This window comes from Herbaspirillum sp. WKF16 (genome assembly GCF_028993615.1).
In the GTDB taxonomy this organism is placed as follows: domain Bacteria; phylum Pseudomonadota; class Gammaproteobacteria; order Burkholderiales; family Burkholderiaceae_D; genus Herbaspirillum.
Genome location: NZ_CP118632.1, coordinates 1,305,264 through 1,758,726, shown reverse-complemented (window position 1 = coordinate 1,758,726; position 453,463 = coordinate 1,305,264). Strand labels below are relative to the sequence as shown.

Below are 453,463 nucleotides of genomic sequence, written 5' to 3'. Positions count from 1 at the left end.
GGCCCTGGTGGTGACGGCCTCGGTCAGGCCGCATTGACGGCGCCGGAGAAGCCGCGGCCTCAGCGCTGCAGCTTCTCCACCAGGAAATCCACCAGCGCGCGCACGCGCGAGGACATGTGGCGCGCATGCGGATAGAGCATCACGAACGGCCGCGTGACGCCGCCATGTTCCTGCAGCACCTCCACCAGGCGCCCGGCGCGCAGGTCCTCCGCCACCACGAAACGATAGGTCTGCATCAGGCCGGCGCCGGCGCGCGCCAGCGTCACGCTGGCCAGCACGTCCTCGGCGCTGCCGTAGTTGCCGGCGGTGAGCACGTCCACCTCCTCGCCCTCCACCTTGAGCGTCCACGCCCGGCGGCGGCCGCTGCTGGGCATGTCGAACTGGATGCAATCGTGGCGCTGCAGGTCCTCCACCCCGCGCGGCGTGCCGGCGCGCTTCAGGTAGCCGGGCGTGGCGACGATCACCATCTCGGCGTCTTCCAGCTTGCGCGCGATCAGGTTCGAGTCGTCCGGCGCGCGGCCGCGCACCGAGAGGTCGTAGACGTCATCGGAAAAGTCGACGTTGCGGTTGCTCACGTGCACCTGCAGGCTCACCTCGGGATAGCGCGCGCGGAACTCCGGCAGCAGGGGCAGTACGCGGTAGTGGGCATACGGCGTGGGCGGGCTGATGCGCAGCAGCCCGGCCGGCTTGCCGTGCAGGCCGCTGACCTGGCGCTCGGCATCGACCAGCGTGGCCAGCGCGCCGCGGCATTGCTCGAAGTAGAGCTGTCCTTCGTCGGTCAATCGGATCTGGCGCGTGGTGCGCACGAACAGGCGCACGCCCAGGCGCGCCTCCAGCCGCGAGACCGATCGGCTGACCGCGGCCGGCGTCACGCTGGCCGCCACCGCGGCGGCGCTGAAGCTGGAGAGCTCGGCCGCCAGGCAGAACAGCTCGATGCTGCCGACCTGCAAGTCGTCGAAGGCGCGCTTCATGGCCGGCCCGCTCCCGTACGCAAGATTGTCGTTGTGCCCACCTTGATTCCCCCAATTGATTTGCCGCCGGCCCTGCGGCGATGCCCGCGATATTAGAGCAATCGGCGCCGCCGCGTATTAACGCCGAAACTGGGCGCCTGGCAATATTTCCCTCAGGTATTTTGTCCCGCACCTTGATGCATCTCAAGCCGGCCGACGCGGCTCGGCCCGCCCCGGAGTTATAAATATGGCAATTCCCATCGCATGCGCCGAGACGCGCATGCAGACCGGCGCCGCAGATGGGACGGCGTAACCGCAGGGGGGCACATGATCCTAATCCAGGACGGCTGACCAGGCCCGACGCCGGCCGCACCGGCCCAGCGCGCCCCTAGCGGGGCATTCCATTCCGACACCCGCCCGTCCACCCGCATCGCTTGCCGATGCCCGGGTGCGGACCCGCATTGCCATCATCGACCGCCATGAAGATCAACGACCTGCCCCGCAACCTCGCCCCGCTGCCGCGCGAAAACGATTACCCTACCCCGACCGTCATGCGCCACCTGCCGCCGGACGTCCCCGATGCCGCCGACAGCGAGGAGCAAGGCTACGCCTATCCCGAACACGCCACGCTGATGTCCACCACGGACACCGGAAGCCTGGTCACCTACGCCAACTCCACCTTCCTCGCAGTGAGCGGATTTTCATCCGCGCAGTTGCTGGGCCAGCCGCACAACATCGTGCGCCATGCCGACATGCCCAAGGAAGCCTTCGCCGACATGTGGGCCACGCTCCGGCGCGGCGACGCCTGGACCGCCCTGGTCAAGAACCGCCGCGCCGACGGCCGCCACTACTGGGTGCGCGCCAACGTGACGCCGATCCGCCGCGAAGGCGAGGTGCAAGGCTACCTTTCGGTGCGCACGCGCCCGGCGCCGCAAGAGATTGCAGCCGCGGCCGCGTTGTACCAGAGTTTTCGCGAAGGCCGCGCGCGCGGGCTGCGTTTCTACAAGGGCCTGGTGGTGCGCACCGGCCTGATGTCCTGGACCCGCCTGGGCCAGGTCATGCCGGTGCGCTGGCGCCTGCGCGCGGCGCTGGGCGGCGCGGCGGCGGCCTCGCTGGCGGCGCAATGGCTGGCTTCGGGCTCGCCCTTCTCCGCCGCCGGCGCCGTCATGCTGGCGTCGCTGGGCCTGGCCGGCGCCTGGCTGGAATACCGCATTGCCCGGCCGCTGGCCGGCGTGCTGGAGCAAGCCAAGGCGGTCGCCGCCGGCCAGCCGGCCGAGGCGCCGGGACTGAACCGGGCCGACGAAATCGGCCTGCTGCTGCGGGCGGTGAACCAGTCGGGACTGAACCTGCGCGCGCTGCTGGACGATGTCTCGGTGCAGATCGACGGCCTGGCCGAAGCCAATCGGCAGATCGCCGGCGACAACGACGACCTGCGCCACCGCACCGCCGAAACCAATGCCCACCTGCAGCAGACCGCCGCCGCCGCCGAGCAGATGGCGGCGGCCGTACAGCACAGCGCCCAGACCGCGCAGGCGGCCCACGCATTGGCCCGCGAAACCAGCGACACCGCCGCCCGCGGCAGCGAGGTGGTGATGCAGGTGGTGCGCACCATGCGCGAGATCGCGCAGTCGTCGGAGAAGATCGGCGAGATCAATACCCTGATCGACAGCATCGCCTTCCAGACCAACATCCTCGCGCTCAACGCCGCGGTGGAGGCGGCCCGCGCCGGCGAGGCCGGGCGCGGCTTCGCGGTGGTGGCCGGCGAAGTGCGCAACCTGGCCCAGCGCAGCGCGGGCGCGGCGCGCGGCATCAAGCAACTGATCGCCGAGAGCGTCTCCAAGAGCGAGGCCGGCGCGCGCCGGGCCGAGACGGCCGGGCGCGAGATGGGCGTCATCGTCGATGAGGTGCATCGCCTGAGCGCCCTGATCGGCGAGATGTCCACCAGCGCCGGCGAACAGAGCCTGGGCGTGGCCCAGGTCAGCGAATCGGCCCTGATGCTGGACGGCATGACGCAGAAGAACGCCGACATGGTCGAGCACTCGGCCGGGGCGGTCGCCGACATGCAGGCGCGCATGGAGACCCTGGCCAGCGCCGTGGCGGTGTTCGGCCGCCGCTGACCGCACGCCCCCCAGCCCGCCTGCCCGCCTGCCCTTGCATCACCGGGCGTTGCCGCCATGGCAACGCCCGCGCTGTTGTCCCTCCCGTCCGTCCGGACAAGCGCTAGAATCGGCGCTTTCCCCCGCCGCCGATTTTTTTTTCGGCCACACAATATCCCTGCAGATGATCCGTCTTCAGGGCATGCAGGCGATTCCCGACAACCAGGCAATGAGCGACAAGGACAGCGAGATCACCGCCACCGTGCTGCGCGAGCGCACGCGGCTGGGCGGCTTCATCCGCCGCCGCGTGGCCGACGCCGGCGAGGCCGAGGACATCCTCCAGGATGTGTTCCACGAGTTCGTCCAGGCCTACCGCTTGCCCGAGCCGATCGAGCAGGTCAGCGCCTGGCTGTTCCGGGTGGCGCGCAACCGCATCATCGACCGCTTCCGCAAGAAGAAGGAAGCGCCGCTGGCCGAGCCCGACGACATCGACGACTTCGAGTCCGCCGACGGCGCCTGGCGCCTGGAGCTGGCGCTGCCGGCCGCCGATGACGGCCCCGAGGCTGCCTACGCCCGCTCGGTGCTGCTGGAAACCCTGCAAGAGGCGCTCGAAGAGCTGCCTGAGAACCAACGCGAGGTATTCGTCGCGCATGAACTCGACGGCACCAGTTTCAAGGACATGGCGGCCGCCACCGGCACCAGCCTCAACACATTGCTGGCGCGCAAGCGCTATGCGGTCCTGCATCTGCGCAAGCGGCTGCAGGCGGTTTATGACGAATTGGAGATGTGATGGATCAAGACCAGAATCGTGACCAGGACAGTCAACGCAATCAGCTTCGCCCCACGCCACGCGGCCGTGAACGCTTCGGCCCCCACCGGCGCTTTCGCATGGGCTTCCTGGTGAAGGCGGTTTGCGCGCTGCTGTGCGTGGGCGTGCTGGGCGGCGCGGTGATGCTGCTGTGGAACGCGGTGGTGCCACCGATCTTCCCGGGCGCGGCCGAGATCGGCTTCTGGCGCGCGCTGGGACTGCTGGTGCTGTGCCGTATCCTGTTCGGCGGCTTCCGCGGACGCCATGGCGGCTGGCATGAAAAGAAGCGCCGCATGCGCGAACGCTGGGAGGCCATGACGCCGGAAGAGCGCGAGCGCTTCCAGTCGCGCTGGCGCATGTTCGGCTGCCGCGGCCGCGATCGCGACGAGGGCTGAACATGGGCGCCGCATTCCCGATGCAGGCCGCCAACTGCAAGCAACCGCCCGGCATCATCGTGCCGGTGGTGAACCTCAAGCGCTGCGAGGGCAAGGCCGACTGCGTGCCGGTATGTCCGGAAGACGTGTTCGAAGTACGCCGCATCGACGACGCCGACTTCGCCGCGCTGGGCCTGCTCAACCGCTTCAAGCTGCGCGTGCACGGCATGCAGGTCGCCTACACGCCGCGCGCCGATGCCTGCCGCGCCTGCGGCCTGTGCGTGGCCGCCTGCCCGGAACACGCCATCACGCTGACCCGGCGCTGACGCTCTCCAGGCGGCCGGCGACCCCGGCCGTTTTTTCTCCCCCACAAAGTCCGGAGGAAACATGATCCAGCTCCACCCCATCCAGCCGACGCCCCCGGTCAAGCGGCCGCGCGTCGTAGTGGCCGGCGCCAACAGCCCGACCGGGCGCCTGCTGCTCCTGCTGCTGCGCGACTCCGGCGCCCACGCCACGGCGCTGGTGCGCCAGCCGGCGCCGCTGGTGGCCGATGAAGTGATCGAGAACTGGACCGGCAACCCGCGCAGCGCCGACGCCATTGCCGGCGCCGACGCCGTGGTGCTGCTGACCGGCGTTTCCGGCGCCGACCACTGGGCCGCCTACGAGCACGGCATGGTCGGCACCGCGCGGCGCGTGGCGCAGGCGGTCGGCGCGCGCGGCACGCGGGTGGTGTATTTCTCCTCGCTGATGGCCGACGCCGCTTCCGACAACTGGTACTTGCGCGCCAAGGGCATGGTCGAACAAGTGCTGGTGCCCTTGTCGGGCAGCGTGATCTTCCGGCTCGGCCCGGTGGTGCGCGGCAGCCCGCGACCCTTGCCGTTCGAGCAGTCGCTGCAGCAAGCGGCGCCGGACGCGCCGGTGGTGCTGTACGGAGAACGGATGGCCGAACGCACCAGCCGTCCGATCCACCTGGGCGACGTGGCGACCGCCGCCGAAGCGGCGGCGCTGGGAATGGGAAAGTCCGGCATCTACGAATTGGCCGGGCCGGAAGAACATAGCCTGGCGCAATTGGCGCAGTTGGCCAATGGCTGCGAGGTGGCGGTGCGCACGGCGCCGCTGCAAAGCCTGGCCTGCCCGGCCCTGCTGCACTCGGTGCGCGACCAGCTCGCGCGCATCGCCGCCCCGCGCGACGCCGGCGCGCCGGCCGCCACCGCGGCGCAATTCGGCCTGCGCCTCACGCCCCTGTCGCTGGCCTGGCCGCTGGACGCGCTGGAGGCCTAGCACCTCCTCAGTGCTTCACCGTCCAGGACGGGGCGGTCTTCTCCAGGAAGGCGCGCAAGCCCTCGCGGCCTTCGTCGGAGGCGCGCAGGTCGGCGATCACGCCGGCCGTGTACTCGGCCAGTTCCGGCGTCACCTTCAGCGCATTGGCGGCCTGCGCCAGCTGCTTGGCCGCGCGCATGGCTTGCGGCCCGTTGGCCAGCAGCGCCGCCAGCGTGTGCTCGATCTTTTCATCCAGCTCGGTGGCCAGCACCACCTCATGCACCAGCCCCACCGCCGCCGCGCGGATGGCCGAGAAGCGCTCGCCCGACACGAAATAGCGGCGCGCCTGCGACACGCCCATCTTGGCGACCACATACGGGCTGATGGCCGCCGGCGCCAGTCCAAGCTTGACCTCGGAGAGCGCGAAGAAGGCCGCCTCCGAAGCGATGGCGATATCGCAGCACGACACCAGTCCCACGCCCCCGCCCATCACCGCGCCCTGCACCTTGGCCACCACCGGCGCCGGGAAGCTGTTCAGGGTTTCCATCAGCAGCGCCAGGTTGCGCGCGTCGCGCAGGTTGTCCTCGCGCGAGGCATCGGCCATGCGCCGCATCCAGCCCAGGTCGGCGCCGGCCGAGAAGGACTTGCCGATGGACGCCAACAGCAACACGCGGGTGCGCGCGTCGTTCCGGGCCTGGCCGATCAGGGCGATCAGGTGGGCGATCAGCTTGTCGTCGAAGGCGTTGTGAACGTCGGGACGATTCAGCGTGATGGTGGCGACGCCGCGGCTGTCGATGTCGAGATGGGCTGCCTCTGTCATTTTTTCTCCTGGGTGATTTTGGTTTGTCGTCGAGGATAGCCTAAAAAGTTTGGAGAGATTGTTGGTTGGGGGACAGTGGCGATGGATTGAGTGCCGGGGACGTGAAACGGTGTGGCCGGGGCCGGCTTTTCTTGCGGGGCTTTTCAGCTCAACGACGCGCCTCACCGGCCGCTGAACGACGCTGGGTTCCTGCTTTCGCAGGAACGACACTGGGGCGATAGCGGCAATCGCCGTTCGTTCAAGCCATCTCCCTTACTGTCGTCCCGGCGAAAGCCGGGATCCGGCGTCGTTCGTCGCGCATCACCGGACGCTGCACGACGCTGGGTTCCTGCTTTCGCAGGAACGACACTTGGGCGATAGCCGCAATCGACATTCGTTCAAGCCCTCTCCCTTACTGTCGTCCCGGCGAAAGCCGGGATCCAGCGTCGTTCGTCGCGCATCACCGGACGCTGCACGACGCTGGGTTCCTGCTTTCGCATGAACGACACTTGGGCGATAGCCGCAATCGACATTCGTTCAAGCCATCTCCCTTACTGTCGTCCCGGCGAAAGCCGGGATCCAGCGTCGTTCGTCGCGCATCACCGGACGCTGCACGACGCTGGGTTCCTGCTTTCGCAGGAACGACACTGGGGCGATAGCGGCAATCGCCGTTCGTTCAAGCCATCTCCCTTACTGTCGTCCCGGCGAAGGCCGGGATCCAGCGTCGTTCGTCGCGCATCACCGGACGCTGCACGACGCTGGGTTCCTGCTTTCGCAGGAACGACACTTGGGCGATAGCCGCAATCGACATTCGTTCAAGCCATCTCCCTTACTGTCGTCCCGGCGAAGGCCGGGATCCAGCGTCGTTCGTCGCGCATCACCGGACGCTGCACGACGCTGGGTTCCTGCTTTCGCAGGAACGACATTGGGGCGATAGCGCCAATCGCCGTTCGTTCGAGCCATCTCCCTCGCTGTCGTCCCGGCGAAGGCCGGGATCCAGCGTCGTTCGTCGCGCATCACCGGACGCTGCACGACGCTGGGCTCCTGCTTTCGCAGGAACGACACTGGGGCGATAGCGCCAATCGCCGTTCGTTCGAGCCATATCCCTTACTGTCGTCCCGGCGAAGGCCGGGATCCAGCGTCGTTCGTCATGCCTCGCAGAAAATAAAAAAGCCCGCGATGCGGGCTGTTCCTGGCACAGATTACGATTGGCGGATCCGGTACGGCCGGCTAACGCTCGCTGCGCAAGCGGGGGATTCGCCCACCGTCGGCGGGCCGCGGTTTCGCTTGCAAGCGAAACCCTTCGAATCCCTGCCGCGATGTGCTCAGCACATCGCGTGGGGACGCCATAAAAAAAGCCCGCATAGCGGGCTGTTTTTTGGCGTCCCCACGGGGATTCGAACCCCGGTACTCACCGTGAAAGGGTGATGTCCTAGGCCTCTAGACGATGGGGACATTCAGGTACTGCAAATTTTTTACATCCAAGTCTCGCCTGGATACCACCACATCAAAACCGTGGTGTCGCTGGTGGAGGTAAGCGGGATCGAACCGCTGACCTCTTGCATGCCATGCAAGCGCTCTCCCAGCTGAGCTATACCCCCTGCGAAGTAAAAAGCCCGCTTCTGCGGGCCTTTAAACAATCCGAATAACCGGACCATTTAATCTGGCGTCCCCACGGGGATTCGAACCCCGGTACTCACCGTGAAAGGGTGATGTCCTAGGCCTCTAGACGATGGGGACATGTACTGCTTCCATCTGCGCCGCATCAAACCACGACGCCGATATGAATTCTGGCGTCCCCACGGGGATTCGAACCCCGGTACTCACCGTGAAAGGGTGATGTCCTAGGCCTCTAGACGATGGGGACATTCAGGTGCTGCTAATTTCTACATCCAAGTTTCGCTTGGAATATCACCGGATGAAACCCCGGTGTCGCTGGTGGAGGTAAGCGGGATCGAACCGCTGACCTCTTGCATGCCATGCAAGCGCTCTCCCAGCTGAGCTATACCCCCTTGCGAAGAAGCGAGATTATGCAATACCTATTTTCAAAAGACAATATCTTTTTAAACAAAATCTCGCTTAATTTTTCAGGCGTAGGCCTTCAGGCGCGCCAGCACGCTGTCGCGGCCGAACAGCTGCAACACAGCGTCGATGGCCGGGGTCTGCAACTGGCCGGCGACGATCAGGCGCAGCGGCATGGCCAGCTGGGGCATCTTCAGCGTGTGGGCGGCCAGCACTTCCTTGATCATCGGCGCGATCGCTTCCTTGGTCCATTCGACCGTGGCGCAGCGCTGCGCGAAATCGGCCAGCGCCGGCTTGATGGCGTCGGTGATGTGCTGCGCGACCAGCGCCGCTTCCGGCGCCGGCTGGCGGTAGAACATCAGCGCCGCCGCCGCGATCTCGTTGAGCGTGTGGGCGCGGTCTTTCAGCAGCGCGATCACCTGGTCCAGCGCGGGCGCGCCATCGAAGGCCGCGCCCTCTTTTTCCAGCAGCGGGCGCACCAGCGACGCCAGGCGCGCGTTGTCGGCCAGCTTGATGTAGTGGTTGTTGAGCCAGTTCAGCTTTTCCGGATTGAACTGCGCCGGCGCCTTGGTCAGGTGGTCGAGGTCGAACCATTCGCAGAACTGCTGCATCGAGAAGATCTCGTCGTCGCCGTGGCTCCAGCCCAGGCGCGCCAGGTAGTTCAGCATGGCTTCGGGCAGGTAGCCCTGGGCCGGGTAGTCCATCACCGACACCGCGCCGTGGCGCTTGGAGAGCTTCTCGCCGTCGGCGCCCAGGATCATCGGCACGTGGCCGTACTCGGGCAGGGTGCCGCCCAGGGCCTTGAGGATGTTGATCTGGCGCGGGGTGTTGTTGACATGGTCGTCGCCGCGGATGACGTGGGTGATCTTCATGTCCCAGTCGTCCACCACGACGCAGAAGTTATAGGTCGGCGTGCCGTCCGGGCGCGCGATGACCAGGTCGTCCAGCTCGCGGTTGGAGATGGTGATCTGGCCCTTGACCACGTCGTTCCAGGTGACCTCGCCGTCCAGCGGGTTCTTGAAGCGCACCACCGGCTTGCGTCCTTCGGGAACGGCCGGCAGGGTCTTGCCCGGCTCCGGGCGCCAGGTGCCGTCGTAGCGCGGCTTGTCGCCGGCGGCGCGCTGGCGCTCGCGCATGGCCTCGACCTCTTCCGGCGAGCAATAGCAGTAATAGGCGCTGCCCTGCTCCAGCATCTGCGCCACCACCTCGCGGTAGCGGTCCATGCGCTTCATCTGGTAGAACGGGCCCTCGTCGTGCTGCAGGCCCAGCCATTGCATGCCTTCGATGATGGCCTGCACCGCTTCCGGGGTGGAGCGCTCCAGGTCGGAGTCTTCGATGCGCAGGATGAAGGTACCGCCGAAACGGCGGGCATAGGCCCAGGAGAACAGCGCGGTGCGGGCGCCGCCCAGGTGCAGGTAGCCGGTGGGGCTGGGAGCGAAGCGGGTACGTACGGTGGTTGCGGTCATGAGCGGAGCGGGTGAAAACCAAAACGGCCTTGGCATGCCAAAGCCGTCCAGCGGTCAGGTCGTGAATCGGAAAGCCGCTATTTTAACGTGGCGGCGGCGGCCACGCCATGCCGGCCGCCGCGGCGGCGCCTACTTGACGGTGAGGTCGATGGTGTCGGACATCTTCTTGCCGTAGGACTGGTGCGCGCCGTTGGCGAACTGCGCGGTCAGCTTGTACTTGCCGGGCGGCAGCGTCACCTCCGCCTCGGTCTGGCCCTTGCCGTAGTGCAAGTGGGTGTCGTCCATGGGAATGCTCTCGCCTTCCTTGATCGGCCCATGGTTGATCAGCAGGTGATGGTGGCCGGTGCCCGGGATCACTTCGGTGGCCGGATGCACGGTCATGCCATGCGCCGCGAACCTGACCTTGAACGGGCTCTGCACGGTGGCGCCGCTCTTGGGCTCCAGGATCGATACGCCCTTTTCCTCGGCCTGGGCGAACGAGGCGGCCAGGCTCATCAGCAGCAGCGAAGCGGCACATGCCGCGCGGGACAAACGGGGACTGGGGTGGGCAATCATCAAGCATCTCCTGTAGTTGTGGATGGGGACTGCGGAGCAGGCCTGCGCTCGGCCTGGCGGCTGCACGATTGCACGAGCGCGCCGAAACGAAAAACGGCGATGGAGATTTCCATCGCCGTTCTGGCATTCCAACGATGCGCCCCGCCTCAGTCGTTCTGCACCACGATGCTGGGGAACTTGCTGGTCATGTCGCGGGCCTTCTCCGCCACTTTGACCGCGACCCGGCGCGCAATGTTCTTGTAAATCTCGGCGACCTTGCCGTCCGGGTCGGCCACCACGGTGGGCTTGCCGGAATCGGTCTGCTGGCGGATCTCCATGGTCAGCGGCAACGCCCCCAGGAAGTCCACGCCGAAGTCGGCGCACATGCGCTCGCCGCCGCCCACGCCGAAGATCGGCTCGGCATGGCCGCAGTTGGAACACACGTGCATGCTCATGTTCTCGACGATGCCAAGGATGGGAATGCCGACCTTCTCGAACATGCGCAAACCCTTGCGCGCATCCAGCAGGGCGATGTCCTGCGGCGTGGTCACGATCACCGCGCCGGTCACCGGCACCTTCTGCGACAGCGTCAGCTGCACGTCGCCGGTGCCGGGCGGCATGTCGACGATCAGGTAGTCGAGCTCGCGCCAGTTGGTCTGGTCCAGCAGCTGCTGCAGCGCCTGGGTGACGATCGGGCCGCGCCACACCATCGGCTCGTCGGGATCGATCATGAAGCCGATCGAGGAGACTTGCAGGCCATGGTTCTCCAGCGGCTCCATGGTCTTGCCATCCTTGGTTTCCGGCTGGCCGGAGATGCCCATCATCATCGGCTGCGAGGGGCCGTAGATGTCGGCGTCCAGGATGCCCACCTGCGCACCCTCGGCGGCCAGCGCCAGCGCCAGGTTGACCGCGGTGGTCGACTTGCCCACGCCGCCCTTGCCGGAGGCCACGGCGATGATGTTCTTGACGTTGCTCTTCAACTTGATGCCGCGCTGCACCGCATGCGCGACGATCTTGAAATACACGTTGGCCTCGACGCCTGCCACGCCGGGCAGCTTGCCCAGGGCCTCGGCCACCAGGCCGCGGATCGGCTCGACCTGGCTTTTGGCGGGATAGCCCAGCTCCACGTCCAGCAGCACGCGGCCGCCCTCGACGCGGATGTTCCTGGCTTCCTTGCCGCTGATGAGATCGCGGCCGGTGTTGGGATCGATCACCTGCAACAGGGCCGCCTTGATTTCTTCCACGGTGATGCTCATTGTTTCTCCTTGCTCAGAACCCGCAAGTCTATCCCAATCGGCCCGGCGCCGCCTTGCCTTGCGAGCGCCGGGCAAGCTCGCCCGGCGCCGCGTTTTGCTTGGCAAAACATCAACTGCTGCGCCGAGAGGGCCACGGCTGCTAGAATGGCTCTCTTTTTCCACCACCCACGCCTCGTCAGTATTGCCAATGAGCACCCCAGCACCCCGCCAACTCTTCGTCACGACCGCACTCCCCTACGCCAACGGCGCGTTCCACATCGGCCACATCATGGAGTACATCCAGGCCGACATCTGGGTCCGGTTCCAGCGAATGCAGGGCAATGAGGTGCACTTCGTCGGCGCCGACGACGCGCACGGCGCGCCGATCATGATCGCCGCCGAGAAGGCCGGCATCACGCCGCAGCAGTTCGTGGCCAACATCGCCGCCGGCCGCAAGCAGTACCTGGACGGCTTCCATATCGCCTTCGACAACTGGAGCTCCACCGACAGCCCCGAGAACCACGAACTGTCGCAGGAGATCTATCGCGCCCTGCGCGACGAGGCCAAGCTGATCTCGACCAAGACCATCGACCAGTTCTTCGACCCGGTCAAGAGCATGTTCCTGCCGGACCGCTACATCAAGGGCGAGTGCCCCAAGTGCGGCACCAAGGACCAGTACGGCGACTCCTGCGAGAACTGCAGCGCCGTGTATTCGCCGACCGACCTGAAGAACCCGTACTCGACCCTGTCGGGCGCGACGCCGGTGATGAAGTCCTCGGAGCATTTCTTCTTCAAGCTGTCGGACCCGAAGTGCGTGGAATTCCTGCGCGAATGGGCGCTGGACAACAACCGCCTGCAACCGGAAGTGGCCAACAAGTGCCGCGAATGGCTGGACGGCGAAGGCGGCCTGGGCGACTGGGACATCAGCCGCGACGCCCCCTACTTCGGCATCGAGATCCCGGACGCGCCGGGCAAGTACTTCTACGTCTGGCTGGACGCGCCGATCGGCTACCTGGCCTCGCTAAAGAACTACTTCGGCAAGACCGGCCGCGACTTCGACGCCTTCATGGCCGACGACAAGACCGAGCAGTACCACTTCATCGGCAAGGACATCACCTACTTCCACACGTTGTTCTGGCCCGCCATGCTGAAGTTCGCCGGCCGCAAGACGCCCAACAATGTGTTCGCCCACGGCTTCATCACCGTCTCGGGCGAGAAGATGTCCAAGTCGCGCGGCACCGGCATCTCGCCGCTGCGCTACCTCGACATCGGCATGAACCCGGAATGGCTGCGCTACTACATCGCCGCCAAGCTCAACGCCAAGGTGGAAGACGTCGACTTCAACCCGGACGACTTCGTGGCCCGCGTCAACGCCGACCTGATCGGCAAGTACGTCAACATCGCCAGCCGCGCGGCCGGCTTCATCGCCAAGCGCTTCGAGGGCAAGCTCAGCACCGCCTGGGCCACCGACGACGACGCCTTCCTGGCCAAGCTGCGCGGCGTGGCGGGCGACATCCGCACGCTCTATGAACAGCGCGAGTACGGCAAGGCCCTGCGCCTGGTGATGGAACAGGCCGACGCCATCAACGCCTACGTGGACGCCAACAAGCCCTGGGAACTGGCCAAGGACACCGCCCGCGACGCCCAGCTGCATGAAGTCTGCAGCCGCCTGCTGGAAGCCTTCCGCATCCTGACCGTGTACCTGAAGCCGGTGCTGCCGCAACTGGCCGCGCAGGTGGAAGCCTTCCTCAACGTGCAGCCCTTCCAGTGGAACGACGTCGCCGCGCCGCTGGCCGACGGCCACGTCATCAACGCCTACGCGCACCTGATGCAGCGTGTCGATCCGAAGATGCTGGACGCCCTGTTCGAGGCGCCGGAAGCCCCCGCGGCCGCGCCGGCCGCCGTCGCCGACAGCGCCATCGAGGAGCTGGCCCCGGAAATCTCCATCGACGACTTCGCCAAGATCGACCTGCGCATCGCCAAGATCGTCAACTGCGAAGCGGTGGAAGGCTCGACCAAGCTGCTGCGCCTGACGCTGGACGCCGGCGAAGGCCGCACGCGCAACGTGTTCTCGGGCATCGCCTCGGCCTACAAGCCGGAAGAACTGGTGGGCAAGCTGACCGTGATGGTGGCCAACCTGGCGCCGCGCAAGATGAAGTTCGGCATCTCCGAAGGCATGGTGCTGGCCGCCTCCGCCAAGGATGAGAAAGCCAAGCCGGGCATCTACGTGCTCAACCCGTGGCCGGGCGCCGAGCCGGGCATGCGGGTGCGCTGAGCCGCGCGCGGCCGCACCCGGTAAGCGAAGGAGACCCTGCATGGAAATGCTGATACGCGAAGCCACCTCGGAAGACGCCCCGCTGATCGCGGAGCTGACCCGCAACAGCTGGGCCAACAAGGTGGCGCCCAACTCCTCCGGTCACCGCGAAGCGGCCGACCACGTCACCGAAGACCTGCAGCACGGCGGCGCCTTCATCCTGCTGCGCGGCGAAGTGCCGGCCGGCTCGGTGCGCTGGCTGCCGCTGGACTCGGACTTCGACGTCTGGGAAATCCGCCGCATGGGCATCTGCCCGGACTTTCGCGGCGAGCGCCTGTCGCAGCACCTGATGGAGGCGCTGATCCACCGCGCCCAGGCCGCCGACGTGCGCGAGCTGCGGCTGGCGGTGCGCACCGACCAGGCCCAACTGGTGGACCTGTACGCCGCCTTCGGCTTCGAGATCGCGCCCGAGCTCGAATACACCCGCGCCAACCCGAACGAAGCGCCGCCCATCGTGATGCGGCGGGTGATGCGGCACTGAGCCGGTCTCCCCCGGACTTTCAGCGGCACATTCCATATCTCATCGTCGTCCTGACGGAAGTCAGGACCCAGTGTCGCTTGTCGCGCCCATCAATCGACTGCCAGGCGCGACAAACGACACTGGATCCCGGCCTGCGCCGCGATGACGGAGCAATTGGCTTACCTCATCGCTTGTGATCGAAACGCCGGGCAATCCCCTCCCCCACCAGCTGGATCACAGACACCAGCGCGATCAGGATCACGATCACCTCGAACATCACCCGCGTCTCGTAGCGCTCGTAGCCGTAGCGGATCGCCAGGTCGCCCAGGCCGCCGGCGCCGACCGCGCCCGCCATGGCCGAGGCGTTGATCATGGCGATCACGCTTACCGTCATGCCGCCGACGATGCCGGGCAAGGCCTCCGGCAGCAGCACGTGGCGCACGATGTGCCAGCGCCGGCAGCCCATGGCGCGCGCCGCCTCCACCAGGCCGCCGTCGACGTCGTTGAGCGACACCTGCGCGATGCGCGCGTAGAAGGGAATCAGGTTCACCGTCAACGGCACCACCGCGGCCCAGGTGCCCAGCGTGGTGCCGACCAGCAGGCGCGTCACCGGCAACAGCGCCACCAGCATGATGATGAAGGGCACGGCGCGAAACACGTTGACCGTCACCGACAGCGCCCGATGCAGGCGCGGACGCGGATAGAGGTTGTGGCGGGCGGTGACCGTCAGCACCACCGCCAGCGCCAGGCCCAGCGAAATGGCCAGCAGCGCCGAGGCGCCCACCATCAGCAGGGTCTCGAAGAAGGCCTGGAAGTATTTATCAAGCGCGGGCAGGGACATAGCCGATCACCTTGATGAGATTGTCCTTGAACAGGCCGCGCACCCGTTCGACCTCGGCCGCCGGCAAGGCCAGCAGCAGCTCGCCCTGGGCGTGGCCGCGGATGCGATCGAGGCCGCCGTGCAGCAGCGCGGCATCCGGCCCGAGCCGGGCCAGGTCCTGCAGGCTCACGCCCTGCGGCCCTTCGGCGCCGGTGAAGCGCAGGCTGAGCACGGCCCTGCCGGGCGCGCCTTGCAAATCGTCCACCAGCTGTTCGGCCAGGTCGGCCGGCACGCCGTGCTGCAGCGGGCGCAGCAGCGCGCGCGTGGCGTCGGCCTGCGGATTGCCGAACACGCGCCAGACTTCGCCCAGTTCCACCGCCTGCCCCTGGTCCAGCACCAGCACGCGGTCGCAGATCTCGCGGATCACCGCCATGTCGTGCGTGATCAGCACCACGGTCAGCCCCATCGAGGCGCTGACGTCGCGCAGCAGCGCCAGGATGGATTGCGTGGTTTCCGGATCGAGCGCCGAGGTGGCCTCGTCGCACAGCAGGATGTCGGGCTCGTGCACCAGCGCGCGGGCAATGCCGACGCGCTGCTTCTGTCCACCGGATAGCCTGGCCGGATACGCATCGGCCTTGTCGGCCAGGCCGACCAGCGCCAGCAACGCATCCACCTTCTCGCGGATGCGTTGCGGCGGCACGCCGGCCACGCGCAGCGGCAGGCCGACGTTCTCGCGCACGGTCTTGGCCGAGAGCAGGTTGAAATGCTGGAAGATCATGCCCACGCGGCGACGCAGGGCCACCAGGCCATCCTCGTCCAGCGCGCCGACGTCGGCGCCGTTGACCTTTACCATGCCCGCGCCCGGGAGTTCCAGCGCGTTGATGGTGCGCAGCAGGGTCGATTTGCCGGCGCCGCTGCGGCCGATGACGCCGAAGATCTCGCCGCGCCTGACCTCGAAGGACACCTCGCGCAGCGCATGCACCTGCCCCGCCGGCCCAGGATACTGCTTGCTGACCTGCTGGAAGGCGATGTGCGCAGCCGACGGCAACGCGCTCTCGGCGGGCGCGCGCGCCGCGTCTTCACGCGCGCGCGCCGTCAGGCCGGTGCCGGCGCGGATCAGTGCGGAGAGGCTCAAAATACCGGCACCACCGAGCCGCCGAACTGCTTCAGGATGAACTGGCGCACTTCCTCGGACTGATAGGCCTTCACCAGCGGCGCGACCCAGGCCGCGTTCTTGTCCTGCTCGCGCACCACGATGATGTTGACGTAAGGATTGTGCTCGCGCTTCTCGACGGCGATGCCGTCGCGCGTGGCGATCAGGCCGGCCTGGTAGGCGAAGGTGTTGACGATGGCGGCGGTGTCGACGTCTTCCAGCGAGCGCGCCAGCACCACAGAGGCGCTCTCGATCAGGTTGATCTTCTTCTTGTAGCCGCTGATGTCGGACAGCGAGGCGGTGCCGGTGTACGGGTCGAAGCCGTCGCGCAAGGTGATCAGGCCGGCGTCGCGCAGCACCACCAGCGCGCGGGTCTGGTTGCTGGGGTCATTGGGGATGGCGACCTTGGCGCCTTCCGGCAGGTCCTTGATGGCCTTGTACTTCTTCGAATAGAAGGCGATCGGCGAGATATAGGTGTCGCCCACCGCGGCCAGCTTGTAGCCGCGCTGCTTGATCTGGTCGCGCAGGAAAGGAATGTGCTGGAAGGAGTTGGCGTCCAGGTCGCCGTTGTTGAGCGCCTCGTTGGGGCTGGCGGCGCCGGAGATCACCACCGGCTGCACGTTCAGGCCGTTCTTTTTGGCCACCTGCGTGACCACTTCCCAGATCTGCTCGTCGGTGCCGCCGCGCACGCCCACGCGCAGGGTCTTGGGGTCGGCGCTGTGGGCCAGGCCGGCCAGCAAGAACAGGGTGACGGCGATCAGCGCGCGCAGGCGCAGGCGTTGGGTCATGCGATTTCTCCGTGAAATGTTGTGGTGCGCCGCACCGGCGCTTGGGATGGCCAAGTGTAGAGAGCCGGCCGCCGGCCACCAACGAAGGAATTCATATGTCCTTATGCGCGCCGGCCCAGGCCCGGCGCGGCATGGCGAGCTGGCGCGGCCGACCCGGCCCGGCTGCCGCGAGGCCGTCGCCACCCGCGCATGTCCCCGCCCGCAAAGAACATCCGTTCATCAAGCTGTAACAAAAGCTCAATATCATCCCTACCATGCTGCAGGGCCGTATCGATACGTCTTTACTTGCCTCGGCGAATTGACTATTTTTACAAACGTTCAACAACAATGATCATACGTTCAGGCTATCAACATGGCTAATGGGGACCGGCAGGAAACCGCTTACATGGCAGTGCGCGTGGCGCGCCTGTACTACTTCCAGAACATGACCACGGCGGCGATCGCCGAGGAAATCGGCACCTCGCGCGCGACCGTCTCGCGCTTGCTGTCGTTTGCGCTGGACCGCGGCCTGGTGGAGATCCGGGTGCACGACCCGCAGGAGGTCTCGGGCAACCTGGAGAGCGCCATCGCCGAGCGCTACCAGTTGCGCTCGATCCAGGTGGTGCCGGTGTCGGCCGCCGCCAGCGAGAAGGAAACCCTGCAGCGCGTGGCCGGCCACGCCGCCGCCTACGTCAGCTCGCTGGTGGCGCCGTCCACCGTGATCGGCCTGGCCTGGGGCACCACGGTGGCCGAGATCGCCGACAAGCTGCTGCCCAAGCAGGTGCACGACGTCGACGTGGTGCAGTTGAACGGCTCGGGCACCGGACTGAACTTCGTCAACACCTTCGGCGAGTCCATCGTCTCGCGCTTCGCCCAGAACTACGGGGCGCGCGCCCATCACTTCCCGGTGCCGGCCTTCTTCGACTATGCCGACACCCGCACCGCGCTGTGGCGCGAGAAGAGCATCAAGTCCATCCGCGCGCTGCAGGACAGCGCCTCCATCCTGCTGTTCTCGATCGGCGCCGAAGCCACCGGCAGCCACGTGCATACCGGCGGCTACCTGTCCGACGAGGAGCGCGCCATGATCCGCGCCGAGGGCCTGGTGGGCGACATCGCCACCATGTTCTTCCGCGAGGACGGCAGCTGGCGCGACATCGCCCTGAACGCGCGCAGCAGCGGCCCGGACATGGATTGCTTCCAGCGCGCCGCGCATTCGATCTGCGTGGTCTCGGGCAAGGGCAAGATCCCCGGCCTGCGCGCCGCGCTGCAGGGCGGCTTCATCAACGAGCTGGTGATCGACGAGCCGAGCGCGCGCCTGCTGGTCGAGCAGATCCGCGCCGCCGACGGCCGGGAGCCAAACCCATGAAACGCGACGGTCTCTACGACATCCTGGTCATCGGCGGCGGCATCAACGGCGCCGGCGTGGCGCGCGACGCCGCCGGCCGCGGCCTGTCGGTGGCCCTGTGCGAGCAGAACGATTTCGCCGGCGCCACCTCCTCGGCCAGCACCAAACTGATCCACGGCGGCCTGCGCTATCTCGAATACTACGAATTCCGGCTGGTGGCCGAGGCCCTGTCGGAGCGCGAACACCTGCTCGACATCGCCCCGCACATCGCCTGGCCGCTGCGCTTCGTCATGCCGCACGTGGCCGGCCTGCGCCCGCGCTGGATGATCCGGCTGGGCCTCTGGCTGTACGACCACATCGGCGGGCGCATCACGCTGCCCAAGTCGCAGGCGCTGCGGCTGGATCGCATGGCGAGCCCCAGCGGCCTCAAGGGCGACATCACGCGCGGCTTCGCCTATTCCGACGCCTGGGTGGACGACGCCCGCCTGGTGATCTTCAACCTGCTCTCGGCCCAGGAGCACGGCGCCGACATCCTGCCCCGCACGCGCCTGGCCGAAGCCCTGCGCGTCGAGAACCAGGACGGCGGGGACAACCACTGGCTGTGCACGCTGGAAGACATGCATACCGGCCAGCGGCGCCGCGTGAAGGCGCGCGCCCTGGTCAACAGCGCCGGCCCCTGGGTGGCGCAGATGGATCGCGCGCTCAACGCCGGCGATGGCGGCGGCGATGACGGGGAAAAGCGGCACGCGGCGGTCAAGCTGGTGCGCGGCAGCCATATCGTGGTGCCGCGCCTGTTCGAGGGCGAGCACGCCTACATCCTGCAAAACGACGACAAGCGCATCGTCTTCATGATTCCCTATGAGGACCGCTACACCCTGATCGGCACCACCGACGTGCCGCAGGAGAACATGGACCAGGGCGCGCGCATCAGCGCCGCCGAAGAAGCCTACCTGCTGCGCGCGGTGAACCGCTACCTGGAACGCCCGGTCGCCGCCGGCGACATCGTCTGGCGCTACGCCGGCGTGCGGCCGCTGTTCGACGACGAGTCCGACAATCCCTCGGCCGTCACCCGCGACTACACGCTGGTGCTGCAGGAGCAGCGCGGCCTGCCCTGCGTCTCGGTGTATGGCGGCAAGATCACCACCTACCGCCGCCTGGCCGAGTCGGTCATGGACAAGCTGGCGCCCTGGCTGCAGGGCCGCTCCCGGCGCGGCGGCTGGACCGCCGGTGAAGCCTTGCCCGGCGCCCGCTTCAAGCGCGCCGAGCGCCAGCGCGAGGTCGCCCTGCTGCAACAGAAATACGCCGGCCTCGATGCCCACTACCTGGCGCGCCTGTTCGCGCGCCATGGCCTGAACAGCTATGCCGTGCTGCGCGAGGCGCAAACGATGGCAGAGCTGGGACGCGACTTCGGCGGCGGTCTGACGCAGCGCGAAGTGGAATACCTGGCCGTGCACGAATGGGCCTGCGAGGCCGACGACGTGCTGTGGCGCCGGACCAAGTGCGGACTGCACATGGACCAGGTCCAGCGGGAAGCGTTCGGGGAGTGGTTCGCGCAATTGCGCGCCAGCCATTTCTGCGCCAGCCGGATGCCGGCGGAAATCCGCTAAGCCGGGCGTGAAAACGATTACGGCCATTCATCGCCGGTGAGTGGCGCCGCACAGGCCGGGCCGATCGCTTGATGCGGGCCGGTTGACGATTGATAAAAAAGGGATACGGGATGGCAGCAATTTCCTTGCAGGGGATCACCAAGAACTGGGGCGAGGCCCAGGCCGTCAAGGGCATCGATTTCGAGGTGAAGTCGGGCGACTTCACCGTGCTGCTGGGGCCCTCCGGCTGCGGCAAGTCGACCACGCTGCGCCTGATCGCGGGGCTGGACACGCCCAGCGCCGGCAGCATCCGCATCGGCGAACGCGACGTCACCCGGCTGCCGCCGGCGCAGCGCAAGATCGCCATGGTGTTCCAGTCGTATGCCCTGTTCCCGCACCTGAACGTGCGCGACAACATCCTGTTCGGCGTGCGCGTGCGCAAGGAGCCGCGGCAGGACTTCGAGCCGCGCTTGAAGCGCGTGGCCGACATCCTCGGCCTGTCGCACCTGCTGGATCGCCGTCCCGGCCAGCTCTCGGGCGGCCAGCAGCAGCGCGTGGCGCTGGGCCGCGCGATCATCGCCGACGCCCCGGTGTGCCTGATGGACGAGCCGCTCTCCAACCTCGACGCCCAGTTGCGCCAGGAAATGCGCCGCGAGATCCGCGCGCTGCAGCAGCAGCTTGAAATGACCATGATCTACGTCACGCACGACCAGACCGAAGCCATGAGCATGGCCGACCAGGTGATCCTGCTACGCGACGGCAAGATCGAGCAGAACGCGCCGCCGGCCGAGCTGTACGCCCAACCCGCCACCGAATTCGCCGCGCGCTTCATCGGCACGCCGCCCATGAACATCCTGCCGCTGGCGCCGGTCGCGGGCGGCCTCGCCATCGAGGGCAGCGACGGCCCGTCGGTGACGGCCGCCGTCGGCGACCAGCAATGGCAACTGGGCCTGCGCCCGGAGCATGTGCGCCTGGCCGATGACGGCGTGGCGGCGGTAGTGCAGACGGTCGAGTATTTCGGCGCCGACACCATCGTCGGCGCGCAGGTCGGCGCCGGCCGCGGCGGCCCTACCCTGCTGGTGCGCGCGCCGGGCCAGCTGGCGCTGCGCGCCGGCGACCCCGTGCGGCTCGGCTGGAACCCGGGCGATCAATATTTCTTCGACAGGCAGACCGGGATGCGGCGTCATCCCCAGTAATTCAGAAACGTCAGAGTGAGACTCCAACAATAGCAACCGCCAAGTTGCAACCAACCTTCAACCTCATGGGAGAGACGCATCATGCGTAGAGCAATTCTGAAATCCGTGGCCGCCCTGGCCGTCAGCGCCGCTTTCGGCGCCAGCGCCTTTGCCGCAAACCCGGTCGAAATCAGCTTCTACTATCCGGTCGCCGTCGGCGGCGCCGTCACCAAGACCATCGACGGCATGGTGGCCGACTTCGAGAAGGCCAACCCGGACATCAAGGTCAAGGCGGTCTATGCCGGCACCTACCAGGAAAGCATCGTCAAGGCGCTGACCGCCTTCAAGAGCGGCACCCCGCCGACGCTGGCGGTGCTGCTGTCGACCGACCTGTTCACCCTGATCGACGAGAACGCCATCGTCTCCATCGACACCCTGGCCAAGTCGGCCGAGGACAAGAAGTGGATCGACGGCTTCTACAAGGGTTTCATGGAGAACAGCCAGACCGACGGCAAGACCTGGGGCATCCCGTTCCAGCGCTCGACCATCGTCATGTACTACAACAAGAACCTGTTCAAGGAAGCCGGCCTGAACCCGGAGAAGGCCCCCGCCAGCTGGACCGAGATGGTCGATGCTGCCAAGAAGCTGACCAAGCGCGACGCCTCGGGCAACGTCACCCAGTGGGGCGTGAAGATCCCCTCGACCGGCTTCGGCTACTGGATGTTCCAGGCCATGACCGCGTCCAACGACACCATCCTGATGAACAGCGCCGGCACCAAGACCTACTTCGACAAGCCGGGTTCGGTGCAGGCCCTGCAGCACTGGGTCGACTTGACCACCAAGGACAAGGTCATGCCGGGCGGCTCGATCGAATGGGGCACCACCCCCAAGGACTTCCTGGAGCAGAAGGCCGCCATGGTCTGGACCACCACCGGCAACCTGACCAACATCCGCACCAACGCCTCGTTCCCGTTCGGCGTGGCGATGCTGCCGGGCATCAAGCATCCGGGCAGCCCGACCGGCGGCGGCAACTTCTACGTCTTCAACAAGACCTCGCCTGAGCAGCAGGCCGCGGCGATGAAGTTCATCCGCTTCGCCGCCGAGCCGGCGCGCGCGGCCCAATGGTCGATCGCCACCGGCTATGTGGCGCCGCGCCAGGATGCCTGGGACACCGCCGAGATGAAGAAGTACCTGCAGGAAGTGCCGGCGGCCGACGTGGCGCGCGAGCAGATGAAGTACGGCGTGGCCGAGCTGTCCACGCACGACAACCAGCGCGTGACCAAGGCCCTGAATGACAACCTGCAAGCGGCGCTGTCCGGCACCAAGACGCCGGAAGCGGCGTTGAAGGACGCGCAGCGCGAGTCGGACCGCATCCTGCGTTCCTACGGCCGCTAAGCAACTCGCTCCAGGCAGTCTCGCAGCAACCGGCCCGCCCAGGCGGCGGGCCGGGTTCCGATTCCGTAACGCGTTTTCGCCGGCCGGCGCAAAGGTCAAATGAACCGAACCCACTCCTCCATCACGCCCTGGCTGCTGCTGTTGCCGGCCATGACGCTGCTGGTCGCCTTCACCCACTACCCGGCCGTGGCCACCTTCTGGCACAGCTTCTTCTCCACGCCCAAGGGCGCCAACCCGGCGGTCTTCGTCGGCCTGGAGAACTACGCGCTGATGGCCGACGACCCGGTGTTCTGGCGCGCCTTCACCAACAACCTGTGGTTCGCGCTGGGCACCATCCCGGTCTCGATCGCGCTGGCCATCCTGATGGCGCTGTGGGTCAACGACCGCCTGATGGGCCGCGGCCTGCTGCGCCTGGCCTACTTCACGCCGACCGTGCTGCCGATGATCGCGGTGGCCAACATCTGGCTGTTCTTCTACACCCCGCAGTACGGCCTGCTGGAACAGCTCACCGGTGCCCTCGGCCTGCCCTCGCACAACTGGCTGGGCAATCCGAACACCGTGCTGGGCGCCATGATGGTGGTGGCGATCTGGAAGGAAGCCGGCTTCTTCATGATCTTCTACCTGGCCGCGCTGCAGCAGATCTCGCCGGTGCTGGCCGAGGCCGCCGGCCTGGAAGGCGCGAGCCGCTGGCAGTATTTCCGCATGGTGCAGTTCCCGCTGCTGATGCCGACCACGCTGTTCGTGCTGATCAACGCGCTGATCAACTCCTTCCGCCTGGTCGACCATATCGTGGTGATGACCAAGGGCGGGCCCGACAATGCCAGCTCGCTCTTGCTGTACTACATCTATGAAGTCGGCTTCGCCTTCTGGGACTCGTCCTACGCCGCCGCGCTGACCGTGGTGCTGCTGGCCATGCTGGGCGTCATCGCCTTCGTCAAGTTCCGTATCCTCGACCGCAGGACCCACTACCAATGATCCCGCAGACCTCCAATCCTTTCGGCGAACGCAACCGGACGCTGGAAACCCTGTCGGCCTGGGTGCTGGGCCTGCTGTGGCTGCTGCCGCTGCTGTACGCGATCTGGACCGCGTTCCACCCGGCTGAATTCGCCACGCGCTTCTCGCTGACCGCGCCGCTGACGCTGAAGAACTTCGCCAACGCCTGGGATGCCGCGCCCTTCCCCCGCTACTTCCTCAACACCTTCCTGCTGGTGACCATGATCCTGGCGGCGCAGATGGTGCTGGCCACGCTGGCGGCCTACGCCTTCGCCCGTTTCGAGTTCCGCGGCAGCAACCTGATGTTCATGCTGGTGCTGCTGCAGCTGATGGTGATGCCCGACATCCTGATCGTGGAGAACTACAACACCATGAACCTGCTGGGCCTGCGCGACACCATCCTCTCGATCGGCCTGCCCTACTTCGCCTCGGCCTTCGGTATCTTCCTGCTGCGCCAGACTTTCAAGACGGTGCCGCGCGAGCTGGACGAGGCCGCCACCGTGGAGGGCGCTTCCGCCCTGCAGATCCTGATGCAGGTCTACGTGCCGCTGGCCAAGCCGATCTACATCGCCTTCGGCCTGGTCTCGATCAGCACCCACTGGAACAACTTCCTGTGGCCGCTGATCGTCACCAACTCGGTGGAATCGCGCCCGCTCACCGTCGGACTGCAGGTGTTCTCGTCCACCGACCAGGGCGTGGACTGGTCCATCATCACCGCCGCCACGCTGATGACCTCGGCGCCGCTGCTGCTGGCCTTCCTGCTGTTCCAGCGCCAGTTCGTGCAGTCGTTCATGCGCGCCGGCATCCGCTGAACAAACGATATAAACAATATGCATGACGGACCCGCAGAGGTCCGCGGCGGCGCACCACCGGGCCGCGCCACAAGAAGCAGTCCACCATCGAACGGAGCAAGGAAGACCTATGAACCTCATCAGCTGGAACATCCAGTGGGCCCGCGGCATGGATGGCCGCGTCGACCCTGAACGCATCGTGCGCGACGCCCGCGCCATGGCCGATTTCGACGTGCTGTGCCTGCAGGAGGTCGGCGCCAATTATCCGGCGCCCGGCCTGGCCGGCAGCGCCGGCGACAACCAGTTCGAGCAGTTCGCGCGGCTGTTGCCCGGCTTCACCGCCGCGCCCATCGCCGGCGTCGACGTCATCGGCCCCGACGGCAGCCGCCGCTGCTTCGGCAATATGGTGTTGTCGCGCTATCCGGTGTTGCGCGTGCTGCGCCACCAGTTGCCCTGGCCGGTCGATCCCAACGTGATCAGCATGCCGCGCACGCTGCTGGAGGTGACGCTGGATACGCCGCTGGGCCCGGTGCGGGTGATGAATACCCATCTCGAATACTATTCCGCGCTGCAGCGCCGCGCGCAGGTGGAGGCGATCCGCCGCTGCCACGAGGAAACCTGCGGCCGCGCCGCCAGCGAGATGGCCGCCGACCGCCGCGGCTCGCCCTATCACGCCTTCCCGCACGCCACCAAAACCATCCTCACCGGCGACTTCAACTTCCGTCCCGAGGACCCGCTGCACGCGCGCTTGCAGGAACCGTTCGCCGGACGCGACGGCCAGGCCGCGCCGCATGTGCCGCGCCTGGTCGACGCCTGGCGCCATCTTTACGGGAACCAGCCGCACCCGATCAATGTCGGTCTCTATGACCGCGAGCAGTGGCCCGAAGCCTTCACCTGCGATTTCATCTTCGCCAGCGAAGACCTGCTGCCCTGGGTAAGCGGTTTCACCGTGGACGGCCACACGCAATCCTCAGACCACCAGCCGCAACTGCTGGCGCTGCGGGAGCCATGATGAAGCCGCTGGCGCAGATGCCGCACGCGCGCATCGCCACCGTGTTCACCGACATCGACGATACGCTGACCACCGAAGGCAAGCTCAGCGCGCTGGCCTACGACGCGCTGGAAACGCTGCAGCGCGCCGGCATGCGGGTGATCCCGGTGACCGGGCGGCCGGCCGGATGGTGCGACCAGATTGCGCGCTTGTGGCCGGTCGAGGGTATCATCGGTGAAAACGGGGCTCTTTATATGTGGCGCGACCATGCCGCCAACAAGCTGCGCACCCGCCACCTGCTCGACGAGGAAAGCCGCTGCGGCAATGCCGCCCGCCTGGAGCAGGTGTGCCGGCGCATCCTGCGCGAGGTGCCGGGCTGCGCGGTGGCGTCCGACCAGTTCTGCCGCCAGTACGACCTGGCGATCGACTTCTGCGAGGACGTGCCGCCGCTGGGACGCGGCGCGGTCGAGCGTATCGTGCAGATCATGGAGGAAGAAGGAATGACCGCAAAAATCAGTTCCATCCACGTCAACGGCTGGTTCGGCGACTACGACAAGCTGTCGATGGCGCGCCTGATGATGCGCGAACTCTACGGCGTGGACATCGCCGAGGCCGCCGAGCGCGAACGCTGCGTGTTCGCCGGCGACTCGCCCAACGACGCGCCGATGTTCGCCTACTTCCCGCTCTCGGTGGGCGTGGCCAACGTCCAGGACTTCGCCGGCCTGCTGGCGCACGAGCCGCGCTACATCACGGCCCAGCCCTACGGGGCCGGCTTCGCCGAGCTGGCCCGCCACCTGCTGGCCGCCCACTGATGATCACCCTGCTGCACCTGATGTCGGCGCTGGCCCTGCTGGTGTGGGGCACGCATATCGTGCGCACCGACGTGCTGCGGGTCTACGGCGCGCAGCTGCGCCGCATCCTCTCCACCAGCATCCGCAAGCGCTGGCTGGCGTTCTCGGCCGGCGTGGGCGTGACCAGCCTGGTCCAGAGCAGCAACGCCACCGCCGTCATCGTCTGCTCCTTCGTGGCGCAGGGGCTGGTGGGCCTGACGCCGGCGCTGGCCATCATGCTGGGCGCCGACGTCGGCACGGCGCTGATGACCGGGGTGCTCAGTTTCGACCTGTCGTGGCTGTCGCCGCTGCTGATCTTCGGCGGCGTGGTGGTCTACCTGTCGCGCCGCCATACCGCAGCCGGACGGCTGGGGCGCGCGGTGATCGGCCTGGGCCTGATCCTGCTGGCGCTGGAACTGATCTCCGCCGCCACCCAGCCGATGATGCACGCGGCCGGCATCAAGGTGCTGTTCTCCTCGCTGACCGGCGACGTGCTGCTCGACACCCTGATCGGCGCGCTGTTCGCCATGCTGACCTATTCCAGCCTGGCTGCGGTGCTGCTGGCGGCGACCCTGGCCACGTCCGGCATCATTTCGCTCAAGGTGGCGCTGTGCCTGGTGATCGGCGCCAACCTGGGCAGCGGCGTCACCGCCCTGCTCTCGGCGGCCAGCCAGAACGTGGCCGGACGCCGGGTGGCGCTGGGCAGCATGCTGTTCCGCCTGTCGGGCGCGATCGTGGTGCTGCCCTTCATCAACCACCTGGAGCTGGTAATCGCGCAGTTCAGCCGCGACCTGCGCTTCGGCGTGGTGGCCTTCCATGTGATCTACAACGCCGTGCGCTGCGGGCTGCTGCTGCCGCTGGTGGAACCGATGGCGCGCCTGTGCGAGCGCTTGCTGCCGGAAAACCCGCTGGACGACGACGGCATCCATTCGCGCCACCTCGATCCGGCCGCCATCGACACCCCCACGCTGGCGCTGGCCAACGCCTCGCGCGAGGTGCTGCGCATCGGCGACCTGATCGAAAAGATGCTGCTGAGCCTTTTGCCGGTCATTCGTGTAAACGATACCATCCGCGCCGGCCAGATCCGGCGGCTCGACGACGACGTCGACAAGCTCTATACCGAAGTGAAGATGTACCTGGCGCGGGTCTCGCGTGAGGAGCTCAATGCCAAGGAAGTGCGACGCTGGACCGATGTCATCACGCTGACCATCAACCTGGAACAGGCCGGCGACATCATCGTGCGCATCGTCAAGGGGTTGGAGAGCAAGAAGATCGCGCCGCAGCGCACCTTCTCGGACGCCGGCATGCAGGAGGTCTGCGAGATGCACGCGCGCCTGCTGGCCAGCCTGCAGCTGGGCCTGTCGGTGTTCCTGGAAGGCGACCTGCGCAGCGCCCAGAAGCTCTTGGCCGAGAAGGAAGCCTTCCGCGACCTCGAACGCGCCTACGCCAAGACCCACCTGGTGCGCCTGGCCGGCGAGACGCGCCAGAGCATCGAGACCAGCTCGCTGCACCTGGACCTGATCAGCGACATGAAGCGCATGCATTCGCTGTTCTGCTCGACCGCCTACGCGGTGCTGGACGAAGCCGGCCTGCTGCGCCGCAGCCGCATGGACACCAGTCGCGACGAGGAAGAGGAACGCGCACTGGCGGCGCGCAGCGGGGACTATTCGCCTCCGTGACGACCGCCATGATGGCAGCTCGCGTCGGCGACAAATCCCCTTAACGGGGATTTGAGTACTCCAAAAGGGGCTTTCGATCTCGCCCCTCCTCTCAGCGCCCGGAAATCTCCGAGATCGAGGTGCGCACCACCTGCCTGGTGGCGAGGTCGAAATGCACGTTGAACAGCCGGTCTTCATGCACGTAGCGGTATTTCCAGTCCCACACTTCCTCGTTCTTGCGGGTGAATTGCGCCACGCTGCGCGGCCGGCCGAACTGGCGGCGGACCTGGTCGGCGCTCATGCCGGGGCGGATGCCGTCGAAATGCTCCTGGGTCAGGACCTGGCGGTAATCGATCAGGGTGCCGGAGGCGCCGATGGCGAACATCCAGGTGCGGATACCCTCCGGGCCCTTGGGGTATTCGAGCGTGCGGGCGCCGTTGCCGTCGTCCCAGACGGTGTCGGGCTGGCCCATCACGCCGCGCACGTCGGCCTCGGTGGACACGCCCTTTTGCAGCTTGTCCAGGCCGAATTCTTCGATGGGATTGCCGTTGCGGTCGCAGCCGAACATGGCCACGGCGGCGACCAGCGCGCCCGCGGTGGCGGCGCAACGGCGCAGGAGACGGATGATTGCGGTGCTCATGGATTTCATTATCCCCGATAAAGACAGGGTAAAATACCGCCTCTGTGTTTAAATCGGCCTGAAAGCTATCATGATCTTCGGAAAAAAGACCACCTACGTATCTGAAATCACCCAGTTCATCGACGAACTGAAGCACAAGAATCCGAAGCTGGAAGAGTCGCAACGCGCCGGCCGCGCCCTGCTGTGGGACAAGGAACCCATCGACCTGGACAAGACCTCGCGCGACAAGGCTTCGCGCGTTGCCCAGCAGCCCTACGTCTACCAAAACCACTAATACCGCATGTCGCAGAACGCAGGCGATCCGGTCGGCCAGGCCGTTCCGGAGCGCAATGTCGACGCCCTCGAGATCACGCCGGCCGGCCAGCAGGACACCACGCCCGACGTGGTCGACGGCGTGGCCCTGGCCAAGCTGTACGGCGAACCGCTGTTCCAGCTCCCCAACGATCTCTACATCCCGCCGGATGCGCTGGAAGTCTTCCTTGAAGCCTTCCAGGGTCCGCTCGACCTGCTGCTGTACCTGATCCGCAAGCAGAACTTCAACATCCTGGACATCCCGCTGGCGCAGGTCACCGCGCAGTACCTGGAATACGTCGAGCAGATCCGCAAGCAAAACCTTGAGCTGGCGGCAGAGTACCTGCTGATGGCGGCCATGCTCATCGAGATCAAGTCGCGCATGCTGCTGCCGGCCAAGAAGGCCGACACCGGCGAGGAAGCGGAAGACCCGCGCGCCGAGCTGGTGCGCCGCCTGCTGGAGTACGAGCAGATCAAGCTGGCCGCGCAGGAGCTGGACCAATTGCCGCAGGTCGGCCGCGACTACGTGCGCACCCAGGTCCACATCGAGCAGACCGTGGTCACCCGCTGGCCCGACGTCGACATGGACGACCTCCGGGCGGTGTGGGCCGACATCATCAAGCGCGCCAAGCTGACCGCGCACCACCACATCAGCCGCGAGGAACTGTCGGTGCGCGAGCACATGACTGGCATCCTGCGCCGCCTGCAATCGGCCCGCTTCGTCGAGTTCGCCGACCTGTTCGACCCGTCGCGCGGCGTGCCGGTGATGGTGGTGAATTTCATCGCCCTGCTGGAGCTGGCCAAGGAAACGCTGATCGAAATCACCCAGGCCGAAGCCTTCGCGCCCATCTATGTCAGACTGTCGTACTCGCCGAGCTGAGACGGCCGGGCGCGCAACCGGCTGACGCCGGGCGGCCGCCGGCATGGCGCCGCCCTCCAACCAGAGACCCCCGCATGAAAATCATTTCCTCGATCGAAGAACTCCGCGACCACCTGCGCGGCCAGCTGCGCACCGCGTTCGTGGCCACCATGGGCAACCTGCACGAGGGCCATCTGTCGCTGATGCGCCTGGCCCGCACCCATGGCGATCCGGTGGTGGCGTCGATCTTCGTCAACCGCCTGCAGTTCGGCCCCAACGAGGATTTCGACAAATACCCCCGCACCTTCCAGGCCGACGTCGAGAAGCTGGAAAAGGAAGGCGTCTACGTGCTCTTCGCGCCGACCGAGAAGGACATGTACCCGGAGCCGCAGCAATACCGCGTGCAGCCGCCCGACGACCTGGGCAACATCCTGGAGGGTGAATTCCGTCCCGGCTTCTTCACCGGGGTATCGACCGTGGTGATGAAGCTGTTCTCCTGCGTGCAGCCGCGCGTGGCCGTGTTCGGCAAGAAGGATTACCAGCAACTGATGATCGTGCGCAACATGGCGCGCCAGTTCGCGCTGCCCACCGAAATCGTCGGCGCCGAGACCTTCCGCGCCGAGGACGGCCTGGCGCTGTCCTCGCGCAACGGCTACCTGTCGGCCGAGGAGCGCGCCGAGGCGCCGCTGCTGTACAAGGTGTTGAACGAGGTCGCCGGCGAAGTGCGCAGCGGCCGGCCGGACACGGCGGAGATCGAGAAGCAGGCCATGGCCACCCTGGCCGGCCGCGGCTGGCAACCCGACTACGTGTCCGTGCGCAAGCGCATCGACCTGCAAGCGCCGTCGGCCGCCGACCTGGCGCAGGGCGCGCCGCTGGTGGTGCTGTCGGCCGCCAAGCTGGGCGCCACCCGCCTGATCGACAACCTGGAGATCTGAGCATGCGCGCGGCGCTGGGCGCCCTGCTGTCTTGCGCCTTGTTGTCCTGTGCTTCGATTTCCTGCGCCGCCATCACCGTCAGCGACGACCTGGGCAACGAAGTCACGCTGGCGCGCCCAGCCCAACGCATCGTCAGCCTGGCGCCGCACGTCACCGAGCTGCTGTATGCGGCCGGCGCCGGCGACAAGCTGGTCGGCGCCAGCAACTTCAGCGACTACCCCGCCGCTGCCGCCAGGCTCCCTTCCGTGGGCAGTTTCGCCGCGCTCGACCTGGAGCGCGTGCTGAGCCTCAAGCCCGATCTCATCGTCGGCTGGCACAGCGGCAACAAACCCTCCCAGCTGGCGCGCCTGCGCGAGTTCGGCATCCCCGTCTATGAAAGCCAGCCGGCCGACTTCGGCATGATCGCCGACGCGCTGGAAAAACTCTCTCACCTGGCCGGCAGCGACGCCGCCGGCCAGGCCGCCGCCGCCGACTTCCGCGCGCGCTGGCAGGCGCTGCGCGCGCAATACCAGGGGCGGCCGGAGGTCAGCGTGTTCTACCAGATCTGGAGCCAGCCGCTGATGACGCTCAACGGCCGTCACATGGCGTCGTCGGTGCTGCGCCTGTGCGGCGGCCGCAACGTCTTCGAGGGCCTGCCCCAGCTGGCGCCGACCGTCAGCGTAGAGGCGGTGCTGGCGGCCGACCCGCAAGTGATCCTCACGCCCAGCGATGCGCGCGACCAGCCGCTGCAGCGCTGGCGCCAGTTCCCGCGCCTGCGCGCGGTGCGCGAGGATCGTCTGTACACGGTCAACGCCGACTGGCTCAACCGCGCCGGACCGCGCGTGCTGGATGCGGCCGTCGAAGTGTGCAAGCGGCTGGATCAGGCGCGCGGCGGCTGAGTGCCCCTTGCTTCGGCATGCGTAAAAAAAATCCCTCCGCAAGGGAGGGATCATTCATTTCCAGGAAAAATCAGAAACGGTATTTGACGCCAACGCCCAACTGGTTGAGATTCACACCCGGCACATTGGCCACGCGTTGATAACGAGTGTAGTTGGCATTGGCGCTCCAAGCAGGAGTGAAGTCGTATTCGTAGCCCAGACCGAACAGATAGCCGGTTCCTGTCCCTGAACCGTGGTATTTGAAACCCCCGGCACGACTCTCGACGATATCTTCTGTCACCTTGGCGTAGGTCAGCCCGGCTTTCACATAAATACCCGGCAACATTTCGGTGAGCTTGTAGAGCACGGCAAGATCAGCCCCGGATGCCTTGTACTTTTCATCGTAGCTGTGAGCGCCATTGGTGTCGCTTCGCTTGACATCGCCGGTGCCAAAGTAGCCCAGCTCCAAGGCCCAGTTGGGAGTGAACTGATAGCCCAACATGCCGCGCACGAAACCGGCATTCTTGGACTCCGACGTAATACGGTATCCCTCGTGCTTTGGCACGGTGGCCTGGACATAGCCGCCTTCAACGCCGACGTAAGGGCCGGGATTGAACTTGCTGCCCTGCGCCGAAGCGAAAGCGGAGAAGGCCATTGCCAGCGCGGCGCCGGCAATCATCAGTGCTTGTTTTTTCATGGATAGTGAAGGGAAATCTGGAGGTTTCGATAAGGCAAACGCGACCAAATAATGAAGCGTTTGCCCAGAACTCAGCGCAGCCAAATGCGCTGCCACGAGATCCGACGCAGAGCATAGGGACAGATGCCCCATTCCATTCTGCAATCCACGTAACTCAGTGAAATTCTCGATACCCTAGAGATGACACACAAAAAAAGACCGATGTAACCATCGAAATTCTTCAGGCACCGATCCCGCTCGCCTCACCCCGGATCAGGCACGAACAACTCGCCACCACCCGCCTCCACCGTGCGGAAACTGCAGCCGAAGGCTGCCCCCAACGCATCGGCGCGCATGACGGCGGAAGCGGCGCCCTGCATGGCCTGCCCGGGGACACCCAACAGCAGCACATGGCTGGCGAAGCGGCGCGCGAGGTTGATGTCGTGGCAGCTGGCGACCACCGCGTTGCCGTCGGCGGCCAGCGAGCGCAACAGGCCCATCATTTCCAGCTGGGCGGCGATGTCCTGGTGCGAGGTCGGCTCGTCCAGCAGGTAGAGTTGCGGCGCTTGCACCAGCAAGGTAGCCAGGCCCACGCGCTGGCGTTCGCCGCCGGAGAGCTTGAGCAGGTCGGCCTGCGCCAGGTGCGCCAGCCCGACGCGCGCCAGCGCCTGCAGCGCGGCCCGGCGCTGGCCGGCCTCGTCGGCCCAGCCGCTGCCGACGGCGAAACCGCCGGCCATCACGGCGTGCGCCACCGGCATGGAAAACGCATCGTGCTGCTGTTGCAGCAGCAGGCCGCGACGTTGCGCCATCTGCATGGCCGACAGCGACGACAGCGGCTCGCCGCCGAGCAGGAACTCGCCGGCCGCCGGCCTCAGCAAACCCGCCGCGGCGTGCAGCAGCGTGCTCTTGCCGATACCGTTGCGGCCCAGCACGCACCAGAACTCGCCGGCGCGCACCGTCCACTCCAGGCGTTCCAGCAGCATCCGCCCCGGCACCTGCAAGGCCAGCCCGCGCGCCTGCAAGACGCCGGCGGCGTTCATGCCCGGCCTCGCGCCAGCAGCCACAGGAATACCGGCACCCCCACCAGCGCGGTGATCACGCCCACCGGCAGCTGCGTGGGCGCGACCACGGTGCGTGCGACGAGGTCGGCCAGCGCCAGGCCGGCGCCGCCCGCCAGCGCCGAGGCCGGCAGCAGCAGCCGCTGGTCGTTGCCGATCAGCAGGCGCAAGGCATGCGGCACCACCAGGCCGACGAAGCCGATGGTGCCGGCCATCGCCACCGCCGCGGCGGTGGCGGCCGAGGCCGCGCACAGGGTCATGATGCGCAGCCGCGGCACCGGCACGCCCAGCAGCTGGGCAAAGCTTTCGCCGCGCGCCAGCAGGTTCAGCGACGCGGCGCTGCGCATTGCCCACAGCAGCGCCAGCAGCAGCACGATGGCGGCCGCCGGCAACAGGCGCGCATCGTCGAGGTCGCCGATCAGCCAGAACACCATGCCGCGCAGTTGGGAGTCCGGCGCCACCGAGAGCGCCAGCGAAATGACCGCGCCGAAGCCGGCGGCCAGCATCACGCCGGTCAGCAGCAGGCGCTGGCTGGAAAGCAAGGGAGAGATGGACAGCTCGCGCAGCGGCCGGCGCGCCAGGCCGAACAGCAGCAGCACCGCCAGGCCGGCGCCCAGCAAGGCGCCCGGCGCGGTGACGGCGCGCGCCGGCAGCCCGAAGTGCAAGGCCGCCAGCATCGAGAGCAAGGCGCCGGCGGCGGAACCGCCGGACAGGCCGAGCACATAGGGGTCGGCCAGCGGATTGCGCAGCAGCACCTGCATCAGCGCCCCGGCCAGGGACAGCAAGGCGCCCACGGCGAAGGCGGTAAGCGCGCGCGGCACGCGCAGCGACAGCATGAGCGCCACCGTGTCGGCCGGCGCCGAGGGCCGCAGGCAACCGGTGCTGCCGCACAGCGAAGCCGCCGCCAGCGCGAACGCCGACAGCAGCAGCAAGGCGGACAACAACAGGATCAGGCGTCGCATCGGCGGGAAGGTCTCGTCAGAAGTCGTAGCGGGCGGTGAATTTTACCTCTCGCCCGTTTTCCGGATAGATGTCGCTGACCTGGCCGCTGGCGCAGGAATAGGCCTGCGAATAATATTTACGGTCGGCCAGGTTGCTGCCGGTCAGCGCGAATTCCCAGGCCTGCACGCGCATCGCATAGCGCGCGTCGATGGCGGCGAAGGACGGCATCCGCGCGCAGGTGTTGCCGAAGTCGCCGCCGGAGCGCTGGCGATCGACCCAGCGTACGCCGGCGTCGGCGCTGTGCCTGCCGGCGCTCCAGTTGATCCGGGTCGACAGCGTGTTCTTCGGCACCAGCGCTACCTCGCGGCCGGCATTGGCGCCAGCCGAGAAGCGCGCCTCGATGTGCTGGTAGGTGGCGCTCAGCAGCAGGCTCTCGCTCAGGCGCAGGCGCCCCTCGAGCTCCACGCCCTGGCGCCGGGTCGGATCGAGGTTGGTGTTGGCGCCCAGGCCGAACGCGCCGGGGATGGTCGGGTCGTAATAGATCTCGTCGCGCACCCGATGACGGAACCACTTGGCCGTGAGCTGCCGTTCGGCCGCGCCCCAGGTCGCGCCCAGCTCCAGGTCGTGCGACACCTGCGGCTTCAGGAGCTGGCCGCCGGGCAGGCCGGTGCCGCCGTTCTCGTCGGGCGTGGCCAGGCGGTAGCTCTGGCCGGTCTTGGCGAAGGCGCGCAGTTGCGGCAGGACCGCGTAGCTGGCCTGCAGGTCCCAGGCGTTGACCGCGGTGCTCTTGCCATAGCCGGCGCTCGCGCTGGCCTGGTTCACCAGCTCGCGGCGCACGCCGGCGGCAATGCGCGCGTTGCGCTCGAACTCCACCTCGTCGCGCAGGTACAGCGCCTTGGAGCGCTGGCCGGCATCGCTGGTGTAGGTGCTGTAGTTGTTGCTCCATTGCGCCAGGTCCAGTCCGGCGACCCATTCGTTCTTGACCCCGCCGGCTTGCGCCACATGGCGCAGGCGCGGCGAGAACTGCGTGCCGCGCACATTGTTGAGGCTGTTGGAACCGCCGTAGACCGAGCGCGAGATCTTCTCGCGGTGCGCCAGTTCTGCCGCCACATCGATGCTGCCGAAGCGGCGCTCGAGGAAGGCGGTGATGCTGTCGTTGTCGTAGGAACCGTAGTTGGCAGGCGTGCTGGCCTGGCGCGCATTGGCGCTGTACTGCGCCGCGGAGAGCTGGCCGGGCAAGCCGAAATCGGCGCGCGCGAGATTGGCCCGCAAGCCGAAGCGCCAGTCGCTGGCGAACCACTGGAGGGTGGCGCTGGCGTTCTGCTGGTTGTATTTGCTGTTGTCGCGCCAGTTGTCGCTGTGGGCCTTGGAGTAGCTGGCGTCGATCGACATGTTGTCCCAGCCGCGCGCGACGAAGGCGCGGCCGGCGCGCTGGCCGTCGGTACCGGCTTCGGCCACCACCGAGCCGTGGCCTGCATCGGGCTGGGCCCGCCGGGTGATGATCTGGATGGTGCCGCCGGTGGCGCCGCTGCCGTACAGCACGCTGCTGCCGCCGCGCACGATCTCGATACGCTCGATGGTGTCGATCGGGATCGACGACAGCAGCGGCGTGGTGAGCTCATTCTCGGAAATGCGCACGCCGTCCACCAGCACCACCATGTTCTGGTCGCCGTTGGCGCCGAAACCGCGCAGGTCGAGCGGGAAGTCATTGGGGCCGGCGCTGCTCTGCCGGCCGTAGACCCCGCCCAGCTTGCGGATGGCCTCATTGGCGTTGTCGATACCGGCCGCGCGGATCTGCCCGGCCGTGATGACAGTGGCCGCCACCGGCGGGAACGCCGGGTCGTTGGGGAAGCGCGAGGCCGACACCACCACCGGCGCGAGCTGGCCGGCGGTGTCGCCCTGGCTTTGGATCTGGCTTTGCGCATGGCCGGCGGCCGTCAGCGCGGACAGGGTCAAGGCGACGGCGGCGCGCATCGCCGCAGGCTGGCCGGCGTTGCCGCGGGCCTGGAACTGGGTTGGCTTCATGAAATGCTGGCGATAAGATTGTTCCGCATCCGGGCAAGCCGGATAGCACGACAGGCGTGAAGGCGGAGCTTGGGAGGGCGCAATTGTATGTGTGGCAAGCTTTTGTCACAAGTTCGCACTCAATGCCTGATGAAAATCAAGACAAGGCTGGCTCAAGGATTGCTTTTAAGCAAAAGCTCGTTAAAATTCCACCCACATCTAAAAAATGTCATCAGAAAACAGTTGGCGTCAACCGTGGGGAAACGAGGACGCCAGGCCGGACAAATGGGAACAACCGGGGGATTTCACTCGCTGTTTGGCCGATGAAATGGCCATCGCGCCCCATATACTTGCTCCAACGGCATCGTCGGATCTCTGCGCAATGCGCAGGCAGCCGCGTTGTCCGTCAGTCGATGTCGTGGCCCATGGGCTTCAGACTCGGGGAAGACGCGCCGATATTGCCTGCACAGGCCGTATCGCTGCGCAACAACGACTCATTTGAATCGCCGCCACGGGCAACCCGGCGTAGAGAACTGCACCAAATTTGTAGGGAGAATCGGTAATCATGAGCGACGACGTTGATTTGGAAGCATTGTTTGACGAGATTTCCGCGCAGGCTTTGCCGGCCGCCTCCGGCAGCGCCGGCGCGCCGGCCGGCGAGGCCCAGCCCGAGGCCGTGGAAGACCAGTCGGACAAGCCGATGTACGAACGCCTGGGCGGGATCGTGCGCCTGCTGCACGACTCGATGCGCGAACTCGGCTACGACCGCTCGCTGACCGATGTCGCCACCCAGATCGGCGACGCCCAGAGCCGCCTCGAACACGTCGCCACCCTCACCGAGCAGGCAGCCAACAAGGTCCTCAACGCGCTGGATTCAGGCATGCCCGCACAGGACCGCCTGCAGGAACAAGCCAAGAACATCAATGACCGCTGGGCCAGGCTCTATGCCGGCCAGATGAGCATCGACGAATTCAAGCAGCTGGCCGGCGACTCGCAGAAGTTCTCCGGCGCCGTGGTCGAGTCGACCGAGGCGGAAAAGGCCCGCATGCTGGAAATCATGATGGCCCAGGACTTCCAGGACATCACCGGCCAACTGATCAAGAAGATCGTCGGCATCACCGCCACCGCCGAGCGCGAGCTGGCGCAACTGCTGCGCGACAACGCGCCGGCCGAGGTGCGCGCCCAGATCGAGGCGGAAAAACCGGTTTCCCTGCTGAACGGCCCTGCTTCGCCGGGCACCGCCATGGGTCAGAATGACGTGGACGACTTACTCGATAGCCTGGGGTTCTAATGGATGACGAAATGCTCAAGGATTTTGTCGTTGAAGCATTGGAGCTGGCCTCCAATGTGGAAGAGCATCTGCTGACGCTCGAACGACATCCTGACGATCTGGAAATCCTGAATGCGGTTTTCCGCGCATTCCACACCATCAAGGGCGGCGCCGGTTTCGTCAACCTGCCGGCCATGGTGTCGGCCTGCCACCTCACTGAAAACCTGTTCGACGCGTTGCGCACCGGCAAGGCGCCGGTGACGCCGCTGGCCATCGAAGCCGCGCTGCAAGCCAGCGGCTTCGTCGCCGACCAGTTGAATGAACTCTCCAACGGCGCCGCTCCCGACAGCCTGGCCTCGATGCCCCCGGAACTGGAAGGCATCCTGACCCAGGCCATCGAAGGCAAGACCGAAGCCGCGCCGGCAGCCGCCGCGCCCGCCGCAGCGGCCGCCGCCCCTGTCGCTGTCGCCGCTCCGGCAGGCGACGCCGCGCCCAACGGCGCCAGCGTCATGAAGGACGGCGCGCTGGACTGGGAATCGATGTATAACGCCGTCACCGGCGCATCCGATAGCGCGCCGGCAGCAGTTGCCGCCGCTGCTCCGGCAGCGGCCGCGACGCCGGAAGCCGCCGCCCCGGCTGCGCCCGCAGCGGCGCCCGCCGCAGACGGCGGCGCGGCCAAGCCTGCCGCCGGCGGCGCTGCCGCACAACACAATCGCCGCTCCTCCGACGCCGCCAAGGAAGAAAGCATCCGTATCGATGCCGGCAAGCTGGACGCCCTGCTGGAAGTGGCCGGCGAATCGGTGCAGGCCGCCAACCAGGCCGCCGTGCTGCTGGAAAAGCTGCAGCAGTTCAAGTTCGAAGGCACCGCCGCCGCGCTGATGTCGACCCTGGCCGAAACCCTGGGCCGCGCCTCGCGCTACTCCAGCGAGCTGCAACGCGCCACGCTGTCGACCCGCATGCAGCCGGTGGGCCGCCTGTTCCAGAAATTCCCGCGCCTGGTGCGCGAACTGGCCAAGGACCTCGGCAAGGACGTCGACCTGGTCATCACCGGCGCCGAGACCGAAGTCGACCGCGTGGTGGTGGACAGCCTCTACGATCCGCTGGTGCACATGCTGCGCAACTCGCTGGACCACGGCATCGAAGTGGACCGCGTCGCCGCCGGCAAATCGACCAAGTCGACCATCTCGCTGCACGCCTGGCAGGCCGGCAGCAGCGTGATGATCGAAGTCTTCGACGACGGCAAGGGCATGGATCCCGACATGCTGCGCAACAAGGCGCTGGCCAAGGGCCTGATCAACGAGCACCAGGCGCTGACCACCGACGAGGCGCTGCAGCTGGTGTTCCTGCCCGGCTTCTCGACCAAGGAAGTGGCTTCCAGCGTGTCCGGCCGCGGCGTCGGCATGGACGTGGTGAAGACCGCCGTGGAAAAGCACCGCGGCACCATCCGCATCGATTCCACCATCGGCAAGGGCACCAAGTTCTCGATCCGCCTGCCGATCGAACTGTCGATCATCCCGACCATGCTGGTGCGCTGCGCCGGCGCCCCGCTGGCCCTGCCGATGGCGGTGGTCGAGCGCGTGGTCGAGCTGCCGGAAACCTTCGACGAAGTCGGCGGCGCCCCGGTGCTGCGCGACCAGGGCCGTCCGCTACCGGTCAATTCGCTGGCCGGCGTGCTGGGCTACGAACCGGGCAACGAGCGCGTGGGCATCGTCATGGCCGTCCCCCACCCTTACATCCTGAGCGTGGAGTCGGTCGAAGGCACCGCCGACCTGGTGATCAAGCCGCTGACTGCGATCCACACCAACGGCATTACCGGCACTGCGCGCTCCGCCGAGGGCGAGCTGGTGCTGGTGGTGGGCCTGTCCTTCCTGCTGGACGGCTGCCGCGACACCGAGCGTTCGGCGGTGGCGCAGGTCTGACGCCGGCTTTCGCCAGCGACAAGAAAAACGGCCGGGTCTTCGCAGACCCGGCCGTTTTTCATTGGCCATCGGGATTGAAATTCGCCTATTTGTCGCCGAAGAGATCGGCCTGGCGATAGACCCGCTTCACCTTCTTCACGCGCTCGGGCTTGGGCTTGGCAACCGCCGGCGGCGCTTCCGCCGGCGTGGATTCGACCGCAGCAGCCCCCCCTGCCTGCGCCGCGGCCACGCGCTTGCGCCGCTGACGCGGCTTGAGTGCAGGCAGGGGCTCGGTCATCGCTGCCGGCGCCGTGACCGGCTCGACCGGCTCGACCGGCTCGATGGCCTCGACCGTCGCCGGCAGGGGTTCCGCCGGCGCAGGTTCCGGTGTTGGCTCGGCGGTGACAACATCCCGCAGTCCGGTTTTTTCCACCGGCGCTTCGTCCGGGGCGGCAGGCTCCTGGATGGGTGCGGCCTCGCTCCGGGCTGCCGGCGCTGCGGGTTCGACGGCAGGCGCTGCCGTCGCCGGCGGCGCGCCGCCATGCGCATAGCGCTCGGAGAGCGCCTCGTAAAGCGGCGGCACGAAGAAGCGCGACACCCGGCTTGCCATCAGGGCGGTGGCCATCAGCGGGATCACCAGCGCGTGGCCGTTGATCATTTCCATCACGATCACGAAGGAGGTGATCGGCGATTGCGTGACCGCTGCCAGATAGCCGACCATGGCCAGCGCGATCAGCACCGGCAGCGAGATCTCGCCGAACAGCATGTGCAGCAGGTTGCCGAAGCCGGCGCCGATGGACAGCGAGGGCGCGAAGATGCCGCCCGGGATGCCCGGCAGGTAGGACCCCACCATCGCGGCCATCTTGGCCAGCGGATACATGCCCGACAAGTCCTGCTGGCCGCTCAGCAGCCCCTTGGCCTCGGCATAGCCGCTGCCATAAGTGGCGCCGCCCGCAGCCACGCCGACGACTGCCACCGCCAGGCCGCACAGGGCGCCGAACAGGATCGGGCGGCTGACGCGCAGGCTGAGCACGGGCGCCGGGATCCACTTGGATGGATTAAGCAGCAGCCAGCAGAAACTGCCCCCAGCCCCGCCCATGAGCAGGCCGCACAGGATCACCGCGACGATCACCTCCCGCACCCCGCCGGCCTCGGCGGCAATGGTGCCGAAATAGGTGTAGTTGCCGGTCAGTCCCAACGCCACCACGCCGGCGAAGACGATGGCCGTGATCACCACGCCGCTGGCGCGCTGCTCGAAGCTGCGCGAGAGCTCTTCGATGGCGAACACGATGCCGGCCAGCGGCGTGTTGAACGCCGCAGCCAGGCCGGCGGCGGCGCCGGCCAGGATCAGGCGCTTTTCGAGGATGGCGCTGGGGCGCGGATAAAAGCGCCGCATGTTGTACATCAGCGCCGCGCCCACCTGCACGGTCGGACCTTCGCGGCCGATCGTGAAGCCCGAGAGGATGGCCAGGAAGGACAGGCCGATCTTGCCCGCCACGATGCGTACCGTCAGCAGCGCCGCGGCCAGCCGCGAGGTATGCTCGCCCTGCTCGCCCAGCGCGGCGATCACCTGCGGGATGCCGCTGCCTTCCGAACCCGGGAAATACCTGCGCGTGGCCCACACGCAAAACGCCCCCATGGCCGGCGTCAGCACCAGCGGGAACAGCCGATAGTCGCCCTGCATGTCGCGGAACAGCTCGAAGCCGAAGTCGATCAGGCGCGCATACAGCACCGCCACCAGGCCGGTGATCACGGCGCCGCTCCACAAGATGCCGTATTGCAGCCACAGCCGCCGGGCGTGGCGACGGGTATGGCCCGGCAGGGCCGCCAGCACGTTTCTCATCGGCGTTCTCCGCGCCGCGCCGCATGCCGATGCCGCTTACAGCTCATACATGTCCTTCTCTCCCTCCATCACCTGGGAGATCAGTTTGCGGTTCAGCGTCGGCGTCAGCAGCTCGATGAAGGTATAGACGTAGCCGCGCAGGTAAGCGCCCTGCTTGAGCGCCACGCGCGAGACGTTGGTGCCGAACAGGTGGCCGGCCGGGATCGAGCGCAGGCCGCGGTCGCGCTCGGCGTCGAAGGCGATGCCGGCGATGATGCCCACGCCCATGCCCAGCTCGACATAGGTCTTGATGACGTCGGCGTCGATCGCCTCCAGCACCACGTCGGGCTTCAGGTGGCGCAGCTGGAAGGCATGATCGATCTTGCTGCGGCCGCTGAAGGCGGAGTCGTAGGTGATCAGCGGATAGGCCGCGATCTCTTCCAGCGTCAGGTTCTTGGATTGCAGCAGCGGATGCTCGGGCGGCACCACCACCACGTGCTCCCACTGATAGCACGGCAGCGAGACCAGCCCCTCGCCGGAGGCCAGCGCCTCGGTGGCGATGGCGATGTCGGCCTGGTCGTTGCGCACCATCTCGGTGATCTGCTTCGGATTTCCCTGCAGCAACGACAGGTGCACCTTGGGAAACTTTTGCGTGAATGCCTGCACTACCTTGGGAAGGGCGTAGCGCGCCTGCGTGTGGGTGGTGGCGATGGTGAAGCTGCCGCTGTCATGCGCGGCGAACTCCTTGCCGATGCGCTTCAGGCCATCGACCTCCTGCATGATCAGCTCGACCGAGCGCAGCACCGCGCGCCCCGGTTCGGTCAACCCGCGGATGCGCTTGCCGTGGCGGGTGAAGATGTCGACGCCGAGCTCCTCCTCGAGCTCGATGATGGCCTTGGATACGCCCGGCTGCGAGGTATACAGCGCCTTGGCGGCTTCGGTCAGATTAAAATTCTGGCGCACCGCCTCGCGCACAAAACGGAATTGATGAAGATTCATGGAGATCCCTCGGTTCTACGGGAGTATCTGGAGGTGTTGCGCCGAACGGCGACCTCATTTGCATATGCCAAAGGCGTATATAAGCAAATAAATACTATGTAGTTTGGTTTGATACATAAGTTTATTACGATTCGCTGACTAATGGGCGAGGTGTTATGACTGTTTCTTATGTAGTGAGCGGATTTGCTGTGGGACTGCTGGTCGGCCTGACCGGCGTCGGCGGCGGCTCGCTCATGACGCCCCTGCTCACCCTGCTGTTCGGCATCCACCCCAGCGTGGCGGTGGGCACCGACCTGGCCTTCGCCTCGGCCACCAAGACCGTCGGCACCTTCGCCCACCGCTTCAAGGGCACTGTGCGCTGGGACGTGGTCGGCCGCCTTTCCTGCGGCGCCCTGCCGGCCGCGTTGGCGACCACCCTGCTGCTGAAGCATTTCGGCGCCGTCAGCGAGGGCATCAGCCTGGTCATCCGCTATTCCATCGCCGTCTCGGTGCTGCTGACCGTGGTCGCCCTGCTGTTTCGCAAGCGCATGCAGGACTGGCTCAATGCGCACCCCGAGCGCCAGCTGCAAGGCGCCGCGCTGCGCAATGCCACCATCGCCGCAGGCGCGGTGCTGGGCGCGCTGGTGACGATTTCCTCGATCGGCGCCGGCGCCGTGGGCGCCACGCTGTTGGTGTTACTCTATCCGCGCCTGACTCCCGCCGAGATCGCCGGCACCGACATCGCCTACGCGGTGCCGCTGACGGCCATCGCGGCCTTCGGCCACTGGTGGCTGGGTTCGATCAACTGGGAGTTGCTGGCGACCCTGCTGCTGGGTTCGCTGCCGGGCATCACCATCGGCTCGCTCGCCGCACGGGCGGTGCCGGAGAAATTCTTGCGCGGCCTGCTGGCCATTACGCTGACGAGCGTTGCCGTAAAGCTGATTTGGTAGGCTGATTTTTTAAAACAGGGCGCAGCCTGCGGGCCCGCCCATTAAGACGTTAACAGGGACCAGAAGATGTACCGCTATGACCAATACGATCACCTGATCGTCAAAGAGCGAGTCGCACAATACCGAGACCAGGTGCGTCGGCGCCTGTCGGACGAGCTGCTGGAAGACGAGTTCCGCATCCTCCGCCTGCAGAACGGCCTCTACCTGCAACGCCATGCGTACATGCTGCGCATCGCCATCCCCTACGGCATGCTGGCCTCCAACCAGCTGCGCAAGTTCGCCGAGATCGCCGTCAAGAACGACCGCGGCTACGGCCACTTCACCACCCGCCAGAACATCCAGTTCAACTGGATCAAGCTGGAAGAATCCCCCGACATCCTGGCCGAGCTGGCCAGCGTCGAGATGCACGCCATCCAGACCTCCGGCAACTGCATCCGCAACACCACCTCCGACGAGCTGGCCGGCGTGGCCGCCGACGAGATCGTCGATCCGCGCCCGTACGCCGAGCTGATCCGCGAGTGGAGCACCTTCCACCCCGAGTTCGCCTACCTGCCGCGCAAGTTCAAGATCGCCATCAGCGGCGCCGCCGAAGACCGCGCCGCCACCGCCGTGCACGACATCGGCCTGCACGTGCTCAAGAACGAAGCCGGCGAAGTCGGCTTCCGCGTGCTGGTCGGCGGCGGCATGGGCCGCACCCCGATCCTGGGCAGCGTGATCCGCGAGTTCCTGCCCTGGAAGGACGCCATGTCCTACCTGGAAGCGATCCTGCGCGTGTACAACCAGTACGGCCGCCGCGACAACATCTACAAGGCCCGCATCAAGATCCTGGTCAAGGCCATCGGCGCCGAGGAGTTCGCGCGCCAGGTCGAAGCCGAATGGCAGGAGATCAAGGACGGCCCCTCGACCCTGACCGAGGAAGAACTGCAGCGCGTGGCGCAATACTTCGTGCCGCCCGCCTATGAGACCCTGCCGGCCGTGGATGCCGAGTTCGAGCGCCTGAAGGCCGAGGACCGCGGCTTCGCCAACTGGTTGAAGCGCAACGTCAAGGCGCACAAGGTCCCGGGCTACGCCGCCGTGATCCTGTCTCTGAAGAAGCCGGGCGTGCCGCCCGGCGACATCACCGCCGACCAGATGAACTTCGTGGCCGACCTGGCCGACCAGTACAGCTTCGGCGAACTGCGCGTGACGCACGAGCAGAACCTGGTGCTGGCCGACGTCAAGCAATCCGAGCTGTACACGCTGTGGAAGCTGGCCAAGTCGCACGCCCTGGCCACCCCCAACATCGGCCTGCTGACCGACATCATCTGCTGCCCCGGCGGCGACTTCTGCTCGCTGGCCAACGCCAAGTCGATCCCGATCGCCCAGGCCATCGCCGAGAAGTTCGAGGACATCGACTACCAGCACGACATCGGCGACATCGAACTCAACATCTCGGGCTGCATCAACGCCTGCGGCCACCACCACGTCGGCAACATCGGCGTGCTGGGCGTGGACAAGGACGGTTCCGAGTGGTACCAGGTGTCGCTGGGCGGCGCCCAGGGCAACGAATCGTCGATCGGCAAGATCATCGGCCCGTCGTTCTCCGCGCAGCAGATGCCCACCGTCATCGACCGCCTGCTGCAGGTCTACGTCAAGCAGCGCACCGACGAAGAACTCTTCATCGACACCGTGCGCCGCATCGGCGTGGCCCCGTTCAAGGAATTCGTTTATGCAACGCCGATCGCAACGTCGGCCGACTATGTCGCAGGAGAAGACGCCAATGCCTGAAATCATCAAGAACAAAGCCGTCGTCGCCGACGACTGGAATGTGCTGCGCCTGGCTGAAGGCGAAACCGCCGAGACCGTCGCGGTTCCCGAGGGCAAGACCATCGTCCCGCTGAAGGTATGGAAGGCGCAGGGCGCGGCATTGCAGTCGCGCGCCGAGCTCGGCGTCTGGTTCGCCAGCGACGAACGTCCGGAAGAACTCAAGGGTGAGCTGGAACGCTTCAAGGTCATCGCCGTGGACTTCCCCAAGTTCGCCGACGGCCGCGGTTACTCGATCGCCTACAACCTGCGCGCGCGCCTGGGCTACACCGGCGAGCTGCGCGCGGTCGGCGACGTGCTGCGCGACCAGCTGTTTTACATGCAGCGCGTGGGCTTCGACGCCTTCGCGGTGCGTCCCGACAAGAACATCCACGACGCGGTGAAGGGGCTGACCGACTTCTCCGAGAAGTACCAGACTTCGTGGGATGAAAAGAATCCGCTGTTCCGCCGCGTCAAGCGCGAAGCGGTGCAGACGGCGGACTGAGTCCGGTAACTGAAGATCCGCCGGCGCAGAACACGCGCCGGCGAACAGGGAAGGAAGCAACATCATGTCGAATCAGGCTTTGCAGGATCTCATCGCAAAAACCCAGGCGACGCTGGAACGCATCGCCGCCGAATATGCCCCGGCAGCATTGGCATCGAGCCTGGCGGCCGAAGACATGGTGCTGACCGACCTCATCCTGCGCGGCAAGCTGCAGGACAAGATCGCCATCTTCACGCTGGAAACCGGCCGCCTGCACAAGGAAACCGTGGGCATGCTCGGCCGCATCAGCGCAACCTACGGCTACGACGTCGAACCCTATCGCCCGCAGCCCGAGGCGATCGAGGCCTACGTCAAGGATCACGGCCTGAACGCCTTCTACGACAGCGTCGAGATGCGCAAGGAATGCTGCCGCATCCGCAAGATGGAGCCACTGAACCGCGCCCTGGCGGGCAAGGCCTCGTGGGTCACCGGCCAGCGCCGCGCGCAATCGGTCACCCGCGCCGAGCTGCACGTGCAGGAGCGCGACGAGGCGCACGGCATGGAGAAGTTCAATCCGCTGGCCGACTGGTCGGAACAGGATGTGTGGGACTACATTCGCGCCAACGACGTGCCCTACAACCCGCTGCACGACCAGGGCTACCCCTCGATCGGCTGCGAGCCCTGCACCCGCGCCATCCAGCCCGGCGAGGATATCCGCGCCGGTCGCTGGTGGTGGGAGAACCCGGACTCCAAGGAATGCGGCCTGCACGTGGTGGACGGCAAGCTGGTGCGTATCAAATCGCACGCGCCGGCCTGATACGGCATTGAACGCAACAACAAGCAACGAAAAAACGGAAAGCCCGGCATGAACACAGCGGTAGACAAACTCTTTTTGGACAACGCCAGCAACCGCCACCTGGACTGGCTGGAATCGGAAGCCATCCACATCATGCGCGAGGTCGCGGCCGAGTGCGGCAACCCCGCCCTGCTGTTCTCCGGCGGCAAGGACTCGGTGGTGCTGCTGCGCATCGCCGAGAAGGCGTTCCGTCCCGGCAAGTTCCCGTTCCCGCTGGTGCACATCGACACCGGCCACAACTTCCCGGAAGTGATCGAATTCCGCGACCGCCGCGCCGCCGAACTGGGCGAACGCCTGGTGGTGCGTTCGGTGGAGGACTCGATCGCGCGCGGCACCGTGCGCCTGCGCAACCCGCTGACCGACTCGCGCAACGCCGCCCAGGCGGTGACGCTGCTGGAAACCATCGAGGAATTCAAGTTCGACGCCTGTATCGGCGGCGCGCGGCGCGATGAGGAAAAGGCGCGCGCCAAGGAACGCATCTTCTCCTTCCGCGACGAGTTCGGCCAATGGAATCCCAAGGCCCAGCGCCCCGAGCTGTGGGATCTCTATAACACCCGCGTGCATCCGGGCGAGAACATGCGCGTGTTCCCGATCTCGAACTGGACCGAGCTGGACGTATGGCAGTACATCGCCCGCGAACAGCTGGCCCTGCCCTCGATCTACTTCGCCCACGAGCGCGAGGTGATCCCGCGCAACGGCCTGCTGGTGCCGCTGACCGACCTGACCCCGGCGCGCGAAGGCGAGACCGTGGAGAAGCAGGTCGTGCGCTTCCGCACCGTCGGCGACATCTCCTGCACCTGCCCCGTTGCCTCCGACGCGGCGTCGGTGGACGCCATCATCGCCGAAACCGCGGTGACCCAGATTACCGAGCGCGGCGCCACCCGCATGGACGACCAGACGTCCGAAGCCTCGATGGAAAAACGCAAGAAGGAAGGATATTTCTGATGAACGCCGCAGCGACACAAGAACAATTGGCCAACGCCTCTTCCGCGCAGCCGCATGAGCGCGGCCTGCTGCGCTTCATCACCGCCGGTTCCGTGGATGATGGCAAGAGCACCCTGATCGGCCGCCTGCTGTTCGACAGCAAGGGCATCTTCGCCGACCAGCTGGACGCCATCTCGCGCGCCAAGCACAAGCGCACCGTGGGCGACACGGTCGACCTGTCCCTGCTCACCGACGGCCTGGAAGCCGAGCGCGAGCAAGGCATCACCATCGACGTGGCCTACCGCTACTTCGCCACGCCCAAGCGCAAGTTCATCATCGCCGACACCCCGGGCCATGAGCAGTACACCCGCAACATGGTGACCGGCGCCTCGACCGCCGACGCCGTGATCATCCTGGTGGACGTGTCGAAGGTGAAGCTGGGCGACGACGGCAGCGTGGAGTTGCTGACCCAGACCAAGCGCCACTCGACCATCGCCCACCTGCTGCAGATCGAGCACGTGATCGTGGCCGTCAACAAGATGGACCTGGTGGACTACGACGAGCAGGTCTACACCCGCATCGTCGCCGCCTACCAGCAGTTCGCGCAGCAGCTGGGCCTGAAGGACGTGCGCGCGATCCCGCTGTCGGCGCTGGCCGGCGACAACGTCGTGACCGCCAGCCCGAAGCTGGCGTGGTACCAGGGCCCGACCCTGATCGAATTGCTGGAATCGCTGTCGGTCTACGAAGACGCGCACGAGGAGCCGTTCCGCTTCCCGGTGCAGCTGGTGGCCCGCCACAACGGCCACGAAGCCAACGACTTCCGCGGCTACATGGGCCGCATCGAGGCCGGCCGCGTGAACCGGGGCGACAAGCTGGTGGTGCTGCCCGGCGGCCAGAGCGCCACCGTGAAGGACATCCAGACCCTGGACGGCTCGCTGGAATCGGCCTCGGCCGGCCAGTCGGTCACCCTGCTGCTGGACGAATACCTGGACATCTCGCGCGGCGACCTGCTGGCCGCCGCCGGGCAGGCGCCGACGGTGCTGAAGTCGGTCACCGCCGACGTCTGCTGGCTGTCCGAGGACGCGCTGGACCCGCGCCGCAAGTATTGGCTCAAGCACACCACCAAGCAGGTGGCGGCGCGCGTGGCCAAGGTCGACACCTTGCTCGACATCAATACCCAGGAACGCCGCCCGGCCGACACCCTCAAGCTCAATGACATCGCCCGCGTCACCGTGAACGTGCAGCAGCCCATCGCCGCCGACGCCTACCAGGACATCCGCGCCACCGGCGCCTTCATCCTGATCGACGAAGTGACGCACCAGACGGTGGCCGCTGGTATGATTCGGATCGACTGATTTCCCTTCGATCCGACTCGATACCGCAGGCCATGGCCACCGATCCGGCAGCACCCTCTTCCCTCCCCGACTCCCCCGCACCCAGCCCGCAACACCCGGGCCGGGTGTGGCTGATCGGCGCCGGTCCCGGCGCCGCCGACCTGCTCACCGTGCGCGGCGCGCGCCTCCTGGCGCAGGCCGACGCAGTGCTGCACGACGCGCTGGTCACCGACGAAATCCTGGCCTTGTGCCCGCAGGCGGTGAAGATCCCGGTGGGCAAGCGCAGCGGCCAGCGCTCCACCGCGCAGCCGGTGATCAACGAGAAGCTGGTGCAGGCGGCGCAGCAATACCGCCGCGTGGTGCGCCTGAAAGGCGGCGACCCCATGCTGTTCGGCCGCGCCGACGAGGAAATGCGCGCGCTGGAAGACCACCATATTCCCTACGAAGTCGTGCCCGGCATCACCGCGGCCCTGGCCGCCGCCGCCTCGGCCAAGCGGCCGCTCACCCGGCGCGGCATCGCGCGCAGCGTCTCGCTGTTCACCTCCAGCACCGCGCCCGACCAGCCCAATGAAGTGATCATGCCCAACGGCGACACGCTGGTGCAGTACATGGGCGGCCGCGAAGCGACCGCTACCGCGCGCCGCCTGCTGGAACTGGGTTATGCGGCCGATACGCCGGTGGTGGTGGTGGAGAACTGCAGCCGTCCCGACGAGCGGGTCTACCACCTGCAGCTGGCCGGCCTGGAGCCGGGACTGGAAGCCTGCAGCGGGCCGGTGCTGGTGATGATCGGGCCGGCGCTGGCCGATCGGGATTGATGCAGCCGTCCGCTATTTGCTGACAACACACTGGGTTCCTGCTTTCGCAGGAACGACAGCTTACCGATATTTGAATCTCCGTCGCTCCTGCGAAAGCAGGAGCCCAGCGTCGTTCGCAGTGCCCCCAAGGCAGCAAGCCAGGGCGCGCGGCCCATCAATGATTGCTATCATCGCGGCTTCACTTTCTTGAGGCCCCGCCATGCACCTGCTGCACGACACCAATGCCCCCGCCGCCGACACCATCGACTTCGACGCCTTCCTCAAGGTCGACATCCGCATCGGCACCATCATTGCCGCCGATGCCTTCCCCGAGGCGCGCAAGCCGGCCTTCAAGCTGAAGATCGATTTCGGCGCCGGTATCGGCATCCGCCAGAGCAGCGCGCAGATCACCGCCCACTACCGGCCCGAACAACTGGTGGGCCGCCAGATCGCCGCGGTGGTCAATTTCCCACCGCGCCAGATCGGCAAGTTCATGTCGGAAGTGCTGACGCTGGGCTTCCCGGACGCGGCCGGCGAAGTGGTGCTGTTCCAGCCCGACCAGGCCGTCCCCAACGGCGCCCGGCTGTTCTGACGCCACCCGCGCCCGCGCATCAATGCCAGTGCAGGATGCGCGCCAGGTAGTCGAAGAACAGGCAATACAGCGCGATCGGCAGCGGCAGGCCGATCAGCGTGCCCAGCAGGTAGTCGCGAAAGCGCACGCCCGACAGCGCCAGCACGTAGTTCACCGTGGGCATGGTCTGGCACAGCACCCGCAGCAGGGAGATGCTGGCCACCGGATGGGTATCGAGCCGGTGCAGGATCTTCACCACCCAGCGGTTGTGGACGATGCGCAAGGCATCGCCGCCGATGGCGCGGATGAAGAAATAGGTCAGGCAGCACGACAGCACCGCGGCGGCGTAGGTCGCCACCCCTCCCCATAACCTCCCCAGCGAAAACACCGCTCCGGCCAGGAAGATCCAGCCCGGGATATGCAGCAGGTTGCCCAGGCAGAACAGCGCGATGTAGAGCAGCAAGCCGCGGTAGAGGTTGGCTTCCAGCGCGTGGCGAAGGTAGTCGGCGCTCAGGTTGCGGCGCAGCCCGCTGACCTCGAAGAGGGCCAGCAGGAAGGCCAGGAACAGCAGCAGATAGAGGATGCGCCGGTAGCGCCACATTTGTCATTCCCGCAAGCCGCGGGCGGCACCATGCCGCCGGGATGAAGGTGTGACAGGAGAAAGGTCCTTGCGGTTCAGCCGCGCATGGCCGCCACGCAATAGGCGGCGATGGCTTGCAGCACGGCGTCGTCTTCGCCGGCGGCCGGCACGGTGTCGATGCGCGCCTGGGGATGCGCCTGGCGCAGCTGCTCCAGCAGTTGCGGCAAGTCGCGCCGCACATGCCCGCCCTGGCCGAGGAAAACCGGCACCACCGTGATGCGCTCGGCGCCGCGGGCGATCTCCAGCGCGGCCGCGGTGGGCAGGTCGGGCTGCATCAGTTCGAGGAAGGCCAGTTGCACGCCGGCCTGCGGCATGGCGGCTTGCGCCAGCGCGCGCAGGCGCTCGAAGGGCGCGGCCCAGGCCGGATCGCGGGCGCCGTGGGCGAACAGGATCAGGCTATGTGCGGATGGGGAAGACATGGCGCGGCCCGGCTCAGTTACGCTCGACCCACCACAGCGCGCCCGCCGCCAGCGCCATGAACAGCAGGCTGGGCAGCGCCGCCGTGACGAAGGCCGGCCAGGTGTTGAGCAGGCCCAGGTGCGAGAACAGGCTGTTGATGAGCTGGAAGCACACGCCGATCATGATGCCGGTGAAGATCTTCAGGCTCACGCCGCCGGCGCGGAAGTGCAGGTAGGCGAACGGCAGCGCCAGCGCCATCATCACGAAGATCGACAGCGGATAGACGATCTTCTTCCAGAACGCGATCTCGTAGCGGTCGGTGCGCTGGTTATTGGCTTCCAGGTGCTTGGTGTAGGCGCGCAGGTCGTAGGCCGACATGCGGTCCGGATCGGCGAACAGCACCGACAGGATTTCCGGCGTGACCTCCGACACCAGCTTCATGCTGGGTGTGGTCACGGTCTTGACCGGCTCGGTGATCTTGCGTTCCTTGTTGCCGTCGGCGAAATCGGACTGCGTCACATCGGTCAGGGTCCAGACGTGATTGCCGTCGTAGGCGCCGGACTTGGCGGTGACCATGCGCGCCATGTGGAACTCGGTGTCCAGCTCGTAGAGCTTGACGCCTTCGATGCGGCCGTCCGGCTGCACCGCATGGATGTTGATGAAGCGGCTGCCGGTGACATTGCCTTCCAGGCCGTTGTCCTTGATCACGTCCTTGGCCCACATGCCGGAGCGGAACTGCGAGGACAGCGACGCGCCCTGCGCCTGCAGCTTGAGCTTCTCGGCCCATTCGGTGGCCTTGGGCGCGATCAGCTCGCCGAACAGGATGGTCAGCACGGCGAAGCCCAGCCCGATGCGCAGCAGCACCTTGGCCGCCATGCCGGTGGACATGCTGGACACGCGCATGATGGTGAACTCGGAACGCGCGGCCAGCTGCGAGAGCGTGTAGATGGTGCCGATCAGCACCGCCGTGGGCATCAGCTCATAGACGTTGCCGGGCAAACCCATCACCACGTAGAGCACCGCCTGCTGCAGCTTGTAGCCGTTGCGCCCGACCTGGTCCAGCTGCCCCATCATCTCGAAGAAGGCGAACAGCGCCAGGAAGGCCGCCAGCGCGAACAATACCGAGCGCGTGATCTCGGAAGTGAAATAGCGTTGTATGACTCTCATCTCAGGCCTCGCGCTTGAACGTCAGGGAGCGGCGCACGGCCGACCACAGGCGGGACGGATGATAGCGGCTGTTGATATTGAGGCGCAGCGCGAACATGCCCACCACCAGCAGCGCCACGACCAGGTGCACCGGCCACCACGCCATCATGAAGCTGGAACGTCCCTGCGCCACCGAGGCCTGGAACACGGATACCGTGTTGCTGTAGACCACGAACAGCAGCAGCGCCACCAGGAGGCCCAGCGAGCGGCCGGCGCGCGGGTTGACGAAGGACAGCGGGATGGCCAGCAGCATCAGCGCCAGGCTCATCAGCGGCAGCGCCAGGCGCCACAGCAGCTCGCCGCGCGCGAAGCCGTCGTTCTTGGCGATCAGCTCGGGCATCTGCAGCGCGCGCGCCGAGCGGTCGCCGGCGGCGGTCTGCGACTGGCTGCCGATCAGCAGGCCGTAGCGCTCGAAATCGACCATCTGGAAATCCGGAAGGCTGGGCGCGCCGTCATAGCGGCGGCCCTTGCTCATCACCACGAACTTCTCGCCGTCGGCATCGACCACGGTCTCGCCTTCCTTGGCCACCACCACGCTGTTCTTGCCGTCGGCGTTGATGGTCGACACGAAGACATTGCGGACCTTGGAGGCGTCGCCGGAAATGCCCTCGACGAAGAAGATGCGGTTGGCGCTGGCCGACTCCTGGAACTTGCCGGGCGAAACGCGCGCGATGTCCTCGCGCTTCTCGAAGCGTTCGCGGTACTGGGCGCTCTGCAGGTTGGCCCAGGGCGTGACCGCGAAGGACAAGGCCGCCACCAGCGTCACCAGCGGCCAGCCGAACATCAGCACCGGCCGGATCCAGCGCGTGAGCGACAGGCCCGAGGCGAACCAGACCACGATCTCGGACTCCTGGTAGCTGCGCGTCATCACCAGCAGCACCGAGATGAAGCCGGTGAGGATCAGGATCACCGGCATGTAGTTGAGCGACTGGAAGCCGATCAGCGCGATCACGTCCTGCGACGCGACCTGGCCGCCGGCGGCCTGGCCGAGGATCTTGATCAGCATCACGGTCAGCGTGATGGTGAAGAGCGTGGTGAAGACGGCGCCGGCGGTGCTCGTCAATTCGCGTCGGAGTGCGCGCTGGAAAATCATGCGGAGGCTGGAATTAGTCTAGAGATGGGGCATCGGTAGCCAACATGCCCTGCCCTTGCCTGCCACCCTGTGGAACTCATGCGCGCGTGGCGTCGAAATGAGTTCTATAATCGCCGGGTAAACCAAACAAAGGACGAACGATGGACTTTAGCACAAAAACATTGGACGCAAAAACCGCCGTAACCGCCGTCAAGACTGGTGCGCTGGTCGTCGGCATCCATGAAAACCGCAAGCTCTCCAAGGCCGCCGGCGCGCTCGACAAGCTGGGCGCCATCAGCGCCGCGCTCAAATCGGGCGACATTTCCGGCAAGCCGGGCTCGACCCTGCTGCTGCGCGGCGTCACCGGCATCGCCGCCGAACGCATCGTGCTGCTCGGCCTGGGCGCCGAAGGCGAGATCAGCGACAAGAGCTTCGCCGCCGCCGCGCAGGCGCTGGTGCGCACCCTGGGTTCGCTGGGCTGCGACGATGCCGCGCTGGCGCTGCCCTTCGACGGCGTGAAGGGCCGCAACCTGGCCTGGGCCATCCGCAACGTGGTGCTGGCCGGCCGCGACTCCATCTACCGCACCGACGTGCTCAAGAGCAAGAAGGATCCCGTCCCCACGGGCGTGAAGAAGATTTCCTTCCTGACATCGGCGGCCGACGCGCCGGCCGCCAAGGCGGCCCTGGCCGAAGCCGTGGCGCTGGCCAACGGCATGGCCCTGACCAAGGACCTGGGCAACCTGCCCGGCAACGTCTGCACCCCGACCTACCTGGCCAACACCGCCAAGAAGCTGGCCAAGGACTTCAAGCTGGGCGTGGAAGTGCTGGACCGCAAGCAGCTGCAGGCGCTGAAGATGGGCAGCTTCCTGTCGGTCACCAACGGCAGCGACGAGCCGCCCAAGTTCATCGTCCTGAAGCACATGGGCGGCAAGTCCAAGGACGCGCCGGTGGTGCTGGTCGGCAAGGGCATCACCTTCGACACCGGCGGCATTTCGCTCAAGCCGGGCCTGAACATGGACGAGATGAAGTACGACATGTGCGGCGCCGCCTCGGTGCTGGGCACCTTCCGCGCCATCGCCGAACTCGATCTGAAGCTCAACGTGATCGGCGTCATCCCGACCTGCGAGAACATGCCCTCGGGCCGCGCCACCAAGCCGGGCGACATCGTCACCTCGATGTCGGGCCAGACCATCGAGGTGCTCAACACCGACGCCGAAGGCCGCCTGATCCTGTGCGACGCGCTGACCTACGTCGAGCGCTTCAAGCCGGCCGCCGTGGTCGACATCGCCACGCTGACGGGCGCCTGCATCGTCGCGCTGGGCCACCACAATTCGGGCCTGTTCACCCGCGAAGACGATGCCCACGACCAGTTGGCCGACTCGCTGCTGGCGGCCGGCCGCGAAACCGGCGACACCGCATGGCGCATGCCGGTGCAGGACGTCTACCAGGAGCAGCTCAAGTCCAACTTCGCCGATATCGCCAACATCGGCGGCCAGCCGGCCGGCAGCGTCACCGCCGCCTGCTTCCTGGAGCGCTTCACCCGCAAGTACACCTGGGCCCACCTGGACATCGCCGGCACCGCCTGGAAGAGCGGCGCCGCCAAGGGCGCCAGCGGGCGTCCGGTGCCGCTGCTGACGGCGTGGCTGCTGAACCAGGCGCGCGGCAAGTCGGCGCGCGCCTAAAGATCGGCGGAGCCGTCGCCGTGCCGGGAAATTTCACCTCCGGAATTTTCCGCTCCTGGCACAGGGCGACGCGCTCCATCTGCCATGCAACGCCTGCTGCATCGAAACCATCGCGCAAGCGGTGGTTTTTTTTCGCCTGGATATTGGCGATGCAAGCGGCCGCGCAAGCCGCCGATGCGCCGCCGCAGACCGTGCACTTCCCCTCCGCCGACGGCCACACCCAACTGACCGGCTATCTCTTCGCGCCGTCCGGTGCGGGCCCGCATCCGGCTATCGTGATGCTGCATGGACGCGGCGGCCCCTATTCCATCGGCGTCAACGCCGGCTGCACCCAGGTCGGCCCCGGCTTCGTCTCGCCCTGCGACGCCGCAGCGCTCACCCTTCGCCACCGCGCCTGGGCGCGCTATTGGGCCGAACGCGGCTACCTGGCGCTGCACGTCGACAGCTACGGCCCGCGCGGCGCGGCGCACGGCTTCGGCCGCCATACGCACGGTGCGCCGGAGCGCGCGGCCGTCAACGAACTGGACGTGCGCCCGCTGGACGCCGAGGGCGCGCTGGCGTGGCTGGCCGCGCGCCCCGACGTCGAGCCGGCGCGCATCTCGCTGCAGGGCTGGTCCAACGGCGCCAGCACCGCACTCAACGTGATGATCCGGCAGGCGCGACGCGCCTCCGCCCAGGCGCCCGCCTTCGCCGCCGCGTTGGTCTTCTATCCCGGCTGCGGCCCGCGGGCCCTGCTCTCGCCCTCGCCGCGCATCGACCGCCCGCTGCAGGTGCTGCTGGGCAGCGCCGACGAGGAAGTCTCGGCGACCGCCTGCGAACGGCTGATGCAGCGGGTCGAGCTTGTGGCCGGCGCGCCGGCGCCGGTGGTGACGACCTATGCGGGCGCCACTCACGATTTCGACGATCCCGGCAGCAAGCGCCAGGCGATCGACGCCAACCGCAGCGCGCGCGGCGACGCCATGATGCGCCTGGGCCCGTGGCTGGAACAGGCGGCGCCGGCCGCGCCCTGATTGCCTTCCGCCCCGAAAACGGCCGGCCTCCTGCAGCAAAAATAATTCTCTACTAAACTGGTCGGGTTTTACGGAATGCCGTTCGCCGCAAGGCGGCCGGCTGCCCGCACCGCATAACGACGGGCCGGCGCGGCGCCACGGGATTGCCTGCGCAGACCAGCCTGCATTCATCTCCCAGTCAACGCGAAAGAAAGGATTTACATGACCATCGCCAGCCATACCAGCGATCTGTTCAAGCCTGTGCAACTGGGCGCCATCCAGCTGCAAAACCGTGTCGCCATGGCGCCGCTCACGCGCAGCCGCGCACAAGCCGGCGACGTGCCCAGCGAGCTCGCCGCCGAGTACTACGCCCAGCGCGCCGGCGCCGGCCTCATCATCGCCGAAGCCACCCAGATCTCGCCGCAAGGCAAGGGTTACGCCTGGACGCCCGGCATCTACAACGAAGCCCAGGTCGCCGGTTGGAAGAAGGTGACCGACGCCGTGCATGCCAAGGGCGGTCACATCTTCCTGCAGCTGTGGCACGTGGGCCGCATCTCGCATCCCGACCTGCAACCGGGCAATGCGCTGCCGGTGGCGCCGTCGGCGCTGACGCCTGAAGGCAACGCCTTCACCGAAACCGGCTTCAAGCCCTTCGTCGCGCCGCGCGCGCTGGAGCTGTCGGAATTGCCCGGCCTGATCGAGCAATACAAGACCGCGGCCAAGCTGGCCATCCAGGCCGGCTTCGACGGCGTCGAGATCCACGCCGCCAACGGCTACCTGCTGGACCAGTTCCTGCGCGACAAGACCAACACCCGCACCGACGCCTACGGCGGCAGCATCGAGAACCGCGCGCGCCTGCTGCTGGAAGTGGTGGAAGCGGTGACCTCGGTCATCCCGAGCGAGCGCGTGGGCGTGCGCCTGTCGCCGCTGAGCCCGTTCAACGACATCGCCGACAGCAACCCCAAGGCGCTGTTCAGTTATGTGGCTGAGCAGCTGAACCGCTACAAACCGGTCTACCTGCACGTGGTGGAAGGCGCCACCGGCGGCCCGCGCGAGGTGGCCGGCGGCTTCGCCCTGCAGGTGCTGCGCGACCTGTTCAAGGGCATCTACATCGCCAACAACGGCTATGACCTGCCGATGGCCGCCAAGGCGCGCGAAGGCAACCGGGCCGACATCGTGGCCTTCGGCCGCCCATGGATCGCCAACCCCGACCTGATCGATCGCCTGCAGAACGGCGCCGAACTGGCCGCCTTCAATCCGGATACCCTGTATGGCGGCGGCGCGGCCGGCTATACCGACTACCCGGCGCTGAACGCGGCCTGAGCCTAACGAACCAGCGTCAAAGACGAACGGCCTGCCTCGCGGCAGGCCGTTTTTCTTTTGCCCCGCGCCGGCGGGGCTTCCCTTTACAAGCGTAGCCGCCCCCTTTACAAGTATGTCGGCAACCGGCCCCGCTACGGCTACAATGCACGCTGCAGCCTCATCCGCAGCCCCGCTCAACCGCCAACACAAGCAAAATGAAAACATCCATCGCCTTCACCCTGGCCCTGCTGTGCGCCGCCCCCGCCATGGCCCAGCAAACCGCGCCCGACGCCGCCGGCGATTTGCCCGACCGCATCGTGGGCGACCTCGGCGCCGGCGTGTTCCACCTCGAACGCAACGGCCTGGCCAAGCACAGCCACAACACGGCGCTGCCCTACGCCTACTTCGACTACGGCCGCTTCTTCGCGCGCCTGGACACCTTCGGCGTCAAGACCGCGAAACTGGGCTACGGTTACCTGGAGCTGGCGGGCCGCATCAACTTCGAAGGCTTCGACGCCGACCGCGGCCTGCACCGCCGCTCCAACCCGATCCCGCTGGGTCTGGGCACCTACCAGGAGACGCCCTACGGCGCCTTCTTCCTGAACGCCTTCTACGATTTCAACAAGTCGCATGGCATCCTGGCCGAAGCGATCTACGCCGCGCAGGTGGACGTAGGGCGCGTCAGCATCTACCCGCAGATCGGCGTGGAACATCGTAGCGCCAACTACAACAACTACTTCTTCGGCGTCGACTCCACCGAGTCCGCCGCCAGCGGCCTGCGCCAATACAGCCCGGGTTCGTCGACCAGCCCGCTGCTGGGATTGTCGGCCGACATGCCGGCCTTCGGCGACTGGCGCGTGAACCTGACTTGGCGCCGCAAGTGGCTCGGCAGCGCGCTGTCGGACAGCCCCATCATTCGCCGCAAGGTCGAGGACATGGCGCTGGTGGCGCTGAGCTATCACTTCAAGTAATCCGCCTGCATCATCACCGCCCGACAGCGCCGAGCTGATGCTCGTCGCTATCGGCGCGCATGTCAGCCGCGCTTGATGGCGCGCCTTCACCGACACCGACAGCGCAACGAAAATGCGCCAGCTCATGTAGTGTTTTCATTGAGCTTTGCGCGCGCAGCCGCTAGCATTTTCCGTGTCGCATCCCAAAACAAAGTCGGAACAGGACAAACAAAAACCGGCCAGCGCCACGATCCGGTACAACAAATCAATCGCCGGCTTTCCTCCCTCCCTTGAGATTCACGTCATTCAAAGAAAGAGGCAAGTCATGCAAAAGCTCCTAAGCAACCTGCTGCTCGCAGCATCATTCGCGGCAGCGGGGAGCGCGGCGCAGGCCGCGCAAATCAACAGCACCACACCGCTGGAATTCGACGGCAAGACCTCCACCTTCGGTGCCGCCTTCGATACCTCGCAATCCGGCCAGACCTTCCAGCAGGACTACACCTTCAGCAACAGCGGCGCGGCCACCGCGACCTCGGCGGTGATCTCCATTGCGCTGGGCAGCGCCTCCTCACTGGACATCACCGGCTTCTCCCTCAACGGCAACGGCAAGACCTGGACCGGCGCCAAGTCGGTGGTGGGCGGCACGCAGTACTTCACGCTGCGGGCCTCCAACATTGCCGCGGGCGACTACACGCTGAGGGTCACGGGTTCGGTCACCGGCGCATCAGGCGGCAGCTTCGGCGGCAATATCAGCGTGGCGGCAGTGCCTGAAATTTCCACGGCTGCGATGATGCTGGGCGGCCTGGCGCTGGTCGGCCTGGCCGCGATGCGCAGCAGGCGCCGCGATCCCGGCGCCGGCGCCGGCGGTTTCCAGCCGGCCTGAGGCCGTCCCGCCCTCCCCCTGCTCAAGCGTCTCCTCCGGAAGACTGAAACCTCGCGCTTCACATGGAACGGCCGGCCACCGCGGTTGGCTGTTCCCTCCGTGCACCGCGACGCACTCGCTGCGAGCGTCGGTGCGGATAAAAACGATGACGTCCGTCATCATTTCCGAGATCAAATATTCCAGAACATTGCGATGCAGAAAAAATCAAGGACACCCCTCGGAAGTCCTTTACCCATAAGGCTTCCAAGAGTCCTACAGCGCAACAAAAAGTAAAGCAAATGCGTAAAAATCAGTTGAGATTTTTAAAATCAACGACTACTCTCAAATCCGTCTCATCGAACAAAAAATCCAACCTGAGACATATCGTTCCAGCCACAACAACTCAATCAGCCGGAACGTTTCCCCCCTGTTGTGCATTCTCAATTAATCGAATCAAGAAAGAGGTGTGTAATGAAAAAACTGATCAGCACTTTGCTGCTGGCGTCCGCACTCGTTGCAGTTGGCTCCACGGCCAGCGCGGCGGATCTTGAACGGACACGTTCGTTGGTGTGGACCGACTCGACGTCGACCTTCAACGCCCGCTACGGCGACGGCACCACCGGCCTGAGCTTCCTGGAGAACTTCACCTTCAACGTCGACAGCCTCGGTTCATCGGTGTCGTCCGCAGTGGTGTCGATCGCCCTGGATGGCTTGTCGCGCCTGGGTATCAACAGCTTCACGCTGACCGGCAACGGCCAGACCTACACCGGCGTGTCGCTGCTGGATGGCGATACCCAGACCTTCAGCCTGCGCACCAACGGCTTGAGCACCGGTCTGTACACGCTGAGCGTGGGTGGCACCATCCTGGGTTCGGGCGGCGGCAGCTTCGCCGGCAACATCAGCATCGCACCGGTGCCGGAAGCCTCGACCACCGCGATGATGCTGGGCGGCCTGGGCCTGATCGGCTTCGCGGCTTATCGCCGTCGCCGCAACGGCGGCAAGTCGGAGTCCGGCTCGCAGCAAAACCAACTGATGCCGGCCTGATCCGCCGATGTCGGGGGAATGCCTGCTTGCAGGCATTTCCCGGAAGACGCCGAAGCGTAAATACTCAACACATCAGGCCTGCAAGACGGCCGAAGATTCATCTCCGCGTGGTGGCCGCGAATGCGGTAAGATGGCGCCCGTCGCCCGCAAGGGGCGGCTCATCGATCGATTCATCACTATCCCGCGCCCATGAAAATCGCCACCTGGAACGTCAACTCCCTCAAGGTTCGCCTGCCGCAAGTGCTGAAATGGCTGGAAGAAAATCCGGTCGACGTGCTGTGCCTGCAGGAAACCAAGCTGACCGACGACAAGTTCCCGGCGGCGGAGATCGCGGCGGCCGGCTATCTGGTGGAGTTCAGCGGGCAAAAGACCTACAACGGCGTGGCCATCCTGTCGCGCCATCCGATGAACGATGTGGTGAAGAACAATCCGCTGTTCCCCGACGAGCAGCAGCGCATCATTGCCGCCACCATCGAGGGCGTGCGCTATGTGTGCGCTTATATTCCCAACGGCCAGGCGCTGGATTCGGAAAAGTATCCCTACAAGCTGTCCTGGCTGGCCGGGCTGCATGAGTGGCTGCTGCAGGAGAAAGCGAAGCATCCGCGCATCGCGCTGCTGGGCGACTACAACATCGCGCCGGAAGACCGCGACGTGCACGATCCGGCGGCGTGGGAGGGACAGGTGCTGGTGTCGGAGCCGGAGCGCGAGGCCTTCCGCAAGCTGCAGGCGATGGGCTTCACCGATTCGTTCCGGCTGTTCGAGCAGCCCGAGAAGATCTACAGCTGGTGGGACTATCGCCAGATGGGCTTTCGCCTCAATCGCGGCCTGCGCATCGACCACATCCTGCTCTCGGAAGAGCTCACGCCGCGTTGCACGGCGTGCGTGGTGGACAAGGTTCCGCGCAAGTGGGAGCAGCCTTCCGACCATGCGCCGGTGGTGGCGACGCTGGCCGACTGATCCCGCCTGCGGGCGAAATCAGCCCTCTCCACCGTCCGCGGCGTCCTTTTTGTTGCGCATGTTTTTTTCGAACTGCACGTCGAGCTTGGAGACGCGCTTGGCCTTCTGCGGCCCATAGGCGTTGACGAAGGCGACGAACTCGTCCAGCTCCAGCGCCTCGCACAGTCTTTCCATGGGCGTGCCGGCCAGGCGCTGGGTCAGGATGAAGCGTTCGTCGGAGGTGCGCAGCATCGAATACTGCTTGGTCTCGGCGCGGTTGTTCAGGCGCTCGACGGCGCTGGCGGCGCGGGTCGATCTCATGGCTGGGCCTCTTTCAGATTGAGCTGCCAATATCCCACATCCACCCAACGGCCGAACTTGCGGCCGACCTCGCTGAACTCCCCCACCTTTTTGAACCCCATGCGCTCATGCAGCGCCACGCTGGCCGCATTGGGCAGGGCCACGCCGCCGATCACCAGGTGCACGCCCAGTTCCTTGAGCTGCATGAACAGGCGTGCATACAGTTGCTTGCCGATGCCGCGCCCGCTGGCGTCGCCGTGCAGGTAGACCGAGCTTTCGACCGAGTGACGATAGGCCGCGCGCGGCTTCCACTTGCTGGCGTAGGCATAGCCCAGCACCACGCCCTCCTCCTCGTAGACCAGCCAGGGAAACTGCGACTGCACCTCGGCGATGCGCGCCTGCATGGCTTCCACGCCGACCGCCTCGGTCTCGAAGCTGATGGCGGTGTTTTCCACATAATGGTTGTAGATGCCGCAAATGGCGGCGGCGTCGGCGACGGTGGCCGCGCGGATGGGGTCAGGCATGTGTGCTGGTCCGGTTCACTGGAGGGAGGCCTCCAGTGTAACCAAATTCGCCCGCCCGCGGCGGCCGGCGTCAGGCCTTCAGCGCCGCCTTGATCTGCTCCAGCGCGGCCGGATCCTCGATGGTCGGCAGGTCGCCCGCATCGCGCCCTTCGCAGATCGCCTGGATCGCCCGCCGCAGCAGCTTGCCGGAACGCGTCTTGGGCAGCAGGCCGACGAAGAACACGCGCGAGGGCCGGCCGACGGCGCCGATCTGCTTGTCGACCACGCCCATGATCTCGCCCTCCAGCGCCTGCCGTTGCTCCGGCGTGACGACCGCATCGGCGTTCTTCAGGATGGCGAAGGCATAGGCCACCTGGCCCTTGAGCTTGTCTTCCACGCCCACCACCGCCACCTCCGAGACGTTGGGATGGCTGGAGATGCTCTCCTCGATCTCGCGCGTGCCCAGCCGATGGCCGGCGACGTTGATGACGTCGTCGGTGCGACCGAGGATGAAGTAGTAGCCGTCGCGGTCCCTGATGCCCCAGTCGAAGGTGGAGTACACCTCGCGCGGCAGGCTGCGCCAGTAGGTGTTGACGAAGCGCTCGTCGTCGCCGTACACGGTCTGCATGCAGCCCGGCGGCAGCGGGCCTTCGATGGCCACCACGCCCTTCTCGCCGGGGCCGCACTCCTCGCCGGTGGCCTCGTTCAGGATCGCCATGCGGTAGCCGGCCATGGGCACGCCGGGGCTGCCCAGGCGCGTGGGCTTGTCGTCCACGCCCTTGGCAATGGAGATGATGGGCCAGCCCGATTCGGTCTGCCAGTAGTTGTCGATCACCGGCACCTTGAGCGCCTCCGAGATCCAGCTGGAAGTGGTCTCGTCGAGCGGCTCGCCGGCCAGGTACAGGGCCTTGAGCGAGGAGGTGTCGTACTTCCGCATGAACTCGGGCGGCTGCTTCTTGAGCACGCGGATGGCCGTGGGCGCGGAGAACATGCGGGTCACCTTGTACTTCTCGACGATGCTCCACCACACGCCGGCGTCGGGCCGGATCGGCAGGCCTTCGTACAGCACCGTGGCCATGCCGTGGATCAGCGGGCCGTAGACGATGTAGGAGTGGCCCACCACCCAGCCGATGTCGGAGGTGCAGAAATAGGTCTCGCCCGGCTGGCCGCAGAAGATGTGCTGCATCGACGAGGCCAGCGCCACCGCGTAGCCGCCGACGTCGCGCTGCACGCCCTTGGGACGGCCGGTGGTGCCGGAGGTGTAGAGGATGTAGCTGCTCTCGTTGGACTCCAGCCAGGCCACCGGCGCCTGCGCGTCGAGATGCTGCTCGCGCAGCGGCGCGTAGTCGGCGTCGCGCTCCAGGGTGCGCGGCATCTCGGCCAGGCCGCGGTCGACCAGCAGCACGCGCGCCGGCTTGTGCTGCGCCAGGCGGATCGCCTCGTCGAGCAGGCCCTTGTAGGGAATCACCTTGCCGCCGCGCGAACCGGCGTCGGCCGAGACGATCAGGCGCGGCTGCGCGTCGTCGATGCGCGAGGCCAGGCTGTTGGAGGCGAAGCCGCCGAACACCACCGAATGCACGGCGCCGATGCGCGCGCAGGCCAGCATCGCGAACACCGCCTCGGCCACCATCGGCATGTAGATCAGCACGCGGTCGCCGCGCGCCACGCCCAGCGATTGCATGACGGCGGCCATCGCCACCACCTCCCGGTGCAGCTCGGCATAGGTGTAGGTGCGCTCGCTGCCGGTCTCTGTGGAGATGGCGATCAGCGCGGCCTGCTGCGCGCGTTGCGGCAGGTGGCGGTCGACCGCGTTGTAGCAGAGATTGGTGCGCCCGCCGATGAACCAGCGCGCGAACGGCGCGCGCGAGTAGTCCAAGGTGCGCGAGAACGGCTGCTCCCAGTGGATGCGCTCTGCCTCCCTGGCCCAGAAGCGCTCAGGCTCCTCGATGGACTGCCGATGAAATTCCTCGTATTGCATGATGTCTCCTCATGTCTTTCGAATTGGAATCCGCCGCGGTTGCTTGCCCGCGTTCTTGTTCGATCATCCGGGCCTGCGCGTCTGCGCGCGCAATGCCGCGGCGATGCCTTAATGTGGCATTCCAAGCTTACTTGCCGCTGAATGCGCGGCGCTGCGATGCGAACCGTAGGCGCCGGTGGCGCCAAGGAGAACGGGCGACGAGCACCGCCCGGGAGGAAGCGATGCCGCGATGGGCATCGCGGGCACGGTCCGGCTTACCTGACCTTGCAGTCGTTGGCGAGTTGCTGGCCGATCTTGGAATTGAGCAGCATCGACTTCGACGGGATCTGGATCCAGACCAGCCCTTCGCCCTTGTTCTCCAGGCGCACCGCGCCGGTCGAGGTGCTGACCGGGTTCATCGTGTACGAACGTCCCTTCCACTCCAGCGTCACGCCGTCGGTGACGCGTCCATCCATGCGCAGCTCCACCTTGTTGCCCAGCTCGCAGCTGAAGTTGCCGGTCACCAGCTGGGTGGCCCAGGTCGGCTGGGTCGCGGCCGGCGACTTGAAGATCTGCGGCAGCACCGGCTTGGTGTCGGTCACCGGCACCGGTTCCTGTTGCGACGCGCAGGAGGCCAGCAGCGCGGCGGCGCCGGCGACCAGGCAGAGTTTGGAGAGGGAATCGAGGCGAGAAGCGTTCAATGCGGTCAATGCGGTCATCGGGGTATCCAGGTAGTAATCGGACCGGATCCGGCGACTGCGCTGCGGCGGCCGGATCCCGGAGGAGCTGAAACTGATCCGACCGCATCTTAGCAATTTATTGCAATTGTCTCGACTCCCCGGCGATCTTGTTACAAATCTCGCCTCCCCCTGCCCCACCGCAACTTACTTGCGCTTGGCGATCGGCACGAACTTCAGGTCTTCCGGGCCGACGTAATTGGCCGACGGGCGGATGATCTTGTTGTCGATGCGCTGCTCGATGATGTGCGCAGCCCAACCCGAGGTGCGGGCGATGACGAACAGCGGCGTAAACATCGCGGTCGGCACGCCCATCATGTGGTACGACACGGCCGAGAACCAGTCCAGGTTGGGGAACATCTTCTTGATGTCCCACATGACCGTTTCCAGGCGTTCGGCAATGTCGAACATCTTGGTCGAGCCGGCTTCCTTGGAGAGCTTGCGCGCCACTTCCTTGATCACCTTGTTGCGCGGGTCCGAGATGGTGTACACCGGGTGGCCGAAGCCGATCACCACTTCCTTGTTCTCGACGCGGCGGCGGATGTCGGCTTCGGCCTCATCCGGATTGTCGTAGCGCTTCTGGATCTCGAACGCCACCTCGTTGGCGCCGCCGTGCTTGGGGCCGCGCAGCGCGCCGATGGCGCCGGTGATGGCCGAGTGCATGTCGGAACCGGTGCCGGCGATCACGCGGCCGGTGAAGGTGGAGGCGTTGAACTCATGCTCGGCGTACAGGATCAGCGAGGTATGCATCGCCTTCTCCCACGACTCGGACGGCTTCTCGCCGTGCAGCAGGTGCAGGAAGTGGCCGCCGATCGAGTCGTCGTCGGTCTCGACTTCGATGCGGTTGCCGTTGTGGCTGTAGTGGTACCAGTACAGCAGCATGGAGCCCAGCGAGGCCATCAGGCGATCGGCGATGTCGCGCGCGCCTGGCGTGTTGTGGTCGTCCTTCTCAGGCAGAACGCAGCCCAGCGCCGAGACGCCGGTGCGCATCACGTCCATCGGATGCGAGGCCGCCGGCAGCCACTCCAGCGCCGCCTTGACGTTGGCCGGCAGGCCGCGCAGCGCCTTGAGCTTGGCCTTGTAGGCCTTCAGTTCGGCGGCGGTGGGCAGCTTGCCGTGCACCAGCAGGTGGGCGATTTCCTCGAATTCGCAGCTGTCGGCCACGTCCAGGATGTCGTAGCCGCGATAGTGCAGGTCGTTGCCGGTCTTGCCGACGGTGCACAGCGCGGTGTTGCCGGCGGTCACGCCGGACAGCGCAACGGATTTCTTGGGCTTGAAGCCGGGGGCTGCCTGTTGCTCGCTCATCGTGTTCTCCTCAGTGATATCGGTGGTCTTGATCTTGGTATCGGCACTGCCGCAGGATTGTCTGGCCGGCCTGCGCTTACTTGTTCTTCTGCTGGGCGAACAGCGCGTCGAGCTTCTGTTCGTAGCTGTGGTAGTCGATGCGGTCGTAGAGCTCCATGCGGGTCTGCATGGTGTCGACCACGTCCTTCTGCGTGCCGTCGCGTCGGATCGCGGTGTAGACGTTCTCGGCCGCCTTGTTCATGGCGCGGAAGGCCGACAGCGGATACAGCACGATGCCCACGTCCGCGGTCTTGAGCTCGTCGACGGTGAACAGCGGGGTCGAGCCGAACTCGGTGATGTTGGCCAGGATCGGCACCTTCACCGCGTTGGCGAATTTCTTGTACATCGCCAGGTCGGTGATGGCTTCGGGGAAGATCATGTCGGCGCCGGCCTCGACGCAGGCGACGGCGCGCTCGATGGCGGCCTCCAGGCCCTCGACGGCCAGCGCGTCGGTGCGCGCCATGATCACGAAGTTCTCATCGGTGCGGGCATCCACGGCGGCCTTGATGCGGTCCACCATTTCCTGCTTGGTGACGATCTCCTTGCCCGGACGATGGCCGCAGCGCTTGGCGCCGACCTGGTCCTCGATGTGCACGGCGGCGGCGCCGAACTTGATCATCGACTTCACGGTGCGCGCCACGTTGAAGGCCGAGGCGCCGAAGCCGGTATCCACGTCCACCAGCAGCGGCAGGTCGCACACGTCGGTGATGCGGCGCACGTCGGTGAGCACGTCGTCCAGGTTGGAGATACCCAGGTCGGGCAAGCCCAGCGAGCCGGCCGCAACGCCGCCGCCGGACAGGTAGATCGCGCGGAAGCCCGCGCGCTTGGCCAGCAGCGCGTGGTTGGCGTTGATCGCGCCGATGACTTGCAATGGGGATTCTTCCTGGACGGCCTTGCGGAACGCTGCGCCTGCGGAGTGGAGAGCCATGATGACACCTTCTGTGTGGGTTGCTGGTTGCGGCGGAACCTGGCGGCGCGGTCGCCGCCGGATCCTTGTCTTTCTGCCATGAACGCGGAGGTCCACGGCGCGAACTGCCAGCGTGTATTGCAACGGCCGTGCCATGGCGGCGGGGGCAACGCGAACGGCGTCGGGCGCCATCCCTCCCGGCGCCGGTGCAAACGGCGAAAAATCAAGGGCTTAGCAACACCCATGGCAGGCGGCCAACGCGACGCCTACAGCGCGCAAGGCCCTCTTCGAAGAGCATTGATGCGATTCAAAAGTGTTACATTAACGTTTCAACGAACGTTACTTGAAACATTACCTCCTCATGAAACGCCCCGCCTACCGCGACGCCGCCGATCGCCCCGCCGACAAACCCGTCATCTGGACGGTATCGGTCTCGCGCCTGTCGGAGCTGTTCCGCGACATCACGCTGGAGTTCGACGAGCTGGCCGAGATCGAGCCGATCCAGCTCGGCTTCGACGACGCGGTGCGCCACATCCGCGAACGGCTGGCCAGCGAGCGCTGCGACGCGGTGATCTCGGCCGGCTCCAACGGCGCCTATCTCAAGAGCCGCCTGCCGGTGCCGGTAATCGTGGCGCGCGCCAGCGGCTTCGACGTGATGCAGGCGCTTGCGCGCGCGCGCAAGCTAACCGCCCGCATCGGCCTGGTCACCTATCAGGAGCCGATGCCGGCGCTGGCCGAGTTCCAGCAGATGTTCGGACTGGAGATCGTGCAGCGCACCTACGCCACCGAGGAGGACGCGCGCGCCGTCGTCAACGACCTCAAGGCGTCCGGCATCGAGGCGGTGGTGGGCGCCGGGCTGATCACCGACCTGGCCGAGGAGGCAGGCCTCTTCGGCGTGTTCATCTATTCCTCTGCGTCGGTGCGCCAGGCCTTCGACGACGCGCTGGAGCTGGCGCGCCTGACCCAATTGGAATCGAGCCGCGGCCGCAACCCGGTTGCCGCCGACACGCTGCGCGCGCGCCACCACATCAAGGACCTGCGCGGCGACTCGCCGGCGATGGAAGCGGTGCGCCAGTCGATCACGCTGTTTGCGCGCTCGCCCGCCACCGTGCTGATCCAGGGCGAGACCGGCAGCGGCAAGGAGCTGGCGGCGCAGGCCATCCACCGCGCCCACCCGCTGATGCAGGGCAAGGCGCAAGCGACGCACCCGTTCGTGGCGGTGAATTGCGGCGCGCTGGCCGAGTCGCTGCTGGAGTCGGAGTTGTTCGGGCACGAGGAAGGCGCCTTCACCGGTTCACGCCGCGGCGGACGCGCCGGGCTGTTCGAGGCGGCCAATCGCGGCACCCTGTTCCTGGATGAGATCGGCGAGATGCCGCTGCCGCTGCAGACGCGCCTGCTGCGCGTGCTGGAAGAGCGCGAGGTGGTGCGCGTGGGCGGCACCCGGCCCATCGCCGTGAACGTGCGCATCATCAGCGCCACCCATTGCGACCTTGATGCGCGCGTGCGCGAGGGGCGCTTCCGCGCCGACCTCTATTACCGCCTGGGCGTGCTGCGCCTGCGGCTGCCTGCCCTGCGCGAACGCCGCGAGGACATTGCGCCGCTGGCCGAGTGGCATCTCAAGCACGCGCTGGCCGCGCTGGATGCGCGACCGCACGCCAACCTGCGGGCCGAGATCGCGCGCTGCGCCGCCGTGCTGGAGGATTACGCCTGGCCGGGCAATGTGCGTGAGCTGCGCAATGTGATGGAGCGCCTGGCGCTGCTGCTGGCGGCCGAGCCGCTGCAAGCGCTCACGCCGGCGCTGATCCGCCACCTGGCGCCGGAACTGGACCGGCAAGCGGTCGCGCCTGCGCTGCCGCTCACGCGAGATGCCGCCGCTGAAAATCCTGCGGCTGAGGTCGAGGATATCCATGTCGCGCTGCAGCGTTTCCGCGGCAACCGGGCCGCCGCCGCGCGCCACCTCGGCATCAGCCGAACCACGCTGTGGCGCAAGCTGAAAGAGGATGGCGGCGGCAAAGAAAGCTGACGCAGCCCGAACGCAGGCGCAGCAAAAATTCCTTTCGCGCGGGGCCGTCGGCGCGCACTGCATGGGCGGCATGCGGCGGCAAATTATTTAGTCCGAATAAAATCATGCCGATCTTTCCCGTTGCCTGATAATCGGACGGCGCCCCGTCTTGACAGCCGCGCGGCGCGCCGCCTATGCTCGGCCGCTGTATCGGCGCATGCCGTACTTCGGAGCGGGAACCGCGAAGCGACAATCGACAATAATCGACAATGAACGCGGGTGGATCGATCCATCCCTTCCGGCGAGGCCAGCGAGCCCGCTCCACATCCACAGGCATCATTCAAACAGGGAGAATCCATGTCCAGCACCACCGTTTCGCCGGCGGCAGAACACACGCATCCACAGGCCCGGCGCGCCATCATTTCCTCGTCCATCGGCAATGCGCTCGAATGGTTCGACATCCTCATCTACGGCGCTTTCGCGGTCGTGATCGCCAAGCAGTTCTTCCCGACCAACAACGAAACCGTTTCGCTGCTGCTGACCTTCGCCACCTTCGGCGTCTCCTTCTTCATGCGTCCGCTGGGCGCCATCGTGCTGGGCGCCTACGCCGACCGCGTGGGCCGCAAGTCGGCGCTGATGATGTCCATCGTGCTGATGACCATCGGCACCGCGATGATCGCCTTCATGCCCAACTATGAAACCATCGGCCTGCTGGCGCCGGCCGGCGTTGCGCTGGGCAAGATGATCCAGGGCTTCTCGGCCGGCGGCGAGTTCGGCAGCTCGACCGCCTTCCTGGTGGAACACGCGCCGCACCGTCGCGGCTTCTTCTCCAGCTGGCAGGTCGCAAGCCAGGGCATCAGCCTGCTGCTGGCGGCCATCTTCGGCGCTGTGCTCAACAACATGCTCACGCCTGAACAGCTGGCCTCCTGGGGTTGGCGCGTGCCGTTCGTGTTCGGCCTGCTGATCGCACCGGCCGGCATCTACATCCGCCGCCACCTGGACGAAGCGCCCGAGTTCAAGGACTCCAAGGAGCGCACCGATGCCCCGCTGCGCGACACCTTCGCCAGCCAGAAGCTGCGCCTGCTGATCGGCTCGGGCAGCGTGATCATGGCCACCGTCTCGGTCTACCTGTCGCTGTACATCCCGACCTACGCGGTCAAGCAGCTGGGCCTGCCGGCCTGGTCCTCGTTCGCCGCCACCTCGGTGGCCGGCCTGATCATGTTCATCGGCTCGCCGCTGGTGGGCGCCTGGTCCGACAAGATCGGCCGCACGCCCTTCATGATCGCCAGCAGCGCGCTGTACATCGTGCTGACCTATCCGATGTTCGTGTTCCTGACCAACTCGCCAGGCTTCGTGAACCTGCTGCTGCTGCAGATCGTGATCGGCGTGCTGATGACCATGTACTTCGCGGCGATGCCGGCGCTGCTGGCCGACATCTTCCCGGTGGCCACGCGCGGCACCGGCATGTCGCTGGCGTATAACATCGCGGTGACCATCTTCGGCGGCTTCGCCGGCCTGATCATCACCTGGCTGATCGACTTCACGGGCAACAAGCTGTCGGTGAGCTACTTCGTGATCTTCGGCGCCGTGCTGAGCCTGATCGCAACCATCGCCGCGCGCACCGTGCTGCGCCTGCGCTGATCGCACGCATGCGCCGCCGCACGCGGCGCATGCAAATAAAAATGGCCCGGGTCGCAATGCGATCCGGGCCATTTCTTTTTCAAGCCGCTGCCTTCCCCCTCATCGGCCATCCGCGCAGCGGCGCACGGACGGCCCTCCCTGCCTTGCTCAGTCGTCCTCGGCGCCGCCGATCCCCAGTTCCTGGATCTTGCGGGTGATGGTGTTGCGGCCGATGCCCAGGCGCACCGCGGCGTCGTTCTTGCGGCCGTGGGTGTGCTTGAGCGCGATCTTGATCAGGGCGGCCTCGAACTGGCGGCCAAGGATGTCCATCACCTCCGGCTGTTCCTGCGCCAGCATCTGGGCAGCCTCGCTCTCCAGCAGCGAGATCCAGCTGGCGCCGGCAAGCTCGGCGTGGGCGCTCTCGACGGGAACCGCGACAGCCGACGCCGGCGCGGCCGATGCCGGAGCCGACACGGTCTGCGCCGGCTGCGGCGCGTGTGCGCGTTCCTCGATCAGGTCTTGCGGCAGGTCCTTGATTTCCACCGTCTGGCCAGGCGCCATCACGGTGATCCAGTTGCACAGGTTTTCCAGTTGGCGCACGTTGCCGGGGAACTCCAGCTGCGACAGGAACTGCATCGCCTGCGGCGACAGCCGCTTGGCTTCCACGCCCAGCTGGCGCGCGCTCTGCGCCAGGAAGTAGCGGGCCAGGATGGGAATGTCTTCGTTGCGCTCGCGCAGGCTGGGCAGGCGCAGGCGGATCACGTTCAGGCGGTGGTACAAGTCCTCGCGGAACAGGCCCTCGCGCACGCGCTGCTCAAGGTTCTGGTGGGTCGCGGCGATCACGCGCACGTTGGCCTTGAGCGACTGATGGCCGCCGACGCGATAGAAGTGGCCGTCCGACAGCACGCGCAGGAGGCGCGTTTGCAGATCCAGCGGCATGTCGCCGATTTCGTCGAGGAACAGCGTGCCGCCCTCGGCCTGTTCGAAGCGGCCGCGCCGCATCGCCTGGGCGCCGGTGAAGGCGCCGCGCTCGTGGCCGAACAGTTCGGATTCCAGCAGGTCCTTCGGAATGGCAGCGGTGTTGAGCGCCACGAAGGGCTGCGACGCACGCGGGCTGTGCTTGTGCAGCGCGCGCGCCACCAGCTCCTTGCCGGAACCGGATTCGCCGGTGATCAGCACGGTCACGTTGGATTGCGACAGCCGGCCGATGGCGCGGAATACATCCTGCATGGCGGGCGCCTGGCCCAGGATCTCGGGCGTCTGCGCAGCGGACTGCTCGATGTCGGTTTCGCGCAGGCTCTCGTCGAGCGCGCGGCGGATCAGTTCGACTGCCTTGTCGACGTCGAAGGGCTTGGCCAGGTATTCGAAGGCGCCGCCCTGGAAGGCCGAGACCGCCGAGTCGAGGTCGGAGAAAGCGGTGATGATGATGACCGGGATGCCGGGATGCTTGGCCTTGATGGTCTGCAGCAGCTCCAGGCCCGAGGCGCCCGGCATGCGGATGTCGGAGACCAGGACTTGCGGCGTGCCCGACTGCAGGGCGGCCATGGCATCGCGTGCGCTGGAAAAACTCTGCGTGGCGAGATTTTCTCGGGCCAGGGCTTTTTCGAGTACCCAGCGTATCGATTCGTCGTCGTCAACAATCCAGATTGGCTTCATAAATAACTTTTTCCTGCGTTGGTCATGCTGTTGATGCTTCCGCGGCGGCGGCGCTTTCGGCGCCGTGCCGCGCCCCCGATGACGGGCTGTTCCCCATCACGCCGGTTTTTGGCGCGCTGCCTGCGGCCATCGGCTCACGGCAGCGGTATAAGTATTCTGAAATCGGTGCAGCCCGGCCGGCTGTCGCACTCGATCACACCCATGTGCTGGTGGACGAAGGTTTGCGCCAGCGTCAGCCCCAGCCCGCTGCCTCCCTCGCGTCCGGATACCAGCGGATAGAAGATCCGTTCCTGGATATCCGGAGGGATGCCCGGACCGTTATCGATGATATGCAAGTCTAGTGCCAGCCTGTATCGGACCTTGGACAGCGTCACCTGGCGCGACACGCGCGTACGCAGGATCAGCTCGCCGTCGCCGGCGCGGATGCGCTCGGCCAGGGCTTGCGCGGCGTTGTGCACGATGTTGAGCACGGCCTGGATCAGCTGTTCCTTGTCGCCGCGGAATTCCGGAATGGAGAGGTCGTAGTCGCGCTTGATCGCCAGGCCCTGCGGGAACTCGGCCATGACCAGGCTGCGCACGCGCTCGCACACCTCGTGGATGTTGACGTCGCCCACGATGTGCGGATGGCGGTGCGGCGCCAGCAGGCGGTCGACCAGGGTCTGCAGGCGATCGGCCTCCTTGATGATGACCTGGGTGTATTCGCGCAGCTCCTTCAGGTGACGCTCGGGCAGCTCCAGCTCCAGCAGTTGCGCGGCGCCGCGGATGCCGCCCAGCGGGTTCTTGATCTCGTGCGCCAGGTTGCGGATGAGCTCCTTGTTGGCCTGGCTCTGGTCGAACATGCGCTCTTCGCGGTCCAGCTTGAGTTGCTGGACGTTCTCGCGCAGCTCCAGCAGCACCGGCATGTCGGGACTGTCCAGCGGCGTGACGATAGTGTGCACCTGCAGCGGCTCGCGGTTGGCGCGCTCCAGCACCAGGTCCAGCCGCTTGTCGGCGAACTGGTGCTCGATGGCCTGGTAGAACAGCGCAGAGAGCTCCTTGCCGTTGAGGAACAGCTCCGACAGCTTCTGCTGCGACAGCACCTTGAACGAGCTCTCCAGCAGGTTCTCGGCGGCCGCATTGGCGTAGACGATGCCGCCCTGGGCATCGAGAATGATCACCGCCGAGGCCAGCAGGTCGAGGCCGTCGAGCGAGGGGAAATTTATCTTCATCCGAATATCGCAGGTCCTGAAAATCGTTGTCGCGGCCGGCGTCGCCGGCCGCATGTCGTCATGCCCTTCTCTAGCAAGTTTCGGGCAAGGCCTGACGCCTTGACAGCTCAGCGCTCCAGCTGCCGTTCCAGCGCCTCCACCTGCGCCCGGCCGGCGGCGATCGCGGTCTCCAGGGCGGCGCTGCGCTCCTGGTATCGGGCGTAGTTGCGTTCGTCGCCGCGCCGCTCGGGCCGGCCGCCGTTGTATTCGCGCTTCAGCGCGTCCAGCCTTCGGCGTTCGCTCGCCAAACGAACGCGCAACGCGGCCTTCCCGTCATCGCGCGCGCCCTTCTCCGGCGATGTCGCCGCCGCTGCAGCCGCCTTGCCGGCGCCGATCATGCCGATGGGCGCCGGCGCGATCTTGCGGCAATCCGCTGCCGAAGCATGGTCGCGGTATTCGGGCGCGGCGCCGCCCGCGCACACATACAGGTCGGCCGCATGCGCCGCCAACGCGCCGGCCAGCAGGGTCGCCGCCATTGTTCCGTTCAGCCATCTCATCGCAACCTCCACAAACTCTTCTCCGGTATGACCGAAGGGCTTGCGTTGCGGCTGCGCATAAACAAAAAGGGGAAGCAAGCTTCCCCTTTTTTTCAGACACTCATTCGATTACAGCGAGTAGTACATATCGAATTCGATCGGATGCGTGGTCATGCGGAAGCGTTGGACTTCCTGCATCTTCAGGTCGATGTAAGCGTCGATCATGCTGTCGGTGAAGACGCCGCCGCGGGTCAGGAACTCGCGATCCTTGTTCAGGTTGTCCAGCGCTTCATCCAGCGAGGAGCACACGGTCGGGATCAGCTTGTCTTCTTCCGGCGGCAGGTGGTACAGGTCCTTGGTGGCGGCTTCGCCCGGGTGGATCTTGTTCTGCACGCCGTCCAGGCCTGCCATCAGCAGCGCTGCGAAGCACAGGTACGGGTTGGCCAGGGGATCCGGGAAACGGGTTTCGATACGGCGGCCCTTCGGGTTCGCCACGTGCGGGATACGGATCGAAGCCGAGCGGTTGCGTGCCGAGTAGGCCAGCTTGACCGGTGCTTCAAAGCCGGGAACCAGACGCTTGTACGAGTTGGTGCCGGGGTTGGTGATCGCGTTGAGCGCCTTGGCGTGCTTGATGATGCCGCCGATGTAGTACAGCGCGAATTCCGACAGGCCGGCGTAGCCGTCGCCTGCGAACAGGTTCTTGCCATCCTTCCACACGGATTGGTGCACGTGCATGCCCGAACCGTTGTCGCCGACCAAAGGCTTCGGCATGAAGGTTGCGGTCTTGCCGTAGGTGTGGGCGACGTTCCAGATCACGTACTTCATGGTCTGGGTCCAGTCGGCGCGCTCGACCAGGGTCGAGAACTTGGTGCCCAGCTCGTTCTGGCCGGCGCCGGCCACTTCGTGGTGGTGCACTTCGACGGGGATGCCCAGGGATTCGATGATCAGGGACATTTCCGAACGCATGTCCTGGAAGCTGTCGACCGGGGGAACCGGGAAGTAGCCGCCCTTGACGGTCGGACGATGGCCGGAGTTGCCGCCTTCGATCTTCTCGCCGGTGCTCCAGGAAGCTTCTTCGGAATCGATCTTGACGAAGGAGCCGGACATGTCCGCGCCCCAGCGCACGCCGTCGAAGATGAAGAATTCAGGTTCCGGGCCGAAGTAGGCGGTGTCGCCCAGGCCGGTCGACTTCAGGTAGGCTTCAGCGCGCTTGGCGATGGAACGCGGGTCGCGGTCGTAGCCCTTGCCGTCGGACGGCTCGATCACGTCACACTGCATGAACAGCGTGGTTTCTTCCATGAACGGGTCGATGTTGGCGGTATTCGGGTCCGGGATCAGCAGCATGTCGGAGGCTTCGATGCCCTTCCAGCCGGCAATCGACGAGCCGTCGAAGGCGTGACCGGATTCGAACTTGTCGATGTCGAAATGCGAAACAGGCACGGTCACGTGCTGTTCCTTGCCACGGGTGTCAGCGAAACGGAAGTCGACAAACTTGACTTCGTTGTCCTTCACCATCTTCAAAACCTCTGCGGCCGTCCTTGCCATGCGAATCTCCTAAAACGAGGAAGTAGTATAAATTTGGATGTTGAGCCGTTTTCTGCGACTGGATCTTTGCATTTGATACAACGGTCTTGCGCCGAACTCAGTCGCGGATGATAGCAGATTCCATGCCACCGGCCTTTGACGGGCGCAGGCGATGGAATATTTTAGGGAGTGCAAGGCGGACGGCCGTTCCCTTGAGTGCATACCGACGTCACATATGCATTATTTTAGTGCATAACATCAAAAATGCACCATTTAAATGCACCAATTATGTGCGAACCAAGTTGCGCACCATTGATGTGCACTTCGCCCTCGAAATGAGCGTATGCATGCGCCAAAAAGGAATTTGTTGATTTTCTGAAATTGGTTTCAAATTTATATCTTTTAGCCCTTATCGTTTTCCTGCATCCTGTTTTTACCCGGCCAAGGGCCATCGACCAGACAACGAGCACGCCATGACTACCGAACAAATCCTCTCCACCGCCGGCCAACGCGCCCAGGATGGGCAACTCCCCTACCGCGGCGCGGTCACCCCGCGCGAAGCCTTCGCCTTGATCCAGGGCAACCCGGCGATCAAGCTGGTGGACGTGCGTACCAAGGCCGAACGCGACTGGGTCGGCATGGTGCAGATCCCCGCCGATCAGCACCTCTTCGTGCAATGGAACCTCTACCCGGAGGGCAAACCCAATCCGCTGTTCCTGGAACAGCTGAAGCAAGCCGCCGGCCCCGATGAGGTGCTGCTGTTCCTGTGCCGCTCGGGCGTGCGCTCCAAGCACGCGGCCAAGCTCGCCACCGAAAACGGCTACCGCAATTGCTTCGACATCGTGGAAGGCTTCGAGGGCAACAAGGACGCCGAGGGGCATCGCAAGACGATCGAGGGCTGGTGCAAGACCGGCTTGCCGTGGGTAGGCGCGTGATTCACCCGCAGAACATCCGCCGGTAAGAAGAAAGCCCGGTGGCAGCCGGGCTTTTTCATTCATGCGCATCCGCTTGGGCTTACGCCTGCAGCGCAGCCTCCAGCGCTGCGATCAGGGCATCGATGGCCATGAGATCGGTCGCGCCCTCGCGCGCTGCCGCTTCGATGCGCTCCAGTTGCAAGACCGTTTGCGCACGTCCCAGGATCAGGGCCGCGCCCTTCATGCGGTGCGCCAGGCGCCTCAGCGCAGCCAGGTCGGCGGCTTCACGCGCGCTGCGCATGTCGGCAAGATCCTGCAGCGATGTGGCGTGGAACAGCGCGTCCAGATCCGTCGCCTCCTCGGATTGCCGGTCGTTGCCGCCGGCAAGCGGCGCGCCGGCTTCGTGGTCGCACCACAGCAAGAGCAACTTCCTGAGTTCCTCCGGCGGCAGGGGCTTGCCAAGGATGCCGTCCATGCCGCTGTCCAGGCACAGGCGCACATGGGCGGCATCCGCTTCGGCGGAGATGCCGATCAGAGGCGTATAGCCGTCGGCGCCGTCGCCCTCCCGCGCGCGCACCTGGCGCGCCACCTCATAGCCGTTCACGTCGGGCAGGTAGCAATCCAGCAGCACCATCTGGTATTGCCGCGCCTCAAGCGCCGCCAGCGCGGAACGGCCGTCCTCGGCGTACTCTGCCCGGCAGCCGAGCCGGCCCAGCTGCCGCCCTATCATGACCCGGCTGGTGGCCGAATCGTCGACCACCAGGATCCATGGACCTTGCGTCTTCATGGCCGCCCTTCCTTTTCATGACTGATGGCCCCGTCCGCGAGGCCGCGCTGCAGGTTCGCCAGCGGGCCCCGCATCTTGAACAGCTCGCTGTCGTTGCGCACGCCCAGCTTGCGCAACGCGGCCTGCTTCTGGCCGCTGATGGTCTTCACGCTACGGGAGAATTTAGCGGCGATCTGCGTGACGCTCATACCGTCCAGGCAGCAGCGCAAGACTTCCTGCTCGCGTGGCGACAACGCCGCGCCATGCGCCGGCGAGCCGTCCGGTGCAAGGACGGCCCCGGCCTGCGGAGGGCCGCTTGCCACCTGCCGGATGACCTGGACCAATTCGCCCAGTTCGCGCGACTTGCCGACGAAACCGGCGGCGCCGGCCTTCAACGCCAGCGCCGTCGTGGCCGGATTGTCATGGGACGACGACACCAGTATCCGGCTGTCCGGAAACCGCACCCTGAGCGCGCGGATCAGGTTCAGGCCGTCGATGTCGTTGCAACCCAGCGCGTAATCGATGAGCAGCACGTCGGCCGGCGTGCTGCGCAGCGCCGCCATCATTTCCCTGCTGGCGGAGAACATGCCCACGACCTGGAAGTCGGGCTCTTCCGCCAGGCGCGCGGCGAGCCCGTAGCGCACTACCGCGTGATCGTCCAGCAGCGCGATACGCACCCTGGTGACCGATGTCCATGTGCTCATGGATTTCCTTTATTGATTGATGCCCCGGGAGGCCTTGACGTTCCGGCATCACTGAGGGATGCCGCCCTGCACGGCGGCCTTTGCGGCCGCCGCCTTCCTGTGTTCGCATTCGGCGCGAGCTGACATGCCGCTGACACGCAGGCCAACCGATCTTTCTTGTGGCGCATTGCCAACCGCCGCGCGTCCACCGACGTTATACCTGCGGCACCCTGCCGTTGGTGCATTACATTTCCTTACAGCCCAAACGAGTCGCTATATTCATACTGGCTCGATAAATTTCGATCGCGAGGCGTCGATGCGACTTGCCCGTATTCCCTTCGCCGCACGTCTTGCCGCGCTGGCGCTGCTCACCTGCGCCGCCGCCGCGAATGCCGCGGAAACGCCGGCCGGAGCCCCCTTGAGCGAGCGGGAGCGTGCGCTGCATGTGCTCGACCGCCTGGCCTACGGGCCTCGTCCCGGCGACCTGGAACAGGTCGAGAAGATGGGCGCCAGGCGCTACGTCGAGCAGCAGCTGCATCCCGAGCGCATCACCCTGCCGCCGGATCTGCAGGCGCGCCTGGCGGCCCTGCCAGCCTTGCAGATGACGCCCTCGCAGCTATTCGTCGAGTACGGCCCGCCCTCGATCGACCGCAGCGCCTCGAAGGAGGAAAAGCAGGCCGCGCGCCAGCGCGCCGGCCGCGAGCTGACGCCGCAATTCCACCAGGCCCGCCTGCTGCAGGCCACCGAGAGCCCGCGCCAGCTGGAAGAAGTGATGACCGAATTCTGGGCCAACCACTTCAACGTCTTCGAAGGCAAGGAGTGGGTGCGCTACTGGGTCGGCGACTATGAGAAGAACGCCATCCGCCCCCATGCGCTGGGCAGCTTCCGCGAACTGCTGGGCGCGGTCGCGCATCATCCCGCCATGCTCTACTACCTCGACAACTGGCTCTCCAGCGGCGCCGGCACGCCGGGCGCGCGCGGCCGCTTCAAGGGCCTCAACGAGAACTATGCGCGCGAGCTGATGGAGCTGCACACCCTGGGCGTGGACGGCGGCTACCAACAGGCCGACGTGGTCGCGCTGGCGCGCATCCTGTCGGGCTGGACCATCGATGTCGACGCCATGAAGGCCGGCGCCGCGCCCTTCGCCTTCAACGCCAGGCGGCACGATGACGCGCCCAAGGTCTTCCTCGGCCAAGCGCTGGCCGCGCGCGGCGACCAGGAGGGCGAGGCGGCGCTGGACATCCTGGCCAGCCAGCCCGCGACGGCGCGCTTCATCTCGACCCAACTGGCGCAATACTTCGTCGCCGACCAGCCCGACCCGGCGCTGGTGCGACAACTGTCGCAGAAGTTCCTGGCCACCCGCGGCGACATCCGCGCGGTGCTGCAGACGCTGTTCGACAGCCGGCAGTTCTGGGCGCGCGCCAACTACCAGAGCCAGTTCAAGACGCCCTACCAGTTCGTGGTGTCGTCCCTGCGCGCCACCGCCACGCCGGTGCTGAACCCGCGGCCGGTCAACGGCGCGCTGGCGCAGTTCGGCATGCCGCTGTATGGCTGGCTCACGCCCGAGGGCTACAAGTATTCGCAAGAGGCCTGGCTGAACCCCGACGCCCTGCTGCGCCGGATCAACTTCGCGGGCGGCCTGGCCAGCGGCAAGTCGCCCATCGCCCGCGCCGAGGGCGAGGCGCCGCCGTCCAATGCCGATGCGAGAGCGACCGACCCGAGGCAACTGCTCGGCACGCTGGGACCGGCCATCGGCGCGAACGCCGCCGCCACGATACAGGCGGCGCCGGCCAATCTCCAGGCTGGCTTGATCCTGGGCAGCCCCGACTTCATGAAACGCTGACCACAGGGACCGACATGAACCGCCGCGACTTCATCCGCTATCTCGGCGCCGCAGGCAGCGGCGCCATCCTGGTGCCGATCGGCCTGTCCGGCTGCGCCGTGGCGCCTACCGGCGATAAGAGCATCAGCCGCGCCACCGCCGCGCCCGGCCCCGCCAGGCTGGCCTACGGCTCGCCCAGGGCGCGCCCGCACGCCGACGGCGACGGCGCCCCGCGCATGGTGGTGGTGTTCCTGCGCGGCGCCGTGGACGGTTTGAACGTGGTGGTGCCGCACGGCGACCCCGAGTACTATCGCGCGCGGCCCACCATCGCGGTGGCGCGTCCCGGGCAACCCGACGGCGCCATCGACCTGACCGGCTATTTCGGATTGCATCCGGCGCTGCATCCCCTGATGCCCTACTGGGAGGGCGGCCAGCTTGCCTTCGTGCATGCGTCCGGCTCCCCCGACGCCTCGCGCTCGCACTTCGAGGCGCAGGACTACATGGAGACCGGCACGCCCGGCCGGCACAACACGCGCGACGGCTGGATGAACCGCCTGATGGGATATCTGCCGCCGTCGGAGTCGCCCCTGCAGGCGCTCTCCCTGGGCGACGCCACGCCGCGCATCCTGAGCGGCGGCAACGTGGTGGCCAACCTGCAGACCGGTCGCGCCGCCGCCCGCCCCGGGCTGATCGACCAGCCGCGCGTGATGCAGGCCTTCGCGCCGCTGTACGGCGGCGACGACCCGATCGCCAGGGCTTATCGCGACGGCATCGCCGCCCGCAAGGAACTGATGGCCGAGATCAACAGCCAGGAACAGCAGGCGGCCAACAACGGCGCGCCGCTGCCCAACGGCCTGGCGCTGGACACCGCGCGCCTGGGCCGGCTGATGCGCAGCGATCCGCGCATCCGCCTGTCCTTCCTCGCGGTGGGCGGCTGGGACACGCACATCAACCAGGGCAACGGCGCCGGCCAGCTGTCGAACCGTCTCGCGCCGCTGGCCAACGGCTTGGCGACGCTGGCGCGCGAGCTCGGCCCGGCCTTCAACGACACGGTGATCGTGGTGGTCTCGGAATTCGGTCGCACCTTCCGCGAGAACGGCAACGGCGGCACCGATCACGGGCATGGCAACGCCATGTGGCTGCTGGGCGGCAACCTGCGCGGCGGCAAGATCTACGGACAATGGCCGGGCCTGGACCAGGCCAACCTGAACGAAGGCCGCGACCTTGCCGTCACCACCGACTTCCGCGCGGTGCTGTCGTCGCTGGCCGAGCGGCACATGCGCATCCGGGATCGGGAGCTGGAAAAGATTTTCCCGCAGTTCGCACCAGGGACGCGGGCGATGCTGGATCTGTTGATCTGAACAAGAAGGTTTGCCGCGTTCGGCCCACGCCAATTGGGCGTGAAAACCGCCGCCGGCTCCCGGCTTGCGCCGGGGTGACGGAAGATGACCTACTCGGCCTCGACGATCCAGGCCGCCTGGATCGCTTCCAGGATCCGCTCGCCCGAGCGGTTGGGATCGTCGTCGAAACCGTCCAGCTCCATCACCCAGCGATGCAGGTCGGTGAAGCGGATGGTCTTGGGATCGATGTTGGGAAATTTATCGTACAGCTCCTCGGCGATCTGCTGGGTATCGGTCCATTTCATGGTCGGCTCCTCTCGGTCCTGGCAGCGATCCTTGCGGCGAAGGGATCAGTGGTTTTCGGAAGCGTGGTTGATCGTGTACTTGGGAATCTCGACGGTGAGGTCATCCTCGCCCAGCACCACCTGGCACGACAGGCGCGACGTCGCTTCCAGGCCCCAGGCCATGTCCAGCAGATCCTCTTCCTTGTCGGTGGGATCGCCGAGCGTATTGAAGCCTTCGCGGATCACCACGTGGCAGGTAGTACAGGCGCAGGATTTCTCGCAGGCGTGCTCGATGTCGACGTCGCTGTCGAGCATGGCGTCGCACAGGGTCTTGCCGGCCGGCGCGTCGATCACGGCGCCGTCGGGGCACAGTACCGGATGGGGAAGGATGACGATCTGAGGCATAGGTTGCTTTCGGTGATTCTGATATTCGGTTGGTGGCGCCGCGGCGCCGATTACGCGACTTCGTCCAGCTTCTTGCCGGCCAGCGCGGCGTGCACGCTGCGGTCCATGCGGCGCGCCGCGAACTCTTCGGTGCCGTGCGCCAGCGCGTCGACCGCGGCCTTGATGGCAAGGTGGTCGCTACCCTTGGCGGATTCCTCCACCGCCGCCACCAGCAGCTCGATGGCGCGGCGTTCCTCTTCGCCCAACAGCGCGGCGTCGGCCTGCAGCGCCGAGCGGGTGGCCAGCACGATGCGCTCGGCCTCGACCTGCTCCTCGCGCAGCGCGCGGCGCTGCATGTCTTCGTCGGCGGAGCTGAAGGACTCCTGCAGCATGCGCGCGATCTCGTCGTCGCCCAGGCCGTAGGACGGCTTGACGCTGATCGAGGCTTCCACGCCCGAGTTGATTTCACGGGCCGACACCGCCAGCAAGCCGTCGGCGTCGACCTGGTAGGTCACGCGGATGCGCGCCGCGCCGGCGGCCATCGGCGGGATGCCGCGCAGCTCGAAGCGCGCCAGCGAGCGGCAGTCGGCCACCAGCTCGCGCTCGCCTTGCACCACGTGGATCGCCATCGCGGTCTGGCCGTCCTTGAAGGTGGTGAATTCCTGGGCGCGCGCGCAGGGGATGGTGGAGTTGCGCGGGATGACCTTCTCGGCCAGGCCGCCCATGGTCTCGATGCCCAGCGACAGCGGGATCACGTCCAGCAGCAGCCAGTCGTCGCCCGGCGCGCGGTTGCCCGCCAGCAGATTGGCCTGCACGGCCGCGCCCAGCGCCACCACCTTGTCGGGGTCGATGTTGGACAGCGGGTTGGTCTTGAAGAACTCGCCCACCGCGCGGCGGATGTGCGGCATGCGGGTGGCGCCGCCGACCAGCACCACGCCGTCGACGTCTTCCACGGTCAGGGCGGCGTCGCGCAGGGCCTTGCGCATGGGCGTGATGGTCTTGGCCACCAGGTGCTGCGTGATCTCGTTGAACTGGGCCGCCGTGATCGTCAGGCGCACTTCCTCGCCGGACTTCAGCGAGGCGTCGATGTGAACCTCGTCCTTGGTCGACAGCAGTTCCTTGACCTCGCGCGCCTTCACCATCAACAGGCGCGTGTCTTCGTCCGACAGCGGCTGAAGCTGGGCCTCATGGCTGATCCAGCAGAACAGGCGATGGTCGAAGTCGTCGCCGCCCAGGGCCGAATCGCCGCCGGTGGCCAGTACCTCGAACACGCCGCGGGTGAGCTTGAGGATGGAGATGTCGAAGGTGCCGCCGCCCAGGTCGTAGACGGCGAAGATGCCCTCGGATTCATTGTCCAGGCCGTAGGCGATGGCCGCCGCGGTGGGTTCGTTCAGCAGGCGCAGCACGTTCAGGCCGGCCAGCTGCGCGGCGTCCTTGGTGGCCTGGCGCTGGGCGTCGTCGAAATAGGCCGGCACGGTGATCACGGCGCCCACCAGGTCGTCGCCCAGGGCGTCTTCGGCGGTCTGGCGCAGCGTGGCCAGGATCTGCGCCGAGACTTCCACCGGGCTTTTCACGCCGGCCACGGTCTTGATCTGCACCATGCCGGGCTGGTCCTGGAAATCGTAGGGCATGTTCTCGGCGTGGGCGATGTCCTTCAGGCCGCGGCCCATGAAGCGCTTGACCGACACGATGGTGTTGCGCGGATCGATGGTCTGCGCGGCCTGGGCCTTGTAGCCGATGTTGGCGTGGCCGTTGGGCAGGTAGCGCACTACCGAGGGCAGCAGCACGCGGCCGTCGTCGTCGGCCAGCACCTCGGGGATGCTGTTGCGCACGGTGGCCACCAGCGAGTTGGTGGTGCCCAGGTCGATGCCCACGGCCAGGCGACGCTGGTGCGGCGCGGTGGACATGCCCGGTTCTGAAATCTGGAGTAAAGCCATAGGTGATGAACTCGTCGTGATTCGCGATGTTATTCGTGGTTATTCAGGCAAGGCCATCCGGATGCCGAGGCCGATGAAAGCGCAGCCTGCCAGGCGGTTCAGATGGACGGAGGCGGAGGCGCGACGGCGGAAGTACGCGCCGACGGCGCCGGAAAACAATGCGATGGCGCTGAAGATGGCGAAGGCCTGGAGGATGAACACCAGCGCCAGGACCAGCATCTGCAGCGGCACGTGGCCGGTTTCGGGGTGCACGAACTGCGGCAGGAAGGCGATGAAGAACAGCGTCACCTTCGGATTGAGCATGTTGGCCAGCACGCTTTGCCAGTAGATGCGCGCCAGCGGCACGCCGGGCGCCCCGCCCTCCGCGGCCAGCGCAATGCCGGCCGAGGCCGAACGCAGCGTGCGGTAGCCAAGGTAGGCCAGGTAGGCGGCGCCGGCATATTGCAGCGCGTGATAGGCCGGCGGATAGGCCTTGATCACGGCGGCGAAGCCGAGCACCGCCAGGAGCGTATGGAAGATCAGCCCCGAGGAGAACCCGGCGGCGGCCACCAACCCCGCCTTGCGGCCCTGCGAAATGCCGCGCGTGAGCACGTAGATGTTGTCCGGCCCCGGCGCGAGCGTGAGGGTCATGGCGGCCAGCAGGAACAGGAAGATATCGGGCATGGGGGGTTCTCAGTAGGGGCTAAGCGCGGATCAGCCTTCGATCAGCGCGAAGGCGTCGCCGATCTCGGCGCCGAACTTGTCGAGGAACATCAGCTGGCGCACCAGCTGGCCGGCCTGCGCGTAGTCGCCGCCGTCCAGCAGCGCCTCGATGCGCCCGATCTCGGCCTTCTTCCCGGCCAGCAGCTCGGCGTTGAGTCGCTCCAGCGCGTCCAGGTCCTTGGCGGCGCGGGCTTCGTCGAGCATCTCGCGCCACTCCATCTGCTGCATCAGGAAGCCCGGCGCCATGGCCGTGTTCGACTCCGTCTGCAGGTCAACGCCGTTGAGCTCGCACAGGTAGCGCGCACGGCGCAGCGGGCTCTTCAGGGTCTGGTAGGCCTCGTTGGCGCGCGTGGCCCATTGCATCGCCACGCGCTTCTCGGCGTCGCTGGCATGGGCGAACTTGTCCGGGTGGGCCTGGCCCTGCACGCGGTGATAAGCCTGCTCCAGCGCGCGGGTGTCGACGGCGAAGCGCTGCGGCAACTGGAACAGGTCGAAATGGTTTTGCATGGCTGAAAAATAAAAAGCCTGTCGGACTTCAACAGGCTTGGCACATCAACGACTGCGAGCAAGACGGCGCTCTTCGCATCATCCGCCATCCTTCCCGGGCGGTGCATCGAACGACGATCGCAGGGCTGTCACGGGATTCGGCTAAGCACTGGCCGCGAGGCGACGCGCGCCGCGCGGCAAAAACCAACATCAGATGCGGAAGCTTTCGCCGCAGCCGCACTCGTCCTTGACGTTCGGGTTCTGAAACTTGAACCCCTCGTTCAAGCCTTCGCGCGCGAAGTCCAGCTCGGTGCCGTCGATGTAGGGCAGGCTCTTGGGATCGACGAAGACGCGCACGCCGTGCGATTCGAACACGGTGTCCTCGGACACCTGCTCATCCACATACTCGAGCTTGTACGCCAGGCCCGAGCAGCCGGTGGTGCGCACGCCCAGGCGCAGGCCGATGCCCTTGCCGCGGCGCTCCATGTACCGGCTGATGTGTTTTGCTGCCTTCTCTGTCAATGTGATTGCCATGATGCCTGCCTTGCTGCTGTCAAAAACGATGTGCGCAGATGCCGATGCCCGATGTGAATCAGGCAGCTTCCTTCTGTTCGACGCCGCGCTTGGCCTTGTAGTCCTGCACGGCGGCCTTGATGGCGTCTTCGGCCAGGATCGAGCAGTGGATCTTCACCGGCGGCAGCGCCAGTTCTTCGGCGATCTGGGTGTTCTTGATCGACAGCGCCTCGTCCAGGGTCTTGCCCTTGACCCATTCGGTCACCAGCGAAGAGGAAGCGATCGCCGAGCCGCAGCCGTAGGTCTTGAACTTGGCGTCCTGGATCACGCCGTCGGCGCCGACCTTGATCTGCAGCTTCATCACGTCGCCGCAGGCCGGCGCGCCAACCATGCCGGTGCCGACGGTCTCGTCGCCCTTTTCAAAGGCGCCGACGTTGCGCGGGTTCTCGTAGTGGTCGAGTACTTTTTCCGAATAAGACATGTTCTTGCTCCTTGAAGATGTTTCACCGCCACCAGCATCTGTTGTTCAAGCTTGCTAGCGGCGGCTGGCAGAATCCTGGTTTAGTGGGCCGCCCACTGGATCGTGGAAATGTCGACGCCGTCCTTGTACATGTCCCACAGCGGGGACAGTTCACGCAGCTTGGCGACCTTGCCCTTGATCAGGTCGACGGTGAAATCGATATCTTCCTCGGTCGTGAAGCGGCCGATGGTGAAACGGATCGAGCTGTGCGCCAGTTCGTCGCTGCGGCCCAGCGCGCGCAGCACGTAGGACGGCTCCAGGCTGGCCGAGGTGCAGGCCGAGCCGGAGGACACGGCGATGTCCTTGATCGCCATGATCAGCGACTCGCCCTCGACGTAGTTGAAGCTCACGTTCAGGTTGTGCGGCACGCGGTGTTCCATGTCGCCGTTGATGTAGGTTTCCTCGATCTCCTGCAGGCCCTTGGCCAGGCGGTCGCGCATCGCGCGGATGTGGGCCAGCTCGCTGTCCATTTCCTCGCGGGCGATGCGGAAGGCTTCGCCCATGCCGACGATCTGGTGCGTGGCCAGGGTGCCAGAGCGCAGGCCGCGCTCATGGCCGCCGCCGTGCATCTGCGCCTCGATGCGCACGCGCGGCTTGCGGCGCACGTACAGCGCGCCGATGCCCTTGGGGCCGTAGGTCTTGTGGGCCGAGAAGCTCATCAGGTCGACCTTCCAGTTCTCCAGGTCGATCTTGACCTTGCCTGTGGCCTGGGCGGCGTCGCAGTGGAACACGATGCCCTTGGAGCGGCAGAACTCGCCGATCTCCGGCACCGGCTGGATCACGCCGATTTCATTGTTGACCAGCATCACGGAGACCAGGATGGTGTCCGGACGCACGGCGGCGGCGATCTGCTCGACCGTCACCAGGCCGTTGTCCTGCGGCTGCAGGTAGGTGGCTTCGAAGCCCACGCGCTCCAGCTCACGGAAAGTGTCCAGCACGGCCTTGTGCTCGGTCTTGACCGTGATGATGTGCTTACCCTTGGTTTTATAGAACTGCGCCGCGCCCTTGATGGCGAGGTTGTTGCTCTCGGTGGCGCCGGAGGTCCAGATGATCTCACGCGAATCGGCGTTGACCAGCTTGGCGACTTCCTCGCGCGCCTCTTCCACGGCCTTCTCGGCCGTCCAGCCGTACATGTGGCTGCGCGACGCCGGATTGCCGAACTGCTCGCGCAGGTACGGGATCATCTTGTCGGCCACGCGCGGATCGACCGGGGTCGTGGCCGAGTAGTCCATGTAGATCGGGAAGTGCGGAGCCTTGATGGTCTCCAGCAGGCTTTTTTCGAGAGGTGCGTTCATATGTGTTCTTGCTCCAAAATCAGGCTGCGGCTTGCGGGCGGTGCATCACCACCACGCTCTGCTTGTCGGCCGGACGGGCGTCCGCCGACTTGTGTTCTTTCTGCTGGTCGACCAGGTCCTGCAGCGAAACGGAATCCAGGTACTCGACCATCTTCTCGTTCAGGGTCGACCACAGGTCGTGCGTCATGCAGCGCGTGCCGCCGGGATGGGCCGCGCTGTGGCAATTTTCCTTGCCGCCGCACTGGGTCGCATCGAGGGGCTCATCGACGGCAATGATGATGTCGGCCACCGACACATCGGCCGCCTTGCGCGCCAGGTTGTAGCCGCCGCCGGGGCCGCGTACGGACTCGACGATCTGGTGGCGACGCAGCTTGCCGAACAGCTGCTCCAGATATGATAAAGAAATTTCCTGGCGCTCGCTGATCGCGGACAGCGTGACGGGACCGTTGCCCTGGCGCAAAGCCAGGTCGATCATCGCAGTCACGGCAAAACGGCCTTTGGTGGTGAGACGCATGAATTCCTTGCTCCAGAAACAAGTGGATCTTGATTCCCTGAATTCCCGAATATTTGAGTCAAGTATATCAAACCCGAGTAAATCTGTCAGGTACCAAATTGGGCCGAAACAGGAAAATCAAGCCGGCAGTTGGCGCCATATGTCGAAATCGCGCCAATTTCACGCTTCCCTCCGGCATTTCCGTTCGATTGCCGTTTATCGATCTGGTAAGATGTCCAAACACTTTTTCATCTGGCGGCCCGCGGAGCGGCTGAAAAACCACAAGATCGAAGCGATCCCGCGCCGCACTTCAATTACAACGACATGGATGTAAGCGATACCCCCAACCCGCTGCTGCGCCCGCGCCGCAAGACCCAAAGCCTGTCGCAGGAAGTGGTGGCCGCGCTGACCGAAATGATCGCCAAGGGCAGCCTGCAGCCCGGAGACAAGCTGCCGACCGAGTCCGAGATCATGCAGAGCCAGGGCGTCTCCCGCACCGTGGTGCGCGAGGCCATCTCACGCCTGCAGGCGGCCGGCCTGGTCGAGACCCGGCACGGCATCGGCACCTTCGTGCTGGAGGTCAAGAAGGGTTCCAACATCAACATCGACCCGGCCACCATCACCACCATGCGCGACCTGCTGGCGCTGCTGGAGCTGCGCATCAGCCTGGAGACCGAGACTGCGGGCCTGGCTGCGGCGCGGCGCACCGAGGAGCAACTGCGCGAGATCCGCGAGGCGCTGGATGCCTTCCGCGAGAACCAGTTGGCCGGCGGCGACACCGTGGGTCCGGACTTCCGCTTCCACTTCTCGATCGCCAACGCCACCGGCAACCGCTATTTCATCGAGATCATCAGCCACCTCGGCATGGGCGTGATCCCGCGCAAGCGCCTCAACACGGCGGAGCTGGCGCACGACCAGCAGGCCAGCTACCTGGACCGCGTGCAGCGCGAGCACGAGGACATCTACGAAGCCATCGCCCGCGGCGACACCGAAGCCGCGCGCGCCGCCATGCGCAACCACCTCACCAACAGCCGCGAGCGCCTGCGCCGCGCGCAGCAGGAAGCCGAATCGGGCGCCGTGGCGCCGACCTCCTGAGCACCCCCTCGCCCTCTTCTCCTGCCGGGGGCGGCCGCAAGCCGGCCGCCCCCCGGCGATAAACACCCCGCCTCGCTTCGCCGCAACAACCACGCCACAAAAAGTGCTGGATTTCTGCAATCTCATGTTGTACGATGACTGATATCCTATTAGGATAGAAGCATAAAAACAAAAAACACAGATTCATCCATCCAATTCTTACGGCGTTGAGCGAAACCATGTCCATGTACACCCCCCAAGACCTCAAACAGATCCTTTCTTCCGGCCTGCTGTCGTTCCCGCTGACCGACTTCGACGAGCAAGGCGACTTCCGCCCGAAGACCTACATCGAGCGCCTGGAATGGCTGGCCCCATACGGCGCCAGCGCCCTGTTCGCCGCCGGCGGCACGGGTGAATTCTTCTCGCTGGTCCCGGGCGAGTACTCGGACATCATCCGCACCGCCGTCGAGACCTGCCGCGGCAAGGTGCCCATCATCGCCGGCGCCGGCGGCTCCACCCGCGCCGCCATCGCCTATGCGCAGGAAGCCGAACGCCTGGGCGCGCACGGCATCCTGCTGATGCCGCACTACCTCACCGAAGCCAGCCAGGACGGCATCGCTGCCCACGTCGAGGCAGTCTGCAAATCGGTCAAGTTCGGCGTCATCATCTACAACCGCGCGGTATGCAAGCTCAATGCCGAAACCCTGCAAAAGCTGGCCGACCGCTGCCCCAACCTGATCGGCTTCAAGGACGGCGTCGGCGAGATCGAGCCGATGGTTCACATCCGCCGCAAGCTGGGCGACCGCTTCACCTACCTGGGCGGCCTGCCGACCGCTGAAGTCTATGCCGCCGCCTACAAGGCGCTGGGCGTGCCGGTGTACTCCTCGGCCGTGTTCAACTTCATCCCCAAGACCGCCGTGCAGTTCTACGAAGCGATCGCCAAGGACGACCACGCCACCGTGGGCCGCCTGATCGACGACTTCTTCCTGCCCTACCTGGAGATCCGCAACCGCAAGGCCGGTTATGCCGTCTCCATCGTCAAGGCCGGCGCCAAGATCGTGGGCCACGACGCAGGCCCGGTGCGTACCCCGCTGACCGACTGCACGCCGCAAGAACACGAAGAGCTGGCGGCGCTGATCAAGAAGCTCGGCCCGCAATAAGCCGCCGCATCCCTCAAGGGGCCACAGGAAACTGCGGCCCTTTTTTGCATTTGCGCGCCCTCGCGCGCACCTCATTACAACGCAAGGAGAACCGAATGACCCAGTTTGCGAACCTGATCAACGGCGAATGGCTGCAAGGCGCCAGCGTCAACAAGAACATCAATCCCTCCGACCTGTCGGACGTGATCGGCGAATACGCCCAGGCCGATGCGGCCCAGACCGACACCGCGATTGCCGCCGCCCACGCGGCCTTCCCGGCCTGGAGCATCGGCAGCATCCAGGCTCGCGCCGATGCGCTGGACAAGATCGGCGCCGAGATCCTGGCGCGCCGCGAAGAGCTGGGCGCCCTGCTCTCGCGCGAAGAAGGCAAGACCCTGCCGGAAGGCATCGGCGAAGCCACCCGCGCCGGCAACATCTTCAAGTTCTTCGCCGCCGAGGCGCTGCGCATCCGCGGCGACAAGCTGGCTTCGGTGCGCCCCGGCATGGATGTGGAAATCACCCGTGAGCCGCTGGGCGTGATCGGCATCATCGCGCCGTGGAACTTCCCGCTGGCCATCCCCGCCTGGAAGATCGCGCCGGCACTGGCCTACGGCAACACCGTGGTGTTCAAGCCGGCAGAACTGGTGCCGGGCTCGGGCTGGGCCATCGCCGACATCATCAGCCGCTCGGGCATCCCGGCGGGCGTCTTCAACCTGGTCATGGGCCGCGGCTCGGTGGTCGGCCAACGCTTCATCGACGACCGCCGCGTGGCGGGCATCTCCTTCACCGGCTCGGTCGCCACCGGCAACCGCGTGGCGCAGGGCGCGATTGCGCGCATGGCCAAGTTCCAGCTGGAGATGGGCGGCAAGAACCCGATGGTGGTGCTGAACGACGCCGACCTCGACGTCGCCGTCACGGCCGCCGTGCAAGGCGCCTTCTTCTCCACCGGCCAGCGCTGCACGGCGTCGAGCCGCCTGATCGTCGAGAAGGGCATCTACCCGCGCTTCATCGAAGCCGCGCGCGAGCAGCTGGCCAAGGTCAGGGTCGGCCACGCGTTGCAAAAGGAGACCCACATCGGCCCCGTGGTCGACCAGTCGCAGCTGGATCAGGACATGTCCTACGTCGCCATCGGCCGCGATGAAGGCGCCAAGCTGGTCTCCGGCGGCGAACGCATCGCGCGCGAGACCGAGGGCTTCTACATGGCGCCGGCCCTGTTCGCCGACGCCCACAACGACATGCGCATCTCGCGCGAGGAAATCTTCGGCCCGGTGGCCGCCGTGATCCCGGCCGACAACTACGAGCACGCCCTGCAGCTGGCCAACGACACCGAGTTCGGCCTGTCCTCGGGCATCTGCACCACCTCGCTGAAGTACGCCACCCACTTCAAGCGCCACGCCCAGGCCGGCATGGTGATGGTCAACACCGCTACCGCCGGCGTCGACTATCACGTGCCCTTCGGCGGTCGCAAGGGTTCCAGCTACGGCGCGCGCGAGCAAGGCACCTACGCCGCCGAGTTCTACACCACGGTGAAGACCTCGTACACGCAAGCCTGATCGCGGTAACGACGCACCGGCAGGACGAAAAAAAACCTCCGTCGCAAGACGGAGGTTTTTTCGTTTGCACCCGGTTGCCGGCGCGTCAGAACTCTTCCCAATCCTGGCTATCGTCCTTGGCGCGGCTGCTGCCCGCGGCGGGCTTGGCGGCTGGCGTCGGCAGCTTGGGCGCGGCTGCGGCTGCGGGCTTGGGCGCGGCGGCAACGGGCGCAGGAGCGGCAACCGGCGCGGCGGCGCGCCTGGCCGCCGGCGCCGGGCGCGCTGTCACGGTGGCGGCATGCGCATCGATCTTGAAGATGCTGACCGCGCCCACCAGCTTGGTGGCCTGCGCCTGCAGCGACTGCGCGGCGGCGGCAGCCTGCTCCACCAGCGCGGCGTTCTGCTGGGTCACCTCGTCCATCTGCGTGATGGCCTGGTTCACCTGCTCGATGCCGGTGCTCTGTTCGCGGCTGGCCTCGGCGATCTCGCCGACGATGTCGGTGACGCGCTGCACGCTGTCGACCACCTCGCTCATCGTCATGCCGGCCTGCTCGACCAGCTGGCTGCCGGCCTCGACCTTGGCGACCGAGTTGTCGATCAGGCCCTTGATTTCCTTGGCGGCCGCCGCCGAGCGTTGCGCCAGCGAACGCACTTCTGACGCCACCACCGCGAAGCCGCGGCCCTGCTCGCCGGCGCGCGCGGCTTCCACCGCCGCATTCAGCGCCAGGATGTTGGTCTGGAAGGCGATGCCGTCGATCACGCTGATGATGTCGACGATCTTGCGCGAGGACTCGTTGATCGCCTGCATGGTGTCGACCACCTGCGACACCACCTCGCCGCCCTTGCTGGCGGTGGTCGAAGCGGAGTGCGCCAGCTGGTTGGCCTGCATCGCGTTCTCGGCGTTCTGGCGCACGGTGCCGGTCAGTTGCTCCATCGACGCCGCGGTCTCTTCCAGCGAGCTGGCCTGCTGCTCGGTGCGCGAGGACAGGTCGAGGTTGCCGGCAGCGATTTCCTTGGCGCTGGTGTCGATGCTCTCGGAGCTGCCGCGCACGCCGGCGACGGTGCCCAGCAGGCTCTGCTGCATGCTGCGGATGGCCGAGAACAGGCGGCCGATCTCATTGGTGCTGTGCACCTCGATCTTCGCGGTGAGGTCGCCGTTGGCGACCTGGTCCAGCAAATGCACCGCGCGGTTCAGCGGCGTGATGACGATGTTGCGCAGCATGAAGTGCACCACCAGCACCAGGATCATCGCGCCGACCAGGCCGATCGCCACCAGCCAGACCACCATGTTGTACTCGCGGCTGCGCTCGTCGGCGACCTTGTCGCTCAGCTCCATGGCGCGCTTCTGGTACTTCTCCAGCGCTACGGAAAAACGCGTGCCGCTGGGGCTGATCTGCTTGGTGTTGAGCACCGAATAGGCAGCGACATCGCCGGCCTTGAGCAGGGTATCGGCTTGCTTGAGGTTATCGTTGAGGATCTTGGCCGACTCGAGCAATTCGGTCCTGATTGCCGGATCCTGCCCCTCCAGGTCGGGCAGCTTGGCAAACTCATCGACGAATTTCAGGCCGCGCTCGTAGCTCGCCTGGGCGCTCTTGTAGGCCGCCTCGGCCACCGCCTGGTCGCCCTTCTCCATCGCCGTCGCATAGACGCGGGTCTGGGCCGCGCGAGTGCGGGTGGTGTCCTTGTAGGCGTCGTTGATCACCAATGTGCGCTGGGCCAGCTGGTGGACGTACTCGGTGGCCCCGTTGGCCCGTCCCAGGGCAAAGATGCCCACGCCGGCGCCGACCACGATCATGCATGAAAACAGCGCCAGCGCGCTCATCAGGCTGAAGCGAACCGTCAGATTTCGCATTCCCTCTCTCCGCTTAATTTTTGTACAACACAAATGACAATGGAAAAAACATTGCTGCAGAAGATACAGCAAGACGCCATTTGCCCAAGAGTCCAGCAAATTGGCGAAAACGGCCCTATTTCCCCGTTAGGCCCGTGGGGATGCACTATCCCCGTGTCGATTTTGCAATGAATGGCGAACGCCGTGTCTGTTCTGGATCAAGGCGCGTGCGAATGCCGCGCGGCAAAAACATTGCCGCGCAGACATTGCAGGCGCACCGCCCGGCCGCTCAGGGCAGGTCGATGATCTCGACCCAGTTGGGGTTGCGCCCCAGCGTGTAGCTGAACAGGGGATGGAGCGCGCCGCTGTCGCGGTCGATGGCGTAGCTGGTGAGGCCGCCCTTCTGCCCCACGGCCAGCAGGAAGCGTCCCTGCGGATCGATGTTGAAGCCGCGCGGCTGGGTTTCGGTGGGGATGTTGAACACGCGCGCCAGCTTGCCGCTGGCGCCGTCGACGCGGTAGCCGGTCAGCGTATTGGAGGTGCGCTCGCTGGCGTAGAGGAAGCGTCCGTCCGGCGTCAGGTGCAGGTCGGCGGTGGCCAGTTGCTCGTTGCTCTTGAAGCCTTCGGGCAGCGCCGAGTCGCTGGCTTGCAGGGTCAGCGCGCCGGCCTGGGCATCGTAGCCGTAGGTGTTGACCGTGCCGTCCAGTTCGTTGGTGGAGTAGACGAAGCGGCGGTCGTTGGAGAACAGGAAGTGGCGCGGGCCGGCGCCGGCCTTGGTCGCCACGGAGGGCGGCGTGTTCGGCGCCACCGTCCCGCCGGCGGCGTCGAAGCGGTATTGGAGGATCACGTCGCTGCCGAGGTTGGAGGCGAACAGGAAGCGGTTGTCCGGCGAAACCTGGGCCGAGTGCGCGTTCTTGCCGGTCGGGATCACCGCCAGCGGCGGCGCCTGCACCGTGCCGTCGGCGCCGATGGCGTTGACCGATATCCTGTGGCCGGTATAAGACGCGCCAAACAGGTAGCGGCCGCTCCTGTCGGTGGCGATGTTGGCCATGTTATCGGCCAGCGGCGCCTTGGACAGGGCCTTGAGCTTGCCGCTGGACGGGTCGATCGCGTAGCTCACGACCGAATACGGCTGGCCGCGCAGCGAGGCATACAGGAACTTGTGGTCGGGACTCAGGGCCAGCGGCATCACGGTGCTGCCGGTGTCGACCTTGTCGACCAGGTTGACGCTGCCGTCGGCGTTGAGCTGCAGCACGTAGATGTCCCGGCTGTCGGCGTTGGAGACATAGGCGATGGTGGCCGCGCCGGCCGTGCCGGCGGCCAGCGTCAGCGCCGATGCTGCGGCCAGGGTGGCAATGCGGGCAATCGGGGCGGTGTTCTTTTGGGTCATTGGCGTCTCCTGTTTTTTTAATGGATGATGCTTGCCGCCTTGCGGGCGTAAAAAAGGGATCCGCAAACGGATCCCTCGAAGGCTGTCGCTCAGGTCACCGGCGCCGGGTTGAACAGGGTCAGCGCGTTGTGCAGCTTCCATTGCTCGGCCCAGGTGCGCTTCTTGCCGCTGGCCACGTCCAGCATCAGCTGGAACAGCTCCCAGCCGACGTCCTCGATGGTGGCCTCGCCGCTGGCGATGCGGCCGGCATTGACGTCCATCAGGTCATGCCAGCGCCGCGCCAGGTCGTTGCGGGTGGCGACCTTGATCACCGGCACCGCGGCCAGGCCGTAAGGCGTGCCGCGGCCGGTGGTAAAGATGTGCAGGTTCATGCCGGCGGCCAGCTGCAGCGTGCCGCAAATGAAATCCGAGGCCGGCGTGGCGGCATAGATCAGGCCCTTCTGCTGCAGCTTGTCGCCCGGCGCCAGCACGCCGGAGATCGGGCTGCTGCCCGACTTGACGATCGAGCCCATGGCCTTCTCGACGATGTTGGCCAAGCCGCCCTTCTTGTTACCGGGCGTGGTGTTGGCGCTGCGGTCGACGCCGCCCTGCTTCAGGTAATTGTCGTACCAGTCCATCTCGCGGATCATGGCCTGCGCCACTTCCGCGTTGACCGCGCGCGAGGTCAGCTGGTCGATGCCGTCGCGCACCTCGGTCACTTCCGAGAACATCACCGAGGCGCCAGCGCGCACCAGCAGGTCGGTGGCGAAGCCCACGGCAGGATTGGCGGTCACGCCGGAGAAAGCGTCGCTGCCGCCGCACTGCACGCCGACCACCAGGTCGGCGGCCGGGCAGGTTTCGCGGCGGCGCTTGTCAAGCTCGGCCAGGCGCGCCTCGGCCATGTTCATGATCGAGTCGATCATGGAGTTGAAGCCCACGTGCTCCGCATCCTGCAGGCACACCACGTAAGGCTCGCCGGCCTTGTGGATGGGGATCACGCTTTCCGGCAGCAAGCGGTTGGGCTGCAATTTCTCGCAGCCCAGGCTGACCACCATGGCCTGGCCGCCGAAGTTCGGGTTCAGGCTGATGTTGCGCAGCGTGCGGATGGGGATGCCGGCATTGGGCGCGTCGATCGCCACGCCGCAGCCGTAGGTGTGCTCCAGCGCCACCACGTCTTCCACGTTCGGGTACTTGGGCAGCAGCTCGGCGCGGATGCGCCTGACCGCATGCTCGACCACACCGGCCACGCACTGCACGGTGGTGGTGATGGCCAGCAGGTTGCGCGTGCCCACCGAGCCGTCGGCGTTGCGGTAGCCCTCGAAGGTATAGCCTTCCAGCGGCGGCAGCGGCGCAGGTTTCCTGGTGGCGATGGGCAGGTTGTCCAGCTCGCGCGCCGGCGGCATCCGCACCAGCGACTCTTCGATCCAGCTGCCCCTGGGAATGTCGCGCACGGCGTAGCCGATGGCCACGTCGTAGCGCACGATGGCCTCGCCTTCCTTCAGATCGCGCAGCGCGATCTTGTGGCCTTGCGGCACGCGGTCGACCAAGGTCAGGCCGTCGGCGAACACGGTGCCGGCCGGCAGGCCGCCGTCGTTGACGACGATGGCGACGTTGTCCGTGTCGTTCATCATGATGTAGCGCGGGGTGGATGCCTGGCTGGCGGCTGCGCTGGCGCTGGTGTCGGTGCTCATGCTGGTTCCCATTGCGGCTGGATGCTTCAAAAAAACGGAAATGGCGGCCCGCATGGCGCTGGCCGCCGATACTGCGGATCAGGCGTCCTTCAGTTCGACGCGCTTGATTTCCTTGACGATCACAAGATAGCTGATGACGGTGACCAGCGCATTGATGCCGACGAACACCAGGGCGCCGGCGAAGGAACCGGTTTCCTTGACGATGTAGCCGATCACGATCGGGGTGGTGATGCCGGCCACGTTGCCGAACATGTTGAACAGCCCGCCCGAGAGGCCGACGATCTGCTTGGGCGCGGTGTCGGCCACCACGGCCCAGCCCAGCGCGCCCACGCCCTTGCCGAAGAAGGCCAGCGCCATGATCGCCACCACCATCCACTGCGCTTCGACGTAGTTGCACAGGATCATGGTCATCGACAGCAGCATGCCGCCGACGATGGGGATCTTGCGCGCCCAGGTGACCGACAGGCCGCGCTTGATCAGGCGGTCCGAGATGATGCCGCCGACCACGCCGCCGATGAAGCCGCACACCGCCGGGATCGAGGCCACGAAGCCGGCCTTGAGGATCGACATGCCGCGCTCCTGCACCAGGTACACCGGGAACCAGGTCAGGAAGAAATAGGTGATCACGTTGATGCAGTACTGGCCGATGTACACGCCCAGCAGCATGCGGTTGGAGAGCAGCTGCTTGATGTAGCCCCGGCCCTTGGTCGACGTGTTGGCGGCAGGCGCCTTGCGGTTGTCCATGTCGACCAGGCCGCCGCCCTCTTCGATGTGGGTCAGCTCGGCCTTGTTGATCATCGGGTGATCCTTGGGACTGTAGATGATCTTGCCCCAGATGATGGCCAGCACGATGCCGAACATGCCCATCACGGTGAACACGTGATGCCAGCTGAAGGAATGCACGATCCACGCCATCAGCGGGGTGAACAGCACGGCGGCGAAATACTGCGCCGAGTTGAAGATGGCCGAGGCGGTGCCGCGTTCCTTGGTCGGGAACCAGGCCGCGACGATGCGGCCGTTGGCCGGGAAGGACGGCGCCTCGGCCAGGCCCACGATGAAGCGCAGCACGAACAGCGAGACCACCGCGGCGGCGGTGCTCATCCAGGTCACGCCGGCCTGCAGGATGGTGAAGAAGGACCAGAGGCCGATGCTCCACATGTAGATCTTCTTGGAGCCGAAGCGGTCGAGCAGCCAGCCGCCCGGCAATTGCGCCAGCACGTAGGCCCAGCTGAAGGCCGAGAAGATGTAGCCCATGGTGACCGGATCCAGGCTCAGTTCGGTCTTCATCGCCGAGCCGGCGATGGACAGCGTGGCGCGGTCGGCGTAGTTCACCGTGGTCACGATGAACAGCATGAACAGGATCAGGTAGCGGACGTGGCTGGCCTTGACTGCGCCTGCGGCTGTCGCCGTGAGATTGCTATTTGCCAATTGTTTTCTCCAGATCTCGACTCGCCGTCGGGAAACCTTCGCGCCAGATCGCCGTACCTGCGCCCTCCCCGCCTGGCGGCGCCGGATGGACGATGCGTAGGAACAGATTGAAACTGGGGCTGGCGTCTCTCTTGGCGTATTGTTTTAGTGATTGAATAGTAATTGTTATAAGACGTCGTACAACACTAGGGGAAGTATAACAGGTGTCCGCGCTTTGGCAAGAGGCGCATCCGACGCCCCGCGAGGAATGCTGCACCATCCCGCACAAAGCCAATTCCACAAAGGATTACAGGCAGAATAGCCGGGTTCCCGACGAACCTCCCGCGCCTGCGGAAGCTGTCCGCCAGCGCGCATCCTTCCCGATCAAATCCAATCATGTTGTACGACATGACCTGTGATGACCAGTCATCCGTCGCCACCCCGTCCACCAGGCGGACAAAAAAAAGGGGAAGGAGCGCGAGCCCCTTCCCCAACCAAGCGTTGCGGCCATGAAGGCCGCAACCGATGTTGCTGCGCGGCTCAGCCGTGCGCGTATTGCTTCTTCAGCGCCCCATCGGCCGCATGCTCGATGTCGCGGTCCGGGCGCATGGCCAGCGTCGACAGCGCGCCGATCAGCAGGAACACGCCCGAACCCACGAACGGCAGGTTCCAGTTGCCCGAGAGATCGACGATGGCGCCGAACACCAGCGGCGAGATGATGGTGGCCAATGCCGCGCCGGTGTTCAACATGCCGCTGGCGGTGCCGGCGAACTTGGGCGCGACGTCCATGGGCACCGCCCAGATCGGGCCGATGGTCAGCTCCAGCATGAAGAACGCGCCGGACAGGCACCACACCACGACGTTCACGTCCCGGCTGATCATCACCGGGATCAGGAAGCAGAAGGTGCCGACCAGGCTGGCGGCGATCACGCCCTGGCGCGCCAGGCGCAGGTTGCCGGTGCGCTTCAGGACGCGGTCGCTGATCAGGCCGCCGGTGACGTCCCCCACCACGCCGGCGAAGAACACGCCGGAGGCGAAGATGGCGGACTTCTTCAGGTCCAGGTGATAGGCGTTCATGAAGAAGATCGGCACCCAGCTGAAGAACAGCGTGTTGGTCCACACCTGGCAGAAGTAGACGAAGATGGTCGGCGACATGCGGCGCAGGATCTTCTTCCAGGGGGTGGGGTCGCCGCTGCCGGCGGATGCCGCCGCGTGCTCTGGCAGGCGCGCCAGCTCAAGCTCGCCGATGCTGCCGTGCTCGCGCGGATTGTCCTTGTAATAGAAGGCCCACACCACGATCCACGCCGCCGTCAGCACGCCGACGATGACGAAGGCCGCGCGCCACGAATGCAGCGCCACCAGCACCGCCACGATAGGCGGCGCCACGGCGTTGCCCAGGCGCGAGAACGAGTGCGTGATGCCTTGCACGAAGCCGCGGTCCTTGCGGGTAAACCAGTTGGCGATGGCGCGCGCCTGCGCCGGCAGCGCCGCGCCCTCGCCGATGCCCAGCAGCAGCCGCGCCAGCACCAGCGAGGCCAGGCCGCTGACGAAACCGGTGGCGACGGTCGCCACCACCCAGATCGATCCGCAGACGATCAGCGTCTTCTTGGCGCCCAGCTTGTCGGCGAACCAGCCGCCGATGATCTGGAATACCGCATAGGTGTAGCCGAAGGCTGAAAACGCCACGCCCAGCGTGGTGTTGGAGAGGCCCAGCTCATCCTTGATCGGCCCGGCGGCAGCGGCCAGGTTGACGCGGTCGAGATAGAGAATGAAGGACATGGCGCAGAAAATCGCCAGCATGTATTTCTGGACGTGGGTCTGCTGCCCGTGATTGATATTGACTTGCATGGTCTCCTCGCCTCTGTGGACGGTTATAGGAATGACGCCGGCCATGCCATGGCACGGTCCGGCGGCGGATGAATCAGGATGCGGCGGCGGCGCGCGTGGCGCCCATGCGGCAGGCCAGCTCGAAGGCATTGGCCATGGCCGTGGGCTTGGCGATGCCCTGATCGACGATGTCGTAGGCGGTGCCGTGCGCCGGCGTGGTGATGGGGATGGGCAGGCCGCCCTCCACCGTCACGCCGACGTCGAAGCCCAGCAGCTTGGTCGCGATCTGGCCCTGGTCGTGGTACATGGTGACGATGCCGTCCAGCTTGCCGGCCTTGGCGCGCAGGAAGATGGTGTCGGCCGGGAACGGACCTTCGGACGGGCAACCGGCCTCGGCCGCCAGCTTGATGCCGGGTTCGATGACGTCGATCTCCTCGCGGCCGTAGTTGCCGTTATCGCCGTTGTGCGGGTTGAAGCCGCACACGCCGATGCGCGGATTGGCGTTGCCGGCCGCGCGGAAGGATTCGGTCAGCATGCGGATGGCCGCGGCCACGCCCTGCGGCGTGAGGTGCGAGGACACATCCTTCAAGGGCATGTGCGAGGTCACGCGGCCGGTCCAGAGGTCGTCCAGGATGTTGAGTTCGCCGCACAGGCCGTTGTAGTCGAGCAGCTTGGCGAACCAGCGCATCTCGTCTTCCTCGTGCATGCCGCCACAGCGCATGGCGCCCTTGTTGAGCGGCGCGAAGCATAGCGCGTCGGCCTGGCCGTCGGCCACCATGCGCGCGCCCAGCGTGAGCGATTCGAGGATGAACTTGCCGTTGGCCTCAGCGGCGACGGCGGCTTCGTACTGCGTGTCCTGCTGGGCCCAGTCGGCGATGCGCAGCCAGCCCGAGGCCTGCGGCAGCGGCAGCCCGGTGGCCCGGGCGGCGCGCGCCAGCGCCGGCGTGTTGCCGATCAGCGTGATGTCGGCGCGCGCGCCGGTGGCCGGATCGGCCAGCAGGCGCAGGACCAGTTCGGGGCCGATGCCGGCCGGGTCGCCGATGGTCAGCGCGATGCGCGGCTTGGATGGTTGGCGGGAAGGTGTTGCTGCGGCGGACATGGCGGCTCCTGTATCTCGTGTTCTGTCGGGCAGTCCGCTGCGCGCACAGTGCTGGCGACGGCGGACTGATGGCCGAACTATACGAGCGGCAGGCGCGCCGACTCCATCGCTATTTCGCTGAGGCTGGTTTCGCATTTTGCGAAACCGGACGCGAAGCCTTGCGCGGCCTGCCTTCCCGAGGGCCGGGCGCGGCCAGCATGGCGGCCACCGCCAGCCCCGAGCCGGACATCGCATGGGTCGGCTGGTGACACAGCACGAAACGCCGCGTCGCCCATTCGCCCTCCACCGCGACGGTGGCGAACCGGTTCTCGCCCACCAGCAGGTCGGCCACCTTGGCGGGCATCAGGCCGATGCCGATGCCCTGGGCGATCATCGCCGCCATGCTGTGGAAGCTGCGCACCATCACGCGCATGTGCAGCACCTGTCCGCTCTGCGCCGCCAGGCGCCCCAGCGCCAGCGACAGCGCCGCCCCTTCCGACAGGCCGATCACCTCGTGCGGCAGGATGTCCTCCAGCGCCACGCGTTTCTTGCGCGCCAGCGCATGGCCGTGCGGCACCGCCAGCACCAGCCGGTCTTCGCGGTAGGGCTGGGTCGGCAGCTCGGTGCCGCCCAGCGTGCTCTCATAGATGCCGATGTCGGCCACGCCGCGCGTGACCGCTTCCACCACGCCCTGGCTGTTGGCCTCCAGCAGGTCGATCTTGATGCCGGGATATTCGTCCTGGCAGCGCCGGATATCCTGCGCCAGGAACTGCAGTACGGCCGAAGTGCAGGCCGCCAGGCGCACCACACCCATGTTCCCCTGGCGGAAGGCGGTGGCGTCGTCCTGCATGCGCGCCACCGAATGCATCATGCTGCGCACGTGCGCCAGCAGCGCGCGGCCGGCGTCGGTCAGCGCCATGCCGTGCGGCAGGCGCTCGAACAAGGGAATGCCGAATTGCGCCTCGAACTCCTGGATGCGCCGCGACGCCGCCGCCGGCGCCAGGAAAATGCGCTCGGCCGCCTTGGTCACCGCGCCCAGCTCGGCGGTGGCTTCGAACAGGCGCAGCGTGGTCAGGTCGAAATGGATGCGGTCGAGCGTGGCGGCGACGGCGGAAGGTTCGGGGCGGGAAGACATGGCTGCGAACGGAGAGTGGCTGATGAGATGCGCTCCATTCTACGCGCCGCATGCGCGCGCAAGGCGACGCGCGCAGCCCGGCGCGGGAGGCCGAGACGAAAAAAAGCCCCGCAAGACATCATCTTGCGGGGCTTTCGATTCTTTGGCTCCCCGACCTGGACTCGAACCAGGGACCTGCGGATTAACAGTCCGTCGCTCTACCGACTGAGCTATCAGGGAACAGCTGAGGGCGCGATTATGAATGAATTTCTCTTTCGCCGCCAGAGTGGCGCAAGAAAATTTTTTACATCATTCATCGTCGCTGCTGCGCTTCCCACCTCATGCGCAAACAAGCTTGGATTCAACCCTGCCGATTGCCGCCGCGTCTGCACCGAAATGCACTGCCGGCGACTACCAACCGGGTTCAATTGAAAAGGCCCCGCAATCTTCTGCAGGGCCTTCTCGAATTTTTTGGCTCCCCGACCTGGACTCGAACCAGGGACCTGCGGATTAACAGTCCGTCGCTCTACCGACTGAGCTATCAGGGAACAGCTGAGAAAAAGATTATGACGTGAATTTTGCGTTCTGTCAAAACTTTTTCAGCCGAACCGTTTCCCCGGGGACAAGGAAACGGCCCGTGCGAGCGTTACAGAACCTTGGCGATCGCGTCGACCACGACGTCGATGTTCTTGGTGTTGAGCGCGGCCACGCAGATGCGGCCGGTGTCCACCGCGTAGATCGAGAACTCGTTGCGCAGGCGATCCACCTGGGCCTTGGTCAGGCCGGAGTAGGAGAACATGCCGCGTTGCTTGATCACGAAGTCGAAGTCGTGGGCCGGAGCCTTTTCCTTCAGCTTGGCGACCAGCAGCTGGCGCATTTCGCGGATGCGCACGCGCATCTCCGCCAGCTCGTCTTCCCACAGCTTGCGCAGTTCCGGCGAGGCCAGCGTGGTGGCCACGACCTGGCCGCCGTGGATCGGCGGGTTGGAGTAGTTGGTGCGGACCACGCGCTTCAATTGCGACAGCACGCGGGCGGCTTCCTCGGCGCTGGCCGCGGCGATCGACAGTGCGCCGACGCGCTCGCCGTACAGCGAGAAGGACTTGGAGAAGGAGTTCGACACGAACAGCGGACCGCCGGCGTCGGCGAAGCGGCGCACCACCTGGCCGTCTTCCTCGATGCCGTCGCCGAAGCCCTGGTAGGCCATGTCCAGGAACGGCACCAGGCCGCGCGAGGTGACCACGTCGATGACCTGGGTCCATTGCTCGTCGGTGAGGTCGGCGCCGGTCGGGTTGTGGCAGCACGCGTGCAGCAGCACCACGGAACCGGACTTCATGGTCTTCAGGGCGTCCAGCATGCCGGCGAAGTTCACGCCGCGGGTCGAGGCGTCGTAGTAGGGATAGGCGTTGACCTTGAAGCCGGCCATTTCGAACAGCGCGCGGTGGTTCTCCCAGCTCGGGTCGCTGATCCAGACTTCGGTGCCGGCGGCGGAGAAGTGCTTCAGGAAGTCCGCGCCCAGCTTCAGGGCGCCGGTGCCGCCCACGGCCTGCACGGTGATGGCGCGCTTTTCGTTCACGACGGCGCTGCCTGCGCCGAACACCAGCTCCTGCACCGCGCGGTCATAGGTAGCCAGGCCGTCGATGGGCAGGTAGGTGCGCGGAGCCAGCTTGGCGATCAGCTCAGCCTCAGCCTGGCGCACGCATTGCAGCAGCGGCACCTTGCCATTGTCGTCGTAATACACGCCCACGCCCAGGTTGGTTTTGGCCGGATTCTTGTCGGCGTTGTAGGCTTCGGTCACGCCCAGGATAGGGTCGCGGGGCGCCATTTCGATGGCGGAGAACAGGGAGGCGGAGACAGGTGCGTTCATCGTGATAACATGAAAAGTTAGCTGCAACAAAGCGCTGCAGAGAGAATGGGTGCACGGCGGGGATTGCCGTCCATGCACCGTTTTGCAACACCGCATTCTAGCAAATGTCGATGCCCAATCACAGATACAGGCTGCTGTAAAAGCAGGCCGAATCTGCATGGAGCCATGCGGAATCGACATATGAGGCGGCCCTGTCGCGCTTGAAGTTGGGCATTTCGGCAGCATTTGCGCCCTATTCGCACCCACGGCATTTCCGGCCCGCAACGTCCCCTTCCGACTTGGCGGCGGCGCCGGCAGCGGGCAAATCTCCACCGTACAGGTTACCGACCATCATGGCTGAACTGACAACCATCACCCCCGAGCTCGACGAAAGCAAGTTCGTCACCTTCCCCGATTCGCCCTACAAGCTCTACCAGGTGTTCCCGCCTGCCGGCGACCAGCCGGCGGCGATCGAGAAGCTGGTGGAAGGCGTCAACGACGGCCTGTTCTTCCAGACCCTGCTGGGCGTGACCGGCTCGGGCAAGACCTACACCATGGCCAACACCATCGCCCGCCTGGGCCGGCCGGCCATCGTGTTCGCCCCCAACAAGACGCTGGCGGCGCAGCTCTACAGCGAGTTCCGCGAGTTCTTCCCGCACAACGCGGTGGAATACTTCGTCAGCTACTACGACTACTACCAGCCCGAGGCCTACGTGCCGCAGCGCGACCTGTTCATCGAGAAGGACTCCTCGATCAACGAGCACATCGAGCAGATGCGCCTGTCCTGCACCAAGTCGCTCATGGAGCGGCGCGACGTGGTGATCGTGGCGACCGTCTCTGCCATCTACGGTATCGGCAATCCCAACGAATACCACCAGATGATCCTGACGCTGCGCGCCAAGGACAAGGTCAGCCAGCGCGACCTGATCGCGCGCCTGATCCAGATGCAGTACTCGCGCAACGAGACCGACTTCGGCCGCGGCACCTTCCGCGTGCGCGGCGACACCATCGACGTATTCCCGGCCGAGCACGCCGAGCTGGCGGTGCGCATCGAGATGTTCGACGACGAGATCGACAGCCTGCAGCTGTTCGACCCGCTGACCGGCCGCGTGCGCCAGAAGATCCCGCGCTTCACCATCTACCCCGGCTCGCACTATGTGACGCCGCGCTCGACCGTGCTGCGCGCCATCGAGACCATCAAGGACGAGCTGCGCGAGCGGCTGGAATTCTTCCGCAAGGAGAACAAGCTGATCGAAGAGCAGCGCCTGGAGCAGCGCACCCGCTTCGACCTGGAGATGATGACCGAGATCGGCTTCACCAAGGGCATCGAGAACTACTCGCGCCACCTCTCCGGCGGCAAGCCGGGCGATCCGCCGCCGACCCTGGTGGACTACCTGCCGCCGGACGCGGTGATGTTCCTGGACGAGTCGCACGTGCTGATCGGCCAGTTGAACGGCATGTACAACGGCGACCGCGCGCGCAAGGTGAACCTGGTGGACTACGGCTTCCGCCTGCCGTCGGCGCTGGACAACCGGCCGCTGAAGTTCGACGAGTTCGAGAAGAAGATGCGCCAGACCGTGTTCGTCTCGGCCACCCCGGCCGACTATGAGAACACCCACGCCGACCAAGTGGTGGAACAGGTGGTGCGCCCGACCGGCCTGGTGGACCCGATCATCACCGTGCGCCCCGCCACCACCCAGGTGGACGACCTGATACAGGAGATCACCGACCGCATCGCCAAGGACGAGCGCGTGCTGGTGACCACGCTGACCAAGCGCATGGCCGAGCAATTGACCGAGTTCCTGTCCGACAACGGCATCAAGGTGCGCTACCTGCACAGCGACATCGACACCGTGGAACGCGTGGAGATCATCCGCGACCTGCGCCTGGGCACCTTCGACGTGCTGGTCGGCATCAACCTGCTGCGCGAAGGCCTGGACATCCCCGAGGTGTCGCTGGTCGCTATCCTGGACGCCGACAAGGAAGGCTTCCTGCGTTCCGAGCGCTCGCTGATCCAGACCATCGGCCGCGCCGCGCGCAACCTCAACGGCATGGCCATCCTGTATGGCGACGTGGTGACCGATTCCATGCATAAGGCGATCGGCGAGACCGAACGCCGCCGCGAGAAGCAGGTGGCGTTCAACAAGGCCAACGGCATCGTCCCGACCGGCATCAAGAAGGAGATCCGCGAACTGATCGACGGCGTGTTCAACCCGTCCGAGGCGCGCGCCGAGCTGATGGTGGCGCAGGAGCAGAAGAACTACGAGTCGATGAGCGAGAAGCAGATCAGCAAGGAGATCAAGCGCCTCGAGAAGCAGATGCAGGAGCACGCCAAGAACCTGGAGTTCGAGAAGGCGGCGGCGGCGCGCGACCAGCTTCACCTGTTGAAGCAGCAGTTGTTCGGGGCGCCGGGGAGCGATACGGCGGCGGCATAGCGGTACGCAGGAAACGACGCTGGGCCCCTGCTTTCGCAGGGGCGACGGTGATTGAAATTTCAGTTACCTGTCGTTCCTGCGAAAGCAGGAACCCGGTGTCGCTCATCCAGACGCCGAGGAGGCCGCACCCATCCGCCGTTATACAATCCCGCCTTTCCGATGACGTCCTCCGGCAATCTTCTCCATGACCACGCCCTCCACTTCCCTGCCCGCAGACCTGCCGGGCCTGATCCAGACCGCCGATCCCTCCTGGCACGCGGCCCTGCGCGCCGGCCTGGAAGCGATCACCAAGGCCGATCCGGTTTATCTCGATGCGCTGGCGCAGGACAACTATCTGCCCACCGAAGGTCGCCTGTTTGCGGCCTTCAGGCAGCCTATCGGCGCGGTGCGCTACGTGCTGGTGGGGGAAGGCCCCTACCCGCGCGCGGCCAGCGCCACCGGCGTGTGCTTCATGGATGGCGCGGTGGGTTCGCTATGGTCGGACAAGGGCTTGTCGAAGCAGGTCAACCGCGCCACCTCGCTGCGCAACTTCATGAAGATGCTGCTGGTGGCGGACGGCGCGCTGCAGGCCGGCAACACCAGCGGCGACGCGCTGGCCGGCATCTCGGCGCAAGCGCAGGCGGATGCCGGCGGCACCGTGCAGACCCTGGCCGAGCTGCAGGCCAACCTGGAGGGCCACGGCTTCCTGCTGCTCAACGCCAGCCTGGTGTTTCGCGCACACGTGGCGCCGGTCAAGGATGCCCGCGCCTGGAAGCCCTTCTTCGACACTGTCCTGCGCGCGCTGGCCGAGCATGCCCAGGCAAGCGGGGCGCCCTTGCCCACGCTGGTCCTGTGGGGCAAGATCGCCGAACAGTTGCGCGACCTGCCACTGGTGGAGCGTTTCCCGCGCGCGGTGGCCGAGCATCCCTACAACCTGAGCTTCATCGAACACAGCGGGATGCAAAAACTCTTCGGCGACATGCGGCTGCTGAAGAAGCCCGCATAAGAAAGTCCGCATGAGACGAGCCCGGCCGATGCCGGGCTTTTTCATGGCCGGCGCTCGCAAGGCCGGCCCGTAAACGACAAATCCCCGCATGAGCGGGGATGGGGCGGGATCAAACCCCGGGCGCCGGATCGTATCTCCATCGACGGCGCCGGGTTACCCGGTGATGCTGTTCTCAGCTGCCTTTTCCGGCGTTGCGCCGCTTCGGCCTTCAGCTCCCGTATTCGTCTTGCGTCAGGAGCCGGTCTCTTCGATTATTGCTTCAGGCGCATCAGGCCTGGTATTGCTGGCTGCGGCCGGCGGTTCAGATCTGCGATTGCAGTTTCCACACGGCGTGCAGGTGGCCGTTTTCCAGCTGGCGCAGGCGGTTTTCCAGTTCAGCATGGTCGGCGACGCCTTCGAAATAGGCGGCATCGTGGGTGTCGGCGGCGTCGTTGCGCACCGGCTTGAGGGCATGCGCCGAGAGGACTTGCTGGACGGCAAACTTGGCCAGCTCGACCAGGGCGCGCATATTGTTAGAAAAACCGGCATCTTTTGCAAATATACTGATGGTAGACATGATCTTCTTTCACTGTTAAACGTTTCGGTGATTGAAGAATAAGGTTGCCCCCGGCTTTTGCAAAGCAACATTTTCCGACACATATATAAGTTTTTCTTACATCATGTCTTCTTCCCTCCCCCCGCTCAAGGCCCTCAAGGTGTTCGAAGCGGCAGTCCGGACGCGGAGTCTGACGCTGGCGGCCAGTGAGCTCTTCATCACCCACAGCGCGGTCAGCCAGCAGATCAAATCGCTGGAGGAGCATTTCGAGCAGCCGTTGTTTTTACGCCAGTCGCGTGGCGTGGAGCCAACAGAGGCGGCGCTGGCCTTCTATGGCGAGGTGAAAGCCAGCCTGGACCGCATCGCGCTGGCGGCCGAACAGCTGACGCTGGCCGGCAAGGGGCGCGTGGTGCGCCTGATCGCCGCGCCCTCGGTGGCGATGCGCTGGCTGATCCCGCGCCTGTCGCAGTTCCAGATCGACAACCCGCGCATCGAGGTGCGCGTGACCACCACCATGTCCGAATACTTCGAGGACGTGAAGGATCCCTTCGATGTCATCCTGTGGCGCAGCCCGCTGGAGCGCAGCGGCTACGAGTGCGTGCGCTTCCTGGACGACGTCTCGGTGCCGCTGGCCTCGCCGCACTTCCTGGAGCTGCATCCGGTGAAGGTGCCGCGCGACCTGGTGGAGGTGCCGCTGATCCACCTCTCAAGCCGCTCGGCGGCCTGGTCGCAGTGGCTGAGCAAGGCCGGCGTGGCGGTGCGCCGCAAGATGCCGGGCACGGTCTACGAACATTTCTTCCTGAGCCTGCAGGCGGCCGCCACCGACCTGGGCGTGGCCATGGGCACGCTGGCGCTGGTGGACGACGATCTCTCGCACGGGCGGCTGATCCAGCTGTTCCCGGAGGTGGTGCTGCATGGGGAGGGATTCCACATGATGTACCGCAGCGCGGCCGATTCGAACCCGGCGCTGAAGACCTTCATCACGTGGCTGATGCAGATGGGGCAGGCTTCCGCCTTCGATCAGGGACATACGCATCCGGCGGACTTCCCTGGGGAGCATTGAGGCAAGATCCCGATCGGGCCTGCCTTTACGACACTGGGTTCCTGCTTTCGCAGGAACGACAGACTGGCGGCAAACCTGGCCTCCGTCGCCCCTGCGAAAGCAGGGGCCCCGCGGCCTTAGCCGCCGTTCAGTCCGCCGACTTCAGCACATGCACCTTGCGATCGGCGATCAGGTCCTTGGACTTCTCGCGATAGTCGGCCATGTGCGGCAGCGTGAAGTGCAGCTTCAGCGCGTCTTCGCTGCCCCACTTCTCGACGAAGGCGAAGGTGTCCGGGCCCATCGGCGCCTGGTTGGGGCCGAAGCCGTCGACATCGATGACCAGGCTGTACTCGATGCAGCCCTCTTCGGCGCGCACGGCGGCCAGGTTGGCGCGGGCGATGTTGAGCAGTTCCTCGCGCTTGCCGGACTTGGCGGTGATGATGGCCACGACGGTGATGGTGCTCATGCTTGTCTTCTCCTTGTTGGGTTCGTTGGAACATGCCGGGCGCACCGCCCGGCATGCGGCCCACAAGGATACGCGATTTGGCTTTGGCGCGCGCCGGCCCGGCCTCAGTTGAGGCGGATCTTTTCCAGCAGCTGGGTGGTGTTGTAGCGCATCAGCGAGAGGTAGTCCGGCGCCGGGCCGCCCGCCTTGGACAGGGCGTCGGCATACAGCTTGCCGCCGGCGGTGACACCCGCCTCGCGGCCGATCTGCTGCAGCAGCTTGGGATTGGCCATGTTCTCGAAGAACAATGCCTTGATCTTCTCGGCGCGGATCTGGCGGATCAGCGCCGCCATTTCCCGGGCGCTCGGCTCGCTGTCGGTGGACACGCCCTGCGCCGCCAGGAAGCGTACTTTGTAGCGCGCGCCGTAGTACTCGAAGGCGTCATGCGAGGTGATCACGCGGCGCTTGGCCGCAGGGATCTGCGCGAACTGCGCGGCGGCCCAGCGGTCCAGCTCCTGCAGCCGGGCGACGTAGGCTTCGCCGTTCTTCCTGTAGAGATCGGCCCCCGCCGGATCCAGTTTGCCCAGCGCGGCGGCGATGTTGCGCGCGTAGACGATCACGTTCTGCGGATCCTGCCAGGCGTGCGGGTCGTCGCGACCGTGATGGTGATCGTGCCCTTCATGGCCGTGCTCGTCATGCTCTTCCTCGGCGCGCTCGCGGGCCTGGATGCCGGCCGACGCCGTCACGATGGCGCCGCGGTAGTTGGCCGATTGCGCCAGGCGCTCCATCCAGCCCTCGAAGCCCAGGCCGTTGACCACCACCAGCCTGGCGCGCGAGACCGCCTTGATGTCGTCCGGCGCGGGCTGGAACACGTGCGCGTCCTCGTCGGGACCCACCAGCGTGGACACGGCGATGCGGTCGCCGCCGACGTTGGCGACGATGTCGCCGAGGATGCTGAAGCTGGCCACCACCGGAATGCGCTCGGCAGCCGCCGCGGACAGGCAGGCCGCCAGCGACAGGCCGGCCAGCAGGAGGGAAAGGGGACGTAGCAAGCTCATGCGGACTCCGGAGTCGATAACGAAAGAATTCAGCCCTGCAGGTGCGGCCGGCGCAGCAGGCGCGGCAGCCAGCCGCGCGGCGCCAGCAGCAGCGAGGCGGCGTACAGCGCGCCGGCGCAGACGATGATCACCGGGCCCGACGGCACCGAGGCGTAATAGGAAATCAGCAGCCCGGCATAACCGGCGACGGCCGCCTGCAGCACGCTGTTGCACAGCTGGGCCGGCAGCGTGTCGTGCCACAGCCGCGCCGAGACCGCCGGCAGCATCATCAGGCCGACCGCCATCAGGGTGCCCAGCGTCTGGAACGAGGCCACCAGGTTCATCACCACCAGCATCAGGAACACTTGCTGGTAGATCGCGCCGCCGCTGCGTCCCCCGCCCACTGCCATGTAGGCCGGGTCGAAGCTCTCCAGCAGCAGGCCGCGATACAGGGCGGCGATCGCCAGCACGCTGGCGCTGGCCACGCCGGCGATCAGCAGCAAGCCTTCGCTGTCCACGCCCAGCACGTTGCCGAACAGGATGTGCAACAGGTCGAGCTGGGTGCCGTGGCGCGAGATCAGGATCACGCCCAGCGCCAGCGCCACCACATAGATGGCGGCCATGCTGGCGTCTTCCTTGAGCTCGGTGTGGCGGCTGATCCAGCCGGCCACCGCCACCACCAGCACGCCGGCGGCGAACCCGCCGATCGACAAGGCCGGCAGCGACAAGCCGAAGAAGATAAAGCCCACCGCCACGCCCGGCAGCACCGCGTGACTCAGGGCCTCGCCGAACAGGCTCATGCGCCGCAGCGTCAGCAGCACGCCCAGCGGCGCGCTGCCCAGCGCCAGCGCAAAGGCCGCCACCAGGGCGCGGCGCATGAAGGAAAACTCCTGGAACGGTTCGACGGCGAACTGGTGCAAGGCGGACCACAGCGTCATTGGGCACCGCCTTCGGATGCGCCGCCGCGATGATGGCGATGGCCATGGCCGTGCTCATGCGCGTGCGACAGCGCCAGCACATCGGCTTCGCTCACCTCGCAGATGCCCGCGTGCTCGTCCACGGCTTCGGCCATGGCGCGCGCGCGCAGCAGGTTTTCCTCGCACATGACCTCGGCGGTATCGCCCCAGGCCACCACGTTGCGCGCCAGCAGCAGCGTCTGCGGAAAGGCGCGGCGCACCTGGTCGTGGTCGTGCAGCACCGCGATCACGGTGCGGCGCTGCGCATGCCACGCCGAGATGATGCGCAACAGGTCGCCGGTGGTGCGGGAGTCGATGGCGTTGAAGGGTTCGTCGAGCAGGATCACCTCCGCGTCCTGCAGCAGGATACGGGCGAACAGCACGCGCTGGAATTGCCCCACCGAGAGGCTCGACACCGGCCGTGCGGCGAAGCCTTCCAACCCCACCGCGGTCATCGCGCGGCGCGCGCGCTCGACCAGTTGGGCGTCGATCCCACCCCAGTTGCCCTTGGCTTGCCAGTAGCCCAGCAGCACGCAGTCCAGCACCGAAATCGGGAAGCTGCGGTCGATCTCGGCCTGCTGCGGCAGGTAGGCGATGCGCCGGGCATCGACGTGGGTGACCACGCGGCCATCATTGCAGCGCACCAGCCCCAGCATGCTTTTGAGCAGCGTGCTCTTGCCGGCGCCGTTGGGGCCGACCACGGCGGTCAGCGACCCGCGCGCGAAGGCGCCGTTGACGTGGTGCAGGGCCGGATGCCGGCGGTAGCTGACGGTCAGGTTCTCCAGGGAGATGGCGGCGGTCATGGTGGTCATGTCAGCCCTCGCCCAGCGCCCACATGACGCCCAGCCACAGCAGCAGGCACACGGGCAGGACGGCGAGCACGCGCAGCCACCAGGGGCTGGCGAGCACGCCTTGCTTCATCGAAAAACGAGAAAAAACCGACACGGCAGAGAACCTGGGCAAGAGAAAATGGGAGAAAGACGCACACAATGGCCGCAGTCCGGGGATACGCCCGGGATCTTGCGCAACCCTGTTGCAACAATCGGGAAAGACCGAATTATAATGCAACCCTGTTGCAGAATGTAACAAGACTGAATTTTTCCGGCGGCCAGGTTCACAATGCCGAGCTTGAACCAGCTCCTGTCCCGCCCTGTCCGCCCTTACAAACCGGAAAGCCGCTCATGTCCCGACTGACCAAAGCCCTGCCCCTCATCCTGTTCCCGCTCGCCTGCCTGCCCGCGCTGGCCGCCGACGGTCACGACCACCATGGCAACCATCCCGCGCACGTGCACGGCGTGGGCAAGCTGGACGTGGCGCTGGAAGGCAACACCCTGACGCTGCACCTCGATACGCCGTTGATCAACCTGGTCGGCTTCGAGCACGCGGCCACCTCCACCAAGGACAAGGACACCGTGGAGGCGGCCGCCAGGATGCTGCGCGACATCCCGGGCATCTTCGCCACCGATGCCGCGGCCCAGTGCAAGCCGGCCGAGGTGCAGCTGGAATCGGCCGCGCTGCCGCCGGCGCTGCTGGGCGAAAAGGCCGTCAGCACACCGCAGGCCGCGCCCAACGACGGCCACGCCGACCTCGACGGCGACTTCACCCTGGTCTGCGCCAGCCCCGGCGCCCTCAACAGCGTGGATGCGGCAGGCCTGCTGCGCGCCTTCCCCGGCTTCCAGCGCATCGACGTACAACTGGCCACGCCCAAGAAGCAGGCTGCCTTCCAGCTGGCGCCGGGCAACAGCGTCATTCCCCTCAACTGACGGCCATGCGCCGCTGCGGCCTGGCCGGGGAGTCAGGCCGCTGACAGCATGCCGGCGTATCATCCCGCTTGCCCTTTCGCTTTCGGCGCACTCGTCTTGCGCAGCCAGTCTCCGACATGAATCAGCCTCAGACCGCCGCCGCGATCCACCTGCGCGGCCTCAGCTTTACCTGGCCCGGCCAATCGCAGCCGGCGCTGGCGCTGGATGAACTGCGGGTGGCGCCGCGCGAGCACGTCTTCGTCAGCGGTCCCAGCGGCAGCGGCAAGAGCACGCTGCTGGCCGCCATCGGCGGCATCGTCGCGCCGCAAGCGGGCAGCGTCGAGGTGCTCGGCCAGGCGCTGCAAGCGCTGCCGGCGGCGCGCCGCGACCGTTTCCGGGTCGACCACATCGGTTTCATCTTCCAGCAGTTCAACCTGTTGCCCTATCTCTCCATCGTCGACAACGTGCTGCTGCCCTGCCAGTTCTCGGCCTACCGCAAGGCGCGCGCCCTGGGCCAAGGCGGCAATCTGCGCGATGCCGCGCAGGCGCTGCTGCGCGCGCTGGACCTGGCGCCGGCGCTGTGGACGCGCCCGGCCACCCAGCTCTCCATCGGCCAGCAGCAGCGCGTGGCGGCGGCGCGCGCGCTGATCGGGCGGCCTGAGATCATCGTCGCCGACGAACCGACCTCGGCGCTCGACAGCGACCGCCAGCAGGCCTTCCTCGACCTGCTGCGGCGCGAATGCGACCAGGGCGATTCGGCCCTGGTCTTCGTCAGCCACGACCTGCGCCTGGCCGAACGTTTCCATCGCCGCATCGCGCTGGAGCAGCTCAATCGCGCGGCCGCGCCTGGGGAGGCCGCATGAAGCTGTTGCTGCGCCTGGCCGCGAAAAGCGCCTGGAACCGCCGGTTCACGCTGGGGCTGATGCTGCTGGCGATCGCCCTGTCCACCACCATGCTGCTGGGCATCGAGCGCGTGCGCCATGAGGTGCGCGCGGGCTTCTCGCAATCGGTGTCCGGCACCGACCTGGTGGTCGGCGCGCGCACCAGCCCGATCCAGTTGATGCTGTACGCCATCTTCCGCATCGGCGGCGCCACCAACAACATGGGCTGGGACAGCGCGCAGGCGCTGGCGCGTAACCCGGCCGTGGCGTGGACCATCCCGATCTCGCTGGGCGACTCGCACCGCGGCTTCCCGGTGCTGGCCACCAACGACGACTACTTCCGCCACTTCCATTACGGCGACGGCCGCCCGCTGCAACTGACGCAAGGCAAGCCCTTCGCCGACGTGTTCGACGCCGTGCTCGGCGCCGAGGTGGCCGCCAGGCTGCACTACAAGGTGGGCGACCATATCGTGCTGGCGCATGGCATGGGCGGCATGGGATTGACGCAGCACGCCGACAAGCCCTTCGTCGTCACCGGCATCCTGGCGCGCACCGGCACCCCGGTGGACCGCACCGTGCACATCGGCCTGGGCGGCATGGAAGCCATCCACCTCGACTGGGAGGGCGGCGCACCGCTGCCCGGCCTGCATATCGACGCCGGCCTGGTGAAGAAATTCGACCTCACCCCCAAGAGCATCACGGCGGTGCTGGTCGGCCTGAAGAGCCGCGCCCGCGTGTTCGCCCTGCAACGCGACATCGCCGACGGCGACGGCTTTAAGGAACCGCTGATGGCGGTGCTGCCCGGCGTGGCGCTGGACCAGCTGTGGGACGTGGTCGGCATCGGCGAGAACGCCTTGCTGGTGGTCTCGGGCATGGTGGTGGTGGTCGGCCTGGCCGGGTTGGTGGCGGCGATCCTCGCCAGCCTGGGCGAGCGCCGCCGCGAGCTGGCGATCCTGCGCTCGGTGGGCGCGCGGCCGTGGGACGTGTTCCTGCTGTTGTCCATCGAAGGCCTGGGCGTGATGCTGGCCGGCGTGGCGCTGGGCGTGATGCTGCTGAGCGTATTGCTGCTGGCGCTGGGGCCGGCGCTGGCCGCGCGCTTCGGCCTTGCGCTGCAGCCTGCATGGCCCGCCGCCGGCGAATTACAATTGCTGCTGTGGACCGTCGCCGCCGGGTTCGCCGCCAGCCTGCTGCCGGGCCTGCGCGCCTACCGGCTGAGCCTGTCCGACGGCCTTACTCCCCGACTCTAGATGCTCTTATGAAAACCCTCTATTGGATAGGCGGCATCGCCGCCGCCGGCCTGCTGGTCGGCACCGGCGTGCGCATGGCGGCGCATTCCGGCGATGCGCCGCCGGCCGCGTCCGCTCCCGCGGCCGCCCCGCAGGCAGCCGGCGCGCCGCTGGCCGGCAGCGTCCCGGCCGTCACTGCGCGCGCCGACAGCGGCAGCACGGTGACCGGCGTAGCCGACGCGTCGTCGGCGCAGTACAAGGTGGGCGACCACCTCAAGCAAAGCGTCACCGATGCCGACCAGCCCTACAAAGCGTCCGGCAAGACCGTCAACGGCTACCAGGAAATTGCCTGGGAGGGCCTGATCCCCAAGGACTGGGACGCCATGGCGCCGTTCAAGGGCCTGAAGCTGGACCAGATGGACGACAACGACCCGCGCGCCGACGCGGCGCTGTGGAAGGCCAAGAAATACTGGAAGCAGGCGCCGGTCGATGCCGCCATGGAAGGACGCGCCGTGCGCCTGCCGGGCTTCGTGGTGTCGCTGGACCGCGAGGGCGAGGCGCTCAAGGAATTCCTGCTGGTGCCCTACTTCGGCGCCTGCATCCACGTGCCGCCGCCGCCGGCCAACCAGATCATCCACGTCAAGAGCGCGCGCGCCGTCAAGGACGTGCGCACCATGGACGCGGTCTGGATCAGCGGCGTGATCAAGGTCGAGCGTTCCGACTCCTCCATGGGCGCCTCGGGCTACAGCATGACAGCGGTCAAGGTCGAGCCCTACACCGCGCCGGACAACAACGGCTGACGGCCGCGCCCCGGCGGTTATCCACACTTTCCGGGGGCAAGCCTGTGGAAAACACTTTGGCAAGTGACTCAAGCCCTTGATTTGAAAAACCTTTCCATTTCCGTAGCAAAGCACGGCAACCGCCCCCGCAAGCGTCTGGACATATCCACACATTTTGGTGGCAAGCCTGTGGAAAACCGCTGGAGAAGTGAGCTAAGCGATTGATCGGCAAGGACTTTCCGTTTTCGTAGCAAAGCGCGGCAAAAACGCGGCAAGGCTCGACAGCGATAGCGCTCGGCGCCGGCGTGTGGAGATATCCACACATTTTGGTGGCAAGCCTGTGGAAAACGCGTTGAAAAGCGAATCAAGTCCTTGAAAGAAAAGGAGATTCCGGTTTCTGCGCGGCATTGGGCAGAAGGAAGCGGCAGAGAAGAGAGAAAAGACGGGAGGAGATCAGGTGTCACCCGCCTGCGGCTCACGACAAACCGCAGGCGGGTGTGGACGCACCCCGCGTCGCGTGACCGGGTCGGCTTTCGCCTGCCGGGAAGGGAGGATCGCGACTTCCAATACGTGTGCGCACTGCCGGGTTATGACGCCACTGTCCGGCGTTGGCGTGATGCCTTGCAAAAACGGCTGAATTCGTTGCGGCGGATGTCCGCTGGAGAAAAATGCCTGCGACGCGCTCGCATCGCAGGCGAAACATCTGCAACAGGTACAGAGGAGACAGAGCGGATAGTAATGGCGCCGTGTTACACGGGCATGACATCGGCTCCTCGACGGATGCCGGCCAGCCCGGGCGAAAGAAATTGCGGAGGAAGGCCGGCGTGTCACGACGGCGTCACATAGGATGGTTAAAGTCTTGTCTCTAGTGCGGTACATGCAACCGATATGCATGATCGCATGGTGTGTTGGACACTCGTCCAGCACACCCTCCCTACGGAGGCGTCCGCCTCGACTTCCCGGTTACGATCCCATGCAAGCGCCCGTCCGCCAGGCGGCGAACGCCGTGCACGATTGCGCGCTTACCAGACGCCGTCGATGGCGGTCGGGATCAAGCGGATGCGCGAGACCTCGCCCTCTTCTCCTTGCAGCGCCAGGTCGTCCGGCATCGCACGGGGCGGCTTGCGGTACCACTCGATGCAAACCTGGGACAGGTTGGTCAGCGCCTTCTTGGCCATGAACTGCTGCAGCAGCTCGCGCGTGAGTTCAAGATTGGGCGCCAGGAAGAAATCGCCGGGCGCGGCCAGGGCCGTCGCCGAGCCGCTCATGCGGCCGAGGTCCTTCTGGAACATATTGCGGGACACCGGCAGCGCATGGCCTGCCGCGGCGAGCAATTCCTGAAATACCGGCGCCATGAAGTCGATTGCGTAACCATCGCATTGAACCCAGGTATGGAATGCGTCATGGTTGCTGGCGATGGATTGGGCGTCTTCGCCCAGCTCGCCGAAGGACAGCGCGCCGCCGCTCTCCTGGTTGATCAGGTAGAACGCCGCGCCTGCAACGGGAAACGCATTGCGTTTATAGAACTTCTTCAGGATCTGTGCCGCAGTGACGCTGAAGAAAAAGCTTGCGGCCGGGATATCCGCTTCGACGCTCTGGAGTACCGAGTGCACGACACGGAAGATGCGCTGATAGTCGGCCAATGGAATCAGCGGACGCAGCTTCTGGGAGGATGGCGATGAATTTTGCATCTCGTCATTTTCTCATGGAAAAGAACGGGCAAGCCGCCTGGCCGCTCCCGGAAGTGCAGCTGCACACTCCCGTTGCGTGACGCGCCTTGGAATTTCCCTGCGGCCTCACGGCTTGCCGTTCCACCCTCAAGAAGACTGCCTTGCTGCTACTGCTGTACTGCCACTGCCTTGCTGCTCACTGCAACTGCGGGCTCGCAGTTGCCGATACTGACTGCGGATACTGCTTGCACTTCTACTGCGGATATATCAACTGCGGTATTGCCGCTACTGCTACTTCAATTGCATTGGTACTGCGTACTGCATGGACTGCATGGACTGCCACTTCAGATACTGCCGATACTGCTTCTGCTGCATTTGCTGCCACGGTCTTCCAGCTTGAGCACCACTACTCGCACGGATTTCCTTCTGCTGCCTGCTGCATGTTTCCAACTACAAACTACGAACTACGAACTACGAACTACGAACTACAACCCCTTGCTGCAAAAACTTTCCCCCTACCGGTACTGCAACTGCTCCCCGTCCGGAAACCGCCGTGGTGAACTGCGCTGGCGGCGCCCTTTTCCTCCCCCACCTTGCGCCCGGCCGTCCTTTCCCCAGGAAGGCCCGGCGCCGTATCCCATTCATTTACAGCTGAGCTGCGCCGTCCCTGCGCTGCATGAAGCAGGTGCAGTCCACCTCGTGGTGCTGCGTGCAATGGCGCAGCGACTGGCGCGATGCCTCGTCGGCGAACATCGGCTCGGCGCCGATCTCGGCGCTTGAGAACAGCAGGGCCGACGCGCTGCTTGCCTGCTGGTCGCGCGGGCCCTCGTCCAGCGATACTTCCATGAGGCCCCACTCGCGGTCGGTCTTGACGAACAGGTACATCAGCACCGAGCAGAACAGCAGGTAACTGATGAACATCAGGGTGATCTCACCCGGTACGGATTCGGTGACGAAATGCATGACGACCTCCTATCGAACTCCATCAACAAGGGTCTATAGTTCATTTCGGCAATTCGTCGCACTGCTTCGAATCCGGAGACACAGACCGCGTTTCATTGATGCTCATGGTAGGCATTCGGACGCGCGCCAACCATCGGGGAATTCCTGAATTTGAAGACGGCCATGGCATATACGCCACATAGGGGAAAACCTGAGAAAACGGCGGCGGGAAAATGCGCGGCGCGGCCACCCGAAAAACGCGGCCGGGGGCTGCCTGAAACGGCGGCAAAAAAAGAAAACCCGCCGGGCTTGCGCCGGGCGGGTTCAAACTCAATAGTCCAAGTCCAGGAGTGTTGAGGAGACGGCCTGACTATATCCAAGGATGGCCAGGCCGTGAACGAAGCAATCGTCATGCGCTTATTCTGCGCGCGCATAAGCAAGTCCCGCACGGCTTTGTGGCAGGCCGCCGCGCCGCGCGCCTGCTCAGCCCGGCTTGACCGGCAGCCAGCGTTCCACCAGCCGGCTCCAGTAGGCGGCGCCGACCGGGATGTTCTCGTCGTTGAAGTCGTAGCCGGCGTTGTGCAGCATCGGCTGCCCCTGGCCATTGCCCACGCGCAGGAAGCAGCCCGGCCGCTGCTGCAGGAAGTAGGCGAAGTCCTCGCTGCCGGCGATCGGCCCGAAGGACGGGATCACCTTGTCCTCTCCCACCAGTTCCACCGCCACGCTGCGCGCGAACTCGGTTTCGGCGTCGCTGTTGACCAGCACCGGATAGCCGTGCAGGTAGTCGATGTCGGCGCGCGCGCCGTAGCTGGCGGCATGGGTCTCCACCAGCGCGCGGATGCGCTGCTCCAGCAGCTCGCGCACCTCCTGCTTGAAGGAGCGCACGCTCAGCTCCATGGTCGCGTACTCGGGAATCACGTTGGCCGCATTGCCGGCGTGCAGCGTGCCTACCGTGATCACCGCCGTTTCCATCGGGTCGACGTTGCGCGAGACCACCGTCTGCAAGGCCATCACCAGGCTGGCGGCCACGACGATGGGATCGACCGACTGGTGCGGCCGCGCCGCATGGCTCCCGCGGCCGGTGAGCCTGATCTTGACGGTGTCGCAGGCGGCCATGAACGGCCCGCTGCGGAACATGAAGGTGCCGGCGGCCACGCCAGGATGGTTGTGGATGCCGAACACGGCGTCGCAGGGGAAGCGCTCGAACAGCCGGTCTTCCAGCATCTTTTGCGCGCCGCTGTCGAAACCGGCTTCCTCGGCCGGCTGGAAGATCAGGTTCAGGGTGCCGTCGAAGTTGCGGGTGCGCGCCAGGTGCCTGGCCGCGCCCAGCAGCATGGCGGTGTGGCCGTCGTGGCCGCAGGCGTGCATGGTGCCGTGCTTGCGGCTGGCCCACTCCAGACCGGTCTCCTCGGCGATGGGCAAGGCGTCCATGTCGGCGCGCAGGCCGATGCTGCGCGTCGCCGATCCGGCTCGCAGCGTGCCCACCAGGCCGTTGCCGCCGATGTTGCGGGTCACAGCGTAGCCCCACTCTTCCAGCCGCGCCGCCACCAGCGCGGCGGTGTCGGCCTCCTGGAAGGACAGCTCGGGATGCTGGTGGATATGGCGGCGGATGCCGACGATCTCGTCCTTGATATCTTCCAGGTCGGCGACCCGGGACAGCGTGTTGGCGTGGCTCATTGTTGTTCTCCGTGCGGTTGCGGTTCAGGCGGCCGCGCGGCGCGCCATGACCTGCGCGCCCTGCTCGGCCAGGTCCCAGAACAGCCCGGCCATGACTTGCAGCGATTCGCGCGAAACGCTGGCCAGTATATGCTCGTTGGGCGCGTGCTGCGAGCAGGCCGGATAGGAGTGCGGCACCCACAGCGTGGGCAGGCCCAGCGTCTCGTAGAACACGTCGTTGGGCAGCGAGCCGCCGAGGTTGGGCAGGAGCGTGGGCTTCTTGCCGCTGGTCTCCTGCATCGAGGCCAGGCCCCAGCGCACCCACTCGTCGTCCGGATCGAGCCGCGTGGCGGAAAACTGCACGCCGGACAAGGCCACCTCGACGTCGTTGTAGCCGTGCGCATCGAGATGGGCGCGGATATTGGCGAGGAAGTTGCCGTCGTCGCTACCCACCACGAAACGGATCTGGCAATGCGCGCTGGCGTGGCCGGGAATGGCGTTGACCGGCGCCTCCGGGTTGCCGGTCTTGAAGGCCAGCACCTCCAGCGTGTTCCAGCCGAACACGCGCTCGGCCGGCGTCATGCCCGGTTCGCCCCATTCGGTATCGACCTCGGGATCGCTGGGGCCACCGCCGACCCTGACGTCGGCCAGCGCCTCGCGCACGCTCTGCGGCAGCGATTGCGGCAACAGGCTGGGCACGCGGATGCGGCCGCGACCGTCGACCAGGCAAGCGATCGCATTGGCCAGGCGCACCCCGGGGTTGCGCAGCAGGCCGCCCCAGTTGCCGGAGTGGTGGCCGCCGTCGCGCAGGTTGACCTTGAGGTCGAAGTTGCAGCCGCCGCGCGAGCCGAGGAACATGGTCGGCGTAGGCGCGTTCACGCGCGGGCCGTCGGAGGCGATGAAGATATCCGACTTCAGGCGCTGCGCATATTGCGCGCACACCGCGTTCAGGCCGGGCGAGCCGGTCTCCTCGCCCATCTCCAGGATCACCTTGACGTTGTAGCCCAGCTTGCCGCCGCGCGCCTTCATCACCTCTTCCAGCGCGGCGAAGTTGATGGTGTGCTGGGCCTTGTTGTCGGCGGTGCCGCGGCCGTACCAGCGGTCGCCGTCGACCACGATCTCCCACGGCGAGAGGCCGGCGCGCCACTGCTTGTCGTAGCCGCGCACCACGTCGCCGTGGCCGTAGGTCAGGAGCGTGAAGGCGGCGCCCTCCTCCAGGCGCTCGCCGATCAGGAACGGGCTGCCGTTGGGCAGCGGGTTCTCCACCACCTCGCAGGCGAAACCCAGGCCCTGCAGATAGGGCACGATCTCCTGATGCAGGTAGTCGTACAGGATGGGACGGCTGGCCGGCTCCTGGCTCTCGGTACGGATGGCGACGCGGCGCTTCATCGTTTCCATGAAACGGCCGTCGTCGAAATACGCTTCCACCCCGGCAATGGCTTGTGCTCTGCTCATGCTGTTTCTCCTCTGGTCAAATGTCTTCGGGCAAACGGGATGCAACCGCCCCTGCCGGCTTCGGCGTCCAAGCTGCGGCCATGGGGCGGTTGCGCTTTATCTCATGCGGCGGCGGCCAGTTGCGGCAAGCCCCGGCCGGGCTCCGGCGTCAGCGCCGAGGCCAGCAGCATGCGCGTGTAGGGATGCTGGGCTTCGCTGAAGATCTTCTCGCGCGTCTGCAGCTCGACGATGCGACCCTGGTTCATCACCGCCACCCGATCCACCAGGTGCTCCACCACGCCCAGGTCGTGGCTGATGAACAGGTAGGTCAGTCCGAACTCGGCCTTCAGGTCCAGTAGCAGGTTCAGTATCTGCGCCTGCACCGAGACGTCCAGCGCCGAGGTTGGTTCGTCGCAGATCAGGATGTCGGGGCGCAGGATCAGCGCGCGCGCGATCGCCACGCGCTGGCGCTGGCCGCCGGAGAGCTGGTTCGGGTACTGGCCGCTGGTGCGCTCGGGCATGCCCACCAGGTCGAGGATCTGGCGCACCTTGCGGGCGCGCTCGGCGGCGCTGCCGATGCGGTGGATCTTCAGCGGCAGGCCGACGATGTCGGCCACCGTCTTGCGCAGGTTGAGCGAGGAGTACGGGTCCTGGAAGATCGGCTGGATATGGCGCGCATGCTCCTTGCGGTGGCCGGGATCGACCTCGCGGCCGTTGATCAGCACGTTGCCCGAACTCGGTTCCAGCAAGCCCAGCAGCATCTTGGCCAGCGTGCTCTTGCCGCAGCCGGATTCGCCCACCAGGCCCAGCGTCTCGCCGCGATACAGGCGCAACGACACGTCGTCGACCGCCCTGATCTCGCCCGGCTCCCTGAACATGCCGCGCTTGAGCCGGTACACCTTGGACAGCGCGCACAGCTCCAGCGCGATGTCGTCGCCTTGCGCCTGCGTTTGTTGCGCCTGTTGCGTGTCATGCGTGCTCATGCCAGCGCCTCCGTCGGTTCGGCCTGCGTCGACGCGTCCGGCTTGTGGCAACGCACGTGGTGCGGCGCCGTCGCGCGGCCCTTGTCGGGCATCGGCGGATCGGTCTCGCAGCCGCCGTCGGCCCTGGCGCAGCGATTGCGGAAGGCGCAGCCCGAGACCTCCCCGACCAGGCTGGGCACCACGCCCGGGATGGCCTGCAGGCGGCTGCCCGGCAGCGTCTTACCGCGCACCGGGATGCAGTTCAGCAGGCCGCGGGTATAGGGATGGCGCGGCTGGGCGAACAGCTGGGCGACGTCGGTGGTCTCCACCACCTGTCCGGCGTACATCACCGCCACGCGGTCGGCGATGCGCGAGACCACGCCGAGGTCGTGGGTGATGAAGATCACCGCGGTGCCGAACTCCCGCTGCAGCTCGCGGATCATGCGCAGGATCTGCGCCTGGATGGTGACGTCCAGCGCCGTGGTCGGCTCGTCGGCGATGATCAGGTCGGGGCTGCACATGAGCGACATGGCGATCATCACGCGCTGGCGCAGGCCGCCGGAGAGCTGGTGCGGATACTGCCGCAGCCGGTCCTCGGCGTTGGCGATGCCGGTGCGGTGCAGCAGGTAGATCGCCCGCTCGCGCGCCTCGGCGCGGGACACGCGCGGCTGCTGCAGCATCGCCTCGCACAGCTGGTTGCCCAGCGTGTAGGCCGGATTGAGCGAGGTCATCGGCTCCTGGAAGATCATGGCCATGCGCTTGCCGCGCAGCTGCATCAGCTGTTTTTCGCTCATCCCGTTGAGATCGGCGCCGTCGAACAGGATATGGTCTGCGCTGCAGCGCGCCTTGCGCGGCAGCAGTCCCATCAGCGCCAGCGAGGTCATAGACTTGCCGCAGCCGGACTCGCCCACCAGGCACAGCATCTCGCCGCGCCTGACCTGGAAGTCGATGCCGCGCACGGCGTGCAGCATGCCGTTCTCGGTGGGCAGGTCCACCTTCAGGTTTTTCACATCGAGCAATACGCTCATGGCTTTCTCCTTGGGCTCAGTTGCGGCCATCGGGCGCGTTGACATCGCGGATGCCGTCGCCCACCAGGTTGATGGCCAGCACCAGCAGCGCCAGCGCCAGGCCCGGGATGACGATCACCCACGGCTTGAAGAACATGTAGGACTTGCCCTCGGCCACCATCAGCCCCCAGGAGGGCATGGGCGGCTGCACGCCCAGGCCGAGGAAGGACAGCGTGGCTTCCAGCAGGATCGCGTGCGCCATCTCCAGCGTCGCCACCACGATCAGCGCGCCCATGATGTTGGGCAGGATCTCGCGCGCCAGGATGTAGGGCGTGGAGGCGCCGATGGACTTGGCGGCGGCGATGAACTCGGCGTCGCGCAGCTGCTGCGTGGCCGAGCGCGTGACCACCGCGAAGCGGTCCCACAGCAGCAGCCCCAGCAGCACGATCACCACCTTCAGCGAGCCGCCCACCAGCGAGGCCATGGCCAGCGCCACCAGCACCACCGGCATGGCCAGCCGGGTGGTGATCAGGTAGCTGATCACGGCGTCGGTGCGCCCGCCGAAGTAGCCGGCCAGCACGCCCAGCGTGGTGCCGATCAGGCCCGAGATCAGCGCGGCGGCAATGCCGATGGTCAGCGAGACGCGGGTGCCGTAGATCAGCCGCGAGAGATAGTCGCGCCCCAGCTTGTCGGTACCGAGGATATGTTCCCAGCTACCCTGGGCATGCCACACCGGCGGGATCAGGCGCGCCGAGACGTTCTGGTCGAAGGGATCGTGCGGCGCCAGCAGCGGCGCGAAGATCGCCGCCAGCGCCACCAGCGCCAGCACCGCAGCGCCCAGCATCAGGCCGCGATGGCCCAGCAGGCGGTTCAGCTTGCGGCGCCACGGCGGGACCGGCTTGACGGCGACCTGCAGCAGCGCGCCCGCTTGCAGGGTGGGGGAAGTGGCGGTCATGTGGGCTCCTTGGTCCTGGTTCCTGGCGATCAGCGGGTACGGATGCGCGGGTCGAGCAGCGCGTTGATGACGTCGGCCAGGAAGGTCAGGCCGATGTAGAACATGGCGATGATCAGCACCACCGCCTGCACCACGGGATAGTCGTTGCGCGAGATGGCGTCCCAGGCCAGTTGGCCCAGGCCCTGCATGGAATACACCGATTCGATCACCACCGAACCGCCCAGCATGAAGCCCAGCTCCACCGCCGCCAGCGCCACCACCGGGATCACCGCGTTGCGCAAGGCGTGCTTGAACACCACCCTGGATTTGGAGAGGCCCTTGGCGCGCGCGGTGCGGATGTAGTCCGAGCCCAGCACCTCCAGCATGCCGGCGCGCGTCAGGCGCATCATGGCCGGCATGGCGTAGTAGCCCAGCGCCACGGCCGGCAGGATGAAGTTTTGCCACCCCTCGTTGCCGGCCACCGGCAGCCAGTGCAGCGTGACGGCGAAGATGAGGATCAGCGTCAGGCCGAACCAGAAGCTCGGCATCGCCTGCCCCACCACCGCCACCAGCAAGGCCGCGCGGTCGAGCCAGGTGTCGCGGTACAGCGCCGCCAGCACGCCCAGCGGAATGGCTGTAAAGATGGCCAGCAGCAAGGCGCTGCCGCCCAGCTTGAAGGTGATCGGCAGGCGCTCGGCGATCATCTCCATGACCGGCCCCTGGAAGTAGAAGGAATTGCCGAAGTCCAGCTGCACGGCCCGGCCCAGCCACTCCAGGTATTGCGTGGCCATCGGCCGGTCCAGCCCGAACTGGGTGCGCACCGCCTCGACCTGGGCCGCGGTGGCTTCGGGGCCGGCGATCGATACCGCCAGGTCGCCCGACAGGTGCAACAGCGAGAAGCTGACCACGGAAACCGTCAGCGCCACGCACAGGGCGATGGCCATACGGCGCAGGATGTAGATCAACATGGCGGCCTTTCCTCGGGCGGTTGGCGGGAATGCGGGTGAGTCAGGGCGCCGGGCAAACCCCGGCGCCCGGCCTGCTACTTCCAGGCAGCCTCGTAGAAACGGGGCAGCTCATCCGGATAGCCCTGGAACTTCAGCTGCGCGCTGTAGGCGTAGAAAGTCGAATACGAGAACAGCGGCGCCACGTAGGCCTGCTTGGAGATCAGCTCCTGCGCCTTGGTGTAGTTGGCCTTGCGCACCGCCGGATCGATCGAGGAGTCGGCCGTCTGCAGGTACTGCTGCAACTGCGGATCCTTGGTGATGTCGTCGGCGCTGCCCTTGAAGTAGACGCCGGCGAAGGCCGAGGTGTCGTTCATCGAGAACGAGCCCCAGGAATAGAAACTCATGGGCGTCTTGCCGGCGCGGTACTCGTTCTGCAGGGCCGCGAACTTCATGTAGTGCAGCCGCGCGCGGATGCCCACCTTGTGCAGGTCGCCGATGATGGCCTCGGCCACCTCGCGCTCGCGGTAGGCATAGATATCGGTGTCGAAGCCGTTGGCATAGCCGGCCGCCGCCAGCAGCTCCTTGGCCTTGGCCGGGTTGTAGTCGAACTTGATGGCGGCGTTGCTATCGCACCCGAACTGGGTACGGAAGCAAGCCGTATAGACCGGCTGGCTGCCGCCGCGCATCAGGTTCTCGGCGATGCCCTTGCGGTTGATCGCATGGTTCACCGCCTGGCGCACGCGCACATCCTTGAACGGCGAGTTGGCCGAGGAGGAGCCGGTGGCGTCCAGCGTGACGAAGCCCACGCGCATGGTCTCGCCGCTTTGCACCGCCAGCTTGGGGTTGGTCTTGAGCGAATCGGCCTGGTCCGGCGGCACGCGCCAGATCCAGTCGATGGCGCCGGTCATGAGCTGGGCCGCGCGCGTTTCCGGATCGGGGATGACCACGAACTTGATGTTGCCGATGGAGGGCTGGCCCTGCGGGCTGTCCTTGAAGTAACCGGCGTTCTTGACCAGCGTCACGCCCTGCCCCGGCGTGACCGAGGTGACCTTGTACGGGCCGGTGCCGATCGGCGCCTTGGAGAAGCCCTCCAGCCCGACCTTCTTGAAGTAGGCCGCCGGGTAGATCGGCAGCGGGCCGGCCAGGTATTCCAGCGCGGCCGGGAACGGCGCCTTCAGGTTCAGGCGCACCTTGTAGTCGCCCAGCTTCTCGGCGCTCTTGATCCAGTCGGTATTCTGGCGCGTCACCGCCTTCGACTCCGGCGAAACGGCGTAGTTGAAGGTGAACACCACATCATCGGCGCCGAACTTGTCGCCGTTCTGGAACGTCACGCCCTGGCGCAGGTCCAGCACCAGCGCGGTGGGCGACTCCCACTTCCAGGCGGTCGCCAGCTGCGGCTTGTATTCGTTGGTCTTGGGGTCGCGGTACACCAGGGTGTCCCAGATCAGGTGGGCCAGGATCACGCCTTCGCGCAGGTTGTTGTGATATTGGCTGATGTTTTCGACCTCGCTGTCGGAGGCATAGATGAGGGTGTCGTTGGCCTTGGTGGCCATCGCTGAAAACGATGCGCCGGCGCCGGCCGCCAGCAGCGCACATCGCGTCCATGCCAGTGCGGATTTCTTTAGTGCGTTCATTCCAACCCCTTCTTTCGATTAAGAGAAATTTGAAAAAACAGCGACGTCGAGGGCATACTAGGCCACGTTTTATCGATGCCGCAATAAGCAAATTTCTAAGCCTGCGTTGCCGAAAACAGATGACTGGATTTGTGCACCACAATGTGATGCCGGCCGCAAAACCCGCATTACAGCTGGGCCGCGGCGCCGCAAGCAGATGCAGCATTTTTGCCGGCGGTTGCGCGGCGGCAGGCGCACCAAAGACGTGAAGCCCGCACCAAATAAATCGTTTGAAATATTTTCCGGGCCGCCGCCAACCGCCGGCCCACAGCACCGAAACGAGGCCCGCAATGAAATCGCAGCACCTGCAAGACACCGCCCTGCGCTACTTCCTGGAAGTGGTCCGCTGCGGTTCCATCAGCGAAGCCTCGCAACGGCTCAACGTGGCCAGCTCCGCCATCAGCCGCCAGATCAGCAGCCTGGAGGCAACCCTGGACACCGTGCTGTTCGAGCGGCGCCCGCGCGGCATGGTGCTCTCGGCCGGCGGCGAGATGCTGGCCGCGCATGCGCGCAAGATGGCGCTGGAGGCGGATCGGGTGGTGGCCGACCTGCAGGCGCTCAAGGGCTTGCGCAGCGGGCGCGTGCGGCTGTCGGCCTCGGAGGGTTTCTCGATCGATTTCCTGCCGCGACTGATCAACGCCTTCCAGAAGAAATACCCCGGCTTCGTGTTCCAGCTCTTCGTCGGCGCGCCGGCGGCGGTATCGCGCCAGGTGCGCGAGGGCAATGCCGACATCGGCCTGACCTTCTCGCGCCTGCCGGAGCCGGAGATCAAGGTGGTGCACCGCCAGCCCGGCCCGATCGCGCTGGTGATGCGCAACGAGCATCCGCTGGCGCGCTTCCGCCAGATCTCGCTGTCGCAGATCCGCCCTTACCCACTGGCGCTGCCGGATCCCACCACCACGCTGCGCCAGCTGTTCGACATCGCCTGCAGCCGCCAGCAGGTCGTAATCGAACCTGTCATGACCAGCAACTACATCCAGGCGCTGCACAATTACGTGCTGGACAACGATGCGCTCTCGATCACCGGCGAGGTCACGGTGCGCTACCGCATCGCCAGCGGCGAGCTGACCATGCGGCCGATCCGCGATTGTCCCGACGACGGCCGTTTCGTCGAAGTGCAGACGCTGGCCGGACGCACGCTGCCGCGCAGCGTGGAGATCTTCCTCGAATACCTGGTGGCGGACCTGAGCAAGGACCTGTAGTCCGGCGCCGCAATGAAAAATGCCGTGGCGGGAAACCGGCCACGGCATTCTTGCAGGGTGCAACGCTGCGCGTTCAGGACTGATCCGACCAGCCCAGGCCCAGCGCCTTCTGGATGCCCACGAAGCTGCGCGTCAGGTTGGCCTCGGCCTGCAACAGGTTCTGCTGCGCGACGAGCTGCTGGCGCGTGGTGTCCAGCACCTCGATGAGCGTGCCGGTGCCGGCCTGGTAGCGCTGGCTGGCCAACGCCAGCGCACGGTCGGCAGAAGCCTTGCTGCGCGCCACGGTGGCCACCGTCACGCGGCCGTAGCGGAAGCGCGAGAGCGAGTCCTCGGCATCGCGCAGCGCCTCCAGCACCGCCTGGCGATACTTCATCTCGGCCTCGTCGCGCACGCGCTCGGCCTGCGTGACGCGCGCCTTGGCGCGACCGAAGTCGAGGAAATTCCAGCTCAGCATGGGCGCGCCGATGGCGGCGAAGTCGTCCAGCCTGGTGAGGTCGGACGGATGCGTGCCGCCCAGGCCGAGCACGCCAAACAGCTTCAGGCTGGGATAGCGCGCCGCCTCAGCCTGGCCGATCTTGGCGGTGTCGGAGGCCAGCGTGCGTTCGGCCGCGCGCACGTCGGGGCGGCGACGCAACAGCGCCGCCGGGTCGCCCACCGCGACCTGCTGCGGCGGCAGCGGCACCGGCGCGATAGCGGCCAGCTCGTTGTCCAGCGCGCCCGGCTCCTGCCCCAGCAGCGTGGCCAGCTGGTTCAGGTAAGCGTCGCGCTCGGCCTGCAGCGGCACCAGGTCGGCGCGGGTGCCGTCGAGCTGGTTCTGGATGCGGATCTGGTCCAGCGACGATGCAGTGCCGCGCTCGACGCGCTGACCGGTCAGCGCCAGCATGTTTTCCTGCGCCTTGACCGATTGCTCGCCCAGCGCCAGGCGCTGCTGGCGGTCGCGCAGGTTGATGTAGGCATTGGCCACTTCGGCCGCCAGGCTGACCTGGACGTCGGCCAGCGAGGCCTCGGCCGCCTGGGCGCCGGCGCCGGCGGCCTGCACCGCGCGCCGGTGGGCGCCGAACAGGTCGACCTCCCAGCTGGCGTCGAAGCCCAGGCTGTAGAGGTTGACGCTGGTCGGCGACGACGAGGAGGACGAAGAGGAATTCGAGGAGCCCGACAGTCCTTGCAGGTTCACCGGCGGCAACCGCGCATGCGCCGCCAGCGCCGAGGCGCCGACGCTGGGCGCGGCGTTGGCCTCCTCCAGCCCCAGCGCGGCGCGCGACTGCAGCAGCCGGGCGCGCGCCACGCCGAGATTGGGATTGGCCTCCAGCGCGCGCTGCACCAGGCTGTTGAGCAGGGGATCGCCCAGCCCTTCCCACCAGCGGTTGGCGGGGATGGCGGCATCGGCGTCGGCGCCGGCGCGCACGAAGCGGCCGCCGGCGCCGGCGTGGGGCGCGGCCTCCGGCGGACCGGCATAGTCGGGACCGAGCGCGCAGCCGGCCAGCAGCGCGGCGGCGGCCAGCGCGACCAGGCGCGCGGCGGGAAATGGATGAATGGTCTTGTGCATAGTCATGATCAGTGTGAGGCCACCGGCGCGGCGTGGGTCGGCAAGGGACGCAGGAACAGCACCAGCGGTGTGACGCAAAGAATGGCCACGCCCAGCATCCAGAACAGGTCGGCGTAGGTCATGGTCAGCGCCTGCGCCTGGATGGTGCTGCCCAGGAGGCGGATGGCGGTATCCTGGCCGCCCAGCAGGTGGCCCTGGGCGGCGATGGTGGACTGCACCAGCTCGGAGTTGGCCGACAGGCTTTCTTCCAGCCGGCGGCTGTGCAGCCACAGGCGCTGGTCCTGGATCACGGCGATGCTGGCCAGCGCCAGCGAGCCGCCCAGGTTGCGCGCCGCGCTGTAGAGGCCCGAGGCGTCGCCCGCCTGCGAGGCCGGCACCGAGCGGATCGCCGCCTGGTTCAGGAACAGCATCGCCAGCACCGTGCCGACGCCGCGCATCAGCTGCGAGGCGACGAAGGAGCCGCCGTACGAGAGCGGGCTGAGGTCGGTCTCGATGAAGGCCGACATGGCCAGCAGCAGGAAGCCGGTGCCCACCGCGATGCGGATGTCGACCAGGCGCATGAGCATCGGCGTGAACGGCATCATGAGGATCATCGGCACGCCCGAGAGCAGCACCACCCAGCCCGACTGCAGCGAGTTGTAGCCGGCGATGCCGGAGAGGAACTGCGGGATCACGTAGGCGGTGCCGTACAGCGCCACGCCGACGATCATCGCCATCATCACCACCGAACCGAACTGGCGGTCGCGCAACAGGCGCAGCTGGATCACCGGATGCCGGGCGCGGACCTGGCCGATCGCCAGCAGGATGAAGCCCAGCACCGACGCGGCGGCCAGCCAGCGGATGTCGGGCGAGGAGAACCACTGCTCGCGCTCGCCCTCCTCCAGCACCACGGTCAGCCCACCGAGGCCCAGCGCCAGGCCGGCAATGCCGAACCAGTCGGCCTCGGCCAGTTGCTCGAACTTGGGACGTTCATATGGGATCGCCACCAGCAGCAGTGTGATCAGGGCCGCGCCCACCGGCAGGTTGATGAAGAAGGCGTAGTGCCAGCTGACGTTCTCGGTGAGCCAGCCGCCCAGCACCGGCCCCAGCACCGGCCCGAGGATGGCGGTGGCGCCGAACATGGCGTTGCCCACCGGCTGCTGCGCGCGCGGCAGCCGGGTGGCGATGATGGTCATGGCCGTGGGGATCAGCGCGCCGCCGGTAAAACCCTGGCCGACGCGGCCGACGATCATCATGGTCAACGTGGTCGACAGTCCGCACAGCACCGAGAACATGGTGAACAGGCTGGCTGCGCCCAGCAGCAGCACGCGCAGTCCGAGCAGGCGCTCCAGCCAGGCCGACATCGGAATGATCACGATCTCGGCCACCAGGTAGGCAGTGGCGATCCAGGTGCCTTCGGTGCCGGAGGCGCCGATCTCGCCCTGGATGGTGGGCAGCGACGAGTTGACGATGGAGATGTCCAGCGTCGCCATCAGCGCGCCCAGCGTGCCGGCCGCCACCGCCAGCCAGGCCGCGGCGTCGGCCTTCTCGCCGTTGGCGCCGAGAGGCTTGGCGGCGGCGTTCAACGCGGCTCCTTGGCCGGCTTCGCATCCACCGTGGCATTGGCTTCGCTGTTGCGCTCGCGCTGCGCGCGCGCTTCATCGCGGGCGGCAATGGTGTTGACCTCCACCGTCACCGACAGCCCGGCCACGAACACCTTGCGGTCCTGCGGCGAAGCGTCCACGGCGATGCGCACCGGCACGCGCTGGACGATCTTGGTGAAGTTGCCGGTGGCGTTCTGCGGCGGCAGCAATGAAAACTGGGCGCCGGTGCCGGGCGAGATGCTTTCCACATGGCCCTGGAATTCCAGGCCCGGCAAGGCGTCCACCTTGATCACGGCGGGCTGGCCGATGCGCATCATGCCGATCTGGGTTTCCTTGTAGTTGGCGGTGACGTAGAAATTGCTCGGCACCACGGTCATCATGCGCGTGCCGGCCGAGACGAACTGGCCGACGCGCACCTGCTTGTCGCCGATGCGGCCGTCGACGCTGGCGCGCACTTCCGTGGAGCCGAGATTGACGGCGGCGGCGTCGTATTGCGCCTTGGCGGTCTCGCCCTGGGCCTGGGCCTGGCGCACCTGGGCCTGGATCGAATGCACGCGCAGCTGCGCCGCATCCAGCGCCGCGCGGCGCGCAGCCACGGTGGACCTGGCCTGGGCCGACTGGTTGCGCAGCGTGGTCAGGCGCTCGCGCGTCTCAGCGCCGGAAGCCGCCAGCGGCGTGTAGCGCTCGACCTCGGCGGCGGCGAAGCGGGCGTCTTCCTCGGCCGACGCCAGCTGCGCGCGGGCCTGGTCGATCGCGGCCTTCTGCTCGGCCAGCTGCGCACGGGCGGCTTCCTCGCTGGCGCCGGCGGCGTCGATCTGCGCCTTGGACTGCGCGGCCTGCGCCGAGTAGTCGCGCGGGTCGATGCGCACCAGCGGCTGGCCGGCCTTCACGTCCTGGTTGTCGGCCACGAACACTTGCTCGACGTAGCCGGACACCTTGGGCGAGACGGTCACGCTGTCGGCATAGACGAAGGCGTCGTTGGTGCTCTCCAGGTACTTGCCGCGGAACTGGTAATAGAGGATCCACGCCGCCACTATCACCAACGCGATCACCATCAGCGCGCGCAGGATGAACCTGGCGCGCGGGCTCATGCGTTTCTTCTGCTTGCCGTTGTTGTCCTGCCCGGGGTTCCCTTGCCCCCCGGTATTGCTTGTTGTGGCGTCTGTCATCTTTTTTATCCTAATATCGGTGTTGCCCGGATTGCCGGGCGTGTGAACCTTGCAAATCAGCTATCACAGGAATTAGTGAGGTACCATATGATATGGTATCCGAGAAAATCATGTCCACCAGCTTTACAAACGACTACACCGAAGCCGCCGACGCCCTGCGCGATTTCTACCTGCGTTCGCACCGGGCGCTGGACAAGCTCATGGGCACCCAGGGCACCACGCTGGCGCGCGCCAAGATGCTGGTCCACATCGGCCGCAACGGCCCGCTGCGCTCGACCGACCTGGCCGAAGCCTTCGGTTTCGCCCCGCGCACGATTACCGAGGCGGTCGACGGCATGGAGCGCGACGGTCTGGTGGAACGAATAGCCGATACCGGCGATCGCCGGGTGAAGCAAATCTCTTTGACAGAATTGGGCCGGGAAGTGCTATGCACATCGGAACCGTTGAAGCAGCGCTTCGGCCAGCGCCTGTTCGAGGCGCTGGACCAGAAAGAGACGCGCCAGCTGGCGTTGCTGTTGAACAAGCTCAACAGCCGGCTGGCGGAATTGGAAGGAGAGATGTCAGAGGCCGCGGCGGAGGCGCACGGCAAGCGCGGCCGTAAATAGCGGGAGGCAGGTCAATTCACTGGTCGCAAATTTCGGTGCGCGCATGCCCCGTTGTTCAGCGCGAATGGAATTGGCGTTGATTGGTTTGCGACGAACGACACTGGGTCCCGGCCTTCGCCGGGACGACGAGGTGTGAGCAAACTCGAACCTCCACAGGTTCAAGTCATCTCTTGCTTGTCATCCCGGCGAAGGCCGGGATCCAGCGGCTTTGGTCATGCATTAACGGCCGCTGAGGCGCAACACAAAAAACATCAACGATCCGCAAACCGGTCAGTCGCGCCGATCAATTTATCCAGGATGCCCGCCTCGTTATAAGCATGCCCTGCGCCATCGACCAGATGCAGCTCCGAACCCGCCCAGGCCTTGTGCAAATCCCACGCCGACTTCGGCGGCGTGGCAAGGTCGTAGCGCCCTTGCACGATCACGCCGGGGATGTCCTTCAGGCGAGACGCATTGGACAGCAGTTGGCCCTCCTCCATGAATCCATTGTTGAAGAAGTAGTGATTCTCGATGCGCGCAAAGGCCAGCGCGAACAAGGCGTCGTTGAAGGAATCGATCAGGCGCTGGTCCGACACCAGCGTGATGGTGCCGGCCTCCCAGCGGCTCCAGGCGCGCGCGGCCTGCAGCTTGGCGGCCTCGTCGTTGCCGGTCAGGCGCTTGCGGTAGGCGGTGATGAGGTCGCCGCGCTCGTCTTCCGGGATGGGGGCGAGGAATTCTTCCCAGCGATCCGGCGCCATCCACGAGGCGCCTTCCTGGTAGTACCAGAGCAGCTCGGCCCGGCGCATCAGGAAGATCCCGCGCAGCACCAGCTCGGTCACGCGCTCCGGATGCGTCTCGGCGTAGGCCAGCGCCAGCGTGCTGCCCCAGGAGCCGCCGAAGACCTGCCATCGCTCGATCTTGAGCATCTCGCGCAGGCGTTCGATGTCGGCCACCAGGTCCCAGGTGGTGTTGGCGTCCAGGTTGGCATGCGGCAGCGAACGCCCGCAGCCGCGCTGGTCGAACAGCACGATACGGTATTTCTCGGGATTGAACAGGCGGCGATGCGAAGGCCCGCTGCCGCCGCCGGGGCCGCCATGCAGGAACACCACCGGCTTGCCCTGCGGATTGCCGCACACTTCCCAGTACACGCGATGGCCGCCGACGTCCAGCAAGCCCTTGTCGTAAGGCTCGATAGGCGGATAGAAGGTGCGCGGCGTGGAAATGGAATCGGAATCGGCAAGCTGGGGCGCGGCTGAAGTCATCGGCGGATCCTAATGCGGGTTGAACGGGAACGAACAGTATAGGTCTTGTGGAAAGATCGTTCACTCGACCACAAGTTCTGGATTGTTCTTCACCTCGTTGAGCACGAAGAACGAACGCAGCTGGCGCACGCCCGGCAGGCGCAAGAGCGTGCTGGCGTGCAGGCGGTTGAAGGCCTGCAGGTCCTTCACGCGCAGCTTGATCCAGTAGTCGAACTCGCCGGCCAGCAACAGGCACTCCTGCACCGCGGCGATCTCGCGCACCGCCTTCTCGAACTCGGCGAAGCTCTCCGGCGTCGAGCGGTCCAGCACCACGCCCACCGTCACCAGCACCGGCAGCCCCAGTTTCTCGGGGTCGAGGATGGCGCGCACTTCCTTCACGTAGCCCTCGTCCATCAGCCGCCGGGTGTGGTTCCAGCAAGCCGTGGCGCTCATGCCCAGCTTCTTGGCCAGCTCGGCGTTGCCGATTCGGCCATCCTTCTGCAGCGCCTTGAGGATGCGCTTGTCCATGCGATCGAGCGACATGACGATTATTCCTTCTTTAATCAGTTTTAAGGAATCTTATAAATACAAAATAAAACTCATCCATTTAATCAACCAAATAATGACATAAATTCGGAAGCACGATTTAAATCGCGAAGCGTAAAGTTGATCCCGGCGATTCGATGCGGATCGGACCATTTCCTGAACTGAACCTGAACCGGAGCAACCCATGCTGGCACTCGACAAACTCTTCCCGCGCAAGACGCTGGGCTTCTTCCCCTCTCCCCTTCACAAGCTGGAGCGCCTGTCGGCGATGCTGGATACGGAAATCTGGGCCAAGCGCGACGACGTCTCTTCCGGCCTGGCCTTCGGCGGCAACAAGATCCGCAAGCTGGAGTGGCTGGTGGCCGATGCGCTGGCCAAGGGCTGCGACACGCTGGTCTCGATCGGCAACATCCAGTCCAACCACACGCGCCAGGTGTGCGCGGCGGCGGCGGCGGTGGGCATGAAGTCGTACACCGTGCAAGAGACCTGGCTGGAATGGGACGACCCGGTCTACGACAAGGTCGGCAACATCCTCTTGACCCGCATCATGGGCGGCAACCCGATCATGGCCGGCTACGGCTACTCCACCACCGAGAAAGACACTTGGGCCAAGGCGCTGGAAGAAGTGCGCAAGAAAGGCGGCAAGCCATACCCGATCCCGGCCGGCGCCTCCGACCATCCGCTGGGCGGCCTGGGCTACGCCAACTTCGCCGATGAAGTGGCGATGCAGGAACAGCAATTGGGCATCTTCTTCGACAACATCGTGGTGGCGACCTGTACCGGCTCCACCCAGGCCGGCATGGTGGTCGGCTTCGCGGCGCAGGACAAGCGCCGCCGCGTGATCGGCATCGACACCGCCGACGACGAGGCGATGACCCGCCGCGCCGTCACCAAGATCGCCAACGACACCGCCGAACTGATCGCCTCCAAGGGCGGCAAGAAGGTCGTGCTGAAGGACGCCGACATCGAGATCATCCCCGACTACAGCGGCCCGGCCTACGGCCTGCCCAGCGAGCAGACCATCGCCGCCATCCGCACCGCGGCCGAAATGGAAGCCATGCTGACCGACCCGGTGTATGAGGGGAAATCCATCGACGGCCTGATCGACATGGCCAGGAAGGGCCACTTCAAGGGCCAGCGCGTGCTGTACGCGCACCTGGGCGGCGCGCCCGCGCTGAACGCCTACTACAAGGCCTTCGAAGATCCGGAGAACCTGACCAAGCTGGCGCGCGAGGCGCGTTTCAAGGAGTAGGCGCTGTCAGGACAGCACCGCAATACCGTGTTTGCGCACGGCATTCAGCAAGGTGCGCGCCATGCCACTGGGCTGCTTGGCACCGGACTCCCATTGCTTGACGGTGGATTCGCTGGTTCCCAGGTAACGGGCGAACACGGACTGGCTCACGCCGCTGCTGCGCCGGATGCTGCGCACGTCCTGCGCATTGAGAGCCTGGTCCGACAGACAGGCCTGATCGAAATTGCGCATGGTCACCAGGTCGATACCGTCGGCGTCGTGCAGATCCTGCACGGCGCTATGGATCGACGCAAAGGCGGCGCTGCGCGCCTTGCCCGCAGTACGCGCGCCATAAGAGGCGCGCTCCTGCTTCAACGCATGGCCGGGCATCGCGCCCGCCGTCATTTTCCTGCGCTTGGCCCCGGCCTTCACGCTTGCCGCAGGCTGAGCGGATTTCCGTTCATTTTTCATGTTCAATCTCCAACAAGGCGCCCACTGCGCACAATCGCACCAGCTCATCCACGCCATAGGCCGCATAGATACCGGCCAGTTTGCGAAATTGCTGCAATTCATCGTCCTGGATGTTTTGCATCGCATTCTTGGCAAAGACAAACACGAAGAAATAATGCCGCCTTCCCTTGGCTAGCACGATCGCCCGATTGGCATTGCGGCTCATCCGCTTCTTCCACACGCCCCCGCCCAGATCATCGCCCTGGCCGAGCATCAGCTGCCGCACCACCTTGCTCAACTCGCTGTCCGGGATGCCCATCCTGCGGGCTTCCCTGTCAAACCATCTTGTCTTGAACGCCCTTGGGGACATGGCTGCGGCCACGGCGGGAACAGATAATCGCATCAAAATAAGTGGAACACCAAGTGTACCACTTCAAGAAAAATTAAAATGGAAACCCTGCGGGAAAATAGCCGATCTCTGCGGCAAAGGGCCATCATCCTTCCTCAATGCGCAGCGATCCCCCATTTCTTCGAATTCACCCCGCTTGATCGGCATCAAAGCCCCTGCTCGCCTTCCCGCGTACCTTTCGTTCGTCATCAATCGACAAACAAACGACAGGTAGAAAAGCCATGAAAAAAATCGTGACCATCGCTGCCGCGGCAGCCGCCCTCTCTTCCGCTTTCGCCATTCCCGCCTTCGCGCAGGAAGCCCAAAGCCCGTGGCTGGTGCGCGTGCGCGCCGTCAACATCAGCCCGGACAACAAGTCCGATCCGGTCGCCGGCGTGACCACGGCATCGGACCAGCTCACCGTCAGCTCCAAGACCATTCCCGAAATCGACATCAGCTATTTCTTCACCCCGAACATCGCCGCCGAATTGATCCTGACCTACCCGCAGGAACATGACGTGCGCCTGTCGGGCCAGAAGATCGGCAGCTTCAAGCACCTGCCGCCGACCCTGCTGGTGCAGTACCACTTCACGCCTGAGTCGCGCTTCTCGCCCTATGTCGGCGCCGGCATCAACTACACCCGCATCTCCGACGTGAACGTGCTCAACGGCGCGGCCAAGCTCGACAGCAACAGCGTCGGCGGCGCGCTGCAGGCCGGCCTGGACGTCAAGATCGACAAGCACTGGCTGATCAACTTCGACATCAAGAAGGTGCAGATTTCCAGCGACGTGAAGGTCGGCGGCGTCAAGGTCAGCTCGGTGAAGATCGATCCGTGGCTGTTCGGCGTTGGCGTCGGCTATCGTTTCTAAGGTATTCTTGGCGGAACCCAAACGGCGCGATCCGTCATCTTCCGATGACCGGTCGCGCCATTTTTTTGGGTTGCACACGACCCGCAGAGGCAGCAGCCACGGCAGCAGGCGCATCTCCCGGCCCCAGCCAGCTTCTCCGCCCCACCGTTCACCGCAAGAAGAGGTAAATACGATGTCGACGACTTCGCACACCACGCCGGTCGCCCCTGGCGCACCGATGCCCCACCGCAAGATCATCCGCTCCTGGGTGATCCCGATCAGCCAGCGCAGCACGGCCATCGCCCTGCTGCTCTCGGCCATCGATTTCAGCCTGTTCGGCCTGGCCCTGGCGGCCATCATCATGGTGCCGTGGATGCTGGCCAAGATCGCGCTTGGCGTGGTCGCCGGCTTCATCATCGGCCGCCTGTTCATCCTCGGCCACGATGCCTGCCACCAGAGCTTCACGCCCAACCGCAAGCTCAACACCTGGCTCGGCCGCCTGCTGTTCATGCCCTCGCTCACGCCCTACAGCCTGTGGGCCATCGGGCACAACGTGGTGCACCACGGCTACACCAATCTCAAGAGCTTCGACTTCGTCTGGCAACCGCGCACGCTGGAAGAATTCCGCGCCCTGCCGCGCTGGCGCCGCCAGCTGGAACGCGTCTATCGCAGCGGCCTGGGCCCCGGCCTGTACTACATGATCGACATGTGGTGGAAGCGCATGTACTTCCCCTCGAAGAAGCAGATGCCGACGCGTCGCGCCGAATTCATGTGGGACGGCGTGCTGGTCACCGCCGTGGCGGCGGTGTGGATCGCAGGCCTGGCCTGGGCCGCGAGCGCGACGGAGCAATCGTTCTGGGGCCTGTTCATCACCGGCTTCCTGATCCCGATCATGTTCTGGAAGGCCATGATGGGCTTCGTGGTGTACGTGCACCACACCCACACCTCGGTCGCCTGGTACGAGGACAAGACCACCTGGGCCGCCGCGCAGCCCTTCGTCTCGACCACCGTGCACCTGACCTTCGGCCGCGGCTGGGGCGCGCTGCTGCATCACATCATGGAGCACACCGCCCACCACGTCGACATGAGCGTGCCGCTGTATCGCCTGAAGAAGGCGCAGAAGAAGCTGGAGACCATGCTGCCCGGCCGCATCGTGATCCAGAAGTTCTCCTGGGGCTGGTACTTCGACACCGCGCGCCGCTGCAAGCTGTACGACTTCAAGCGCCTGTGCTGGACCGACTTCCGCGGCCGCCCGACCAGCACGCCGCTGCCGATGCCGGAAATGAACGCCGCCGGCGAAGCCTGAACGACGACTTGCTTTAGGTTTTCAACAACAAGACGACCGCATGGAAGGGCAGTCGCGGGTCCCCGGTAAACCCCGCGATACCGCCCATTTCCCCCATCAAGGTCGCCCCCCCTCCCGCTTCCCCTCCCTCTTTTTCGGCGCTTCCTCGCGCAAGCTCACGCGTTTCTTCCCGTGCAACAACGCGCTGTTGCGTCGCCTGCGCAGTTACTTCGTGGATGTTTGATCTGGGACAAGAAATGCCGTCTGATTCAGGAATAGCCCCGGACTTCGCCTGTCCCGCAGACTTAAAATGAGGCCATCGTAGATCGCAACATGTCCGCCGGGAACATCGTATGAATCAGTCTTGCCACTCCACCTCGCACGCAGCTTCCGCAATTTCTCCCCTGACGCAGGCGTCGCCGCTGACCGCGGCGCGCGAAGCGGCGAGCAGCTCCGCGCTGCGCAGCTGCACCGCCTGCGGCATGCACCAGTTGTGCCTGCCCATGGGCCTGGATGAATCCGACATGAAGCGCCTGGACAAGATCATCGGCCGCCGCAAGGTCGCCCGCGACGATTTCCTGTACCGCATCGGCGATCGCTTCACCGCGCTGTACGCGGTGCGCGTGGGCCACTTCAAGACCTACCAGGAGAACCTCGACGGCGACCGCCAGATCACCGGCTTCCAGATGCCCGGCGAACTGCTGGGAATGGACGCCATCAGCACCGAAAGCCACCAGTGCGACGCCGTCGCGCTGCAGGACAGCGAGGTCTGCGAGATCCCGTTCGCGCGGCTGGAGCAGCTGTTCGGCCAGATCCCGCACCTGCTGCGCCATTTCCACCGCATCATGAGCCACGAGATCACCACCGAGCAGAACGTGATCATGCTGCTGGGGAACATGCGCGCCGAGCAGCGCTTCGCCGCCTTCCTGGTCAACCTGTCCTCGCGCTACGCCGCGCGCGGCTACTCGCCCACCCGCTTCCAGCTGCGCATGACGCGCCAGGACGTGGGCAACTACCTGGGCCTGACCATCGAGAGCATCAGCCGCCTGATCTCCAAGTTCCGCAAGCAGGGCTTGCTGGCGGTGGAGCAGCGCGACGTCGAGGTGGTCGACCTGGCCGCCCTGAAGCGCCTGGCGGCCGGCGCCGATCCCTGCGCGCCGGCGCCCGCGCGCGCAGCCAGCTAAACCCTCCCCGCGCCTATCAGGCGTAGCGGCGCGGCCGTTCCTCGCGGACGGCCTGCGTCAGCCGCAGGGCCAGCAGGCCCGCCGCGGCGAAACATCCCCAGAAGCAGAAGAAGCCGATGCTGTAGGCGTCCAGCGCGCCCCATTCGCGGCCCGCGGCCAGCGCGAGCCCGATCGGATCGAATACGGAAAAAAACAGGCCTTCGGCCGCGATGGCCATCAGGAATGCCATCCAGCCGACGATGGCGTAGTTGCGTGCCGTCTTGCGCATGTGCCGTCTCCTTGTCGTTTCCCCGGCGGGGCGCCGGGGCTTGCGCCGGTCTTCGGGCCGGCTTCGCAAGCTTCAGCTTAGCGCGCTATTGGGCCGGCGCATAGGCCTCGGCGCTCATTTCCACCTCGCGCTGCTGCGGCCATTGCCAGGAGGCGTGCAGCCGCCAGGCGTGGCTGCCGTCTTCGGCCACCAGGCGCCAGCGCGCCTGCTCCAGCTCCTCCAGCGGCGCCGTGAAGCTGCCGTCGGCCGCGCGCTTGACGATCAGCGTGCGGTCCTTGCCCGGCTGGGTCGGATGCACCAGGCTCAGGAACAGGGTGGCGCCTTCCTCGCCCGCCGCCGGCGCCTGCTGCATCTGCAGCTTGCCGCGCAGCGCGCGGGCGGCCGGATCGTAGCCCAGGCGGATCAGCGCGCCAAGGCGCCAGGCCTCGCGGTCGCGGCTCAGGTCCTTGTTGATGGCCTTGCCCTGCTTGTAATAGTCGTCGGCCACCAGCGCATCGCTGCGCGAGATGGCCAGCCAGGCGGTGAATACGCCGGCCACCACCACTACGGCCGGGCCCGACATCAGCAGCCAGGGCCAGCGCTGGCGGTACCAGGGGACGGCGCGCGAAGCGCCGGGAGACAAGCCGGGAGATGCGATTGCCATGATTTCCTCACTAGGTCAGGGGCGCGGCACGATGAAGACCGCCTTTTCGCTCACACGCAGCGTGGGGTCCTCTTCGTCCCGCAGTTCGAAACGGATTTTGTTGGAGCCGCTCTCGCCGGCTCCGTGCGGCGCGCGCACGCGCACCGGCACCGACAGGGTCTGGGTCGCGGCGATGTCGATGGCGTCAGCCGGCGCCACCGCCAGCCCGGCGATGCCGGTGGCCGTGATGCGATAACGATGGCCGCGTTCGTCGGTGTTGATGATCTGCAGGCGGTAGACGTTCTCGATGATGCCGTCTTCCACCTCGCGCCCCATCGAGCCGCGGTCGCGGATCACGTCCAGCTTGACCGGCGTGCGCACCCACAGCGAGCCGGCGAACAAGGCCGCCACCGCGCCCAGGATCGCGGTATAGATCAGGATGCGCGGGCGCAGCAGGCGGCGCCGGATCGCCGATGCCGGCAAGCCCTGCTCCACCGCGTTCTCGGTGGAGTAGCGGATCAGGCCGCGCGGGCGCTTGATCTTGTCCATCACGCTGTCGCAGGCATCCACGCAGGCGGCGCAACCGATGCACATGTATTGCAGGCCTTCGCGGATGTCGATGCCGGTCGGGCAGACCTGCACGCACAGCGTGCAGTCGATGCAATCGCCGGCGGGCGCGCCGGCGCCGAGCCTGGCGGCCTTGGCCTGCGGCATGCGCGGCTCGCCGCGGGCGCCGTCATAGGTGATGATCAGCGAGTCGCGGTCGAACATGGCGCTCTGGAAGCGCGCATAGGGGCACATGTACTTGCACACCTGCTCGCGCATCCAGCCGGCGTTGCCGTAGGTGGCCAGCGCATAGAACAGGATCCAGAACAGCTCCCACGGGCCGAAGGCGAAGGCGGCCAGCTCGGGCAGCAGCTCGCGCATCGGCGAGAAGTAACCGACGAAGCTCAGCCCGGTCCACAGCGCCAGCGCGCCCCAGGCCAGGTGCTTGGCCGACTTGCGCCACAGCTTCTCGAACGACCAGGGCTGGCGGTCCAGGCGCATGCGCGCGCTGCGGGCGCCCTCGATGCGGCGCTCGATCCACATGAAGATTTCGGTGTAGACCGTCTGCGGGCAGGCATAGCCGCACCAGACGCGCCCGGCCACGGCGGTAAAGAGGAACAGGCCGAAGGCGCAGATGATCAGCAGCGCCGCCAGCCAGATGAAATCCTGCGGCCACAGCACCAGGCCGAACAGGTAGAACTTGCGCGCGGCCAGGTCGAACAGCACCGCCTGGCGACCGTTCCAGTTGATCCACGGCATGCCGTAGAACACCAGCTGCGTCAAAAACACGCAAAGCCAGCGCAGGCTGGCGTAGCGTCCCTTGATCTCGCGCGGATAGATCTGCTCGCGCGCCTCGTACATGCGGATGACCGCGTATTCGTCCTTGCCCTGCCTGGGGCCGGAGCCGCCGGCCGGCTCCGCATCCTTGTCTTGCTTGCCTTGCTTGTCTTGCCTGGGTGTCATCACGGCTTCTTCCATTGTCTTGCCTGATCTGCCTGCATTGGCTGCTCAAAACGCGAACGCCCCGAGATCGTCGGGGCGTTCGGCACTACTTACTTCGCTGTCGCATTGCTCGGCCTGTTGGAGAGGCTCCACACATAGGCCGCCAGCACGTGCACCTTGGGTTCGCCGAGGAACTCGCCGAAGGCCGGCATGGTGTTGTCCCGGCCCTTGTTGATGGTTTCCTTGATGGTGTCGATGCTGCCGCCGTAGAGCCAGATCTTGTCCGACAGGTTGGGCGCGCCGATGGCCTGGTTGCCCTTGCCGCCGGCGCCGTGGCAGGCCATGCAGGCGCCGAACTTGGCCTTGCCCAACTCGGCCTTGATCGGGTCATGCGTCGACTCCGACAGGCTCAGCACGTAGTTGGCGACGTTGTCGACATCCTTGTCGGTGCCCACCGCGGCGGCCATCGAAGGCATCACGCCGTGGCGTCCCTTCATGATGGTTTCCTTGATGGTCTCGGGCGCGCCGCCGTGCAGCCAGTCGTCGTCGGTCAGGTTGGGGAAGCCCTTGTTGCCGCGGGCATCCGAACCGTGGCACTGCGCGCAGTAGGTCAGGAACAGGCGCTCGCCGATGGCGTGGGCCTGCGGATCGGCGGCCACCGCCTTCAGGTCCTGCTTCATGAAGCCGTCGAACAGCGGGCCGTACTTGGCGTTTGCCTCCTTCACGTCCTGGTCGTGCTCGCCGGTCGACTGCCAGCCGAAGGTGCCGGCGAAATTGCCCAGGCCGGGATACACCACCAGGTAGCCCACCGAGAAGAAGATGGTCAGGTAGAACAACCACATCCACCAGCGCGGCAGCGGGTTGTTCAGCTCGGTCAGGTCTTCGTCCCAGACGTGCCCGGTGGTGGAGCCGGCGACCGGCTGCTCGCCCTTCTTCACCTTCCAGGTCGACTGCTGCCACAGCAGCAGGCCGCAGCCGACGATGCCCAGCACCGTCAGGACGATGATCCAGATGTTCCAGAAACCGCTGGTGAAATCAGCCATGGCGCACCTCCGCTTCGGAAGCCGCCGCGGCCGGCTGGCCGACGTCGCCGTCGGCGAAGGGCAGCATCTCCGCCTGCGTGAAATCGGCTGGCTTGTGGCTGACGTAGGTCCACCAGATGATGCCGACGAAGGTGATGAAGCTGACCAGCGTGATCATGCTGCGCGCATCAGTGAAAAATTCAGTCATGGTCTTATCTCTCCGCCTTGATCAGCACGCCCAATCCTTGCAGGTAGGCGATCAGCGCATCCTGCTCGGTCTTGCCGAGCAGCTCGGCCGGCGCGTTCTTGATCTCTTCCTCGGTGTAGGGATCGCCGATGCGCTTCAGTGCGCGCATGCGGGCGACGATGTCGTAGTTGTCCAGCCTGGTCCGCTCCAGCCACGGATAGGCCGGCATGTTCGACTCCGGCACCACGTCGCGCGGGTTGTGCAGGTGGGCGCGATGCCACTCGTCGCTGTAGCGGGTGCCCACGCGCGCCAGGTCGGGCCCGGTGCGCTTGGAACCCCACTGGAACGGGTGGTCGTACACCGACTCGCCGGCCACCGAATAGTGGCCATAGCGTTCGGTCTCGGCGCGCAGCGGACGGATCATCTGCGAGTGGCAGTTGTAGCAGCCCTCGCGGATGTACACGTCGCGGCCGGCCAGGCGCAGCGCCGAATAAGGCTTCAGGCCGGCGATCGGCTCGGTGGTCGACTTCTGGAAGAACAGCGGCACGATCTCGGCCAGGCCGCCCACGCTCACCACCAGCACTACCAGGGCGATCAGCAGCCAGGGGTTCTTCTCGATCCATTCATGCGAAAACTTCATTCTTTCCCCCAATCAGTGCGCAGCGTTGGCGACAGCCGGAATCGGCGCAACGGCCAGCGTGGTGCCGCGCATCGTGCGCCAGGTGTTGTAAGCCATGACCAGCATGCCGGACAGGTACATCAGGCCGCCCATCAGGCGGATGACGTAGTACGGATAGGTCGCCTTGACGCTTTCCACGAAGGTGTAGGTCAGCGTGCCGTCGCTGTTGACCGCGCGCCACATCAGGCCCTGCATCACGCCGGCGATCCACATCGCGGCGATGTACAGCACGATGCCGATGGTGGCCACCCAGAAATGGATTTCGATGAGGTCCTTGCTCCACATCTGGGTCTTGCCCGACAGGCGCGGGATCAGGTAGTACATCGAACCCATGGTGATGAAGCCCACCCAGCCCAGCGCGCCGGAGTGCACGTGGCCGATGGTCCAGTCGGTGTAGTGCGACAGCGCGTTGACGGTCTTGATGGCCATCATCGGGCCCTCGAAGGTGGCCATGCCGTAGAACGACAGCGACACCACCAGGAACTTCAGGATGGGATCGGTGCGCAGCTGGTGCCAGGCGCCCGAGAGGGTCATCATGCCGTTGATCATGCCGCCCCAGGACGGCGCCAGCAGGATCAGCGAGAACACCATGCCCAGCGACTGGGTCCAGTCGGGCAGCGCGGTGTAGTGCAGATGGTGCGGGCCGGCCCACATGTAGGTGAAGATCAGCGCCCAGAAGTGCACGATCGACAGGCGGTAGGAATACACCGGGCGGTTGACCTGCTTGGGAATGAAGTAATACATCATGCCCAGGAAGCCCGCGGTCAGGAAGAAGCCCACCGCGTTGTGGCCGTACCACCACTGGATCATCGCATCCTGCGCGCCGCTGTAGACCGAGTAGGACTTGGTCAGCGTGGCCGGCATGGTGGCGCCGTTGACGATGTGCAGCAGCGCCACGGCCAGGATGAAGGCGCCGTAGAACCAGTTGGCCACGTAGATGTGCTGCACGCGGCGTTTGAGGAGAGTCCCGAAGAACACCACCGCGTAGGCCACCCACACCACCGCGATCAGGATGGTCAGGGGCCATTCCAGCTCGGCGTATTCCTTGCCGCGCGTCATTCCCAGCGGCAGCGTGACGGCCGCGCCGACGATCACCACCTGCCATCCCCAGAAGGTGAAGGCGGCCAGGAAGTCGGAGAACAGCCGCACCTGGCAGGTGCGCTGGACGACGTAATAGGACGTCGCCATCAGCGCGCTGCCGCCGAACGCGAAGATCACCGCATTGGTATGCAGGGGCCGCAGCCGGCCGAAGCTCAGCCAGGGAATCCCCATGTTCAGTTCAGGCCATGCCAGCTGGGCGGCGATGATGACGCCGACCAGCATACCGACTACGCCCCACAGGATGGTCGCCACGGAAAACTGGCGAACTACCTTGTAGTTGTAGCTATTTTCTTTGCTCACGAAACTCTCCCCACTGTGTTGAGTACTATCCAATGCGAGCTTACGGGGAGGGGCTGGCGGGGGTATTGACGTGTATCAAAACGGGGAGAAGCGGGAGGGAACGGCGGGCAAATCGAGGGGGCGCGATGCTGGACTGTCGCTTGCCCCCGGCCATTATCGGCGTTGCGCGGCGAGCGACGCTGGATCCCCACTTTCGGGGGGACGGCCCGGAGGTGGTGGTCAGCACTGCCTCATGTTCAAGAGAAGACAGCGCCATCCGACTCAGCGAAGAACGGTGTCATCCGGCGCAACCGCGACGACGCCGTCATCGTCATGCAAGATCCGCAAGGCCGGCCCCTCGAGATCGTCGAACTGCCCGCTGTCGCTGGCCCGGAAAAACACCCAGATCGCCAGGAACACCAGCACCGTACTCATGGGTATCAACAAATAAAGCGCTTCCATCAAGCCTCTCCCGCCAACACCGGCACACCGTTCGCCACCCGCTCCGGCAAAGCCGCAGCCGGCTCCGCCCGGCTCAGGCGCAAGGCATTGCCGACCACCAGCAGAGAACTCAAGGACATCCCCACCGCCGACATCCATGGATTCAGCCAGCCGAAGGCGGCCGCCGGAATCGCCAGGAAGTTGTAGGCCGCCGCCCAACCCAGGTTCTGCCGCACCACGCGCATCGCGCGCGCAGCCATGCGCGCGCAATCGGCCACCGAGGACAGGCGGTCGCCCATCACCACCGCATCGGCGCTGACCTGCGCCAGCGCCGCGCCGCGTCCCATGGCGAAGGACACATCGCCGGCGCGCAGCATGGCGGCGTCGTTGATGCCGTCGCCGACGATGGCCACCACCGCGCCCTGGCGCTGCAGGTCGCGCACATAGTCCAGTTTCCGCTGGGGCGAGCAGCCGGCAGCCACCTCGGCGATGCCCGTGGCGCGCGCGACCTCGGCGCAGACGTCGGCCTGGTCGCCGCTCAAGAGCACCGTGCGCAAACCCAGCGCGCGGAAGGCGGCCACGGTGGCCACCGCATCCGGGCGCAAGGCGTCGGCCAGGTCGAAGCGCGCCAGCCAGCCCTCCTCATTACCCAGGTAGACCGAACCGGCTCCGGCCGTCGCGCGCGCATCCAATGCCGGCGGCAGCCGGCCACCGGCCAGCCCGGCGACGAAGGCCTGCGAGCCGATGCGATGAAGGCGGCCGCCGATGCGGCACTGCATGCCGGCGGCGGTGAAGGATTCCACCTGCTCCGCTTCCGCCGGCGCGATGCCGCGGCGCGCCGCTTCTTCCACCAGCGACCTGGCCAGCGGATGCAGGCTGCCGCGCTCCATCGCCGCGGCGATCGCCAGCGACTGCGCCTCGCCGCCGGCGGCGAGATGCAACGCGGCCAGGCGTGGCCGGCCCTGTGTCAGGGTGCCGGTCTTGTCGAAGACGATGGTGTCGGCGCGCCGCAGTGTCTCCAGCACGTTGCCGCGCACCACCAGCGTGCCTTCGCGCAGCAGGCGATCGGTGGCGGCGGCCAGCGCCGAGGGCGTGGCCAGCGACAACGCGCACGGGCAGGACACCACCAGCACCGCGATGGCGGTCGGCCAGGCCTGCGCCGGATCGATGAAATGCCAGGCCAGGAAAGTGGCCGCGGCCAGCGCCAGCAGCGCCACCACGAAGCGCGAGGCGACGATGTCGGCCCACTGCGCCAGCGCCGGCTTGCCGGCCCCGGCCTGCTCGGCCAGGCGCGTCAACGCGGCCAGTGTGCTTTCGCGGGTGGCGCGCTCCACCCGCAGCAGCACCGGCTGGCTGAGGTTGACGGCGCCGCCGGGCGCCTCTTGTCCGGCCTGGAACTGCTGCGCCCGGCTTTCGCCGGAGAGCAGCGAAAGATCCAGCTCGGCGCCGCCTTCGATCAACCGCGCGTCGGCGGCGATGGTGTCGCCGGGGCGCGCCAGGATGACGTCGCCCGACTGCAGCGCGGCGGCGGCCACCAGCGTGGTCTCGCGCCCCTGCGGATAATCCCGCAGCAGCAGCGCCGCCGCGGGGAAGGCTTGCTGCATGCGCTCCAGCGCCGCCGCCGACTTGCGTCGCGCGGCCGCTTCCAGGTAGCGGCTGGCCAGCAGCAGGAAGATGAACATGCTGACGCTGTCGAACCAGATCTCGCCCTCGCCGCGCCAGGTGGCGACCGCGCTGGCGATGAAGGCGGCGCCGATACCGATGGCCACCGGCAGGTCCATGCCGGGCGCGCGGGCGCGCAGGCCGGCCCAGGCGCCGGAGAAGAACGGCAAGGCCGAATAGCACACCGCAGGCAAGGTCAGGAACAGGCTGGCCCAGCGCATCAGCGCCATCATGTCGGGCTCGATGCCGTCCGGGCTCATGTACACCGGCACGGCGTACATCATCACCTGCATCATCGACAGGCCGGCGATGAACAGCTGGCGGAACAGCCGGCGCGAGGCGCGGCGCGCCTGCTCTCCTTGCCGCAGCGGGTCGAAGGGATAGGCGGTGTAGCCGAGGCCGCGCAGGCCGCGCAGGATGGACGAGGTGGAGCACAGCGCCGGGTCGCGCCGGATATGCAGGCGGCCATTGGCCACGTTGAGCTCGGCCATGCGCACGCCGCGCTGGCGCGCCAGGTATTTTTCGATCAGCCAGACGCAGGCCGAGCAGCGCAGGCCGTCCACCGACAGCACCAGTTCTTGCGCGGCGTCGTCACCCTCGCCATCGGCGCCGGCCGGCAGGTCGGCCAGGGCCAATTCGGGCGGCAGCAATTGCTCGGGATCGACGCGCGCCGAAGGCGCGCTGCGGCGCAGGTAGAAATCCTCGCAGCCGCTGTCGACGATCAGCTGCGCCACGCTTTGGCAGCCGACGCAGCACATGTCGCGCGCGGCATTGCCGATGCGCAGCGACAGGCGTTCGCCGGCCGGCACCGGCTGGCCGCAATGGAAGCACAGCCGGCCGCCGCTGCCGTCGGCCCCGCTCATTGCCCGCTCCCGTGCGCCGGGCTGGCGCAGAACACGTCGATCCAGCCGCGCGCGATGCCCAGCCCGCCGATGTCGGCGGCGCGCAGCAGCCCCAGCACGCCGAAGGCCAGCACCACGATGCCGGCCGCGCGCCGCCAGGCCGGGCGCGAGGCCAGCCGGCGCAGCCGCGCGCCGGAGATGCCGGCCGCCAGCAACACCGGCAAGGTGCCGGCGCCGAAGGCCAGCATGGTCAGCGCGCCGTCCACGGCGCTGCCGGCCATCAGCGCGGTGAGCAAGGCGCTGTAGACCATGCCGCACGGCAGCCAGCCCCACAGGCCGCCCAGCGCCAGTGCCTTGGCGGGAGTATCCACGGGAATGAAGCGCGCAGCCAGCGGCCGCACCGCCGCCCACAGGCCCTGCCCCAATCGTTCGATGCGCGCCAGCGCGCCCCACCATTGCGTCAGGTACAGGCCCAGCAGCACCAGCACTAGGTTGGCCGCGGCATACGCCAGCTGCTGCGCCGGCGCCAGCCAGCCCAGCACGTCGGCGCCGCGCAGCAGGCCGGCGGCGATGCCGCCTGCCAGCGCGCCGGCGGCGGCATAGCTGGAGAGGCGGCCAAGGTTGTAGCACAGCACGCGCGCGAGATCCTGCGCGATGGCGCTGTCGCGTGCGACGGGAGAGGGATGGATGGAAATGATGCGGGCCGACGCGCCCGCGGCCGACGGCGCGTAGCGCAGGAGGGAAGGCGCGGCTTGCGCGCCCCGCCCCGGCGCGGCCGAACTGAGCGCGCCGACGATGCCGCCGCACATGCCGATGCAATGGACGCTTCCCATCAGCCCCACCAGGAAGATCGGCAGCAGGTTCACAGGCACTCCGTCAGACCGTCTGCGAATATCGCTGCGGCGCGGCCTTCTCGCGGTCTTCCTTCAGGTAGCGGTCGAACACCATGCAGATGTTGCGGATCAGGAGGCGGCCCTTGGGCTCGACGGTGATCCACTCCGGCTCGATCTTGATCAGGCCGTCCTCTTCCAGCGCCTTGAGCTTCTCCACCTCGGCCGCGAAGTATTCGCGAAAGACGATGGGATAGGCGATCTCCAGCGAGTTGATCGACAGTTCGAAGTTGCACATCAGGCGCTGGATGATCAGGCGCCGCAACACGTCGTCCATGCCCAGCTGGATGCCGCGGGCGATCGGCAGCGTGGCGTTTTCCAGGCGCGCGTAATAGTCGTCCAGGGTCTTCTCGTTCTGGCTGTAGCTGCCGCCCACGGCGCTGATGGCCGAGACGCCGCAGGCCACCAGGTCGCTCTCGGAGTGCGTGGAATAGCCCTGGAAATTGCGGTGCAGCCGGCCCTGCTGCTGGGCGATGGCGAGGTCGTCGGTGGGCTTGGCGAAGTGATCCATGCCGATGTAGACGTAACCGGCCGTGGTCAGCTGGCGGATGCACAGCGACAGCATGTCGAGCTTGCTGTCGGCGCTGGGCAGGTCGTCCTCGTTGATCTGGCGCTGGGTCTTGAACAGCTGCGGCATGTGCGCGTAGTTGTAGACGGCGATGCGGTCCGGGCTGGCGGCGATCACCTTGGCCAGGGTGCGCGACATCGACATCACGTTCTGCTTGGGCAAGCCGTAGATCAGGTCGATGCTGATCGAGCGGAATCCCGCTTCGCGCGCGGCGCGCATGATCTCCAGCGTCTGCTCCTCGGACTGCACGCGGTTGACCGCGCGCTGCACCTCGGGATCGAAGTCCTGCACGCCCAGGCTGATGCGGTTGAAGCCCTGCGCGCGCAGCGCGTGCACGCGCGCCACCGACACCGTGCGCGGATCGATCTCGATCGAGTATTCGCCCACCTGGTCGGGCGCCAGCGTGAAGCTCTTGCGGATGTGCTCCATCAGGTCGCCCATCTGCTCGTCCGACAGGTAGGTCGGCGTGCCGCCGCCGAAGTGCAACTGCTCGACCTGGTTCATGCCCGAGAACAGCGAGCCCTGCATGGCGATCTCGCGCTTGAGGTAGCTCAGGTAGAGCGCGGCCTTGGCGCGGTTCTTGGTGACGATCTTGTTGCAGGCGCAGTAGTAGCAGATGGTGTCGCAGAATGGAATGTGCAGGTACAGCGACAGCGCGCGCCAGGCGCCCATGCTGCGCCGGTCCGACACCGCGTGCAGGTAATCCTTCACGGCGAATTCGCTGGAGAAGCGGTCGGCGGTCGGATAGGAGGTGTAGCGCGGGCCGCGCTGGTCCATCTTGCGCAGCACGGCTTTGCTCATGCCGGCCAGGCTGGCGGCATTGTGCAGGGTGGACGGATGGGCGACGTGCATTCGGTGCTCCTGGCCGCGCGCCGGCGCAAGACGCGGCCGGCGAACAGGGATTGGGTGGAGATTGCAGGATAGGCCGGCCGTCGCCGCCGCGCCTTGATGTGCATCAAGACCCCGCGAGCCGCGGCCGGCCGAATCGATTTCGATGCGCAAGGTATCATCATGGCCGACGGGCGCGCCCATGCGATCGGCGACGCCACTGACACAGATCAAGGAGACGACATGGCCGCATCCCCCGCTTCGATTTACGTCCACGCCGACGCGCGCTTCCGCGCGCTGGTCATCGGCACCGCCGGCCTCGATTGCCTGCACACCGGCAGCCGCTGGACCGAGGGGCCGGTCTACCTGCCGGCCACCGATGAGCTGATCTGGAGCGATATCCCCAACAACCGCCTGCTGCGCTGGTCCGAAGGCGCGGGCGCCGGCGTGTTCCGCCAGCCTTCCGACTACAACAACGGCAACACGCTGGACCGCGAAGGCCGCATCGTCGGCTGCCTGCACGGCGCGCGCGCCGTGGTGCGCACCGAGCACGACGGCAGCCGCACGGTGCTGGCCTCGCACTGGCAGGGCAAGCGCCTCAATTCGCCCAACGACGTGGTGGTGAAGTCGGACGGCTCGATCTGGTTCACCGACCCGGCCTACGGCATCGACAGCGATTACGAGGGCCACAAGGCCGACAGCGAGATCGGCGCCTGCAACGTCTATCGCATCGACGGCGCCAGCGGCGAGATCACCCTCGTCGCCGGCGACATGGAGCGCCCCAACGGCCTGGCCTTCTCGCTGGATGAAAGCCGCCTCTACATCGCCGACACCGGGCTGACCCACCGCGCCGGCGGCCCGCACCATATCCGCGTGTTCGACGTGGTCGACGGCGCCAGGCTGCGCGGCGGCGAGGTGTTTGCCACCATCAGTCCCGGCCTGGCCGACGGCTTCCGACTCGATGCGCACGGCAACATCTGGACCTCGGCCGGCGACGGCGTGCACTGCTACGCGCCGGACGGCACGCTGCTGGGGAAGGTCCTGGTGCCGGAGGTGGTGTCGAACGTGGTGTTCGGCGGCCCGCGCGGCAACCGCCTGTTCATCACCGCCACCACCTCGCTGTACGCGGTCTACCTGGCGGTCAATGGCGCGGCCCGCCCCTGAGCGGACCGGGCAAGTCAAGCGCCCGCCGGATATACCCGCTATTGGCCCGCCGGCCCGCCCGCAGCCCGCCCGGGCGGGCGCGATGTGGTAAAGTAGCGCCTTCTCCGATCCCGCCCCGCGCGGGATTTTTCTATGGGTTCCCTTACCCCATTCATCAAAAAGGTCACTATGACAACCCTCGACTTGCGGCGGCACACGGCTGTGCTGGCCTGGCTTTCGCTGTTCCACCTGGTGGTGATCACCTCCAGCAACTACCTGGTGCAGCTGCCGGTTTCCATCTTCGGCTTCCACACGACCTGGGGCGCGTTCAGCTTCCCCTTCATCTTCCTGGCGACCGACCTGACGGTGCGCTTCTTCGGCGCGCCGCTGGCCCGGCGCATCATCTTCGCGGTGATGCTGCCGGCGCTGTTCATTTCCTACGGCGTCTCGGCGCTGTTCTACATGGGCCAATGGCAGGGCCTGGCGGCGCTGGCGCATTTCAACCTGTTCGTGGCGCGCATCGCCGCGGCCAGCTTCATGGCTTACGCGCTGGGGCAGGTCCTGGACGTGCACGTGTTCAACCGCCTGCGCGGCAACCGCCGCTGGTGGCTGGCGCCGTCGGTGTCGATGCTGTTCGGCAACGCCAGCGACACGCTGGCCTTCTTCTCGATCGCCTTCTGGCGCAGCAGCGATCCTTTCATGGCCGAGCACTGGGTGGAGATCGCGGTGGTGGACTATTGCTTCAAGATCGCCATCAGCCTCTTGTTCTTCCTGCCGGCCTATGGCGCGCTGATGTCGCTGCTCAAGAACTGGTTCGGCCGGCCGCTGGCGACGCGCGCGCTGTAGAACGGCGACATTGCCCAGCAACATTTCCCGCCAGACGGTAAACTTGCGGCTTCGCGCGGCGATCCCCGCCGCGCCCTTCCCCTCCCTGGACTCCGCATGAACTGGCCCCTGTTTGCCCTTGCCGTCGCCGCCTTCGGCATCGGCACCACCGAATTCGTCATCATGGGCCTGCTGCCCGATGTCGCCCGCGACCTCGCCGTCTCGGCGCCGGCGGCCGGCATGCTGGTCTCGGGATATGCGCTGGGCGTGGCCGCCGGCGCGCCCATCCTGGCCATCGTGACGGCCAAGTGGCCGCGCAAGCAGGCGCTGGTGGGCCTGATGACGCTGTTCATCCTGGGCAACGTGCTGTGCGCGGTCGCGCCTTCCTACAATTTCCTGATGGTGGCGCGCGTGGTCACCGCGTTCTGCCACGCGGCCTTCTTCGGCATCGGCTCGGTGGTGGCCGCCGAACTGGTGGCGCCGGCCAAGCGCGCGCAGGCGGTGGCGCTGATGTTCACCGGCCTGACGGTCGCCAACATCCTGGGCGTGCCGCTGGGCACGGCCTTCGGCCACGCCGCCGGCTGGCGCTCGACCTTCGGCGTGGTGACCGTGATCGGCGTGGTCGCCGCCGTCATGCTGTGGGCCATGCTGCCCAAGAAGATCCCCATGCAGGGCGGCAACATCTTCCAGGAGTTCCGCTCCATCGTCGACACCCGGGTGCAGCTCTCGCTGCTGACTTCGACGCTGGCCTCGATCAGCATGTTCAGCGTGATTACCTACATTGCCTACATCCTGCTCGACGTCACCGGCTTCAGCGCGCGCGAGGAGAGCTGGGTGCTGCTGCTGTTCGGCGCCGGCATCACCGTGGGCGGCCTGGTCGGCGGCAAGCTGGCCGACTGGAAGCTGATGCCGGTGATGTGCGGGGTGTTCGTGTGCATCGCCGTGGTGCTGGGCCTGTTCTCCTTCACCAGCCACTATAAGTGGCCGACGCTGGCCACCATGTTTGCCTGGGGCGCCTTCGCCTTCGCCGTGGTGCCGGGGGCGCAGATCCGCGTGCTCGATACCGCGCGCGGCGCGCCCAACCTGGCCTCGACGCTGAACCAGGGCGCCTTCAACCTGGGCAACGCGACCGGCGCCTGGGTCGGCGGCATCGCGATTTCCGCCGGCCTGCCGCTGACCGACCTGCCGCTGATCGGCGCCGCCTTCGCGGTGCTGGGCCTGGCCACGGTGGCGCTCTCGGCCTCGCTGGACAAGCGCGCGCGCGTGCCAGCCTGATCCCCGCCGCGGCAATGAAAAACGGCGCCGGTCCGATGGGACCAGCGCCGTTTTCCTTTGGACGGAAGAAAGCTCAGGCCGCGTTGAGGTTGGCTGAGGCGATGAAGTTGTCGAAGAAGCTCTCGCAGCGCGCCAGTTGCTCCAGCGTGACGAACTCGTTGGGCTTGTGCGCCTGCACGATGTCGCCGGGGCCGCAGATCACGGCCGGCATGCCGGCTTCGCCGAACAACCCGCCCTCGGTGCCGAAGCCGACCTTGCGCGCGCGTTCGCTGCCGAGGATGCGCAGCGCCGAGGCCACCAAGGGGTCGTCGGCCGGCGTGCTCATGCCCGGGTAGGCGGTCAGGGTCTCGAACTCGATCCGGCCTTGCGCGCCGTCCGCGCTCATCTGCGGCATCACTTCCCGCTCGGCGTAGGCCTTCACTTCCTCGAACACTTCGCGCGGATCGATGCCCGGCAGGAAGCGGTGCTCGAACACGAACTCGGCCTTGTCGGGAATGATGTTGGGCGCGGAGCCGCCGTTGGAGAGCGTGGTGACGATGGAGGAATACGGCACGTCGAAGTCGTAGTCGTTGGCCTCGTTCTCGCGCACGCGGCGGGCGATGTCGCGAATCTTCAGCTGCATCATCGCGGCGAAGTCGATGCTGTTGATGCCCAGGTGCGGGCAGGACGAGTGCGCCGCGTGGCCGTGCACCGAGCAGCGATACGAGCGCTTGCCCTTGTGCGCGATGACCGCCTGCATCGAGGTCGGCTCGCCGATGATGACGCCGGTGGGCCGGATCTCGTGTTGCTTGAGGTCGGCCAGCAGTTCGCGCACGCCCAGGCAGCCGACTTCCTCGTCATACGAGAACGAGAAATGCAGCGGCGTGTGCAGGCGGCCCTGGTCGATGAAGGGCAGGCGCGAGAGGCATACGGCGATGAAGCCTTTCATGTCGCAGGCGCCGCGGCCGAACAGCTTGCCGTCGGCGATGCGGGCGACGAAGGGATCGCTGTCCCAGTTCTGGCCCTTGACCGGCACCACATCGGTGTGGCCGGAGAAGACCGTGCCGAACCTGGCATTGCCGGCCGCGCCGCCGATGGTGGCGAACACGTTGGCCTTGCGCCGCTCGGCGTCGTAGGTGAGGCGGGTGACGGCGCCGTGGCGCTCGAGGTAGTCGCGAACCCATTCGATCAATCCGAGGTTGGATTCGCGGCTGACGGTGTTGAAACCGATGAGGGTGTTGAGGATGTCCAGCGTCTGCTTCGTCGGTTCCGAAGCTGCGGTTTTCAAGGGTGCGTTCATGGTGATGTTTTGCCTGTTCAATTCCGGAGCCGGGCGCGGCAGATGATCCGCCGCGCGCCGTGCGCTCCGGCAACTTCAGCAGCAAGCCCCGTGCCACCGCAGAGCCGGTGTGGCCGATGAGCCTGCCAAGCGCGCTTTTCGCAACACAAACCACATTACACCCCATTTCGGCGCGGCGCGTGCGCAGCGGCGAAAAATCCGCTTCCCCATAGGAGAACAGCTCATCGGCAGGCGCCGCACGCGACGTTTGCCGCGAGGCTTATCAGGAATTCCATGATATGGCCGAGGCCTTGTTTTTGTAAGACTGGCATCAAGGATTCGCTCATGCAGGGCCGCCCAAGACGGCCTCCGGAATTTTCCCGGCCAACGGGAAATCGAGCGCGTCAGCCGGACTACCGAAAGAGACATCATGAAACCGCCGATCATCCTGATGATTGAGTCGAACGGCGAAGCAGTCGAAATGGCGCGCTTCGCCCTCTGGCGAAGCAATTTCCATTGCGTGCTGCAGTGGTACGACGAAGCCGACGCCGCCATCAACCGGTTGCTGTTCGCGCGCCGCGAAGGCGCCGACGGCGAGTTGCCGGGCATGATCTTCCTCGATCCCGGCATGATGGAGAACAATGGCCTGGATTTCATCCTGGCCATGAAAGCCGGCCGCGCCACGCGCGCAGTGCCCATCGTGGTGTTCCCCGACCCGGACTACCCGCCGGCCATGCCCGAGCTGCTGGCCGCAGGCGCCAGCCAATACCTGCTCAAGCCGGAATCCGCCGACGAGTACACGAAGGCCGTGCTGGAATGCGCGCGGCGCTGGGGCAAGCGCCGCAGGACGCGCGGCGCGCCCTCGCGCACGCCGCCGGCCCCATGAAAAAAGCCCGCGCAAGCGGTCATGCCGTTCAGTTAAGCGCGCGATGCTCCCTATGCGCCCTCCCCCGTTCGGGCTGAGTAGGTCCACAGGACCGTATCGAAGCCCCTTTGCCAAGAGCATTGCCCTAAGCGGCCCTTCGATACGCCGCTACGCGGCTACTCAGGGCGAACGGAGCATCACTTCCAACAACCAAAAAAATAATGCCGTTCAGTGCTTAACTGAACGGCATTACCGCGCAAGCGGGCTTTTTCATCGGTGCGGGAATGTCGCTCCCGCTTACTTCTTCACGCGGGTGCTGATGTGCTCGTCGAAGGCGCGGTGCGCGGCTTCCAGGTTCTTCAGCGCCGCCTGCCAGGGTTCGTAGTCGGCCACGGTCAACCATTGCCCTTCGTGCGGGTTCTGCTTCCACTGCTCCAGCTTGGTGTTCATCAGCTCATACTCTTCGAGCTGGGCTTGCAGCAGCACTTCCATCTGTCCCTTGAGCTCCTCGGCGCGCACGATCCAGGGATCCTGCGGCTGCTCCGGCTGCTGGCCCTGCGCTTGTTCTTGGGTATCCTTCTGGTCTTGCGTATCCATCTGCCACTCTCCCCGATCAATTGATCGCTGCATACTAACAGGGGCCATACTGCGCGGCAACGGGTGCAATCCATGCGCTTGCAGAACCGGCGGTCCAATGCAAAAAGCCGCTGAACGCAATGCATTCAACGGCTTTCACAATTTGGTTGCGGGGGCAGGATTTGAACCTACGACCTTCGGGTTATGAGCCCGACGAGCTGCCAGACTGCTCCACCCCGCGTCTGAAGAAAATGATTATAGGGCAGGTAAAACAGGAATGCAACTACTCTCTGCAATCTTTTTACAGTGATACACTTCCATCCGCATTTGCCGATGTCTGCGCGCGACATTTCCGGCGCAGCGACAGCCACGGAGCGAGACGCGCATGCATGCCGATAACAAACACATCAAGCCACGACGATCCACTCTTATGAATTTCTGTTCCGAATGCGGTCAGCCGGTCTCGCTGCAGATTCCCCAGGACGACACGCGCCAGCGCTACGTCTGCGGCAGCTGCGGCACGATCCACTATCAGAATCCCAAGATGGTGGTCGGGTCGGTGCCGGTCTGGGAGCAGGACGGCGAGGTCAGGGTGCTGCTGTGCAAGCGCGCCATCGAACCGCGCCTGGGTTACTGGACGCTGCCGGCCGGCTTCATGGAGAACGACGAGACCACCGAGGATGCGGCCGTGCGCGAGACCGAGGAAGAAGCCGGCGCGCGCATCCGGCTGCACCAGCTGTATACAGTGGTGAACGTGCCGCATGTGCACCAGGTGCATCTGTTCTACCGCGCCACCCTGCTCGACCTGGATTACCAGGCCGGCATCGAGAGCCTTGAGGTGGAGATGTTTTCCGAGGAGCAGATTCCCTGGCAGGACATCGCCTTCCCCACGGTGGAGTTCACGCTGCGCGCGTTCTTCTCCGACCTGAAGAAGGTGCGCACCGGTGACGGCGGCTTCACGCTGCACACCGAAGACATACGGCGCCGCATGATCTGATCCGTGGAGGTAAGCGGATGATCGCCTGGCTCAATATAGATACCCCCTTCCCGGATGTCTCGCGCGCGCTGAAAGATCCCGCGGGATTGCTCGCGGCCGGGGCCGACCTGTCGCCGCCGCGCCTGCTGGAGGCTTACCGCCAGGGCATCTTCCCCTGGTTCTCGGAAGGCCAGCCCATCCTCTGGTGGAGCACCGATCCGCGCATGGTGCTGCGCACCGACCAGTTCACCGTCGCCGACAGCCTGAAGAAGACGCTGCGCCGCATCGAGCGCAGCCGCCACGGCGACGGCCTGTGGCAGGTCAGCTTCGACACCGTCTTCGAAGAAGTCATGCGCGGCTGCGCCGGACCGCGCCGGCACGAGCACGGCACCTGGATCTCGCCCGAGATCATCGAGGGCTACACCGGCCTGCACCGCGCCGGCTATGCGCACTCCTCGGAAGTCTGGCTCAACGGCGAGCTGGTGGGCGGCGCCTACGGCGTGTGTATCGGCCGCATGTTCTACGGCGAATCGATGTTCGCCCGGGTCAGCGACGCCTCCAAGGTGGCGCTGGCGCACCTGGTGTTCTTCCTGCGCAGCCGCGGCGTGACGCTGATCGACTGCCAGCAGGAAACCTCGCACCTGGCCTCGCTGGGCGCCCGCCCCATCGCGCGCGACGACTTCCTTCGCCACCTGCGCGCGGCGGTGCGCGAACCGCAGATCCACGGCTGGCAGCCGCTGAACCTGCTGGAGACCGGGATCCCGCCGGCCGCGGCCGCCTGATTCACGCGCGCCGGCCACGCTGCCGCCCCGTGCTTTGCCACCGCAGCCGCCAAAGTAGTGTAAATTAAGCCTTCGGCCCATCGCCCCGGCTGCCCTCGCCATCCCGCCGCCGGGCTCGCGCAAGACAGGACAGGACGCTCATGACGCATCTCAAAGACTTGCCCTTCTCGACGTTGCAGTTCTATGCAACCGCGCCCTACCCGTGCAGCTATCTCGATAACCAGCAGGCCCGCTCGCAAGTGGCCACGCCCTCGCACCTGATCAACGCCGACGTCTATTCGGAGCTGGTCAAGACCGGCTTTCGCCGCAGCGGCATCTTCACCTACCGCCCCTATTGCGACGGCTGCAATGCCTGCACCCCGGTGCGCATCCGCGCCGCCGAGTTCAGCCGCAACCGCAGCCAGCGCCGCGCCTGGGAACGCAACCGCCACCTGGTGGCGCTGGTCACCAACCTGACCTACGCCCACGAACACTACGAGCTCTACCTGCGCTACCAGTCTGCGCGCCACGCCGGCGGCGGCATGGACCAGGACAGCCGCGACCAGTACGCGCAGTTCCTGCTCCAGAGCAAGGTCAACACGCGCCTGGTCGAGTTCCGCGAGGCCGATGGCACGCTGCGCATGGTCAGCATCATCGACGTGCTCAACGACGGCCTGTCCTCGGTCTACACCTTCTTCGACCCCGACCTGCCGTCCGCCTCCTTCGGCACCTACAACATCCTGTGGCAGATCGAGCAGGCGCGCCAGCTCGACATGCCTTACGTCTACCTGGGCTACTGGATCAAGGAGAGCCAGAAGATGGCCTACAAGACCAATTTCCAGCCGCTGGAGGCCCTGCGCAAGGGTGAATGGGCGCCGCTGGAAGAGTGAGGCCGTCGCGCCAAAACCGTGGAACGGCGGCGCGGACACGTTAGAATAGCGGCACTTTTTCATCGCCATCCGCCATCGTGTCCGACAAATTCCTCTACGCCCTCGCGCGTCCGCTGCTGTTTTCCCTCGAACCCGAGACCGCGCATCACCTGACGCTGCCGGCGCTGCGCTGCGCCGCCCGCTACAGCCTGACCGACGTCATCGCCAAGCCGGCGCGCGACCCGCGCACCGTGATGGGCATCGAATTCCCCAACCCGGTGGGCCTGGCGGCAGGCCTGGACAAGGACGGCGCCTACATCGACGGCCTGGCGGCACTGGGCTTCGGCTTCATCGAGGTCGGCACGGTCACCCCGCGCGCCCAGCCGGGCAACCCGCTGCCGCGCATGTTCCGCCTGCCGGCGGCCGATGCCGTGATCAACCGCATGGGATTCAACAACGGCGGCGTGGACGCCTTCGTGGCCAATGTGCAGGCCTCGCGCTTCTACCAGGAAAAACAGGGCGTGCTGGGCCTGAACATCGGCAAGAACGCCGACACGCCGATCGAGCGTGCGGCCGAGGACTATGTGCACTGCCTGGAGAAGGTCTACCCCTACGCCAGCTACGTCACCGTCAACATCTCCTCGCCCAACACCAAGAACCTGCGCCAGCTGCAGGGCGCCTCCGAACTGGACGCGCTGCTGTCGCAGCTGAAATCGGCCCAGCGCCGCCTGGCCGACCGCTACGGTCGCTACGTGCCGGTGACGCTGAAGATCGCGCCGGACATGGATGACGAACAGGTCAAGAACGTCGCCGACGCGCTGCTGCGCCACCGGATCGACGCCGTCATCGGCACCAACACCACCATCACGCGCGACGCGGTCAAGGGCATGCGGCACGGCGAGGAAGCCGGCGGGCTGTCGGGCAAGCCGGTGTTCGCCCTGTCCAACCGCGTGATCCGCGGCTTGAAGGCGGAGCTGGGCGACGCCCTGCCCATCATCGGCGTGGGCGGCATCTTCAACGGCGACGACGCGCGCGCCAAGATCGACGCCGGCGCCTCGCTGGTGCAGCTCTACACCGGCCTGATCTACCGCGGCCCGGCGCTGGTGCGCGAATGCGCCGAGGCGCTGCGCGCGCCGGCGGCGACGGCGGATCACCACTGAGTCGCGCCAGGTCGGGACGAAAAAAAACAGCAGGCACACGCCTGCTGTTTTTTTATCCGCGCTCGCGCGCCCGGGCCATCAGTCCTTGGACGACTCGCGCTTGAGGTTGAAAATCTGCCGCGCCTTGGCGTCGGCTTCGGATTTCTTTTCGAAGTCGGTCTTTTCGCAACCGGCCAGAACGGCACCGACGACCAGCGTCAGCAACATGACGACCACACGCATGATATTCCCCTGAAAATTCGGATGAGGCCTCCCCATCCTGGATGGCGGCCGCTTGTGCACATCCCCCGGGGCCGCCGGCTGGCGCCATTTTATGCCCAAAAGGGATGCCGCAGCGCAAGGTGGGAAGAAAGATTTTCGGCGCCGCCGGCATGCACGTTTGCCCTGCCGGCGCGCAGTTTCGTTCATCGGCGCGCGCTCACGCCTCCAGCTTCGGACTGGGCGCGGCCATCTCGATAACGCGTGCATCGTCGTGCCCGGCACGGGAGCGCCCCAGCCCTTCCTGCAGCCGGAACACCGACACCAGCGAGGCCAGGCTCGCGGCCTGCTCCTGCATCGCATGCGCGGCGGCGGCGGCCTGCTCCACCAGCGCGGCGTTCTGCTGCGTGCTCTCGTCCATCTGCGTGATGGCGCGGTTGACCTCTTCGATGCCGGTGCTCTGCTCCTGGCTTGCGGCGCTGATCTCGGCCACCACGTCGGTGACCCGGCGCACGCTCTCGACCACTTCGCTCATGGTCTGGCCGGCCTGCTCCACCAGCTTGCTGCCGGCGCCGACCTTGTCCACCGAGTCGTCGATGAGGGCCTTGATCTCCTTGGCGGCCGAGGCCGAGCGCTGGGCCAGCGAACGCACTTCCGACGCCACCACGGCGAAGCCGCGGCCCTGCTCGCCGGCGCGCGCCGCTTCCACCGCGGCATTCAAGGCCAGGATGTTGGTCTGGAAGGCGATGCCGTCGATCACGCTGATGATGTCGACGATCTTCTTGGACGAGTCGTTGATCGAACTCATCGTCTGCACCACCTGCCCCACCACGCTGCCGCCCTGGATCGCCACCTGCGAAGCGGAGCTGGCCAGCTGGTTGGCCTGGCGCGCGTTGTCGGCGTTCTGCTTCACGGTCGAGGTCAGTTGCTCCATGGCCGAGGCGGTTTCTTCCAGCGAGCCGGCCTGCTGCTCGGTGCGGGCCGACAGGTCGAGGTTGCCGCTGGCGATTTCCTGCGAGGCGCTGGCGATGTTGTCGGTGCCGTTGCGCACCTGGCTGACGATGGTGCGCAAGCTGCCGTTCATCTCCTCCAGCGCGGCCAGCAATTGGCCGGTCTCATCGCGGCTGGACGCCTGGAAACGCGCGGTCAGGTCGCCCTGCGCCACGCGCCGCGAAATGTCCACCGCAGTGCGCAGCGGACCGATGATGCTGGCCGTAAGCCACCAGGCGCACAGCACGCCGAAGGCCAGGATCAGGGCCTCCAGCGCCAGCATCAGCACCTTGCTGCGGGCGGCGATGGTGTCGATGTCCTGCGCCATGCGATCGATGTCCTCGCGCTGGATCTGCAGCAGCTGCTGCATCGCGCCCAGGTAGCGGTTGGCCGCAGGCACGAACACCTGGTCCAGCACGCGGTTGCTCTCGGCCAGGTCGCCGGTGGCCTTGACCTTGTTGATGTCGTCGCGCCCGGCCAGGTATGCCTTGCGCGCCACCGCGATCTGCGCGAACGCGGCCTTCTCGGCCTCGCTGCGCAGCAGCGGCTCGATCTTGGACTGGGTATCGGCCGAGCTCTTGGACGATGCCGCCGCGTCGCTGGCGAAGTAGTCCGCCAGCGACGGATCGGCGCTCTTGGCGATGGCCAGGGTACGGCGGATGCCGCCGTACAGGTTGGCGTACCAATCCGAGATCAGGCGCTCCTTGACCAACGGCTGCTGCATCATCTGGTGCGTGGCCTCGGACACCGTCTGCAGGCGCCAGAAGCCGATCGCGGTGATCACGATGGACAGCGCCAGGACCAGCCCGAAGCCCAGGGACAGGCGCTTGCCTATCGTCATGTTGCTGATGATTTTCATGTTCTCTTCCCTCAGTTCTGATTGTTGTTCGAGCGGTCTGTGGCGCCCGTGCCCGCAGGCCGGCCGCTTCTCTTCTTGTATTTCCGCATGGCAAATGCGTCGCGGACGATATTAAACGGCAAAAAAATTGGACTGACCAGTGAAAGCTTGTACAGCTGCGCGCTGAGAATCCTCGCAAACCCTCTCCGGTTGCGGCCTGGCGCCGGCAAAGCGCAAGCAACGACGTTTTTTCCGATGTATTTCGGGCTTGCGATCTTGCCCCCAAGACAAGATCGGCGCGTCCCTCACGCGCCAGGCGCGGCCGGTTTTATAATGGAAAGCTTCCGACGGCCGCGCCGTCAGTCGCTGCCCATGCCATGTCCGCCGATACCATTTCCATCAACAGCCAGATGAACCACTTCGACAGCCACGACAGCGTCTGGCTGTTCGGCTACGGCTCCATCATCTTCAAGGCCGATTTCCCGTTCCTGCAGCGCCGCCCGGCGCATATCGCTGGCTGGGCCCGCCGTTTCTGGCAGGGTTCGCACGACCACCGCGGCACCGCCGAGGCGCCGGGGCGCGTGGTGACCCTGGTGCCGCAGGAGGGCGCGATCTGCGCCGGCATGGCTTACCTGATCACGCCGGAAGTCTTCGCCCATCTCGACCACCGCGAGAAGAACGGCTACCTGCGGGTAGTCGCCGAGATTCATTTTTCGGAAGAAGAAAAGACCGACGGCCTGCTCTATATCGCCTCGGAAGAGAATGCCGCCTTCGCCGGCCCCGCCGACGAAGAGGAGATCGCCTGGCAGATCGCCCGCGCCGCCGGACCGAGCGGGCGCAACAGCGAATACCTGCTGCTGCTGGCGCAGGCGCTGCGCGAACTGGGCTCCGACGATGCCCACGTGTTTGCGATCGAACGCCACCTGTTGCGGCTCGAACGCGAAACGGCCGGACGATAGCCGATCAGGCACGGGACCGGCATGATATCGTTGGCCGATGCCCACTCCCCAAAAACACCAAAGGAAGAACATGATCAAAGCCCTCGCCGCATGCGCGACCGTCCTGGCCCTGGCCGCCTGCGCGACGCCGGTGGAAAAGACCGCCAGCGGGGAAATCCCGCCGTCGCGCATCTATATCAAGAGCATGATCCAGCAGGAGGCTGGCCTGGCGCAGGTCAGGTTCAGCCGCAGCGACACCTTGCTCGACACCGAGATGCTCGAGCTTGCGATCAATGACGTGGTGCTGGCGCAGATCAGCCGCGGCGAACACCTGGCGATCTGGGTCAAGCCGGGACGCTACGATTTCAGCGTCAAGCCGGCCAGCTCGCTCAACAGCTCTTCGGCAGCCAGGCAGAGCCGGCTGACGGTCGAGGTCAAGAGTGGCGCCGGGCAACAAGTCCGCATCACCAACCAGATCCGCGGCCTGGAAATAAAGCTGGACGGCCAATGACTCCTGACATTGCCGCGCTGCCGGCGCTTGCCGGCCTGTCGCACGAATGAAACAAGCTGCGAACCCAGGACGCGCCGGGATGCCCTTCCCGGCGCTTTCCACGTCGGCAATTAATTTCACAACCCATTGATTTAAAAGGGATTAAATAACCTTCCCACCGAACCCGGCCACCCTTCTCGACAGTTATTCAAGAAATCGATAACTGATATTGGGATTCAAAATTGGCTCCATGAGGATCGAACGCATATATTGCAATGCAACAGATCATTTTTCCTCACGGAGCCAACCATGAACATCGTCGTCGACATCCTCCCGTACACCCTGCTGATCGGCGCAATGGTCGCCCGCTACCTGATCTCGGTCAAGTAAGCAGCCATCCGGCGCACTCCCGTCGGCGCATGCCTGCCTGCGCCGGCGAGCAACACAGCAAGTCCTGAAAAGCGGTTATTGTCGCATTGCAATGCGGACAAGCCGCTTTTTGTTTTGGGCCGCGCAAACGCCGGTATTGGACAACTATTTCCATTCTTATCATTAATCCTGATAACTTGGAAAAGTCCAGAAAAGCGGATCGGCGCCGGCAGCGATTGAAAAGAGCGGCGGCATTTTCGCCCGGGCTGGCGTTCCGGCCTCACTTGCAAATGGCTGACATGCCATTACACTCGCTGGTTTGCAAACCGGAACGAAAGAAACCGCATGATGCGTCTCGCCTCCATCGTCGCTGCAACCGCGCTGCTGCTGGCGCTGCAGGGCTGCGCCTGCGCGCCCGGCTTCGTCGGCTTCGACAGCCGCTGCGCGTTCAGCAACGTTCCCAGCGGGCAACCCTGACGCCGATCAACGCCCGGCGGCCGTGGAATCCTCGCTCATGAGGGCTTTACACGGGTAATTTATTGTTAATTTTCGAACCTGTGCCCGCGGGTTCATCCCATCCCACCGCGTCACCCGCCTGCCGGCAATTGCGCCAGCCATTGCCTAAGGTCGTCCATGGCCCGTTCGCGCAGGGCCGGCTCCTCGTTGAAGATCTCGTGATAGGCCGTGTCGTACCAGCGCAGCGTCTTGCGCCCCGCCGGCAAGGCCTCGAAGAAGGCGCGGCTGCCGCGCGGCGCGACGAAGGCGTCGTCTCCGGCCACCTGCAGCAACACCGGTTGCAGGAAGCGGCCGGCGTCGCGGGCGGCGTGATGCATGGCATCCAGCATGAAATTGAGCATGCGCGGCGCGATCTTGCCGTGGTTCAGGGGATCGCGGCGATAGGCCTGCACCTGCTGCGCATCATGCGAGATGCGCGCAGCCGGCAAGGAGGTCGGCAGCGCGAGGCCCGGCGCCAGCGCGCTCGATACCGCCAGCAGCAGCTTTTGCCATGCCGACAGGTCCAGCGCCAGGGCCGGCGACGACAGCGCCAGCGCGCGCACCGGACTGAAGCCGCCGGTGGCAAAGCGCGCCGCCACCAGGCCGCCCATGCTGTGGCCGAACAGGATGGGCGTGCACTGCGCGCGCCGCGTGAAATCGTCGAAGCTCAATTTCAGGTCCCGCAGCAAGTCGTCCGGATGCGCCAGGCTGCCCTGGCGGCCGCCCGAGTTGCCGTGGCCGCGATGGTCGCAGATGCGCGCCGAGAAGCCAGCCTCGTTGAACAGCCGCGCCAGGCCGCCATAGCGGCCGCCGTGTTCGCCCAGGCCGTGCACCAGTTGCACCGCGCCTGTCGCGCCCGGCAGCAGCCAGTCGCGGCAGAACAGCCGGGTGCCGTCGGCGGCGTCGATCCAATGCTCCTGCGTGGGCTGCCAGGTGTTCATGCGCTCTCCGTTTCGATGGGCCGACGTCGGCGCCGGGGTTCAGGGATCGTTGCGCTCGGCATAGCGGCGCCGCGCGCGCCAGACCTGCCGCAGGCGCCGGCTCTGGCGCAGCGCCAGTTGCAGCGAGGCGGCCCAGGACAAGGGTCGCGGATGCACCACCGCACGCAGCGCGCGCGAGTAGTCCAGCACCATGCCCGGCGTCCAGGCCATGGTCAGCGCACGCTTGCGGATCTGGCTGGCGACCCAGATCTCGGGCGTGAACATCATGCGCACGGCGTTGGACCAATGACGGTCGCGCACGCCGATCACGCCTTCCAGCGCCGCCTCCAGCGCATGCGCCACGGTGCTGGAGCAATTGCGGTAGGTCAGGTTGTAGATCTCGGTGCGGCGATAGTCGTCCCAGAAGCGTTCCAGGTGCGCGCGGCTGTAGTCGCGAAACACGATCTTCTCGGTCGACTCGCACCAGGCCGCCGCTTCGCTGCGGTAGTCGGTCAGGTAGCGGCCCTTGACGTTGTTGTCGGCGGTGGCGCGCAGGAGGCGCGCGAACTGGTCGGGCGAACGATCGATCTCCTCGGCAGGATAGAGACTGATGTAGAGCTCGGGCAACACCTCCAGCGCGGCATGGCCGGTGGAGATCACGCCATTGGTGTCGACCGCCGCGATGTAGCGGTCGATCACCGGCTGGCGCCGCGCCGGGCCCTTGGCGCTCCCGGTCGGCGTCCAGACGTGCACGGTCAGGGCCGGCGCGCTTGTGGCCTCTGCCTCTGCGTCGGCCGCCGCCTGCGGCGCATCGCTTGCGGCCGCCGGCGCGACGTCGGGGGATGCGGCGGGCGGCGCCTTCCAGCCCTTGCCGGGCATGCCGCCGTTGAGGCGCAAGTTCGGCTTCATGGCTTCGTCGCCGCGATAAAGGCCGGCGTCGAACGGCATGTCCGGCCCGCCGTTGCGCCGCGCCAGCATGTCCACCGACACCTGCTGCGGCAGCATGCGCGTGCGCAGCGCCAGCCAGATGATGTTCCAGCCGCCGAAGATCAACCCCAGGGCCAGGCAGAACGGCACCGTCCCCTTGTAGTGCGTGGGATAAGGCTGGAAGAACACGATCGCCAGCAGGATCTGCACCCCGCCGCCGGCCACCGCCATGCGCCAGCGCGGGAAGCGCACCACCAGCGCCGAGGTGATCTGCAGCGAGCCGCCGATGGCGAAAGCGATCCCGAACAGCATGGCCAGCGCCATGTCGCTGGCCTGGTGCCGGGTAATGACCAGAAGCGCGATCAGCAGGAACAGCGCGCCCTTGGCGTAGCGCAGCGTCTTCTGCGCGCCGATGCCGCTGTTGGCGACCCAGAGCGTGACCAGGCTCTCGGCCAGCAGCAGGTAGCCGAACAGGGTCAGCGGGAAGTTGAGCACGCCGTCCAGCGCGTCGATCATCAGCGAGACGCCGATGGTCCCCCACAGCAGCCCGGCGAAGGCCAGCGCGTGCCAGTTGCGGCGGATGAAATCGGCCCCCAAGAGCAGCAAGACAAGACGTATCACTATGTTCCCCGGGCCGTCGGCCCTTCCTTTTTCGATGCCGTGATTTTCCGTGTTTCCATGCGGACAGGCAAATGCTTCTCCGGTGGCGGCCTGCGGGGTGGATCGCGGCGCGGCAATCGCGGACAATGCGCTGTCATCCACGCCAGCCAACCCGCGTCCCCCGCCATGAATTTTCAGGTCCTGCTCTCCGCCGTCGCCGGCGCCGTCCTCCTGCCCCCGCTCAACGCCATGCTGCTGTGCGCACTCGGCTGCCTGCTGCGGCCGCGCCTGCGCCGCACCGGCAACCTGCTCATCGCGCTGGGCGCGGCGCTGTTGCTGGTGCTGAGCACCCGGGCCGGCGCCTTGCTGCTGGTGGCGCCGCTGGAAAACCAATATGCGGCGCTGGCCGATGCCGGCCAGGCGCAGGCCATCGTCATCCTCGGCGAGGGCCGCATGGCCGACGCGCCGGAATACGGCCATGCCGACAGCCCGCGTCCGCTGGGCCTGGCGCGCCTGGCCTACGGCGCCTGGCTGCACAAGTCCGGCGGACTGCCGATCCTGGTCACCGGCGGTGCGCCCGACGGTTCGGTCGAAAGCGAAGCGGCGCTGATGGCGCGCGCCCTGCAGCGCAACTTCGGCGTCGCGGCGCGCTGGCAGGAAGGCCGCTCCAACAATACCAACGACAATGCCATCATGTCGGCCGCCCTGCTCAAGCGGGCCGGCATCGAACGCGTCCTGGTGGTGACCGACGCCATCCACATGCCGCGCGCCATGCGCTGCTTCGCCGACGCCGGCCTGAACGCCGTGGCCGCGCCCACCTTGTTTGCCAGCGCGGGACGCGGCGCCCTCACCGATTATTTCCCCCGCGCATCGAATCTCGCGCTGGCCGGCTACGCCATGCACGAATGGATAGGCCTGTTGTGGTACCGGTTGCGCTACCACGGCGACGGCTCGCATTCGGAATAAACGAACTACCCTGCCTTTACCCCGCTATTTCGCCTGTTTGGCGGCCGGGCGCACCGGTAAAGTAGAGTTATCGCAGCGCCCTTCGTGAACGCTGCGGCAACCCGCGACACGCTGCTCACACAAGTAAAACAGGGATAGCCATATCCGGAATTTCCAGGGTGCAGAGACGCCAGGACAGCATCATTCAATCTAAGGAGACTCCACAATGGGCCAGCTGTCATTCAGCAAGAAACTTTGGCTTCCGCTCGTCTTGAGCCTGATCGCCCTGCTGGCGATTTCCATCTTCAGCGCGGTCATGGTCCGCAACATCCGGCTGGAAGAACGCAAGGCCGACCTCACCAACATCGGCCAGACCGCGCTCTCGCTGGTCAAGGGCTACGGCGCGCTGGCCGAGAACGGCACGATGTCCAAGGAAGATGCGCAGAAGCGCGCCTTCGGCGCCATCAAGAGCCTGCGCTACGGCAGCGACGGTTACTTCTCGATCTCCACCTCGCAGCAGATCATCATCATGCACCCGATCAAGCCCGAGCTGGACGGCAAGGACTTGACCAACCTGAAGGATCCGGCCGGCAACCAGCTGTTCGTGGAGATCTCCAAGGCCGGCGCCAAGCCGGAGGGCGGCTTCGTCAATTACCTGTGGCCCAAGGTCGGCGCATCCGACCCGGTGCCCAAGACTTCGTTCGTCATCAACTACAAGCCGTGGGACTGGAACCTGACCACCGGCGCCTACATGGATGACATCAACGCCGCCTTCATGCGCACGCTGTGGCAGATGATCGCGCTGTTCGCGTTGGTCTCTGCGGCCCTGGTGGCGCTGGTGATCGTGATCAACCGCGGCATCCTGCGCACCATCGGCGGCGATCCGGCGCGCGCGGCGGAAGTCGCCAACCGCATCGCCCAGGGCGACCTCACGCCGCAGATCGAAACCCGCCCCGGCGACACCGCCAGCCTGCTGTTCGCAGTGCGCAGCATGCGCGACTCGCTGCTCTCGACCATCTCCAACATCAAGATCTCGGCCGACACCATCGCCACCGCCTCCAGCGAAATCGCCAGCGGCAACCTCGACCTCTCCGGCCGCACCGAGCAGCAGGCCGGTTCGCTGGAAGAAACCGCCTCGGCCATGGAAGAGCTGACCTCGACCGTGAAGCAGAACGCCGACAACGCGCGCCAGGCCAACCAATTGGCCGAATCCGCCTCCGAGGTGGCGATCCAGGGCGGCAGCGTGGTCGGCCAGGTGGTGCAGACCATGGAAGGCATCACCGAGAGCTCGCGCAAGATCGCCGACATCATCGGCGTGATCGACGGCATCGCCTTCCAGACCAACATCCTGGCGCTGAACGCTGCGGTGGAAGCCGCGCGCGCCGGCGAACAGGGCCGCGGCTTTGCCGTGGTGGCCTCCGAGGTGCGCTCGCTGGCGCAACGCTCGGCCTCGGCCGCCAAGGAAATCAAATCGCTGATCGACGATTCGGTGGCCAAGGTCGATACCGGCAGCAAGCTGGTGGAGCAGGCCGGCGCGACCATGGATGAGGTCGTGGCCAGCGTCAAGCGCGTAACCGACATCGTCGGCGAGATCAGCTCGGCCAGCCAGGAGCAAAGCTCGGGCATCGCAGAAGTGGGCCGCGCCATCACGCAGATGGACGAAGGCACGCAGCAGAACGCCGCACTGGTGGAACAAGCCGCGGCCGCCGCGCAGTCGCTGCAAGACCAGGCGGCGACGCTGGCCAGCCTGGTCAGCCGTTTCCACGTCGATGCCGGCCAGGCCCGCGCCGTCCAGGCACCTGCCCCTGCCCGCCCTCCGACCCCGGCAGCCAAGCCATCGGCGCCGCGCGCGCAGCCGGCTGCGGCACGCAAGCCGCTGGCGGCCAAACCCGCAGCGCCTGCCAAGGCGGCAGCGGCCGCAGCCCCGGCCGACAAGCCGGCCAGCAAATCGCCATCGCGCCTGCCGGCAGGCGACAACGCGGACGACTGGGAAACCTTCTGACGCCGCCCCTCCGGCATTACCCCAAGCCCGCCTCGCGCGGGCTTTTTTATTTGCCGCAAATCAACTCAACAGAGCGCATCGTTGCCACATCGGCAAGCATTTCGCCTTCTTCTCAATTTTTTCGACAGCACTTTCAACGCGCTCGACAGTCACAGGGATATTCGGCTTAGAATAGCCGCGAAGTGTGCGACGTAATCGGTTTGTACGTTTTTTCATGAAGCGGTTATCAACAAGCCGCGACCGACGACGTGAACTCTGAAAGGGAAGCGGACATGGCGCAGTCACCCAAGAACATATCGGCCCTGATGTGCGAGCTCAGCATTGCGCTGGCGGAGCTGTCGGAGAAGATGAGCAATCTGTCCGTCACGCTGGAGAATCACTACCTCGATTCCAATGCCCCCGAGCCGACAGCCATGCTGGAAGCCGCCCGCGAAACCATCGAGAAGGCCCGCAGCAACTGAGGCCTGCCCTCCCCGCCATCCTCAGTCCACGGACCGCCCGTCGCGCCAGTAGTCCGGCCCCAGCGCCGCCAGCCTGGCGACGATGAAATCGGCCACCACCTGCACCCGCACCAGGTCGCGCGCATCGGCATGCGTGAGCAGCCAATAGGCGCGCGACAGCCGTATCTCCTCCGGCAGCAGGCGCACCAGCCCCGGCTCGCGCCGCGCCAGGAAACACGGCAGCACGCCCAACCCCACGCCCGCCGCCACCGCCTGCACCTGGCTGATCACATTGGAGATGCGGATGTGCGGCCTCAGCGACGGTGAGATCTCGCCCAGGTAATCCAGCTCGGACGACCACATCAGGTCATCGATGTAGCCGATCCAGCGGTGCCGCTCCAGGTCGCGGCGACTGGCGACCGCGCCGTGCTCTTCCAGGTAGGAAGGCGCGGCGTACACCCCCAGCTCGTAGTCGTTCAAGCGCCGCGCGACCAACCGGCCCTGCTCCGGGCGCGTCATGCTCACCGCCAGGTCGGCCTCGCGCTTGGACAGGCTGAACATGCGCGGGTTGGCCACCAGCTCCACCTCCAGTTCCGGATGCCGGCGCGCCAGGTGCCTCAGCTCGCGCGCGAGAAAATACGTGCCCCAGGCTTCCGGGGTGCCGATGCGCACCGAGCCGGCCAGCCCCTGGGCGGCATCGTCCTGGCGCGAGCGGATGCGGATGGCCAGGTTCTCCATCGCCTCGGCGTCCGGCACCAGGCGCTCGCCCTCGGCGGTCAGCGCATAGCCCGCCGCGCGGCGGTCGAACAGGCTGGCGCCGACGGCTTGCTCCAGCGCGGCGATGCGCCGGCTCAGCGTCGAATGGTCCACGCCCAGCTTGCGCGCAGCCACCGTCAGCCGCCCGGCGCGCACCACCGCGAGGAAGGCCTGCAGGTTGTCCCAATCGAAATTCCTCATCGCGGCGGCCCCATCCCGGTATGCGATTTTTCGCACAGAGACCGTGCAAAACTCGACATTTACGCAGAAAAATCCCAATGCTACTCTTTTTGCCGGTGGGTGGCCTCCCTCGCCCGCATCCAACAACAAGGAGACGGCATGGCAACGATGTTCAACCAATTGAAGGCGCTGGCCGAGCAAGGCAAGCCGGTGCGCGTGGGCCTGATCGGGGCCGGCAAGTTCGGCTCGATGTTCCTGTCGCAGGTGCCGCGCACGCCGGGCGTGCACCTGCTGGGCATCGCCGATCTCTCGCCGCAGCGGGCGCAGGAGTCGCTGCGGCGCGTGGGCTGGAAGGCCGAGCAATCCGCGGCGCGCTCGTGGGACGAGGCGCTGCGCCACGGCAGCACCTACGTTCAGGATGACGCCGAGGCGCTGATCTCGCAGCCCCAGCTCGACATCGTCATCGACGCCACCGGCAACCCCGCCGCCGGCATCCGCCACACCCTGCTGTGCTGCCGGCACAAAAAGCACATCATCATGGTCAACGTCGAGGCCGACGCCCTGGCCGGCCCGCTGCTGGCGCGCCGCGCGGCCGAGGCAGGCATCATTTATTCAATGGCCTACGGCGACCAGCCGGCGCTGATCGCCGAGATGGTGGACTGGGCTCGCACCTCGGGCTTCGAAGTGGTGTGCGCCGGCAAGGGCACCAAGTACCTGCCGGTGTACCACCAGTCCACGCCCGACACGGTCTGGGGCCACTACGGCTTTTCCGAGCAACAGGTGGCCGGCGGCGACTTCAATGCGCAGATGTTCAACTCCTTCCTCGACGGCACCAAGTCGGCGCTGGAAATGGCGGCTGTAGCCAACGCCTGCGGCCTGCGGCCGGCCGACTCCGGCCTGGCCTTCCCGCCCTGTGGCGTGGACGACCTGCCGGGCATCCTGCGCCCGCAGGCGGCCGGCGGCATCCTGCCGCATTCGGGCACGGTGGAGGTGGTGTCCTCGCTGGAGCGCGACGGCCGCCCGGTGTTCCGCGACCTGCGCTGGGGCGTCTACGTCACCTTCGAGGCGCCCACCGACTACGTGCGCGACTGCTTCGCCCAGTACGGACTGAAGACCGACGCCAGCGGCCGCTTCGCCTCGATGTACAAACCCTATCACCTGATCGGGCTGGAGCTGGGCTATTCGGTGGCCAACATCGCCGTGCGCGGGCAGCCCACCGGCAATACGCTGGGCTTCGCCGGCGACACCGTGGCGGTCGCCAAGCGCGACCTCAAGGCCGGCGAGAAGCTGGACGGCGAAGGCGGTTTCATGGTCTACGGCATGCTGATGCCGGCGGCCGCCTCGCTGCGGCATGAGGCGCTGCCGATCGGCCTGGCGCACGGCATCGTGCTGCAGCGGCCGGTGGCGGCCGGGCAGACGGTGAGCTGGGCCGATGTGGCCGTGGATACGTCGCGCGAGGCGATCCAGGTGCGCCGCGAGATGGAGGCCTTGTTCAGGCAAGAGATGGGATTGGGCCAACCGCGCCAGGTGGCGTGAGCCGCCGCAAATCCCCCGGCTTGTCGTCCTGACGAAGGCCGGGACCCAGCGTCGTTCAGCGCCCCTCAAAAGTCATACTTCAATTCCGCAAACACCGTCCTCTGCGGGAACGGGTGGAACAGGAAGTAATCCCGGTTGGTCAGGTTGTCCACGCCCACCGCCGCGCTCCAGTGCCGGTCGAAGCGGTAGCGCACGCGCGCGTCGAGCACGGTGTAGCCGTCGAATCCCTGGTAGGTGTGGCTGTTGACGTCGGTGTTGTCCACCGTCGCGTATACCCGCGCGCTGTAGCGGCCGGCCAGGGTGTAGCTCCAGCGGTCGTCCGGCTTGTAGGTGGCCACCAGGGTGGCGCGCCATTCCGGCACGTAGGGCGTGCGCTTGCCCACCGAGGTGGCGCCGGCCGCCGTCGGCACGTAGCCGCCGTTGGCCAGGATGCGCGCATCGACCCAGGTCAGGCTGCCGTTGAAGGACAGGCCGCGCGTCATCACGTCGTTGCGCTCGAAGGCGGCTTCGATGCCGCGCTGGCGCGTCTTGTCCACATTCTGGGTGAACGAGGCCACGCCGCTGCCCAGCGTCGAGGATTGCGAAATCAGGGCGTCCGAGACCCGCTCCTCGAACAGCGACAGGCGCCACTTGCCTTGCCCCTCGGCCAGCGCGCGCTCGATGGCCAGCTCGGTCGACCAGACCTTCTCCGGCTTCAGGTTCGGGTTGGCCTGCAGGTAGACGCCGCCCACCAGCACGTTCTGGTACAGCTCGCCCACGGTCGGGAAGCGCAGCGCGCGCCCGGCCGACAGCGTGGCCAGCCAATCATCGTTGACGCTCCAGGCCAGCGACGCCTTGGGCGACACGCCGTCCTGGCTCACCTGCGGCTGGTTCACCGGAAAGCCCACGCCTGACGCATTGGTCGAATAGTTGTAGCCGCCGAAGGCGCGCCACCATTCGTAGCGCGCCCCCAGCGTGGCCTTGAGCGACGGCGCGAGGCGCCAGACATCCTGCGCCCACAGCGCGGAAGTCTCGGTCTTGCCGCGCGAGTCGGACGCCAGCGCGCCATTGCCGCCGGAGATCCAGTCGGCGGTGTTCCAGGTCGGCGTGGCCAGGGTGTAGCGGTCGTAGTGCGCGCCGAAGCTGAACACGTGCGCGCCGCGCTTGCCGTCGGCGCCGGACGGACGCCAGATGCCCTTGGCGTCCAGCGTGCTCCAGCCGGTGCCGCCGGCGTCGGCGATGGTGCCCGCGCCGCCGCCGGCGCCGGCCGGGAAGGCGGCCGCGGAAGTGCGCGTGAGGTCGCGCGAGGACGTCATGGTGGAGGCCGCCAGCTGCCAGTCCCACACGCCCTCGGTCTTGCTGCGCAGCTCCAGTCCCTGCATCCACTGCTGCTGGTCCACGCTGTTGGCGGAAAAGCCGCCGCCGTAGGCCGGCGCGCCGTTGGCCGCGTTCTTCAGGAAAGTCTGCGCATTGGCGTTGGCCTGGTTCTGCCACATGCCCAGCGTGTAGCTGAGCGTGAGCGCGGGCGTGAAGTCGTAGCTGAGCTTGAGCCGCGCCGAGTCCTGCACGGTATGGGTGAGGTTGCCCGCGCCGAGCACGAAGACCGGCTTGCCGGTACGGTCCTGCGTGGCTACCGCGCCGGTGACGCCGGCCGGGGCGGCGTTGGCGGTCACATAGGTGACCGGCGGCGAGAAGCTGTCCAGGTGGTTGGCCGAAAAGCGCCATGCCAGCGCGCCGTCGCGGTTGCCCAGCGCGAGGTTGTACTCCTGGGCGCGATAGGTGCCGGAGGCGCCGTACTGGCTGAAATCCTGCTGCGAATACAGCGCCTTGGCGCTGGCTTCAAACTGCTGCGGCATGCGCGTGACGATCTCGGTGACCGCGCCGTAGGAGTTGCCCGGATACTCGGCGGCGAATGGCCCGTACATGACATCGATGCGCGCCATCTCTTCCGGCGCCACCATGAACCAGCGCGGCGAGCCGTTGCCGTTGTTGTTGTTCACCAGCGCCGAGAGCAGGATGCCGTCGGCGTAGACCAGGCTGCGCGCGCTGGCGTTGATGCCGGTGGTGCGCGTGGCCAGCGGCGACTGCGTGTCGCCGATGTAGCGCTTGCGCACCGACAGGCTGGGCAGGTACTTCAAGGCGTCCGAGCTGTCGGTGACGTTGATGCCGTCGGCCGCCGCCGCGGCGGTGACGCTGGCGCTGGTCTGCGGCAGCTGCCGGCGCTCGGCGACCGAGGCGCCCTCGCGCACCTCGATGACGGGCAAGGCGTCCGGCGCCTGGGCATCCGCCGACTGCGCCAACGCCGAACCGCGCCAGGCCCACAGCAGGGCCAGCATCAGCGGATGGGGTTTGAAGCGGCGACAAATCAGGGGGGCGGACAAGGGGTTCATGGCGACAACCAACAATGCGGTGCGCGAATCTAGCATGCGCGCACCGCGCTGCGGCAGCGCGCGCAGGCACCCTCGCCGGCGCCTGTTTGCCGCTGCGGACAAAAGCTTTTTGCAACAAGGACTTAGCCGGAAAACCGGCGAAAAAAAAGGGCTGCGGCATATTGTCGCGGCCCTTGAATACAACAGAGAGAAGATGAGATTTGAAACGGATTACGCGGCGCAGTCCCCGCTGCGGCTCAGGCCGCCATGTCGAGCAGCCACAGCGCGGCCCAGACCGGCGCCGAATACAGCAGCCGGCGCGACCACACCGGCACGCGCGCCGGCACATACGTCAGCGACAGCACCTGCAGCACGCCGGCCATGGTCAGGAAGCCCAGGCAACCGACGGGGCCGATGGTCCAGCCCTGCATCCTTACCGCCACCGCGAAGGTCAGCGCGATGCCCAGCGTTCCCAGCCGGCGCATGCGGCGGCGCATGGCCGCGGGCGGCTCGGCGCCGCGGCCGTGGATGTCGGCGTAGTGGCGGTCCATGCCGATGGCCAGCGCGCTCCATGCGCAATAGGCCAGCACCATCGCCAGCATGAAACCGAAGGGATCCATCATGCGGCCTCCTTCAGCTTGGCGGCGTCATGGCCGGCGCGGGCGGGCGCAGCCTTGGCCTGCTTCCTGCCGCGCCGGTTGAGCGCGCGCACCACCAGCGCCAACGCGATGCCCAGCAGCAGCACGGTGATGTCGAAGCCGGCCACCGGCCACGGGCCGCGCCCCAGGAACAGCGTCACGCCCAGGTGCGAGTGCGTGGTGAAGACGTTGAGGATGGGAATGCCGATCAGCATGGCCGCGCCCACCGAGAGCTGGAAGCGCCACATGCCCAGGGTCGGTCGCAGCTGCGCCAGCACGGCGGCGATCGCCCATGCCGCGAAGAACCAGGTGATCTCCATTTGCGGCCGCTGCGGCAGTCCGACCGGCACCAGGCGGTTGGCCCAGAAATAGGCGGCGAAGGCAATCGGCAGGCCGGCGATGGCGCCGATGTTCAGGGCATCCACCAGGCGCAGCCCGAAGCTGGCGCGCGCGCCGGCGGCAATCGCCTTGGCTTGCTTCTGGCGCGTCTTGACCGCCCACAGCAGCGCGCCGCTGGCCACCATGACGCAGCCCGACAGGCCGCACAGGAAGAACAGCACGCGCAGCCAGGCGTCGGCGAAGTGCCCCATGTGCAGGCCGTACAGCGCGCCGCGCGTGAGCGCCGCGCCGCTGGGCTCGTCGCCCACGACCGAGGCCTGCACGCCGGTGACGCCGTTGAACATCATGCCCGGCTGCAGGTAGGAGAGCGTGCGCATCTTCTCGCGCGTGACGACGATGGTGGCGTTGGCGTCGCCCGGGTTGTTGACCACGATAGTGGCCAGGCGCGCGCCGTTCCAGTGCCGCAAGGCCTGCTCGGCGACCGGCCCCAGCGGCGTCAGCGCGGCGGGCACGCCGGCCGGCTTGGCGCGGCCGGCGCCGACCGGGAACACTTCCTCGAAGAAGGCGGACTCGCCGCCCGGCCCCTTGTAGTTGGCCTGTACGCCCCAGGGCATGAGCATGAACATCAGCGTGATCAGGCCGGTATAGGTGATCATCAGGTGGTACGGCAGCGCCAGCACCGCGGCGGCGTTGTGCGCGTCCAGCCAGGAACGCTGGCCCTTGCCGGGACGGAAGGTGAAGAAATCCTTGAAGATGCGCTTGTGCGTGATCACACCGCTGACGATGGCCACCAGCATGAACATGGCGCAGATGCTGACGATCCAGCGCGCCCACAGCGCCGGCATATAGTGCAGGTCGAAATGCAGGCGATACAGGAACTCGCCGCCGCGGGTCTCGCGCACCGCCGCCAGCTTCTGTCCGGTGGCGGGATCGATGGTCTCGCTCTTGAAGCGGCTGCGCGCCCCGCCCTTGGCGCCGTCCTTGGGCGGCGGGCTGACCCAGCCCACGCGCATGGCGCTGCCGCGTTCCGAGGGCATGCTGATGAACCAGCGCTCGGCCTGCGGCGCCTGCTGTTGCAGGTGCTCCACCGCATGCTGCAGGGCCACCGCCGGCGCTACCTCCTGGCGGGCCGAGCCATGCAGCTCGGGGCTCATCCAGAAGGTGATCTCTTCCTTGAAATAACTGGCCGTGCCGGCCGAAAACACCAGCAGCAGCACCCAGCACACCAGAAGGCCGCTCCAGGTGTGCAGCCACGCCATCGACTGGCGAAATCCTTCCCTCATGCCGCGCTCCTGCCGAACCAGTACGCCAGCGCCAGCGCCAGCGTGGGCAAGCCCAGGCCGGTCCAGGCGCGCCAGGCGTCGCGCGCGGCGAACACCCAGATCACCGCACAGGTATAGATCAGGAAGGACAGCATGGTGGCCGTCATCGCCGCGTCGGCCCTGGCCATCGGCAGCCATGCCGCCAGCAGCGCGGTGCACAGCGCCGCCAGCGCGTAGCCGCAGGCGACCGCGGCCACGATGCGGGAGAGGACCGCCAGGCGATACATCGCCGTCGGGCCGGATTGCGTCGTCGATTTCATGGTCGGTGCCGCTGCCTTACGCGATTACTTGTTGGGCTTGGCGGCCGGACCGGCGGCAAGCGCCTTGATGCCCTTGGCCTGCACCAGCGACAGGGTGGTCACGAAGCTGGCAGTGTCGAAGGGCTTGCCGTCGCGCTCGCCGGCGGTCTTGTCGGTGTGGTGGACTTCAGCCACGTAGACGCCTTGCCAGGGCAGCTCGAACTGCACCAGGCCCTGCTCGTTGGAATAGGCTTCCTTCATCCAGCCCGATTGCACCACCAGGCCGACCTTGGCCTTGGGCAGCGGCTGGTTCTTGTAGGTCACCTTGAACTCGCCGGGCTTGCCGGTGGGCAGCAGGTCCAGGGTCAGGCGCGGCTCCTGCGCCTCGCCGGAGGTCACCAGGCGCGCGGCCGGGGTCCAGGCGGTGCGGGTCGGCGTGCCGCCGCCGTGCTTGTTCTCGAACACCGGATAGTGCGCTTCCTCGGCGACGATGGATTCGCCCTTGCCGGCCTTGGCCGACAGGTTGAAGGCATTGGACTTCTTGGCGAGGTCCAGCGTGCGGTCGCCGTTGGGGCTGATCAGCACGGCGCTGGGCGAGACGAACTTGTCGAGCAGGCCGGGCGAGGCTTCGCGCAGGTTCTCGCCGAATTCGCCGAAGTACAGCTGGGCGCCCTTGGCGTCCTGCTGCAGCCAGATCTGGTGGGCAGAGGCCGGCGCCGCCAGCACGAGGGAAGTGAGCAGACCCGATACGATCGCCAAACGCTTCATGAACTTATTCCTTTCGATGTTTGTTTTCTGATGACACTCTGGATGACATTGAGCTGGACAAACGGCACGCCGCGCGCAAGCGCGCATGCCGTTTCGTTTGGCGCGAACGGATTGCCGTCGGAGACCGGTACGGTTGGAAAAGGATGCCTGGCGCGCGACGGCCGGACGATGCCGGCGGCGGCTGGCGTATTCAACGATGGCGACGACGGCGGTGAAGCCTGGGCGCTCCCGCGCCCGGCTTCATCGGTCCCTCGCCTGACCATGGCCATGGCCATTCCTGCTGGCCTGTTGCCGACCCGTTCCCTGGTTCCCGATGGCTGGCGTCCCTGCCCTGTGTTGCACCGGCGGGACGCTTTGCTTTGTTCTCTATCTTGAGAATGATTATCAATTATATTGCCTGCCCGCCCTTCGGACAAGGGAAACGACAAGACCTTTGGCGGCGCGCCACCCGTGCCGCGCGAGTCCCTGCCCTGCGCCGGCGGGCGCTTGACACACAGGGTATGATCTTTAGCCGGTTTGCCCCGCCGCGCCGGATACGAGCTGCGGCCCGCGGGCGACCGCCCCAACCCTGAACTGGAGAATCCGCCCCATGCTTCGCCGCAACCCATCCGGCCACCGGCCCCAAGTCCATGAATCCGCCTACGTCGACCAGACCGCCATTCTGTGCGGCAAGGTGATCGTCCATGAAAACGTCTTCATCGGCCCCTACGCCGTGATCCGCGCCGACGAAGTCGACGCCGACGGCGAAATGGAGCCCATCATCATCGGCGCCCACTCCAACATCCAGGACGGCGTGGTGATCCACTCCAAGTCCGGCGCCGCCGTTACCATCGGCGAGCGCACCTCGATCGCCCACCGCGCCATCGTGCACGGCCCCTGCACGGTCGGCGACGGCGCCTTCATCGGCTTCAACAGCGTGCTGTTCAACTGCAGCATCGGCGCCGGCTGCGTGGTGCGCCACAACGCCGTGGTGGACGGCTGCGACCTGCCGGCCGGCTTCTACGTGCCCTCCACCGAACGCATCGGCCCCAAGACCGACCTCGCCAGCATCGCCCGCGTGTCGGTGGCCGCCTCGGAATTCTCGGAAGACGTGGCGCGCACCAACAACGAGCTGGTGCTGGGCTACAAGAAACTGCAGAACGAGTTCTGATACGGCCCCAAAACAAAACGGCCGCTCCCGTCACGGGAGCGGCCGTTTTTGCAGGCGCCGGAAGATCAGCTGCCGCGATAGGTCGAGTAGGCCCAGGGCGAGACCACCAGCGGCACATGGTAATTCTGCGCCGGGTCGGCGATGCCGAAGGCGATCACCACCTCGTCGACGAAGCGCGGACTGGGCAGCTCCACGCCTTGCGCGGCGAAGTAGTCGCCGGCGCAAAACACCAGCTCATACTTGCCGGCGCGCAGCGCGTCGCCGGCCAGCAGCGGTTCGTCGCAGCGGCCGTCGCCGTTGGTGACGGCGTTCTTGAGCAGCCTGCGCTGGCCGTTCTCCAGCGCATACAGCGCCAGGCTGACGCCGGCGCCGGGCTTGCCTTTGGTGATGTCCAGCACGTGCGTGCTCAGTTTTCCCATGATGTTTCCCTTTTCCTCGTTGGTTTGCCTGGCGGGGTGCGCATGCGTCGATGCGATGCCGGGCATGATATACCGCCGCCTCCAAGTCCATATATGGACCACCTTATACCAGTCATCCGTTGCGCGGACATAATGCCTTACCGCTAAAAAACCAAGACAAGGCTGGAGACATGAAAGACCCCGCATATCCGCGCGAGCTGGCCGGCTACGGCCGCCGTCCGCCCCACGCGCGCTGGCCGGGCGGCGCCCGCATCGCCGTGCAGTTCGTCCTGAACTACGAGGAAGGGGCGGAAAACTGCGTCCTGGACGGCGACGCCGGCTCCGAGACCTTCCTCTCCGAGATCATCGGCGCGCAAAGCTTCGCCGCGCGCCACATGAGCATGGAATCGATCTACGAATACGGCTCGCGCGCCGGCCTGTGGCGCCTCTTGCGCATGTTCGAGGAGCGCCGCCTGCCGCTGACCGTGTTCGGCGTGGCGCGCGCGCTGCAGCGCAACCGGGAGGCCACCGCCGCCTTCCTGGAACTGGGCCACGAGATCGCCTGCCACGGCCTGCGCTGGATCAGCTACCAACACATCGACGAAGCCACCGAACGGCGCCACATCGCCGAGGCCGTCGCCATCATCCGCGAACTCACCGGCGCGCCGCCGCTGGGCTGGTACACCGGGCGCGACTCGCCCAACACGCGCCGGCTGGTGGCCGAGCACGGCGGCTTCAGCTACGACGCCGACAGCTACGCCGACGACCTGCCCTACTGGGAAGAGGTCGCCACCGGCGGCGCCGTGACGCCCCAGCTGATCGTGCCCTACACGCTCGACACCAACGACATGCGCTTCGCCGCGCCGCAGGGGTTCAACTCCGGCGCCCAGTTCTTCGACTACCTGAAGGACGCCTTCGACACCCTCTACGCCGAAGGCGACCCGGACGGCCTGGACCGGCCCAAGATGCTGTCGGTCGGGCTGCATTGCCGGCTGGCCGGCCGTCCGGCACGCGCCGCGGCGCTGGCGCGCTTCCTCGACTACATCGGCAGCCGCGACCGGGTCTGGATCGCGCGCCGCATCGACATCGCCGACCACTGGCGCAAGATCCATCCGCACACGCCATCCGCTCCCAACAGGAGCTGATCGTCGCGCGCAAAGCGCCGGCCCACCCTGCCGCCGGCCACGTGCCCGTATCGCGCCACCCACCGGCTGGCGTAGAATGCGAGCCCCTGAGCATCTCGCTGCAGCACCGCCGTGGCGGCACCACGGACACGCGCATACCAATAACCAAGCGCGATCATCCCTACGAGGAGGAAAAACCATGCAACAAGCTTCCCTGCGCATCCAGGGCGTCATCGCCGCCGGCCTGATGGCCGCCTCCGGCGCCGCGGCCGCCGTCGACTGGGCCGACAATTCCATCGGCTACCGCTACGGCACCCGCTTCGCCGAGCCCTACCACACGCAGGACATCAGCAAGAACGTCGTCAACTTCATGCACAGCAGCGGCTACAAGTACGGCACCAATTTCCTCAACGTCGACCTGTTGATGTCCGACAACAAGGACGACAACGCGCGGGAAGTCTACGTCACCTATCGCCACACGCTGGACATCGGCAAGATCGCCGGCCGCGACCTCTCCTTCGGCCCGGCGCGCGGCGTGGGCATGACGCTGGGCTTCGACTGGAACACCAAGAACGACAGCGGCTACGCCTCGAAGAAGCGCATGTGGGTGGTCGGCCCGACCCTGATGATGGACGTGCCGGGCTTCCTCAACGTGAGCATCCTGGCGCTGTTCGAGAGCAACAAGCCCAGGAGCATCTCCAGCCGCTACAACTACGACGCGCACCCGATGCTGAACCTGGCCTGGGGCATCCCCATCGGCAGCTCCGGCTTCGCCTTCGAGGGCTACATGAACTACATCGCCGCCAAGGGCCGCGACGAGTTCGGCGTACCCACCTCGCCCGAGCTGAACTTCGACGGCCAGATCATGTACGACGTCGGCAACAGCATCGGCATGGGCAAGAACACGCTGCGCCTGGGCCTGGAATACCAATACTGGCGCAACAAGTTCGGCAACCAGAACAAGGTGCCGGGCGCTACCGCCAGCACGCCGATGGTGCGCATGGAATACCACTTCTGATTACCTCGGGCGCGCGCCCTCCGTACTCGAATAAAAAAGCCCGGCATCGCCGGGCTTTTTCATTGGCGCATTGGCGTCGCGAGCTCAGACGAACTGCCCGATGCCGGCGATCACCGCGTTGCGCACCGAGCCGCTGACCACGAAGCCGTGCGCGGCCTGGATGTCGTCGTGGAACCAGCGGTCGCCGTCCAGGCAAGCCGGGATCTGGCGACGGATCTCGTCATAGGCGGCCTGCGTGCCCTGGCCCAGCCTGAAGTCCTTCAGCAGCTCCTCGGTCATGGTCAGCGCCTGCGCCGCCAGCAGCATTTCCACGCCGACGATGTACTGCGTGTTCTGCACCACCGTCATCGCCTTGCGCGCGCACCAGGTCGAGTTGGAGATGTGGTCTTCGCTGTTGCCCTTGGACGGGATGCTGTCCACGCTGCCCGGCATCGACAGCGTGCGGTTTTCCATCACCAGCGAGCTGAGCGAGCACTGCACCACCGGGTAGCCGGTGTTGACGCCGCGCACCCCGCTCATCAGGTTGCGCGGCAGGCCCCACGACAGCGTCGGGTCGATCAGGCGCGCCACGCGGCGCTCGCAGATGCTGCCCAGGTCGGTGATGGCCATGGCCAGCAGGTCCATCGCCTGCGCCAGGTACTGGCCGTGGAAATTGCCGCCGGAGATGATCTCGAAGCCCTCGCCGTCTTCCTTGTTGAAGATCAGCGGATTGTCGGTGGCGGAGTTGGTCTCCTTTTCGATGATGGTGTCGATGTAATCCAGCGCATCGAACACCGGGCCGTAGACCTGGGGCGAGCAGCGCAGCGAGTACACGTCCTGGATGCGCGCGGTGTAGGGGATGTCGGTGCGGCGCAGCTCGTCCGGCAGCTGCACGGCGCGCGCCTCGTGGGTGGTGCGGGTGGAGCCCTTCAGGAGCGTGCGCACCACCTGCGCGGTCTTGATCTGGCCGGCATGCGGGCGCGCCTGCTGGATGCGCGGGTCGAAGGCGGACATCTCGGCGCGCATCGCCTCCAGCGTCAGGCCCAGCGACAGGCAGGCGTCGGTGAGCAGGTGGCGGGCGTCGTGCGCGGCCAGGATCGCAACGGCCAGCGAGGCGGTGCAGCCGTTGATCAGGGCCGAGGCGTCCTTGGCCTTGAGGTCGAACCGCACCGGGCCGATGCCGGCTTGCGTGATGGCCTGCGGCGCGCGCATGCGCTGCCCCCGGTACATCACCTCGGCCTCCTCGAAGCCGGCGATGGCGGCGGCCAGGTAGGCCAGCGGCGCCAGGTCGCCGGAGGCGCCCACCGAGCCCTTCTGCGGCATGATTGGATGGATGCCGGCGTTGATGAAGGCCAGCAGGCGATCCACCACCTCCACCCGCGGCGCCGAATAGTTGGAGGCGAAGGCGTTGGCGCGCAGCAGCATGGTGGCGCGGCTGACCTCCTCCGGGAACGGCTCGCCGATGCCGGCGCTGTGGGCGCGGATCAGTTGGGTCTGGAACAGCTCGATGTGCTCAACCTTGATGCGGGTGTCCTTCAACAGGCCCACGCCGGTGTTGAAGCTGTACATCATCGGCGCCTCGTCGTGCATCCAGGTGCTTTCGATGTAGTCGCGGCTTTGCTTCAATGCCGCGCGAGAGGAGTCGGCCAGCGCCACCTTGAGGTGCGGGGCGCGGGCGACGTCGACCACTTGCTGCGCGGTCAGGTTGAAGCCGTCGATGGTGATGGTCTGCATGGGGATTCTTGCCTTCCTTTTATCGTTGTCCGGTGCGATTGCGTCGCGGTGATGTCAATGATGCCGATGGCTTATTTCGCGCCGGCTTCGAACCAGGCGCCGATCAGCGCCCGCTCGTCGTCGGTCATGTGGGTCATGTTGGCCAGCGGCATGTCCCGGGTCTGCACCGCGCGCTGGTACACCTTGGCGGCGTGCTGGCGGATCAGTTCGGGCGTCTGCAGCATCATCCCGGCCGGCGCGGTGGCGAAGCCCGCCTGCGTCGGCTGCGCCGCATGGCAGCTCACGCAGCGCTGCGTGACGACCTCCTGCACGCGGCCGAAGTCTACGCCGCCGGCCGCGGCGGCGACAGGTACACTTTGGGCCGGATCGACCGTGACGGCCCCGGTGTTTGCGGCAGGCCGCGGCGCCGGCCTGGGCGCGATGGCCACGGCCACCGCCAGCAGCAGCGCCGCGCCGGCGATCGGATAGCCCACCGACACCCGCCCCTTGTGCCGCAGGTTGAAGAAGTGACGGATCAGCACGCCCGCCGCCATGATCGCGGCCAGCACCAGCCAGCTGTACGCATGCGTGTAGGTCATCGCGTAGTGGTTGCTGATCATGATGAACAGGATCGGCAGCGTGAAGTAGTTGTTGTGCACGCTGCGCTGCTTGCCCCGGCGGCCGTGGATCGGGTCGGGCGAGCGGCCCTGCTTCATCGCCTCCACCAGCTTGCGCTGGCCGGGGATGATCACCATCAGCACGTTGCCCACCATGATGGTGCCGATCATGGCGCCCACGTGGATGTAGGCGGCGCGCCCCGACAGCAGGTGCGTCAGCAGCCAGGCCACGGCCACGATGAAGACGAACATCACCAGGCCCAGCAAGCCTTCCTTCCTGCCCAGCGGCGAGCGGCACAGCAGGTCGTAGACGATCCAGCCCAGCACCAGCGTGCCGATGCCCACGCCCACCGCTTCGATGCCGGAGAGGTTGGCGACCGACCTGTCGACCATCATGGCCGAGGCGTTGAAGTAGTACACGATGAACAGCATGGCGACGCCGGTGATCCAGGTGGCGTAGGCCTCCCACTTGAACCAGTGCAGCTCTTGCGGCAGCTCGGCCGGCGCCACCAGATATTTTTGCGGATTGTAGAAACCGCCGCCATGCACCGCCCACAGCTCGCCGGACACGCCCTTCTTCTCCAGGTCGCTGCCGGCCTTGGGCGGGCGGATCGAATTGTCCAGCCAGACGAAATAGAACGATGCGCCGATCCAGGCGATGCCGGTGATCAGGTGCAACCAGCGCACCAGCAGGTTGGCCCATTCGACGCCGTACGATACCAATAATGCTTCCATGTCTTCCCCAACTCAGGATTCCCGTCCGCCACCGCGACTTGCTCCGGACAGGCGAGGCAGCGCCTCAGGAAAGGGCCGCGATGGAAGCCCCTCCCCCGCGCAGGCACGCCCGGCGCGCGGCTGCGATACCGCGCGGCAACATGATTGCAAGTGGATGAGAAGCTTCCAGCGAGCCAGGAAGCCATTGCGGGCGCGTACCCTGCCGGTCTCCTGCCGTCGCCGCCGCTGCGACCCGATGGCTGCGCCATCTGTTATGTCGGCCCGCGCTGCGTACTGGCCGCCCTTGTGAGGCGAGCGTTTTCCGTGGCTCGGACCGGTTGCACGAAAGATAAACGCCGCCGACGCGCCAAAACATGGCCCCCCACGTATATTTGACATACGCGGTTCCATATACAAAAATGAGTCGGAAATGTGGGACGCTTGCGTTCGCGCGCAATTCATCGATACCAACCAACCCATGCCGACCGTGCCACCGAGCCGGGACACGGGTAAAAAGGCCGCAGAGACCGGCCGGCGCGCAACAACGGCGACACAGCGGCAAACGACAAGAGCACGACGCGGCGGACCATCCGCAGGCCATTGCCCCCGGGCATGATGCTTGCATCCCATGGGCGCCGCCGACGCCGCCCCAGGCATGCCATCGGAGCAAGACCAAGTGACGAAGCAACCGGCCTCGCGGGTGCAGACGCGAACGCCACCAGAGTGAACGAAAAACCGTCACCTGCCTTTTTGCGCGATCACCACGCGCTTGAACGAAGAACCCGGAGACATCCACATGTCCAGGCTGCCAGACCATCTCGACATCCACCTCATCCGCATCCTCTACCTGCTGCTGTGCGAGAAAAACGTCTCGCGCGTGGCCTTGAAGCTGAACCAGCCGCAGCCCTCGATCTCGGCCTCGCTGCGCAAGCTGCGCGAGCTCACCGGCGACCCGCTGCTGGTGCGCGGCGCGCGCGGCATGGTGCCGACCCAGCACGGCGAAAGCCTGTTGAAGCCTGCCAAGCGCATCCTCGACGAGACCGAGCGCCTGTTCGTGCCCAAGACCGCCTTCGTGCCGCAAGAGGAGGAACGCACCTTCCACATCGCCGCGCCCGACTACATGAACACGCCCTTCTTCACCGAGGTGATCGCGCGGCTGCGGCGCGAGTCGCCGCGCAGTCACATCGTGATCCACGCGCTGGGCCCCGAGACCGACTACGTGCGCCTGCTCTCGGACGGCGAGCTGGACCTGGTGATCGCCAACTGGGACGAGCCGCCGCCGCACCTGCACCTCTCCAAGCTGTTCGACGATCCCATCGTGTGCCTGATGCGCGCCGACTGCGCCTACGCCAAGCGCACCGCGCGCGACGCCATGAGCATCGAGGACTATCTCTCGCTGCCGCACGCCGCGCCCTCGCAGATCCTGCCCGGCTACCACGGCACCATCGACACCTTCCTGGAGAAGCAGAACCTGCACCGCAACGTGGTGGTGGAGTCGGCCCATTTCCGCATGCTGCCCTACATGGTGGCGCAAACCGACCTGGTGCTGACCGCCGGCCAGCAGTTCGCCAGCTTCTACGAAAAACTGCTGGCGCTGAAGAGCTATGCGGTGCCGATCAAGTTCCCGCCGCTGCGCTTCTACCAGCTGTGGCACGAGCGCGTGCACCAGGCGACCGAACACAAATGGCTGCGCGCCCAGGTCAGCGCGGCCGCCAAGCTGGTCGCGCAGGTGCGCGGCTAAGCCGCGCCGGGGGCCGGATTGCGCGGCTGGCGACTATATCTGCAACGCGCCAGGCGGTATGCCGCGCCCTATATATCGCACCTGCCGGATTGCATTAGTATCGCCAGCATCAGGCCGGTATCCGCACACAGACGCGGAACACGGACCTGGACCGGAACCACCTTTCAATCGACAAGGCACGCCCCGCCGCCAGGCGGGATGCGCGGTCACATGTCAGGTTCCCTTATAAAAATATCTGGAGACAGCCATGCAAACCCAAAGCCATCCGGTGGATGAACGCCTGCCCGTATTCAAACTGTTCGCGCTCGGCATGCAGCACGTGCTGGTGATGTATGCCGGCGCCATCGCCGTGCCGCTGATCATCGGCGGCGCGCTGAACCTGCCCAAGTCCGAGATCGCCTACCTGATCAGCGCCGACCTGTTCTGCTGCGGCCTGGTCACCATCATCCAGAGCGCCGGCATCTGGAAGTTCGGCATCCGCATGCCGGTCATGATGGGCGTGACCTTCGCCGCCGTCGGGCCGATGGTGGCGATGGCCAACAATCCCTCGCTCTCCATCCTGCACATCTATGGCGCGGTGATCGCCTCGGGCCTGTTCTGCATCCTCGCCTCGCCCTACATGAGCAAGCTGATGCGCTACTTCCCGCCGGTGGTCACCGGCACCGTGATCACGGTGATCGGGGTGTCGCTGATGGGCGTGGGCATCAACTGGGCCGCCGGCGGCCAGCCGGTGATCGGCAAGCTGGTGGACGGCGTGTTCGTCAAGGTGCCCAACCCCGACTACGGCTCGCCGCTGTCGCTGTCCATCGCGGCCCTGGTGCTGGTGTCCATCCTGCTGATCACCAAGTACACCCGGGGCTTCATCTCCAACATCTCGGTGCTGATGGGCATGGCGGTCGGCTTCGTGGTCGCCTTCGGCCTGGGCAAGATCAGCTTCGACGGCCTGGACGCGGCCGACTGGTTCGCCATGATCCGCCCCTTCCACTACGGCATGCCGCAGTTCGACCTGGCCTCCATCGTCAGCATGTGCCTGGTGATGATCGTGACCATGATCGAGTCCACCGGCATGTTCATGGCCCTGGGCGACATCGTCGGCAAGCCGGTCGACGACAAGACGCTGGCGCGCGGCTTGCGGGTGGACGGCCTGGGCACCGTCATCGGCGGCGTGTTCAACACCTTCCCCTACACCTCGTTCTCGCAGAACGTCGGCCTGGTGGGCGTGACCGGCATCCGCAGCCGCTTCGTCTGCGTGGCCGCCGGCGTGATCCTAGTGGCCTTCGGCCTGTTCCCCAAGATGGCCCACGTGGCGGCCTCGATCCCGCAGTTCGTGCTGGGCGGCGCCGGCATCGTGATGTTCGGCATGGTGGCGGCGACCGGCATCAAGATCCTCTCCAAGGTCGATTTCCACGGCAACCGCAACAACCTGTTCATCGTCGCCATCAGCATCGGCGTGGGCATGATTCCCATCGTCGCCCCGGGCTTCTTCGACAAGATGCCGCCTTTCCTCGGCACCATCTTCCACAGCGGCATCCTGCTGGCCTCCAGCATGGCCGTGGCGCTCAACCTGTTCTTCAACGGCCGCGGCAGCCAGGAGGACGCGGCGCGCTACGCGGTGGCGGCGGCGCAAAGTTCCGACCACTGATGCGGCCACGGGCGGCGCAGATGAGGCTTATATCGGCCGCCCCATATGTGCGGTGATAAGCGAAATCGCATAGCGCCCAGATGAAACGGCTGATGCCAATCCGGCCCGGATGTTTTAAAGTCTAGCCTGCGGAGAAAAGCGCGCCCGGCGGCGGCTGTCCACGACATTCGGGCGCGACAATCGCGCCCGACAATCGTGAAAATCAGATGCCGGCAAGCGGCGCCGCCCGCGCCCACGAACACAACCCAAGGGACCGGTCGGCCAAGCCCGCCCGGCAAGCACATGACGACGACACTGGAACAACTCAACCACGCCGAGGCCCCGGCCTTCATCGCCGCCCTGCAGGGCATCTACGAGCACTCGCCCTGGATTCCCGAGCGCGCCGCGGCGCAGCGTCCGTTCCGCACCCTGGCGGCGTTCAAGCTGGCGCTGCAAAAGGTGGTCACCGAAGCCGAGCGCGCCGAACAGCTGGGCCTGATCCGGGCCCACCCTGAGCTGGCCGGCCGCGCCGCGATCGCCGGCGAGCTGACCGCCGAGTCGACCGGCGAGCAGGCCAAGGCCGGCCTGAACCTGTGCACGCCGGAAGAATTCGCCGCGCTGCAAAAGCTCAACGCCGACTACAACGCGCGCTTCGGTTTCCCCTTCATCCTGGCGGTCAAGGGCCCCACCGGCGCCGGCCTGACGCGCCAGCAGATCCTCGCCACCTTCACCCGTCGCCTGCGCAACCAGCCGGAAGACGAGCTGCGCGAAGCGCTGCGCCAGATCGGCCGCATCGCCGAGATGCGCATCAACGACCTGCTCGGCCACCGGCCCGCGCTGGGCGCCACCGTGATGCAATGGGCGGAGGAAATCGGCGCGCTGTCGGAGGACGAAGGCGCGCTGACCTGCACCTACCTGACCGAGGCCCACCGCCGCACCGCCGACCAGATCGCGCACTGGATGCGCGAAGCCGGCATGCATGTGCATATCGACGCCGTGGGCAACGTGGTCGGCCGCTACCTTTCCACCGACCCGCAGGCCAGGACGCTGCTGACCGGCTCGCACTACGACACGGTGCGCAACGGCGGCAAGTACGACGGCCGCGAAGGCATCCTGCTGGCCATCGCGGCCGTCAAGGAACTCAACGAACGCGGCGAGACCCTCCCCTTCCACTTCGAAGTGATCGCCTTCTCGGAAGAAGAAGGCGTGCGCTTCAAGAGCACCTTCCTCGGCAGCAACGCCGTGATCGGCCAATTCGACCTGAACCTGCTGGAGCTGCAAGACCGCGACGGCGTCTCCATGCGCGAGGTCATCACCCAGGCCGGCCACGACGTCGCCGCCATCCCGCAGATCGCGCGCGACCCGTCCGACATCCTGGGCTACGTGGAAGTCCACATCGAGCAAGGCCCGGTGCTGCTGAACCGCGACCTGCCGGTGGGCATCGTCACCTCGATCGCCGGCAGTTCGCGCTACCTGGTGGACTTGAAGGGCGTGGCAAGCCACGCCGGCACCACGCCGATGGACATGCGCCGCGACGCCGCCGCGGCGGCCGCCGAGATCATCCTCTACGTGGAGCAACGCTGCTCGCGGGACCAGCACGCCTCGCTGGTGGGCACCGTCGGCCAGCTGCAGGTGCCGCGCGGCTCGACCAACGTCATCCCCGGCGCCTGCCAGCTCTCGCTGGACATCCGCGCCGCCCGCGACGACGTGCGCCTGGCCGCGGTGGCCGACGTCTTGGAGAAGATCGAGGAAATCTGCGAACGCCGCAGCGTCGACGCCAGGATCGAAGAAACCGTCTCCGCCCCGGCCGCGCCCTGCGCGCCATGGCTGATGCAACAACTGGCGGCGGCCACCGAGCGCGCCGGCATCGCCCCCTTCGAACTGGCCTCCGGCGCCGGCCACGACGCCATGACGATCGCCAGGATGACCGACGTCTGCATGCTGTTCACCCGCTGCGGCAACGGCGGCATCAGCCACAACCCGCTGGAGACCATGACTGCGGACGACGCCGAGGTATCGGGACGGATCCTGCTGGATTTCCTGCGCAGCTTCCGGCCGAAGCAGTGATGGAGGGACGTTTGTTAAGCATCCACGTCCGTTGAACGACACTGGATCCCGGCCTGCGCCGGGATGACGGATTAAATGCGAGAGTGATTCGCCGAAGCGAAGCGCCAGCGAGTAACAAGTAACGAGTAGCAAGTAGCAAGTAGCAAGTAGCGAGTGACGGCAGCAAGCAAGACAAAGCCGCAGGCGAGTCGGAGACCCGCGATGCCGCAGGCGAGCCGGACATGCCGTTCCCCTTGTGGGCCAGCCGTCGGTGCGCACTAAAAAGTGGATCAGGGCGTCAGTCGGAGCGCAGCGACTCTGACGACCCCACTTTTTAGCGCGCACCGACGGGAACCCCGAAGGGGCTGGCACTTAGGGGCCGTTTTCTTTGCTTACTTTCTTTGGCGGGCCAAAGAAAGTGAGCGGCTGCCGGGCCGTCCCCGGCGCTCCGCTCCGACCAGAGAGAGATAAGACTAAAGCCGGTACATCTGCAGGCAGCAAGACCAAACTACTCAAGCAATCAAAAACTAACAACTTAAAAACAAATACCAACCCACCCCGCCGCAGCGTCAATAGGGACAACAAGGGACTCCACTGTCACCTGCGCCGGAACAAACCCAAAAACCAAACAAGGAACACACCAAGGAGTCCCGACATGCCCCAAGCGCACGCCCCCAACCGTACCCTGCTGATCAGGAATGCCGCCGTCGTCGTCACCATGAACGACACCCGCGAAGAGATCAAGGACGGCGCCATCTTCATCCGCAACAACGTCATCGAGCAGGTAGGCCGCACCGGCGCGCTGCCGCAAGAAGCCGACGAGATCATCGACGCCGCGCACCACGTCGCCCTCCCCGGCCTGGTCAACACCCACCACCACATGTACCAGAGCCTCACGCGCGCCATCCCCGCCGCGCAGGACGGCGAACTCTTCAGCTGGCTCACCAACCTCTACCCGATCTGGGCCGGCCTCACCCCCGAGATGATCAAGGTCTCCACGCTGACCGCGATGGCCGAGCTGATCCTCTCCGGCTGCACCACCAGCAGCGACCACCTCTACATCTATCCCAACAAGACCCGCCTGGACGACAGCCTGGAAGCCGCCGCCCAGATCGGCATGCGCTTCCACGGCGCGCGCGGGGCGATGAGCGTGGGCCAGTCCAAGGGTGGCCTGCCGCCGGATCGCGTGGTGGAGGAGGAAGGCGCCATCCTGGAAGACACCCGCCGCCTGATCGAGACCTACCACGACGCCGGCCGCCACGCCATGCAGCGCATCGTGGTCGCGCCCTGCTCGCCGTTCTCGGTCTCGCGCGACCTGATGCGCGAAGCCGCCGACCTGGCGCGCCACTACCAGGTCTCGCTGCACACCCACTTGGCCGAGAACGTCAACGACATCGCCTACAGCCGCGAGAAATTCAACATGACCCCGGCCCAGTACGCGGAAGATTGCGGCTGGGTCGGGCACGACGTCTGGCACGCCCACTGCGTGCAGCTCGACGACCACGGCATCGAACTCTTCGCCCGCACCGGCACCGGCGTGGCGCACTGCCCCTGCTCCAACATGCGACTGGCCTCGGGCATCGCCCCCATCCGCAAGATGATCGATGCCGGCGTGCCGGTCGGCCTGGGCGTGGACGGCAGCGCCTCCAACGACTCCGCCCACATGATGGGCGAGGCGCGCCAGGCCATGCTGCTGCAGCGCGTGGGCTTCGGCCCCGACGCCATGACCGCGCGCCAGGCGCTGGAGATCGCCACGCTGGGCGGCGCGAAGGTATTGAACCGCGACGACATCGGCGCCCTGAAGCCCGGCATGTCGGCCGACGTGGCGCTGTTCGACACGCGCCGCATCGGCCTGGCCGGCGCCCTGCACGACCCGGTCGCGGCGCTGGTGTTCTGCACGCCCGGCGACGTGGCATGGAGCATCATCAACGGCCGCGTGGTGGTGCGCGAAGGCCAGCTCGCCACCATCGACCTGGGGGCGGTGCTGGAGCGTCACAACAAGTTGTCGCTCGAACTGGCCGAGGCGGCGCGTTGAGATCCCGCCCTCTCCGCCCATGAAGAATCTGCTGCCCGCCGCCCTGCTCTGCGGCCTGCTAAGCGCTCATGCGCAGGAACCGCGCGTGTTCAGCAGCTACGAGGAGCTCTACGCAAGCTTGCCGGCCCGGCTGTTCACAGGAGATGGCGAGGAGATCGCCGTTTCCTCCCGGCATAGCGTGCGTATCGATGGGAAACAATACCGTCTCAACCGTGCGCTTGCCTTTCCCGGTGAAGACGTCTATCCCGCGGATCTGGGAAAGACTGCAACGTTGTATCGTAGCGCCGGTCATTACTGCATTGAAGGAACGGGTTCGAGCAGCGGGACGGGATCCCGGCACTTGTCGGTTTATCTTATGGAGGCAAGGGGAGCACGCATCCGCAAGCTTCCAAGCCTGTTCGGATCGTGCAAAGGCATTGCTCTGGATGGGGAAAAACGAATTCGCTTCTTCCTGGCAAGGATCATCGACTACCGCGCGGCCTACGACGCGGAGGGCGTCGAGTTCATCGAATACGCGGACGACGGCAAATCCAGCGTTCCATCAGGGGAAATCCTTCGAACCCGCTTCGTCGAGACCGGCAACTTCTATCGATTCACCCTACGCGAGAATTGATGCAAGCGGCATGGGAAGAATACGCCCCGATTGATTTAAAATCAGGCTCCGGGCTTACCCGGGAAGGTGATCAGAATAAATCAGATGAAGGGGGAATTCAGCATGAAAACAGCATTTCGCGCCGGCCTGATCTTGGCTTCAGCGCTCGCACTGTCCGCTTGCGCGACATACACGACGGCAGTACCGGAAGGTTACAGGGGCCCCACCGCGCTGCTGAAGGATTCATCCGATGTCTACAGCATGAGCAAGGCCGACATCTTCTATGCGCTGTCCGTGAATGAGGCTGAAATCGACAATGCCCTGTTTACCACGCGCCGCGCCAACGAAGGCCGGGGATCGATCATGGCGGTCCAGAAGGTGCAGCGCCCGATTCCCGCGCAGCCGCTGAAGATCGGCGTCTCCGCCCGGACCACGTATGCCGCGCCCATCATGGCGATGGCCAACACCGTGTATGGCGTAAAAGGGGTTGTCAGTTTCACACCGGAGGCCGGCAAGGTTTATGTCGTGCGAGGGAAATTGACCGAAGCGTATTCGGCCGTCTGGATCGAGGAAGAAGCCAGCAAGACGATCGTCGGCGAAAAGATTGAAGCCCAGGGTTCCGCCAAACTCGGTATCTTTGAAAAATAACACATCGTCAGGTCACCGCCCCTCCATGAACATCCGAAAAGCCATTCTAGCGCTTGCCTGCAGTCTGACGATCACGCTCTCCGGCTGCGCCCCCATTGCCGTCGGAGCCTATCCCGATACCTCCCTGAGCAGGGCCAGCGCGGCGGATCTCACCCAGAATAGTGAGCCGTTGAAGCTGAAACTCGAAGTCGAATGGCAAATGAACGGCCATCCGCCATCCAGGGAAAAAGGGTTCATGGAACTCGAGATACCGCCACCGGACATGAACATGCTCCGACAGAAGTTCACCGAAGCGTTCCAGCGCACCGGAATGGTCGAGATCGTTCAAGAACGGAAATCGGGGATGGGGACGGTGACGGTGACGCTCAACAATGTTTCCGACATAGGTGACGCCATCGACAAGGGCACCCAGCTCGGCAAGAGTTGGGGAGATGGACATGTCACGACCAAAGAGGAGTTCGAGCTCTCACTGCTCATCGAGCGCCAGGGCGCGACCGCCAGGTCCTCCGCTGTGCGTGGCGCATATTACTCGGTGACGGCAAAATCCAAACTGCCGGACGACGCCAGGCTGCGCCCGCCCAGGCAGGTATTCGACGACATGCTGGAACAGATGCTGATCAAATGCCTCCTGGACATGCAGCGCAGCGGTGGCTTGGCCGAGCTGACCAGCCGATAACCGGCCTGCGCGCGCCTACCCCCACACCTCCGCCAGCCGCAACAGATTGGTGCTGCCCGGCTGTCCGAAGGGCATGCCGGCGGTAATCGCGATCTGGTCGCCCTTCTTCGCAAACCCTTCCTTCAGGGCCGTCTGGCAGGCGGCGCTGACCATCTCGCTTTCGTTGTGGATCCGGTCGCTGATGGTGGAATGCACGCCCCATACCAGCGCCAGCCGGCGCGCCGTCTGCAGTTGCGGCGTGATCGAGAGGATGGGCGCCATCGGCCGCTCGCGCGCCGCGCGCAGGCTGGTGTGACCGGAGCTGGTGTAGGTCACCGTGGCGGTGGCGCCGACGATGCCGGCGACGTCGCGCAGGGCCGAGCAGATGGCATCGGCGCCGTTGGGCTGGGGCGCCTCGTGCTGGGCGTCCAGCATGTTGCGGTAGAGCGGATCGCGCTCCACCTCGGCGATCACGCGGTCCATCATCGCCACCGCCTGCAATGGATAGGCGCCGTTGGCCGATTCGGCCGAGAGCATCACGGCATCCGAGCCGTCGTAGATGGCGCTGGCGACATCCGAGACTTCGGCGCGAGTGGGCACGGGCGCGGCGATCATCGACTCCAGCATCTGGGTGGCGATGACGATCGGCTTGCCGTGCTGGCGGCAGGCGCGCAGGATGCGCTTTTGCGTGCCGGGCACCTGCTCGGGCGGCAACTCCACGCCGAGGTCGCCGCGCGCCACCATGATGGCGTCGGAGGCTTGCACGATCTCATCCAGGCGATCCAGCGCGGCCGGCTTCTCCAGTTTCGACAGCACGGCGGCGCGGTCGCCGATCAGGGCGCGCGCCTCGAACACATCTTCCGGACGCTGCACGAACGACAATGCGATCCAGTCGGCGCCCATGTCCAGCGCGAAGTCCAGGTCTCGCCTGTCCTTGTCGGTGAGGGCCGGGATCGGCAGCACGGCGTCGGGCACGTTGACGCCCTTGCGGTCCGACAGCGCGCCGCCGTTGATCACCCGGGTACGGATGCGCGCGCCGTCGCTGTGCTCCACCTGCAGGCGCAGCTTGCCGTCGTCCAGCAGCAGCGACTGGCCGGCGGCGACCACCTCGAACAGTTCCGGATGCGGCAGGCAGACGCGGCTGCCGTCGCCCGGCGCGGCGCCGCGGTCCAGCGTGAAGGACTGGCCCGGCAGCAGCGTCACGCGACCGTCGGCGAACTGGCCGATGCGCAGCTTGGGACCCTGCAGGTCGGCCAGCACCGCAATCGGCCGGCCGATCTCGCGCTCCACTTCGCGCACGATGAGATAACGCGCCTGGTGATCGGCGTGGCTGCCGTGGCTGAAGTTGAAGCGGAAGACGTCGGCGCCGGCCTCGAACAGTGCGCGGATCATCTGCGGCGTGGCGCTGGCGGGGCCGAGGGTGGCGACGATTTTGGCCTGGCGTTGGCGGCGCATGGTGGATCTCCGGGATGGTTGTGGTTGTTGTTTGAAAAATGGAAGGCGAACGACCATTTCGACAGATGCCGGATACGGCGCAAACGACACGGGGTCCTGACCTTCGTCAGGACGACGTGGAGGAGATAGCTTCAGCCTGCGATTGTTCGAGGCCATCCCTTTCCTGTCGTCCCGGCGCAGGCCGGGACCCAGCGGCGTTCACGGCGCCCCAAGCAGCGTTCGACGGTGCCGGATCAGGATGCCTTGGCGATCTCATGGTTGGACATGATCTCCACCGCGCGGCACAGCGCCGAGTGGTCCAGGCCGCTCATGCCATGGGCGGCGCAGGCGTTCATCAGCTCCTGCGCGGCGGCGGTGTTGGGCAGCGAGATGCCCAGCGCCTTGGCGCCCTGCAGCGCCAGGTTCAGATCCTTCTGGTGCAGCTCGATGCGGAAGCCCGGGCTGAAGGTGCGCTTGACCATGCGCTCGCCGTGCACTTCGAGGATGCGCGAGGACGCGAAGCCGCCCATCAGCGCCTGGCGCACCCGCGCCGGATCGGCGCCGGCCTTGGAAGCGAACAGCAGCGCCTCGGCCACTGCCTGGATGTTAAGCGCCACGATGATCTGGTTGGCCACCTTGGTGGTCTGGCCGTCGCCGTTGCCGCCAACCAGGGTGATGTTCTTGCCCATCAGTTCGAACAGCGGCTTCACGTCGTTGAAGGCGGCTTCCGGGCCGCCCACCATGATGGTCAGCGAGGCGGCCTTGGCGCCGACCTCGCCGCCGGAGACCGGCGCGTCCAGGTACTGGCAGCCCAGCGCGTTGATCTTCTGCGCGAAGCCCTTGGTGGCGATGGGCGAGATCGAGCTCATGTCGACCACGATCTTGCCGGCCGACAGGCCCTCGGCCACGCCCTTCTCGCTGAACAGCACGGCTTCCACGTGCGGCGTGTCCGGCACCATGACGATGACGATGTCGGCGCGCTTGGCGACTTCCGCGCCCGAGGTGCAGACGGTGGCGCCGCCTTCCAGCAGCGCCGCCGGCGGGTTCTTCTGGTCATGCAGGTAGAGCTTGTGGCCACCCTTTTGCAGGTTTTCCGCCATGGGCGCGCCCATGATGCCCAGGCCGATGAATCCGACTTTTGCCATGCTTGTTCTCCTTGATCCGTGTTGATTGATGTGACGGCTCAGAGGCCGTGTTCCTTGATCCAGCGCAGCCCTTGCGCGGTGCCCGCCTGCGGCTTGTACTCGCAGCCGATCCAGCCGCCGTAGCCGATCTCGTCGAGCCAGCCGAACAGGTAGCGGCAGTTGATCTCGCCGGTACCGGGTTCGAAGCGGCCGGGGTTGTCGGCCAGCTGCACGTGGCCGATCAGCGAGAGGTTGGCCTTGAGGGTGCCGGCCAGCTCGCCCTCCATGCGCTGCATGTGATAGATGTCGTACTGCACGAACAGGTTGTCCGAACCGGTGGCCAGGATCAGTTCCACCGCCTGCTTCGTGGTGGTGAGGAAGAAGCCGGGAATATCGAAGCTGTTGATCGGTTCGATCAGCAAACGGATGCCGTGCTCCTTCAGCCTGGCGGCGGCGTATTTCAGGTTGCCCACCAGGACTTCGCGCGCCGCCTCGCGCGCCACGCCCTGCGGCAGTATCCCCACCAGGCAGTTCAGCTGCGGCGCCTCCAGCGCGCGGGCATAACGGATGGCCTCGTCGACGCCGGCGCGAAATTCAGCCACGCGGTCGGGATGGCAGGCGATGCCGCGTTCGCCGGCCTCCCAGTTGCCGGCCGGCAGGTTGTGCAGCACCAGCCGCAATTTGGCGGCGCGCAGCTGGCCGGCGATCTGCTCGGCGTCGAAGGCATAGGGAAAAAGAAATTCGACGGCCTTGAAGCCGGCGTCGGCGGCGGCCTTGAAGCGTTCCATGAAGGGCTGTTCGGTGAACAGCATGGTGAGGTTGGCGGCGAGTTGGGGCATGGGGTGCTCCTGTGGTTTCCTGTTAAATCCTGTATTCCCGTTCGGACTGAGTGGCGCCGAAGGTGCCTATCGAAGGCGCGCATGACGGCGATGCTTCGATACGCCGCTGCGCGACTACTCAGCCCGAACGGTGATCTGGTTCGTTAGGCCTATCCAAAGCGGCGCAAGGAAGGCGTCGCTCTTGCCGGCGACTTTTGTCTCCTCTTCGGATCGGCGCGGAAGGCGCCTGCGGGATCAATCCAGCAGGCTGATGGCGGTGGGCGCGTGTTCGGGCCGGCTGGCCAGTTCCTCGAACTCGTTGACGGCGTCGATCTCGGTGCCCATGGCGATGTTGGTGACGCGTTCGAGGATGATCTCCACCACCACCGGAACGCGGAACTCCTCCATCAGCCGCTTGGCCTGGGCGAAGGCGTCCTGGATGGCGTTGGGGTCGGTCACGCGGATCGCCTTGCAGCCCAGGCCTTCGACCACGGCTACGTGATCCACGCCGTAGCCGTTCAGCTCGGGCGCGTTGACGTTCTCGAACGCCAGCTGCACGCAATAGTCCATCTCGAAGCCGCGCTGCGCCTGGCGGATCAGGCCGAGGTAGGAGTTGTTCACCAGCACGTGCAGGTAAGGCAGGTTGAACTGCGCCCCCACAGCCAGCTCCTCGATCATGAACTGGAAGTCGTAGTCGCCCGAGATCGCCACCACCTTCTTGTGCGGATCGGCCGCCGCCACGCCCAGCGCGGCGGGAATGGTCCAGCCCAGCGGGCCGGCCTGGCCGCAGTTGATCCAGTGGCGCTCGCGATAGACGTGCAGGAACTGCGCGGCGGCAATCTGCGACAGGCCGATGGTGGCGACGTAGCAGGTGTCGCGGCCGAAGGCGCGGTTCATCTCTTCATAGACGCGCTGCGGCTTGACCGGGGTGTCGTTGAAACTGGTCCGGCGCTGCATGCTCTTCTTGCGCTGCTGGCATTCGGCCAGCCAGGCAGAGCGGTCCGGCAGGCGGCCGGCCGCCTTGAGTTCACGGGCCACCTCGATGAACAGCGCCAGGGCGGCGCCGGCGTCGCTGACGATGCCGTAGTCGGGACCGAACACCCGGCCGATCTGGGTCGGCTCGATGTCCACGTGGACGAACTTGCGGCCCTTGGTGAAGACATCGACCGAGCCGGTGTGGCGGTTGGCCCAGCGGTTGCCGATGCCCAGCACGAAGTCCGAGGCCAGCATGGTGGCGTTGCCGTAGCGGTGGCTGGTCTGCAGGCCGACCATGCCGGCCATCTGCGGGTGGTCGTCGGGGATCGCGCCCCACGCCATCAGCGTGGGGATGACCGGCACGCCGGTGAGTTCGGCGAACTCCACCGCCAGCGCGGCGGCGTCGGCATTGACCACGCCGCCGCCGATGGTCAGCAGCGGACGCTCGGCGGCGTTGAGCATCGCCAGCGCCTTCTCGACCTGGGCGCGGGTGGCGGCGGGACGGTAGACCGGCAGCGGCGAATAGGTATCGGGATCGAACTCGATCTCGGCCATCTGCACGTCGAAGGGCAAGTCGATCAGCACCGGACCGGGGCGGCCCGAACGCATCAGGTGGAAAGCCTGCTGGAACACGCGCGGCACCAGCGCCGGCTCGCGCACCGTGACCGCCCACTTGGTGACCGGCTTGGCGATGGACTCGATGTCGACCGCCTGGAAATCTTCCTTGTAGAGCCGGGCGCGCGGCGCCTGGCCGGTGATGCAGAGGATGGGAATGGAATCGGCCTGGGCCGAGTAGAGGCCGGTGATCATGTCGGTGCCGGCCGGCCCCGAGGTGCCGATGCACACGCCGATGTTGCCGGCCTTGGCGCGGGTGTACCCTTCAGCCATGTGCGAGGCGCCCTCGACGTGGCGCGCCAGGATGTGCTTGATGCCGCCATGGCGCTTCAACGCCGAGTAAAACGGATTGATCGCCGCGCCCGGCACGCCGAAGGCCTGCAGGCAGCCCTCCTTCTCCAGCACGCAGACCGCTGCGTCGACTGCTCTCATCTTTGCCATGTTGTTCTCTAGGAATTGCTGTGGGCGGCGCGCCGGGTGCGGCTTGCCGTTCGCTATGTCTGGAGGCCATGCTAGTCGTTACAATTTCGTTTGATAAGAACACTAAAAATCTATTTATTACCAATCGAAAGTATGGAAACATAGAAAAAGTATTGAATCGGATCGGATAATGGACAAACTCAAACAGATAGAAGCCTTCGTGTCCGTCGTCGACAAGGGCAGCCTGGCGGCCGCCGCGCTGGAGGAGAAAGTGACGCCGGTGATGATGGGCCGCCGCATCGACGCGCTGGAGAAGCGCCTGGGCACCAAGCTGATGCACCGGACCACGCGCCACCTGACGCTGACCGAGCAGGGCAGCGTCTTCCTAGACCACTGCCGCAAGCTGCTGGAGCAGATGGAGACGGCCGAGAAGAGCATCGCCGAGGGGCGCCACAAGGCCACCGGCCACCTGGTGGTCTCCACCCCCGCCGCCTATGGGCGCCTGCACGTGGCGCCGCATGCCCCGGCCTTCCTGGCCGCGCACCCTGAAGTCCAGATCTCCTTCAACCTCACCGACCGCGTGGTCGACCTAGTGCGCGAAGGCTACGACCTGGGCATCCGCATCGGCGGCGCGATCGAACCCAGCTTCGTCGCCGTGCGCCTGGCCAGCAACCGCCGCGTGGTCTGCGCCTCGCCCGAATACCTGCACAGGAACGGCATGCCCAATACCCTGGACGACCTGGCCCGGCACAATTGCCTGGCGTTCAACCTGCAGGGCGGCCAGCAGCGCGGCTGGTATTTCCAGCAGAACGGCAAGCCGGTGATCGTCAAGGTGCAAGGCAACCTCGACTGCAACGACGGCGAACTGCTGCACCGCTGGGCCGGCGAAGGCCTGGGCCTGGCCTGGCGCTCGACCTGGGAGATCCAGTCGCAACTGGCCTCGGGCGAACTGGTGACGGTGCTGGACGACTACGCCCTGCCGCACTACGACATCATGGCGGTGTACCCGCAACAACGGCACTTGCCGGCCAAGACGCGCTTCTTCATCGATTACCTGAAGGAGGTATATGCGCGGGCGGATTACTGGAATGGCGGGGGGAAGAAATAAGGTGGTCGTGGTTAAGTTTTGTTAAGTGCGACGAACGACGCTGGATCCCTGCTTTCGCAGGGACGACACAGGGGAGGTGGCCAATGCCGCCTGATGTTCAAGTGACTTCCTGCTTGTCGTTCCTGCGAAAGCAGGAACCCAGTGTCTTGCAACGGTAGTCGAGGCATGACGAACGACACTGGATCCCCGCTTTCGCGGGGACGACGGATTAATTGAGATAGCGAGCCAAGGAATCGAGGCCGAAGGCGAGCCGGACACGCTTTTCCCTTGTGCGCCGCTCCGACGGGCACCCCGAAGGGGCTGGCACTTAGGGGCCGCGCCTTTTCTTATCTTTTTGCTTACGACCGGAGAAAGAAAAGCATCAAGCCAGTACACCTGCACGCGGCAAGACCAGACTTCCACTCCAAGTCCAAACCATCCACCCACCCAACCTTCAAGCAACAATAACAACACGCGCCCAACCCACCACGGCATTCCATACCGAAACACCCCCAATCCCCCTCATCAAACCCCGCGTCCTGCCCCACTTTTCAGTACCATATGCGCATATAACCATATGTTTATAGTGGCTATTCCCGCGCCCTTACGACGACACCATGAAATTGAACGACATTACGTACGCTGCAACCAATACGCATAAAGCCAGAACGCCCATTTTTTGCCCGATTCGCAACCGGGCAAGTTTTCCGGCGTATAAAAAAGGACCAAACGGAGACAACCAAGAATGAACGCGCTAGACAAGTTTTTCAAACTCAGCGAGAACGGCACCACCGTCCGCACCGAACTGCTGGCAGGCCTGACCACCTTCCTGACGATGGCCTACATCATCTTCGTCAACCCCTCCATCCTGGGCGACGCCGGCATGCCCAAGGACTCGGTGTTCGTCGCCACCTGCGTGGCCGCCGCCATCGGCACGCTGATCATGGGCCTGTACGCCAACTACCCCATCGGCCTGGCGCCCGGCATGGGCTTGAACGCCTACTTCGCCTACGCCGTGGTCAAGGGCATGGGCTTTCCCTGGCAGGCCGCGCTGGGCGCGGTGCTGATCTCGGGCTGCCTGTTCCTGATCGTCAGCGTGCTGCGCGTGCGCGAGATGATCATCAAGAGCATCCCGCGCTCGCTGCGCACCGCCATCCCGGCCGGCATCGGGCTGTTCCTGGCGATCATCTCGCTCAAGAGCTCCGGCATCATCGCCGCCAATCCCGCCACCTTCGTTACCCTGGGCGACCTGCACCAGCCGGCGCCGGTGATGGCCATCGTCGGCTTCATGGTGATCGTGGCGCTGGACAAGCTCAAGGTGCGCGGCGCGTTGCTGATCGGCATCCTGCTGGTGACGGTGCTGTCCTTCCTGTTCGGCGGCAACCACTTCAACGGCGTGTTCGCCGCGCCGCCCTCGGTGGCGCCGACTTTCCTGCAGCTCGACATCAAGGGCGCGCTGTCGATGGGCCTGCTGAACGTGGTGCTGGTGTTCTTCCTGGTCGAGCTGTTCGACGCCACCGGCACGCTGATGGGCGTGGCCACCCGCGCCGGCCTGATGAAGGAAGGCAAGATGGAGCGCCTGAACAAGGCCCTGATGGCCGACAGCACCGCCATCGTCGCCGGCTCCCTGCTTGGCACCTCCAGCACCACTGCGTATATTGAAAGCGCGGCCGGCGTGCAGGCCGGCGGGCGCACCGGCCTGACCGCGGTAGCGATCGCCCTGCTGTTCCTGCTGTGCCTGTTCATCGCGCCGCTGGCCGGCGTGGTGCCGGCCTATGCGACCGCGCCCGCCCTGTTCTTCGTGGCCTGCCTGATGGTGCGCGAGCTGGTGCACATCGATTGGGACGACACCACCGAATGCGTGCCGGCGGTGATCACCGCGTTGGTGATGCCCTTCACCTACTCGATCGCCAATGGCCTGGCGCTGGGCTTCATCAGCTATGCCGGCCTGAAGCTGCTGACCGGGCGCGCGCGGGATGTCTCGGCGATCATCTGGATCATCGCGGCGATCTTCCTGTTCAAGCTGGTCTATCTCGGCGAATGACGGGATACTGAAGCGGCAACGACGGGATGCGCCCTGCCGGCGCATCCCGGGATTGTCAAAAGAGGGAATTGGACAATCGTTTTTCACAAAACGAGGCGCACAATCAGTTCCATCCTTTGAGAACCCCGGCACGTTTCTTGAATGGCCTTCCATCGGAGAAACGGCAATGCAGGAAGCAGAAAAAAGATCCGCCCCGCAGGTGTAACAGGAGGAACCCGCGCTTCCTGCAGGATCGAATAATAAGAGTGCGCCCCACGATCAGCCCTGGAGCGTGCCATAGAGCAAGCAACATGCTCTAAGCACCCTAAATCTTGTACGTATTTTTTTGTACATTTACCAGAGCAGAGACATGCCAGAATCGAATCGCGCCTCCCAGCGCCCCATCCAGTTCTACTATCGCGGCGAGATCCGCCAGGCGGCGGGCCTGCCCAACACCCGCACCGTGCTGCAGCACCTGCGCGAAGACCTGCACTGCACCGGCACCAAGGAAGGCTGCGCCGAAGGCGACTGCGGCGCCTGCACCGTGGTGGTGGGCGAGCTGCGCGGCGAGCGGCTGGAACTGAAAACCGTCAACTCCTGCATCCAGTTCCTGCCCACGCTGGACGGCCGCGCGCTGTTCACGGTGGAAGACCTGAAGCAAGCCGACGGCTGCCTGCACCCGGTGCAGCAGGCCATGGTGGAATGCCACGGCTCCCAGTGCGGCTTCTGCACGCCGGGCTTCGTGATGTCACTGTGGGGCCTGTACCTGAAGCACGACAAGGACGGCATCGAACCCTCCAGGCGCGAGATCGACGATGCGCTCTCCGGCAACCTGTGCCGCTGCACCGGCTACCGCCCCATCGTCGACGCCGCGCGCCGCATGGGCCGGCTGCCCGCCGTGGCCTTCGACCGCGAACAGGTCAGCGAAGCGTTGCGCGGCCTGCGCCGCGAGGAGCCGCTGGCGGTGACGCACGACGGCCAGACCTTCCACGCGCCGCGCACGCTGGCGCAACTCGCCGCGCTGCGCAGCGAGCTGCCTCGCGCGCGCATCCTGGCCGGTTCCACCGACGTCGGCCTGTGGGTCACCAAGCACATGCGCGAGCTGGGCGACATCATCTACATCGGCCAGGTCGAAGAGCTGCGCGCCATGCGCGCGGCCGACGGTTTCCTGGAGATCGGCGCCGGCGTCTCGCTGGAGCAGGCCTATGGCGAAATCAACGCTTATTATCCGCAGGAGCTGTCGGAGCTGTGGCAGCGCTTCGCCTCGATGCCGGTGCGCAATGCCGGCACCCTGGGCGGCAACGTCGCCAACGGCTCGCCCATCGGCGACTCCATGCCCTGGCTGATCGCGCTGGGCGCGCGGATCGTGCTGTACGGTGTGAACGGCCGGCGCGAGATGGCGCTGGAAGACTTCTACATCGCCTACCAGAAGTCGGCCCTGCAGCCCGATGAAGTGGTGCAGTCGGTGCGCATCCCGCTGCCGCGCGAAGGGGTGAAGTTGCGGGTCTACAAGCTCTCCAAGCGCTTCGACCAGGACATCTCGGCGGTCTGCGCCGCCTTCGCCTTCACGCTGGACGACGGCCGGGTAAAGGAAGCGCGCATGTGCTACGGCGGCATGGCGGCCACGCCCAAGCGCGCCGCCGGCGCCGAGGCCGTCCTCAACGGCAAGGCGTGGAGCGAGGACAACGTGCGCGCCGCAATGGCCGCGATGGCCCAGGACTACGCGCCGCTGTCGGACATGCGCGCCAGCTCCGCCTATCGCCTGCGCACCGCGCAGAACCTGCTGTACCGCTACTGGCTGGAAACCCGCCCCGAGGCCCCGCTGGCGCCCGGCGCAGTGCGCGCCTTCGCGGTCGCGGCGACGTGAGCGATGACCGGGAGAATGCCATGAACAAGCACACCGAAGAATTCATGTCCACGACGGCGCTGCCGGCCAAGGACTGGGCCGAGGTCGGCAAGCCGCATCCGCACGAGTCGGCGCTGCTGCACGTGACCGGCGAGGCCACCTACACCGACGACATCGTCGAGCTGCAAGGCACGCTGCATGCGGCGCTGGGGCTGTCGCAGAAAGCCCACGCGAAGATCCGCTCCATCGACCTGGCCAAGGTCAAGGCCTCGCCGGGCGTGGTGGCGGTCTTCACCGCCGACGACATCCCCGGCGAGAACCAGTGCGGCGCCATCATCCACGACGATCCGGTGCTGGCCGACGGCCTGGTGCAGTATGTGGGCCAGCCGATCTTCATCGTGATCGCCGACAGCCACGACAATGCCCGCCGCGGCGCGCGCTGCGCGGTGATCGACTATGAAGAACTGGAGCCCATCCTGACCCCGCGCGCCGCGCATGCGGCCGGCTCCTATGTGCTGCCGCCGATGCACCTCACGCGGGGCGCCCCCGCCGAGGCCTTCGCGCGCGCGCCGCACACATTGCAGGGCAAGTTCGACGTCGGCGGCCAGGAGCAGTTCTACCTGGAAGGCCAGATCTCCTACGCCATCCCCAGGGAGGGGCGCGGCATGCACGTCTACTGCTCGACCCAGCACCCCAGCGAGATGCAGCATCACATCGCGCACGTGCTGCGCGTGGCCTCGCACGACGTGCTGGTGGAGTGCCGCCGCATGGGCGGCGGCTTTGGCGGCAAGGAATCGCAATCGGCGCTGTGGGCCTGCGCGGCCGCGGTGGCGGCGGTGCGCCTGCGCCGCCCGGTCAAGCTGCGCGCCGACCGTGACGACGACATGATCGTCACCGGCAAGCGCCACTGCTTCGCCTACGACTACGAGATCGGCTACGACGACGACGGCCGCATCCTGGCCGCGAAGATCGACATGGTCTCGCGCGCCGGCTTCTCGGCCGACCTCTCGGGCCCGGTGGCCACCCGCGCGGTGTGCCACTTCGACAATGCCTACTACCTGTCGGACGTGGAGATCCACGCCATGTGCGGCAAGACCAACACCCAGTCCAACACCGCCTTCCGCGGTTTCGGCGGGCCGCAGGGGGCGATCGCCATCGAGTACATCGTCGACGAGATCGCGCGCAACCTGGGCCGCGATGCGCTGGAGGTGCGCCGCGCCAACTTCTACGGCATGAGCGACGCCGACGGAGCGAAGGCGCGCAACGTCACCCACTACGGGCAGAAGGTCGAGGACAACGTGATCCACGGCCTGGTCGACCAGCTGGAACGCACCAGCGACTACCAGGCGCGACGCCGCGCCATCGCCGAATTCAACGCCGCCAACCCGGTGCTGAAGAAGGGCATGGCATTGACGCCGGTGAAGTTCGGCATTTCCTTCAATGTGCCGCATCTGAACCAGGCCGGCGCGCTGGTGCACGTCTATACCGACGGTTCGGTGCTGGTGAACCACGGCGGCACCGAGATGGGCCAGGGACTGAACACCAAGGTGGCGCAGGTGGTGGCCAACGCGCTGGGCCTGCCGCTGGAGCGCGTGCGCTGCACCGCGACCGACACCAGCAAGATCGCCAACACCTCGGCCACCGCCGCCTCCACCGGCAGCGACCTGAACGGCAAGGCGGCGCAGGATGCGGCCTTGCAGATCCGCGCTCGCCTGGCCCAGGTGGCCGCCAGGCACTTCGGCGTGGACGCCGCGGACGTGCGCTTCGCCGACAACCTCGCCATCGCCGGCGAGCAGTCGCTGGCCTTCGCCGACCTGGTGATGCAGGCCTACCTGCAGCGCGTGCAGCTGTGGTCCGACGGTTTCTACTCGACGCCCCGGGTGCATTGGGATTCCAAGAGCATGACCGGCCATCCCTTCTTCTACTACGCCTACGGCGCGGCGGTGGCCGAGGTGGTGATCGATACGCTGACCGGCGAAAGCAAGCTGCTGCGGGCCGACCTGCTGTACGACGCCGGCGAGAGCCTGAACCCGGCGATCGATATCGGCCAGGTGGAAGGCGGCTTCATCCAGGGCATGGGCTGGCTGACCACCGAGGAGCTGTGGTGGAACAAGGACGGCAAGCTCATGACGCACGCGCCCTCGACCTACAAGATCCCGGCGATCTCGGATTGCCCGGCGGATCTGCGTACCGAGCTGTACCGCAACAGCAACGTCTCCGACACCATCCACCGCTCCAAGGCCACGGGCGAGCCGCCGCTGCTGCTGCCGTTCTCGGTGTTCCTGGCGATCCGCGACGCGGTCTCGGCGGTAGGCCGGCACCGCGTCAACCCGCCGCTGCGCGCGCCGGCCACCTGCGAGGCCATCCTCGACGCGGTGGACGCCGTGCGCGCCGCCCACTGAGGAGCAGCACCATGACGACATGGCTTGCAGCATTGAGGGCATTGCAGGAGCAAGCGGCGCCGGCGGTGCTGGTGACGGTGGCGGAGGTCCAGGGCTCGACGCCGCGCGAGGCCGGCGCACGCATGGTCTACAGCGCCGACCAACAGTACGACACCATCGGCGGCGGCCACCTGGAATGGCGCGCGGCGCAGATCGCGCGCGCCATGCTGGCAGGCGATGCGACGCAGCTGCCGGCCCGGCGCCGGCTGGAGCGCATCGCGCTCGGCCCCAGCCTCGGGCAGTGCTGCGGCGGCGTGGTGTTCCTCGCCTTCGAACGCATCGAGGCCGATTGCAGCGGGGTGTGGAAGGAACTGGAACACTACTGGCGCAGCGGCGCCGACGTCTGGCGCGCGCTGCCGCTGGATAATGCCGATCCCATGCAACTGCATGAAACCGACGGCGAAGCCTGCGACCTGGACGGCCCGGACAACGGCCTGCACGCGGCGCTGTTTCGCGACGTGCGCAAGAGCTACCTGACGCGCGACGCCCGGGGGCGCCGCTGGCTGCTCGACCTGTGCCGCGCGCACCAGCCGCAGGTGGTGCTGTTCGGCGCCGGGCACGTGGGCGCGGCAATCGTGAAGGTGCTCGCCACCCTGCCCTGCCGCGTGCTGTGGGTGGACGAGCGCGAAGACATGTTCCCGCGGCAACTGCCGCCGCAGGTCAGCGTCGAGGCCACCGACGTGCCCAATGCCGCCGTCGACATGGCCGAGCCCGGCGCGTATTATCTCGTGATGACCCACAGCCACGCCCTCGACCAGCAACTGACGGAACGCATCCTCAAGCGCGACGCGGCGCGCGGCGACGTCGGCTGGTTCGGCCTGATCGGCTCCCATACCAAGCGCAAGCAGTTCGAGCATCGCCTGGCCGAGCGCGGCTGCACGCAGGAACAGTTGAACCGCATGACCTGCCCGATCGGCATCCCCGGCATCTACGGCAAGGAGCCGGCCAGCATCGCCATCGCCGTGGCGGCCCAGCTGATGCAGCTGTGGGAACTGCGCCTGACCCAGCCGGCCCGCAACAGTTTTCCTCCCGCGCTCGCCACACACTTTCCGGGCGGCAGAGGCTAAGGAAGACCCTGCCGTCGCCCCGAGGATCCATCAAGACCGGGCGCGCCATCCGCGGCGCGCCGGATCCTCATTCGATTCCGCTTCAACCGCATCGGGAAGGCGCGACCGCGCCTTCCAGTATGATGCCCATAGAATCGACGCCGCCCGCGCGCCCTCCCGCATCCGCAATGCGCCGGGGACGCGGCGGCCAGCATTGAGGACTACCCCATGAGCACATCCATGCAAGCCTACCGCGCCAGCCTGCTGCACTTCACCAACGACCCGGCCTTCGACGAGCGCGCCACGCAGTGGCACAGCGACGGCCTGTTGCTGGTGCAGGACGGCAAGGTCAAGGCCGCCGGCGACCACGCGCAACTGATCGCCTCGCTCCCGCCCGGAGTCGAGGTGCAGGACCATCGCGGCAAGATCATCTGCCCCGGCTTCATCGACACCCACATCCACTATCCGCAGACCGACATCATCGGCTCGCCGGCCCCGGGACTCTTGCCCTGGCTGGAGAACTACACCTTCCCCGCCGAACGCCGCTTCGAGAGCCCGGAGCATGCCGGCGAGGTGGCCGACTTCTTCCTGGCCGAGCTGCTGCGCAACGGCACCACCAGCGCGGCGGTCTACTGCACGGTGCATCCGCAGTCGGTGGACGCCTTCTTCAACGCCAGCCACGCGCGCAACTTGCGCATGGTGGCCGGCAAGTGCCTGATGGACCGCAACGCCCCGGACTTCCTGCGCGACACGGCCGAGACCGGCGTGCGCGAGAGCGAGGAGCTGATCAGGCGCTGGCACGGCAAGGGGCGCCAGCATTACGCCATCACGGTGCGCTTTGCGCCAACCTCGACGCCCGGGCAGATGAAGCTGGCCGGCGAACTGGCGGCGCAATATCCGGACGCCTACATCCAGACCCATGTGGCCGAGAACACCGATGAAGTGAAATGGGTGAAGGAGCTCTACCCCGACGCCCGCAGCTACCTGGACGTCTACGACAGCTACGGCCTGATGCGCAAGCGCGCGCTGTACGCCCACTGCATCTGGCTGGACGACCAGGACCGCGCACGCATGGCGGCCACGCAGTCGGCGGCCACGCTGTGCCCGACCTCCAACCTGTTCCTGGGCAGCGGGCTGTTCGACTTCCCGAAGGCGGACCAGGCCCGGGTGCCGCTGTCGCTGGCTACCGATGTGGGCGGCGGCACCAGCTTCTCGATGCTGCAGACCATGAACGAGCTGTACAAGGTCGGCCGCATGGGCGGCACCTACCTGCCGGCGCAGCGCATGTTCTACCTGGCCACGCTGGGCGGCGCGCGCGCGCTGCAGCTGGAAGGCGTGATCGGCAACTTCGCCCCCGGCTGCGAAGCCGACTTCATCCTGCTCGATCCGCGCGCCACGCCGCTTTTGGCGCGCCGCAGCGCCACCACCGACAGCCTGGAAGAGCAACTCTTCGCGCTGGCCATCCTGGGCGACGACCGCGCCATCGCCGCCACCTACTCCGCCGGCAAGCTGGCGCACCAGCGTTGAAGCGTTTCATGCGTCAATAAAAAGCCCGGCATCTCGCGATGCCGGGCTTTTTCTTTACCGCCGGTGGCGCAGCGCTCAGCGCGGCTGGTACAGGTACATGAAGGCCTCCACCGCGCGCTCGGCCGAAGCCTGCAGCTGCTCGGCCGGCAACTCGGTCACCACGTTGAGCATGCGCACGTCCATCCATTCGGCCTCCACCAGCGCGCGGAACTGCAGCGCCGCGATCCAGCCGTCGCCCTTGTGCAGCTTGCCCTCTTCCATCTTCAGCTTGAGGAATTCGGAAATGCGCGTCCAGCCGCGCTTGGGGCCGCGCTCGTAGAGCATGGGACCGAGCTCGGACTTGCCGGCGTAGTACATCGCCAGGCGCTTGACGGCCACCACCTCGGGCTTGAGCACGATGTCGAGGTAGTGGCGCGCCAGCCGCAGCAGGCCCTGGCGCACGTCGTCCTCGTCGTGCAGCGCGGTGAAGGCCGACTCGAACTGGCAGCCCACCTGCTTCATCATGACCTCGACGAAGATGTCTTCCTTGGAGCTGAAGTAGTTGTACAGCGTAGCCTTCGAGCCGCCGATGCGCGCCGCGATCTCGGCCATCGAGGCGCCCTCGAAACCGATCTCGTTGAATACCTCGCCGGCGATGTCGATCATCGCCTGGCGGCGTTCCTCACTTTTCTTGCGCATGCCTGTGTCCTGAATGGGCTGGGTAGCCTGGCCGGCGCCTGCGGCGCCCTGCCGTGAATCGTGCTTCCGGTGTGCGATGGCAAGGGATTGTATATATCGGCAATCCATTTGCTTGCCAGCCGGGAATTATAGGCGGAGATGCCATCAAAAGCCGCTTATTCAAGGCTTTTTCGCGTCTGGAAATTCTTGTTGCGGCGATGCCGCATAAAGACGAGCAATTTCTCGCAATCCTTCTTGACTATCGAAGAATCTCAATACTATACTGAACTGTACAGTTTTGAAACCTGGTTTTTCTCCCTTACTCCACGACCATGAACCATCATCCACTTACCGCCCAAGGCGGCCCGGCCAGGCGCGACGCCGGCGCCGCGCGGCGCTGGCAGCCGGTGCTGACGGCCTCCGCCATCGCGCTGGCTGCAGCCGCCCTGGCCGGCTGCGCCTCCTTCACCGACCTCGGCCCGCGCGCCGAGCCCAAGTCCATCGATGCCTACCAGAGCGCCCAGATGCTGGCCGCCACCGCGCCGCAGGCCGCCTGGCCGGCCGACGCCTGGTGGCGCGTCTACGGCGACGACCAGTTGAACGCCCTGATCGGCGACGCCCTGCAGGGCGCGCCCTCGATGGCGGTGGCCAAGGCGCGCCTGCTCAAGGCCGAGGGTTCGGCCCAGCAGCAAGGCGCCGCGCTGTATCCGGAGGTCAGCGCAAACGCCTCGCTGGACCGCATGAAGCAGTCCTACAACAACGGCGTGCCGGCTGACTTCGTGCCCAAGGACTACAACAACGAGACCCGCGCCTCGCTGGACTTCAGCTACGAGATCGATTTCTGGGGCAAGAACCGCGCGGCGCTGGCCGCCGCCACCTCGGAACTGGAAGCCGCGCGCGCCGACGCCGCCCAGGCGCGCATCACGCTGGCCACCTCGATCGCCTCGGCCTATGCCGAGCTGGAGCACCTGTATGCCCAGCGCGACACCAACGAAGCCGCGCTGAAGGTGCGCGTGGATTCGCTGGACCTGTTCAACCAGCGCTTCGCCAACGGCCTGGAAACCCGCGGTTCGGTCAAGCAGATGGAAGCGCGCCGCGCCATGGCCGAAGCCGACCTGCGCGCCACGGATGAGTCGATCGCGCTCCAGCGCAACAAGCTGGCCGCGCTGGCCGGCGCCGGCCCCGATCGCGGCCTGCTGCTGGTGCGGCCGAAGATCGACATGAGCCGCCCGTTCGCCCTGCCCGAGCAGGTGCCGGTGAACCTCCTGGGCCGCCGTCCCGACATCGTGGCCGCGCGCCTGCGCGCGGAAGCCGCCGGCAAGCAGATCAAGGTGGCGCGCGCCGCCTTCTATCCCAACGTCAACCTGAAGGCCTACTTCGGCTTCCAGTCGCTGGGCATCGACATGCTGACCAGCCGCGGCTCCGACATCGGCAGCTTCGGCCCGGCCATCTCGCTGCCGATCTTCAACGGCGGCCGCCTGCGCGGCCAGTTCCGCTCGGCCAGCGCGAGCTATGACGAGGCCGTGGCCAACTACGACCAGGCCGTGACCCAGGCGCTGCAGGACGTGGCCGATGTGGGCGTCTCCGAAAAGGCGCTGTCGGGCCGGCTGGAGAAGGTGCAAGCCGCGGCCGACGCCGCCGAAGAGGCCTACCGCATCGTCGGCAACCGCTACAACGGCGGCCTGGCCAATTACCTCGACGTGCTCAACGCCCAGGATACGCTGATCACCAACCTGCGCCAGCTCTCCGACCTGCGCTCGCGCATGTTCAGCCTGGACGTGGCGCTGGTGCGCGCGCTGGGCGGCGGATACGCGGAGCAAGATAAAGAACATGGCGGCGCAGGCGACAGCATCGGCCGCGCCCAACACACAGATACGCAAGCGAAAGGTTAATCATCATGTCCCACAGCGACAACCAGGCAACCCACACCATGGCTGACGACGCCGCCAAGCAACGCGAAGAAGCCGCCGCCCGCGCCGCGGCCACGGCCAAGCGCAAGAAGCTGTTCTCCATCTTCGGCGGCGTGGTCGCCGTGGTCGGCATCGGCTACGGCGCCTACTGGTACCTGATCGGCTCGCGCTACGTCGAGACCGACAACGCCTACACCGCCACCGAAATTTCCGTGGTCACGCCGGCCATCAACGGCATCGTGGCCGACGTCAAGGTGGTCGACACCCAGGCCGTCAAGAAGGGCGACGTGCTGGTCGCCATCGACGACGCCGACGCCAAACTGGCGCTGGCCCAGGCCGAAGCAGACCTGGACCGCACCGAACGCCGCGTCAAGGGCTTCTTCGCCAACGATGCCGGCCTGGCCGCGCAGGTGCTGGCGCGCGAAGCCGAACAGAAGCGCGCCGCGGCCCAGCTGCTGTCGGCCCAGGCTGACGTGAAGCGCGCCGAGATCGATCTGCAGCGCCGTGAAGCCTTGTCCAAGTCGGGCTCGGTGTCCGGCGAGGAACTCTCCAACGCCCGCACCGCCATGCTGACCGCTCAGGCCAACCTGAAGGCGGCCGAGGCCAGCGAGGTGCAATCGCGCGCCAACACGAAGGCCACCATCGGCGCCCAGAAGGCCAGCACCGTGCTGACCGCCGACACTACCGTCGACAACAACCCGGAAGTGGCGCTGGCCCGCGCCAAGCGCGACCAGGCCAAGCTGGACCTGGAGCGCACCGTGCTGCGCGCGCCGCTGGACGGCGTGGTGGCGCGTCGCCAGGTGCAGGTCGGCCAGCGCGTGCAGACCGGCGCCAACCTGCTCTCGGTGGTGCCGCTGCAGCAGATGCACGTGGACGCCAACTTCAAGGAAGGCCAGCTGACCAAGGTCAAGATCGGCCAGCCGGTGACCATGAAGGCCGACATCTACGGCGGCTCGGTGGAATACCACGGCGTGGTGACCGGCCTGTCCGGCGGCACCGGTTCGGCCTTCGCGGTGATCCCGGCGCAGAACGCCACCGGCAACTGGATCAAGGTGGTGCAGCGCCTGCCGGTGCGCGTCTCCATCGATCCCCAGGAACTGGCGCAGCGTCCGCTGTCGGTGGGCCTGTCGATGCTGGTGGAGATCGACACCCGCGGCCAGATCCAGGCCGGCGACACGCCGCAGCAGAAGAGCGCGCAGAACGGCGACGCCAAGGCGGCCTCGCTGTAATCCGGGCCTGACAAGACAAACAGAGGTTTTCCATGTCATCCACACTCAGCGCAGACGCCGGATCGTTGCCGGCCCCGGCGCCCAAGGCCGAGCCGGGCAAGCTGCAAGGCGGCCAGTTGCTCGGCGCCGGCATCCTGCTGGCGGCCGCCAACTTCATCGCGGTGCTCGACACCACCATCGCCAACGTCTCGGTCTCGCACATCGCCGGCGCCCTGGGCGCTTCCACCAGCCAGGGCACTTACGTCATCACCTCGTACGCGGTGGCCGAGGCGATCACCGTGCCGCTGACCGGCTGGCTCGCCAACCGCTTCGGCACAGTGCGGGTGTTCATCAGTTCGATGGTGCTGTTCGGCCTGTTCTCGGCGCTGTGCGGCCTGGCCAACTCGCTGGGCATGCTGGTGCTGTTCCGCATCCTGCAAGGCCTGGCCGGCGGCCCGCTGATGCCGCTCTCGCAGACGCTGCTGCTGCGCATCTTCCCCAAGGAAAAGGCGCCCGCCGCCATCGGCCTGTGGGCCATGACCACGCTGGTGGCGCCGATCGCAGGTCCAGTGCTGGGCGGGGTGCTGTGCGACCAGTACAGCTGGCCCTACATCTTCTGGATCAACGTACCGGTGGCGCTGCTGTGCGGCTGGCTCGGCTGGCGCATGTTGAAGCGCTTCGAGAGCAAGACCACCAAGGTTTCCATCGACCGCGTCGGCCTGCTGCTGATGATCGTGTGGGTCGCGGCCCTGCAATACATGCTCGATGAGGGCAAGGAAAAGGACTGGTTCGCCTCCACCGAGATCGTGGTGCTGGCCGTCATCGCGGTGGTGTTCTTCATCGCCTTCCTGATCTGGGAGCTGACCGAGCGCAACCCGGTGGTCGACCTGCGGGTATTCCGCCATCGCGGCTTCTCGGCCAGCGTGACCACGATCTCCCTGGCCTTCGGCGCCTTCTTCGGCTCGGTGGTGCTCACGCCGCTGTGGCTGCAGGGCTACATGGGCTACACGGCCACCTGGTCGGGCTGCGTCTCGGCGCTGACCGGGATCCTGGCGGTGATGACCGCGCCCTTCGTGGCCAAGATGTCGACCAAGGTCGACGGCCGCAAGCTGGTCTGCATCGGCGTGGTGTGGCTGGGCCTGATGACCTTCGTGCGCGCCTTCAACACCACCGACATGACGATCTTCCAGATCGGCTGGCCGCTGTTCCTGCAGGGTATCGGCATGCCGCTGTTCTTCGTCCCGCTGACGGGCCTGGCGCTGGCCAGCGTGAACGAGGAAGAGACCGCCTCGGCGGCCGGCCTGATGAGCTTTTGCCGCACCATGTCGGGCGCCATCGCCACCTCCATCGTCAACACCAGTTGGGAGAACGACACCACCTACTTCCGCGCCGAGTTGTCCGGCCTGGTGGATCGCTCCGGCGACGCCGTCAACGCCATGACCGCCGTGGGCTTGACACCCGACCAGGCTACCGGCTCGCTGGTGCAGACCGTGCAGAACCAGGCGGTGATGCTGGCCACCAACCACATCTTCATGATGGCCGCGATCTCGTTCTCGCTGGCCGCGATGGCAGTGTGGCTGGCGCCCAAGCCCCAGCGCGTGGCCGACACCTCCTCGGCGCACTGACCTACCGCTCCCCCGACGGCCTGTTCCCCTGCAGGCCGGGCAGGCGGCTACTCCGGTAGCCGCCTGTTTTTTTTATGCGCCGACGGAACACGGGCGATTTTGCTAGACTCCCCGCACCCCATCACAGCCACGGAGACAGCACCATGAGAGCCCTGCAAGCCGACGCCTTTTCCATCGCCAGCCTGAAGATCGCCGACGTCCCCACACCGCAGCCCAAACGCGGCGACATCCTGGTGCGCGTCAAGGCGGCCAGCCTGAACTACCGTGACCTGGCGATCCTTTCCGGCAGCTACATGCCCAACCTCAAGCTGCCCTACGTCCCCTCTTCCGACGCCTGCGGCGTGGTCGAGGCGGTCGGCGAAGACGTCACCCGCTTCAAGGTCGGCGACCGCGTGGTGCCGGTCTATATCCAGGGCTGGCGCGATGGCGCGCTCACGCCCGAGCAGCGCGCCGGCGGTTCGCTGGGCGCGCCGCTGACCGGCGTGCTGCAGGATTACGTGGTGGTGCCGGCCGAGGACGCCGTGGCCGCCCCCGATTATCTGAGCGACGCCGAAGCCAGCACCCTGCCCATCGCCGCGCTGACCGCCTGGACCTGCCTGCAGCAAGGCGGCCTGCAGCCGGGCCAGAGCGTGCTGGTGCAAGGCACCGGCGGCGTCGCCCTGTTCGCCGCGCAGTTCGCCCGCGCGGCCGGCGCGCGCGTGATCGGCCTGACCTCCAGCGAGGCCAAGGCGACACTGATGCGCGGGATGGGCGTGGACACCGTGATCAACTACCGTCAAACGCCGGAGTGGGCCGGCGCGGTGCGTGAAGCCACCGGCGGGCGCGGCGTCGACATCGTGGTGGAGACCACCGGCAGCAGCCTGTCGCAGTCGCTCTCGGCGGTGCGCTTCAACGGTTTTGTCGGTGTGATCGGCTTCGTCGGCGGCATGGAGGCGCCGCTCAACATCCGCCAGCTGATCGGCCCCATGATCCGCATGCAGGGCGTAGTGGTCGGCTCGCGCGCCGCGCTGGAAGCGACGATGCGCATGATGGCCATGCACGGCATCAAGCCGCTGATCGACTCGACCTTCCCGCTGGAACGCGCGGCCGAGGGCTTCGCCCGCATGGAGCGCGGCGAGCATTCGGGCAAGATCGTGATTTCGTTCTGAGGACGCGCGCTTACTTGACGAACAGCTTCTGCACCCGCTTCAAATGCTGGTGCAACGCCGCGCGCGCCTGGCGGGCGTCGCCGCCGCGGATGGCGTCGACGATGCGGCGGTGGTCTTCCAGCACCGCGGCCTGCTCGCGCGGGTCGTTGGTGTAGTGCTCCTCGAACTTCTGGAAGGTGGCCTGGTAGCGCAGCGCCCACAGGAACTCCAGCTGGTCGATCAGCACCTGGTTGCCGGAGGCTTCGCCCATGGCGGTGTGGAAGGCGTGGTCGGCGTCGAGGAAGGCGGCCGAGTCGGGATAGCTGCCGCGCATGGTTTCCAGCGCGCGCTCCAGTTTTTCTATGTGCTCCGGCGTGGCGTTCTTCGCCGCCAGCGCGGCCAGTTCGCCTTCGATCAGGCAGCGCGCATCCAGCTGCTCGATGGGGCTGCGCTCGGCGCGCAGGTCAGGCCCGGGCGGCACGGTGGCCGGATCGCACACCTGCACGCCGTCGCCCACGCGGATGGTCACCAGCCCCTTCACTTCCAGCGCGATCAGCGCCTCCCGCACCGAGGTGCGCGACACGCCCATCTGCTGCGCCAGGTCGCGCTCGGGCGGCAAATAGTCGCGCGGGGCGATGGCGCCGCTGCGGATCTTCTGCTCCAGCAGTTCTGCGATCTGCTTGTACAGGCGCTGCGCCTGCAGCACCGGCAATGCCATCGCCGGCCTGGAAGAAGATTTTTCCGATGCGCCCATCAAGGTTCCCGATTAGAAGTCTGCAATCTGCCGGCGCAAAAAAATAGCGGCCGACGTCGACCGCTATTCTAGCCGTTTGAACGCCCCGCAGGCGCGGCCTTACTGCGCCAGCGGCTTGCCCAGCGGCACGCCGCCCCGTCCCTGCGGCGCCGGCAGCGGTTCGATGCGGCCGACGATGAACAGGTAGCTCAGCGCGCCCACCACGCACAGCACGCCCGCCACCACCAGCGGGATCACGAAGGAACCCTTGGTGATGGCCAGCATGAAGCCGGTGAAGGTGGTGGTGACGATGCCGGCCAGGTTGCCGGCGAAGTTCTGGATGCCGCCGATGGAGGCCACGTGCTTGGGGGTGGGCGCCAGCTCGCCCGGCAAGGTCCAGACGTTGGCGCCGGCGAACGACAGGCTGGCGTAGGCCAGCGCGAACAGCGCCAGGCACGCGCCGGTGCTTTCGACGAAGGCCGACAGCGTGATCGAGGACGACATCAGCATGCCGGCCACCAGGCAAGTCTTGCGCGCCGCGGTAGAGCTCCAGCCGCGGCGGATCAGGCTGTCGGAGAGCCAGCCGCCCAGCCAGCCGCCGGGAATGGCCATGAGCGCCGGCAGCATGCCCAGGGTGCCCAGCGTGGACAGCGAGAAGCCGCGCGACTGCAGCAGGTAGCTGGGGAACCAGGTGATGAAGAAGTAGATCGCGAAGTTCAGGCAGAACAGGCCGATCATGATGCCCCAGATGGTGCGGTAGCGGAACAGGTCGCCCCAGGAGATGCGCGCCTCGCTCTCCGCCTGCAGTTGCGGGCTGCGCTCGGCCAGCAGCGCATCCACCTGCTGCGGCGCGATGGCGCGGTATTGCTCGGGGTCGCGGTAGATGAACCACCACAGCGCCGCCCACACGATGCCGATGGCGCCGGTAATGTAGAACGAGCCGCGCCAGCCGACCGCCGAGATCAGCCAGGCCACCAGCGGCAGCGACAGCGCCGAGCCCACGCGCGAGCCGCTGTCGAAGATGCTGCAGGCGAAGCCGCGCTCGCGGCGCGGGAACCAGTTGAAGGCGACCTTGGCGAAGGACGGGATGGCGGCGGCTTCGCCCACGCCCAGCATCAGGCGCGCGCCGGTCAGTTGGCCCACGCCGCGCGCCGCGCCGCTCAAGACCGTGAACACCGACCACCAGCCTACCGCCAGCGCCAGGCTGACGCGCACGCCAACCTTGTCGATGAACCAGCCGGCCGGCATCTGCAGCAGCGCGTAGGTCCAGAAGAACGCGCTCAGGATCAGGCCCATCGCGGCCGGGCCGAGATCGAGGTCGTGGGAAATATAAGGGGCGGCAATCGCCAGGTTGGCGCGGTCAATGAAGTTGATGACGTTGGCCAGGAAGCAAAGAAAGATCATCGTCCAGCGGATCTTGGGCATGCGGTTCTCCTCTTGATGTCGTTATGTCGGCCGGGCGCGGTCTTGTTGTTGTGGGCGCCCGCCCGTGGTCTCCTCCCCGCCTGGTTCCGGCGGCGGGGAATGCCGGCGGCGGATCAGGCCTTGGCTTTAGCGACGCCTTCCCACAGTCCGTTCAGGTAGACCGCGCCCAGCGCGCGGTCGTACAGGCCGTAGCCGGGCTTGCCGGTCTCGCCCCAGATCATGCGGCCGTGGTCGGGGCGCACGTAGCCCTCGTAGCCGAGCTCGTGGTAGGCCTTGACGATGGCCGCCATGTCCAGCGAGCCGCAGTCCGACTTGTGCGCGGTTTCTTCAAAATCGCCGGCGGCGTTGACCTTGACGTTGCGCAGGTGGGCGAAGTGGATGCGCCCGCGCGCGCCGAATTCGCGCACCAGCGCCTCGACATTGTTCTGCGGGCCGGCGCCCAGCGAGCCCGAGCACAGCGTCAGGCCGTTGGCCGGCACGTCGGCGATGGCCAGCACGCGCGCCAGGTCGTCGCGGTTCTTGACGATGCGCGGCAGGCCGAAGATGGGGCGCGGCGGATCGTCCGGGTGCAAGGCCATCTTGATGCCGGCTTCTTGCGCCGCCGGAATGATGGCCTTGAGGAAGTAGGCCAGGTTGCTCCACATCGTTTCCTCGTCCACCTCGCGGTATTCGGCCAGCAGCGCCTGCAGCGCCTCGGGGCGGTAGCTGGCGTCCCAGCCGGGCAGCGAGATGCCGCGGCTGACGTCGATCTCGTCGGCCTCTTTCGCGCTGAAGGCCAGCGTGGTGGAGCCATCGGGCAAGCGCTTCTCCAGCGTGGTGCGGGTCCAGTCGAATACCGGCATGAAGTTGTAGCAGACCACCTTGACGCCGGCCTGCCCGAGCCTGCGCAAGGTCTCCTGGTAGTTGGCGATGAGCCGGTCGCGGTCGGGCTTGCCCAGCTTGATGTCTTCGTGCACGGGCACCGATTCGACCACGTCGAAGGCCAGCGCATGGTTTTCGATCTTGGCCTTGAGGGCCAGGATCTTCTCCAGCGGCCAGGCCTCGCCGACCGGAACGTCATAGACCGCCGAGACGATGCCGTGCATGCCGGGAATCTGGCGGATGTATTGGAGGGGGACGGGATCGGAATCGCCGAACCAGCGGAATGACATTTTCATAGGAGTCTCCATCGGGGTTTGCCGATGCGCAGGCCGGTGTTCTTGTTCTGCGGCCGCGCTTTCAATATGACAACATAGGTCCATTGGTTGGACCAATAGACCAACGAGAGGCATCATAAGCACTTTCGATATCGGCGACAAGCGAAAAAAACGCTCCCCGCGAACCGGCGACAGCGTGCTTGCGGGTGCAGGAAATAGGGCGGGCGACGCCAGTTCTAGTAAACTCGGCGGATTCGGGCGACGAACGACAGCGCGGGCGTTGGCAACTTCGCCGGCCTGCGTCAAAATACGCGCCCCCCGCGCAAAGCGCAGCGCGGGACGCAAGAATTCAGGGCCGCCGCCACTCCTGCACCAAGCAAGCCGGCCCCGCCAACAACGGATCTCCATGACTCAGCAAGCGACAGAACTTACCCCCGAAAAACAAGCTCTCGAAGCCTCGATCGCGCACCATACGCCGATGATGCAGCAGTACCTGCGCATCAAGGCCGATCACCCGCAGACGCTGGTGTTCTACCGCATGGGCGATTTCTACGAACTGTTCTTCGACGATGCCGAGAAAGCCTCGCGCCTGATGGGCGTGACGCTGACCCAGCGCGGCGCCTCCAACGGCAATCCGATCAAGATGGCCGGCATCCCCTATCACTCCGCCGAGCAATACCTGGGGCGCCTGATCAAGCTGGGCGAGTCGGTGGCGATCTGCGAGCAGATCGGCGACCCGGCCACCAGCAAGGGACCGGTGGAGCGCAAGGTGGTGCGCGTGGTCACGCCGGGCACGCTGACCGATTCCGACCTGCTGCCGGAGAAATCCGAACGCTGCCTGCTGGCCATGCAGATGATGCCGGGCAAGCAGCGCAAGCAGGTGCAGGTCGGCCTGTCGTGGCTGTCGATGGCCAGCGGCGCCCTGAAGCTGATGGAATTCTCCGTCGACAGCCACCTGCTGGACACCCGCATCAAGCAGGAGCTGGAGCGCATCTCGCCGGCCGAGATCCTGATCGCCGACAGCCAGCAAGAACAGTGCGAAGCGCTGCTGCCCAGCCGCGGCGTGGCCGTGCCGGACTGGCACTTCGACCAGCCCAGCGGCGCCAAGGCGCTGCTCGAGCAGCTTGCCGTGGCCACGCTGGACGGCTTCGGCGCGCAGGGCCTGACGGTCGCCGTCGGCGCGGCCGGCGCGCTGCTGCGCTACGCGCAATCGACCCAGGGCCGCGGCCTGCAGCACGTGCGGGCGCTCACGGTGGAGTCGGAAAACGAATTCATCGGCCTGGACGCCTCGACCCGCCGCAACCTGGAACTGACCGAAACCATCCGCGCCCAGGATGCCAACGCGCTGGCGCCCACGCTGTTCTCCACGCTCGATCATTGCCGCACCGCGATGGGTTCGCGCCTGCTGCGCCATTGGCTGCACCACGCGCTGCGCGACCAGAACGTGGCGCGTGCGCGCCACGCGGCGATCAGCGCGCTGATGCGTACCGACGCCTGCTCGGGCCTGTCGGCCACGCTGGCGGCGGTGCCCGACATCGAGCGCATCACCACCCGCATCGCCCTGCTGTCGGCCCGTCCGCGCGACCTGGCGGGCCTGCGCGCCGGCCTGCAGCAGCTCAGCTCGCTGCGCGCCTACGTCGCCATGTGCGGCCGCGACGCCGACGCGCCGCTGCTGGGCCAGTTGCACGACGCCCTGGCCACGCCGGTGGAATGCCTGGACCTGCTGGAACGCGCCATCATGCTGGAACCGGCCGCGATGGTGCGCGACGGCGGCGTGATCGCGCGCGGCTACGACGCCGAGCTGGATGAACTGCGCGGCCTGTCGGAGAACGCCGGCCAGTTCCTGCTCGATCTCGAGGCCCGCGAGCGGGCCCGCACCGGCATCGCCAACCTGCGGGTGGAATACAACAAGGTGCACGGCTTCTACATCGAGGTCACCAACGGCCAGAGCGACAAGGTGCCGGAAGACTATCGCCGTCGCCAGACCCTGAAGAACGCCGAGCGCTACATCATCCCCGAGCTCAAGGCCTTCGAGGACAAGGCGCTGTCGGCGCAGGAGCGCTCGCTGTCGCGCGAGAAGTTCCTGTACGAGCAGCTGCTGGGCGCGATGGCGCCGCACATCGTCACGCTGCAGGCCATCGCGCATGCGCTGGCCCAGCTCGACACCCTGGTGGCGCTGGCCGACCACGCGGCGCGCAACAACTGGTGCGCGCCGCAACTGGTGGCCGAACCCAGCATCCAGATCGAACAGGGCCGCCACCCGGTGGTGGAAAACCAGATCGAGCGCTTCATCGCCAACGACTGCCAGCTGGCCGCCGAGCGCAAGCTGCTGCTGATCACCGGCCCCAACATGGGCGGCAAGTCGACCTTCATGCGCCAGGTGGCGCTGATCACGCTGCTGGCCTACGTGGGCAGCTTCGTGCCGGCCGCCAGCGCCGCGATCGGCCCGATCGACCGCATCTTCACCCGCATCGGCGCGGCCGACGACCTGGCCGGCGGCCGCTCGACCTTCATGGTCGAGATGACCGAATCGGCCGCCATCCTCAACAACGCCAGCGAGCATTCGCTGGTGCTGATGGATGAGGTCGGGCGCGGCACCTCGACCTTCGACGGCCTGGCGCTGGCCTGGGCGATCGCCAAGCACCTGATCGACGTCACGCGCAGCTTCACGCTGTTCGCCACCCACTACTTCGAACTGACCCAGTTGCCGGAGATCCATCCGACGGCGGCCAACGTGCACCTGTCGGCGGTCGAGCACAAGGACAGCATCGTCTTCCTGCATGCGGTGCAGAGCGGGCCCGCCTCGCAGAGCTACGGCCTCCAGGTGGCGCAGCTGGCCGGCGTGCCGGCGCCGGTGATCCGCGCCGCGCGCAAGCACCTGTCGGCGCTGGAAAGCCAGTCGGTGCAGCCGACGCCGCAGTTCGACCTGTTCAGCACTGCGCAGTATGTCGAGCCCGATGAGCCGCGGCAGGAACAATCTGCGCACGGGTCCGAACAAGCGCCGCAAATCGTGGTCGAACCGGATCCGCGCGCGCAAGCTCTGCTGCAATCGCTGGACCAGCTCGATCCCGACGCGCTGACCCCGCGCCAGGCGCTGGACGCCTTGTACCAGTTGAAGCAGCTGAGCCGGCACGACTGACCCCACGCCAACCCGAGGCCGCCACCCGATGAAACGCATCCTGCTGACCGCCCTGCTGGCCTGCGCCGCCTCCCTGGCGGCGCTACCGGCATGGGCGGCGCCGCAGGACTTCGCCTTCGGCATCATCGGCCACGCCTTCGCCGGCGACAATGGCGAGGAAGTCCTGCGTCGCGCCATCGCCGAGACCGATGCCGACAACCTGGCCTTCGTGGTGGTCAACGGCGTCAAGTCCGCCTCCGAGCCTTGCGACGACGACTTGTACAGCCAGCGTCGCGAGCTGCTGTCGCAGGCGCAGAACGGCGTCTTCATGTCGCTGGCGGCCAGCGACTGGATCACCTGCCGCGACAAGGAGCAGCGCTCCGACGCCATCGAACGCCTGGCGCGCATACGCGAACTGTTCCATGCGGGGGAGTTTTCCCTCGGCGCCAGCCGCCTGCCGCTGCTACGCCAATCGCTCACGCCGAAGTTCCGCAGCTATGCCGAGAACACCCGCTGGGAGGTCGGCAACGTGCTGTTCGCCACGCTCAACCTGCCGGCCGGCAACAACCACTTCGTGCTCGACGGCGGGCGCAACAATGAATTCGAAGACCGCCTGATCGCCAACCGCAACTGGCTGCAGCACCTGTTCGCCTATGCGGCGCTGAGGAAGGCCTCGGCGGTGGTGTTCTTCAGCGACGGCAACCCCTTCGGCGCGCCGCCCAAGCGCTCCTTCTTCCGCACCCAGCGCGACGGCTTTGCGGAGACGCGGCGCGCCTTCTCCGAGCTGTCCGGCAAGTTCCAGGGCCGGGTGCTGGTGGTGCACGGCGAGGCCGCCGGCAACAAGGCGCCGCCCCGCATCCTGTGGACCGGCAACCTCGGCAGCGTCGGCGTGGGAGAACGCTGGCTGAAGGTGGTGGTGGACGATCACCTGCCGCAGCTGTTCGCGGTGGCCGATGCGGATGGCGAACGGCGCTGAGGCGACGCGCCCCGCGAAGCGGGATGGGGAAAAGAAAAACGCCCGCGGCTGCGGGCGTTTTTCATTGGTGCGGATACTGCCGCGGCTCAGTTCAGCGGCTGGCTGCGGAAGTGATCGCCTTCCTCTCCCTCATCTTCATCGTGATGATGATGGTGGCCGTGGGCGCCGTGCACGTGGCCGTGGGCGACTTCCTCTTCCGAGGCGGCGCGCACTTCGGCCACGGACAGGTCGAAGCGCAGCGCGATGCCGGCCAGCGGGTGATTGCCGTCCAGCACGGCCTTGCCGTCGGCCACTTCGGTGACGGTGAAGACGACGGTGTCGTCGCTGTCGTCGTCCGGCGAGCCTTCGAACTGCATGCCCACTTCGATCGGTTGCGGCAGGCGCGACACCGGCTCGATCTTGACCAGCTCGGAGTCGTACTCGCCGAAGGCGTCTTCAGGCTCGACCTGGATGGTGACCTGGTAGCCGGCTTCCTTGCCGTCCAGCGCTTCCTCGATCTTGGGCAGCGTGTTGTGGTAGCCGCCGTGCAGGTAGACCATCGGGTCGCTGCTTTGCTCGATCAGGTTGTTCTGGGCGTCGGACAATTTGTAGTTCACGGAAACTACGGTGTTCTTTGCGATTTTCATCGTATCGGATCCTTTGCTGTTGCTGTCTGTATGTGGTGCGGGAGCGGCAGGCCCGGCTGCCGATCTTTCTGAAACCCGGGGGCGCTCCCTGCCGTTGCGCCCGGCAAGGGCTTTGCGCTCATGTTGCTCAGTGCGCGATTATACCCGCATCAAACCTGCGTCAAGCGTCATCGCTTGTGCGCGGCATCAAGTTCCCAAGTCATTGGGCGCGCCTATAATGGCGGGCATGAAAAAACCAGAACTGCTCGGCGGCCTCACGCCCGCCCAATTCCTGCGTGACTACTGGCACAAGAAGCCGCTGCTCATCCGCCAGGCCATTCCCGGTTTCCAGGCGCCGCTGCCGCGCCAGGAACTGTTCGAACTGGCCCGCCGCGACGAGGTCGAATCGCGCCTCATCACGCAGCGCGACCAGGGCTGGGACATGCAGCATGGCCCCTTCGCGAAGCTGCCCGCGCTGAAGCAGAAGGCCTGGACGCTGCTGGTGCAGGGCGTGAACCTGCACCATCCTGCCGCCGACGCGCTGCTGCGCCAGTTCCGCTTCATCTCCGACGCCCGCCTGGACGACCTGATGATCAGCTACGCCACCGACGGCGGCGGCGTCGGCCCGCATTTCGATTCCTATGACGTGTTCCTGCTGCAGGCCCACGGCCAGCGCCGCTGGCGCATCAGCGCGCAGGACGACCTGACGCTGGAGGAAGGCGTGCCGCTGAAGATCCTCAGCAACTTCCAGCCGGAGCAGGAGTTCGTGCTGGAGCCGGGCGACATGCTCTACCTGCCGCCGCATTACGCGCACGACGGCGTGGCGCTGGGCGAGTGCATGACCTATTCGGTCGGCTTCCGCGCGCCGGCCTACCAGGAGCTGGGCGAAGCCTTCCTCGACTTCATGATGGACAGCATCGACCTGCCCGGCCGCTATGCCGACCCCGAACTCAAACCCACCGAAAAACCGGCCGAACTGCCGGCCGCGATGGTGGCGCGCATCCGCGACGAGCTCAACAAGATCCGCTTCACCGACGACGACATCACCATCTTCCTCGGCGAGCACCTGTCCGAGCCCAAGCCCAGCGTGTTCTTCGAGGCGCGCGGCGAGGACCTGTCGTTTGCTCGCTTTTTCCAGGGCGCCAAGAAGCGCGGCCTGGTCCTGCACCGCAAGACGCAGATGCTGTATCGCGGCACGCATGTCTTCATCAATGGCGAGTCGTTCCAGGTCGGCCGCGCCGACAAGGCCATCCTGACGAAACTGGCGGACCAGCGCCGCCTGGAAAAACAGGAATTCGACAGCGCCTCGGAAGACCTGCTCGAAGCCCTGCATCAATGGCATGAAAGCGGCTGGTTGGAATTGGCCTGAATTACTTCGAGATATTCGGAAATAACGATCTGTTGATCAATCGTCAATCGTTGGAAAACGGCGTGGATAAAGGCCTTCCGGCCACATGGGTTTAAATGTAAGAACTTACAAATTCTTACGAAAAAGAATGATCGCAGTGTGATTTCGGCAAAAAATAGCTATAATGACGGGCTGGAAAGTTTTCGTTGTATGGGCCTGTTTCGGCAGCAAGAAAAAGCAAGAACCGAGACGAATCCGCAAGGCTTCACCCGATGGCGAGAACCTCCTGTAGAGCGATAATTACCGGTAATTATTCATCGCACAATTTTTAAATATTGAAGGAATATTCATGAAAAAGACTCTGTTGATCGCTGCGTTGTTGGCTGTTGCCCTGGCTGCTTGCGGCAAGAAGGAAGAAGCTCCTGCACCGGCTCCCGCTGCTGAAGCTCCTGCTGCCGCTCCGGCTCCCGCCGCTGCTGAAGCTCCTGCTGCCGCTCCGGCCGCTGACGCTGCCAAGCCTGCTGACGCTGCTCCGGCTGCTGACGCTGCCAAGCCGGCTGATGCCGCTCCCGCTGCTGACGCCGCCAAGCCGGCTGACGCTCCGGCAAAATAATCTTCAGATTATTTTCAGAAAAACCGGTCCTCTGGGCCGGTTTTTTTTCGCCCTCGCTTCTCCCTCGGTTTGCCACGGTGCGCACCCTGCCCGACACGCCCTCCTCCCCCACCATTCGATCATCCCCGCAAAAGGCTCCAAAAGCCCCATAAGCGCATCGATGCAATTGCCTGCCCCGCAGACACTGACAAAGCGCTGACGAAGGCTCCTGGGACGTTTTAAGGGCCTTGCCGACCAAATTCAAACGCAACAAATTGTTTCAGCGCTGTTTGGGCCGCGGCTGACAAAGCGCTGACCTGCTCGCTTTTCAGACGTCCAGCCAAGCGAAGCCGTCTTCCTGGCAGGCGATGGCGATGCCGCCGAAGGTCTCGCCCAAGACGCTTTCCAGCGCCGCGCGTGCGAGCTCGGGGGTATTGTTTTGCTGGCTCAGGTGAGCGCCGACCACTTGCTTGAGCTTGCTCTTGTCGAGCAGATGCAGGATCTCGGCGCTGGTCTCATTGGCTAGGTGGCCGTAGGCGCCGCCGATGCGGCGCTTGAGGAAGGCGGGATAGGGAGAGTTGTCCAGCATCGCGCGGTCGTGGTTGCACTCCAGCAGGAGCGCGTCGCAGGCGCCCAGCGCGTGGACCAGGTGCGCGGTGGATTGCCCGGCGTCGGTCAGCACGCCCAGGCGCCGATCGCCGTCGGCGGCCACGTACTGGACCGGTTCGCGCGCGTCATGCGGCACGGTGTAGGGAGTGAGTTCAAGGTCGCCGATGGCAATCTTGTCGCCGTCGGCGCAAAAGCGGATGTCGACGTCCGCGGCCTGGGCGCTCACCGCCTGCCAGGTGCCGTAGCTGAGCCAGACCGGGATGCGGTAGCGGCGCGCGAACTTGAATACGCCGGCCACGTGGTCGGAATGCTCGTGGGTGACGACGATGGCGGAGACGTCGGAAGGATCCAGCCCGAGGCGCAGCATGCGCCTTTCCGTCTCGCGCAAAGCAAAGCCGCAGTCCAGCATCACGGTCGTGCCCGAGTTGGGACGATGTGCGCCGGCTGCGGCCGAAATAAGCAGCGCGTTACCTTCGCTGCCGCTACCGAGGCTCGCGAACTTCATGTGCGGCCCCGGCGTTGCATCATTTCAATTGGTCGTTCAGCAAACCGAGGATCCTGTCCGAGACACCGGACACTTCAGGCTTGCCCTCGCTGTTCTGCACCACGATGTTGCTGGCGTCGCCGCTGCCCTGGACCACGATGCGGTACTTGGCGGCGGACTTCTCCTTGTCCTTGGAGCTGGAGAAGATGCGCGAGAAGAAGCCCGGCTTGTCGGTCTTGTCCTTGGCGTCCTGGTTCTGGTCGACGTAGCGCACGAAGTAGACGCCCTGGCTGCGATCGCGGTCTTCCACGGTGAAGCCGACGCGGTCCAGCGCCAGGCCGACGCGACGCCATGCGCGGTCGAAGCTTTCATCGACCTGGACGCTGGAGCCGGATGCGGTCTTGAGCAGCTTGGAACGGGCCTGCAGGGTCGGCGCATTGGCCACGGCCGCCTTGGCCTTGGTCTCTTCGGCGCCCAGGCGCACCATCAGGCGCGCCAGGAATTCGGCTTCCAGGCCGGGGTCGGTCGGACGCGCGGTCCACACCGAGGTTTCCTTGGCCGAGCCGGTCAGCACTTCCTCGGCGCCGCGGTGGCTGATGAAGATCTCGGTGGTGCCGTTCGGACCGCGCTCCAGGCGGGTGCGGAATTTGTCGCGCTCACCGGTCGAGTACAGCGAGTCGAACACCTTGCCCAGCGTGTTGCGCACGAAGTCCTGCGGAATCTTGGCGCGGTTCTCGGCCCAGTCGGTTTCCATCACGCCGGTATCGGGCGATTCGACGTTGATCAGGAAGCCGCTGTCCTGCCAGAAGTCCTTGATCTGCGACCACAGCACCTCGGGCGTCTGATTCACCACCAGCCAGCGCTGGGTGCCGTCGCGTTCGACGCGGATGTCGCTGCCCTTGCCGGCCGGCGCCACGGAGGCGACTTCGGTGGTCGGCTTGGTCTGCTGCTCCAGGTTGTAGCCCGATGCGGTGGCCACACCCTTGTTCGCCTCGGGAATCGCATAGCGGTTGTCGCGCTGCAGCTGGGTCAGGTCGGGCGGCACTTCGAGGCGCGGGCCACGGGCTTTCTCGGCGCTCTTGTAATCGATACGGTCGCCCTCGAGCATATTGCCGATGGACGAGCATCCTGCGAGACCCGCGAGAGCCAGTGCGACGACGATGCTGCGTTGGGTAAGGGTGTACGCGGAGCGAACCACAGGACGAACGTTCTTGCTATTAGTCATATCGTTACTATTGAAAGCGGGATCGAATTTCAGGAGACAGGTCCAAAGAGCAAAGCGGCCAAGTCGATTATTTTAATACACCCGACTCGCGCAACGCCGCGCGTACGGAGTCGTGGAACGCCGCCCCCAGCGGCGCCAGCGGCAGGCGCATGCCTGACTTGATCAAGCCCACTTCCTGCATCGCCCACTTCAGCGGCACCGGATTGGGTTCGACGAACAGCTTGTTATGCAGCGGCAGCATCTTGTTGTTCAGCTCGACGGCGCGCGCGATGTTGCCCGACATGGCCGCCGCGCACAGCTCGTGCATGTCGCGCGGTGCGATGTTGGCGGTCACCGAGATGTTGCCCGCGCCGCCGTACAGCATCAGGGCGATGGCGGTGGCGTCGTCGCCGGAATAGATGGCGAAGTCCTTGGGCGCCAGGCGGATCAGGTCGGTGCCGCGGCCGATGTTGCCGGTCGCGTCCTTCACGCCGACGATGCCCTTCACTTGCGCCAGGCGCAGGATGGTCTCGTTGCTCATGTCGGCCACCGTGCGGCCGGGCACGTTGTACAGGATCACCGGCAGGTCGACCGATTCGGCGATCTTCTTGAAGTGAAGATACATGCCTTCCTGGGTCGGACGGTTGTAGTAGGGGACCACCTGCAGCGAGGCGTCGGCGCCGATCTTCTTGGCGAACTCGGTCAGCTCGATGGCTTCGGAGGTCGAGTTGCCGCCGGTGCCGGCGATGATGGGAATGCGTTTGGCAGTATGTTCCACCGCGACCTTGATCAGCTCGCAGTGTTCTTCCATCGAGACGGTGGGGGATTCGCCGGTCGTGCCGACGATGACGATGCTGTCGGTTCCCTCGGCGATGTGCCAGTCGATCAGTTTGCGCAGGCCATCGAAATCGAGGCTGCCGTCCGGATGCATGGGAGTGACGATTGCAACAATGCTACCCTTGATCATGATGTCGTACTTTAGGTGTGGGTGAAAATAAAAAACCGATTGTAGCGGATAGACGCCTCAATCGGTCAATTTGCACCCCACACAGATGAAAGCGGACGTAAAAAAAGTGGGCGAAGAGCCCGCTTTGAGCCATGTTCCGCGGCCGGGCAGGCGCCGCGCGCCGCGCCGCCGTTACTCCTGCTCAATATCCCAGCCCCATCGCCTCGCGCACGTCGCGCATGGTGTCCTGGGCAAGCTTGCGCGCCTTCTCGCAGCCGTCGGCCACGATCGCCCGCACCAGCGAAGGGTCGTCCAGGTAAGGCTGGGCGCGCTCCAGCATCGGTTGCTGTTCTTGCAAGATGGCGTCGATCACGGGTTGCTTGCACTGCAGGCAGCCGATGCCGGCCGAGCGGCAGCCCTTGGCCGCCCATTCCCGCACGTCCGGCGCGGAATACACCAGGTGGAACTGCCATACCGGGCATTTGTCGGGGTCGCCGGCGTCGCTGCGGCGCACGCGCTGCGGGTCGGTCGGCATGGTCTTGATCTTTTTGGTGACGGCTTCCTTGTCCTCGCGCAGGGCGATGGCGTTGCCGTAGCTCTTGGACATCTTGGCGCCGTCCAGCCCGGGCAGGCGCGAGGCTTCGGTCAGCAGCGCCTGGGGCTCGGTGAGGATCAGCTTGCGACTGCCTTCGAGGTAGCCGAACAGGCGCTCGCGGTCGATCATCGACAGGTTCTGGGCGTCGTCCAGCATGGCCTTGGCTTGCTCCAGCGCCTCGTCGTCGCCCTTCTCCTGGAATTCGGTGCGCAGCTCCAGATACAGCTTGGCGCGCTTGCTCCCCAGCTTCCTGGCCGCGGCCAGCGCCTTTTCCTCGAAGCCCTTTTCCTTGCCGTACAGGTGATTGAAGCGGCGCGCGATCTCGCGCATGATTTCAATGTGCGGCACCTGGTCCTCGCCCACCGGCACCTGGCTGGCGCGGTAGATCAGCACGTCGGCCGCCTGCAGCAGCGGGTAGCCGAGGAAGCCGTAGGTCGCCAGGTCGCGGTCGGACAGCTTTTCCTGCTGGTCCTTGTAGGTCGGCACGCGCTCCAGCCAGCCCAGCGGCGTGGCCATCGACAGCAGCAGGTGCAGCTCGGCGTGCTCGGGCACGCGCGACTGGATGAACAGCGTGGACTGCGACGGATCGACGCCGGCGGCGAGCCAGTCGATCACCATTTCCCAGGTGCTGGTCTCGATGACCGAAGGGTCGTCGTAGTGCGTGGTCAGCGCGTGCCAGTCGGCCACGAAGAACAGGCAGGGCAGTTCGGACTGCAGCTTGACCCAGTTCTTCAGGGCCCCGTGGTAGTGGCCCAGGTGCAGCGCGCCCGTGGGGCGCATGCCGGAGACGACGCGGTCAGGATACATGGCGGTTGGCGATGATTGTTCTGAAGACGGTGCTCGCCGCGGCTCAATGGAACAGCAGCGCGATCGGGTAGGTAATCAGCTGCAACAGCAGGCTGGCCGCATACATGACGGGAGCCATCCACCAGGTGTAGATCACCTTGAGCAGCACCAGCGCCATCACGATGAAGAAGCCATACGGTTCGATCTGCGCAAATTTATACGCATACTTGTTCGGCAACAAGCTGGTGAGCACGCGGCCGCCGTCCAGCGGCGGGATCGGGAACAGGTTGAAGGCGAACATCACCAGGTTGGTCAGCACGCCGGCCTTGGCCATGAGCATGAAGAACTCTTCCTGCACGCCGCCGATGGCCAGCGCATAGATCACCAGCGTCCACAGCAGCGCCATCAGGAAATTGGCGCCGGGGCCGGCCAGCGACACCCACGCCATGTCGCGCTTGGGACGTCGCAGGTGCCCGAAGTTGATCGGCACCGGCTTGGCGTAGCCGAACAGGAAGGCCCCGCTGGTGGCGAAATACAGCAGCACCGGAATGAGAATGGTGCCGAAGGGATCGATGTGCTTGAGCGGATTGAGGCTCATGCGCCCCATCGAGTATGCCGTGTTGTCCCCGAAAAACTTCGCCGCATAGGCATGCGCGGCCTCGTGCAAGGTGATGGCGAACAGGACGGGAAGCGCATAGACCGCGACGGTCTGGATGAGATCGTTCATGGGCGGGATTTTATCAGAGGGGCAACATCACCCTCGCTAATTCGAAAAACTTCGACAGCCACCTGCGTGGCCGAAGCTGGATGCAAGGCAAGCGGCACTCAGGCCGCCTGCAAGCCGAACAGGCCGGCGTCGCCCCTGCCCTGGCGCACCAGCACCGGCTGCTCGTCGTCGGTCAGGTCGATCACGGTGGTTGGCTCCAGGCTGCAGGCGCCGCTGTCGATCACCAGCTCGATCTGCTTTTCCAGCTGGTCGCGGATGTCGTCGGCGTTGGTCAGCGGCAGCTCGTCGCCAGGCAGCATCAGCGTGGTGCCGATGAGGGGCTCGCCCAGCTCTTCCAGCAGCATGTGGGCGATGCGATTCTCGGGCACGCGCAGGCCGATGGTCTTGCGCGAGGGGTGCGAGAGCCGGCGCGGCACTTCCTTGGTGGCTTCCAGGATGAAGGTGTAAGCGCCCGGCGTGGCCGCCTTCAACAGCCGGTACTGGCGATTGTCGACGCGGGCGTACTGGGCGATCTCGGAAAGGTCGCGGCACAGCAGCGTCAGGTGGTGCTTGTCGTCCACGCCGCGGACGCGACGCACGCGCTCGACCGCATCCTTGTTGTCCAGCTGGCAAACCAGCGCATAACAAGAGTCGGTGGGCAAGGCCACCAGGCCGCCCTTGTGAATGATCTGCGCCGCCTGCTTGATCAGTCGCAGCTGCGGATTGTCGGGGTGGATCTCGAAAAACTGGCTCATGGCATCGTTTCCAAATCTGCGTGCTGAAAATGCAAAACGGCGGTGTCGCCACCGCCGTTGCCTGTCTGTCCCGCTATTTTACCGCTGGCCGCGCAGGGCCGCGATACGCTGCTCAAGCGGCGGGTGCGTGGAGAACAGCTCCATGATGCCCGGCTTGTCGCTGATGCCCATGGCGGCCATCGACTGCGGCAGGCCTTCCGGCGAGAAGCCGCCCAGACGCGCCAGCGCGTTGATCATCGGCTGCGGCGTGCCCAACAGGCGCGCGGCGCCTGCGTCGGCGCGGAACTCGCGGTGACGCGAGAACCAGGCCACGATGATCGAGGCGCCGATGCCGAACACGATCTGGCATACGAGCACGGTCACGGTGTAGCCGATGCCGGGGCCTTCGTCGTTGTTACGGCGCAGCGCCGAGTCGACGAAGTAGCCGACCACGCGCGAGAGGAACACCACAAAGGTGTTCACCACGCCCTGGATCAGGGTCATGGTGACCATGTCGCCGTTGGCGATGTGCGCCACCTCGTGGCCCAGCACCGCCTCGACCTCGTCCTGCGTCATGCCCTGCAGCAGCCCGGTGGACACCGCCACCAGCGCCGAATCCTTGAATGCGCCGGTGGCGAAGGCGTTGGGTTCGCCCTCGTACACCGCCACTTCGGGCATGCCGATGCCGGCGCGCTGGGCCAGCTTGCCGACCGTCTGCAGCAGCCAGGCCTCGGTGCCGTTGACAGGCGTGTCGATCACGCGCGCGCCGGTGGACCATTTGGCCATGCTCTTGCTCATCAGCAAGGAGATGATGGACCCGGTGAAGCCGACCACCAGCGAGAACACCAGCAGCATGGGCAGGTTCAGACCCGAGCGGGTGAGGAAGCGGTCTACGCCCAGCAGCGACAAGATGACGCTCATCACGACCAGCACGGCAATGTTGGTGGCGACAAACAGCAAGATGCGTTTCATGGGGAAAACTCCTATCGGGAAAGTGGGTATTAGATAGGAATGCCGGACTGGAAATCAAGGGTGGGCTTCGTACGGAGCGCCTCAGAAATCCCAGTCGTGCCACACCGGCCTGACCCCGGCCGGCAGCGGCGGCAGGCCGCCCAGGTCGATGCGCGACTCGCCGGGACCGTGGAAGTCCGAGCCCATGGAGGCCAGGAAGCCGTAGCTGCGCGCCACCTGCGCGTACTCCTCGTACTGCTCGGGCGTGTGGCTGCCGGTATTGACCTCGATAGCGGCGCCGCCCAGTTGCTTGAATTCGTCGAACAGCGCGCCGAACTGCGTCTGCGTGTATTTGTAGCGGCCCGGATGGGCGATCACCGCCACGCCGCCGGCGCCGAGGATCCAGTCCACCGACTCGGCCAGCGTCGCCCAGCGGTGCGGGACGTAGCCCGGCTTGCCTTCGGTGAGGTAGTTGGCGAAAACTTCCTTGGTGTCGCCGCACTGGCCGCATTCGACCATGTGGCGCGCGAAGTGGGTACGCGAGATCAGGTCCGGGTTGCCCACGTGCTTGAGCGCACCCTCGTAGGCGCCGCAGATGCCGACCTTCTCCAGCTCGCCGGAAATCTCGCGAGCGCGGCGCTCGCGGCCGTTGCGGGTGGCGGCCAGGCCGGCGACCAGGGCCGGATTGGTTTCATCCACGCGCAAGCCGACGATGTGCACGGTCTGGCCGCACCAGGTCACCGAGATCTCCACCCCGCCGACGTGCTTCATGCCCAGCGCCCGCGCCGCTTCACGCGCGCGCGCCACGCCGCCCACTTCGTCGTGGTCGGTCAGCGCCCACACGTCTACGCCGTTGGCGTGCGCGCGCGCCGCCACTTCCTCGGGCGGCAACAGGCCGTCGGAGACGTTGGAGTGGCAGTGCAGGTCGAATTTGAGCTGGGACATAGGATGATGCGCGGTGACTCGGGCCGGTCGCTTGTGGCTGCCGCCGATCACAACCTGCATGAAGGTTGCAAACGCCTCCATTCTACCGCGCATCGGGCCGCGCCGTCGCCCTGCGCCGCGCGCGCCGGCGTTCAGAGCGGCTGCGCCAGGAAAGTCTCGATCAGTTGCGCCAGGCGCTCGGGCTGGTCGTGATGCAGCATGTGGCCGGCGTCGCCGATGAACTCGACCTGGACCTTGGGGATGAAGGCGATACGGCGATCGATCTCCTCGCGCATCAGCGTGTGCTGGCCGAAGAAGCGCCAGATGTCGCTGTCGGTCGCCTCCACCCACAGCACGGGTGCCGCGATCTGGCTCCAGCAGGCGGTCATTTCGTCGACGCGGTAGAGGATCGGGCTGACCTGCTTGTGCGCCGGATCGCCCAGCACCTGCCACAAGCCGGAGGCATCTTGCGCCGCCCAGTGCTGCGCGAGAAAGGCGGCGCGCTGGTCGGACAGGCGGGCATTGTTCTTCTGCAGGCGCGCCGCGACCTCCTCCAGCGAGTCGTAGCCGCGCATCAGCGGACCGCCCCTGACCTCGTCCATCCACTTGGCGAAACGGCCCGGCGCCTCCTGCGGCTTGGCCGACGGCAGGCCCAGTCCCTCCAGGTTGATCAGGCGCTTGACGCGCTGCGGCCGCACGCCGGCGTACAGCGTGGCGACGTTGCCGCCCATGCTGTGGCCGAGCAGGTCGATGGCGTCGTCGCCGGCATAGTGCGCAACGATGGCGTCAAGGTCGGCCAGGTAATCGGGGAACCAGTAGGAGTCGCCCCGGGTGCGCTCGCTCAGGCCAAAGCCGCGCCAGTCGGGCGCGATCACCCGCCAGCGGCCCTGCAGCGCGTCCACCATGAACTGGAACGAGGCCGAGACGTCCATCCAGCCGTGCAGCATGAACAGCGCCGGCGCGTGGGGGTCGCCCCATTGGCGCACGTGGTAGCGCAGGCCGCGCACCTGCAGGAATTCGGATCGGGATGGCTGGATGGCGCCGTGCTGGCTCATGGTCGTCTTTTCTGTCGCAGTGTGCGTGAAGCTGCAGAGTATAGACAAATTCGAACGACCGTGCGCGAAGCTGGCGGGGCCGCGGCTATTGCAGGAAGCGCCCCAGGTCGAAGGTCGAGGACTGGCCGACGCGCTCGAAATTCTGCGCCAGCCACTCGCCGGCGCGCTCCCTGCCCTGCTGCTGCAGGCTGCGGATGAAGCTGCCCTGGGTGTTGAGCTTGGAGAGGTTGCTCAATTGCTCCATCAGTTCGCTGGCGTCGATCATGTGCATGTTGAGCTGGCGCAGGCGGCGCTCCAGCGAGCCGAAGGCCAGCGTGGAGTTTTCCGCCTCGCGCCGCGCCAGGGCCAGCGCCGACAGCTCGGTGAAGAAGGCCGAGCTGAAACTGATCTCCGACAGGCGCTGGCCGATGTCATGGCTGGTGGAAGGCGTGCCGGCGCGGCGGCTGGGATGCAGCAGCACCACCATGACGTCGCGCGCGGAACAGGAATGCAGCAGCGGGAAGATCGGCGGATTGGCGGTCAGGCCGCCGTCCCAATAGGCCTCGCCGTCGATCTCGATGGGCCGGTGCAGCGACGGCAGGCAGGCCGAGGCCAGCAAGGCCTCCAGCGACAGCTCGCGGTTGCGGAAGATCTTCAGCGTGCCGGTGCTGACCTGGGTGGCGGCGATGAACAGCTTGATCCCGCGCTGCTCGCGCAGGCGCTCGAAGTCGACCTGCTCGGCCAGGATGTCGCGCAGGGGATTGATGTCCAGCGGATTGAGCTGCGCCGGCGAGAAGAAGCGCGTCATCGCCAGCAGCGCCTGCATGCCGGGCATGGGTGTGGGATTGGGCATGGCCGCGGCGTAGTCGGGCTGGATGAAGTCGAACGGTTCGCGCGTGGACAGGCTGTTCCAGAATCGTTCCAGCGCGGCGCGCGCGCCTTCGCGCCCCTCCTGCAGGTAGCCCTGCGCCATCACCACGGCATTCATGGCGCCGGCGGAAGCGCCGCTGATGCCTTCGAATTCCAGGCGGCCGTCCTCCAGGAGGCGATCCAGCACGCCCCAGGTGAAGGCGCCGTGCGAGCCTCCGCCCTGCAGGGCCAGACTGACGATCTTGTTCGGCATGATGTCCTTTCGACGCTGGCGGCGGGCGGATACCTGCCTCCTGTCACTCGCATGTCACCACGCAAGTTTATGCTGCACCGCACTATCATGGTATAACACACGAAGGGCTTGAGCAGGTGTTTATGTCCAGGCAAGCACAGCTCAGCCATGCCATTGTAACGACGGATATTGCAGAGGAAACATGAAATCGATTTGCGTATATTGCGGCTCCTCCCCCGGCGCTTCGCCGGCCTATGCCGAAGGCGCCCGCGCACTGGCGCGGGAGATGGTGAAGAACAACATCGCGCTGGTCTACGGCGGCGGCAACGTCGGCCTGATGGGCATCATCGCCAGCGAGATCATGAAGCTGGGCGGCGAAGCCACCGGCGTCATCCCCAAGGCGCTGCTGGACAAGGAACTGGGCCACAACGGCCTGACGCGGCTGCACATCGTCAAGGACATGCATGAGCGCAAGGCCATGATGGCCGAGCTCTCCGACGGCTTCATCGCCATGCCCGGCGGCATGGGCACGCTGGAAGAGCTGTTCGAGGTGCTGACCTGGGCCCAGCTGGGCTTCCACTACAAGCCGATCAGCCTGTACAACATCGAGGGCTTCTACGACAACCTGATCGCCTTCGTCGATCACTTGGTCTCGCAACGCTTCGTCAGCGCCGACCAATCCGGGCTGATGATGCATGAAGCCGACCCGGCCCGCCTGATCGAGCGCTTCAAGACCTTCACGCCGACCTACAAGACCAAGTGGGCCGACCGCGAGGCGATCTCCAACCTGGTGCCTTGATCCCGCCCTCCCGGCGTTGCCCGGGATGGCGCAAATAAAAAAGCCTGCGGCTCATTGAGCGCGCAGGCTTTTTTCATTCGCGGCCGCGTTCAGGTTCAGGCATCCAGCGCCTGGCGGAAATCCTCCACCAGGTCGTCCGTATCTTCCAGGCCGACCGACACGCGCACCAGCGATTCGGCGATGCCCATGCTGGCGCGGCGCTCGGCGCCCATCTCGTAGAAGATGGTGTGCGCCACCGGGATCACCAGCGTGCGGGTGTCGCCCAGGTTGCTGGTCGGGATCGCCAGGCGCAGCCGGTTGAGGTAGTCGAAGCAGTCGATGCCGTCCTTGAGCTCGAACGACAGCAGGCTGCCAAAGGAGCGGAACAGCTCCTTGGACAGCGCGTGCTGCGGATGCGAAGGCAGGCCGGGATAGTAGACGGCGGCGAAGCGCTCGTCGGCTTCCATCATCTGCGCCAGCGCCAGCGCGTTCTTGCATTCGCGCTCCTGGCGCAGGGCCAGGGTCTCGGCGCCGACGGCGATGTGATGCGCGGCTTCCGGTCCCAGCGATGCGCCGAAGTCGCGCAGCGCCTTGGCGCGGATCTGCGCCATGCCCCATTGCGGCGCCGGGTTCTTCTTGTAGTTCTCGGCGATGTGCGGGTGACGGGTCCAGTCGTATTCGCCGGTATCGGTCAGCGCGCCGCCCAGCGCGATGCCGTGGCCGCCGATGGACTTGGTCAGCGAATTGACCACCAAACCGGCGCCCACCGACTTGGGCCGGAACAGGTAGGGCGACGTCATGGTGTTGTCGACCACGTAGAGGATGCCGCGCTCGCGGCACAGCTCGCCGATACGCTTCAAGTCGGCCACCTGGGTGCGCGGGTTGGCGATGGTCTCGACGAACACCAGGCGTGTTTGCGGCGTGATTGCGGCCTCGACGTTCTTCACATCGGTGGCGTCCACCATCGACACCTTCGCGCCCTGCGCGCCCACCGTCATCCAGAGGCTATTGGTATTGCCGAACAGGAAAGCCGAGGACACCACATGGTCGCCCTCGCGCAGCAGGCCCTGGACGATGGCGCCGATGGCGGCCATGCCGGTGGCGAAGCAGATGGTGGACTTGCCGCCTTCCATCTTGGTGATCTTGTCTTCCAGCGCCGACACCGTCGGATTGCCCTGGCGGCCGTAGCGGTAGCCGGGCTGCTTGCCCTGGAACACCTCGGCCAGCTGGCGCGCGTCCTTGTAGCCGTAGGTCACCGAGGTGTGGACGGGCTTGTGCAGCGAGCCGTGCTCGATCTCTTTCTGGCGGTCGCTGTGCAGGATGGTGGTGGTGAAGCCGTAGGTCTTTTTATCGTTCATCGCAAGGTCGGGAATACGTCGAAAGGGAAAATGATAAGCCAGTTTGGCATCGGCCGCCCCAATGAAAAACGCCGGCGCCGCGTGAGCGGCAACCGGCGTCCTTCCAGCGCCCGGCGCAGGACCGCAATCAGTCCACGCGCGCCAGGTTCAGGTTCAGCTGCGAACGCACCGGATCTTCCACCGAGGGCTTCGGGTTCTTGCGGGCGAACTCGATGCGGTCCAGGTATTCCTGGGTGATGTCACCGGTGATGTAGTTGCCGTCGAAGCACGACGCCTCGAAGCTCTTGAGCGCCGGATTCATCTCGGAGATCGCGCGCTTCATCGCGTCCACGTCCTGGTAGACCAGGGCGTCGGCGGTGATCTCGCGGCAGATTTCCTCATAGGAGCGGCCGTAGGCGATCAGCTCGTCGCGGGTCGGCATGTCGATGCCGTAGACGTTGGGGAACTTCACCGGCGGCGCGGCCGAGGCGAAGATCACGTTCTTGGCGCCCGACTCGCGCGCCATCTGCACGATCTCGCGGCTGGTGGTGCCGCGCACGATGGAGTCATCCACCAGCAGCACGTTCTTGCCCTTGAATTCGCTGCCGATGGCGTTGAGCTTCTGGCGCACCGATTTGCGGCGCAGCGCCTGGCCCGGCATGATGAAGGTGCGGCCGATGTAGCGGTTCTTGATGAAGCCTTCGCGGTATTCGATGCCCAGCTTCAGGGCCAGCTCCATGGCGGCCGGACGCGAGGAATCGGGGATCGGCATGACCACGTCGATCTCGCCGTGCTTGAATTCGCTGCGGATCTTGTCGGCCAGGAACTCGCCCATCTTCAGGCGGGTGCCGTAGACCGAGGCGCCGTCGATGACCGAGTCCGGACGGGCCAGGTAGACGTACTCAAAGGCGCAGGGGTTCAGCGTCGGATTCTCGGCGCATTGCTGGTTGTACAGCTTGCCGTCGGTGTCGATGAAGATCGCCTCGCCCGGATTGACGTCGCGCAGGAAGCGGAAGCCCATGCCTTCCAGGGCCACCGATTCGCTGGCCAGCATGTATTCGATGCCCTTGTCGCTCTCATTGAAGCCCAGGCACATCGGACGGATGCCGTACGGATCGCGGAAGCCCAGGAGGCCGTAGCCGGCGATCTGCGCCACCACGGCGTAGGAGCCGCGCACGCGCTTGTGCACCATGGCCACCGCCTTGAACAGCGTGGCCGGATCCAGCGAGTAGCCGGTGGTGGCCTGCTGCAGTTCGTGCGCCAGCACGTTCAGCAGCACTTCGGTGTCGGAGTCGGTGTTGAGGTGGCGGCGGTCGTTCTTGAACATCTCGATCTTGAGCTGTTCGGTATTGGTCAGGTTGCCGTTGTGCGCCAGGATGATGCCGAACGGCGCGTTGACGTAGAACGGCTGGGCCTCTTCCTCGGAGGAGGAGCTGCCGGCGGTCGGGTAGCGCACCTGGCCGATGCCGGTATTGCCGGGCAGCGAGCGCATGTTGCGAGTGCGGAACACGTCGCGCACCAGGCCGTTGGCCTTGTGCATCGAGAAACCGTTATGGTGGTTGGTTGCAATGCCCGCCGCATCCTGGCCGCGGTGCTGCAGCAGCAGCAGCGCGTCGTACAGCATTTGGTTGACGGGACTATGGGAAACGATACCGACGATGCCACACATGGTGGACTCCTAACGAAAACGAAAACGAAAACGAACCGCTACTTCAAACCACGACCGAGGCGCCCGGTCCCCCAAGGGACATGGCTCGACGGGACTCAGACTTCGGACGGCGCGGAAAAACTGACATGCTCCGCAAACTTGCCCGGGAGGAACGGCATCACGGTCAACGCCGCCTGCTCCACCAACGGACTCAATACCGCATCTTTCCAGAACGGCTGCTGCGGGATCGAGGTGGTGCCGCACAACAAGGCCACCGCCACCACGATCAGTATTGCGCGCGCCACGCCGAACACGCTTCCAAGTCCCCTGTCGACCAGCGTCAAGCCGCTGGCCTTGATCAATTCGCTCAATGTCCTCGATACCAGCGCCATCAACAGCCGCGTACCGATGAACAGGGCGATGAACGCCACAATCAGTCGTGTCGATTCGCCGGGTATCATTTCCGGCAACATCCCCGCCAGCGCCTCGCCATAGGCATTGGCCACCACCAGCGCCACCACCCAGCTGGCCAGCGAGAGCACTTCCCGCACAAACCCGCGCAGGGTGCCGATGATCACTGAACAGCCCATCACCAGCAGCACCAGGTAGTCAAAGATCGTCACGATGACAATATGGAGCTATCGGAGATCAAATTCAAGCCGGAACAATGGTGGCGTTCAGGCCCAATTTCTTGATCCGGGCGCCCATCTTCTCCGCCTCGTCGCGGCTGCCGAAGGGGCCGACGCGAATGCGCGTGCGGTCGCCGCCCTGGGTCGCGATCTTCTGCGTGAAGGAATGGATGCCGGCGCCGCTGAGCTTGCTGCGCAGTTCGTTGATCTTGTCCTGGGTGGCCAGCGCGGCCACCTGGATGACGAATTTCCCACCTGCGGCCGCCGGTTTCTTGTCGGCCGAAGCGGCCGCTCCCGAGTTCGACTTGCCTTCCAGAATCGCCAGCGCGCGCGCCGAGTCGTCGCCATGCTGCTCGGCCGCCTTGGGCTTGGGCGTCTCTTTCTTAGGCGCTTCCTTCTTGGGTTCTTCCTTGTGCGCTGCCGCTGCGGCGGGCTTCTTCTCTTCCGGCTTGGCGGCGGGCTTTTCAGCCGGCTTCTCGATCACCTTGGGCGCCGGTGCGGCCGGCGCGGTCACGACCGGCGCGGCTGCGGCGGGCGCCGGATTGACGCTGGCCGGCTCGACGATCTCTTCCTTCTGATCCAGCGCGGAAGCCGCCGAGGCCAGCTTGGCGTCTGCCGCAGGCTGCGCGGCGGCGGGCTGGGTGCCGGTAGCGGCGGCGGCGGTCGCCGGCTGATCCTTGGACGGGATCTGGATGGCGATGTCTTCGTTAAGCGGCTTGGGCTCCGAATCCAGCACCATCGGCAAGACGATCACCACTGCCAGCGCCAGCGCCACGGCGCCGATCAGGCGGCGGCGCGCGCGTTTCTTTTCCGGCAACAGCGGATCGGCGCCGGCATCCTTGCCGGCCTTGCCGCGACCTCCCGCGGCGGCGCGGCCGGAGGTATTGGCCGCGCGGCTGCTGCGGGTGCGGAGTGCGGAAGATTGCTCTTCGGAACGCGAACGGAATTCGCCTTGGTCGGAAGCAGATTCCTGCTTGTTTTTACGAAAGAGCGAGAACAAGCCCATGCGGAGTCGAAATGAATTGATCTGAATGTCTTGAAAAACTGCCTGGCAAATCAGGTCCTGGCGCCGCGCGGCGCGGATACTGGCTCCGGAGTTAATGCAAACCCGGGCGGCGCGCCTGCATCACGCCCGCCACGGTAAGGAAGGATCCGAAAACCACAATTCTATCATTCTCCCCTGCTCTGCTCAGGGCATTTGCGTAGGCGGCGGCCGGCGTATCGAAGGTCTCGATGCTGCGCGCCGCGTCACGCCTGAACTCCGGCTCGACGCCGGCGCTCAGCAAAGCCTCCCTGAGCTGTTGCGCGGTGGCCGCGCGCGGCAGCGGCAGCCCGGTCACGCACCAGTGGTCGATCTTGTCCTTCAGGTGGCCGATGACGCCTTCGATGTCCTTGTCCAGCATGGAGCCGAACACCGCATAGGTGTAGGGGTGGAAGCCCATGTTGTCGAGGTTTTGCGCCAGCGTGGCGGCGGCGTGCGGATTGTGCGCCACGTCCAGGATCACCAGCGGCTGGCCCGGCAGCACCTGGAAGCGCCCCGGCAGCTCGACCGTGGCCAGCCCCGTGCGCACCTCCTGCGCGCCCACCGGCAGCACTTCCCGCAACGCTTCCAGCGCGGCCAGCGCGGCCGAGGCGTTGAGGATCTGGTTGGCGCCGCGCAGGCTGGGATAGGCCAGCGAATTGCGGCGCATGCCGCGTCCGCCGTAGGCCCATTGCTGCTTGTCGCCCTGGTAGTTGTAGTCGCGTCCCATCAGCCAGAGGTCGGCGCCGATCTTCTCGGCGTGTTCGATCAAGGACTTGGGCGGCACCGGATCGCCGCATACGGCGACCTTGCCGGGACGGAAGATGCCGGCCTTCTCGAAGCCGATCTCTTCGCGCGTCTCGCCCAGGTATTCGGTGTGGTCGATGTCGATGCTGGTGACGACGGCCACATCGGCGTCGATCACGTTGACCGCGTCCAGCCGCCCGCCCAGGCCGACTTCCAGGATCACCACATCCTGCCTGGCGTCGGCCAACAGCTTCATGATGGCCAGCGTGGTGAATTCGAAATAGGTCAGGGAAATGTCGCCGCGCTGCGCCTCGACCGCCTCGAAGGCTGCCACGAGCTGCTCATCGCTGGCCATGTCGCCGCCGATGCGGGCGCGCTCGTTGAAGTGCAGGAAGTGCGGCTTGATGTACAGGCCGACACGGTAGCCGGCGCGCATCAGGATCGATTCCAGCATGGCGCAGGTCGAGCCCTTGCCGTTGGTGCCGGCCACCATGATGACCGGGCAGTCGAACTTGATGTCGAGCTTCTTCTTGACCTGCATGACGCGCTCCAGCCCCATGTCGATCTGCTTGAAATGGCGCTGTTCCAGCAGGGCCAGCCACTCGTTGAGGTTGCTGGGAGTCGGGGAAGCTTGCGATGTCATGGCACGTCTCGATCACTAAGGCGTAAGGCAACTGCACGGGAAAACAGAAAAAACAAAGCCCGGATTTGCCGTCCAGCAAATCCGGGCCTGAAGTATACCGCGTATCAGGAAACGGTTTCGGCCGCCTGGTTTTGCAGCAGCGCCAGCAGACGGGCGATTTCCTCGCGCATCTTGCGGCGGTCGACGATCATGTCGATGGCGCCCTTGGTCACCAGGAACTCGGCGCGCTGGAAGCCTTCCGGCAGTTTCTCGCGCACCGTGTTCTCGATCACGCGCGGGCCGGCGAAGCCGATCAGCGCCTTGGGCTCGGCCATCACCACGTCGCCCATGAAGGCGAACGAAGCCGAGACGCCGCCCATGGTGGGGTCGGTCAGCACGCTGATGAACGGCAGCTTCTTTTCCGACAGCTTGGTCAGCATGGAGGTGGTCTTGGCCATCTGCATCAGCGACAGCAGGCCTTCCTGCATGCGGGCGCCGCCGGTGGCGGTGATGCAGATGAACGGGACCTTCTGTTCCAGCGCTGCCTGGGCGCCGCGGGCGAAACGCTCGCCGACCACGGATCCCATGGAGCCGCCCATGAATTCGAATTCGAAGCAGGCCACCACGACCGGCAGGGTCATGATCGCGCCGCCCATGACCACCATGGCGTCGGTTTCGCCGGTGGATTCCATGGCGTCCTTCAGGCGATCGGGGTACTTCTTGCTGTCCTTGAACTTCAGGGTGTCGACCGGCAAGGCTTCCTGGCCGATCTCATAGCGGCCGCCCTCGTCGAGCAAGGCATCGAGACGGGCGCGGGCGCGGATGCGCATGTGGTGGCTGCACTTGGGGCAGACGTGGAGGTTGGACTCCAGGTCGGTACGGTAAAGCACTGCTTCGCAGGAGGGGCACTTGACCCACAGGCCTTCCGGGATAGCCTTGCGGCTGGCGGAGCCGCTTTTAATCTGGGGTGGCAATAACTTCTCGAGCCAGCTCATAGAGTCCTCATCAATTTTTCCGGTGGCGCATTGTACCAGAGCCGCCAGCGGCGGATGCAAGGCCGGCCCAAAGCTTGCCAAAAAGCAATATCGGGCCATCCCGCCGGAATCCGGTTATCAAAAAAGAAAGCCTCCGGTGTGCGCCGGAGGCTGTCGCAACACGGTGCGGATCAGGAATCCAGCGCCTTGCGGATATCGGCCACGAAGGCCTGCACCGCGTCGCAGGCCTTGGCTGGCGGAGTGTTCTCCAGCTCGGCGATGATGCGGCTGCCGATCACCACGGCATCGGCCACCGCCGCCACCGCCTTGGCGGTGGCGCCGTCGCGGATGCCGAAGCCCACGCCGATGGGCAGCTTGACGTGCTTGCGGATGGCGGCGATGCGCTCGGCGACTTCGACGGTGTCGATATTGCCGGCGCCGGTCACGCCCTTGAGCGAAACGTAGTAGGAGAAGCCGCTGCTGACCGCCGCCACCTGGCGGATGCGGTCCTCGGTCGAGGTCGGCGCCAGCAGGAAGATGGGATCCATGCCATTGGCCTGCATCTTCTGCGCGAACTCCTCGCATTCCTCGGGCGGGTAATCGACCACGATGGTGCCGTCCACGCCGGCTTCCCTGGCCGCGCCGATGAAGGCGTCGACGCCGAAGCGCTCGATCGGGTTGGCGTAGCCCATCAGCACCACAGGCGTGTGGCTGTTGGTCTTGCGGAATTCGCGCACAAAGTCCAGCACGTCGCGGGTGCTGATGTTGAACTTGAGCGCGCGCTCGCAGGCGCGCTGGATCACCGGCCCTTCGGCCATCGGGTCGGAGAACGGCACGCCGAGTTCGAGGATGTCGACGCCGCCGGCCACGAGCGCGTGCATCAGCGGCACGGTCAGTTCCGGCGCCGGGTCGCCGGCGGTGATGAAGGTGATCAGGGCCTTGCGTTTCTGCGCGGCCAGCTGGGTGAAGGTTGCTTGGATCTTGGACATGGTCTTTGCGTGTTCTGTAATTGTTCAGGCTGCAGCCCGGCCGGCGCGCCGGCCGGGCCCATGGGCGAACGCCGGGCTCAGCCCTGGCGCTGCTGCACGGTATGCATGTCCTTGTCCCCGCGGCCGGACAGGTTGGCCAGCACGATCTTGTCCTTGGGCAGCGAAGCCGCCAGCTTGGCGGCGTAGGCCAGCGCGTGGCTGGACTCCAGCGCCGGGATGATCCCTTCGATGCGGCAGCAGGTGTTGAAGGCGGCCAGCGCCTCCTCATCGGTGATGCACTCGTAGCTGGCGCGGCCGCTGTCCTTCAGCCATGCGTGCTCGGGGCCGACGCCCGGATAGTCGAGGCCGGCCGAGACCGAATGAGTCTCGATGATCTGGCCGTTCTCATCCTGCAGCAGGTAGGTGCGGTTGCCGTGCAGCACGCCCGGCGAGCCCAGCGTCAGCGAGGCAGAGTGGCGGCCGGAATCGAGGCCGTCGCCGGCGGCTTCGACGCCCACCAGCCTGACGTCCGGGTAATCGATGTAGGGATAGAAGATGCCCATGGCGTTGGAGCCGCCGCCCACCGCCGCCACTACGTAGTCGGGCTGGCGCGAGGCGATCTCGGGCATCTGCACGATGCACTCGTTGCCGATCACCGCCTGGAAGTCGCGCACCATCATCGGGTACGGGTGCGGGCCGGCCACCGTGCCGATGATGTAGAAGGTCGACTCGACGTTGGTGACCCAGTCGCGCATGGCTTCGTTCAACGCATCCTTGAGCGTCTTGGAGCCTGACTCCACCGGCACCACCTTGGCGCCCAGCAGGTTCATGCGGTAGACGTTCTGCAGCTGGCGCTTCACGTCCTCGCTGCCCATGTAGACGATGCACTCCATGCCGAAGCGCGCGCAGATGGTGGCGGTCGCCACGCCGTGCTGGCCGGCGCCGGTCTCGGCGATGATGCGCTTCTTGCCCATGCGCTTGGCCAGCAGGGCCTGGCCGATCACGTTGTTGATCTTGTGGGCGCCGGTATGGTTGAGGTCTTCGCGCTTGAAGTAGATCTGCGCGCCGCCGGCCAGCTCGGACCAGCGCTTGGCGTGGTACACCGGGCTCGGACGGCCGACGAAGTGCTTCAGCTCGGAGTGGAATTCGGCCAGGAACTGCTCGTCGTTCTGGTAGTGGGCATAGGCCTCGCGCAGCTCGGTCAGGGCCAGCGTCAGCGTCTCGGCCGCGAAGCTGCCGCCGTAGGGACCGAAGTGGCCGCGCGAATCCGGCAAGTTATAAGGGGCCGACTGGTGCAAGGCGGCGGGGGCAATGGCTTGACGCTCGGCGAAGTTGCCGAGCGGGTTCAGTTCTTTCATGGAAATCCTCTGTACAGGTTGCGCGCTACGCTTGGGTAGCATCCGCCAGGCGAACCGCGTCGATGAAGGCGCTGATCCTGGCGGCATCCTTGATGCCCTTGGCGGACTCGACACCGCTGCTGATGTCGACCGCGTACGGGCGAACGCCGGCCACCGCCTCAGTGGCGTTGCGTACGCTCAAGCCACCACTCAAAACGGCCCGAGGCGCGAGTTCTTTTGGAATGAGAGACCAATCGAAAGCCTTTCCGCTGCCGCCGTACTCCTCGACCAGCGTGTCGAGCAGCAGTCCGCTGAAGAAGCGGCTGGCAGAGCGATATTGAAGCTCGTATTCTAACAAATCGTCGGGCCGCGTAGCACTGCCGATGCGCGCGGCCCGCACAAAGGGACGCACCACGGCGGCGGCGATCGCGGCGCACTGCTGCGGCGTCTCGTCGCCGTGGAACTGCAACAGCGTCAGCGGCGCCCGGGCCAGCACCGCCTGCACCTCTTCCAGCGAGGGATTGACGAACAGCCCGACGGTGCTGACGAAGGGCGGCACCGTGGCCGCCAGCGCGGCGGCGCGCTCGGCGCTGACGTAGCGCGGGCTCTTGGGATAGAACACGAAGCCGATCGCGTCGGCGCCAGCGCGCACGGCGGCGGCCACGTCTTCTTCTCGGGTCAGGCCGCAGATCTTGATTCGGGTGCGTTGGCTCATCTCGGTTGCGCTTGCAAAAGATTATCGGGTTGTCGTCGCCGGGCCGCCTAGAGCCACGGCCAGGAGCGGTTTTCCTGCGGCAGCGCCCAGGCGTCGGGATAGTCCACCCGCGCCAGGTACAGGCCGTCCGGCATGAAGGTCGGCGCCGCGCGGCCGCGGTCGCGCACCGCCAGCACCTCGGCTATCCATTCCGGCGCCTGGTTGCCGTTGCCCACCACGATCAGCGAGCCCACGATGTTGCGCACCATGTGATGCAGGAAGGCGTTGGCCTTGAGCGTGAAGACGATCATATCGCCATGGCGGCGCACGGTGATGCTTTCCATCTTGCGCACCGGCGACTTGGCCTGGCACTCCACGGCGCGAAAGCTGGTGAAGTCGTGCTCGCCGATCAGGTGCTGGGCGGCGCGGTGCATGCGGTCGGCGTCCAGCGGGCGGAAGGTCCAGCCGGCCTTGCCCGCCAGGAGCGGCGAGCGCACCGGGTGGTTGTACAGCACATAGTGATAGGTGCGCGCCACGGCCGAGAAACGCGAATGAAAACCGAATTGCGTCGATGCCTGCGCCCGGCCGGCCCCATGGAGTTCGGCTGCCGGCGCGGCCGTGGCGGCGACGGCCGCATCGTCCACATAGGGCAACTCACAGGCCCAGCGCACCGCGATGGTCGGCGGCAGGAAGGCGTTGGTGCCGCGCACCCAGGAGAACGGGTCGCGCGCGATCGGCGTGTCGAAATGCACGACCTGCTCCAGCGCGTGCACGCCGGAATCGGTGCGGCCGGCGCAGGTAGTGGCGATGGGTTCGGTGGCGAAGCGCCGCAGGGCGGCTTCCAACTGGTCCTGCACCGTCTGCCGGTGCGGCTGGGTCTGCCAGCCCTGCCACTGCGCACCGTCGTACTGCACACCCAGCACGACGCGGCGCAGGCCGGCCTCGGCGGGAAGGTCGGACGCGGCCGGGGAAGGCGCTGCTTGTGCTGATGTATCTGTCATTGCCGGATCTGCATTGCTGTTCGTTGCGCGCGGCCGCGCATGGGCTTGCCGCAAAGCAAAGCGGGCACCTCATGCGAGGCGCCCGCGAGATGGACTATTGTAATCGCTGCGCCTAGCCGAGCGTGCCCAGCATGTCCTTGGCGCGCGCCACCTGCGCATCGTTGCCTCCGCGCATGACCTCTTCGAGCAGCTCGCGCGCGCCTTCCTTGTCGCCGATTTCCTGGTAGGCGGCCGCCAGGTCCAACTTGGTGGTCATCTCCGCTTCGAAGGCCGATTCCTCGTCCTCCTCCAGGATGTTGGCCGCCGACGGCGGGGCCGCAGTCTCGTCCGGCAGGCTCAGGTCGAGGTCGGCCAGGTTCATGGCCGGCTGATCGTCGCCATCGTCCAGCAAGGCCGACGCGGAAGTCGCGCCCGCGCTGGCCGGCAGGATGGGTTCGTCGTCGGCCGGCTTGGCGCCGTTCTCCAGGTCGAGATCGAAATCAATGTCCTTGCCCAGGTCCACGGCCGGCGCGGCGGGTGCGGCGCCTGCCTGGATTTCCGCGCCCTTGAAGTCGCTCAGGTCGAACTCCATGCCCTGCTCTTCCGGCGCAGGCTCAGGCGGCGCCGGCGGCTGGCCGCCGTACAGCGGGTTGGTGGGGTCGAGCTCGAAGCCCAGATCCGCCGCCTTGGCCCATGCCTCGTTGAGGCCGCCGCTCAGCTGGTGCAGATCCAGCGCCACCTTGTTGAAGTTGGAGACGTCGCCGCGCTTGGCATAGATTTCCAGCAGCTTGGAATGCAGGGCCTGGCGTTCCGGCGTCGATTGCAGCGCCAGCTTGAGGACGTCCTCTGCCTGCTCGACGCGGCCGTAGGCGATGTACATGTCGGCTTCGGCAATCGGGTCGACCGGGGCTTCTTCCTCGGCCGGCTCTTCCGCGACGGCCGCCACAGGTTCGGCGGCGGCTGCCTCGGCCGCCGGCTCTTCAGCCTCCGGCTCGGCTACCGCGGCAGCTGCCGCAACGGGGGCTTCGGGAGCAGGCGCAGGCTCAGGCTCCGCGGCGGCTTCCGCCGCCGGTTCTTCGGCCTTCTTCTTGCGGCGGCGCACGGCAACCACGCCGACGCCGGCCACCAGCAGCGCGACCACCGCGCCGACACCTGCCAGCACGTAAGGATTCTGCGTCAGGCTCTCGAAGAAGTTCTGCTTCTCGGCTGGCTTGGCGGCCGGGGCAGACGCGGCCGGAGCCGGCGCGACAGGCGCCGGAGCGGGGGCCGGTGCGGCCGGAGCGGGTGCGGCCGCCGGAGCAGGCGCCTCGGCCGGCTTCTCTTCAGGCTTGGCCTCGGCGGCGGCCGGTTTTTCTTCCGGCTTGGCGGCTTCAGGCGCTGCAGCCGGAGCCGGGGCCGCCTTGGCGGCGTCGGCTTCCTTCTGCTGGCTGGAGAGATCGGCGATGGTCTTGTTCTTCATCTCCAGCAGTTTCTGGAGATTGTCGACGTTCTTCTCGAGGTCCTTCACGCGGTCGTTGGCTTCCGACAGCGCGCGTTCGGCGGCGGCCTTGTCCTCGGCCGCGCCGGCGTTGCCGGTATTGCCCTTGGCGCGGTTGGCGCGCGACAGCTCAAGGCGGTCGCGGGCCGACGAGGCGCCGCCGCGTTCTTCCACGCGCGTGGTGATCTTGCCGCCGCCGCTCTGGGTGTCGGCGCCCGCCGGCTTGCGCGCCGGCGCGCTGGCGACCTGCGAGGCCAGCTTGTTGCGATAGGCGTTGAAGTCCTGGGCCTGCGCCACCACCATGCCGTGCGCTTCGCCCTGGTCGATGCCGGCGGCAGTCGGCTGGTCGGGCACGGCCAGCGTGCTGCCGGCGCGCAGGCGGTTGATGTTCTTGCCCATGAACGCGTCAGGGTTGGCCCGGTACAGCGCGATCAGCATCTGGTCCAGCGAGACGTTGGCCTGCTTGTTGCGCGCGGCGATGCCGGCCAGGGTGTCGCCCTGCTTGACGCGATAGTCGCCGGCCTTGCCGCCTGCCGCTGCTGCGGGAGCCGGGGCCGGTGCGGCCGGACGCACCACTTCACCCGAGGCGCTCTGCCCTGCCGCGTTGGCGGCGGGAGCGGCGCCCGGGCTGGCCGAGGCCGGCGTATTGGCCGGTGCGGCCTCCTGGCGGCGAATGAGTTCTTCGGCCAGCGCCGATGGCGCCGGGCGCTGGCTGATGCTGGCCGCAGGCTCTTCGCCGCTGACGGGAATCGGTGCGCTTGCAGGCGCGGCCGGGGCTGCGGCGGCAGGTGCCGGTGTAGCCGCGGGAGCGGCCGCGACTGGCGCCGGAGCAGGCGCTGGCGGCGGGGCTGGAGCTGGAGCCGGTTCGGCTGCGGCTTGCGGCGCTGCGGGGGCGGCAGGTGCGGCCTGGGCCGGGGCAGCCGATGCGGCAGGCGGCGCGTTGTTGGCCGGGGCCGGTTCCGCCTTGACCGCCGCAGCGCTAGGCGTCAGCGGCGCCACCTGGGCGTTGCGCGGCGACTTGCTGTCGGCCGGGTCCAGCAGGAAGGTGTACTCGCGCACCAGCTTGGCGTCTCCCGTGGAGAGTTCCAGCAGCAGGTCGACAAACGGGTCGCTGACCGGCTGGGAAGAGCTGATGCGGATGAAGTGGCGTCCCTGGCGCTGCTCGACGGCGAAGGACAGCGATCCCAGCACCGGGTTGAAATCGACGTTGGCGCGGCTGAATGCTTCCGCCGAGGCCAGCTTGGCCGACAGCTTGCCGGCCTCTTCCGCGCTCACGGCGGTGACTTCGATTTCGGCGCGCAAGGGCTGTCCCAGCGAGGACAGCACGGTCAGCCGGCCCAGGCTGGCGGCATGGGCGCCCATCGGGACGGCCAGTGCGATCGCCAGCGCGGCGCTGAGTTTCTTGATCTGGGACAGGGGAAGCTTCTTGTTTGTATTCAGAGGCATGTTTATATGGCGTAGAGAAACGTTCCGCTAAGAACCCGTCACGCTTTTATTCAATTGGAAGCCGTGTTGGGGCATATGCCGCTCGGATCGGTACCACCCGTTCCGGCGCTGCTCTCTGCCCATCGGCCGTTCCGCCGGGAACGCGCCTCTCGCAGGGTCCTAAGAGCCAGACTGCAGACCCATTTCATCAACTCCAGCAATCCGGCCCCGGGGCCGCCGCAACCGACTGCAAACTTGCCGCCAGGCAGCCTGCATATCGTATTTTGTTGGCGTTCATGAAATGAATTGGATTTTTCAACTTTTATCATCAAGAACTTACACCCGCAAGTGTAACCAAGTTCTCAAGACGAGAAAAACCCGCCAGCGGCCACATGAGTGACCGATGGCGGGCTATTGTTGCAGACTGACAACGATGTAGGCAAGCCTTATTCGCATTCAGCCGGCATCGCGGGATGCCGCCAGGAAACCCGGCGACTCCCGCCCTTTCAGTCCAGGTTGCCCAGGATGATGCGCAGCATGCGGCGCAGCGGCTCGGCGGCGCCCCACAGCAGTTGGTCGCCGATGACGAACGCAGAAATGTATTCCGGGCCCTGGTTCAGCTTGCGCACGCGGCCCACGCCGATTTCCAGGCCGCCGGTGACGGCTGCCGGGGTCAGTTCCTTGACCGTTACCGGACGCTCGTTGGGTACCCATTTCACCCACTGGTTGCCGGCGCGGATGATGGACTCGATTTCCGACAGCGGCAGGTCGCGCTTGAGCTTGATGGTCAGCGCCAGGCTATGGCAACGCATGGCGCCGATGCGCACGCACAGGCCGTCGACCGGAATGATCTTCTCGTTGCCGAGGATCTTGTTCACTTCGGCCTGGCCCTTCCACTCTTCCTTGGACTGGCCGTTCTCCAGCTGCGCGTCGATCCAGGGGATCAAACCACCGGCCAGGGGCGCGCCGAAGAACTCGGTCGGCACGTCTTCACGGATGGTCTTGGCGACCTTGCGGTCGATGTCCAGGATCGCCGACGACGGCGTGGCCAGCTCATCGGCCACGGCGGCGTTGATGACGCCCATGCCCTTCAACAGCTCACGCATGTGGTTGGCGCCGCCGCCGGAAGCGGCCTGGTAGGTCATGGAGCTGACCCACTCGACCAGGCCTTCCTTGAACAGGCCGCCCACGCCCATCAGCAGGATGGAGTTGGTGCAGTTGCCGCCGATGTAGTTCTTCACGCCCTTGGCCAGCGCGTCCTTGATGACGTTGTTGTTGACCGGATCGAGCACGATTACGGCGTCATCTTTCATGCGCAGGGTCGAGGCGGCGTCGATCCAGTAGCCGTCCCAGCCGGCGGCGCGCAGCTTGGGAAAGATCTCTGTGGTGTAGTCGCCGCCCTGCGCGGTAATGATGATGTCGCATTTTTTCAGCTCATCGATGCTGTTGGCGTCTTTCAGCGTCGTCGCCGTCTTGGCGAACGACGGCGCTTTGCCGCCTGCATTCGAAGTCGAGAAAAACACCGGTTCGATGTGATCGAAATCACCCTCGTCCTGCATGCGCTGCATCAGGACCGAACCCACCATTCCACGCCAGCCAACCAAACCAACCAGTTTCATCATCTTTCCCTATTTAGTACTTCCATGGTTATCAACGTCAATTGAACAACATGCCGGGATATCCGGCATCGGCTCTGTCCGCGCCGCGTCCAGCCTGGCTGGCGCGCCGCGAACGGATTCTCAACCCAGGGCCTTGACCACCGCCTCGCCCATCTGCTGGGTGTTGACCTTGGTGGTGCCCTCTTCGTAAATATCGGCGGTGCGCAGGCCTTGCGCAAGCACTTTCTTCACGGCGTTTTCGATGCGGTCGGCCTGCTCGGCGCGGTTCAGCGAGAAGCGCAGCATCATCGCCGCCGACAGGATGGTCGCCAGCGGATTGGCGATACCCTTGCCCGCGATGTCCGGCGCCGAACCGTGCGAGGGTTCGTACAGGCCCTTGTTGTTGGCGTCCAGCGAAGCCGAGGGCAGCATGCCGATGGAACCGGTCAGCATGGCGGCGGCGTCGGACAGGATGTCGCCGAACATGTTGCCGGTGACGATCACGTCGAAGTTCTTCGGCGCCTTGACCAGCTGCATGGCCGCATTGTCCACGTACATGTGCGACAGCTCGACGTTGGGATATTCCTTGCCGACTTCGGTGACGATGTCTTTCCAGAACTGGAAGGTTTCCAGCACGTTGGCCTTGTCCACGCTGCACAGGCGGCCGCCGCGCTTGGCCGCGGCCTGGAAAGCGACGTGCGCGATGCGGCGGATTTCCGGCTCCGAATAACGCATTGTATCGAATCCTTCGCGGGCGCCCTTGAACGGACCGTCCGGCGCTTCGCGCATGCCGCGCGGCTGGCCGAAGTAGATGTCGCCGTTGAGCTCGCGCACGATCAGGATGTCGAGGTTGGCCACCAGCTCGGGCTTGAGGGAGGAAGCGCCGGTCAGTTCCGGGTAGCAGATCGCCGGACGGAAGTTGGCGAACAGCTGCAGGTGCTTGCGCAGGCCCAGGATGGCTTGCTCGGGGCGCAGCGCGCGCTCCAGCTTGTCGTACTTCCAGTCGCCCACCGCGCCGAACAGGATGGCGTCGGCTTCCTTGGCCAGCTTCAAGGTGCCGTCCGGCAGCGGGTGGCCATGCGCCTCGTAGCCGGCGCCGCCGACCGGGGCGCTTTCCATCTCGAACTTTTCGCCCAGCGAATTCAGCACGCGAACCGCCTGGTCGACGATTTCAGGACCGATGCCGTCACCCGGCAGGATTGCAATCTTCATGGCACTCTCTTTTCTCAAGATGGATTTCAGGGTTATGAATGACAAGGGCGGTCATCTGACCGCCCTTTGCTGTGTTTCCGACGATCCGCTCAGATCGTGTTGCTCAGCCAGGGCTGTTCGTACAGGCGTTTCTCTTCGTAGGCACGAATGGTGTCCGATTTGCGTAGAGTCAGGCCGATATCGTCGAAGCCGTTGAGCAGGCAGTACTTGCGGAATTCGCTGATGTCGAACGGGAAGGCTTCGCTGCCGCTGGTGGTGGTGACCACCTGCTTTTCCAGGTCGATGATCAGGCGATAGCCGGGGAAAGCCTTCACTTCATTGAACAGGCGGTCGACCTGCTGTTCGGACAGCGCGATCGGCAGCAGGCCGTTCTTGTAGCAGTTGTTGAAGAAGATGTCGGCGAAGCTTGGCGCGATCACCGCGCGGAAGCCGTACTGGTCCAGCGCCCACGGCGCGTGCTCGCGCGAGGAGCCGCAGCCGAAATTCTTGCGCGCCAGCAGGATAGAGGCGCCCTGATAGCGCTGCTGGTTGAGCACGAAGTCCGGGTTCAGCGGGCGCTTGGAATTGTCCATGCCCGGCTCGCCGTGGTCGAGGTAGCGCCACTCGTCGAACAGGTTGGGGCCGAAGCCGCTGCGCTTGATCGACTTCAGGAACTGCTTCGGAATGATGGCATCGGTATCGACGTTGGCGCGATCGAGCGGTGCAACCAGACCTTCGTGGACGATAAATTTATTCATGGCCTTGAGTCGGCGCGACCGGCATGCAATGCCGCTGCGCCCTTCCTGTTTCTGTTCAAAAACTGCCGCTGCGGCGTGGCGGCCGCGGCGGTTTCCAGATTACTTCTTGCTGGCGTCCTGCATCTTTTCACCGGCCTGCTGCACGTCCTTGCCGAAGCCGTTGACGGTATTGCAGCCGGCCAGCGAGGCCAGGGCTGCGAGCAGCAGGAACAGGGCGGAGATTTTTTTCATGTTTATTCTCTCTCGAAAAAATGCAGCTTACAGCGAGCGCACGTCGACGAAGTGGCCGGCGATGCCTGCGGCCGCGGCCATCGCCGGGCTCACCAGGTGGGTACGGCCGCCTGCGCCCTGACGGCCCTCGAAATTGCGGTTCGAGGTCGACGCGCAGCGCTCGCCCGGTTCCAGGCGGTCGGCGTTCATGGCCAGGCACATCGAGCAGCCCGGCTCGCGCCATTCGAAGCCGGCGTCACGGAATATCCGGTCCAGGCCTTCGCGTTCGGCTTGCTCCTTGACCAGGCCGGAACCCGGCACCACCATCGCCAGCTTGACGTTGGAGGCGCGGAACTTGCCGCGCACCACCGCCGCCGCTTCGCGCAGGTCTTCGATGCGCGAGTTGGTGCAGGAGCCGATGAACACCTTGTCGATGCGGATGTCCTCGATCGGGGTATTGGGCTTCAGGGCCATGTAGGCAAGGGCCTTTTCCATGCCGTCGCGCTTGGTCGGGTCCTTTTCCTTGTCGGGATCGGGCACGCGGGCGTCAACCGACACCACCATCTCGGGCGAGGTGCCCCAGGTGACCTGCGGCTTGATGTCGGCGGCGTTGAGCGTGACGACCATGTCGAACTTGGCGCCCGGATCGGAATGCAGCGTGCGCCAGTACGACACCGCGCGCTCCCAGTGCGGGCCTGCCGGCGAATACGGGCGGCCCTTCAGGTAGTTCATCGTGGTGTCGTCGAAGGCCACCATACCGGCGCGCGCACCCGCTTCGATGGCCATGTTGCACACCGTCATTCGGCCTTCCATGGACAGCGAGCGCATGGTCGAGCCGGCGAATTCGATGGCGTAGCCGGTGCCGCCGGCGGTGCCGATCTTGCCGATCACGGCCAGCACGATGTCCTTGGCGGTGACGCCGGCCGGCAGCGCGCCGTCGACCTGCACCAGCATGGCCTTGGACTTGCGCGCCAGCAGCGTTTGCGTGGCCAGCACGTGCTCCACTTCGGAGGTGCCGATGCCATGCGCCAGCGCGGCGAAGGCGCCGTGCGTGGAAGTGTGCGAGTCGCCGCAGACGACCGTCATGCCGGGCAGCGTGGCGCCCTGCTCGGGGCCGATCACGTGGACGATGCCCTGACGCTTGTCGTTCATGCCGAAATAGGTCAGGTCGTATTCCTTGGCGTTGCCGTCCAGGGTCTCGACCTGCAGGCGCGAGATCGGGTCGGCGATGCCATTTGCGCGATCGGTGGTGGGGACGTTGTGGTCCGCCACCATCAGGTTGGCCGAATTACGCCATGGTTGACGTCCGGCTAGCTTTAAGCCTTCGAAGGCTTGCGGGCTGGTCACCTCGTGGAGCAGATGGCGGTCGATATACAGGATGGCGGTACCGTCATCTTCCGTATGAACGACGTGCGACTCCCAGAGTTTGTCGTAAAGCGTCTTGAGCATGTTGCGGTCCTGCGGAAACAGAAAGGGATGCTGATCGTTGAAAACAGCATTTGATTATGCCATAAAGCGACAGGTCTTACCTTCCCGCCGTGTTTTCCGCCGCACGGCAACAACAGCCAATAATGCTGCGAAGCAGCAGAAAAAGCGCAGAAGAAGCGGCGCAAACAAAAAACCCGGCATTTGCAGGCCGGGTTCCAGGGAAGCAAGCTTCGCGCTCAGCGCGTCTTGCGCGCCTGCTGGTAGAGCGGCTCGACCCGTTGCGCGTACACCGTCAGGTCGGCAATGCGGTCGGCGCTGGAGGGGTGGGTGGACATGAACTTCATCGGCTCCTCCCCGCCCAGCCTGGCCATCTTCTGCCACAGCGTCACCGCCGCCTTCGGGTCGTAGCCGCCGCGCGCGGCCAGCTCGACGCCGATGCGGTCGGCCTCGGTCTCGTTGGCGCGCGAATTGGGCAAGCCCATCAAGCCCATGTAGGCGTACTGCGCGCCCTGCTGGCCGACGTCGCCCAGGCCCAGCAGCGCCGCGCCGATGGAGATGGCCGAGTTGGCGACCATCTGCTGCGAGGCGCGCTCGCGCGCATGCTCGCGCAGCGCGTGGGCGATCTCGTGGCCCATCACCGCGGCCAGTTCGTCATCGGTGATCTTCAGCTTGTCGATCAGGCCGGTATAGACCGCGATCTTCCCGCCCGGCATGCACCAGGCGTTGGTGTCGTCGGAGTTCAGCACGTTGACTTCCCAACTCCACTTCAGCGCATCGGGACGGAACACGCCGGTCTGCGGAATCAGGCGATTGGCGATGGTCTTGACCCGTTGGGCCTGCGCCGCGTTGCGGTTCAGGAGACCCTTGCCGCGGGCTTCGGCCAGCACCTGCTGGTACTCCTTGCTGGCCTGGGTTTCCATGTCCTTCGAGGACACCAGCATGCTCTGCTTGCGGTCGATGCCGACGGCGCCGCCCTGGGTGGTCTGCACGGTCTCGCATGCGACCAGTCCGGCCAGGGTCAGCGCCAGCATGCTGTTCTTGATGATGGGGTTCAGCGCCATGTCCGCCTCCTTTGGATTGCATCGTTGATATGGATAGCTGCCGGAAAGATATTTCCCGGCAGCGATGATACCGCCTGCGCGCGCATCGCCGGCGGCATTTTCCGCGCAATTCGGAGCGCCGCCGGCACGAAATGGTTCAGGAAAAACAAAAGCCGGCGATCGCTTGACGACGGCCGGCTCTTGTCTCGAAAAGGATCGATCAGCGCAGCTGCGGCGTATCGACCTTGACATCGCCGCATTGCGCGCGATGGCGCAGCGCGTGGTCCATCAGCACCAGCGCCAGCATGGCCTCGGCGATCGGCGTGGCGCGGATGCCCACGCAGGGATCGTGGCGGCCGAAGGTTTCCACCGAGATCGGGTTGCCGTCCTTGTCGATCGACGGGCGCGGCGTGCGGATGCTGGAGGTCGGCTTGATGGCGATGGAGGCGGTGATGTCCTGCCCGGTCGAGATGCCGCCCAGGATGCCGCCGGCGTTGTTGCCGACGAAGCCTGCAGGCGTCAGCGCGTCGCCGTGCTCCGAGCCCTTCTGCGCCACCGATCGGAAACCGGCCCCGATCTCCACGCCCTTGACCGCGTTGATGCCCATCAGCGCAAAGGCGATCTCGGCGTCGAGCTTGTCGTACAGCGGCTCGCCCAGGCCGACCGGCACGTTCTGCGCCACCACCTCGATGCGCGCGCCGATGGAGTCGCCTTCCTTGCGCAGGGCGTCCATGTAGTCCTCCAGGCGGGGAATGATGTCGGCGTTGGCGGCGAAGAAGGGGTTGTTGGGCACGTGCTCCCAGGACTGGAACGGAATCGCGATCTCGCCCAGCTGGCTCATGCAGCCCTTGAAGGTGGTGCCGTACTTCTCGAACAGCCACTTCTTGGCGATGGCCGCCGCGCCCACTACCGGCGCCGTCAGGCGCGCCGACGAGCGGCCGCCGCCGCGCGGATCGCGGATGCCGTACTTGTGCCAGTAGGTATAGTCGGCATGGCCGGGACGGAAGGTGTCGAGGATGTTGCCGTAGTCCTTGCTGCGCTGGTCCTGGTTGCGGATCAGCAGCGCAATCGGGGTGCCGGTGGTCTTGCCTTCATACACGCCGGACAGGATCTCGACGGTGTCGGGCTCCTGGCGCTGCGTGACGTGGCGCGAGGTGCCGGGGCGGCGGCGATCCAGTTCCGGCTGGATGTCGGCCTCCGACAGCGTCATCCCCGGCGGGCAGCCGTCGACCACGCAGCCGATGGCCGGGCCGTGGGATTCGCCGAAGGTGGTGACCGTGAAGAGAGTACCGAGGGTATTGCCGGACATGATGGGATTCGCGCAAGGACGGGTAAAAGAGCGATTTTACCAGTCCCGCGCGCCGGCGACGAGCGCCCTACTTCCACTCGCCGCGCAGCGCGCCGACCCTCTCCTGCAGCAGCTCCGGCGACACCTCCCCGGGCGGGATCGGTTCACCCACCACCAGTTGCAGTCGCGAGAACAGGCCCCGCTTGAAGCGGCGCGCCAGCGGATTGCCCGGGTCGCGCGACAGCAGGCTGCCCCACAGCCCGCGCAGCGCCATCGGCAGCACCGGCACCGGCGTGCGCTCGATGATCTTCAGTACGCCGCCGCGGAAGGGATTCATCTCGCCGTCGCGGGTGAGCTTGCCTTCGGGGAAGATGCACACCAGCTCGCCCTCGTGCAGCGCCTGGGCGATATCGACGAAGGCCTTCTCGGTCAGCCAGGGGTTTTCCTTGACCGGCGCGATGGGAATCGCGCGGGCGTTGCGAAACACCCAGGACAGCACCGGGATCTTGAAGATCTGGTGATCCATCACGAAGCGGATCGGCCGCGGGCTGGCCGCCATGATGACGATGGCGTCGACATAGCTGACATGGTTGCACACCAGCACGCCGGCGCCGTGTACGGGAATGGCTTCGCCGTTGGTCACGCGTACGCGGTAGAAGGTGTGAATCAGCAGCCAGGCCAGGAAGCGCATCAGGAATTCCGGCACCAGCGAGAAGATGTAGGCCGCCACCACCGCATTGAGGATCGCCGTGACCAGGAAGATCTCGGGAATCGTGAAGCCGGCCTTGAGCAGCGCCATCGCCACCAGCGCGGCCACCACCATGAACAGCGCGTTCATGATGTTCATGCCGGCGATGGTGCGCGAGATGTGGGCCGGGTCGCAGCGGGTCTGGATCAGCGCGAACAGCGGCACGATGTAGAAGCCGCCGAACACGCCGATGCCCAGGCAGTCGAGCAGGATGCGCCAGCTGCCGCCATGCGCCAGGAAGCCGGCCAGGTCGAGGACCGCCGCCGGCGCCGCATACGCGCGGCTGGCGAAGTACAGCTCCAAGCCGAATACCGACAGGCCGATCGCGCCGAACGGCACCAGGCCGATCTCCACCTTGCGGCCGGACAGCCGCTCGCACAGCAGCGAACCGGCGCCGATGCCCACCGAGAACACCGCCAGCAGCAGCACGAACACGCTATGGTCGCCGTGCAGGTAGTTCTTCGCGTAGAGCGGGAACTGCGCCAGCATGATGGCGCCGTAGAACCAGAACCAGGAATTGCCCAGCAGCGACAGGAACACCGTACGGTTGCGCCGCGAGAAGCCCAGGTTGCGCACGGTTTCGGTCAACGGATTCCAGTTGACCTTGAGCGCCGGGGCCGGCGCCGGCGAATCCGGGATGCCCAGGCTGGCCAGCCAGCCCAGCACGGCAAAGCCCAGCGTCACGCCGGCCACCAGCTGCAGCCCCCAGGGCTTGTACACCACCAGCACCGCGCCCAGGATCTCGCCCAGCAGGATGCCCACGAAGGTGCCCATCTCGATCAGGCCGTTGCCGCCGACCAGTTCCTCGCGCCGCAGCTGTTGCGGCAGGTAGGCGTACTTGACCGGGCCGAACAGGGTCGAATGGATGCCCATGCCGACCACCGCCGCCACCAGCAGCCACAGGTGGTGCGTCATCCAGCCATAGGCGGCGACGGCCATGATGGCGATCTCCAGCAGCTTGACGAAACGCGCCACCCGCCCCTTCTCCAGCTTGTCCGCCAGTTGGCCGGCGGTGGCCGAGAACAGGAAGAACGGCAGGATGAAGAGACCCGGGATGAGGTTGTTGAGCAACCCGGTATCCATCGTCGTCCACGACAGGGCGTCGTAGGTCAGGATGGTCATCAACGCGGTCTTGAAGACGTTGTCGTTGAGCGCGCCGAGGAATTGGGTCCAGAAGAAAGGGGCGAAGCGCCGTTGGGCGAACAGGGTGAACTGGTTGTTCTTTTGCATGGACGGATCGTGGCGTGGATCGGTGGATTCTGCAATGGCGAAACGACGAGAACTGGCCTGAAGATCGATGAAGGTCGGCCCAGGCAATAAAAAACCGCTCCCGGGGGAACGGTTCGGGCGTCGGCGGGAACCGCGATGCGCCGGCCGCTGCCGGCGCCGCCGGCCGGCCCCGGCGCGAGCGCCCGCGCGGCTCAGCTGTTGTTCTCGCGCTCCTCTTCCTCGGCCGGCCAGTCGCGAATGTAGGCCTTGAGCATCTTGTTCTCGAAGCCCTGCGCATCCAGCACCGCCTTGGCGACGTCATAGAAGGACATCACGCCCAGCACGGTGCGCGCCTCCATCACCGGCACATAGCGCGCGTGCTTTTCCAGCATGATGCGGCGCACTTCGTTCAAGTCGGTATCGGGGGTGACGGTGATCGGCGCATCGTTCATGTGCTTGCGCACGGTCGAGCCGCCCAGGGCGCCGCCGTTCTTGTGCAGCGTCAGCAGCACTTCGCGGAAGGTCAGCATGCCGACCAGGTCGCCGTATTCCATGACCACCAGCGAGCCGATGTCTTTCTCGGCCATGGCGGTGACGGCCTCCTGAATCGGGGTTTCCGGCGTGACGGTGAAGAGGATGTTGCCTTTGACCTTCAGGATTTCAGAGACTTTCATGATGTCGTCCTAAATATTGTGCTGTTTTGAATGTAGGCGATGGTGCCTGAAAAATCCAATTCATGCAGGCAACATGCGACGCGCCTGCACATCCGGCGCCGCATGGCCACATGGTACGGTCAAGCGCGCGATTTGGGCAACCGCCAATCGCGCCGGGACGAAACTATTTCGCCGGCTTGCCGCCGGCATTTGAATATCGCGCTCGCGCTGACTAAGCTGAAAACATCAGCATTCTGGGAGATGAGCGTGTCCACTGCACTGCCCGACCGTGAATACGCCGGATTCAGCGATTTCTATCCGTCATACCTGAGCGAACACTCGCATCGAACCAACCGCCAGCTGCATTTCCTCGGCTCGACGCTGGCGCTGCTGTGCCTGATGCTGGTGCTGATCACCCATCAGTGGTGGTGGCTGGCGGCGGCCGTGCTGTGCGGCTACGGCTTCGCCTGGATCGGCCATTTCGTGGTCGAGAAGAACCGGCCGGCGACCTTCCGCCATCCGTTCTATTCCTTCATGGGCGACTGGGTGATGTACTGGCAGATGCTGACCGGCCAGATTTCCTTCTGAAGCGCCGCCCGGCGCTCAGCGTTCCCACATGCGGCGCCGCTCCTCCAGCGGCACGGCGGCATACGGCGTGGCCGCGACGGTGGCGGCCAAGCTTTGCTGCACTGCCTCATGCGCCAGGCAATAATCTTCCAGCGATTGTTCGAGCACGGCGTCGATGGCCGAACCGACCCGGGTGGCCAGCGCGCCGTCCTCCTCGGCCTGCTGCAGCACGGCCGGATCGAACACGAACAGCTTGTAGACCTGCGCCAGCTTCAGCGCGGCGGGGTTGGCCACCAGCGTCCAGCGATCCATGTCGTCGGTGATGCGACGGTTCCAGGCCGCCTTGCGCGAGGTCTCCGGCTTGACCGAGGCCACCCATCCGGCCTCGGCCATCTGGCCCAGCAGGTGCTGCAGCTCGCCCAGGCCCAGGTGGGTGGCGCGGCGCACCTCATCCATGGCGACCACTGCCGAATCCACACCCACGCGCGCGGCATGCAGGAACTTGAGCAGCTTGACCGCGTCGATGAACTCCGCCCCCGGCGACGAGACGTGCCACCAGCGCTCGTAGCGCACCACCGGCAGCGCCGCCGTCAGCAGCGCCCCCATGAGCGTGATCATCCACATCATGTAGACCCACACCAGGAAGATCGGCAGCACCGCCACCGCCCCGTAGACCACCGTATAGGTCGGGAACTGGAGGATGTAGACCGCGAACAGGCGCTTGGAGATTTCCACGCAGATGCCGGCCACCACGCCGCCGGCCAGCGCGTCGCGCCAGTCCACGGTCTGGTTGGGCACGGTGCTGTAGAGCAGCGTGTAGGCCAGCGTCGAAAGCGTCAGCGACACCAGCGCGTAGAAGGTCGTGCCCAGCCACGGCAAGCTCTTGACGGCGCCGCCGGTGGCCGTCGAAAGGTAGGAGGTCACGCTGATCGACACCCCGATCAGGAGCGGCCCCAGCGTGATGATGGCCCAGTACACCAAGACCCGCTGCAGCAGCGGGCGCGACTTCTTGACGCGCCAGATCTGGTTGAACACGCTCTCGATGGTGGACATGGTCAGCACCGAGGTCAGGATCAGCGCCACCGCGCCCACCGCCGACAGCCGCGCCGATTTCGAGGCGAACTGGTTGAGGTAGCCGACGATGGTGTTGGCCACGCCCTTGGGCATCAGGTTCTCGACGAAGTAGGCCTCCAGCGAGGCGCGGAAGGTCGAGAACAGCGGGAAGGCGGTAAACAGCGCCAGCGCGATGGTCAGCATCGGCACCAGCGACAGGATGGTGGTGAAGGTCAGGCTGCCCGCCACCTGCGGCAGGCGATCCTCGCCCAGCCGGCGCGCGGCGAAGCGGAACAGATCGCGCAACTGCTGACGTGTCAGGCCTCGCATATGGGAAAAGGAAAAACGCAAAGGAGCCATTGGTGTGTGCGACAAACGAAAAACAACGCGGGAAGACCGTTCCCGCGCTTGCATGGTTCCTGCCGGCCCGCCCCTCGACGGGTCATGCCGACGGCCGCGGCGCCTGCCGGCCGAAGGTGGCGGCGGCGCACCCGGCGGCATCGGGAACTGTGGCGATTATCGCCCAAGCAGACGGCAAATCCTAAAAAACCGCGCGCTTCGATGGATTTTCTTCATTTGATCGGCTGCATTTTTCAACAAAAAAGCGCCGGTCCGAACGATTCCCGAATGAGGCAAGGGAAAAAAACGGAAATATAATGACTTCATGAACACCGCCGCCACCTCCCCCGCCTCCTCCGCCAACGTCACCGTGCTGGTGCTGTATTACTCGCGCCACGGCGCCACCCGCAAGCTGGCCGAGCTGATCGCCCAGGGCGTGGAAAGCGTGCCCGGCTGCGACGCGCGCCTGCGCACGGTGCCGGCGGTGTCGACGGTGGCCGAAGCGGTCGAACCGGATGTGCCGGCCAGCGGCGCGCCCTATGTGGAAGCGTCCGACCTGGAAGACTGCCACGGCCTGGCGCTGGGTTCGCCGACGCGCTTCGGCAACATGGCCGCGGCGATGAAATATTTCTGGGACGGCACCGCGCCGCAGTGGCTCTCCGGCACGCTGGCAGGCAAGCCGGCCTGCGTCTTCACCTCGACCGGCAGCATGCACGGCGGCCAGGAGTCCACCCTGCTGTCGATGATGATTCCCCTGCTGCACCACGGCATGCTGCTGCTGGGCTTGCCCTACACGCATCCGGAACTGATGAATACCAGCAGTGGCGGCACCCCTTACGGGGCCAGCCACTGGGCGGGCGTCAACGGCAACCAGCCGCTGTCGGACGACTCGCGCGCCCTGGCCATTGCGCTGGGAAAAAGGCTGGCAGAGACCGCAAAACAATTACGGAGACCATCATGAGCAGCAGCCGCGCACGCTATTTCCACGCAGGAGCCACCGCCAGCCTGATTTTCCTGATCCTGTTATGCCTGGCCTGGGAACTGGCGCTGGCGCCGCTGCGGCCGGGCGGCTCGTGGATGGTGCTCAAGGTGGTGCCGCTGCTGCTGCCGCTGCGCGGCGTGCTCAAGCGCGATGTCTACACCATGCAATGGTCGTCGATGCTGATCCTGGTCTACCTGGCCGAAGGCCTGGTACGCGCCACCAGCGACGCCTCGCATACCTCGGTGCTGCTGGGCTGGGGCGAAGTGGCGCTGTCCGGCATCTACTTCATGTGCGCGCTGCTGTACCTGCACCCGTTCAAGAAGGCCGCCAAGGAAATCGCCCGCCAGGCGATCCAGAAGGCGTCGCAGTAAATCCCCGCCCCCTCCGCTCCTCCTCCGCGCGCCGTCCGGCGCGCGGAACCCGTCATCGCACAGCCATGAATGAATTCCTGCAAGCCTGCCGCACGGCCATCGGCGCGGCGCATGTCCTGACCGAAGCGGGCGACACCGCCGGCTACCTGACCGACCAACGCGGGCGCTACACCGGCCGCGCCGTCGCCGTGCTGCGTCCGGCCGACACCGGCGAGACGGCGACCATCGTCAAGCTGTGCGCGCAATACCGCGTGCCGCTGGTGCCGCAAGGCGGCAATACAGGACTGGTGTTGGGCAGCGTGCCCGACCAGCAGGGCAATGCGGCGGTGCTGTCGCTGCGCCGGATGAACCGCATCCGCGCCGTCGATCCGGTCAACAACACCATGACGGTGGACGCCGGCTGCATCCTGCAGCACATCCAGCAGGCTGCGGCGGCGGCGGACCGGCTGTTCCCGCTGTCGCTGGCGGCCGAGGGCAGCTGCACCATCGGCGGCAACCTATCCACCAATGCCGGCGGCACCGGCGTGCTGCGCTATGGCAATACGCGCGAGCTGTGCCTGGGGCTGGAGGTGGTGACCGCGCAGGGCGAGGTGATGAGCAGCCTCAAGGGCCTGCGCAAGGACAACACCGGCTACGACCTGCGCGACCTATTCATCGGCGCCGAAGGCACGCTGGGCGTGATCACCGGCGCGGTGCTCAAGCTCTTCCCGCAGCCGCGCGCCCAGGTCACCGCGCTGGCCGCGCTGGACTCGCCGGCGCAGGCGCTGCAACTGCTGAACCGCGCGCAGGCGCGCTGCGGCCCGGCCCTGACGGGCTTTGAGCTGATGTCGGATTTCTGCCTGCAGCTGGTGTGCAAGCACTTCGCCGACCAGCGCCTGCCCTTCGCCGCGCGCCATGCGCAATACGTGCTGCTGGAGCTGTCGGACAGCGAATCGGAAGCGCACGCCCGCACCATCTTCGAGGACGTGATCGGCGACGCGCTGGAACACGGCATCATCGACGACGCCGTGATCGCGTCCTCCATCGCGCAATCGAAATCGCTCTGGCAACTGCGCGAGAACATTTCGATGGCGCAGGCGCATGAGGGCAAGAACATCAAGCACGACATCTCGGTGCCGATCTCCCGCATCGCCGAATTCATCGAAGTCACCGACCGCCTGGTGCAGCAGGCCGCGCCGTCCTGCCGCATGGTCACCTTCGGCCACCTGGGCGACGGCAACCTGCACTACAACGTCTCGCCGCCGGAAGGCGTGGCCGACGCCGAATTCCTCGGCCGGCAGCACGCCATCAACCAGGTGGTGTACGACAGCGTGGATCGCTTCGGCGGCTCGATCTCGGCCGAACACGGCCTGGGCGCCCTCAAGCGCGAAGAAATCACGCGCTACAAGTCGCCGGTAGAACTTGGCCTCATGCGCGCCATCAAACAGGCGCTGGATCCGCACAATCTGATGAATCCGGGCAAGGTCATCTGAGCCCACCAGGCCGCCGACAGAGCGGCCCGATCTCATCTGCAGCGGCAGGGAGCCTGGTCGCGCGTTCGTCGGGACGCGCCCTTCTTCCCCTTGCCGCGAGCCCCATGATCCTTCGTCACTGCCTGCGCCTTTGCGCGCTCCCCCTCCTGCTGGCGAGCTCGCCGTGCTTCGCCGCCATCTACAAATGCAGCGGCGACGACGCCGTCGTCTATGCCGACCAGCCTTGCGACGATGCGCAGCGCCAGGCGCCTCCCCTGCAATCGCTGCCGACGATCCCGGCATTCCGGCAGGGATCGCCCGCCCGCGCCGGCAAAAGCGATCCGACATCCGCAGGCGCGCGCCGAAAAGAGAATAGGGAGAAAAAGGAGAAAGCGGACGCCGCTCAAGGGAAGAAATGCCTCCGGCTGGAGTTGCATCGCCGCTGGGCCGGGCAGGATCTGCAAGCCGCGCAGGCGCAACCCTTGCTGATCCAGGACAAGACGCTGGAGAACGCGCGCCGCAAGGCGCGCCGCGCCGACGAGCAATATCGGCTGGAGTGCGCAGCGCCTTCCTGAGCGGCGCGCGCAGGCGACAAAAAGGGCGGACGCCAACCAGGCCGCCCGCCCCAAACCTCCCCCTCAGGAGTTCCTTGCGCCCGCTCGCGATTCAAAGCGGGTCATGCATCTCATTGCGCCGCCCTCACGGCAGGCGCGCGCGCTCCGGCGAAACGTCGATGATCCGCGCGGGCTGCTGCGCCATGCCCGGCAGGGCCTCGCCGCGCAGGTTGAATACCGAGACCAGTTGCGACAACTTGCCGGCCTGCTCCTGCAGCGATTGCGCCGCGGCCGCGGCCTGCTCGACCAGCGCCGCGTTCTGCTGCGTGTTCTCGTCCATCTGCGCGATGGCGCGATTGACTTCCTCGATACCGGTGCTCTGCTCATGGCTGGCTGCGGTGATCTCCGACATCACGTCGGTCACGCGGCGCACGCTGGCCACCACCTCGTCCATGGTGTTGCCGGCTTGCGCCACCAGCTGGCTGCCGGCGCCGACCTTCTCCACCGAATCATCGATCAGGCCCTTGATCTCCTTGGCGGCGGCCGCCGAGCGTTGCGCCAGCGAACGCACTTCCGAGGCGACCACCGCGAAGCCGCGGCCCTGCTCGCCGGCGCGCGCGGCTTCCACCGCTGCATTGAGCGCCAGGATGTTGGTCTGGAAGGCGATGCCGTCGATCACGCTGATGATGTCGACGATCTTGCGCGAGGAATCGTTGATCGAGGCCATGGTCTGCACCACCTGGCTGACCACCGTGCCGCCCTGCTCCGCCACTTCCGAGGCGGAGGCGGCCAGTTGGTTGGCCTGGCGCGCGTTGTCGGCGTTCTGCTTGACGGTGGAGGTGAGCTGCTCCATCGCCGAGGCGGTCTCTTCCAGCGCGCCGGCCTGCTGCTCGGTGCGGCCGGACAGGTCGAGGTTGCCGTTGGCGATTTCCGAGGATGCGGTGTTGATGGTCTCGGTGCCCACCCGCACGTTGCTGACGATGTTGCGCAGGCTGGAGTTCATGTCATGCAATGCCTGCAGCAGCTGGCCCGCCTCGTCCTTGCTCTTGACCGTGATCTCGGCGGTCAGGTCGCCCTGCGCCACCTGGCGCGACACCATCACCGCGGTATTGAGCGGGCGGGTGATGCCCACCGTCAGGAACCAGGCGCAGACGACGCCGAAGGCCAGCACCAGCACTTCCAGCACGCCCAGCATGACCGCGCTCTGGTTGGCGATGCGCTCATTGGTCACGGCCAGTTCGTCCAGCGTCTTGCGCTGCAGGTTCATCAGCTGTTCCACGCCTTCCTGGTAGGCCCTGGCGGCCGGCAGGTAGTCTTTTTCCAGCGCGTTCTTGATGAATTCCTGGTCGGGATTGTCCTTGGCCTTTTCCTTGTAGATGACGTCGCGGGTGGCAAGGTATTGCTTGCGCAGCGTGCCGGTGATCTTGGTGAGCAGCTGCTTTTCTTCCTCGCTCTCGACCAGCGCCTCGACGTTCTTCTGCAGCACCGTCGACACGCGCGTGGCTTCGTCGGTCTCGGGCTTGAAGAAGGCCGACAGCGAGGGATCGGTGCTCTTGGCCACCGCGGTGGCGCGGCGGATGCCAGCGTAGGTGTTGCGGTACCAGTCGGAGATGTAGCGTTCCTTGGCGATGGGCTTGTCCATCATCTGCTGGGTGCCCTGGGCCAGCGTCTGCAGGCGCCACATCCCGATGCCAGTGATCAGGACCGACAAGCCCAGGATGACGGCGAAGCCCAGCGCCAGGCGCTTGCCGATTTTCATGTTGCCGATGATGCTCATGGTGTACTCCGTCCTCCGCCGGTCGACGCCGGCATTTCTGATTTTGCTCCCCCCGCGCGCGGCGGGTACGCCACCCTCCCCGGGCAGCCAGCTGGTCAGTGCATCTTGAAGGCGGCCCGGACAAACCCATCGCCGGAATAACCGGTGCGGCAACGGCCAATTTATCGGATGGGAATCGCGGCGCTGCGGCGCGCCCCGGGCGGACTTCCGGACGGCGCAAAGAAAAACGCCCGGCAATTCCCGGGCGTTAGGAAAATCATTCGATTCCAGGCCGGCGTCACGCCGAAATCAGGCCTGCCCCATGGCTTCCTGCAAGGGGCGGATTGCCTGCAGGAACTGTTCGGGCGCCATCGGGCGGCCCATCAGATAGCCTTGCAATGCATCGCAGCCCACCGAGGTGAGGAAGTCCTGCTGCAGTTGCGTCTCCACCCCCTCTGCCACGATGCGCAGATTGAGCGTGCGGCCCAGCGCCACGATGGCCGAGACGATAGCCGCGTCCTCGGTGCCGGCCGAGAGGTCGCGCACGAAACCGCGGTCGATCTTGAGTTCGTTGGCCGGCAGCCGCTTGAGGTACAGCAGGCTGGAATAGCCGGTGCCGAAATCGTCGATCGAGATATCCACGCCCAGCTCGGCGATCTTCTCCAGCGTCTGCATGCTGGCCGCGGTGTCGTGCATGGCGGTCGACTCGGTCACTTCCAGCGTCAGGCAACGCGGCGGCAACTGATGCTTCTCCAGCGTGCCGCGCACCAGCTCCAGCAGGTTGGGATCGGCGAACTGCAATGCCGACAAATTCACCGCGATCTTCCAGTTGCTGTAGCCCAGCGCCATCCACTCGCGCATCTGGCGACAGGCTTCGTCCAGCACCCAGGCGCCGATCGGGATGATCAGGCCGGAGCGCTCGGCCAGTCCGATGAATTCATCCGGGCCGACCACGCCATGCACCGGATGCTGCCAGCGCAGCAGCGCCTCGGCGCCGATCACCGGGCCGTCGGGCGAACGGAACTTGGGCTGGTAGACCAGCCTGAACTGCTTGCGCTCCAGCGCCACGCGCAGGTCCTGCAGCCATTGAAGCTGGTTGTGCGCGTTGGCGTTCATGGACGGCTCGAAGAAGTTGTAGCCGTTGCGGCCGCTGCGCTTGGTGTGGTACATCGCGGCGTCGGCGTTGATCACCAGGTCGTGGCGGGTGCTGCCGTCGTCCGGGTAGATGGCGATGCCGACGCTGGCCGAGACGCGCAGTTCGTGCTTTTCGACGGTGAAGGGCTGGCCCACCACCTCCACCAGCTTCTCGGCGACCGGCATGGCGTCGTCGGGCCGGGCCAGTTCCACCAGGATCACGAACTCGTCGCCGCCCAGGCGCGCCACCGTGTCGTGCGCGCGCATGGAGCAGATCAGGCGATCCGCCACCTCGACCAGCAGGCGGTCGCCGATGTGGTGGCCCAGCGAATCGTTGATGGCCTTGAAGCCGTCCAGGTCCATGAACATCAGCGCGAAATGGCCGTTGCTGCGGGCCGCCTTGTTGATGGCCTGGGTCAGGCGATCTTCCAGCAGCGTGCGGTTGGGCAGCTTGGTGAGCTGGTCGTGCAGCACCATCTGCGTCAGTTCTTCATTGGCTTCGGCCAGCGAACGCGCCAGCTTGGCGGTGCGCGATTCCAGCCGCGCATCCAGCACCGAGGTCAGCAGCGCGATGGTCAGCACCGCCAGCGTCACCACCACGATCAGGATCGCCAGCCAGCCGGGGCTGACGCCCTCGCGCGCGGCCGTGCAGATCGCATCGGAACGGAAGTTGGCGGCCGCCATGCCGGTGTAGTGCATGCCGACGATGGCCGCGCCCATCACCACCGAGGCGCCGGCGCGCGCGGCCCGCACGTAAGGGGTGTTCTTGCGCAGATGGAAGGCGATCCACAGCGCTGCGGCGGAGGCGGCGATGGCGATGGCCACCGATGCCGTGAACAGCAGCGGGTCATACTCGATGCCGGGATTCATGCGCATGGCGGCCATGCCGGTATAGTGCATGCCGGCGATGCCGATGCCCATGAGCAGGGCGCTCTTGCCCAGGCGGCGCAGCGGCAGGTCGGTGCGGGTCACGGTCCACAGGGCGTAGCCGGACACGGCGATGGCGATCACCAGCGACAGCACGGTGATCCAGGGATCGTAGCCCAGCATGATGGGCAGGCGGAAAGCCAGCATGCCGATGAAGTGCATCGACCAGATGCCGATGCCCATGGCGACGGCGCCGCCGGCCAGCCACATGCGGGCCGCGCCGGCCTGCTGGCCGCTGGTGGTATTGATGCGCTCGGCCATATCCAGCGCCGTGTAGGAGGCGAGGATTGCGACCAGGAGTGAGACGACCACCAGCAAGTGGTCGTAAGTAGCGCTTAACATGGCAATTGGTAGTACGTATCAGAACGTCGGTTGTCGGGATATGCCGGGTGCGGGTCCCTCGCCCGCTCGCCCCTGGATTCTCCCTTCCCGACGGGAAAACCGCCCCAGATCAAATCATTCCCAGCCACTGCTGAAGCAAGCTTAGTGGGGGCCTCATTCTGCCACAATCAGGGAATACCCGTTGTCAGATTGACATTTCGACAAGCCCGCGGGCGTCGTGCGGACGCGAGTCCGGCAACTTTATCGGCGACATTTGATCTCTGCATCAGGCCCGATCTTTACAAGAATCAACAATGGCGGATCCATTCGCCGACGCGCCTTCTGATTCAACGGCCACCATTCATACAACTTCAACAAGGACAATATGCGCCGCTTCAGTACTCCACGCAAACCGCATGCGCCCGGCGCGCGGTTCCCTTTGGCCGGCGCGCTGCGCGCGGCATCGCTCTGCCTGCTATTGCCCGGCGCCGCCCAGGCCGGCATCTCGGTGCTGCAGCCGGCCAAGCGCATCGACGCCAGCAAGCCGCTTGAACTCACCCTTCTGGTGAGCGAGGATGAGCAGGACGAAGGCACTTACCGCCTGCCGCCGACCCTGACGGTCGCCGCCTCGGCCGACATGATCCCGCCGGTGCAGATCGCGCTGCAGCGCGACGGCGCCGCCGACAGCGTCAGCTTGAAACGGGGCGAATTCCGCAAGGTGCATTACCGCGCGATGCTGCCCGAACGCCTGCGCGGCATGGTGCGCATCGAGCCCATCGGCATCGACGCCTCGCCGGTGCTGGTGGCGGTGGTCCGCCCGGACGCCGGCCTGCCGCCGCTGGCCGCATCGCCCGACCTGCTCAACGCGCCGCTGGCGGACTCCGCCAGCAAGACTGCGCCGATCGCGCCCTCGGCCTCGGTGGTCACGCCCGGCGCCAACGCCCCGGCCGCCGCCAGCGCGCCGGCGGCGGAAGACATCCTGGCCAACAGCACGCGGCTGTCCTTCCATGAGCCCATGTATTTCCAGGTCGGCGACAGCGGCAACAACACCAACGCCAAGTTCCAGCTCAGCTTCAAGTTCCGCCTCTTCATGCCGGACGATCCGCGTTCCCGGAGCCTGTTGAACAATCTCTACTTCGGCTACACGCAATTCTCGCTGTGGGACCTGTCGGCGCCATCGGCGCCGTTCCGCGACACCAGCTATCGTCCCAGCCTGTTCTACTACCTGCCCGACCTGGGATTGCGCAACGGCGTGTTCAGCCGCATCGGCATCGCCACCGGCCTGGAGCATGAATCCAACGGCAAGGATGGCGCCGACTCGCGCAGCGTGAACACCTATTTCGTCCAGCCCACGCTCAACGTCGGCAACCTCAACGACTACCACCTGACGGTCTCGCCCAAGCTCTACGCCTACCTCGGCCCCACGCGCGACAACCGCGACATCGGCAGCTACCGCGGCCACATGGACCTGAAGCTGGCCTACGGCAAACCCGATGGCTGGGAGCTCGCGACCACGCTGCGCCGTGGCAGCGGCGGCAGCCACGGCAGCGCCGACACCCAGGTCTCCTACCCGCTCTCGCGCCTGCTGCCGGGCACCGCCGGCTACCTGGTGGCCAGCTATTTCTATGGCTATGGCGAGAGCCTGCTGACCTACAACCAGAAGGAGCATCCGCAATTGCGCATCGGCTATGCGCTGTGGCGATGATGCGCCGGCGGGGATGAAAAAAAACGGGGACGACATCTGTCATCCCCGTTTTTCGTATTGCGCGGCAATCGCTTCAGGCCACCGGCGTGCGCATGGTCACGAACTCCTCGGCCGAGGTCGGATGGATGCCGATGGTCATGTCGAACTGCGCCTTGGTGGCGCCGCATTGCAATGCCACGGCAAAGCCCTGGATCACTTCGCCGGCATCGCCGCCGACCATGTGCACACCCAGCACGCGGTCGCTGCCCGCATCCACCACCAGCTTCATGAAGGTACGTTCGGTATTGCGCGAGAGCGTGTTCTTGAGCGGCTTGAAATCGGTCTTGAAGATCTTCACCTCGCCGACCTGCTTGCGCGCCTCTTCCTCGGTGAGGCCGACCGTGCCGATGTTGGGATGGCTGAATACCGCCGTCGGGATGTTCTGGTAGGAGATCTTGCGCTCGCCGCGGCCGAACAGGCGCGCCACCACCACCATGGCCTCGGCCAGCGCGACCGGCGTCAGCGCCACGCGGTCGATGACGTCGCCCACCGCGAGGATGGAGGGCACGCTGCTTTCGAAATCGTCGTTGACCTTGATCGCGCCGTTCTTCTCCAGCGTCACGCCGGCCTGCTCCAGCCCCAGCTTGCCTGTATTCGGGGTGCGGCCGGTGGCGAACAGCACGCACTCGGCCTGCAGGGTCTCGCCGTTGGTCAGGCGCACGTCCTTGGCGGTTTGCTCGCCGCCGTCCTGCGCCGAGATCGCCTCGATGTTGGCGTCGAACACCAGCCGGATGCCCTTCTTGGCCATCTCGTCGGCCAGGAACACGCCGAGGTCGGCGTCCATCGTGCGCAGCAGGCGCTCGCGGCGATAGACCAGGGTCACCTGGCTGCCCAGGCCGTTGAGGATGGAAGCCAGCTCCACCGCGATATAACCGCCGCCCAGCACCACCGCGCGCTTGGGCAGCGCCTTCAGGTGGAAGAAGTCGTCGGAGGTGATGCCGAACCCGGCGCCGGGAATCGCCGGCTTGTCCGGGTGACCGCCGGTGGCTACCAGGATGTGCCCGGCGGTGAAGCGCTTGCCGTCGACGTTGACGGTATGCGCATCCTCCACGGTGGCGAAGCCGCGATGCAGATCGACGTTGGCGCCGTCCAGCAGGCGCTTGTAGATATCGTTCAGATGGGCGATCTCGCGATCCTTGTTGGCGATCAGCGTGGTCCAGTCGAAGCGCTGCTGGCCGTCCAGCGTCCAGCCGTAGCCGGCGGCATCGGCGAAGTCGCTGTGGAAGTGCGCGCTGTAGGACATCAGCTTCTTGGGAATGCAGCCTACGTTGACGCAGGTGCCGCCCAGGTCGCCCTTCTCGGCCAGGCCCACGCGTGCGCCGGCCTGGCCGGCGAAGCGCGCCGCGCGCACGCCGCCGGAACCGCCGCCGATGGTGTAAAGGTCGTAATCGTATTGGCTCATTTCCTGTTCTCCATGCTCGGTTCGCGCGGGATCGCCCGCGCATTGTCCAGCCGTTATGCGGGCGGTATGCCCGATTGCAAGGCCCTGCGGCGCGACGGGCCGTCCAGCGCCCGCATCACCAGCAGCACCGGCAGCAGCCCCACCGCCACGATCGACAGCGCCGGCAGGGCCGCTTCGCCCAGACGCTCGTCGCGCGCCAGGTTGTGGGCGATCACGGCCAGGGTGTCGGTATCGAAGGGGCGCAGCAGCAAGGTCGCCGGCAATTCTTTCACCACGTCAACGAATACCATCAGCGCCGCCACCGCCAGCGAACGCCACAACAACGGCGCGTGCAGCCGCCAGGCAATGGCGCCGCGCGAACTGCCCAGGGTGCGCGCCGCCTCGTCCAGGCTGGCCGGGATGCGGGTGTAGCCGGACTCCACCGACTGCACCGCGACCGCCGTGAAGCGTACCAGATACGCATAGACCACGCCGATCGAGCTGGCCGTCAGCAGCACGCCCAGGCCGGACGCCGGCCACAGCGCCTGCAGCCAGGCCAGCGGCAGCAGGATGCCGATGGCGATCACCGAACCAGGAATCGCATAGCCCATCCCCGCCAGCCGCGCGGCCACGCGCAGCAGCCAACCGGCCACGCGCGACAAGCCGCCGGCGCGCTGGGCGAAACACAGCGACAACGCCAGCGCGATGGCCGCCAGCGCCGCCATGCCGCCGAAGCGGAAACTGTTCCACACCCAACCGGCATAGCGGCCGATATCGAACAGCGCCGCCGGGACATCGTCCAAACCGGTGGACGCGGCGCGTCCCAGCTCGCCCCACCAGAGCCGCAGCAGGATCAGCACCGGCAGCGCAAAACCCAGCAGCACCGGCAGCCCGCACACCAGCCAAGCGCATGCCGCCCGGCCGCCGGAAAGCGCAGGCAGGCGCGCCTCGGCGCCGTCGCCGACGCGCGCGCCGCGGGTACTGGCAAAGCGCATGCGCTGCTGCTCGCGCCGCTCCAGCCACAGCAGCGCTGCCACGAACAACAGCAGGGCCGAGGCGTACTGGGCCGCGGCGATGCGGTCGTCCAGCACTACCCAGGCCTTATAGATGCCGGTGGTGAAAGTGGTCAAGCCGAAGTAGGCCGAGACGCCATAGTCGGCCAGGGTCTCCATCAGGGCCAGCGCGGCGCCGGCCATCAGCGCCGGGCGCGCCAGCGGCAGCGCCACGCGCCGGATGCGTTCGGCCGGCGGCGTGCCCAGCATGCGCGCCGCTTCCATCAGGTGCGCGCCACGCTCGGAGAGCGCATTGCGCGCCAGCAGGTAGGCGTATGGATAGAGCGTGAAGACGAACATGAAGATGGCGCCGGGCAGGCCGCGCACGTCGAAGCGCGCGCCCGGGAACCAGGCCCGCAGGCTGCTCTGCACGACGCCCGCGTATTGCAGGAAATCGGTATAGGCATAGGCCGACACATAGGCCGGCATCGCCATCGGCAGCAGCAGCGCCCATGACAGGAAGCGCTTGCCGCGGAACTCGAAGAGGCTGATCGTCACCGCCGCTGCGCCGCCCACCAGCACCACCCCCAGCGTCACCATCAGCGCCAGCCAGCCCGAGGTGGCGAGGTAGGCCGGCAGCACGGTCTGCATCTGCAGGCGCAGGTTGTCGATGCCGGCGGCGTCCAGGCCGGACCAGGCGCCGAGGATGCCGAGGATGGGCAAGGCGATCAGGACTGCGAGCAAACCGATGATGTGCATGGGCGGTAAAGGCCGGTGACGGCGACGACGGTGGAAACGGGACGGTGCAGGCGCATGCGCTACACTCGGAGCAATGCGAATTGTAACCATTTGAGTGAGCGCCCCATGTATCTGGAAGTCCAACAGGTCAGCATCCGCTATCCCCGCAGCCCGGCGCCGGCGGTCGACGCCGTGTCGCTCCGGCTGCAGGCGGGCGAACTGGGTGTGCTGCTGGGCCCCTCGGGCAGCGGCAAGACCAGCCTCTTGCGCGCGGTCGCCGGGCTGGAGGCGGCGCAGTCCGGCCGCATCCTGCTGGATGGTCGCCTGCTGGAAGGCGACGGCGTCCGGGTGGCGGCCGAAGCGCGCCGCATCGGCATGGTGTTCCAGGACTTTGCGCTGTTCCCGCACCTGGACGTGGCCGCCAATGTCGGCTTCGGCCTGCGCGGCGTGGCGCGCGCCGAGCGGGCGCGCATCGTCGACGACATGCTGGCGCTGGTCGGCCTGCCCGAGGTGCGCGGCAAGTTCCCGCACCAGCTCTCCGGCGGCCAGCAGCAGCGCATCGCCCTGGCGCGCGCGCTGGCGCCGCGGCCCGGCCTGCTGCTGCTGGACGAGCCCTTCTCCAGCCTCGATGTGGAGCTGCGCGAGCGCCTGGCGCACGACGTGCGCGACATCCTCAAGCGCAGCGGCGCCACCGCCCTGATGGTGACCCACGACCAGATGGAAGCCTTCGCCGTCGGCGACGTCGTCGGCGTGATGCGGCAAGGCCGGCTGGAACAGTGGGATACGCCCTACGCCCTCTACCACCGCCCCGCCACGCGCTTCACGGCGGACTTCGTCGGCCATGGCGTGCTGCTGCAGGGCCGCCTGCTGGATACGGGGACGGCGGGTGAGATTGAAGTGGAGACTGCAGCCGGGCGGCTGCGATCGGGAAGCGGAAGTAGAACCGGTGGTGGAATTGAAGACGAAGCCGAAGCCGAAAGCGGAATCGGCGTCGACTCGCGCCATCCCGGGATGCCCGGCGCGGATGGACAGCCGGCGCAAAAAACAAAGGCCGCCGGCACAACGCCGGCGGCCCTGGAAACAATCCCGGAAACAACAATTGCGACCGCAAGCACCGGCTCAGGCGGCAGCCCCGGCATCGTCGAAGTGCTGCTGCGCGCCGACGACGTCATGCATGACGACGCGTCACCCTTCAAGGCGAAGGTCTTGCGCAAGTCCTTCCGCGGCGCGGAGTTCCTCTACACGCTGGAACTGGAAAACGGCCAGCAGCTGCTGTCGCTGGTTCCCTCGCATCACGACCATGCGATCGGCGAACGGATCGGCATACGGCTGGACGTCACGCATCTGGTGACCTTCCCGGCCGAACGTTCAGCGCACGACGCTATCGCTCGCTGAAGTCGACGATTCGCCCGCGTCCTGCGCAGCGCGTCCGCGCAGCACATCCATCACCTTGACGCACATGTCCGAGAGGCTGCGCTGGTCGCCCAGCGGGGTGGATGCCCCCTGCCCCATCCCGCCGCTGCCGAAAGGCACGACGCCGGCGGTGCGGCCGCCCTCGTCCACCACCAGCCAGTCGAGCGCGCGGCGCATCAGGCGCGGGCCTTGGACAGCACCAGCAACCAGCGGCGGAACAGCAGGATTTCAACATGGCCGGGCTGGATGCCGGCGCTGCATTCGATCAGGGGATTGACGCGGTAGCGACGCACGTAGGAGTCGCGGCAGATGAAGATTTCGCGGCGGCCCAGGCGGATGGTCAGCGAGGACGGGCTGGACGAAGCGACGCCGAAGCGGGCGTCGGAAGCAAGATCAAAGTGGCTCATGGCAGTGATTCCTCTTCTTGTCTGTAAGAGGCTTCACTGTAGCACAATCACTGTACAAATACACAGTATTTTTCATACAGTGGTTTTGCCGCGACGGCTCACTATACAACAATCCCGCGGCCGCCGGCCGAATGCCCCGTTCACGCCATGGCCTGGTGCTCCAGGCGGGTCCGCACGAAGCCGATGTGCTCGCGCAGCACGTAGAACTGGTCGGCGAAGGCCAGCGGCATCTTCATGCGGTTGACGGCGGCTTCGATCTCATCGAGCCGCTTGAGGATCTCGGCCTGCTCCTCGGGCGTCTCGCGCGAGATGCCGCGCTCCAGCGCGATCAGCTCGCCGTACATCCGGTAGATGCGCGAGCGGATGCGCCAGCCGTACAGCATCGGCACCAGGCGGATGCCGGGAATGAGCAGCAGGATCACCGGCAGCAGGATCACCACCGCCCGATCCACCAGGCTGGCCAGCCAGAACGGCAGCGTGCGGTAGAAGAAGGTCTTGCCCGACTTGTAGTAGCGCGCGGCGTCGTCGCTGACGCGGTACTCATGCTCCAGCGGCGCCGGGAACTCGCCGGCCTTCTGCATCACGTTGGCCTTGCCGTGCACTTCGTGCGCGGCCTCGATCAGCAGGTCGGAGAGCGCCGGGTGCAAATCTTCGCGCGCCACCAGCTCGGCCGTCGGCGCGATCAGCTGGGTGTCGCGCGCCGGCAGGTTGCGCGCCAGGTCGAACACGCCCATGGGCATCTTGAGGATGTTCAGGTAGCGGTAGCGCCGCACGTAAGCGTCGGCCTGCGAGAAATCCATCAGCCGGATGCCGGGCGCGCGCAGCAGCTTGCCCATGGTCGCCAGCGAGACCGAGTCGCCCATCAGGAAGGCGGCGTCGATCTTGCCCGAGGTCAGCGCCTGGGCCGCCTCGTCGCCGCCGATGTTGAGCAGCTCGGTGCCGCCGCCCTGCTCCACGCCGTTGGCCTTGAGCAGCGTCGCCGCCAGCACGCTGGAGCCGCTGCCGTCGCCGCCGATGGCGATGCGCTTGCCGGACAGCTCGGAGAGCTGGCGCAATGGCGGCGCCGCGCGGCCGTCCTCGCGCGGCGGCGGGCTGCGGTAGTAGACCGACACCGGCACGTACGAGATGCTGCCCAGCGACACCAGCGGCGAGAGGGCATCGGCTTCCACCGCGCCGGCCAGGCCGCCCTGCACGAAGCCCACATCGACGTCCTGGGCCGGATCGGCCAGGCGCTTGAGATTATCCAGCGAGCCGCCGGTTTCCACCAGGCTGAGCTTGATGCCGTCGCGCGCCAGGATGTCGCGGTAGCGCTCGGCCACGCGCCAGAAGTTGCTGTCCTTGGGGCCGGCGGCAATCGTGATGGACGACGGCGGCGCCGGCCGGATCAGCCAGATCACCAGCCACGCGCCCACCAGGATCAGCAGGATGAAGGGACCGAAGCTGACGGCCAGGTCGCGCCAGGAGATGGCGACGAAGCGCGCCTTGATGCGCGTGGCCGAAGGCTTGTAGGCGGAGAGTTTTTTGTCTTTGAGCATGCGCCCTATTTTAGAGCGTGTGCCGGCGAAATTGCGAGCCGGGTGAAAATCCGGCCCGGATCCGCAAGCCTGCTGCCCAAGCCTGCGCAATTGCGCAGACTTGGGGCCGGGCGACGATCAATACGTCTTGTAGGGCAGGAACTTGCCCGACAGCATCACGTTGACCCGGTCGCCGTTGGGATCGGCCTGGCGCTGGATGTCCATCTTGAAATCGATGGCGCTCATGATGCCGTCGCCGAACTCCTCGTGGATCAGCTCCTTGATGGTGCTGCCGTAGACGCTGACGATCTCGTACCAGCGGTAGATCAGCGGATCGGTCGGCACCGCCGTCGGCAGCGAACCCTTGTAGGGGACGATCTGCAGCCACAGGGTCTCCTCGTCGGTGAGACCGAACAGTTCCTGGGTGGCCGCCGCCTGCTTCGCGGTCAGCGTCATCTGGCCCAGCATGGCGGCGGTCGTCCACTCCTTGCTCTGGCCGATGCGCTCGGCGATCTGGGCCCAGGTCAGCTTGTTCCTGACCTTGGCGGTGACGATTTTCTGGGTGACTTGGTTGCGGTCCATGGTGCTCTCCTTGTGGATGAAATGAGGGGATGTGGATGAAGCTCAGGCTGCCGCCTGGGAAAAACCTGCCACGGCGCGGGCGTCGTCCGGCGCCGCGTCCAGTCCCGGCGCGACCACCAGGGTCGCCGGCGCCGGCCCGCCCCCGGCGAGCGCCGCCTGGATCTGCCTGGAGCGGTGCACCAGGAAATCGACCAGGTGGTTGCGGATGCGGTAGAACTGGGGATCGTGGTGCATCGATTCGCGCGTGCGCGTCTTGGGCATGGTGTTGACCACCACCTCGGCGATGCGAGCGCGCGGCCCGTTGGACATGAGGAAGATCTTGTCGGCCAGCAGGATCGCCTCGTCCACGTCGTGCGTGATCATGAACACGGTCTGGCGCGTGGCGGCGCAGATCTTGAGCAGCTCGTCCTGCACCACGCCGCGCGTCAAGGCGTCGAGCGCGCCGAAGGGCTCGTCCATGAGCAGCATCTTGGGTTCGATGGAGAACGCCCGGGCGATGCCCACGCGCTGCTTCATGCCGCCCGACAGTTCGGACGGCTTCTTGTGCTCCGCGCCGGCCAGTCCCACCATCGCGATGAAGCGGCGCGCGTGTTCCTCGGCCTGCGCGCGCGACCAGTCCGACCAGCGCGAACGCACCGCGAACACGACGTTGCCCAGCACCGTGAACCACGGCATCAGCGCATGGCTCTGGAACACCACGCCGCGGTCCAGGCTCGGCCCCTTGATCTCGCGCCCGTCCATGATCACCACCCCGCCGCTGGCCGCTTCCAGCCCTGCCAGCACGTTCAGGATAGTGGTCTTGCCGCAGCCCGAATGGCCGATCACGCAGACGAATTCGCCGCGCTCGATGCCGAAGGAGACCTGCTCGAACACCGGCGGCCCCTCGGCCGCATAGCGTTTCGACAGACCCTCGATGCTGAGGAAGTTCTTTTCCTTTTCCATGTCCGTCCGCCCTTCATTCCACGTAGGTGACCAGCTTCTGCAGGCGCGCGAACGCCAGGTCCAGCAGCATGCCGGTGGCGCCGATGACCAGGATCGCGAAGATCACGCTGGTCAGCGACAGGTTGTTCCACTCGTTCCAGACGAAGTAACCGATGCCGGTGCCGCCCACCAGCATCTCGGCGGCCACGATCACCAGCCAGGCGATGCCCATGGAAATGCGCATGCCGGTCAGGATGGTCGGCGCCGCCGCCGGCAGGATCACCAGGAAGGCGCGGCGCAGCGGCGCCACCTCCAGCGTCCTGGCGACGTTGAGCCAGTCGCGCCGCACCGAGGCCACGCCGAAGGCGGTGTTCATCAGCATCGGCCAGACCGAGCAGATGAAGATCACGAACACGCCCGACACCGAGGAATCCTTGATGGTGTACAAGGCCAACGGCATCCACGCCAGCGGCGAGATCGGCTTCAGGATCTGGATGAACGGGTTCAGGGCGCGCTGCATCAGCGGCGACATCCCCAGCAGGAAGCCCGCCGGGATCGCCACCAGCGCGGCGATGGCGAAGCCCAGGCCGACCCGCCCCAGCGAATGGCCGAGCTGGATGCCGATGCCCTTGTCGTTGGGGCCGTTGTCGTAGAAGGGATCGGCCAGTTCCTTGCGGATGGTCTGGCCCATCTGCGCCAGGCCGGGGAAGCCGTCGCTCTTGGCCGCCCCGCCGCCCTTGCCCATCAGCTTGGCGTACTCGTCCTGCGCCGCGCCGGCCGCGCTCTCCTTGGGCAGCGTGGCAATGTGCCACACCATCAGCAGGCAACCCAGCAGCAACAGCGAGATCAGCGCGGCGCGCCAGCCGGTCTTGCCGGCGTCCATCAGGCGCTCCTCTTGATGGCGAAGCTGCCGGCGTAGGCCTCCGCCTTGGCCGGGTCGAACTCCCGGCCCATGATGGTGTGCTTGCGATAGGCGCCTTCGGGCACCGGCTGGCCGAGCTCCTTCATGTATCTCTTGGCGTCGGTCAGCAGCAGCACTTTTTCGGCGATGGCCTTGTAGTCGACATCGCCCTTGATATAGCCCCAGCGCTTCATCTGGGTCAGGATCCACACCGCCATCGAATCCCACGGCACCGGATCGAAGTCGGCGCGCCCCGGCACGTTCTTGACGTTGCCCAGGCCGTCGGCGAAGCGGCCGGTCAGCACCTGCTCCACCACCGTCTCGGGCTGGTTGAGGTAGGCCGCCGGCGAGATCACCTTGGCCACCAGCGAACGGTTGGCCGGGTCGCGCGCCATGGCGGCGGCGGTCAGCACCGAGCGGAACAGCGCGGCGAAGGTATTGGGATTCTGCCTGACGAATTCCTCGGAGGTACCGAAGGCGCAGCACGGGTGGCCGTCCCAGATCTCCTTGGAGAGGATGTGGATGAAGCCGACCTCGTCATACACCGCGCGCTGGTTGAACGGATCGGGGCCGAGGAAGCCGTCGATGTTGCCCGCGCGCAGGTTGGCCACCATCTCGGGCGGAGGCGTGACGCGGATCTGCACGTCGCGGTCCGGATCCAGGCCGTGCTCGGCCAGGTAGTAGCGCAGCAGGAAGTTGTGCATCGAGTACTCGAAGGGCACGGCGAACTTGAAGCCCTTCCACTGCTTAGGGTCGCGCTTGTCCTTGTGCTTGACGTGCAGCGTGATGGCCTGGCCATTGATGTTCTGGATGGTGGCGATGCGCATCGGCGCCACGTTGCTGCCCACGCCCATGGACATGGCCAGCGGCATCGGCGAGAGGAAGTGCGAGGCGTCGTGCTCCTTGTTGATCATCTTGTCGCGGATCAGCGCCCAGCCGGCGGTCTTGTTGAGCGAGACGTTCAGGCCCTGCTTGCGGTAGAAGCCCAGCGGGTCGGCCATGATCAGCGGCGCCGCGCAGGTGATGGCGATGAAGCCGATCTTCAAATCCTTCTTCTCCAGCGCGCCGTTCTTCTCCTGCGCCATGGCCTGCAATGCGCCCAGCGGCAGCACGCTGGCGATCGCCGCGCGCGCAGTGTTCTTGCCGACCGCGCGCAGGAAGTCGCGGCGCTCTGCCATGCGCGGGAAGAGCGCGCGCATGACCGACTCTTCGACCACGTCCTCGGTCAGCGCCCCGACGTCCCGCGCACGCAGCGCCTCCTGCTCGTCGTCGTGCTGGCGCTGGCTGCCGTGGCGGCCGCAGGAGCAGCCGGCGCCGGCGCGCTCGGCGTCGTAGGTGTGGAAGATATTGTGTTCTGGTGCTTTCGGCATGATTCCCCCGTTTGGTGAGTGTGAGGCGGCGTGCTGCGATACCGTCCACCATGTGCAAGGGATTTGCCAGCGGGGGAAATAGCGTCATCCTGCGACGACGCCTTGTAGTGGAACCACTACACGCAAGGAGCAAGGCCGGCTCATCACGCCGGTGCGAAGAGGCTGCCATCCTGTCGCAAGCCGGGATGACGGAGCAATGGCGACTACACCGGCATCAACTGATGCCGCACCGCATACATCGCGATGCCCACGTCGTTGGAGGCCCCGGTCTTCTCCAGGATGCGCGCGCGGTAGGTGCTCACCGTATTGGGGCTCAGCCCCAGCTGGTCGGCGATTTCCTTGACGCTGCGTCCGGCGGCGATCAGCTGGAACACCTGGTGCTCGCGGTGCGACAGGCTCTCGTGCGGGGCGCGCTCATGCGAGGAGGAGCGCGCGCTCAGTTCGGAGGCCAGCGTCTCGGCCATCTGCGGGCTGACATAGACGCCGCCGCCGGCTGCCTTGCGGATGGCCGCCACCAGTTGCTCGGTGTCGGCGCTCTTGTTCAGATAGCCGGCCGCGCCCAGCTTGTGGCAACGCGCGGCGTACTGCTTCTCGGGATAGGTGGAGAGCATCAGCACCGGCAGCCGCGGCATCTCCTGCTTGATCTGGCGCAGCACGTCCAGGCCGTCCTGCTGCGGGATGGCGATGTCCAGCAGCACCAGGTCGATGGCCTCGACGCGCGCCTTGTGCATCACCTCGGGGCCGCTGGCGCACTCGGCGGCGACCTCGATGTCGGGCGTGTCGGCCAGGATCTGCTTCAGGCCCTCGCGCACGATGCGGTGGTCGTCGCACAGCAGGATGCGGATGGTGTCGGTGCTCGCGTTCATCATCGGGGTCCGCTTTCTTGTCCGTGTGGCATCAGTTGCGGTGGATCAACGGCAGGCGCAGGCATACCAGCGTGCCCGGCGCGCCATCATCTGGTGCAAATGGCGCAGGGCGCGCACCAGCGATGCTCAATGCGCCACCGAAGTGCAGCGCGCGCTCGCGCATGCCCATCACGCCGTAGGAAGTGGTTGCCTCCAGCGCGCCGCGCGCCGCGCCCACGCCGTTGTCTTCCACCTCCATCACCAGCTCCGCGGGCGTCAGGCGCACCGCGATGCGCACCGCGCTGGCCTGCGCATGGCGCGCCACGTTGGAGAGCATTTCCTGGAAGATGCGGAAGGCCGCCGTGGCCTTGGCGCCGTCCGGCACGAAGGCCGCCGGCGCGATGTCGAACTCCACCTCGCAGGGCAATTCGGTAGCCTCGGAGAACTCCTGCACCTGCCACTCCAGCGCCGCGATCAGGCCCTGGTGGTCGAGGATGCTGGGGCGCAGGTCGGTGATGATGCGCCCCACGTTGTCCACTGCCGTCTCGATCATCCGGTTCATCGCGGCGCACTTGCGCGCCACCGGCTCGCGGTCGTCGACGCGCTTGACCATCCAGTTCACGTCCAGCTTCAGCGCCACCAGCAGGCTGCCCAGCTCGTCGTGGATCTCGCGCGCGATGCGGGTGCGCTCGTCCTCGCGCACCGAGTGCGCGTGCGCCGACAGCTCGCGCACCTGCTTCAGCGCCGCCGACAGCTCGCGCGTGCGCTCGGCCACGCGCAGCTCCAGCTCTGCCTTGGCGCGCTGCAACTGTTCCTCGGCCTGGCGCCGCTTGGAAATATCGCTGAAGGTGATCACCGCCCCGCGCACCTGGCCGCCGTCGACGATCTGGTGCGACGAGTATTCCACCGGGAAGAAACTGCCGTCGGCGCGCCAGAACACTTCCTGGTCGACCCGGCACGACTCGCCCTTGCGGAAGGCCTTCAGGATCGGGCATTCCTCCTCCGGATAGTGATCGCCATGCTCATGGCTGTGATGGGCAAGCTCATGCATGTTCTTGCCCAGCACCTGCTCCACGCGATAGCCAAGCATGTCGGCGCCGGCGCGGTTGATGAAGGTGCAGCGGCCGTCGAGGTCGATGCCGTAGATGCCTTCGCCGGTGGAGTCCAGCAGCAGGGTGAGCTTGTCCCGCAGCGGATCGGAATCGCTGCCGGCGCCGGCGCGGACGTCTGGAATAAACGGCATCATGCCGGCATGGTGAGCAAAGGACATGCCACATGCGAAAAAAAAGCCGCCCGGGGGCGGCTTTCTTCCTGCGGCGATCCGGGTCACGGCATGTACTGCCCGCCGTTGACCTCGATGATCTGTCCCGTCACGTAGCCCGACATCTGATCCGAGGCCAGGTAGAGGAAGGCGCCGCTGCATTCGTCGGGCTCGCCGACGCGGCCCATCGGGATGGATTTGCGGAAGCCTTCCATCTGCTCGGCAGTGGAGAAGCGGTCGTGGAAGGGGGTCACGATCACGCCCGGCGCCACCGCGTTGACGCGGATCTTGTCGACCACCAGCTCCTTGGCCATGCCGCGCGTGATGGTGCTCACGAAGCCCTTGGAGGCCGCGTAGATCAGCGCGCCGGGGCCGCCGCCGTGGCGCGCCGCCACCGAGGTGACGTTGATGATGTTGCCGCCGCCCTGCTTGCGCATGATGGGGATCACGGCGCGCGTGAAGGCCACCACCGAACGCGAATTGATGGCGATGATGTCGTCGAACAGTTCGTCGGTGACCTTCTCCAGCGGCTCGCGCTTGACCAGGCTGCCGGCGTTGTTGATCAGCACGTCGATGCGGCCGAGCTGCTCGACCGCGCTGGCCACCGCCTTGTTGATGGCATTGCTGTCGCGCACGTCGGCGCCGATGGTGATGGCTTTGCTGCCGGTCTCGCGCACGTCGGCGGCGACCAGCTCGGCCTCCTTGGCCGAACTGTTGTAGTGGACCACGACGTGCGCGCCGCGGGCGCCGAAGGCGCGCGCGGCGGCCGCGCCGATGCCGGTGCTCGCACCGCTGATGAAGACGACTTTTCCAGCCAGGTCTAGCATGCTGTTCTCCTGTGAATATGAAACGCAAACGGGGGGTTGATCGTTCATGCTCCGGCTTGTGGAATGGGCGCCCTGGGCCCTGCCGGTATCGCTTGTTCTGCTTGCCTGTATCGGGCGTCGCCGGCGCGGGGCGCGGCGAAGGTGCTGCCGCGCCGCCGTTGTGGAAAGCCGCCGGCGCAGGTCCGGCGGCAACGGCGGCGCTTCGGGATTGCTCAGTCGTGCACCGACTCGTCCTTGCTGCCGGCCGCGCCGCGATAAGCGTCGCGCACGTGCAGCAGGTGGTTGCGCATGGCGTCGGAGGCCTTCTGCGGATCGCGCGCCTTGAGCGCGTCCAGGATCTCGCGGTGATCTTGCAGGCTGCGCTCCAGCGTGGCCGGGATGCGCGAGGTGATGGTGCGGCTCTTCTTGCCCAGCATGTACAGGCTGCCGGCGATGCTTTGCAGGAACGGATTGTCGCAGGCCTCGATGATGGCCTCGTGGAACTCGACGTCGGCCGCGGCGAAGGCGGCCGGGTCGGACAACAGGCGCGCCTCGTCTTCCACGTTGGCCACCAGCCGGTTGAGCTCGGCATCGGCGATGTGGGTGGCGGCCAGCGCGGCCACGCCGGTCTCGATGATCAGGCGCGCGTCGAACAGCGCCTCCAGCGTGCCGGCGTTCAGGTCGATGATCATCTCCAGCGGTTCCAGCAGCTCGCGCGTCTCCAGCGAGCTGACGAAGGTGCCCTCGCCCTGGCGGATGCGCAGCAGGCCCAGCAGCGCCAGGCCGCGGATGGCCTCGCGCACCGCCGGCCGACCCACGCCCAGCATGGCCGCCAGCTCGCGCTCGGGGGGCAGCTGCTGATCCGGCTTGAGAAGGCCGCTGCGGATCATGGTCAGCAAGCGCTGGGCGACTTGCTCGGAAATGGACTTCTGGACGATGGGATCAAAAGACATGCTGTCGGGATGAGTGCCTAAGGGTCGGATGAATCATTGCCATGCAGGCAATGTCTTGCTGGCCGCCGGCCGCGCCGGGAAAGGTAAGACCAATGGCTGTGGAGGATAGGTACCCGGCAGGGAAGTGTCAAGCGGCGGGAATCCCTGCTGCAGTGCGGGAGAGCGTGCGCCGGCGGGCGCTGTTCATCCCGCCGGCGCATGCGCTACCATGGACGGCGCCGCGAGCGATCCTGCGCGCGGCGCATCCATGCCATCCATGAAGCCAAGCGCCATGCCTCCCGCCGTCGACATCCGCCCCGCCGGCAAGCTGACCGATACCGTCTACGCCAGCCTGCGCGACGACATCTATGCCTTCCGCCTGCTGCCCGGCGACCGCTTCGCCGAGAACGACGTGGCCGAGCGGCTGCAGGTCTCGCGCACGCCGGTGCGCGAGGCGCTGATGCGGCTGCAGAGCGAAGGACTGGTGCGCGGCCATTTCCGCAACGGCTGGGAGGTGGTGCCGATCGACCTGGCGCGCTTCGCGTCGCTGTACGAGCTGCGCGAGATGATCGAGCTGCACGCGGTGGGCAAGCTGTGCTCGCCGCGCGTGAGCGCCGCCGCGCGCCGCGCGCTGGTCAGGGAGCTGGGCGCGGCCTGGCAGGTCAAGCCCGGCAAGCGCCTGGACGACGGACTGGCGGTGGCGGCGCTCGACGAGCGCTTCCATTGCGCGCTGGTGACGGCCGCCGGCAATCCCGAAACCGATGCGGTATACCGGCAGCTCACCGATCAGCTGCGCATCATGCGCCGGCTCGACTTCGCCTACGGCGACTGCATCGCCGACACCTATGACGAGCACGCCGCCATCCTCGACGCCATCGCCCGCTCCGACGCCGGGCAGGCCGCCGGGCTGATCGCCCGCCACATCGAGGACAGCCACGCGGTGGTCGAACGCCTCACCATCGAGCGCCTGGAACAGGTGCGCACCACCGCGGCGCAAGCCGCGCCTGCCCAAGCGGCCATGTCGGCGCGCCGCAAACGCTTCGGCTGACATCTCCGGCCCGGGACGCATCCGCCCCGGCCCCTCTGCCCCTCGCGTCTTCGCCCTCGCCGGGCTGCCATCGCTTGTCCGTCCGGCCGGCTTTTCTCCAATGGCATGAAACCTGCTTTTGCTTGCACAGGATTTATGTATGCATAAATTCATGCGACCGGCCCGGCGCCATCGCCCAAGCCCTGCCATCCGGATCCCGAACCAGGAGAAACGCCTCATGAGCACCCTCACCCAAACCGCCCCGGCCAGCGCGCACGGCCTGCTGCGCAACCGCTGGTTCCAGCTGTTCATCGGACTCGTCTGCATGATGGCGATCTCCAGCCCGCAGTATGTCTGGACGCTGTTCACCAAGCCGCTGACCGCCAAGCTGGGCGTGCCGCTGTCCGAATTGCAAATCACCTTCTCGATGCTGATCGTGCTGCAGACCTTCTTCTCGCCGTTCCAGGGCAGCCTGATCGAGCGCTTCGGCGCGCGCCGCCTGATCGCCATCGGCACCTTCATGTCCGGCCTGTCGTGGATCCTGGCCTCGCAGGTCTCCAGCATCGGCATGTTCTACCTGGCCTACGGCCTGGTCGGCGGCCTGGGCACCGGCATCGTGTATGTCGGCGTGGTGGGCCAGATGGTGCGCTGGTTCCCGGACCGCCGCGGCTTTGCCGTGGGCATGGTGGCGGCCGGCTACGGCATGGGCGCGATCCTCACCACCTTCCCGATCGCCAGCTCGCTGGCCGCCTCCGGCCTGGAGACCACGTTCTGGCAATTCGGCCTGCTGTTCGCCGTGGTCGGCGTAATCGCCGCCCAGGCGCTGCGCTCGCCCGACGCCGGGCAAACCGCCGCCATGCCGGCGCCGGCCATCGCCGCCAGCGCGCACGACCTGGCGCCGCGCCAGATGCTGCGCACGCCGCTGTTCTGGCTGATGTTCGTGATGATGACCATGATGTCCACCTCGGGCCTGATGGTGACCTCGCAGATGGCCACCTTCGCGCGCGACTTCGGCGTGGCCAACGTGATGGTGTTCGGCCTGGCCGCGCTGCCGCTGGCGCTGACCATCGACCGCCTGACCAACGGCCTGACGCGTCCCTTCTTCGGCTGGGTCTCGGACCGCTGGGGCCGCGAGAACACCATGTTCGTGGCCTTCGCGCTGGAAGGCGTGGCCATGGCGCTGTGGCTGGCCACGCGCGACAACGCGGTGCTGTTCGTGCTGCTCTCGGGCGTGGTGTTCTTCGGCTGGGGCGAGATCTTCTCGCTGTTCCCCTCGACCCTGACCGACACCTTCGGCACCCGCAACGCCACCGCCAACTACGGCTGGCTGTACATCTCGCAGGGCATCGGCTCCATCTTCGGCGGCCCGCTGGCGGCGATGATGCACGAGAAGACCGGCAGCTGGCATCCGGTGTTCGGCACCGCCATCACGCTCGACATCCTGGCCGCCTGCCTGGCGCTGCTGGTGTTGAAACCATGGCGCGCGCGCTACCTGGCGCGCGCCGCCAGATAAGCGCTTACCCTTCCCCATGAAAAATGCCGGCGCGATGCCGGCATTTTTTATGGCAGGGTGATGGCCGCGGCGATGCGCTCGGAGACTGAACGACACTGGGTTCCTGCTTTCGCAGGAACGACAGGCTGATCGCATTTCCACCGGCGTCGCCCCTGCGAAAGCAGGGGCCCAGCGTCGTTCGTCGCGCACTGAGGAATATCAGTAAGCGCTGGCCTGGTCCAGCAATGCAATATCCTCGGCCGACAACGTCAACTGAGTCGCCTTCACCAGCGCGTCGAGCTGCTGCAGCGAGGTCGCGCTGGCGATCGGCGCGGTCACGCTGGGACGCGCGATCAGCCATGCCAGCGCGACCGACGCCTGGGTGCTCTCCAGTCGCTGCGACACGGCGTCCAGCGCCGCGAGGATCTTCAGCCCGCGTTCGTTCAGGTAGCCCTTGACGCGGCCGCCGCGCGCGGCGCTCTTGCCGAGGTCGGCCTCGGAGCGGTACTTGCCGCTCAGGAAGCCGCTGGCCAGCGAATAGAAACCGATCACGCCCACGCCGTGCTCGAGGCAGTACGGCTCCAGCTCGCGCTCGAACGCGGCGCGCTCGATCAGGCTGTACTCCGGCTGCAGCGTCTGGTACAGCGGCAGGCCCAGCTTCTCGCCGGCCTCGCGCGCCTCGGCCAGGCGCTTCACGTCGTAGTTGGAGGCGCCGATGATGCGCACCTTGCCCTGCTTCACCAGCGTGCCGTAGGCCTCCAGCGTCTCTTCGAAGGGCGTGGACTTGTCGTCGTCGTGCGACTGGTAGAGGTCGATATGGTCGGTCTGCAGGCGACGCAGCGAATCCTCCACGGCGCGCAGGATGTAGTCCTTCTTCAGGCCCACGCGGCCCTCGCCCATGTCCTTGCCGACCTTGGTGGCGATCACCACGCGGTCGCGCCGGCCGCCCTGGGCCAGCCACTTGCCGATGATGGTCTCGGATTCGCCGCCCCGGTTGCCCGGCACCCAGCGCGAGTAGACGTCGGCCGTATCGATCAGGTTCAGGCCGGACTCGACGAACTTGTCGAGGATGGAAAAGGAAGTCTTCTCGTCGATGCTCCAGCCGAAGACGTTGCCGCCGAAGGCCAGCGGCGCCACGGCGATGTCGGATTTGCCAAGCTTGCGTTGCTGCATGGAATGCTCCTGGTTGTTGGCCCGCGCGGACGAATTGAAGGGGGGAGGATGAGATGCGCTGCCGCGCGCGGGCGGATGGGCGAAAACCTGATCGGCCATTTTATTCCGCCGCTGCAATATCTGCTGGCGGCCCGCGTCTTCTATACTTGCAACTTCAGCCGATGGCGCCGGTCACAACCGGCCCACTTTCGCCGCACGCCGACAAGAACGCCAAGAAAGACCAGAACCCGCAACAATGGAAATCGTTTTCACCGTCCTCATCCTGCTGCTCGCCGTTGCCGTCTCCGGCGTCGTGGCGCGCCTGATGCCCTTCAAGCTGCCGCTGCCGCTGTTCCAGATCGCGCTGGGCGCGGTGCTGGCGCTGCCGCTGTTCGGCCTGAAGATCAGCTTCGATCCCGAGCTGTTCCTGCTGCTGTTCATCCCGCCGCTGCTGTTTACCGACGGCTGGCGCATGCCCAAGCGCGAGTTCTTCCGCCTGGCACGTCCCATCCTGGCGCTGGCGCTGGGGCTGGTGCTGTTCACCGTGGTCGGGGTCGGCTACTTCATCCACTGGATGATCCCGGTGATCTCGCTGCCTTCCGCCTTCGCGCTGGCCGCGGTGCTCTCCCCCACCGACGCGGTGGCGGTGTCCTCCATCATCGGCAAGGGCCGCCTGCCGGCCTCGATGCAGCACGTGCTGGAGGGCGAGGCGCTGATGAACGACGCCTCCGGCCTGGTGGCCTTCAAGTTCGCCCTGGCCGCGGTGATCACCGGCAGCTTCTCGCTGGTGGACGCCAGCCTGTCCTTCGTGCTGATCTCGGTGGGCGGCATCGCGGTGGGCCTGATCGTGGCCTGGGGCTTCGGGCTGATCCGCCGCAAGATCATCGAATGGGCCGGCGACGAGCCCGGCATCCAGGTGGTGCTGCTGATACTGATCCCCTTCACTGCCTACATCTTCGCCGAGCATTTCGATCTGTCGGGCATCCTGGCAGCGGTCGCCGCCGGCATGCTGATGCCCTACATCGAAACCGCCGGCGGCGAATCGGCCGCCACCCGCATGCAGGGCCGCAGCATCATGACCATGATGGAGTTCGTCTTCAACGGCATGTCGTTCCTGCTGCTGGGCCTGCAGCTGCCGGGCATCGTCAGCCTGGCGCACGTCGATGCGAAGATGGCCGGCAACGTGCCGGTGTGGCACCTGTTCGTCTACATCCTGGCCATCACGGCGGCGCTGATCGTGCTGCGCTTCTTCTGGGTCTGGATCAACCTGCGCATGCGCCGCTTCGCCTCGGCCCTGCGCGGCCAGAGCGGGCGCAACCGCAAGTTCGACCTGCGCCTGATCAGCATCACCGCGCTCTCGGGCGTGCGCGGCGCGATCACGCTGGCCGGCGTGATGTCGATCCCGCTGCTGCTGAAGGAACACACGCCCTTCCCGGCGCGCGACCTGCTGATCTTCCTGGCCACCGGCGTGATCGTGTGCTCGCTGCTGTTCGGCAGCTTCCTGCTGCCGTGGATGCTCAAGGACCTGCAGCTGGACGCCGAGGTCAAGCGTCGCCGCGCGGAAGAAATGAGCGCGCGCATGCGGCTCTCGGAAGCCGCGGTGCGCAGCATCGAGGGCGCCCAGGAGCGCATCGGCGCCAGCCTCGACGAGACCGACCTGGCGCTCCTGACCGAAGTCAGCGGCAGCCTGCTGGCGACCTACCGCATGCGCATGAACGCCGAGAGCGATTCCGAGGAAACCCAGCGCGCCGCCAACCGCTTCAAGCAGTTCGAGCGCGAGCTGCGGCTGGAGGCGATCCGCGCCGAGCGCCTGGAGGTGCACTACCTGCGCGCCGAGCAGCGCATCAACGACGAGACCTTCCTGATGCTGATCAACCAGATCGACATGGCCGAAACCTGGCTGCTCGGTTCGCTCAACGCCTCGGACTGATGCGCGCCGGCGGCGCGCAAAAACAAAAGCCCGCACGGCCGATGCCGTGCGGGCTTTTTCGATTCTTCAGCGGAGAATGCTCAGGCGACCGAGTTGACCGTGGTGCCGATGATCTCGCCGGTGGCGTTGCGCGAGATCTGCTCGCGGCGGTTGCGGTCTTCGCGCGCGGTTTCGGCGCGCTTCTCGTCAGCCTGGATTTCTTCCAGGCGACGCTGTTCGGCCTGCTGCGCCATGCGCGCTTCGTCGGTGCGGCGAACCTGGTCCGGATCGGTGGCCTTGCCGGTGGACGTGGTGTTGCCGTTGGGATTTGGGATGACGGCGCTGACGGCGGCGGCAAGATCGATGGGCATGGTGGGCTCCCTGTTGCTGGTGTTCGGTTTATGTCCAGGTACTGTGCAATGCTTCAGGTCGCCATGTTACGCCTATTGCCGCGCTGCGCCACTCAGGAAATCCACTAGACGACAAAAAAACCTCAGATTGCGCGCGCGATGTTATTTGCCCTGCAACCCTGGCGCCCCCAAAACATGTCGGCCAGGCAATGAACATGGCAAAAAGGCAAAGCCGCTGCGAGGATCAGTGACAGTCGGGCACGTTCTGGTCGAGATAAACCTCAAAGGCGACGCTGTTGACCCACTTCTTCTTCACGCCGGCCCAATAGGCCTCGTTCCAGCGCGCCGCAGCCTGCCTGATCGCGGCCAGGTCGGCGGCATCCGCGCCGCGCACCTGGAGCACCAGGTTGCGGCGACCGGTCGGCGCCAGCTGGGCCGAGAACTTCTTCCATTCCGGCAGCTTGAGCAGCTCCTTCATCATGGCGTCGTCGTGCACGCCGGCGTCGCATTCGCCGACGCGTACCGCCAGCAGCGAATCGGCCGGCGCGCGCATCAGCTTCTCGATGGCGCCATAGCGCGCGGCCAGGGTGCCGACGTAGGGCGAACCTTGCGAGACGCACACGGTGCGGCCCTTCAGGTCTTCCCATTTGCGAATGGTGGTGTCGGTGCGCATGATGGCCATGCCGCCGGCGCTGTAGCCGGTCGGGATGATCACGGCGCCGGCAGGGGCATCGCCTTCCGCCGCCAGCGTGATGGCCAGGTCCGGACGGGCACTCTTCAGCGCCTGCAAGGCGCCGCCGGGGGCGTTGCCCTGGTAGTCGGCCTTGAGCTTGAACTGGGCCGCGAGGTCATCGGCCAGCACGGTGTCGGGACTTTCCGGCGTGCGGAATTTCATGCCGCCCTTGTACGGCGGGGGGACGTAGTCCAGTCCCACGCGCAGGGCGCCGCCCTGCTGGGCGGCGTCGAGCACGCCCGCCTGCGCGACGGCGGCGAACAGGCAGGCCAGCGGCAGCAGTAACAGGCGCGGCATCATGGCGTAATCAGACGTATTGGTAGCGCAACAGGCGATGCTTCAGGTTTTCCAGGATCACCTGGTCGATCAGCGCGGCAAGGATGGCGATGGTCAGGATGTTGGCCATCACGCCCACCATGTCGGCGGTCTCGCCGGAATAGGCCAGCGTGCGGCCCAGGCCCTTGCCGAAACCGACCAGCATCTCGGCCGAGATCAGCGCGCGCCAGGCGTTGCCGAAGGCCAGCTGGGCGCCGGTGATCAGCTCCGGCATCACCGCCGGCAGGTACACGCGGCGCAGCATGCCGGCGCGCGAAGCGCCCATCACGCGGGCCGCCGAGACATGCACCTGCAGCACGCTCTCGGTGGCGTTCATCACCGACAGCGCGGCCGGGAAGAAGGCGGCGATGGCGACCACCACGATCATCGGCAGGTTGCCGAAGCCCATCAGGATCAGGAACAGCGGCACCCAGGCGATCGAGGGGATCGACTGCAGGATCACGATGGCCGACTTCAGCACTTCGCGGAAGAAGAACAGCACGGCGCCGATCAGGCCGAAGCCGATGCCGAACAGCAGCGCCGAACCGTAGCCCAGGCCCAGCCGGTAAAGGCTGCCGAACAAGGCCTGGCGGAAGTTGCTGGACTGCACCTCCTCGAACAGCCGCACCGCCACCGACGGCACGCCCGGCATCAGGAAGGACGGCAGCGACCAGGCCGCGATCTGCCACATCAACAGGATGAATGCGATCGCCAGGAGCATGGCGAGCTTCTTACGGTAACCGGTAACGCGGCGCTGTGAACTCATAAGTCTTGATACTTATAAATGACGATGGCCGGAAACCTCCGGCCAGGAAAAACGGATGCGGAAACCCGCGCGGCGATCTTGCCGTCGCCGCGCCGGCGATTACAGCTTGCGCGCTTGCTGCCAGGACAGGTCGGTGATCGAATTCACGTCGAACGGCTTGCCGTCGCGCGTCTTCAATGCGCCCTGTTCCTGCAGGATGTTGGAGATTTCCTGCATGCGGTCCTGATCCTTCTTCGAGATCTTCGGGGTGAAGGTCTGGCTCTTGATGGCGTCGCGGATCACGTCTTCGCGCAGCAGTTCGCCATGCTTCAAGGTCTTCAGGGTCGGCTCGGCGATGAAGTAGCCTGCGATCAGCTTGGAAGCCTCGGCGGGTTTCTTCTGCAGCAGCGCGATGGCGTCGCGTTGCGCGTCCAGCGACTTCCAGACGGCGTCGCGCTTCTTCTTCAGCGTATCGCCGGAGGTGATCACCACCATGCAGGGGAAGGGCCAGACTTCGCCGATTTCATAGATCTGCTTGACCGGCGCGATCAGCTGGGCGATGCGCGCCTGCGGCTCGAACAGGAAGGCGGCGTCGACGCGCTTGCCCACCAGCGACTGCACCGCCACCTGCGGCGAGACGCCCATCACGTTCACGTCGTCCGGCTTGACGCCGGCGTCCTTCAGGACCACGCCCTTCAGGACGGTATCGGCGGTGCTGCCCTCAGCCTGCGAGGCCAGGGTCTTGCCCTTCAGATCGGCCACCTTGTTGATGCCCGAATCCTCGCGCGCCACCAGCGCGTGATAGCCCAGCTGCGCGCCGCCCACCACCTTCAGGTCCGCGCCCTTGGAGGCCCAGGCCACGGCGTTGGAGAAGCCGAACACGCCGCTGTCGAGCTGGCCGCCGACGATGGCCTTGACCAGGTCGGTGCCGGACTTGAACTCGATCAGTTCCACATCCAGGCCGTACTTCTTGTAGAGGCCGGCTTCATAGGCGGCCATCGCCTGGGCGTCGTCCATCACGCGCAGGTAGCCGATCTTGAACTTTTCCAGCGCCATGGCGTTGTTGGCGAAGGCCAGTGCGGCCAAGGCGGGAACCAGGATGCGTGCGAGTTTCATACTCCAACCCCTTCTAATGTTTTTGAAAATTCATCCTGCTCGGCATGGATGCCCAGCAGGCAGAGTATCTCGCGGCGGATGGCCGCGAATTCGGACAGGTCGTGCGTCTTGTCGTGGTGCACCAGGTTGAACTCCTTGAGCACCTTGGCCGGGCGCGGGCTGAACACGAAGATGCGGTCGGCCAGGAACAGCGCCTCGTCGACATCGTGCGTCACCAGCAGCACGGTCGGGCCCTGCTGGCGAATCAGGTCGCGCAGCGCGTCCTGCAGCGTCATGCGGGTCAGCGCGTCGAGCGCGCCGAAGGGCTCATCGAGCAGCAACGCGCGCGGCTTGGAGATGAAGGCGCGCGCCAGGGCCGCGCGCTGGCGCATGCCGCCCGAGACCTGGTGCGGATAGTAGTGTTCGAAACCCTTGAGCTTGACGTTGTCCAGCCAGGCGCGCGCCTGCTGCGCCGCCTGCTTCTTGTCGACCTTCTGGAACTCCAGCGCCAGCGCCACGTTCTGCTCCAGCGTCAGCCACGGGTAGAGCGCGTTCTCCTGGAACATCAGGGTGCGCTCGGGGTTCGGGCCGCGGATCTCCTGGCCGTCGCCGGTGACCGATCCGGCGCTGGCTTTTTCCAGGCCGGCGGCCATGTGCAGCAAGGTCGACTTGCCGCAGCCGGAGGGGCCGACCAATGCGACCAGCTCACCCGATTCGATCTCGCGGGTGAATTCCTCGATCACGTGCAGGTCGCCGAAACGCTTGGCGACGTTGTTGAAAGATAGCTTCATGTCGTCCGGCGGCCGCCATGGCCGCTCGCTGTGGAATTGGGTGTGGAAAGGGAGAAAGGCTGGCGACGGCCCGGGCCGGAATGGATGCGGTTGCGGCATGGCGCCGTCTTGTCCTGCATCGCGGGCGGGATCCCCCATTTATTTCAGTGTGGCACTGTACTGTTGCCCGCCAGTCAAGACAACTATTTTAAATTCTTATGCTTATTCGAATTTCGAATAAGAAAGCATCTGAAATTGCATAAAGGCCAAAAGATGCAGGATGGCAATCATCTCTTCATTTCGGCCAGCAAGGCCTGCACGTCCGGATAGCGCAGCCGCAAACCCAGCTCCTGCTTGAGCCGGCGGTTGTCCAGCCGGCGCGACTCCGACATGAACGACAGCAGCGCCGGCGACACCGCCCGCTCCAGCTCGGCGCGCGGCAGGCGCGGCGGACGCGGCAGCCCCAGCGCATCGGCGGCGGCGTCGAAGTAGTCGGCCATCTTCAGTTCGGTATCGTCGACCGCGTGGTAGACGCGGTTGGGCGCGCCGCGCAGCAGCGCCGCCGCGGCCGCGCGCGCCAGGTCGCCGGCGTGGATGTGGTTGGTGTAGACATCGTCGGCCGCGGCCAGCGCCGGCGTGCCCTTCTTCAGGCGTTCGGCCGGCAGCCGGTCGGCCGCGTAGATGCCGGGCACGCGCAGGATGGACAGGCGCGCGCCGCTGCGCCGGGCCCAGGCGCGCAGCACGCCTTCGGCATCCACGCGGCGCACCGCGCGCGCGTTCTGCGGATTGACGGCGCGGGTCTCGTCGAAGCGCGCGCCGCCGCAATCGCCGTACACGCCGGTGGTGCTGATATAAACCAGGCGCGCGCCCTCGGGTAAAATGGCGGCCAAATTGCGGGTGCGCCGGTCTTTCGCGCCTTCGGCCTGCGGCGGCGCCAGGTGCACGATGGTCGGCGCCAGCCGCGCCAGCCGGCCCAGGGTATGCGGCCGGTCGAGGTCGGCGACGATGGGAACGGCGCCGGCGGCGCGCAGTTCGGCGCAGCGTTCGGGGTTGCTGGTCACGGCCAGCACGCGATGGCGCGGCAACAGCAGCGGCAACAGGCGCAGGCCGACATCGCCGCACCCCAGAATCAGTACCCGCGGCAAGCCCAGTTTTTTCACGGTGTTCAATCCTTATCAGTCCAGAAACAGAATTGTATGAGTTTCCAAGTCACAGTACAGCCCAGCGGTCGCCAGTTCACCTGCGATGAAGGCGAAACCATCCTCACCGCGGCCATCCGCGCCGGCGTCGGCCTGCCCTACGGCTGCAAGAACGGCGCGTGCAGCTCCTGCAAGGGCAAGCTGGTGTCAGGCAACGTGGAACATGGCCCGCACCAGGAGCGCGCGCTCTCGGCCCATGACGAACAGCTGGGCTTCTCGCTGTTCTGCTGCGCCAAGCCCTCCACCGATGTCGTGATCGAGGCGCGCGAAGTGGCCGGCGTGGGCGAATTCCCGATCCGCAAGATGCCGGTGCGCGTGGCCGGCCTGGAAAAGCTGGCCGATGACGTCATCGTGCTCTCGCTGCAGTTGCCGGCCAACGAACGCCTGCAATACAAGGCCGGCCAGTACGTCGAATTCATGCTGCGCGACGGCAAGCGCCGCAGCTACAGCATGGCCAGCGCCCCGCACCAGGACGGTCCGATGAGCCTGCATATCCGCCACCTGCCGGGCGGCCTGTTCACCGACCAGGTATTCACCACGATGAAGGAGCGCGACATCCTGCGCATCGAAGGTCCGCTGGGCACCTTCTTCCTGCGCGAGGATTCCGACAAGCCCATCGTGCTGCTGGCCTCCGGCACCGGCTTCGCGCCGATCAAGGCGATCATCGAGCAACTGGAACACGCCGGATCCAAGCGTCCCGTCACGCTGTACTGGGGCGGCCGCCGTCCGCAGGACCTGTACATGAACGCGCTGTGCGAACAGTGGAGCCGCGACCTGCCGGCCTTCACCTATGTGCCGGTGGTCTCCAACGCCACGCCGGAAGACAACTGGAGCGGCCGCACCGGCTTCGTCCACCGCGCGGTGATGGAAGACTTCCCCGACCTCTCCGGCCACCAGGTCTACGCCTGCGGCGCGCCCATCGTGGTGGAGTCGGCGCAGCGCGAATTCGTGGCCCAGTGCAAGCTGCCGGAAGACGAGTTCTACGCCGACTCGTTCACCTCCGAGGCCGATCTCGCCAAGGACGCGCCGGCGGCGAACTGAGGCGGCGTGTCACGCCGCGGTCATCCGGTTTTGCGATGATCACGGCAAACCCTCGCCGGGCAAGGTGGCGGCGCAAATGCAACGACGCTGAAAATGAGGCAAAATTGCGGACAATTCTTTTTGACGCTGTGCGCAAAACGTCCTAATATTGACCGCATGATCGCCAACGCCACATTTTTACGACGTCGCAGCCAACCTCTGGAAGGTTTGCCGCTGTGCGCGTGAAGTGAAACGAATCGCGAAGCCACAGGCAAACCCTGTGGCTTTTTTTTATCCGCCATTCGGGTTTTGCCGTGCGCTTTCCGCCGTTGCTTCCAGGCCGGTCTGCCCCGCACCAATCCAATCAACCCATTCCTTGCAGGAGCCTATCGATGCAATACCAAGAGTTCGACAGCAACAAGCTGATGTACGTCACCAACCGTCCCGAGCTGGTCTTCACCGAAGGCGACGGCATGTGGCTGACCGACCATAAGGGCAAGCGCTACCTCGACTACCTGCAAGGCTGGGCGGTCAATGCCCTGGGCCACGCGCCGCAATGCATCGCCGATGCGCTGGTCGCGCAAGGCAAGAAGCTGATCAACCCCTCGCCCGCCTTCTTCAACGCGCCCTCCATCGAGCTGGCCAACCTGCTGACGGCCAACTCGGCGTTCGACCGCGTGTTCTTCGCCAACAGCGGCGCCGAGGCCAATGAAGGCGCCATCAAGCTGGCGCGCAAGTGGGGCAAGAAGAACCCGGCCACCAACGGCGACGCCCGCTTCGAGATCATCACCTTCAAGCACAGCTTCCACGGCCGCACCATCGCCACCATGTCGGCCAGCGGCAAGGACGGCTGGGACACCATGTTCGCGCCGCAGGTGCCGGGCTTCCCCAAGGCCACGCTCAACGATTTGGCCAGCGTCGAGGCGCTGATCACCAAGCACACCGTGGCCGTGATGCTGGAGCCGGTGCAGGGCGAAGGCGGCGTGATCCCCGCCACCCGCGAATTCATGCAGGGCCTGCGCCGCCTGACCAAGCAGGCCAACCTGCTGTTGATCGTCGACGAGGTGCAAAGCGGCATGGGCCGCACCGGCGAACTGTTCGGCTACCAGCTCTCGGGCGTCGAGCCCGACATCATGACCCTGGGCAAGGGCATCGGCGGCGGCGTGCCGCTGGCCGCGCTGCTGGCGCGCGAGGACATCGCCTGCTTCGAGGCCGGCGAACAGGGCGGCACCTACAACGGCAACCCGCTGATGACGGCGGTGGGCGTGGCGGTGATCAAGGAGCTGCTCAAGCCCGGCTTCATGGAAACCGTGCGCGAACGCGGCGCCTACCTGCGCCAGCGCTCGCTGGAGATCTCCGAGAAGTACGGCTTCGAAGGCGAACGCGGCGAAGGCCTGCTGCGCGCGCTGCAGCTGGGCCGCGACATCGGCCCGCAGATCGTCGAAGCCGCGCGCAACCTGGAGCCGGTGGGCCTGCTGTTGAACGCCCCGCGCCCCAACCTTCTGCGCTTCATGCCCTCGCTCAATGTCAGCAAGGAAGAAATCGACCAGATGTTCGTCATGCTGGAAGAAGTGCTGGCCAAGGTCGAGAAGTAATCGATGGCGGCGCATCGTTGGAAGGAAGAAAACAGCCCGGCGTCGATGCAGCGCGTCGGCGCGCTGGCCGCACTGACGGCGGCCCTGCTGCTGGCCGCCTGCGGCACCGTTCCCACCGCGCCGCCCATCGAGCGCCTGCCCGGCGCCCCGCAATCGCAGGCGCCGGCGCTGCCGGCCTCCGACGCCGGCAATGAAGTCGCCATCTACGCGCTCTCGCTGATCGACACCGGCTACCGCTTCGGCGGCAAGAATCCATCCGCAGGCCTCGATTGCAGCGGCATGGTGTCGTATATCTTCGGCCAGGCCGCCAACTACCGCGTCAGCGGCAGCGCCGCCGACATCGCCCGCCAGGGCCGCCAGATCGATCCCGCCCAATTGCGCGCGGGCGACCTGGTGTTCTTCAACACCATGAACAAACCGTTCTCGCACGTGGGCATCTACCTCGGCGACGGCCGCTTCGTGCATGCGCCCTCGACCAACGGCCGGGTGCACATCACGCGCATGGACAATCCCTACTTCGCCAAGCGCTTCGAAATGGCGCGCAGCTACTTCAACTGATCCGGCTGCCCGGCTACGACAGCTTGCCGGCGTTGGCATCCCAGTTGCGGCCGTCGAAATCGACATAGTCCAGGCGCGCCGCCGCCAGGTCGAAGTCATCCAGGCAACGCACATTGATGGTGTACAGCCCGGGCGCCGCGCGCGGGCGCGTGAACACATGGATGCCGCACTGCGTGCAGAAGTGATGCTTGGCCGCCATGCTGCCGAACTGGTACAGCCCTAACTTTTCCTGCCCGGACAACAGCGTGAAATCCTGCGGCTGCACCCGCTGGTGCAGGAAGCCCTTCTTGCTGCAAATGCTGCAATTGCAGACCGTCACGCGTTCGATAGCCACGCGCGCGGAGAAGCGCACGGCGCCGCAATGGCAGCTGCCGTGCCAGGTGGGAATCGCTTCGTTCATGGCCCTCCTCGACGATGAAGAAAACTCAGGCCGGCAGCTTGCGCGCCGCGCGACCGCGCGGCTTGGCGGCTGCAAGCTTGGCCGGCGCCCGCTTGCGCTGGGGCGAGGCGCCGGCGACCTTGGCGTCGCCCGCTTCGGCGGCGGCGCGCTTCTCGCGCGTGCCGTATTTCAGGATCAGGTTGGCGCTGTAGCGCGTGAAGGAGATGTCCATGTGCCGGCGCATGGCCGCGCGCGCCTTGTCCGGATTGCGCTCGCGCAGCGCCTGGATCACCAGCGCGTGCTCGTCGATCGCCTCGTACCACACCACCTTGCTGTCGAAGTGGCTGTGCAGGCGCTTGAACAGCGGCCCCAGGCGGGCGTCGAACAGCTGCGTGACCAGGCCCACCAGCACGCTGTTGCCGGTGGCCTCGGCCAGGCGGATGTGGAACAGCCGGTCGGCCTCCAGCGGATTGATGCCGGCGTCGGTGTGGGCGATCATCAGCTGGAACGCTTCCTCGATGGCCTCGATGTGTTCGCGCCCGGCGTTCCTGGCGGCGGCGTAGGCCACCTCCCCTTCGATCATCTCGCGCGCGCGGATCAGCTCCAGCGGCCCCTCTTCGCTGGAGAGGTCGATCTGCCCTTCGCGCGGCGCCGGCGGGCAGACGTAGATGCCCGAACCCATGCGCACCTCGATATAACCTTCCACCTCCAGCGCGATCAACGCCTCCCGCAACGAGGGACGCGACACGCCCAGCTGCACCGCCAGGTCGCGCTCGGACGGCAGGCGCGAACCGACCGCGAACTCGCCATCGACGATCAGCTTGCGCAGCTGGGCGCTGATCTGAAGATATAAACGCTGCGGCTCGATGGCCTCTATTGGCATGAATGATCCGATCAGGTCTCTGCCCGGCCTGCGCCGCATGCGACGGAGGCGGACGTTTCATTGTTATCGCGCCGGATTGCGTCTCGGGTTATTGCGGACAACCGGCGCATCTCCACGCGCCGACCGTCCGCTCCATCAGGCCACGGCCGCCGGGAACGCCAGGCCGTACGAGGCGCCCGCCTCGCGCAGCATGGGCGCGATGGTCGGATGCAGCGCCACGCCCTCCTGCAACTGCTGCGCGCGGCGCTGCATGCCGCGGTCGCCCGGCATGCGCACCTGCTCCACGCCCGGCCGCGGCGGATTGCTGCGGCAGGATTCGGCGATGAAGTCCATCTGTCGCAGGAAATCGTCCTTGCCGCCGAAGGCCGACGGATCGTACAGCGACATGAAGACGGTGGCGCCCCAGCCCGAGGGCGGATCGGCGCGGCCGTAGCCCGACAGGCCGCCGGTCAGCGCCTCGATCAGCACCGCCATGCCGAAGCCCTTGTGGCCGGCCGAGAGCCCGCCCAGCGGCAGGATCGTGCCCGGCGGATCCTGCGCCAGCACGGCCGGGTCGCGCGAGGGATTGCCCTGGCCGTCGATCAGCCATTCTTCCTCGAACTGGCGGCCGGCCTTGTGCAGGCGATTGCTCATGCCGTTGGTGGTGATCGAGGCCGAGATGTCGACCAGGAACGGCGTGCCCGACGTCGGGATGCCGGCAGCGATGGGATTGGGCGTAAATACCGCGCGCGTGCCGCCGAAGGGCGCCACGCTTTGCACCGCCGGATCGGAGCTGGCCAGGATCATCATGAAGCCCTCCTGCGTGGCGCGCAGCAGGTAGGCGGCCAGGCAGGCGATGTGGTGGCTGTGGTGAATGGTCAGCGAGGCGCTGCCATAGTCGCGCGCCTTGGGGATCAGCGCGTCGATGCCCTGGTGCACCAGCCACGGGCCGGGCAGGCGACGGCCGTCCCAGGCCAGCGCGGCGGCGCGCTCGGAGAGCACTTCGGGCCGGCCGCTCTTGGTCATCGCGCCCTTCTCCAGCTCCTTCACATACGGCGCCAGCAGCGCCAGGCCGTGGGTATCGTGGCCCAGCAGGTCGCCGTCGACCAGCGTGTCAGCCACGCTGGCGGCCTTGTCGGCCTCGAGACCTGCCTTCTGCAACAGGTCGCCGGCGAAGCGCCTCAGTTCATCGGCGGAAAAACGTTCGGGTGAAGCCATGTGAAACAACCTTCCTTTCGTCACTTGTGGAACTTGATTGAAAATCGATCTTCATGCGACCGCCAGGCGTCTCCTGCGCAGCGCCTTGAGCGCAACAGGCAGCAGCCACAGCACGATGGTGATCACGCCCAGCGTGCCCGCGATGGGACGCTCGAAGAAGGCGATGAACTGGCCGTCGGCCTTGATCATGGAGGTCACGAAATGCTCTTCAAGCATGCCACCCAGCACCACGCCCAGCACCGCGGGTGCAACCGGGAAGCCGTTCTCCTCCATCACGTAGGCCAGCATGCCGAACACCAGCATGATGCCCACGTCGGTCACGCTGTTGTTGGTGGCGTAGGAGCCGACGATGCAAAACAGCAGGATCAGCGGCATCAGGATGCCGCGCGGAATGGCCAGGATGCGCTTGGCCATCTTGATGCACCAAAAGCCCAGCGGCAGCATCAGCAGATTGGCCAGGATGAAGACGATGAAGATGGCATACATCGACACCGGATTCTCCACGAAGATCATCGGGCCCGGGTTGAGGTTCTTCATGTAGAGCACGCCGATCACGATGGCGGTGATGGAGTCGCCCGGGATGCCGAACACCAGCGCCGGGATCCACGCCCCGGCCAGCGCCGAGTTGTTGGCCGCGCCGGATTCGACGATGCCTTCCGGATGACCGGTGCCGAACTTCTCCGGCTCCTTCGACATCTTCTTGCTCATCGCATAGGACATCCAGGCTGCGATGTCGGCGCCGGCACCCGGCAGTGCGCCCACCAGCGTGCCCAGCACGCTGCCGCGCAATACCGACTTCGGATATTTCACCATCAGCCCCCACATGCCCTTGAAGACGTTGCCCACGCGGCTGTCGGCAACCTTCATCGAGAAGTCCTTGGAGACTGCGAAGCGCAACACCTCCGACATGGCAAACATCCCCACCATCAGCGGCACCAGCGACACGCCGCCAAGCAGGTCGGGCTGGTCGAAGGTGAAGCGCGGCGCGCCGGCCGGGTTGCCCATGCCGACCGAGGCGATGAACATCCCCAGGAACAGCGAGACGAAACCCTTCAATGGATTGTCGGAGGCGATGAAGATGGCGCAGGTCAGCCCCAGGAGCACCAGCCAGAAGTACTCGAAGGACGAGAACTTCAGCGCCAGCTCGGCCAGCGCGGGGGCGGCCAGGATCAGCACCAGCGTGCCGAACAGGCCGCCGATGACGGAGAACACCAGGCTGGCGCCCAGCGCGATCTCACCCTGTCCCTTCATGGTCATGGCATAGGCTTCATCGGTGTAGGCGGCCGAGGACGGCGTGCCGGGGATGCGCAACAGGCAACCCGGGATATCGCCCGAGAAGATCGCCATGGCGGTGGCCGAGACCATCGCGGCGATGGCCGGCACCGGCGGCATGAAGAAGGTCACCGGCACCAGTAGCGCCACGGCCATGGTGGCCGACAGTCCCGGCACCGCCCCCATGAACAGCCCGAACACCGAGGAACCGAGGATCACCGCCAGCACGTAGGGATCGAACACCATCCCGAAGGCAGCATAGATATTGGCAAGCATGCGCGTCTCCTTACCAGGCCACGGTGTTGAGCACGCCCCAGGGCAACGGCACCTTGAGCAGCTTGTAGAAGATGTAGTGGATGCCCAGCGCGCTCAGCAAGGCCACCGGCACGGCCGTCGCCAGCCGGGTGCGAAAGGTCAGGAACAGCGCCAGCAGCAGCAGGAAGGCAGTCGGCAGGAAGCCCAGAGGCTCCGACACCCAGATGTAGAACAGCAGCGAAACCGGGATCAGCAGGAAGGCGAACACAGCATGTGGGTTGCCGACCCAGTCAGGGATGGTAAGCCAGTGCGCGTCCTGGTCTTGCTCGCCGACGGTGGCAATGGTCGAGCCGTGCGCCGCCGAGGTCTTGCGCAAGCCGCGCAGGCCGCGTAGCACCAGCAATACCGCACAGATCATGAAGCCGCCGGCCAGCGCCTGCGGGAATACATTGGGACCGATGTCCTGCCCCATCGAGGGCAGGCGGGCCGAGGCGATCCAGATCGCGACCGCGCAGCAGGCGATCAGCAGGCCGGAAAGTGCGTCGTTGATTTTCATGGTGGCGTCATCCGTAGGAGGTTTGGCGAAATCCTTGCTGTCATGGCAGGGCTCAATGCCAGGCGCCGGCCGTGGATGCGGCCGGCGCCCGGACTCAGCGGGCCATGCCCAGGGTCTTCAGGATCGCCCCCATATCGGCGTCGCTCTTGTCCATGAACTTGCCGAACTCGGCCGAGTCGGCATACATCACGCCGAAGCCGCGCCCGCTCATGAAGTCCTTGTATTCCTTACTGTCGTAGATCTTCTTCAGGCTGGCCGAGAGCTTGCCCTGCACGTCGGCCGGCAGGCCCTTGGGCGCGACGATGCCGCGCCAGGCGCCGTTGGTCCAGTTGCTGCCGGTCAGGCTCTTCAGGGTGGGCACCTTGGGATACAGCGCGGCCGGTTCATTGGCCATCACCACCAGCGGCACGGCCTTGCCGGCGTCGATCAGCGAGCGCGCCTCGGGCAGCGAGGCGGCGACGATGTCGACCCCGCCGGCGGCCAGGTCGACCATGGCCGGCGCCGCGCCGTTGGACGGGACGAAGCGCACGGCGTTGGGCGCCAGCTTGAGGTCATTCAACATACCCGCCAGTCCCAGATGCCAGATGCCGCCCTGACCGGTGCCGGAGGCCTTGAGCTTGCCCGGATTTGCCTTGATCGCCTTCAACAGGTCGTCGAAGCTCTTGTACGGCGAATCGTGGCTGACCGTCAGCGCCGCCGGATCGAAGTTCATCAGCGCCAGCGGCGTGAAGTCGCGCGGGGTCAGCTTGGTCAGGCCCTGGTGATGCATCATCGCGATCTCCACCGTGGCAATGCCGATGGTGTAGCCGTCGGGTGCGGCGCTGGCGATGGACTGGTGCCCCACCGCGCCGTTGCCGCCGGTGCGGTTGACCACGTTGACCGGCTGGCCCAGGTCTTTCTCCAGCAAGGCGCCGATGATGCGCGCGGTGGCGTCGGTGCCGCCGCCGGCGCCCCAGGGCACCACCAGCGTCACCGGGCGCTCGGGCCAGGCGGCGAACGCAGGAGCCGCGGCCAGCGCGGCACAGGTGGCGGCTGCGGCCGCCATGGTCTTGATCAGGGTTCTGCGGTTGAAGTTCATGTCTCCTCCGGTGTCAGGGACAGAAACGTTTTGGCGTAGGACTTTCCGTTTCCGCGTGCTCAACCTGCATGGGAATGTCTGAATGCTTTTGTGTTTTGCGCAGGTTCCGGTGCCTCGCTGGCTTGGTGGGGTCCGTTCGGATCTTGCCGTCCTTCGGACTTGTCTTTTGGACATTTCCCGGCGTGGCGCTTTGCGGTACGATCATTCTCGCCGCACAGGTAATGTGGTCAGACCAGCTGGGCTAGAATTTCATATCCGCCCAGCACTGTCAAGGATGAATCCTGCGCATCAAAACAATTCATCTTTCACGCGCCGCAGCAATTTCCGGCCCTTCACTTATCACCGCAAAGCCTTGTCTGGCCTGCCCTCTGGAGCGCCCGCCCCGGACACCCGATGCTGCACCGGCACAGCCTCGAACACGAGCCGCAGTTCCCGCCCAACACCGCAAATTCATTTTGGTATTACCACTTGACCAAACGAAGAATGCTGAAATAGACTCGCTGCCAATCGAACAAGTCACGTCGCTCATCGCGGCCGGCGCCGTCATCGAAGAGACGAGCGCAAGCCCCGGGGCAGAACGGACGGCACATGACCCAGCCGCGGCACGGCAACAGCCCGCGGCATCAGGCAAGGGAGACATTCTTGGCATACGCAGCGACAAGCGCGATCGGCAAGTCAAACGGCAGCTGGACCCATGCCGCCGTGGCCGCATTGCCGTCGACCACCCGCGCCCGCCGCGCGCTGCATCGCGCCTCCTCCTTCGGTTCGCTGCTGGCCTTCCTGCTGATCGACTTTTCCCGTTTCTTCTTTGACCAGGGCGACAGTTAAACGCCCTCGCATCGCACGCACGAAGACACAATCCGCCCGCAACGCATCGCACGGACGGATCTTGATTGGCAGATTGAGCACGGGCGGCGCCGCCGACACATCGACATGAAGCGGCAGAAAACGGCAGGCGCGCCCGTCATCGAGGGAATCCCACATGACTGACGATACAAAGAAACTCACCCGACGCAGCCAGGCCTGGTTCGGCCGCCAGGACCGCGACGGTTTCATCTACCGCTCCTGGGTCAAGAACCGCGGCATCCCGCACGACCAGTTCGACGGCCGTCCGGTGATCGGCATCTGCAATACCTATTCCGAACTCACGCCCTGCAACTCGCACTTCCGCGCCCTGGCCGAACAGGTCAAGATCGGCATCTGGGAAGCCGGCGGCTTCCCGCTGGAATTCCCGGTGATGTCGCTGGGCGAGACCCTGCTGCGTCCGACCGCCATGCTCTACCGCAACCTGGCCTCGATGGACGTGGAAGAATCGATCCGCGCCAATCCGCTGGACGGCGTGGTGCTGCTCATGGGTTGCGACAAGACCACCCCCGCCCTGCTGATGGGCGCGGCCTCGGTCGACGTGCCGACCATCGGCGTGTCCGGCGGACCGATGTTGTCGGGCAAATACCGCGGCCGCGAACTGGGTTCCGGCACCGGCGTGTGGCAGATGTCGGAAGACGTGCGCGGCGGCAAGATGACGCAGGAAGAATTCTTCGAGGCCGAGAGCTGCATGCACCGCTCGCACGGCCACTGCATGACCATGGGCACCGCTTCCACCATGGCCAGCATGGTCGAGGCGCTGGGCGTGGGCCTGCCGCACAACGCCGCCATCCCCGCCGTGGACGCGCGCCGCAACGTGCTGGCGCGCAGCGCCGGCCGCCGCATCGTCGACATGGTCAAGGAAGACCTGGTGCTGTCCAAGATCCTGACGCGCCAGGCCTTCGAGAACGCGATCCGCGTCAACGCCGCCATCGGCGGCTCCACCAACGCGGTGATCCACCTGCTGGCCATCGCCGGACGCATCGGCATCAAGCTGGACCTGAAGGACTGGGACGACATCGGCCAACAGCTGCCCTGTCTGCTGGACCTGCAGCCGTCGGGCAAATTCCTGATGGAAGACTTCTACTATGCCGGCGGCCTGCCGGCCGTGATCCGCCAGCTGGAAAGCGTGATCGACAAGACCGCGCTGACCGCCAACGGCAGCACGCTGTGGGACAACTGCAAGGACGCGCCGAACTGGAACGAGGAAGTGATCCGCTCCTTCGACAAGCCCTTCAAGGAAGCCGCCGGCATCGCCATCCTCAAGGGCAACCTGGCCCCGGACGGCGCCGTGATCAAGCCCTCCGCCGCCACCCCGGCGCTGCTCAAGCACCGTGGCCGCGCCGTGGTGTTCGAGGACAGCAACGACCTGCACAGCCGCATCGACGACGAGAACCTGGATGTCGACGAGACCTGCGTGCTGGTGCTCAAGAACTGCGGCCCCAAGGGCTATCCGGGCATGGCCGAAGCGGGCAACATGCCGCTGCCGCCCAAGGTCCTGCGCAAGGGCATTACCGATATGGTGCGCGTATCCGACGCCCGCATGAGCGGCACCGCCTACGGCACCGTGGTGCTGCACGTATCGCCGGAAGCCGCCGCCGGCGGACCGCTGGCGCTGGTGCAGAATGGCGATTTCATCGAGCTCGATGTAGAGGCGCGCCGCCTGCACCTGGACGTCAGCGAGGAAGAACTGGAACGCCGCCGCGCCGCATGGAAGAAGCCCGAGCCGCACTCCAACCGCGGCTGGGTCAAGCTCTACGTGGATCACGTGCAGCAGGCCAACCTCGGCGCCGACCTCGACTTCCTGGTCGGCAAGAGCGGCGCCTACGTGCCCAAGGACAATCACTAAGCACCAGCAATCGCAACACACCGGGCGCCACGGCAGCCGACGCAGGATCGCCACCCGGCGCCCGGAATATCAAACCCCTTTGGATAAACGCTTGGATCGGATACACCGGGAACGGAAACAAGAGAACATCCGAATCGCTACGGACAGAGCCACAGGCCGACGGCAGCGGTAAGGAAGCAACATCAGCAGTACTGAAGCGCGCGGACCGGCAACGATATGGCGGCCGCGCGGTTCGGAAGTAATTGCATCACGGTGGACCGAGACAACCATCATGGAGACAAGGCAATGAAAGTACTGATCACCGATTACGATTTCCCCGACATCGACTTGGAGCTGGCGCTCTACAAGGCCGCCGGCGTCGAGGTGGTGACGGCGCAATGCCGCACCGAAGAGGAAGTCATCGCCGCATCCGAGGGATGCCAGGGCTTGCTGGTGCAATACGCGCCGGTCAACGCCAAGGTATTCGCGGCGCGTCCCGAGATTCGCATCGCCAGCCGCTACGGCGCCGGCTTCGACACCATCAACACCGACGACGCCGCCAAATACGGCGTGTGGGTCGGCAACTCTCCCGACTACGGCGTGGGCGAGGTCGCCACGCACGCGCTGGCCATGGCGCTGGACCTGATCCGCAACATCACCGTCTATGACCGCGCCGTGAAGGCGGGCGAGTGGCACTACACCACCGCCGGCGTCATCCCGCGCGCCTCCGAAATGACCATCGGCATCGTCGGCCTGGGGCGCATCGGCAAGCGCATGGCGCACATCAGCCGCAACGTGTTCAAGCGCGTGATCGCCTATGACCCGCACATCATCGACGGCGACTTCCCCGCCTACGTCGAGCGCGTCGGCCGCGAGGAGCTGTTCAGGCAGGCCGACGTGGTCTCGCTGCACACGCCCTTGAACGACGAGACCCGCAACATGATCGACAGCTCGCTGCTCAAGCTGCTCAAGCCGAACAGCTACCTGGTCAACTCGGCGCGCGGCGGCCTGGTCGACATCGACGACCTGCTGGCGGCGCTCGATGGCGGTTCCTTGAAGGGGGCGGCGCTGGACGTGCTGCCGGTGGAACCGCCCGAAACGACCTCGGCTATCGTCCAGCACAAGCGTGTGCTATTGTCGCCGCACGCGGCGTTCTACTCCGACGTCGCGGCGCGCGAACTGCGACGCAAGGCGGCCCAGAACCTGATCGACTGGGACCGCACCGGGCGACCTTCCTACGTGGTCGTCGAAGGCAAGAAAGACAACAAAAAATAATTCCCTGGCAACGCACGCAGGGAACGCCAACGCAGCAACACCGCGGCTGATGCAAGCATGCAATTGTCCGCGGTGCATGTGTAAAGGGGACATACGATCCCCGCATGCCGCCGCATCCGGATCACCAGGCCGGCATCCATGAATTAAAAGAAAGAGCTTTCGGAGCATCCATGCGCTTGCATGGAACCGGTTCCGCCAGCATCAAACGAGGATACACACGAGGAGCAATTGCATGGCATCAGTACAGATTCGCGCAGTCAAAAAACAATTCGGCAGCACCCAGATCATCCGCGGCGTCGACATCGAGATCGCCGATGGCGAGTTCACGGTTCTGGTGGGCCCGTCCGGCTGCGGCAAGTCGACCCTCCTGCGCATGCTCGCAGGCCTGGAAGAAATCACCGGCGGCGAGATCCTGATCGGCGGCACGGTCGTCAACAACGTCCAGCCCAAGGATCGCGACATCGCCATGGTGTTCCAGAACTACGCCCTGTATCCGCACATGACCGTGCGCGACAACATGGCCTTCTCGCTGACGCTGGCCAAGAAGGACAAGTCCTTCGTCGAGGAGCGCGTCAAGAAGGCGGCCGACATCCTGGGCCTGAACCAGCTGCTGGAACGCTATCCGCGCCAGCTCTCCGGCGGCCAGCGCCAGCGCGTGGCCATGGGCCGCGCCATCGTGCGCGATCCCCAGGTGTTCCTGTTCGACGAGCCGCTTTCCAACCTCGACGCCAAGCTGCGCGTGCAGATGCGCACCGAGATCAAGGAGCTGCACCAGCGCCTGAAGACCACCTCGATCTACGTCACCCACGACCAGATCGAAGCCATGACCATGGCCGACCAGATCGTGGTCATGCGCGATGGCCTGGTGGAGCAGCGCGGCCGTCCGCTGGATCTGTACGACCATCCCGCCAACCTGTTCGTGGCCGGCTTCATCGGTTCGCCGGCGATGAACTTCATCCCCGGCACGCTGCGCAAGAATGCAGACCGCGCCGAGGTCGAATTCGCCGACGGCACCCGCGTCCCGGCGCCCTACGGCAGCGCCCTGCAAGGCGTCGACGGCCAGAAGGTGACCTACGGCGTGCGCCCCGAGCATCTCTCCATCGGCAGCGCCGGCCAGGGCATCGCCACCAAGGTGGTGGTGGTCGAGCCGACCGGCGCCGACACCGAGGTGTTCAGCCGCTTCGGCGAGTCCAGCCTGACCTCGATCTTCCGCGAACGCCACGGCTTCGGCGCCGGCGACACCATCCACCTGGTGCCGGACCACACGCGCACGCACCTGTTCGACGCCGAATCGGGCCAGACGCTGGCGCGCCGCTGATCGCCACGTTCGTTCCGCCGGGCTGCATGCCCGGCATCGCAGTCAAGAAGTAGAAGCACCATCAGCAGCAGCAACAAGAAAAATCCGTAAAAGAGTCGCCAGCAAAGCGTCGCTGGCAAGGCGCGCCAACGAAGGCCGTACGAAAGTGCGACGAAGCGGCGCAATGCGCCCAGCGGCGGTTTGCTGGCGACTCTCAGCGGTCCATTCCACTTTCAACACTGAAGGAGTAGGAGACATGAGCAAGCTGACAAGACGCGACTTCCTGGTAAGCAGCGCCGCCGCCGCAGCGGCAACGAGCGTGGGCGTGAATGCCTTCGCCGCAGGCCCTGGGGCGGCCGGCGCCGACAGCATCAAGTACCCGATCGAGTCGGGCGCCACCCTGCGCGTGCTGCGCTGGAAGCGCTTCGTCCAGGGCGACGAAGACCTGTGGAACGCCAACGTCAAGAAATTCACGGAGCTGACCGGCGTGGCCGTGCGCACCGACAGCGAAGGCTGGGAAGACGTGCGCCCGAAATCGGCCGTGGCCGCCAACGTGGGCAGCGGCCCGGACATCGTGCTGGGCTGGTTCGACGATCCGCAGCAATATCCGACCAAGCTGATCGACATGACCGACCTGGCCGATTCGCTGGGCAAGCGCTACGGTGGCTGGTACGACGTCTGCCGCAAGTACGGCACCAAGGACGGCAAGTGGATCGCCCTGCCGCTGGGCGTGATCGGCAACGCCCTGGTCTATCGCGAAAGCCAGATCAAGGCCGCCGGCTTCGACGCCATCCCCAAGGACACCGCCGGCTTCCTGAAGCTGTGCCAGGCCTTGAAGGCCAAGAACACCCCGGTCGGCTTCGCGCTGGGCAAGGCGGTGGGCGACGCCAACAACTGGGCGCACTGGCTGCTGTGGTCGCACGGCGGCAAGCTGGTGGACAAGAACGGCCACGTGGCGATCAACTCGCCCGAGACCAAGGCGGCGCTGGAGTACGCCAAGCAGCTGTACGCCACCTTCGTGCCCGGCACCCTGTCGTGGCAGGATCCGTCCAACAACAAGGCCTACCTGGACGGCCAGATCAGCATGACCGCCAACGGCATCTCGGTGTACTACGCGGCCAAGAACTCCACCGATCCGAAGCTGCAGGAGATCGGCAAGGACACCCAGCACGCGCACTTCCCGATCGGCCCGGCCGGCAAGCCCACCGAGCTGATGCAGATCACCCAGATGATGGTCTTCAAGCACACCAAGTTCCCCAACGCGGCCAAGGCCTTCGTCCAGTTCATGTTCGAGCCGGACCAGTACAACCCATGGATGAAGGCGTCCATCGGCTACGTCAGCCAGCCGCTGAAGGCCTACGAGAAGAACCCGATCTGGACCGAAGACCCGAAGGCCACCGTGTACCGCGACTCGGCGTCGATCATGCTGGATCACGGCCACGAAGGCCCGCTGGGACAAGCGTCGGCGGCCTGCATGGCCGACTATGTGGTGGTGGACATGGTGGCCGAAGCGGCCAGCGGCTCCAAGACCGTCCAGCAGGCGATCGACCGCGCGGCCGACCGCGCCAAGCGCTTCTACAAGGCTTGATGCGGCGGCTCCGGCGCCGGCCGCAGCGGTAAGCGGCCGGCGCCGGCGTTGGCGCGCGCCGGGCTCCCTCGGGCAGATGGGGCAGGTTGTCAGGGCCTGCCGGCCCGGCGCGCATCAACCGGCAGACAAGAGAAATCAGCATCCGTCGCGCGGCCTGCCGCGCGGCGACTCAACCGAGGCGAATCATGCTATCCCGTTTCCTGAATAACCGTAACGTACTGGGCATGCTGTTCATGGCGCCGGCCGTGATCCTGCTGGTGGTGTTCCTGACCTACCCGCTGGGACTGGGCGTGTGGCTGGGCTTCACCGACACCAAGATCGGCGGCGAAGGCAGCTTCATCGGCCTGGACAACTACACCTACCTGTTCGGCGACTCGCTCGCGCAGCTGTCGCTGTTCAACACGCTGTTCTACACCATCAGCGCCAGCATCCTGAAGTTCGGGCTGGGCCTGTGGCTGGCCATCCTGCTCAACAAGAACGTGCCGCTGAAGACCTTCTTCCGCGCCATCGTGCTGTTGCCCTGGATCGTGCCCACCGCCCTCTCGGCGCTGGCCTTCTGGTGGCTGTACGACGCGCAGTTCTCCGTCATCAGCTGGGCCCTGACCAAGATGGGCCTGATCGACCACTACATCGACTTCCTCGGCGACCCGTGGAACGCGCGCTGGTCCACCGTCTTCGCCAACGTCTGGCGCGGCATCCCGTTCGTGGCGATCTCGCTGCTGGCCGGCCTGCAGACCATCTCGCCCTCGCTGTATGAGGCTGCGGCCATCGACGGCGCCACGCCGTGGCAGCAGTTCCGCCACGTCACGCTGCCGCTGTTGACCCCGATCATCGCGGTGGTGATGACCTTCTCGGTGCTGTTCACCTTCACCGACTTCCAGCTGATCTACGTGCTGACCCGCGGCGGTCCGTTGAACGCCACCCACCTGATGGCCACGCTGTCGTTCCAGCGCGCCATTCCCGGCGGCGCACTGGGCGAAGGCGCGGCGCTGGCAACCTACATGATTCCCTTCCTGCTGGCGGCGATCATGTTCTCGTACTTCGGCCTGCAACGTCGCGGCTGGCAACAAGGAGGTGACAAATAATGACCAAGAAACAAGACGACCAGATGGAAACCCAGGGCATGGACTTCCTGCAGTCCACGCCGCGCCGCTGGGTCACGATCTACCTGCCGCTGCTGATCTTTTTGTTCGTGCTGCTGTTCCCGTTCTACTGGATGGTGATCACCGCCTTCAAGCCGGACGCCGAACTGCTCTCGCAAAGCGGCAATCCGTTCTGGGTGATCGCGCCCACGCTGGCGCACTTCAAGAAGCTGCTGTTCGAGACCCAGTACCCGGCCTGGCTGTTGAATACCGTGATCGTCTCGGTGGTCTCGACCTTCGCCTCGCTGGCAGCCAGCGTGTTCGCCGCCTATGCGATAGAACGCCTGCGCTTCCAGGGCTCCAAGCAGGTCGGCCTGGGCATCTTCCTGGCCTACCTGATCCCGCCTTCGATCCTGTTCATCCCGCTGGCGGCGATCGTGTTCAAGCTGGGCCTGTTCGACACGCGCTGGGCGCTGATCCTGACCTACCCGACCTTCCTGATCCCATTCTGCACGTGGCTGCTGATGGGCTACTTCCGCTCCATTCCCTACGAGCTGGAAGAGTGCGCGCTGATCGACGGCGCCACGCGCTGGGAGATCCTGGTCAAGATCATCCTGCCGCTGGCAGTGCCGGGCCTGATCTCGGCGGGCATTTTCGCCTTCACGCTGTCGTGGAACGAGTTCATCTACGCGCTGACCTTCATCTCCTCCTCGGAAGTGAAGACGGTGCCGGTGGGCATCGTCACCGAACTGGTGGACGGCGACGTCTACCACTGGGGCGCCCTGATGGCCGGCGCCCTGCTCGGCTCGCTGCCGGTGGCGGTGGTGTATTCGTTCTTCGTGGAGTATTACGTGTCGGGGATGACGGGGGCGGTCAAGGAATAGCCCGCCGTTGTTTGCGGCGACAACCAGAGACACCCCTGCAAAGGGGTGTCTTTTTTCTTGGGCTGGAGGAAAAGGTGCCTCGTTATTCCCCACTAATCCTGCAGCGCACGGTTATAGATCAGCGTCCTCGGCTCATACGGCGCGCCATTGATGCGGCGCATGCCGTTGCTGAAGTCCTGCACCTGGAATCCCTCGCTGAGCACGTCGCGCTGCGCCCTGTAATAGGACGAGCGGATGCCGAGCAGGCCCATCACGGTGTGCTCCATGTGGTCGGTCTGGTAGGGGCGGTATTCGAGCATGGCCCTCTCGTCCGGATTCTTGCCGGTGAAGGAGCGCGTCCACAGCAGCATGGGAATCTCGTAGCCCGAGGCGTCGGCCGCCGACTGTCCGGCGTGGTCGCGCGTATGCCCGACTTCCTGCGCATGGTCGGAGCTGAACAGCAGGCTGGCGTTGTCGGCCGGGGCGCTGGCCATGGTGCGGCGGATCATGCTGCCCAGCACGAAGTCGTTGTAGGCGATGGCATTGTCGTATTCGTCGCGCAGCCGGCGTATCCACAGCGAGCGGTGCGCGCCTTCGAGCTGTGCGGCGACCGCGTCGGCGGCGCCGTCGAAGCGCGCGAATTCGCTGGGGTAGCGCATGTCGTAGGTCGGGTGGGCGCCAAGCAGGTGGACGATGATCAGCTTCTTCGGGGCCGCGTCGCCCAGCGAGGCCGCCAGCCCCGGCAGGAGGTTGCCGTCGAAATTGTTCTCGCCGCGGCCGGCGCCCTTGTTGATGAACAGCTTGACGTCGGCGCGCCTGGAGACCAGGCCCAGCCAGCCGTCGTTGGGCACCTGGTTGGAAATCCAGAAGGTCTTGAAGCCGGCCTCCCTGGCCAGCATCAGTACGTCCGGCTGGCTCTTCCAGCCGTCCGGATGATCCAGGTCGGCCGGCGTGAACATCTTCATCAGCGAGGACATGGTGGCAGGCTCCGACGACACCACGTCGCGGAACACCAGCAGCTCCTTGCGCAGGGCGTCCAGCATCGGCGTAGTGTTGCGCGCATAGCCGTACAACGACATGTTGTTGCGGTTGATGCTCTCCCCGATCACCCAGACCACGGTGTTGCGCGCCGGCCCCTCGTAGCGCACCTGCCATTGGGCCGGCGGCGCCATCTGCCGGTCGATGGCGCCCTGCATGTCCTGCGCGTAGGCCAACTGGGCGCGATAGTCGAGGTAGCGGATCGGCCAGAACAGCAGGGGATTCTCCTTGGCCATGGTCGGGTTGAAATGCAGCGCCAGGAATACGGCCAGCAGCGTGCCGATCGCCACCGCGCCGCGACGCCGCACGGCCGGCGCGGGATGCCCGGCCTCGCGTCGCGCGAGGCGCCGCTCGGCCAGCCACGCCGTGGCCGAGACCGCCGCGAATGAGGTCGCGGCCTGGGCCACCTGGCGCCAGTTGTGGCGGAAGAACTCATCGCTCTCGGCGGGATTGGTGTTCAAGAGCGCCTGCAGCACCAGCACCGGATTGGGACGCAAGCCGAAATAGTCGCGCAGGAAGCCCTTCACGGCGGCATCGAGGAAGAACAGCAGCAGGATGGCCAGCGTCGCGCCGGACAGCCATCGCGGCCGCGAACGGAAGTAAGGGAGGACCAGGAACAGCCCGGCGATGCCGGGCAAGGCGGTCGCCATCAGCGCCGCGCTCTTGGCGAACTCGTTGGCGCTCACCATCCCCAGCGCCCAGAAGGCGGCCATGCCGGCCAGACCCAGCAGGAGCCGATTGCCCAATTGTTTCAATGTCGCTCTTTCCGCCGCGCGGTCGGCTCTCGTACGGCATCCCTCGGATGCCCCCCGGCCCCGGCCGGGCATGTTGATCGTATCCCCATCTTGCCCGGCTGGCGCCGGTCAAGGATCGTGAATGTGACAGGCCGTCGGCGAGTTCGTTTCGATCAACATGAAAAACGCATTGAAACCAATAAAAAAACGGCCGCCCCTTCCGGGACGGCCGTCTCGATCCGGTTCGACAGGCGCTGTACCGCCCGCCGCGATCCGTGCTCGCTTACTGCTTGGCGACGGTTCCGCTGTCGGCGCCCACCGTCTTCTTGGGCAGCTCCTTGCGCACCTTGGCGACATCGCCGGCCGAGACCGCGCCGGCGTTGTTGCCCCAGCTGCCGCGGATGAAGGTGACGATCTCCGCCACTTCCTGGTCCGACAGGCGGCTGCCGAAGGCCGGCATGGCGAACTGCGTCGGGCCCTTCTGGGTCCACGGCATCTCCGCGCCTTCCAGCACGATCTTGATCAGCGAGGCCGGATTATCGGCATTCACCGTCGCACTCTGCGCCAGTTGCGGGAAGGTTTCCGTCCAGCCCTTGCCGCTGCTGCGGTGGCAGGCCGCGCAGTTGTTCAGGAAGCCCATCGCGCCGGGGCTTTGGTCCGAACCCTTGCGCAAGGCCTGGTGCGTCTTGTCGTCATACGCCAGCGGCGCCGCGCCTTCCTTCACCGGCTTCAATGACTTCAGGTACTTGGCGATGGCTGCCAGGTCGTCGTCGGTCATGTGCTGGGTGCTGTTGGCGACCACGTCGGCCATGCCGCCGAAAGCGGCGGAGTGGCTGTTGCGGCCGGTCTTGAGGAAGGCCACGATGTCGCCCTCGCTCCAGCTGCCCAGGCCGTCGCGGGCGTCGCCGCGCAGGTTGTTGGCGAGGAAGCCGTCGATCACGCCGCCCGACAGGAACTGCGTGCTGTCGTCGGTCAGCGCCTTCTCCTGCATGCCCACGCCGCGCGGGGTGTGGCAGGCGCCGCAGTGGCCCAGGCCCTCGACCAGGTACTGGCCGCGGATCAGCGGGCTGTTGTCATCGGCGCCGTCGGCCACGACGTTGGGCGCGAACACCTTGCGCCAGATCGACAGCGGCCAGCGCATGGACAGCGGCCAGACGATGTCGACGCTGCGGTTGGGCGTCGGATCGGCCTTCACGCCGTTCATGAAGTAGGCGTACAGCGCCTTCACGTCGGCCGGCTTGACCTTGGCGTAGGACGGGTACGGCATGGCCGGGTACAGCGACGCGCCATCCTTGCGGATGCCGTGGCGCAGGGCACGGTCAAAATCGTCCTCGCTGTAGTTGCCGATGCCGTTGTCCTTGTCGGGCGTGATGTTGGACGAATACACCGTGCCGATCGGCGTGGCGATCGGCAAGCCGCCGGCGAAGTCCTTGCCGCCCTTGGCCGTGTGGCAGGCCACGCAGTCGCCGGCCTTGGCCAGGTATTCGCCGCGCTTGACCAGTTGCTGGTCGACCGCCGCGTTCTGTGCGCCGGCCGTGGTCGCAGCAAAAGCGGACAGCGTCATGACTGCCGCGCAGGCGGCGATGAAATGTTTCTTGATCATGGTCGTTATCCTCTTATGCCTGAACCAGCGGGCCGGGGTTTTTCAGATACTGCTCGCGGATCGCCTTGGCGGAGTGATACGCCAGCGCCGTGACCAGGCCGGTCGGGTTGTAGCCCATGTTCTGCGGGAACGCAGAAGCGCCGTAGACGAACACGTTGGGCACGTCCCAGCTTTGCAGGTACTTGTTGACCACGCTGTTCTTGGGCGTGGTGCCCATGATCGCGCCGCCGGTCAAGTGGGTCGACTGGTAGACCCGGGTGTCCCACGAGGAACCGGTCTTGCGGATCGCCTTGACCACCTTCTCCGGGTTCATCGCCTGGCCGACCTTCTCCATCTCGTTGCCGATGTGGGTCAGCATCTTGCCTTCGTTTTCCTTCCAGTTTAGCGTCATGCGCAGGAGCGGCTGGCCGTTGGCGTCCTTGTAGGTCGGATCCAGCGACAGGTAGCAATCGCGGTAAGCCATCACCGAACCCGAGATGCCGATGGTCAGGGTGCGCTGGTAGGCGTCCTGCACGCTGCCCTTCCACTCCGAGCCCCAGTTGGGCACCTTCTCGCCCGGCATGGTGCCGGCCTGCTTGATGGGACGGCCGCCGTAGCGCACGTGGCGGATCGAGGCGCCGCCGATGAAGCCCAGCGGGCCGTGGTCGAACTGGTCGGCGTTGAGGTCGTCCATGCCGACGCCGCCGGCGCCGGTGCCGATGAACGGGTTGAACTGCGTACCCTTGGGCATGACCACGTTGATGCCGCCGTTGTACTGGTAGGCGAAGTTCTTGCCCACCACGCCTTCGCCGGTGACCGGGTCGTACGGCTTGCCGATGCCCGACAGCAGCAGCAGGCGCACGTTGTGCGTCTGGAATGCGGTCAGCAGCACCAGGTCGGCCGGCTGTTCGACTTCACGGCCTTGCGCGTCGATGTAGGTGACGCCGGTGGCGCGCTTGCCCGAGGCGTCCAGGTTGACCTTGATCACCTGCGCCTTGGTGCGCACCTCGAAGTTCTTGCGCTTCAGGAGCACCGGCAGGATGGTGGTCTGCGGCGAGGCCTTGGAGTACATGTAGCAGCCGTAGTTTTCGCAGAAGCCGCAGTAGTTGCAGGGGCCGATGCGCACGCCGTAGGGGTTGGTGTAAGGCTCGGAGGCATTGGCCGCCGGCGCCGGGTACGGGTGGTAGCCGACGTCGCGCATGGCCTTCTCGACCAGCGAGGCGCTGTATTGGTAGGTCAGCGGCTTGGTCGGGAATTCGTCGCTGCGCGCGCCTTCCAGCGGGTTGCCGCCTGCCACGATCTTGCCGTTCAGGTTGCCGGCCTTGCCGGACACGGCCATCACCTTTTCCGAGAAGTCGTAGAACGGTTCCAGTTCCTTGTAGGTGACGCCGTGATCCTGGATCGTCATGTCCTCGGGGATGAATTTCTTGCCGTACTTCTGCTCGTGGTGGCTGCGCATTTCCAGCTCTTCCGGCAGGTTGCGGTACATCATGCCGTTCCAGTGGAAACCGGCGCCGCCGACGCCGTCGCCCAGCAGGAAGGAACCGTGCTGGCGATAGGGCACCGCCACGTCCGCCACGCCGTAGCGGATGGTCACGGTTTCGCGCGAGAGGTCCTGGAACAGCGCGCCGCGCACGGAATATTTCAGTTCGTCGACCGCCTTCGGATAAGGCGTGTCGGTGTTGGTGTCGCGCATGTCGCCGCGTTCCAGCGCCAGCACGTTCAGACCGGCTTCGGTCAGTTCCATCCCCATGATGGCGCCGGTCCAGCCCAGGCCCACCATCACCACATCCACTTTGTCTTTTTTAATCGCCATGATCAGCCCTTCTCACCCAGAATCGACACGGGGCCGTAGGGATATTTCACGTTGTATTGGTCCACCCAGTCCAGGTAGTCGGCGCGCGCGCCGGGGAACCCGACCATCTTCCAGCCGCCCATCTTCTGGTTGCCGCCGTACATCGGGTCGGCGAAGTAGCCTTCCTTGGTGTTGCCCAGCATGAAGTTGAAGAAGGTCTTGGCCGGAACGGTTTCGAAGTGGATCTTGCCGCCTTCCATCTGCTTGAGCACGTCGAGCTGCTTGGCACGATCGAGCTCGGCGAAGACCTTGCCCAGGTTCTTGACGCACCAGTCGTTGCAGGCGGCGATGCCCTGGCGGTAGATGTCGCGCGGCACCAGCGAGAGCTGGTAGCCCAGTTCGGGCACGCTGTCCGGATGGAAGGGGCCTTGCATGTACCACAGCTTGCCGGCGCCGTAGGGCGTTTCCATCTGGCGGTCGATGAATTCGGGCACACCGGTTTCCAGGGCGCCGGCGCCGTATTGATCGGAAGGAATCAGGTGGTCGACGGCAGCGTTGATGAACGCCCATTCGGCCGCGTTGAAGTAGGTCGGGGTGTAAGCGCGCGGCTTGCCCGGCTCGGAACTGTCGGCGATCGCCGGCTGGCTGACTGCGACCGCAGTGGCTCCGCCTAGCGTGCTGGCTGCTGGGACGATGGCCAATACCTGGCGCAGGAAACGCCGCCTCGGCTCTTTATCTTGGGACATGACTTTCCTTTGGACTGTGGTGGATTGAGGGAGAACTAACGGGTACTGGGCCACTGCAAGCTGCCGGGACGCACGCATCCCGGCGGCCGTCGATGACGGTTACCTCTTGTCATGGATCCGCCCTGCCCGGTTCCTGGCGCCGGACGGGGAAGAATGCTTTATCTCTGGTAAAGGCGCTGCGCGAAAAGCTGTGCATGCTGGCTCGCTGATTTCATGGTCGAAAGCAACTGGCTGACAACAGGGCAAGGCGGCATGCGCGCCGCCTTGCCGACTGGCTTTAAGCGAACAGTTCGCCGAAGAAATTCTTCAGCGCCGCCGACGCGCGCTGGGCGGTCTGGCGGTGGTAGAAGAAGCCCGGATTGTTGGCGTCCGGATCGGTGAAGGAGTGGCCGGCCTGGCCGTAGTTGACCAATTGCCAATCGAGCTTGGCCGCGCTCATCTCGTCGATGAAGGCGTTGACCTGCTCGCGCGGCACCGACGGATCCTGCACGCCGTGCAGTACCAGCACCGCGCCCTTGATCTTGCTGCCGTCGGGCGATGGCGTGTCCAGCGCGCCATGCAGCGACACGGTGCCGCGCACGTCGGCGCCGGAACGCGCCAGCTCCAGCGCGGCGGTGCCGCCGAAGCAGAAGCCGCAGGCGCCGAACTTGCCGGCGGCGATCTTGATCTTTTGCTGGCCACGGAAGGCGTCCAGCGCGGCGTTCATGCGCTTTTGCAGTTCCGGGCGGTCCTTCTTGAGCGCGACGATCACGGCCATGGCCTCGTCACCGTTGGCCGGACGCACGCTCTTGCCGTAGACGTCGGCCACGAAGATCGCGTGATCCGCGCCCACCGTGGCGGCGGCGATTTCCAGCGCCTGCTGGCGGATGCCGAAGTAGTTGGGCACGGCCAGCACGCCGGAGGCTTGCGGCTTGGCCTTGTTGAACAGCAGGACGTTTTCGTATTCGACGCCGTCGATGCTGTGGATGATGGTTTCGATGGCGAGATCGGCAGCGGCAATGCCGAGTTTCTCGGCGATGGCGGCGGCGTTCCAGGACTGGGACATTGAGGCTCCTTTGGTTGGCGTGCGCCGGCAGGACCGGCGCCGAGGAAACTTATCGAGCGCATTTCATCGGTGGCGAAGAATGCGTTCTTATTGGCGCGGCTTTTGCGCAGAATCAATGCAATCCGACTGCGCATAAGCCCGCTATGTTCGCACAAAGCGTGCAGCTCTGCAGGAGGTCATACCAGCTGATGCAAAGCAAATGCGAGACGGATCCATGCATCACCCCTACAAGCCGCATGGGTACGAGCCACCCTTGACTTTTTACTGCGAGCAATAGATTCTTGCGCTCACCCGCACGGCAGCCGTACCTTTTCGCACAATTCCAAAAAGGGGTTCCATGAGCGACATCTCCGATCAAAACGGCCAGCCCGACGCCACGCCCTCCGTCACCTCCACCCAGGCCGGCTTCGGCGGCGCCGGCAACGACCACGGCCTTGCCGCGCCGTCCGCCGAACGCTTCGCCTTCAGCGCGCGCGGCTCCGAGTACTTCCGCATCTGGATCGTCAACCTGCTGCTGTCCATCATCACTCTAGGCATTTATTCGGCCTGGGCCAAGGTGCGGCGCCTGCGCTATTTCTACGACAACACCACCGTGGCCGGCAGCAGCTTCGAGTACCACGGCAATCCCATCGCCATCCTCAAGGGCCGCATCGCGGCGGTAGTGCTGCTGTTCGTCTACCACACCGCCTTCAACATCGGGCCGCTGCTCGGTCTCTTGGCGCTGGCCGCCATGGGCCTGGCGGTGCCCTGGCTGATCTGGCGCAGCCTGCAGTTCAAGCTTTACAACTCCAGCTACCGCGGCATCCGCTTCGGCCTGCGCGGCAGCGCCGGCGCGGCCTACAAGACCTACCTGCTGTGGCCGGCGCTGTCGGTGCTGTCGCTGTACCTGCTGGCGCCGTTCGCCCACCAGCGCATCAAGCGCTTCCAGCACAACGAGTCGCGCTTCGGCGCCACGCACTTCTCCTTCCACGCCTCGCCGGGCGGCTTCTACAAGGCCTATCTGCTGGGCATGGGCATCTGGCTGGCCGGCTTCGTCGCCATCCTGCTGCTGTTCGGCGGCACCATCGCCGCGCTGGCCTCGGCCGGCCAAACCGGCACCGACGACGGCGGCGGGCTGGCCTTCTTCCTGATGGTCCTGTCGGTCTACGTCTGGTCCTTCCTGGCGCTGCCGTTGTTCTTCACGCTGCTGCAGAACCTGATCTGGAACAATACCCGCCTGGGCGAGCACCGCTTCGCCAGCGACATGCGCTGGCGAAGCATGATGTTCATCATGGCCACCAACGTGGTCGGCATCGTCTGCACGCTGGGGCTGTACACGCCCTTCGCGCAGGTGCGCCTGATGCGTTGCCGCATCGAGGCCATGAGCCTGCATCCGGCCGGCGGACTCGACGAGTTCATCGCCTCCGCCGAATCGGCGGGATCGGCCGCCGGCGAAGGCATGACCGACCTGCTCGACTTCGACCTCTCGCTCTGACGCATGCAGGTCGCCGCACATTACTTCGACGGCAAGACCTCCCGGCGCCACGCGGTGACGCTGGAGGTCGAACAGGGCATCGCGCATGTGCGCGGCGAGGTCGAGCGCAGCAGCCCGATCGCGCAGCTGCGCGTGTCCGAACGCTTCAACCGCGCCGCGCGCAAGGTGACCTTCCCCGATGGCGCTTACCTGGAGGTGCTCGACCGCGAGGCCTTCGCCGCGCTGCTGCATGCTACCCGGCATCGCGATACGCTGGTGGTGCGCATCCAGCAGAACTGGCGCGCCACGCTGGCCGCCGCTGCGGCGCTGGTGTTGGTGGTGGCGGCAAGTTATGTGTGGCTGCTGCCGCTGGCCGCGGAAGCGGCGGCCAAGGCGCTGCCGGTGGAAGTGGACCGCAAGGTCGGCATCGGCACGCTGGACTTCCTCGACCGCCATGTGATGGCGCCCACCGCGCTGCCGGCCGCGCGGCGCGAGGCCATCGTCGCCCGCTTCAAGGCGATGGCCGCGCCGCTGCCCGAGGCGCCGCCCTTCGAGATCCTGTTTCGCAAGAGCCGCATCGGCCCCAATGCCTTCGCCCTGCCCTCCGGCCAGATCGTGGTCACCGACGAGATCGTGCAACTGCTTGACGATGACGATGCGCTCATGGGCGTGCTGGCGCACGAGCTGGGCCACGTGCACCAGCGTCACCTGATGCGCCGCCTGATCCAGAGTTCGGCAGTGGCGGCGGTGGCCACGGTGCTGTTCGGCGACGTCTCGGCGGTGCTGGCCAACATCCCCACGCTGCTGCTGGACATGAAGTATTCGCGCGACATCGAGACCGAGGCCGACGACTACGCCATCGCCATGTTCCAGGCCAACGGCATGCCGCGCCAGAAGCTGGCCTACGTGTTCGAAAAGCTCGACGACAAGGGCCACGGCGCCATCGCACCCTACCTCTCCAGCCATCCGCCCAGCCAGGAACGCATCCGGCACATCCTGGGCGCGCGCTGAGGCGACGTCAGGCGAACAGATCGCGCACGCTGCCGCGCGTCTCCAGCGCGCGCAGCGAGGGCAATAGCGCCGGCATGCGCAGGCCGGCGTAGCGCAGGCAGCCCTCGAACTTGGCGCCGATCTCCTCCACCGTCAAGGGATAGCGCGCCGCGCCGCGCGCGAAATCGCGGAATCCCTGCAGCACCCGGCCGTCGCGCAAGGCGATGCTGAGTTCGGCGCCCTCGGGCGCGGCGGCGCGATAGGCCGCGTCCTCCCATACCGCCCCGCTGAACATCGACACCCTGGCCATCAGCGCGCGCAGGTCGGCATCGGCCAGCGCCTGCGGCGACAGCTGCGCCAGTCCCGGCGCGCCATGCAGCAGCGCGGCGGCAATCGCGAACGGCATGCTGAACTGCGCCTGCTGCGGCGTGGCGGGATCGTCGTGGACCAGGTTGGCGATCACGATGGGCGGGACGTTGCAGGCGATCGCCTCGATCTCGCCGGGGTCGATGCCGTGTTCCTGCGCGAGATCGAGCGCGACATCGACCGCCGCATGCGACGACAGGCACACCGGGATGCGCTTGACGTCCACGCCGGGGTCGAGCAAGGTCCAGCGCTGCCCGAGTTTCTCGAACACGCCGGCGTCGAAGCGCCCGCCGTTGAAGAGCTTGATGAAGCCGTTGCGGTGCTCGAAGGCGTCGACCGGGCCGCTGGCGCCGGCCTGCGCCATCAGCGCCGCCGTCACGCCCGCCTCGGCCGCGCGCCCGGCCAGGAAGGCCTTGGCGTCGCTACCGAAGCAGGCCTTGATGCCGGCCGCGCCCGCCACCGCCAGGCCCAGCGCCGCGGCCGTCTGCCGCGCGTCGAGCCGCAGCAGCCGGGCCGCCGCGGCGCAGGCGCCGACCGGCCCCAGCACGCCGGTGGTCCACCAGCCCTGGTCGTACAGTACGTTGGCCGTAGCCAGGCCGAGCGCATATTCGCACTCGGCGCCGACCACGAAGGCGGTGATCAATTGCGCGCCGCCGGCGTCCGCATGCTGGGCCGCAGCCAGCGCCGCCGGCGCGATCACGGCCGAGCCGTGCACGAAGCCGGCGTAACAGTTGTCGTCGAAATCCAGCGCATGGGCCGCCACGCCGTTGGCGAAGGCGGCCTGGCGCAAATCGCAGCGCCGGTCGCCGCCGATGATGGCGCACGCCCCTTCCGCCGCCGAGATGGCCGCCAGCGCGCGCGCATGCGCCGCCACCGGCGTGGCCGATCCGGCGGCGATGACGCCGATGGTGTCGACCAGGCAATTGAGCGCCACGCCGCGCACGGCGGCGGGAATGGCGTTTTCTTCCAGCCCGGCGATCCAGCGCGCCATTGCTCCGATCGCGCCGCCCTGCTGTTGTGATCCCGCCGCTTGCGTCATGTCCGCTCCTGTTCCATGCCTCGCGCGAGGCTGCAATGAAAAACGGCCGGTCCCATCGGGAACCGGCCGCGTCGCCCAGCTTGCCGCGATCAGTCCGGCAGCTGGCCGGCCGGGGCGCCCAGCCAGGTGTTGGAGAACTTGTCGATGGTGCCGTCGGTGCGCGCTTCGCGGATGATCATGTTGATCTTGGCCAGCAGCGTCGATTCGCCGCGCGGCATGGCCACGTAGCACGGCGCGTTGGCCAGGATCACCTTGAGCTCCATGTCCAGCGCCGGGTTCATCTTCTGCAGCGCGGCCGCGACCGTGGTGCCGGTGGCGAACATCTGCACCTGGCCCGCCAGGAAGGCCGACAGCGTCGAGTTGTTGTCTTCGAAGCGCTTGACCTGCGCGCCCGGCGCCATCTGTTCCAGCTCCTGGTCCTGCATGGAGCCGCGGGTCACCGAGATGGTCTTGCCCTTGAGCTCGTCGAAGGTGGTGGCCTTGACCTTCTTGGTGCCGAACACGGCATCGAAGAACGGCGCGTAGGCGATGCTGAAATCGACCACCTTGGCGCGCTCGGCGGTCTTGCCCAGCGAGGAGATGGTGATGTCGGCCTTGTTGGTCTGCAGGTAGGCGATGCGGTTGGGCGCGGTCACCGGGATCAGGTCCACCTTCACGCCCAGCTTCTTGCCGATCAGGTTGGCCATGTCGATATCGTAGCCGCGCGGCGTCATGTCGGTGCCGACCGAGCCGTAGGGCGGATAGTCGGTCGGCACGGCCACGCGAATCGACTTGCGCGCCATGATGGTGTTGTACAGGTCATCGGCGAATGCATTGCCCGAAAAAATACAGGCGGCTGCCGCGGTGAGGCTGATCAGTGCGAGTAGCGAGCGGCGTTTCATGGAATATCCTTTCTGGGGATGAAGCTGGGTGGTCGGGATGGATGACGAACGAACTCGCGCTCAGTCGGGGATGACGGCGGTGGCGTCGACCTCGACCAGGTATTCCGGACGGGCGAAGGCGGTCACGACGATGCCGGTCGAGACCGGGAACACGCCCTTGAGCCACTTGCCGACCACCAGGTAGACGTCCTCGCGAAAGCGCGGGTCGGAGATGTAGATGGTGACCTTGCAGATGTGCTCCAGCTTGCTGCCGGCTTCCTTGAGCAGCATGTCGATGTTCTTCATGGCTTGCTCGGTCTGGCCCTTGACGTCGCCGATGCAGACGCTCTCGGAGGTATCCAGGTCCTGGCCGATCTGGCCGCGCAGGAACACCGTGGTGCCGCGCGCCACGACGGCCTGGCACAGGTCGTTGTCGATCTTCTGTTCCGGATAGGTTTCCTTGGTGTTGAACTTGCGGATGCGTGTATGTGCCATGTCTGTCCCGATGGGTAAGTGCTTGGTTGAAGGAGCTGCGTGCTGCGGGTTGGTGCGGCGTCGCTTATTTCTTGTCGAAATAGCCGGCGCGGATGGTGGCGCCGATCAGGTTCACGATCAGGCGGCCGGCGGTCACGCAGCTGATCTTGCTGGCGTTGTCCTTGGCCGGCTGGATCTCGACGATGTCCATGCCCACCACGCGGCCCTTCTTGACCAGGCCGTGTATCAACTTCCGTGCCTGGAGGAAGGTCACGCCGCCCGGCGCCGGGCCGTCGACGGCCGGCATCATGGCGCAATCGAGGCCGTCGGCGTCGATGGTGAGGTAATAGTTGCCGCCGTCCGGGATGCGCGCCAGCACGGCGTCCATGCCGATGTCGTGCAGTTCGTAGGCGCTGATCAAGTCCGCGCCCCACTCCTTGGCCGCGCGATAGTCGGCCGGCCGGCCGCTGCCCTGGGCGCGCAGGCCGATCTGCACGATGTGCTTGATGAACGGCAATTCCGAGGCGCGGCGGATCACGCTGGAGAGGCCGTCGCGCACGCCGTTGACTTCATCGCGCCAGTCCAGATGGGCGTCGATGTGCACCAGCGTCACCGGGCCGACTTCATCGAAGCCGCGCAGCACCGGATTGGTGATGCCGTGGTCGCCGCCCAGCACGATGGGCATGCCGCCGCCGCGCAGGATCTGGCGCACCGCGATCTCGGCGCGGCGCTTGTGGTCGTCCGGCTTGGAGAGGTCGGGCATGACGTCGCCGCAATCGACGAAGCGGATGTCGTCGCGCTCCTGCAGCAGCGGGCCGTCGATGTCGAAGTCGTAGTGCGAGGGGTGGCGCACCATGCGGTCGGTCAGCTCGCGCAGGGCTTGCGGCGCATTGGTCTGGTCATTGCTGTACTGGCGCGGGCCGTAGGCGGCGCCGAAGGGCATGCCCAGCACGGCGATGTCGGATTTCAGTTCGGACTTCTCCGTGAAATCGGCGACCAGCTCCGAATAGAGCAAGGTCTTGTGGCCGGTGCGGGGCGGTGTGGTGAGTTGTTCCATGGCTGGGCATCCTTGTTGAAAGATCCGGGCGGCGGCGGTGTGGCGACTGCCGCCGTGGTGAATGCACTGTAGCCAGCCGATGAGGCAATAGAAAATGATTCTTTTGGGGGTATAGTTTCATTTTCCAAGACTTTACCGTGTGCAAGGAAACGCCCCAAAATGATCCGTCTCGACTTCGATGAGCGCGACCTGCGCTCGCTGCGGGTGTTCTGCAACGTTGCCGAGGCCGGAGGTTTTGCGGCGGCGGAGAAGTTGCTGCACATGTCCAAGGCCTCGATCAGCCGCCACGTGCGCGAGGTCGAGGAGCGCCTGGGCGTGCGCCTGTGCGAGCGCGGTCCTGCGGGCTTCCGGCTCACGCCCGAGGGCGAGGTGGCGGTGAAGCTGGCCACCGGCGCGCTGCGCTCGCTGGAGCGCATCCGGCCCGAAATCGATGCGGTGCACGGCGTGCTGTCGGGGCCGCTGGCGCTGGGCGTGGTGGAGCATGCGCTGAGCCATCCCGACTGCAAGCTGCCGCAGGCGATCGCCATGCTCAAGCGCCGCGCGCCCAACGTGCAGCCGCGCATCGAGGTGATGACCTTTCCCGAACTCAACCAGGCGCTGCGCGAGCAGCGGGTGGACATCGCCGTGCGCGGGCGCTATCCGGGCGAGGATGAGTTCGAGTTCCTGCCGCTGTTCTCGGAGAGCCATCGCATCTACGGCGCCATCCGCAAGGAAAGCCGGGAGGCGCGCGGCGCCCGCGAGCCGGCGCTGGTGTATCGCCCCCACCCCTATGTCGATGCCGTGCTGGCCGCCGGCGGCTACGCACGCGGCCCCGATGCGGGCGGGCTGGAGGCAATTGCGCTGCTGGTCGCCACCGGCGACTACGTCGGCCTGCTGCCGACCCACTATGCCCAGATGATCGGCAAGCGCTACGCGTTGCGCGCGCGCCGCGGCAGCCCGAGTTTCCAGCACACCATCTGCGCGGTGACCGATCCCGGACGCCCGTCCACGCACCGCTCCGACCTGTTCCTGTCCATCCTGCGCGAGTTCCACGTGCGCTCTTCCGGTGCGGCCGCAGCCGCCTGAGCGGCGGCATTTGTGCGGCACACCAAAAAAGGGCGCGGCATGCACCGCGCCCTGCCTTCGCACGAAAACCGCGCGTGCAACCGGGCGCCGGGCAGGCCGGATGAGCGCGATTGGTGCGGGCTTATGGCGCGGACAAACGAGGTAAAAAGAGGGGAAACGAAGAGGGAAGCCAGGAGAAAACAGAAGAACTACGAGAAGGACAGGCGAAGCAGAACGCTTCAGGGCGGGGAGCTGAAACGCGGCGGCCAGCGCTGTGGCTGGCCGCCGCCGATGTGTCAGCGTCGTCGCTCGTCCATCCCCGACAGGCCCGAGTACAGGCTGCAGGATTGCGGCGGACCGCGATGCGAACCCGTGGTCAGGTCTCCCGAGTCGTTCAGGTAGTCGAGCAACTTGCGATAGAGCTTAGCGAAGTATTTCATGAGATGCCCCCGTTTCTTTGCACTTGGGTTGGTACAGGTACCGCCTGGCTCTCGCGGGAGGATGCGATACCGGCGTCCGGCGCTCCCGTCGAAATTGTTTATATCATTTATTCTATGTCCAGCTTGGGCTGGCGTCTATCAGGAAAATTCCTAGGAATCGCCACTTGTTGCGATTCGCCCTCACCTGCCGGCAAGCGAGGAGTAGTCACCGCTCAGGCGCCCGCCTGCGCCATCAGCCATTCGCGGAAGGCCAGCATGGCCGCGGTTTCCTGCTTCGACTTGAGCCGCGTGAGCCAGTAGGCGCCGAGCGCTATGCTGGTCTCAAAAGGACAGACCAGGCGTCCCTGGCGCAGTTCCCGCTCGAACATCAGCACCGGCAGCAGGGCCACGCCGGCTTGCTGCGCCGCAGCTTCGGCCATGGTCAGCGAGGAGTCGAACACGAAGCCGCGGATCGGCGGGCAAGGCGCGCCGGCGGCGGCGAACCATTCGTTCCACTCCTCGCTGCGGTAGGAGCGCAGCAGGGTCTCGGCCGCCAGGTCGACGGGCCGGCGCAGGCGTGCGGCGATCTCGGGCGCGCACATGGGCGCGGCCGGCGCGCTGAACAATCGTTCAGCCTCGGTGCCGTGCCATGCACCATCGCCAAACCGGATCGCGTAATCGAGGCCCTCGCCGGCCAGGTCGACGCGGTTGTTGTTGGTCAGCAGGCGCAGGTCGACGAAGGGATAACTCTGCTGGAATTGGCGCAGGCGCGGCATCAGCCAGCCCACCGCGAAGGTGCCGACCACGCCCAGCGTAAGCACCTCGCGCTTGCGGCCGTTCTCGAATTGCGCCAGCACGGCGCCGATGCGGCCGAAGGATTCGGCCACCACCGGCAGCAGCGCCAACCCCTCGTCGGTCAGCGCCAGGCCGCGCGGCAGCCGGCGAAACAGCGCGGCGCCCAGCCGCTCCTCCAGGTTCTTGACCTGCATGCTGACCGCGGTCTGGGTGACGTTGAGCTCGTCGGCGGCGCGGGTAAAGGAGAGATGGCGCGCCGACGCCTCGAAGGCGCGCAAGGCATTGAGCGGCAAATACATGGAAGCCTCCCGGCATCAGTTTTTCTTGGGTCTTGCGCCAATTATCGTGAATTGTGGCCGGGCGCACCACTTCTTATCATCCGGACTTCCTCACAACATCACAACGGAGAACACATGCGTGGAAGAAGGAATTTTCTTGCAATGGCGGGCCTGGCGGCCGGCGGCCTGGTGACGCGCGCCTGGGCGGCCGATGGCAAAGCCAGCAATAAAACTAAGGACTCGCTCACCTTCGTCGAACGCATGGCGGCGCTGGAAGCGGGCGTCGGCGGCCGCCTGGGGGTGTCCATCGTCGATACCTCGCATGGCGGCAGCTGGGGCTATCGCGCCGACGAGCGCTTTCCGATGTGCAGCACCTTCAAGTTCCTGGCCGCCGCCGCGGTATTGAAGCGCGTGGACCTGGGCGAGGAGCGCCTGGAGCGGCGCATCGTCTACGGACGCGAGGCGCTGGTGCCCTACTCCCCCACCACCGGCAAGCATGTCGGCGGCGAGGGATTGTCGGTCTCCGCGCTGTGCGAGGCGGCGATGACGCTGTCCGACAATACCGCGGCCAACCTGCTGCTGGAGAGCATGGGCGGCCCGGCCGGCCTGACCGCCTTCATCCGCACGCTGGGCGACGACCAGACGCGCCTGGACCGCAACGAGCCCACGCTCAACGAAGCCGTGCCCGGCGACCCGCGCGACACCACCACGCCGGCGGCGATGACGGCCGACCTGCGCGGCATCGTGCTGGGCAACGCGCTCAATGCGGCCTCGCGCACGCTGGTCACGCAATGGCTGCTGCACAACAAGACCGGCGACAAGCGCGTGCGCGCCGGCCTGCCCGCGGGATGGAAGGTGGGCGACAAGACCGGCACCGGCAACCGCGGCAGCACCAATACCGTCGGCGTGGCCTGGACGCCGGGCGGCGCGCCGCTGCTGTTCGCGGTCTACCTCACCGAGACCGCGGCCGCCGAGGACAAGCGCAACGGCGTGCACTCGGAGATCGGCAAGCTGATCGCGCGCGGGCTGGCGTGACATAATGCGCCTCACATGACGCCGGCGGCGTCTTCCCGGCCATGCGGCGGGAACGCCGCCGGCCCGGAGACGCCATGACCGCCCTGAGCCTCAACTACACCACCCTCGCCCTGTTCTCACTGGTCGCGGTGGCCACCATCGCCACGCCCGGACCGACCGTGCTGCTGGCGCTGTCCAACGGCGCGCGCATGGGCGTGCGCCGCGCCATCCCCGGCATGCTGGGTGCGCTGGCGTCGGATTTCGTGCTGGTGGCGTCGGTGGCGGTGGGACTGGGCGCGCTGTTGGCGGCCTCGGAATTCTGGTTCGCGGTGGTGAAGTGGGTCGGCGCCGCCTACCTGGCATGGATCGGCCTGCGCATGCTGCGCTCGCAAGGCAGCCTTAACCTGGACGCGATGCCGGACGACAGGCGCGCCGGCGCGCGCAAGGTGTTCATGAAGTCCTTCCTGGTGGCGGTGACCAATCCCAAGGGCTACCTGTTCTGCTCGGCGCTGCTGCCGCAGTTCATCGACAGCGCCGCCCCGCAGGCGCCGCAGTATGTGGCCATCGGCCTGCTGTTCGCCGCCATCGACTTCCTGATCATGTTCGCCTATGCGCTCATCGGCGCGCGCGCGGTCAGCCTGCTGCGCCGCCGCGCCATCCTCTGGATGGACCGCACCTGCGGCGCCGTCCTGCTGGCCCTGGCGGGATCGCTGGCCTTCTATCGCCGCGGCAGCTGAAGCGGTGTCAGCCGGCGAAGCGCAGCGAGACCGCGCCCACGCCCTCCAGCCGCGCCTCCACCAGCGTGCCCGAACGGGCGTTATGCAAACCGGTGCATGAGCCGGTGGTGACGACCTGGCCCTTCTTCCACGGCATCCCGCGCAGCGCGCAATGGCGCGCCAGCCACGAAAGGGTCGGCCACAGGTCGGCCGGATTGCCGCCGCGAGCGCGCACCTCCTCGCGCCCATCGATCGACAGGCTGGCCAGCACGTCGCGCAGTTCCAGCACCGTGGCCGGCATCGGCCGCGCCGCGCCGATCACCAGCGCGCCATGGCATTGCAGGTCGGCCATCGCGGCCCAGGGATTGTCGCAAGGCAGCTTGCCCAGGCGCGTCTCGACCACTTCGATGGCCGGCATCACGGCGTCGAATACGCCCTGCAATTCTTCGCGCGCCGGAAGCGTATCGCCGGGATCGAAATCGCGCCCCACGCGCAGGGCCAGCTCCACTTCCAGTCCGCGCAACCGCCACTGCGGCCCCGCCAGCAGGGCGCCGGAGGCCAGCACGCAAGATGCCGGCAGCGGCGAACAGGCCGGCTCCGCGCCATCGCCCTTGCTGCCCACCTTCCAGCCGCCCACCGGCCCCAGCTGCAGCAATTGCGCGTCCTGCACCGCGTAGGCGGTGGCGGCGTCGCCCACCGCCAGGCGACGCCAGTCGAGTACGACGCCGCTGTTGCGGGCGTCCAGCAGAAGTTGGGTGGCGGCGTGGATATTCATCCTGGTTTTCTCCGACAAGATCGATAGGCAGCGCGCATTGTACGCGCTGGCGCGAGCGCCGGCAGCATGTCCCGGCGGCAACAAACCCGCGCCGCCAGCAGGTCGGCGCCGACTTGCCCATAATGGAAACCCGGCGCTTGACTTCGAGCGCGCTCCAACTTCTAGACTGCCTGCCATGACGACCTCCATGACCATCGCCCAGGCCGCAGCGGCCACCGGCCTGTCGGTGCATACGCTGCGCTACTACGAACGGATCGGCTTGCTCGATCCGGTCGAGCGGCGCGACAACAGCCACCGGCGCTACACGCAGGAAGACCTGAACTGGATCGGTTTCCTGCTCAAGCTGAAGTCCACCGGCCTGCCGGTACGGGCGATGCTGCGCTACGCCGAGCTGCGCCGCCTGGGCAATAGCATGGAGAGCGTCACGGAACGGAAGGCGATCCTGCTGGATCACACGCTTTCCGTACAACACACGCTGGCGGAACTGCAAAGCAACCTGGCCGCGCTGCATCACAAGATCGCCCTCTACGGCGAGATGGAAAAGGAAGCCATGGCGCAATCCGCGCCCGCGCCGCGCAAGAGCGGCCGCAAGACAGCGCTGTCCGATCCGCGAACCGATGCAGCAGCCATGCAACCCGCCGGCGCCAACTGAAAAAGGACGCCAAATGACTGAACAGATCACCGCCCACCTGCAACCCGACTCCGCCATCGGCACCCGCCGCCTGGGCGCCAACGGCCCGCTGGTCTCCGCCATCGGCCTGGGCTGCATGGGCATGAGCGACTTCTACTCCAACCGCGACGACGCCGAATCGCTGGCCACCATCGACCGCGCGCTGGAGCTGGGCGTCAACCTGCTGGACACGGCCGACATGTACGGCCCGTTCACCAATGAAGAGCTGGTCGGCCGCGCCATCAAGGGCCGCCGCGACAAGTTCTTCATCGCCACCAAGTTCGGCTTCAAGCGCGATCCCAACGACCCGTCGGTGCGCGGCGTGGATGGCAGCCCGGCCTATATCCGCCAGGCCATCGAAGGCAGCCTGAAGCGCCTGGGCGTGGAAACCATTGACCTCTACTACCAGCACCGCATCGATCCCAACACGCCCATCGAGGCCAGCGTGGGCGTGCTGGCCGACCTGGTGAAGGAAGGCAAGATCCGCTACATCGGGTTGTCGGAAGCCTCGGCCGCCACCATCGAACGCGCCCACCGGGTGCATCCGATCACCGCCCTGCAAAGCGAATACTCGTTGTGGACGCGCGACCCGGAAGCCGATGTGCTGGCCACCTGCCGCAAGCTGGGCATCGGCTTCGTGGCCTACAGCCCGCTGGGCCGCGGCTTCCTGACCGGCGCCATCACCCGCTTCGAAGACCTGGCCGAGGACGACTTCCGCCGCAGCAACCCGCGCTTCCAGGGCGAGAACTTCGGCAAGAACCTGCAACTGGTGGAGAAGGTGAAGCAGCTGGCGCAAGGCTACGGCTGCACGCCCAGCCAGCTGGCGCTGGCCTGGGTGATGGCGCAGGATCCGCACATCGTGCCGATCCCGGGCACCAAGCGCCGCAAGTACCTGGAGGAGAACGCCGGCGCCTTCGGCGTAAAGCTGAGCCCGCAGCATTTGCAGGAGTTGAATGCGCTGTTCCCGGTGGGGGCGGCGGTGGGCGACCGCTACACCGAGGCGAGCATGAAGATGCTCAACGGCTGACCGGCGTTTGCCATGCCGGCGGGCTGCGACAAACGACGCTGGGTCCCGGCCTGCGCCGGGACGACAATGAGGAGGTAGCCAACGCCTCCTCACGTTCAAGATCCTCCCCTGTCGTTCCTGCGAAAGCAGGAACCCAGTGTCGTTTAACCGCCGCTGAGGCACGAAAAACGTCACTGGATCCCCGCTTTCGCGGGGACGACGGATTGAAGGAGGCAGTGAGTTGGTGGCTTGGCGCGGCATGAGAGGCGCAGCATACGACGCTGGGTCCCTGCTTTCGCAGGGACGACAAGGCGGAGGTAGTCAACGCCTCCTCATGCTCAAGATCCTTTTCCGTCGTTCCTGCGAAAGCAGGAACCCAGTGTCGTTCAGCGGTAGTCAATGCTTCACGAACGTCGCTGGCTCCCGGCCTGCGCCGGGACGACAAGTGAGGGGATGGACTCGAGCAACCAAGCGTTCAGGCGCCCTCCTCCGTGTCGTCCTGACGAAGGTCAGGACCTAGCGGCTTTCATTGCACATCACCATCGCATGAGCCACCGCGAGACATCGCACCCATGAAAAAGCCCGGACAAGTCCGGGCTTTTTCCACATCCAGCACAACGCTTACTTCTTGCGCTGCGGCGGCAGGTCGGTGCAATGACCTTCGGCCACTTCCGCCGCCATGCCCAGCGATTCGCCCAGCGTCGGGTGCGGGTGGATGGTCTTGCCGATGTCCACCGCGTCGGCGCCCATCTCGATGGCCAGCGCCACCTCGCCGATCATGTCGCCGGCATGCGTGCCGACGATGCCGCCGCCGATCACGCGATGCGTCTCGGCGTCGAACAGCAGCTTGGTGAAGCCTTCCGAACGGCCGTTGGCCACGGCGCGGCCGGAAGCGGCCCACGGGAAGTGGCCCTTCTCGATCTTGATGCCCTTCGCCTTGGCTTCGTCCTCGGTGACGCCGACCCATGCCACTTCCGGATCGGTGTAGGCCACCGACGGGATCACGCTGGCGTCGAAGAAGCTCTTCTCGCCGGCGATCGCCTCGGCCGCCACGTGGCCTTCATGCACGGCCTTGTGCGCCAGCATCGGCTGGCCCACCAGGTCGCCGATGGCGAAGATGTGCGGCACGTTGGTGCGCATCTGCTTGTCGACCGGGATGAAGCCGCGCTCGCCGACGATCACGCCGGCCTTGTCGGCCGAGACCTTCTTGCCGTTCGGGCTGCGGCCCACGGCCACCAGCACCAGGTCGTACAGTTGCGGCTCGGGCGCCTTGGCGCCGGCTTCGGCGGCCTCGAAGGTGACCTTGATGCCTTCGGGCAGCGCTTCCACGGCCACGGTCTTGGTCTTGACCATGATGTTGTCGAAGCGCTTCTCGTTGAACTTCTGCCAGACCTTGACCATGTCGCGGTCGGCGCCCTGCATCAGGCCGTCCATCATTTCGACCACGTCGATGCGCGCGCCCAGCGTGGAGTACACGGTGGCCATTTCCAGGCCGATGATGCCGCCGCCGATGACCAGCATGCGCTTGGGCGCCTGGCGCAGTTCCAGCGCGCCGGTCGAGTCGACGATGCGCGGGTCCTGCGGCACGAACGGCAGGTTCACCACCGAGGAGCCGGCGGCGATGATGGCGTGCTTGAACTGCACCACCTTCTTGCTGCCGTCGCCGGCGGTCACTTCGATATGGTTGGGGCCGGCGAACTGGCCGTTGCCGTTCACCACCGCGACCTTGCGCGCCTTGGCCATGCCGGCCAGGCCGCCGGTCATGGTGCCGATGACCTTGTCCTTGTAGCTGCGCAGCTTGTCGATGTCGATCTCGGGCTTGCCGAAGGTGACGCCGTGCGAAGCCATGGCGGCAGCCTCGTCGATCACGGCGGCCACGTGCAGCAGCGCCTTGGACGGGATGCAGCCCACGTTCAGGCAGACGCCGCCCAAGGTGGCGTCGCGCTCCACGATCACGGTGTTCAGGCCCAGGTCGGCGGCGCGGAACGCGGCCGAGTAGCCGCCGGGACCGCCGCCCAGCACCATCACGTCGCACTGGACGTCGGCGCTGCCGCCGAAGCTGGCGGCGGCCGGGGCTGCTGCGGGTGCCGCCGGCGCAGCTGCGGGCGCCGGGGCCGCTGCCGCCGGTGCCGGCGCTGCGGTGGCCGGGGCTGCAGCGGCGGCGCCAGAAGCCTCCACCATCAGCAGCACCGAACCTTCGGCGACCTTGTCGCCGACCTTGACCTTGATTTCCTTGACCACGCCAGCGGTGCTGGACGGGATTTCCATGCTGGCCTTGTCGGACTCGACGGTGATCAGCGACTGGTCGACCTTGATCGTGTCGCCGACCTTGACCATCACCTCGATCACTTCCACTTCCTTGAAGTCGCCGATATCCGGGACTTTGACTTCAGAGAGACTCATTGTCTTGACTCCGTTATGTTCTGTTTCGCTGCGCGCCGCCGGCCTCGGCCAGGCGGCGCGTCGACTTGATTAGAGCAAGGACTTGCGCAGGTCGCCCAGCACCTCGGCGAGATACGCCGAGAAGCGCGCGCCCATGGCGCCGTCGACCACGCGGTGGTCGTAGGACAGCGAAGTCGGCAGCATCAGGCGCGGCACGAACTGCTTGCCGTCCCACACCGGCTTGGTGATCGACTTGGACAGGCCCAGGATCGCCACTTCCGGCGCGTTGATGATGGGCGTGAAGGCGGTGCCGCCGATGCCGCCCAGCGACGAGATGGTGAAGGTCGCGCCCTGCATGTCGGCCGGCTTGAGCTTGCCGTCGCGCGCCTGGGCCGAGAGCTCGCCCATTTCGGTGGCGATCTGGCTGATGGTCTTCTGGTCGGCGTTCTTGATCACCGGAACCACCAGGCCGTTCGGGGTATCTGCCGCGAAGCCGATGTTGTAGAACTGCTTGAGGATCAGGTTCTCGCCCTTGGCATCCAGCGACGAGTTGAAGGCCGGGAATTTCTTCAGCGCCGAGACGCTGGCCTTGATCACGAACGCCAGCATGGTCAGCTTGACCGGCGACTTGGCCTTGGCGTAGGCGGCGTTGGAGGCGACGCGGAATTCTTCCAGCTCGGTGACATCGGCCTCGTCGAACTGCGTGACGTGCGGGATCATCACCCAGTTGCGGTGCAGGTTGGGGCCGCTGATCTTCTTGATGCGCGACAGCGGCTGCAGCTCGGTGGCGCCGAACTTGGAGAAGTCCAGCGACGGCCACGGCAGCAGGTCCATGCCGGCGCCCGAACCGTTCTTGCCCGGGGCGGCGGCCACCGCGGTGGAGCCGGCCATCACGCCCTTGACGAAGTTCTGCACGTCGTTCTGCAGGATGCGGCCCTTGGGGCCGGTGGCCGGCACGCGCGCCAGGTCCACGCCCAGTTCGCGCGCGAACTTGCGCACGGACGGCGATGCGTGGGCCTTGCCGCCGGTGCTGGTGGCCGATGCGGTGGCGATGGCCGGAGCGGCCTCGGCCGCCGGTGCGGCCGCGGGTGCGGCAGCAGGAGCCGGCGCTGCGGCCGCAGGCGCGGAAGCGGCGGCAGGAGCGGCTGCGGCAGGCGCGCCGCCGACAGCTTCGATGGTGGCGATGATGCTGCCCTTGGCCACCTTGTCGCCCAGCTTCACTTTCAGTTCCTTGATCACGCCGGCGTGGCTCGACGGGATTTCCATGCTGGCCTTGTCGGATTCGACGGTCAGCAGCGATTGCTCGGCCTTGACCGTGTCGCCGACCTTGACCATCACTTCGATGACTTCGACTTCCTTGAAGTCGCCGATGTCCGGCACTTCGATCTCGACCGTGCCGCCGGCGGCGGCAGGCGCTGCGGCCGCTGCCGGAGCAGGGGCGGGCGCGGACGCTTGCGCGGCTGCCGGAGCGGCGGCAGCCGCCTGGGCCGGCGCGGCGGCAGGCGCGGCAGCGGCGCCGTCGGCTTCGACGATCACCAGCAGCGATCCTTCAGCGATCTTGTCGCCAAGGCTGACCTTGATTTCCTTGACCACGCCAGCGGTGCTGGACGGGATCTCCATGCTGGCCTTGTCGGACTCGACGGTGACCAGCGACTGGTCGACCTTGATCGTATCGCCGACCTTGACCATCACCTCAATGACTTCGACTTCCTTGAAATCGCCGATATCCGGGACTTTGACTTCGACTTGACTCATCTGTTGCGCTCCGTTGTTCTGTTCCCTCGCCTTGGGGCTGGGGTGGGGTATTCGCTCAGGGGAAGGTGCTGCCGGCTGCACTGCGCATATTAAGCCATGCGGCCCGCCCTTCCCTGCTTTCTCCTGGCCTTTGCACGACACATCCCCGCGGTCAGTTGATGGACTGAGGCGGGGATGGTCGGTTCTGTATGGCTTACAGGGTCACCGGGTTCGGCTTGTTCGGATCGATGCCGTACTTGGCGATCGCCTGCGCCACCACTTCAGGCTTGATCTTGCCCTCGTCGGCCAGCGACTTCAGCGCGGCCACGGCCACGAAGTAGCGGTTCACCTCGAAGAACTCGCGCAGCTTGGCGCGGGTGTCCGAGCGGCCGTAGCCGTCGGTGCCCAGCACCTTGTACGAACGGCCCTTCGGCACGAAGGCGCGCACCTGTTCGGCGTAAGTGCGCATGTAGTCGGTGGAGACCACGATCGGGCCGTCGGTGCCTTGCAGCGATTGCTCGAAGTAGCTCTTCCTGGCGGTCTCGGCCGGGTGCAGCATGTTCCAGCGTTCCACGTCCTGGCCGTCGCGGGCCAGCAGGGTGAACGACGGTGCGGACCAGACGTCGGCGTCGACCTTCCAGTCGTCGCGCAACAGGTCGGCGGCGGCGATGACTTCGCGCAGGATGGTGCCCGAGCCCAGCAGCTGCACGCGCAGCTTGTTGCCCTTGCCGCCTTCGTTCAACAGGTACAGGCCCTTGAGGATGCCTTCTTCCTGGCCGGCCTTGATGCCCGGGTGCGCGTAGTTCTCGTTCATCACGGTGATGTAGTAGAACACGTCTTCCTGGTTGGCCACCATGCGGCGCAGGCCGTCATGGATGATCACGGCGACTTCATGGGCGAAGGTCGGGTCGTAGGGAATGCAGTTCGGGATCGCCGAGGCGAACACGTGGCTGTGGCCGTCTTCGTGCTGCAGGCCTTCGCCGTTCAGGGTGGTGCGGCCGGCGGTGCCGCCGATCAGGAAGCCGCGCGCGCGCATGTCGCCTGCCGCCCATGCCAGGTCGCCGATACGCTGCAGACCGAACATCGAGTAGTAGGTGTAGAACGGGATCATGACGCGGTTGTTGGTCGAGTACGAGGTCGCCGCGGCGATCCACGAGCTCATGCCGCCCGCTTCGTTGATGCCTTCCTGCAGGATCTGGCCGGCCTTGTCTTCGCGGTAGTACATCACCTGGTCCTTGTCGACCGGTTCGTACAGCTGGCCGACCTGGCTGAAGATGCCGATCTGGCGGAACAGGCCTTCCATGCCGAAGGTGCGGGACTCGTCAACCATGATGGGCACCACGCGCGGGCCCAGGCTGCCGTCGCGCAGCAGCGCGGTCAGCACGCGCGAGTAGGCGGCGGTGGTGGAGATTTCACGGCCTTCGGCGGTCGGCTCCAGCATCGCCTGGAAGGCGGACAGCTCGGGCACGGCCAGCTTCTCGTCGGCTTGCGGACGGCGCTGCGGCAGGTAACCGCCCAAGGCCTTGCGGCGCTCGTGCAGGTATTGCATTTCCGGCGCGTCGGCGGACGGCTTGAAGAACGGGATGTTGGGCAGGTCGGCGTCCGAGATCGGCAACTGGAAGCGGTCGCGCATGGCCTTGATGGCCTCGTCGTCCAGCTTCTTGGTGTTGTGCGCGGTGTTGCGCGCCTCGCCGGCCTTGCCGAAGCCGTAGCCCTTGATGGACTTGGCCAGGATCACGGTCGGCTGGTCCTTGGAATCCTGCGCGACCTTGAAGGCGGCGTAGATCTTGTGCGGGTCGTGGCCGCCGCGGGTCAGGCGCCAGATGTCGTCGTCGGACATCTTGCTGACCATTTCCAGCAGCGCCGGGTGCTTGCCGAAGAAGTGCTTGCGCACGTAGGCGCCGTCCTTGGCCTTGTAGTTCTGGTACTCGCCGTCGACGGTTTCCATCATCACCTTTTGCAGGATGCCGTCCTTGTCCTTGGCCAGCAGCTCGTCCCAGCCGCTGCCCCAGATGACCTTGACCACGTTCCAGCCGGCGCCGCGGAAGTCCGATTCCAGTTCCTGGATGATCTTGCCGTTGCCGCGCACCGGGCCGTCCAGGCGCTGCAGGTTGCAGTTCACCACGATGACCAGGTTGTTGAGGCGTTCGCGTCCGGCCATGCCGATGGCGCCCATCGATTCCGGCTCGTCCATCTCGCCGTCGCCGCAGAAGGCCCAAACCTTGCGGTTGTCGGTCTTGGCGATGCCGCGCGCGTGCAGGTACTTCAGGAAGCGCGCCTGGTAGATCGCCATCAAGGGGCCCAGGCCCATCGAGACGGTCGGGAACTGCCAGAATTCCGGCATCAGCTTGGGGTGCGGATAGGACGAGAGACCCTTGCCGTCGGCTTCGCGGCGGAAATGGATCAGCTGGTCTTCGGAGAGGCGGCCTTCCAGGAAGGCGCGCGCGTAGATGCCGGGCGAGGAGTGGCCCTGGATGTACAGCAGGTCGCCGCCGTGCTCTTCGGTCGGGGCGTGCCAGAAGTGGTTGAAGCCGATGCCCAGCATGTTGGCCAGCGAGGCGAACGAGGACAGGTGGCCGCCCAGGTCGCCGTCGACGCGGTTGGCCTTGACCACCATGGCCATGGCGTTCCAGCGCATCCACGAGCGCAGGCGCTCTTCATATTCCAGGTTGCCCGGGCAGTGCTCGCCCTGGTCGGCCGGGATGGTGTTGACGTAAGCGGTATTGCTGGAGAACGGGATGTGGGCGCCGCGGCGGCGCGCCAGGTCGACCATGCGCTCCATCAGGTAGTGGGCGCGGTCCGGGCCTTCCTTTTCGATCACTGCTTCGAGGGCGTCGAGCCACTCCTGGGTTTCCATCACATCGGGATCGTTGGCGGCCTGCGCCAGAACTTGATCGATTTGGGCTGACATGTCATGTCTCCTGGTTGTTGAGAGGCCGGCCGGTCTGGTGGACCGCCCGGTCATCGGTCATGCATTTACGAAAAAGCCGCCGGCGGTGTGATGCGCGAAAACCGTCTGAACCTCGCTAATGTACGGTCTTCCAGCCGTGTGGACGACGCATTTTATCAGGGAATTTTTGATTTTCAAATTACGATAAATGATTTCGTATTATGAAAATATGCTGCAAAGCGGCATGAACAGGCGCTCTCCGGCCACCGTATTTCTACGGTTGCCTGCTGCCGGCGCTGGATTCTGGCTTGTTTGCAATGCCGCAAAGTCAACGCCGGCGGCGGGGACATGAGCACGCCTGCGGCGCGCCGGCGCGGGCAGGCATGGTGGAAAAGACAAGCAAAGGCGCGGCCCGCCGTGCAGGCGCACGGACGAGGCTTGTCTATATAGAGGGGGACGGGCAGGAAACCGCTCAGACGGCGATGTTGCCCAGGGTGCTGGCGCGATAGGCGGCCACGAAGGTGTCGAAATCGCCGGTCTGGGTGCGCTCCAGTTCGCGCTGGGCGTCCAGCGAGGCCTGGGCGACGGCGACGAAATCGGCCGCGGTAGCCGCCGGCAGCGGCCGGGCGATCAGCTCGTCGGCCTGGCGCGCGCTGTTGGCCAGGGTAAAGGCCGGGAAGGAGTTGCCGGCCGCGCGGATCTCGCGCAGCACGCGCGCCGAGGGCGTGGTCTCGGGATCGGCCAACTTGGCGCGCTGGGCGGCCAGGCTGTCGCGGTGCTGGCTGCCGCCGGCGGCGCGATCCAGCAGCTCGGCCACCGGCGCCATGCGCTCCAGCAGTTGCTCGCCCCACGCCTGCAGGCCGATGGCCTTGCCGCGGAACGTCAACTGCAGGCCGGGGCGACGGCCCTCCTTGACGGTGGACAGGAAGTTGGCGCGGTTCTCGCGGCCCTCTTCGTCCAGGGTCAGGCAGCTCGACTCCAGCGTCAGGAAGTGCAGGAAGACGTCGAGGAAGCGCGCCGCCTCCAGGCCGATGCCCAGCGGATTGAACGGGTCGATGTCCATACAGCGCACCTCGACGTACTGCACGCCGCGCGCCGAGAGCGCCTGCACGGGGCGCTCGCCGCTATAGATGACGCGCTTGGGGCGGATCGCCGAGTAGAACTCGTTCTCGATCTGCAGGATGTTGGTATTGATCTGCACCCACTCGCCGTCGCGCTTGGTGCCGATCGCCTCGTACGGCGGATATGGCTCGCTCACCGCGTGCGACAGGCTGCGGATGTAGGCCGGCAGGTTGTTGTAGTGCGGCGTGATGTTGGCCTGGGCGTTACTCTGGTAGCCCAGGTCGCTCATGCGCAGGCTGGTGCCGTAGGGCAGGTAGAGCGTGTCCTCGGACAGCGTCTCCAGCTGGTGCGGGCGGCCGCGCAGGAAATTGGTGGCCACCGCCGGCGAGGCGCCGAACAGGTACATCAGCAGCCAGCTGTAGCGGCGGAAGTTGCGGATCAGCGCGATGTAGCGCTCGGACTGGTAGTCGCGGCGCGAGACCGAGACGTCCACCGCCTCCTCGCACTCATCGCTTTCGTCGATCTTGCGCAGCACTTCCCACAGGTCTTCGTTGAGCGAGAAGTTGTAGTGGATGCCGGCGATGCACTGCATGGTGCGCCCGTAGCGCAGCGCCAGGCCGCGGCGATAGACGTGCTTGAGCATGCCCATGTGCGAGGTGCCGTACCAGGCGATGGGGATCTCGTCTTCCGGCGGCAGCACGGCGGGCATCGACGCGTTCCACAGGATCTCGCCGTCCAGCTTGGCGTAGGCGAAGCGGTGGATCTCTTCCAGGCGCTTGAGCGCATCGGCGATGTCATGCGTGGCCGGGGTGATGAATTCGAGCAGCGACTCCGAATAATCGGTAGTGATCAGGTCGTTGGTCAGGGCCGAACCGAGCGCCGGCGGATGCGGCTTGCGCGACAGCGCGCCCTGCCGGTCCACGCGCAGCGTCTCGCGTTCCACGCCGCGCAAACCCTGGCCGAGCAACGCGATATGTTGCGGGTCGGCAAGCAGTTGCAGGCGGCGTGTCAGCAGATCGGTCATGCGGTGGTCCTTCTCGATTCGGTAGCGTTATTGCAGGGGTTCTTTCTTGGTTGCGGGAGCATAACCGAAATTGAAATTTCCCGTAGCGGGCAGGTCAAATTGCCCGCATCATGGAACTTCGCGGGCATTTCATTGCAATTGCATCAACTATCGACATCGCCTGCTCGCTTCATCGGCCTGCCCCGCTCGCCTTATAATCATGGGTTCCGGCGCGCGGCAACGCTTGCCCGCCGCCTTGTTTTTCAACCCATCCCGCCCTGCTTCCCTATATATCTGCCATGCCAGCCCAACTGATCGACGGAAACCTGCTCTCCCAACAACTGCGCGCCGATGTCGCCCGCCGCGCCGCCGCCCTGACCGCCAAGGGCAAACAGCCCGGCCTGGCCGTGATCCTGGTGGGCGACAGCCCGGCCTCCCAGGTCTACGTGCGCAACAAGGTCAAGGCCTGTGAAGACAACGGCCTGTATTCGGTGCTGGAAAAGTATGAAGCCTCGCTCACCGAAGCCGAGCTGCTGGCCCGCATCGACGCCCTCAACGCCGATCCCAAGATCAACGGTATCCTGGTCCAGCTGCCGCTGCCGGCGCATATCGATTCCCACAAGGTGATCGAGGCCATCGCCCCCGAAAAGGACGTGGACGGCTTCCATATCAGCAACGCCGGCCTGCTGATGACCGGCCAGCCGCTGTTCCGCCCCTGCACTCCCTACGGCGTGATGAAGATGCTGGAATCGATCGATTACCCCGTGCGCGGCGCCAACGCCGTCGTGGTGGGCGCCTCCAACATCGTCGGCAAGCCGCAGGCGATGCTGCTCTTGCAAGCCGGCGCTACCGTCACTATCTGTAATTCCAAGACCCGCGATCTCGGCGCGCACACCCGCAACGCCGACATCCTGGTCGTGGCCACCGGCAAGCGCAACATCGTCACCGCCGACATGGTCAAGCCCGGCGCCGTGGTGCTGGACGTGGGCATGAACCGCGACGACAACGGCAAGCTGTGCGGCGACGTCGACTTCGCCAACGTCAAGGAAGTCGCCGGCTGGATCACACCGGTGCCGGGCGGCGTCGGCCCGATGACCATCACCATGCTGCTGGTCAACACCATCGAAGCCGCCGAACGTACTTAATGCAATCGCGTCCCGCATGCCGCGGGGCGCACTGAATGAATAGAGAGCCCATGACCACCGACATCGCCGCCAATCCCCTGCTGGACTTTTCGGGCTACGCCCAGTTCGACGCCATCAAGCCGGAACACGTCACCCCGGCGCTGGACACGCTGCTGGCCGACGCCGCCCGCCTGGTGACCGAGCTGGAAGCGCCGATGCCGGCCGTCACCTGGGACAACTTCGTCGAGCCGCTGGAGTACGCCACCGAAAAGCTGGGACGCGCCTGGAGCGTGGTCGGCCACCTGAATTCGGTGATGGACACCCCTGAGCTGCGCGCCACCTACAACGAGAACCAGCCGCGCCTGGTCGAGTTCTGGACCGGCCTGGGCCAGAACCTGGCGCTGTTCGAGAAGTACAAGGCGCTGCAGGCCAGCCCGGCCTTCGCGCAGCTCTCGGCCGCGCGGCGCAAGGTGGTCGACAACGCGGTGCGCGACTTTCGCCTGTCCGGCGCCGAACTGCCCGACGACCAGAAGGAACGCTTCGCCGAGATCCAGGAAAAGCAGGCGGCGCTGACCACCCGCTTCTCCGAGAACGTGCTGGATGCGACCAACGACTTCGGCCTGTTCGTCGAGGACGAGGCCGAACTCTCCGGCCTGCCGGACGACGTGAAGCAAGCCGCGCGCGCCGCCGCCGAGAAGGACGGCAAGCCGGGCTACAAGTTCACGCTGCACTTCCCCTCCTACTTCCCGGTGCTGCAATACGCCGACAGCCGCGCGCTGCGCGAGAAGATCTACCGCGCCAACGCCACCAAGGCTTCCGAGCTGGGCGCCAAGCCGGAGTGGGACAACAGCGGCAACATCGACGAGATCCTGGCCCTGCGCCGCGAAGAAGCGCAGCTGCTGGGCTACGCCAACTTCGCCGAAGTCTCGCTGGTGCCAAAAATGGCGCAATCGCCGGCCGAAGTGATCTCCTTCCTGGAAGACCTCGGCCACCGCGCGCGCCCCTTCGGCCAGAAGGACTACGAAGAGCTCAAGGCATTCGCCCGCGACAAGCTGGGCCTGGACAAGCTGGAAGCCTGGGACAGCACCTACGCCTCCGAAAAGCTGCGCGAGCAGCGCTACGCCTTCTCCGAGCAGGAAGTGAAGCAATACTTCCCCGAACCCAAGGTGGTCGGCGGCCTGTTCCAGGTGGCGCAGCAGTTGTTCGGCGTCGCCATCAGGCCCGATGCCGCGCCGGTCTGGCACAAGGATGTGAAATTCTTCCGCATCGAGCGCGACGGCCAGCTGGTCGGCCAGTTCTACCTCGACCTGTACGCGCGCAGCGGCAAGCGCGGCGGCGCCTGGATGGACGACGCCCGCGCCCGCCGCCTCACCGCGCAAGGCGTGCAAACCCCGATCGCCTACCTGGTGTGCAACTTCACCGAACCGGCGGTGGTGGACGGCGTGGCCAAGCCGGCGCTGTTCACGCACGACGAAGTGATCACCCTGTTCCATGAATTCGGCCACGGCCTGCACCACATGCTCACCCAGGTGGACGAGGTCGGCGTGTCCGGCATCTCCGGCGTGGAGTGGGACGCGGTCGAACTGCCGTCGCAGTTCATGGAAAACTTCTGCTGGGAATGGGACGTGCTGCAGCACCTGAGCGCGCACGCCGAAACCGGCGCCCCGCTGCCGCGCGCGCTGTACGACAAGATGATCGCCGCCAAGAACTTCCAATCCGGCCTGCAGATGCTGCGCCAAGTGGAGTTCTCGCTGTTCGACATGCTGATCCACCACGAGTATCGGGTGGGCGGCGGCAAGACCGTGCAACAGCTGTTGAACGAGGTGCGCGACCGGTTCGCCGTGATCCGCCCGCCGGAATTCAACCGCTTCCAGCATTCCTTCTCGCACATCTTCGCCGGCGGCTACGCGGCCGGCTATTACAGCTACAAGTGGGCCGAGGTGCTGTCGGCCGACGCCTACAGCGCCTTCGAAGAAGCGGCCGTGGCCGGCGGCAACGTCGTCTCGCTGGAAACCGGCCGCCGCTTCCAGCAGGAAATCCTGGCCGTGGGCGGCTCGCGCCCGGCGATCGAGTCGTTCAAGGCCTTCCGCGGCCGCGAACCGAGCATCGACGCGCTGCTGCGGCACAGCGGCATGGCGGCCTGAAACAGGCCTCTGCCCCTACCCGCCCGTTCGGGCCGGGCAGCCGCACAGCGGCGTATCGGCACGAACGGGGCGCGGGTGAAATTTCCCGTCCCTATGGCATGGCAGCGCTCACCGCTTGCCACTATACTTCCGCCATGACCCGAATCGATTTCCACAGCAACGTCCCGCAAAAGATCGCCTACGTCTGCCGCCTGGTGCGCAAGGCGCGCGCGGCCGGCACCCACATCGTGCTGCGCGCGCGCGACCGCGCCGAGCTGCAGCAACTGGACCAGGCGCTCTGGAGCTTTTCCGAGCAGGACTTCCTGCCGCACGTCACCGCCGGCGATCCGCTGGCCGCGCAGACGCCCATCATCCTGACCGCCAGCGACGAGATCGAGCTGCCGCACCACCAGGTGCTGATCAACCTGTCCGGCCAGACGCCGGCCAACTTTGCCCGCTTCGAGCGCATGCTGGAAATCATCGCCGCCGACGACGCCGACAAGGCGGCCGGCCGCGACCGCTACCGCTTCTACAAGGAACGCGGCTACCCCCTCAGCCACCACGTGGCGGCCTGACGTCCGATTCGCGCAGACTGCCATGAACCAGGACGACAACAGCATCCCCCTCCTGACCGAAGTGATCCCGGCCGCGCCGCCGCAGGTATTGCCGGCGCAGGCGGTGCCGACGCCACCGGCCCACTTCGGCCAACCCGGCGCGGGCGGCCCCGACTACGGCGCGCCGGCCCAGCCCGGCGCCTTCCACACCCAGCCCTCCGCGGCCAGCTACCAGGCGCCGGCGGCGCCCGCCCCCACGCAGTTCCCTTCCGCGCCGGCGGCCGTCGTGACGCCGGCCGCCGAGCAGTATCGCCAGTGGGAGCAGGAGATCGGCGAGAACGTACTGCAAAGCCTGCTGGCGCAAGCAGACACCGTCCTGCAGCAGCACCTGCAGGACCAGATGGCCCTGGCCATGGACAACCTCGCCGATATCCTGACGCAACGCATCAAGGAGAGCCTGCGCGCCGCGCTGGCTGAAACGGTGACGCGGGCGGTCGCAGAAGAGATGGCGCGATTCTCATCTTCCAAAAATTAAAATAGAAAGCCATTTTTCTTTTCTTTTCGAATAAAAAATGGCTTATCGCTTTATTTGTCTTAAAAATTTCACGTCCGATTAAACACATCTGCAATCGCGGTTTTCTTACAATGCATGCATCGATCCGCGCCAGCGGATCCCATCGAAGAACGCAGCTTCACGCATAAACCGGGAGAGTGGGATGAAAGTGATCGTATTGGGCGCAGGCATTATCGGAACCGCATCGGCCTGGTTCCTGAAGAAGGAAGGCTACGACGTCACCGTCATCGAGCGCCAGCCCGGCGCCGCCCAGGAAACCAGCTTCGCCAACGGCTGCCAGATCTCGGTCTCCCATGCCGAACCCTGGGCCAACCCGTCGGCGCCGATGAAGGTGCTGAAGTGGCTGGGCAAGGAAGACGCCCCGCTGCTGTACCGTTTCCGCCCGGAATGGCTGCAATGGAAATGGGCCGTGAGCTTCCTGCGCGAATGCACCGCCGCCCGCACCGACGAGAACATCCGCAACATCGTCGCCCTGTGCGAGTACAGCCGCCAGACGCTGCAGGCCGTGCGCGCCGAGACCGGCATCGCCTACGACCACCTGACCCGCGGCATCCTGCACTTCTACACCGAGGAAAAGGAATTCCAGGAATCGCTGCCGGCCGCCAAGCTGATGCGCGACCTGGGCTGCCCGCGCGAATCGATCGGCGCCGATGAGGTGGTGCGCATCGAACCGGCCCTGGCCTCGATCCGCGACAAGATCGTCGGCGGCGACTTCACCGCCACCGACGAATCCGGCGACGTCTACAAGCTCACCACCGGCATGGCGAAGAAGAGCGAAGAAGCCGGCGTGCAATTCCGCTACTCGACCACCATCACCCGCCTCATCACCGAAGGCGCCGGCAGTTCGGCGCGCGTGACCGGCGTGGAAATCATCAACCCCGACGGCCGCCATGAAGTGCTCAAGGCCGACGCCTTCGTGGTCGCCATGGGCAGCTTCTCGCAGCCGCTGGTCAAGCCGCTGGGCATCGACCTGCTGCTCTACCCTGGCAAGGGCTACTCGGCCACCTACAAGGTCACCAACCCGGACGCCGCGCCGACCGTCTCGCTCACCGACGACGGCTACAAGCTGGTGGTCTCGCGCCTGGGCGATCGCCTGCGCGTGGCGGGCACCTGCGAGCTCAACGGCTACACCCGCGAGCTCAACACCACCCGCTGCGAAGCCATCACGCGCCGCACCCGTGAGCTGTTCCCGGACGGCTGCGACTATGACAACCCGACCTACTGGACCGGACTGCGCCCGCTGACCCCGTCCAACGTGCCTTACGTGGGCAAGACCAAGTTCAGCAACCTCTACCTCAACACCGGCCACGGCACCCTGGGCTGGACCATGGGTTGCGGCTCGGGTCGCGCCATCGCCGAGATCGTCGCCGGCCGCGTGCCCGAGATCGATTTCGCCTTCACCGGCCTGCCGCGCTGGAACCGCAGCCGCACGGTGGTGCAGCAGGCGGCCTGACCGTCCCGCGCCCGGCAAAAGCTTTCATCCTTCACGTTTGTTGTTGTCTTGGCGGACCGGTTTCCCGGTCCGCTTTTTTATGCGCGCTCCGGACATGCCTGCCGATGCGCTTTCGCGCCATCTTTCCCGGCGGCATTTGATCTGGCGCAGAACCGCCCCACGCCGCCGCGGCGCTTACGTTTGCTGACAATGCCTTGGTGTAGAATCCTTGCCTTGTCCTGTGCCGCCGCGCGGCGCAGTGCCGGGGAACCAGGCTCAGCTCGCCTTGAAGCATCTTCCGTCTTTTGCTCGCGATTGCCGTTGATCTTCCCCGATCCAACCCCATATTGGCGGATATCCGCCGCGCTGCCGTCACCCCTGGAACGGCCGCCAGCAACATCAAAGGACCATGCAATGAAGTGGGCTATCGTCTTCCTCTACCTGTTTTCCATCGTCTTCATCCATTTCCGCGGACGCGTGCGGCTGCCCTTCCTGCGCCAGTTCTTCGACCACTCGTCGATCATGTCGCCGATCAACCTGTTCATGTACGCCTTCTCGCGCGTGCCGGCCATCCCCTACCCGTCGGTGAAGGAATTCAAGGAACTGGCCCTGATCGACGAGAACTGGGAAACCATCCGCGACGAAGCCGTGGCGCTGCGCGAGATGGCCAAGATCAAGGCTGCCGAGAAGAATGACGACGCCGGCTTCAACTCCTTCTTCAAGGCCGGCTGGAAGCGCTTCTACCTGAAGTGGTACAACGCCAGCCATCCGTCGGCCGAAAAATTCTGCCCCAAGACCGTCGAGATCCTGCAACGCATCCCCTGCGTGAAGGCGGCCATGTTCGCCGAACTGGCGCCCGGCGGCACGCTCAATCCGCACCGCGACCCGTTCGCCGGTTCGCTGCGTTATCACCTGGGCCTGGTCACCCCCAACGACGACCGCTGCTTCATCGAAGTAGACGGCCAGCGCTACAGCTGGCGCGACGGCAAGAGCGTGGTGTTCGACGAGACCTTCATCCACTGGGCGCAGAACGGCACCGAGACGAACCGTATCATTCTCTTCTGCGACGTCGAGCGTCCGCTGCGCTATCGTTGGGCCGAGGCCATCAACGGCTTCCTGGGCCGCACCATGATGACCGCCGCCGCCTCCCCCAATGAGACCGGCGACCAGACCGGGCGCGTCAACAAGCTGTTCCGTTTCGTCTGGCTGGCCGGCCAGTATCGCCGCCGCTTCAAGAACTGGAACAAGACCGTCTACAAGGCCACCAAGTTCGGCCTCATCATCGCCGTGGCGCTGCTGATCATCTACGCCTGAGCAGCGCCAGCGCAAACAATATAAATAAAAAAATCGCCGGCATGCCCGGCGATTTTTTTTGCCCGGGCGAAATCATGGGCGTTCGTTTTTCCGTTCAGCGACGCGCGCATGCGGCGAACGCAATCTCACGAAACGTCACGTCTCAAGCGCAGAGCCGGCGCGACTTCCCGGCTTTCCTTATACGCGGAAGGCATGAAGAGAAATCAAAAAACAATCAAACGCGCACGTAAGTGAAAATCAATGTGCGCCAAAATTTCCGAGTGGAAATGAATGGAACTTTTTCGATTTCAAATTGAAGAAACTGCTTCATCCCTGTGCACGCGAACGTGTAAAATCATCTCGCTTCCTGGCTCGATTCATGGCGTGATTCTTGCATCAGTGCTGATATTGCGTGAATGGCGAAGCACATCCGAGTACCGACCATACATACAACAATGGGCTCATGCAGGACATCGACGACGTGATGAAAAAACCGCTGCTCAAGCACCTGGTAGAGATTACCGCTCATCGGGAGCATTCCCGACTGGCGCTCTCCGTCATCTCGGCCCTGTACCAGCTGACCAACGTGCAGGAAATCCGCATGCTGGAAATCTTCACCATGCGTGAAGAGCATTACGTCCAGGAAAAAATGGTGATCCGGGACGGCGCCGTCCACACCATCGACGAGCACACCAGCGAAGATCCCAAGGAACCGCTGTCGTCCTACCCGGCCATGATGGCCTGCATCCGCAATCACCTCAACGAATACCTGGAAACCACCGACGACGGCGCGCACATCCTGTGGCTGCCGGTGTGGCTGCACGGCAAGATGAGCTCCTGCGTCGAGATCCGCAGCGACAAGGCCTTCGAGCCGCAGATGATGGACGTGATCCACGGCATCTTCCATGTCTATTGCAATTACCAGAGCCTGCTCGACTACAGCGAGCGCGACGCGCTGACGGGGCTGTTCAACCGCAAGACCTTCGACGAGCAGTTCACCAAGTACGCCTTCGCCATCGCGCCGCACGAGTCGCACTCGCTGGAGCAGAACGATCGCCGCCACGAAGCCTCCGGCGAGGTCAAGGGCCACTGGCTGGCCGTAGTCGACATCGATCACTTCAAGCAGGTCAACGACCGCTACGGCCACCTCTACGGCGACGAGGTGCTGATCCTGGTGGCCAACATCCTGCGCGCCTCGTTCCGCAGCCATGACCGCATCTTCCGCTTCGGCGGCGAGGAATTCGTGATCCTGCTGCGCGCAACCACGCTGACCGACGCCCGCAAGATCTTCGACCGCTTCCGCCAGAACGTGCAGGAGTACGACTTCCCGCAAGTCGGCAAGGTGACCGTCAGCCTGGGCTTCGTCGGCATCTCGCGCGAGACCCCGGTGGTCATCCTCGGCCATGCCGACCAGGCCCTGTACCACGCCAAGAAGAGCGGCCGCAACCGCATCTGCTTCTACGAGGAGCTGGTCGATTCGGGCGTGCTGCGCTCGGGCATCACCACCAACGACACGGTCGAATTCTTCTGACCGGCGGCCGCCGCGCCGCCTCCGCACAGCCGCCTTAGGGCGGCTTTTTGCTTTCCGCCGCCGCTGCCGATCGCAGGCCAACACCGGCCTCTTCATGGTGCGGTACGGGCACCGAAACGGCCTCTCGGCTCGCGTTTTCAAGCTCATGCATTTGCCGCATTCGGCCATGTTTTAAAAGCATGAGACAGCGCCATGCAGCTTTCGTATGATCGCCTTCGTTCGCCGCCATCGGCGCGAATCCTCCGTTGCGACGCGTATCAGAACAAGGAAATCCAGCCGCGCGACGGACTCAACCCTTCACCAGGAGACTCACAAATGCAGCAGGGACAATTCAAGAAAATCGGGGCTGTCATGATCCTGTCCGCGGCCTTCGCCGCGTTCGGCGCGCACGCCCAGGACAAGAAGCCCAACGTGGTCGTCATCGGCACCGGCGGCACCATCGCCGGCGCGGGCGCCTCCAGCGTCAACACCGCCGCCTACCAATCGGCCGTGGTGCCGGTCGACAAGATCATCGCCGCCGTGCCGGAAGTCGCCAAGATCGCCAACGTGCGCGGCGAGCAGATCTTCCAGATCGGCAGCGAGAGCTTCAACGACGAGCGTCTGCTCAAGCTGGGCAAGCGCGTCTCCGAGCTGCTCAAGCAAAGCGACGTGGATGGCATCGTGATCACCCACGGCACCGACACCATCGAAGAGACCGCCTATTTCCTGAACCTGGTGTTGAAGAGCGAGAAGCCGGTGGTGGTGGTCGGTTCGATGCGCCCGGGCACCGCGCTGGGCGCGGACGGCGCGCTGAACCTGTATGACGCGGTGCTGGTCGCCGGCAGTAAGGAAGCCGCCGGCAAGGGTACGCTGGTGGTGATGAACGACGAGATCCACTCCGGCCGCGACGTCACCAAGAGCAACTCCTTCAAGGTCGAGACCTTCCGCTCGCCCTACGGCCCGCTGGGCTACGTGGTCGAGAACAAGCTGACCTTCTATCGCCTGCCGGCGCGTCCGCACACCACCCAGACCGAGTTCGACATCGACCAGATCAGCAGCCTGCCGCGCGTGGACATCGCCTATAACTACGGCAACGTCAGCCGCGCCGCCTATGACGCCTTCGTCAATGCCGGCGCCAAGGCGATCATCCATGACGGCACCGGCAACGGCAGCGTGGCCGAGCAGATCGTGCCGGTGCTGCAGGAAGTGCGCGGCAAGGGCGTGCAGGTGATTCGCGCCACCCGCACCGGCAGCGGCGTGGTGATCCGCAACGGCGAACAGCCCGACGACAAGTACGACTGGGTCGTCACCGACGACCAGAACGCCCAGAAGGCCCGCATCCTGGCCGAGCTGGCGCTGACCAAGACCAACGACTCCAAGGAACTGCAAAAGATCATGTGGAAATACTGATCGGCAGCGCCCATGCACTGTTTTGCGTTGTTGCAAAGACCGGGGTCACCCGGTTCCCTCTTGGCCCCGCTTCGGCGGGGCTTTTTTCATCCCACGGCGCCGGCCGGACTTGCCGCCGCGACAACTGCACCGGTCCGGAACATTCCTTTCGCCCCTGAAGTCTTACCGGACTTGGACAAGAGGAGATCGCCATGGCCATGGACAAACGGCTTGCCCTGCTGACAAGCATCGCTGAACTCAAGAGCTCCCACGACGACGCGGCCACGCTGCTCTCGCGCATCATGCTCAACGCCATCCGCGCCGCGCGCGACGAAGACGAGACGCCGCCGCTCAAATCGGTGCGCCAGTACCGCAAGGCCATCAAGGAGCTGAAGATCCAGTGCCTGCAGGTGGAAATGATCCTGGCCGAGATGGAGATTCCGCTGCACGTGCATTGAGCCGCCCCGCGACCTCCCCGTTTTCCCGGAGCCGGGCGCCACGACGCCCGGCCCGGATCACTCCGGTACCCATGCCATGACAACATCGACAACAACGGCAGAAGACTATTTCAGGCTGCTCGCCGACGCCGCCACCGACCATGCCGTCATCATCCTCGATCACCGGGGCGCCATCGCGGCCTGGAGCGCCGGCGCGCGGCACGCAACCGGCTGGCGCGAGGACGAGGCGCTGGGCAAGCCCGGCGCATTATTGTTCGACGACGCCCGGCTGGCGGCCGCGCTGGACAGCGCGCGGCGCGACGGCAAGCTGCGCCTGGCGGCGCCGTTGCGGCGCAAGGATGGCCGGCCCCTGCAAGCTTGCGCCACGCTCTACCGGCTGCCGGCCGGCGACGGCGAATGCACCGGCTTCGGCCTGATCGCCGACCTGGCCGCAAGCGCGGCCGAACCGGCCGAACACCGCATCCGCGCCAGCGAGCAGCGCGCCGAGCTGGCCGCCGAGGCCGCCGGCCTGGGCATCTGGATATGGGACGTGGAAAACGACCAGGGCACCTGGGAAAACGAACGCATGTACGCGCTGTTCGGCCTGCCGTCCTCGGCCGCCCCCATCAATTCGCACGAGTTCCAGAGCAAGCTGTCCCACCCGGACGACCTGCCGCTATTGCGCGAGGCGCTCGACGCCTGCCTCGCCGGCAAGACCCGGCTGCACTATGAAGGACGCTTCTTCCGCGGCCCCGAGCGCGAACTGCGCTGGATAGAACTGATCGGCGAACTGCGCGCCGGCGACGCGCCGGGCAAGCGCCGCATCATGGGCACGGCGGCCGACATCACCGATCGCAAGCGCGCCCACACCGCGCTGATGGAGGCCCAGGCGCGCATCGATGCCATCCTGATGGCCGGCGAGATCGCCACCTGGACCATCGACATCCAGCAGCAGAGCATCCGCACCCACCGCCACCCGGGCGAGCTGCCCGCGGTCGCCGAGTCGCACCTCTCGGGCACGCTGGCCGAGCACTTCAACGCCGTCCACGAAGCCGAACGCGCAGCCGTGGCGATGCAAATGGAAAACGCCATCCACGAAGGTCATCGCTACCAGGCCGCCTATCGCGTGCGCTCCACGCGCGGCGGGCTGCGCCACGTGATCGCGCGCGGCCGCGTCGAATACGCCGAGGACGGCACGCCGCTGCGGCTGGCCGGCGCGCTCATCGACATCACCCGCCAGAAGCATGCCGAAGCCGCCCTGCGCGTCAGCCAGGAGCGCTACCGCACCCTGTTCGAATCGATCGACGAAGGCTTCTGCCTGATCGAGGTGCTGTTCAACAGCGACGGCGTGCCCTGCGACTACCGCTTCCTGGAAACCAATCCCGCCTTCGAGAAACATACCGGCCTCACCGACGCGGTGGGCAAGACCGTGCTGGAACTGGCCCCGGGCCAGGACCAGCGCTGGTTCGACAAATACGGCGAAGTCGCCATGACCGGCCGGCCACTGCGCTTCATCGACGAATCCACACCGCTGCAGCGCTGGTTCGACGTCCACGCCAGCCGCTTCGGCGATCCCTCCAACCGTCACGTGGCGGTGCTGTTCAACGACATCACCGCCCGCCACCGCGCCGAAGAAGGCATCAAGCGCGCGGCTGCCGAGCTGGCCGAGGCCGATCGCCGCAAGACCGCCTTCCTGGCCACGCTGGCGCATGAGCTGCGCAATCCGCTGGCGCCCATCCGCACCGGCCTGGACATCATGCGCATCAACGGCGGCAACCCGGCCACGATGGAGCGCGTGCAAGGCATCATGCAGCGCCAGATCACACAGATGGCGCACTTGATCGACGACCTGCTCGACATCTCGCGCATCAACAGCGGCAAGGTGGTGCTGCAGCGCCAGCCGATGGACCTGCGCGAAGCGCTGACCGGACTGGTGGAGACCATGCAGCCGCAGGTCGACGCCGCCGGCCACATGATCACGCTCAAGCTGCCGCGCGACTCCATGCCGGTGGAGGCGGACGCCACGCGCATCATGCAGATCTTCGGCAACCTGCTCAACAATGCCATCAAGTACACGCCCAAGGGCGGGCGCATCCTGATCTCGGCGCGCCCGCTGGACGGCCGCATGGAAGTCTCGGTGGCCGACACCGGGGTGGGCATACCGCGCGACTGGCTGGATCACGTGTTCGACATGTTCACCCAGATCGGACGCAACATGGGACAGGCGCAAGGAGGCCTGGGCATCGGCCTGTCGCTGGTGCGCAGCCTGGTCGACATGCACGGCGGTACGGTGCGCGCCGAAAGCGACGGCCCCGACCTGGGCAGCACCTTCATCGTGACTTTGCCCTCCACCGCCCCCATCGCCGCAGCGCGCGAAGCGCCGCCGCCCGACATCGCGCAGCCCGGCCGCCGGCAACTGCGCGTACTGGTGGTGGACGATAACCGCGATGCCGCCCTGACCCTGGCCGAACTGCTGGGGCTGCACGGCTACGTCACCGAGGTGGCGCATGACGGCCGCAAGGCGGTGGACAGCGCCCGCGCCTTCCGGCCCGACGTCGCCTTCCTCGACATCGGCATGCCCGGCATGGACGGCTATGCCACCGCCGGCGCCCTGCGCCAGACTGCCGGCCTGGAGCAGTTGGTGCTGGTGGCGCTGACCGGCTGGGCCGCGGCGGAAGACCGCGAGCGTTCGGCGAAGGCCGGCTTCGACGTCCATCTCAAGAAACCCGTCGATACCGATACGCTGCTGAACCTGCTTGGCGGGCTGGACAAAGACAAGGACATGGAAGGCACGCGCACCTGAGCCGGCGGCCGGCGAGCCATGGGCCGGTGACGTGAAAAAGGCCGGGGATCCCCGGCCTTTTCAATGCGCCGCCTCTGGCGTCGCTGCCCCTCGGCGTAAGCTCAGCGGCCGCCGCCGCCGCCCGCTCCCGCACCGCCACCCGCTCCCGCGCCGCCGGATCCGGCCGCACCGCCACCACCCGCGCCAAACCCGGCGCCGGCCGCACCGCCACTGCCCGCCGCCCCTGAACCTGAAGCGCCCGTGCCTGCCGTGCCTGTCGTGCCTGTCGTGCCGGTGGTGCCTGTCGTGCCGGTGGTGCCGGTGGTGCCGGTGGTGCCCGTAGTACTACCGGTGGCTGGAGTACCGGTGGTGCCTGTAGTTGCCCCGGGCGCGCCAGCCGTGCCCGGCGTCACGACGGCGCCGGTACCGGTGGTGCCCGCTGTTCCGCTAGTGCCTGTGCTGCCTGTCGTACCTGTGCTCCCTGTCGTGCCGGTAGCGCCTGTCGTTCCCGTGGCGCCACTGCCGGCGGCGCCGGTCGAATAGCCCGGCGTGCTAGTTCCCGCAGCGGCGCCTGCGGCGCCGTTGGAACTGCCGCCTACGCCCGCGTTGCCCGTCTGCGCTGCCGCGCTCAGGCTCAACAAGGCCGCCGCCAGCGCGGCGGCCGATCTCTTCAATGTCCGGTGTGTCATGGCAAACTCCTCCTGGTTGGCTGTCTACCCTTGCAGTCTAGGCAAGCGAAGCACGGCGTATAAGTCGGCGCAACGCTCCTATGGCAGTGGGCGGCCGGGCGACAGGACGTCGGCGCGATCCCGCACGGCCGACAGCCTGCGCCTACAGGGCAGCCATCCGGGCAGCCTCGGCAGCCAGCCGTATCGGCACCGACTTGGCGGCCGGCACCTTGCTCTCCAGCGCATGGTGCGACAGCGGGATCAGGGAATTGAGTTCGGGGAAGTAGCCCATCACGCATCCGCGCGGGATATCGAAGGGTTCCACCCGCAGATGGCTGACGCTGCGCGGCACGCCGTCGGCCGATACCGTGTGCGCGGTGACGAAATCGCCGGCCGCCAACGCCTGCGCGCGCAGGTCCTCCGCGTTCATCAGCAGCACGCGCCGCGTACCCCACACCCCGCGAAAACGATCGTCCAGCGAATAGACGGTGGTGTTGAACTGGCTGTCGCCGCGCACGGTCATCAGGCGCAGCACGCCGGGCGCGTCGGCCGGCATGTCCGGGTCGGGATCGTAGCCTTGCGGCGCAATGAAATTGGCGCGGCCGTTGGGCGTCTTCCAGCTGCGCTCGCGCGCGGCCAGCGGACGCGGGAACCCGCCCGGCTTCCACATGCGCGCATTGAAGTCGCGGAAGATATCCGGCCAGGTGGCCTCGATGGCGTCGCGCACCAAGGCATAGTCGCCCACCCAGGCATCCCAGTCTACCCGCGGGTTGTACGGCAGGATGCGCTTGGCCAGCTCGGCCACGATGGCAGGCTCCGACAACAGATGTTCTGAGGCCGGCCTGGCCACGCCGCGCGAGCCGTGCATGCAGCCGGTGCTGTCTTCCACCGCCACCGCCTGCTCGCCGCCGGACTGGCGGTCGATCTCGATGCGCCCCAGGCACGGCAGCAGGTAGGAGGTCTTGCCGTGGATCACGCAGCTGCGGTTGAAGTGCGTCACCACCTGCACGGTGAGCGGGATCTCGCGCCACGCCGGCTCGATGGCGCCATGGTCGGGAATGGCGCGCACGAAATTTCCGCCCAGCATGAAGAAGGCCGAGATGCCGCCGCGCTGGATCTCCTCGCAGGCCTCGACGGTGTTGAGCCCCTTCTCCATCGGCGGCTCGAAATGGTAAAGCTCGCGCAGTTTGTCGTTGGGCACCAGCGCCGGCTTCTCGGTGATGCCGACGGTGCGCTGGCCCTGCACGTTGGAATGGCCGCGGATGGGGCAGATGCCGGCGCCGGGCTTGCCGATGTTGCCGCGCATGAGCAGCAGGTTGGTGAGCATGTGGATGGTGCGCACCGCCTCGCGGTGCTGGGTGATGCCCATGCCGTACATCAGCATCGCGGCGTCCGCCGCCGCATAGGTTTCCGCGGCCTGTTGCAGTTCGGCGCGAGCGACGCCGGCGTGACGCTCGATCTCTTCCCAATCCGCCTGGCGCGCGGCCCGGGCGAATTCCTCGAAGCCGGCGGTGTGCTGCTCGATGAAGGCGACATCGAGCACGCGCGGCGCGCCCGATGCCAGCGCCGCATCGTCCATCGCCATCAGGTGCTTGGCCATGCCCATCACCGCCGCCGTATCGCCGCCGATCCTGATCTGCAGGTACTGCGAACTGATGGCGGTGCGCGCAGGCGTGAGCATCTCCAGCGGCGACTGCGGATTGACGAAGCTCACCAGCCCGCGCTCACGCAGCGGGTTGACGGTGATCACCGGCACGCCGCGCTTGCGCGCGGCCTCCAGCGGATGCAGCATGCGCGGCGCGTTGGTGCCGGTGTTGTGGCCGAAGAAGAGGATGCAACCGGTCTTCTCGAAGTCGTCCAGCGTCACCGTGCCGACCGGCACGCCGATGGTCTTGGGCAGGGCCACCGAGGTCGACTCGTGGCACATGTTGGAGCTGTCGGGCAGGTTGTTGGTGCCGTACATGCGCGCCATCAGCTGGTACATGTAGGAGGTCTCCAGCGACGCGCGGCCGGAGGCGTAGAACACCACCTTCTTCGGATCCATGGCTTTCATGCGCGCGCCGATGTCGTCGAAGGCTTCGCGCCACGACACCGGCAAATAGCGGTCGCTGGCGGCGTCGTATTTCATCGGCTCGGTGACGCGGCCGGACGACTCCAGCTCAAGGTCGTTCCAGCCCTCCATCTGCGTCACCGTATGCGCCGCGAAGAAGTCGGGGGTGGCGCGCTTGTCGGTGATCTCCCAGGCGGTGGCCTTGGCGCCGTTCTCGCAGAATTCGAACAGGTGCGGATCGGCCGGCTTGGCCCACGAACAGCTGACGCAGGCGAAGCCATGCGGCTTGTTCTGTTTCATCAGCACCCGCGCGCCGACGCCGACCACGCGCTCCTGCATCAGGATGGAAGCCAGCGCCTTGACCGAGCCCCAGCCGCCGGCGGAGTTGGTGTAATCGTGGAAGCGGGCCTGTTCGGGATTGTCCTTGGTTTTCATGTCGCATCTCCATGCTGGGTTGGCGCGGCGCGGGGATACGATCGTCGACGACGTCAAGCGCGGCGCATCCTCGCGGCCGATGCGCTCATCTTGGAAGCTTTGCGGGGATTTGACTGTAGGCGCGCGGCGGTTTCGCCTGCGGCGGTTTTCCTACACTGCCGGGGCAGTGGGGACGGTTGGCATTGTCGGATCCGGCAATGCTCAGTCCGGCAGGTCGTCGAAGCTGGCGGGCTCCTTCACGCGGTGGCCGTTGCGCCCGGCGCGAAAGCGCGCCGACATCTCATAGGCCGCCTTGCGCACGCGCATGATGGAGCCGATCGGGCGATGCGCCGCCAAGCCGTGCCAGGGCGAGAACGACATGCCGTCGTCCACCGCGTAGGAACGCGGCCCGCTCCACGCCACCTGGGCCGGGACACGGATGCGCGCCACCGGCAGGTAAGGGCTCAGCTCCTCCGGCCACGGCACCGTGGCGTCCTCGATGGGCATGCGCTCGAGGTCGGTGCACAGTTGCACGCAAAGCTCCCACTCGGCGCCGCCGGCCGCGAAGAAATCGCGCACCGCGTCGCGCAGGCCGTCGGGATTGTCCTTCAGGTCGACCGGGCTGCCGGCGAGCGCCTGCAGCGCCGGGGAGACCGGCGCCACCGCCACCTTGGCCATGTACGGTCCCCACAGGATGGGCGCCTGGCTGAAATAGGTCTCGCCCAGCGGGTGCGTTTCCGGATGGCCGCCCAGCGCCACCAGCGTGGCGCTCTCCTTGCCGGCGGACTCCAGCATGTGCTCGGCGCCGCGCAGCAAGGCCGAGAGCGCCTTCTTCAGTTCCGGCGCCTTGTCGGTGGTGGCGGCCAGCAACTTCAGGTTGGCCAGGAATTTCCTGGCGCTGGGCGCGGAGAAAGCCGGGCTGTCCACCAGGACGAAATCCTGGGTGACGTCGCCCTCGCTGCCGGCCAGCCGTTCGCCCTCCACCCCGACCATCTTGAGCGCCATGCCGCGCGGCGTGGAGACCTTGTCGCTGAGCATGTCGCCCGGCGTGGTCGACAGGCGCAGCAGCGCGGGACGCGTGCCGGGGCGCGCGCAGATGCCCTGCGCGTGGGTGGCCGGCAGGTCCGGCAACACCTCGATCACGCCGCGCAACAGGCCATGGCTCTTGGCGTGCACCGCGCGCCGGGCATGTTCGGAATGCTGGAAGACGGTCTCGGCGATCCTGGTCAGCGCATCGACCAGGCCGGCCTCAGTCTCCTTTTCATCCGGCTCCAGGATCTCGTAGGACGGGTTGTAGACGATGGGTGCGTCAAGGTGGCGGTCGTTCGGTTTCATGGCTGCCTCGTTGGGAGTGAAATATCGTTGGGAGTGAAAAGGAAGGCGGAAAGGCGGGAAATCGGCGCCGCCGCGAAACAGGCGCGGCCCGGTACCGCTGCGCACCCGGCCTGCAGCCAGATCCATGCATGCCTCCGGGAGGGTTGCTCCTGCCCCTCATGCTAGGCAGCTTCGATCCCGTCTGCGATCAGCGCCCGCCGCACCGCCCTGTCGGAATTTGCCGCTCGCATTCTTTCGCCTTCTTGATGAGCCTGGCGCAAAACCGCCGGCGCGCTACGTCGGCGGCGGTGAAGTCCTACGAACAACACCGGGACGCGCCGACAGAAATCGCAATGGCGCGGCGCCATACTGGCAACATCGACGCGGCCGTCCGCCGCAGCGCGAGATCACCCTCCCCGCCATGAACAGCCACGCCAGCAGCAACGACGGCAATGCCCTCCCCTCGGCGCTCGACGCCCTGCTGGACCAGCCGCTTGCGCAATGTCCGCAGGAGCGCCTGCCGGCGATGGTCAGCGAGCTGTTGCACCAACTGGTCGGCAGCGGCCTGGCGACGCTGCCGCTGCCCGGCCGAGGCAAGACCCTGGAGCGCTGGCGCGCGCTGGCCGCAGTCGCCGGGCGCGATCTCTCGCTGGCCAAACTGTACGAAGCCCACACCGACGCGCTGGCGATCCTGGCCGAGGCCGGCCAAGCCGACCAGCCGCCCTTCTCGGTATGGGGCGTGTGGTGCGCCGAAGCGCCCGATGCGGTGCTCGCCGCGCATCGCCTGCCTGCCGACGACTTGCTGCAGCTGGATGGCGAGAAGCGCTGGTGCTCGGGCGCGGCCGCAGTCACGCATGCGCTGCTGAGCTACCGCGATGCCGATGGTCGCGCTTGCCTGGCGGCGCTCGACCTGAAACAGGAAGGCGTAACCGTGATCGAAGACGAATGGATGGCGGTGGGCATGGCCGCCACCCGCACCGCTCGCCTGCGCCTGGATAAGGCTATCGCGCGGCCGGTCGGCGCGCCGGGCTTCTATCTGGAGCGGCCCGGCTTCTGGCATGGCGGCGCCGGCATCGCCGCTTGTTGGCACGGCGCGGCTGCGGCCCTGGCCGACGACATGCGCCGGCGCCTGGCGCAGCGCCGCGACAGTCACGCCCTGGCCCGGCTGGGCAGCGCCGAATGCGCGCTGGCCGGCGCCGCCGCCTGCCTGCGCGACGCGGCACGCCGCATCGATGCGCACCCCGGCGCCGCCGGCCAGCAATCCATGCGCAACGCCTTGCGCGCGCGGCTGACGGTCGAGCGCGCCGCCTTGCAGGTGATCGCCGATGTCGGCGCGGCGCTCGGCCCCATCCCTTACTGCGCCCAACGCCGCACCGCCCGCCTGCTGGCGGACCTGCCGGTGTGGCTGCGCCAGAGCCACGCGGAACGCGACCTGGCGGCGCTGGCGACGCTATGCACCGAATCGGAGGAAACACCATGGCAACTATGACCGGCAGTCCCCATCCGCGGCGCGACCCGCGCCACATCGACATCGCCGCCGGCACCGCCGAGCATGAATGGCAGGCCGACGGCCGCCTGCAGACGCTGCCGGAGATCGAGCTGTGCCACCTGGTGCCGCCGCGTTCACGCGCGGTGGTGCTGGCGCCGCATCCCGACGACGAGACGCTCGGCTGCGGCGGACTGATCGCCAGGCTGGCGGCGATGATGCGCGACGTGAGCGTGATCGCCGTCAGCGACGGCGAACGCAGCCATCCGGCCTCTTCCGCCCTGGCCTCGCGGCTGGCGCTGGTGCGGCCCGCCGAGAGCCGGGCCGCGCTGGAGTGCCTGGGCGCGGCGTACAACGAACTGCTGCGCGCGCATATCCCCGACGGTCACGTGCGCCGCCATCGCGCGGAGCTCAAGACATGGCTGCTGTCGCAGCTGCGTCCCACCGACATCGTCTTCGCCCCGTGGCGGCTCGATGGCCACCCCGACCATGAAGCGGTCGGCGAAGTGGCCGCGGAGCTGGAGCATGAGATCGGCTGCAAGCTGGTCGAAGTGCCGATCTGGGGCTGGCACTGGGCCGAACCCGCCAGCGGCAGCTTCCCCTGGGGGCGCGCGCACAAGCTGCCCTTCGACGCCGCCACCGAGTGGAAGAAGCGGCGCGCGCTGCGTTGCTACCACAGCCAGATCGCGCGCGACGGCGCCCACGATCCGGTGCTGCCGGCGGGGGTTCTGGCGCATTTCGTGCGTCCCTACGAGGTGTTCTTCCTATGAGCGACGCCGACCGCGCGGGACAGCGACATTTCGACAGCCTGTATGCGCACCGCGCCGATCCCTGGGATACCGCCGCCAGCTGGTATGAACGGCGCAAGCGCGCGATCATCGCGGCCATCCTGCCGCAGCAGCGCTTCGCCCATATCTATGAGCCGGGCTGCGGCAGCGGCGAGATGACGCTGGCGCTGGCGTCCCGCTGCGAACGCCTGCACGCCTCGGATTTCTCCGACCCGGCGGTGCGCATCACGCGCGACAAGACCTCTCACCTGCCGCACGTGGACGTGCGGCAGGAATCGCTGCCCGGACAATGGCCGGCGCTGTCGGCCGCCGCGCCGCCCTTCGACCTGATCGTGCTGGCCGAGCTGTGCTACTACCTGGATCCCCCGCAGCTCACCGAGTTGACGGCGCTGGCGGTGGCCGGCCTGGCGCCTGGCGGCCACATGCTGGCCTGCCACTGGAAGAAGGAGTTCGATGACCGCCTGCAACCCACCGACGCCATGCACCGCCTGATCGACGCCAACGGACGACTGCGGCACACCGCACGCTACGAGGATGACGACTTCCTGCTGGACCTGTGGCGCAAGACATGAAGAAAAAACGTAAAGAGAAAATGGAAGGGGTCAGCGCATGATAGGAATCGTCATCCCGGTTCACAACGAAGAGCTGTGCCTGGACGCCACGTTGCATACCGCGCGCCTGGCCGCAAGCCATCCCGCGCTGTTGGCCGAACCGGTGCGCATCGTGGTGGTGCTGGACGCCTGCACCGACCGCTCGGCCGATATCTCGCTAAGCCACCGCGTGAGCATCACGCGGCTGGATGCGCGCAACGTCGGCCTGGCGCGCTCTCGCGGCGCCGAACTGCTGCTGCGCGATGGCGCCCGCTGGCTGGCCTTCACCGATGCCGACACCCTGGTTGCTCCCGATTGGCTGGCGCAGCAGCTCGCGCTGAACGCCGACGCCGTCTGCGGCACCGTCGCGGTGGACAACTGGGACGGCTACGCGGACCACGTCCGGGAACGCTTCCTGCGCGACTACCTGGATCGCGACGGGCACCGTCATATCCACGGCGCCAACTTCGGCATCTCGGCCCTGGCGTATCGGCGCGCGGGCGGCTTCCAGCCGCTGGCCTGCCATGAGGATGTAGCGATGGTGCAGGCGCTCATGGCCATCGGCGCCGACATCGCATGGAGCTGCAAGCCGCGCGTATCCACCAGCTCGCGCCGCTACAGCAAGGCGGCGGGCGGCTTCGGCGATACCCTGCGCAGCTGGACGCCCGCCCTGCCCCCGCCTCAGGGAGGCAGGTCGCCCACCGACGGCATGCGGTTGCGCGGCGGATCGGCGTCGGGATCCTCGTACTCGGTCGCGCCCGAAGCCGTTTGCAGCGCGGGCGACCACTTCCCGCCCGCTTCGGCGGCCCGGCCGGCATCGCCCAACGTGACCGGATAAGCGGCCCGGCCTTCGCGCATGGCCTTGCGCACCGACCACGCGGCGCCCACGCCCACGATCAGCGCCAGCATCTGGATAGCCTTGAGTTTCATCGCACACTCCTTTCCTGGTTGAGTTCCTGGCCGGCGCGCACCGCGTCGCCTGGCCGCACCGCCTTTACCGCCTGCTGCGCCGGGCCGACCTCGCCGGCGTGCTTTTCCAGCGTATCGACCAATTTCTGGCGCACCGCGCGCGAACCGAAATTGTTGGCGTAGATCCAGGTGAACTCGGCGCCCAGCAGGAAGATTTGCGCCGAGTAGTAGATCCACACCAGCAGCAGCGCGAAGGAACCGGCGGCGCCGAAACCCGAGGTCATGCCGGTGCGCCCGAGGTAGAGGCCGATCAGGTACTTGCCGATGATGAACAACACCGTGGTGGCCACCGCGCCTATCCACACGTCGCGCCAGGACAGCGTCACCCGCGGCATGAACTTGTAGATCACCGAGAACAGCGTCGAGAACACCACGAAGGACAGCGCAAAGTTGAGCAACTGCAGCACCAGCTGCCAGCCCTCGAACCAACCGCCCCACCAGCGCCCCAGCGCCGCCAGCGCGGCGCTCACCACCAGCGAGATGATCAGCAGGAAGCCGAGCCCGAGGATCAGGCCGAACGACAGCAGGCGCGTGCGCGCCAGCGCCCAGATGCCGCTCTTGCGGCGGGCGGCGGGGACGCGCCAGATGCGATCCAGCGCGCTCTGCAGCTCGGAGAACACGGCGGTGGCGCCGACGGCCAGCGTCACCACCGAAAGCGCGGCGGCGATCATGCCTTCGCGCGGCTGGTTGACCGACTTCAGCAAGCCCTGGATGGCGATGGCGCCTTCGGTGCCGACGATGTCGCGGATCTGGTTGACGATCTCGCCCTGCGCCGCGTCGTGCCCGAACAGCGCGCCGGCCACCGCGATGGCAATCACCAGCATGGGGGCGATCGAGAAGATGGTGTAGTAGGCGATGGCCGCGCCCATGCTGGGGGCGAAGTCGTCCAGCCAGGCGTTGACCGCAGCCATGGTCATCTGCCACGCCTGCTGCATGCGCGAGCCGCCCTTGATCATCTTCACCTCGGCGGCGGGGTCGAGGTATTCGGACGGCGCCGGCTCAAGGTCGGCCTTGATGTTGCTGATCTTGCCGGCATGCGGCGCGGCGTGCTCGCGCGCCCGGTTGCGTTGCCTGGCCTTGCCAGAGCCCTTGCGCCAGGCGGCCACCAGCGGCAGCACCAGCGTGGCCACGCGCACGGCGTTCTCCAGGCCGCGCGGCATCGGATCGGCGGAGCGCGCGGCTTTCCTTGCCTGCCCCGCCTGGGGCGACGCGGGTTCGACCCGCGGCTTCTGCCGGCGCTTGCGCCCCAGCCAGATGCCCAGGCCCGCGCTGAGCACGGAGCCGGCCACCACGCTACCTGCGGCCAACGCATCGCCGTGCGCTGCGCGCTTGCGGGAAGCCGGCTTCAGGCCGGCCGGGAAGTCCTCTGATTGGCTGCTCATGGGCGCCTCGCTTGGCTAGGTTCTGCCGGTGTGACTCCCGGCCATTTCGATTGTTCCTGCGCCGCCGCCGAGCTGCCCGCCTTGTCGGAAAGCGCTGTCGGCGAGCCGGCCGCGGGGGCCGCCGCAAGACGCGATGTTGCGATGCATGGTATAAATATCGTCCTCGCACGAGCGGCCGATCCACACGCAGCACGGCCGCCGGCGCTGACGAACGAACGTACAAGAAGAGACACCGGCAAAGTTGTTGCCATCACCACATCTCCCCTGCGCCGCCCGCCGCGAAACGCCGCCGGCGGCATGTCGAAACCCCAACGAACAAGGACCGAACATGTATAAGGACGTACAGCTTTTCATCAACGGCGAATGGACCGCCAGCGCCTCCGGCCGCACCATCGACGTCATCAATCCGGCCACTGAAGAGGTGATCGGCAAGATCGCCCACGCCGGCCGCGAAGACCTGGATCGCGCCCTGCAAGCCGCGCAGAAAGGCTTCGACACCTGGCGCAACATTTCCGCCTTCGAACGCTCCAAGATCATGCGCCGCGCCGCCAACATCATGCGCGAGCGCGCCGACGACGTGGCGCGCCTGATGACGCTGGAGCAAGGCAAGCCGCTGGCCGAAGCCAAGATGGAAACCCTGGCCTCGGCCGACACCATCGACTGGTTCGCCGAGGAAGCCCGCCGCACCTACGGCCGGCTGGTGCCGGCGCGCGTGCCCGGCGCGTACCAGATGGTGATCAAGGAGCCGGTCGGCCCGGTGGCTGCCTTCACGCCCTGGAACTTCCCGATCAACCAGGTGGTGCGCAAGCTGTCGGCCGCGCTGGCCGCCGGCTGCTCCATCATCGTCAAGGCGCCGGAAGAAACCCCGGCCTCGCCGGCCGAACTGATCCGCGCCTACGCCGACGCCGGCGTGCCGGCCGGTGTGATCAACCTGGTCTACGGCGTGCCCTCGGAAATCTCGGAATACCTGATCCCGCATCCGGTGATCAAGAAGATCTCCTTCACCGGCTCCACCCCGGTAGGCAAGCAGCTGGCGGCGCTGGCCGGCCTGCACATGAAGCGCGCCACCATGGAGCTGGGCGGCCACGCCCCGGCCATGGTGTTCGACGATGCCGACATCGACGCCGCCGCCAAGCAGCTGGCCGCCTCCAAGTTCCGCAACGCCGGCCAGGTGTGCGTCTCGCCGACCCGCTTCCTGGTGCAGAAGGGCGTGTTCAACGCCTTCGTCGACAAGTTCATCACCTATGCCGAACAGCTGAAGGTCGGCAACGGCGTGGACGCCGGCACCACCATGGGCCCGGTAGCCAACAAGCGCCGCATCCCGGCGCTGGAAGCGCTGATCGACGACGCCGTCGCGCAAGGCGCGCAACTGCGCACCGGCGGCAAGCGCGTGGGCGACAGGGGTTACTTCTTCCAACCCACCGTGCTGACCAACATCCCGCTGTCGGCGCGCGTGATGAACGAAGAGCCCTTCGGGCCGCTGGCGCTGATCAATTCCTTCGAGACCCTGGACGAAGTGATCGCCGAAGCCAACCGCCTGCCCTTCGGCCTGGCCGCCTACGCCTTCGCCAAGTCGGCGCAGACCAAGCATGCGCTGGCCACGCGCGTGGAAAGCGGCATGCTGACCATCAACCACCTGGGCCTGGCGCTGCCCGAACTGCCGTTCGGCGGCATCAAGGACAGCGGCTACGGTTCGGAAGGCGGCACCGAGGCGATCGAAGCCTACATCAACACCAAGCTGGTGACGCAGCTGGATATCTGATCGGCGTTGGTGAAATGAAAAACGGCGAACCGGGATTCCGGTTCGCCGTTTTTTTATGGCGGCAAGCCAAGCGGCAACACAACATCCGTCGCCCCTGCGAAAGCAGGGGCCCAGCGGCGTTCTTCACACTGCCCGAGCACCTGCGAGACGCAGCAAACGACACTGGATCCCCGCCTTCGCGGGGACGACGGATTCAAGGAGAAGGTGAGCCGATAAGCCGAAACTACGGCAGAGGCGCGACGAACGACGGCGTTGGAACTATTCTTCCCCGCCCGACGGCGGCACCAGGATATCCCGGCTGCCGTTGCGCGACATGGCCGACAGCACGCCGGCCGTTTCCATCTGCTCCACCAGGCGCGCGGCGCGGTTGTAGCCGATGCGGAACTGGCGCTGCACCGAGGAGATCGAGGCCCGGCGCGACTTGAGCACGAAGGCCACCGCCTCGTCGTAGAGCGGGTCGGATTCCGGGTCGGGCATGTCGCTGCCGAACATGTCGCCCTGCGCGGCATCCTCCACCATCGGCGGCGCCAGGATCTCCTCGATGTAGCGCGGCTCGCCGAAGGACTTCAGGTATTCCACCACGCGATGCACCTCGTCGTCGGAGACGAAGGCGCCGTGCACGCGTTGCGGATAGCCCGATCCGGGCGGCAGGAACAGCATGTCGCCGTGGCCCAGCAGGGACTCCGCGCCCATCTGGTCAAGCACGGTGCGCGAGTCGATCTTGGATGACACCTGGAAGGCCACGCGGGTCGGGATGTTGGCCTTGATCAGGCCGGTGATCACATCCACCGACGGCCGCTGCGTGGCCAGGATCAGGTGGATGCCGGCCGCGCGCGCCTTCTGCGCCAGGCGCGCGATCAGCTCCTCGACCTTCTTGCCGACCACCATCATCAGGTCGGCCAACTCGTCGATGACGATCACGATGGTGGGCAGCTTGTCCAGCGGCTCGGGCGCGTCCGGCGTCAGGCTGAAGGGGTTGGGGATCTTCTCGCCGCGCGCATGGGCGTCGTCGATCTTCTGGTTGTAGCCGGCCAGGTTGCGCACGCCCAGTTTCGACATCTTCTTGTAGCGGCGCTCCATCTCGTCGACCGCCCAGTTCAGGGCGTGCGCGGCTTCGCGCATGTCGGTCACCACCGGCGCCAGCAGGTGCGGGATGCCTTCGTAGATCGACAGCTCCAGCATCTTGGGATCGATCATGATCAGGCGCACCTCATCCGGGGTGGCCTTGTAGAGCAGCGACAGGATCATGGCGTTGATCGCCACCGACTTGCCCGAACCGGTGGTGCCGGCCACCAGCATGTGCGGCGCGCGCGCCAGGTCGGTGACCACCGGCTTGCCGGTGATGTCCTTGCCCATGGCGATGGTCAGCAACGAGGAAGACTTGCGGTAGGGCTCGGAGCGCACGATCTCGGAAAGCTTGATCATTTGCCGGCGCGCGTTGGGCAGCTCCAGCCCCATGCAGGTCTTGCCGGGGATGGTCTCGACCACGCGGATCGAGGTCAGGCCCAGTGCGCGCGACAGGTCCTTCATCAGATTCACCACCTGGGCGCCGCGCACCCCCTGCGCCGGCTCCACCTCGAAGCGCGTGATCACCGGACCGGCCTCGGCGCCCAGCACCGTGACCGGCACCTTGAACTCTTTGAGACGCTGCTCGATCAGGCGGCCGGTTTCCTCCAGCTGCGCGGCGTCGACTTCGATGGCGGCGTCGGCGATTTCATCGAGCAGCTCCAGCGACGGCAGCGGGATGTCCACATGCGGCTCGAACTCGCCATCGTCATGGATCACCGCCGCAGGCGGTTGCGGTTGCGGTTGCGTCTCGGCGGCGCGCACCGAGAACGGTTGCTGCCCGGCGGGCGGCAATACCTCCTCGAACAGGCGCTCCGGCGTCGCGACTTCCGGCTCAGGCTCCGGGTCGTCCAGCATGTCGAACCAGGGCGCGGCATAGCTGGGCGCGGGCGGCGGGACGATGGCCGCAGGCGGCGTCATCGGCGCGGGCGGAAGCGCGTCGACAGTGTCTTGCGCGGCAGGCGTCCCGGCGGGTTCGGGCGCGCCCTCTTCCATGCGCGGCCCGGCGAACTCCGCTTGCGCTGGGGCTGACTGGATCTCCGGCGGCAACTGCGGCAATGGGTCGATTGGCGCAGGTGCAACGGGCGCGGCGGCTGGCGGCGCAAGCGGCGCGGCCGGCGTCTGCCCGGAGGCTTCCTGCAGCGAACGCATCAGGCGCGTGGGAACGACGTCGGCGCGTTCGGCCGGCGCGCCGGCTTCCGGCGCCTGGCGCGCCGCGCGGCCGACGCTGCTGATGCGGATGCTGCGCGTGGGCGTTGGGCTGGGCGCCGATGCCGGCTCGCCTTGCGCCGCGCGCGCGATGGACGGCGGGATGTGCTGTTGCGCCGGTCCGGGCGCGGAGGCGCGCGAGAGGCTGGCATTGGCGGCCGCGCTGGCGGCGGAGATCGCGGTGCTGGCGGCGGCGCGCGCCAGCATGGCGTCGGTGGGGCGCAGGGTCTCGAAGGCCGCCCATTCCGATTCCGGACGGGCGCGCGCATCGGCGGCGCCCTGCCGGAGCGCGGGCCACTTGCCGCCTTGCGCGCCGGCGCTGCGGTTCAGGGAAGACAACGGCACCTGCCAGTCCTCGCGCGCCTGCGCGTCATGGATGCGCTCGCTGGGACTGGAAAAACGATTGGGTTTCTTCGGCCCGAACGGCGTGGAGGCATGCGTGGGCGACGCATTCGACATCGACTGCGCGCGCGCCGCGGCCGGCGTGCGCGGCGCCCGCGGCGTGGCCGACAGGCGTTCGTTGCCGCCGAAGCGCTTGCCGTTGCCGGCCATGCGCATGCGCTCGCTCTCGATGCTGCCGCGGCGCGGGCCCAGGTCCAGCTCGGGATGATGCTCGTCAGGGCCGGCCTTGGCCGCGCGGCTGAATATCGCGCCCAGCAGCCACTTCAGACCCAGCGCCGCCAGTGCGAGCATGATCAGCGCGGCGATGCCCTTGTTGAGCTTGCCGGCCAGCGCATCCATCAGCGCGAAGCCGAACAGGTCGCCGCGCTCACCGTCGTCGCCGGTGTCGACCTGCGCCCGCACCAGCGATTCGAGGGCGGCGCTGGCGCACAGCAGCAGCAGGCTGCCGACCCAGACGCGGATGGCGCCGCGGCCGCCCAGCGGCGACCTGCGGGCCAGCGCGGAGATGACGGCGCGCAGCGCCAGCGGTATCAGCCACAGGACCGACCAGCCAAACCATTTGACGAAAATCATGCTCGAACTCATTCCATAAGATGCGCGCCGTCCCGGGGACGGCGCAGGCTGCGAGTGTAAACCATCACGCCGCCGCTGTTGCCGGCGGCCCATGCGCCGGCGCCATCGCCTCAGTGCTTGCGGCCGTGGCGGTGGCAGTCCATGACGTGGTCGTCCACCATGCCGATGCCTTGCATGTAGGCATAGATGATGGTGGAGCCGACGAACTTGAAGCCGCGCTTGGCCAGGTCCTTGGAGATCGCGTCCGACAGCGGCGTCTTGGCCGGCGCTTCTCCCAGCGACTGCCATTGGTTGCGGATCGGCTTGCCGTCGACGAAGCCCCACAGGTAGGGATCCAGCCCGCCGACCTCCTCGCGCAGCTTGAGGTAGCTGCGGGCGTTGGTGATGGTCGCGGCCACCTTGAGACGGTTGCGGACGATGCCGGGGTTGGCCAGCAGCTGGGCGACCTTGCGCTCGTCGTAGTTGGCGATCTTCTCCGCATCCCAATTGTCGAAGGCGGCGCGGTAGCTCTCGCGCTTGTTGAGCACGGTCTCCCATGACAGGCCGGCCTGCGCGCCCTCCAGGTTGAGCATTTCGAACAGCCGGGTCTCGTCATGGCAGGGCACGCCCCACTCCTCGTCGTGATAGCTCACGTAGACCGGGTTGTTCAGGTTGACCCAGGCGCAGCGCGTCTTGCTCTTCATGTGTTTGCTCTCGTCAGTTGGTTCACACCGGCCACAGCGGCGGCTCGTCCATCAGCGCGATCTGCTCGCGCAGTTCCAGGATGCGGTCTTGCCAGTAGCGCTGGGTATTGAACCAGGGGAAGGCCACCGGGAAGGCGGGGTCGCTCCAGCGCCGCGCCAGCCAGGCGCAATAGTGGATCAGGCGCAGCGTGCGCAGCGCCTCGATCAGGTAGAGCTCGCGCGGCTCGAATTCGCAGAAGCTCTCGTAGCCGGCCAGCAGGTCGGCCAGCTGGCGCACCATGTCCGGGCGCTCGCCGGAGAGCAGCATCCACAGGTCTTGCACCGCCGGGCCGCTGCGGCTGTCGTCGAAATCGACGAAGTGCGGGCCGGTGTCGGTCCACAGCACATTGCCGACGTGGCAGTCGCCATGCAGGCGCAGTGTCTTGAGGTCGCCGGCGCGGTCGAAGCAGCGGCGCACGCCGTCCAGCGCATGCTCGACAGTGCTCTTGTACGCGCTCAGCACATCCATCGGGATGAAATCGTTGGCCAGCAGCCAGTCGCGCGGCTCCTCGCCGAAGGTGGCGATGTCCAGCGCCGGACGGTGCAGGAACGGCTGCTGCGCGCCGACCGCGTGGATGCGGCCGATGAAGCGCCCCATCCATTCCAGCGTATCCGGGGCATCCAGCTCGGGAGCGCGGCCGCCATGGCGCCGGAACACCGCGAAACGAAAGCCGGCATGGCGCTGCAAGGTGCAGCCGCCCTCCAGCGCCAGCGCCGGCACCACCGGCACTTCGGCGTCGGCCAGCTGCTGCGAGAAGGCGTGCTCTTCCAGGATCTGCTCGTCGCTCCAGCGCAGCGGCCGGTAGAACTTGGCCACCACCGGCGGCCCCTCTTCCATGCCGACCTGGTAGACGCGGTTCTCGTAGCTGTTCAGGGCCAGCAGGCGGCCGTCGCCGTACAGGCCCACGGCGTCCAGCGCGTCCAGCACCGTATCGGGCGAAAGCGTGGCGAAGGAGTCGGCGTCGGGGGGAAGACTTGAGCTGGCGGATTGATTCATCCCGGTATTGTACTGTCCGGGCGACGCCCCCGGCATGCCGGATCGAAACCGATTGCGCTCTTGCCATCCGGGCAAGCCGACAATGCTCGCGCCGCTGGCCGAATGCCATTAAACTGCGTGTTTTGGCATCAGCAATTGGACATCATGCACCTCGACCAGCCCCTCTCCGACGCCGAGTTCGACGAACTCGACGACTTCCTCCTGTCCGACCGCTGCGCCGACGATGTCATGACCATGGACACGCTGCACGGCTACCTGACGGCGCTGGTCATCGGCCCGCAGGAAGTGCTGATGGCCGAATGGCTGCCGCGCGTGTGGGGCAGCCGCCCGGAAGACACGCCCAAGTTCAAGAACGGCAAGGAAGCCGAGCGCATCAGCAGCCTGATCGCGCGTTCCATGAACGAGATCGCGATCACCTTCGAAGTGGCGCCCAAGGAATACGAACCGCTGTTCTGCGAGCGCGAGCACGAAGGCAAGCCGCTCTTGGACGCCGAGGCCTGGGCCTGGGGTTTCTGGGAAGGCATACAGCTGCGCGCCGCGCAATGGGACGAGATCTTCCACTCCGAGCTGGGACCGCTGCTGCGCCCGATCTACCTGCTCGGCTCCGATGAGCTGGAAGAGGAAGAAATCAAGCTGGTCGACGACCCGGTCAAGACCCACAAGCTGGCCATCGAGATCGAATCGGCCATCCCGCACATCCAGCGCTACTGGGCGCCCAAGCGCAAGTCGGCGGTGGAACAGGTGCAACGCGACGCCCCCAAGGTCGGCCGCAACGATCCCTGCCCTTGCGGCAGCGGCAAGAAATACAAGAAGTGCTGCGGGGCTGACGGCGAGGAATAAGCCTTGAACGGGCGTTGCGGGATGTGCTGAACGACGCTGGGTCCCGGCCTGCGCCGGGACGACACCAAGGCGGTGGCCAACACTGCCTGATGCTCAAGATACGTCCTGCTTGTCGTCCCGGCGCAGGCCGGGATCCAGCGGCTTTCGTGGCGACCCGGCATTTACTGAAAGAGAAAACAAAACGGCGCGCCGATATCCCGGCGCGCCGTTTTCATTGAAGGCAAGACCTGAACAGCCCCGCCTCGCCGCCTCACTCCTTGATGAAGTGCTCGCGGTAATACTTCAATTCCTCGATCGACTCGACGATATCGGCCAGCGCCGTATGCAGCTGCCGCTTCTTGAAGCCGGTGGCGATTTCCGGCTTCCAGCGCTTGCACAGCTCCTTGAGCGTGGACACGTCCAGGTTGCGATAGTGGAAGAATTCTTCCAGCTTGGGCATGCCGCGCGCCATGAAGCGGCGATCCTGGCAGATCGAGTTGCCGCACATGGGCGATTTGCCCGCCGGCACGTATTTCCTCAGGAACTCGATGAGCACCTTCTCGGCTTCGGCCTCGGTGATGGTCGAGGCCTTGACGCGGTCGATCAGGCCGGAACGGCCGTGGGTGCCCTTGTTCCAGGCGTCCATGCCGTCCAGCAGCTCGTCGGACTGGTGGATCGCCATCACCGGGCCCTCGCCCAGCACGTTGAGCTGGGAATCGGTGACCACCACGGCGACTTCGATGATGCGATCGTTGTCCGGATCCAGTCCGGTCATTTCCATGTCGACCCAGACCAGGTTCATCTCGTTGGGACGAACGGGAACCGCGAGGGCTTGCCCGGCGTTGGCATCGGCGGCTTGTGACATAATTCTTCCTTATTGACGTCGGGGTAACACACCCCATCTGCAGGTTTGCTTGTTCGCTTGCTTGCGCTTGCTATCGGGGATGATTCGGATTGATCGTCCTGCTGCGCAGCACCGCCTCCGGAGCGTCCGGGAGGCGGGCCGGCATGAACCTCCGCCATTTTCGCACAGGGAAAGAATGTCTTCATATACGTTTTCGGTTTTGTTCGTCGCCTTCCTGGCCGCCAGCCTGGCGGTCCGGTTCTGGCTCGCCTCGCGCCACATCCGCCATGTGCTCGCGCATCGCGCCGCGGTACCGGCCGAGTTCGCCGAAAAGATCCCGCTGGCGGCCCACCAGAAGGCGGCCGACTATACCGTCGCGCGCACCAAGCTGGGCGTGGTGACGCTCCTGGTCAACGCCGCGGTGCTGATCGGCTTCACCCTGCTGGGCGGGTTGCAGGCGCTGTCGGGCCTGCTGCTGTCGTGGACCGGCGGCCCGGGCATGTGGTACCAAATCGGCCTGGTGGCGGCCTTCGGCATCGTCTCCGGCCTGGTCGACCTGCCCTTCGACTACTATCGCCAGTTCAGGCTGGAAACCCGCTTCGGCTTCAACAAGATGACCCGCGCGCTGTTCTTCAGCGACATGGTGAAGCAATCGCTGGTGGGCGCGGTGATCGGCCTGCCGCTGCTGTGGGTGGTGCTGGCGCTGATGGACAAGGCCGGCGCGCTGTGGTGGCTGTACGCCTGGATCGTGCTGTGCGGCTTCCAGCTGCTGATGCTGGTGATCTATCCCAGCTTCATCGCGCCGCTGTTCAACAAGTTCACCGCGCTGGAAGACGACAGCCTGCGCAGCCGTATCGAGAACCTGATGACGCGCGTGGGCTTCGCCTCCAAGGGCCTGTTCGTGATGGACGGCTCCAAGCGCAGCGCCCATGGCAACGCCTACTTCTCGGGCTTCGGCTCGGGCAAGCGCATCGTGTTCTTCGACACCCTGCTGGCGCGCCTGGCGCCGCACGAGATCGAGGCGGTGCTGGCGCATGAGCTGGGCCACTTCAAGCTCAAGCACATCGTCAAGCGCGTGGTGGTGATGTTCGCCATCTCGCTGGGCTTCCTGGCCCTGTTGGGTTACCTCAAGGGGCAGGTATGGTTCTACACCGGCCTGGGCGTGAACCCGCTGCTGTTCGGCAGCAACGACGCCATGGCACTGATCCTGTTCATGCTGGCGCTGCCGATCTTCACCTTCCTGCTCTCGCCGCTGTCGTCGCTGACTTCGCGCAAGCACGAGTTCGAGGCCGACGCCTTCGCCGCCCAGTACACCAACGCGCAGGACCTGGTCTCGGCGCTGGTCAAGCTCTACGAAGACAATGCCTCGACACTGACGCCCGACCCGCTGCATTCGGCCTTCTACGATTCGCACCCGCCGGCGGCGCTGCGCATCGGCCGCCTGAACCTGGCGCAAGGCGCCTCGGGACACTGAACGGCGCAACCGGAACCAAGGAGAACCCCATGAGCATCACCGCAAGCACACTCGCAGCCGCGCGCTGCGCCCACCAGGTCACGGCGCTGGACGACGCCGCCGTCAAGGAGCACCTGGCCGCCCTGCCGGACTGGACCATCGATGGCGGCAAGCTGGCCCGCGCCTTCGCCTTCAAGGACTATTACCAGACCCTGGCCTTCGTCAACGCCATCGCCTGGATCATCCACGCCGAAGACCATCATCCCGAGCTGGCCGTGAGCTACAACCGTTGCGGCGTGAAGTTCGACACCCACAGCGTCAACGACGGCCGCGGCGGCCTCTCGGTCAACGACTTCATCTGCGCGGCCAAGGTCGACGCCGTGTTCGCCCAGCGCGGCGCTTCCTGATGGCGTCGAAGAAACCCTTCCCCGCGCGGCGCAACGGCGCCGCGGCCGATCTCGAGTCCGGCCTGGTGATTGCCGCCCACGGGCGGCATTATCTTGTCCAGGCCGGCGAGCAGAAACTGCAATGCGTCACGCGCGGCAAGAAGAGCGACGTCTCGGTGGGCGACCGCATCCGCTTTGCGCGCACCTCGCCCAACCAGGGCGTGGTGGAAACCATCGACGAGCGCAAGACCCTGCTGTACCGCTCCGACCAGTACAAGTCCAAGCTGCTGGCGGCCAACGTCGACCAGCTCTTCATCGTGGTGGCGACCGAGCCCAGCTTCACCGACGACCTGGTCTCGCGCGCGCTGGTGGCGGCCGAATCGGCCGGCGTCTCGGCCCACCTGATCCTCAACAAGATCGACATCGAAGAGGCGCTGCCGAGGACGCGCGAACGCCTGCAGGTCTACGCGCGCCTGGGCTATCCGGTGCATGAGGTGTCGGCCACGGCGCGGCCGGATGAAACCCGCGCGGCCTTCATGCCGCTGCTGGAAGGCAAGAGCACCATCCTGATCGGCCAGTCCGGCATGGGCAAGTCCTCGCTGATCAACCTTATCGTGCCCGATGCCGACATCGCCACGCGCGAGATCTCCGCCGCGCTGGACACCGGCAAGCACACCACCACGTTCACGCGCCTGTACCAGATGGAGGGCGAGGCCAGCATCATCGACTCGCCGGGTTTCCAGGAGTTCGGCCTGTACCAGCTCTCCGAAGGCATGCTGGAGCGCGCCTTCCGCGACTTCGCGCCCTACCTCGGCAAATGCCGTTTCTACAACTGCCACCACCTGAACGAACCGGGCTGCGCGGTGCTGGAGGCGGTGCAGGCGGGGCAGATCGCGCCGCTGCGCCACCAGCTGTATGGCCAGCTGGTGCATGAATCGTCGCAGACCCTGTACTGATCCGGCGCACGCAAGCGAAGGCGGCCGCCTCCCTGCGCGGGACGGCCGCCTTCTTTTTTGAGCGGGCGCAAGCGGGGTTTCCTTTTGGCAATACCTACGGGTATCTTTTTGCCCTGAATCCCTTATAATCTAACGAGTTACAAACGACCGGCGGCAGGTGCCAACTGGCCGCCGTTTCTATTTATGGCAATCAAACACTACCTTCAGTTTTCCGACTTTACGCTTGATGAATACGAATACGTGATCGAACGTTCTCGTGTGATCAAACGTAAGTTCAAGAATTACGAACCCCACCACACGCTGGCCGACCGCACGCTGGTGATGGTGTTCGAGAAGAACTCGACCCGCACCCGCCTGTCCTTCGAGGCCGGCATGCACCAGATGGGCGGCGCCGCGATCTACCTGAACACGCGCGACAGCCAGCTGGGCCGCGGCGAACCGGTGGAAGACGCGGCCCAGGTCATGTCGCGCATGTGCGACGTGATCATGATCCGCACCTACGGCCAGGAGATCATCGAACGCTTCGCCGCGCATTCGCGCGTGCCGGTGATCAACGGCCTGACCAACGAGCAGCATCCCTGCCAGGTGCTGGCCGACGTGTTCACCTTCATCGAGCATCGCGGCTCCATCAAGGGCAAGATCGTGGCCTGGGTGGGCGACGCCAACAACATGCTGTACTCGTGGCTGCAGGCGGCCGAGGTGTTCGGCTTCCACGTCAACGTCTCCACGCCCAAGGGCTACGACATCGATGCGGCCCAGGTTACCCCGGGCAACCAGAATTACACCTTCTTCGCCGATCCGTCCGACGCCTGCCAGGACGCCGACCTGGTCACCACCGACGTGTGGACCAGCATGGGCTTCGAGGCCGAAAACAACGCCCGCCTGAAGGCCTTCGACGGCTGGATCGTGGACGGCCCCAAGATGGCGCGCGCCAAGAAGGACGCGCTGTTCATGCACTGCCTGCCGGCGCACCGGGGCGAGGAAGTCGCCGCCGAGGTGATCGACGGCCCGCAGTCGGTGGTCTGGGACGAGGCGGAAAATCGCCTGCACGTCCAGAAGGCCCTGCTCGAATTCCTGGTGCACGGCAGGTTCGACTGAACCCGCCGGCTGCAGCCGCTCCAGAGCCTCATTCACATCAACACAATCGCAACGTCAAGATCATGTCCAACATCCTGCAATCCGTTCCGGTCCAACAAAAAGTCGGCATCGCCTTCTCCGGCGGCTTAGACACCAGCGCCGCGCTGACCTGGATGCGCCAGAAGGGCGCCGTCCCCTACGCCTACACCGCCAACCTGGGCCAGCCGGACGAGCCGGACTACGACGCCATCCCCAAGAAGGCGATGCAATACGGCGCCGAACTGGCGCGCCTGATCGACTGCCGCGAACAGCTGGCCAACGAAGGCATCGCCGCGCTGCAAAGCGGCGCCTTCCACATCTCCACCGCCGGCGTGACCTACTTCAACACCACCCCGCTGGGCCGCGCCGTGACCGGCACCATGCTGGTGGCCGCCATGCGTGAAGACAACGTCGACATCTGGGGCGACGGCAGCACCTTCAAGGGCAACGACATCGAGCGCTTCTACCGCTACGGCCTGCTGGTGAACCCCAACCTGAAGATCTACAAGCCCTGGCTGGACAACACCTTCATCAACGAACTGGGCGGCCGCAAGGAAATGTCCGAGTTCATGATCAAGTCCGGCTTCGACTACAAGATGTCTGTGGAAAAGGCCTACTCGACCGACTCCAACATGCTGGGCGCGACCCACGAGGCGAAGGACCTGGAGTTCCTCAACAGCGGCATCAAGATCGTGCAGCCCATCATGGGCGTGGCGTTCTGGCGCGACGACGTCGAGGTCAAGGCCGAGACCGTCACCGTGCGCTTCGAGGAAGGCCGCCCGGTCGCCCTGAACGGCAAGACCTTCGCCAGCATGACCGACCTCATCCTGGAAGCCAACAAGATCGGCGGCCGCCACGGCCTGGGCATGAGCGACCAGATCGAGAACCGCATCATCGAGGCCAAGAGCCGCGGCATCTACGAGGCTCCGGGCCTGGCGCTGCTGTTCATCGCCTACGAGCGCCTGATCACCGGCATCCACAACGAAGACACCATCGAGCAATACCGCGACAACGGCCGCAAGCTCGGCCGCCTGCTGTACCAGGGCCGCTGGTTCGACTCGCAGGCCATCATGCTGCGCGAAACCGCGCAACGCTGGGTGGCGCGCGCCATCACCGGCGAAGTGACGATCGAACTGCGCCGCGGCAACGATTACTCGATCACCAACACCGAGTCGCCCAACCTGACCTACCAGCCGGAACGCCTGACCATGGAAAAGGGCGAAGGCGCCTTCACGCCGACCGACCGCATCGGCCAGCTGACCATGCGCAACCTCGACATCATCGACACCCGCCAGAAGCTGGCGATCTACCAGAGCACCGGCCTGCTGGACAACAGCAGCGCCGTGTCGCTGCCGCTGCTGGACAAGGACTCGAAGTAATCGACCGCCACCGACAATCTGAAAGAATCTAGATGAGCATTCAATTCGACAACGTCACCGTCCTGAAGAAGGGCAACGTCTACTTCGACGGCAAGTGCGTCTCGCACACCGTGCTGTTCGCCGACGGCACCAAGAAGACCCTGGGCGTGATCCTGCCCTCGTCGCTGAACTTCGGTACCGCCTCGCCTGAAATCATGGAAATCGTCAGCGGCAGCTGCCGCATCCGCCTGAAGGGCGAAGAAGCCTGGAACACCTACGGCGCCGGCACCCAGTTCAGCGTGCCCGGCAACTCCAGCTTCGACATCGAAGTGACCGAGACCGTGGATTACGTCTGCCATTACGGCTGATCGCAGTCGCTTGTGGAAAAGAAAAACGCCGGTTTTTACCGGCGTTTTTTATTGGGCGGGATAAAGCCGGATCCAGCGGCTCTTGCGGCGCATCGACGGCGTTCGTCGTGCATCACCGCGGTCTGAACAACGCAGAGTTTCAACGGCAAGCTGATCAGATGAACACCGGCTCAGGCTCCAACGCCACGCCGAACTTGAGCATCACGTCATCCTGGATCGCCTTGGCCAGCTGCGCGATGTCCGCCCCGCTGGCGCCGCCATGATTGACCAGCACCAGCGCCTGCTTGTCGTACACGCCGGCTGCCCCCATGGTCTTGCCCTTCCAGCCGCAGCGGTCGATCAGCCAGCCGGCCGCCAGCTTGTAGCCGCCGTCGTCCTGGCGATAGCTGACCAGGCCGATGTGCTGCGCCAGCAAGGCGTCGCGCTGCCGCGCGCTGACGATGGGGTTCTTGAAGAAGCTGCCGGCGTTGCCGATCCTGGCAGGATCGGGCAGCTTGCGCGTGCGCACGGCGATGACGGCGTCGGCGATGTCGCGCGCGGCGGGCTGGTCGATGCCCTTCTCCTGCAGCGCCTGCGCCACGTCGGCATAGCCGGCGTTGGCGGCCCAATGCCTGGGCAAGGCGAAGGTGACATCGAGCACCACGGCGCGATCGCGCAGCTCGCGCTTGAACACGCTGTCGCGATACCCGAAGCGGCAGGCAGCGCGATCCAGCGTGAGCACCTCGCCGCTGGCGAAATCGAAAGCGCGCAGTTCGTGGAAACGATCCTTGAGCTCGACGCCGTAGGCGCCGATGTTCTGGATGGGCGCCGCGCCCACGCTGCCGGGAATCAGAGACAGGTTCTCCAGCCCTCCCAGGCCGTGCGCCAGCGTCCATTGCACGAAGCCGTGCCAGTTCTCGCCGGCGGCGGCGCGCACGTAGGTGAACTGCTCATCCTCGCCGACCAGCTCGATGCCGGCGCCGCGCATGTGCAGCACCAGGCCGTTGAAATCCTGGGTCAGCAACAGGTTGCTGCCGCCGCCCAGCACCAGGCGCGGCAAGGCGGCCAGCGCCGCGTCGTCGCGCACCGCGCGCAGGACATCGGCGCCATCCACCGGCAGGTAGGCATGCGCGCGCGCGTCGATGCCGAAGGTATTGAGCGCGCGCAGGGAGAAGTCGTGTTGTAGGGCTGGCAAAGGCATAGGGCATGGATTATAGCCTTCCCCCGCCCCGCCCTGCCCGGCGCGCGCGAAATCTGCGGGGCGGGAATCGTCCGTCAGCGGAGCTGCAATAGCCTAGGCGCGGCGACTCCGCTAAAATCACGGTCGTCACGCCGGATCCCTTCCGGCTGCAAGAATACAAGGATAACGCCATGCCCTCTTTTGATACCGTCTGCGAAGCCAACCTGGTGGAAGTGAAGAATGCCGTCGAACAGGCCAACAAGGAAATCTCCACGCGCTTCGACTTCAAGGGCACCGATGCCCGCGTCGAACAGAAGGAGCGCGAACTGACCGCCTTCGCCGACTCCGACTTCCAGTTGAGCCAGGTGCGCGACGTGCTGACCAACAAGATGACCAAGCGCAACGTCGACGTGCGCTTCCTGGATGAAGGCAAGATCGAGAAGATCGGCGGCGACAAGGTCAAGCAGGTGATCAAGGTCAAGAACGGCATCGAGAGCGACGACGCCAAGAAGATCGTGCGCGTCGTCAAGGACAGCAAGATGAAGGTCCAGGCCAGCATCCAGGGCGACGCCGTGCGCATCACCGGGGCCAAGCGCGACGACCTGCAGGCCGCCATGGCGCTGCTGCGCAAGGAAGTGAAGGACATCCCGCTGGAGTTCAACAACTTCCGCGACTGATCTCGGCGCCGCCCGCCAACGACAACGCCGGCTCTGCGCCGGCGTTTTTCATGGGCGCATGGAACCCGCCCTACCGGCTCGCGCCGCCGCAGTTGGCGCCCTTGGCGATCTCCTCGGGCGTCATGTCCCGCACGTGGGTGGCGATCGACCACTTGTGGCCGAAGGGATCGACCAGTTGACCGTAACGGTCGCCCCAGAACATGTCGGCCACCGGCATCGACGGCTGTGCGCCCGCCGCCACCGCCTGGGCGAACACGGCGTCGACGTCTTCCACGTAGAGGTGGATGGTCACCGGCGAACCGCCCAGCGCTCTCGGCCCCAGGCATTTCCACTCCGGCATTTCATCGACCAGCATCAGGCTGGAGTCGCCGATGTTGATGTGCGCGTGCATCAGCTTGCCGTCGGGGCCGGCCAGGCGGCCTCCTTCGCGGGCGCCGAACGCTTTCTTGTAGAACTCGATGGCCTCGGCCGCGCCGGCGCAAACCAGGTGCGGGGTGATCGAATGCATGCCGGGGGGAATCGGCTGGACGGGGGTGGTCATGGCGTCTCCTTGATGATGGATATGGCCGCGCCATTGTGCGCGCCTGCCCGGGCAAATCCAAGCTCATCCTCAATGCGCCGGCGGCTCCGCTCCTGCGCAAGCAGGAATCCGATGGCTCCTGTTGCGCTCAAGCAAACCCGGTCGAAGCGAGGCCCGGGCACCGGTCAAACGATGCCCGAGCCCCCGCTTCGCAAGAACGACACGCCATAAAAAAACGCCGCGATGCAAATCGCGGCGTTCCTTTTCATTTGCGCATGAACTCAGGCTGCGTCGCGCTCGCCCACCAACCGGCGCTGCCTGACGGAATCGGCCAGGCCTTGCAGCACCTGCACGCTCTCCTCCCAGTTGATGCAGCCGTCGGTCACCGACTGGCCGTAGGTCAGCTCCTTGCCCGGCACCAGGTCCTGGCGGCCGGCGATCAGGTGCGACTCCACCATCACGCCGACGATGCGGGTGTCGCCCGCGGCGATCTGGCCGCCGATATCGGCGCACACGGGGATCTGGTTCTCCGGCTTCTTGGAGCTGTTGGCGTGCGAGGCGTCGATCATCAGGCGCGCCGCCAGGCCGCTCTTGGCGATGTCCTGGCAAGCCGCTTCCACGCTGGCGGCATCATAGTTGGGCGCCTTGCCGCCGCGCAGGATGATGTGGCAATCCTCGTTGCCGGCGGTCGACACGATGGCCGAGTGGCCGCCCTTGGTGACCGACAGGAAATGGTGCGGCTGCGAAGCGGCCTTGATCGCATCGACCGCGATCTTGACGTTGCCGTCGGTGCCGTTCTTGAAGCCGACCGGGCACGACAGGCCCGAGGCCAGCTCGCGGTGCACCTGCGACTCGGTGGTGCGCGCGCCGATGGCGCCCCAGCTGATCAGGTCGGCGATGTACTGCGGGCTGATCACGTCCAGGAACTCGGTGCCGGCCGGCAGGCCCAGGTCGTTGATGTTCAACAGCAGCTCGCGCGCGGCGCGCAGGCCGTCGTTGATGCGGAAGCTGTTGTCCATGTACGGGTCGTTGATCAGGCCCTTCCAGCCGACGGTGGTGCGCGGCTTCTCGAAGTACACGCGCATCACGATTTCCAGCTCGTTCTTGTGCTTCTCGCGCTCGGCCACCAGGCGGCGGGCATATTCCATCGCGGCCTTGGTGTCGTGGATGGAGCACGGGCCGATGACCACCATCAGGCGATCGTCCTGGCCGTGCAGGATGCGGTGCAGTGCGGTGCGCGCTTCTGCCGTGGTGCGCTCGACCTTTTCGGTGCAGGCGAACTCGCGGATCAAATGCGAAGGAGGGACCAGTTCTTTCATTTCTCGGATGCGAAGATCGTCAGTGCGCGGCATGTTTTCTCCAGGATTGCTTTGGCTGTATCAGCGTGAATATCGACCAAAAAAAAACCGCCATCACTGGCGGTTTTTTAGGAAATTCGGTTTTGTCTTTTTACGAACGCTTACCGCTTTTCACCGCCGTGGGGCTGGAATAGCTAAAGTAAAAATAAAAGTAAGCGCGGAAGAAAGACATCTTTGGCTGCATGGATAAATTTGAACCAGCACCCATAGTGCTACAAATCCTGGGCTTTGACAAGGGAGATCGATATCCGATAAACCCTTATAAAAAACGCACAAATCACCCTAAAAATTGATCACTTATGAAATTTTTAAATAAATTTAAATAAAAAATCCGAAAGAAACACAAAAAACAACCACGGCAGACGCAAGCAATCTTGCAATGATCTGAAGCAAGAGTCTGTTGTATCAATGCAAAACGCAGCATTGAAGCAAGTGAACTATTCGCACACATCGATTTTATGTCGACCGTAGACGACTTCCACATTGGGGGCAAAGTCGCGCATCAATGCGTCATGGACGGATAGCTACTTATATACCTCTCAGGTAGGCCGACTTGTCTTCAACTCGTCCAGAGAAATCTCCGGCTGGTATTCGCATCGCCCCATCATAGCCATAACTTGCAGTCGCTAAAGAATACCAGTATCAACACATGGCGATGGGCGGGGACTACGACTAAGCTGTTCATCAAGCAAGCAATCCTTCACACAATGACACGATACTTCCATTTGCAACATCTTTACCTTCCCACAACACCACATTTTTTCCTGCGGCTAATTGGAGAATCGCAAAGTCTCGATGCAGAAACTTAACCGGAACTTCATAATACTCACCAAGTTCCAAACACCTACCAGAGAGAAGGAGACGACAATCGTATGCCTGCCCATCGATAAATAACGGACACGCATAAAACTCCCCTTCAACAGCCGAACTCCTGCCGTTCTCTGCTGTTTTTTTGAAACGCACACGAATGATGGCATCGGGTTTCATGATCAGAATTATGGTCTGGCTCGTTTTCGACAAGGGGCCACTCTCGAATTGCCTGTTTGTTGATTTGCTCGCAGAATTGCCCCTCCCCATTTGCCCCACCTTCCACTGCCTCCCGAAAGCTGCCACGCGCTCATAAGACCCTTCATATCCCAGCTCCCTTAAGTCCAGGAACATTTGTTTCATGGTTCGTCGCTGCTTGCGCGATTTGACTGCCTCAGCGCTGATCTAGGCCGAGAGCCGTGGCGCGAATTCATCCAGGGCACTGGAGTGCCCCCTCCGACTGGACCAAGGCTGATCGAGAGACTAAGCCGCTTGCAGAGCGAATTGTGCTTCGAAATGGTTAGGTGATTGGTAGCCCAGCGCAGAATGCATGCGCCGTTCGTTGCATATCTCTTCGAGGAAGTACGGCAGCCTGCGAGCCACATCGTCGAATTTCTCATAACCGGCTAGATAGATCTCTTCGACCTTGAGCGTCTTCATGAAGCTCTCCGCCTGAGCGTTGTGATACGGATTGGCCGGTGCGCTCATTGAACCAATCAAACCGAATTCGTCCAGCGCCTCTTGATATAACGCGCTCCCGTATTGCCACTCGCGATCGGCATGATGAATGCGCGTGCCGGGTGCTGGCTTACGGATTCTGTAGGCTGCTGTCAACGCCGCCAGGGCCAAGGGGGTATCGATACGCTTGGATAAAGCGTAGCCGATTACCTTGCGACTGCAAGCATCCAAGACAACGGCCAGGTAGATAAAGCCGGATACCATTCGGATATAGGTAATATCGGCGCCCCAAACACGATCAGGCTCCGTTGGAATGACGTTGCGGTAGCGACTGGGAAAAACTGCGACATCAATCTCAGAACCGGCCACCGACTTGAATCTGCGTCGGTGGTGGCCGTACACCTCGTGCTCACGCACGATCCTCGCTACGCGTTTGTGATTGACCACATGCCCGCGCGCCTTCAACTCCAAAGTGATTCGACGATAGCCATAACCTGGAAAGACATCGTGGATGTCACCTATTAGTTGAGCCAGCTCATGATCGCTAAGTGCGGCAGTGGCCGGCTTAGGCTGGTAATAGTAGGTGCTATGCGGCAGATCAATCATTTGGCATCCTCGTCGGATGGAGCAGGCTTGGGGCCGCTGATGATCGATGAGTTCTCGTTGTTGCTGACGAGTCGTAGCCGTGGTGTTGGCGATCCACGGCATGAGCGCGTATGCCAGCTTGATAGATCGGGGGCTAAACCTTTTATTCTTTTGAGAAAAGGATTTTGATTCAGGCAAGACCACACTCTTTCACCAGTTGCCAACGCATCGACAGATTTCAGCTTTGATTTTTTCATCTCTAATAACCTCTGACTTTCAATCAGGGGTCTTCGCTCAGAATGATGTCGCGCTCCCGTTAAAAAATCGGATAGGTCGCCGGATCATGATCGTAAAACGCTTCAAGAAATCCAGGAGATTGCCATGCCTCAGGTCCCGTGCCACAGGCATGCTGATTTTTCCACTCACGCCAATTGGAAGGCACTTTCTCACTAATTACCTCGAAGCACTCAGCATGTTGATATGCCATCTGGGGCCATTTTCCTTCAGAAGGATGATTGATGATGCTGAAGCTACACTTCCCATCTGGCGCAACATAGACCTCCATCACATGATAGACACGACCGAGTGTTATCCAAGGCGAAGATTCAACATCTTCGCCATCGGCATTTAACAGGCGAATGCATTTCACTTTCACGGTTTAGGCACTCCAGATATGTTATTAAAGATCGCTTTGTAGCCCCTGCAGGTCAACAGCGTCCGGCAAGCTTTGCGAAGGGCATTTGACGATGGCTGAAGTGGAACGGTGTATGTAAAGATCGCTGACATTGCGTGGACATGGATCGATCTCGTATCGTCGTCCAGGCAGGTATAGCGAGTGGGGAAATATTGCCGAACTCCTGTGGCAAGACAGGGGGCACTTGTAAGGATCAATTGACTATTCGAAAAGCTTCAAGCGATCAGTGCACTAATGTCTACTGGCTCTACGTATCGGCATCGCGCAAGCGCGAGCAATGTCACGGATCGCGTCCGACATACGAAGAGCAATACTGAGCACAAATAAAAAAACCGCCGGGGTTGCCGGCGGCTTTCTGGCTGCGGGAATGGCTAGCTTCAGGCCGTGCCGCCCACCGTCACACCATCCAGGCGCAGCGTCGGCTGGCCCACGCCCACGGGGACGCTCTGGCCTTCCTTGCCGCACACGCCCACGCCCGAGTCCAGGCGCATGTCGTTGCCAATCAGGGAGACGCGGTTCAACACGTCCGGACCGTTGCCGATCAGCGTGGCGCCCTTGACCGGATAGGTGATCTTGCCGTCCTCGATCATGTAGGCCTCGCTGGCCGAGAACACGAACTTGCCGTTGGTGATGTCGACCTGGCCGCCGCCGAAGTTGACCGCGTACAGGCCGTTCTTGACCGAGGCCAGGATCTCGCCCGGGTCCTTGTCGCCGCCCAGCATGTAGGTGTTGGTCATGCGCGGCATCGGCAGGTGTGCGAAGGATTCGCGGCGCGCGTTGCCGGTGATGGCGGTCTTCATCAGGCGGGCGTTCATGGTGTCCTGCATGTAGCCCTTGAGGATGCCGTCCTCGATCAGCGTGGTGCACTGGGTCGGGTTGCCCTCATCGTCGATGTTGAGCGAACCGCGGCGGTCGGCGATGGTGCCGTCGTCGACCACGGTCACGCCCTTGGCCGCCACGCGCTGGCCGATGCGGCCGGCAAAGGTGGACGAGCCCTTGCGGTTGAAGTCGCCTTCCAGGCCGTGGCCGATCGCCTCGTGCAGCAGGATGCCGGGCCAGCCGGGGCCGAGCACCACCGTCATCGGGCCGGCCGGAGCCGGACGCGAATCAAGGTTGACCAGCGCGGTGGCCACCGCTTCGGACGCGTATTGCTCCAGCAGGCTGTCGGAGAAGTAGGCATAGTCGTAACGGCCGCCGCCGCCGCTGCTGCCCATCTCGCGACGGCCGTTCTGCTCGGCGATCACCGTCACGGACACGCGCACCAGCGGACGGATGTCGGCGGCCAGCACACCGTCGGCGCGCGCCACCAGCACCACGTCGTATTCGCCCGCCAGGCTGGCCATGACCTGCTTGACGCGCGGATCCTTGGCGCGCGCGATGCGTTCGATGCGCTCCAGCAGCTGCACCTTGGCGGTGGCGTCCAGCGAGTTCAGCGGGTCGTGCGGCAGGTACAGCGCGCGGCCGCCGGCCGGGATCATGGAACCAGCCACCTTGACCTTGCCGGCGCCCTGGCGCGCGATGGTGCGCGTGGCCGCCGCCGCATCGAGCAGGGCGCGTTCGGAGATTTCATCGGAATAGGAAAACGCGGTCTTGTCGCCCGACACCGCGCGCACGCCGACGCCCTGGTCGATCGAGAAGCTGCCGGTCTTGACGATGCCCTCTTCCAGGCTCCAGCCCTCGCTCTTGGTGAACTGGAAGTACAGGTCGGCGTAGTCGACCTTGTGCGAAAACATGCTGCCCAGCGCGCTGAGCAGCTTGGATTCGTCCAGGCCGAAGGGGGTCAGGAGCACGTCGCGCGCGACTTGCAGCGCGCCCATATTGGGTTCAAATAATTTCATAGGATCTTGTCGGAAGGCAAAAATCAAAGCTTGCGGTGGCGCAATGCCGGCAAGCTTTCACGAACGTATTGTAGACGATGGGGGTCGATGTCGCCGATCACAAGGCCTTCGCCCTCGGGCAACACGGAAACGATTTCCCCCCACGGATCGACCAGCATGCTGTGGCCCCAGGTGCGGCGGCCGTTGACGTGGCGCCCGCCCTGCGCCGAGGCCAGCACGTAGCACTGGTTTTCGATGGCGCGGGCGCGCAGCAGGATTTCCCAATGGGCGCTGCCGGTGGTGTAGGTGAAGGCGGCCGGCATCACGATCAGCGCGCACTCGCCCATGGCGCGGTACAGCTCGGGGAAGCGCAGGTCGTAGCAGACCGACAGGCCGACGCGCCCGAACGGCGCCTCGAAGGTCTTGACCTCGCCGCCGTACTCGATGGTGCGCGCCTCGTCGTAGTTCTCCTCGCCGCGGGCGAAGCTGAACAGGTGGATCTTGTCGTAGCGCGCCACGCGGCGGCCCTCGGGGTCGTACACCAGCGAGGTGTTGAGCACCTTGCTGTCGCTGGCCGCCATGGGCAGCGTGCCGCCGACCAGCCACAGCTTGCGCTCGCGCGCCAGTTGCGCCATGAATTCCTGGATGCGTCCCGCCTGGTCGGTTTCGGCGTGGGCGAACTTGTCGCGCTCGTGCATGCCCATGATCGGCCAGTATTCGGGCAGCAGCACCAGCTGCGCGCCCTGCTGCGCCGCCTGCCCCACCAGCCGCGCGGCGGCGGCGAAGTTTTGCTCCACCTCGGGCGTGGACACCATCTGGATCGCCGCCACCTTGAACGCCTGCGTCATGTTGAGCCTCTTGGAAAGATATCTATCTCGAATGCCTCAAGTATCGCGCAGAACCGGCAAGCGCGTGGCGGCCTGCGCTCAGGCGCCGCTGTTGATGACCGGCCCGGCGTCGCGCCGGCGCGGAGCAGCCGGGGCCGGGGCCGCCGGCAAGGCCGGTTGCGGCTTGCCGTTGTCCAGCATCTCCTTGGCGCGGTCGCTGCCGACTGCGGACACCTGGCTCTGCTTGACCACGATGGGGTCGCTCCATGGGCCGGTCACCTTGTACTCGAAGGTCAGCGACTTCATCACCGGGTTGCGCAGGAACAGCTGCGCCAGCAAGGTACCCACGCCGACCACCGGGTTCACCGCCATGGCCACGACCGAGGCGGTGCCGAGGTTGATTTCGGGGATCACCACAACATGCAGGTCCTGCGTTTCCCTGGCGATGTCGGCCGAACCGTTCATCAGCACCGAGGCGGTGACGCCGGTCATCTTGAGGTTGTCGGTGGTGGCGATGCCGCGATTGACGGCGGCCGTGCCGACCACGTTGTCGAAGGCGAAGCCCTCCGAGAACACATCGCGGAAGTCCAGCGTCAGCCGGCGCGGCAAGGCCTGCAGGTTGAGCACGCCCAACAGCTTGGCGGCGCCCGGGTCGACCTTCAGGAACTGGCCGGAATGCACGTCCACATGCACCTGGCCGGACAGGCTGGGCATGTCCATCGCATAGGGCAGGCCCTTCCAGCTGAGGTCGCCGTCGAGCTTGCCGCGGCCGCCGCGGATCGTGCCCGGATAGCCGAAGCGCTCCAGCAGCTTGCCGGCGTCGTTGATGTCCAGCGCGTAGGTGATGTTGGAGGTGTTGCTGTTGCCGAAGGCCATCCAGTTGCCGGCGGCGCGGAACTGCGCATCCTCGTTGGCCAGCACCAGGCGGTTGATGCGCCATTCGCGGCCGACTGCGGTGACCATGTTGTTGGCGTCCAGCTCCAGCCGCCCGAGCTTCTTGCCGGCCAGCTCGAACTGCTCGGCGCGGATGTCCAGCGCCGGCATCTGGGCGTCGTTGGAGGAAGGGCGCTGGGTGGCCTGGGCGTCGCGATTGGCGCCGTTGTCGCCATCGCCCTTGGGCACCGTCAGCGAAGACAGCCGCGCCGTCACCTTGCCTGGGCCGCGCCCGGCGCCGGGCTCGTCCCAGGTCACCGCGCCGGCGACCTGCCGCGAATCGATGTTCATCTGCCAGCTGTTCTTGCGATGCGTGGCGTCCAGCGTGAGCAGGTTGAGTTTCTTGCCCATCAGCGTGAGTTCACCCACGCGCGCCGACACTGCGTCCGGCTCCAGGTATTGCGTGATCTCGCTGCTGCCCAGCTTGCTTTGCGGCGCACCGCCGCCGGCGTCGGCGCCGACGATCTCGGCCTTGAAGGCAGTCCAGGCGTCGAGGTCGAAGCTGTCGGCGGCCAGCGCCAGCTTCAAGCCCGAGGCCGGCGCCGGCACCGGCTGGCTCAAGGCGATGCCGCCGGCCACCACGCGCCAGTCCTCGGCCTTGCCGGCGACCTTCTCGCGCAGGTAGCGCGAGGCCAGGTTCGGCCCCAGCGCGACCTTGATCTCCTCGCGCTGGAGCAAGGGATCGCCGGAAGGCGCCGGCAGCAGTTCGAAGCGCAGAGGCAGACTGTCCTGGGCCGGCTTCCTGAGCGGCGCCGGCAGCTCGGATCCCAATCCGGCCAGGGTGGATTCGATGATCACCTCCGGCTGGTGCTGGCGCACCAGCACCGAAGCGGTGTAGCGCGCGCCGCCGGAGAGCCGCGCCAGCAGGCGCTGCAGCGAGGGCTCGGTGTAGAGCTTGCGCAGCGCCTCGATGTTGACCGCGCCGTTCAGGCGCGCCTGGCTGCTGCCGTCGGCCTGGGTGCCGCCGGTGATGGCCACGGCGTCGCCCAGGAAGTTGCCGCGCACGCCGTTGAGCGTGAAGCCGCGCTCGTTGAACTCGACCTTGCCGTTGGCGCGGTACAGCACCGGCAGCGTGGGCAGCAGGTCGACGTCGTTGTTGGCGAACTGGAACGCGCCCTGGGCGCGGGTTTCAATGGCGTGATGCAGCGGCATCTGGAACTTGAGGTCGAGCCGGCCTTCGCCGCTGGCGCTGGCCTGTTCCATGACGTTGCCGGTCCAGCGCGCCACCGGGCTCTGGTTGACGTACTGCAAGAAGGCCGACATCGGGCCGGTGGCCACGCCATCGATCTCCAGCACCGCCTCGTGCGCTTCGAGGTCGGCGATGCGCGCCGTCACCGGCGCCAGCTTCGCGCCGAGCGACCTGGCGTCGTCGGCCTTCACTTCCAGCCGCGCGCGGTCGAAGGTGAAGCGGCCGCGTCCCTGCTCCAGCAGCGGCCACTCCGGCTCGTTGCCGTCCTTGTTCAGATGGCCGGGCGTGTAGTTGAGCTTGAGCCCGTCGAAGTCGCCGCTGACCAGGAACTGCCCCTTGGGCTTGTCGCCCGGATTGGCGGTATGGAAGGGGAAATCGGCCAGCGCGCCCTTCAGGCTCAGGTGCACGTCGCGCGCGGTGCCGTCGACCAGGCCTTCGGTCAGCCAGCGCCGCAGCGGCTCGCTGATGTGCTGGGGCAGGTAGCGGCGGATCGCCTTGAAGTCGAAGGTGGACAGCTCGCCGCTCAGGTCGACCGTGCCCGACGACTTGCCCTGCAGCGGCAGCAGGTGCTTGCCGCGCAGGCGCCCGGCCACGCCGGGCTGGGCGAACTGCATGTCGTCCAGCTCGAACAGCAGGGTCTGGTCTTTCTGGTACTGCCAGTGCGCTTGCAGCGTCAGGCTGTCGAACGGAAGGCTGGGTTCGGAGAACAGGTGGGCCGGCAGCTGCACCGCCAGCTTTTGCGAGTCCAGTCGCAACGCGCCGCCCTTCTCGTTGGCATCGATCTCGCCGGAGACATTCTCGAAACCAGGCAGGCCCGCCCATTGCGCCGGCGCCGCCTGCTGCAGCGTGGCCGGACGCGCCGCCTCGACGTGGCGCGCCATGGCCTTCATGCCCAGGCCGGTGAAGCGGCCCTGGACGCGATAGGAGGTCAGCTCCGGATAGGTGCCCTGCCACTGCACCGTGAAGTCATGCAGCTCGCCGCGCGGCGAGAGGTCGTCCAGCAGCTTGCGCTGCGACGGCGCCAGCGGCAGGCGCGCGGCCAGCTGCGAGAGCGTCTCCAGGTTCAGGTGGGTGGCCTTGACGCTGGTGCGCTCGGGCTTGAGCGGCGTGGCCGGTTCGTAGCTTTCATCGACCGAGGTCGGCGGCAGCACGAAGCCGTCCGGCGTCTCGATCGAGAAATTGGTCAACGTCACCTTGTGGCCGTTGGCGCCGAAGGTGGGAACGCCATCCTCGGGCGTGGCGCCCAGGCTCTCGCTGGCGGAGATGCGGCCGTTGACGCGCTTGAGGTTCAGCGGCTCAAGCTTTTTGGAGAGCTGCGCGCTGAAGTCCTCCAGGCCCAGGTCGGCCGTGAAGTTGGCGACCTTGGCATGGTCCAGCGCCAGCCAGGCGCGCACCGAGCCGCTGCCGCTGGCAATCGCGATGGGGTAATCGAAATACGCGCGCCAGACGGAGAGGTCGGTGCGGCGCAGGTCGGCATACAGCGTGCCCTTCCAGCGGGTGACGTCGGAGATGCGGCTGGCGAAGGCGGGATGGGTGAAATCGGCGCGCACGTCCAGAGGCGCCGCATAGTCGGCCGGCGGCACCGCGCGCAGCGACAGGCGGTGGCGCAGCCAGCTGTTGTGCAGGATCAGGTTGACGTCGTCCAGCTCCAGCTCGGGGGCGCGCCGCATCTCGTCGTCCCAGCGCAGCTTGCTGTCGCGGATCACGATCTCGCGCTGCGACAGCAACCAGTCCAGCGTGCTGCCATCGCCGCCGACGGGCACCGGGATGCCGGCCACGAACAGGCGGCCGGCAGGGTCGCGCCGGATCGCCAGGTCGGCGCGCTCGATGGTCAGGTTTTCCAGCCGCAGGCCGGCCACTACCACGCTGCTCCACGACAGCGTGGTGGACACCCGCGGCAGCGTCAGCGCCGGCTCGCCCGCCTCGTCGTGCACGGTGACGTTGCCCAGCGCCAGCTGCGGGCGCAAGCCGCTCCAGGAGGCGTCGATGGCATCGATGGTGACGGCGCGGCCGACCGCCTTGGAAGCGGCGCGCTCGATCTGCGGCTTGTAGTGGCCGATCTCCGGCAGCACGGCGTAGCGCAGCACCAGGAACAGCGAGCAGAAGAGGAAGTAAGCCGCCAGCAGCAGCTTGAAGGTGAAACCGAGCGCATGATGGCTGGCCCGGTTCAGGCGAAAGTAGGTGCCCCGCGCGATCCGCCAGCACAGCGCCCAACGGCCAGGCTTCGCTGCGGCGTTATGTTGTTCTTGGGACATCAGGGTGAAATGGGTGCTCTGTATGGAATAATTCGCAATCCGTGCGGCTGACATGATCGCATGGAAACTCCCGCCTTGCCACGCTTACCGCCCGCCTCTCGCAGCTATGAGGGGCAAAAGGCGGGATTAGTTTAAAAACAGGCGATAGAATCCGCCATCGGGGACAAATTCGTCAGCGCAGCGTCAGCCGTGGCTCATTTTCTGCCGCCTGGCGCCGCACTTGAAGCTGCCCTCCCCGCGTTTTGCCTTCTTTTACACCTGTTTCCGGACCAACCGGCCTCTTCCTGCCTATGCCAGCTCCGCTCCGCTCCCTCGACGACGCCCAGGCTTCGCGCTACTTCACCCGCTGGATCCAGGCCGACGCCGCGCGCGCGGCGCTGGTGGCCGACGCCTCGGCGCGCCCCATGGACCGCGCTTTCATGACCGCCCGCCTGCAGGCCGACCTCGATGCCGGCCTGGCCCTCAACGCCGCCATGCGCCGCCTGCGCAACCTGGTGGTGTGCACGCTGATCGCGCGCGACCTGGCCGGCAGCGCCGACCTGGCCGAGGTGGTGGCCACCATGACCGAGTTTGCCGACTTCGCCGTGCAGACTCACCTGACAGCCTTGATGGAAGAACAAGGCGCGCTCTACGGCGTGCCCATCGGCGAGGAATCCGGGCGCGAGCAGCAGATGATCGTGCTGGGCATGGGCAAGCTGGGCGGCGGCGAGCTCAACGTCTCCTCCGATATCGACCTGATCTTCGTCTATCCCGAGGATGGCGACACCCGCGTGGCCGACGGCCAGAAGCAGCTGTCCAATCATGAGTTCTTCGTGCGCGTGGGCAAGAAGCTGATCGGCGCGCTGGCCGAGATCACCGAGGACGGCTTCACCTTCCGGGTCGACATGGCGCTGCGCCCCAACGGCAACTCCGGCCCGCTGGTGGCCAGCTTCAACATGGTCGAGGAATACCTGGTGCGCCAGGGCCGCGAATGGGAGCGCTACGCCTGGACCAAGGCGCGCGCGCTGACCGGCGACGCCGCCGACATCGCCGCGCTGGAAGCCATCAGCCGTCCCTTCATCTTCCGCCGCTACCTCGACTACGGCTCGATCGACGCGCTGCGCTCGATGCACGCGCAGATCCGCGCCGAGGTCAAGCGCCAGGAGGCGATGCATCCGGATCGCAGCAACAACGTCAAGCTGGGCCGCGGCGGCATCCGCGAGATCGAATTCGCCAGCCAGGTGTTCCAGCTGATCCGCGGCGGCCGCGACCCCGAGCTGCGCGACCGCTCGACCCGCGCCACGCTGCGCACGCTGGCGGCCAAGAACCTGCTGGCGCCGGAGGTGGTAGAGCAATTGCTGGCCGCCTACACCTTCCTGCGCGACCTGGAACACCGCCTGCAATACATCGAGGACGCCCAGACCCATACGCTGCCGGTCAACCCGGAGGACCTGCTGACGGTGGCGCGCATGATGGGCTACCCCGACAGCGCGGCGCTGCTGCGCGAACTGGAGGCGCATCGCAAGGTGGTGGCGGCGCAGTTCGACGCCATCTTCAACGACAAGCAATCCGGCGAGGCCGAAAGCGACGCGCCTGGCGTCTCCGACAACGACGGCCTGGAAGGCCTGGCCGATGCGCTCAAGCTGGTCGGCTTCCCCGAGGCCGACATCGCCGAGGGCGCCAAGCGCCTGCACCTGACCTGGCAATCACCGCGCATGCAAAGCCTGCCCGAGGCCAGCCGCAACCGCTTGAACACCGTCATCAACTCGGCCCTGCCGCTGATCGCCGCGCTCAACTACGACCAGTTGCCGGCCCTGGGCCGCCTGCTCGATTTCCTCGAAGCCATTGCGCGCCGCGCCGCTTATCTTGCGCTGCTGACCGAGTATCCGCACGCGATGCGGCGCCTGATCCGCATGATCGGCGCCAGCGGCTGGGCCGCCACCTACCTGACCCAGCACCCCATCCTGCTGGATGAACTGCTGGACGACCGCAACCTCAAGGCCGACTCCGACTGGGCCGCGTTCGCCGAGAATTGCCAACGCCAGCTCGACACCGCGCCCGGCGACACCGAGCGCCAGATGGACATCCTGCGCGAGCTGCATCACGCCGAACTGTTCCGCCTGCTGGCGCAGGACCTGGAAGGCGACCTGTCGGTGGAAAAACTGGCCGACCAGCTCTCGGCGTTGGCCGACATCCTGGTCGACGCCACCATCAAGGCGGTATGGCAGACCATCACCCAGCGCCATCGCGAGACGCCGCAATTCGCGGTGATCGCCTACGGCAAGCTGGGCGGCAAGGAGCTGGGCTATGTCTCGGACCTGGACGTGGTGTTCCTGTACGACGACGACGACCAGGAAGCGCCGGCGCACTACGCCAAGCTGGCGCAGCGCTTCATCACCTGGATGACCAGCCTGACCCCGGCCGGCACGCTGTTCGACATCGACATCGCGCTGCGCCCGGACGGCGCCAGCGGCCTCTTGGTCTCGCCGGTGAGCGCCTTCGAGAAGTACCAGCTCAACGCCGCATGGATCTGGGAACACCAGGCCCTGACGCGGGCCCGCTTCTGCGCCGGCGACGCCGCCATCGGCGAGCGCTTCGAGTTGCTGCGCGAACGCGTGCTGCGCCAGCCGCGCGACTACGACAAGCTCAAGGAAGAAGTGCTGTCGATGCGCCTGCGCATGCGCGAGGCGCATCCCAACCGGACCACGATGTTTGATCTCAAGCACGACGAAGGCGGCATGATCGACATCGAATTCATGGTGCAGTACCTGGTGCTGCGCCACGCCCCCGAGCACCCGCAGCTGACCGGCGACATCGGCAACATCGCGCTGCTCAAGCTGGCCGGCCAGCTGGGCCTGATCGACGCCCCGCTGGCGGCCGAGGCGGCCAACGCCTATCGCCTGTTCCGCAAGCTGCAGCACCAGATCCGCCTGCAAGGCGCGGAGCGCGCGCATATCGACGCCGAACGGGTGGAGCACGAGCGCGCCTGCGTGATCCGCCTGTGGGAGCTGGTGTTCGGCTGAGTGCCGAGGTCCGGGCGCCAATGAAAAATGCCCCGCACGCGGGGCATTTTTTCATGCTGCCGGTCAATACTTCGGCGGCTGCTTTTCTTCGCGGCTGGCGCGGCGATCACCGCCGCTGTCCTTGGACGAACTGTCCTTGGCCGAGGAGCTGTCGCGCGTGCGGCTGCTGTCGCGATCGCGTTCGCGGTCGCGCGTGCGGCTGCTGCGGTCGGCGTCGCGGGTGGAATCCTTGCTGTCCTTGCCCTTGGCGTCCTTGGCGTCCTTGGCATCCTTGGCGTCGTCCTTGGGCGCCTCCACCGGCGGCGTGGGCGGGGTGACAGTCTGGATGCCCTTGGCGGCCATGTATTCGTGCATGTCCTTCCAGCCGGCGAAGATGCCTGCCTTCAGCGCCTCCGGATTGCGCTGGTAGCAGTCTTCCAGCGACTGGCCGGCCTGGCGGCAGCCCGCGCCCAGCGCGATGCCTTCAGCCTTGGCCTCTTCCGGGGTCTGCTTGGGCTTGGTGAAGCTGCTGATGTAATCGCAGGCGGACAGCGACAAAGTGACACCGGCCATCAAGGCCAGGTTGGCGATCAGGCGGCGCGCCTGGAATGACGTTGCTGACATTACGTCCCTCGTGTGGATACGGTTGCTCTTGTTTGCTGCACTCGGTGTTGCATGAAATGCAAGTTCGCAAATGGACAAAAGGCCATTGCAGAACGGAGTCTGCAACAGCCTTTCGATCTTTTGCAGGCTGATGACATATTTTCACCGGCGCAAGCAAGCTTGCATCCGAGGAAAAGAAGCCGAATCAGCCCCAATTTTGCCGATACCGGCTCCGCCAACGCCGCGAAACCGGTATTGCGGCGATTACTTGGCGGTAGCCAGGGCGACCGTGGTGTCCAGCATGCGGTTGGAGAAGCCCCACTCGTTGTCGTACCAGGACGAAACCTTGACCAGGCGGCCGGAGACCTTGGTCAGGGTGGCGTCGAAGTTGGACGACGCCGGGTTGTGGTTGAAGTCCACCGAGACCAGCGGGTCGGTGTTGTAGGTCAGGATGCCCTTGAGCGGGCCGGCTTCCGAGGCTGCCTTCAGGACGGCGTTGACTTCGTCCACGGTCGTGTCGCGCGAGGCCACGAAGGACAGGTCGACCAGCGAGACGTTGATGGTCGGCACGCGGATGGCGAAACCGTCCAGCTTGCCGTTCAGTTCCGGCAGCACCAGGCCGACCGCGGCGGCGGCGCCGGTCTTGGTCGGGATCATCGACTGGGTGGCCGAACGGGCGCGACGCAGGTCTTCGTGGTAGACGTCGGTCAGCACCTGGTCGTTGGTGTAGGCGTGGATGGTGGTCATCAGGCCGGTTTCCAGGCCGATCTTTTCATGCAGCGGCTGGACCAGCGGCGCCAGGCAGTTGGTGGTGCACGATGCGTTGGAGATGACGGTGTCGGAAGCCTTCAGCACCTGGTGGTTGACGCCGAACACGACCGTCGCGTCCACGTCCTTGCCGCCCGGAGCCGAGATGATCACCTTCTTGGCGCCGCCCTTGATGTGGGCGCTGGCCTTTTCCTTGGTGGTGAAGAAGCCGGTGCACTCCAGCACCACGTCCACGCCCAGCTCGCCCCAGGGCAGCTCGGCCGGGTTGCGCTGCGCCAGCACCTTGATGCGGTCGCCGTTGACCACGATGGAGTCGCCGTCCACCGACACGGTGCCCGGGAACTTGCCGTGGGCGGTGTCGTACTGGGTCAGGTGGGCGTTGGTCTTCGGGTCGCCGAGGTCGTTGATCGCGACGATTTCGATATCGTGCTTCTTGCCGCCTTCGTAGTGGGCGCGCAGGATGTTGCGGCCGATGCGGCCGTAGCCGTTGATTGCAACGCGAATTGCCATGCTCTTCTCCTTAAGGTATCAAAAAAATCAATACAAATCGGTCTTGCCGGAAACCGGCCTGCCTGGCAGGCTACACGACGCGCCGGGTCGGCCCCGGCCATTTGTCCGTCTTTTCCGGCCTTCGCTTCTTCTATTTCTTTATTGCCGCCATCCCCGCATGCCCGGGCGCCGCGCTCAGGGCTTCAGCTTGCGCCAGACGAAACCGACCTCGTCGATCTCGCTGCCGTCATCCCACGTGAAGGTTTGCTCGAACAGCTGTTCGGCTCCCAGCGAGGCGAAAAATTCCCTGGCGCCCTCGTTCTTGGCCAGCACCCAGGCCATCAGGCCGGTGGCGCCGGCGCCGATGAGGGTGGCCGCGACGTTGGCAAGCAGGCGCTTGCCCAGCCCGCGGCGCTGCTCGTCGGGCAGCACGCAGATGGCGGAGAGTTCGGCGTCGCAGCCGAAGCGGCTCTCCGCCAGCGTCATGCCGGAGGCGAAGCCGATGATCTCGCCGCCGGTTTCGGCCACGAAGGTGCAGGCCGCATCCGACGAGGCGCCCAGCACCTGCTCCCACATCTTGACGCTCTGTTCGGGCTTCAGGTGGTCGAGGTAGCTGTCGGGCACCAGGCCGCGATAGCTGGCGCGCCAGGCATCGATGCGCACGCCGGCGATCGAGGCGGCATCGCCCGGGCGGGCGCGGCGGATCACGACTTCATCCGCGCCTGCCGTGGTTGCTGCTTGGTTCATGCGGTCGCTTTCGCTTACGCCAGAACGGCCTTGGCCTTGGCCACGACGTTCTCGACGGTGAAGCCGAAGTGCTTGAACAGCACGCCGGCGGGGGCCGATTCGCCGAAGGTGTCGATACCGACCACGGCGCCTTCCAGACCGACATACTTGTACCAGAACGAGGTCACGCCGGCCTCGATGGCCACGCGCGGCACGCCGCGGGTCAGCACCGATGCCTTGTAGGCGGCGTCCTGGCGGTCGAACACGTCGGTCGAGGGCATCGATACGATGCGCGCGGCGATGCCTTCGGCAGCCAGCGCGTCGGAGGCCTTCACGGCCAGTTCGATTTCCGAGCCGGTGGCGATCAGCGTCACCTTGGCGTTGGCCGCGTCGCGCAGCACGTAGCCGCCGCGGGCGATGTCCTTCACCTGCGCGTCGCTGCGTTCCTGGAACGGCAGGTTCTGGCGCGAGAAGATCAGGGTGCTCGGACCGTCCTTGCGCTTGATGGCCTCAGCCCACGCCACCGCGGTTTCGGTGGTGTCGCAGGGACGCCAGTTGTCCAGGTTGGGGATCAGGCGCAGGCTGGAGACGTGCTCGATCGACTGGTGGGTCGGGCCGTCTTCGCCCAGGCCGATCGAGTCGTGGGTGAACACGAACAGCGAGCGCGCCTTCATCAGCGCGGCCATGCGCAGGGCATTGCGGCTGTAGTCGGAGAAGGTCAGGAAGGTGGCGCCGAACGGCAGGTAGCCGCCGTGCAGGGTGATACCGTTCATGACGGCGCTCATGCCGAACTCGCGCACGCCGTAGTTGATGTGGTTGCCGGCCTGGTCGGCGCGCACGGGCACCGATTCCTTCCAGTTGGTCAGGTTGGAGCCGGTCAGGTCGGCCGAGCCGCCCAGGAATTCAGGCAGCGCCTGCGCGTAGGCCTGGATGGCGTTCTGGCTGGCCTTGCGGGTGGCGATGGTTTCCTTCTTCTCGATGGTCGAGTTGATGTAGGCGGCCACGGTCGATTCGAAGGCGGCCGGCAGCTCGCCCTTCAGGCGGCGCAGCAGCTCGGAGGCTTCGGCCGGATATTTGGCGGCGTAGGCGTCGAAGGTCTGCTGCCACTTGGTTTCGAAGTCGGCGCCGCTGGCCTTGGCGTCCCATGCCGAGTACACGTCGGCCGGGATCTCGAAGGGTGCGGACGTCCAGCCCAGCGCCTCGCGCACGGCGGCGATTTCCTTGTCGCCCAGCGCGGCGCCGTGCACCTTGTCGGTGCCGGCCAGGTTGGGCGAGCCCTTGCCGATCACGGTGCGGCAGCAGATCAGGGTCGGCTTGTCGGCCAGCTTGGCCTGGTGGATGGCGGCGCTGACCGCTTCCACGTTGTGGCCGTCCACGCCCGGGATCACGTTCCAGCCGTAGGCTTCGAAGCGCTTCGGGGTGTCGTCCTTGAACCAGCCTTCGACGTGGCCGTCGATGGAAATGCCGTTGTCGTCGTACAGCACGATCAGCTTGGACAGGTTCAGCACGCCGGCCAGCGAGCAGGCCTCGTGCGAGATGCCTTCCATCAGGCAGCCGTCGCCGACGAAGGCGTAGGTGTAGTGGTCGACCACGGACAGGTCGGGCTTGTTGAATTCGGCGGCCAGCAGTTTCTCGGCCAGCGCCATGCCCACCGCATTGGTGATGCCCTGGCCCAGCGGACCGGTGGTGGTTTCCACGCCCGGGGTGATGTGCACTTCGGGGTGGCCGGCGGTCTTGGAATGCAGCTGGCGGAAGGACTTGATGTCGTCCATCGACAGGTCGTAACCGGTCAGGTGCAGCAGCGCATACTGCAGCATGGAGCCGTGGCCGTTGGACAGCACGAAGCGGTCGCGGTTGGCCCAGTGCGGATTGGCCGGGTTGTGGCGGTAGTGCTTGGCCCACAGGGCCACTGCGATTTCAGCCATCCCCATCGGCATGCCCGGGTGTCCGGAATTGGCTTTTTGAACGGCGTCCATCGCCAGCGCGCGGATCGCGTTGGCCATCTTGTCGGTGGGGAGAGTGGAAATCATGTCGGTGTCAGAAAGTTGCTGGAGTCGCCGCTAGGCGCATAAACCTGGTTCGGGAGCCAAGGCATTGGTGCAGCCGGCTCCGGTGCCGCCGATCGTTTCAAATCGGAATCAAATACAAACCCCGGGAGACCGGGGTTGTGCGGGGCCGTATTTTACCAGAGTGCGCGCCGGGATTAAAATTCAGGGCTGCCGCCGCGGCCTGCATGTAAACGTATCCGCCCACCTCATCTTTCGCCTCCCTGGAACCGCCCCATGCCTCGTTTCTTCTGTCCCCAAGCCCTGAGCGTAGGATCGGCCCTGACCCTGCCCGAACACATCGCCCATCATGTGCAGGTGCTGCGCATGCAGCCGGGGGATCACGTCACCCTGTTCAACGGCGAAGGCGGCGAATACACCGCCACCCTCACCGCCATCGAAAAGAAGCGCGCCCACGCCGAGCTCAAGACCTTCTCGCCGCGCGAGGCCGAGCTGCCCTACGCGCTGACGCTGGCCCAGGCGCTGCCGGAAGGCGCGAAGATGGACTGGATCGTCGAGAAAGCCGTGGAGCTGGGCGCCACCGCCATCGTGCCGCTGGCCGCACAGCGCTGCGTGGTGCGCCTGTCCGGCGATCGCGCCGAGAAAAAACAGGCGCATTGGCACGGCATCGTGCACGCCGCCGCCGAACAATGCGGGCGCAACCGCGTGCCGCACCTGGCCGAGGTCAGCGATTTCCGGCGCTGGGTCGGGCAAAGCGACCTGCATCGCCGCATCCTGCTCTCGCCGCGCGGCGAACAGCCGTTGTCGGGCTGGGCGCGCCATCATCCGCCCCAGGCCGTGACGCTGATGGTCGGCCCGGAGGGCGGCTTCAACCCGGAAGAGGAAGAACTTGCCTGCGCGCAAGGCGCGCTGATGCTGTCCATGGGGCCGCGCGTGCTGCGCACCGAGACCGCCGGCATGGCGGCGCTGACCGCGCTCAATGCCATCTGGGGAGAAATGTAGGCGCCAGGCGCCGATGATTCCAAAACGGCAACTTCGACCGCCGGCGGCGCTTGATTCGACGCCGCCCGCCACCAATTAAAGGAAAGCTTCCGAAAACATTTATAATGGAAGGCTTTTGCAACAGCGCATCTTTCCAGTATTTCAACCAGCGGCTCAATGAAGGTATTTCGCGGACTTCCCAACGCCGAATCGCGCGCGCCCTGCGCGCTGACGATCGGCAATTTCGACGGCGTGCACCTCGGCCACCAGGCCCTGCTCTCGCGCGTGCGCGAGGCCGCCGACCGCCTCGGGCTGGACGCCGCGGTGATGACCTTCGAGCCGCACCCGCGCGAATTCTTCGCCCAGCTGGCCGGCACGCCGGAACGCGCGCCGGCGCGCATCGCCAACCTGCGCGACAAGCTGCAGTCGCTGGCCGGCGCCGGCATCGACCGCGTAGTGGTGGAGCATTTCGGCAGCCACTTCGCCGCGCTCTCGCCGCAAGACTTCATCGAGAAGATCCTGGTGCAGGGCTTGCACGTGCGCTGGCTGATGGTGGGCGACGATTTCTGCTTCGGCGCGCGCCGCGCCGGCAACCTGCAAACCCTGGTCGAGGCCGGCAAGAAATACGGTTTTGAAGTGCACTCGATGCCCACCGTCACCAACGCCGGCGTGCGCATCTCCTCGTCGGCGGTGCGCGCGGCGCTGGCCGAGGGCGATTTCGACCTGTCGCGCCAGCTGCTGGGCCACTCCTACGCCATCAGCGGCCACGTGGTCCATGGCAAGAAGCTGGGCCGCACGATCGGTTTCCCCACGCTGAACATGCGCGTGGGCCACAAGCGCCCCGCCCTCTCGGGCATCTTCGTGGTCCAGGTGCACGGCATGGCCGGGCAACCACTGCCGGCGGTGGCCAGCCTGGGCGTGCGCCCGACGGTGGACGACAGCGGCCGCGTGCTGCTGGAGACCCACCTGCTGGATTTCCAGGGCGACTGCTACGGCAAGCTGCTGCGCGTGGAATTCCTCAAGAAGCTGCGCGACGAGGAAAAGTACATCGACCTGCCCACGCTGACCGCGGCCATCGCGCGCGATGCCGAGCAGGCCCGCGCCTGGTTCCGCGAGAGCGCCTCCTTCGCCGTGTCGGCGACCGACCGAATTTGACCGCTGGCCGGCGGCCGGGCGCGACGCCCGCCGCCGTCCAGCCGCCCGTCTTGTGCGCCGCATGCGCACCCAGCATCGAGAATCATCCGGAATCAACCGCATCCAACAGAGATATTTGCCATGTCGAACAACGAATCGTCCGCCAAGCCGGGCAAGCAGGAAAAAGCCGGCAAGGCGCCGTCCAGGTATCCGGTCAACATGACCGAAACCGCGTTCCCGATGCGCGGCGACCTGGCCAAGCGCGAACCGCAATGGGTCAAGCAATGGCAGGAGAAGAAGGTCTACGAGCGCATCCGCAAGGCCTCGGCCCAGCGCCCCAAGTTCATCCTGCATGACGGCCCGCCGTATGCCAACGGCGACATCCACATCGGTCACGCCGTCAACAAGATCCTCAAGGACATGATCGTCAAGGCCCGCAACATGGCCGGCTTCGACGCGCAGTACGTGCCCGGCTGGGATTGCCACGGCATGCCCATCGAGATCCAGATCGAAAAGCAGTTCGGCAAGAACCTGCCGGTAGCCGAAGTGCAGGCCAAGGCGCGCGCCTATGCCGGGGAGCAGATCGAGCGCCAGAAGGCCGATTTCATCCGCCTGGGCGTGCTGGGCGAGTGGGACAACCCGTACAAGACCATGAACTTCTCCAACGAGGCCGATGAGCTGCGCGCGCTCGGCACCATCCTGGAGAAGGGTTACGTCTATCGCGGCCTCAAGCCGGTGAACTGGTGCTTCGACTGCGGCTCGGCGCTGGCCGAGGCGGAGGTGGAATACCAGGACAAGCGCGACCCGGCCATCGACGTCGGCTTCCCCTTCGCCGAACACGACAAGCTGGCCACCGCCTTCGGCCTGGCCGAGCTGCCCACGCGCAACGGCTACATCGTGATCTGGACCACCACGCCCTGGACCATCCCGTCCAACCAGGCGCTGAACGTGCATCCCGAGTTCGACTACGCGCTGGTGGAGACCACCCGCAACGGCGAGCCGCTCCTGCTGATCCTGGCCCGCGACCTGGTCGAATCCTGCCTGCAGCGCTTCGGCCTGGAAGGCCGCGTGATCGCCACCGCCAAGGGCGAGGCGCTGTCACTGATCCGTTTCCACCATCCGCTGGCCAAGGCGGACGCCGGCTACGACCGCCTCTCGCCGATCTACCTGGGCGACTACGTGACCGCCGACAGCGGCACCGGCATCGTGCACTCGGCCCCGGCCTACGGCATCGAAGACTTCATCTCGTGCAAGGCGCACGGCATGAAGGATGACGACATCCTCAACCCGGTGATGGGTGACGGCCGCTACGCGTCGTGGCTGCCGCTGTTCGCCGGCCTGACCATCTGGGAAGCGTCCAAGCCGATCTGCGCCAAGCTGGAAGAGATGGGCTCGCTGTTCAAGCTGGTCATGTTCGACCACAGCTACATGCACTGCTGGCGCCACAAGACGCCGATCGTCTACCGCGCCACCTCGCAGTGGTTCGCCAGCATGGACAACGTCCCCAAGGACGGCGGCCCCAGCTTGCGCCAGACCGCGCTGCAAGGCATCGAAGACACGGCCTTCTTCCCCTCCTGGGGCAAGGCGCGCCTGCACGGCATGATCGCCAACCGTCCGGACTGGACGCTGTCGCGCCAGCGCCAGTGGGGTGTGCCGATGGCCTTCTTCGTGCACAAGGAAACGGGCGAGCTGCATCCGCGCACGCCGGAGCTGGTGGAACAGATCGCGCAGCGCATCGAGAAGGGCGGCATCGAGGCCTGGCAGGCGCTCGATCCCCGCGAGCTGCTGGGCGAGGACGCCGAACACTACCTCAAGAACCGCGACACGCTGGATGTCTGGTTCGACTCCGGCACCACGCACCAGACCGTGCTGCGCGGCTCGCACAAGCAGCAGTCGCAGTTCCCGGCCGACCTCTACCTGGAAGGCTCGGACCAGCATCGCGGCTGGTTCCACTCGTCGCTGCTGACCTCGTCCATGCTCAACGGCCGCGCGCCGTACAAGGCGCTGCTCACGCACGGCTTCGTGGTCGACGGCGAGGGCAAGAAGATGTCCAAGTCCAAGGGCAACGTGGTGGCGCCGCAGAAGGTGTCGGATTCGCTGGGCGCCGAGATCCTGCGCCTGTGGGTGGCATCGACCGACTATTCGGGCGAGCTGTCGATCTCCGATGAAATCCTCAAGCGCGTGGTGGAGTCGTATCGCCGCATCCGCAACACGCTGCGCTTCCTGCTGGCCAACACCTCGGACTTCGACTTCGGCAAGCACGCCGTGCCGGTGGCCGAGATGCTGGAAATCGACCGCTACGCGATCGCCAACATGGCGCGCCTGCAGGCCGAGGTGCTGGCGCACTTCGAGTCCTACGAATTCCACCCGGTGGTGGCCAAGCTGCAGGGCTATTGCTCGGAAGACCTGGGCGGCTTCTACCTCGACATCCTCAAGGATCGCCTCTACACCAGCGGCGCGGAGTCGGCAGCGCGCCGCTCGGCGCAGACCGCGGTGTGGCACATCACCCAGTCGCTGCTGCGCCTGATGGCGCCGATCCTGTCGTTCACAGCGGAAGAAGCCTGGAGCTTCTTCGCCGGCGAGGAAACCTTCGCCCAGAGCGACGAGACCATCTTCTCGCAGACCTACTACGCGCTGCCCGAGGTGGCAGATGCCGAGGCCCTGCTGGGCAAGTTCGCGGTGCTGCACGAAGTGCGCGCGGCGGTGACCAAGCAGCTGGAAGAGGTGCGCATCGCCGGCGGCATCGGTTCGTCCCTGCAGGCCGAAGTCGAGGTCAAGGCGGCCGGCGACAAAGCCGCGCTGCTCGACAGCCTGGGTGAAGACCTCAAGTTCGTGCTCATCACCTCCGGCGCCAAGGTCAGCCGCGTGGCTACGGCCGAAGAAGAAGCGGTGGTCGTGACGCCGTCGGCCCACCAGAAGTGCGAACGCTGCTGGCACTACCGCGCCGATGTCGGCGCGCACGCCGAACATCCCGGCCTGTGCGGCCGCTGCTACGCCAACCTGTTCGGCCAGGGCGAGCAGCGCCGCTTCGCCTGATCCCCGGAAACGCCGGCAAGCCGGCCCGCGCATGGCATGAGCTTCGGCAGAGGCATGCGCGGGCCGCTCAACTCAAACAACAATACCCATGGCAACCAAAAAGCGCTCCTCCCCTCCCGCACGGCCGGCCGGCTCGCCTGCTTCGGCACAGGGCCTGCTGCCCTGGCTGGGCATCGCCACCATCGTGCTGCTGCTCGACCAGCTCTCCAAGATCACCATCCTGAAATTGTTCCACTACGGCGAGTCGCTGCCGGTGACCGGCTTCTTCAACCTGGTGCTGGTGTACAACAAGGGTGCGGCCTTCAGCTTCCTGGCCGCCAGCGGCGGCTGGCAGCGCTACCTGTTCACCGTCATCGGCATCGCCGCGGCGGTGTTCATCATCCACCTGCTGCGCAAGCATCCCGGCCAGCGCATGTTCTGCTGGGCGCTGGCCCTGATCCTGGGCGGCGCCATCGGCAACGTGATCGACCGCGTCGCCTACGGCCACGTGATCGACTTCCTCGACGTCTTCGTCGGTAACTGGCACTGGCCCGCCTTCAACCTGGCCGATAGTGCGATTTGCGTAGGTGCGGTATTGTTCGTCGTGGACGAACTGCGCCGGGTTTCCAAGAAGTAAAGACCGGCCCCGCTGGTTCGCTCGCGAAGCCCTCGCGCTTCGCTTCATTCCGGAAGCAAGGAGCAACACATGGATCTGGCTGGCAAGAAAATCGTACTCGGCCTGACCGGCGGCGTGGCCTGCTACAAGGCCGCGATGCTGGCGCGCGAACTCGGCCGCGCCGGCGCGTCGGTGCAGGTGATCATGACCCAGGCCGCCACGCAGTTCATCACCGCGGTGACCATGCAGGCGCTGACCGGCAACACCGTCTACACCGACCAGTGGGATGCGCGCATGGAGAACAACATGCCGCACATCAATCTCACCCGCGACGCCGACGCCGTCGTGATCGTCCCCTGCTCCACCGATTTCATGTCCAAGCTGGCGCACGGCGCCTGCGACGACCTGCTCTCCACACTGTGCGTGGCCCGCCCGGCGCATGTGCCGCTGATGGTGGCGCCGGCCATGAACGTGGAGATGTGGCAGAACCCGGCCACGCAGCGCAACGCGCGCCGGCTGCGCGAAGACGGCATCCTGCTGCTCGGCCCCGACGCCGGCGCGCAGGCTTGCGGCGAGATGGGCGAAGGACGCATGCTGGAACCGGCGCAGCTGATGGAAGAAATCATCGCCGCCTTCCAGCCCAAGCTGCTGGCCGGACGCCGCGTGCTGCTCACAGCCGGCCCCACGTTCGAACCGATCGACCCGGTGCGCGGCATCACCAATCTCTCGTCCGGCAAGATGGGCTACGCGGTGGCGCGCGCGGCGCGCGAAGCCGGCGCCGAGGTCACGCTGGTGTCCGGCCCGACCGCGCTGGAAGCGCCCTACGGCGTGCTCAGGATCGATGTGCAGACCGCGCAGCAGATGCATGACGCGGTGATGGCCAACGTCGCCGGCCAGGACCTGTTCGTGGCGGTGGCGGCGGTGGCCGACTGGCGCGTGGCCAACGCCAGCGCGCGCAAGCTGAAGAAGAACGCCGACGACGATACGCTGCGCCTGGAGTTCGCGCAGAACCCCGACATCCTGGCCGAGGTCGCCGCCCTGCCACGCCGCCCGTATTGCGTGGGCTTCGCGGCGGAGTCCGAGAATCTTGAACAATACGGCGCGGCCAAGCGGGCCAGGAAGAACATTCCACTCCTGGTCGGCAACATCGGCCACCAGACCTTCGGCCGCGACGACAACTCACTGACGCTGTTCGACGAGCAAGGCCACACCAGCCTGCCGCGCGCGGACAAGCAGACCCTGGCACGCCAGCTGGTGCGCGAGATCGCGCGCCGCATGGCGTCCTGAACCCGACACGGCCCGCCATCGCGGGCCGTGCCTTTTCACTCCTATCTGCATCCATGAAGACCATCGACATCAAGATCCTCGACCCGCGCATGAAAGACCAACTGCCCGCCTATGCGACCCCGGGCAGCGCCGGCCTGGACCTGCGCGCCTGCATCGATGCGCCGCTGACCATCGCCCCCGGCTCGACCCATTTGATCCCGACCGGCCTGGCGATCCACCTGGCCGATCCCGGCTATGCGGCGGTGATCCTGCCGCGCAGCGGCATGGGCCATAAGCACGGCATCGTGCTGGGCAACCTGGTGGTTATGGGGAACTGAGCGCACTGTCTCAAGTGTCTCAAAATGGCAGCCTCAAACATAGAATAAGAACTATTCCTTAATTACGTTGCACCATCTGACAGTGTCTCAACTGTCTCACGCCCTCTCCTCTCGCTCATCCCGAGCACAATCAGAAATTCCCCGCTTCAATTTTCGAAGACTATTTACCGCAGGTCAGCAGTTTTATTTTTTTGGCATGGACTCGTCGTTCCCCTTAAGCAAGTTTTGCTTATTACCTCCAAAGTCAACACTGCACGGAGAAGAATTAGCTTGCCGCATTTCTACGTAATTCGTAGAATAAATTTGTAAATCTCTCCGCCAGAGTTAAACCTCGCTCGCTAGATAGCTTGCTCAGTGACCTCACGAGAGAAGCACTCACCTCTTCCGGCACTTTGCCCAAGTTAAGCACGTCAATGTCACAACGTCAGTTTCAAATCAGCTCATCCAGCCATTCGGTCGGTTTTTTTCATTGCGACCTTCGCAAAGGCGACCTCGCTTTTCACTACGATGCGCAATGGAAGCATCGCCCAGAAGCGTTCGCGTTGTCGCCGCACTTACCTCTTTTCAATGACGGTATTTCTTCTCAGAAGATTGCAAGCTATCTTGCGAATCTGCTACCAGAAGGACAAATGCGAAAAATTGGAGCGATCCGAAACAAGCTATCTTCTGCAAATGTATTAGCCATGGTTCAGACCTGTGGTCACGAACCTGCCGGTGCTTTTAGCCTGCTATGTCAAGATGACGAGCCCAATCCCTCTACCAGTATCTCTCCGGTCTTCAGTCATCTATCGGACGATGAACTAGCAGCCCGAGTAACCAACAGAAGCAGCATTCCGTTCTCCCTCTGGCATGGTCGCTTCTACCAAAGCCTCGCCGGCACTCAGGACAAAATGCAGGTGGGAATGAAGGAAGGGAATCTGTATTTGCTAGACGGGAGTTTGAATTCAACTCACATCATCAAGCCAGAGGCCCGTGATCCGGCAACTCCATTTATGGTGGCAAATGAGCATTACTGCATGTCCCTAGCTGGAGCAATGGGGTTACCGGTAGCTCAGGTTCACATCCGGCGGATTCCTGATCCAATTTTGGTTATAGAACGGTTTGACCGGGTGTGGAATTCAAAGTCAGACATCCTCCAACCAGGCAACGTCGAGCGTGTACATGCAATTGATGGCTGCCAAGCCGTTGGTGCTGCTAGTTGGGAGAAGTACGAACAATGCGTGGAGAATCAATCTTTCGGGGTGGGATTCAAAAGACTCTTCAAGCTTGAACCGTTCTTTGTGAATCCTGAAGAAGGACGCCTATTTATCATTCGATGGGCACTTTTCAGTCTTCTTATTGGCAACAATGACGCTCATGCAAAGAATATTTCATTCTTCCAGACGAATGACGGACTGATCCCGGCGCCAATGTATGACCTCACGTCAACGCAAGTATATGGTGATGCGATCTTACAGAATTTGGCGGTGAGCTATGGTGGTGCCTTCAGATTCGAAGATGTGACTCAAACCACAATGATTCGCTTCTCTGAAGATGCCAATTTCTCCAGTCGCTTGATGGCGCTTGAGATGGAAAGATTGGCGGCAGCTGCACAAAGACATTATGAGCGTCTCGTTGATGCTGCTATTTACAGTCAGGGAGAACTAGCGCTGGTCAGTAAAATTTCTGACGTTGTCCGCACGAGAATCGACTGGATGCAAAAAACGGCAGATAGCCTTTTAGTTCGTAAGCCAGCACTTCGAGGTGCACCGTGAATGAGATTGATCTTGGAAAAACACTTAAAGCTTTGGCCAATGAGCGAGGACTTTCCGAATGGGAGTTATCGCGTCAATCGAACGTAAAGATCGATCTAGTGGCTGCCGCCCTGAGAGGTTCTGGCCACGTGCCTATTGGTGCCTGGTGCCGGCTGGCTACCGCTCTCAATATTGAGCTGACTCTAACAGACAGGACCGAGACCATTCGTCCAGTCAGCGCCGTGGAAACCATGATTGACAGAGCGCTGAGACGTCTTCGGAAGAGAGAGTCTGTATCTACCGAAAACTTGATTGCTCCGCTGCGGCGCGTAGTAGCGCTTGCAGACTTAACCTCAACACCTCCTCGCACAGAAGAAGACATCCGTCGGGCAATCATCGAAGGCAGAGTCGCCGAACTGAAGCCGGATCAGGCTTAGCCGAGCCTGTTGGAAAGCATGGAAGGAGCTACATGGTCTATGTCTCAATCATCAATAAGCACGGGCAAGTAATACGCCCGACGATTTCGTGGCCTGGGACGAAAGGATATGGAGTCATGCCCCATTCGTTGTCTATGAAGACTAGGTCGGTATGGCAGACGCCGCAGTTGCTGACTTCGATTTCCACTTCTTCCGATTCTGGAGCACTCAGTTCGTAGGTGAAGGGCTTGAGCTCCTGGCCGGCTTCGAAGGCGGCCCATGCTTTTACTTGTGTCATCTCGGGATTCCGTACTGAGTTGGGGTGGCAGCTACTCTAAATAGCCGACCGCTCTTCAAATCCGAGATAAGTGCTCAAAAGTCCTGTTGTACTTGCTGACCATTAGGTTTGCTCAGAATGCGCCAACGCCACGCTGTCCCCTCGGCCTGTTGCCATGGCAAGGGAGACAAACGTGGCGTTGGTTGTGCAGGTGTCGCCAGTGACGGCGCGCCCTTACTTACCAATCACTTCAATGATGCGTTGGCCGATGTACTTAGGCATTACCGTTTTGCGAGACGAAGCCAGTTACTCGTTCGGGATGAGCGACAGCTAAGCGCAGGCCGGTCGGCGCGCCATAGTCGAAGACGTACATCGCATAGGTCTTCAGGCCAACGCTATCCACGAATGCCTCCAATGTCTTAGCCATCGCATCAAATGTGTAAACGTAGTTTTGGTCCTCAGGCACCTCCGTGAAACCGAAACCAGGCAAGTCGGGAGCAATCACGTGAAAACGCTCGGCCAGCTGCGGAATCAGTTCGCGGAATTGATGAGAGGAGCTCGGATAGGCAAGGCGCCCCTGCTCATCTAGGCAACCGTCTTGCTATCACCCCTCCTCCAGCACTCTAATTCTCGTATAATCGTCCGAAGGCCTATCGTCGCCTCCCGCACGCGCCCTTCTGGGTATGGCGAAGACGATTGTTTGAACCGGATTCCTCCTATCGATTGATTTCTTAGGGCGGCCCCGCAAAGCGTGCACCGGATATACCGCCTGGAGAAACCAATGGATATTCAGCAACTTAAACTGCTGGCCAAGTCCCTGCGCGAGCTATTCGAACGCAACAGCGCTCGCCCCCTAGGCCACGAAAAATCACTCAACCTTATAGCGGCGGTCCCTGGTCTCCGAAATTGGTCGGTGGTCAGCAAATCTCCAGATAAAGTTTTAGCGTGCCAATTTGATGAAAGTGCAGCCAATCGACTGGCGCGCCGAATTGAGATGGACATCGGCCCCCCTGCATTTTCACCAGAACTCCTCCTCAAAACTCTACGCGCGACGACATCACCGGCACTCAAGGTTTGGCCATCAGGGCCAGCGCCGGGGATTTATCTGACACCGTCTCCCGATGCAATCTCAGCGCTCCTGGACAATTTCGACACTGGGACTGAAGGTTCACTCATTTACACTGAGCAGGCTACGGGACATCAACGACCGCTGGTTATCGGCGAAGAAGGAATTTGGTCAGAAGCGCTCCTTAAAGCCCCCTCTGGAACGTTGCTCGTCTTGGGTTGCTTTCATTTGAACCAGGATGAATGGAGCTTACATGCAGGCAAATTGGAGCGCGCACGTATTCTGGTTGAGCGGCATGGCTATCGCATTGCCATCCTTTTGAACACTCCGAGCGCTAGGACAATGTATGACGACGTCCTACTGTTGTTGGACCATACCTCCGTCGTAGCAAACACCCTGTTCACCGGAGTCTTCGGCCAGGTAACAGAAATGGGAGAACTTTCGGCCTACTCAGAAAGAGCACGCAAGGAGGTAGCTCCTCAGCTGGTTTCGCTCCCTCCCTCAGAACCAGCTATACCGAAAGCAATAATTGCGGCGCTCGCCCCTGCATTGCAAGACTGCCACAAAGGTCTGATAGTGTTGGGCGTCCCTAGGATAAATCGCTTCGACGCCCTCGAAGTTGCCGCCGACATTCTTCGAATGACTGACCACGTCGGGCCGGCAGCGAGAGTTCCCGGACGCCCTGGCTTGGTACTGGGCTCAGACGGAGTACCTGAATCGATAAGGAGACTGCCGCTTTTCCCCTCGGTCGAATCAGCGCATGCGCAGGGATACAAGAGGATCGTTTTTGAGACGCTTTTTACCGCACGTCAGACCATTGCCAAATACAGCGAAGATTGTCTGCTAATTGGCTACGCGATTGGGGCCTCATTCATCGACGACATCATTGTCCGCATCGTGTCTCCAACCATTGATGACACAGATATGGCTTTAATTGAAAACGTCATTGCCTTGGGAACGATTTCCAATATCGACGATTTCAATCGAGAACTCGGCATCGGCGATTTGTTTATCAAGTCCCGCAATCCAGCCACTAGTGTTTCAATCGAGATGGAGGATGGCTTTGAATACGGAGACGTTTTACAAGAAACACTGGGTACGCAACGTCTCTGTCAGCTCATTTTCAAGAGCAAACTCGCGCTCGAATCTCACGTACAACTTCTCCATCTGATCGCATCTCAGGTCATTACAGCGGAAAAATGGTTTGCAATCGCGGAAGCTGCTGATTTTCCAGAGAATTTTCTCGAACGCTTGAAGCGCCAGTATGATGAAGCACGCTCCCAGGAAGGCCGACGGAAGATTTCTCAGTAGTGAGCAACGATGGAATGCAGCAGTGAGGTGCTGCATCCTTTACACTACGGCTCCCCAGCCATTTTCATAGCCAGGAACAGATCGCCACTAGTATATTTCGGCGACACAGAGAGGTCCCACTAGAGGACCTCATGGAGACAAACCGTTTATGGGTATGAAAGCATGAGAACCAGAACTGCACAGCAACGCATCGCAATCACTATTGATGGCACAGTCATGGAAATATGGGTAAGGCAGTCTGGACAAACCACTTGGCGCGCCCGAGGCTTCTTCAATAGCAATCACATCGAGACAACCGGCGAATCCATTTCCGCCGCTACTACGGCATGGAAGATGCAAGCTACACTCAGCGCTCGCACCTCCGCTCTTTAGTGGCTATGGTTACGGCAATGGGCGAATCAGCTTTTCGCCCCATTCAATGAGCTTGAATTCGACATTCAGTGTAGCTTGTACATAGACGCTTTCCATCTCATCGAAAGATGCAGCGACGATACTCTGAAGCCCTGGCTCCGCCGACAGCAATTGGAAAAGTGCATGCTGACTTTCAGCACGCATGGAATGCTGACCAGGTTCATCGAAACACAAAAAACCTAGATGCTTTCCATTGACATCTTGCGTGACCGACGTTTGATACAAGGCCAGCAAATAGCTCCAAATGAGGCGAACGAAATCGCTAGCGCTTGAGTCGGATTTGATGTCTGTTCTTTTCTTAGCGCCATATTCACGAAGCTCAATATTCCTCAGCGTCGGAGTCAGAAGCTCACGTCCAATTTCGATGTCCTCAATGGGTGCGCTTTCATATCCAAAGGAGCCAGCGTTTGCCCGAAACATTTTTTGGAATATGGTGATTTTTCGCTCATCATCCTCGGTGTATCGCTCTTTCGGGAGAGACGCACGTTGCAGTTGATTTTCACGTAGCTGTGCAGCCAATCCCTCCAAGGTTGGCAATTTCTCACCCAACATTTTTTCTACGTTCAAAAGCCGCTCAACTTCAGTTTCAAGTTGTACCTGGCGACGAATTAATGCTCTCGATTGGACAGCACCGGCACTGACATCTCCGCGAAGCGCCTTGAGAAGATCACTTTTCGCTGCGAGGCGGCGTCCCAATTCTTGAGATATTCGCTCTGCCTGAACAATATCCCCCCGCAATCCGATGACCTGCCGCTCCAGCATCGACACTTGGCTTTTCAGGTAAGTGATGTTTTCATCCAAACTCATCACGGGACCCGTAATAGCCTCCCCCAAAAGCGACTCAGATATTGTCTGCATGCACGTGGGGCAACGGTCCTGGGAAAGATTCGGGGCGTAATCAGAGCCAAATCCCTTTAGCTTCTGCGCTGTACGGTTTCGTGCCAAATCTTCTTTTGCTTCAACGAGCAATTCCTCGTACTCATTGAGAGAGGCCCTCTTCAGGGTTAGCTGCGTGATCCCTTGCTCATGTAGAAAATTCAGTTCGCGCAGCTCATTTGCGACCGTTTCAAGGTCGGAAACTGCCTCATCACTGTTCGCCTTCTGATAACCATCAATCTTTTGATTCAACCCACGGTATTCTTCTCGCAGCCTCGTCCGATACTGAGGGAACGTCAGAGCCTCATCACCAATCTTCTTCTCAAGATAAACTGGGTCTCGCTTAAAAGTAGCATCTGGTCGTCCAGGCAAGGACATCACTGTGAAACCTTCAGCGTTGGCAGCGCGAGTCAACTCCCCAACGATCTTGATCCATCCTTCGTGAATCTGAACGGACTCGCTGTTTAAGCGGTTTCTCAGTGCATCCGTTTCAAAAACATTAAGACCAAGCAAATACTCCACTACTTTGGTACGCACCTCTTTAATCCCATAAAACGGGATTGTCGCGACGTAATCGGTCCAACCACGCTTTTGTTCAACAGCATGCGCGGCAAAAATTGTTTGCAGATATAACTTGGCTTCGCCCCCCGATGTATTCGGCACCGATGGCAAGCTTAGCCCCAAGAAGCCCTCAAGAAACTTGTGGAATCCCTCTTCAATCTGAGCGGCATATGCATCATGAATGTATTTGGGTTCAGGATTCTCAAATGGCAAATTTCCTGTTAAGCAGTTACCTTGAAAAACCTCTATAAGCTTTTGCTTTCGGACAGGATGTTTGATGGCTCGTCGCAAAGTCACTACCTGGCCAGCATGGTTTTCAATCTGGACAAATACTTCCGATGTCACCACGTCATGTCGCTTACCTTCATACAAGAAATGGTCGCGGACACCATATGGGAGAACCTGCTCGTCGCGGCCGCCCACAAGCTCTTCCATCCCAAGCGAATAAAGTAGAGTATTAAACAGCGTGCTCTTGCCGGCTGAATTCCGTCCACGCACTACAGTTAGCCTACGCGCAAACTCAAAGTCAAAACCAAAATCCCCTGCTGCTGTTGTAATCTGCAATTTCACAGCATTGATTTTCATACCTCTCCCCATTTGTCTGACACGGTCGTTACCATCGCTTCAGTGAGCGACTTTCCAATTGCGGTCAGAAACTCTCTCTCGCTTGCAAGGTTGTCGTCTTCCTTGCAAATTTCTCGTGCAAACTTCTTTCCAGTTTCAGTAAGTTGATAACCGGTTGATGTAGTAGCGACTAGCTTCTCCGCCTCTGCAAATCTCAAGGCAATAGCCATCACGGGGTCAAAACCCCAAGCTGCAATAGTCAGCTTCTTTTGCCTGACACAATCCAATAACCTTTTCTGACGAGAGTCTGTCTTCAAAGCCCAGTTCAACAATTGGAGGCGCGGCAGTGTCGATTTAGCGCCCCAAGAGGCCAACTGCAAAATCAGAAGTATTTGAGCAATTTTGTAGAGTGGACGGTGTTCGGGAAATATGGGAAGTGGGCGCCGAACGAAGCGCAGCTTTTTTAATTGCTCACTCATAGTCTAACGAGCACACTGCGAGCCAGCGTGCCACGATGTGCCTCGCCACTTGGCTGGCATTTGTCTCGTTAAATTCCGGCTTGAGATCATTTACGATTCGACTAATCAGACCATTTTGGACAAGCGACGTAAGTTCCTCTGCCGAGCCGGTCCATGTGATTGCTTTTTCCAGGACCGTGTTCTCGTATTCACGGACAAGCGCGATGAGTCGTCCATGTACAACGGGAGCGCTCCGCTCTATCTCATGGAGAAATTTTTCGGTTTCCATGAAGCTGCGAAGCGTATTTCCAGTTAGTACGGATACTAGGCGCTCGTATGTGGGAGAACTTTTCTTGGGTTCAAGACGCACGATGCACTTCCTACGTACGTTGGCTTCGTACTCCTCTGGCGGGCCTGTCAGCTCATCCAAACGTGGGGGGGATGAGAACAAATCGAGGGCTTGACCTTGCGCAGACTGAACTTGCCGAATCTCAAGCAAATAATGCTCCGCATCGTGCAACAGAATTCGGAAATCTGGATCAACGTGCGGAAGGCACGCATCTCGGACCAACTTCTCTTTAACTCGCGCATGCCTCAGAAGTGCATTGCTGGCCAAATCGGGCGTCACAAATACCCAGTTCACCACCTTCGTTGTCCCCAACAGGGCGAGAAGATCGTCTTTGTTATTTATGAGTTTGTTGATGTCGTCGGTGATTTTTTGCCGCTGCTTTTCATATAGTTCCTTGCGGCTGTACTGCTTTTCAGGGCAATAGCACTGGAAACCATACCCCGTTTTGGAGGTATAGCCTTCCAAACCATAGTCCCCTGGACTGACCTGAATATGCTGATAGCCATCAGCACCGTATTTTCTTTTAAACACCAACTGGCAAAGGTTCTCCCAGCTGGTGCCATGGAAGGCCCCAAATGCTGTTTGATACATGTTTGTTGAAGTTATTCCCCGTAAGTTGGGAAAATATACATCATTTAACAAGTCCGCAACTATCTTACGTACGTGGATAGCTTGGCAAAAAGGGCTGCCAGTAAAGATAAGCAGCCCTTCGTGATTCAGATCAACGTATTACCATTTCCACATTGATAACGCGCTTACGGCGCCACAACGTCAATCACAATCTTGCCGGTCACCTTATCGGATTCCTCGTCAACAGATGGGCATCGATAGCCGAATTCCCCCCACAGTCCAAGTGGAATTCAAACGACTGCCTTGGCGCAAAGCTTTTCGCTCAGTGCCCACAAACCTTCGGCTAATTGCGTATCCATTGCTTGCGTCTGTGGAGTGGCAGGCTTTCTTTTTGATACATATTGGCCACGCAGTTCTGCTGCTTCTTTCGACGTCGCGAGCCAAATGAGTGAGTCAGCACCCACCTCCGGAGGCACTGCAAATGGTGCTGCTATTTGATAGACCATGTTCAGCAGGAAGCCCTGGTCTGAACCCATTCCTCCGAATTGGGTCCGCACCATTCCGGGTTCAAAGCAGTTCGCGACTGCGTCGGTGCCCGCAAGTCTGCGCTGCAACTCTTTTGTGAAGAGAATATTTGCCAACTTGGATGTTGCATAGGCTCGAGGGCCAGAGACTCCAAGTTCCGTCGGAGTCTTCTCCAAGTCCAGTTTGCCACGTGCCTGCATGGAGCTTGCAGTTGATACAACTCGTGCACCAGGCGTCGCCCGTATCAGGTTGAGCAGCTTTGTCGTAAGAGTGAAATATGCCATGTGATTGAGCGCAAAGGTCAACTCAATACCATCGCTTCTTCAAACGCGAACTGCACACGGTAAGTCACCAGCTTCAGCCCGGGGATGGCCTTGGCCGCCCACCTGACAGGTTCAGGGAACCCACTGGCTACCAGCATCGCCCGCGGCGGCTTACCTTCTTTCTCAGCGTACCAGCCCATATACCGGGCGATTTGTCCAATCGAGGAATCCTTGGCTTCGCCTGCTTTCAGCTCGATGATGACCGTACGGCCCTCACGGTCACGCGCGAGCAGGTCCAGCCGACCAACGTCACTCGTCTCTTGCCGGGACACGAGGGTCAGACCCGGCTCGAGCACGTCAAGGTGACCGACGATTTGGTCTTCAAGGTCGCGCTCGAGGCTCAAGCTGCTCTCGACGTATTCTGTCAAATCTTGCGGTGTCGAGTCCTCGACCACTGCGGCAGCTAGCTCGCTCGCTTCGAGCGCAGCGTCATTGGTGAAGATGACAAACTCATCTTTGAAGTTCGGTGTGGCCCGTAGTCCTGCATCTAGCCAATATTTTGCATGCGGCTGACTTGCGGCGTTATTTGTCCACCAAGCGGGATACTGACGTGCCGACGCCGGCAGGCCGCCTAAAACGACTTCGTCTAACTCGTCAAACGACTTGATAAATTGAGCGTTTGGGTTTGCAAGCAGGTACTGGGTAAGCAGCGAATATCTGGACATTCAGGCCTTAGCTGTTTATATAGAAGTTGTGACTAGCTTACCGGTCGGGCAGAGCGGCTGACAACACAAAGTAGTACCTCTTTACAGCCGACCTGCCTTCAATTCGGCAACGTCCAACAGTCCATCCGCGACACAGGTGAGTGCTTTGCGTTTTGCCGCTTCGAGGCTTCTCGGGAAGGTCTGCCATGGCGGGCTGTAGTCAGTCTCTATAAACACAAGGTCGACTTTCCATTTCCCAGTCGTCTGCCGGTACAACCGGACCTTGAAACCGTCGATAGTCGCGGCCCACACATCGTCATGCTGCCTCTTCCAGTCAACCTGGGCCTGCTTGTACTCGAGCAGTCGCTGCTGGTTCACCAGCATCTTTGCGATGACCAACATCTCGCCTGAGACTGCCGTGTCGCCGGCCGACATGCGCTGGATGCTCCGCATGATGGCCGCTTTCGAACGGTAGTCGCCCAACCGACGCAGCCTGAGAGCCAGTTCCGTGGGCGTCTCGTCAAGCTCCTCTAGAAGCTCTCGGAACAGGTTGGTGCGTTCTTCCGGCATGCTGCCGGGTGGCGTGTCGTCGTTGCCTTCAATCTCAGTTTGCTCGTTGGTCATGGTGTGCTCTTGACTTCTTTTGTCGCAAAATTATGCGTCATATTGACGCCAATGTAAACGACGTTCTAGAGACGTGGACTGCTGGCCATACCCGGCATGACTCCTCAATTCCTCACCCTCGAAAAACTGTAAGGCACCTACGGTGCGACGCGCGGCGGTGTGACCGCGGCCACCGAGGCTGCAGCACAAACCATCAGGCTCTCCGCTTGGCTCACCGCAGGGGCGATCAAATCTCGGAAGCAAAGAAGGGCCCTGAAACAGATGTTCCTGGACTTAAGAGAGCTGAGATACAAGGAGGCGTATGACCGAGTGGCTGCCTTCAGCAGGCAATGGAAGGTGGGTCAAATGGAGAGGGGCAAATCCGCGAGCAAATCAACACACATAGGATTCACGCCCCGAAACACGGCCATCGCGAGCAGATATTGAATGTCTCAACTCGGCCGTCCTGGTTGGAAGCGCGGAGCGCCAATTGCTCACTGACATCGAACTACGAAAGATCAGAGGAGAATATTAGAGATCGATAGAACATCGCCCCTGATTTCATCGAGTTTACGAACTCTGGCTCATACAGAGAAATGCTCGTCGCTACGGTGCGTCAACGGAGCGTATGAGCTGCATCCGGATAACCCAGACTACGAGCCTATCCGATTCGCCGAAGGTGAGGAACTGCGGATATTTGGCGTCATGGTCGGCATCGCCCGGAGGTTCAAGTGGGCATGAGCGCTCCGGAAACGTCATTCGCCCTGGTCGACTGCGACCAGTTTTACGTATCCTGCGAGCGGCTGTTCAACCCTCGGCTGTGTGGCAAGCCCGTTGTGGTCCTTAGCAACAACGATGGCTGTGCGATTTCCCGCTCCCCAGAGGCCAAGACCCTTGGGGTGCAGATGGCCGCGCCTTGGTTTCTCATGCAAGACTGGCAATGAAGCACGGAATCATTGCGCTCTCATCGAATTACCAGCTCTACGCCTCAATGAACAACAAGTGCATGGCCGTTCTGCGTGAGTACAGCCCGCGCGTGGAGAGCTATTCGATTGATGAAAGCTTCCTCTTGCTCGATGGCCTTTCTCCGCTTTGGCCGGACATGACTTCGATGGGTCACGACATCCGTCACAAGGTCCAAACCTGGGTCGGCCTACCGGTGGGGGTGGGAATTGGGTCCACGAAAACCTTGGCCAAGCTGGCAAACCACCTAGCCAAGAAGCGCCCGGTGTACAAAGGTGTGTGCGATCTTCAGTCCATGGCGCCAGATGAGGCCGAGCGGATTTACGCTTCGCTCCCTGCTGGAGAGGTATGGGGAGTTGGCCATCGCATCTCTGAGCAACTGAAGCGAATGCGCATCCATACGGTCCGAGACCTTCGTAACGCATCTCAGGCATCCCTTCGCCAACAGTTTGGCGTCCGCATGGAGCGGACCCTGGCGGAACTGCATGGCATCTCGTGCATCCCGCTGGAGGACGTCGCGCCCGCCCGCAAGCAGATAGTCTCGTCGCGGGCTTATGGAGAGCGAGTTACCGCACTGCGGGAAATAGAAGAGTCCGTCACGATGTACGCTGCCAGGGCTACGGAAAGGCTCCGGCGCCAGCGATCTACTTGCGCAGCAGTGCATGTCTTCGTCGAGACTGATCGATTCCGTACTGACGAACCCCAATACAACAATGGCCGGACAGTTCCGTTGCCTGAGCCAACCGATGACCTCCGTGTCATCACCAAGGCAGCAATGTGGGGCCTCAAGAAGATATTCAGGCTGGGGATCAAGTACAAAAAGGCCGGAGTGATGTTGATGGAGCTCTCGGAAACTGGACACCATCAAGGCACGCTTTTCGCTAGTGGCGTGTCGGAGATGTCCTCCGCACCACTGATGCAGGCTCTCGACGCCATCAATCAACGCTTTGGCAAGGACACCCTGAGGCTGGCAGCTGGCCTCGGGCAGCACCGTTGGACGGCACGCTTCGACATGGTCTCGCAGCGTTACACCACCAACTGGAACGAGCTCCCATTCGCGAGGTAACCATGGACTTCGTTGTCTACCAGATGCGCAAACAGGGCGTAGAGATCAAAAAGGAGCTCCTCGGAGACCAGCCTCAGCTCATTGGCGACCTGGTCATCACGTGTGCGGCTGACATGCGTGGGCGGCCAACGAAGGTGGCGCGCCTGCAAAGGGAGAGCGGTGAGATATTGCTGGAGTTGACCGACGTACAGATCGACGCCTTCAAGGGTCCTCGAATGGTGCTCAAGGGGATTGAACACAAGCAGACCAACCAGGGGCCGGCGGAGTATGCCCAGCAATGGCTTTGCGTTCAGGCCGGCGCTCCACTGCCCATGACATCACGCGAACGCTTCTTCAAGGAGTCTGGAGGTAGCCGGCATTGATTACTATAGGTAATAGTGCCCTTTCTCAACGAGGCTTAGTAATGCGCACCTGGTACTCAAAGTTGACGAAAAAATCAGTGTTACCGTACTCGGGGCCACTGTGAATCTCCTTCGGTTTGACAAGAACGCAGGCACTAGGTCCTTTGAATATACCAATTTCACCAACTCCGATTCGAACCGAGTGACGAAAATCGTAGGCCGTCGGGTCGTCGACTTCGTCAAATGCATTTGCAAATCTAGCCATAGCGACCTCGACTGGGCGAGAAGCAAATCCGTAAGCTGCGTCGATGCCGGCAACCGTCCAGGCGATTTCCATTGTTCGGTCATCGTCCTCAGAAAATTGCACGAGGAATATACCCTTGTCTTTGTGCCCCACCTTTGCGCCCCCAGTGGGGCCCATGCCTTTTTCGAAAAATCCTACAAAGCGGCTGTTGATCCCGTCGATTTCTTCACGAAAATCCTGGTGGAAATCACGCAAATACACGTGGCCGTCTCTCAGGCGCTTCCATCCTTGACGACAAACGTTCGGATTAGGATCATATCGACCAATGACTACTTCTTTGATACCCGAAGAAACTACTAAATCTGCGCAGCATGGCACTTGCTGTCCAGGCCGTAATTCCACGCAAGGTTCAAGAGTGGCGTAAAGAGTCGCATTTTTAATTTTTACTCCGCGTTCTGTCGCCAATCGGATCGCAGCCCGTTCCGCATGCTCGTTCTTTGTTCGACAAGCACTTGCAACTATCTGCCCGTCCACTACGATTACTGCACCAACCTTTACTTGTGCATCGCTTTTCCGCATCTCTTCGACCGCAGCGGCCATAAATAGTCGGTCGTTTGGCTTCTCTGTCATTATTCGAAATTAAAATTATAGAGACTACGATTTCCACAGAAGCAAATCTCTCGCGATATTCATAAGAAAGAAGCGAAAAAAAGTAGTCCAAACTTCAATAGGAAGAATCTGCTTAAAAACTCGCCTTACAGGTATAAAAAGCACTTTTCGCGAGGGACTACTTTTGGCTGATCTTGGCCTTCTACGGCCAGGCCCAAAAGAGCTTGCCTTGCTTAATTGGTTATGGAATTCCATCCTAGTTTGACAGCGTACGACAAGGCTTGACTTGTCACGTCCCCGACTTGCTTTGTTGCGGCGGCTTTCACCGCTTTCGAAATTTTTGTCCCAAACGACTCAGCCGCTGGTGTCGCGTCAATAGAATCAGGAACGATCTTTAATACTTCCAGTGCCATTGGACTGAGCGTCACAAAAATACTTCTCCCGATTTGAGTGACGCTCACATTCCCTATCAGATAGCCAGTTTGAAAAAGCCAGTGAGCTGTCTCATAAATGAACTCCAATTCTTCGATCAAATCGACTATTTCACCGTCACGACGGTACTTCCCTGTGTAGCGTCCATGATCGAACGTCTCTTCGCATTGTTCCGCCCCCAACATTGCAACGGTATCTATCCGGGTCCTTCGCGGGAAAGTGCCTTGCAAGATTGCGAAGATACACCCGACGTAATAGTTAAATTTATCGTGGTTATTCTCCATTTTCTCTTCTTCAGAATCGAGTATCGGACTCATATATCCTCCAGAAACTTCGCAACTATTTCAGGGATTAATTCAGCTTTCTGACGTCCATTTCGAGCCAATTGCGGACGTCAATTTGGTAACACATACCCCACTAATCTTGCCGAGAGTATTTTGGCTGAGGTCGCGAAGCAAGGACCGATCAATGCATTCCTGCTCGGCGCCGCAATTCCAATCCCATGTGCTTCAGCAGCGCTTTTCCTTCAGCAGCCGTCTGCTTTGTCACCTGTCCAAACAATTCAGCGTCGGTATCAATCTCCAGTTCACTCCGGATGGCCAAGAGCGCCGGAACGGACTCATTGATCAGACGCTCTAGCACTGGTGCTAGCATTTCAAAGCGCGTCACCATGGCGATGTTGAGCTGCGCTGTTTTCACTTCCTTTTCTCGGCCTGGAGGCAAGCGTTCAGCTTCAGCCCGCATTGCTTCAACCTCATAGGCCCCCATCGTCACGTCGAACATGACCTTGTTCAGCTCCAGCCCATAGGACTGCACAAGACGAACTGTCTCTGGCTTGGCAATTAGTTGAACAGCGGAGATGGCTTGCCCGACAGCGCGGGCTCGCTTGAGGCGTGTTTCCTCTGGTGGCACTCCTCGGATCATCTCGGCGAACAACTGGTGCATGGTGACGATCTCTTTGAGCACCCGGCCATAAGTTTCCTTTCGGAAAGCATATTCTTGTGCGGCCTTGTCTTTTTTCCTGTTGTGGCGATTGGTCAGCCACACGGCGGTAATGGTCGCGATAGGCGCTGCAAGCCATTGAATGAGTTCACCGGTTTCTTTGTCCATCCTGCCCCCGCAGAATATTTATTGTCGGTTTAGTATGCCAGAGAGGCATGAACGTTGAGATTTCTACCCTGGGCCTGCGGGCCTTTAGAAACAATAGGGGACCAGATGCTGTTGCATGAAATAGGTATGAAACACTACTGCGACAAATACTGTTCGCAGATCGATATTCTGGTTGAAATACTGGAGTCCAAGCTCCTGCCGACCTTCCCTAGCGCCCAGCAAGATGTGATGACAGAGATTGGACATCTGCAGGAACAGGCCGCAAATTGCCACGAGCTGGACATGCAACAGATGAGTGATAGTCTGCTGGAGTATGAATACTCGAAGATGTCGCTTCTGGATGGAGTCCAACAAGCCCTTCTCAACATGTATGCCATCGCGCTCTATCACCTGTTCGAGCAGCAACTCACGGACTGTCAAATGAACGTCATTGGCGCCCGCGCTAAAAGGTATGGCGGCGTTCTTGTCGATGAGTGGAGAGAGCAATTCCCGCGTATCAATCTAGGAGAAATGGTTGCCGTCGAGATTGAGGAGATGAAATTCCTATGCAACACGCTGAAACACGGAAATGGCCCTTCGGCCGACATGCTTCACCAGAAATGGCCGCTTTACTTCAAGGGCCCATGGGAACGGGAGTTTCTTGAGGACGACCCCAACGCCATTGAGCATGTGCCTCGACTTCAAATGCCAATCTTTGGAAACGATGTCTTCGTAGAGCTAGCAGACATCATCCGCTTCCAACAATCGCTCAAGGCTTTCTGGAAGACCTATTTGACTGGCTTCTCGCGCAAGACGTCTAGACCCTGAGTTCAAGCCGGTTTCAGCCTGGTGACTGTGCCTCGGTCGGAGAACGAGGCATGGTTGAACGTGAAGGCCCCCGAGTTGGCGCGACTGATGTTATCGCTCTACCCTACGGAATTGATGAAGGCGTGGGCGGTGCCGCGGCCGTAGACTGCATCGAGATCGAAGGTCGGTTCCAAGAAAAAACTGAGGCAAGCCTGAGGAGTACATTCTGAGAATAGGATCGCTATTCTAGTTACCCAGCGCCGGTAACATAAAAGGCCGAAATCGATCTGTCTCAGCCGCCAACCGAATAAAGCTATATTCCGGAGAGGAAGAATGTTTCTTAAGGACGAACTACAGAAGATTAAGGAGCGCGAACGTGCAGCATTGATCGAGCTCGCGAAGTTAGAGACAAGAATTAAGCGCTCGCCAGAGGACTCTGCACTTCTTCGTGAACAGAAGAAGTATTCAAAAATTGCGGCTGATGCCAAAGCGGAGTTGAAATTCAAGAAGCGTTCCGCTAAACCCAAAGTGGTAGGTAGCGAAAAAAGGTGGTCACCAGTTTTATCTGGCAGTTTCGAAAGCGGGAAACGTCGTTGATAGAAAAGGGTACCCCGGCTCTACTCTGGACAATTCATAAAACAATGGGGATTCAATGGCAGCTCCGACCGACATCGCAGTGAAAGCCGTTCAACGACTCTTTGGCTACGCAGCACTCCACGCTCAACATCTTCAAACGTATAGAGAAGGCGATGAGTTAAAGTTTCATCTGGATCATTTTCTTCTGACGATCACCGCTGCAGTTCAAAACATCATAAGCCTGGTTCCGAAACTATACTCAGGCTCGATGCTGACTACGCCGCGCGCTGAGACTTTACGAATAAACCCGACGTTGCAAGTCGTCTGCTGGGCGTGGCATGCTCGAAATCACGTAGCACACAACTACCTTACTCTCGTATGGAGCCAAGAAGCAGAGATGACCTTCGGCGACGGCTTTGCAGCTATAAATGGCTCTGCTCTTAACGCCACCTTGGTAGTGGAATTACAGCCTGTCGAAGACGAACAAGGGAATACAATTCACGCACCGAAATTGCAACCGCATGAGGTTGCCGAAGAATGTCTTTCATTCTGGGAAGCGACCTTCAATTATGTGCTGATGACACCGAAATCCGGCCGCTACACCTACCAGGAGCTCGCAGCTCACTGGCAGGCGAACTAGAATAATCTAGCGCTATTCAGAAAAGCGTTTGTATAACGCTTCAGCTATTGGCCAAGCTTGAATTACCGCACCAATGGACGCCGCGATGCCGAAGAGGCCAAACAAAAACTGCAGCCGCAAAGCACTCTTATGCCGACGCGCTTCCTCTTCATAGGCATTTAAAGCCCCTAGCGCTTTAGGCAAAACTCTGTAACTGAAGTCGTCTTTGGACAAGAGACCATCGGCCAGCAGCGAATCCAAAATGAAACTGTAGTAAGCGACATGCCTTTGAAAAGAAGGATGGAATACGGCGCGCTCGTCTTCTCGCCCAGCCAGCGCTACTGGATTGAACACAACTTCCCGCTGCTGCACGGTTAGGTTCACCATGTAGCGAAGCAAGGCATATCGCTCAACGGCAACAAGAGATTTCTTGTTGAACAGCCACTGAGAAAAATCATGTTTTGCCGCTTGGAGCTGATAAATCCCAAAGAGGCTATTCAATTCAAAGGCTACAGGGTTCTTCGAAGAAAATTCATAACGTCGATAGTAGAAGTCGACGTCAAACCCCGCTGCGGCCGCATCCTCTAAAGTAGTTGAAACCTGAACCTGATAGCTGTCACCTAGTAATTCCAGGCCGACGACGGTGTTCTCGTGCATAGAACTTACCAACATATCGCGCTCTGGCTCCACCCACTTCAAGCGCACCACGTAATAGTTTCGCTCCTCAGCTCTTGGCCCAGACATCGGAATACGATTCGGAGCTGGACGTTCCGTCAGTCGTAGAAGGACACGCTTCAGGAAAAAGGCCCTGAGTGCTCGTTTCACATCCATTTTATTTTCTCTCCCCCTCTATCCCGCTGACATCTTACTAAACGCTGCCACCCCAAATCCCATGCCATTTTATCAACTTAAAACAGCACTATTCATTGCTGCAAGCTCGCGAGACCGCTCTCATCCCACGATAACTAAAAACCAAGTATATTTATGAGCTTACAAACTACTGACGTAACTGGCACTGGGGAGTGCTACCAATAGGGGTTACGCAGCAGGGTCGCGGAAATCAGATTCACACGCCAGCTATGGCTTGTGAGTAATTTTGATGTGACTAGCCTTGGAGGAAGGCTGTAACACCGGCTAACGACCTCGGCTATCGTCCAAAAGGAAATCAAATGGGCTGGGGATTCCGGAAGTCATTCAAAATCGCACCAGGCGTGCGCATCAATGTCAGCAAACGTGGTGTAAGTACCTCCGTCGGCGTAAAAGGCTTCACGGTCAATTCTCGCGGCCGTGTCACCACGAGCATCCCCGGCACCGGCATAAGCCACACAACCACCCTGGGGGTAGGAAAGAAATCCAGAGCTCGAACAACACAGTCGATAGGGGACACAGAAATAGCACAGACCAAACGGGAAGTTGAGAACGAAACTTTTGCAACCAACCTGTGGCAACGCCGGCGTGCCGCCATCTCTTCCTATTTCCTCTCCCACGGCATTCTCGTCGGGATGGACGACGTCGATAGCGCTCTGTCGATGCAGCCTCACGATGCAGTATTCGCTGGCCTGACCCCGCAGTTCTCGGAGACGACCGAGGCGATGCAACTGCTCCAAGATATTGGATCGCTTTCGCTCGCGGCCAAGGAGAAGGCCATGAAGGCCTTGTACGTCATTGAGAACACGTTGGATGGCGCTCGCGGGACAGCAAGTGGTATTAGCGAAGGCTTGCAGGACCTAAACATCGCCACCCAGTCGACACCACAAGCTCCTAAATTCTGGGCCTACGTCTTCTGGGTAATTGTGTTGGGCTTCTTCTCCTTAGGCGCGCCGCAGTTTGCCGTGGTGCCCATCATCGTGCTCTGCGTGGGCCTGTATAAGAAGTCGCAGTACAAGAAGAAACTCGTGCTCTCGAACGAAGCTGTAGTCAAAGCAAACGCCAAACTAGACCAGCTCATTGAGCACGAACTGACGTCCCGAAAATACTTCCTGTCCAACGCCTAGCAAGACACCATGAGAGCTCGTTCACTGCAGATGTTCGACAAGGCCGTCTCAGCAATGATTGCGGCCATTGAAATCTACAACAAACCAACATTCGAGTATCGGGAGGAGTCATTCGCAGTCCTGGCCATCAACGCGTGGGAGCTGCTCGCCAAAGCCAAGTATCTGAAAGAAAACGGCAACAAGGTCGCGTGTCTTTACGTGACAATGAAGGTCAAGACTGCCGCTGGTGAGCCATCGAAGCGTGCAAAGTACAAACTGAACCGAACTGGCAATCCAATGACATTCAGCTTGGAGGAGCTGGCGGAGAGACTTGTCGCAGCAAAGCACATGGATGCAGAGGCTCTCAAGAATATCCAGGCACTCCTTGTCATACGTGACAGCGCCATTCACTTCTACAACACCAACCCACTTCTCTCACAGCGTCTGCAGGAAATCGGAACGGCGACAGTTCGCAACTTCGTCATTGCCAGCGGCGACTGGTTCAACGTCGACTTCTCCGAATACAACTTCCATCTGATGCCACTGGCGTTTGTGAATCCAGGCGGCGCGGCAGAGGGAATCATTCTTTCGCGTGAAGAGCAGCGGATTGCTAGCTTCATTGAGTCGCTGGATAACGGCGCAGAGAGCAAACGCCAATACGCGGTTTCGGTGAATGTGCAGATGAACTTCATCAAGTCTGCCGCGAAGGAAGCCATCAAAGTCCAGTTGTCGAACCACCCCGATGCCGTGCCGATTCATCTCAAGGAGGAGCAGCTGAATGCTAAGTACCAATACGACTACAAAGCACTTATGGCAGTCTGCGCCAAACGTTATACCGACTTTGTTGCCAATACTGCTTTCCACGAGATTCGTAAGCCACTCCTGAAAGATCAGAAGTACGCCATCATTCGGGAATTGGACCCTGGCAATCCCAGAACAGCGACGAAGGCCTTCTACTCGGAAGCAATATTGAGCGTCTTCGACAAGCACTACGCGCGAGCATAAATCGGAGGGCGAGCGCAGTACCTTTGGGCTGATTCACTCTCTGAAGAAGCAGCGAGTCATGCCAATATCAAAACTTACAATTTCAAAGAAATAGGCGCCACGGAAACAGCGTCTTCAAAAAAATGCAACTTGATCTTAACGTTATCCTCACCGGTATCGCAGCACCTATTGCTGTTCTTTTAGTTAAAACGCTTCTTGACTTTAGCATCTCGCACTATCTAGTTAAATGGTTCTCCTGGATTCCAGTACGAGGCTTTTTTCGTGACCATCCCAATGACCTTTCTGGCATGTGGGACCAGCGATGGAATGCCGCAGGTAGCCCAAATTTTCAAGATGACCTAGATCGCCATGGCCATGCCATCATTAAACAATTCGGGAGATACTGCTATGCAGAGTTTGCTGCCAAAGGACGGCAGTACCGACTTTTCGGAAAAATCAGAGGCAACTATTTGATGGGCGAGTGGTACGACGTAAAGGACAAGAATGCCTATTTCGGCGTCTTTGAGTTAAGAATCGTTAGCGGAGAGGCCATGGATGGCCTCTATTTAGGACATTCAACCCGCACATCAAATGTGGGGCAAGATACTTGGAAATGGACCAAGTGCTGAGTGAAGCACACATAGCAAATGTTGCGATCCCTAGCTTAAACACTACTTGGATATGTAGCCATCGAACACAGAAAAAGCCCGCATCACAGGCTGTGTAAAAACTCAGAAATTTTCAGTTGGTTCAAAAATCGGTACGTCAGAACCGCCGCTATTCGATTTTCTAGACCGTGAGGTGGTGTCGCTCCCCCACGTTTTTCCAACAGATTTGAGTTTTTACACAGCCTGATCAGCGGGTATTTTCTATGGCGATACTCTTGGCTATTGCCGCAACTAGATTAGCGGCAAAGCAATGAGTTAACAGCTTCGATCCGACCGTAGAACTACCACTCCGCCATGGTATCCCCATAAAGTAATTAATATTACCTTATGCAATTTTCATTTCTAAGCCTATGAATTTATTGAGCTTTTTTGTTATTAAAGCCGATCCACCAACATGGCGCATCAACTTAGCTTCATAGCGAACTGTTCTGGGAGGCTATTCATCAGCGAACGCTTGTCGCAATAAATGAAGGACCTTGTCTCTCTCCTTCTTCTTGAGCGTTCCCCAATAGCTCACAAGGTCCGCCAAGCTTTCGTCCTCGCAGAAGAAATATGCTGGAGGCACCGAAAGCACCTTACCCAGACTCTTCACAATCTCAAACGGTGGTGCGTGAATTCCCGTTTCATAGCGACTGATACGAGCACTCGCTGTGGTCTCATCGAGACCGATCATGACTCCCAAACGGTCTTGTGGAATCTCCGCGCGCAAACGGGCATTCCGCAGGCGCATTCCAAATACCGTTGATGGGGTTCGCTTAGACATCCTACGATAATCGTAGGATCGGCTTGAGAATTCTCTACGTAATACGTAGAATTGCCGACGAGGAATATGACTTAACACTGCATAAGTCGGCATCACCCTCTCGAAAAACTGAAATTAACTGAGTCCTGGGGCGAGTGCCATATTGGTCATTTGATGGTCATGACGACGCTCCCTGCCCCATTTCGCCCTTAAAAGGGGCGGAACCGTACGCGCACGCTTGAACCTTTGATTCCACGCATCCCGCGCGGACAACTCTCTCTATCGATAGGTCTATGAGCACAATCAAATCGTTCGCTTCTCCCGCGGTAGCGGTCATCGCCCTCACCTTGACCGCATGTGTCGCGACCACGCAAAAGCCGGCAACTCCGGAGGCGGCCGCCGCCTTGCTCAAGTCAACCCTGCAGGTCTACCCGGATAACAGCGTCACTTTGCTTTCCAAGCAGTTGTACTCATGGCCCAGCAAGGGCAGCCAGGCTTCTGGGAAATTCATCGCGCTGGAGGCAGACGGAAAAGCCTACAACGCGAAGGATATTAAGAGCGTTAAGACCCAGAGTGGCGGTGTCGTTTCGGGAAAGATGATATACACCGCAGCGATCACAATGGCCGACGGCGCGAAGGTGTTTGCTCCTGCGGACTCCTTGCGTTGGCTCGCATGCAACCGTAGCAAGGAATGTGAGCCCTTGGCAAACCAGAGTGCGGATTTGATGACTGGCACTCACCCAGAAATCGCAAAAACTCCGCGTCGCAACTTCCGTAGCAAGATGTTTGAGGACCCGCAGAGCAGCTACAAAAAGGGACTAGATGCACTTCCGGAGCTGAAAAAGGATGGCCCAGGTGCGTTCGAAGTCGCCAGCGAGAAGGATAGCCAATGGTGGAACAACGTTCGCGTTCATAACGAGAAATGGTATCAAACCAATGGGCAGTTGCAGAACGACGACCAAAGCAAGAAATTTGCGGCAGCAGATAGGGCCGGCGAAGATGCGCGAGCGCGGGTGAAAAACAGCGCAAACGAGAAAGTCGGTGCGAGCGTTTTCTGCCAGGACAGCGCAAGCAACCAATCAGAACTGCCTGGCCATGTCCGTATCAACTGCCAAGGACTTGGTCCCACATCGCTCGATGAAATGCAGTCGCTTGGATGGCGTGTAGCAAATATGCAGGTCCGCGCCGGGCCAAATCAATTCAACAATATGACCGAGTACGTCCACGACATCACAATGAAAAAGGTGCGTTGACATGAAAAATGAGGCCAGCTTAATGCTGGCCTCATTCATATCAGGTTAGCTGGGTTGTTTTCCTTCATCAGCGACAAAGCCGGAGGCGTTCTCTTAGCGCTCGCGGCCGTTCTGCCACCTTGGAGGCATTGCATATATCAGGAATGGAACATAGATCGTGTGGCGGTTTCGCGAGTCAGTGTGATAACCGGCTCTGGCAAGAAGCAATTGCTGAATACACGTAAGATAATAAGAGCCTAGATTTAAAAGGCCTTCTAGCCATCTAGATTGAGCAAAATCAGAAACATAAACGTCCGCTCTCAAATATGCCACTCAGTCAATTAAAAGAAACCCGCTCGCGATGGGCGCTCTTATCGAAAGTAGACCAACTAGGTGCCTTCGACTTTTGGACTTTTACGATTAGTCTTGACGTCTTGAACCCACAAGACACTAAAGATATTACGGTTAAAGACCTTCAAATTCCGAAAGATAAAATCTTCACTATCGAGGAATATGAGGCGAAAAAGAGGGTGCTCTCTCTTGCAGTTCATGAATACACGCACTTTCTTGATACAACATCCTCGCTGTGGGGCATGCATCACCTAAAAAAGATCAATGCATGTCACGAAATTGATGCTGGTGATGAGGCGCAGTTTCACATTATGAAGAACGCATACGACTATATGCGCTCCATTCGACTGCCGGATTACTACACCACCATTGATCGAAAACTACCTACTGCCCTCCCTTGGGGCTACGACACGACCACCGGAGTAAGGTTCGCTAGCGATGGCACGGTTACTGACAGACCGATCTTCTTCATGAATTTCCTCACACAGACTAGACAGCGTATCGTTCGCTCACCGCTTTCGGAGATATCCCTCCTGGAAGCGTCAGCTATGTCTAAGGAGATTGAGGTCTGCGCCGACTTGTCCAGGCATCTACAGGAACCACAAAAAACTGTTGAAACTAAGCTCGTAAATAATGAGCTCATGAGCTACATCTACAACTCAGAGCTGACTGAATACTCTGCATGTTTTCATTTGCTTGCTAATGTTCAAAATGAAAAAGACTTATCCATCACCGCTTACGCTGCAGGCCTAATATGCCGAATCGCACTGAATGCCCCTGAGATTGCATTCAATACCGCCAGCAAGCACGTTGATGTGTACGCAAAAAAAATGGGATTAGCTGTTGGCGGCCAAGATGTTCAACGTTTAAAAACAGCCCTTCGGTACGGAGACAGAGGTGCACTCTTCTTCCTCATCACTGTGATGCTTCCAAAGGGTGCGCTAGCGGGAAGGTCTTCACAGCGAGTTATGCGCTATCTAGAGGTCGCATTAAAATCTATTGGCCTGAGCATGGAAAAACTGAAGCGTGGAGCATATAAGGAGGCGGAGGGACTTTGGAAAGAGCTAGCCAAATCGACGCTGAAGCCAATCAGAGAACTTGCAAGCGCGGGATATGAGAACTTCAAAAAGGTATTTCCGAACGACCTAGAATATCCTTTAGAAAAACTGTCCCTTCCTCCGGCATTACATGGCGATAACGATATGACGCCGTACGTGTTCAATCCAGACGACACCAACAACTTAAGGTCATTCGACCTTGGAAAAGCTTATGACGATTTGGTCGAAGTCCAACTAGAGGTTGAGAAGTTCGCAGAAGCGTGCATGTAGCATGAATAGCCGATTCTTCCCTACTGTTGCCCTCGGATTATCCGAGCTCTGTGACGCTAGAACTAGCAAGCGCGTTCAGCAAGGAGGGCAGGCTTTGCGCCGCCCTCCTCCTGGTGCCTGAGTATTTATGATGTCGTATTGCTGTGATGATGAATTACGTGCCGGCTTGCTATGAGTGATCTGGAGTTCATAGCTACGCGCCCTATTTCTACTAGGAGGGTAAAAGAGGACGTGCGAGCAGTGAGAGCCGGGGCTTGCGGCCATCGGTTTCCACCACCACACAAAGCATCTGATGCGTAATCGCGTCCTTACTAGCCTTTGTGGCGCCAAGCCCGACCCAGGGCGAACACTGAACGGACATAAGCGTCCCATTCTTGACGGTTTCCTCCGGAGCTGTGTTTTCGTCCTCACCAGATACGGCGTCTTGAAATTCTATTCGTGTGTCGCCCGATTTACGAGTAGCTATAAGCCGTTTTTCCGATACGTAACTCTCCACCATTACCGCGAAATCGAGTTGTGACCCTCTATCTATGGTAATGGTTGACTGGTTTATGTGGACGGTGAATACAAACCCAATTTTCTCTACTCGAACAGCGGCCGCAGGCAAACGCAATTGGCAAAATTCTGTTCTTGTGAGGTCTAGTTCGCATCGCGCGATTGTTTCAAGGATTGCATCTCGTCCTTTATCAAATAGTCCAATTCCCTTCCCAAGGGTGGAAAGCAAAAGGCTATGAGAATCCGCTAAAAGAGTGACCAGATTAGGGCCTCGTTCGCCTGTTTTCACGGAGAACAAATCAAAATCCGGATCAAGGGCCAGCTCGGGATTAAGATCGACATGGAGCTCCAGCTTTTCTGGCTGGCTGTCTATCAGTTGAGTTGCCGTGGCTCGGAATTGAATGTTTCTGAACTCGGCGGCGTTGACGTGGAGGTGCAATAGAAGATGGCGGCCTGGGAGGCCCCATTCAGCCGGGGTAAGGTCTCGTACTACGTAAAGTTCTATCCCTTTCCCTTTTGCATACTTGATAGCGCCTTCTTCAAACCCAGTTGTCGTGAAAATCGCGCCATTCGTAGCACCGAGCGCCTCAATACTAGAGGCCAGCACGTCGATGCGGTCTCTGCTGACGGGCTCTTTCCAACGCTTACACTCAACCAAGGTTACAAACTGATGGAATCGCGACTTTCTAATGATCTTGATGTCAGTTTGGCGCTTGGCGCCGTAACGGTCATTTTCAGTGACGTCACGCAGAACGGTGACATCACCATCCTCTTCATGCAAATCCTTCACAAATATCTCAAATGAGGCCCAATCAAAATATTTGTGCATGAACCCAGAATGATCCACTGAATGCTCCCTATTTATAATTCTGACCAGAGATTCTATTAAAATTTGGACCAGTCTGACAGCGGTCCACGTCCATGGAGAGAATACCTACAGGCAAGCCGGGTGAATGCTTTGGGGCACGAGATATGATCGACCCAGGCGGGAATATCAAATTCATTGGCGACGCCAAAGGAGCAATGGCGCGTGAGGCCTGGAAGGCCCATACGACTGCCACTTCCGAGTCGTTGGTCTCGATAACGCGCCGGACAGTGACGCATAATTAGGAGCTTGCAGCCAGGAAGAGCGACCTTGGTCGCCCTTTCCTCCTAGATACACGCAGCAATGCCATCAACATGCTCCAGCAAGTAGTGGAGCGCCACCCGATTGGCATCACGTCGACTCATCCCCGCGTAATGCCTAGCGAGCCGATTGGTCGGGCCAACATAAAGGTCGACCATATACTGGCCATCCAGCCAGTAACCTGTGCGGACCGTCAGGTCCCTCCGGATGCGCACATGTACGGATTCGCCTGAATGGATTGCCGAGGCTACAGAGAAATCCTCGATCAGTTCGATGGGTTCTGTCATATGGCATCACGGCTCACTGGCCGTCGTAGAGAGTGCATTCGAACATCACGCAGCCACACTTCCATCAGCGTTCAACAGCCGATAGTCTGCCGGAGACGCCTCGAACGCATTCGTATCCCGCAGCTTCGAGATTAGCGAGCTCAGGTCTTCATAGTCGAATTGGCTCGACCATTGAGCCATCTTGACCAAACAACGGACGAATCCAACTGGGCTCTCCACTCTGGTTAGTGCTCGTGCACAGTCCACATACTGTTGGTGGAAATCAGAAAACGCCAGAATTTCTACCTGCTCGTGCCTATTGAGGATTGAATGTAGGCCATATGGCTCCTCCGATCCATCCAAGCTGGTTGGCTATGCCTGGTCCGGCTTCAGTTCAGCAATTCTCCCCTCGGCGATAGCTCGGCAGATTTCCTCTTCGGTACGTGGCGGCGTCGAGGTCAAGTCCGATAACGAGACCTGCCGCTTGGTTGATTCGGGATCGCCAGAGCTGATGCTCTCCCCTGTCGTTGAGTTGGATTGGCTACGGATACGCTCCACAGCAATCTGGACCTGAGTTTTCACTGGAGACTCCGGCGACGGGCCCGCGGGTCTCTCCCTCATATGCCTCAGGACCTCCTTGTCGAAGATGTCGAGCTCGAAGCCCAACTTCTCGAGGAGAACCATGAGCTCCCTCACCGAGTAGTCGCCGGCACCGTCTAGGATGCGCGCGACGGTGCCTTCGGCCAGCCCAAGGTCGGAATCCAAGGGAGAGAGTAATTGAACCCGTACTGGCTCAGCTCATACAGCAGGAAGCTGGAAATGTCTTCCACGGACTTCATGGTTCCCCCTTATTTTCATCGAGGGCTAACCGAATCTCTCAAATCGATGATGTCGTATAAGCGCGACATAATCACCAAAAAGTCTGCGCTGTTACATTTTTTTGTCCTTCTTACCGTCCGTCGGCTAGGAGCTTAGAAACTGAAATTAGGCTAAATAATTAAGTTAACTAATCACCGACAGCATCGGCCGGATGCCCTCACTCCATCCAGCTTCTCCAAATCTCAAAAAAACTGGGTTGGCAAAATCAGCATTTTTCATCACGCAAAAATCGCCATGCAATGAGTTGGCATTCAAAATATTTCACGTTATACCTCCGTTTAAAAGACCCCATCGACAAGAAGGCGCTCCCTCTTTTCAACAAATAAATGCTGCAGTAGGTTAGAGACACGTCTTTAAAAGGTGTCTCAGCATGAAACAAAAACAGCAGCGGACCAATTCCACATCCATCGAAGCTCAAGGCTCACCTAGAGTCCTGTTGAGGGGCCCGCTATCGGCCAAAATCTCCGATTGCTTAGCTGCTGTAGATGCACGCGGAGCCATCGCTCATAGGCGAATTTCGTAAGTAGATCGAGTTATGAGGTCGACTTTACATTTCTTCGACACGCAGCTATTCGATGCGTTGCCGGCAGCAGAGCGCCGCGAGATGCTGCGATATTCGAAAGAATGCGGCATACCTGATCGCTGTCCGTTTTATCTTGATGAAAAGGGAGAGGCTGACGAACTGCTGAATGGCTTCTGCCGATACATCGTAGAGAATCCAAGCCGCCAGAGTCCTGAGACTTGGAATAACTATCTCATCTACGCCAATGAATTCATGGACTATCTGCACCATCGGAATGTCCACTCTTGGCTGCACGCAACGAGCGATCACATTCAGGATTACTGCAATATCAAAATCCACGGCACAGGTAGGGTACCGCGTGTCCAAAACGGAACCTGGAACAAGATTGTCGCGGTCATCACGCATATGTATCAATACGCACTCAAGAACGGATACATCGATAAGGAACCGTTCGATTACAAATCGGCTGAGTGCCACTACCGCCATAGAACCATCAACATCAACGAATTCCACAGAAAAAATATTCCGGGCCCAAAGATCAACGTTGGAGTGAAACAGTATCGAGAGATTTGGAGGCCAGCCGTGATCATGCTTCGCCAACGACAACGCACCGAAGCGCTAGCGAACCTGCTATTCACCAGCGGCTTTCGCATATCTGAAGTGCTATCACTCCACACTTATCACATTCCTGAGCAGGAAGAGTTGGAGTATGCGGGGGTAGACGTAGTGGTTTTCAAGATCAAGGGAAAAGGTCAGAAAGTGCGCCACGTTCCAATCTCCAAGACTGTCCTCAATGAACTCCGCTTGTACATCGAAGAAGACCGATTGCTAGCCCTCGAGCGATTCAAGAAACGGCATCCAAAAGAGAAACAGCCAACCAATTTATTTCTAGGAGAAAGAGGCAAACCTATATCTCGAAATGGATTAGCAAAGGCTCTCAAAAAAGTTTCAAAAAAATCTGGAATCGAAATGCATGCGCACTCTTTCCGCCATTCATATACAGCAGCTATGGAAATCGAACTGGATAAGCTTCGCGACCGCAGGATCGCAGACCATTCAAATGGCGCATCTGGCTTCGCGCGGGATATCCCAGACAGTCCGCTAATTCTCAAGGAGCTTCTGGGTCACTCTCAAATCACCACAACCAATGGTTATAGAGGTCTTACTATGGACACACAGTTGGTTGCAAATGAAGCGACCGCCAATATCGCCTCGCATATATCAAAGGAAACATGATGGATGACGAATTGCAGCGCTGGGCCATCTTAGGTACAGATTCAGACGTCCATCTCTTCGCTAGGAGCATCACAGGCCATATCCACCAAAATGCAACTCACTTCTACGGTAGCCTCGTCACGGATGCACAATTGGATACGAAAAAGGTAGCGGAATATTTTGGCTCGCGCATATCGAAGGGACCATGAATGACTAGCAAGTTCAAGCACGGGATCAATTCGAAAAGCGAGAAGAAGTCGAAATTCGAAGACATGCCTCAAATGCAAACGAATTTGCATTACTTGGGCAGTCTCGTCTACGAATACACTTTTCCCGACGGGAGCACTACTACCCATGATTTTAGCAAGCATACACATGCGCCCGCACTCGCTCGGGACTTCGTGGCTGCACTCGAAAAGCATCGGCTCAATGGTGGACTATATGAGAAGGCGAGTTTTCATAACTACTACACGAACATTAACGAGGTGTTGGCGTTCTGCGAGAAAAATGGCTATCCCGCTACCATGCGCATGAAAGACATCGACTCGACATTCCTCGAGGCTTACCAGGCCAATCTTCTAGATGCCACTCTCCACTTCAAAGGCGATGCTAAACGCGACCGCTATGCAACAGTCAGGCGACTTTTAGTGGCCGGAAAAAAAATTGGTCTCTGGCCTGCGGACGTAAAAATTCCTCGTAACTTTCGCTGCGCCGCCGATGCAGACAGAACATCTCCTTATATGTCATCCGAGATGACAGATTTAGAGGATGCATTGCGCCGCGAATTCGACGAAATTTGCGAGCGTCTCGAGAGAGGCAAGGAACTACTTAAAATTGGCGTCAATCCTCGCCAGAAATTTGAGTGCAGAGATAGTGTCACCGGAAAATTGGTAAAGACGGAGAGGAATATCCGCCCTTGGAGCAGAATTGAGAATGCTATCTGGTATGTAGTTAATGTCTTAGATTGCCAGTACCTATCAGATGAGCAATTGAAGAATGGCCACTCATCATTCGTAAAAGCCTGCAAAAAGGGAATGGGCGGCGACTATAACAAACAGCAAGTCTATGCGCACTTGTATCCGACAAATAAGGATATGGCCGTAATTGTTTCTTTGCTGGTCAAGAAGTTATTCATCCCACTGAGTTCTGTTCTCACACTTCTGAGAGATGACCTTGTTCCGTTCGAAGATGGGTTCATTCTCAACTCGATTAAGCTGAGATCAAAAGGCCATGAGCGCCAGCCAAGTCGCATATATAAAGATGATGGTCCCTATAGCGGCATAGGTCTTCTTCGTCGAGTCCAAAATATTACGGAACCGCTCGTTCGATTTGCAAGGGGTGCTGACAAAAATAGACTCACGTTATGCCTGACCGCGGGCTCGCAGGTCGGAGTTCCGGTAAAGCCCTTGGATATGAGTTACGGGACCTATTTAATGAACGGCAGCTCAGGGACAGACGGATGGGCTCAAGCAGTCGGTATCAAAGATCAGCACGGCGATACTCTAAAAGTTCACACAAGGAGAATTCGCGTCACGAACTCAAATCGAGCGTACTCAAAATCTGGAAATTACAAGCATGTCAAAAGCCAAATGGTACACGCCAGCGGTGATACTACGGCGCGCCACTATCTGACCAACGATGGCAACAAATGGCTTCATGACAAGGCCATCGTTGCGGCTCAAAAATCAGCTAGAGACGTCAGCCGCCCCAGGGTCTTGCCAAACGATGATATTTCGAAAGCGGCAAAAGAGTTGAAGGTAAATAAGGAGAAGGCGAAGGCCATTCTTAATGGTGAACAAGATGTATTCATTGCAGCCTGCGCAGATTTCATGAACAGGCCTGGCGGCCAACCCAACACTCCCTGCGATAAGCCATGGGGCTGCCTCTACTGCTCTAACGTAATTGTCACCCCCCATGTACTCCCTCGCCTCCTCGCCTTTAAGGATTTCATGCTCAAGGAGAGAACGTCACTTTCACCTCTCGCATGGGATGCAAAGTTTGGGGAGGCATTACACGTTATCGAAGACCAAGTTCTGACGCAATTTGATGAGAAAACGATCATGACTGCCACTCATCAAAAAGACACTCAAGAATTTTATGTTCCCTTTGGACTCAAGGCCCATCGATGAAGAATTCTACTCGAACGAATAGTGATCAATTAGATGAGATTCCGCCACTAAGTCTCAGCAAAATATATCCGGCGGAAATGCAAGTCTCAAGCTTTTCGTCATTTGGAGATTCTCATTGGGACATGTCCGAATATCAGAAGTATCAGGAGCTTGGACAGAGTCGAGACTTCGTCTACTTTTCGACCTTCCCTGGATATCCGGGTGGTTTTGCGCTGAGTGCCGCTGAGCTCGCGATCTCACTTCTCAAATTTCCAATCCCATCTCAGAATCGTCTTGTGTGGCTCAGCGTCCTGCAGGATTTGACGATGCTCCGCAGCTTTGCCACGTTCGCCGCCTCTCGTGGGTGTTACAGCTTTTCCACGGTGACATTGAGACTACAGCAAGACTACGTGAACGTTCTTGTCTATGGAGATAGTGATACTGAGCCAAAATCTCCAGCGCGCACACGGGACCTAATCGGATTTCTCTACCGAATCTGGGACTACTCAAATAAGCTGAGCGAGCCACTGCCGGAAAAGCCGTTTCGCTCAGAGAAAGAGGAATATCTCGGAAGGCTTCCTGCCGAGGAACAAACTTCTTGGAACAAGACACCTCCGATTCCAGACAACATTTACGGCCCCTTCATGCAGGCATGCATGGACTATGTTCAGCAGTACAGTAAAACGATTATCCCTGCGTGGAAGTGTCTTCAGCGTGAGTGGGATACAAACATAAAAGACGCATCAATCCAGCCCAATGGGAAGGAAAAACGACTGACAAAAGCAGCCAAACGTATTTTCCAAAACTCCCCGGCGTATTGGCTAAAAACACCTTGGAGGAAAAGAGGTGACCTTTACCTAGAACTCTTCAGGTTACGCACTGCGTGCATCGCTGTCATCCTGGCCTATTCCGGAATCCGATGCTCCGAACTCTTCGCCATCGAAGAGAAATGTTGTGTGAATGATTTTGATGATGACGGCGAGAAAATTTATTACCTCAATACCATTCTTCACAAGCATCGTACCCGCGGAGCTAAAGATACATGGGTAATCATCGAAGAAGTGGTCGAGGCAATCGCGATCCTTGATCAAATCACCGAACACGCGCGAAGAGCAATGCTGAGTAAGCGACTCCTGCTCACAGCAGTCGGCGATAGCTTTTTTGAAGTACAGACAATAAACAACCGCAACAAATATGGCGACCTGAGCTCTACCTCGTTGTTAGAAAATTTTGAAACACTAAGAGACCATATTGGCAAAAAAACGATTCATGCCCCCGTGCCTCTATGGAAGAACGAAGACGGAGAGATGGTGCCGTGGAAGTTCAACACTCGCCAATTCCGTAGAACATTGGCTCGCCATATCATCCGTCAGCCATTTGGAGTTATTGCCGGAATGCTTCAGTACAAGCATCTCCACGTCTCCATGATGGAAGGATATGGTGGGATGGACCTCGATTGGGCCGACTTGCTTGAGGATGAGAAAGCCCTCAGCCAATTTAATGTCGTCGATAACTTGGCGATTGCGCTAAAGAATCGCTCAATATCTGGCCCCGCCGGCACATCATTGATCAAACAATTCGACAAAGCGTTCAAGGGGCGAGCTCAAGACGTTACTGCGGCAGAGATAGCAAAGTGGCTGTCAAACCCAAATAAGACCATACATATCGGCAAGTTCGCCCTTTGCTTCTTCGATGCAAAGAAGGCAGTTTGCCTTCAGAACTCCGAGTACAAGGAAATGCCGATCATAAACAGCTGCGATCCAGCCAATTGCTCGAACGCGTGCGTCAAGGAGGAACATAAGCGCCTTCACACTGCGCAGTTGGAACAGGTTCGTGATGCCTTACGCAATCGCAGCACCACCGCAAATGGCCGCAAGTACCTGTTATTGGAAGAAGCGAAGATCAAGAAGATTGTGGATAGCATTCCAGATTCCCATGAGGTGACGCATGAGCGATAACGCTCATAAGTCCATCGAGGCCGCCATCAACCGCCTACAGTCCGGTGTTTGCAGTCCGAAGAAAGGGAGAATCACTGCCGGAAGCGTCGCAAAGGAAGCGCATGTGAGTCGAGCAACCCTATACCGCATCATGATGTCAGACGAAGCTGCGAAGGGTAAAGGCTTAGGTTTATGGTCAAGATTTGAAAAGCTACGCGACAATGGTGCCACCGTACCTAGGATAGCTCCTGAAACTATCGAAGAGGCCCTTAGCGCGTCTAAGAGCGAAAACAAGGCGTTGCGCTCAAAAATTCGTGACTTAGAAAATTTTGGCACACAGCAGGTCAAGTTACGATCCCAGATGACCTACCTTTTCCACAGGGTGGTAAAGCGCCTTGAGGAGACAATCAAGAACAACGAGACCTCATATAAAGAGCTAGAGAGCAAGTTGGCTGAAGAACGAAAAAAAACTAGAAAACGTCAGGATACTGAGTTCCCCCAGAACGTCACACCTTTCAAGCCACGCCCACCATCCAAGTTTGAAAAGTGAGGGACGCTCTGCTGACTCAACTGAATAAGGTTGGTCGGCACCTGGTGCCACGTTACTGTTCAAAACCGCCTATACAAGTAGTATTTTTTCGGCAATAACAATGCAACGTCCGGTAACGTCAAGAGCTGCATATCACAGTCTAGTCGGCACATGACGCCAAGGCCGAGCGCGGTAACACGTCATGATTCGCAATAGTCCCCTCTCCTCCCCAAGTCTGAGTGCTGTGTAACGCTTTATCTGATAATGTTTGGAAAACTTGTCAGAAAACATCCTTGTGGGGGGAAGAATCCAATGCAGGAAGGCATCGATGAGATTTTCGAGAAATTCAAGCTGCTTAAATCTGATTTACAGTCCGCTTTATCTGCATCGCCGAACGAGAGTGATACCAGATTAAAAGTGCTGGATCGGATTCTCCTAGAGGTCTTGAAATGGCGTCATGAATCAATATTGACTGAACCACCAAGCCCTTCGGGATATATTGACTATCTTCTGACAGTAGGCGAGGGTCGGGGCGCCGTAGTTATCGAGGCGAAGCGCTCAGGCCTGTTTTCCACAGCGACCAACGCCACTAAAGCAGGGGTTCTTTCTCTTTCAGGAAGCGTACTTTCTCCTCTCAAAGAAGGTATAAAACAGGCACTTTCGTATGCACTTGATCAAGGTGCACCGGTGGCGGTTTTGACAGACGGACGTAGCTGGCTATTTTTCAAGGCATCGCGTACTGATGGATTACCGCCATTGAAAGGCAAAGGAATCTTCTATCCATCATTGGATTCCATTGAAGAGGATTTCCCAAGATTTGCTGAGCTACTTGGACTGCCTTTTGTAATTGAAAGAAGGCATTTGATTCATCTGAATACCGCCGAAGGTATGACCATAGGCGATGCCGAAGAACAATACTACGTATACAACCCGTCTGAAGCACGGATGCTCCAAAGAGATGCGTTAGCAAAAGATGCATCGCTACTCTTCAGCCAATTTTTTTCGCGATTGTCGAACACTGATGATCGAGACATGATGCAAGCGTGTTTCGTTGAGACGGCAGAAAGTAGGCACGCGGATTCCGAGCTTCAAAAGATTGTCCAGAACGTCATTAACAGTATTGCCTCAATTGATACCGCTGAAGGTTCGGCCCTTAGGGACGAAATCCAAAGAACAATTGCATCCAATCTATCTCAAACGGTTCTTCTAATCGGTAACAAGGGCTCCGGAAAAAGCACTTTTATTGATCGCTTTTTCAATCAGATTCTGCCTCTCAGCATACGTCAACATTGTTCTATTGCACGCGTAGACCTAGCGACTTACTCCGGACGCTCGGATGGCGTAGTTGACTGGTCTATGCGAAATCTTCGTGATTTGATGGAAAAGCAGGTTTGTTCAAACGACCCTCCGAGTTACGACGATCTCCAAGGAATATTTTGGGGGGAGTATCAGAGATGGCGTGATGGCCCGAAAAAGCCGCTATATGAATCGAACAAAGAGCAATTTAAAATTGCGTTTGGTGATCATATGGAGGAGCGGCGCGAAAAACAGCCAGAAGAATATGTCCGACTCCTCATGGCACGTTCCGCTGCTGGTCTTAAAAAGCTTCCATGCATTGTCTTCGACAATACAGATCAGTTTCCAATCGAAGTGCAGGATCAGATTTATCAGCTCGCACACTCATTGGAAAGCGCTGCATCGGTCTTCGTCCTCGTCCCAATTACGGATCGCACGGTATGGCGCCTGAGTAAAGCAGGTGCACTTCAAAGCTACACATCCAAAAGTTTCTATCTGCCCGTGCCTGAGGCGAAAGAAATTCTCTCGCGTCGAGTAAGATTCGTGCGCGACAAAATCAACGTCGAAAAAGTCAGTAATTCTGCCTACTTTTCTAAACGTGGCTTCACCGTCAGCATCGACGATCTCTCAATGTTTGCGGAGGCGGTCGAGAGAATCTTCGTCGAAAGTGACTATGTGTCTGGTCTCATTGGAAGGTTGGGAAACTTTGATATCCGTCGGATGCTCCGGTTATCAGAACGAATCTTTGTTTCACCAGAAATTAAGATTGACGACATACTAAAGTCACACTACGGCGGACCATCACTAGCTGCAAACAAATATAGAACGCATCGAGCTTTAATCAAAGGGGAATACGACCGCTTTTCGGAAACCGAGAACGAGTATGTTTGCAACCTATTCCTGACCGATCCTCGTAAGCCCACCTCGCCATTACTGGCTTTATATATCTTGTGGGTACTACGGCAAAGAGCAGTTACCGTCAGACTTGACCAAGTAGAGTCGAGACACTGGCTGGTGTCTGAGCTATGCGATTTTTTTGAGGGATGCGGGATCGCCCCCGAACTCACAATCTGGATCACCGGAAGGCTATTCGATAGGCGCCTTGTGGAGACGCTTGATCCTAATGTCCAATCCCTAAGCAATTTTGACCGTATAGCAATCAAAGAAAGTGGCACCGCGCATATCGATTTGATAGCGAACTCGCCCACCTATATGGAACAGATGGCGCTAACCACGGGCCTGAATAATCGTGCTGCTCGAGATGAATTAAAACAGAGAACAATACATACCAGCACGCAAAGCTTTCTCGAGATTAGAGACGCGTTCGTGAATTACTTATTGCGCGTCGACTCATCGAGACTCAACATTCCACAAACAAGTCAGTATAAGCAGCTTAATGAGGCAAGAGCATTCGTCAGAGACATCCGAACACTGGATCGGCCTCAGCCACGCGCAAGTAATACAGATAAGAATACTCGCACGACCGATTCAAGAAAAAAGCCAGGTTTTGGTGCCAGACATCTTCGAGGCGGCAAGGGACGCTAATCGGCGGAACAGTTCAACACCTACTCCAATTAATTTGAGGGTGCTGTCCGGTGCGTCTGGATGTTCACATTTCGGAGATTGTTACCAACTAACTGCCGTCTGGTGAACAAGCTCGTTGTCGGACCTCTGCAATGAAAAAGCCATTTGGGAGCGGAAATTGCTAGAATTGGTCGTTTGTGCGCCACCAGTCCTCGGTGGAGTGCGCGTTTGATCGATTTTCACCAGCCACTACGATAGAAATATGCATCGTCGAATTGAAGCCCGCATCGTCAACCCTATCCTTGGCGAACAAATCCCCGCTCCTTCCTATGCCACGGACGGCTCCGCTGCCATGGACCTTCGTGCGAGCATTGAAACGCCAATCACTATCAAAGTTGGTGGTCGCGAGTTAATCAAAACCGGGCTGGCAATCAATATGATGGACCCTGCCCTGGTAGCAATTGTGGCGTCACGTTCGGGACTGTCTCTGAAGCACGGTTTGCACGTAGCCCAGGGCATCGGCGTAATCGATGCTGATTACCACGGTGAAATTGCGGTCATCCTCGCGAACTCTGGAAGTGAAGACTATATCGTCCAGCCTGGCGACCGTATTGCCCAATTGATGTTCCAGCCGGTCGTCCAAGTAGCCCTAAGTTTCGTCCAAAAGTTCTCGACTGAAACTGAACGTGGTGAAGGTGGCTTCGGTAGCACCGGAAAATCGTAAGTTAAAAACTGTTTGCCATCGCTGCAATCTCGAATCTGAGACACTTAGCTGCTATCCATCTGCTGTACGTCAGGCTCCATGCGGTTTTCAACGGGTTGAGACACTTTTTGGTGCCCATAGCCATCGGCCTGATCGATTCGGATTACCAGGGCCAGCTGATGGTGTCGACATGGAACCGCGGCGCGACCGAGTTTGTCTTAAACCCGATGGAGCGCCTGGCCCAGCTGGTGATCGTCCCCGTGCTGCAGGTCGGCTTCAATGTGGTGGAGGAATTCGACAGCAGCGAACGCGGCGCCGGCGGTTTCGGCAGCACTGGCAAACACTGACGGAGAATCGAATGCTCGCACCCCGCCTGCCCAAGTGGCAGAACATGAAACGTATCGCCGCACTGGCGCCGCTGGCCGTGCTGGCCGCCTGCGCGACCCAGGAACCGGGCGTGCCCGACGCGCCCGGCAAGCCGGCTCCGACAGTCGCCGTGCAGGCGCCCAAGCCGGTCGAGAATGCGCAACAGAAGGAATTGCGCGAACTGATTGCGCAGCAGGATCGCCTCTATCGCGTGGCCGCCCCGCTGCTGACCAGCAACGCCCCGCTGTGCCGCGGCAACGCGCGCAACCTGCTGGGGTTCACCGCCAAGAACAAATACTCGTTCCCGATCGAATACGCCGAGACCGCGCGCAGCCTGGGTTACGACGAGCGCCTGCAAGTGACCGGCGTGCTGCCGGGCAGCGGCGCCGACCAGGCAGGCGTGAAGCGCGGCGACATCCTGATGTCGGTGGCCGGCAAGCCGATGTCGCAAGGCACCGATGCCGAACGCCAGGCGGCCGTCCTATTGAGCCCGCTGGTGGTAAAGAAGGCGCCGATCAGCCTGGGCGTGCAGCGCGGCAGCCAGAACACGACCCTGAACGTTCCCCTGACCTTTGCCTGCGCCTTCAGCATCGAGCTGGGCAACGCCGACAACGTCAACACCTATGCCGACGGCCGCCGCGTGCTGATCACCCGCGGCATGCTGAAATTCACCCAGACCGACGAGGAACTGGCCTACCTGATCGCCAAGGACATGGCGCACAACATCCTGGGCCACGCGATCCGCCAGCGCATGGTGTCGACCATCGCCGAGGTGATCGACAACCTGCTGCTGCCGCATCCGGATCCGACCACCACGGCGGGCACGGCCGGCATCCGCGTCTATCCGCAGGACCTGGACGCGGCCGCCGACACGCTCTCGCTGTACCTGCTGGCGCGCGCCGGCTACGGCATCGACAACGTGCCGGCCTTCTGGAAGCGCCTGTCGGAACAGTATCCCGCCAGCGTGACCAACGGCTACACGGCGCTGCATCCGTCGACGGCGTATCGCCTGTCGATGATCGACAAGGTGACGCAGATCGTGAAGGCCAAGCAAGAGGCAGGCAAGCCGCTGATGCCCTGAGCGACGGCAGGATGGGATGAATGAAAACGGCGCGGAGGGATGCTTCCGTGCCGTTTTTTTTGCCCTCTACGTCTTCCTGGTCATCCCGGCGAAGGCCGGGATCCAGCGTCGTTCGTCGCCTTTCGCAAGCGCCTGCGAGGGGCAATGAACGACGCTGGATCCTGACTTTCGTCAGGATGACGGAGGTGGATGACACCGGAGATCCGCAATAACCGGCCCGGCAATATGACGCATCGCCGGAGGCGCATAAAAAAAGCCGGAACGATGTTCCGGCTTTTTCCTTACCACGCGCAGGCGCGCAGCTTATTCCACTTCCAGCTTTTCCTGCGGCTCTTCGGGCGGCGCCGAGTTGTCGCCTTCCGGGAACTCCAGCTTGACCTGGTCCTTGTCGTCCATCTCCACGGTCACGCGGCCGCCGCTGACCAGCTTGCCGAACAGCAGCTCGTCGGCCAGCGCCTTGCGGATCAGGTCCTGGATCAGGCGCGACATCGGGCGCGCGCCCATCAGCGGATCGAAGCCCTTCTTGCCCAGGAACTTGCGCAGGCTTTCCGAGAAGACGGCTTCCACCTTCTTCTCGTGCAGCTGCTCTTCCAGCTGCATCAGGAACTTGTCGACCACGCGCAGGATGATTTCCTCATCCAGCGGACGGAAGCTGATGATGGCGTCCAGGCGATTGCGGAACTCAGGCGTGAACATGCGCTTGATGTCCGCCATCTCGTCGCCGGCTTCCTTCTTCTCGGTGAAGCCGATGGTGCGGCGCTGCAGGCTCTCGGCGCCCGCGTTGGTGGTCATGATGATGATCACGTTGCGGAAGTCGGTCTTGCGGCCGTTGTTGTCGGTCAGCGTGCCGTGGTCCATCACCTGCAGCAGGATATTGAAGATGTCCGGATGCGCCTTCTCGATTTCGTCCAGCAGCAGCACCGCGTGCGGCTTCTTGTTGACGGCCTCGGTCAGCAGGCCGCCCTGGTCGAAACCGACGTAGCCCGGAGGCGCGCCGATCAGGCGGCTGACGGCGTGGCGCTCCATGTATTCCGACATGTCGAAGCGCACCAGCTCGATGCCGAGGATGAAGGCCAGCTGCTTGGCCACCTCGGTCTTGCCCACGCCGGTAGGACCGGAGAACAGGAAGGAGCCGATCGGCTTGTCGGTCTTGCCCAGGCCGGCGCGCGCCATCTTGATGGCCGACGACAGCGCCTCGATGGCTGGATCCTGGCCGAACACGACGTTCTTCAGGTCACGGTCGATGGTCTGCAGCTTGGCGCGATCGTCCGAGTTGACCGACTGTGGCGGAATGCGCGCGATCTTGGAAATGATGTCCTCGATCTCGGGCTTGCCGATGGTCTTCTTCTGCTTGGACTTCGGCAGGATGCGCTGGGCAGCGCCGGCTTCGTCGATGACGTCGATCGCCTTGTCCGGCAGGTGACGGTCGTTGATGAAGCGCGCCGCCAGTTCAGCCGCGGAAGTCAGCGCCGAGGCGGAGTACTTCACGCCATGGTGCTCTTCGAACTTGGACTTCAGCCCGCGCAGGATCTGCACGGTCTGCTCGACGGTCGGTTCGTTGACGTCGATCTTCTGGAAACGGCGCGACAGCGCGTGGTCCTTTTCGAAGACGCCGCGGAATTCGGTGTAGGTGGTCGCGCCGATGCACTTGAGCTGACCGCTGGAGAGCGCCGGCTTCAACAGGTTGGACGCGTCCAGCGTGCCACCCGACGCCGAGCCGGCGCCGATGATGGTGTGGATCTCGTCGATGAACAGGATACCGTTGGGGCTGTCCTTCAACTGCTTCAACACCGCCTTGAGGCGTTGTTCGAAGTCGCCGCGATACTTGGTGCCGGCCAGCAGCGCGCCCATGTCGAGCGAATACACGACGGCGTTCTTCAGGATCTCCGGCACGTCGCCCTGGGTCACGCGCCAGGCCAGGCCCTCGGCAATGGCGGTCTTGCCCACGCCGGCTTCGCCCACCAGCAGCGGGTTGTTCTTGCGGCGGCGGCACAGGGTCTGGATCACGCGCTCGACCTCGGCTTCGCGGCCGATCAGCGGATCGATCTTGCCTTCGGCGGCGGCCTTGTTCAGGTTCTGCGTGAACTGGTCCAGCGGGCTTTCCTTCTGCTGGCCTTCGGCCTGCACGTCTTCCGCGCCTTCCGGAGCCTTCTGCGGATCGGCCTGCTGGTCCTTGCGCACGCCGTGCGAGATGAAGTTCACCACGTCCAGGCGGGTCACGCCCTGCTGGTGCAGGTAGTAGACGGCATGCGAATCCTTCTCGCCGAAGATGGCCACCAGCACGTTGGCGCCGGTCACTTCCTTCTTGCCGTTGGAGGCCGACTGCACGTGCATGATGGCGCGCTGGATCACGCGCTGGAAGCCCAGCGTGGGCTGGGTGTCCACTTCGTTGGTGCCGGGCACCGTGGGGGTATTGTCGGTAATGAAATTGGTCAGCGTCTTGCGCAGATCGTCAATGTTCACCGAGCAGGCGCGCAACACCTCGGCTGCGGACGGGTTGTCCAGCAACGCCAGCAGCAGGTGTTCCACGGTAATGAATTCATGACGCGATTGCCGAGCTTCGACAAAGGCCATATGCAAACTGACTTCGAGTTCCTGCGCAATCATGCTTCCTCCATCACGCATTGCAGGGGATGCCCTGCTTTTCGAGCGTGGGTTAAAACGAGTTCCACTTTTGTGGATGCGATATCCTTGGGATACACACCGCACATTCCCTTCCCATCTCGGTGAACCTTCAGCATGATCTGCGTCGCGGTTTCACGGTCCTTATTGAAGTATTCCTGGATGACGGCGACGACAAACTCCATCGGCGTGTAGTCATCGTTCAACAACAGAACTTGGTACATAGGGGGCGGCTTAAGTTTCGCCTCCTGTCGCTCCAGGACAGTACCGCCATCATTTCCGTGCTTGGTTGCCATGCGTTTATTCGACCATCAAAGCTGTGCAACGCACAATGATTACGTAACATCTAGATGAGGAGATATTACGCGTTTTCCCGATGTCGCGCAGATGACGATGATTTATCCTAATTCAAGGGTCGCGGCATCGATCGCATGAAGAAGGGGGCAATCTTTCCCCTGAAAACTTCTTGACTTTTTTATTTCTACCGAGAACAATAGAAATTCGTTGATTAGCAATTACTAATGCTCAACGTGAAAGAGATGTAAAGGGGGCACTGTTTAAGGGGGGCTGCGTGACGCGCGATGCTTCTTGCTTTAACGGCTCGTGTGATAGTTTAAATTTGAAAGAATGTTTTTATGGCAACAGGTACTGTCAAGTGGTTCAACGATTCCAAAGGCTTTGGTTTCATCACTCCGGATGACGGCGGCGAAGATCTGTTCGCACATTTCTCGGCAATCCAGATGAACGGCTTCAAGACCCTGAAAGAAGGTCAAAAAGTCCAGTTTGACGTCACGCAAGGCCCCAAGGGCAAGCAAGCTTCGAACATCAAAGAAGGTTGATTTTCAGTCTTTTGCGAAGAACCTCGCTACGGCGAGGTTTTTTTACGCCTGCCTTTTCGCATCCCCCACGCCTTTTGCCGGCCCGGAAGGCATAAAAAAACCGGGCAATCGCCCGGTTCCTCTACATCGATTTCAGGCTGGCCGAGCCGGGCTCACATGTTCTCGATCATCACGTCCCCGAATCCCGAGCAGGAAACCTGGGTCGCCCCTTCCAGCAAGCGCGCGAAGTCATAGGTCACGCGCTTGGAGGACACCGACTTCTGCATCGCGCCGATGATCAGGTCCGCCGCCTCGATCCAGCCCATGTGGCGCAGCATCATCTCTGCCGACAGGATGATGGAGCCGGGGTTGACGTAATCCTTGCCGGCGTACTTGGGCGCGGTGCCGTGCGTGGCTTCGAACATCGCCACCGAATCGGACATGTTGGCGCCCGGCGCGATGCCGATGCCGCCCACCTGGGCCGCCACGGCATCGGAGATGTAGTCGCCGTTCAGGTTCAAGGTGGCGATCACGCTGTATTCCACCGGGCGCATCAGCACCTGCAGGAAGAAGGCATCGGTGATGGCGTCCTTGATGATGATGTCGCGGCCGGTCTTGGGATTCTTCAGGCGCATCCACGGGCCGTCGTCGATCAGTTGCGCGCCGAATTCGCGTGCGGCCAGGGCATAGCCCCAATCGCGGAACGCGCCTTCGGTGAACTTCATGATGTTGCCCTTGTGGACCAGCGTCACCGACGGCTTGTCATGGTCGATTGCGTACTGGAGCGCCTGGCGCACCAGGCGTTCGGTGCCTTCGCGCGAGACCGGCTTGATGCCCAGCGCCGAGGTCTCGGGGAAGCGCAGCTTCTTGACGCCCATTTCCTTCGTCAGGAAATCGATGACCTTGCCCACTTCGGGCGAACCGGCCTGCCATTCGATGCCGGCATAGATGTCTTCGGAGTTCTCCCGGAACACCACCATGTCGGTCTTCTCAGGCTCGCGCAAGGGCGAAGGCACGCCCTTGAAATAGCGCACCGGGCGCAGGCAGACGTAGAGGTCGAGGTGCTGGCGCAGCGTGACGTTGAGCGAGCGAATGCCGCCGCCCACCGGCGTGGTCAGCGGGCCCTTGATCGACACCAGGTAATCCTTCACCACCTCCAGCGTCTCTTCCGGCATCCACACATCGGGGCCGTAGATCCTGGTGGCCTTCTCGCCGGCGAAGATTTCCATCCAGTGGATCTTGCGCGCGCCGCCGTAGGCCTTCTCCACCGCGGCATCGACCACCTTGAGCATCACCGGCGTGACATCCACGCCGATGCCGTCCCCTTCGATGTAGGGAATGATCGGGTTGTTCGGGACGGTCAGGGTGCGATCGGCGTTGGCGGTGATCTTCCGGCCTTCGGCTGGCACTTGGATATGTTGGTACGACATCGTGGTCTCCGGCGGTTGAGGCAATATTGCTGACAAGCGGGGAATTTTAAGAGATTTCGCGAAAGGAAGTCGGACGAATACGAGGAAAACCCGAATATGGGGATGGCTCGACTACAGTCTTATATAAGACACATGACTTTGCCATTCAATTATGCACGAGGATTTTACGCAAGGCCACGTTTTTGCGACACTAGCGCATGCCCCTGATTTTATTCAACAAACCTTTCCAGGTAATGAGCCAATTCTCCTCCCACCCCGAGCGAGAAACCCTTTCCGATTACATCGATATTCCCAATGTTTATCCTGCCGGCCGCCTGGATGCCGACAGCGAGGGCCTGCTACTGCTGACCGACGACGGCAAACTGCAGCACGACATCAGCCATCCGCGCCGCAAGCAGCCCAAGACCTATCTGGCCCAGGTGGAAGGAGAGGCGTCCGAGGAAGCGCTGGAACGGCTGCGCAAGCCGCTCGACCTGGGCGACTTCGTCACCCGGGAGAGCGAGGCCAGGCTGATCCGGGAGCCCGGCTGGCTGTGGCCGCGCAATCCGCCGATACGCGAACGCAAGAACCAGCCCACCGCCTGGCTGGCCCTCACCATCAGCGAAGGCAAGAATCGCCAGGTGCGCCGGATGACGGCGGCG

399 protein-coding genes, 8 tRNA genes and 4 pseudogenes (2 of these 411 only partly in view) are annotated in these 453,463 nt (G+C 64.7%); 182 read left to right on the top strand and 229 right to left on the bottom strand.

Annotated elements, in window-relative coordinates; all coding sequences use genetic code 11:
* A protein-coding gene (locus tag Herbaro_RS07885; protein ID WP_275013271.1) for a RidA family protein crosses the window boundary here: on the top strand, window positions 1-37 show its end. 428 nt of this gene lie to the left of the window's left edge; 37 of the gene's 465 nt are visible here — the last part of the coding sequence; its start codon lies beyond the left edge, outside the window; it ends in the stop codon at window positions 35-37.
* Between the two features lie 22 nt (window positions 38-59).
* On the opposite strand, the gene Herbaro_RS07880 is transcribed toward Herbaro_RS07885, so the two are convergent.
* The gene (locus tag Herbaro_RS07880) at window positions 60-971 is read right to left on the bottom strand and encodes a LysR family transcriptional regulator (protein WP_275013270.1); all 912 of its coding nucleotides are present in this window, start codon (window positions 969-971) and stop codon (window positions 60-62) included.
* Between the two features lie 530 nt (window positions 972-1,501).
* On the opposite strand from Herbaro_RS07880, the gene Herbaro_RS07875 reads away from it, so the two are divergent.
* From Herbaro_RS07875 to Herbaro_RS07855, 5 genes are all read left to right on the top strand, one after another.
* A complete protein-coding gene (locus Herbaro_RS07875) occupies window positions 1,502-3,067 on the top strand; it encodes a methyl-accepting chemotaxis protein (RefSeq protein WP_275013985.1) in 1,566 nt (521 codons plus the stop codon).
* 181 nt (window positions 3,068-3,248) lie between these two features.
* Entirely contained in the window at window positions 3,249-3,836 is a 588-nt protein-coding gene (locus Herbaro_RS07870) for an RNA polymerase sigma factor (RefSeq protein WP_275013984.1), read from the top strand.
* A gap of 98 nt (window positions 3,837-3,934) precedes the next feature.
* Window positions 3,935-4,249, top strand: coding sequence for a hypothetical protein (locus Herbaro_RS07865; protein WP_275013983.1), 315 nt, complete (start codon window positions 3,935-3,937; stop codon window positions 4,247-4,249).
* Between the two features lie 2 nt (window positions 4,250-4,251).
* Window positions 4,252-4,554: a 4Fe-4S binding protein gene (locus Herbaro_RS07860; RefSeq protein ID WP_275013269.1), complete on the top strand. Its 303-nt coding sequence runs from the start codon at window positions 4,252-4,254 to the stop codon at window positions 4,552-4,554.
* Window positions 4,555-4,615: 61 nt separating this feature from the next.
* The gene (locus Herbaro_RS07855) at window positions 4,616-5,509 is read left to right on the top strand and encodes an SDR family oxidoreductase (protein WP_275013268.1); all 894 of its coding nucleotides are present in this window, start codon (window positions 4,616-4,618) and stop codon (window positions 5,507-5,509) included.
* 7 nt (window positions 5,510-5,516) lie between these two features.
* On the opposite strand, the gene Herbaro_RS07850 is transcribed toward Herbaro_RS07855, so the two are convergent.
* The 9 genes from Herbaro_RS07850 to apbC all read right to left on the bottom strand — a co-directional run bounded on the left by Herbaro_RS07850 (window position 5,517) and on the right by apbC (window position 11,565).
* A complete protein-coding gene (locus Herbaro_RS07850; protein ID WP_275013267.1) occupies window positions 5,517-6,308 on the bottom strand; it encodes an enoyl-CoA hydratase-related protein in 792 nt (263 codons plus the stop codon).
* Window positions 6,309-7,666: 1,358 nt separating this feature from the next.
* A tRNA-Glu gene (locus tag Herbaro_RS07845) sits at window positions 7,667-7,742 on the bottom strand.
* A gap of 70 nt (window positions 7,743-7,812) precedes the next feature.
* Window positions 7,813-7,888: transfer RNA gene (locus Herbaro_RS07840), tRNA-Ala, on the bottom strand.
* Between the two features lie 63 nt (window positions 7,889-7,951).
* Window positions 7,952-8,027 (bottom strand) — tRNA-Glu (locus Herbaro_RS07835).
* A 51-nt stretch (window positions 8,028-8,078) separates the two neighbouring features.
* Window positions 8,079-8,154, bottom strand: a tRNA-Glu gene (locus Herbaro_RS07830).
* 69 nt (window positions 8,155-8,223) lie between these two features.
* A tRNA-Ala gene (locus tag Herbaro_RS07825) sits at window positions 8,224-8,299 on the bottom strand.
* 75 nt (window positions 8,300-8,374) lie between these two features.
* Window positions 8,375-9,775 (bottom strand): glutamate--tRNA ligase, encoded by a 1,401-nt coding sequence (gltX, locus tag Herbaro_RS07820; RefSeq protein WP_275013266.1) that lies wholly within the window; start codon window positions 9,773-9,775, stop codon window positions 8,375-8,377.
* A 129-nt stretch (window positions 9,776-9,904) separates the two neighbouring features.
* Window positions 9,905-10,330, bottom strand: a complete 426-nt coding sequence (locus tag Herbaro_RS07815) for a DUF4399 domain-containing protein (RefSeq protein WP_275013265.1) — start codon at window positions 10,328-10,330, stop codon at window positions 9,905-9,907.
* A 146-nt stretch (window positions 10,331-10,476) separates the two neighbouring features.
* Window positions 10,477-11,565: an iron-sulfur cluster carrier protein ApbC gene (gene apbC, locus Herbaro_RS07810; RefSeq protein ID WP_275013264.1), complete on the bottom strand. Its 1,089-nt coding sequence runs from the start codon at window positions 11,563-11,565 to the stop codon at window positions 10,477-10,479.
* 187 nt (window positions 11,566-11,752) lie between these two features.
* Here apbC and metG point away from each other — a divergent pair, with 187 nt between their 5' ends.
* Complete coding sequence (gene metG, locus Herbaro_RS07805; protein ID WP_275013263.1) at window positions 11,753-13,819, top strand: methionine--tRNA ligase; 2,067 nt, start codon at window positions 11,753-11,755, stop codon at window positions 13,817-13,819.
* 40 nt (window positions 13,820-13,859) lie between these two features.
* Window positions 13,860-14,339 (top strand): GNAT family N-acetyltransferase, encoded by a 480-nt coding sequence (locus tag Herbaro_RS07800; RefSeq protein ID WP_275013262.1) that lies wholly within the window; start codon window positions 13,860-13,862, stop codon window positions 14,337-14,339.
* A gap of 163 nt (window positions 14,340-14,502) precedes the next feature.
* Here Herbaro_RS07800 and Herbaro_RS07795 read toward each other — a convergent pair whose 3' ends face one another.
* Genes Herbaro_RS07795 through Herbaro_RS07785 form a run of 3 tightly spaced genes read right to left on the bottom strand, consistent with a single transcriptional unit; the run spans window position 14,503 to window position 17,079 of the window.
* Window positions 14,503-15,159, bottom strand: a complete 657-nt coding sequence (locus Herbaro_RS07795; protein ID WP_275013261.1) for a methionine ABC transporter permease — start codon at window positions 15,157-15,159, stop codon at window positions 14,503-14,505.
* A complete protein-coding gene (locus Herbaro_RS07790; RefSeq protein ID WP_446719331.1) occupies window positions 15,140-16,258 on the bottom strand; it encodes a methionine ABC transporter ATP-binding protein in 1,119 nt (372 codons plus the stop codon). Before Herbaro_RS07790 ends, Herbaro_RS07795 begins: the two co-directional genes overlap by 20 nt.
* A gap of 11 nt (window positions 16,259-16,269) precedes the next feature.
* Window positions 16,270-17,079, bottom strand: coding sequence for a MetQ/NlpA family ABC transporter substrate-binding protein (locus Herbaro_RS07785; protein WP_275013260.1), 810 nt, complete (start codon window positions 17,077-17,079; stop codon window positions 16,270-16,272).
* 352 nt (window positions 17,080-17,431) lie between these two features.
* Here Herbaro_RS07785 and Herbaro_RS07780 point away from each other — a divergent pair, with 352 nt between their 5' ends.
* From Herbaro_RS07780 to Herbaro_RS07740, 9 genes are all read left to right on the top strand, one after another.
* The gene (locus Herbaro_RS07780; RefSeq protein WP_275013259.1) at window positions 17,432-18,424 is read left to right on the top strand and encodes a sugar-binding transcriptional regulator; all 993 of its coding nucleotides are present in this window, start codon (window positions 17,432-17,434) and stop codon (window positions 18,422-18,424) included.
* Window positions 18,421-20,010, top strand: a complete 1,590-nt coding sequence (gene glpD, locus Herbaro_RS07775; protein ID WP_275013258.1) for a glycerol-3-phosphate dehydrogenase — start codon at window positions 18,421-18,423, stop codon at window positions 20,008-20,010. Before Herbaro_RS07780 ends, glpD begins: the two co-directional genes overlap by 4 nt.
* A gap of 110 nt (window positions 20,011-20,120) precedes the next feature.
* Complete coding sequence (locus Herbaro_RS07770) at window positions 20,121-21,185, top strand: ABC transporter ATP-binding protein (RefSeq protein WP_275013257.1); 1,065 nt, start codon at window positions 20,121-20,123, stop codon at window positions 21,183-21,185.
* Window positions 21,186-21,266: 81 nt separating this feature from the next.
* The gene (locus Herbaro_RS07765) at window positions 21,267-22,559 is read left to right on the top strand and encodes an ABC transporter substrate-binding protein (RefSeq protein ID WP_275013256.1); all 1,293 of its coding nucleotides are present in this window, start codon (window positions 21,267-21,269) and stop codon (window positions 22,557-22,559) included.
* Between the two features lie 99 nt (window positions 22,560-22,658).
* Window positions 22,659-23,534 (top strand): carbohydrate ABC transporter permease, encoded by an 876-nt coding sequence (locus tag Herbaro_RS07760; protein WP_275013255.1) that lies wholly within the window; start codon window positions 22,659-22,661, stop codon window positions 23,532-23,534.
* Window positions 23,531-24,364 carry a carbohydrate ABC transporter permease gene (locus tag Herbaro_RS07755; RefSeq protein WP_275013254.1) on the top strand — a complete coding sequence of 278 codons (834 nt, stop codon included), beginning with the start codon at window positions 23,531-23,533 and terminating at the stop codon, window positions 24,362-24,364. Before Herbaro_RS07760 ends, Herbaro_RS07755 begins: the two co-directional genes overlap by 4 nt.
* Before the next feature lie 109 nt (window positions 24,365-24,473).
* The gene (locus tag Herbaro_RS07750) at window positions 24,474-25,355 is read left to right on the top strand and encodes an endonuclease/exonuclease/phosphatase family protein (RefSeq protein WP_275013253.1); all 882 of its coding nucleotides are present in this window, start codon (window positions 24,474-24,476) and stop codon (window positions 25,353-25,355) included.
* Window positions 25,355-26,146 carry an HAD family hydrolase gene (locus Herbaro_RS07745; RefSeq protein ID WP_275013981.1) on the top strand — a complete coding sequence of 264 codons (792 nt, stop codon included), beginning with the start codon at window positions 25,355-25,357 and terminating at the stop codon, window positions 26,144-26,146. The genes Herbaro_RS07750 and Herbaro_RS07745 overlap by 1 nt, the downstream gene beginning before the upstream one ends.
* Window positions 26,146-27,843 carry a Na/Pi cotransporter family protein gene (locus Herbaro_RS07740; RefSeq protein WP_275013252.1) on the top strand — a complete coding sequence of 566 codons (1,698 nt, stop codon included), beginning with the start codon at window positions 26,146-26,148 and terminating at the stop codon, window positions 27,841-27,843. Before Herbaro_RS07745 ends, Herbaro_RS07740 begins: the two co-directional genes overlap by 1 nt.
* A 91-nt stretch (window positions 27,844-27,934) precedes the next feature.
* On the opposite strand, the gene bamE is transcribed toward Herbaro_RS07740, so the two are convergent.
* Window positions 27,935-28,462 carry an outer membrane protein assembly factor BamE domain-containing protein gene (bamE, locus tag Herbaro_RS07735; RefSeq protein ID WP_275013251.1) on the bottom strand — a complete coding sequence of 176 codons (528 nt, stop codon included), beginning with the start codon at window positions 28,460-28,462 and terminating at the stop codon, window positions 27,935-27,937.
* Between the two features lie 70 nt (window positions 28,463-28,532).
* Between bamE and Herbaro_RS07730 the strand changes: the two genes are divergently transcribed.
* The 4 genes from Herbaro_RS07730 (at window position 28,533) to Herbaro_RS07715 (ending at window position 31,425) form a co-directional block, all read left to right on the top strand.
* Window positions 28,533-28,736 (top strand): DUF3460 family protein, encoded by a 204-nt coding sequence (locus tag Herbaro_RS07730; RefSeq protein WP_275013250.1) that lies wholly within the window; start codon window positions 28,533-28,535, stop codon window positions 28,734-28,736.
* Window positions 28,737-28,742: 6 nt separating this feature from the next.
* Window positions 28,743-29,633 carry a segregation and condensation protein A gene (locus Herbaro_RS07725; RefSeq protein WP_275013249.1) on the top strand — a complete coding sequence of 297 codons (891 nt, stop codon included), beginning with the start codon at window positions 28,743-28,745 and terminating at the stop codon, window positions 29,631-29,633.
* 74 nt (window positions 29,634-29,707) lie between these two features.
* A complete protein-coding gene (panC, locus tag Herbaro_RS07720) occupies window positions 29,708-30,547 on the top strand; it encodes a pantoate--beta-alanine ligase (RefSeq protein WP_275013248.1) in 840 nt (279 codons plus the stop codon).
* A 2-nt stretch (window positions 30,548-30,549) separates the two neighbouring features.
* Window positions 30,550-31,425: a cobalamin-binding protein gene (locus tag Herbaro_RS07715; protein WP_275013247.1), complete on the top strand. Its 876-nt coding sequence runs from the start codon at window positions 30,550-30,552 to the stop codon at window positions 31,423-31,425.
* Window positions 31,426-31,495: 70 nt separating this feature from the next.
* Here the strand turns inward: Herbaro_RS07715 and Herbaro_RS07710 are convergent, their stop codons facing one another.
* The 4 genes from Herbaro_RS07710 to Herbaro_RS07695 form a co-directional block, all read right to left on the bottom strand.
* Window positions 31,496-32,101: a porin family protein gene (locus tag Herbaro_RS07710; protein WP_275013246.1), complete on the bottom strand. Its 606-nt coding sequence runs from the start codon at window positions 32,099-32,101 to the stop codon at window positions 31,496-31,498.
* Window positions 32,102-32,343: 242 nt separating this feature from the next.
* A complete protein-coding gene (locus Herbaro_RS07705; RefSeq protein WP_275013245.1) occupies window positions 32,344-33,120 on the bottom strand; it encodes an ABC transporter ATP-binding protein in 777 nt (258 codons plus the stop codon).
* A complete protein-coding gene (locus tag Herbaro_RS07700; protein ID WP_275013244.1) occupies window positions 33,117-34,100 on the bottom strand; it encodes a FecCD family ABC transporter permease in 984 nt (327 codons plus the stop codon). Before Herbaro_RS07700 ends, Herbaro_RS07705 begins: the two co-directional genes overlap by 4 nt.
* 16 nt (window positions 34,101-34,116) lie before the next feature.
* Window positions 34,117-36,105 carry a TonB-dependent receptor family protein gene (locus Herbaro_RS07695; protein ID WP_275013243.1) on the bottom strand — a complete coding sequence of 663 codons (1,989 nt, stop codon included), beginning with the start codon at window positions 36,103-36,105 and terminating at the stop codon, window positions 34,117-34,119.
* A 544-nt stretch (window positions 36,106-36,649) separates the two neighbouring features.
* Here Herbaro_RS07695 and Herbaro_RS07690 point away from each other — a divergent pair.
* Entirely contained in the window at window positions 36,650-37,375 is a 726-nt protein-coding gene (locus Herbaro_RS07690) for a protein phosphatase CheZ (protein ID WP_275013242.1), read from the top strand.
* Window positions 37,375-39,273 (top strand): chemotaxis protein CheA, encoded by a 1,899-nt coding sequence (locus Herbaro_RS07685; protein WP_275013241.1) that lies wholly within the window; start codon window positions 37,375-37,377, stop codon window positions 39,271-39,273. The genes Herbaro_RS07690 and Herbaro_RS07685 overlap by 1 nt, the downstream gene beginning before the upstream one ends.
* An 85-nt stretch (window positions 39,274-39,358) precedes the next feature.
* Here Herbaro_RS07685 and Herbaro_RS07680 read toward each other — a convergent pair whose 3' ends face one another.
* The gene (locus Herbaro_RS07680) at window positions 39,359-41,095 is read right to left on the bottom strand and encodes a chloride channel protein (protein WP_275013240.1); all 1,737 of its coding nucleotides are present in this window, start codon (window positions 41,093-41,095) and stop codon (window positions 39,359-39,361) included.
* Window positions 41,096-41,131: 36 nt separating this feature from the next.
* Complete coding sequence (locus Herbaro_RS07675) at window positions 41,132-42,073, bottom strand: CysB family HTH-type transcriptional regulator (RefSeq protein WP_275013239.1); 942 nt, start codon at window positions 42,071-42,073, stop codon at window positions 41,132-41,134.
* 155 nt (window positions 42,074-42,228) lie between these two features.
* On the opposite strand from Herbaro_RS07675, the gene Herbaro_RS07670 reads away from it, so the two are divergent.
* From Herbaro_RS07670 to Herbaro_RS07635, 8 genes are all read left to right on the top strand, one after another.
* Complete coding sequence (locus tag Herbaro_RS07670) at window positions 42,229-43,002, top strand: sulfite exporter TauE/SafE family protein (protein ID WP_275013238.1); 774 nt, start codon at window positions 42,229-42,231, stop codon at window positions 43,000-43,002.
* Window positions 43,003-43,068: 66 nt separating this feature from the next.
* On the top strand, window positions 43,069-44,769 hold the full coding sequence (locus Herbaro_RS07665; protein ID WP_275013237.1) for a nitrite/sulfite reductase: 1,701 nt from the start codon (window positions 43,069-43,071) through the stop codon (window positions 44,767-44,769).
* Entirely contained in the window at window positions 44,762-45,289 is a 528-nt protein-coding gene (locus Herbaro_RS07660; protein ID WP_275013236.1) for a DUF934 domain-containing protein, read from the top strand. The genes Herbaro_RS07665 and Herbaro_RS07660 overlap by 8 nt, the downstream gene beginning before the upstream one ends.
* 64 nt (window positions 45,290-45,353) lie before the next feature.
* On the top strand, window positions 45,354-46,085 hold the full coding sequence (locus tag Herbaro_RS07655) for a phosphoadenylyl-sulfate reductase (protein WP_275013235.1): 732 nt from the start codon (window positions 45,354-45,356) through the stop codon (window positions 46,083-46,085).
* Between the two features lie 48 nt (window positions 46,086-46,133).
* Window positions 46,134-47,069 carry a sulfate adenylyltransferase subunit CysD gene (cysD, locus tag Herbaro_RS07650; protein WP_275013234.1) on the top strand — a complete coding sequence of 312 codons (936 nt, stop codon included), beginning with the start codon at window positions 46,134-46,136 and terminating at the stop codon, window positions 47,067-47,069.
* Window positions 47,069-48,403: a sulfate adenylyltransferase subunit CysN gene (locus Herbaro_RS07645; RefSeq protein WP_275013233.1), complete on the top strand. Its 1,335-nt coding sequence runs from the start codon at window positions 47,069-47,071 to the stop codon at window positions 48,401-48,403. Before cysD ends, Herbaro_RS07645 begins: the two co-directional genes overlap by 1 nt.
* A gap of 32 nt (window positions 48,404-48,435) precedes the next feature.
* Window positions 48,436-49,197: a uroporphyrinogen-III C-methyltransferase gene (cobA, locus tag Herbaro_RS07640; RefSeq protein ID WP_275013232.1), complete on the top strand. Its 762-nt coding sequence runs from the start codon at window positions 48,436-48,438 to the stop codon at window positions 49,195-49,197.
* A 199-nt stretch (window positions 49,198-49,396) separates the two neighbouring features.
* Entirely contained in the window at window positions 49,397-49,768 is a 372-nt protein-coding gene (locus tag Herbaro_RS07635) for a tRNA-binding protein (RefSeq protein WP_275013231.1), read from the top strand.
* Between the two features lie 19 nt (window positions 49,769-49,787).
* Here Herbaro_RS07635 and Herbaro_RS07630 read toward each other — a convergent pair whose 3' ends face one another.
* The 4 genes from Herbaro_RS07630 to lptF all read right to left on the bottom strand — a co-directional run bounded on the left by Herbaro_RS07630 (window position 49,788) and on the right by lptF (window position 53,085).
* Window positions 49,788-50,348, bottom strand: coding sequence for a TVP38/TMEM64 family protein (locus tag Herbaro_RS07630; protein ID WP_275013230.1), 561 nt, complete (start codon window positions 50,346-50,348; stop codon window positions 49,788-49,790).
* Between the two features lie 74 nt (window positions 50,349-50,422).
* Window positions 50,423-50,806: a sirohydrochlorin chelatase gene (locus Herbaro_RS07625; protein WP_275013229.1), complete on the bottom strand. Its 384-nt coding sequence runs from the start codon at window positions 50,804-50,806 to the stop codon at window positions 50,423-50,425.
* A 13-nt stretch (window positions 50,807-50,819) separates the two neighbouring features.
* Window positions 50,820-51,953, bottom strand: a complete 1,134-nt coding sequence (gene lptG / locus Herbaro_RS07620; protein ID WP_275013228.1) for an LPS export ABC transporter permease LptG — start codon at window positions 51,951-51,953, stop codon at window positions 50,820-50,822.
* Between the two features lies 1 nt (window position 51,954).
* Window positions 51,955-53,085: an LPS export ABC transporter permease LptF gene (gene lptF, locus Herbaro_RS07615; RefSeq protein WP_275013227.1), complete on the bottom strand. Its 1,131-nt coding sequence runs from the start codon at window positions 53,083-53,085 to the stop codon at window positions 51,955-51,957.
* Window positions 53,086-53,225: 140 nt separating this feature from the next.
* Here lptF and Herbaro_RS07610 point away from each other — a divergent pair, with 140 nt between their 5' ends.
* From Herbaro_RS07610 to xth, 7 genes are all read left to right on the top strand, one after another.
* Complete coding sequence (locus tag Herbaro_RS07610; protein ID WP_275013226.1) at window positions 53,226-54,746, top strand: leucyl aminopeptidase; 1,521 nt, start codon at window positions 53,226-53,228, stop codon at window positions 54,744-54,746.
* Window positions 54,747-54,895: 149 nt separating this feature from the next.
* Complete coding sequence (locus Herbaro_RS07605) at window positions 54,896-55,756, top strand: dienelactone hydrolase family protein (protein ID WP_275013225.1); 861 nt, start codon at window positions 54,896-54,898, stop codon at window positions 55,754-55,756.
* A 201-nt stretch (window positions 55,757-55,957) separates the two neighbouring features.
* A complete protein-coding gene (locus Herbaro_RS07600; RefSeq protein WP_275013224.1) occupies window positions 55,958-57,058 on the top strand; it encodes an alkene reductase in 1,101 nt (366 codons plus the stop codon).
* A 194-nt stretch (window positions 57,059-57,252) separates the two neighbouring features.
* The gene (locus Herbaro_RS07595) at window positions 57,253-58,008 is read left to right on the top strand and encodes a MipA/OmpV family protein (RefSeq protein WP_275013223.1); all 756 of its coding nucleotides are present in this window, start codon (window positions 57,253-57,255) and stop codon (window positions 58,006-58,008) included.
* A 304-nt stretch (window positions 58,009-58,312) separates the two neighbouring features.
* Complete coding sequence (locus tag Herbaro_RS07590; RefSeq protein WP_275013222.1) at window positions 58,313-58,870, top strand: FxDxF family PEP-CTERM protein; 558 nt, start codon at window positions 58,313-58,315, stop codon at window positions 58,868-58,870.
* A gap of 450 nt (window positions 58,871-59,320) precedes the next feature.
* Complete coding sequence (locus Herbaro_RS07585; protein ID WP_275013221.1) at window positions 59,321-59,893, top strand: FxDxF family PEP-CTERM protein; 573 nt, start codon at window positions 59,321-59,323, stop codon at window positions 59,891-59,893.
* A gap of 189 nt (window positions 59,894-60,082) precedes the next feature.
* Window positions 60,083-60,850 carry an exodeoxyribonuclease III gene (xth, locus tag Herbaro_RS07580; protein WP_275013220.1) on the top strand — a complete coding sequence of 256 codons (768 nt, stop codon included), beginning with the start codon at window positions 60,083-60,085 and terminating at the stop codon, window positions 60,848-60,850.
* An 18-nt stretch (window positions 60,851-60,868) separates the two neighbouring features.
* On the opposite strand, the gene Herbaro_RS07575 is transcribed toward xth, so the two are convergent.
* The 6 genes from Herbaro_RS07575 to prpB all read right to left on the bottom strand — a co-directional run bounded on the left by Herbaro_RS07575 (window position 60,869) and on the right by prpB (window position 66,598).
* Entirely contained in the window at window positions 60,869-61,150 is a 282-nt protein-coding gene (locus tag Herbaro_RS07575) for a hypothetical protein (protein WP_275013219.1), read from the bottom strand.
* Window positions 61,147-61,653 carry an arsinothricin resistance N-acetyltransferase ArsN1 family B gene (locus Herbaro_RS07570; RefSeq protein WP_275013218.1) on the bottom strand — a complete coding sequence of 169 codons (507 nt, stop codon included), beginning with the start codon at window positions 61,651-61,653 and terminating at the stop codon, window positions 61,147-61,149. The genes Herbaro_RS07575 and Herbaro_RS07570 overlap by 4 nt, the downstream gene beginning before the upstream one ends.
* A 70-nt stretch (window positions 61,654-61,723) precedes the next feature.
* Window positions 61,724-63,610, bottom strand: coding sequence for a propionate--CoA ligase (locus Herbaro_RS07565; protein WP_275013217.1), 1,887 nt, complete (start codon window positions 63,608-63,610; stop codon window positions 61,724-61,726).
* Window positions 63,611-63,864: 254 nt separating this feature from the next.
* Entirely contained in the window at window positions 63,865-64,308 is a 444-nt protein-coding gene (locus Herbaro_RS07560) for a hypothetical protein (RefSeq protein WP_275013216.1), read from the bottom strand.
* A gap of 165 nt (window positions 64,309-64,473) precedes the next feature.
* A complete protein-coding gene (prpC, locus tag Herbaro_RS07555) occupies window positions 64,474-65,631 on the bottom strand; it encodes a bifunctional 2-methylcitrate synthase/citrate synthase (protein WP_275013215.1) in 1,158 nt (385 codons plus the stop codon).
* Window positions 65,632-65,707: 76 nt separating this feature from the next.
* Window positions 65,708-66,598 (bottom strand): methylisocitrate lyase, encoded by an 891-nt coding sequence (gene prpB / locus Herbaro_RS07550; protein ID WP_275013214.1) that lies wholly within the window; start codon window positions 66,596-66,598, stop codon window positions 65,708-65,710.
* A gap of 340 nt (window positions 66,599-66,938) precedes the next feature.
* On the opposite strand from prpB, the gene prpR reads away from it, so the two are divergent.
* Entirely contained in the window at window positions 66,939-68,600 is a 1,662-nt protein-coding gene (gene prpR, locus Herbaro_RS07545) for a propionate catabolism operon regulatory protein PrpR (protein WP_275013213.1), read from the top strand.
* 336 nt (window positions 68,601-68,936) lie between these two features.
* Entirely contained in the window at window positions 68,937-70,220 is a 1,284-nt protein-coding gene (locus Herbaro_RS07540) for an MFS transporter (protein WP_275013212.1), read from the top strand.
* 147 nt (window positions 70,221-70,367) lie between these two features.
* On the opposite strand, the gene ntrC is transcribed toward Herbaro_RS07540, so the two are convergent.
* From ntrC to glnA, 4 genes are all read right to left on the bottom strand, one after another.
* A complete protein-coding gene (gene ntrC / locus Herbaro_RS07535; RefSeq protein ID WP_275013211.1) occupies window positions 70,368-71,855 on the bottom strand; it encodes a nitrogen regulation protein NR(I) in 1,488 nt (495 codons plus the stop codon).
* A gap of 134 nt (window positions 71,856-71,989) precedes the next feature.
* Complete coding sequence (glnL, locus tag Herbaro_RS07530) at window positions 71,990-73,063, bottom strand: nitrogen regulation protein NR(II) (protein WP_275013210.1); 1,074 nt, start codon at window positions 73,061-73,063, stop codon at window positions 71,990-71,992.
* Window positions 73,064-73,170: 107 nt separating this feature from the next.
* A complete protein-coding gene (locus tag Herbaro_RS07525; protein ID WP_275013209.1) occupies window positions 73,171-73,578 on the bottom strand; it encodes a DUF4124 domain-containing protein in 408 nt (135 codons plus the stop codon).
* Window positions 73,579-73,707: 129 nt separating this feature from the next.
* A complete protein-coding gene (glnA, locus tag Herbaro_RS07520; RefSeq protein WP_275013208.1) occupies window positions 73,708-75,123 on the bottom strand; it encodes a type I glutamate--ammonia ligase in 1,416 nt (471 codons plus the stop codon).
* A gap of 452 nt (window positions 75,124-75,575) precedes the next feature.
* Between glnA and Herbaro_RS07515 the strand changes: the two genes are divergently transcribed.
* The gene (locus tag Herbaro_RS07515) at window positions 75,576-76,037 is read left to right on the top strand and encodes a rhodanese-like domain-containing protein (RefSeq protein WP_275013207.1); all 462 of its coding nucleotides are present in this window, start codon (window positions 75,576-75,578) and stop codon (window positions 76,035-76,037) included.
* A 79-nt stretch (window positions 76,038-76,116) separates the two neighbouring features.
* On the opposite strand, the gene Herbaro_RS07510 is transcribed toward Herbaro_RS07515, so the two are convergent.
* Window positions 76,117-76,803, bottom strand: a complete 687-nt coding sequence (locus tag Herbaro_RS07510) for a response regulator (protein WP_275013206.1) — start codon at window positions 76,801-76,803, stop codon at window positions 76,117-76,119.
* Window positions 76,800-77,486, bottom strand: coding sequence for a response regulator (locus tag Herbaro_RS07505; protein ID WP_275013205.1), 687 nt, complete (start codon window positions 77,484-77,486; stop codon window positions 76,800-76,802). Before Herbaro_RS07505 ends, Herbaro_RS07510 begins: the two co-directional genes overlap by 4 nt.
* Window positions 77,487-77,781: 295 nt before the next feature.
* Between Herbaro_RS07505 and Herbaro_RS07500 the strand changes: the two genes are divergently transcribed.
* Window positions 77,782-79,308: a DUF1800 domain-containing protein gene (locus Herbaro_RS07500; protein WP_275013204.1), complete on the top strand. Its 1,527-nt coding sequence runs from the start codon at window positions 77,782-77,784 to the stop codon at window positions 79,306-79,308.
* A gap of 14 nt (window positions 79,309-79,322) precedes the next feature.
* The gene (locus tag Herbaro_RS07495; protein WP_275013203.1) at window positions 79,323-80,648 is read left to right on the top strand and encodes a DUF1501 domain-containing protein; all 1,326 of its coding nucleotides are present in this window, start codon (window positions 79,323-79,325) and stop codon (window positions 80,646-80,648) included.
* Window positions 80,649-80,737: 89 nt separating this feature from the next.
* Here the strand turns inward: Herbaro_RS07495 and iscX are convergent, their stop codons facing one another.
* From iscX to iscR, 9 genes are all read right to left on the bottom strand, one after another.
* Window positions 80,738-80,932 carry a Fe-S cluster assembly protein IscX gene (gene iscX / locus Herbaro_RS07490; RefSeq protein ID WP_275013202.1) on the bottom strand — a complete coding sequence of 65 codons (195 nt, stop codon included), beginning with the start codon at window positions 80,930-80,932 and terminating at the stop codon, window positions 80,738-80,740.
* Between the two features lie 45 nt (window positions 80,933-80,977).
* Window positions 80,978-81,316 (bottom strand): ISC system 2Fe-2S type ferredoxin, encoded by a 339-nt coding sequence (gene fdx, locus Herbaro_RS07485; protein WP_275013201.1) that lies wholly within the window; start codon window positions 81,314-81,316, stop codon window positions 80,978-80,980.
* 50 nt (window positions 81,317-81,366) lie between these two features.
* Window positions 81,367-83,232 (bottom strand): Fe-S protein assembly chaperone HscA, encoded by a 1,866-nt coding sequence (gene hscA / locus Herbaro_RS07480; protein ID WP_275013200.1) that lies wholly within the window; start codon window positions 83,230-83,232, stop codon window positions 81,367-81,369.
* 39 nt (window positions 83,233-83,271) lie between these two features.
* Window positions 83,272-83,895: a LysE family translocator gene (locus Herbaro_RS07475; RefSeq protein WP_275013199.1), complete on the bottom strand. Its 624-nt coding sequence runs from the start codon at window positions 83,893-83,895 to the stop codon at window positions 83,272-83,274.
* A gap of 30 nt (window positions 83,896-83,925) precedes the next feature.
* Window positions 83,926-84,441: a Fe-S protein assembly co-chaperone HscB gene (gene hscB, locus Herbaro_RS07470; RefSeq protein ID WP_275013198.1), complete on the bottom strand. Its 516-nt coding sequence runs from the start codon at window positions 84,439-84,441 to the stop codon at window positions 83,926-83,928.
* Between the two features lie 189 nt (window positions 84,442-84,630).
* On the bottom strand, window positions 84,631-84,954 hold the full coding sequence (gene iscA, locus Herbaro_RS07465) for an iron-sulfur cluster assembly protein IscA (protein WP_275013197.1): 324 nt from the start codon (window positions 84,952-84,954) through the stop codon (window positions 84,631-84,633).
* A 58-nt stretch (window positions 84,955-85,012) separates the two neighbouring features.
* On the bottom strand, window positions 85,013-85,414 hold the full coding sequence (gene iscU / locus Herbaro_RS07460; RefSeq protein WP_275013196.1) for a Fe-S cluster assembly scaffold IscU: 402 nt from the start codon (window positions 85,412-85,414) through the stop codon (window positions 85,013-85,015).
* Between the two features lie 80 nt (window positions 85,415-85,494).
* Complete coding sequence (locus Herbaro_RS07455) at window positions 85,495-86,748, bottom strand: IscS subfamily cysteine desulfurase (RefSeq protein ID WP_275013195.1); 1,254 nt, start codon at window positions 86,746-86,748, stop codon at window positions 85,495-85,497.
* A gap of 19 nt (window positions 86,749-86,767) precedes the next feature.
* Window positions 86,768-87,262, bottom strand: a complete 495-nt coding sequence (gene iscR / locus Herbaro_RS07450; RefSeq protein ID WP_275013194.1) for a Fe-S cluster assembly transcriptional regulator IscR — start codon at window positions 87,260-87,262, stop codon at window positions 86,768-86,770.
* Between the two features lie 303 nt (window positions 87,263-87,565).
* Here iscR and Herbaro_RS07445 point away from each other — a divergent pair, with 303 nt between their 5' ends.
* The 3 genes from Herbaro_RS07445 to Herbaro_RS07435 all read left to right on the top strand — a co-directional run bounded on the left by Herbaro_RS07445 (window position 87,566) and on the right by Herbaro_RS07435 (window position 91,007).
* Complete coding sequence (locus Herbaro_RS07445) at window positions 87,566-88,336, top strand: FadR/GntR family transcriptional regulator (protein WP_275013193.1); 771 nt, start codon at window positions 87,566-87,568, stop codon at window positions 88,334-88,336.
* A 224-nt stretch (window positions 88,337-88,560) separates the two neighbouring features.
* Window positions 88,561-89,475, top strand: coding sequence for a 5-dehydro-4-deoxyglucarate dehydratase (gene kdgD / locus Herbaro_RS07440; protein ID WP_275013192.1), 915 nt, complete (start codon window positions 88,561-88,563; stop codon window positions 89,473-89,475).
* A 95-nt stretch (window positions 89,476-89,570) separates the two neighbouring features.
* Entirely contained in the window at window positions 89,571-91,007 is a 1,437-nt protein-coding gene (locus Herbaro_RS07435) for an aldehyde dehydrogenase family protein (protein ID WP_275013191.1), read from the top strand.
* Between the two features lie 85 nt (window positions 91,008-91,092).
* Here Herbaro_RS07435 and Herbaro_RS07430 read toward each other — a convergent pair whose 3' ends face one another.
* The 10 genes from Herbaro_RS07430 to Herbaro_RS07385 form a co-directional block, all read right to left on the bottom strand.
* Entirely contained in the window at window positions 91,093-92,838 is a 1,746-nt protein-coding gene (locus Herbaro_RS07430) for a methyl-accepting chemotaxis protein (protein ID WP_275013190.1), read from the bottom strand.
* Window positions 92,839-93,106: 268 nt separating this feature from the next.
* Entirely contained in the window at window positions 93,107-94,207 is a 1,101-nt protein-coding gene (locus Herbaro_RS07425; RefSeq protein ID WP_275013189.1) for a lactonase family protein, read from the bottom strand.
* Between the two features lie 89 nt (window positions 94,208-94,296).
* Complete coding sequence (gene garD, locus Herbaro_RS07420; RefSeq protein ID WP_275013188.1) at window positions 94,297-95,877, bottom strand: galactarate dehydratase; 1,581 nt, start codon at window positions 95,875-95,877, stop codon at window positions 94,297-94,299.
* Between the two features lie 78 nt (window positions 95,878-95,955).
* A complete protein-coding gene (locus Herbaro_RS07415) occupies window positions 95,956-97,305 on the bottom strand; it encodes an MFS transporter (protein ID WP_275013187.1) in 1,350 nt (449 codons plus the stop codon).
* Window positions 97,306-97,824: 519 nt separating this feature from the next.
* On the bottom strand, window positions 97,825-99,132 hold the full coding sequence (locus Herbaro_RS07410; protein WP_275013186.1) for an MFS transporter: 1,308 nt from the start codon (window positions 99,130-99,132) through the stop codon (window positions 97,825-97,827).
* A 73-nt stretch (window positions 99,133-99,205) separates the two neighbouring features.
* On the bottom strand, window positions 99,206-100,210 hold the full coding sequence (locus Herbaro_RS07405; protein ID WP_275013185.1) for a 4-hydroxythreonine-4-phosphate dehydrogenase PdxA: 1,005 nt from the start codon (window positions 100,208-100,210) through the stop codon (window positions 99,206-99,208).
* A 109-nt stretch (window positions 100,211-100,319) separates the two neighbouring features.
* The gene (locus tag Herbaro_RS07400) at window positions 100,320-101,324 is read right to left on the bottom strand and encodes a LysR family transcriptional regulator (protein WP_275013183.1); all 1,005 of its coding nucleotides are present in this window, start codon (window positions 101,322-101,324) and stop codon (window positions 100,320-100,322) included.
* A 143-nt stretch (window positions 101,325-101,467) separates the two neighbouring features.
* A tRNA-Asn gene (locus Herbaro_RS07395) sits at window positions 101,468-101,543 on the bottom strand.
* A gap of 232 nt (window positions 101,544-101,775) precedes the next feature.
* Window positions 101,776-101,851: transfer RNA gene (locus Herbaro_RS07390), tRNA-Asn, on the bottom strand.
* 98 nt (window positions 101,852-101,949) lie between these two features.
* Window positions 101,950-103,167, bottom strand: coding sequence for an amino acid aminotransferase (locus Herbaro_RS07385; protein ID WP_275013182.1), 1,218 nt, complete (start codon window positions 103,165-103,167; stop codon window positions 101,950-101,952).
* Between the two features lie 332 nt (window positions 103,168-103,499).
* Here Herbaro_RS07385 and uvrB point away from each other — a divergent pair, with 332 nt between their 5' ends.
* Both uvrB and Herbaro_RS07375 read left to right on the top strand, forming a co-directional pair.
* A complete protein-coding gene (gene uvrB, locus Herbaro_RS07380; protein WP_275013181.1) occupies window positions 103,500-105,581 on the top strand; it encodes an excinuclease ABC subunit UvrB in 2,082 nt (693 codons plus the stop codon).
* A 184-nt stretch (window positions 105,582-105,765) separates the two neighbouring features.
* Window positions 105,766-106,566, top strand: a complete 801-nt coding sequence (locus Herbaro_RS07375; protein WP_275013180.1) for a uracil-DNA glycosylase family protein — start codon at window positions 105,766-105,768, stop codon at window positions 106,564-106,566.
* Window positions 106,567-106,867: 301 nt separating this feature from the next.
* Here the strand turns inward: Herbaro_RS07375 and Herbaro_RS07370 are convergent, their stop codons facing one another.
* The gene (locus Herbaro_RS07370) at window positions 106,868-107,122 is read right to left on the bottom strand and encodes a hypothetical protein (RefSeq protein WP_275013179.1); all 255 of its coding nucleotides are present in this window, start codon (window positions 107,120-107,122) and stop codon (window positions 106,868-106,870) included.
* A 103-nt stretch (window positions 107,123-107,225) separates the two neighbouring features.
* Here Herbaro_RS07370 and Herbaro_RS07365 point away from each other — a divergent pair, with 103 nt between their 5' ends.
* Window positions 107,226-108,164, top strand: a complete 939-nt coding sequence (locus tag Herbaro_RS07365; RefSeq protein ID WP_275013178.1) for a LysR substrate-binding domain-containing protein — start codon at window positions 107,226-107,228, stop codon at window positions 108,162-108,164.
* A 127-nt stretch (window positions 108,165-108,291) separates the two neighbouring features.
* On the opposite strand, the gene Herbaro_RS07360 is transcribed toward Herbaro_RS07365, so the two are convergent.
* The 5 genes from Herbaro_RS07360 to Herbaro_RS07340 all read right to left on the bottom strand — a co-directional run bounded on the left by Herbaro_RS07360 (window position 108,292) and on the right by Herbaro_RS07340 (window position 111,526).
* Window positions 108,292-108,609: a putative quinol monooxygenase gene (locus Herbaro_RS07360; RefSeq protein WP_275013177.1), complete on the bottom strand. Its 318-nt coding sequence runs from the start codon at window positions 108,607-108,609 to the stop codon at window positions 108,292-108,294.
* Window positions 108,610-108,713: 104 nt separating this feature from the next.
* The gene (locus tag Herbaro_RS07355; RefSeq protein ID WP_275013176.1) at window positions 108,714-109,646 is read right to left on the bottom strand and encodes a metal ABC transporter solute-binding protein, Zn/Mn family; all 933 of its coding nucleotides are present in this window, start codon (window positions 109,644-109,646) and stop codon (window positions 108,714-108,716) included.
* Between the two features lie 29 nt (window positions 109,647-109,675).
* Window positions 109,676-110,563 (bottom strand): metal ABC transporter permease, encoded by an 888-nt coding sequence (locus Herbaro_RS07350; RefSeq protein WP_275013175.1) that lies wholly within the window; start codon window positions 110,561-110,563, stop codon window positions 109,676-109,678.
* Complete coding sequence (locus Herbaro_RS07345; protein ID WP_275013980.1) at window positions 110,560-111,384, bottom strand: metal ABC transporter ATP-binding protein; 825 nt, start codon at window positions 111,382-111,384, stop codon at window positions 110,560-110,562. Before Herbaro_RS07345 ends, Herbaro_RS07350 begins: the two co-directional genes overlap by 4 nt.
* 10 nt (window positions 111,385-111,394) lie before the next feature.
* Complete coding sequence (locus Herbaro_RS07340) at window positions 111,395-111,526, bottom strand: hypothetical protein (protein WP_275013174.1); 132 nt, start codon at window positions 111,524-111,526, stop codon at window positions 111,395-111,397.
* A gap of 236 nt (window positions 111,527-111,762) precedes the next feature.
* On the opposite strand from Herbaro_RS07340, the gene Herbaro_RS07335 reads away from it, so the two are divergent.
* The 4 genes from Herbaro_RS07335 (at window position 111,763) to Herbaro_RS07320 (ending at window position 115,230) form a co-directional block, all read left to right on the top strand.
* On the top strand, window positions 111,763-112,344 hold the full coding sequence (locus Herbaro_RS07335) for a DUF2796 domain-containing protein (protein ID WP_275013173.1): 582 nt from the start codon (window positions 111,763-111,765) through the stop codon (window positions 112,342-112,344).
* 116 nt (window positions 112,345-112,460) lie between these two features.
* Window positions 112,461-113,186, top strand: a complete 726-nt coding sequence (locus Herbaro_RS07330) for an ABC transporter ATP-binding protein (protein ID WP_275013172.1) — start codon at window positions 112,461-112,463, stop codon at window positions 113,184-113,186.
* The gene (locus tag Herbaro_RS07325; RefSeq protein WP_275013171.1) at window positions 113,183-114,451 is read left to right on the top strand and encodes an ABC transporter permease; all 1,269 of its coding nucleotides are present in this window, start codon (window positions 113,183-113,185) and stop codon (window positions 114,449-114,451) included. The genes Herbaro_RS07330 and Herbaro_RS07325 overlap by 4 nt, the downstream gene beginning before the upstream one ends.
* An 8-nt stretch (window positions 114,452-114,459) precedes the next feature.
* Complete coding sequence (locus Herbaro_RS07320; protein ID WP_275013170.1) at window positions 114,460-115,230, top strand: DUF3299 domain-containing protein; 771 nt, start codon at window positions 114,460-114,462, stop codon at window positions 115,228-115,230.
* A 1,001-nt stretch (window positions 115,231-116,231) separates the two neighbouring features.
* On the opposite strand, the gene Herbaro_RS07315 is transcribed toward Herbaro_RS07320, so the two are convergent.
* From Herbaro_RS07315 to Herbaro_RS07270, 10 genes are all read right to left on the bottom strand, one after another.
* Window positions 116,232-116,900, bottom strand: coding sequence for a DUF2026 family protein (locus Herbaro_RS07315; protein WP_275013169.1), 669 nt, complete (start codon window positions 116,898-116,900; stop codon window positions 116,232-116,234).
* A 624-nt stretch (window positions 116,901-117,524) separates the two neighbouring features.
* Window positions 117,525-117,842: a hypothetical protein gene (locus Herbaro_RS07310; protein WP_275013168.1), complete on the bottom strand. Its 318-nt coding sequence runs from the start codon at window positions 117,840-117,842 to the stop codon at window positions 117,525-117,527.
* Window positions 117,843-117,934: 92 nt separating this feature from the next.
* The gene (locus Herbaro_RS07305; protein WP_275013167.1) at window positions 117,935-118,234 is read right to left on the bottom strand and encodes a hypothetical protein; all 300 of its coding nucleotides are present in this window, start codon (window positions 118,232-118,234) and stop codon (window positions 117,935-117,937) included.
* Between the two features lie 70 nt (window positions 118,235-118,304).
* Window positions 118,305-119,498 (bottom strand): M20 aminoacylase family protein, encoded by a 1,194-nt coding sequence (locus Herbaro_RS07300; protein ID WP_275013166.1) that lies wholly within the window; start codon window positions 119,496-119,498, stop codon window positions 118,305-118,307.
* A 24-nt stretch (window positions 119,499-119,522) separates the two neighbouring features.
* Window positions 119,523-120,932: a M20 family metallopeptidase gene (locus Herbaro_RS07295; protein ID WP_275013165.1), complete on the bottom strand. Its 1,410-nt coding sequence runs from the start codon at window positions 120,930-120,932 to the stop codon at window positions 119,523-119,525.
* A 101-nt stretch (window positions 120,933-121,033) separates the two neighbouring features.
* Window positions 121,034-121,894, bottom strand: coding sequence for an ATP-binding cassette domain-containing protein (locus Herbaro_RS07290; protein WP_275013164.1), 861 nt, complete (start codon window positions 121,892-121,894; stop codon window positions 121,034-121,036).
* The gene (locus tag Herbaro_RS07285; RefSeq protein ID WP_275013163.1) at window positions 121,891-122,901 is read right to left on the bottom strand and encodes an ABC transporter ATP-binding protein; all 1,011 of its coding nucleotides are present in this window, start codon (window positions 122,899-122,901) and stop codon (window positions 121,891-121,893) included. The genes Herbaro_RS07290 and Herbaro_RS07285 overlap by 4 nt, the downstream gene beginning before the upstream one ends.
* Before the next feature lie 16 nt (window positions 122,902-122,917).
* Window positions 122,918-123,835 (bottom strand): ABC transporter permease, encoded by a 918-nt coding sequence (locus Herbaro_RS07280; protein ID WP_275013162.1) that lies wholly within the window; start codon window positions 123,833-123,835, stop codon window positions 122,918-122,920.
* A gap of 29 nt (window positions 123,836-123,864) precedes the next feature.
* Window positions 123,865-124,782, bottom strand: a complete 918-nt coding sequence (locus tag Herbaro_RS07275; RefSeq protein ID WP_275013161.1) for an ABC transporter permease — start codon at window positions 124,780-124,782, stop codon at window positions 123,865-123,867.
* 74 nt (window positions 124,783-124,856) lie between these two features.
* Window positions 124,857-126,395, bottom strand: coding sequence for an ABC transporter substrate-binding protein (locus Herbaro_RS07270; protein ID WP_275013160.1), 1,539 nt, complete (start codon window positions 126,393-126,395; stop codon window positions 124,857-124,859).
* 329 nt (window positions 126,396-126,724) lie between these two features.
* Between Herbaro_RS07270 and Herbaro_RS07265 the strand changes: the two genes are divergently transcribed.
* The gene (locus tag Herbaro_RS07265) at window positions 126,725-127,636 is read left to right on the top strand and encodes a LysR family transcriptional regulator (protein WP_275013159.1); all 912 of its coding nucleotides are present in this window, start codon (window positions 126,725-126,727) and stop codon (window positions 127,634-127,636) included.
* Window positions 127,637-127,709: 73 nt separating this feature from the next.
* On the opposite strand, the gene Herbaro_RS07260 is transcribed toward Herbaro_RS07265, so the two are convergent.
* The 3 genes from Herbaro_RS07260 to Herbaro_RS07250 are packed head-to-tail and all read right to left on the bottom strand — an operon-like array spanning window position 127,710 to window position 131,934.
* Entirely contained in the window at window positions 127,710-129,191 is a 1,482-nt protein-coding gene (locus Herbaro_RS07260) for an efflux transporter outer membrane subunit (protein WP_275013979.1), read from the bottom strand.
* Entirely contained in the window at window positions 129,191-130,747 is a 1,557-nt protein-coding gene (locus Herbaro_RS07255; RefSeq protein ID WP_275013158.1) for an MDR family MFS transporter, read from the bottom strand. The genes Herbaro_RS07260 and Herbaro_RS07255 overlap by 1 nt, the downstream gene beginning before the upstream one ends.
* Complete coding sequence (locus Herbaro_RS07250) at window positions 130,744-131,934, bottom strand: HlyD family secretion protein (protein ID WP_275013157.1); 1,191 nt, start codon at window positions 131,932-131,934, stop codon at window positions 130,744-130,746. Before Herbaro_RS07250 ends, Herbaro_RS07255 begins: the two co-directional genes overlap by 4 nt.
* A gap of 110 nt (window positions 131,935-132,044) precedes the next feature.
* Between Herbaro_RS07250 and Herbaro_RS07245 the strand changes: the two genes are divergently transcribed.
* Window positions 132,045-132,539: a MarR family winged helix-turn-helix transcriptional regulator gene (locus Herbaro_RS07245; RefSeq protein WP_275013156.1), complete on the top strand. Its 495-nt coding sequence runs from the start codon at window positions 132,045-132,047 to the stop codon at window positions 132,537-132,539.
* A gap of 251 nt (window positions 132,540-132,790) precedes the next feature.
* On the opposite strand, the gene pip is transcribed toward Herbaro_RS07245, so the two are convergent.
* Window positions 132,791-133,780, bottom strand: a complete 990-nt coding sequence (pip, locus tag Herbaro_RS07240) for a prolyl aminopeptidase (protein WP_275013155.1) — start codon at window positions 133,778-133,780, stop codon at window positions 132,791-132,793.
* A gap of 60 nt (window positions 133,781-133,840) precedes the next feature.
* The gene (locus Herbaro_RS07235; protein WP_275013154.1) at window positions 133,841-134,302 is read right to left on the bottom strand and encodes an Lrp/AsnC family transcriptional regulator; all 462 of its coding nucleotides are present in this window, start codon (window positions 134,300-134,302) and stop codon (window positions 133,841-133,843) included.
* A gap of 187 nt (window positions 134,303-134,489) precedes the next feature.
* Between Herbaro_RS07235 and Herbaro_RS07230 the strand changes: the two genes are divergently transcribed.
* Window positions 134,490-135,557: a 1-aminocyclopropane-1-carboxylate deaminase gene (locus tag Herbaro_RS07230; protein WP_446719312.1), complete on the top strand. Its 1,068-nt coding sequence runs from the start codon at window positions 134,490-134,492 to the stop codon at window positions 135,555-135,557.
* Window positions 135,558-135,563: 6 nt separating this feature from the next.
* Here Herbaro_RS07230 and Herbaro_RS07225 read toward each other — a convergent pair whose 3' ends face one another.
* Window positions 135,564-136,007, bottom strand: a complete 444-nt coding sequence (locus tag Herbaro_RS07225; protein WP_275013153.1) for a type II toxin-antitoxin system RelB family anti-toxin transcriptional regulator — start codon at window positions 136,005-136,007, stop codon at window positions 135,564-135,566.
* The gene (locus tag Herbaro_RS07220) at window positions 135,997-136,356 is read right to left on the bottom strand and encodes a type II toxin-antitoxin system RelE/ParE family toxin (protein WP_275013977.1); all 360 of its coding nucleotides are present in this window, start codon (window positions 136,354-136,356) and stop codon (window positions 135,997-135,999) included. Before Herbaro_RS07220 ends, Herbaro_RS07225 begins: the two co-directional genes overlap by 11 nt.
* Window positions 136,357-136,616: 260 nt before the next feature.
* Here Herbaro_RS07220 and Herbaro_RS07215 point away from each other — a divergent pair, with 260 nt between their 5' ends.
* The 3 genes from Herbaro_RS07215 to fnr all read left to right on the top strand — a co-directional run bounded on the left by Herbaro_RS07215 (window position 136,617) and on the right by fnr (window position 139,691).
* Window positions 136,617-137,243 carry an OmpW/AlkL family protein gene (locus Herbaro_RS07215; protein ID WP_275013152.1) on the top strand — a complete coding sequence of 209 codons (627 nt, stop codon included), beginning with the start codon at window positions 136,617-136,619 and terminating at the stop codon, window positions 137,241-137,243.
* A gap of 217 nt (window positions 137,244-137,460) precedes the next feature.
* Window positions 137,461-138,528, top strand: coding sequence for a fatty acid desaturase (locus Herbaro_RS07210; protein ID WP_446719330.1), 1,068 nt, complete (start codon window positions 137,461-137,463; stop codon window positions 138,526-138,528).
* Window positions 138,529-138,860: 332 nt separating this feature from the next.
* The gene (gene fnr, locus Herbaro_RS07205; protein ID WP_275013150.1) at window positions 138,861-139,691 is read left to right on the top strand and encodes a fumarate/nitrate reduction transcriptional regulator Fnr; all 831 of its coding nucleotides are present in this window, start codon (window positions 138,861-138,863) and stop codon (window positions 139,689-139,691) included.
* Window positions 139,692-139,707: 16 nt separating this feature from the next.
* Here fnr and Herbaro_RS07200 read toward each other — a convergent pair whose 3' ends face one another.
* From Herbaro_RS07200 to hemN, 11 genes are all read right to left on the bottom strand, one after another.
* Window positions 139,708-139,959 (bottom strand): hypothetical protein, encoded by a 252-nt coding sequence (locus Herbaro_RS07200; RefSeq protein WP_275013149.1) that lies wholly within the window; start codon window positions 139,957-139,959, stop codon window positions 139,708-139,710.
* An 85-nt stretch (window positions 139,960-140,044) separates the two neighbouring features.
* The gene (locus tag Herbaro_RS07195) at window positions 140,045-140,602 is read right to left on the bottom strand and encodes a FixH family protein (RefSeq protein WP_275013148.1); all 558 of its coding nucleotides are present in this window, start codon (window positions 140,600-140,602) and stop codon (window positions 140,045-140,047) included.
* Between the two features lie 15 nt (window positions 140,603-140,617).
* Complete coding sequence (ccoG, locus tag Herbaro_RS07190) at window positions 140,618-142,105, bottom strand: cytochrome c oxidase accessory protein CcoG (protein ID WP_275013147.1); 1,488 nt, start codon at window positions 142,103-142,105, stop codon at window positions 140,618-140,620.
* A gap of 74 nt (window positions 142,106-142,179) precedes the next feature.
* Window positions 142,180-143,112, bottom strand: a complete 933-nt coding sequence (ccoP, locus tag Herbaro_RS07185) for a cytochrome-c oxidase, cbb3-type subunit III (protein WP_275013146.1) — start codon at window positions 143,110-143,112, stop codon at window positions 142,180-142,182.
* Window positions 143,105-143,299: a cbb3-type cytochrome oxidase subunit 3 gene (locus Herbaro_RS07180; RefSeq protein WP_275013145.1), complete on the bottom strand. Its 195-nt coding sequence runs from the start codon at window positions 143,297-143,299 to the stop codon at window positions 143,105-143,107. Before Herbaro_RS07180 ends, ccoP begins: the two co-directional genes overlap by 8 nt.
* 4 nt (window positions 143,300-143,303) lie before the next feature.
* Window positions 143,304-143,918, bottom strand: a complete 615-nt coding sequence (gene ccoO, locus Herbaro_RS07175; RefSeq protein ID WP_275013144.1) for a cytochrome-c oxidase, cbb3-type subunit II — start codon at window positions 143,916-143,918, stop codon at window positions 143,304-143,306.
* A 12-nt stretch (window positions 143,919-143,930) separates the two neighbouring features.
* Window positions 143,931-145,358, bottom strand: a complete 1,428-nt coding sequence (gene ccoN, locus Herbaro_RS07170; protein WP_275013143.1) for a cytochrome-c oxidase, cbb3-type subunit I — start codon at window positions 145,356-145,358, stop codon at window positions 143,931-143,933.
* A 261-nt stretch (window positions 145,359-145,619) separates the two neighbouring features.
* The gene (gene ccoS / locus Herbaro_RS07165) at window positions 145,620-145,799 is read right to left on the bottom strand and encodes a cbb3-type cytochrome oxidase assembly protein CcoS (RefSeq protein ID WP_275013142.1); all 180 of its coding nucleotides are present in this window, start codon (window positions 145,797-145,799) and stop codon (window positions 145,620-145,622) included.
* Window positions 145,799-148,303, bottom strand: a complete 2,505-nt coding sequence (locus Herbaro_RS07160; protein WP_275013141.1) for a heavy metal translocating P-type ATPase — start codon at window positions 148,301-148,303, stop codon at window positions 145,799-145,801. The genes ccoS and Herbaro_RS07160 overlap by 1 nt, the downstream gene beginning before the upstream one ends.
* Window positions 148,300-149,148, bottom strand: a complete 849-nt coding sequence (locus Herbaro_RS07155) for a sulfite exporter TauE/SafE family protein (protein WP_275013140.1) — start codon at window positions 149,146-149,148, stop codon at window positions 148,300-148,302. The genes Herbaro_RS07160 and Herbaro_RS07155 overlap by 4 nt, the downstream gene beginning before the upstream one ends.
* A 10-nt stretch (window positions 149,149-149,158) precedes the next feature.
* The gene (gene hemN, locus Herbaro_RS07150) at window positions 149,159-150,592 is read right to left on the bottom strand and encodes an oxygen-independent coproporphyrinogen III oxidase (RefSeq protein WP_275013139.1); all 1,434 of its coding nucleotides are present in this window, start codon (window positions 150,590-150,592) and stop codon (window positions 149,159-149,161) included.
* Window positions 150,593-150,811: 219 nt separating this feature from the next.
* Between hemN and Herbaro_RS07145 the strand changes: the two genes are divergently transcribed.
* From Herbaro_RS07145 to Herbaro_RS07135, 3 genes are all read left to right on the top strand, one after another.
* Window positions 150,812-151,732, top strand: coding sequence for an SMP-30/gluconolactonase/LRE family protein (locus Herbaro_RS07145; RefSeq protein ID WP_275013138.1), 921 nt, complete (start codon window positions 150,812-150,814; stop codon window positions 151,730-151,732).
* Window positions 151,733-151,900: 168 nt separating this feature from the next.
* Entirely contained in the window at window positions 151,901-152,557 is a 657-nt protein-coding gene (locus Herbaro_RS07140; protein ID WP_275013137.1) for a 7-cyano-7-deazaguanine/7-aminomethyl-7-deazaguanine transporter, read from the top strand.
* Between the two features lie 96 nt (window positions 152,558-152,653).
* Entirely contained in the window at window positions 152,654-153,811 is a 1,158-nt protein-coding gene (locus Herbaro_RS07135; protein WP_275013136.1) for an MFS transporter, read from the top strand.
* Between the two features lie 73 nt (window positions 153,812-153,884).
* Here the strand turns inward: Herbaro_RS07135 and argE are convergent, their stop codons facing one another.
* Window positions 153,885-155,090 (bottom strand): acetylornithine deacetylase, encoded by a 1,206-nt coding sequence (argE, locus tag Herbaro_RS07130; RefSeq protein WP_275013135.1) that lies wholly within the window; start codon window positions 155,088-155,090, stop codon window positions 153,885-153,887.
* A gap of 409 nt (window positions 155,091-155,499) precedes the next feature.
* Between argE and Herbaro_RS07125 the strand changes: the two genes are divergently transcribed.
* Window positions 155,500-155,955 (top strand): response regulator, encoded by a 456-nt coding sequence (locus tag Herbaro_RS07125; RefSeq protein WP_275013134.1) that lies wholly within the window; start codon window positions 155,500-155,502, stop codon window positions 155,953-155,955.
* Between the two features lie 276 nt (window positions 155,956-156,231).
* Here the strand turns inward: Herbaro_RS07125 and Herbaro_RS07120 are convergent, their stop codons facing one another.
* Window positions 156,232-156,531, bottom strand: a complete 300-nt coding sequence (locus tag Herbaro_RS07120; protein ID WP_275013133.1) for a hypothetical protein — start codon at window positions 156,529-156,531, stop codon at window positions 156,232-156,234.
* Window positions 156,532-156,674: 143 nt separating this feature from the next.
* Window positions 156,675-156,751: transfer RNA gene (locus Herbaro_RS07115), tRNA-Met, on the bottom strand.
* Window positions 156,752-156,940: 189 nt separating this feature from the next.
* Here Herbaro_RS07115 and Herbaro_RS07110 point away from each other — a divergent pair.
* From Herbaro_RS07110 to Herbaro_RS07095, 4 genes are all read left to right on the top strand, one after another.
* Window positions 156,941-157,507 carry an NUDIX hydrolase gene (locus tag Herbaro_RS07110; protein WP_275013132.1) on the top strand — a complete coding sequence of 189 codons (567 nt, stop codon included), beginning with the start codon at window positions 156,941-156,943 and terminating at the stop codon, window positions 157,505-157,507.
* A gap of 17 nt (window positions 157,508-157,524) precedes the next feature.
* A complete protein-coding gene (gene aat, locus Herbaro_RS07105) occupies window positions 157,525-158,268 on the top strand; it encodes a leucyl/phenylalanyl-tRNA--protein transferase (RefSeq protein WP_275013131.1) in 744 nt (247 codons plus the stop codon).
* A 140-nt stretch (window positions 158,269-158,408) separates the two neighbouring features.
* Window positions 158,409-159,137: an arginyltransferase gene (locus Herbaro_RS07100; protein WP_275013130.1), complete on the top strand. Its 729-nt coding sequence runs from the start codon at window positions 158,409-158,411 to the stop codon at window positions 159,135-159,137.
* Window positions 159,138-159,214: 77 nt separating this feature from the next.
* Complete coding sequence (locus Herbaro_RS07095; RefSeq protein WP_275013129.1) at window positions 159,215-160,276, top strand: quinone-dependent dihydroorotate dehydrogenase; 1,062 nt, start codon at window positions 159,215-159,217, stop codon at window positions 160,274-160,276.
* A 78-nt stretch (window positions 160,277-160,354) separates the two neighbouring features.
* Here Herbaro_RS07095 and Herbaro_RS07090 read toward each other — a convergent pair whose 3' ends face one another.
* Complete coding sequence (locus Herbaro_RS07090; RefSeq protein ID WP_275013128.1) at window positions 160,355-160,498, bottom strand: hypothetical protein; 144 nt, start codon at window positions 160,496-160,498, stop codon at window positions 160,355-160,357.
* Window positions 160,499-160,694: 196 nt separating this feature from the next.
* Window positions 160,695-162,323, bottom strand: coding sequence for a methyl-accepting chemotaxis protein (locus Herbaro_RS07085; protein ID WP_275013127.1), 1,629 nt, complete (start codon window positions 162,321-162,323; stop codon window positions 160,695-160,697).
* A gap of 356 nt (window positions 162,324-162,679) precedes the next feature.
* Here Herbaro_RS07085 and Herbaro_RS07080 point away from each other — a divergent pair, with 356 nt between their 5' ends.
* The 3 genes from Herbaro_RS07080 to Herbaro_RS07070 all read left to right on the top strand — a co-directional run bounded on the left by Herbaro_RS07080 (window position 162,680) and on the right by Herbaro_RS07070 (window position 164,576).
* Window positions 162,680-163,261: a gamma-glutamylcyclotransferase gene (locus tag Herbaro_RS07080; RefSeq protein ID WP_275013126.1), complete on the top strand. Its 582-nt coding sequence runs from the start codon at window positions 162,680-162,682 to the stop codon at window positions 163,259-163,261.
* A gap of 70 nt (window positions 163,262-163,331) precedes the next feature.
* Window positions 163,332-163,751, top strand: coding sequence for an NAD-GH domain containing protein (locus Herbaro_RS07075; protein ID WP_275013125.1), 420 nt, complete (start codon window positions 163,332-163,334; stop codon window positions 163,749-163,751).
* A 693-nt stretch (window positions 163,752-164,444) separates the two neighbouring features.
* Window positions 164,445-164,576: a hypothetical protein gene (locus Herbaro_RS07070; protein ID WP_275013124.1), complete on the top strand. Its 132-nt coding sequence runs from the start codon at window positions 164,445-164,447 to the stop codon at window positions 164,574-164,576.
* A gap of 110 nt (window positions 164,577-164,686) precedes the next feature.
* On the opposite strand, the gene Herbaro_RS07065 is transcribed toward Herbaro_RS07070, so the two are convergent.
* Window positions 164,687-165,535 (bottom strand): alpha/beta hydrolase, encoded by an 849-nt coding sequence (locus tag Herbaro_RS07065; protein WP_275013123.1) that lies wholly within the window; start codon window positions 165,533-165,535, stop codon window positions 164,687-164,689.
* Window positions 165,536-165,574: 39 nt separating this feature from the next.
* Window positions 165,575-167,062, bottom strand: a complete 1,488-nt coding sequence (locus Herbaro_RS07060) for an HdeD family acid-resistance protein (RefSeq protein WP_275013122.1) — start codon at window positions 167,060-167,062, stop codon at window positions 165,575-165,577.
* A gap of 165 nt (window positions 167,063-167,227) precedes the next feature.
* Here Herbaro_RS07060 and Herbaro_RS07055 point away from each other — a divergent pair, with 165 nt between their 5' ends.
* The 3 genes from Herbaro_RS07055 to Herbaro_RS07045 all read left to right on the top strand — a co-directional run bounded on the left by Herbaro_RS07055 (window position 167,228) and on the right by Herbaro_RS07045 (window position 170,449).
* Window positions 167,228-168,007, top strand: coding sequence for a YdcF family protein (locus Herbaro_RS07055; protein WP_275013121.1), 780 nt, complete (start codon window positions 167,228-167,230; stop codon window positions 168,005-168,007).
* Window positions 168,008-168,212: 205 nt separating this feature from the next.
* Window positions 168,213-169,988, top strand: a complete 1,776-nt coding sequence (locus Herbaro_RS07050; protein ID WP_275013120.1) for a methyl-accepting chemotaxis protein — start codon at window positions 168,213-168,215, stop codon at window positions 169,986-169,988.
* 272 nt (window positions 169,989-170,260) lie between these two features.
* Window positions 170,261-170,449: a hypothetical protein gene (locus Herbaro_RS07045; RefSeq protein WP_275013119.1), complete on the top strand. Its 189-nt coding sequence runs from the start codon at window positions 170,261-170,263 to the stop codon at window positions 170,447-170,449.
* A 21-nt stretch (window positions 170,450-170,470) separates the two neighbouring features.
* Here Herbaro_RS07045 and Herbaro_RS07040 read toward each other — a convergent pair whose 3' ends face one another.
* Entirely contained in the window at window positions 170,471-171,385 is a 915-nt protein-coding gene (locus Herbaro_RS07040; RefSeq protein ID WP_275013118.1) for a LysR family transcriptional regulator, read from the bottom strand.
* A 138-nt stretch (window positions 171,386-171,523) separates the two neighbouring features.
* Between Herbaro_RS07040 and Herbaro_RS07035 the strand changes: the two genes are divergently transcribed.
* Complete coding sequence (locus Herbaro_RS07035; protein ID WP_446719311.1) at window positions 171,524-172,900, top strand: NAD(P)H-dependent oxidoreductase; 1,377 nt, start codon at window positions 171,524-171,526, stop codon at window positions 172,898-172,900.
* A gap of 65 nt (window positions 172,901-172,965) precedes the next feature.
* Here Herbaro_RS07035 and Herbaro_RS07030 read toward each other — a convergent pair whose 3' ends face one another.
* From Herbaro_RS07030 to Herbaro_RS07005, 6 genes are all read right to left on the bottom strand, one after another.
* Window positions 172,966-175,269, bottom strand: coding sequence for a TonB-dependent receptor (locus tag Herbaro_RS07030; RefSeq protein ID WP_275013117.1), 2,304 nt, complete (start codon window positions 175,267-175,269; stop codon window positions 172,966-172,968).
* A 236-nt stretch (window positions 175,270-175,505) separates the two neighbouring features.
* Window positions 175,506-175,871, bottom strand: a complete 366-nt coding sequence (locus tag Herbaro_RS07025) for a DUF3325 domain-containing protein (RefSeq protein WP_275013116.1) — start codon at window positions 175,869-175,871, stop codon at window positions 175,506-175,508.
* On the bottom strand, window positions 175,868-177,508 hold the full coding sequence (locus Herbaro_RS07020; RefSeq protein ID WP_275013115.1) for a PepSY-associated TM helix domain-containing protein: 1,641 nt from the start codon (window positions 177,506-177,508) through the stop codon (window positions 175,868-175,870). The genes Herbaro_RS07025 and Herbaro_RS07020 overlap by 4 nt, the downstream gene beginning before the upstream one ends.
* A complete protein-coding gene (locus Herbaro_RS07015; RefSeq protein ID WP_275013114.1) occupies window positions 177,505-177,807 on the bottom strand; it encodes a DUF3649 domain-containing protein in 303 nt (100 codons plus the stop codon). Before Herbaro_RS07015 ends, Herbaro_RS07020 begins: the two co-directional genes overlap by 4 nt.
* A gap of 24 nt (window positions 177,808-177,831) precedes the next feature.
* On the bottom strand, window positions 177,832-178,554 hold the full coding sequence (locus tag Herbaro_RS07010; protein WP_275013113.1) for a cobalt ABC transporter substrate-binding protein: 723 nt from the start codon (window positions 178,552-178,554) through the stop codon (window positions 177,832-177,834).
* Window positions 178,551-178,823: a hypothetical protein gene (locus tag Herbaro_RS07005; RefSeq protein WP_275013112.1), complete on the bottom strand. Its 273-nt coding sequence runs from the start codon at window positions 178,821-178,823 to the stop codon at window positions 178,551-178,553. Before Herbaro_RS07005 ends, Herbaro_RS07010 begins: the two co-directional genes overlap by 4 nt.
* Before the next feature lie 320 nt (window positions 178,824-179,143).
* On the opposite strand from Herbaro_RS07005, the gene Herbaro_RS07000 reads away from it, so the two are divergent.
* A complete protein-coding gene (locus tag Herbaro_RS07000) occupies window positions 179,144-179,704 on the top strand; it encodes a gamma carbonic anhydrase family protein (protein WP_275013111.1) in 561 nt (186 codons plus the stop codon).
* A 65-nt stretch (window positions 179,705-179,769) separates the two neighbouring features.
* Here Herbaro_RS07000 and uraH read toward each other — a convergent pair whose 3' ends face one another.
* A complete protein-coding gene (gene uraH, locus Herbaro_RS06995) occupies window positions 179,770-180,123 on the bottom strand; it encodes a hydroxyisourate hydrolase (protein WP_275013110.1) in 354 nt (117 codons plus the stop codon).
* 170 nt (window positions 180,124-180,293) lie between these two features.
* Between uraH and puuE the strand changes: the two genes are divergently transcribed.
* Window positions 180,294-181,247, top strand: a complete 954-nt coding sequence (gene puuE, locus Herbaro_RS06990) for an allantoinase PuuE (RefSeq protein WP_275013109.1) — start codon at window positions 180,294-180,296, stop codon at window positions 181,245-181,247.
* A 178-nt stretch (window positions 181,248-181,425) separates the two neighbouring features.
* On the top strand, window positions 181,426-182,244 hold the full coding sequence (locus Herbaro_RS06985) for an outer envelope protein (protein ID WP_275013108.1): 819 nt from the start codon (window positions 181,426-181,428) through the stop codon (window positions 182,242-182,244).
* Window positions 182,245-182,328: 84 nt separating this feature from the next.
* Here Herbaro_RS06985 and Herbaro_RS06980 read toward each other — a convergent pair whose 3' ends face one another.
* Window positions 182,329-183,957, bottom strand: coding sequence for an HAL/PAL/TAL family ammonia-lyase (locus Herbaro_RS06980; protein WP_275013107.1), 1,629 nt, complete (start codon window positions 183,955-183,957; stop codon window positions 182,329-182,331).
* Window positions 183,958-184,028: 71 nt separating this feature from the next.
* Complete coding sequence (locus Herbaro_RS06975) at window positions 184,029-185,288, bottom strand: urate hydroxylase PuuD (RefSeq protein WP_275013106.1); 1,260 nt, start codon at window positions 185,286-185,288, stop codon at window positions 184,029-184,031.
* Between the two features lie 775 nt (window positions 185,289-186,063).
* On the opposite strand from Herbaro_RS06975, the gene Herbaro_RS06970 reads away from it, so the two are divergent.
* From Herbaro_RS06970 to Herbaro_RS06940, 7 genes are all read left to right on the top strand, one after another.
* Entirely contained in the window at window positions 186,064-187,008 is a 945-nt protein-coding gene (locus tag Herbaro_RS06970; protein ID WP_275013105.1) for a LysR family transcriptional regulator, read from the top strand.
* A gap of 247 nt (window positions 187,009-187,255) precedes the next feature.
* Window positions 187,256-188,650, top strand: a complete 1,395-nt coding sequence (locus Herbaro_RS06965; protein ID WP_275013104.1) for a nucleobase:cation symporter-2 family protein — start codon at window positions 187,256-187,258, stop codon at window positions 188,648-188,650.
* Between the two features lie 282 nt (window positions 188,651-188,932).
* The gene (locus tag Herbaro_RS06960; protein WP_275013103.1) at window positions 188,933-190,696 is read left to right on the top strand and encodes an allantoate amidohydrolase; all 1,764 of its coding nucleotides are present in this window, start codon (window positions 188,933-188,935) and stop codon (window positions 190,694-190,696) included.
* A 634-nt stretch (window positions 190,697-191,330) separates the two neighbouring features.
* The gene (locus Herbaro_RS06955; protein WP_275013102.1) at window positions 191,331-192,710 is read left to right on the top strand and encodes an 8-oxoguanine deaminase; all 1,380 of its coding nucleotides are present in this window, start codon (window positions 191,331-191,333) and stop codon (window positions 192,708-192,710) included.
* Window positions 192,711-192,729: 19 nt separating this feature from the next.
* Entirely contained in the window at window positions 192,730-193,323 is a 594-nt protein-coding gene (locus Herbaro_RS06950) for a hypothetical protein (RefSeq protein WP_275013101.1), read from the top strand.
* Between the two features lie 102 nt (window positions 193,324-193,425).
* Window positions 193,426-193,950: a hypothetical protein gene (locus tag Herbaro_RS06945; protein ID WP_275013100.1), complete on the top strand. Its 525-nt coding sequence runs from the start codon at window positions 193,426-193,428 to the stop codon at window positions 193,948-193,950.
* A 25-nt stretch (window positions 193,951-193,975) separates the two neighbouring features.
* On the top strand, window positions 193,976-194,626 hold the full coding sequence (locus tag Herbaro_RS06940) for a hypothetical protein (RefSeq protein ID WP_275013099.1): 651 nt from the start codon (window positions 193,976-193,978) through the stop codon (window positions 194,624-194,626).
* A gap of 15 nt (window positions 194,627-194,641) precedes the next feature.
* On the opposite strand, the gene pyk is transcribed toward Herbaro_RS06940, so the two are convergent.
* The 4 genes from pyk to gcl form a co-directional block, all read right to left on the bottom strand.
* Complete coding sequence (pyk, locus tag Herbaro_RS06935; protein WP_275013098.1) at window positions 194,642-196,060, bottom strand: pyruvate kinase; 1,419 nt, start codon at window positions 196,058-196,060, stop codon at window positions 194,642-194,644.
* A gap of 233 nt (window positions 196,061-196,293) precedes the next feature.
* Window positions 196,294-197,214, bottom strand: coding sequence for a 2-hydroxy-3-oxopropionate reductase (gene glxR / locus Herbaro_RS06930; RefSeq protein WP_275013975.1), 921 nt, complete (start codon window positions 197,212-197,214; stop codon window positions 196,294-196,296).
* 8 nt (window positions 197,215-197,222) lie between these two features.
* Window positions 197,223-198,002 carry a hydroxypyruvate isomerase gene (gene hyi, locus Herbaro_RS06925; RefSeq protein ID WP_275013097.1) on the bottom strand — a complete coding sequence of 260 codons (780 nt, stop codon included), beginning with the start codon at window positions 198,000-198,002 and terminating at the stop codon, window positions 197,223-197,225.
* Window positions 198,003-198,236: 234 nt separating this feature from the next.
* Window positions 198,237-200,012: a glyoxylate carboligase gene (gene gcl / locus Herbaro_RS06920; protein ID WP_275013096.1), complete on the bottom strand. Its 1,776-nt coding sequence runs from the start codon at window positions 200,010-200,012 to the stop codon at window positions 198,237-198,239.
* Between the two features lie 169 nt (window positions 200,013-200,181).
* Here gcl and Herbaro_RS06915 point away from each other — a divergent pair, with 169 nt between their 5' ends.
* From Herbaro_RS06915 to guaD, 6 genes are all read left to right on the top strand, one after another.
* Window positions 200,182-201,099, top strand: coding sequence for a LysR family transcriptional regulator (locus Herbaro_RS06915; protein WP_275013095.1), 918 nt, complete (start codon window positions 200,182-200,184; stop codon window positions 201,097-201,099).
* Between the two features lie 724 nt (window positions 201,100-201,823).
* A complete protein-coding gene (locus Herbaro_RS06910; RefSeq protein ID WP_275013094.1) occupies window positions 201,824-203,122 on the top strand; it encodes an NCS2 family permease in 1,299 nt (432 codons plus the stop codon).
* Window positions 203,123-203,471: 349 nt separating this feature from the next.
* A complete protein-coding gene (xdhA, locus tag Herbaro_RS06905; protein ID WP_275013093.1) occupies window positions 203,472-204,968 on the top strand; it encodes a xanthine dehydrogenase small subunit in 1,497 nt (498 codons plus the stop codon).
* 20 nt (window positions 204,969-204,988) lie between these two features.
* On the top strand, window positions 204,989-207,349 hold the full coding sequence (gene xdhB / locus Herbaro_RS06900; RefSeq protein WP_275013092.1) for a xanthine dehydrogenase molybdopterin binding subunit: 2,361 nt from the start codon (window positions 204,989-204,991) through the stop codon (window positions 207,347-207,349).
* A gap of 11 nt (window positions 207,350-207,360) precedes the next feature.
* Complete coding sequence (xdhC, locus tag Herbaro_RS06895) at window positions 207,361-208,455, top strand: xanthine dehydrogenase accessory protein XdhC (protein ID WP_275013091.1); 1,095 nt, start codon at window positions 207,361-207,363, stop codon at window positions 208,453-208,455.
* Window positions 208,456-208,662: 207 nt separating this feature from the next.
* Entirely contained in the window at window positions 208,663-209,961 is a 1,299-nt protein-coding gene (guaD, locus tag Herbaro_RS06890) for a guanine deaminase (protein WP_275013090.1), read from the top strand.
* A gap of 75 nt (window positions 209,962-210,036) precedes the next feature.
* On the opposite strand, the gene Herbaro_RS06885 is transcribed toward guaD, so the two are convergent.
* A complete protein-coding gene (locus tag Herbaro_RS06885; RefSeq protein ID WP_275013089.1) occupies window positions 210,037-210,639 on the bottom strand; it encodes a TetR/AcrR family transcriptional regulator in 603 nt (200 codons plus the stop codon).
* A 53-nt stretch (window positions 210,640-210,692) separates the two neighbouring features.
* Between Herbaro_RS06885 and Herbaro_RS06880 the strand changes: the two genes are divergently transcribed.
* The 5 genes from Herbaro_RS06880 (at window position 210,693) to Herbaro_RS06860 (ending at window position 216,509) form a co-directional block, all read left to right on the top strand.
* Window positions 210,693-210,905: a hypothetical protein gene (locus Herbaro_RS06880; RefSeq protein WP_275013088.1), complete on the top strand. Its 213-nt coding sequence runs from the start codon at window positions 210,693-210,695 to the stop codon at window positions 210,903-210,905.
* Between the two features lie 45 nt (window positions 210,906-210,950).
* Window positions 210,951-212,510, top strand: coding sequence for an efflux transporter outer membrane subunit (locus Herbaro_RS06875; RefSeq protein WP_275013087.1), 1,560 nt, complete (start codon window positions 210,951-210,953; stop codon window positions 212,508-212,510).
* A gap of 5 nt (window positions 212,511-212,515) precedes the next feature.
* Window positions 212,516-213,757, top strand: coding sequence for an HlyD family secretion protein (locus Herbaro_RS06870; RefSeq protein ID WP_275013086.1), 1,242 nt, complete (start codon window positions 212,516-212,518; stop codon window positions 213,755-213,757).
* Window positions 213,758-213,789: 32 nt separating this feature from the next.
* Window positions 213,790-215,361, top strand: a complete 1,572-nt coding sequence (locus tag Herbaro_RS06865; RefSeq protein ID WP_275013085.1) for a DHA2 family efflux MFS transporter permease subunit — start codon at window positions 213,790-213,792, stop codon at window positions 215,359-215,361.
* A gap of 143 nt (window positions 215,362-215,504) precedes the next feature.
* A complete protein-coding gene (locus tag Herbaro_RS06860) occupies window positions 215,505-216,509 on the top strand; it encodes a zinc-dependent alcohol dehydrogenase family protein (RefSeq protein WP_275013084.1) in 1,005 nt (334 codons plus the stop codon).
* Between the two features lie 10 nt (window positions 216,510-216,519).
* On the opposite strand, the gene Herbaro_RS06855 is transcribed toward Herbaro_RS06860, so the two are convergent.
* The 3 genes from Herbaro_RS06855 to uxuA form a co-directional block, all read right to left on the bottom strand.
* A complete protein-coding gene (locus tag Herbaro_RS06855; RefSeq protein ID WP_275013083.1) occupies window positions 216,520-217,242 on the bottom strand; it encodes a FadR/GntR family transcriptional regulator in 723 nt (240 codons plus the stop codon).
* 99 nt (window positions 217,243-217,341) lie between these two features.
* Window positions 217,342-218,646, bottom strand: coding sequence for an MFS transporter (locus tag Herbaro_RS06850; RefSeq protein ID WP_275013082.1), 1,305 nt, complete (start codon window positions 218,644-218,646; stop codon window positions 217,342-217,344).
* Window positions 218,647-218,759: 113 nt separating this feature from the next.
* Window positions 218,760-219,803, bottom strand: coding sequence for a mannonate dehydratase (uxuA, locus tag Herbaro_RS06845; protein ID WP_275013081.1), 1,044 nt, complete (start codon window positions 219,801-219,803; stop codon window positions 218,760-218,762).
* A gap of 457 nt (window positions 219,804-220,260) precedes the next feature.
* Between uxuA and mutS the strand changes: the two genes are divergently transcribed.
* A complete protein-coding gene (gene mutS / locus Herbaro_RS06840) occupies window positions 220,261-222,921 on the top strand; it encodes a DNA mismatch repair protein MutS (protein ID WP_275013974.1) in 2,661 nt (886 codons plus the stop codon).
* Window positions 222,922-222,949: 28 nt separating this feature from the next.
* A complete protein-coding gene (locus tag Herbaro_RS06835) occupies window positions 222,950-223,876 on the top strand; it encodes a hypothetical protein (RefSeq protein ID WP_275013080.1) in 927 nt (308 codons plus the stop codon).
* A gap of 86 nt (window positions 223,877-223,962) precedes the next feature.
* Here the strand turns inward: Herbaro_RS06835 and Herbaro_RS06830 are convergent, their stop codons facing one another.
* Window positions 223,963-224,502 carry an FKBP-type peptidyl-prolyl cis-trans isomerase gene (locus Herbaro_RS06830; RefSeq protein WP_275013079.1) on the bottom strand — a complete coding sequence of 180 codons (540 nt, stop codon included), beginning with the start codon at window positions 224,500-224,502 and terminating at the stop codon, window positions 223,963-223,965.
* Between the two features lie 226 nt (window positions 224,503-224,728).
* Here Herbaro_RS06830 and Herbaro_RS06825 point away from each other — a divergent pair, with 226 nt between their 5' ends.
* Together Herbaro_RS06825 and Herbaro_RS06820 are read left to right on the top strand one after the other, a co-directional pair.
* Window positions 224,729-225,850 carry a cupin domain-containing protein gene (locus tag Herbaro_RS06825; protein ID WP_275013078.1) on the top strand — a complete coding sequence of 374 codons (1,122 nt, stop codon included), beginning with the start codon at window positions 224,729-224,731 and terminating at the stop codon, window positions 225,848-225,850.
* Between the two features lie 365 nt (window positions 225,851-226,215).
* Window positions 226,216-226,641 carry a hypothetical protein gene (locus tag Herbaro_RS06820; protein ID WP_275013077.1) on the top strand — a complete coding sequence of 142 codons (426 nt, stop codon included), beginning with the start codon at window positions 226,216-226,218 and terminating at the stop codon, window positions 226,639-226,641.
* 108 nt (window positions 226,642-226,749) lie between these two features.
* Here the strand turns inward: Herbaro_RS06820 and Herbaro_RS06815 are convergent, their stop codons facing one another.
* From Herbaro_RS06815 to Herbaro_RS06770, 10 genes are all read right to left on the bottom strand, one after another.
* Window positions 226,750-227,535: an MBL fold metallo-hydrolase gene (locus Herbaro_RS06815; RefSeq protein WP_275013076.1), complete on the bottom strand. Its 786-nt coding sequence runs from the start codon at window positions 227,533-227,535 to the stop codon at window positions 226,750-226,752.
* 19 nt (window positions 227,536-227,554) lie between these two features.
* A complete protein-coding gene (gene bamC / locus Herbaro_RS06810) occupies window positions 227,555-228,739 on the bottom strand; it encodes an NlpB/DapX family lipoprotein (RefSeq protein ID WP_446719310.1) in 1,185 nt (394 codons plus the stop codon).
* Window positions 228,740-228,806: 67 nt separating this feature from the next.
* The gene (dapA, locus tag Herbaro_RS06805) at window positions 228,807-229,685 is read right to left on the bottom strand and encodes a 4-hydroxy-tetrahydrodipicolinate synthase (protein ID WP_275013074.1); all 879 of its coding nucleotides are present in this window, start codon (window positions 229,683-229,685) and stop codon (window positions 228,807-228,809) included.
* Between the two features lie 181 nt (window positions 229,686-229,866).
* Window positions 229,867-231,066, bottom strand: a complete 1,200-nt coding sequence (locus Herbaro_RS06800; RefSeq protein ID WP_275013073.1) for a tryptophan--tRNA ligase — start codon at window positions 231,064-231,066, stop codon at window positions 229,867-229,869.
* Window positions 231,067-231,109: 43 nt separating this feature from the next.
* Entirely contained in the window at window positions 231,110-231,772 is a 663-nt protein-coding gene (locus Herbaro_RS06795) for a site-2 protease family protein (RefSeq protein WP_275013072.1), read from the bottom strand.
* Window positions 231,773-231,870: 98 nt separating this feature from the next.
* A complete protein-coding gene (locus Herbaro_RS06790; RefSeq protein WP_275013071.1) occupies window positions 231,871-232,506 on the bottom strand; it encodes an L-threonylcarbamoyladenylate synthase in 636 nt (211 codons plus the stop codon).
* A 78-nt stretch (window positions 232,507-232,584) separates the two neighbouring features.
* Window positions 232,585-233,457, bottom strand: a complete 873-nt coding sequence (gene htpX / locus Herbaro_RS06785) for a protease HtpX (protein WP_275013070.1) — start codon at window positions 233,455-233,457, stop codon at window positions 232,585-232,587.
* A gap of 81 nt (window positions 233,458-233,538) precedes the next feature.
* The gene (locus Herbaro_RS06780) at window positions 233,539-234,381 is read right to left on the bottom strand and encodes a 3',5'-nucleoside bisphosphate phosphatase (RefSeq protein ID WP_275013069.1); all 843 of its coding nucleotides are present in this window, start codon (window positions 234,379-234,381) and stop codon (window positions 233,539-233,541) included.
* A gap of 131 nt (window positions 234,382-234,512) precedes the next feature.
* The gene (locus Herbaro_RS06775; RefSeq protein ID WP_275013068.1) at window positions 234,513-235,415 is read right to left on the bottom strand and encodes an alpha/beta fold hydrolase; all 903 of its coding nucleotides are present in this window, start codon (window positions 235,413-235,415) and stop codon (window positions 234,513-234,515) included.
* 85 nt (window positions 235,416-235,500) lie between these two features.
* Window positions 235,501-236,517, bottom strand: a complete 1,017-nt coding sequence (locus tag Herbaro_RS06770; RefSeq protein WP_275013067.1) for a patatin-like phospholipase family protein — start codon at window positions 236,515-236,517, stop codon at window positions 235,501-235,503.
* Window positions 236,518-236,698: 181 nt separating this feature from the next.
* On the opposite strand from Herbaro_RS06770, the gene Herbaro_RS06765 reads away from it, so the two are divergent.
* Complete coding sequence (locus Herbaro_RS06765) at window positions 236,699-237,295, top strand: LOG family protein (protein ID WP_275013066.1); 597 nt, start codon at window positions 236,699-236,701, stop codon at window positions 237,293-237,295.
* Window positions 237,296-237,390: 95 nt separating this feature from the next.
* Here the strand turns inward: Herbaro_RS06765 and Herbaro_RS06760 are convergent, their stop codons facing one another.
* From Herbaro_RS06760 to Herbaro_RS06665, 20 genes are all read right to left on the bottom strand, one after another.
* Window positions 237,391-238,632 (bottom strand): cystathionine gamma-synthase family protein, encoded by a 1,242-nt coding sequence (locus tag Herbaro_RS06760; RefSeq protein ID WP_275013065.1) that lies wholly within the window; start codon window positions 238,630-238,632, stop codon window positions 237,391-237,393.
* A 127-nt stretch (window positions 238,633-238,759) separates the two neighbouring features.
* Entirely contained in the window at window positions 238,760-240,280 is a 1,521-nt protein-coding gene (gene purF, locus Herbaro_RS06755) for an amidophosphoribosyltransferase (protein ID WP_275013064.1), read from the bottom strand.
* A gap of 95 nt (window positions 240,281-240,375) precedes the next feature.
* The gene (locus tag Herbaro_RS06750; RefSeq protein ID WP_275013063.1) at window positions 240,376-240,882 is read right to left on the bottom strand and encodes a CvpA family protein; all 507 of its coding nucleotides are present in this window, start codon (window positions 240,880-240,882) and stop codon (window positions 240,376-240,378) included.
* Window positions 240,883-240,913: 31 nt separating this feature from the next.
* Window positions 240,914-241,894: an SPOR domain-containing protein gene (locus tag Herbaro_RS06745; RefSeq protein ID WP_275013062.1), complete on the bottom strand. Its 981-nt coding sequence runs from the start codon at window positions 241,892-241,894 to the stop codon at window positions 240,914-240,916.
* A 91-nt stretch (window positions 241,895-241,985) separates the two neighbouring features.
* Window positions 241,986-243,299: a bifunctional tetrahydrofolate synthase/dihydrofolate synthase gene (gene folC, locus Herbaro_RS06740; RefSeq protein ID WP_275013061.1), complete on the bottom strand. Its 1,314-nt coding sequence runs from the start codon at window positions 243,297-243,299 to the stop codon at window positions 241,986-241,988.
* Window positions 243,300-243,403: 104 nt separating this feature from the next.
* Window positions 243,404-244,273: an acetyl-CoA carboxylase, carboxyltransferase subunit beta gene (gene accD, locus Herbaro_RS06735; protein ID WP_275013060.1), complete on the bottom strand. Its 870-nt coding sequence runs from the start codon at window positions 244,271-244,273 to the stop codon at window positions 243,404-243,406.
* A gap of 170 nt (window positions 244,274-244,443) precedes the next feature.
* The gene (gene trpA, locus Herbaro_RS06730; protein ID WP_275013059.1) at window positions 244,444-245,241 is read right to left on the bottom strand and encodes a tryptophan synthase subunit alpha; all 798 of its coding nucleotides are present in this window, start codon (window positions 245,239-245,241) and stop codon (window positions 244,444-244,446) included.
* A gap of 77 nt (window positions 245,242-245,318) precedes the next feature.
* Entirely contained in the window at window positions 245,319-246,578 is a 1,260-nt protein-coding gene (gene trpB, locus Herbaro_RS06725; RefSeq protein ID WP_275013058.1) for a tryptophan synthase subunit beta, read from the bottom strand.
* Window positions 246,579-246,603: 25 nt separating this feature from the next.
* Complete coding sequence (locus Herbaro_RS06720) at window positions 246,604-247,272, bottom strand: phosphoribosylanthranilate isomerase (protein WP_275013057.1); 669 nt, start codon at window positions 247,270-247,272, stop codon at window positions 246,604-246,606.
* A 47-nt stretch (window positions 247,273-247,319) separates the two neighbouring features.
* A complete protein-coding gene (truA, locus tag Herbaro_RS06715; protein WP_275013056.1) occupies window positions 247,320-248,252 on the bottom strand; it encodes a tRNA pseudouridine(38-40) synthase TruA in 933 nt (310 codons plus the stop codon).
* 112 nt (window positions 248,253-248,364) lie between these two features.
* Window positions 248,365-251,154: a motility hub landmark protein FimV gene (locus Herbaro_RS06710; protein WP_275013055.1), complete on the bottom strand. Its 2,790-nt coding sequence runs from the start codon at window positions 251,152-251,154 to the stop codon at window positions 248,365-248,367.
* A gap of 485 nt (window positions 251,155-251,639) precedes the next feature.
* Window positions 251,640-252,752 (bottom strand): aspartate-semialdehyde dehydrogenase, encoded by a 1,113-nt coding sequence (asd, locus tag Herbaro_RS06705; RefSeq protein ID WP_275013054.1) that lies wholly within the window; start codon window positions 252,750-252,752, stop codon window positions 251,640-251,642.
* A gap of 120 nt (window positions 252,753-252,872) precedes the next feature.
* The gene (leuB, locus tag Herbaro_RS06700) at window positions 252,873-253,943 is read right to left on the bottom strand and encodes a 3-isopropylmalate dehydrogenase (RefSeq protein WP_275013053.1); all 1,071 of its coding nucleotides are present in this window, start codon (window positions 253,941-253,943) and stop codon (window positions 252,873-252,875) included.
* A gap of 89 nt (window positions 253,944-254,032) precedes the next feature.
* The gene (leuD, locus tag Herbaro_RS06695; RefSeq protein WP_275013052.1) at window positions 254,033-254,680 is read right to left on the bottom strand and encodes a 3-isopropylmalate dehydratase small subunit; all 648 of its coding nucleotides are present in this window, start codon (window positions 254,678-254,680) and stop codon (window positions 254,033-254,035) included.
* 99 nt (window positions 254,681-254,779) lie between these two features.
* Complete coding sequence (locus tag Herbaro_RS06690) at window positions 254,780-254,911, bottom strand: entericidin A/B family lipoprotein (protein WP_275013051.1); 132 nt, start codon at window positions 254,909-254,911, stop codon at window positions 254,780-254,782.
* 27 nt (window positions 254,912-254,938) lie between these two features.
* A complete protein-coding gene (gene leuC, locus Herbaro_RS06685; RefSeq protein WP_275013050.1) occupies window positions 254,939-256,339 on the bottom strand; it encodes a 3-isopropylmalate dehydratase large subunit in 1,401 nt (466 codons plus the stop codon).
* 215 nt (window positions 256,340-256,554) lie between these two features.
* Entirely contained in the window at window positions 256,555-257,379 is an 825-nt protein-coding gene (locus tag Herbaro_RS06680) for a M48 family metallopeptidase (RefSeq protein ID WP_275013049.1), read from the bottom strand.
* Between the two features lie 199 nt (window positions 257,380-257,578).
* Complete coding sequence (aroC, locus tag Herbaro_RS06675) at window positions 257,579-258,667, bottom strand: chorismate synthase (RefSeq protein ID WP_275013048.1); 1,089 nt, start codon at window positions 258,665-258,667, stop codon at window positions 257,579-257,581.
* Window positions 258,668-258,734: 67 nt separating this feature from the next.
* Window positions 258,735-260,624, bottom strand: coding sequence for an MFS transporter (locus Herbaro_RS06670; RefSeq protein WP_275013047.1), 1,890 nt, complete (start codon window positions 260,622-260,624; stop codon window positions 258,735-258,737).
* A gap of 191 nt (window positions 260,625-260,815) precedes the next feature.
* On the bottom strand, window positions 260,816-261,277 hold the full coding sequence (locus tag Herbaro_RS06665) for a CBS domain-containing protein (protein WP_275013046.1): 462 nt from the start codon (window positions 261,275-261,277) through the stop codon (window positions 260,816-260,818).
* A 246-nt stretch (window positions 261,278-261,523) separates the two neighbouring features.
* On the opposite strand from Herbaro_RS06665, the gene Herbaro_RS06660 reads away from it, so the two are divergent.
* Complete coding sequence (locus Herbaro_RS06660) at window positions 261,524-261,844, top strand: Mpo1-like protein (protein ID WP_275013045.1); 321 nt, start codon at window positions 261,524-261,526, stop codon at window positions 261,842-261,844.
* A 15-nt stretch (window positions 261,845-261,859) separates the two neighbouring features.
* On the opposite strand, the gene Herbaro_RS06655 is transcribed toward Herbaro_RS06660, so the two are convergent.
* Window positions 261,860-263,206, bottom strand: coding sequence for a YihY family inner membrane protein (locus Herbaro_RS06655; RefSeq protein WP_275013044.1), 1,347 nt, complete (start codon window positions 263,204-263,206; stop codon window positions 261,860-261,862).
* 334 nt (window positions 263,207-263,540) lie between these two features.
* Here Herbaro_RS06655 and wrbA point away from each other — a divergent pair, with 334 nt between their 5' ends.
* The 4 genes from wrbA (at window position 263,541) to Herbaro_RS06635 (ending at window position 266,594) form a co-directional block, all read left to right on the top strand.
* On the top strand, window positions 263,541-264,176 hold the full coding sequence (gene wrbA, locus Herbaro_RS06650) for an NAD(P)H:quinone oxidoreductase (protein WP_275013043.1): 636 nt from the start codon (window positions 263,541-263,543) through the stop codon (window positions 264,174-264,176).
* On the top strand, window positions 264,173-264,568 hold the full coding sequence (locus Herbaro_RS06645) for a DUF2069 domain-containing protein (protein WP_275013042.1): 396 nt from the start codon (window positions 264,173-264,175) through the stop codon (window positions 264,566-264,568). The genes wrbA and Herbaro_RS06645 overlap by 4 nt, the downstream gene beginning before the upstream one ends.
* Window positions 264,569-264,633: 65 nt before the next feature.
* Window positions 264,634-266,040: an FAD-binding oxidoreductase gene (locus Herbaro_RS06640; RefSeq protein WP_275013041.1), complete on the top strand. Its 1,407-nt coding sequence runs from the start codon at window positions 264,634-264,636 to the stop codon at window positions 266,038-266,040.
* Between the two features lie 104 nt (window positions 266,041-266,144).
* The gene (locus tag Herbaro_RS06635) at window positions 266,145-266,594 is read left to right on the top strand and encodes a hypothetical protein (RefSeq protein ID WP_275013040.1); all 450 of its coding nucleotides are present in this window, start codon (window positions 266,145-266,147) and stop codon (window positions 266,592-266,594) included.
* A 124-nt stretch (window positions 266,595-266,718) separates the two neighbouring features.
* Here the strand turns inward: Herbaro_RS06635 and Herbaro_RS06630 are convergent, their stop codons facing one another.
* Complete coding sequence (locus tag Herbaro_RS06630) at window positions 266,719-268,350, bottom strand: methyl-accepting chemotaxis protein (RefSeq protein WP_275013039.1); 1,632 nt, start codon at window positions 268,348-268,350, stop codon at window positions 266,719-266,721.
* Between the two features lie 288 nt (window positions 268,351-268,638).
* Complete coding sequence (locus Herbaro_RS06625) at window positions 268,639-270,732, bottom strand: putative bifunctional diguanylate cyclase/phosphodiesterase (RefSeq protein ID WP_275013038.1); 2,094 nt, start codon at window positions 270,730-270,732, stop codon at window positions 268,639-268,641.
* A gap of 364 nt (window positions 270,733-271,096) precedes the next feature.
* Here Herbaro_RS06625 and Herbaro_RS06620 point away from each other — a divergent pair, with 364 nt between their 5' ends.
* Window positions 271,097-272,416 (top strand): phospholipase A, encoded by a 1,320-nt coding sequence (locus tag Herbaro_RS06620; protein WP_275013037.1) that lies wholly within the window; start codon window positions 271,097-271,099, stop codon window positions 272,414-272,416.
* A gap of 73 nt (window positions 272,417-272,489) precedes the next feature.
* Here the strand turns inward: Herbaro_RS06620 and gorA are convergent, their stop codons facing one another.
* Window positions 272,490-273,857, bottom strand: coding sequence for a glutathione-disulfide reductase (gorA, locus tag Herbaro_RS06615; protein WP_275013036.1), 1,368 nt, complete (start codon window positions 273,855-273,857; stop codon window positions 272,490-272,492).
* 53 nt (window positions 273,858-273,910) lie between these two features.
* Window positions 273,911-275,587 carry an ABC transporter permease gene (locus Herbaro_RS06610; protein WP_275013035.1) on the bottom strand — a complete coding sequence of 559 codons (1,677 nt, stop codon included), beginning with the start codon at window positions 275,585-275,587 and terminating at the stop codon, window positions 273,911-273,913.
* A 105-nt stretch (window positions 275,588-275,692) separates the two neighbouring features.
* On the opposite strand from Herbaro_RS06610, the gene Herbaro_RS06605 reads away from it, so the two are divergent.
* Entirely contained in the window at window positions 275,693-276,961 is a 1,269-nt protein-coding gene (locus Herbaro_RS06605; RefSeq protein WP_275013034.1) for an ABC transporter ATP-binding protein, read from the top strand.
* On the opposite strand, the gene Herbaro_RS06600 is transcribed toward Herbaro_RS06605, so the two are convergent.
* The 11 genes from Herbaro_RS06600 to Herbaro_RS06550 all read right to left on the bottom strand — a co-directional run bounded on the left by Herbaro_RS06600 (window position 276,935) and on the right by Herbaro_RS06550 (window position 286,539).
* On the bottom strand, window positions 276,935-277,156 hold the full coding sequence (locus tag Herbaro_RS06600) for a hypothetical protein (RefSeq protein WP_275013033.1): 222 nt from the start codon (window positions 277,154-277,156) through the stop codon (window positions 276,935-276,937). The two genes, Herbaro_RS06605 and Herbaro_RS06600, sit on opposite strands and share 27 nt — an antisense overlap.
* Entirely contained in the window at window positions 277,156-277,386 is a 231-nt protein-coding gene (locus Herbaro_RS06595; RefSeq protein WP_275013032.1) for a hypothetical protein, read from the bottom strand. The genes Herbaro_RS06600 and Herbaro_RS06595 overlap by 1 nt, the downstream gene beginning before the upstream one ends.
* Before the next feature lie 140 nt (window positions 277,387-277,526).
* Complete coding sequence (locus tag Herbaro_RS06590; protein WP_275013031.1) at window positions 277,527-278,921, bottom strand: TAXI family TRAP transporter solute-binding subunit; 1,395 nt, start codon at window positions 278,919-278,921, stop codon at window positions 277,527-277,529.
* 117 nt (window positions 278,922-279,038) lie between these two features.
* Window positions 279,039-279,482 (bottom strand): cyanase, encoded by a 444-nt coding sequence (cynS, locus tag Herbaro_RS06585; protein WP_275013030.1) that lies wholly within the window; start codon window positions 279,480-279,482, stop codon window positions 279,039-279,041.
* Between the two features lie 42 nt (window positions 279,483-279,524).
* Window positions 279,525-280,424: an ABC transporter ATP-binding protein gene (locus Herbaro_RS06580; RefSeq protein WP_275013029.1), complete on the bottom strand. Its 900-nt coding sequence runs from the start codon at window positions 280,422-280,424 to the stop codon at window positions 279,525-279,527.
* A 13-nt stretch (window positions 280,425-280,437) separates the two neighbouring features.
* Window positions 280,438-281,286 (bottom strand): nitrate ABC transporter permease, encoded by an 849-nt coding sequence (gene ntrB / locus Herbaro_RS06575; RefSeq protein WP_275013028.1) that lies wholly within the window; start codon window positions 281,284-281,286, stop codon window positions 280,438-280,440.
* Entirely contained in the window at window positions 281,286-282,674 is a 1,389-nt protein-coding gene (locus Herbaro_RS06570) for a CmpA/NrtA family ABC transporter substrate-binding protein (protein ID WP_275013027.1), read from the bottom strand. The genes ntrB and Herbaro_RS06570 overlap by 1 nt, the downstream gene beginning before the upstream one ends.
* 203 nt (window positions 282,675-282,877) lie before the next feature.
* Entirely contained in the window at window positions 282,878-283,540 is a 663-nt protein-coding gene (locus Herbaro_RS06565; RefSeq protein ID WP_275013026.1) for a response regulator, read from the bottom strand.
* Between the two features lie 31 nt (window positions 283,541-283,571).
* Window positions 283,572-284,765, bottom strand: coding sequence for a sensor histidine kinase (locus tag Herbaro_RS06560; RefSeq protein WP_275013973.1), 1,194 nt, complete (start codon window positions 284,763-284,765; stop codon window positions 283,572-283,574).
* Between the two features lie 80 nt (window positions 284,766-284,845).
* Window positions 284,846-285,607 (bottom strand): SDR family NAD(P)-dependent oxidoreductase, encoded by a 762-nt coding sequence (locus tag Herbaro_RS06555; RefSeq protein ID WP_275013025.1) that lies wholly within the window; start codon window positions 285,605-285,607, stop codon window positions 284,846-284,848.
* A 212-nt stretch (window positions 285,608-285,819) separates the two neighbouring features.
* Window positions 285,820-286,539 carry a FadR/GntR family transcriptional regulator gene (locus Herbaro_RS06550; RefSeq protein WP_275013024.1) on the bottom strand — a complete coding sequence of 240 codons (720 nt, stop codon included), beginning with the start codon at window positions 286,537-286,539 and terminating at the stop codon, window positions 285,820-285,822.
* 271 nt (window positions 286,540-286,810) lie between these two features.
* Here Herbaro_RS06550 and Herbaro_RS06545 point away from each other — a divergent pair, with 271 nt between their 5' ends.
* On the top strand, window positions 286,811-287,566 hold the full coding sequence (locus Herbaro_RS06545) for a GntR family transcriptional regulator (protein ID WP_275013023.1): 756 nt from the start codon (window positions 286,811-286,813) through the stop codon (window positions 287,564-287,566).
* Window positions 287,567-287,783: 217 nt separating this feature from the next.
* Complete coding sequence (gene oxlT / locus Herbaro_RS06540; protein ID WP_275013022.1) at window positions 287,784-289,058, top strand: oxalate/formate MFS antiporter; 1,275 nt, start codon at window positions 287,784-287,786, stop codon at window positions 289,056-289,058.
* A gap of 198 nt (window positions 289,059-289,256) precedes the next feature.
* Here oxlT and Herbaro_RS06535 read toward each other — a convergent pair whose 3' ends face one another.
* Complete coding sequence (locus Herbaro_RS06535; RefSeq protein WP_275013021.1) at window positions 289,257-290,210, bottom strand: aldo/keto reductase; 954 nt, start codon at window positions 290,208-290,210, stop codon at window positions 289,257-289,259.
* Window positions 290,211-290,445: 235 nt separating this feature from the next.
* Between Herbaro_RS06535 and Herbaro_RS06530 the strand changes: the two genes are divergently transcribed.
* Window positions 290,446-292,119, top strand: coding sequence for a Na+/H+ antiporter (locus Herbaro_RS06530; protein WP_275013020.1), 1,674 nt, complete (start codon window positions 290,446-290,448; stop codon window positions 292,117-292,119).
* An 80-nt stretch (window positions 292,120-292,199) separates the two neighbouring features.
* Here the strand turns inward: Herbaro_RS06530 and Herbaro_RS06525 are convergent, their stop codons facing one another.
* The 6 genes from Herbaro_RS06525 to Herbaro_RS06500 form a co-directional block, all read right to left on the bottom strand.
* On the bottom strand, window positions 292,200-292,469 hold the full coding sequence (locus Herbaro_RS06525) for a hypothetical protein (RefSeq protein ID WP_275013019.1): 270 nt from the start codon (window positions 292,467-292,469) through the stop codon (window positions 292,200-292,202).
* A gap of 223 nt (window positions 292,470-292,692) precedes the next feature.
* Window positions 292,693-293,481 carry a type 2 periplasmic-binding domain-containing protein gene (locus Herbaro_RS06520; RefSeq protein WP_275013018.1) on the bottom strand — a complete coding sequence of 263 codons (789 nt, stop codon included), beginning with the start codon at window positions 293,479-293,481 and terminating at the stop codon, window positions 292,693-292,695.
* A gap of 7 nt (window positions 293,482-293,488) precedes the next feature.
* On the bottom strand, window positions 293,489-294,262 hold the full coding sequence (locus Herbaro_RS06515; RefSeq protein ID WP_275013017.1) for an ABC transporter permease: 774 nt from the start codon (window positions 294,260-294,262) through the stop codon (window positions 293,489-293,491).
* A gap of 99 nt (window positions 294,263-294,361) precedes the next feature.
* Window positions 294,362-295,357, bottom strand: a complete 996-nt coding sequence (locus Herbaro_RS06510) for an ABC transporter substrate-binding protein (protein ID WP_275013016.1) — start codon at window positions 295,355-295,357, stop codon at window positions 294,362-294,364.
* Window positions 295,354-296,127 (bottom strand): ABC transporter ATP-binding protein, encoded by a 774-nt coding sequence (locus Herbaro_RS06505; protein WP_275013015.1) that lies wholly within the window; start codon window positions 296,125-296,127, stop codon window positions 295,354-295,356. The genes Herbaro_RS06510 and Herbaro_RS06505 overlap by 4 nt, the downstream gene beginning before the upstream one ends.
* 266 nt (window positions 296,128-296,393) lie before the next feature.
* On the bottom strand, window positions 296,394-297,266 hold the full coding sequence (locus Herbaro_RS06500; protein ID WP_275013014.1) for a sugar nucleotide-binding protein: 873 nt from the start codon (window positions 297,264-297,266) through the stop codon (window positions 296,394-296,396).
* Window positions 297,267-297,302: 36 nt separating this feature from the next.
* On the opposite strand from Herbaro_RS06500, the gene Herbaro_RS06495 reads away from it, so the two are divergent.
* The 3 genes from Herbaro_RS06495 (at window position 297,303) to Herbaro_RS06485 (ending at window position 300,478) form a co-directional block, all read left to right on the top strand.
* Window positions 297,303-298,346 carry a CDP-6-deoxy-delta-3,4-glucoseen reductase gene (locus Herbaro_RS06495; protein WP_275013013.1) on the top strand — a complete coding sequence of 348 codons (1,044 nt, stop codon included), beginning with the start codon at window positions 297,303-297,305 and terminating at the stop codon, window positions 298,344-298,346.
* A gap of 371 nt (window positions 298,347-298,717) precedes the next feature.
* Window positions 298,718-299,920, top strand: coding sequence for an acetylornithine transaminase (locus Herbaro_RS06490; protein ID WP_275013012.1), 1,203 nt, complete (start codon window positions 298,718-298,720; stop codon window positions 299,918-299,920).
* A 3-nt stretch (window positions 299,921-299,923) separates the two neighbouring features.
* Window positions 299,924-300,478, top strand: a complete 555-nt coding sequence (locus Herbaro_RS06485; protein ID WP_275013011.1) for a C40 family peptidase — start codon at window positions 299,924-299,926, stop codon at window positions 300,476-300,478.
* 13 nt (window positions 300,479-300,491) lie between these two features.
* Here Herbaro_RS06485 and Herbaro_RS06480 read toward each other — a convergent pair whose 3' ends face one another.
* The 6 genes from Herbaro_RS06480 to Herbaro_RS06455 form a co-directional block, all read right to left on the bottom strand.
* Window positions 300,492-300,878 (bottom strand): GFA family protein, encoded by a 387-nt coding sequence (locus Herbaro_RS06480; RefSeq protein WP_275013010.1) that lies wholly within the window; start codon window positions 300,876-300,878, stop codon window positions 300,492-300,494.
* 25 nt (window positions 300,879-300,903) lie between these two features.
* Complete coding sequence (locus Herbaro_RS06475; protein WP_275013009.1) at window positions 300,904-301,740, bottom strand: FadR/GntR family transcriptional regulator; 837 nt, start codon at window positions 301,738-301,740, stop codon at window positions 300,904-300,906.
* A gap of 135 nt (window positions 301,741-301,875) precedes the next feature.
* On the bottom strand, window positions 301,876-302,937 hold the full coding sequence (locus Herbaro_RS06470) for an Ldh family oxidoreductase (RefSeq protein ID WP_275013008.1): 1,062 nt from the start codon (window positions 302,935-302,937) through the stop codon (window positions 301,876-301,878).
* A 51-nt stretch (window positions 302,938-302,988) separates the two neighbouring features.
* On the bottom strand, window positions 302,989-304,485 hold the full coding sequence (locus tag Herbaro_RS06465; RefSeq protein WP_275013007.1) for a tripartite tricarboxylate transporter permease: 1,497 nt from the start codon (window positions 304,483-304,485) through the stop codon (window positions 302,989-302,991).
* Between the two features lie 10 nt (window positions 304,486-304,495).
* Complete coding sequence (locus Herbaro_RS06460; RefSeq protein WP_275013006.1) at window positions 304,496-305,020, bottom strand: tripartite tricarboxylate transporter TctB family protein; 525 nt, start codon at window positions 305,018-305,020, stop codon at window positions 304,496-304,498.
* A gap of 94 nt (window positions 305,021-305,114) precedes the next feature.
* Entirely contained in the window at window positions 305,115-306,098 is a 984-nt protein-coding gene (locus Herbaro_RS06455) for a tripartite tricarboxylate transporter substrate binding protein (protein ID WP_275013005.1), read from the bottom strand.
* A 642-nt stretch (window positions 306,099-306,740) separates the two neighbouring features.
* On the opposite strand from Herbaro_RS06455, the gene Herbaro_RS06450 reads away from it, so the two are divergent.
* The 7 genes from Herbaro_RS06450 (at window position 306,741) to Herbaro_RS06420 (ending at window position 314,916) form a co-directional block, all read left to right on the top strand.
* Window positions 306,741-306,926, top strand: a complete 186-nt coding sequence (locus tag Herbaro_RS06450) for a hypothetical protein (RefSeq protein ID WP_275013004.1) — start codon at window positions 306,741-306,743, stop codon at window positions 306,924-306,926.
* 154 nt (window positions 306,927-307,080) lie between these two features.
* The gene (locus tag Herbaro_RS06445) at window positions 307,081-308,811 is read left to right on the top strand and encodes an IlvD/Edd family dehydratase (protein WP_275013003.1); all 1,731 of its coding nucleotides are present in this window, start codon (window positions 307,081-307,083) and stop codon (window positions 308,809-308,811) included.
* Window positions 308,812-309,096: 285 nt separating this feature from the next.
* A complete protein-coding gene (locus Herbaro_RS06440) occupies window positions 309,097-310,065 on the top strand; it encodes a C-terminal binding protein (protein WP_275013002.1) in 969 nt (322 codons plus the stop codon).
* 232 nt (window positions 310,066-310,297) lie between these two features.
* Window positions 310,298-311,383 carry an ABC transporter ATP-binding protein gene (locus tag Herbaro_RS06435; protein WP_275013001.1) on the top strand — a complete coding sequence of 362 codons (1,086 nt, stop codon included), beginning with the start codon at window positions 310,298-310,300 and terminating at the stop codon, window positions 311,381-311,383.
* Window positions 311,384-311,618: 235 nt separating this feature from the next.
* Window positions 311,619-312,950: an ABC transporter substrate-binding protein gene (locus Herbaro_RS06430; protein WP_275013000.1), complete on the top strand. Its 1,332-nt coding sequence runs from the start codon at window positions 311,619-311,621 to the stop codon at window positions 312,948-312,950.
* A gap of 185 nt (window positions 312,951-313,135) precedes the next feature.
* Entirely contained in the window at window positions 313,136-314,035 is a 900-nt protein-coding gene (locus Herbaro_RS06425) for a carbohydrate ABC transporter permease (RefSeq protein WP_275012999.1), read from the top strand.
* Window positions 314,035-314,916, top strand: a complete 882-nt coding sequence (locus tag Herbaro_RS06420) for a carbohydrate ABC transporter permease (protein ID WP_275012998.1) — start codon at window positions 314,035-314,037, stop codon at window positions 314,914-314,916. The genes Herbaro_RS06425 and Herbaro_RS06420 overlap by 1 nt, the downstream gene beginning before the upstream one ends.
* A gap of 92 nt (window positions 314,917-315,008) precedes the next feature.
* On the opposite strand, the gene Herbaro_RS06415 is transcribed toward Herbaro_RS06420, so the two are convergent.
* From Herbaro_RS06415 to Herbaro_RS06395, 5 genes are all read right to left on the bottom strand, one after another.
* The gene (locus Herbaro_RS06415) at window positions 315,009-316,679 is read right to left on the bottom strand and encodes a phosphoethanolamine transferase (RefSeq protein WP_275012997.1); all 1,671 of its coding nucleotides are present in this window, start codon (window positions 316,677-316,679) and stop codon (window positions 315,009-315,011) included.
* Window positions 316,680-316,950: 271 nt separating this feature from the next.
* Window positions 316,951-318,270: a c-type cytochrome gene (locus Herbaro_RS06410; RefSeq protein ID WP_275012996.1), complete on the bottom strand. Its 1,320-nt coding sequence runs from the start codon at window positions 318,268-318,270 to the stop codon at window positions 316,951-316,953.
* A 13-nt stretch (window positions 318,271-318,283) separates the two neighbouring features.
* Window positions 318,284-320,065 (bottom strand): GMC family oxidoreductase, encoded by a 1,782-nt coding sequence (locus Herbaro_RS06405; protein ID WP_275012995.1) that lies wholly within the window; start codon window positions 320,063-320,065, stop codon window positions 318,284-318,286.
* Between the two features lie 2 nt (window positions 320,066-320,067).
* Complete coding sequence (locus tag Herbaro_RS06400) at window positions 320,068-320,790, bottom strand: gluconate 2-dehydrogenase subunit 3 family protein (protein ID WP_275012994.1); 723 nt, start codon at window positions 320,788-320,790, stop codon at window positions 320,068-320,070.
* A 277-nt stretch (window positions 320,791-321,067) separates the two neighbouring features.
* Entirely contained in the window at window positions 321,068-321,835 is a 768-nt protein-coding gene (locus tag Herbaro_RS06395) for a dienelactone hydrolase family protein (protein WP_275012993.1), read from the bottom strand.
* 337 nt (window positions 321,836-322,172) lie between these two features.
* On the opposite strand from Herbaro_RS06395, the gene Herbaro_RS06390 reads away from it, so the two are divergent.
* Together Herbaro_RS06390 and Herbaro_RS06385 are read left to right on the top strand one after the other, a co-directional pair.
* Entirely contained in the window at window positions 322,173-323,309 is a 1,137-nt protein-coding gene (locus Herbaro_RS06390) for a YjgN family protein (RefSeq protein WP_275012992.1), read from the top strand.
* 3 nt (window positions 323,310-323,312) lie between these two features.
* Complete coding sequence (locus Herbaro_RS06385; RefSeq protein ID WP_275012991.1) at window positions 323,313-324,299, top strand: M48 family metallopeptidase; 987 nt, start codon at window positions 323,313-323,315, stop codon at window positions 324,297-324,299.
* A 7-nt stretch (window positions 324,300-324,306) separates the two neighbouring features.
* Here the strand turns inward: Herbaro_RS06385 and Herbaro_RS06380 are convergent, their stop codons facing one another.
* The 4 genes from Herbaro_RS06380 to Herbaro_RS06365 all read right to left on the bottom strand — a co-directional run bounded on the left by Herbaro_RS06380 (window position 324,307) and on the right by Herbaro_RS06365 (window position 328,074).
* A complete protein-coding gene (locus tag Herbaro_RS06380; protein ID WP_275012990.1) occupies window positions 324,307-325,683 on the bottom strand; it encodes an MmgE/PrpD family protein in 1,377 nt (458 codons plus the stop codon).
* An 89-nt stretch (window positions 325,684-325,772) separates the two neighbouring features.
* Entirely contained in the window at window positions 325,773-326,564 is a 792-nt protein-coding gene (locus Herbaro_RS06375) for a transporter substrate-binding domain-containing protein (protein WP_275012989.1), read from the bottom strand.
* Window positions 326,565-326,624: 60 nt separating this feature from the next.
* Window positions 326,625-327,038 (bottom strand): RidA family protein, encoded by a 414-nt coding sequence (locus Herbaro_RS06370; RefSeq protein WP_275012988.1) that lies wholly within the window; start codon window positions 327,036-327,038, stop codon window positions 326,625-326,627.
* Between the two features lie 64 nt (window positions 327,039-327,102).
* Window positions 327,103-328,074, bottom strand: a complete 972-nt coding sequence (locus Herbaro_RS06365; protein ID WP_275012987.1) for an agmatinase — start codon at window positions 328,072-328,074, stop codon at window positions 327,103-327,105.
* A gap of 159 nt (window positions 328,075-328,233) precedes the next feature.
* On the opposite strand from Herbaro_RS06365, the gene Herbaro_RS06360 reads away from it, so the two are divergent.
* Window positions 328,234-329,139 carry a LysR family transcriptional regulator gene (locus tag Herbaro_RS06360; protein ID WP_275012986.1) on the top strand — a complete coding sequence of 302 codons (906 nt, stop codon included), beginning with the start codon at window positions 328,234-328,236 and terminating at the stop codon, window positions 329,137-329,139.
* 275 nt (window positions 329,140-329,414) lie between these two features.
* Here the strand turns inward: Herbaro_RS06360 and Herbaro_RS06355 are convergent, their stop codons facing one another.
* Window positions 329,415-329,558: a hypothetical protein gene (locus tag Herbaro_RS06355; protein ID WP_275012985.1), complete on the bottom strand. Its 144-nt coding sequence runs from the start codon at window positions 329,556-329,558 to the stop codon at window positions 329,415-329,417.
* Window positions 329,559-329,770: 212 nt separating this feature from the next.
* Complete coding sequence (locus tag Herbaro_RS06350; protein ID WP_275012984.1) at window positions 329,771-330,631, bottom strand: LysR family transcriptional regulator; 861 nt, start codon at window positions 330,629-330,631, stop codon at window positions 329,771-329,773.
* A 114-nt stretch (window positions 330,632-330,745) separates the two neighbouring features.
* On the opposite strand from Herbaro_RS06350, the gene bla reads away from it, so the two are divergent.
* Both bla and Herbaro_RS06340 read left to right on the top strand, forming a co-directional pair.
* The gene (gene bla, locus Herbaro_RS06345) at window positions 330,746-331,645 is read left to right on the top strand and encodes a class A beta-lactamase (protein ID WP_275012983.1); all 900 of its coding nucleotides are present in this window, start codon (window positions 330,746-330,748) and stop codon (window positions 331,643-331,645) included.
* Between the two features lie 74 nt (window positions 331,646-331,719).
* Window positions 331,720-332,361, top strand: coding sequence for a LysE family translocator (locus tag Herbaro_RS06340; RefSeq protein ID WP_275012982.1), 642 nt, complete (start codon window positions 331,720-331,722; stop codon window positions 332,359-332,361).
* 7 nt (window positions 332,362-332,368) lie between these two features.
* Here the strand turns inward: Herbaro_RS06340 and Herbaro_RS06335 are convergent, their stop codons facing one another.
* Entirely contained in the window at window positions 332,369-333,115 is a 747-nt protein-coding gene (locus Herbaro_RS06335; RefSeq protein ID WP_275012981.1) for a 2-keto-4-pentenoate hydratase, read from the bottom strand.
* A gap of 175 nt (window positions 333,116-333,290) precedes the next feature.
* Between Herbaro_RS06335 and Herbaro_RS06330 the strand changes: the two genes are divergently transcribed.
* Window positions 333,291-333,767 carry a MerR family transcriptional regulator gene (locus tag Herbaro_RS06330; RefSeq protein ID WP_275012980.1) on the top strand — a complete coding sequence of 159 codons (477 nt, stop codon included), beginning with the start codon at window positions 333,291-333,293 and terminating at the stop codon, window positions 333,765-333,767.
* A 13-nt stretch (window positions 333,768-333,780) separates the two neighbouring features.
* Window positions 333,781-334,812, top strand: coding sequence for an aldo/keto reductase (locus Herbaro_RS06325; protein WP_275012979.1), 1,032 nt, complete (start codon window positions 333,781-333,783; stop codon window positions 334,810-334,812).
* 600 nt (window positions 334,813-335,412) lie between these two features.
* On the opposite strand, the gene lpdA is transcribed toward Herbaro_RS06325, so the two are convergent.
* The 4 genes from lpdA to gshA all read right to left on the bottom strand — a co-directional run bounded on the left by lpdA (window position 335,413) and on the right by gshA (window position 343,883).
* The gene (gene lpdA / locus Herbaro_RS06320) at window positions 335,413-337,194 is read right to left on the bottom strand and encodes a dihydrolipoyl dehydrogenase (RefSeq protein WP_275012978.1); all 1,782 of its coding nucleotides are present in this window, start codon (window positions 337,192-337,194) and stop codon (window positions 335,413-335,415) included.
* A 69-nt stretch (window positions 337,195-337,263) separates the two neighbouring features.
* Window positions 337,264-338,928: a dihydrolipoyllysine-residue acetyltransferase gene (gene aceF, locus Herbaro_RS06315; RefSeq protein ID WP_275012977.1), complete on the bottom strand. Its 1,665-nt coding sequence runs from the start codon at window positions 338,926-338,928 to the stop codon at window positions 337,264-337,266.
* 193 nt (window positions 338,929-339,121) lie between these two features.
* The gene (aceE, locus tag Herbaro_RS06310) at window positions 339,122-341,818 is read right to left on the bottom strand and encodes a pyruvate dehydrogenase (acetyl-transferring), homodimeric type (protein ID WP_275012976.1); all 2,697 of its coding nucleotides are present in this window, start codon (window positions 341,816-341,818) and stop codon (window positions 339,122-339,124) included.
* Between the two features lie 451 nt (window positions 341,819-342,269).
* Window positions 342,270-343,883 (bottom strand): glutamate--cysteine ligase, encoded by a 1,614-nt coding sequence (gene gshA, locus Herbaro_RS06305; protein WP_275012975.1) that lies wholly within the window; start codon window positions 343,881-343,883, stop codon window positions 342,270-342,272.
* A gap of 278 nt (window positions 343,884-344,161) precedes the next feature.
* On the opposite strand from gshA, the gene folD reads away from it, so the two are divergent.
* The 10 genes from folD (at window position 344,162) to Herbaro_RS06255 (ending at window position 357,101) form a co-directional block, all read left to right on the top strand.
* Entirely contained in the window at window positions 344,162-345,007 is an 846-nt protein-coding gene (gene folD / locus Herbaro_RS06300) for a bifunctional methylenetetrahydrofolate dehydrogenase/methenyltetrahydrofolate cyclohydrolase FolD (RefSeq protein ID WP_275012974.1), read from the top strand.
* Between the two features lie 50 nt (window positions 345,008-345,057).
* Window positions 345,058-347,130 (top strand): M3 family metallopeptidase, encoded by a 2,073-nt coding sequence (locus tag Herbaro_RS06295; RefSeq protein ID WP_275012973.1) that lies wholly within the window; start codon window positions 345,058-345,060, stop codon window positions 347,128-347,130.
* A gap of 134 nt (window positions 347,131-347,264) precedes the next feature.
* Complete coding sequence (locus tag Herbaro_RS06290) at window positions 347,265-347,684, top strand: DNA polymerase III subunit chi (protein ID WP_275012972.1); 420 nt, start codon at window positions 347,265-347,267, stop codon at window positions 347,682-347,684.
* Window positions 347,685-347,706: 22 nt separating this feature from the next.
* A complete protein-coding gene (locus Herbaro_RS06285) occupies window positions 347,707-348,198 on the top strand; it encodes a hypothetical protein (RefSeq protein ID WP_275012971.1) in 492 nt (163 codons plus the stop codon).
* Between the two features lie 181 nt (window positions 348,199-348,379).
* Window positions 348,380-349,690 (top strand): D-amino acid dehydrogenase, encoded by a 1,311-nt coding sequence (locus Herbaro_RS06280; protein WP_275012970.1) that lies wholly within the window; start codon window positions 348,380-348,382, stop codon window positions 349,688-349,690.
* A gap of 393 nt (window positions 349,691-350,083) precedes the next feature.
* Window positions 350,084-350,983, top strand: a complete 900-nt coding sequence (lpxO, locus tag Herbaro_RS06275) for a lipid A hydroxylase LpxO (RefSeq protein ID WP_275012969.1) — start codon at window positions 350,084-350,086, stop codon at window positions 350,981-350,983.
* 442 nt (window positions 350,984-351,425) lie between these two features.
* On the top strand, window positions 351,426-352,493 hold the full coding sequence (locus Herbaro_RS06270) for a GGDEF domain-containing protein (protein ID WP_275012968.1): 1,068 nt from the start codon (window positions 351,426-351,428) through the stop codon (window positions 352,491-352,493).
* A 315-nt stretch (window positions 352,494-352,808) separates the two neighbouring features.
* Entirely contained in the window at window positions 352,809-353,882 is a 1,074-nt protein-coding gene (locus Herbaro_RS06265) for an asparaginase (RefSeq protein ID WP_275012967.1), read from the top strand.
* A 191-nt stretch (window positions 353,883-354,073) separates the two neighbouring features.
* Window positions 354,074-354,319, top strand: a complete 246-nt coding sequence (locus Herbaro_RS06260) for a hypothetical protein (RefSeq protein ID WP_275012966.1) — start codon at window positions 354,074-354,076, stop codon at window positions 354,317-354,319.
* Window positions 354,320-354,395: 76 nt separating this feature from the next.
* On the top strand, window positions 354,396-357,101 hold the full coding sequence (locus tag Herbaro_RS06255) for a hybrid sensor histidine kinase/response regulator (RefSeq protein ID WP_275012965.1): 2,706 nt from the start codon (window positions 354,396-354,398) through the stop codon (window positions 357,099-357,101).
* Between the two features lie 810 nt (window positions 357,102-357,911).
* On the opposite strand, the gene Herbaro_RS06250 is transcribed toward Herbaro_RS06255, so the two are convergent.
* Window positions 357,912-360,233, bottom strand: a complete 2,322-nt coding sequence (locus Herbaro_RS06250) for an FdhF/YdeP family oxidoreductase (RefSeq protein ID WP_275012964.1) — start codon at window positions 360,231-360,233, stop codon at window positions 357,912-357,914.
* A 201-nt stretch (window positions 360,234-360,434) separates the two neighbouring features.
* On the bottom strand, window positions 360,435-361,547 hold the full coding sequence (locus Herbaro_RS06245; protein ID WP_275012963.1) for a catalase family protein: 1,113 nt from the start codon (window positions 361,545-361,547) through the stop codon (window positions 360,435-360,437).
* Window positions 361,548-361,947: 400 nt separating this feature from the next.
* Here Herbaro_RS06245 and Herbaro_RS06240 point away from each other — a divergent pair, with 400 nt between their 5' ends.
* The 4 genes from Herbaro_RS06240 to Herbaro_RS06225 are packed head-to-tail and all read left to right on the top strand — an operon-like array spanning window position 361,948 to window position 365,228.
* Window positions 361,948-363,015, top strand: a complete 1,068-nt coding sequence (locus Herbaro_RS06240) for an acyl-CoA dehydrogenase family protein (RefSeq protein WP_275012962.1) — start codon at window positions 361,948-361,950, stop codon at window positions 363,013-363,015.
* Window positions 363,003-363,782 carry a PIG-L deacetylase family protein gene (locus Herbaro_RS06235; RefSeq protein ID WP_275012961.1) on the top strand — a complete coding sequence of 260 codons (780 nt, stop codon included), beginning with the start codon at window positions 363,003-363,005 and terminating at the stop codon, window positions 363,780-363,782. The genes Herbaro_RS06240 and Herbaro_RS06235 overlap by 13 nt, the downstream gene beginning before the upstream one ends.
* Complete coding sequence (locus tag Herbaro_RS06230; RefSeq protein ID WP_275012960.1) at window positions 363,779-364,372, top strand: class I SAM-dependent methyltransferase; 594 nt, start codon at window positions 363,779-363,781, stop codon at window positions 364,370-364,372. Before Herbaro_RS06235 ends, Herbaro_RS06230 begins: the two co-directional genes overlap by 4 nt.
* 37 nt (window positions 364,373-364,409) lie before the next feature.
* Window positions 364,410-365,228, top strand: a complete 819-nt coding sequence (locus Herbaro_RS06225) for a glycosyltransferase family 2 protein (protein ID WP_342456505.1) — start codon at window positions 364,410-364,412, stop codon at window positions 365,226-365,228.
* 88 nt (window positions 365,229-365,316) lie between these two features.
* Here the strand turns inward: Herbaro_RS06225 and Herbaro_RS06220 are convergent, their stop codons facing one another.
* Window positions 365,317-366,741 (bottom strand): YihY/virulence factor BrkB family protein, encoded by a 1,425-nt coding sequence (locus Herbaro_RS06220; protein WP_275012959.1) that lies wholly within the window; start codon window positions 366,739-366,741, stop codon window positions 365,317-365,319.
* Window positions 366,742-367,069: 328 nt separating this feature from the next.
* Between Herbaro_RS06220 and Herbaro_RS06215 the strand changes: the two genes are divergently transcribed.
* Window positions 367,070-368,503 carry an NAD-dependent succinate-semialdehyde dehydrogenase gene (locus tag Herbaro_RS06215; RefSeq protein ID WP_275012958.1) on the top strand — a complete coding sequence of 478 codons (1,434 nt, stop codon included), beginning with the start codon at window positions 367,070-367,072 and terminating at the stop codon, window positions 368,501-368,503.
* 258 nt (window positions 368,504-368,761) lie between these two features.
* Here Herbaro_RS06215 and Herbaro_RS06210 read toward each other — a convergent pair whose 3' ends face one another.
* From Herbaro_RS06210 to Herbaro_RS06200, 3 genes are all read right to left on the bottom strand, one after another.
* Entirely contained in the window at window positions 368,762-371,752 is a 2,991-nt protein-coding gene (locus tag Herbaro_RS06210) for a DNA translocase FtsK (protein ID WP_275012957.1), read from the bottom strand.
* 110 nt (window positions 371,753-371,862) lie between these two features.
* Complete coding sequence (locus tag Herbaro_RS06205; protein WP_275012956.1) at window positions 371,863-372,435, bottom strand: DNA-3-methyladenine glycosylase I; 573 nt, start codon at window positions 372,433-372,435, stop codon at window positions 371,863-371,865.
* Window positions 372,436-372,457: 22 nt separating this feature from the next.
* A complete protein-coding gene (locus tag Herbaro_RS06200) occupies window positions 372,458-373,471 on the bottom strand; it encodes an SrkA family protein kinase (RefSeq protein WP_275012955.1) in 1,014 nt (337 codons plus the stop codon).
* A gap of 144 nt (window positions 373,472-373,615) precedes the next feature.
* Here Herbaro_RS06200 and Herbaro_RS06195 point away from each other — a divergent pair, with 144 nt between their 5' ends.
* The gene (locus Herbaro_RS06195) at window positions 373,616-374,311 is read left to right on the top strand and encodes a UPF0149 family protein (protein WP_275012954.1); all 696 of its coding nucleotides are present in this window, start codon (window positions 373,616-373,618) and stop codon (window positions 374,309-374,311) included.
* Window positions 374,312-374,561: 250 nt separating this feature from the next.
* Here the strand turns inward: Herbaro_RS06195 and orn are convergent, their stop codons facing one another.
* The gene (orn, locus tag Herbaro_RS06190) at window positions 374,562-375,155 is read right to left on the bottom strand and encodes an oligoribonuclease (RefSeq protein ID WP_275012953.1); all 594 of its coding nucleotides are present in this window, start codon (window positions 375,153-375,155) and stop codon (window positions 374,562-374,564) included.
* Between the two features lie 175 nt (window positions 375,156-375,330).
* Here orn and Herbaro_RS06185 point away from each other — a divergent pair, with 175 nt between their 5' ends.
* From Herbaro_RS06185 to ppnP, 6 genes are all read left to right on the top strand, one after another.
* Window positions 375,331-376,608, top strand: coding sequence for a M48 family metallopeptidase (locus Herbaro_RS06185; protein WP_275012952.1), 1,278 nt, complete (start codon window positions 375,331-375,333; stop codon window positions 376,606-376,608).
* A 29-nt stretch (window positions 376,609-376,637) separates the two neighbouring features.
* The gene (locus Herbaro_RS06180; RefSeq protein WP_275012951.1) at window positions 376,638-376,994 is read left to right on the top strand and encodes a 4a-hydroxytetrahydrobiopterin dehydratase; all 357 of its coding nucleotides are present in this window, start codon (window positions 376,638-376,640) and stop codon (window positions 376,992-376,994) included.
* Complete coding sequence (gene rsgA / locus Herbaro_RS06175; RefSeq protein ID WP_275012950.1) at window positions 376,994-377,929, top strand: ribosome small subunit-dependent GTPase A; 936 nt, start codon at window positions 376,994-376,996, stop codon at window positions 377,927-377,929. The genes Herbaro_RS06180 and rsgA overlap by 1 nt, the downstream gene beginning before the upstream one ends.
* Window positions 377,930-378,112: 183 nt before the next feature.
* Entirely contained in the window at window positions 378,113-379,027 is a 915-nt protein-coding gene (argF, locus tag Herbaro_RS06170; protein WP_275012949.1) for an ornithine carbamoyltransferase, read from the top strand.
* A 62-nt stretch (window positions 379,028-379,089) separates the two neighbouring features.
* Entirely contained in the window at window positions 379,090-380,424 is a 1,335-nt protein-coding gene (gene argG / locus Herbaro_RS06165; protein WP_275012948.1) for an argininosuccinate synthase, read from the top strand.
* A gap of 32 nt (window positions 380,425-380,456) precedes the next feature.
* Window positions 380,457-380,771, top strand: coding sequence for a pyrimidine/purine nucleoside phosphorylase (ppnP, locus tag Herbaro_RS06160; protein ID WP_209607675.1), 315 nt, complete (start codon window positions 380,457-380,459; stop codon window positions 380,769-380,771).
* 154 nt (window positions 380,772-380,925) lie between these two features.
* On the opposite strand, the gene murB is transcribed toward ppnP, so the two are convergent.
* Window positions 380,926-381,951, bottom strand: coding sequence for a UDP-N-acetylmuramate dehydrogenase (gene murB, locus Herbaro_RS06155; protein WP_275012947.1), 1,026 nt, complete (start codon window positions 381,949-381,951; stop codon window positions 380,926-380,928).
* Window positions 381,952-382,121: 170 nt separating this feature from the next.
* On the opposite strand from murB, the gene Herbaro_RS06150 reads away from it, so the two are divergent.
* Entirely contained in the window at window positions 382,122-382,607 is a 486-nt protein-coding gene (locus tag Herbaro_RS06150) for a YajQ family cyclic di-GMP-binding protein (RefSeq protein ID WP_275012946.1), read from the top strand.
* A gap of 70 nt (window positions 382,608-382,677) precedes the next feature.
* Here the strand turns inward: Herbaro_RS06150 and Herbaro_RS06145 are convergent, their stop codons facing one another.
* The 8 genes from Herbaro_RS06145 to Herbaro_RS06110 all read right to left on the bottom strand — a co-directional run bounded on the left by Herbaro_RS06145 (window position 382,678) and on the right by Herbaro_RS06110 (window position 394,270).
* Window positions 382,678-383,148, bottom strand: coding sequence for a VOC family protein (locus Herbaro_RS06145; RefSeq protein ID WP_275012945.1), 471 nt, complete (start codon window positions 383,146-383,148; stop codon window positions 382,678-382,680).
* 260 nt (window positions 383,149-383,408) lie between these two features.
* Entirely contained in the window at window positions 383,409-384,479 is a 1,071-nt protein-coding gene (gene aroG / locus Herbaro_RS06140) for a 3-deoxy-7-phosphoheptulonate synthase AroG (protein WP_275012944.1), read from the bottom strand.
* Between the two features lie 690 nt (window positions 384,480-385,169).
* Window positions 385,170-385,655 carry a hypothetical protein gene (locus Herbaro_RS22465; protein WP_446719309.1) on the bottom strand — a complete coding sequence of 162 codons (486 nt, stop codon included), beginning with the start codon at window positions 385,653-385,655 and terminating at the stop codon, window positions 385,170-385,172.
* 120 nt (window positions 385,656-385,775) lie between these two features.
* Entirely contained in the window at window positions 385,776-386,678 is a 903-nt protein-coding gene (locus Herbaro_RS06130; RefSeq protein WP_275012943.1) for an IS3 family transposase, read from the bottom strand.
* A gap of 193 nt (window positions 386,679-386,871) precedes the next feature.
* A complete protein-coding gene (locus Herbaro_RS06125; protein WP_275012942.1) occupies window positions 386,872-387,210 on the bottom strand; it encodes a hypothetical protein in 339 nt (112 codons plus the stop codon).
* A gap of 416 nt (window positions 387,211-387,626) precedes the next feature.
* Window positions 387,627-389,087, bottom strand: coding sequence for a metalloprotease TldD (gene tldD / locus Herbaro_RS06120; protein WP_275012941.1), 1,461 nt, complete (start codon window positions 389,085-389,087; stop codon window positions 387,627-387,629).
* Between the two features lie 23 nt (window positions 389,088-389,110).
* Window positions 389,111-389,914 carry a carbon-nitrogen hydrolase family protein gene (locus Herbaro_RS06115; protein ID WP_275012940.1) on the bottom strand — a complete coding sequence of 268 codons (804 nt, stop codon included), beginning with the start codon at window positions 389,912-389,914 and terminating at the stop codon, window positions 389,111-389,113.
* A gap of 78 nt (window positions 389,915-389,992) precedes the next feature.
* A complete protein-coding gene (locus tag Herbaro_RS06110; protein WP_275012939.1) occupies window positions 389,993-394,270 on the bottom strand; it encodes a YhdP family protein in 4,278 nt (1,425 codons plus the stop codon).
* Between the two features lie 290 nt (window positions 394,271-394,560).
* Between Herbaro_RS06110 and glnE the strand changes: the two genes are divergently transcribed.
* Window positions 394,561-397,272, top strand: a complete 2,712-nt coding sequence (gene glnE / locus Herbaro_RS06105; RefSeq protein WP_275012938.1) for a bifunctional [glutamate--ammonia ligase]-adenylyl-L-tyrosine phosphorylase/[glutamate--ammonia-ligase] adenylyltransferase — start codon at window positions 394,561-394,563, stop codon at window positions 397,270-397,272.
* A 63-nt stretch (window positions 397,273-397,335) separates the two neighbouring features.
* Here the strand turns inward: glnE and Herbaro_RS06100 are convergent, their stop codons facing one another.
* The 4 genes and pseudogenes from Herbaro_RS06100 to tkt form a co-directional block, all read right to left on the bottom strand.
* Window positions 397,336-397,875, bottom strand: a complete 540-nt coding sequence (locus tag Herbaro_RS06100) for a hypothetical protein (protein WP_275012937.1) — start codon at window positions 397,873-397,875, stop codon at window positions 397,336-397,338.
* Window positions 397,876-398,118: 243 nt separating this feature from the next.
* Window positions 398,119-399,132, bottom strand: a complete 1,014-nt coding sequence (gap, locus tag Herbaro_RS06095; protein ID WP_275012936.1) for a type I glyceraldehyde-3-phosphate dehydrogenase — start codon at window positions 399,130-399,132, stop codon at window positions 398,119-398,121.
* 174 nt (window positions 399,133-399,306) lie between these two features.
* Window positions 399,307-399,858, bottom strand: coding sequence for a GNAT family N-acetyltransferase (locus Herbaro_RS06090; protein WP_275012935.1), 552 nt, complete (start codon window positions 399,856-399,858; stop codon window positions 399,307-399,309).
* A gap of 14 nt (window positions 399,859-399,872) precedes the next feature.
* Window positions 399,873-401,876: pseudogene (gene tkt, locus Herbaro_RS06085) on the bottom strand (transketolase); the annotation flags it as partial.
* Between the two features lie 243 nt (window positions 401,877-402,119).
* On the opposite strand from tkt, the gene Herbaro_RS06080 reads away from it, so the two are divergent.
* The 8 genes and pseudogenes from Herbaro_RS06080 (at window position 402,120) to Herbaro_RS06045 (ending at window position 411,363) form a co-directional block, all read left to right on the top strand.
* Complete coding sequence (locus Herbaro_RS06080) at window positions 402,120-402,845, top strand: 16S rRNA (uracil(1498)-N(3))-methyltransferase (protein ID WP_275012933.1); 726 nt, start codon at window positions 402,120-402,122, stop codon at window positions 402,843-402,845.
* Window positions 402,846-403,001: 156 nt separating this feature from the next.
* Window positions 403,002-403,979, top strand: coding sequence for a bifunctional riboflavin kinase/FAD synthetase (locus tag Herbaro_RS06075; RefSeq protein WP_275012932.1), 978 nt, complete (start codon window positions 403,002-403,004; stop codon window positions 403,977-403,979).
* Between the two features lie 120 nt (window positions 403,980-404,099).
* Window positions 404,100-406,994, top strand: coding sequence for an isoleucine--tRNA ligase (ileS, locus tag Herbaro_RS06070; RefSeq protein WP_275012931.1), 2,895 nt, complete (start codon window positions 404,100-404,102; stop codon window positions 406,992-406,994).
* A gap of 88 nt (window positions 406,995-407,082) precedes the next feature.
* Window positions 407,083-407,610, top strand: a complete 528-nt coding sequence (gene lspA, locus Herbaro_RS06065) for a signal peptidase II (protein ID WP_275012930.1) — start codon at window positions 407,083-407,085, stop codon at window positions 407,608-407,610.
* Between the two features lie 69 nt (window positions 407,611-407,679).
* Window positions 407,680-408,876 carry a bifunctional phosphopantothenoylcysteine decarboxylase/phosphopantothenate--cysteine ligase CoaBC gene (coaBC, locus tag Herbaro_RS06060; RefSeq protein ID WP_275012929.1) on the top strand — a complete coding sequence of 399 codons (1,197 nt, stop codon included), beginning with the start codon at window positions 407,680-407,682 and terminating at the stop codon, window positions 408,874-408,876.
* A gap of 53 nt (window positions 408,877-408,929) precedes the next feature.
* Window positions 408,930-409,178, top strand: a pseudogene (locus Herbaro_RS06055) (dUTP diphosphatase); the annotation flags it as partial.
* 428 nt (window positions 409,179-409,606) lie between these two features.
* Complete coding sequence (locus Herbaro_RS06050; protein WP_275012928.1) at window positions 409,607-410,947, top strand: HipA domain-containing protein; 1,341 nt, start codon at window positions 409,607-409,609, stop codon at window positions 410,945-410,947.
* Complete coding sequence (locus Herbaro_RS06045; RefSeq protein ID WP_275012927.1) at window positions 410,944-411,363, top strand: hypothetical protein; 420 nt, start codon at window positions 410,944-410,946, stop codon at window positions 411,361-411,363. The genes Herbaro_RS06050 and Herbaro_RS06045 overlap by 4 nt, the downstream gene beginning before the upstream one ends.
* Before the next feature lie 37 nt (window positions 411,364-411,400).
* Here the strand turns inward: Herbaro_RS06045 and Herbaro_RS06040 are convergent, their stop codons facing one another.
* Together Herbaro_RS06040 and Herbaro_RS06035 are read right to left on the bottom strand one after the other, a co-directional pair.
* On the bottom strand, window positions 411,401-411,640 hold the full coding sequence (locus tag Herbaro_RS06040) for an alcohol dehydrogenase catalytic domain-containing protein (RefSeq protein ID WP_275012926.1): 240 nt from the start codon (window positions 411,638-411,640) through the stop codon (window positions 411,401-411,403).
* Between the two features lie 256 nt (window positions 411,641-411,896).
* A pseudogene (locus Herbaro_RS06035) lies at window positions 411,897-412,184 on the bottom strand (alpha/beta fold hydrolase); the annotation flags it as partial.
* Between the two features lie 216 nt (window positions 412,185-412,400).
* Between Herbaro_RS06035 and Herbaro_RS06030 the strand changes: the two are divergent.
* Entirely contained in the window at window positions 412,401-413,996 is a 1,596-nt protein-coding gene (locus Herbaro_RS06030) for a hypothetical protein (protein ID WP_275012925.1), read from the top strand.
* Window positions 413,997-414,377: 381 nt separating this feature from the next.
* Here Herbaro_RS06030 and Herbaro_RS06025 read toward each other — a convergent pair whose 3' ends face one another.
* The 6 genes from Herbaro_RS06025 to Herbaro_RS06000 form a co-directional block, all read right to left on the bottom strand.
* On the bottom strand, window positions 414,378-416,429 hold the full coding sequence (locus Herbaro_RS06025) for a hypothetical protein (RefSeq protein WP_275012924.1): 2,052 nt from the start codon (window positions 416,427-416,429) through the stop codon (window positions 414,378-414,380).
* Window positions 416,426-416,887 carry a hypothetical protein gene (locus Herbaro_RS06020; protein WP_275012923.1) on the bottom strand — a complete coding sequence of 154 codons (462 nt, stop codon included), beginning with the start codon at window positions 416,885-416,887 and terminating at the stop codon, window positions 416,426-416,428. Before Herbaro_RS06020 ends, Herbaro_RS06025 begins: the two co-directional genes overlap by 4 nt.
* Entirely contained in the window at window positions 416,880-417,806 is a 927-nt protein-coding gene (locus tag Herbaro_RS06015; RefSeq protein WP_275012922.1) for a hypothetical protein, read from the bottom strand. Before Herbaro_RS06015 ends, Herbaro_RS06020 begins: the two co-directional genes overlap by 8 nt.
* Window positions 417,807-418,075: 269 nt before the next feature.
* A complete protein-coding gene (locus tag Herbaro_RS06010; protein ID WP_275012921.1) occupies window positions 418,076-418,594 on the bottom strand; it encodes a Rossmann-fold NAD(P)-binding domain-containing protein in 519 nt (172 codons plus the stop codon).
* Between the two features lie 17 nt (window positions 418,595-418,611).
* On the bottom strand, window positions 418,612-419,298 hold the full coding sequence (locus tag Herbaro_RS06005; RefSeq protein WP_275012920.1) for an endonuclease NucS domain-containing protein: 687 nt from the start codon (window positions 419,296-419,298) through the stop codon (window positions 418,612-418,614).
* An 81-nt stretch (window positions 419,299-419,379) separates the two neighbouring features.
* Window positions 419,380-419,901: a hypothetical protein gene (locus tag Herbaro_RS06000; RefSeq protein WP_275012919.1), complete on the bottom strand. Its 522-nt coding sequence runs from the start codon at window positions 419,899-419,901 to the stop codon at window positions 419,380-419,382.
* 716 nt (window positions 419,902-420,617) lie between these two features.
* On the opposite strand from Herbaro_RS06000, the gene Herbaro_RS05995 reads away from it, so the two are divergent.
* The 3 genes from Herbaro_RS05995 to Herbaro_RS05985 are packed head-to-tail and all read left to right on the top strand — an operon-like array spanning window position 420,618 to window position 422,271.
* Window positions 420,618-420,824, top strand: a complete 207-nt coding sequence (locus tag Herbaro_RS05995; protein WP_275012918.1) for a Y-family DNA polymerase — start codon at window positions 420,618-420,620, stop codon at window positions 420,822-420,824.
* On the top strand, window positions 420,821-421,909 hold the full coding sequence (locus Herbaro_RS05990) for a Y-family DNA polymerase (RefSeq protein WP_275012917.1): 1,089 nt from the start codon (window positions 420,821-420,823) through the stop codon (window positions 421,907-421,909). The genes Herbaro_RS05995 and Herbaro_RS05990 overlap by 4 nt, the downstream gene beginning before the upstream one ends.
* A gap of 2 nt (window positions 421,910-421,911) precedes the next feature.
* Window positions 421,912-422,271, top strand: a complete 360-nt coding sequence (locus Herbaro_RS05985) for a hypothetical protein (protein ID WP_275012916.1) — start codon at window positions 421,912-421,914, stop codon at window positions 422,269-422,271.
* Window positions 422,272-422,296: 25 nt separating this feature from the next.
* Here the strand turns inward: Herbaro_RS05985 and Herbaro_RS05980 are convergent, their stop codons facing one another.
* From Herbaro_RS05980 to Herbaro_RS05970, 3 genes are all read right to left on the bottom strand, one after another.
* Window positions 422,297-423,124 (bottom strand): deaminase, encoded by an 828-nt coding sequence (locus tag Herbaro_RS05980; protein ID WP_275012915.1) that lies wholly within the window; start codon window positions 423,122-423,124, stop codon window positions 422,297-422,299.
* 212 nt (window positions 423,125-423,336) lie between these two features.
* Window positions 423,337-423,852 (bottom strand): hypothetical protein, encoded by a 516-nt coding sequence (locus Herbaro_RS05975; RefSeq protein ID WP_275012914.1) that lies wholly within the window; start codon window positions 423,850-423,852, stop codon window positions 423,337-423,339.
* A 148-nt stretch (window positions 423,853-424,000) separates the two neighbouring features.
* Window positions 424,001-424,645 (bottom strand): hypothetical protein, encoded by a 645-nt coding sequence (locus tag Herbaro_RS05970; protein ID WP_275012913.1) that lies wholly within the window; start codon window positions 424,643-424,645, stop codon window positions 424,001-424,003.
* 126 nt (window positions 424,646-424,771) lie between these two features.
* Between Herbaro_RS05970 and Herbaro_RS05965 the strand changes: the two genes are divergently transcribed.
* The 3 genes from Herbaro_RS05965 to Herbaro_RS05955 all read left to right on the top strand — a co-directional run bounded on the left by Herbaro_RS05965 (window position 424,772) and on the right by Herbaro_RS05955 (window position 426,647).
* The gene (locus tag Herbaro_RS05965; RefSeq protein WP_275012912.1) at window positions 424,772-425,452 is read left to right on the top strand and encodes a hypothetical protein; all 681 of its coding nucleotides are present in this window, start codon (window positions 424,772-424,774) and stop codon (window positions 425,450-425,452) included.
* A gap of 312 nt (window positions 425,453-425,764) precedes the next feature.
* On the top strand, window positions 425,765-426,028 hold the full coding sequence (locus tag Herbaro_RS05960; protein ID WP_275012911.1) for a hypothetical protein: 264 nt from the start codon (window positions 425,765-425,767) through the stop codon (window positions 426,026-426,028).
* Window positions 426,029-426,083: 55 nt separating this feature from the next.
* Complete coding sequence (locus tag Herbaro_RS05955) at window positions 426,084-426,647, top strand: hypothetical protein (RefSeq protein ID WP_275012910.1); 564 nt, start codon at window positions 426,084-426,086, stop codon at window positions 426,645-426,647.
* Window positions 426,648-426,659: 12 nt separating this feature from the next.
* On the opposite strand, the gene Herbaro_RS05950 is transcribed toward Herbaro_RS05955, so the two are convergent.
* Window positions 426,660-427,457, bottom strand: coding sequence for a hypothetical protein (locus Herbaro_RS05950; protein WP_275012909.1), 798 nt, complete (start codon window positions 427,455-427,457; stop codon window positions 426,660-426,662).
* Window positions 427,458-427,795: 338 nt separating this feature from the next.
* On the opposite strand from Herbaro_RS05950, the gene Herbaro_RS05945 reads away from it, so the two are divergent.
* The 3 genes from Herbaro_RS05945 (at window position 427,796) to Herbaro_RS05935 (ending at window position 430,212) form a co-directional block, all read left to right on the top strand.
* Window positions 427,796-428,620, top strand: a complete 825-nt coding sequence (locus Herbaro_RS05945; RefSeq protein WP_275012908.1) for a DUF4236 domain-containing protein — start codon at window positions 427,796-427,798, stop codon at window positions 428,618-428,620.
* Between the two features lie 9 nt (window positions 428,621-428,629).
* Complete coding sequence (locus Herbaro_RS05940) at window positions 428,630-429,604, top strand: DUF3644 domain-containing protein (protein WP_275012907.1); 975 nt, start codon at window positions 428,630-428,632, stop codon at window positions 429,602-429,604.
* A 122-nt stretch (window positions 429,605-429,726) separates the two neighbouring features.
* On the top strand, window positions 429,727-430,212 hold the full coding sequence (locus tag Herbaro_RS05935; RefSeq protein ID WP_275012906.1) for a hypothetical protein: 486 nt from the start codon (window positions 429,727-429,729) through the stop codon (window positions 430,210-430,212).
* Window positions 430,213-430,687: 475 nt separating this feature from the next.
* Here Herbaro_RS05935 and Herbaro_RS05930 read toward each other — a convergent pair whose 3' ends face one another.
* The gene (locus Herbaro_RS05930; protein ID WP_275012905.1) at window positions 430,688-431,014 is read right to left on the bottom strand and encodes a helix-turn-helix domain-containing protein; all 327 of its coding nucleotides are present in this window, start codon (window positions 431,012-431,014) and stop codon (window positions 430,688-430,690) included.
* Window positions 431,015-431,286: 272 nt separating this feature from the next.
* On the opposite strand from Herbaro_RS05930, the gene Herbaro_RS05925 reads away from it, so the two are divergent.
* Both Herbaro_RS05925 and Herbaro_RS05920 read left to right on the top strand, forming a co-directional pair.
* Window positions 431,287-432,246, top strand: coding sequence for a hypothetical protein (locus Herbaro_RS05925; RefSeq protein ID WP_275012904.1), 960 nt, complete (start codon window positions 431,287-431,289; stop codon window positions 432,244-432,246).
* 413 nt (window positions 432,247-432,659) lie between these two features.
* A complete protein-coding gene (locus Herbaro_RS05920; protein WP_275012903.1) occupies window positions 432,660-433,904 on the top strand; it encodes a hypothetical protein in 1,245 nt (414 codons plus the stop codon).
* Between the two features lie 211 nt (window positions 433,905-434,115).
* Here Herbaro_RS05920 and Herbaro_RS05915 read toward each other — a convergent pair whose 3' ends face one another.
* From Herbaro_RS05915 to Herbaro_RS05905, 3 genes are all read right to left on the bottom strand, one after another.
* Complete coding sequence (locus tag Herbaro_RS05915; protein ID WP_275012902.1) at window positions 434,116-435,228, bottom strand: restriction endonuclease; 1,113 nt, start codon at window positions 435,226-435,228, stop codon at window positions 434,116-434,118.
* A 323-nt stretch (window positions 435,229-435,551) separates the two neighbouring features.
* Window positions 435,552-435,812: a hypothetical protein gene (locus Herbaro_RS05910; RefSeq protein WP_275012901.1), complete on the bottom strand. Its 261-nt coding sequence runs from the start codon at window positions 435,810-435,812 to the stop codon at window positions 435,552-435,554.
* Window positions 435,813-436,163: 351 nt separating this feature from the next.
* A complete protein-coding gene (locus Herbaro_RS05905; protein WP_275012900.1) occupies window positions 436,164-436,556 on the bottom strand; it encodes a hypothetical protein in 393 nt (130 codons plus the stop codon).
* A 649-nt stretch (window positions 436,557-437,205) separates the two neighbouring features.
* Here Herbaro_RS05905 and Herbaro_RS05900 point away from each other — a divergent pair.
* From Herbaro_RS05900 to Herbaro_RS05860, 9 genes and pseudogenes are all read left to right on the top strand, one after another.
* Window positions 437,206-438,429, top strand: a complete 1,224-nt coding sequence (locus Herbaro_RS05900; protein ID WP_275012899.1) for a tyrosine-type recombinase/integrase — start codon at window positions 437,206-437,208, stop codon at window positions 438,427-438,429.
* Complete coding sequence (locus Herbaro_RS05895) at window positions 438,429-438,617, top strand: hypothetical protein (protein WP_275012898.1); 189 nt, start codon at window positions 438,429-438,431, stop codon at window positions 438,615-438,617. The genes Herbaro_RS05900 and Herbaro_RS05895 overlap by 1 nt, the downstream gene beginning before the upstream one ends.
* Window positions 438,618-440,537 carry a hypothetical protein gene (locus Herbaro_RS05890; RefSeq protein WP_275012897.1) on the top strand — a complete coding sequence of 640 codons (1,920 nt, stop codon included), beginning with the start codon at window positions 438,618-438,620 and terminating at the stop codon, window positions 440,535-440,537.
* Between the two features lie 122 nt (window positions 440,538-440,659).
* Window positions 440,660-442,474, top strand: a complete 1,815-nt coding sequence (locus Herbaro_RS05885) for a site-specific integrase (RefSeq protein ID WP_275012896.1) — start codon at window positions 440,660-440,662, stop codon at window positions 442,472-442,474.
* Window positions 442,464-443,003: a hypothetical protein gene (locus Herbaro_RS05880; protein WP_275012895.1), complete on the top strand. Its 540-nt coding sequence runs from the start codon at window positions 442,464-442,466 to the stop codon at window positions 443,001-443,003. The genes Herbaro_RS05885 and Herbaro_RS05880 overlap by 11 nt, the downstream gene beginning before the upstream one ends.
* Window positions 443,004-443,294: 291 nt before the next feature.
* A complete protein-coding gene (locus tag Herbaro_RS05875) occupies window positions 443,295-445,823 on the top strand; it encodes an ATP-binding protein (protein ID WP_275012894.1) in 2,529 nt (842 codons plus the stop codon).
* Between the two features lie 241 nt (window positions 445,824-446,064).
* Window positions 446,065-446,526 carry a dUTP diphosphatase gene (gene dut / locus Herbaro_RS05870; RefSeq protein ID WP_275012893.1) on the top strand — a complete coding sequence of 154 codons (462 nt, stop codon included), beginning with the start codon at window positions 446,065-446,067 and terminating at the stop codon, window positions 446,524-446,526.
* Window positions 446,527-446,576: 50 nt separating this feature from the next.
* Window positions 446,577-446,852, top strand: a pseudogene (locus Herbaro_RS05865) (dUTP diphosphatase); the annotation flags it as partial.
* A gap of 11 nt (window positions 446,853-446,863) precedes the next feature.
* Window positions 446,864-447,952: a M48 family metalloprotease gene (locus tag Herbaro_RS05860; protein WP_275012892.1), complete on the top strand. Its 1,089-nt coding sequence runs from the start codon at window positions 446,864-446,866 to the stop codon at window positions 447,950-447,952.
* 303 nt (window positions 447,953-448,255) lie between these two features.
* Here Herbaro_RS05860 and clpA read toward each other — a convergent pair whose 3' ends face one another.
* Window positions 448,256-450,559, bottom strand: coding sequence for an ATP-dependent Clp protease ATP-binding subunit ClpA (gene clpA / locus Herbaro_RS05855; protein WP_275012891.1), 2,304 nt, complete (start codon window positions 450,557-450,559; stop codon window positions 448,256-448,258).
* A complete protein-coding gene (clpS, locus tag Herbaro_RS05850) occupies window positions 450,556-450,870 on the bottom strand; it encodes an ATP-dependent Clp protease adapter ClpS (protein ID WP_275012890.1) in 315 nt (104 codons plus the stop codon). Before clpS ends, clpA begins: the two co-directional genes overlap by 4 nt.
* 339 nt (window positions 450,871-451,209) lie before the next feature.
* Between clpS and Herbaro_RS05845 the strand changes: the two genes are divergently transcribed.
* Window positions 451,210-451,413: a cold-shock protein gene (locus Herbaro_RS05845; protein ID WP_275012889.1), complete on the top strand. Its 204-nt coding sequence runs from the start codon at window positions 451,210-451,212 to the stop codon at window positions 451,411-451,413.
* A gap of 152 nt (window positions 451,414-451,565) precedes the next feature.
* On the opposite strand, the gene icd is transcribed toward Herbaro_RS05845, so the two are convergent.
* Entirely contained in the window at window positions 451,566-452,822 is a 1,257-nt protein-coding gene (icd, locus tag Herbaro_RS05840) for an NADP-dependent isocitrate dehydrogenase (RefSeq protein ID WP_275012888.1), read from the bottom strand.
* 197 nt (window positions 452,823-453,019) lie between these two features.
* Here icd and Herbaro_RS05835 point away from each other — a divergent pair, with 197 nt between their 5' ends.
* Window positions 453,020-453,463: the 5' portion of a pseudouridine synthase gene (locus Herbaro_RS05835; RefSeq protein WP_275012887.1), read on the top strand. 117 nt of this gene lie beyond the right edge of the window; 444 of the gene's 561 nt are visible here — the first part of the coding sequence; the start codon lies at window positions 453,020-453,022; its stop codon lies off the right edge, out of view.

Excerpts from the sequence above, each read along its gene's own strand:
- htpX (WP_275013070.1), bottom strand. The coding sequence starts at position 233,457 with ATGAAACGCATCTTGCTGTTTGTCGCCACCAACATTGCCGTGCTGGTC.
- Herbaro_RS06595 (WP_275013032.1), bottom strand. The coding sequence starts at position 277,386 with ATGAGCCACTTTGATCTTGCTTCCGACGCCCGCTTCGGCGTCGCTTCG.
- Herbaro_RS06795 (WP_275013072.1), bottom strand. The coding sequence starts at position 231,772 with ATGAACGATCTCATCCAGACCGTCGCGGTCTATGCGCTTCCCGTCCTG.
- Herbaro_RS06400 (WP_275012994.1), bottom strand. The coding sequence starts at position 320,790 with ATGTCCCAAGATAAAGAGCCGAGGCGGCGTTTCCTGCGCCAGGTATTG.
- Herbaro_RS06025 (WP_275012924.1), bottom strand. The coding sequence starts at position 416,429 with ATGAAAATCAATGCTGTGAAATTGCAGATTACAACAGCAGCAGGGGAT.
- Herbaro_RS07345 (WP_275013980.1), bottom strand. The coding sequence starts at position 111,384 with ATGACCGCCGCCATCTCCCTGGAGAACCTGACCGTCAGCTACCGCCGG.
- Herbaro_RS07245 (WP_275013156.1), top strand. The coding sequence starts at position 132,045 with ATGTCCACCAGCTTTACAAACGACTACACCGAAGCCGCCGACGCCCTG.
- prpC (WP_275013215.1), bottom strand. The coding sequence starts at position 65,631 with ATGAGCGAGCAACAGGCAGCCCCCGGCTTCAAGCCCAAGAAATCCGTT.
- wrbA (WP_275013043.1), top strand. The coding sequence starts at position 263,541 with ATGAACACCGCCGCCACCTCCCCCGCCTCCTCCGCCAACGTCACCGTG.
- uraH (WP_275013110.1), bottom strand. The coding sequence starts at position 180,123 with ATGGGAAAACTGAGCACGCACGTGCTGGACATCACCAAAGGCAAGCCC.
- Herbaro_RS07210 (WP_446719330.1), top strand. The coding sequence starts at position 137,461 with ATGCCCCACCGCAAGATCATCCGCTCCTGGGTGATCCCGATCAGCCAG.
- ntrB (WP_275013028.1), bottom strand. The coding sequence starts at position 281,286 with ATGGACGCCGGCAAGACCGGCTGGCGCGCCGCGCTGATCTCGCTGTTG.
- Herbaro_RS06545 (WP_275013023.1), top strand. The coding sequence starts at position 286,811 with ATGCCTCCCGCCGTCGACATCCGCCCCGCCGGCAAGCTGACCGATACC.
- Herbaro_RS06030 (WP_275012925.1), top strand. The coding sequence starts at position 412,401 with ATGGATATTCAGCAACTTAAACTGCTGGCCAAGTCCCTGCGCGAGCTA.
- Herbaro_RS05930 (WP_275012905.1), bottom strand. The coding sequence starts at position 431,014 with ATGTCTAAGCGAACCCCATCAACGGTATTTGGAATGCGCCTGCGGAAT.
- iscX (WP_275013202.1), bottom strand. The coding sequence starts at position 80,932 with ATGAAATGGACCGATACCCAGCAGATCGCCGAGGAGCTGTACGATAAA.
- Herbaro_RS22465 (WP_446719309.1), bottom strand. The coding sequence starts at position 385,655 with ATGAAACAAATGTTCCTGGACTTAAGGGAGCTGGGATATGAAGGGTCT.
- ccoG (WP_275013147.1), bottom strand. The coding sequence starts at position 142,105 with ATGGAAGAAGCCGTGATGACACCCAGGCAAGACAAGCAAGGCAAGCAA.
- Herbaro_RS07325 (WP_275013171.1), top strand. The coding sequence starts at position 113,183 with ATGAAGCTGTTGCTGCGCCTGGCCGCGAAAAGCGCCTGGAACCGCCGG.
- tldD (WP_275012941.1), bottom strand. The coding sequence starts at position 389,087 with ATGAAATTATTTGAACCCAATATGGGCGCGCTGCAAGTCGCGCGCGAC.
- Herbaro_RS07140 (WP_275013137.1), top strand. The coding sequence starts at position 151,901 with ATGACAACCCTCGACTTGCGGCGGCACACGGCTGTGCTGGCCTGGCTT.
- ccoO (WP_275013144.1), bottom strand. The coding sequence starts at position 143,918 with ATGAAGTTTTCGCATGAATGGATCGAGAAGAACCCCTGGCTGCTGATC.
- Herbaro_RS07455 (WP_275013195.1), bottom strand. The coding sequence starts at position 86,748 with ATGAACGCACCTCTCGAAAAAAGCCTGCTGGAGACCATCAAGGCTCCG.
- Herbaro_RS06965 (WP_275013104.1), top strand. The coding sequence starts at position 187,256 with ATGCAAACCCAAAGCCATCCGGTGGATGAACGCCTGCCCGTATTCAAA.
- Herbaro_RS07695 (WP_275013243.1), bottom strand. The coding sequence starts at position 36,105 with ATGAAGCCAACCCAGTTCCAGGCCCGCGGCAACGCCGGCCAGCCTGCG.
- Herbaro_RS07525 (WP_275013209.1), bottom strand. The coding sequence starts at position 73,578 with ATGGCGGCGACCCTGCTGGCCGGCGCGTTGGCGGCGCATGCGGCCGAC.
- bamC (WP_446719310.1), bottom strand. The coding sequence starts at position 228,739 with ATGACTAATAGCAAGAACGTTCGTCCTGTGGTTCGCTCCGCGTACACC.
- ccoP (WP_275013146.1), bottom strand. The coding sequence starts at position 143,112 with ATGGCTGATTTCACCAGCGGTTTCTGGAACATCTGGATCATCGTCCTG.
- coaBC (WP_275012929.1), top strand. The coding sequence starts at position 407,680 with ATGGATCTGGCTGGCAAGAAAATCGTACTCGGCCTGACCGGCGGCGTG.
- Herbaro_RS07250 (WP_275013157.1), bottom strand. The coding sequence starts at position 131,934 with ATGACAGACGCCACAACAAGCAATACCGGGGGGCAAGGGAACCCCGGG.
- Herbaro_RS06325 (WP_275012979.1), top strand. The coding sequence starts at position 333,781 with ATGACTGAACAGATCACCGCCCACCTGCAACCCGACTCCGCCATCGGC.
- puuE (WP_275013109.1), top strand. The coding sequence starts at position 180,294 with ATGAAAGACCCCGCATATCCGCGCGAGCTGGCCGGCTACGGCCGCCGT.
- argF (WP_275012949.1), top strand. The coding sequence starts at position 378,113 with ATGGCAATCAAACACTACCTTCAGTTTTCCGACTTTACGCTTGATGAA.
- Herbaro_RS06405 (WP_275012995.1), bottom strand. The coding sequence starts at position 320,065 with ATGGCGATTAAAAAAGACAAAGTGGATGTGGTGATGGTGGGCCTGGGC.
- Herbaro_RS06570 (WP_275013027.1), bottom strand. The coding sequence starts at position 282,674 with ATGCCGAAAGCACCAGAACACAATATCTTCCACACCTACGACGCCGAG.
- Herbaro_RS06770 (WP_275013067.1), bottom strand. The coding sequence starts at position 236,517 with ATGCCGAACAAGATCGTCAGTCTGGCCCTGCAGGGCGGAGGCTCGCAC.
- Herbaro_RS06200 (WP_275012955.1), bottom strand. The coding sequence starts at position 373,471 with ATGAATCAATCCGCCAGCTCAAGTCTTCCCCCCGACGCCGACTCCTTC.
- Herbaro_RS06775 (WP_275013068.1), bottom strand. The coding sequence starts at position 235,415 with ATGAGCCAGCACGGCGCCATCCAGCCATCCCGATCCGAATTCCTGCAG.
- Herbaro_RS06350 (WP_275012984.1), bottom strand. The coding sequence starts at position 330,631 with ATGTATTTGCCGCTCAATGCCTTGCGCGCCTTCGAGGCGTCGGCGCGC.
- Herbaro_RS05885 (WP_275012896.1), top strand. The coding sequence starts at position 440,660 with ATGTCCGAATATCAGAAGTATCAGGAGCTTGGACAGAGTCGAGACTTC.
- Herbaro_RS07475 (WP_275013199.1), bottom strand. The coding sequence starts at position 83,895 with ATGCCCGATATCTTCCTGTTCCTGCTGGCCGCCATGACCCTCACGCTC.
- Herbaro_RS06860 (WP_275013084.1), top strand. The coding sequence starts at position 215,505 with ATGAGAGCCCTGCAAGCCGACGCCTTTTCCATCGCCAGCCTGAAGATC.
- apbC (WP_275013264.1), bottom strand. The coding sequence starts at position 11,565 with ATGAGCATCACCGTGGAAGAAATCAAGGCGGCCCTGTTGCAGGTGATC.
- Herbaro_RS06960 (WP_275013103.1), top strand. The coding sequence starts at position 188,933 with ATGACGACGACACTGGAACAACTCAACCACGCCGAGGCCCCGGCCTTC.
- aceF (WP_275012977.1), bottom strand. The coding sequence starts at position 338,928 with ATGAGTCAAGTCGAAGTCAAAGTCCCGGATATCGGCGATTTCAAGGAA.
- Herbaro_RS06230 (WP_275012960.1), top strand. The coding sequence starts at position 363,779 with ATGAGCGACGCCGACCGCGCGGGACAGCGACATTTCGACAGCCTGTAT.
- Herbaro_RS07315 (WP_275013169.1), bottom strand. The coding sequence starts at position 116,900 with ATGCAAAATTCATCGCCATCCTCCCAGAAGCTGCGTCCGCTGATTCCA.
- pyk (WP_275013098.1), bottom strand. The coding sequence starts at position 196,060 with ATGCGCCGCCAACGCCAGGCCAAAATCGTCGCCACCCTCGGCCCCGCC.
- folD (WP_275012974.1), top strand. The coding sequence starts at position 344,162 with ATGCCAGCCCAACTGATCGACGGAAACCTGCTCTCCCAACAACTGCGC.
- bamE (WP_275013251.1), bottom strand. The coding sequence starts at position 28,462 with ATGAGCACCGCAATCATCCGTCTCCTGCGCCGTTGCGCCGCCACCGCG.
- Herbaro_RS06235 (WP_275012961.1), top strand. The coding sequence starts at position 363,003 with ATGGCAACTATGACCGGCAGTCCCCATCCGCGGCGCGACCCGCGCCAC.
- Herbaro_RS06475 (WP_275013009.1), bottom strand. The coding sequence starts at position 301,740 with ATGCCAATAGAGGCCATCGAGCCGCAGCGTTTATATCTTCAGATCAGC.
- Herbaro_RS06205 (WP_275012956.1), bottom strand. The coding sequence starts at position 372,435 with ATGAAGAGCAAGACGCGCTGCGCCTGGGTCAACCTGAACAACCCGGTC.
- Herbaro_RS06980 (WP_275013107.1), bottom strand. The coding sequence starts at position 183,957 with ATGCAGACCATCACCATCGACGGCTTCAACCTGACCGCGCAGCAAGTG.
- xdhB (WP_275013092.1), top strand. The coding sequence starts at position 204,989 with ATGAACAAGCACACCGAAGAATTCATGTCCACGACGGCGCTGCCGGCC.
- Herbaro_RS06530 (WP_275013020.1), top strand. The coding sequence starts at position 290,446 with ATGGAAATCGTTTTCACCGTCCTCATCCTGCTGCTCGCCGTTGCCGTC.
- Herbaro_RS07410 (WP_275013186.1), bottom strand. The coding sequence starts at position 99,132 with ATGCAAGTCAATATCAATCACGGGCAGCAGACCCACGTCCAGAAATAC.
- glnE (WP_275012938.1), top strand. The coding sequence starts at position 394,561 with ATGCCAGCTCCGCTCCGCTCCCTCGACGACGCCCAGGCTTCGCGCTAC.
- Herbaro_RS07110 (WP_275013132.1), top strand. The coding sequence starts at position 156,941 with ATGAATTTCTGTTCCGAATGCGGTCAGCCGGTCTCGCTGCAGATTCCC.
- Herbaro_RS06690 (WP_275013051.1), bottom strand. The coding sequence starts at position 254,911 with ATGAAAAAAATCTCCGCCCTGTTCCTGCTGCTCGCAGCCCTGGCCTCG.
- Herbaro_RS06555 (WP_275013025.1), bottom strand. The coding sequence starts at position 285,607 with ATGCTAGACCTGGCTGGAAAAGTCGTCTTCATCAGCGGTGCGAGCACC.
- Herbaro_RS07605 (WP_275013225.1), top strand. The coding sequence starts at position 54,896 with ATGCAAGCGGCCGCGCAAGCCGCCGATGCGCCGCCGCAGACCGTGCAC.
- Herbaro_RS05985 (WP_275012916.1), top strand. The coding sequence starts at position 421,912 with ATGGACTTCGTTGTCTACCAGATGCGCAAACAGGGCGTAGAGATCAAA.
- Herbaro_RS07435 (WP_275013191.1), top strand. The coding sequence starts at position 89,571 with ATGACCCAGTTTGCGAACCTGATCAACGGCGAATGGCTGCAAGGCGCC.
- aat (WP_275013131.1), top strand. The coding sequence starts at position 157,525 with ATGATCGCCTGGCTCAATATAGATACCCCCTTCCCGGATGTCTCGCGC.
- Herbaro_RS06680 (WP_275013049.1), bottom strand. The coding sequence starts at position 257,379 with ATGGCGCTGAACCCCATCATCAAGAACAGCATGCTGGCGCTGACCCTG.
- Herbaro_RS06815 (WP_275013076.1), bottom strand. The coding sequence starts at position 227,535 with ATGAAGTTCGCGAGCCTCGGTAGCGGCAGCGAAGGTAACGCGCTGCTT.
- Herbaro_RS06760 (WP_275013065.1), bottom strand. The coding sequence starts at position 238,632 with ATGAACGATAAAAAGACCTACGGCTTCACCACCACCATCCTGCACAGC.
- Herbaro_RS06745 (WP_275013062.1), bottom strand. The coding sequence starts at position 241,894 with ATGGGCTTGTTCTCGCTCTTTCGTAAAAACAAGCAGGAATCTGCTTCC.
- Herbaro_RS07425 (WP_275013189.1), bottom strand. The coding sequence starts at position 94,207 with ATGACCCAAAAGAACACCGCCCCGATTGCCCGCATTGCCACCCTGGCC.
- Herbaro_RS07365 (WP_275013178.1), top strand. The coding sequence starts at position 107,226 with ATGTCTTCTTCCCTCCCCCCGCTCAAGGCCCTCAAGGTGTTCGAAGCG.
- Herbaro_RS06410 (WP_275012996.1), bottom strand. The coding sequence starts at position 318,270 with ATGATCAAGAAACATTTCATCGCCGCCTGCGCGGCAGTCATGACGCTG.
- Herbaro_RS06535 (WP_275013021.1), bottom strand. The coding sequence starts at position 290,210 with ATGCAGCAACGCAAGCTTGGCAAATCCGACATCGCCGTGGCGCCGCTG.
- glnL (WP_275013210.1), bottom strand. The coding sequence starts at position 73,063 with ATGAAGATAAATTTCCCCTCGCTCGACGGCCTCGACCTGCTGGCCTCG.
- aroG (WP_275012944.1), bottom strand. The coding sequence starts at position 384,479 with ATGCCGCGCACTGACGATCTTCGCATCCGAGAAATGAAAGAACTGGTC.
- Herbaro_RS06605 (WP_275013034.1), top strand. The coding sequence starts at position 275,693 with ATGTATCTGGAAGTCCAACAGGTCAGCATCCGCTATCCCCGCAGCCCG.
- Herbaro_RS06050 (WP_275012928.1), top strand. The coding sequence starts at position 409,607 with ATGTCACAACGTCAGTTTCAAATCAGCTCATCCAGCCATTCGGTCGGT.
- Herbaro_RS07080 (WP_275013126.1), top strand. The coding sequence starts at position 162,680 with ATGTCCGCCGATACCATTTCCATCAACAGCCAGATGAACCACTTCGAC.
- Herbaro_RS07575 (WP_275013219.1), bottom strand. The coding sequence starts at position 61,150 with ATGAGATCGACCCGCGCCGCCAGCGCCGTCGAGCGCCTGAACAACCGC.
- Herbaro_RS06600 (WP_275013033.1), bottom strand. The coding sequence starts at position 277,156 with ATGCGCCGCGCGCTCGACTGGCTGGTGGTGGACGAGGGCGGCCGCACC.
- Herbaro_RS07510 (WP_275013206.1), bottom strand. The coding sequence starts at position 76,803 with ATGAAGACGCAAGGTCCATGGATCCTGGTGGTCGACGATTCGGCCACC.
- Herbaro_RS05940 (WP_275012907.1), top strand. The coding sequence starts at position 428,630 with ATGAGAGCTCGTTCACTGCAGATGTTCGACAAGGCCGTCTCAGCAATG.
- Herbaro_RS07540 (WP_275013212.1), top strand. The coding sequence starts at position 68,937 with ATGTCCAGCACCACCGTTTCGCCGGCGGCAGAACACACGCATCCACAG.
- Herbaro_RS07585 (WP_275013221.1), top strand. The coding sequence starts at position 59,321 with ATGAAAAAACTGATCAGCACTTTGCTGCTGGCGTCCGCACTCGTTGCA.
- Herbaro_RS07860 (WP_275013269.1), top strand. The coding sequence starts at position 4,252 with ATGGGCGCCGCATTCCCGATGCAGGCCGCCAACTGCAAGCAACCGCCC.
- Herbaro_RS06490 (WP_275013012.1), top strand. The coding sequence starts at position 298,718 with ATGCAATACCAAGAGTTCGACAGCAACAAGCTGATGTACGTCACCAAC.
- Herbaro_RS07385 (WP_275013182.1), bottom strand. The coding sequence starts at position 103,167 with ATGAACGCACCTGTCTCCGCCTCCCTGTTCTCCGCCATCGAAATGGCG.
- xdhC (WP_275013091.1), top strand. The coding sequence starts at position 207,361 with ATGACGACATGGCTTGCAGCATTGAGGGCATTGCAGGAGCAAGCGGCG.
- Herbaro_RS05955 (WP_275012910.1), top strand. The coding sequence starts at position 426,084 with ATGGCAGCTCCGACCGACATCGCAGTGAAAGCCGTTCAACGACTCTTT.
- Herbaro_RS07215 (WP_275013152.1), top strand. The coding sequence starts at position 136,617 with ATGAAAAAAATCGTGACCATCGCTGCCGCGGCAGCCGCCCTCTCTTCC.
- Herbaro_RS07660 (WP_275013236.1), top strand. The coding sequence starts at position 44,762 with ATGCCTGAAATCATCAAGAACAAAGCCGTCGTCGCCGACGACTGGAAT.
- Herbaro_RS07500 (WP_275013204.1), top strand. The coding sequence starts at position 77,782 with ATGCGACTTGCCCGTATTCCCTTCGCCGCACGTCTTGCCGCGCTGGCG.
- Herbaro_RS07270 (WP_275013160.1), bottom strand. The coding sequence starts at position 126,395 with ATGAACGCACTAAAGAAATCCGCACTGGCATGGACGCGATGTGCGCTG.
- leuB (WP_275013053.1), bottom strand. The coding sequence starts at position 253,943 with ATGAAGATTGCAATCCTGCCGGGTGACGGCATCGGTCCTGAAATCGTC.
- Herbaro_RS06460 (WP_275013006.1), bottom strand. The coding sequence starts at position 305,020 with ATGAAAATCAACGACGCACTTTCCGGCCTGCTGATCGCCTGCTGCGCG.
- accD (WP_275013060.1), bottom strand. The coding sequence starts at position 244,273 with ATGAGCTGGCTCGAGAAGTTATTGCCACCCCAGATTAAAAGCGGCTCC.
- Herbaro_RS07495 (WP_275013203.1), top strand. The coding sequence starts at position 79,323 with ATGAACCGCCGCGACTTCATCCGCTATCTCGGCGCCGCAGGCAGCGGC.
- Herbaro_RS05890 (WP_275012897.1), top strand. The coding sequence starts at position 438,618 with ATGACTAGCAAGTTCAAGCACGGGATCAATTCGAAAAGCGAGAAGAAG.
- Herbaro_RS06955 (WP_275013102.1), top strand. The coding sequence starts at position 191,331 with ATGCCCCAAGCGCACGCCCCCAACCGTACCCTGCTGATCAGGAATGCC.
- aceE (WP_275012976.1), bottom strand. The coding sequence starts at position 341,818 with ATGTCAGCCCAAATCGATCAAGTTCTGGCGCAGGCCGCCAACGATCCC.
- Herbaro_RS06780 (WP_275013069.1), bottom strand. The coding sequence starts at position 234,381 with ATGTCCCAGCTCAAATTCGACCTGCACTGCCACTCCAACGTCTCCGAC.
- Herbaro_RS06950 (WP_275013101.1), top strand. The coding sequence starts at position 192,730 with ATGAAGAATCTGCTGCCCGCCGCCCTGCTCTGCGGCCTGCTAAGCGCT.
- Herbaro_RS06915 (WP_275013095.1), top strand. The coding sequence starts at position 200,182 with ATGGACAAACTCAAACAGATAGAAGCCTTCGTGTCCGTCGTCGACAAG.
- lpxO (WP_275012969.1), top strand. The coding sequence starts at position 350,084 with ATGAAGTGGGCTATCGTCTTCCTCTACCTGTTTTCCATCGTCTTCATC.
- Herbaro_RS05875 (WP_275012894.1), top strand. The coding sequence starts at position 443,295 with ATGCAGGAAGGCATCGATGAGATTTTCGAGAAATTCAAGCTGCTTAAA.
- Herbaro_RS06430 (WP_275013000.1), top strand. The coding sequence starts at position 311,619 with ATGAGCAAGCTGACAAGACGCGACTTCCTGGTAAGCAGCGCCGCCGCC.
- Herbaro_RS06505 (WP_275013015.1), bottom strand. The coding sequence starts at position 296,127 with ATGAAGCTATCTTTCAACAACGTCGCCAAGCGTTTCGGCGACCTGCAC.
- Herbaro_RS06395 (WP_275012993.1), bottom strand. The coding sequence starts at position 321,835 with ATGTCCCAGTCCTGGAACGCCGCCGCCATCGCCGAGAAACTCGGCATT.
- murB (WP_275012947.1), bottom strand. The coding sequence starts at position 381,951 with ATGCCTTTGCCAGCCCTACAACACGACTTCTCCCTGCGCGCGCTCAAT.
- Herbaro_RS05880 (WP_275012895.1), top strand. The coding sequence starts at position 442,464 with ATGAGCGATAACGCTCATAAGTCCATCGAGGCCGCCATCAACCGCCTA.
- lptF (WP_275013227.1), bottom strand. The coding sequence starts at position 53,085 with ATGATTTTCCAGCGCGCACTCCGACGCGAATTGACGAGCACCGCCGGC.
- Herbaro_RS07000 (WP_275013111.1), top strand. The coding sequence starts at position 179,144 with ATGCTTCGCCGCAACCCATCCGGCCACCGGCCCCAAGTCCATGAATCC.
- Herbaro_RS07635 (WP_275013231.1), top strand. The coding sequence starts at position 49,397 with ATGCACCTGCTGCACGACACCAATGCCCCCGCCGCCGACACCATCGAC.
- Herbaro_RS06040 (WP_275012926.1), bottom strand. The coding sequence starts at position 411,640 with ATGACACAAGTAAAAGCATGGGCCGCCTTCGAAGCCGGCCAGGAGCTC.
- leuD (WP_275013052.1), bottom strand. The coding sequence starts at position 254,680 with ATGAATAAATTTATCGTCCACGAAGGTCTGGTTGCACCGCTCGATCGC.
- Herbaro_RS06515 (WP_275013017.1), bottom strand. The coding sequence starts at position 294,262 with ATGAGTTCACAGCGCCGCGTTACCGGTTACCGTAAGAAGCTCGCCATG.
- prpB (WP_275013214.1), bottom strand. The coding sequence starts at position 66,598 with ATGGCTCTCCACTCCGCAGGCGCAGCGTTCCGCAAGGCCGTCCAGGAA.
- Herbaro_RS05935 (WP_275012906.1), top strand. The coding sequence starts at position 429,727 with ATGCAACTTGATCTTAACGTTATCCTCACCGGTATCGCAGCACCTATT.
- Herbaro_RS05895 (WP_275012898.1), top strand. The coding sequence starts at position 438,429 with ATGGATGACGAATTGCAGCGCTGGGCCATCTTAGGTACAGATTCAGAC.
- hscA (WP_275013200.1), bottom strand. The coding sequence starts at position 83,232 with ATGGCTTTACTCCAGATTTCAGAACCGGGCATGTCCACCGCGCCGCAC.
- Herbaro_RS07710 (WP_275013246.1), bottom strand. The coding sequence starts at position 32,101 with ATGAAAAAACAAGCACTGATGATTGCCGGCGCCGCGCTGGCAATGGCC.
- Herbaro_RS07290 (WP_275013164.1), bottom strand. The coding sequence starts at position 121,894 with ATGAGCACGCATGACACGCAACAGGCGCAACAAACGCAGGCGCAAGGC.
- Herbaro_RS07630 (WP_275013230.1), bottom strand. The coding sequence starts at position 50,348 with ATGTGGCGCTACCGGCGCATCCTCTATCTGCTGCTGTTCCTGGCCTTC.
- Herbaro_RS06435 (WP_275013001.1), top strand. The coding sequence starts at position 310,298 with ATGGCATCAGTACAGATTCGCGCAGTCAAAAAACAATTCGGCAGCACC.
- Herbaro_RS06090 (WP_275012935.1), bottom strand. The coding sequence starts at position 399,858 with ATGAACCAAGCAGCAACCACGGCAGGCGCGGATGAAGTCGTGATCCGC.
- Herbaro_RS07610 (WP_275013226.1), top strand. The coding sequence starts at position 53,226 with ATGGACTTTAGCACAAAAACATTGGACGCAAAAACCGCCGTAACCGCC.
- ileS (WP_275012931.1), top strand. The coding sequence starts at position 404,100 with ATGTCGAACAACGAATCGTCCGCCAAGCCGGGCAAGCAGGAAAAAGCC.
- cynS (WP_275013030.1), bottom strand. The coding sequence starts at position 279,482 with ATGGACCGCAACCAAGTCACCCAGAAAATCGTCACCGCCAAGGTCAGG.
- Herbaro_RS06265 (WP_275012967.1), top strand. The coding sequence starts at position 352,809 with ATGCAGCAGGGACAATTCAAGAAAATCGGGGCTGTCATGATCCTGTCC.
- Herbaro_RS06185 (WP_275012952.1), top strand. The coding sequence starts at position 375,331 with ATGTCTTCATATACGTTTTCGGTTTTGTTCGTCGCCTTCCTGGCCGCC.
- purF (WP_275013064.1), bottom strand. The coding sequence starts at position 240,280 with ATGTGTGGCATCGTCGGTATCGTTTCCCATAGTCCCGTCAACCAAATG.
- Herbaro_RS07075 (WP_275013125.1), top strand. The coding sequence starts at position 163,332 with ATGATCAAAGCCCTCGCCGCATGCGCGACCGTCCTGGCCCTGGCCGCC.
- iscA (WP_275013197.1), bottom strand. The coding sequence starts at position 84,954 with ATGGCAATCACATTGACAGAGAAGGCAGCAAAACACATCAGCCGGTAC.
- Herbaro_RS07760 (WP_275013255.1), top strand. The coding sequence starts at position 22,659 with ATGAACCGAACCCACTCCTCCATCACGCCCTGGCTGCTGCTGTTGCCG.
- Herbaro_RS06835 (WP_275013080.1), top strand. The coding sequence starts at position 222,950 with ATGAAACGCATCCTGCTGACCGCCCTGCTGGCCTGCGCCGCCTCCCTG.
- dut (WP_275012893.1), top strand. The coding sequence starts at position 446,065 with ATGCATCGTCGAATTGAAGCCCGCATCGTCAACCCTATCCTTGGCGAA.
- Herbaro_RS05965 (WP_275012912.1), top strand. The coding sequence starts at position 424,772 with ATGAAACACTACTGCGACAAATACTGTTCGCAGATCGATATTCTGGTT.
- Herbaro_RS06360 (WP_275012986.1), top strand. The coding sequence starts at position 328,234 with ATGATCCGTCTCGACTTCGATGAGCGCGACCTGCGCTCGCTGCGGGTG.
- aroC (WP_275013048.1), bottom strand. The coding sequence starts at position 258,667 with ATGTCCGGCAATACCCTCGGTACTCTCTTCACGGTCACCACCTTCGGC.
- Herbaro_RS07360 (WP_275013177.1), bottom strand. The coding sequence starts at position 108,609 with ATGAGCACCATCACCGTCGTGGCCATCATCACCGCCAAGTCCGGCAAG.
- Herbaro_RS06335 (WP_275012981.1), bottom strand. The coding sequence starts at position 333,115 with ATGAATATCCACGCCGCCACCCAACTTCTGCTGGACGCCCGCAACAGC.
- Herbaro_RS07145 (WP_275013138.1), top strand. The coding sequence starts at position 150,812 with ATGGCCGCATCCCCCGCTTCGATTTACGTCCACGCCGACGCGCGCTTC.
- Herbaro_RS07405 (WP_275013185.1), bottom strand. The coding sequence starts at position 100,210 with ATGTCCGCCGCAGCAACACCTTCCCGCCAACCATCCAAGCCGCGCATC.
- Herbaro_RS06790 (WP_275013071.1), bottom strand. The coding sequence starts at position 232,506 with ATGAGCCAGTTTTTCGAGATCCACCCCGACAATCCGCAGCTGCGACTG.
- Herbaro_RS07865 (WP_275013983.1), top strand. The coding sequence starts at position 3,935 with ATGGGCTTCCTGGTGAAGGCGGTTTGCGCGCTGCTGTGCGTGGGCGTG.
- Herbaro_RS06150 (WP_275012946.1), top strand. The coding sequence starts at position 382,122 with ATGCCCTCTTTTGATACCGTCTGCGAAGCCAACCTGGTGGAAGTGAAG.
- Herbaro_RS06280 (WP_275012970.1), top strand. The coding sequence starts at position 348,380 with ATGAAAGTGATCGTATTGGGCGCAGGCATTATCGGAACCGCATCGGCC.
- garD (WP_275013188.1), bottom strand. The coding sequence starts at position 95,877 with ATGAGCACCGACACCAGCGCCAGCGCAGCCGCCAGCCAGGCATCCACC.
- Herbaro_RS07565 (WP_275013217.1), bottom strand. The coding sequence starts at position 63,610 with ATGCAATACGAGGAATTTCATCGGCAGTCCATCGAGGAGCCTGAGCGC.
- Herbaro_RS06015 (WP_275012922.1), bottom strand. The coding sequence starts at position 417,806 with ATGTATCAAACAGCATTTGGGGCCTTCCATGGCACCAGCTGGGAGAAC.
- gcl (WP_275013096.1), bottom strand. The coding sequence starts at position 200,012 with ATGGCAAAGATGAGAGCAGTCGACGCAGCGGTCTGCGTGCTGGAGAAG.
- Herbaro_RS05990 (WP_275012917.1), top strand. The coding sequence starts at position 420,821 with ATGAAGCACGGAATCATTGCGCTCTCATCGAATTACCAGCTCTACGCC.
- Herbaro_RS06255 (WP_275012965.1), top strand. The coding sequence starts at position 354,396 with ATGACAACATCGACAACAACGGCAGAAGACTATTTCAGGCTGCTCGCC.
- Herbaro_RS07590 (WP_275013222.1), top strand. The coding sequence starts at position 58,313 with ATGCAAAAGCTCCTAAGCAACCTGCTGCTCGCAGCATCATTCGCGGCA.
- Herbaro_RS06765 (WP_275013066.1), top strand. The coding sequence starts at position 236,699 with ATGAAATCGATTTGCGTATATTGCGGCTCCTCCCCCGGCGCTTCGCCG.
- Herbaro_RS07020 (WP_275013115.1), bottom strand. The coding sequence starts at position 177,508 with ATGAGGGAAGGATTTCGCCAGTCGATGGCGTGGCTGCACACCTGGAGC.
- Herbaro_RS06340 (WP_275012982.1), top strand. The coding sequence starts at position 331,720 with ATGACCGCCCTGAGCCTCAACTACACCACCCTCGCCCTGTTCTCACTG.
- Herbaro_RS06440 (WP_275013002.1), top strand. The coding sequence starts at position 309,097 with ATGAAAGTACTGATCACCGATTACGATTTCCCCGACATCGACTTGGAG.
- Herbaro_RS06940 (WP_275013099.1), top strand. The coding sequence starts at position 193,976 with ATGAACATCCGAAAAGCCATTCTAGCGCTTGCCTGCAGTCTGACGATC.
- Herbaro_RS06665 (WP_275013046.1), bottom strand. The coding sequence starts at position 261,277 with ATGAAAGTCTCTGAAATCCTGAAGGTCAAAGGCAACATCCTCTTCACC.
- Herbaro_RS07300 (WP_275013166.1), bottom strand. The coding sequence starts at position 119,498 with ATGAGCCACGCCAACACGCTGTCCCGGGTCGCCGACCTGGAAGATATC.
- Herbaro_RS06910 (WP_275013094.1), top strand. The coding sequence starts at position 201,824 with ATGAACGCGCTAGACAAGTTTTTCAAACTCAGCGAGAACGGCACCACC.
- orn (WP_275012953.1), bottom strand. The coding sequence starts at position 375,155 with ATGTCACAAGCCGCCGATGCCAACGCCGGGCAAGCCCTCGCGGTTCCC.
- Herbaro_RS07780 (WP_275013259.1), top strand. The coding sequence starts at position 17,432 with ATGGCTAATGGGGACCGGCAGGAAACCGCTTACATGGCAGTGCGCGTG.
- Herbaro_RS07880 (WP_275013270.1), bottom strand. The coding sequence starts at position 971 with ATGAAGCGCGCCTTCGACGACTTGCAGGTCGGCAGCATCGAGCTGTTC.
- Herbaro_RS07370 (WP_275013179.1), bottom strand. The coding sequence starts at position 107,122 with ATGTCTACCATCAGTATATTTGCAAAAGATGCCGGTTTTTCTAACAAT.
- rsgA (WP_275012950.1), top strand. The coding sequence starts at position 376,994 with ATGGCGTCGAAGAAACCCTTCCCCGCGCGGCGCAACGGCGCCGCGGCC.
- Herbaro_RS07685 (WP_275013241.1), top strand. The coding sequence starts at position 37,375 with ATGGATGACGAAATGCTCAAGGATTTTGTCGTTGAAGCATTGGAGCTG.
- Herbaro_RS07430 (WP_275013190.1), bottom strand. The coding sequence starts at position 92,838 with ATGCGAAATCTGACGGTTCGCTTCAGCCTGATGAGCGCGCTGGCGCTG.
- Herbaro_RS07850 (WP_275013267.1), bottom strand. The coding sequence starts at position 6,308 with ATGACAGAGGCAGCCCATCTCGACATCGACAGCCGCGGCGTCGCCACC.
- Herbaro_RS07680 (WP_275013240.1), bottom strand. The coding sequence starts at position 41,095 with ATGAGAAACGTGCTGGCGGCCCTGCCGGGCCATACCCGTCGCCACGCC.
- Herbaro_RS06375 (WP_275012989.1), bottom strand. The coding sequence starts at position 326,564 with ATGAAACGCCGCTCGCTACTCGCACTGATCAGCCTCACCGCGGCAGCC.
- Herbaro_RS06000 (WP_275012919.1), bottom strand. The coding sequence starts at position 419,901 with ATGACCAACGAGCAAACTGAGATTGAAGGCAACGACGACACGCCACCC.
- iscR (WP_275013194.1), bottom strand. The coding sequence starts at position 87,262 with ATGCGTCTCACCACCAAAGGCCGTTTTGCCGTGACTGCGATGATCGAC.
- Herbaro_RS06610 (WP_275013035.1), bottom strand. The coding sequence starts at position 275,587 with ATGCACATCATCGGTTTGCTCGCAGTCCTGATCGCCTTGCCCATCCTC.
- Herbaro_RS05995 (WP_275012918.1), top strand. The coding sequence starts at position 420,618 with ATGAGCGCTCCGGAAACGTCATTCGCCCTGGTCGACTGCGACCAGTTT.
- Herbaro_RS06020 (WP_275012923.1), bottom strand. The coding sequence starts at position 416,887 with ATGAGTGAGCAATTAAAAAAGCTGCGCTTCGTTCGGCGCCCACTTCCC.
- Herbaro_RS06465 (WP_275013007.1), bottom strand. The coding sequence starts at position 304,485 with ATGCTTGCCAATATCTATGCTGCCTTCGGGATGGTGTTCGATCCCTAC.
- Herbaro_RS07120 (WP_275013133.1), bottom strand. The coding sequence starts at position 156,531 with ATGGATACGCAAGACCAGAAGGATACCCAAGAACAAGCGCAGGGCCAG.
- Herbaro_RS06580 (WP_275013029.1), bottom strand. The coding sequence starts at position 280,424 with ATGGAAAAGGAAAAGAACTTCCTCAGCATCGAGGGTCTGTCGAAACGC.
- Herbaro_RS06370 (WP_275012988.1), bottom strand. The coding sequence starts at position 327,038 with ATGGCACATACACGCATCCGCAAGTTCAACACCAAGGAAACCTATCCG.
- Herbaro_RS07305 (WP_275013167.1), bottom strand. The coding sequence starts at position 118,234 with ATGACGATTGCTTCGTTCACGGCCTGGCCATCCTTGGATATAGTCAGG.
- Herbaro_RS06355 (WP_275012985.1), bottom strand. The coding sequence starts at position 329,558 with ATGAAATACTTCGCTAAGCTCTATCGCAAGTTGCTCGACTACCTGAAC.
- Herbaro_RS07800 (WP_275013262.1), top strand. The coding sequence starts at position 13,860 with ATGGAAATGCTGATACGCGAAGCCACCTCGGAAGACGCCCCGCTGATC.
- hemN (WP_275013139.1), bottom strand. The coding sequence starts at position 150,592 with ATGCACGTCGCCCATCCGTCCACCCTGCACAATGCCGCCAGCCTGGCC.
- gltX (WP_275013266.1), bottom strand. The coding sequence starts at position 9,775 with ATGACCGCAACCACCGTACGTACCCGCTTCGCTCCCAGCCCCACCGGC.
- lpdA (WP_275012978.1), bottom strand. The coding sequence starts at position 337,194 with ATGAGTCTCTCTGAAGTCAAAGTCCCGGATATCGGCGACTTCAAGGAA.
- Herbaro_RS06975 (WP_275013106.1), bottom strand. The coding sequence starts at position 185,288 with ATGGAAGCATTATTGGTATCGTACGGCGTCGAATGGGCCAACCTGCTG.
- Herbaro_RS06130 (WP_275012943.1), bottom strand. The coding sequence starts at position 386,678 with ATGCCGTGGATCGCCAACACCACGGCTACGACTCGTCAGCAACAACGA.
- dapA (WP_275013074.1), bottom strand. The coding sequence starts at position 229,685 with ATGATCAAGGGTAGCATTGTTGCAATCGTCACTCCCATGCATCCGGAC.
- Herbaro_RS07770 (WP_275013257.1), top strand. The coding sequence starts at position 20,121 with ATGGCAGCAATTTCCTTGCAGGGGATCACCAAGAACTGGGGCGAGGCC.
- Herbaro_RS06180 (WP_275012951.1), top strand. The coding sequence starts at position 376,638 with ATGAGCATCACCGCAAGCACACTCGCAGCCGCGCGCTGCGCCCACCAG.
- Herbaro_RS07195 (WP_275013148.1), bottom strand. The coding sequence starts at position 140,602 with ATGGCAATCGCATCTCCCGGCTTGTCTCCCGGCGCTTCGCGCGCCGTC.
- ppnP (WP_209607675.1), top strand. The coding sequence starts at position 380,457 with ATGAGCATTCAATTCGACAACGTCACCGTCCTGAAGAAGGGCAACGTC.
- Herbaro_RS06380 (WP_275012990.1), bottom strand. The coding sequence starts at position 325,683 with ATGACGCAAGCGGCGGGATCACAACAGCAGGGCGGCGCGATCGGAGCA.
- Herbaro_RS06455 (WP_275013005.1), bottom strand. The coding sequence starts at position 306,098 with ATGAACTTCAACCGCAGAACCCTGATCAAGACCATGGCGGCCGCAGCC.
- Herbaro_RS07180 (WP_275013145.1), bottom strand. The coding sequence starts at position 143,299 with ATGACTGAATTTTTCACTGATGCGCGCAGCATGATCACGCTGGTCAGC.
- Herbaro_RS06115 (WP_275012940.1), bottom strand. The coding sequence starts at position 389,914 with ATGACGCAGGCGTTCAAGGTGGCGGCGATCCAGATGGTGTCCACGCCC.
- Herbaro_RS05945 (WP_275012908.1), top strand. The coding sequence starts at position 427,796 with ATGGGCTGGGGATTCCGGAAGTCATTCAAAATCGCACCAGGCGTGCGC.
- Herbaro_RS05970 (WP_275012913.1), bottom strand. The coding sequence starts at position 424,645 with ATGGACAAAGAAACCGGTGAACTCATTCAATGGCTTGCAGCGCCTATC.
- Herbaro_RS06385 (WP_275012991.1), top strand. The coding sequence starts at position 323,313 with ATGCAGGTCGCCGCACATTACTTCGACGGCAAGACCTCCCGGCGCCAC.
- metG (WP_275013263.1), top strand. The coding sequence starts at position 11,753 with ATGAGCACCCCAGCACCCCGCCAACTCTTCGTCACGACCGCACTCCCC.
- Herbaro_RS06800 (WP_275013073.1), bottom strand. The coding sequence starts at position 231,066 with ATGTATCCTGACCGCGTCGTCTCCGGCATGCGCCCCACGGGCGCGCTG.
- Herbaro_RS06485 (WP_275013011.1), top strand. The coding sequence starts at position 299,924 with ATGGCGGCGCATCGTTGGAAGGAAGAAAACAGCCCGGCGTCGATGCAG.
- kdgD (WP_275013192.1), top strand. The coding sequence starts at position 88,561 with ATGTACACCCCCCAAGACCTCAAACAGATCCTTTCTTCCGGCCTGCTG.
- Herbaro_RS06885 (WP_275013089.1), bottom strand. The coding sequence starts at position 210,639 with ATGCGCAAGAAAAGTGAGGAACGCCGCCAGGCGATGATCGACATCGCC.
- Herbaro_RS07085 (WP_275013127.1), bottom strand. The coding sequence starts at position 162,323 with ATGAAAATCATCAGCAACATGACGATAGGCAAGCGCCTGTCCCTGGGC.
- Herbaro_RS07690 (WP_275013242.1), top strand. The coding sequence starts at position 36,650 with ATGAGCGACGACGTTGATTTGGAAGCATTGTTTGACGAGATTTCCGCG.
- Herbaro_RS07670 (WP_275013238.1), top strand. The coding sequence starts at position 42,229 with ATGACTGTTTCTTATGTAGTGAGCGGATTTGCTGTGGGACTGCTGGTC.
- Herbaro_RS07655 (WP_275013235.1), top strand. The coding sequence starts at position 45,354 with ATGTCGAATCAGGCTTTGCAGGATCTCATCGCAAAAACCCAGGCGACG.
- Herbaro_RS06635 (WP_275013040.1), top strand. The coding sequence starts at position 266,145 with ATGATCCTTCGTCACTGCCTGCGCCTTTGCGCGCTCCCCCTCCTGCTG.
- Herbaro_RS07160 (WP_275013141.1), bottom strand. The coding sequence starts at position 148,303 with ATGAGCGGGGCCGACGGCAGCGGCGGCCGGCTGTGCTTCCATTGCGGC.
- icd (WP_275012888.1), bottom strand. The coding sequence starts at position 452,822 with ATGTCGTACCAACATATCCAAGTGCCAGCCGAAGGCCGGAAGATCACC.
- Herbaro_RS07740 (WP_275013252.1), top strand. The coding sequence starts at position 26,146 with ATGATCACCCTGCTGCACCTGATGTCGGCGCTGGCCCTGCTGGTGTGG.
- uxuA (WP_275013081.1), bottom strand. The coding sequence starts at position 219,803 with ATGAAAATGTCATTCCGCTGGTTCGGCGATTCCGATCCCGTCCCCCTC.
- Herbaro_RS06480 (WP_275013010.1), bottom strand. The coding sequence starts at position 300,878 with ATGAACGAAGCGATTCCCACCTGGCACGGCAGCTGCCATTGCGGCGCC.
- Herbaro_RS05915 (WP_275012902.1), bottom strand. The coding sequence starts at position 435,228 with ATGCACAAATATTTTGATTGGGCCTCATTTGAGATATTTGTGAAGGAT.
- Herbaro_RS06110 (WP_275012939.1), bottom strand. The coding sequence starts at position 394,270 with ATGTCCCAAGAACAACATAACGCCGCAGCGAAGCCTGGCCGTTGGGCG.
- gorA (WP_275013036.1), bottom strand. The coding sequence starts at position 273,857 with ATGAGCCAATACGATTACGACCTTTACACCATCGGCGGCGGTTCCGGC.
- hyi (WP_275013097.1), bottom strand. The coding sequence starts at position 198,002 with ATGCCCCAACTCGCCGCCAACCTCACCATGCTGTTCACCGAACAGCCC.
- Herbaro_RS07040 (WP_275013118.1), bottom strand. The coding sequence starts at position 171,385 with ATGAGGAATTTCGATTGGGACAACCTGCAGGCCTTCCTCGCGGTGGTG.
- Herbaro_RS06225 (WP_342456505.1), top strand. The coding sequence starts at position 364,410 with ATGATAGGAATCGTCATCCCGGTTCACAACGAAGAGCTGTGCCTGGAC.
- Herbaro_RS07750 (WP_275013253.1), top strand. The coding sequence starts at position 24,474 with ATGAACCTCATCAGCTGGAACATCCAGTGGGCCCGCGGCATGGATGGC.
- Herbaro_RS05950 (WP_275012909.1), bottom strand. The coding sequence starts at position 427,457 with ATGGATGTGAAACGAGCACTCAGGGCCTTTTTCCTGAAGCGTGTCCTT.
- Herbaro_RS07235 (WP_275013154.1), bottom strand. The coding sequence starts at position 134,302 with ATGTCGCTCGATCGCATGGACAAGCGCATCCTCAAGGCGCTGCAGAAG.
- Herbaro_RS07600 (WP_275013224.1), top strand. The coding sequence starts at position 55,958 with ATGACCATCGCCAGCCATACCAGCGATCTGTTCAAGCCTGTGCAACTG.
- Herbaro_RS06710 (WP_275013055.1), bottom strand. The coding sequence starts at position 251,154 with ATGCCTCTGAATACAAACAAGAAGCTTCCCCTGTCCCAGATCAAGAAA.
- Herbaro_RS06565 (WP_275013026.1), bottom strand. The coding sequence starts at position 283,540 with ATGAACGCGAGCACCGACACCATCCGCATCCTGCTGTGCGACGACCAC.
- Herbaro_RS06985 (WP_275013108.1), top strand. The coding sequence starts at position 181,426 with ATGCAACAAGCTTCCCTGCGCATCCAGGGCGTCATCGCCGCCGGCCTG.
- Herbaro_RS07275 (WP_275013161.1), bottom strand. The coding sequence starts at position 124,782 with ATGTTGATCTACATCCTGCGCCGTATGGCCATCGCCCTGTGCGTGGCG.
- Herbaro_RS06875 (WP_275013087.1), top strand. The coding sequence starts at position 210,951 with ATGAACCATCATCCACTTACCGCCCAAGGCGGCCCGGCCAGGCGCGAC.
- hscB (WP_275013198.1), bottom strand. The coding sequence starts at position 84,441 with ATGCAAAACCATTTCGACCTGTTCCAGTTGCCGCAGCGCTTCGCCGTC.
- leuC (WP_275013050.1), bottom strand. The coding sequence starts at position 256,339 with ATGCTCAAGACGCTTTACGACAAACTCTGGGAGTCGCACGTCGTTCAT.
- Herbaro_RS07445 (WP_275013193.1), top strand. The coding sequence starts at position 87,566 with ATGGATGTAAGCGATACCCCCAACCCGCTGCTGCGCCCGCGCCGCAAG.
- Herbaro_RS06010 (WP_275012921.1), bottom strand. The coding sequence starts at position 418,594 with ATGGCATATTTCACTCTTACGACAAAGCTGCTCAACCTGATACGGGCG.
- argE (WP_275013135.1), bottom strand. The coding sequence starts at position 155,090 with ATGAACGCACCCTTGAAAACCGCAGCTTCGGAACCGACGAAGCAGACG.
- Herbaro_RS06520 (WP_275013018.1), bottom strand. The coding sequence starts at position 293,481 with ATGATGCCGCGCCTGTTACTGCTGCCGCTGGCCTGCCTGTTCGCCGCC.
- Herbaro_RS06100 (WP_275012937.1), bottom strand. The coding sequence starts at position 397,875 with ATGTCAGCAACGTCATTCCAGGCGCGCCGCCTGATCGCCAACCTGGCC.
- Herbaro_RS07570 (WP_275013218.1), bottom strand. The coding sequence starts at position 61,653 with ATGCCTGACCCCATCCGCGCGGCCACCGTCGCCGACGCCGCCGCCATT.
- Herbaro_RS06625 (WP_275013038.1), bottom strand. The coding sequence starts at position 270,732 with ATGTTAAGCGCTACTTACGACCACTTGCTGGTGGTCGTCTCACTCCTG.
- Herbaro_RS07815 (WP_275013265.1), bottom strand. The coding sequence starts at position 10,330 with ATGATTGCCCACCCCAGTCCCCGTTTGTCCCGCGCGGCATGTGCCGCT.
- Herbaro_RS07010 (WP_275013113.1), bottom strand. The coding sequence starts at position 178,554 with ATGAAGCGTTTGGCGATCGTATCGGGTCTGCTCACTTCCCTCGTGCTG.
- trpB (WP_275013058.1), bottom strand. The coding sequence starts at position 246,578 with ATGAAAGAACTGAACCCGCTCGGCAACTTCGCCGAGCGTCAAGCCATT.
- Herbaro_RS07675 (WP_275013239.1), bottom strand. The coding sequence starts at position 42,073 with ATGAATCTTCATCAATTCCGTTTTGTGCGCGAGGCGGTGCGCCAGAAT.
- guaD (WP_275013090.1), top strand. The coding sequence starts at position 208,663 with ATGAGCACATCCATGCAAGCCTACCGCGCCAGCCTGCTGCACTTCACC.
- Herbaro_RS06640 (WP_275013041.1), top strand. The coding sequence starts at position 264,634 with ATGAATGAATTCCTGCAAGCCTGCCGCACGGCCATCGGCGCGGCGCAT.
- Herbaro_RS07070 (WP_275013124.1), top strand. The coding sequence starts at position 164,445 with ATGATGCGTCTCGCCTCCATCGTCGCTGCAACCGCGCTGCTGCTGGCG.
- Herbaro_RS07310 (WP_275013168.1), bottom strand. The coding sequence starts at position 117,842 with ATGCATTTCGTCACCGAATCCGTACCGGGTGAGATCACCCTGATGTTC.
- lptG (WP_275013228.1), bottom strand. The coding sequence starts at position 51,953 with ATGAGAGTCATACAACGCTATTTCACTTCCGAGATCACGCGCTCGGTA.
- uvrB (WP_275013181.1), top strand. The coding sequence starts at position 103,500 with ATGGCTGAACTGACAACCATCACCCCCGAGCTCGACGAAAGCAAGTTC.
- Herbaro_RS07350 (WP_275013175.1), bottom strand. The coding sequence starts at position 110,563 with ATGACGCTGTGGTCCGCCTTGCACCAGTTCGCCGTCGAACCGTTCCAG.
- Herbaro_RS06590 (WP_275013031.1), bottom strand. The coding sequence starts at position 278,921 with ATGCTCAAAGACAAAAAACTCTCCGCCTACAAGCCTTCGGCCACGCGC.
- Herbaro_RS06290 (WP_275012972.1), top strand. The coding sequence starts at position 347,265 with ATGACCCGAATCGATTTCCACAGCAACGTCCCGCAAAAGATCGCCTAC.
- Herbaro_RS07065 (WP_275013123.1), bottom strand. The coding sequence starts at position 165,535 with ATGAACACCTGGCAGCCCACGCAGGAGCATTGGATCGACGCCGCCGAC.
- Herbaro_RS06260 (WP_275012966.1), top strand. The coding sequence starts at position 354,074 with ATGGCCATGGACAAACGGCTTGCCCTGCTGACAAGCATCGCTGAACTC.
- Herbaro_RS06195 (WP_275012954.1), top strand. The coding sequence starts at position 373,616 with ATGCACCTCGACCAGCCCCTCTCCGACGCCGAGTTCGACGAACTCGAC.
- Herbaro_RS05845 (WP_275012889.1), top strand. The coding sequence starts at position 451,210 with ATGGCAACAGGTACTGTCAAGTGGTTCAACGATTCCAAAGGCTTTGGT.
- Herbaro_RS06870 (WP_275013086.1), top strand. The coding sequence starts at position 212,516 with ATGTCCCACAGCGACAACCAGGCAACCCACACCATGGCTGACGACGCC.
- Herbaro_RS06445 (WP_275013003.1), top strand. The coding sequence starts at position 307,081 with ATGACTGACGATACAAAGAAACTCACCCGACGCAGCCAGGCCTGGTTC.
- glpD (WP_275013258.1), top strand. The coding sequence starts at position 18,421 with ATGAAACGCGACGGTCTCTACGACATCCTGGTCATCGGCGGCGGCATC.
- Herbaro_RS07875 (WP_275013985.1), top strand. The coding sequence starts at position 1,502 with ATGCGCCACCTGCCGCCGGACGTCCCCGATGCCGCCGACAGCGAGGAG.
- Herbaro_RS07055 (WP_275013121.1), top strand. The coding sequence starts at position 167,228 with ATGAATTTTCAGGTCCTGCTCTCCGCCGTCGCCGGCGCCGTCCTCCTG.
- Herbaro_RS06655 (WP_275013044.1), bottom strand. The coding sequence starts at position 263,206 with ATGCGAGGCCTGACACGTCAGCAGTTGCGCGATCTGTTCCGCTTCGCC.
- Herbaro_RS05900 (WP_275012899.1), top strand. The coding sequence starts at position 437,206 with ATGAGGTCGACTTTACATTTCTTCGACACGCAGCTATTCGATGCGTTG.
- Herbaro_RS06830 (WP_275013079.1), bottom strand. The coding sequence starts at position 224,502 with ATGAAAATCGCAAAGAACACCGTAGTTTCCGTGAACTACAAATTGTCC.
- Herbaro_RS06470 (WP_275013008.1), bottom strand. The coding sequence starts at position 302,937 with ATGGCTTCACCCGAACGTTTTTCCGCCGATGAACTGAGGCGCTTCGCC.
- Herbaro_RS06720 (WP_275013057.1), bottom strand. The coding sequence starts at position 247,272 with ATGAGCCAACGCACCCGAATCAAGATCTGCGGCCTGACCCGAGAAGAA.
- trpA (WP_275013059.1), bottom strand. The coding sequence starts at position 245,241 with ATGTCCAAGATCCAAGCAACCTTCACCCAGCTGGCCGCGCAGAAACGC.
- Herbaro_RS06865 (WP_275013085.1), top strand. The coding sequence starts at position 213,790 with ATGTCATCCACACTCAGCGCAGACGCCGGATCGTTGCCGGCCCCGGCG.
- Herbaro_RS07135 (WP_275013136.1), top strand. The coding sequence starts at position 152,654 with ATGAACTGGCCCCTGTTTGCCCTTGCCGTCGCCGCCTTCGGCATCGGC.
- Herbaro_RS07645 (WP_275013233.1), top strand. The coding sequence starts at position 47,069 with ATGAACGCCGCAGCGACACAAGAACAATTGGCCAACGCCTCTTCCGCG.
- Herbaro_RS06550 (WP_275013024.1), bottom strand. The coding sequence starts at position 286,539 with ATGTCTTTTGATCCCATCGTCCAGAAGTCCATTTCCGAGCAAGTCGCC.
- Herbaro_RS07765 (WP_275013256.1), top strand. The coding sequence starts at position 21,267 with ATGCGTAGAGCAATTCTGAAATCCGTGGCCGCCCTGGCCGTCAGCGCC.
- asd (WP_275013054.1), bottom strand. The coding sequence starts at position 252,752 with ATGAAACTGGTTGGTTTGGTTGGCTGGCGTGGAATGGTGGGTTCGGTC.
- Herbaro_RS07625 (WP_275013229.1), bottom strand. The coding sequence starts at position 50,806 with ATGTCTTCCCCATCCGCACATAGCCTGATCCTGTTCGCCCACGGCGCC.
- Herbaro_RS07755 (WP_275013254.1), top strand. The coding sequence starts at position 23,531 with ATGATCCCGCAGACCTCCAATCCTTTCGGCGAACGCAACCGGACGCTG.
- truA (WP_275013056.1), bottom strand. The coding sequence starts at position 248,252 with ATGACAGATACATCAGCACAAGCAGCGCCTTCCCCGGCCGCGTCCGAC.
- Herbaro_RS05910 (WP_275012901.1), bottom strand. The coding sequence starts at position 435,812 with ATGACAGAACCCATCGAACTGATCGAGGATTTCTCTGTAGCCTCGGCA.
- iscU (WP_275013196.1), bottom strand. The coding sequence starts at position 85,414 with ATGTCTTATTCGGAAAAAGTACTCGACCACTACGAGAACCCGCGCAAC.
- Herbaro_RS06630 (WP_275013039.1), bottom strand. The coding sequence starts at position 268,350 with ATGAGCATCATCGGCAACATGAAAATCGGCAAGCGCCTGGCGCTGGGC.
- pip (WP_275013155.1), bottom strand. The coding sequence starts at position 133,780 with ATGACTTCAGCCGCGCCCCAGCTTGCCGATTCCGATTCCATTTCCACG.
- Herbaro_RS06220 (WP_275012959.1), bottom strand. The coding sequence starts at position 366,741 with ATGAGCAGCCAATCAGAGGACTTCCCGGCCGGCCTGAAGCCGGCTTCC.
- bla (WP_275012983.1), top strand. The coding sequence starts at position 330,746 with ATGCGTGGAAGAAGGAATTTTCTTGCAATGGCGGGCCTGGCGGCCGGC.
- Herbaro_RS07050 (WP_275013120.1), top strand. The coding sequence starts at position 168,213 with ATGGGCCAGCTGTCATTCAGCAAGAAACTTTGGCTTCCGCTCGTCTTG.
- Herbaro_RS06330 (WP_275012980.1), top strand. The coding sequence starts at position 333,291 with ATGACGACCTCCATGACCATCGCCCAGGCCGCAGCGGCCACCGGCCTG.
- Herbaro_RS07025 (WP_275013116.1), bottom strand. The coding sequence starts at position 175,871 with ATGATGGATCCCTTCGGTTTCATGCTGGCGATGGTGCTGGCCTATTGC.
- Herbaro_RS06215 (WP_275012958.1), top strand. The coding sequence starts at position 367,070 with ATGTATAAGGACGTACAGCTTTTCATCAACGGCGAATGGACCGCCAGC.
- cobA (WP_275013232.1), top strand. The coding sequence starts at position 48,436 with ATGGCCACCGATCCGGCAGCACCCTCTTCCCTCCCCGACTCCCCCGCA.
- Herbaro_RS06005 (WP_275012920.1), bottom strand. The coding sequence starts at position 419,298 with ATGTCCAGATATTCGCTGCTTACCCAGTACCTGCTTGCAAACCCAAAC.
- xdhA (WP_275013093.1), top strand. The coding sequence starts at position 203,472 with ATGCCAGAATCGAATCGCGCCTCCCAGCGCCCCATCCAGTTCTACTAT.
- mutS (WP_275013974.1), top strand. The coding sequence starts at position 220,261 with ATGATGCAGCAGTACCTGCGCATCAAGGCCGATCACCCGCAGACGCTG.
- Herbaro_RS07700 (WP_275013244.1), bottom strand. The coding sequence starts at position 34,100 with ATGCGACGCCTGATCCTGTTGTTGTCCGCCTTGCTGCTGCTGTCGGCG.
- Herbaro_RS07665 (WP_275013237.1), top strand. The coding sequence starts at position 43,069 with ATGTACCGCTATGACCAATACGATCACCTGATCGTCAAAGAGCGAGTC.
- Herbaro_RS06855 (WP_275013083.1), bottom strand. The coding sequence starts at position 217,242 with ATGGGCGCATCGGAAAAATCTTCTTCCAGGCCGGCGATGGCATTGCCG.
- clpS (WP_275012890.1), bottom strand. The coding sequence starts at position 450,870 with ATGGCAACCAAGCACGGAAATGATGGCGGTACTGTCCTGGAGCGACAG.
- Herbaro_RS07795 (WP_275013261.1), bottom strand. The coding sequence starts at position 15,159 with ATGTCCCTGCCCGCGCTTGATAAATACTTCCAGGCCTTCTTCGAGACC.
- Herbaro_RS05980 (WP_275012915.1), bottom strand. The coding sequence starts at position 423,124 with ATGACAGAGAAGCCAAACGACCGACTATTTATGGCCGCTGCGGTCGAA.
- Herbaro_RS06080 (WP_275012933.1), top strand. The coding sequence starts at position 402,120 with ATGCCTCGTTTCTTCTGTCCCCAAGCCCTGAGCGTAGGATCGGCCCTG.
- folC (WP_275013061.1), bottom strand. The coding sequence starts at position 243,299 with ATGACATCGCAAGCTTCCCCGACTCCCAGCAACCTCAACGAGTGGCTG.
- prpR (WP_275013213.1), top strand. The coding sequence starts at position 66,939 with ATGAAACGCCCCGCCTACCGCGACGCCGCCGATCGCCCCGCCGACAAA.
- Herbaro_RS05975 (WP_275012914.1), bottom strand. The coding sequence starts at position 423,852 with ATGAGTCCGATACTCGATTCTGAAGAAGAGAAAATGGAGAATAACCAC.
- Herbaro_RS07005 (WP_275013112.1), bottom strand. The coding sequence starts at position 178,823 with ATGGCCATGGTCAGGCGAGGGACCGATGAAGCCGGGCGCGGGAGCGCC.
- Herbaro_RS07330 (WP_275013172.1), top strand. The coding sequence starts at position 112,461 with ATGAATCAGCCTCAGACCGCCGCCGCGATCCACCTGCGCGGCCTCAGC.
- Herbaro_RS07725 (WP_275013249.1), top strand. The coding sequence starts at position 28,743 with ATGTCGCAGAACGCAGGCGATCCGGTCGGCCAGGCCGTTCCGGAGCGC.
- Herbaro_RS07785 (WP_275013260.1), bottom strand. The coding sequence starts at position 17,079 with ATGACCCAACGCCTGCGCCTGCGCGCGCTGATCGCCGTCACCCTGTTC.
- Herbaro_RS07715 (WP_275013247.1), top strand. The coding sequence starts at position 30,550 with ATGCGCGCGGCGCTGGGCGCCCTGCTGTCTTGCGCCTTGTTGTCCTGT.
- Herbaro_RS07280 (WP_275013162.1), bottom strand. The coding sequence starts at position 123,835 with ATGACCGCCACTTCCCCCACCCTGCAAGCGGGCGCGCTGCTGCAGGTC.
- Herbaro_RS06425 (WP_275012999.1), top strand. The coding sequence starts at position 313,136 with ATGCTATCCCGTTTCCTGAATAACCGTAACGTACTGGGCATGCTGTTC.
- ccoS (WP_275013142.1), bottom strand. The coding sequence starts at position 145,799 with ATGGAAGCGCTTTATTTGTTGATACCCATGAGTACGGTGCTGGTGTTC.
- Herbaro_RS05960 (WP_275012911.1), top strand. The coding sequence starts at position 425,765 with ATGTTTCTTAAGGACGAACTACAGAAGATTAAGGAGCGCGAACGTGCA.
- Herbaro_RS07030 (WP_275013117.1), bottom strand. The coding sequence starts at position 175,269 with ATGAACCCCTTGTCCGCCCCCCTGATTTGTCGCCGCTTCAAACCCCAT.
- glnA (WP_275013208.1), bottom strand. The coding sequence starts at position 75,123 with ATGGCAAGGACGGCCGCAGAGGTTTTGAAGATGGTGAAGGACAACGAA.
- Herbaro_RS07320 (WP_275013170.1), top strand. The coding sequence starts at position 114,460 with ATGAAAACCCTCTATTGGATAGGCGGCATCGCCGCCGCCGGCCTGCTG.
- Herbaro_RS07015 (WP_275013114.1), bottom strand. The coding sequence starts at position 177,807 with ATGAAATCGACGACGCAATCCGGCCCGACGGCGATGTATCGCCTGGCG.
- Herbaro_RS06850 (WP_275013082.1), bottom strand. The coding sequence starts at position 218,646 with ATGCCCAAGATCCGCTGGACGATGATCTTTCTTTGCTTCCTGGCCAAC.
- Herbaro_RS06970 (WP_275013105.1), top strand. The coding sequence starts at position 186,064 with ATGTCCAGGCTGCCAGACCATCTCGACATCCACCTCATCCGCATCCTC.
- Herbaro_RS06560 (WP_275013973.1), bottom strand. The coding sequence starts at position 284,765 with ATGATGCCGTTTATTCCAGACGTCCGCGCCGGCGCCGGCAGCGATTCC.
- Herbaro_RS06245 (WP_275012963.1), bottom strand. The coding sequence starts at position 361,547 with ATGAAACCGAACGACCGCCACCTTGACGCACCCATCGTCTACAACCCG.
- Herbaro_RS05860 (WP_275012892.1), top strand. The coding sequence starts at position 446,864 with ATGCTCGCACCCCGCCTGCCCAAGTGGCAGAACATGAAACGTATCGCC.
- fdx (WP_275013201.1), bottom strand. The coding sequence starts at position 81,316 with ATGCCTCAGATCGTCATCCTTCCCCATCCGGTACTGTGCCCCGACGGC.
- Herbaro_RS06510 (WP_275013016.1), bottom strand. The coding sequence starts at position 295,357 with ATGAAACTCGCACGCATCCTGGTTCCCGCCTTGGCCGCACTGGCCTTC.
- clpA (WP_275012891.1), bottom strand. The coding sequence starts at position 450,559 with ATGATTGCGCAGGAACTCGAAGTCAGTTTGCATATGGCCTTTGTCGAA.
- Herbaro_RS07730 (WP_275013250.1), top strand. The coding sequence starts at position 28,533 with ATGATCTTCGGAAAAAAGACCACCTACGTATCTGAAATCACCCAGTTC.
- Herbaro_RS06365 (WP_275012987.1), bottom strand. The coding sequence starts at position 328,074 with ATGGAACAACTCACCACACCGCCCCGCACCGGCCACAAGACCTTGCTC.
- gap (WP_275012936.1), bottom strand. The coding sequence starts at position 399,132 with ATGGCAATTCGCGTTGCAATCAACGGCTACGGCCGCATCGGCCGCAAC.
- Herbaro_RS07595 (WP_275013223.1), top strand. The coding sequence starts at position 57,253 with ATGAAAACATCCATCGCCTTCACCCTGGCCCTGCTGTGCGCCGCCCCC.
- Herbaro_RS07220 (WP_275013977.1), bottom strand. The coding sequence starts at position 136,356 with ATGTCCCCAAGGGCGTTCAAGACAAGATGGTTTGACAGGGAAGCCCGC.
- Herbaro_RS07855 (WP_275013268.1), top strand. The coding sequence starts at position 4,616 with ATGATCCAGCTCCACCCCATCCAGCCGACGCCCCCGGTCAAGCGGCCG.
- Herbaro_RS06495 (WP_275013013.1), top strand. The coding sequence starts at position 297,303 with ATGAGTTTCCAAGTCACAGTACAGCCCAGCGGTCGCCAGTTCACCTGC.
- Herbaro_RS07745 (WP_275013981.1), top strand. The coding sequence starts at position 25,355 with ATGAAGCCGCTGGCGCAGATGCCGCACGCGCGCATCGCCACCGTGTTC.
- Herbaro_RS07200 (WP_275013149.1), bottom strand. The coding sequence starts at position 139,959 with ATGCGCAAGACGGCACGCAACTACGCCATCGTCGGCTGGATGGCATTC.
- Herbaro_RS07100 (WP_275013130.1), top strand. The coding sequence starts at position 158,409 with ATGACGCATCTCAAAGACTTGCCCTTCTCGACGTTGCAGTTCTATGCA.
- Herbaro_RS07375 (WP_275013180.1), top strand. The coding sequence starts at position 105,766 with ATGACCACGCCCTCCACTTCCCTGCCCGCAGACCTGCCGGGCCTGATC.
- Herbaro_RS06075 (WP_275012932.1), top strand. The coding sequence starts at position 403,002 with ATGAAGGTATTTCGCGGACTTCCCAACGCCGAATCGCGCGCGCCCTGC.
- Herbaro_RS06210 (WP_275012957.1), bottom strand. The coding sequence starts at position 371,752 with ATGATTTTCGTCAAATGGTTTGGCTGGTCGGTCCTGTGGCTGATACCG.
- Herbaro_RS07285 (WP_275013163.1), bottom strand. The coding sequence starts at position 122,901 with ATGAGCGTATTGCTCGATGTGAAAAACCTGAAGGTGGACCTGCCCACC.
- lspA (WP_275012930.1), top strand. The coding sequence starts at position 407,083 with ATGGCAACCAAAAAGCGCTCCTCCCCTCCCGCACGGCCGGCCGGCTCG.
- Herbaro_RS07400 (WP_275013183.1), bottom strand. The coding sequence starts at position 101,324 with ATGTCTTCCCGCCCCGAACCTTCCGCCGTCGCCGCCACGCTCGACCGC.
- Herbaro_RS07295 (WP_275013165.1), bottom strand. The coding sequence starts at position 120,932 with ATGAGCAGAGCACAAGCCATTGCCGGGGTGGAAGCGTATTTCGACGAC.
- Herbaro_RS06420 (WP_275012998.1), top strand. The coding sequence starts at position 314,035 with ATGACCAAGAAACAAGACGACCAGATGGAAACCCAGGGCATGGACTTC.
- Herbaro_RS07515 (WP_275013207.1), top strand. The coding sequence starts at position 75,576 with ATGACTACCGAACAAATCCTCTCCACCGCCGGCCAACGCGCCCAGGAT.
- Herbaro_RS06285 (WP_275012971.1), top strand. The coding sequence starts at position 347,707 with ATGAACCAGGACGACAACAGCATCCCCCTCCTGACCGAAGTGATCCCG.
- gshA (WP_275012975.1), bottom strand. The coding sequence starts at position 343,883 with ATGACCGATCTGCTGACACGCCGCCTGCAACTGCTTGCCGACCCGCAA.
- Herbaro_RS06270 (WP_275012968.1), top strand. The coding sequence starts at position 351,426 with ATGCAGGACATCGACGACGTGATGAAAAAACCGCTGCTCAAGCACCTG.
- Herbaro_RS07125 (WP_275013134.1), top strand. The coding sequence starts at position 155,500 with ATGAAACCGCCGATCATCCTGATGATTGAGTCGAACGGCGAAGCAGTC.
- fnr (WP_275013150.1), top strand. The coding sequence starts at position 138,861 with ATGAATCAGTCTTGCCACTCCACCTCGCACGCAGCTTCCGCAATTTCT.
- xth (WP_275013220.1), top strand. The coding sequence starts at position 60,083 with ATGAAAATCGCCACCTGGAACGTCAACTCCCTCAAGGTTCGCCTGCCG.
- Herbaro_RS07035 (WP_446719311.1), top strand. The coding sequence starts at position 171,524 with ATGGCAACGATGTTCAACCAATTGAAGGCGCTGGCCGAGCAAGGCAAG.
- Herbaro_RS07870 (WP_275013984.1), top strand. The coding sequence starts at position 3,249 with ATGCAGGCGATTCCCGACAACCAGGCAATGAGCGACAAGGACAGCGAG.
- Herbaro_RS05925 (WP_275012904.1), top strand. The coding sequence starts at position 431,287 with ATGAGCACAATCAAATCGTTCGCTTCTCCCGCGGTAGCGGTCATCGCC.
- Herbaro_RS07230 (WP_446719312.1), top strand. The coding sequence starts at position 134,490 with ATGCTGGCACTCGACAAACTCTTCCCGCGCAAGACGCTGGGCTTCTTC.
- Herbaro_RS07335 (WP_275013173.1), top strand. The coding sequence starts at position 111,763 with ATGTCCCGACTGACCAAAGCCCTGCCCCTCATCCTGTTCCCGCTCGCC.
- Herbaro_RS06945 (WP_275013100.1), top strand. The coding sequence starts at position 193,426 with ATGAAAACAGCATTTCGCGCCGGCCTGATCTTGGCTTCAGCGCTCGCA.
- Herbaro_RS06145 (WP_275012945.1), bottom strand. The coding sequence starts at position 383,148 with ATGACCACCCCCGTCCAGCCGATTCCCCCCGGCATGCATTCGATCACC.
- panC (WP_275013248.1), top strand. The coding sequence starts at position 29,708 with ATGAAAATCATTTCCTCGATCGAAGAACTCCGCGACCACCTGCGCGGC.
- Herbaro_RS07705 (WP_275013245.1), bottom strand. The coding sequence starts at position 33,120 with ATGAACGCCGCCGGCGTCTTGCAGGCGCGCGGGCTGGCCTTGCAGGTG.
- Herbaro_RS06295 (WP_275012973.1), top strand. The coding sequence starts at position 345,058 with ATGACCACCGACATCGCCGCCAATCCCCTGCTGGACTTTTCGGGCTAC.
- argG (WP_275012948.1), top strand. The coding sequence starts at position 379,090 with ATGTCCAACATCCTGCAATCCGTTCCGGTCCAACAAAAAGTCGGCATC.
- ntrC (WP_275013211.1), bottom strand. The coding sequence starts at position 71,855 with ATGAAGCCAATCTGGATTGTTGACGACGACGAATCGATACGCTGGGTA.
- Herbaro_RS07505 (WP_275013205.1), bottom strand. The coding sequence starts at position 77,486 with ATGAGCACATGGACATCGGTCACCAGGGTGCGTATCGCGCTGCTGGAC.
- Herbaro_RS07560 (WP_275013216.1), bottom strand. The coding sequence starts at position 64,308 with ATGACCGCATTGACCGCATTGAACGCTTCTCGCCTCGATTCCCTCTCC.
- Herbaro_RS06620 (WP_275013037.1), top strand. The coding sequence starts at position 271,097 with ATGCGCCGCTTCAGTACTCCACGCAAACCGCATGCGCCCGGCGCGCGG.
- Herbaro_RS07090 (WP_275013128.1), bottom strand. The coding sequence starts at position 160,498 with ATGCGTGTGGTCGTCATGTTGCTGACGCTGGTCGTCGGTGCCGTTCTG.
- Herbaro_RS06525 (WP_275013019.1), bottom strand. The coding sequence starts at position 292,469 with ATGCCCATCGATCTTGCCGCCGCCGTCAGCGCCGTCATCCCAAATCCC.
- cysD (WP_275013234.1), top strand. The coding sequence starts at position 46,134 with ATGAACACAGCGGTAGACAAACTCTTTTTGGACAACGCCAGCAACCGC.
- Herbaro_RS06645 (WP_275013042.1), top strand. The coding sequence starts at position 264,173 with ATGAGCAGCAGCCGCGCACGCTATTTCCACGCAGGAGCCACCGCCAGC.
- oxlT (WP_275013022.1), top strand. The coding sequence starts at position 287,784 with ATGAGCACCCTCACCCAAACCGCCCCGGCCAGCGCGCACGGCCTGCTG.
- Herbaro_RS06390 (WP_275012992.1), top strand. The coding sequence starts at position 322,173 with ATGAGCGACATCTCCGATCAAAACGGCCAGCCCGACGCCACGCCCTCC.
- Herbaro_RS07045 (WP_275013119.1), top strand. The coding sequence starts at position 170,261 with ATGGCGCAGTCACCCAAGAACATATCGGCCCTGATGTGCGAGCTCAGC.
- Herbaro_RS06250 (WP_275012964.1), bottom strand. The coding sequence starts at position 360,233 with ATGAAAACCAAGGACAATCCCGAACAGGCCCGCTTCCACGATTACACC.
- Herbaro_RS06240 (WP_275012962.1), top strand. The coding sequence starts at position 361,948 with ATGAACAGCCACGCCAGCAGCAACGACGGCAATGCCCTCCCCTCGGCG.
- Herbaro_RS07265 (WP_275013159.1), top strand. The coding sequence starts at position 126,725 with ATGAAATCGCAGCACCTGCAAGACACCGCCCTGCGCTACTTCCTGGAA.
- Herbaro_RS06825 (WP_275013078.1), top strand. The coding sequence starts at position 224,729 with ATGAAAAAACCAGAACTGCTCGGCGGCCTCACGCCCGCCCAATTCCTG.
- Herbaro_RS07355 (WP_275013176.1), bottom strand. The coding sequence starts at position 109,646 with ATGAGCTTGCTACGTCCCCTTTCCCTCCTGCTGGCCGGCCTGTCGCTG.
- Herbaro_RS07225 (WP_275013153.1), bottom strand. The coding sequence starts at position 136,007 with ATGAAAAATGAACGGAAATCCGCTCAGCCTGCGGCAAGCGTGAAGGCC.
- Herbaro_RS06670 (WP_275013047.1), bottom strand. The coding sequence starts at position 260,624 with ATGCAAAAGAACAACCAGTTCACCCTGTTCGCCCAACGGCGCTTCGCC.